Consider the following 457,504-nt stretch of genomic DNA (forward strand, 5'->3'; position numbering starts at 1 on the left):
GGCGGCCCATACCGTTGCGCGAGCGCTTCTGTTTGCCCTGACGGTTGGCGACTTGCACCGATTCCACTTCCACCTTGAACAGCAGTTCGACGGCGGCCTTGACTTCCAGCTTGGTAGCATCCTTGGCGACCAGGAAGACGACTTGCTCGTTCTTCTCGGCGACGAAAGTTGCCTTTTCGGAGATCACCGGTGCCAGCAGCACCTTCATCAGGCGCTCTTCGCTATGTTTCACGATTGCGTTCATGCCAGCAACTCCTCAATCTTTGCCAGAGCCGGCTTGGTGATCAAGACATTCTTGAAGTACACCAGCGACACGGGATCAGCTTGACGCGGCTCGACCACCAGCACGCCCGGCAGATTGCGCGAGGCCAGCAGCAGCTTTTCGTCCAGGCTGTCGGTAATAACCAGCACCGATTCCATGCCCATGCCCTTCAGCTTTTGGGCCAGCAGCTTGGTCTTCGGGGCTTCGACGGCGAATTCTTCCACGACCGACAGGCGGCCTTCACGTGCCAACTGGGACAGGATCGAGCAGACACCTGCGCGATACATCTTCTTGTTGACCTTGTGGGTGAAGTTTTCGTCAGGCGAGTTCGGGAAGATACGACCACCACCGCGCCACAGAGGCGACGAGGACATACCGGCACGTGCACGGCCAGTACCCTTTTGACGCCACGGCTTCTTGGTGGTGTGGCTGACTTCTTCACGATCCTTTTGCTTGCGATTGCCGCTACGAGCGTTAGCTTGGTAGGCAACCACGACCTGGTGGATCAGGGCTTCGTTGTAGTCACGACCGAAAATGGTATCCGGCGCAGCGACGTTCGAAGCAGCTTGACCTTGGTCATTCAGGAGCTTCAGTTCCATTGATTAAGCCCCCTTCTTCGCTTTGACTTTGACTGCCGGCGAAACGATCACTTGACCGTTCTTGGCGCCGGGAACGGCACCCTTCACCAACAGCAATTGACGCTCTGCGTCCACACGGGCGATTTCCAGGTTCTGGACGGTGGTCTTGACATCACCCAGATGACCGGTCATGCGCTTGCCGGGGAACACGCGGCCCGGATCCTGCGCCATACCGATGGAGCCAGGAACGTTGTGCGAGCGGGAGTTACCGTGGGTCGCGCGACCCGATGCGAAGTTGTAACGCTTGATGGTACCGGCGTAGCCCTTACCGATCGACACGCCTTGCACGTCGACTTTCTGGCCAGCTTCAAACATGCCGATGCCAACGACGTCGCCTGCCTTCAGTTCGGCAGCCTTGGAAGCGTCAACACGGAATTCTTTGAGGACAGTACCTGCCTCGACGCCAGCTTTGGCGAAGTGGCCGGCGGCGGCTTTCACCACGCGCGAAGCGCGGCGTTGACCGAAGGTCACCTGAACAGCGGAATAACCATCCACTTCAGGCGTTTTGATTTGTGTCACGCGGTTGTTGGACACGTCCAGCACGGTCACAGGGATCGAATCCCCATCTTCCGTGAAGATGCGCATCATACCAACCTTGCGACCAACAAGGCCCAGGCTCATTGTTTTCTCCATTCCCGCCTGCGATTGGGCGGGGCTGATGTTCGTACTACCATAAATTGCAGGCTTTGCGGACGCAAAACCCACATCGAAGCCGAGTATTATAGCCCCTAAAAGAAAAGCGCACAACCGAGGTTGTGCGCTTTTCCAACACTACACCTGCTGATGACTGCAATTACTGCAGCTTGATTTCGACATCAACGCCAGCGGGCAGGTCCAGCTTCATCAATGCGTCAACCGTCTTGTCGGTCGGATCGACGATATCCATCAGGCGCTGATGGGTACGGATTTCGAACTGATCGCGGGAAGTCTTGTTGACGTGCGGCGAACGCAGGACGTCGAAGCGCTGGATGCGGGTCGGCAGGGGAACCGGGCCCTTGACGACAGCGCCGGTACGCTTTGCGGTGTCAACGATTTCCAGAGCGGACTGGTCGATCAGACGATAGTCGAAAGCTTTCAGACGGATACGGATTTTTTGGCTAGGAACCGACATGATTTTCCTTTAAAGAACGAACCGGGGATGGGGATCATCCCCGGCGATGTTAAAAATGCGACTAGTGTTGCTTTGCTGCTACTGCGATTCGACGATTAGTCGAAGATCTTGGCGACGACGCCGGCGCCGACGGTACGACCGCCTTCACGGATGGCGAAACGCAGACCTTCTTCCATGGCGATCGGGTTGATCAGTTGCACGGTGATCGACACGTTGTCGCCCGGCATGACCATTTCCTTGTCCTTCGGCAGTTCGATCGCACCGGTCACGTCAGTGGTACGGAAGTAGAACTGCGGACGGTAGTTGTTGAAGAACGGGGTGTGACGGCCGCCTTCGTCCTTCGACAGAACATAGATCTCGCCGGTGAAGTGCTTGTGCGGCTTGATCGAACCCGGCTTGGCCAGAACCTGGCCGCGCTGCACGTCTTCACGCTTGGTACCACGCAGCAGAACGCCAACGTTGTCACCAGCTTGACCTTGGTCCAGCAGCTTGCGGAACATTTCCACGCCGGTGCAAGTGGTCTTCTGGGTGTCGGCGATACCGACGATTTCGATTTCCTCGCCGACCTTGATGATGCCGCGCTCAACGCGACCAGTCACCACGGTGCCACGACCGGAGATCGAGAACACGTCCTCCACCGGCATCAGGAAGGTACCGTCAACAGCACGTTCCGGGGTCGGGATGTAGGTGTCCAGCGCTTCAGCCAGGGCCATGATCGCTTGCTCGCCCAGGGGACCGGTGTCGCCTTCCAGCGCCAGCTTGGCCGAACCCTTCACGATGGGCAGGTCGTCGCCAGGGAACTCGTACTTCGACAGCAGTTCACGGACTTCCATTTCCACCAGTTCCAGCAGCTCTTCGTCATCCACCATGTCAGCCTTGTTCAGGAAGACGATGATGTAAGGAACGCCGACCTGACGCGACAGCAGGATGTGTTCACGGGTCTGGGGCATCGGGCCGTCAGCGGCCGAGCACACCAGAATCGCGCCGTCCATCTGCGCAGCACCGGTGATCATGTTCTTCACATAGTCGGCGTGGCCTGGGCAGTCAACGTGCGCGTAGTGACGATTGGCGGTTTCGTACTCGACGTGCGCGGTGTTGATGGTGATGCCGCGGGCCTTTTCTTCAGGCGCTGCGTCGATCTGGTCGTATGCCTTCGCTTCGCCGCCGAACTTCTTCGACAGAACGGTTGCGATTGCAGCGGTCAGGGTGGTCTTGCCGTGGTCAACGTGACCGATGGTACCGACGTTCACGTGCGGCTTGGTCCGTTCAAACTTGCCTTTTGCCATTTTAAATTTCCTTCAAAAGAACGATGTGTTCGATGTTCAATATTCAATGATTGGCTGGTGATCCAGCCGGCGATCCCTTCCACACGGAAGAGACCGCCCTTGCTGCAACTTACTTGGCCTTGGAGGTGACGATTGCGTCGATCACGTTCTTGGGCGCTTCGGAGTAATGCTTGAATTCCATCGAGTAGGTTGCACGGCCTTGGGTAGCCGAACGCAGCGTGGTCGAGTAACCGAACATTTCCGACAGAGGCACTTCGGCCTTGATGATCTTGCCACCGCCGCCGGCGATTTCATCCATGCCTTGCACCATACCGCGGCGGGACGACAGGTCGCCCATCACGGTACCGGCGTAGTCTTCCGGGGTTTCCACTTCGACGGCCATCATCGGTTCCAGGATGACCGGGCTGGCGCGACGGCAACCGTCCTTGAAGGCCATCGAGCCGGCCATGCGGAAGGCGTTTTCGTTCGAGTCCACATCGTGGTACGAACCGAAGAACAGGGTGACCTTCACGTCAACCACCGGGTAACCGGCCAGCACGCCGGTGTTCAGGGTTTCACGCACACCCTTTTCAACGGCCGGGATGAATTCGCGAGGAACGGTACCGCCCTTGATGGCGTCGACGAACTCGAAGCCCTTGCCGGCTTCTTGCGGCTCGATCTTCAGCACGACGTGACCGTATTGACCACGACCACCCGACTGCTTGACGAACTTGCCTTCGGATTCTTCGCAGGTCTTGCGAATGGTTTCGCGGTAAGCCACCTGCGGCTTGCCGACGGTGGCTTCAACGTTGAATTCACGCTTCATGCGGTCGACGATGATGTCCAGGTGCAGCTCGCCCATACCGGCGATGATGGTCTGGCCCGATTCTTCGTCGGTACGCACGCGGAAGGACGGATCTTCAGCAGCCAGGCGGTTCAGGGCCAGGCCCATCTTTTCCTGGTCGGCCTTGGTCTTGGGCTCGACAGCCTGCGAGATCACCGGCTCGGGGAAGACCATGCGTTCCAGCACGACCATTGCCTTGTCGTCGCACAGGGTGTCACCGGTGGTGGTGTCCTTCAGGCCCACGACGGCGGCGATGTCACCGGCCATCATTTCCTTGATTTCTTCACGCTGGTTGGCGTGCATCTGAACGATACGGCCGATACGTTCCTTCTTCGACTTCACCGAGTTCAGCACGGTGTCGCCCGAGTTCAGGGTACCGGAGTAGCAACGGATGAAGCACAGCTGACCAACGAACGGGTCGGTTGCGATCTTGAAGGCCAGGGCGGAGAACTTCTCGTCGTCCTTGGCTTCGCGCACGACCGGCTCGTCGTCTTCGTTCAGGCCCGGAACCGGGGGGATGTCCACCGGCGACGGCAGGTACTCGATCACGCCGTCCAGCATGGCTTGCACGCCCTTGTTCTTGAAGGCGGTGCCGCACATCATCGGGACGATTTCGCCGGAGATGGTGCGTTGACGGATGGCGCCCTTGATTTCGGCTTCAGTCAGGTCGCCTTCTTCCAGGTACTTGTTCATCAGGTCTTCCGATGCTTCAGCAGCGGTTTCGACCAGGTTTTCGCGCCATTTCTGGGCGTCAGCCTTCAGATGCTCGGGAATGTCGCGGTAGTCGAACTTCATGCCCTGGGAAGCGTCGTCCCAGTAGATCGCGCGCATCTTGACCAGGTCGATCACGCCTTCGAAGTTTTCTTCGGCGCCGATAGGCACTTGCATCGGGATCGGGTTGGCCTTCAGGCGGGCGCGCATCTGGTCGTAGACCTTGAAGAAGTTGGCACCGGTACGGTCCATCTTGTTGACGAAGGCCAGACGCGGGACCTTGTACTTGTTGGCCTGACGCCACACGGTTTCCGACTGGGGCTGCACGCCGCCGACTGCGCAGTAGACCATGCAGGCGCCGTCGAGCACGCGCATCGAGCGTTCGACTTCGATGGTGAAGTCAACGTGACCCGGGGTGTCGATGATGTTGATGTGGTGGGCCGGGAAATTGTTCGCCATGCCCTTCCAGTAACAGGTGGTCGCAGCGGAGGTGATGGTGATACCACGCTCTTGTTCTTGCTCCATCCAGTCCATGGTGGCGGCGCCGTCGTGCACTTCACCGATCTTGTGGTTCACACCGGTGTAAAACAGCACGCGCTCGGTCGTGGTGGTTTTGCCAGCATCGATGTGCGCGGAGATACCGATGTTGCGGTAGCGCTCAATGGGGGTCTTGCGAGCCATGATTTATTCCTAAGTCTTTAATGCACGAAACCGAGCGTCATTTTTTTCAAATAAACGCTCGGCTCGAACCAATTTAAGATGCAGACCAGGGCACTCCCGGATAGAGAGGCACTGGCCCAGTCTTTGTTAGAAGCGGAAGTGCGAGAACGCCTTGTTCGCTTCTGCCATGCGGTGCACTTCATCACGACGCTTCATGGCGCCGCCACGGCCTTCGGCGGCTTCCATCAGTTCACCACCCAGGCGCTGCGGCATCGACTTTTCGCTGCGCTTGTTGGCGGCTTCACGCAGCCAGCGCATCGACAGGGCCATACGGCGCACCGGACGCACTTCAACGGGCACCTGGTAGTTGGCGCCACCGACGCGGCGGGACTTCACCTCCACCATCGGCTTGCAGTTGTTCAGGGCTGCGGAGAACACTTCCAGCGGGTCCTTGCCCGACTTGGTCTGGATGTAGTCGAAGGCACCGTAGATGATGTTTTCAGCGACGGACTTCTTGCCCGACAGCATCAGCACGTTCACAAACTTGGCGACTTCAACGTTGCCGAACTTCGGATCCGGCAGAATTTCCCGCTTGGGGACTTCACGACGACGTGGCATTTCGATTCCTTTCAATCTTCAGTTGAGTGGGCGAACCCTGCTTCAACTTCGCCTGCACTCGCGGAGAGCCATCATGGCTTCCACTTACTCGGCCCGACCTGGACCGACTCTGAGTCTGTTCACACGACGCAGTGCGTCATGATAAACACCAATTATTACTTCTTCGCTGCCTTGGCGCGCTTGGCACCGTACTTCGAGCGAGCTTGCTTACGATCCTTGACGCCCTGGGTATCCAGTGCACCGCGAACCATGTGGTAACGCACACCCGGCAAGTCCTTCACACGGCCGCCGCGGATCAGCACGACGCTGTGCTCTTGCAGGTTGTGGCCTTCACCGCCGATGTACGAAATGACTTCGAAACCGTTGGTCAGACGCACCTTGGCCACCTTACGCAGCGCCGAGTTCGGCTTCTTCGGAGTGGTGGTGTAGACGCGGGTGCAAACACCGCGCTTCTGCGGGCTGTTTTCCAGCGCCGGCGATTTGCTCTTCACGATCGCGCGGACACGTGGTTTGCTAATCAGTTGATTGATGGTTGGCATCGTTTTAATCCAACAAAGTACAACATTGAAAACAGGTTCCGGAATCGGTTGCCCGGAACCACACAGGAAACTCTTGCGCGAAGACTACGCGCGTATCGGATTTAAGACCGGAAGGGAGATCAGCGTCGCAGAAGCGATGATTCAGACCAAAGAACGCATAAGCCCGGGAGAGCCTAAATTCGAGAACTCGCGAGTATATGCCTGAAATACCAGCGGGTCAACCGGGAGCGGCCTTTGGCGCGGATTTCAGGCCGTCTATGGCCATTTCACCACGGTTTTACAGTAGCAAAACGGCAATGTTTTCCAGCTTGCAATAGAGGCTGTGATCAGGTGCGGGGCAAGTCTGCCACCATGCGGCGCCATTGTTCGGTTTCTGGCTGGCCGCGGTCCCGGCGCGAGAAGAAATTGACCAGCTGGCGTCCGGCTGCATCGTAGAACTCCACCGAGGTGACGATGCCATGGTCGGTAGGCCGACGTACCACCCAACCATGATGAATCGCGCCGCTGCGCACATGCAGCTCGAAGTCGGCAGCCGATGCGTTGTACCACTCCCCCTTGATCGCAGTCTGGTCGATGAGGCCACTGTAGATCTGCGTCATGCCACCATTGCTGACGAACACCATGATCGGCTGATGCCGCGACCTGGCATCCTCGATGAGCAGCTGCAGGGCCTGCGGTCCGATGCGCCAGGCGGATTGGCTACCAATCAGCTCCAGCGCCTGTTCGCGGCTGAGCTTCAGTTCCCGCAGCAGGCGCGGGAACTGGTGTACGTCGGTCAGCTCCTGCCACGACTGGCGCAGTTCGGCGATATCGGCCGAAGAGGGGTTGCCACGCACAGAGGGGGCAGACGCCGGCAAGGGCTCCACCTGCAGCGCGGCCCGCTGGTCGGGCAAGCGGAACTGGCTGACCAGCCGCTCGAAGTCAGCGACATGCTGCTCATTGTCGAGATAGATCTTGTGCACCGCCTGCCCATGGCGATCGAAGAACTGCAGGCTGCGGCTGGTCTTGCCGTCCCGCGCTGGCTGGACCACGGCGAACGCGCTGCCCCACTGCGCAGCGCCGAAGCGCAGGTCGATGGCGCCGCCGGCCAGGCCGGTGCCCGGCACCGCCCTGCCCTGCTCGTCGCGGCGTATCGGCGCCACCTCACCAGCACGTTCCAGCACCACATCGTCATTGCGGGTGATGGCCTTGATGCGCCCCAGTTCGGGGAGATGCTCGTAGAGCGCCTGGATTTCCTTGGCATCGGCCCCCAGCCGCGTGGCCTGCCAGGTGATGCCGGCCGCCAGCAGTTGGGCTTCGGACACCCCCAGTTGGCGGGCCGCATCGCGCGGATGCAGCTTGGGCTGCGCCTGGTGCAGTTGGGACCAGCGTTGGGCCAGCGTGGGCGCCGTGTTGGCACAGCCGGCTGCGGCCAGCGTCGCTGCCAGCAGCAAGCCCAAGGTATACAAGCGGATGGTTTGCCTAGGTCGGTTCATTGCAATTCCTTTCATACGTGCGGATGATTCAGTATTCGATCTTCAGGCTGACGTTGAAGCTGCGGCCGGGCTCGGTGTAGGCATCCTTGTTGATCGCGCTGTCTGCCAGCGACAGCCCCCGGATGTCGGTCCAGCTCCAGTACTTGCGATCGAACAGATTGCGGATGCCGGCGGTGACGGTCATGTTGGGGGTCAGGTGATAGCCACCCGAGAGGTCGGCTACAAAGAACGAAGGCGAGACGAAGTTGGTCGCCGTCGGAATGTCCGCCTTCTTCTTGGCGGCGTTGTAGATCAGGTCTGCCTGCGCGAACCATTGCCGGCTGCGTTCATAGCGCAGGCCTGTCACCACCGACAGCGGAGCCACCGACTCCAGCCCCTGCTCCACGCCATTGCTGGTGGTGGTCCCCTTGGTCCAGGCGAAGCCGCTCTTGAGCGTGAAGCCATTGTCGAGCTGGTAGTCGATGCGGGCTTCCAGCCCGTGGATCTCGGCCTTGGCCGCATTGCGATACTGGAAGATGGTGGGATTGGCCACCGTCAGGTTGCCCCCCACCGTCACCAGGTCGATGAAGTTGCGGTAGTTCCCTTTGTAGGCAGCAACGCTGTAACGCAGGGCACCGGGTCCTGCCGCCAGCTTGCCGCGCACACCCAGTTCCACCGTGTTGCTGGTCTCGGGCTTGAGGTCAGGATTGGAGACCTGCCTGTAGACGGTGTTGTTGAAGAAGGAATTGACCTCCTGCGGCGAGGGGGATCGGAAGCCACGCGCGTATTGGACATAGGGAATGAAGCCCGGTGCCACCTCGACCAGGAAGGCCAGGCGGGGCGAAAAGGCGCTGTCGCGGCTGCTCACTGCCGGCTGGCCATTGGCGACGGCCTGGGCATCGTACTTGGCGCTGGCCTTGGGCTTGAGCTCATAAGCATCGAAGCGCAGACCGGCGATGGTGGTCAGTGCCCCGGTCCGCATTTCATCCTGCACATAGGCTCCCAGTTGCGTGTACTCGGTCTTGGGGAAGTACTGGCAGTACTGGGTGCCGGTGCAACTGCTCCAGCCGGTGCCGTTGGCGTTGACCTGCAAGGTGGACAGGCTCAGGTCCAGCCCGTAGACCAGCTTGTGGCGCCAGGCATCCGTGCCGAAATTGCTCTCGGCCAGGACGCTGCCGGCGAGCATCTGGTCACGGTAGGACACTTCGCGGAATCGTGGCCGCACCAGAGATGGCGTGCTGGTACCGGCCTCGTAGGTAGTCTGGTCGGTATCGGCATTGCGGTAGCTGAGACTGGCCTTGATCTTCTGTATCCAGGGCTGCTCCGCATCTGCGTGCTCGTAAGCCAGCGTGGCACGCTGGCCCTTGGCCTTGCTGCTGGTACGGTAGTCGGTGATACCAGTGCCGAGTGCCGAGAGACTCTCGCCGCTGTCGCGCTCTTCGGTGGCCTGCAGAGTGAGCTTGAAGCTGTCCACCCCATTGGGCCGATACACGAGTTTGCCCAATGCCGACCGGTTGGTATAACTCATCGGATCGGGCGTGGTGCGGGCGCTGCCGCGCACGTCGTTGCTGCCCTTGTTGTCGGTCTCCTCGCCATGGCGGACATTGAGGACCAGCATCGCCTGCCATTGATCGCCGCCCCAGGCGGCGCTGGCTGCTGCACCGAAACTGTGGTCCGCGCTGTCGTAGGAAGGTTTGAACGAGAAATAGCTGCTTTTGCCGAACACATCGAGCAGGTCCGAGGGGTCCTTGGTGATGAAATTGACCGCCCCGGTCAGACCATCGCTACCGTAGAGCGAGGAGGCCGGCCCGCGCAAGACCTCGATGCGGCGATACAGTTCGGTATCGGTCGTGGCGCCCCGCCCTACGCTGGCCACGCCCTGGCTGAAGGCGCGCGGCATGCTGATGCCGTCCTCCAGCATCAGCACCCGGTTGCCATCCAGGCCGCGAATGCTGATGCCTTCGTTACCGCCCCGCCCGGTCGTGGCAGTCGCGCCGGTGATGCCCGACATCCGGTAGACCGAGCGTCGTACCTCGACACCGGGCTCATAGCGCAAGGCATCCTTGATATCCCTGGCGTTGTGGCCTTCCATTTCCTCCGACGTGATCACCGAGACGGTCGCCGCCGCGTGATCAAGATCGGTACTGCCGGAACGATTGGCCGTCACCACCACGTCCTGCAGCTTCTTGCTGCCGGCCTGGGCCAGGACGATGGATGGGTCTGGTTGACTGGATTGCTGGTCGGACGATTGCGCGAAAGCGCCGGCGCATAGCCACTGCTGCAGCGCCATCAACACGGCCGCTGCACACCTCGATTTGCATGGAAACACTGGTAACCACCCCTTGATCAGGTTCGGTTACTAGCGATTGCTGGCTACCTCTTGGAATGAAAACGACCTGCTGGCGCAGGCCGCGACGTAAGCTGTGCCGGGTCCCTCGGACTGTCACAGATGAGAATAATTATTATCTGGAGATGATAGGACATTCACTCATCCTTGGCAATGTCTGTCCCCTGTGCCCCCACCACGAACAGGGTGATGATGCGCGTCGCACGGACGAAAAAAAAGCGCCGGAATTGCTTCCGACGCCGTTCTGTCCTGCTGGCGTTCATTGCCGGGTGGCCCATCCTGCCGGCCACCCTGACGATGCAGTGCTTACGCTTCGCCTTCGACACCACCGAAGGATTCGGCCGAGGAGACTTCCTCGTCGCCGAACTCGGAGCGGGAGGCACGTTCGGCTTCGAGCAGTGCTGCGCGCTCTTCGGCTTCCCATGCATCCTTTTCCTTGCGGGCGCGGTGGAAGGCCAGGCCGGTACCCGCCGGGATCAGGCGGCCGACGATGACGTTTTCCTTCAGACCGCGCAGGCCGTCCTTCTTGCCCATGATCGCGGCTTCGGTCAGCACGCGGGTGGTTTCCTGGAACGATGCGGCCGAGATGAAGGAGTCGGTCGACAGCGATGCCTTGGTAATACCCAGCAGCACGTTTTCGTAGGTCGCCGGGATCTTGCCTTCGGCGTTCACGCGGTCGTTTTCGTCCAGCAGTTCGGAGCGCTCGACCTGCTCACCGGTGATGTAGTTGGTGTCGCCCGGCTCCACCACTTGCACGCGGCGCAGCATCTGGCGCACGATCACTTCGATGTGCTTGTCGTTGATCTTCACGCCCTGCAGACGGTACACGTCCTGCACTTCGTCGACGATGTAACGGGCCAGCGCTTCGATACCCAGCAGACGCAGGATGTCCTGCGGGTCGGCCGGGCCGTCCACGATCATTTCGCCCTTGTTCACCACCTGGCCATCGTGCACCAGCACCTGCTTGTCCTTGGTGATCAGGAACTCGTGCTTGGTGCCTTCCATGTCGGTGATTTCCAGACGCTGCTTGCCCTTGGTTTCCTTGCCGAAAGCAACGGTACCAGTGACTTCGGCCAGCATGCCGGCGTCCTTGGGCGAACGTGCTTCGAACAGTTCGGCCACGCGCGGCAGACCACCGGTAATGTCACGGGTCTTCTGCGATTCGGTCGGGATACGGGCCAGCACTTCACCCACATGCACCTGCTGACCGTCCTTGACGGTGATCAGTGCGCCGACCTGGAAGCCGATGGTCACCGAGTGTTCGGTGCCGGCGATCTTCACTTCTTCGCCCTGTTCGTTCAACAGCTTGACCTGCGGACGCATGACCTTGGAGGACGGACCACGACGCTTCGCATCGATGACCACCAGGGTCGACAGACCGGTGACTTCGTCGATCTGCTTGGCCACGGTGGAGCCTTCTTCCACGTTCTCGAACTTCACGGTACCGGAGTACTCGGTGATGATAGGACGGGTCAGCGGATCCCAGGTCGCCAGTGCGGTACCAGCCTTGATGGTCATGCCATCCTTGACGATCAGGGTGGCGCCGTACGGCACTTTGTGACGCTCGCGCTCACGACCCAGGTCGTCGGTAATCAACACTTCGCCGGAACGGGAAATGACGATCTGTTCACCCTTGCCATTGGTCACGTAACGCATCGTGGCGGTGAAGCGCACGGTACCGTTGGACTTGGCTTCCACCGAGGAGGCCACCGCTGCACGCGATGCCGCACCACCGATGTGGAAGGTACGCATGGTCAGCTGGGTACCCGGCTCACCGATGGACTGCGCTGCCACCACGCCGACGGCTTCGCCGGAGTTGACCAGCAGGCCACGGCCCAGGTCGCGCCCGTAGCACTTGGCGCACAGACCATAACGGGTATCGCAGGTCAGCGGGGTGCGGACCTTGACTTCGTCGATGCCCATGCGTTCGATCTCTTCGACCTTGTCTTCATCCAGCAGGGTGCCGGCTTCGAACAGGGTGGCTTGATCTTCCGGATTGACGATGTCGGTCGCAGCCACGCGGCCCAGGATACGGTCGCGCAGGGCTTCGATGACTTCACCGCCTTCGACCAGCGCCTTCATGGCCGAACCGTTGGAGGTGCCGCAATCGTCTTCGATCACGACCAGATCCTGGGTCACGTCCACCAGACGACGGGTCAGGTAACCGGAGTTGGCGGTCTTCAGCGCGGTGTCGGCCAGACCCTTACGGGCGCCGTGCGTCGAGATGAAGTACTGCAACACGTTCAGGCCTTCGCGGAAGTTCGCGGTAATCGGCGTCTCGATGATGGAGCCGTCAGGCTTGGCCATCAGGCCGCGCATACCAGCCAGCTGGCGGATCTGGGCGGCCGAACCACGGGCGCCGGAGTCGGCCATCATGTAAATCGCGTTGAACGATTCCTGGGTGGTCTTCTTGCCTTCGCGCGTGACGACGTCTTCCACCTTCAGCTGGTCCATCATTGCCTTGCCGACTTCGTCACCGGCCTTGCCCCAGATGTCCACGACCTTGTTGTAGCGCTCGCCCGCGGTCACCAGACCGGAGGAGTACTGCTGCTCGATCTGCTTGACTTCGGACTCGGCAGCGGCGATCAGGGTGGCCTTTTGCGGCGGCACCAGCATGTCGTCCACGCAGATCGAGATACCGGCGCGGGTCGCCAGGCGGAAGCCCGACTGCATCAGCTGGTCGGCAAACACGACGGTGGCACGCAGACCGCACTTGCGGAAGGACGTGTTGATCAGCTTGGAGATTTCCTTCTTCTTCAGCGCGCGGTTCAGCACCGAGAACGGCAGGCCCTTGGGCAGGATCTCGGAGAGGATGGCGCGGCCGATGGTGGTCTCGTAGCGCTTGACGGTACGCACGAATTCGCCGGTGACCGGGTCCTTCGGATGTTCGACGATACGCACCGTGATACGGGTCGCCAGCTCGACTTCCTTGTTGTCGTAGGCGCGGATCACTTCCGAGACGTCCTGGAACATCATGCCTTCGTTCTTGCCGTTGATGGCTTCACGGGTGGCATAGTACAGACCCAGCACGATATCCTGGGACGGCACGATGGACGGTTCGCCGTTGGACGGGAACAGGATGTTGTTGGAGGCCAGCATCAGGGTGCGGGCTTCCATCTGCGCTTCGATCGACAGCGGAACGTGGACGGCCATCTGGTCGCCGTCGAAGTCGGCGTTGAACGCCGCGCAGACCAGCGGGTGCAGCTGGATCGCCTTGCCTTCGATCAGGACCGGCTCGAACGCCTGGATGCCCAGACGGTGCAGGGTCGGCGCGCGGTTCAGCATGACCGGGTGTTCGCGGATGACTTCTTCCAGGATGTCCCAGACCACCGGTTCCTGTGCTTCCACCAGCTTCTTGGCAGCCTTGATGGTGGTCGACAGACCCATCAGTTCCAGCTTGTTGAAGATGAAGGGCTTGAACAGTTCCAGGGCCATCAGCTTGGGCAGGCCGCACTGGTGCAGCTTGAGCTGCGGACCCACCACGATGACCGAACGGCCCGAGTAGTCCACGCGCTTGCCCAGCAGGTTCTGACGGAAACGACCGCCCTTGCCCTTGATCATTTCGGCCAGCGACTTCAGCGGGCGCTTGTTGGCGCCGGTCATGGCCTTGCCGCGACGACCGTTGTCCAGCAGCGAGTCAACCGCTTCCTGCAGCATGCGCTTTTCGTTGCGCGTGATGATTTCAGGCGCGCGCAGTTCCATCAGGCGCTTCAGACGGTTGTTGCGGTTGATGACGCGGCGGTACAGGTCGTTCAGGTCGGAGGTCGCGAAGCGGCCGCCATCCAGCGGCACCAGCGGACGCAGTTCCGGCGGCAGCACGGGCAGCACTTCCATGATCATCCACTCAGGCTTGATGCCCGAGCGCTGGAACGCCTCCAACACCTTCAGGCGCTTGGCGTACTTCTTGATCTTGGCTTCGGACTTGGAGTCCTTGAGTTCCTGGCGCAGGGTTTCCGCTTCGCGGTCGATGTCGATCGAGCGCAGCAGTTCGCGGATACCTTCGGCGCCCATGAAGGCGATGAAGTCGTCACCGTACTCTTCGTACTTGGCGGCGTAGTCGTCTTCGGACATGATCTGGCACTTCTTCAGCGGGGTCATGCCGGGATCGGTCACGACATAGGCTTCGAAGTACAGCACGCGCTCGATGTCGCGCAGGGTCATGTCCAGCACCATGCCCAGACGGGATGGCAGCGACTTCAGGAACCAGATGTGGGCAGTGGGGGAAGCCAGCTCGATGTGGCCCATGCGCTCACGGCGCACCTTGGCCAGGGTCACTTCCACGCCGCACTTCTCGCAGATCACGCCGCGGTGCTTCAGGCGCTTGTACTTGCCGCACAGGCACTCGTAGTCCTTGATGGGGCCAAAGATCTTGGCGCAGAACAGGCCATCGCGCTCGGGCTTGAAGGTACGGTAGTTGATGGTTTCCGGCTTCTTGACTTCGCCGAAGGACCACGAGCGGATCTTGTCAGGCGAAGCCAGACCGATCTTGATCGCGTCGAATTGTTCGTTTTGCTGGACTTGCTTGAATAGATCGAGCAGTGCTTTCATGTATCACTCCAGGTTGGCGTGAAAAAACTAAATTTACGTGTGGCCGGTTCACCCTGCTTAACCCTGTTCGCATCGGCGGGAGAGCCAACGAAAGCGCTGTTTCGTGGTGCCGCTCGATACCGGGACAGACCTCCCCAGCTTACTGCCGTACTTCTCTTGAATCTCGTGATTCGCTGATACTGAATTCTCGCTTCGCCGGAAAGACCGGCGGGGTGCGCAGCCTGCGCCGCGCACCCCTTTACATCATTCGCGTTCCAGGTCGATGTCGATACCCAGCGAGCGGATTTCCTTCACCAACACGTTGAAGGATTCCGGCATGCCGGCGTCGATCACGTGATCGCCCTTGACCAGGTTCTCGTAGACCTTGGTACGGCCGTTCACGTCGTCGGACTTGACGGTCAGCATTTCCTGCAGGACGTAGGAGGCGCCATAGGCTTCCAGTGCCCACACTTCCATTTCGCCGAAACGCTGGCCGCCGAACTGTGCCTTGCCGCCCAGCGGTTGCTGGGTCACCAGCGAGTACGGGCCGGTGGAACGTGCGTGCATCTTGTCGTCGACCAGGTGGTGCAGCTTCAGGTAGTGCATGTAGCCCACCGTCACGGTACGCTCGAAGGCTTCACCGGTACGGCCGTCATACATGGTGACCTGGTTCTTGGACGGGGTCATGCCCAGCTGCTTGGCGATCGGATCCGGGTAGGCCAGGTCCAGCATGCGGCGGGTTTCGTCCTCGTGCGCACCGTCGAACACCGGGGTCGCGAAGGGCACGCCCTTCTTCAGGTTTTCCACCAGCTCGACGATTTCCTCGTCGCTGAACTTGTCCAGCTCTTCCTGCTTGCCGGATTCGTTGTAGATCGTGGTCAGGAACTTGCGCAGTTCGGCGATCTTGGCCTGTGCCTGCACCATTTCGCCCAGACGCAGGCCCAGGCCCTTGGCGGCCCAACCCAGGTGAACTTCCAACACCTGACCGACGTTCATACGCGAAGGCACGCCCAGCGGGTTCAGCACGATGTCGGCGGGGGTACCGTCGGCCATGTGCGGCATGTCTTCGATCGGCAGGATGCGGGAAACCACACCCTTGTTACCGTGACGACCGGCCATCTTGTCGCCTGGCTGCAGGCGACGCTTCACGGCCAGGTAGACCTTGACCATCTTCTGCACGCCCGGCGGCAATTCGTCGCCCTGGGTCAGCTTCTTGCGCTTCTCTTCGAAGGCCAGGTCGAACTGGTGACGCTTCTCGGCGATGGATTCCTTGATGGCCTCCAGTGCGTTGGCGATGTCATCGTCGGCCGGACGGATGTCGAACCAGTGGAACTTGTCCAGATCGTCCAGGTAGGCCTTGTCCAGCTTGGTGCCCTTGACCAGCTTCTTGGGGCCGCCATTGGCGACCTTGCCGATCAGCAGGCGTTCCAGACGCTGGAAGGCATCGCCTTCCACGATACGCAGCTGGTCGTTCAGGTCCAGGCGATAGCGCTTGAGTTCATCGTCGATGATCTGCTGGGCGCGCTTGTCGCGCTGGATGCCTTCGCGGGTGAACACCTGCACGTCGATCACGGTGCCGACCATGCCCGAGGGCACGCGCAGCGAGGTGTCCTTCACGTCGGAAGCCTTCTCGCCGAAGATCGCGCGCAGCAGCTTCTCTTCCGGGGTCAGCTGGGTCTCGCCCTTCGGGGTGACCTTACCGACCAGGGTGTCGCCGGCTTCGACTTCAGCGCCGATGTAGACGATGCCCGATTCATCCAGACGCGCCAGCTGGTTCTCGGCCAGGTTGGAGATGTCGCGGGTGATTTCTTCAGCGCCCAGCTTGGTGTCACGGGCGACCACCGACAGTTCCTCGATATGGATCGAGGTGTAGCGGTCATCGGCCACGACCTTTTCGGAGATCAGGATCGAGTCTTCGAAGTTGTAGCCGTTCCAGGGCATGAAGGCCACCAGCATGTTCTGGCCCAGTGCCAGTTCGCCCATGTCGGTCGAGGCGCCGTCGGCGATCACGTCGTGCTTGGCGACGCGGTCACCGATCTTGACGATCGGACGCTGGTTGATGTTGGTGTTCTGGTTGGAACGGGTGTACTTGATCAGGTTGTAGATGTCCACACCGACTTCGCCGGCTTGCGCCTCGTCGTCGTTGACGCGGATCACCACACGGCCTGCATCGACGTAGTCCACCACGCCGCCACGCAGGGCTTGCACGGTGGTACCGGAGTCAACTGCCACGGTACGCTCGATGCCGGTGCCGACCAGCGGCTTTTCCGGACGCAGGCAAGGCACGGCCTGGCGCTGCATGTTGGCGCCCATCAGTGCACGGTTCGCGTCATCGTGCTCCAGGAACGGAATCAGCGAGGCTGCCACCGACACCACCTGGCCCGGGGCCACGTCCATGTACTGCACGCGCTCGGGCGAGACCAGGATGGTTTCGCCGGCTTCACGGGCCGACACCAGTTCGTCGGACAGCTTGCCTTCGCCGTCGATGGTCGCGTTCGCCTGGGCGATCACGTAACGACCTTCTTCGATGGCCGACAGGTAGTCGATCTGGTTGGTGACCTTGCTGCCCTCGACCTTGCGGTACGGGGTTTCCAGGAAGCCGTATTCGTTCAGGCGGGCGTACAGCGCCAGCGAGTTGATCAGGCCGATGTTCGGGCCTTCAGGCGTTTCGATCGGGCAGACGCGGCCGTAGTGGGTCGGGTGCACGTCGCGCACTTCAAAGCCGGCGCGTTCGCGGGTCAGACCGCCAGGGCCCAGGGCGGAAACGCGACGCTTGTGCGTGATTTCCGACAGCGGGTTGGTCTGGTCCATGAACTGCGACAGCTGCGAGGAACCGAAGAACTCACGGATGGCAGCCGAGATCGGCTTGGAGTTGATCAGGTCGTGCGGCATCAGGTTGTCCGCTTCGGCCTGGCCGAGGCGTTCCTTGACGGCGCGCTCCACGCGCACCAGGCCGGCACGGAACTGGTTCTCGGCCAGTTCGCCCACGCAACGCACGCGACGGTTACCCAGGTGGTCGATGTCATCGACTTCGCCACGGCCGTTACGCAGTTCGACCAGGATCTTGATGACGGCCAGGATGTCGTCATTGGACAGCGTCATGGTGCCGGTCAGCTCATCGCGACCGACGCGACGGTTGAACTTCATGCGGCCCACGGCCGACAGGTCGTAGCGGTCTTCGCTGTAGAACAGGCCGTTGAACAGGGCTTCCACGGACTCTTCGGTCGGCGGTTCGCCAGGACGCATCATGCGATAGATCGCCACGCGTGCGGCGGTCTGGTCGGCGGTGTCGTCGGTGCGCAGGGTCTGCGAGATGTAGCCGCCCTGGTCCAGGTCGTTGGTGTACAGGGTCTGGATGGCCGAGATGTTGGCTTCGCGCAGCTTGGCCAGCAGGTCTTCGGTCAGCTCGTCGTTGGCGCTGGCGACCACTTCGCCGGTGTCCGGATCGACGATGTTCTTGGCCAGGACGCGGCCCAGCAGATAGTCTTCAGGCACGGAGATGTGCTTGATGCCGGCGGCTTCGATGTCACGCACGTGCTTGGCGTTGATGCGCTTGTCCTTGGCGACCATCACCTTGCCCGACTTGTCGGTGATGTCGAAACGTGCGACTTCACCGCGCAGGCGCTCGGAGACGAACTCCATGTCCGCGCCTTCGGCGTGCAGGTTGAAGTTGTCGAAGACGAAGAAGTTCGCCAGGATCTGCTCGGAGGTCATGCCGATGGCCTTCAGCAGGATCGTCACCGGCATCTTGCGGCGGCGGTCGACGCGGAAGAACAGGATGTCCTTCGGATCGAATTCGAAGTCCAGCCAGGAGCCACGGTAAGGAATGATGCGGGCCGAGAAGAGCAACTTGCCCGACGAGTGCGTCTTGCCGCGGTCGTGTTCGAAGAACACGCCCGGGGAGCGGTGCAGCTGGGACACGATCACGCGCTCGGTGCCGTTGATGACGAAGGAACCGGTGGTGGTCATCAGGGGCAGTTCGCCCATGTAGACTTCCTGTTCCTTCATTTCCTTGACGACCGGCTTGGTGGGCGACTCCTTGTCCAGGATCACCAGGCGCACCTTGGCACGCAGCGGGGACGCGAAGGTCAGGCCTCGTTGTTGGCACTCTTTGACATCAAACGGCGGAGCGCCCAGCACATACGACAGGAATTCGAGACGCGCAAAACCATTGTGCGACACGATGGGGAAAATCGAGGTGAAAGCCGATTGCAGGCCTTCGTTCTTGCGTTCTGATGCGATGCGTTCGGGTTGCAGGAAATTCTGATACGACTCGATCTGAGTCGCGAGCAGGAACGGAACGTTGTGGACGTTTGCGCGTTTCGCGAAGGACTTGCGAATGCGCTTCTTCTCAGTAAATGAGTAGTGCATGGACACTCCGTGAGTGACAGGAAGGATAGAGAGTTCAAGATTCGATCAAACCGCGCGACTTGCCGGTCAAGCAGGTCCGGGTTATCGGCACTCAAATCTTCAAATGTCTACCCTAGTTTTTTGCTGCGATCGCGCTTAATATTCCCGACAACGAACACTGCGGCGCATCAATTCCACCAGCAAAAATAAGAAACGACAAAGGAGCCAAAGCCGAATCCCTTTTTCAAGGGATTCTGCACTTTGACTCCGGAGTAATGACTCGCCTTGGTAGGCAAGAGAATTACTTCAGTTCGGCCTTGGCGCCAGCTTCTTCCAGCTTCTTCTTGGCAGCTTCAGCGTCAGCCTTGGCGATGCCTTCCTTGACCGGCTTCGGTGCACCGTCAACCAGATCCTTGGCTTCCTTCAGACCCAGGCCGGTGATTTCACGGACGGCCTTGATGACGCCGACCTTGTTGGCGCCGACTTCAGCCAGCACAACGGTGAATTCGGTCTGTTCTTCAGCAGCAGCAGCGCCACCAGCAGCGCCACCGGCGGCCGGAGCAGCCATAGCGGCAGCGGAAACACCAAACTTCTCTTCGAATGCCTTGACCAGGTCATTCAGTTCCATCACGGACAGCGCGCCAACGGCTTCCAGGATGTCTTCTTTGCTAATTGCCATTTGAAACTCCTAAATTTATTTCGGTAATAACATCAGATTGGTAATGACGCGAAAGCGTCGAAACAGCAGAGCGGGGCCGCCAAGGGCGGCCGTGCATCATGCGGCTTCGGCTTCCTTCTTGGCTGCCAGAGCAGCCAGAGCGCGCGCAAAGCCCGACACCGGAGCCTGCATCATGCCCAGGACCTGGGCCAGCAGAACTTCGCGAGACGGGATGTTTGCCAGCGAAGCAACAGCAGCCTTGTCCAGCTGCTTGCCTTCGTAGTTACCTGCCTTCACAACCAGCTTGTCGTTGGTCTTGGCAAAGTCCGACAGGACTTTGGCAGCGGCCACGGCATCTTCCGAGATCGAGTAGATCAGCGGACCGGTCAGTTGCGGGGCGAGGTCGGCAAACTTCGTGCCTTCAACAGCGCGACGAGCCAGCGTGTTTTTCAACACGCGCAGGTACACGCCTTGGGCACGCGCTTGTGCGCGCAGTTGCGTCAAGGAACCAACCTGGATGCCACGGTATTCGGCCACGACGATCGTTTGCGCAGTTGCAACCTTTGCGGAAACTTCGGCGACGACGGCCTTCTTGTCATTCAGATTGAGACTCAAGATCAACCTCCAAAAATAGTGCTCGGCCACCACACAGGCCACTGCCTGCTTGCCTTGCACCGGTTCGAACACGGCGTCCGACGTTTAGGAGTTCACTGCAGCATAGGGCAAAACTGAAAATGCTGCCTGAGACCACAAAACTTGCTCGGGTTCACCATCTGCGTTGGGTCAACTGAACTTTCGTACAGCCTTTTTAACTTTGGCCGGCTTGTTGCTGCCGGCTTCCGCCCAACGGTCTTTGAAGGCCTGCCGTCATTATCGAGACAATAACGACAGCCCAAAGAGATGCCCCGCTTCCGTGAGGAAACGGGGACTATATTGCTTGCTTAGGCCGCCAGGGAAGCCTGGTCCACGCGAACGCCAGCGCCCATGGTGGACGACAGAGCGATCTTGCGCAGGTACACACCCTTGCTGCTGGCCGGCTTGGCCTTGTTCAGGGCATCGATCAGGGCCAGCAGGTTGGCCTTCAGATCGGCGTCGGAGAACGACTTGCGGCCGATGGTAGCGTGGATGATGCCGGACTTGTCGGTACGGTATTGCACCTGACCAGCCTTGGCGTTCTTGACAGCGGTAGCGACGTCGGGGGTCACGGTGCCAACCTTCGGGTTAGGCATCAGGCCGCGGGGGCCCAGGATCTGGCCCAGGGTACCGACGATACGCATGGTGTCGGGCGAGGCGATGACGATGTCAAACGGCATGTCGCCGGCCTTCACGCGCTCTGCCAGGTCTTCCATGCCGACCACGTCAGCGCCAGCTGCCTTGGCAGCTTCAGCCTTGTCGCCGGATGCGAACACGGCCACGCGAACAGTCTTGCCAGTACCGGCAGGCAGCACCACCGAACCACGAACGACCTGGTCCGACTTCTTGGCGTCCACGCCCAGCTGGACGGAGACGTCGATCGATTCATTGAACTTCGCGGTTGCGAATTCCTTGATCAGGGAAACGGCGTTGTCGAACGGATAGGCCTTGGTACGATCGACCTTTTCCTTCATTGCCTTGACGCGCTTGGATACCTTAGCCATTACAGACCCTCCACCGTGATGCCCATCGAACGTGCGGAACCAGCGATGGTACGCACGGCAGCTTCCAGATCAGCAGCGGTCAGGTCCGGCTTCTTCTGGGTTGCGATCTCTTCCGCTTGCTTGCGGGTGATCGAGCCGACCTTGTCGGTATGCGGCTTGGCGGAACCCTTCTGGATACCAGCAGCCTTCTTGATCAGGATGGTCGCCGGCGGCGTCTTCATCACGAAGGTGAAGGACTTGTCCGCGAAGGCGGTGATCACGACCGGAATCGGCAGACCCGGCTCAACACCTTGGGTCTGGGCGTTGAACGCCTTGCAGAATTCCATGATGTTCAGACCGCGCTGACCCAGCGCAGGGCCGATCGGGGGGGACGGGTTTGCTTTACCAGCTGGCACTTGCAGCTTGATAAAACCAATAATCTTCTTTGCCATGACGGCTCCTTATTGATTGAGTTGTAGCGCCGATTCGTTGGCCTTGCGGCTTTCTACTTGGGCTCCTCGGATTGCTGGATTGGCAGACGATGACTTGTCCGGTGCGCTCCAGCGGGCGCTGAAAACTTGACAGGGAAAGGCGGGATTCCGGAGCGGGATCAGACTTTTTCCAGTTGGCCGAACTCGAGTTCGACCGGGGTGGCGCGACCGAAGATGGTCACCGAGACGCGCACGCGCGATTTCTCGTAGTTCACTTCCTCGACGTTGCCGTTGAAATCGGTGAACGGGCCTTCCTTGATGCGGACCATTTCGCCCACTTCGTAGAGCACCTTTGGACGGGGCTTCTCAACGCCTTCCTGCATCTGGCGGAGCAGCGAATCCACTTCGCGCTGGGGCAGCGGGGTCGGACGATTCGACTTGCCGCCGATGAAACCGGTCACTTTGGCGGTGTTCTTCACCAGGTGCCAGGTTTCGTCCGTCATTTCCATCTCGACCAGGACATAGCCCGGGAAGAAACGACGCTCGGTCACCGACTTGTGACCATTCTTCATATCAACGACTTCTTCAGTCGGCACCAGGATCTGGCCGAACTGTTCTTGCATGCCGGCGCGGTTGATGCGCTCGGTCAGCGCGCGCTGCACGCTCTTTTCCATGCCGGAATACGCATGCACCACGTACCAGCGCTTATTTCCGGCGCCTGAAACGCTTTGCGCACCAATCGGTGCGCTGTCTTGCGTGCTATCGCTCATGTTATTTCCAGCCCAAAATTACGTCGTACAACAGGAACTCGAGCAACTTGTCCGTACCCCACAGGAAGATGGCCATGACCAGCACGAAGGCGAATACCACCGCGGTGATCTGCATGGCTTCCTTGCGGGTGGGCCAGACGACTTTCTTGGTTTCTCGCACGGACTCCTTGGCGAAACCGACGAAGCCGCGGCCTTGTGCAGAGGTCCAGGCAAACGCCACAGCCACCAGCAGACCGGCGACCAGGGCGACAGCACGCACCGGAGTCGACTGATCAGACAACACAAAAAAACCGACCACGCCTGCAACCACAGCCACGATCGCCAGTGCGATCTTGATCTTGTCGTTGGAGGTGTTGACGGTTTGAACTGGCTGGCTAGACATATTTACTTTCAGTACCCTGCACCAGATTCGGTGGCAGGGGCGGAGGGCATCGAACCCCCAACCTTCGGTTTTGGAGACCGACGCTCTGCCAATTGAGCTACGCCCCTACAAAAACTCGCGATTGAGACACGAATGCCGCGATACGTTACGCACCGCGGCAAAGTGTTTTACAGCTTGATCTTAGTCGAAGATCTTGGCGACGACGCCGGCGCCGACGGTACGACCGCCTTCACGGATGGCGAAACGCAGACCTTCTTCCATGGCGATCGGGTTGATCAGTTGCACGGTGATCGACACGTTGTCGCCCGGCATGACCATTTCCTTGTCCTTCGGCAGTTCGATCGCACCGGTCACGTCAGTGGTACGGAAGTAGAACTGCGGACGGTAGTTGTTGAAGAACGGGGTGTGACGGCCGCCTTCGTCCTTCGACAGAACATAGATCTCGCCGGTGAAGTGCTTGTGCGGCTTGATCGAACCCGGCTTGGCCAGAACCTGGCCGCGCTGCACGTCTTCACGCTTGGTACCACGCAGCAGAACGCCAACGTTGTCACCAGCTTGACCTTGGTCCAGCAGCTTGCGGAACATTTCCACGCCGGTGCAAGTGGTCTTCTGGGTGTCGGCGATACCGACGATTTCGATTTCCTCGCCGACCTTGATGATGCCGCGCTCAACGCGACCAGTCACCACGGTGCCACGACCGGAGATCGAGAACACGTCTTCCACCGGCATCAGGAAGGTACCGTCAACAGCACGTTCCGGGGTCGGGATGTAGGTGTCCAGCGCTTCAGCCAGGGCCATGATCGCTTGCTCGCCCAGGGGACCGGTGTCGCCTTCCAGCGCCAGCTTGGCCGAACCCTTCACGATGGGCAGGTCGTCGCCAGGGAACTCGTACTTCGACAGCAGTTCACGGACTTCCATTTCCACCAGTTCCAGCAGCTCTTCGTCATCCACCATGTCAGCCTTGTTCAGGAAGACGATGATGTAAGGAACGCCGACCTGACGGGACAGCAGGATGTGTTCACGGGTCTGGGGCATCGGGCCGTCAGCGGCCGAGCACACCAGAATCGCGCCGTCCATCTGCGCAGCGCCGGTGATCATGTTCTTCACATAGTCGGCGTGGCCTGGGCAGTCAACGTGCGCGTAGTGACGATTGGCGGTTTCGTACTCGACGTGCGCGGTGTTGATGGTGATGCCGCGGGCCTTTTCTTCAGGCGCTGCGTCGATCTGGTCGTATGCCTTCGCTTCGCCGCCGAACTTCTTCGACAGAACGGTTGCGATTGCAGCGGTCAGGGTGGTCTTGCCGTGGTCAACGTGACCGATGGTACCGACGTTCACGTGCGGCTTGGTCCGTTCAAACTTGCCTTTTGCCATCTTAGACTCCTAGATTTGATGAGAATGTCCAGGCAACACGCCCGACTGATTACTGACTTGTCAGCGATACGACGAGAAACTGGTGCCCTTGACGTGGATTGAACACGTGGCCTCTCCCTTACCAAGGGAGTGCTCTACCACTGAGCTACAAGGGCATTTTTCCGACTGCACAACAACCAAACATGCAACCGGACCAAAACTTGGAGCGGGTGAAGGGAATCGAACCCTCGTCTTAAGCTTGGAAGGCTTCAGCTCTACCATTGAGCTACACCCGCGAGGAAACAACTTTCACTTCACAACCGCCGCGTCTTTCGATCGCGTATGTACTGCAGGACTGCTTTGACTCCCGGCCTAATGGTGGAGAGGGCTGGATTCGAACCAGCGTACTCGTAAGAGGGCAGATTTACAGTCTGCTGCCATTAACCACTCGGCCACCTCTCCGTGCAGGGAACTCAAAACTATAGAGGAACATCTTTGGACTGTCAACTATATTTTCGCTTCAGGGCTAAATATTTCATCGACTGCCGGATATTGCTCAGAGGAACGACCCGCGACGTTTTTTCGAATCTTCAGGCTTTTTGTGTCTGCGACTCAACCGGCTTTTCATTCCAGGGCGCAATTCTAGGCAACATCAGCATTCCAGGCAAGGCCAGAACGAAGCAAATCAGAAAAAAATTTAACCAGCCGGTGTCAGCGACGATATAACCGACCGAAGAATTGACGAAAGTCCGGGGTACGGCCATCAAACTGGTGAACAGCGCGAACTGGGTGGCGGTATAGCGTGGATCGGTCTCGCGCATGATATAGGCGACGAAGGCCGTGGTTCCCAGGCCGACGCCGAAGGCCTCCAGCCCGATCACCACCGCCAGCACTGGCAGGCTGGCGCCGACATGGGCCAGCCAGGCAAAGCCCAGGATAGGTACCGCCTGCAGCACGCCAAACACCCACAGACCGCGATTGATGCCCAGCCGCACCATCCAGATGCCACCGATGATGCCGCCGGCCACGCTGGCCCAGAGACTGGTGGTCTTGGAAACGACGCCGATCTCGGTCATCGAGAAGCCCAGATCGATGTAGAACTTGGTGGCCAGCGCCGTGGCCATGCTGTCGCCCAGCTTGTAGAGGAAGATGAAGCCCAGCACCCAGAGCGCATTGCCCCAGCCGCCACGGGCGATGAATTCGCGGAAAGGCAGCACCACGGCTTCGTAGAGGCTCTTGGGCGGCGTCCCATAGACCTTGGGCTCCTTCACCAGCAGCGAGCAGAGCAGCCCCGGCAGCATGAAGGCGGCGGTGATCCAGAACACGGTGGACCACGGCATCTGGTCAGCCAGCACCAGCGAGAGAGCGCCGGGCACCATGCCGGAGAGCTTGTAGGCGTTGACGTGGATGGCGCTGCCCAGGCCCAGTTCAGCCTCGGGCAGGATTTCACGCCGGTAGGCGTCGATGGCGATGTCCTGGCTGGCCGAGAGGAAGGCCACCACCGAGGCCATGAAGGCGATCGTGCTGACATCGGTCAGCGGGTCCAGCATGCCCATGCCGCCGATGGCGAGGAACAGCAGCAGCTGCGTGAACACCATCCACCCGCGTCGCCGGCCCATGCCACCGAAGTGGAAGCGGTCCATCAGCGGCGACCAGACGAACTTCCAGGTGTAGGGAAACATCACCAGCGCGAACAACCCGAGGGTCTTCACGTTCAGACCGGACTTGGCCAGCCACGCCTGCAGCAGGCTCAACAGAATGAACAGCGGAAGGCCGGAAGTGAAGCCGAGGAAGACGCAGATCAGCATGCGCCGGTTCAGGTATTGGTGCCAGGAAGCGGCGGGTGCAGTCATGGGCGGGTCGGCTCGAAAAACACGGGATATGAAAGAAAAAACGCCGGAGGCCAGCGATGGGGCGCTGCCGGACCGGCGTCTGCGGGGCATGTGAAGCTGAGCGCTTATTTCTTGCGCAACCTGAACACAGCCAGGCTGCCGCGCCAGTTGGGCAGGTAGCGTACCGGCTTGCCGTCCTTCAAGGCCACACACTCCAGCACTTCCAGCCCGACCTGGTTGGCCAGCGCCTCGAAGTCCCTGATCGTGGCGCAGCGCAGGTTCGGCGTATCATACCACTGGTAGGGAAGGCTTCTGGAGACCGGCATGCGCCCCCGCAAGAGCGCCACCCGGTGCGGCCAGTAGGCGAAATTGGGAAAGGACACCGTCACCTCACGCCCGACCCGGGCGATCTCGCGCAACGTGCCTTCCACGTCCTTGACCATCTGCAGCGCCGACAGGCACAGCACGGTATCGAAGGCATTGTCCTCGAACATGGCCAGGCCGCCATTCAAGTCCTGCTGGATCACCGAGACGTCGCGCGCCACGCACTTGGGAATCTGCGCATCATCGATCTCCACCCCATAGCCGGAACAGCCCTTGTCGGTCTGCAAATAATCCAGCATCACGCCATCGCCACAGCCCAGGTCCAGCACCTGCGACTTCTCGCGCACCCAGTGGGCGATGAAGGCCAGATCGGGGCGCAACGCGCTCAATTGTTCGAAAGTCATGCGCGGCCCTCCTGCTGCAGTTCGGTCCAGATGCTGGCGTAGTATTCGCGCACCACCTTCATGTAGCGCGCATCATCGAGCAAGAAAGCGTCATGCCCGTGCGGCGCGTCGATTTCGGCATAGCTCACGCGGCGTTTGTTGGCCACCAGCGCCTGCACCATCTCGCGGCTGCGTTCCGGCGAGAAACGCCAGTCGGTGGTGAAGGACACCAGCAGGAACCTGGCCCGTGTGCGGGCGAAGGCCTTGGCCAGGTCGCCGCCGAATTCACGCGCCGGGTCGAAGTAGTCCAGCGCCTTGGTGATCAGAAGATAGGTATTGGCGTCGAAGTAGGTAGAGAACTTGTCGCCCTGGTAACGCAGGTAGGACTCGATCTCGAAGTCCACGCCGTAGCCGAACTGGTACTGGCCGGAGCGCAGGTCGCGGCCGAATTTCTCGGCCATGTCGTCATCCGAGAGGTAGGTGATGTGACCCACCATGCGCGCCACCCGCAGACCGTTCTTGGGTACCACGCCATGCGCATAGAAATCGCCGCCATGGTATTGCGGATCGGTCAGGATGGCCTGACGCGCCACGTCGTTGAAGGCAATGTTCTGGGCCGACAGCTTGGGGGTAGAGGCGATCACCAGGCAATGACGCAGGCGATCCGGGTACATCATGCTCCAGGCCAGCGCCTGCATGCCGCCCAGCGAGCCGCCCATGACGGCGGCAAAGCAATCGATGCCCAGACGGTCCGCCAGGCGTGCCTGGGCATTGACCCAGTCTTCGACCGTCACCACCGGAAAATCGGCGCCGTAGGGCTGGCCGGTGGCCGGATTGGGGTGCATGGGGCCGGTGGACCCGAAACAGGACCCCAGGTTGTTCACGCCGATGACGAAGAAGCGGTCGGTATCGAGCGACTTGCCGGGGCCGACCATGTTGTCCCACCAGCCGACGTTGTCGGGGTCGTCGGCATAGACGCCGGCCACATGGTGGGACGCATTGAGCGCGTGGCACACCAGCACGGCATTGGATTTGTCGGCATTGAGGGTGCCGTAGGTTTCATAGGTCAGCGAGTAATCGGCCAGCGCGGCGCCGCTCTGTAGCGGCAGGGGCTGGTCGAAATGCATGACCTGGGGCGATACGATTCCGATCGACATGATGTTTCTGCGTAAGTGACTCGGCGCCAGGCGATCCTTGTGGGTCAGGGCTGGCGGTCGCTTCGCCGGAATGAGCTGGAGCCCGTCTTCGGAGCGCTGGTCACGGGCAACAAAAAAGCCCGGAAGCAATGCTTGCGGGCTCACTCATCGATGGGGCTGGGGCTGGTCTTGGGAAGAACTGCTGATCCAAGCTCGCTTTAGCCGCATTTAGATGGGATCAGGATCCCGGCGCCCGCAAGCTGAAGTTGGTCAAACCGTTCAAATCGGCGCAGTGGCGTAAGAATACCCAAGTCGGGCAGGCCCGTCAAACGACCCTGCCCGGCCAACGCGGCGCAGCTCAGCGTCGCCTTGCCACCTTGGCTTCGACCGCTGGCACTTCTGCGTGCAGGGCCTGCAGTTGCGCCATGGCCGCGCTGATGGCGGACGGTTCGGAGGCGCGCAAGACCTTCTTGACCTGTGGCTCCAGCAAACGCAGGTCGCTGTTGAGGATCTCGTTCTTCACCGACAGGATCTGCGAGGGATGCATGGAAAATTCCAGCAGGCCCATGCCCAGCAGCAGGCGCGTCCATTTCAGGTCGCCCGCCATTTCGCCACAGACCGACACCGGAATGCCGGCCTTGCGCCCCTGGGCGATTACCGTCGAGAGCAGGAACAGCACGGCCGGATGCAGGGGGTCATAGAGATGCGCCACTTCGTGGTCGACGCGGTCGATGGCCAGCGTGTACTGGATCAGATCGTTGGTACCGATGGAGAGAAAGTCCAGGCGCTTGATGAACAGGGGCAGTGCCAGCGCCGCCGCCGGAATCTCGATCATGGCGCCCACCGGGATGTCCTCATCGAACTTCTGCTTGCGATCGCGCAACTGCTGCTTGGCCTGCTCGATCATCGTCAACGTCTGGTCGATCTCGAAGGCATGCGCCATCATCGGGATGAGCAGCTTGATCGGCCCATACGCGGAAGCACGCAGGATGGCGCGCAACTGCGTGAGGAACATCTGCGGCTCGGACAGGCAATAGCGGATGGCGCGCAGACCCAGGGCCGGGTTCAGGGCGGTTTCCTCATCCTCGTCCAGCGGCTTGTCGGCACCCACGTCGAGCGTACGGATGGTGACCGGCCGCCCCTTCATGGCGATGACGACCTGCTTGTATGACTCGCACTGTTCATCCTCGGAAGGGAATTTCTCCAGATGCCCGGCGCGCCCCATGAACAGGAACTCGGAGCGGAACAGACCGATGCCCATGGCCCCCGCCTCGAAGGCCGGCGCGGCATCGCCCGGCAATTCGATGTTGGCCAGCAGCGTGACGGGTTCGCCATCCTGGGTGATGGCGGGAGTCTTCTTCAGGCGCGAGAGCTTCTTGCGCTCGCGCAGCAGGCGCTCCTGGCGGGCACGGTACTGCGCCAGGACCAGAGGCGAGGGATCGACGATGACCACGCCCGCATCGCCATCGATGATGAGCACGTCATCGTGCTTGACCAGTACCGAGGCGTTATGCATGCCCACGGCCGCCGGAATGGCCAGGCTGCGGGCGACGATGGCGGTATGCGAATTGGGCCCGCCCAGGTCGGTGACGAATCCGGCAAAGGCATTCCCGCGGAACTGCAGCATGTCGGCCGGCGAGATGTCGTGCGCCACCACGATGATGTTGGCCGCGGCCTCACCAGTGGGAGGAAGAGGGTTGGCGCTACCGGTCATGACCTTGAGGATGCGCTCGCCCACCTGCTGGATGTCGGCCTTGCGCTCGCGCAGGTAGGGGTCCTCGATTTCGTCGAACTGGGCCGACAATTCCTCGATCTGGGTGACCAGCGCCCATTCGGCGTTGTAGTAGCGGTGACGGATGATGTCCTGCGGCACTTCGGCAAGCATCGGGTCCGACAGGATCAGCGAATGCACGTCGATGAAGGCGCCCAGTTCCGGCGGCGCATCCTTGGGCAGTTCCGAACGGATGGTGTGCAGTTCCTGGTGCACTGCCTTGACGGCGCCCTTCAGGCGCGCGATCTCGGCTTCGACCTGGTCGGCCGCGACCAGGTAATGTTTGACGTCCAGTGCGGCCGGCGCCATCAAGTGCGCGCGTCCGATGGCGATGCCTTGCGACACCGCGATTCCATGTAAGCTGAAAGAAGCCATCGCGTATCTCCTGCCTGTGTTCTTATATTCCGCCGTGTTGCCAGCGCGCGGTAGCCTGGAGCAAGTTACCGAACAAATAGCGGTTTGGCAATCGCGACCGGGGACATCGCGGCGGGGTGGGGTGACAGGCAGCTGGGGTGAATATTGTTTCACGTCACGCAACATGTACGTGACGATCCTCACATCGCAAGAAGCATTCCAGCCGCGCCGCGATGTTGCGGCGCAAAACCGCGGGCGCGGTCGGGGAGGATTATTGGCCTTCGCCGAACTTGTCAGCGATCAGCGCTTCAAGCGCCGTGAAGCATTCCTGCTCGTCGGCGCCATTGGTTTCCAGGGTCACCATGCTGCCCTTGCCGGCGGCCAGCATCATCACGCCCATGATGGACTTGGCATTGACGCGGCGCTTGTTGAAGGTGAGCCAGACTTCGCACTTGAACTTGCCGGCCAGCTGGGTGAACTTGGCCGAAGCACGGGCATGCAGACCAAGCTTGTTGACGATTTCGAGTTCTTTTTGAATCATGTTCCGCTTTCGTTTTTATCTTGTTGGCGCGCGCCGTCCGCGACCGCAGTCCAATGCGGTCACAACGATGGATCAGGCCGAGGCTGCCACGCGGATGCGATTGTCGATCCGCACTGCACCATTCTGGCCTCCGGCCAGCGCCATTTCAACCACTACATCCAGCGTGTCATTGCGATAGGTCAGAGCCCGCAGCAGCATCGGCAGGCTGATGCCTGCGATCACCTGGACGTTGCCCAGACCACACAGGAAGCCCGTACAGTTGGAGGGCGTACCGCCCATGACATCGGTGATGACCAGCACACCGCTGCCATCATCGAGGCGACCTACCGCCTCGATGGCGAGTTTTTGCACCTCCGCCGGGTTCTGGTCGGCGATCACGTCAATCGCCTCCATCCGTTCGGGACGGCCGCGGAAGACGTGCGTTGCGGCGGCCAGGAAAGCTTGCCCCAGCGGGGCGTGCGTCAAGAGAAGAATACCAACCATGGATTTGTTGCCATCTGATGCGACGCGCTTTTCCCCGAGCAGCCCGTCATGCTCTGTCGATCCCATTATCCGATCGACCCTGTTGCCTCTGCTGCCCCTGCGGCCACTTCCAGCGCGTCCACGAACATCGCGGCCACGTCAAACCCGGTCTGCTGGGTGATTTCCTGGAAGCAGGTCGGGCTGGTCACGTTGATCTCGGTGAGATAGTCGCCGATGGCGTCCAATCCTACCAGCAACAGGCCACGTTCATACAGGACAGGACCCAGCGCTTCGCCGATCTCGATATCCCGCGCCGATGCCGGTTGTGCCTTGCCCAGACCACCGGCGGCCAGGTTGCCGCGCACCTCGTTGCCCTGCGGAATGCGTGCCAGCACATTGGGCACCACCTTGCCGCCGATCAACAGGATGCGCTTGTCGCCTGCGCTGATCTGAGGAATGAAACGTTGCGCCATGATCGTGCGTTGACCGTTGTCGGTCAGGGTCTCGATGATGGAGCCCAGGTTCATGCCGTCGGCCTTGACGCGGAAGATGCCCATGCCACCCATGCCGTCCAGGGGCTTGAGGATCACGTCCTGGTGCTCACCGTGGAAATCGCGCAGGCGCTTGGCATCCCGCGTGACCAGCGTCGGCGCGGTGTATTGCGGGAATTGGGCGATGGCCAGCTTCTCGTTGTGGCTGCGGATGGCCGCCGGCTTGTTGAACACGCGCGCGCCCTGCTTCTCGGCCAGCTCCAGCAGGTAGGTGGTGTAGATGTACTCCATGTCGAAGGGCGGGTCCTTGCGCACGATCACCGCATCGAACTCGGAGAGGAAGGCCGAGGCCGGCTTGTCGGCCCGGTACCAGTCATCGGCATCGCCGGTCAGCGTCACCTTGAAGGCATTGGCGGTCACCAGCCCGCTTTCCAGCACCAGGTCGCCCTGTTCGAAGGCGTAGATGGCGTGACCACGCCGCGCGGCTTCGCGCATCATGGCAAAGGTGGAATCCTTGTACGTCTTGAACGTATCCAGAGGATCGGCGAGGAAAGCGATTTTCATGAGACGGGTGTCCTGTTGGGCCTGGCGCAGGCCCGATATTAATAAACTTCCGGGTTGGGATCGGTCTTTTCCATCTCTACCGATGCCGCCAGCAGCGCCAGTCGCGCCACCACGCCATACATGTAGAAACGGTTGGGCGCGGCCGTCCCCGGCTTGGCGTGCATGTCCGGCAGGGCGTGCTGCTGGGCGAAGGCCAGGGGCACGAAATGCGCGCCGGGCGCATTGAGGTTCTCGTTCACGCCACGGTCGGCATGTACGCGGTAGAAACCGCCCACCACGTAACGGTCGATCATGTAGACCACCGGCTCGGCCACGGCCTGGTTGATGCGCTCGAAGGAGTGCACGCCTTCCTGCACGATCACCTCCGACACTTCCAGTCCTTCCTTGCCGGCCAGCATGCCGGTGCGCTGCTTGCGGTTGAGGTCCTTGATCTCGCTGGCATCCTTGACTGTCATGATGCCCATGCCGTACGTACCGGCATTGGCCTTGATAAAGACGAAGGGTTGTTCCTTGATGCCGTATTCCTTGTACTTCTTGCGGATCTTCGACAGCAGCGAGGACACGCTGTCGGCCAGCGCGTCGGTACCGGTATTTTCCTGGAAATCGATGTCGCCAACCTTGGTGAAGAGCGGATTGAGCATCCAGGGATCGACTTCCACCATCTTGGAAAACTTCTTCACCACCTCATCATAGGCAGCGAAGTGATTGCTCTTGCGGCGCATTGCCCAGCCGGCATGCAGCGGCGGCAGCACGCTCTGCTCATGCAGGCCCTCAAGCACCGACGGAATGCCGATGGACAGGTCGTTGTTGAGCAGCACCGTACAGGGATCGAAATTCTTGAGGCCCAGGCGACGACCATTGGCCGAACGTTCCAGCGGCTCCAGGGTGATCTGGGTGCCGTCGGGCAACTCCATGTGCTGCGGCTTGGTCACGCCCGGCGCCAGGGTCCCCAGGCGCACGTTCAGTCCGGTCTGGCGGAAGATCTGCATCAGCCGGCCGATGTTTTGCAGGTAGAAGGTATTGCCGGGCTGGTTTTCCGGGATCAGCAGCAGATTGCGCGCGTCCGGACAGTATTTCTCGATGGCGGCCATGGCCGCCTGGACCGCCAGCGGCAGCATTTCCGGCGACAGGTTGTTGAAGCCGCCCGGGAACAGGTTGGTATCGACCGGCGCCAGCTTGAAGCCGGCGTTGCGCAGATCGACCGAGCAATAGAACGGCGGCGTATGTTCCTGCCACTCCATGCGGAACCAGCGTTCGATGGCCGGCGTGGCGCCCAGGATTTTCTTCTCCAGCTCCAGCAGGGGACCATTCAGAGCGGTGACGAGATGCGGGACCATAAAAAACCTTAACGAGATGTAAATGCCGGCAGCGAGTGACGATTTTAGCGGATTCCTGCATCCGTGTTGCGACGCGGTATAGGCCGCCGGGCTGCGCTGTTGCCATTTCAGCCACGGCCCTCACCGGCCACGGTCGCTGCAAGGGCGTGGCTGGGAGACTCCAGATGGCGATGATGAAGGTATTTTAAAGAGCCCGAGTCAAATAGTCGGGAATTATTGCGCGGCGATGCAAAAGTGCATCACTTGCAGCATTGCCATGAAGAAACCTTCACTAACCTGTCTCTTCCTGGCGGCCGGAAAATGAAAAAAGGCGCCCGAAGGCGCCTTATAAAGAGGCCGTTTCCAGCCCCGAAGGAATACTGCAGACTCGTTACAGCTGATGCTTAGTGGTAAGCCGATTCGCCGTGGCTGGAAATGTCCAGGCCTTCGCGTTCTTCCTCTTCGGTCACACGCAGACCGATGACGACGTCGACGATCTTGTAGGCGATGAAGGAAACCACACCCGAGATCACCACGGTGGTCAGCACGCCCTGGAACTGGATCCAGACCTGGCCGCCGATGGAGTAGTCCGGTGCCACGGCATTGGCGACGTAGTCGTAGATGCCGGTGCCGCCCAGGCTCGGTGCAGCGAACACACCGGTCAGGATGGCACCCAGGATGCCGCCCACGCCGTGCACGCCGAACACGTCCAGCGCGTCGTCCGAACCCAGCAGCTTCTTCAGACCGCTCACGCCCCACAGGCACAGCAGGCCAGCGATCAGGCCCATGACCACGGCGCCGATGACGCCCACGAAGCCGGCCGCCGGAGTGATCGCCACCAGACCGGCGACAGCACCCGAAGCAGCACCCAGCATGGAGGGCTTGCCCTTGCCGATCCATTCGCCGAAGCTCCAGGACAGCACGGCAGCAGCAGTTGCCAGGATGGTGTTGACGAAGGCCAGGGCAGCACCACCGTTGGCTTCCAGACCGGAGCCGGCATTGAAGCCGAACCAGCCGAACCACAGCAGCGAGGCACCGACCATGGTCAGGGTCAGGCTATGCGGCTTGAAGGCTTCCTTGCCGAAACCGATACGCTTGCCGATCACATAGGAACCGACCAGGCCAGCGATAGCGGCGTTGATGTGCACCACGGTGCCGCCGGCGTAATCCAGCGCGCCCTTCTGGAACAGCCAGCCCGAGATCGCAGTTGCCTTTTCAGCAGCAGCAGCATCGGTGAAGGCGTCCGGACCCGGCCAGAACCAGACCATGTGGGCCATCGGCAGGTAGGAGAAGGTGAACCACAGGATCGAGAACAGGATCACGGCGGAGAACTTCACGCGTTCTGCGAAGGAACCGATGATCAGCGCCACGGTGATGGCTGCAAACGCACCCTGGAAGGCCACGAAGACCAGTTCGGGGATGACCACGCCCTTGCTGAAGGTGCCGGTGGTCGAATCACCGGTCAGGCCATGCAGGAACAGTCGGTCGAAGCCGCCGAAGAATGCTCCACCCTCGGTGAACGCGATGCTGTAGCCGTACACGAACCACAGGATGTAGATCAGCGAGAAGATCATGAAGCACTGCATCAGCACCGACAGCATGTTCTTGCTGCGCACCAGGCCGCCGTAGAACAGGCCCAGGCCCGGCAGGGTCATGAGGATGACGAAGGCGGTGCAGACCAGCATCCAGGCGGTATCGCCCTTGTTGGGCACCGGTGCGGGTGCGGCGGCAGCGGCCGCCGGGGCGGCAGGAGCAGCAGCGGCAGGAGCGGCAGCTTCAGCCTTGGGTGCAGCCGGAGCGGCAGCGGCCGGGGCAGCGGCGGTGGCCGCAGCTTCAGGCTTGGGCGCGTCCTGCGCCTGGGCCGGGGCAGTAAAACCTACTGCAAACAGCAGCGCGCCAATGGCGAGCGCGCCGGAAAACATTTTCTTCATGCTCATTAGAGTTCCCCTTTTTTACAGAGCGTCTTTGCCGGTTTCGCCGGTACGGATACGGATCACATCCAGCAGATCCTGGACGAAGATCTTGCCGTCACCGATCTTGCCGGTGCGGGCTGCGGTCTCGATGGCTTCCAGCGCGCGCTCGACGATGGCGTCGTCCACCGCTGCCTCGATCTTGGTCTTGGGCAGGAAATCGACCACATACTCGGCGCCACGATAGAGCTCGGTATGGCCTTTCTGACGACCGAAGCCCTTGACTTCGGTCACGGTGATGCCTTGCACACCGATCGCGGAGAGGGCTTCACGCACCTCGTCCAGCTTGAACGGCTTGATGATCGCAGTGATCAGTTTCATACGAACCTCTTGTTAGAAAGTTTTGCTGATGGAGACGACGACGCCGTTCTTGCCGACGTTCTTGGCACCGTCCGATGCCGGGGTGGTAGCGAAGCCATCCTTCATGTCGGTACCGACATAGGCCACGCCCAGGGTGATGCCGGCGACTTCGTCGAAGGTCTTGGACAGGCCGATCTTCCAGTCGGTGTAGCTGGCCTCGCTGGGGTTGCCGCGCACGTTCTGGTGACCCACGTGCAGACCCAGCATCACGCCGTAGAAGGTCTCGAAGTTGGCACCCAGGTCGTAGTACTGGCTGTACTTGCTGTTGACCGCGCCGAACAGGTTGGTCAGCGATTGCGAATACTTGAAGTAGGCCGGGCCGTAACCGATCTGGCCATACAGTTCGAAGGTATTGGCGTTCTTCAGGCCGGCATTGGCCAGGGTGTTGCCCGGGTAGTAGTAGTACAGGCCGCCGACGTCGTAGGTGAAGCCGCCGCCGATGTCACCGCGCTTGCCGCCGTAGATGTCCCATTCGACATCGCCCTTGGTATCGGTACCGGTCAGTGCGCCAGCGTCCTTGATCCACTTGATGTTGGTCAGCCAGGTACCGGCGTACAGGCCGGTCGGGTTGTGCGTGTAGTCAGCGCCAACCTGCAGGGCCGGGTCGAAACGCGTCTGGGTCAGGCCGCGGTAGCGGTAATCGCTCACGACCGCAGCGTTGAAGCTCAATTCATTGTCTGGCTTGGCGTCCTCTGCACGGGCCACGGTAGAAACGAAGGATGCTGCGATGGCTGTTGCAAGAATCAGTTTCTTCATGACTTTCCCTCTGGTTTGTGTTTAACAGTTAAGTCTTTTTGTCTTTTGCCCAAACCATGTAGCAGGAGCCGTGCCATGTCCTTTCGGCAAGGCAGACTTGTGTTTTTGCTGGAAAGCGGAGATTTACAACGATTTTTTTCGACACCAGCTTAAAAATAGTGCACTCGAAGCGAAAATGCACGACCGTGGTGCGATATTGATTGCTTTTTGATAATCCTGCGTCAAACGAGGCAAACACATTTTGGTGCGTGGGCCCGGGGCGAAGCCAAAGTCACCAAGTCGGAGCATTTCCTGAAGGAAAATTCTTCACTTTCCGGCACCCGCTCGCAAAAAAACGGTCTCATCAGGGCATCGCGTTTTGAGGATGGCTGCGAAACCGCTAAACTTGCAGCTTAGCTATCTGCCAAGGAGATCCGACATGGACAAGCCCCCATTTTTTGAAGACCTGCAATCCAAGATCAACAAGGCGATCGAGAATTCTCCGGCCAAGGACATCGAGAAGAACGTCAAGGCCATGCTGAGCCAGGGTTTTGCCAAGCTGGACCTGGTCACGCGCGAGGAATTCGACATCCAGGCCCAGGTGCTGGCCAAGACCCGCGCCCGCCTGGAAGCGCTGGAAGCGCGTGTTGCCGAGCTTGAGGCTCAGCAAAAACAAACCCCATGACCCTGGCGACAACCCTCACTTCCCTTCTTCCCCCTCCCCTTTTCCCTTCGAGCACACTGCCGGGCTCGTTGCGATGAGCCTGGCGGTCTTGCGCAGCCGCGCGCTGGCCGGCATGGCCGCCCCACCGGTGACGGTGGAGGTGCATCTGGCCAATGGCCTGCCGGCCTTCACCATCGTCGGTCTTCCCGAAGCCGAAGTGAAGGAAGCCAAGGACCGCGTCCGGGCGGCGCTGCAGAATGCGCGGTTCGAATTCCCGGCACGACGCATCACGGTCAACCTGGCGCCTGCCGACCTTCCCAAGGAATCCGGGCGCTTCGACCTGCCGATCGCGCTGGGCATCCTCGCCGCCTCCGGGCAGATTCCCTCTGACCATCTGGATGACTATGAATACGCAGGTGAACTGTCGCTATCGGGCCAATTGCGGCCGATCCGCGGTGCACTGGCAATGACCTGCGCCATGCAACACCCCGGGGAGCCGGACCGGCGGCAACGCGCCTTCATCCTGCCGGTCGGTAATGCCGACGAGGCGGCGCTGGTGCAGCAGGCGACCATCCTTCCGGCCGCGTCGCTGCTGGATGTATGCGCGCATTTCAGCGCCCGCGACGAGAGAGGCCGCCTGCAGCGCCATCGAGGCGCCACCGGGGCAGGAGCGAATGGTCAGCGCCCGGCCTACCCCGATTTCAGCGATATCAAGGGACAGCTCCGGGCCAGGCGGGCGATGGAGGTGGCGGCAGCCGGGGGCCACAGCATCCTGCTGGTGGGGCCGCCCGGGGCGGGCAAATCGATGCTGGCCACGCGTTTTGCCGGCATCCTGCCGCCCATGAGCGAGGCACAGGCGCTGGAGTCGGCCGCCGTCCAATCGCTGGCCGGCCACTTCGACAGCGCCCGCTGGAAACAGCGCCCCTATCGCGCGCCGCATCACACGGCCTCCGCCGTGGCGCTGGTCGGTGGCGGTAGCACACCCCGCCCGGGCGAGATCTCGCTGGCCCATCACGGGGTGCTGTTCCTGGACGAGATCGCGGAATACCCGCGCAGCGTGCTCGACGTGCTGCGCCAGCCGATGGAGTCGGGCCACATCGTCATTTCACGGGCGGCACGCCAGGCGGAGTTTCCCGCGCGCTTCCAGTTGGTCGCGGCGATGAACCCCTGCCCATGTGGCTTCTACGCCGACCCGAGCGGACGTTGTCGCTGCACGCCGGAGCTGGTCAAGCGCTACCAGCAACGCCTGTCCGGCCCCCTGCTGGATCGCATCGACATGCAATTGCAGGTGGCTGCGCTGACGCCCACAGAGCTGGGCGCGCCTGGGCAGGGGGAATCCAGTGACGCCATCGCCGCACGGGTGGCGGCCGCCGCCGAGCGGCAATGGCAACGCCAGGGCATGCCCAACAGCCAATTGAGCGGCAGCGCGGTGGACCGGTATTGCGACCCCGGCGCCGAGGGCGCGCAACTGCTGCAGCAGGCCATGGTCCGCCTGCAGTGGTCGGCCCGGGCCTATCACCGCGTGCTGCGGCTGGCGCGCACCATCGCCGATCTGGCCGGCGCGCCTGCCATCCAGGCGGCGCATATTGCCGAAGCGATCCAGTACCGGCGCGCCCTCAATACGGGGTGACGCCGCACCGGTGACGGCGACAGGGCCTGTTGCGATGACCATGCGGCGGCTCTGTATCTTTTGCGACCGCCCTGACCGGGCTAGTCTGTGATGGCTGGAGCGGCGATGACGCCGCTCGCGTCATTTCCGGAAAGAGCCCGCCCATGCCCACCACCTCCACCCTGCTTGCCTTTGGCGCGATCTGCCTGGGCATGGTACTCACGCCCGGACCGAACATGCTTTATCTGGTTTCGCGTTCGGTCTGCCAGGGCCGCAAGGCCGGGCTGATCTCGCTGGGAGGCATCGTGCTGGGATCGGTCTTCTATATGCTCTGTGCGGCAGGCGGCATCACCGCGCTGGTGATGGCGGTGCCCCTGGCCTATGACGCGCTGCGCCTGGGTGGCGCGGCCTACCTGCTCTACCTGGCCTGGCAGGCGTTGCGGCCGGGTGGGCGCTCCCCCTTCGCCTTGCGCGAGTTGCCGCCGGACAGCCCGCGCAAGCTCTTTGCAATGGGCCTGGTGACCAGCCTGCTCAATCCCAAGATCGCCGTGATGTACCTGTCCCTGCTGCCGCAATTCATCCATGCGGACCAGGGCAGCGTACTGGGGCAATCGCTGGCGCTGGGCATGACCCAGATCGTGGTGGGTGTGAGCGTCAATGCCATGATCACGCTCTCGGCGGCGTCCATCTCGGCCTTGCTGGCCGCGCGTCCGGGCTGGCAACTGGTACAGCGCTGGCTGATGGGCACGGTGCTGGCCGGGCTGGCCTTGCGCATGCTGGTGGAGAGCCGCCGCTAGGCTTGTACTCAGCGCGCCGGCATGATGCGCCGTACGAAGGCCACCAGGATCAGCACCAGCGCGGCCAGTCCCCACCATTGACCGGTGGACTCGAAGTCGCCCGAGACCAGCGCCAGTGGGGCATCCTTGCCGGTGAAACCGATCACGGCCGCCAGCAGCACCCCGACCAGGCTTTCGCCGACGATCAGGCCGGATGCCACCAGGATGCCGCGCTGGCGCGGCTTGTCGGCATAGGCGTCAAAGTCGGCACCGGCAGCCCGGGCGCGTCGGCGCAGGCCGCGTTCGATCACCCAGCCCAGCACCGCACCCAGGAACAGGGCGCTGCTGACCATCGGCGGCAGATAGATGCCGATGCCCACCGCCAGTACCGGCAGGCGCGCCACACCGCCACGACGCGCCAGCAGCCAGTCGATCACGATCAGCACGATGCCCAGCGCCACCCCCACACCCAGCATGGTCCAGTTGAGCTCACGGGTGAAGATGCCGGTGGCGATCGCCGTCATCAGGGTCGCCTGCGGTGCCGCCAGCGCCTGTGCCGCATCCATGCCGGCTCTCGGCAAGGCGCCGGTGAAACCGTAGGCGTTGTACAGCAGGTTCAGTACCGGCGGGATGATCAGCGCACCCACCACGCAACCGACCAGCAACGCCACCTGCTGGCGCCATGGCGTGGCACCGACCAGTTGGCCTGTCTTGAGATCCTGCAGGTTGTCGTTGGCGATGGCGGCCACGGCAATGATGGCGGCCGTCACGAACAAGGCCACGGCAATGGCCAGCTTGCCGCCTTCAGGCGTGGCCAGCAGCGGATCGACCGCCCCCGAGACCAGCAGCAGGACCGACACCAGGATCACGGCGACGATGCCAATCCCGGAAATCGGGCTGGACGAAGAACCGATCAGCCCGGCCATGTAACCGCAAGCGGCCGCGACCAGAAAACCGAACACGAAGGCGAACACCACCGCATAGACGACCAGTCCGATGAACAGGCCCGCCGTCACCGGCGTACCCGAGAGGAACGAGGCAAACACCACCGCCAGCAGCGCGATCATGGCCAGGCTGATGACGATGATCCAGCGCGGCGACATGTCCTGGTCGGTGCGCTCGGTGCTGCCCTGCTGGCGGCGCGCCAGCGTCGACAGCGAGGCCCTGACGCCTTCCAGCATGGGCTTGAAGAGCGTTGCCAGGGTCCAGATCGCCGCCACGCCGATCATGCCGGCACCGATGAAGCGCACCTGGCTTTTCCAGAGCCCGTTGGCGAAGTCGGACAGCGCCACGCCGGCAGCATGCGGGGTCACCGCGGTCAGGTACGGCACGGCCACACCCCAGGCCAGGACCATGCCGATCAGGATGGCAATGCCGGAGACGATGCCGATCATGTATCCCGCGCCGACCAGTGCCAGCGAAAAGCCCATCGTCAGCCTTACCACCGAGGCACCGGCAGTGAGCCACACGCTGATGCTCTCGGCGAACAGCTTCAGGCCGCTGGCGATGACGCTGAAGGCGGCCGCCAGGGTGCCGCCGAAGAGAATGTCCCGCAGCCCGCGGCGGGTCTCCTCGCCGCCATCGGCGTCGGCGCTGCCCACCCGCAGGATTTCGGCCGCCGCCACGCCCTCGGGGTAGGGCAGCGCGCTTTGCACCACCATCACCCGCCGCAGCGGGATGGAAAACATCACGCCCAGCATGCCGCCGGCAGCACAGATGCCCAGCGTCTGCAGGAAGGGGAAGCCCTGCCAGTGCCCCATCATCACCAGTCCGGGCAGGATGAAGATGATCGAGGACAGGGTGCCGGCCGCCGAGGCCTGGGTCTGCACCATATTGTTTTCGAGGATGTTGGCATTGCTGAACAGGCGCAGCACCGCCATCGAGATCACGGCGGCGGGAATCGCCGACGAGAAGGTCAGGCCGACCTTCAGCCCGAGATAGACGTTCGAGGCGGTAAATACCACCGTGATCAATGCGCCCAGCAGCATGCCGCGCAGCGTCAGTTCCGGCAGGCTGGTTTGGTTGTCGTTTTGCATATCCGTAGAGGGTTCCGTTGGGATGCGTTCTTATACCGCAAGAATTGCCGGCCGGCCATCAGACAATGGCGCTTTTTCAGCAGCCCGGGTCGGGCCTGATGCCTTTGCTATGATGGACGCCCTTCCATTCCGGTCTGCCCCATGCGCCCTGTCCGCGTCGCCCTCGTCTCCCTGAGCCTGGCCTGCATGTGCCTGGCGGCCTGTTCGCCGCGCTACAACTGGCGCGAAACCAGTGACAACGGCGCTCATTTTGTGGTGCTGCTACCGGCCAAGCCGGCCAGCGTCACGCGCCCGGTCGATCTGGACGGCCCCAAGGTGGAGATGAGCATGACCGCCGCCGAGGTGGACGGCCTGACCTTCGCCGCCGGCACCGCTGAATTGCCCGACGCCGCCAGCGCCAGCCGGGCGCTGGACGCCATGCGCACGGCCCTGCTCAACAACATCGGTGGTCAGGTTCAGTCAGGTGCGGCCTGGCCGGGCAAGACCGAGGGCTTTGCGCGCACCGTCGATCTGGACGCCCGTGGCGTCTCCCGTGGCCGGCCGCTGCGGTTGGTGGCGCGCCTGGTCGCCCGTGAGCGGCGGGTGTACCAGATCCTCATCGTGGGCGATGAAAAGGCCTTCACCGAGGAAAACATTGAAACCTTTTTCAGCTCTTTCAAACCAAGCTGAGCGGGGCCATTGCAAGATGACAGAAATCAGGCGACCGGAGTATTCTTGTCGCTGCCCGTCACTCCAAACGGGCAATCCCGCAGGAATGCGGATGCAGTCTGCAGCGCATTTCCACCATGGCCCGGCCCAAGCGGCCGCGCCCGAAGAAACGTTTTCAATCAAAGACCCTGAGGAAATATGCTGATTACATTCAAATCAAAAGCGGCTGCCGATGTGGTGATGTACGAATCACACGCCAAACCCATCCTGGACCTGCTGCACAAGGATCCCGCACGCGGCGTGATCACCGCGGCCGAGGCCGGTGACGCCGTCACCCTGCTGGAACAGCAGATCAATGCCAGCAAGGCGCACGAAGCGGCTGAAGCCCTGGCGCGCGATGTCAACGCCCACCACAACGCCGACACCGACGATCACAACCACGAAAAGATCGAGGCCGTCAGCTTCTCGGCGCGCGCCTATCCGCTGCTGGACATGCTGCGCGAGGCCAAGAAGGGCGGCTACGACATCCTCTGGGGCGTCTGACCCCGTTACGCCCCCTGCCAGTCAAGACGGCTGCCGCGATCATCCACCGCGGCAGCCGTTTTTTATTGGTGCCGGCCAGGTTACCCCGCCACACCGACAGGTGTAGGACACCTTGGCGGCTGGTACACTGGCGGCCCGCGCCCTTTCGCCGACCCATGACCGCCGCCAATACCGCAAGCCATTGCCAAGGCGCAACTCCGGTCTGCAACGGGCCTCCTAGACAAGCATAGACGTGATCCAGATTTCCCTTCTCTCTCCCTCGGCCAAGGCCGATTCGCTGGCGTACCAGCTGGCCTACGCGGCCCAGGCCGTGGCCGCCGTGCGTGCCGGTCATGCCCTGCCCCAGGCCCTGGCACAGATTTTTGCCCGTAGCGACGCCCCGGCGCCGGCCCGCGGGGCCATCCAGGACCTGAGCTACCGCGCCATGCGCCGACTGGGCCTGACCGATGCCCTGCTGAGCCTCTTGGCCAACAAGCCGCCCCAGCCTGACGTGCTCCACGGCCTGCTGGTGAGCGCCCTGGCGCTGCTGGTGGAAGATGACGAGGCCGGCTATGACAGCTTCACCGTGGTCAACCAGGCCGTCGAAGCGGCCGCCATCAGCCCCGAGATGAGCTTTGCCAAGGGCGTGGTCAATGCCATCCTGCGCCGCTTCCTGCGCGAGAAGGCGGCGCTGATGCCGCAGGCCACCAAGACCCCGCCAGGGACCTGGAACTATCCCACCTGGTGGATCGACCGTCTCAAGGCTGCCTACCCCGAGCAATGGCAGGCCATCCTGCATGCCGGCAACCAGGCGCCACCGCTGACCTTGCGCGTGAACCGCCGCCGCGCCAGCGTCGCCGAGTATCTGGCAGAGCTGCAGCAGGCCGGCATCGGCGCGCGCCAGGTCGGTCCCTATGCGGTGCGGCTGGACCAGCCGACACCGGTGCAGCAGATTCCCGGTTTCGCCGCGGGCGTGGTTTCGGTACAGGACGCCGCTGCCCAGCTGGCCGCGCCGCTGCTGGATGTGGCCGACGGCATGCGCGTGCTGGACGCCTGTGCCGCGCCCGGCGGCAAGACTGGCCACCTGCTGGAACTGGCCGATCTCGACCTGCTGGCGCTGGATCACGATAGCCGCCGCCTGCAACGCATCGCCGAAAACCTCGAACGTCTGCACCTGCGGGCCAGCCTCGTCACCGGGGACGCCCGCCAGGACGACTGGTGGGACGGCCAGCCCTTCGACCGCATCCTGGCCGACGTGCCGTGCACGGCTTCCGGCATCGTGCGGCGCCACCCGGATATCCGCTGGCTGCGCCGCAAGACCGACACCGCGCAGCTTGCAACACTTTCTGCGCAAATTCTGGACAAGCTTTGGCAGATGCTGCGACCGAATGGTAAATTGCTGCTCGTAACCTGCTCGCTGTGGCCCCAGGAATCGGAGCAGCAAGCGATCGCCTTCGCGCAGAAACACAATGCCATCCGGTTGCCCGCTCCCGGTCAACTATTGCCGACCGCAGACGCAGAAGCAGACGCCGACCACGATGGCCTGTTCTATGCGCTGTTCCAAAAACCTGGTGCATGAATTTGACGCAATCGGCCCTTCTCCCCTCTCCAGCACGCCGCCTGACCACGGGCTGCGCCCGAGTGCTGCGCGGCATGCTGCCATGGCTGCTGGTGGCGCTGCTGGCCTGTTCCACCCTCACCGCCCAGGCCGCCGAGATCACCGTCAGCCAGGCCAGCATCGAAGCCAGCGACCAGGGCTATCGCCTGTCGGTGTCCTATGACTTCGAATTGAATCGCGGCCTGGAAGACGCGCTTTCACGCGGCGTGCCGCTGTACTTCACGACCGAAGTCCAGCTCACGCGGCGGCGCTGGTACTGGTTCGACGAAACCAGCGTCTCGGCCACACGCACGGTACGCGTGTCCTATAACGTGCTGACCCGGCAATACCACACCGCCATCAGCGGCCAGTTGCAGCAGAGCTTCAGCAACCTGGAGGACGCGATGACGCTGATCCGCCGCCCACCGCGCTGGATCATTGCCGACAGCAACACCCTCAAAGCTGGCGACGTCTACCAGGTCGGCCTGCGCATGCGCCTGGACGTGGCGCAGCTGCCCAAGCCCTTCCAGGTCAATGCGCTCAACAATAGCGACTGGCGCCTGTCCTCCGACTGGATCGAATTCACCTACAAACCCGAATGAGCCGCACCTTACGCTATCTGCTGGTGGTCGGCGGGGGCGTCATCAGCATCCTGCTGTTCCTGCTGGCCTCAGCCTCCGAAAATTCCGCCCTCTTCGAGCAGCACTACCCGTGGCTGCTGTTCCTCAATGGCCTGGCCGCCATCTCGCTGCTGGGCCTGGTGCTGCTGCTGCTGGGCCGGCTCTACAAGCGCTACCGGCGCGGCAAGTTCGGCTCCAAGCTGCTGGCGCGGCTGGTGCTGATGTTCGCGCTGGTGGGCATCGTCCCGGGCGCCGTGATCTACCTGATGTCGGTGCAGTTCGTGTCGCGCTCCATCGAATCCTGGTTCGACGTGCGCATGGAAGCGGCGCTGGAGTCAGGCCTGAACCTGGGCCGCAATGCCCTCGACTCCTCGCTGTCGGATCTGGTCTCGCGGGCACGCGGCATCGCCCAGGAACTGTCGGACATGAGCGACTCCGAGCAGGTGACCTACCTCTCCCGCCAGCGTGACCAGAACATGGAAATCACCATCGTCAATGGCAACGGCCAGGTGATGAGTACCGTGGGCGGCGCCATCGGCTCGCTCACGCCGGTGCTACCCAGCACCCAGGCGATGCGCCAGGCACGGGTCTCGCGGGCCTTCTCGGCGGTGGAAAGCGACGATGCCCGCCCCAGCATCGGCGAATCCGATACCGACGGCAACCTGCGGCTGCACGTGGTGGTGCTGGTCCCGGCACCCAGTCGCGGGCTGTCCCTGCAGAGCGAAACGCGCTACCTGCAGATCCTGCAGCCGGTGCCGGATTACCTCGCCACCAATGCCGAAACACTCAGGCTGGCCTACAACGAATACCAGCAGCGCTCGGTCTCGCGGTCCGGCCTGCGCAAGATCTACCTGGTCACGCTCACGCTCACGCTGCTGCTGGCCATCTTCGCGGCCATCGCCAGTGCCTTCCTGATCGCCAGCGACCTCGCCAAACCGCTGCTGCTGCTGGCCGAAGGCACCAAGGCGGTGGCCGAGGGCAATCTCTCGCCACGGCCCATCGTCAGTACCTCCGACGAACTGGGGACGCTGACGCAATCGTTCAATACGATGACGCGCCAGTTGCTGGAAGCCCGGACCTCCGTCGAAAAGAACCGCGCCGAACTGGAAAACGCCAAGGCCTACCTGGAATCGGTGCTGGCCAACATGTCGGCCGGGGTGATGGTGCTGGATGGCCAGTTCAACATCGTCAGCGCCAACGATTCGGTGCGGCGCATCCTGGGCTATGACTTCTCGGCCAACATCGGCACCCCGCTGCAGACCATCGAAAGCCAGGCCCCCTTCGCCCAGGCCATCATCCGCGCCTTCTCCGAGCAACTGGCCCAGCACAGCGGTGAAGCCGGCGACGGCCTGCACTGGCAGCGGCAGTTCGAACTGTCGCGTCAGCCCGGCGTGAGCTTCGAGGCCAATGACGAGCAAGGCGGCAAGCCCGACCACGACAAGCTGACCCTGCTGGCGCGCGGCTCGCACCTGCCGGTGGAAAACGGGGTGGGCTACGTGGTGGTGTTCGACGACATCAGCAACGTCATCTCCGCCCAGCGCTCGATCGCCTGGGGCGAGGTCGCCCGCCGCCTGGCGCACGAAATCAAGAACCCGCTGACGCCCATCCAGCTCTCGGCCGAACGCCTGCAGCACCGCCTGTCGGACAAGCTCATGCCGGGGGATGCCGCCATCCTGGAAAAAGGCACCACCACCATCGTCAACCAGGTCACGGCCATGAAGCGCATGGTCGACGACTTCCGCGACTACGCCCGCACGCCGCCGGCCAAGCCGGTGGCACTGGATCTGAACGCGCTGATCGAGGAGATCCTCAACCTCTACCTCAGCGGCGACGGTCGCGACGTGATCCACGCCCGCCTGGCACCCCAGATGGCCAAGGTCCTGGGGGATGCCACCCAGATGCGCCAGGTCATCCACAACCTCCTGCAGAACGCCCAGGATGCGGTGGCCGACGATGGCCAGGAAGCGCCACGCATCGACGTGCTGACCGAGCAGATCGACATCGCCGCCGCCAACGGCCAGCGCCAGCCGGCGGTGCGGCTGTCGATCATGGATAACGGCCCCGGCTTCTCGGCCAAGATCCTGGCCCGTGCCTTCGAGCCCTACGTCACATCCAAGACCAAGGGAACCGGCCTGGGGCTGGCGATGGTCAAGAAAATCGTCGAAGAACACGGCGGTCGTATCGATATACAGAACCGTACAGAGGGCAGAGGCGCAAAAATTGTAATTTTGCTGGTAAAGTTAGCATCTATTGATCAAGAGACGGTTTCATAGGGAAACCGACCCTACGGCTCAAGATTCGAAAGCACTACGCCGGGGGGACCTGGCAGTTCATCAAGGCCTGCTCGCTAACGCCGCGTTGAGCAGGCCGGCCCGGAACAAGATCGAAAACTTGGACAATGAACTAGCAGCGAGGAAAGCAGCACATGGCAAACATCCTGGTCGTCGATGACGAAATGGGTATCCGCGAATTGCTCTCAGAAATTCTGGGCGATGAGGGACATGTCGTGACCACTGCGGAAAACGCGCAGCAGGCACGCGAGCTTCGCCAGGCCGGAGTACCCGACCTCGTGCTGCTCGATATCTGGATGCCCGATACCGACGGCGTCACGTTGCTCAAGGAATGGCAGCGCGACGGTCTGTTGACCATGCCGGTCATCATGATGTCCGGGCATGCCACCATCGATACGGCCGTGGAGGCCACCCGCATCGGTGCGCTGAATTTCCTGGAAAAGCCGATCGCCCTGCAAAAGCTGCTCAAGGCCGTGCAACAGGGTCTCTCGCACAGCCGCGAGGCGGTGCGTCCGGCCAGCTATCGTCCGGCACCGGTGGCCGCCGTGGCCAATGGCGCCGGCGACAGCCTGCACTCGCCAGAACATGTGGCACCGGTGGCCGCGTACGCCCCGGCCATGGGCAGCGAAGCGCTGCACCACGGCACCCCGGCCGCCGCACCGTTCGGCCAGGTGGCCGACAACGCCGCCAACATCTCCTTCGACCTGCCTCTGCGCGAAGCCCGCGACGCCTTCGAACGCGCCTATTTCGAATACCACCTGGTGCGCGAGAACGGCAGCATGACACGGGTGGCCGAACGCACCGGCCTGGAGCGCACCCACCTCTACCGCAAGCTCAAGCAACTGGGCGTGGAACCGGGCAAGCTGGCGCGCAAGAATCACTGAGCCAACCGAGTCCACTGGACAGGACGCCACTGTCCACCCACCATCAGGCAGTACAGAACGGGATCGCAGCGCGGTCCCGTTTCTTTTGCTACTCTGGGTTCGTCCGGCGGCAGGCTCAGAAATTTCCTGATGTTCTTTTCCCGCTGACAGCGGCATCCTGCAGTCATGAGGCAGGGCTTGCCCGGTTGCAATGGATACGCTGGCTGGGCGCGCCATCGATGAACTTCCATGGCAGCGCGTCATCTACCCTCAGCAGGCAAGTGCCGGTGCAAGCCACCCAGCCATGGAATTTTGTGTGGATTGCATGACTTGCAGGCAAGGAACACGACAGGGGCCAAAGTTTTCCGCCCTCCCTGCCGTAACCAGACTCAGGAACGCAAGCGACGCGGCGTTCCCCGAGGGAGCTGTATCGAAGCAGCAGAAATGCACCAGCGGCGCGGCCCGCAAGGGTCTTGAAATTGACGGTGATGGCGCCACTTCCTTTTCGAAGCAGTATTCCAGCATAAGGAGTCACTATGAACCTGATCTACAACAGCGAGCAGTACAGCGTCGTCGAATTCGGTGCCGATACCGACCACGAAGCCTTGCGCTTCGGCGGTTACGAGATCATGGACAAGTCCGGCCAGCGCGAAATCTACATCGATGGCCCGGCCGCCGAACTGTTCCGCAAGGACGTTCAGGAGCTGATCGCCTCCGAGCCGACCATGGAAGACATCGACAACTTCCTGAGCCGCTACGACGTGATGATGCGTCATCCCATGACCTTGCACTGATCGGGTCCATCATCCCGGGTTCAACCCGGTGATCCACGCCGCGCCGCCAGCGCGGCGTTTTTATTTCCAGGTCAGCTTGCTGCCGGCGTGCCACGCGCAGAGTCCATTAAAATGGCGCTTTGTCGCCCATCCCTGGTTTTTCGTGAATTCCTCGCCCATCAGCAGCGCCCAGACCGGCGTACATGAGCAACTGGCCGAACTGGTCGCCCGCCATGCCCAGCATCCCTTTCGCAAACCCGTCACGGACTACAACCAGCGCGCCTTCGACGCCAGCATGCACGCCTGGCAGTCGGCCGGTGCGGCACCGCTGATCCTCGATACCGGTTGCGGCGTGGGACTGTCCACTCTCAACCTGGCCACGCAATACCCTGATCATTTTGTCATCGGCATCGACCAGTCGGCCGACCGCCTGGCGCGCAACACCCACTGGGACGGCCCGCAGCCGGAGAACCTCTGCTTCGTGCGCGCCGACCTGGTCGATTACTGGCGCCTGGCGCAGCAGACCGGACTGCGCCCGGCCCGGCATTACCTGCTCTATCCCAACCCCTGGCCCAAGATTGGCCACCTGGCGCGACGCTGGCCGGGGCATGCGGTGTTTCCCAGCATCGTGGCCCTGGGCGGCCAGATCGAATGCCGCAGCAACTGGCGCATCTATGTCGAGGAATTCGCCGCCGCGCTGAACCAGTTGAGCGGCCTGTCCGTCCAGGCCCTGGCCTGGCATCCCGCCGCACCGATCACCCCCTTCGAGCGCAAGTACCTGGCCTCCGGCCATGCGCTGTGGCGCTGTGTGGCCGATCTCGACCAGGGGCGGGCGACATGAGCCTCGGCGTCATCGGCCTGGTGCTGGCCGCAGCCCTCCTGCATGCCTCCTGGAACGCCCTGCTCAAGAGCAGCCATGACCGCCTGGCCTCGCTGTCGCTGATGACCATCGGCGCCGGCCTCGGTGCCCTCCCGCTGGTTCTGTGGCGACCGCTCCCGGACGCGGCCAGCTGGTTCTACATCGTCCTCTCCGGCCTGCTGCACACCGGCTACAACCTGTTCCTGATCCGCGCCTACCGGATCGGTGACTTCGGCCAGTCCTACCCGATCGCCCGCGGCTCCTCGCCCCTGCTGGTGGCATTGGGCGCAGCCCTGTTCGCAGCTGAACAACTGGGCAGCACCACCGTCATCGGCATCGCCCTGGTATCGGCCGGCATCGTCAGCCTGGCCAATCTGCGCGCCATGCGCAGTCGCGAGCACCTCTCCGGCCCGCTGGCGGCATTGGCCACCGGCGCTTTCATCGCCGCCTATACCATCACCGACGGCATTGGAGCGCGCCTGGCGGGTGATGCCATCGGCTATGCCGGCTGGCTGTTCGTACTGGACAGCATCCCGCTGGCCCTGATCTACCACCGCAAGCACGGCCGCTCCCCGCTCGTGCTGTCGCAGAAGGAAACCTGGATCGGCCTGGCCGGTGGTGTCATGTCGCTACTGGCCTATGGCATCGTGATCTGGGCGGTCACGCTGGCGCCCATGGGCATGGTCTCCGCCCTGCGCGAAACCTCGGTACTGTTCGCGCTCCTGATCGGCGCCCTCTTCCTGGGCGAAAAGCTCACCCTGCGGCGCGTACTGTCCTGCCTGGTCATCGCCGCGGGTGCGGTGGTGCTGGGCGCGCATCATTGAGCGATCGCCGGCGGCTACATCCCTGAATAATTCGGCCCGCCGCCGCCTTCAGGCGTAACCCAGACGATGTTCTGCGTCGGGTCCTTGATATCGCAGGTCTTGCAGTGCACGCAGTTCTGGGCGTTGATCTGCAGGCGGTCGGTGTTGTCTTCGTTCTTGACGAATTCATAGACACCTGCCGGGCAGTAGCGTGCTTCCGGGCCGGCGTACTTGGCCAGATTGATCTGGACCGGCACGGCCTTGTCCTTCAGCGTCAGGTGCGCGGGCTGGTCTTCACCATGGTTGGTATTGGAGATGAAGACCGATGACAGGCGATCGAAGGTCAGCTTGCCATCCGGCTTGGGATAGGCGATCGGTGCAAAGTCGGCGGCCGGGCGCAGGCATTCGTGGTCGGCATGCGTGTGGCGCAGGGTCCAGGGGGCCTTGCCACCGAACAGTACCTGATCGATGCCCACCAGCAGCGTGCCGGCCACCAGGCCCTTGCTCATCGAGGGCTTGAAGTTGCGGGCCTTGTGCAGTTCTTCCTTCAGCCAGGAGGCCTCGAAAGCGGCCGGGTAGGCCGACAGCTCGTCCGACTGGCGATTCTCACCCAGGGCATTGAATGCCGCATCCGCTGCCAGCATGCCGCTCTTGATCGCCGCATGGCTGCCCTTGATGCGTGAGGCATTGAGGAAGCCGGCATCGCAACCCAGCAGCGCACCACCGGGGAATACCAGCTTGGGCAAGGATTGCACGCCGCCGGCAGTGATCGCGCGGGCGCCGTAGGAGAGGCGTTTGCCGCCTTCGAAGAACTTGCGGATCTCTGGATGGGTCTTGTAGCGCTGGAATTCCTCGAACGGCGACAGGTAGGGATTCTGGTAGGCCAGGCCGACCACGTAGCCCACGGCCACCTGGTTGTTGTCCAGGTGATAGAGGAAGGAACCTCCGTAGGTGTCATTGGAGAGCGGCCAGCCGGCGGTGTGGACCACCAGACCGGGCTGGTGCACTTCCGGCTTCACTTCCCACAGCTCCTTGATGCCTATGGCATAGGTCTGCGGATCGCGGCCGGCATCCAGCTTGTATTTCGCGATCAATTGCTTGCCCAGGTGGCCGCGCGCACCTTCGGCGAAGAAGGTGTATTTGGCGTGCAGTTCCATGCCCAGCTGGAATTCGGGACCGGGTTCGCCCTCCTTGTTGATGCCCATGTTGCCAGTAGCTACACCCTTGACCGAGCCATCCTCGTGGTAGAGCACTTCGGCAGCGGGGAAGCCCGGGAAGATTTCCACGCCCAGCGCTTCGGCCTGCTGGCCCAGCCAGCGCGTGACGTTGGAGAGCGAAATCACGTAGTTGCCATGGTTCTGGAAGCAGGCCGGGAGCAGCCAGTTCGGCGTCTTGTAGGCCTTGTCGGCCGAGAGGAAGAGGAAGCGGTCTTCGCTCACCGGCGTGTCCAGTGGCGCGCCTTGTTCCTTCCAGTCAGGGATCAGCTCGCTCAGCGCACGCGGGTCCATCACGGCGCCTGAAAGGATATGGGCGCCGACTTCGCTGCCTTTTTCCAGCACGCAGACCGAGACCTCGCGATGTTGCTGGGTAGCCAGTTGCTTGAGGCGGATCGCTGCCGACAGCCCGGCCGGGCCGCCGCCAACGATGACCACGTCGTATTCCATGGATTCGCGAGGGCCGTATTGTGCGAGCACGTTCTGCATCGTCATCGCCTTATCCCAGTTGCGCAACCAGTTCAGGCAATACCTCGAAGAGATCTCCCACCAGGCCATAATCGGCAACCGAGAAGATTGGTGCGTCGGCATCCTTGTTGATCGCCACAATGACCTTCGAATCCTTCATCCCCGCCAGATGCTGAATCGCGCCCGAGATCCCGACGGCGATGTACAGCTCCGGTGCCACCACCTTGCCAGTCTGGCCGATCTGGTAATCGTTGGGCACATAGCCGGCATCCACTGCCGCACGCGACGCACCCAGTGCCGCGTTGAGCTTGTCGGCCAGCGGCTCGAGCAGCGCCGCGTAATGCGCGCCGGAACCGAGACCACGTCCGCCGGATACCACGATCCTTGCCGACGCCAGCTCCGGCCGGTCTGACGCAATGGTCTGTCGCGAGATCAGCCGCGAGAGACCTGTATCTCCCACGGCGGCGATTGTCTCGATGAGGGCCTGTCCTCCTTCGAGGGGCGCTGCCTCAAAGGCAGTAGCACGCACCGAAATTACCTTGATGGGATCGGAAGACCTGACGGTGGCAATCACGTTGCCCGCGTAGATCGGCCGCTCGAAGGTGTGCGCATCCACCACCCTGGTGATTTCCGAGACCTGCGCCACGTCCAGCAATGCCGCCACCCGTGGCAGGACATTCTTGCCGGTCGCTGTCGCCGTGGCCATGACGTGGGAAAATGCCCCGGCCAACGTGACCACCTGCGCCGCCACATTCTCTGCCAGGCCATCGGCGAAACAGGGCGCGTCTGCTACCAGCACCCGCGCCACCCCGGCCACCTTCGCGGCCGCCTGGGCCACTGGTTCGCACTGCCAGCCGCAGACCAGCAAGGTAATGTTGCCACCGCATTCCCTGGCCGCCGTCACGGCATGCAGGGTCGCGCTCTTGAGTGATTGGTTATCGTGTTCGACAATGATCAGCACTGACATGGATAGTCCTCAGATGACGTTGGCTTCATTTTTCAGCTTGGCGACCAGAGCGGCGACGTCCACCAGCCTGACCCCTGCGCTGCGAGCAGGCGGTTCTGCCACCTCCAGGGTGGTCAGCCCGACCGCAACGTCGATCTCCAGCGCCTGGGGAGTGAGCACCTCCAGCGGCTTCTTCTTGGCCTTCATGATGTTGGGCAGGGTGACGTAGCGCGGCTCATTCAACCGCAGGTCGGTCGTGATTACCGCGGGCAGCTTCAGGGCGATGGTTTCCTGGCCGCCATCCACTTCGCGTGTAGCAATGACTTCATCTCCGGCCACTTGCAACTGGGAGGCAAAGGTAGCCTGCGGCATGCCCGCCAATGCTGCCAGCATCTGGCCAGTCTGGTTGCTGTCATCATCGATGGCCTGCTTGCCGACCACCACCAGGCGCGGCTGTTCCCGCATGAACACTGCCTGCAACAGCTTGGCTACGGCCAGGGGCTGCAGCTCTTGCGCGCACTCCACCAGAATGCCGCGGTCAGCGCCGATGGCCATGGCCGTACGCAAGGTCTCCTGACAGGCAGCCGGGCCACAGGAAACGGCCACCACCTCCGTGGCCACTCCAGCTTCCTTCAGACGCACGGCAGCTTCCACCGCGATTTCATCGAAGGGATTCATACTCATCTTGACGGCACCGATATCGACTCCCGAGCCGTCCGACTTGACCCTTACCTTGACATTGAAATCGACCACCCGTTTGACTGCGACTAGTATTTTCATGGCTTCGTATCTGCCTCATAAGAAATGTAACCAGGCGATGCGCGGAGCATGGACGGTCCGGCATCCGACCTGATCAGATGGAATGAACCAGCGCCAGTACCGCGCTGGCATCGGCTTGCAGTGGCTGCATCAGGCATCCGCCGTTCCCCTCGTCCCAGGCCAGCTGCCCAGCACCAACGATGACGTCGCTCGACAACTGCCAGCGCCCTGCTAGCGGGAGCAAGGCCCAGGCGGTCCCCGCATGGACCTGTCGCTGGCATTCGATCACCTGCAGTTCACCGCGCAAGACGGAACGACGCACCATCAGATTCAGGAAGCGCAGTTCCAGGCTGCCGGAATCGCGGCGCGCATGCCAACGTGGTTCACCTGGAAAACTGACGGGCTGCAAGGGTCGCACCCACACTGGCTCGGCGCCATTGCTGGCCAGACTGACCGCCCCGCTACCCAGCAGGACGGCATGGCGCTGCATGCCGGGAAAGACCGAGAACTCGGCATCGGCGGAGATATCGGCCAGACTCAGGCGCCAGTCGGCACTAGCAGACCCTGTGGATGCCGAGCCCGCCTCACGCGCACTGACCAGCGGGCGCGTCACGCCACCGCCGTTGCGCCAGGGCTCGGGCCTGACTTCGTCGAGCAGGAGCAAATGCATGACAGCGTGAGCTCCTCAGGAGACCGCACCCGAACCGTATTTCCCCACCAGCAGTTTTCCGGTCGAGAATCGCTCGATCGAATACGGCGCCAGCGAGACCTCCGTGGGCAGCCCCAGGGCGCACTGCGCCAGCACTTGTCCGACTGCCGGCGAAAGCTTGAAGCCGTGACCGGAGAAGCCGAACCCGGCGACCAGGCCTTCCACGCCAGGCAGGTGACCCAATACCGGATTCCAGTCCGGAGTGACGTCGTAGACGCCGGTCCAGGAGGTCGCCAGGCCGGCCGTCTCGTAGCTGGGGAAGCGCTGCGCCACCTGTTCGCCAATTTCGACGATGGCGTCCAGGGATACGTCGCCCTGTTCCGTATCAGGCGTAGCCAATGTTTCCCCTGCCACCCCCTCGGAGACCAGCATCTGGGTCCCGCCATAGCTGCGTCCGTAGAGCATGCCCTTGGATGCCAGGTCCTTGAAGACCGGCATCTGGAAGGTGTAAGCCTGCGGTCCCTCCAGTGCCAGCACCGTATGGCGTTCCGGCCGTACCGGCAGCGTGAGCCCGGTCCATGCAGCCAATTCAGGCGTCCAGATGTTCTGCGTGCTGATGACGATGTCGCTGAGGAAGCGCCCGGCAGTGGTTTGCACACCGCTCACACGGCCGTTCTCGATAAGCAGCCGTTCTACGCTCACGCCCTCTTTTACCGTTACGCCCCGGCGCCGTGCGGCACGCGCAAACGAGGTAGCCACCAGGTAGGCGTCGGCGAAGCCGGCCTCCGGTTCGAAGCTGATCAGCGCAGCGTCGTCGAAGCGGGCAATGGGCAGCAGCTCGGCAGCCTGCCTGGCATCCAGATACTGCAACGCAATGCCCTGCGCCTGCTGCCCCTGCAGCGAGGCACGCAGGGGTGCAAGCTTGTCATCATCCGCGGCCCAGATCATGTAGCCACATTTGACCAGACCGCAGGAAGCCTCCTCATCCTCGACATAGGCCGGGAAATTGTTGAACGTATCCCATGACAACTGCGCCAGCGTGACATTTTCCTGGACCGAATAGTGGGTCCGCAGAATGCCTGAAGACTGCGATGTCGTGCCTTCACCGACGGTCTTGCGATCCAGCACAAGGACCTTGCGTGCACCCAGCCGGGCCAGATGGAAAGCGGTGGAAGTACCAATCACGCCGGCACCGATCACGATGGCGTCATAAGCGTTCATTGCAGGGGTCATAGCATCCTCTTCGATCAGAATGGCATGCAGTGTCACCCGAAAAAATCGACAATCGCGGCAGCATTAGACAAACTAATGTTTTGAAGAAGTGGGCATTATCATCACGCACCATGTGGCGCTTTCGCTCCATGATCTCCCTGCACAACTGCCAGAGCAGTAACCGGCGACTGCCTGTTTTCTCCGAAAGGACCGCTTCATGCCCGACATGCCATTCGACCTGCACGCCCTCCAGGCTTTCGTCGCCGTTTGCGAAGGCGGTTCCATGATCGAAGCCGCCCGCAAGCTGGGCGTGACGCAAAGTGCCATCAGCCAGTTGATCAAGTCACTGGAAACCCAAAGCGGCATGGTGTTGCTGGACAGGGAGTTTCGCCCTTCCCGCCCGACGGCGGCCGGTCGCCTGCTCATGGAACTGGCGCAGGACCTGCTGGAGCACGCGCAGCGCGTCAATGAGCGCCTGATCGACGCTTCCCGCTCGGAGGTAGCGCAAATCCGCCTGGGCGGCGTGGATTCATTCTCCGCCACCGTGGGCCCGATACTGGTCCAGGCCATCGCCAAAGGCGCGCGACAGATATCACTCTGGTCGGGACTGACGCCCATTCTTTCGGAACAGCTGCAACGACGTGAGCTCGATCTGGCCGTGTGCACCGAATCGACAGTCAACGACCTGCGCATCGAACAACGCCTGCTGTTCTCCGAATGCTTCGTGGCCGTGATTCCCAGAAGCGTGGCCGAGCGGCATGCCGATGCCGGTCACGATTACCAGGCAGCCCTGCAAAGCCTTCCCCTGCTGCGCTATACGCGCCGCTCGGTCATCGGCCAGCAGATCGAACGCTACCTGCGGCACATCAAGCTCGATGCCCCGCGTCGCCTGGAGTTCGATGCCACCGACCCGATGCTCAACCTGGTCGCCTGGGGCATGGGTTATGCGGTCACCACTCCATTGTGCCTGTGGCAATCACGTCATTGCCTGCCGGACGTGGTGCTGGTGCCGCTGCCGCCCAGCCAGCTGGGTCGCCGCAACTTCTTCCTGCTCTCGCGCGAGGGCGAATGGAACAGCCTGGCCGAGGAAATCTCGGCACTCACCCGCCAGACACTGCAAGACAAGATCTCCCCTGCCATCCGCAAATCCTTGCCGGGCTTGCCCAAGGACGCGTTTTCCTGGAAATAGGCCGCCAATGGCCGCCTCAAGAACGGCCTGACTGGCACAGTCACGCACCACAGATGCAAATGTGCCAGTCGCTCTACACGGATGAGCAGGCAGCCATTAGCTACCCGTAAGACAGATGATCGAAGCCGCCATCCAGCGCCTGCAGACGCTGGACGTGCACGCCCGGTGGCCATGAGCGCTTTTTGTGCAGCGCCTGCCCACCATGCACGGCGGCGAGGCGCGAGCGCACCGCTGCGGCGCAGCTAGATTAGTGCTGAAGATAGTTTGTATTAGTTTTTCTTAAGCGGACCGGACTGCCGTCACGAATCAGTAATATCGACGCTGCCACATCACCTGCGGGGGCCCGCCGTCGCTGCTATTGACCAGCACAGCGGGAAGGACCAGGGCATGGCGGCGACGCAAGCAGGTCAGATGACTGCTCGAGCCGCGTCTGAAGTGGTCCATCAAGAGATTTCACATCCAATCTGAAGGAGCAAGCAATGAACCAGAATCGACGCAGGGTCATGAAGCAGGTCATCACGCTGGCCGCCGCCGGCGCTGCCGGCCTCCCCCTCGTGGCAAGCGCCGCTGCCCCAACCGTGATCAACTACGGCGGCTCGGCATGGCTGGGCCACTACTCGGCCTACATCGCCATGAAGACCGGCCTGATGACCAAGCATGGCATCGATCTGCGCTGGCAAGCTTTCTCCACCTCCTCCGCCCGCATGGCTGCGGTGATGGCCGGCAACGTCGACATCGCCGGTACCGGCGTGGTCTCGGCGCTGGCTCTCATGGCCAGCGGCGCCCGTCAGTTCCAGCTGATTGCCACGCCCAACAACTTCGGCCGCGCCGAAGGCCTGCTGGTGCGTGAGGGGATCAAGGAACTGGCTGACCTCAAGGGCAAGAAGATCGGGGTGACCTATGCCTCCAGCGCCCACGTGCTGCTGCTGGACGTGCTTTCGCAGGCCGGCATCAATCCCGACAAGGATGTCGCGATCATCAACCTGCCCGCCACCGAGCTGCTCACGGCCTACAAGGCCAACCAGATCGATGCCGCCGCCGCCTGGACCCCGACCTTCGACCGCATCCGCGCCCTGCCCGGTACCAGGCTGCTGTTCGACGACAGCGCCTTCTCGCTCTACAAGAGCTACAAGATGTCACCCGGCCCCGATGTGCTGCTGACCCGGAGCAGCTTCGGCAAGGACAATCCGGCAGCCGTGAAGGCCTTCATGCAAGCCATCTTCGAGGCCAACGCCATGCTCACGCAAAAGCCGGAGGAGTCCGCCCGCATCCTGCTTGAACTGACCTCGCTGTCGATGGAAGAGCAGCTTGGCGTCATCAAGCAGACCGAGTGGTTCACGCTGGCCGACCAGAAGGCATTGATGAGTGACCCGGGCAACTTCATCGTGGGTCTGCAAAAGCTGGCCGAGATGCTGGTCAAGCTCAAGCAGGTCGATTCCATGCCGCAGGTGCGTCAGTGGGTCAACACCACCTACCTCTGAGGCCGGCGCATGCTTATGAAGAAAGAATGGTTCACCGGCGGGGCGTTGATCACCCTGTCGGCGGTTTCGCTGGTGGCCTTCCTGCTGGTGTGGGAAGGCATATGCCGGGCCGGCATCGTGGATGCGGTATTCCTGCCGGCGCCCTCGCAGATCCTCGCCCGCGCCATGCGCATGTGGGAACAGGACACCTTGATCATCAACATCCTGGCCTCGGCACGGCGCGTGATGGTCGGCTTCCTGGCCGCAGTGGTGGTCTCCATTCCGTTAGGGATCATGCTGGGAACTTCGAAGATCGCACGCGCTGTCTTCGATCCTATCCTGTCGTTCCTCAGGCCGTTGCCATCGATGAGCTGGATTCCGCTCACCTTGCTGTGGTTCGGCATCACGGAGACGCAGAAGTACAGCATCGTCTTCATGGGCGCAGTGACACCCGCCCTGCTGTACGTGATCGAAGCCACGCAGGGCATCGATCCACTGCTCATCCGCGCAGCCCGCAACCTGGGCGCCAATCGCTGGCAGGTGATGCGCGAAGTCATCCTGCCCGGCTGCATGCCCCAGATCCTGTCCGGCATGAAGGTGATCCTTGGCCTGTCGTGGACCTGCGTGATCTCAGCGGAACTGGTGGCGGCCAAGGAGGGGCTGGGCTTCATGATCATGAATGGCAAGGAATTCTTCCAGACCGACACCGTGGTACTCGGTATGGTGCTCATCAGCTTTACCGTATTGATTACGGACATCGTCTTCCGACTGATCCAAAGGAGCGTGCTGTCATGGCAGAAATGAAGAACCCGACCAGGACAGGTCCGATGATCGAATTTCGCGGCACGGGGAAGTCGTTCGGAGACCTGAAGGTGCTCCATCAGGTGGACCTGCAGGTGGCCCAGGGTGAATTTCTGGTGCTGTTGGGAGCCTCCGGCTGCGGCAAATCGACAATGCTCAACCTGGTTTCCGGCTTTGAACGTGCCAGCACCGGTAGCGTCTGGGTCAACGGGAGGGAGGTCAAGGATGTCGATCCGGCCTGCGGCATGGTGTTCCAGCAATACGCCCTGTTCCCCTGGAAGACCGTTCGCGAAAACGTCGAGTTCGGCCTGAAGATGAGAGGTGTATCGCGGGCCGAGCGTGCCAGGGTTGCACAGCATTACATCGAGATGGTCGGACTCAAGGGCTTCGAGGACAGCTTTCCCAACAAGCTTTCCGGAGGCATGAAGCAGCGGGTCTCGATTGCACGGGTACTGGCCAACGATCCGGATGTGATGCTTTTCGACGAACCATTTGCGGCGCTGGACGCCATGACCCGCCAGGTGCTGCAAGAGCAGTTGCTGCAGATCTACGAAAAAAGTGGCAAGACCATCATTTTCATCACGCACTCCATCGACGAAGCGCTGATGCTGTCTACACGCATGGTGGTCATGGGTGCCAAGCCGGGGCGCGTCGTGCAGGACATCGACAATGACCTGCCGCATCCACGTACGGCCGAAGTCCAGCTGTCATCCCGCTATATCGAACTGAAACGCTCGATCTGGGAGACGGTCCAGGTGGAAGTGATGAAAGGCCTGGAAGGCGTCAAGTAGCTCAGTTCTTGCCGGTAGCGTTCGTCGGACTGGAGAGAACTCCAGCCCGACGGACAATCTCTGCAGGGCAGAGCAAGGGCTATAGCACCTTGCGCAGGAAGTCCCGCGTACGCTCATGATGGGGGTCACCCAGCACCTGCTGCGGTGGCCCCTCTTCCATGATCACGCCCTGGTCGATGAAGAAGACGCGGTCTGCCACCTCACGGGCAAACCCCATCTCGTGCGTGACCACCACCATGGTCATGCCCTCTTCAGCCAGTTGCTTCATCACGCTCAGCACCTCACCCACCAGTTCCGGGTCCAGTGCCGAGGTCGGCTCATCGAACAGCATCACCTTGGGTTCCATCGCCAGCGCACGGGCAATCGCCACGCGCTGTTGCTGGCCACCCGAGAGCTGGTTGGGGAAGGCATCGATCTTGTCCAGCAGCCCCACCTTCTGCAACAGCTTCTCGGCCACCAGCACCGCCTCGCGGCGCGACAGGCTCTTGACCTGCATCGGCGCCATGATCAGGTTTTCCAGCACCGTCATGTGCGGGAACAGGTTGAAGCGCTGGAACACCATGCCCAGGCGGGCGCGCAATGCATTGAGATCGACCCGGGGATCGTTGAGCTTGATGCCTTCGATGAAGATATCACCGTCGCTGACCTCCTCCAGACCATTGAGGCAGCGCAGGAAGGTACTCTTGCCCGAGCCCGAAGGCCCGATCACGCAAACCACTTCGCCGGCCCTGATCTCGCAGTCGATACCGCGCAGGATATGCGCCTGGCCGAAGCGCTTCTGGAGTTGATTGACCTTGATCATCGTCGTGCTCATCGTGCATCCCCCTTGCCGTAACGGGCTTCCAGGTGGCGCACCAGCGCCGACAGGGCCAGCGTGATGACCCAGTAGATCACCGAGATGGTGAGGTAAGGCTCCCAGTAGCGCGCATAGGCACCGGACACGGTGCGTGCCGCATAGGCCAGTTCGGCCAGACCGATGGCCGAGGCCAGCGAGGAATCCTTGACGATGGCAATCGCATTGTTGCCCAGCGGCGGTAGCATGCGGCGGAAGGCCTGCGGCAGCACGACCTTGCGCAGCGTAGCCATGTAGGTCATGCCCAGCGAACGCGAGGCCTCGCTCTGGCCACGGTCGATGGACTGGATGCCGGCGCGGAAGATCTCCGACACATACGCCCCCGAGTTGAGCGTGATGGCCAGCACCGCCGAGGCGAAGGCGCCGTAGTGCGAGCGGATCTCGCGGGCCAGGTCACCGGAGAGGATCAAGCCGCCGCTGGGGTTGATCAGCATCGGCATGAGCGCAAAGTGGATCAGCAGGATCTGCACGAACAGCGGCGTGCCGCGCAGGAAGCTGACGTAGAAGCGGATCGGCCACTGCACGCAGTAGCACAGGAAATATTTCCAGAAACCATGGCGAGCCTCGGCCAGGCGGCCGACGCCCAGCACCAGGCCCCAGCAGGTACCGGCGATGACGCAGATGATCGCGGCCTTGAGGGTCATCCAGGTGCCTTCGACGAACAGGGGCAGGTATTCGCCGATGATTTCCCATTGGAAGAAGGAATTCATGATGAGGTCCGTTCAAACGGAGGAGTTGAGCAGAGGAAGCGGACCGCCGACATTGCGTGGGCGCAGTGTGGCGGCCGTGATCGGACAGATCAGACAGGCGGTGCGCATGCAGGATCGTGCAGGCGCACCGGGAGTGCTTACTTCAGCGGCAGGGTCGGTACTTCGCCATCGAACCAGGTCTTGTAGATCTTGGCGTAGGTGCCATCGGCCACGATCTTGGTCAGGCCGGCGTTGATCTTGTCCAGCAGTTCCTTGTTGCCCTTCTTGACGGCGATACCGAAGTACTGGCGCACGAACTTGGTGTCGCCCACCACCTTGAACTTCTTCTCGGGATGGCTCTTGATGTAGAACTTGATGACACCGACGTCGCCCACGGCGGCGTCCACGCCACCGCGATACAGTTCTTCCAGCATCAGCACGGTGTTGTCGAAGCGGTGGATGGCGGTGCTGGACTTGCCCAGTTCCTCGGAGACCACGATGTCACCGGCGGTGGAATTGACCACGGCCACCTGGGTCTTCTTCAGGTCGGCCAGCGAAGCGATCTTGGCATCGGCATTGGTGATGATGACCTGCTCGGCGGGGAAATACGGCAGCGAGAAGTCCACCATCTGGGCGCGCTTGTCGGTGATGGTGATGCCGGAGATGATGATGTCGCGGTCACCCTGGCCGAGGGTGGCGAAGATGCCTTCCCAGGGCGTGCTCACCAGCTGGATCTTGAAGTTGGAGGCTTGCGAGATGGCCTTGATCAGGTCGATGTCGAAGCCGACCAGTTCCTTCTTCGGGGTTTCGAATTCGAAGGGACGATAGGTACCGCCGGCACCGACCACGTAGGTCTGGTCGGCAGCCAGGGTGCTGCCGGCAGCACAGGACAGGGCCAGCGCGCTGGCGGCAACGGTGAAGAATTTCTTGAACGACATGGGGACCTTCTTTCTGACGGAAAATTGGGCCGCGCCACCCGCAGGCAGAGGCAAGATGGAGCAGGCGCGGCAGACTGGTGTTTCCTGGCGGACGGGAATGCGTGGATAAAACCCGCACGGGCCCGCCGGAAGCGGAAAAACCCTGAATAATCCGGCATTCGCCGCAATCCTTCAACCTCAAATTGCAAGCCTGTCGCAATCCCCCAGCAAAACCCTAATTCCATCAGCGCATGCAACGATATCGACGTCAGCAGGCGTCAGTAGGGCCCTTCCGGCCGACGGATCAGGGTGGACTTGCCGAACAGGCTTTCCACCAGGTCCACCACCAGCTCCGCGGTCTGGTTGCGCACGTCACAGGCCGGGTTCAGTTCCATTACGTCCAGCGAGGCCAGGCGGCCGGTGTCGGCGATCATTTCCATGCACAGTTGCGCTTCCCGGTAGGTGGGACCGCCGGGCACCGCAGTCCCCACCCCGGGCGCCAGGGCGCTATCCAGGAAATCCACATCGAAACTCACGTGCAGATGGGTATCAGGGCCGATACCGGCGAGGGCCTGCTCCATGGTCACACGCATGCCGTGCTCGTCGATATGGCGCATGTCGTAGACGCGCACGCCCAGTTCCCGCAGATGGCGCTTTTCTTCGCGATCCACGCTGCGGATGCCGACCTGGCAGATCTGTTGCGGCTGCAAGGCCGGCACCTGGCCGCCGATGCCGGTCAACTCTGCCGGCCCCACGCCCAGCAGGCAGGCCACGGGCATGCCGTGGATATTGCCGGTCGGGGTGGACTGGCTGGTATTGGCATCGGCATGGGCATCCAGCCACAGCACGCGCAGGTCCTTGCCCTGCTCGCGGCAATGGCGCGCCACGGCGGCAATGGAGCCCACCGCCAGCGCATGGTCGCCGCCCATCAGCAACGGCACTTCACCCGCGCGCAGGCTATGCTCCACGGCCGCGTAGACGGTCTGGTTCCATTGCACCACCTGGTCCAGGTGACGCAGGCCCTGCACCGGTGGCTGTTGCGGATTGGCCGGACCGGCCAGGTCACCGCCATCGACCACCTCCAGCCCATGCTGCTGCAAGCCGCGCTGCAACTCTGCCACGCGCAAGGCCGCCGGCCCCATCGAGGCACCGCGCCGGCTTGCGCCCACATCGGTGGGGGCGCCCATCATCCTGATCTTGTTCATGGCTGTACCGCTCCTTACAGTGAAAACAGTGAATGACCGCTGCCTCGGGCGGCAGGGATCCTTGCGATTGTCCTACGATGGCCCTTCGACGTGCACAAGCCGCATGAATTCCGCCCGCCTGCCTGACCACAAAGAAAAATGCCGTTCAGCGGTCAGCTGAACGGCATCCTTGCAACATCGTCGCGGACGATCAGATCTCGACCTTGGTTCCCAGCTCCACCACCCGGTTGGCGGGGATGTGGAAGAAGTCCGAAGGCTTGGCGCCGTTCTGGTACATCCACGCGAACAGGCGCTCGCGCCACAGCGACATGCCCAGCAGCTTGCTCGGCACTACCGTGTCGCGCGCCAGGAAGAAGGAGGTATCCATCAGGTCGAAGTGATGACCGAACTGCTGCTCGGTCAGAGTCATGACCTTCTGCACTTCCGGTGCTTCCTTGAAGCCGAAGGCCGCGCGCAGCAGGTAGACGTCGCCGCCCAGTTCCTTCATGGTCAGGCGCTCGCTGTCGGCCACGTAGGGGACGTCCCAGATGCTGATCTTCAGGAAGAACACCCGCTCATGCAGGATGCGGTTGTGCTTCAGGTTGTGAAGCAGCGCGACCGGCACGGTGGCGATATTGCCCGTCATGAACACGGCCGTGCCACCGACCCGATGCGGCGGATGGGCCAGCAGGCCCTCGATGAAGGGCTCGATGGGAATGCCGTCATCCTTGATGCGCATGCGCAGCAGCATGCGACCCGAATACCAGGTCATCAGCAGGAAGAAGGCCGCGCCGCCGATGACCAGCGGGAACCAGCCGCCCTCGGTCAGCTTCAAGAGGTTGGCGGCAAAGAAGGCCACATCGACGATCAGCAGGCAGGCAATGGTCAGCACCACGGCCGACGTGCGCCACTTCCAGATATGACGCATCACCACGCCCAGCAGCATGGTGGTGATGACCATGGTGGTGGTCACGGCCACGCCATAGGCGGCCGCCAGGTTGTCGGATTTCTTGAAGGCCAGCACCACGGCCACCACCACCACCAGCAACATCCAGTTGATCAGGGGGATGTAGATCTGGCCCTGTTCATCCTCGGAGGTATGCAGGATGCGCATGCGCGGCACGAAGCCCAGCAGGATGGCCTGGCTGGTCAGCGAGAACGCACCCGAGATCACCGCCTGCGAGGCGATCACGGTGGCGCAGGTCGCCAGCAGCACCATGGGCAGCACCAACGGATCGGGGATCATCAGGTAGAAGGGATTCTTGATTGCCTCCGGATTGGCGATCAGGTTGGCACCCTGACCGAAATAATTGATCAGCAGCGAGGGCATGACAGTGAAGATCCACGCATAGCGGATCGGCTTGATGCCGAAGTGCCCCATGTCGGCATACAGCGCCTCGGCGCCGGTCAGCACCAGCACCACCGAGCCCAGCACGATGAAGGCCTGCAGCGAGTGCTCGGCCATGAAATGCACGGCATAGTAGGGATTGATCGCCACCAGCACCTCCGGTGCCTTGACGATGTTGTAGATGCCCAGCAGCGCCAGCGACAGGAACCACAGGAACATCACCGGACCGAAGAAGCGCCCCACCACGCTGGTGCCATGGCGCTGGATCAGGAACAGGATCACCACGATCACCAGTGTGAGCGGGATCACCACATGCGTGGTGCTGGGCGCAGCGATTTCCAGCCCCTCCACCGCCGACAGCACCGAAATGGCTGGCGTGATGACCACGTCGCCATAGAACATGCAGGCGCCGAACACGCCGAGCATCATCAGCAGCTTGGCCCGCGGCGAGCCCGAGACGGCCGACCGCAAGGACAGCGCCATCAGCGCCAGCACGCCGCCTTCGCCGTTGTTGTCGGCGCGCAGCACGAACATCACGTACTTGATGGTCACCACGATGGTGATGGCCCAGAACAGCATGGAGATGATGCCCAGCACCGCGCCCGGGGAAAAGGCAATGCCGTGGTCGGGGCTGAAACATTCCTTGAGTGCGTACAGCGGGCTGGTACCGATGTCGCCAAACACCACGCCCAGCGCTGCCAGGGTAATCAAGTGGAATTTGGACGATCGGAGGGAAAGACTCGGATTGGTGTGAGATGAACTCATCTTGCTCCCTTGCTTCTTCAAATGAGTGCCGGCGGACAGGGTTCTGGCTTCAACAGGGCTTGCCAGGGAGGCAAGCGACGGTCTGTCCGGGCAGGACGCGTACTTTATCGCACTCTACCCGTGGCCGGCTCAAAATGCCGCCGGCGCCCACCCTGACGTTGCGCCCCAGCCTCTTCAGAAGCTTGTCGAACTTGACAGACGGGCCATGTCGCAGTTCCTGAATCACCTGCCGGGAAACTCCGCATTTCCTGCGCAAACCCTTGCTGGACAAGCGATTGCGGCCTATACGGGCGACGCATATGGATATGCGGTAATCGAGTTTTTCTTTCTCCCCTGCCCTTTATATACTCCGAACGAATAAAGAACCGCGCTTTTCCATCGTGACGGTTCTAAGCCATGACTTGTCAGCCCCTGCCGGATTCTCCGGCCCGCCATCCACGATACAGGACACCATGACCACTACCCTCTCCCCCCCGAGGACGCCTGCGGCGTCTCTTGACCACCACCCTGGCCGGCGGCCTGGCGCTGACCCTGGCGGCCGCGCCCTTGTTGGCCCGCGCCGAAGGCCAGCTGCGCATCGCCGAGCAGTTCGGCATCGTCTATCTGTTGCTCAACGTGGCGCAGGACCAGCAACTGATCGAAAAGCACGGCAAGGCAGCCGGGGTGGATATCAAGGTGGAATGGCTCAAGCTCTCCGGCGGCTCGGCCGTCAATGATGCCCTGCTGTCGGGTTCGGTGGACATCGCCGGCGCTGGCGTGGGACCGCTGCTGACCATCTGGGACCGCACTCATGGCCGCCAGAACGTACGTGGCGTCGCCTCGCTGGGCAACTTCCCCTACTACCTGGTGAGCAACAACCCCAAGGTCAAGACCATTGCCGACTTCAGCGACAAGGATCGCATCGCCGTGCCGGCCGTCGGCGTCTCGGTGCAGTCGCGCGTGCTGCAGCTGGCCTCGGCCAAGCTGTGGGGTGACGCCCAGTACAACCGGCTGGACAAGCTCAGTATCGCCGTGCCGCATCCCGATGCCACCGCCGCCATCATCAGCGGCGGCACCGAGATCACCGGCCACTTCGGCAATCCGCCCTTCCAGGAACAGGAACTGGCGGGCAACCCCAATGCCCACATCGTGCTGAAGTCCTACGACGTGCTGGGTGGCCCGTCCTCAGCCACAGTGCTGTACGCCACCGAGAAATTCCGCAAGGACAATCCCAAGACCTATGGCGCCTTCCTCGGCGCGCTGGAGGAGGCCGCCAGGTTCATCGCCGCCAATCCCGAGAAGGCGGCCGATATCTACCTCAAGGTCAACAAGGGCAATACTGATCGCAAGCTGCTGCTGCAGATCATCACCAACCCCGAAGTGCAATTCAAGATCGCTCCGCAGAATACCTACGGCCTGGCCGAGTTCATGCACCGCGTGGGTGCCATCAAGAACAAGCCGGCCTCGGTGAAGGATTACTTCTTCGACGACGCCCACATCCAGGGAGGTAGCTGAGATGCGCCGCCCCTCCTTATCCTTCATCTCGCCCAGATGGCTGGCGGTCCTCACCGCTGGCGTACTGGCCGCCGGTGTATCGACCCAGGCCATGGCCGAAGGCAGCATCCGCATCGCCCAGCAATTCGGCATCGGCTACCTGATCCTGGACGTGGTACAGGACCAGAAACTCATCGAGAAATACGGCAAGCAGGCCGGTCTGGACATCAAGGTCGAATGGACCAGCCTGTCCGGCGCCACCGGCATGAACGAGGCGCTGCTGGCCGGCGCCCTGGACGTGGTCTCGGCCGGCGCGCCACCGGCCCTGGTGCTGTGGGACCGCACACGCGGCCGCCAGAACGTCAAGGCCATCGCTTCCCTGGGCTCCATGCCCAACTACCTGCTGTCGAACAATCCCAACGTCAAGAGCATCAAGGACTTCAGCGACAAGGACCGTATCGCCGTACCGGCCGCCGGGGTCGGCTTCCAGTCGCGCACGCTGCAGATCGAAACCGCCAAGGTCTTCGGCAAGGAAGACTTCAAGCGCTTCGACAACATCAGCGTGAGCCTGTCGCACCCGGACGCCACGGCCGCCCTCATCGCCGGCGGCTCGGAGATCAACGCCCACTTCTCCAGCCCGCCCTTCCAGTACCAGGCCCTGGAGAACAAGAACGTGCACAAGGTGATCAGCTCCTACGACATCATGGGCGGCCCGGCGACCTTCAACGTGCTCTACACCACCCAGAAATTCCACGACGATAATCCCAAGACCTATCGCGCCTTCTACCAGGCACTGGTGGAGGCGGCAGAGTTCGTGCGCAACAACAAGGCCAAGGCGGCCGATACCTTCATCCGCGTGCAGAAGTCCAGGCTGGCACCGGAGTTCGTGCGCAAGATCGTCGAAGACCCGGAAATCCGTTTCACCGTCTCTCCCGAGCGCACCTTCGTCTATGCCGAAAAGCTGCATGAACTGGGCGTCCTGAAGAACCGCGCCAGCTCCTGGAAAGACTACTTCTTCGAGGAAGCGTATGCACAACCCGGCAGCTGAGACCGCCAGCGTGAGTGCCACGGCAAGCCTGCAACCACTGCTGCAGGTGGACCGCGTGAGCCTGCAGTATCGCAGCGCCACGGCGGTGGTGCAGGCGACGCACGAAGTCAGCTTCGATGTACATCCGGCTGACCGCTTCGTGCTGCTGGGGCCGTCTGGCTGCGGCAAGTCCAGCCTGCTGAAATCGGTGGCGGGCTTCCTGCCGCCGGCCGCCGGCGAGATCCGCCTGGAGGGCCGCACCGTGCGCCAGCCGGGACCTGACCGCATCGTGGTGTTCCAGGAATTCGACCAGCTGCCACCCTGGAAGACGGTGCTGCACAACGTGATGTTCCCGCTGCTGGCCTCGCGCACCCTGGGCAAGCGCGAAGCTGCCGAACGCGCCCGCCACTACCTCGACAAGGTCGGTCTGACGCGCTTTGCCGACGCCTATCCGCATACGCTGTCCGGCGGCATGAAGGCGCGCGTGGCCATCGCCCGCGCCCTGGCGATGCAGCCCAAGATGCTGCTGATGGATGAACCCTTCGCCGCCCTCGACGCCCTGACCCGCCGCAAGATGCAGGAAGAGCTGCTGGCGCTGTGGGACGAAGTGCGTTTCACGCTGCTGTTCGTGACCCACTCCATCGAGGAAGCGCTGGTGGTCGGCAACCGCATCCTGTTGCTCTCGCCCCATCCGGGCCGCGTACGCGCCGAGATCAACAGCCACCAGTACGACCTCTCCAGTTTGGGTGGGGTCGGCTTCCAGCAGACCGCGCAGCGCATCCACCGCCTGCTGTTCGACGAAGGTGGCGCCGCTGCCGCGCCCGAGCCCCGCATCAACTTCAGCGACGTCCGTTTCTCCTACTGAATAGCACCATGCCCCAGACTCCCCCCATCCGCGACGAATATGAAGTTCCGCTGACGCCCCTGCCCGGCCTCGTACTGGAGCGCCATTTCACGCTGCCGCAACGCATCTGGCAACAAGGCTGGGTGCGCAAGGGCGCCATCCTGCTGCTGCTGGCGCTGGTCTGGGAAGCCATCGCCCGCTGGCAGAACAACGACCTGCTGCTGCCGACCTTCCTGCAGACGGCGCAAGCCTTTGCCGAGGGCATTCGCAGCGGTGAGCTGTTCGGCAAGACCTGGCTGTCGCTGCAGGTCTTGCTCAAGGCCTATGTGCTGGGAATCGTCGCCGCCTTCGTGCTGACCACGCTGGCCGTGTCCACCCAGTTCGGACGTGATCTGCTGGGCACCCTGACCTCGATGTTCAATCCGCTCCCGGCCATCGCCCTGCTCCCCATTGCCCTGCTATGGTTCGGCCTGGGCGAAGGCAGCCTGATCTTCGTGCTGGTGCATTCGGTGCTGTGGGCGCTGGCGGTGAATACCTATGCAGGCTTCCTGGGGGTATCGGACACCCTGCGCATGGCCGGCCGCAACTACGGCCTGCGTGGACTGGGCTTCGTGCTGCAGGTACTGGTCCCGGCGGCCCTGCCCTCCATCCTGGCAGGCCTGCGCATCGGCTGGGCCTTCGCCTGGCGCACGCTGATCGCGGCCGAACTGGTATTCGGCGCCACCAGCGGCAAGGGCGGCCTGGGCTGGTACATCTTCCAGAACCGCAACGAGCTCTACACCGACAAGGTCTTCGCCGGGCTGGCCATGGTGATCCTGATCGGCCTGCTGGTGGAAAACCTGGTCTTCAATACCCTGGAGCGGGCGACCGTGAAGAAATGGGGCATGCAGCGCTGAAGCGCCACACTCCCCGTAATTATTTATATCGTTTACAGCAGGGAAAGCTGGTTGGGGTCTTCGCGACGACGTGACTGCGCCTTGCGACGCGGATCGATCACCTGGCCGGCATCCTGTCCTTCAGTGGCGATGCCTTCGATGGCCAGCAGCAGCTTCTTGACATGCAGGCCACCGGCAAAGCCGGTCAGCGCACCGCCCACACCGATGACGCGATGGCAGGGCGCGATGATGGAAATGGGATTGCGGCCATTGGCCGCGCCCACGGCGCGCACCGCCTTTTCATTGCCGAGCTGGCGCGCGATGTCCAGGTAGGTACGGGTCTGGCCGTAGGGGATGTCCAGCAGTGCCGACCAGACCTGGCGCTGGAATTCGGTCCCCTCGAAGTGCAAGGGCAGCTCGAAGCTGTCACGCTCGCCGGCGAAATATTCGCGCAGCTGCTGTTCGGTCTCCAGCAAGACCGGGCGATCCTCGTCCTCCACCATCTCGCCCAGACGCACGCGCAGGGCGTCATCGTCCTCCCACAGGATGGCCGCCAGGTGATCGCCCCTGGCAACCAGCTTGAGCAATCCGGCCGGAGAGGCCATCAGCTTGTAGGCATATTCCATTCGCATCTCTTCTGTTGCATCGAGGGGGTGATTCTACTGTGTCCAAAGACAAGATTGCCAGGCGCTCTGAATAAACTTCGCGCATCCCGTTGCCATGGTTGATATATGATATGTATATCATTCATCACTACGGAGCCCACGATGAGCCGCATTCTGGTCGACATCCCCGATTCGCAATTGGCAGAACTGACCCAGATCGTCGATAGCCAGCAGCGTCCGCGCGCCGTCGTCATCCGGGAGGCCATCGCCGCCTACATCGCCCAACACAAGCCGGAGCACGACGCCGAGGTCTTCGGCCTCTGGAAAAAGAAGAAGGTGGATGGGCTGGCCTATCAGAAGGAGCTGCGCTCGGAATGGTAAAGGCGCTCTTCGACACCAATATCCTGGTGGACTATCTCAACGGCATTGTCGCGGCCAAAAAGGAGATGGCACGCTATGAATACCGTGCCATCAGCATCATTACCTGGATGGAGGTGATGGTAGGCGCCTCGGAAGACAATGAAGAGGCCCTGCGTTCGTGGCTATCCTCGTTCCACCTGATCAATCTGGACAGCACCGTGGCCCAGCGCGCCATGATGATCCGCCAGCAACGGAGAATCCGACTGCCGGACGCCATCGTGTGGGCATCCGCACAGGAACATTCCCTGCTGCTGGTCTCGCGCAACACCAAGGACTTTCCCGCCAATGAGCCCGGAGTACGGGTTCCCTACAAGCTCTAGGCGTCCCGATATGCAGGTGATTCACACCGTCAACACCGAATACCCGCTTTCATTGAGGGCATCATAGACCCGGGTGCAGCTCCTGCAGAACAGGTGGCTGCGCTTGACATGCCGGTGCCGCAGCACCAGTTGCAGGGCCACTCCATCGCAGTGCGGGCAGGCCTCGCGCATGGGTCCCACCGGGACCACGTCGGCGGTGACGAAGCCGGCCGGCGTCATCACGCCCTCGACGACCTCGCGCGGGTCCAGTTCGACCAGTTTCAACAATAGTGGGGAGGTGCGCTGTACGTGGCGCGGGCGGTCGGGCAGGGCAGTGCCGAAAGGCGGCAACGAGGGGGGCCGGACATCCGGATGCCGGGTGGCGATGCTCATGGTGTCTCCTTGGTGAGAACGGCTGAGTCTGATCGGACCTGCGAGAGGAGGAAGGCCGGACGGCACTTCCAGGTGTCGCTTCCACTGGGGCAAGAGATCCAGGCGGTGGCGCGACGAGTCTTTACTCTAGTCGCCCGAACCAGCGACTTCAATGGTGACGGTGAAAGAAATTTGGTGTTGGCGAAGCGACAATCCGCATCGCCCGAGCCAGACGAAAAATCGACATCGCTACGCCAGGATTTTTCCAATTGCCAAGTTGGCCTGGCCACGGCTTCGATTTATCGCCATCCTCGGTGGCGTGCCGCACGAGGTGCTACAAACCGGTGCATTGGCTCTACAATCGCAGGATGACAACGCTCAACGATATCGAAGCAGCCGCCCGCCGACTGCAAGGCCAGATCCTGGAGACCCCCTGCGTGGAATCGCGCACGCTGTCCCAGATCGTCGGCGCCCAGGTCTTCCTCAAGTTCGAGAACCTGCAATTCACTGCATCCTTCAAGGAGCGCGGTGCCTGCAACAAGATGGTCGACGTTGCCGCCAGCCAGGACGGCGCACGCGGCGTGGTGGCCATGTCGGCCGGCAACCATGCGCAGGGCGTGGCCTATCACGCGCAGCGGCTGGGCCTGCCGGCCACCATCGTCATGCCGCGCTTTACCCCCGGCGTGAAGATCGAGCGTACCCGCGGCTTCGGCGCCAACGTGGTACTGCATGGCGATACCCTGGAAGCGGCACGCGCCCACGCCTACGAGCTGGCCGAGAAGGAAGGCCTGACCTTCGTCCACCCCTATGACGACGAAGCCATCATCGCCGGCCAGGGTACGGTCGCGCTGGAAATGATGAAAGCGGTGCCGGACCTGGATTGCCTGGTGGTGGCCATCGGCGGTGGCGGCCTGCTGGCCGGCATGGCCGTCGCAGCACGGGCCATCAAGCCGGAGATCGAGATCGTGGGTGTACAGACACGGCGTTTTCCGACCATGGTCAATGCGGTCAAGGGGACCGAGCATCCGGTCGGCTCCAGCACCATCGCCGAAGGGATCGCCGTCGGCACGCCCGGCACCCTGACCCGCGCCATCATCGCCCGCGAAGCCAACGATCTGTTGCTGGTCGATGAGGGCGATATCGAACAGGCCGTGCTGATGCTGCTGGAAATCGAAAAGACCCTGGTCGAAGGCGCGGGTGCGGCCGGACTGGCGGCACTGGTGCGCTATCCGGACCGTTTCCGCGGCAAGCGCGTGGGACTGGTGCTGTCGGGCGGCAACATCGATCCGTTGCTGCTGACGGCCATCATCGAGCGCGGCATGGTCCGCGCCGGCCGCCTGGCACGGGTGAAGGTCAGTTCGCGCGACGTCCCTGGCACCCTGGCGCGCATCACCGGCATCGTCGCCGAAGCCGGCGCCAACATCGACGAAGTGCACCACCAGCGCGCCTTTACGCTGCTGGCCGCGCAAAACGTGGATATCGAACTGGTATTGCAGACCCGCGGCCGGCCGCATCTGGCCCAGGTGCTGCAGGCGCTGCGCGCAGCCGGCTTCGAGGCCGAGGAACTGCACTGACCGCAGCCCGCCGCGGGAGCCGGTCCTTATCTGCGGCGGTGGAAGCTGATCTTCTGTTCCAGTGGCGGCAAGGTGTCGCCACTGTCGCCACAACCATCACAGGCGCCGCCGCCGCAACCGCCAGCCCTGGCCGGTGGCAGGATGCGCCGGCCCAGCGCCTGCCAGGGCGCGCCACGACGCCGCACCAGCCAGCTCCCCAGCCGCGCCTGCCAGCGCCAGCTCACCGCAGGCGCCAGCTTGCGTGCCATGTAGAGCAGGCTGGCCGCGACCAGCAGGCCGATGATCAGGTATTGCCACCACAAGCTGTTCATGCCAGCCACCCCGCGATCCGATAGGTAAGGAAAGACGCTGCATAGGCCAGCACGAACATGTAGCCGAAGGACAACGCCACCATGCGCCAGGACTGTGTCTCGCGCCGGATGATGGCCAGCGTGGACATGCACTGCGGCGCGAAGGCGAACCACACCATCAGCGACAGCGCGCTGGCCAGCGAGATATGCGCAGCCAGCGCCGTCTGCAAGGCTGCCCCCTCGTCGCCACCGACGGCGTAGACGGTGGCCAGCGTCGCCACCGCCGTTTCGCGGGCGGCGAAGGCCGGAATCAGCGACAGGCTGATCTGCCAGTTGAATCCCAGCGGTGCAAACAGGTACTGCAGGCTATGGCCGATATGGCCGGCGATGGAATAGTCGATGGCCGCTTCGGTGGCGCCGGCCGGCGGGGCAGGGAAGGTGCAGATGGCCCACATCAAGACCGTCAGCGCCAGCATCACGCCGGTCAGGCGCTTGAGGAAGATGGCGCCGCGCTCCCACAAACCCAGCGCGATATCGCGCCAGTGCGGCAGGCGATAGGAGGGCAGTTCCATCAACAGCGCACGCTCCTGGCGCGCACGGCCAATTCGCTTGGCCACCCAGGCCACCAGCATGGCGGCGGCGATGCCCGCCACATACAGGCAGAACAGCGCCAGCCCTTGCAGATTGAAGAAACCCAGCACCGCACGATGCGGAATGAAGGCGCCGATCAGCAAGGCATACACCGGCAGGCGCGCCGAGCAGGTCATCAGTGGTGCCACCAGGATGGTGGCCAGCCGGTCGCGTGGATCGGTGATGCTGCGTGCCCCCATGATGCCGGGGATGGCGCAGGCGAAACTGGACAAGAGCGGAATGAACGAGCGCCCGGACAGGCCCACCGACACCATCACCCGGTCCAGCACGAAAGCCGCGCGCGGCAGGTAGCCGGATTCCTCCAGCAGCAGGATGAAGAAGAACAGCACCAGGATCTGCGGCAGGAACCCCAGTACCGTCCCCAGCCCGGCCACCAGGCCATCGGTCACCAGGCCGCGCAGCGGCCCCTCGGGCAACCATTCACCGACCACGCCACCGAGCGTGCCGAAGCCATCGGCAATGGCGTCCGTCATCGGCTTGCCGATGGCATATACGGCCTGGAACACCAGGAACATGGTCAGCGCCAGCAGCAGCACGCCCAGCACCGGGTGCAGGGCGATGCGGTCGATTGCGTCATCACGCCGGTCGGTCGGTGCCGGCATCACGACGGTGTCCGCCAGCAGGGCGCGCACCTCCACGTGCAGGTCGGCCACTGCCGGCGCCGTGGGTGCCGCCAGCGATTGGGCGTCGTCGATGGCCGCCTGCAAGGCATCGGCACCACCACGCCTGACGGCGATGGTTTCGATGACCGGCATGCCCAGCCGCTGCGACAGTGCCGCCACGTCGACCCGGATACCGCGCCTGGCCGCGGCGTCCATCATGTTCAGGGCCAATACCATGGGCCGCCCCAGGCGCCGCACTTCCAGCACGAAGCGCAGGTGCAGGCGCAGGTTGGTGGCATCGGCCACGCAGACGATCAGATCCGGCACCGCCTCGCCCGGGTAGCGTCCCTGCAGCACCGCCTGCGTCACCCGTTCGTCGGGGCTGACCGACTGCAGGCTGTAGGCGCCGGGCAGGTCCACCACCCGTATCTGACGTCCGGAAGGGGCGGTAAAGCTGCCCGATTTGCGCTCCACGGTCACGCCGGCATAGTTGGCCACCTTCTGGCGCGCCCCGGTCATCTGGTTGAACAGCGCGGTCTTGCCGCAGTTGGGGTTGCCGACCAGGGCAATGTTGAGTGCGCCCGCGCTCATGCTGCCATCTCCGAACCGGCCTGCAGCGACACCCGCTGCGCTTCGGCCCGCCGCAAGGCAAAACGGGTGGAGCCGATCTGGACCACGATGGGATCGCCACCAAAGGGCGCCGTCGCCACCACCCGTACCGGTTCACCGGTGACGAAACCGAGGTCGCGCAGACGGGCGGCGACGGCATCGGCGGCGTGCAGGTCGGCAACATGATCGACAATGGCGGCAATGCCCTTGGGAAGTTCGGTGAGACGCATGATGGTGTGCTTCAGTCGAAGAAATCAGGAACGATTCTCATTATATTCCTTCACTTTGACACTTGCCTGACGGAAGCCCAACAGCAGCGGAGGAGGGTACTGACAGTCAGCAAGAGACGCTCAAGCCCGCCAGCTGGCGGAATTCGAGGCGATCACGGGGATTTCCGACGGGCATCGCGGGCCGGGCCAGGGCTGTTTGCGCATATCAGCTGCGACGATATGTCGCAATCCCGGGGTGCAATCCACACGAAAGTGTTGGATTACAGACAACTAAAAAACGCAACTCTGTGATTTTCTTTTATTATTCGAACAACAAAGTCGCTGAAAGTGTCGCTTCTGCGTCCAAGTGACGGATTTTTTCATGCGTAAATTTTTGCAGCGCACTATACTTAATTTAGTTTCCTTGGGGAAATTTGTACTGGGCCTCGTCGGTTCAGTACACAGGCACCGGCGATACAACCGCATGGGGGCGGCATCGCCGGAACGATCGATTCAAGCAGCTTGCCCGGTCTCTGCCCTGGCAGGCTGAGCAACAACAACAATATGAATCCACATCCAGCAGGTCCAGCCGAATCCGACATGCCGCAGCAAATGCCGCTGCGCTCGTTGCTCGCTGAAATCAGTGCCTTGACGCTGCATGTGCAGCAACTGAGTCGCATGGCGGGGGAGGCCAGCGCACTCATCGAGAACAGCCAGATGCCGGCGCCGGTCGATCCCGAGCCGCTAGGACGGGACGATCGCCTGCAACGCAGCGAGCGGGTACAGCTGGAAGAAGCCATCATGCGCATCTTCGATGAGGTCTTCGGCCCGCGTATCGACACCCTTGAACGCCAGATGAGCATGAGCCTGATCGCCGAGATCGGACCCGCGGCCTTCGTGCAAAAGGTCCTGTGGGGCGAGGAAATCAGCGATATCGCCCTGACCATTGCCCTCGAACGCATGCTACCGGCGCTCGAACAACTGGTGGAGGCCTATCCTCAGGCCTTCCTGCAACAGGCCAACAAGCTGCTGGGACGCTTCAAAAGCAACTGAGCAGACCTGGCCTGCTGCTCATCGCCCATACAGCTTCACGACGACGCTTCACGATACATCCCGTTCGCCCCCGACGCGCCTGAGCGAACGCTGCAGGTGCGCTGCAAAGCGTGCCGCGGCAATCGATTGCCGGTGGTAGGCCAGCGACAGCTGCGCCCGCGGCGCCGGTTCGCGGATCTCGATGTAGCGCACCTGTGCCAGTTGTACCTGTTCGATGGCTTCCGGGACGATGGAAATCCCCAGCCCGGCGGCCACCAGATTGATGGCCGAGGTCAGCTGCGGCGCCAGCTGGATCACCTGCGGATCGAAGCCGGCCGCCTGGCACGCGCTGAAGATGTTGTCGTACAGCGCCGATCCCTTGCCACGCGGCACCATGATGAAGTTTTCCCCGGCCAGGTCCTGCAGGCGCAGCGATTTGCGTCGTGCCAGTGGATGCGAACGCGGCAAGGCTACCTTCAGCTTCTCGGCCGGCAGTTCCACCACCCCCAGCTCGGCCGACGGCGTCGTCACGATGCGCACAAAGGCCGCATCCAGTTGCGAGGCGGCGATATCGGCCAGCAACTGCTCGGTGATCCCTTCGCTGAGGGAGATTTCCAGCTTGCGATGACGCTCGCGGAATTGCTGGAGCGCATGCGACACCAGCGGATGGAATACCGCCGACGAGGTAAAACCCATGCGCAGCAATCCCACCTCGCCGCTGGCGGCCTGTTGCGCGGCGCGCAGCGCCTGCTCGGCATTGTCCACCGCCGTCTGGGCGTGCGGCAGCAACACCCGTCCCACCTCCGACAGCTCCACGCCATGCGAGGTACGGATGAACAGCGCGCCGCCCACCTCCTGCTCCAGGTCCTTGATCTGCATCGACAGGGGGGGCTGGCCGATGCCGACCTTCTCGGCGGCCCGGGTAAAGCTGCGCTGTTCGGCCACGGCCAGGAAATAGCGGAGATGTCGCAGTTCCATTGTGCTCACCTGATATCTGTTTGATAGATGGCCAGGCCACCCTCCATATATTGGACAATATAGCGCATTTATCCCAGACTACCCCTCTCCACAACACATGGCGGTACGCCTTCCTCCGGCGCGTCTGCCGTCCCCTTGCCATGCAGTCGCTCTCCGATTCACCGTCTTCCACCGTCCCGCGCCCGGAAGCGGCGCCCGCCGCGCACCATGCCATCTCTGTCACCCCTGCCAGCCATGCCACCGGCGGCGCGGTCCGCGGCTCCGCCGCCTACCGCCACATCGTGCTGGCGTTGTTCTGCTCGGGCTTCGCCACGTTCTCGCTGCTGTACTGCGTGCAACCGTTGCTACCGGCCTTCGCGCAGGAATTCAACATCGGCGCGGCCAGCGCCTCGCTGGCCCTGTCGCTGTCGACGGGCTTCCTGGCGGTCTCCATCCTGGTGGCAGGCATGGTGTCGGAGCGCTTCGGCCGCAAGGAACTGATGTTCGCCTCCCTGGCCACCGCCGCCTGCTGCAACCTGCTGGCCGGCATCGCACCGAGCTGGCACCTGATCCTGGTCGCCCGTGCGCTGGAAGGCATCGCCCTGGGCGGCGTGCCGGCCGTGGCCATGGCCTATCTGGCCGAGGAAATCGACGCCGGTGGCCTGGGCTACGCCATGGGGCTGTATGTGGGCGGCAACGCCTTCGGCGGCATGGTCGGCCGGGTCGCCATGAGCACCCTGGCCGAAGCCTTCGGCTGGCGCCACGCCATGCTTGCCATCGGCGCGCTGGACCTGGTGCTGGCAGTGGCCTTCGTGATGATGTTGCCGGCCTCACGCAACTTCGTGCGCAACGGCACGCTGCGCCTGCGCGATCACTTCGGCCTGTGGCGCCGCCACCTCGGCCACGCCCGCCTGCCGCTGACCTTCGGCATCGCGGCGCTGAACATGGGCATCTTCGCTACCTCGTACAACTACGCCGGCTTTCGCCTGATGAGCCCGCCGTTCTCGTTGTCAGCCACGCTGACCGGGCTCATCTTCAGCGCCTACATCTTCGGCATCGTGTCCTCTTCCTGGGCCGGTGCCCTGGCTGACCGCTATGGCCGTGCACCGCTGGTAGCTGCCGGTATCGGCACTTCCTGCGTGGGCCTGTTCCTGACCTGCACGCCCTGGCTGACGGTGGTCATCGCCGGCATCGTGCTGTTGACCATCGGCTTTTTCACCACCCATTCGGCCGCCAGCAGCTGGGTCGGTCGGCTGGCGGGGCAGGGCAAGGGGCATGCCGCTTCGCTGTACCTGCTGGCGTATTACCTGGGCGGCAGCGTGCTGGGCTCGGTCGGCGGCTGGTTCTGGGAACACGCAGGCTGGAACGCCGTAGCCGCCTTCATGCTGCTGCAGGTCGTGACGGCCGCATGGCTGGCCCGCTGCCTATGGCGGCAGGGTCGCAACTGACACCTCTTTGAGAGCAGAAATGACAAGGCCGGCACAATGCCGGCCTTGTCGTTTTGGGCCGTCCAGTTCACTGCGCCGGCCGGCTCGGATTCCACAGGCGCTGCGCGGTATGGCCCTCATAGGCCTTGCCCTTGGGATAGCTGACCAGTTCCATCTCGGCGCCCCACGGCGCGCGGAAGTGGACCCAAGTCTCGCCACCGGTGTCGCCAGCCGTCATGGTGATCGGCTCACCCAGCACGGTGATGCCGTGCGACTTCAGGTAGGCCACGCCAGCGACGATGTCCTCCGTGTAGAAGGCGATGTGCGAGGCACCGGCCTCGGCCAGTTGCGGCATTGCCTTGCTGCCACGCGGATTGACGTACTCGAACAACTCGATGTTGGCACCGGTCCCGCAGCGGATCATGGCCAGGGTCACGCTGTCGGCGCGCGGCGCGAAGGCCTCTGATTTCTCGGCGGCGGCGACATCCAGGGGGAAGGGGCCGATCTGCGTCACCGGTACGCAACCGAAGGTATCGATGAAGAAAGCCTCTGCCTGCTTCAGGTCAGGCACATTGATGCCGACGTGATCGACCCCGACAATCGGAACGCCGGCGGCATGACCCGGTACAGCCATCAGCAGGGCGACTGCGGCCAGAAGGGAAGCAATGAATTTCATGGAAGACTCCGTGCAACGGTAAAGGTGAAAAGTGAAAGGTGATCAGTGGGAAGGAGCTACGTCGAGGAAGACGAAGACACTGGCCAGCTTGCCCTCGCGAATGGTGAAGATGTCCTCGCCGTGGATCAGGGCCGGCTGGTCCGGCGGACCGTAATTCCAGGTGACGCGACCCAGACCGTGGTTCCAGCTCACCGGATCGGGTTTGAAAGAAAAACCGGGATGCTGGTCCTGGACCCGTTGCAGCAACTGGCCCACGGCGGCGTGTCCGACCGCCTTGGCCTGGTAGTCGGCGACAAAGAAATCATCGGTATAGACCTGACCGAAACGCAGGTTGCGGCGCTGCGCATCGGGCTCGTTCCAGATCGTGAAATGCAGGTCGATCAAGGCCTGCGCCTGTGCCACGTCAACGGTGACGTCACTGGTGAGATGCATGGAAGACTCCTGGGTGAAGGCTGCCGGCGCTGCAAGCAGGGCCAGCGCGCCAATGAGGGAAAGGGTGGCGACGAGATTTTTCATGGTCGGTCTGGCGATGTAAGACGGCGCTGGCGGACATGCCGTGCCAGCGCCCCGACATCACACCTGTGCCATGCCACCATCGACAAACAGTTCGATGCCATTGACGAAGCTGGAGGCATCCGACGCCAGGAAAGCTACTACCTTGCCGATTTCCTGTGGTTCGCCCAGGCGGCCCAGCGGCACTTGTGCGGCGAGGAAGTCGAACAGCCCCTGACGCGCTTCATCGGGCACCAGGCCGCCCAGGCCAGGCGTACGGACCGGGCCGGGGCTCACCACGTTGACGCGAATGCCGCGGTCCTTCAGGTCCAGTGCCCAGGAGCGGGCAAAGTTGCGCACCGCGGCCTTGCTGGCACTGTAGACGCTGAAGTTGGCCGTGCCCTGGATGGAGACGGTGGAGGCGGTAAGCACCACCGAGGCGCCATCGACCAGCAGCGGCAGGGCCTTTTGCACGGTGAAGAGCACGCCACGCACATTGGTGCCGAAGATGCGGTCGAAGTGTTCTTCGGTGATCGCGCCCAGCGGCATCATGTCGCCACCACCGGCGTTGGCGAAGAGGATGTCCAGCTTGCCGGCGCTCTTGGCGATCTGGGCATAGACCTGGTCCAGATCGGAGAGGACCGAGGCATCGGCCCGGATACCGGTGGCGGCCACGCCGATGCTGGCCACTGCGGCATCCAGTTCAACCTGGCGGCGACCGGTGATGAAGACACGGGCACCCTGTGCTGCCAGTTCCTGGGCGGTGGCCAGGCCGATGCCGCTGGTGCCGCCGGTGACGAGTGCAATCTTGCCGTCGAGTTGCTTGTTCATGGTGTTGCTCCTTATGTCGGGTGCTGCAATTTGGATGAAATGGACGTCTGCCATGTCGTGGCGCCCCGCCTTGCGTTGCGCTGTGTATCGATCAGGCATGGCTGCACTTTAGCGGCGGTCGATTCCCAGATAAACCGTGTAAAATCAAAATTACTATTCACACACGTGGATAATCTGGACGATCCCGCAAACTTTTCCGGCAGGCGTCGATCAACCAAGGACACTCGACATGGATCAATTGATGGCCATCCGCGGCTTTGCGCGGGTGGTGGAAGCCGGCAGTTTCACGCGGGCTGCCGATTCGCTGGACATGCCCAACGCCACGCTGAGCAAGCAGATACAGGAACTGGAGTCGCACCTGGGCGTGCGACTGCTGCAGCGGACCACGCGCCGCGTCACCGTCACGGCCGAAGGGCGCGACTACTACGAGAAGACCACCCGCATCCTGCGCGACCTGGAGGATATCGATACCTCCTTCGACGCGGCCCGCGTCAAGCCCAAGGGCCAGCTGCGGGTGGATGTCGGTGGTTCGACCGCGCGTGACGTGCTGGTCCCGGCGCTGCCGGAGTTCATGGCGCGCTATCCCGACATCCGCATCGACCTCGGCGTCTCCGACCGTTCGGCCGACCTGATCAGCGACAACATCGATTGCGTCCTCCGCGGCGGCCCGCTGGACAGTTCATCGCTGGTCGCGCGGCACATCGGCAATGCGACGCTGATCACCTGCGCGGCGCCGGCCTACCTGAAGCAGTTCGGCACACCGGCCTATCCGGAAGAACTGAAGAACGGACACCGGCTGGTGAGTTACCTGTCGCCGCAGAATGGCCGGGCCTTTCCCTTCCGTTTCGAACGCAAGGGAGAAAAGCAGGACATCAAGATCGACCATCGCATCGGCGTCAACGAGAGCAACGCCCATCTGGCGGCGGCAATGGCGGGCCTGGGCATCGTGCAGACCTTCAGCTATGCCGCGCGCGACGCACTGGAGCGCGGGGCGCTGGTGGAAATATTGCAGCCCTGGCGACCGGCGGCCTATCCCTTCCACGTGGTCTATCCGCAGAACCGCCATGTCAGCCAGCGCCTGCGGGTCTTCATCGACTGGCTGCTGGAGTGCCTGCCGGCGCGCATCGCCGCCGAGCATATGGCGACTCAAAAAGCCGTAACCAAAACCCGCAAGCGCTGAGCAGACGCAGGCAAAAAAAATCCCCGGCCGCAGCCGGGGATCTTCATCACGACATGAGCGCCGCGGATTACGGAGTCTTGTCGGACTTGTCAGGAGTAGCCGCCAGGGCTGCATTACGCTCGGCAGTGGACTCCTTCTTCTCTTGCTTCAGCTGCGCCTTGGCAGCCTTCTTGTCGGACTTGTATTCCTGCTTGGCGGCCTTCTTCTGCGCCTTGTACTCGGCCTTGGCATCGGCATCAGCCTGACGCTTCTGGACGAACGGGTCATTGGAAGGCACGGCCGAAGGCGATGCGGTCGAAGCCGACGACATCGGCGCGGTCGGTGCAGCGCCCACGGCGTTGCCATTGGTCGGTGCATTCTGCGCCATGGCGCTACCGGCCAGGGCCATGAACAGGGACGAGATCAGAATATGACGAGTCTTCATGTGTACCTCCTTGCATTATGTTTTTCGGAAAAGCCCGAGGCTTGGATACTCAAGAAAATTACAGGATGCGGGATCGCAGATCCGTGTCATCACTATAGGCAAGCTTGCGGTCGCGCTATGTCGGACAAGGACTGATTCTCCGCTTCCCCGATTACGCAAAATGTGGGGCCTGTTGGCCTGCCTGTTCTGCGTAACGCGTGAATCTCTGAAGCCTTTTCCGACAGGAAGGTTCGAGGAGAAGTGCAAGCGTTGGTGAGGCTTGCAAGCAATCGTAACAAGGGGGAACCGTCACTCATTGCCGTCAGCAGATGGCGATGCAAGGAGATGCTATGCAACGAAACCAAACGAAACAACAACGCTGCAAGCAATGAATGTTCGCCACCACACGGCTTCTGCAAATCGAGCTATATGGGGAATGCGCAAATGTCAGGCGGAGAAAGGCGCTTGCTCAAAGGCGCCAATTCGCTATGTTTGTCGAAATATAACGAAGGCCTGAAAAACTCTGTCAAATCCATTGAACAAGTTATTGCGATTTTGTATTGGATCGATAGGAATTTTTTTATCGCACCGCAAAATGGATCAACCAGCGATTATTGCCAGCAGATGATCAATTCCATTTTTCTCCAAATAAATCAATAACTTAATTAACTTCAACTACTTCATAAGTAGAAATTTATGCAACATTTTCCATGTGCAGATGCGGTGTAAAAAGAGCAGTACAGGCTCGAAAAAACTGATTGTTCGCGTTTCTGGAATGATGTATTCCGGTTTGTCTGCTTTTTCTGCCGCGCTTGGATCTCTAAACTTGGTTCCACGATGACAGCACACAACGACTGAACCACAAGTGTCGGCCCAGGTTGCAGTGCTCATCCCCTCACTCACAAAGGAATGATCATGAACACCAAGAATATTGCCAAGAACCTGTTTGCAGGCCTGCTGTTGACTACCGCTGTCGGTGCCGCCATGGCTGAAGCCCCGTATCCCGCCGAGACCCAGATCGTCTCGACCAAGAGCCGCGCCGAAGTGGTCGCCGAGTTGAAGCAAGCCCGTGCCAATGGCGACCTGCTGGTGACCGACCAATATCCGGTCGACAAGCCTTTCGTCTCGACCAAGACCCGCGCTGACGTACGCGCCGAACTGATCCAGGCCCGCGCCAACGGCGACCTGCTGGTGACCGAACAATATCCGGTGGAAAAGCCCTTCCACTCGACCCTGACCCGTCAGCAAGTGCAAGAAGAACTGCAACAAGCCCGTAACCAAGGCACTGCCATCAGCAACAGCAACGCACCGCTGTAATCCGCATGCCCTGATGCCAGGCTGGCGCCATCCGCGCCCCTGGCTGCGCATCACCCGCACCGGCGATCCCGGTGCGCCAGTTTCTCCCCAGGCGGGCCTCATGAAAGCGACGTTCTCTCCCCTCGGTCGCCGGTAGTGAGGTCCGCCTGCCTGCTTTCTGCGCCCATCTCGCCGCCTCGATTCCGGACAATTCCCGTCGCCGCCCTGATGCAGCCACGTTGCCGGTCGAATTAGAAAAATTTCGACATTTTTCTAAGTTTTTCCAGTGGCACCTATCCGGAATTTTTCCCCTCCCCAAGCACGATTTTCACTCTGCAATCTGCTCAGTTTTTGACCACTTCGGCGGAGCATTTCTTTTTTCATTTTCTAAGTTTTCCTGTTTTCTACTTCTAAGTTTTCATAATCTTTGTTTCTAAGTTTTCGACAAGCGACCGGATCACCCGATCACGGCATGGCGCGATGCCTGCGCCTGGTAACAATGGATGGGCTTGTTCTGAAATCCGGAACGATGAATTCCGATTTCGCGTCTTTATCCGTCATCCGTTGATCTCTAAACTTGGTTTCACGATGACAGCACACAACGACTGAACCAAGACCTTGGGCCGGGTTGAAGTGCACATCCCTTCTCTCACACAAAGGAACGATCATGAACACCAAGAACATTGCCAAGAACCTGTTTGCCGGCCTGCTGTTGACTTCCGCCATCGGCACCGCCATGGCTGAAGCACCGTATCCTGCCGAAACCCGCTTCGTCTCCACCAAGAGCCGTGCCGAAGTGGTCGCCGAACTGCAACAAGCCCGCGCCAACGGCGAACTGCTGGTGAGCGATCGCAATCGCGACGACAAGCAGATGGCCTCTGCCAAGACCCGTGACGAGGTGCGCGCCGAGCTGGCCCAGGCCCGCGCCAATGGCGAAATGCACGTCACCGATCAATAAGCCTTGGCGGGCAACAAGCCGGGTTGTCCGGCACACCAGTCTCTCCCCTGCAGGCGGATCCATGACAGCGACACTCTTTCCCCTCGGTCGCCAGTTGTGAGATCCGCCTGATCTTTTTTGCGTGTGGCCTCATCAGGCGTCGACAGCACGTATCAGAAAATCACAGTGACAGTTTTTCTAAGTTTTATCCCCTGTGATTACTTAGTTTCAACAATCCGACTTTCTAAGTTTTTCATGCCGCGCCGGTGTTGTAAAAATGCGACCTCCGGCGAGTTCATTGTTGCCCCTTCAGCGGCTCTCCGGGCGCGCCGTCGATGAGGGTATCCAATGCATCCGGCTGGTTGCGCGAGCTCAGTTCTGCACGCATGCGGGGCAGGGCGTCCGGGTAGTGGCTGGCGATGAAGTTGATCATGTGCTCGCGAATCTGGCAGCGCAGGTCGAAAGCACTGCCCGAATCCCTGGCCGACACCAGCAGGCGAATCTGCATGGTGCGTTCGCTGGCGTCGGTGACGTGCATGACGCAGACCCGCTTGTCCCAGAGCGGCAGGGTCTGGCAGATGCGCTCGAATTCGGCGCGCACTGCCTGCGTGGGAACCGAAAAATCCAGCCACAGGAATACCGTGCCGAGAATGGTGGAGGAGGTGTGGGTCCAGTTCTCGAAGGGGTTTTCGATGAACCACTGCAGCGGCACGATCATGCGTCGTTCATCCCAGATCCTGACCACGACGAAGGTCCCGGTGATTTCCTCTACGCGCCCCCATTCGCCCTTGACGATGAGCACATCGTCGATGCGGATCGGTTGCGAGAAGGCAATCTGCAGGCCGGCAAAGAAATTCCCCAGCACCGGCTTGGCGGCGATACCGGCGACGATACCGGCCACCCCGGCCGAGGCCAGCAGGCTGGCGCCGAACTGGCGCGCACCGGGCAGGGTCAGCAGCACGAAGGCCAGGCCCAGCAGGGCGATGAGGAAGTAGGCACTGCGCGAGAGCACCCGGGTCTGGGTCAGGATGCGACGGGCCTTGAGGTTGTCGGCCACGTCATAGGGATTCAAATTGACCACGGTCAGGCTCACCGATTTCACGCAGCGCATCAGGAACCAGGTCAGCGCCAGGATGAAGGCGATCGAGGTGAGATAGGAAATGCGGGTCAGGCCCGGTGTATTGTCGGGCGCGCCGGCCAGCACGATACGCAGCATGAACAGGATCACACAGGCACGGCTGGCGTTGAAGGTGACCTGCGTGGCGGTGGTGGTAAAGGGCCGGCCGCGTGCCAGGCGCCTGACCAGCGCCACCCCCAGCCGATGCAGGAAGATCGCCAGCAGCACCGCCACCAGGGCGACGCCGAGCACGATCAGGCCCGAACGCAGCGGGCCTTCGTTCATGTTGTAAAGAAAATCGAGGTCCAGGCTCATCCGTTCCCTTCCATCTGTTGTGTTGTCGAATCGGTACGCCCGCAGGCGTTTTTCCAGTTCGAACAGGGAAGGGGGATTTTGTTTCCGCTAATTTCCTGGCACCGGCCCGGTTGCCTCCAGGGTGGCCACCAGCAGGCAGGCAGTCTCGACGGCAGCGGCCTGGGCCAGCTGCACCGGAGCAGGCCGCTGGCGGGTAAGGGCCTGCAGGGCGGGTGTATCGCGCGCCTGCAGGGCCTGGGCCAGCGCGTGCAGCCACTGCAGCAGTTCCGGTGCGACAGGCTGGGGATGCGCCCACAGGTGGCTGGCGGCAGCCGCCAGGCGGCGCGACAGGGCGACTGCCGTGCGGCCACGCCCATGGTCACGCTCGCGCCAGCCCCGTTCGCGCGCCACCCGTTGCAACAGCAGGCCGGCTTCGACATTGGCCACGCAGGCGTCGCGGCGGTGGGCATGCAACTGCGCGATACCGGCCTTGTCCGTTCCACCGGCCCCAGCCGGCATGGCCGGTACCAATGCCGCGGCCAGGTAGTCCAGGTTGAGCTGGGCCATGCGGCGCAGTTGCGCCTGCGGGTCTTCCTGCTGGCGACGCGGCCAGAACAGGTAGCTGGCCAGGACCGCCACCACCGCGCCAATGACGTTGTTGCCGGCACGCAGCGCGGCATTGGCCAGTTCATGGGCCGGATCGCCGCCGACATCGGCCACCAGCACGAATACCGGTGTCAGGAAGGTGGCATACAGGCCATAGCTGACCGGCCGCAGGGCCATGGTCAGCACGGTCAGCGGGAACACCAGCAAGGCCAGCCCCAGCGGCGAATGCACCACCAGACAGACCGCCACCGCCAGCACGCCACCGACCACGCTGCCGACGGCGCGCTCCATGCTGCGCGACCAGCTGTCGGAGATGCTGGGCTGCATCACCAGCATGGTGGCCATGGTGGCCCAGTAGCCGAAGGGCAGTTCCAGCAGGTGCACGATCAGATAGGTGGCCCCGGCGGCGGCGGCGCAGCGCCAGGCGTGATGCCATTCGGCCGAACCGGCGCGCACGTGCAGGGCGGCCTTGCGGGCGGCCGCGCTCAGCAGATGAAACCAGGCCGATACTCCCACCCGCTGCGCGCGCTCGGCGCGGGCGGCCTGCTTCAGGCGGGCGGGATCATCGCCGCCATTGGCCAGTGGCGTGTCCACCCGCTGTAACAGACGGCCGGTGCCGCTGGGCAGTCGTGCCACCAGTTGCCGCAGGCGCAACATGATGCGGGCATCGTCATCGGCGGCAATGGCATTACCGCGCTGCATGTCGCGTTGCATGGCCTGCAACTGGCGGGCAATGGCGGCCAGCACGCGGCCGGTGCGCTGCCGGGCGCGGGGCGCCTGATAATGCCTCAGCTGCAGGTCGGCCAGCACGGTGATGCCATCGAGCAGCACCTCGGCACGGGCCAGCCGGACCAGCAGGTTTTCATACAGACGGCGGGATTCGGTACGCTCCACGGCCACCGCCTCCAGGGCGCGATGCGCACTGGCCAGGTCGAAGCGGGCGTGACGGCGGGTGTGGGCGGCCAGTTCGGCGGCATGCACCGCATAGGCCGGGTCGTCCAGGTCATTGGCGGCCGCAATGGCGGCCAGTTCGGCCAGGGTGCCATAGGCGCGCGCGACTGCCTGGCGTGCCGGGGCGAAGGGGTGGATGCGCCAGACCGTCAGGCCCAGCAGCAGCGCCCACAGGCAGCCGGCGAAATAGATCAGGACATGGCTTTGCGAGAGCGGCCACAACACCACCGGCGCATCGGCCATGATGGCCGAGACCCCGGCCGCCAGCATCAGCACCAGGCCGACGGCCGCACCATAGATACGCGAAAAACCAGCCGCACCGGCGCAGGCCATGATGGCCAGCAAACCCGCTTCCACGCTCAGGCCGGCGGCGCTGGCGGCGACCATGCCGCCCAGGGTGGAGGCCAGGGCGAAGCCGCCCATGGACGCCAGCCTGGCCCGGTTGGAGCCGGCACTGTCGGCCAGCGAGGTGAGAAAGGCACCGATGGCGGCCCAGGAGAAGAGCGGATTGCCCAGCCATTCGCCCAGCAACAGCATGGCCGCCGCACCGCAGGCGGCACGCAGGCCTTCGGAGAGATTGGCGTGACGCAGCGGGAACTGCATGCGCCAGCGTTCGACCCGGGTGCGACAACGACGGCAATGGGTCAGCAGCAGAAATCGGTAGAGCGAAAACCGCGATGACAGCAGCGACAGGGATTGCAAAAACGGGAGCGACGACAAAGGCGGCGGCATGATCACGTGCTGACGTAGAGGGCTGGGGTGCAGGCGGCCTGGAAACCGGCCTTGAGGATTGCCGACACCTGCGCACTCACGGTCGCAACGACGTCATTCCGGTTCCGCCGTCACGGGTGAGGAGGGGCGGCAGGCATCGGCAGTGCTCAGTATAGGAAGCTGCGCTCATGCACGGCATGACTTAAATTCCGGCTTTGCATTCCATTTGAGAATATTCAGGAATGCATGGAGAGATGCCAGCCAGCCGGTGAGAGATGGGGTAGTCGCAGTCCTGCGGACAGAGGGTGGTCCTTGTCAGTCAACCCTACTTGCGGCCCTTGCCACCGGCGAACAGCTCGCCGCTCAGGTCCATCCATGCCCTGGCCGCATGCGAGAGATAGCCGCCCCGGGTGACGTAGGCCACCTGCCACTGCACCTCCGGCTCGACCAGGCGCACCGCCTGCAACTGGTCGGTGGCCAGGCGGTGGATGAACGGTTCCGGCAGCAGCGCGGCACCCATGCCCGCCAGGGCCATGGCCACCAGCCAGTCCCATTGCGCGCTCTGGGCCACGATCTCGGGCGCGATGCCCTGTTCGCGGAACATGCCGCGCAGGCTGCGGGTGAGACCGAATTCATTGTTGAGCAGCACCAACGGCATGCCGTCGAGCTGGGCGCAGCGCAGGGTAGAGCGGTTCTTCTGGAAACTGCCGGCCTGGGCCACCGCCCACATCGGATAGCGCGCCACCGGCATGGTCTGCAACTCCAGCGCGGGGTCGGCCGGCAAGACCGTCATGCCGATCTCCAGCTCACCGCTGGCGACGCGCTGCTCGATCTGCGGGCCGGTATCTTCCTGGAGCACGATGGCGATCTCGGGATGTCGCTCGCGGAAGGCCTTCAGGACCGGGGTGCAGAGGATGTTGATCATGGGCGGTATGCCGATCTCCAGCCGGCCGCTGCGCAAGGCCTTGGTATCGCGTACCTCGGCATCCAGGCGCTGCATCGAGGCCAGGATCTGCTGCCCCTGCTCATAGACCACGCGGCCGGTGTCGGTCAGCTGCAGGCGGCGGCCATCGCGAATGAGCAGGGGGGCATCCATCTCGTCCTCCAGCTGCCGCACCATCTTGCTGACGGTGGACTGGGTCACGTGCAAGGCGTCGGCGGCGCGGCTGAAGCTGTTCAGACGCACCGTTTCGGTGAAATAGCGCAGGGCGCGGATGTCCATGGCGAGGGCTTTCTGCAGCGGGAAGGCGGGCCGGCCCGCCTATGCGTTTTACGACTGGAATGCGGGAATTTTAATCATACAGTGCATAGCGACCCGCTCCTACACTTGATACAAACAAGAATGCAAGAAGTCCGTCGAGGATGCACTGCACACCCCCTAAAGAACCCGAGCAGGAGCACACCATCCATGGATAGCCAGCGCATCCGCCAGCCCGCATTGGCCGGCAAAGTGATGTCGGCCGCAGAGGCGGCGACATTTTTCCACAACGGCATGACCATCGGCCTGAGCGGGTTCACCCGTGCCGGCGACGCCAAGGCCATGCCCCGTGCGCTGGCCGATCGGGCCGCGCATGAAGAACTGCATTTCACCGTCATCACCGGCGCCTCGCTGGGCAATGGCAGCGACGGCCTCATGGCCGAAGCGGGCCTGCTGGCGCGACGCCTGCCGTTCCAGGTCGATCCCACGCTGCGCAAGAAGATCAATGCCGGCGAGGTGATGTTCATCGACCAGCACCTCTCCGAAACGGCCGAGCATCTGCGCAGCGGCACGCCTTCGCGCATCGACATCGCGGTCATCGAAGCCGCAGCCATCACCGAGGAGGGCATCGTGCCGACCATGTCGGTGGGCAATTCGGCCAGCTTCGTGGAGCAGGCCGCGCAGATCGTCATCGAACTCAACACCAGCATCCCGCTGGCACTGGAAGGTCTGCACGACATCTACCTCCCGGCCCCGCGCCCGGAGCGCAAACCCATTGCGCTGACCGCCGCCGGCGACCGCATCGGCCATCCCACCATTCCCTTCGATCCGGCCAAGGTGGTGGCCATCGTGCTCACCGAGACGCCCGACAGTCCGTCTTCGGTGCTGCCGCCGGATGACGAGACCCGGGCCATCGCCGGCCATGTGATCCACTTCCTGGAATGCGAAGTCGAGGCCGGTCGCCTGCCGCATACGCTGGCGCCGCTGCAGGCCGGCATCGGCACGATTGCCAATGCGGTGCTGCACGGCCTGGTCGATTCGCCATTCCGCGATCTGGTGATGTATTCGGAGGTCTTGCAGGACAGCGCCATCGACCTGCTCGATTCGGGCCAGCTGGCCTTTGCCTCGGCTTCCTCGATCACGTTGTCGCAGGCCAAGTATGCGCACTTCCTGGCCAACATCGAGCGTTACCGCGACAAGCTGGTGCTGCGCCCGCAGGAGATCAGCAATCATCCGGAGCTGGTGCGCCGATTGGGCATCATCGGGCTGAACACGGCGCTGGAGTTCGACATCTACGGCAACGTCAATTCCACCCACGTAGGCGGCACGCACATGATGAACGGCATCGGCGGCTCGGGCGACTTTGCGCGCAACGGGCAGATTTCGATCTTCGTCTCCAAATCGGTGGCCAAGGACGGTGCGATTTCCAGCGTGGTACCGATGGTCTCGCATGTGGACCACAGCGAGCATGACGTCGATGTGCTGGTCACCGAATGGGGCCTGGCCGACCTGCGTGGCCTGGCGCCGCGCGAACGCGCCGTGAAGGTGATCGAGCAGTGCTGCCATCCGGATTACCGCCCGCAGCTGCGCGACTATTTCGAGCGCGCCTGCCGCGCCGGTGGCCATACGCCGCATCTGCTGGGCGAGGCGTTCTCCTGGCACCAGCACTTTGCCACGCACCAGACCATGCGTCTGGACTGACATCGCCCGACCGTCGGGCGGCTACCGGTCAAGTCCGGCCGACCGCCTTGTGGACCACACCTGGCATGGCTTCCTTCATGGTATCGATGAAGTGGCGCAGACGCGCCGGGTAGAAGCGGGCATAGGGGTACAACAGCGAGACCGGCAGGGGTGCCGGCTCCCATTCCGGCAGCAATTGCACCAGCCGGCCAGCGGCCACATCCTCGGACAGTACCCAGGATGAACCTACGGCCGCGCCCATGCCGGCGATGGCCGCATTGCGCAGGGCGTAGAGGCTATCGGTGACCAGCTGGGGCCGGAACGCCACCTGGCTGCGCTCCCCACTGTGGGCGTGGGTCAGCGTCACTTCGCGACGGTAGAAGGCGGGAATGGCGATCCATGGCAGGTCCGCCAGCTCGGCCGGCGACTGCGGCAGCGCCCGTCCCTGCAGAAGGGTGGGGGCGACCACCGTCATGCGCGGCACCTCGGCCAGATGGATCGCCACCACCGAGGGATCGGCCACCTCTCCCACCTGGATCGCGCAGTCTATCCCCTGGCTGATGAAATCGGCGGCACGGTCGTGCAGCAGCCATTCCACCGTGATGCGCGGATGGTTGCGCATGAACTGCGCCAGCGGGCCGATCAGCTGCTCCTGGCCGAAGGCGTGCGGCACGGCCACCCGCAGGGTCCCTTCGGCGTGCTGGCGGGCACCGCGCAACTCGTTCTCGAACTCATCCCAGCCGGCCAGCAATTCCTTGGCCCGTTCATAACAGCGCTCGCCATCCTCGGTCATCTTCATCGCATGGGTGGAACGCTGCAGCAGGCGTACGCCCAGCGAGCGCTCCAGGGTCTGCAGGCGACGACTGATGGTGGGTTGGGTGGTGGCCAGCTGCGCCGCCGCCGCCGACAGGCTGCCGGCATCGACGATGCGCACGAAGGTCTGAATCAGCTCGATGCGGTCGGTCAGCCCGGCAGCGGAAAAGCTGGCCGAATTGGGCTGATCGGACGCGCCAGGGGAGGGGGGGATAGGCTTGCTCATACGGCTAACGTATAACAATTCTGCCGCGTGCGCTACTACCGGATGCGAGCCAGGAGGCGGAGAATCCGTTCCAACGCTGGCAAAGAGGGGGTTTCCCGGGCCGGCCGCAAGACAAACCCTACGGAGTTCCATCATGAACAGCATTCAAAAGACGCATACCGCTGCCCCGGTTTCCGGCCAGCCAGCCGCGCATGCCAATGGCCTGTCGGCGGCCCTGATTGGCCTGCTGGCCACTGGCGCCGGCCTGGCCGTGGCTTCCCTCTACTATTCGCAGCCCATGCTGGGCGTGCTGGCCGATGACATCGGCGCCTCCGAGCGCGCGGTGGGCACGGTGCCGATGTCGACCCAGCTCGGCTATGCCCTGGGCATCCTGCTGCTGGCACCGCTGGGCGACCGCTACGACCGCCGCCGCATCATCCTGATCAAGGCCGCCATCCTGACGGTGGCGCTGCTGCTGGCCGGCGCCGCCTCGGGTGTAGCCACACTGCTGGCGGCCAGTCTGGCCATCGGCCTGACCGCCACCATGGCCCAGGACATCGTCCCGGCTGCCGCCACCCTGGCACCGGAACAGCATCGCGGCCGCATCGTCGGCACCGTCATGACCGGCTTGCTGCTGGGCATCCTGCTCTCGCGGGTGGTCAGCGGCTTCGTGGCTGAACACTTCGGCTGGCGCGCCATGTTCGTGGGTGCCTCGGCCAGCATCGCCTTGATCGGCCTGGCCGCATGGCGTGGCTTGCCGCGCTTCCACCCGACTTCGCGTCTGTCGTATGGCGCGCTGCTGGGCTCGCTGGGTACGCTGGTCAGCAAGCATGGCGCCCTGCGTCGTGCCGCCCTGGCCCAGGGCCTGCTGTCTGTCGGTTTCTCGGCCTTCTGGTCGACCCTGGCGGTGATGCTGCATGGCGCACCCTTCCATCTGGGTAGCGCCGCTGCCGGTGCCTTCGGCCTGGCCGGTGCCGCCGGTGCGCTGGCCGCACCCCTGGCTGGCCGCATTTCCGACAAGAAAGGTCCGGAACTGGTGACCCGTCTGGGTGTGACACTGGCGGCCCTGGCCTTTGCCTCGATGGCGCTGGCACCGTGGTTCTCGACCCAGGGTCAACTGGTCTTGCTGGCGCTGGCCGCCATCGGCTTCGACCTCGGCGTGCAGGCGACCCTGGTGGCGCACCAGACCATCGTCTACAGCATCGAACCGGGCGCCCGCAGCCGTCTGAATGCCGTGCTGTTCGTGGGCATGTTCATCGGTATGGCCGTCGGTGCCGCCCTGGGCAGTCTGGCGCTGGCCCAGTGGGGCTGGATCGCCGTGGTCGCCCTGGCAACCCTGTCGGCCCTGCTGGCCCTGGTGGTGCGGATGTGGCCGGGGGCGGCCAAGGCACACTGAGCCTTAAGCGCGATCTGTTTCCCCTGAGATTGACTGAAACAACGACGGTCCCGGCTTTGCCGGGGCCGTTTTTTATTTTTCCGGTCCGTCATGCCGTCTCCCCATCTGTCATTAACAAACCCGCAATCAGGTTGACGGCCACGGCAGTCCCATCTACAATTTCTGTAATGACAGAAATAACGGAAGAGGAATGACAATGGATCTTGGCCCAACCGCCCAGAAATACGTTCTCCACTGGGGAGAAATGGGGACACGCTGGGGCGTCAATCGCACCGTCGCGCAAATCCAGGCCTTGTTGTTCCTGGCCGACCAGCCCATGCACGCGGAAGAAATCACTGAAACGCTCAATGTTGCAAGGTCCAACGTCAGTAACAGTCTCAAGGAGCTGCAAAGCTGGGGCCTGGTACGCATTGTTCATCTCGCTGGCGACCGGCGTGATCATTTCGTGGCGCTGCAAGACGTCTGGGAAATCTTTCGGGCCATTGTGGAGGAGCGCAAGCGGCGCGAGATCGACCCAACCTTGACGGTATTGCGCGACTGCGCTTCCGAAGCCAGGCATGACAAAAGTTTGAGCAAAGCCGCGCAGGGGCGCATGGATGAGGCGCTGGACTTCCTGCAGATGCTGACGGCTTCCTACGACGACTACAAGCATCTTCCGCCTGCCACGCTCAAGCGCTTCCTGAAAATGGGCGGCAAGGTGGCGCGACTGCTGAGCACCGACGACAAGACCTGAATGATCAAGCGAGATCTTCTTACCGGAAGATCTCGCATTTTTTTAAATAATTATTTCTGTATTTACAGAAATAAGTGACAAAAATTTCGGAGAAACGGCGATGAGGATTCTGGTTCTGGGCGCCACGGGCGCCATCGGCGCGTGCACGCTACAGGCATTGCTGGCAGAGGGTCATGAGGTCATCGGCGCCAGTCGTCGACAGCCGGAACAGGAGGTCGCCGCAAGCACCGCGCCATGGATCGGCGTGGACGTCACCCAATTGCCGACCACCGCCCAGTGGGAGGCCATGCTGGAGGGGGTCGAGCTCGTCGTCAACTGCGTCGGCATCATCGCCGAAAAGCGAAGCGGGGACTTCGAGATACTCCATTGCACCATGTTGCAAGCCCTCAGCGTGGCATGCACGAAGCGGCATTGCGCACTGATCCATCTCTCCGCGCTGGGCAGTGCCAGCACCGCACCTACTGCATATTGGGCCAGCAAAGGAAGGGGAGAAGAGTGGCTGGCCGCGCAAGATATCGCCTATACCATCCTGCGCCCCTCGCTGGTCTTCAGTCCCCAGGGCGCCAGCAGCAAGCTGTTCCTGGGACTGGCCACACTGCCCCTCGTGCTGCTCCCTGGCGCGAACGTGCCGGTGCAACCCGTCTCCGTGGACGACCTGGCGGCGCTGGTCGTGGCCCTCGTGCGCATGCGGCTGGACGGAGAGACCTGGCCACGCCGCATCGACGTCGCCGGCCCGCGCAAGATGACCCTGGCGCAGTACATCAGCCTTCTGCGTCAGGCCATGGGAGCGCCGCCCGCCTGGCTGGGTCACTTGCCGTTTGCCCTGGCGCAACCGATCGCGCGCGTCAGCGCCTGGCTGCGACTGCCGATGCTCGGCCCGGAGCCGCTGACCATGCTGGCGGCCAGCCAGGACGGTCGCCTCTGTCCGGATAACAGCATGATGTGCCAGATTCTGGGCCGTTCGCCACGTGATCCGGCCGGTTTCGCCACCCCCTCCCTCCGGCCAGCGGCCATCGCCGGCTGGGCCTATCCGGCCTTGACTGTGATCATCGCCTGGCTATGGCTATATACCGCGTATGTCTCATGGTTCGCCTGGCCACACGAACAAAGCCATGCCTGGCTATCAGCATGCGCCATCCCGCCCAGGCTGCATGAGTTCGTGCTGGCCACCGCCAGCCTCACCGATGCCGCGCTCGGTACGGCCCTGTTGACAGGACTGCTCCGTGCCCGTCGCTGGCATGGCGTGCTGTGGCCGGTGCAGATAGGCCTGGTCGCGGGTTACACGCTGCTGATGACGGTCTTTCTGCTGCAATTCTGGGCTCACCCATTCGGGCCCCTCTCGAAGAACCTGCCTTTGCTGCTTCTCTTTTGCGTCATGTGGCGCCTACGTTGAAAGGAATTTCCATGACCTACCTCACCATCAAGTGGGTACACATCATCTCGGCCACGTTCATGTTTGGGACCGGCTTCGGCACCGCCTTCTACATGTTCTTCGTCAATCGCAGCCACAACGTGCAGGCCATTGCCGTGGTCACGCGCTGGGTCGCACGCGCCGACTGGTGGTTCACGACGCCGTCGGTGATCGTGCAGCCCCTGTCGGGCTTCTGGATGATCCACCTGGCGGGTTATCCCTTGCATTCGCCCTGGATCATCTGGTCACTTGCGCTCTACGCCCTGGCTGGCGCCTGCTGGCTACCGGTCGTCTGGCTGCAATTGCGGATGCGCGACATGGCGCAGATCGCCGCTAGGCAGGGCACTGAGTTGCCGGCGCGCTTTTGGCGCTTCGAAAAAATCTGGACTGTGCTCGGCTTTCCCGCTTTCGGCGGACTGCTCGTGGTGTATTGGTTGATGGTCAACAAGCCGATGTAAGCAGGTTTTCTTGCGGGGAACATCTGCCGCTGCATGCCCCCTGATCCTTCACATCTTCTATAATCGCGGGCAGGAGACAACCCATCGCCAGCATGATCCCGGCCAGTGATAGCGCCCATCCGGCGCGGCGCGGCGGCCACGCGGCGAACAACACGGCACGGTGAACGGCATGGCCCTGTATTTCAAGAACAAGCGACAGAAGACCTTCCTTGGTGCGCCCGTGGGCTGGCCACTGATGTTGCTGATGGCCGTCGACCTCTGCATTGCGGCCCTGATGTTTCTGTCCGATCACGACTGGAGCGGCCTGATCCTCCTGTATCCGCCACTGGCGCTGGCACTGGCGATGCTGGCCGATGCCCGCAAGGAGAAACGCGCCGCCCAGGAAGCAGAACGACAAGCCGCCCGTCGCCAACGCCGTTGAAACGGCCTCACCCAATCCATCCGATGACCCAAGCTGCTGATCGTGCTGCCCTGCTGCTGGCTTCCCGCCTCAATTTTTCCTATCCCGGTCTGGATCTGTTCCAGGACTTCTCGGCCCGCATCACCTCCGGCGTGACGCTGGTGCGTGGCGGCGATGGGCGCGGCAAGACCACGCTGCTGAACCTGCTGGGCGGCTTCATGCCGGCACGCGACGGGGTTCTGGAACTGGACGGCATGCGCCTGGACAGCGATGGCGAAGCCTATCGACGTCAGGTCTTCTTCATCGACCCGCGTACCGAGGCCTACGACCAGATGTTGCCGGCGGAGGTATTCGCGGCGATGGCCGAGCGGTTTCCGCACTTCGACCACAGCCTGTTGCCGGCCCTGACCGAGGGCCTGTCGCTGACGCCCCATCTGGAAAAGAAGCTCTTCATGCTCTCCACCGGCAGCAAGCGCAAGGTCTACCTGGCTGCCGCCTTTGCCGCCCACGCCAGGCTCACGCTGCTGGACGACCCCTACGCCAGCCTCGACCGGGCCTCGATCAACTTCGTCGCCGCCACGCTCGATGCGCATGCCGATGATGCCCAGCAGGCCTGGGTGGTGGCGATGTACGAAACCCCGACGGCCATCCGCCTGGCCGGGACCATCGACCTGGGCGACTGAGCGATCCCACGCCCGGCCCCCGTTCTACCTTCACATTCTCTCCCCGCCGAATTACGTCGGGACGCCTGAGTCTTCGGCCTGTCAGCGCTCGCCCGCAACAAGGCCGTGCTTGGTTTCAACTGCATCGTCTTCTATGCTGGAAGAGGCAGGGCACCACCGGACTGCCGGCCGTGCCTTGCTTTCCGGTTACGTCGCCCGGCCTGCTTGCCTACCGACAATGAAACGATAACAGGGGGAATTCCATGCAACTTTCCAACGTCACCATCCGTGTGCGTCTGTGGTTGGGCTTCGGCCTGCTGATGGTATTGATGCTGGCCATGGCTGCCAGCGGCATCGCGCGCCTGGCGCAGCTGAACGGCCAGATGAAGGATGTGATCCACGACAAGTATCCCAAGACCGTCGTAGCCGGCGACATTGTCGACCAGCTCAATCTGGTGGCACGCTCGGTGCGCAACATCGTGCTGCTCAAGAAGGAAGCGCAGATCAAGAGCGAGTACGAGCGCATCAGCGGGGCCGACAAGGCCGTGCGCGAGGACCTGGCGCAACTGGACCGCCTGCTTACCGACGCCGACAGCCGTGCCGCCCTGGGCAAGCTGATCAGCGCCCAGACGGCCTACATGTAAAAACGCGACAAGGTCCTGACCATGGTGCAGCAGGGTGGCAAGGAGGGCGCCATCGATGTGCTCATCGACGAAGTGCGCCCGGTACAGAGCGCCACCATGAGCGCCGCCGACGCCCTCATCAAGCTGCAGCACGACATGATGAAAAGCGCGGGCGACGAAGTCGAGGACAACTACCAGCAAGCGCGCGCGCTGCTGCTGACGCTGGCCGTCGTCGGTCTGGCGGCCGCCACCGCCATCGCCTGGATGATCACGCGCAGCATCACCCGGCCCCTGGACCGCGCCGTACGCGTGGCCGAGACGGTGGCGGCCGGCGACCTGACCTCGGCCATCGACGCCCATGGGCGCGATGAGACCAGCATGCTCCTGCGTGCCTTGAAGAAGATGAATGACCGGCTGCTGGAGATCGTGAGCCAGGTGCGCGTCTCCACCGATACCATCGCCACGGCCAGCAGCGAGATTGCGCGAGGCAACCTGGACTTGTCTTCCCGCACCGAGGAGCAGGCAGCTTCGCTGGAGGAGACTGCCTCCTCGATGGAGCAGCTCACCGCCACCGTCCGGCAAAACGCCAGCCACGCCGGCCAGGCCGACCAGCTTGCGGGCTCGGCCTCGGACATCGCGCGCCAGGGAGGGGACGTGGTCAGCCAGGTGGTAAAGACCATGGGAGCCATCGACGATTCTTCCAGGAAGATCGTGGACATCATCGGTGTCATCGATGGCATCGCCTTCCAGACCAACATCCTCGCCCTGAACGCAGCGGTGGAAGCGGCCCGCGCCGGCGAGCAGGGCCGCGGCTTTGCGGTGGTGGCCTCGGAGGTGCGTGCGCTGGCGCAACGCTCGGCCACGGCGGCCCACGAGATCAAGGGCCTCATCGCCGACTCGGTACAGCGGGTCAGCGATGGCAGCAAGCTGGTGGAGCAGGCCGGGCTGACCATGCAGGAGGTGGTGCAAAGCGTGCAGCGGGTGGGCGCCGTAGTCAACGAGATCAGCTCAGCCGGGCAGGAACAGAGCGCCGGCATCGAACAGGTGAACCTGGCCATCGTGCAGATGGACCAGGTGACCCAGCAGAATGCGGCGCTGGTAGAGCAAGCCGCTGCGGCGGCGCAGTCGTTGCAGGACCAGGCCGCGCAACTGGCGCGGCTGGTGTCGGTGTTCAGGCTGGAAGGGGGGACGCCGGGATTGGCGGTGCTGGAGTTGCCGACGAGGGGTCGGCTGGCCTATGCGTAAGTCGGTCCGCTATTGAGCGCTGAAGTTGTTGGCACTGGCAATCAGGGTCGCACCGCAACTGGTCTTGTGGCCCTCGTAGGCGACGGCGACGCCATTGATCTTGTGATGGGCATGGCCTTCGACGATGGTGCAATTCTCGTGGCCCTTCTGCGGGCAACTGCAAGGGTCGCCTACACGGGCCACGGCAATGCCATTGACCTTGAAGTGTGAGGCACTGACGCTGGTGACCTTGCCACCGTGGGAGGTGGCGTCACCGAGACGAATGATCTTGGGCATGGGGATTTCCTTTCGGGCAGGGATTGGAGATAGTGATCAGGAGGCGGACTCGGCGGGGTGGGCAGCGCCGGATTGTGGGGTCTTGGCAGGCTGGGGCATCCCGGCAGCGGGATCGCGGTGAAGCAGCTTTTCGGGGCTTGCGGTAGGACGCACGCGGAAACTGTTGAGGACTTCGTCCCAGAGCTTCACGGCTTGCTCATCCGTTAGTTTTGTCTTTTGCGGGTTGCCGCTTTTGTCGCGGTGACCGGTGGTGAGTTCGATCTTGAGTGCTGGCGTATCCAGGGTACCTTCGCCTTCGGTTTCCCAGATAAAGCTGTGACCGCGCATGCCGCCGCTGTTGGGTGCCGTTGCCAGATGTTCCTGGCCACGGTAGGGGCCGACTTGGCGATCGCCGCTGCGCAAAACCCGTACCGATGTGGCCAGGCGACCCAGAAATTGCAGCACACCGCCCATGCGCTCCAGCAATGGACGGTCGTGCTTACTCATGTGTAGCGGGTAAAACCAGACGGAGACAAACGCGTCAGGATGACCGGCGATGTCGATATCAACTCCAGCTTCCTCCAGCTCCCACTCCGGGCTGGCGATGAAGCCCCCCTCGAAGCAGTAGCCGGGTTCTGCAGGAATTTCCGTATCGGGGCGCGGCCGAAGATTTGAAAGGGCCTTCTCCATCTTGCTGAGAACAAGTTCTTCTCGACTCATGGTGCCCTCGACCGGTGGGCTAGTCCCTGCTTGCGCCTTCAAAAAATACTGCGTTCCATCGATCCATCGGTATCCTTCAATTTCAATCAAACCTCTCGCCCGTTCAAATTCCCAAAACGCAAACAATCGAGATTCTGCATCGGGTGTCCGCGATACTCGTAATATGCTGGGATCCTGATCGTGCTTTCTTGCTCTGAGCGCAGCTTCCTTTTGATTGAGCTCTCGCTGAAAGGCCTCGCGCGACTTCGGCGCCGGACGCTCGATCTGAAGGTAATCGTACTTGTAGTCTGCTCCGCTAAGCTTAGATCCCAGGGGCACGTCGATAAGAAATCGACCGACGCAGAAAGTGGACACAGAAGGAGCTGGACGGTCGTTCATCAGTTCTGATCGCTGGTCGCCGCTATCTGCAGCGCTGGGGGTCGCGACCAGCACCGCTATTGAGAAGATCAACCAAGAGAGTGCGCGGCGCATCACGACTTGCTCCCGCCTTGCGTATCGGCACTTTCACTGGCCGAGTCGCTTTCCGAACTGGGGACGTCGGCCCCTTCTTCGTAATCGACCAGAGTCCATACGGTCTTGGTTTCATATGTCGGTGGTTTCTTGCGCAGGGCCTGCCACAGGTTCGGTGGACCCAGCAGGACAACGGAGGGCATCGTCTCCCCAGCCTTGAAGAAGCGCCGACGACCGCCCGCAACATTACCCGTGTCAACGCATCGCCACCAGCCGTTCTGCGGGCAGATGCTGCCGGTCCCGGCGAGCTCACCGAGAGGATGCAAGGGGGAGGATGGAGGATTGTTCTGGCTGGTTTTCTGCGGGTCCGTGGTCGGACGCACGCGGAAGCTGTTGAGGACTTCGTCCCAGAGCTTCATGGCTTGCTCATCCGTTAATTGTGTCTTTTGGGGGTTGCCATCTTTGTCTCGATGACCGGTAGTGAGTTCGATCTTGAGTGCTGGCGTATCCAGGGTACCTTCGCCTTCGGTTTCCCAGATGAAGCTGTGACCGCGCATGCCGCCGCTGTTCGGCGCCGTTGCAAGATGTTCCTGGCCACGATAGGGGCCGACTTGGCGATTACCGCTACGCAGGACCCGCACTGATGTGGCGAGGCGACCAAGCGATTGTAGGACTCCGCCCATGCGCTCCAGTAACGGGCGGTCATGTTTGCTCATGGCCAGGGGGTAGAACCAGACGGAGACAAACGCGTCGGGATGACCCGCTATGTCGATATCGATACCTGCCTCTTCACTCTCCCACTCGGGACTGGCGATGAAACCACCCTCAAAGCAGTAGCCTGGTTCTGCCGGGATTTCGGTATCAAGACGCGGCCGAAGATGTGTGAGAGCCCTTTCCATTTTTCCGAGAACAAGCTCCTCCCTGCTCAGGGTTCCCTCTACTGGCGGGCTGGTTCCGGCTTGTGCCTTCAAAAAATACTGCGTGCCATCAATCCATCGGTATCCTTCCACCTCCATGAGGCCGTCTGCTATATCGAATTCCCAGAATGAGAACACCCGAGTTTCTGCATCCAAGGTTCGCGATAAGCGCAATAGACTGGGATCCCTTTCATGCTTTTCTGCTTTTAGCCTTGCTTCCTTTTGATTGAGTTTACTTTGGAAATCCTCGAACGACTTCTGCTCGGGACGCTCAATTTGCAGGTAATCGTACTTGTAGTCTGCTCCGCTAAGCCTAGATCCCTGGGGCACATCGATAAGAAACCGACCTACACAGAAAGTAGAAATGGAAGATGAATTAGTGGATTGGATGTTCATCATATTGGGTCGCTGGTTACCGCTGTCGGCATCGCACCTTGTGGCGACGAACAGCAAAAGAGGAAATATCAGAGGGAAATAGGTATACCGCCTCATTTTTCCTCCAATAAGCTCTTCGCGTAGTGGGATGCAGCCACCATGCTGACGATGGAATACAGGGTGACAGCTTGTGCGATTGGAGCGTTGTATGAAAATTGGTGTTCGTAGCTATCGTGCATTTTCGATTTTCCCTCGTGTTTGAACATCTGTATCGCGTACGGCTTAGGCGCCGCGCCCGACTCGGCGGGCACCGTTCCGTCGCCGGGACCGGTCCCATCCTGGATGCTGAAGCTCACTCGGTGTCTGTCCGAAAAAGCGAGATCCACCTTGCCATTCAAGTCATCGAACTCAAGCACTGCGGATTCCGGCTTATTTGGGGCAGGCCGCGCGGCCTTCCATAACACTTCGTTCCAAGAAGGTTTTTCTGTATCTGCGGCGTAATAGGCATACGTCGTGGGGTGGTATTCGTTGGCGATCATCTGATGAAATTTCATCGCTACTTTCATATTCTTAAGGTACTTATCAAAATCCGCATTGCCGGGGACAAACGAGGGAGCCAGCTTTCCCTCCCTCATCGCTTTCTCTCGATCCTCCCTCCCCGCCGGATCAATCAAATCCTCCCTCACCAGCTTCCACCAATCCGCCGTATTGTTCAGATAGATGTTCGCGTAGGGGTCCCCCTCGCCCAGAAAGCTCTCCATCTCCTCCTGTACCCCGCGTTGCCCCATCCCCACGTAACTGACGCGCAGCCAATGCCGCTCACCACTGTTGGTCCAGGTCCGGTATTGATCTGTGGGCAGCAGCTCCAGCGGACCTGCTGCGTTGGCCATCACTGCGGTGCAGTCGGCGCCGTTACGCCCCAGAATCACCTGTGCTGCCCCCTCAAACCCCGCGCGTATGCGCTTGTAGGTGGCCGGAGCCCCCAGGGCGGGCATGACACCGTGCAGCACCCCCAGGATGCGCTGGTCCATTCCAGGCAATTGCGCGCAGGCACGGGCCACCAGGCCGCCCATGCTGTGCGTGATCAGGATCACCTGCTCGCAGGCTTTGCCCTTGCCGCGGTAATAGGCGGTGATGCGTTCGATCTCGGCGGCCAGTCGCTCGGCGGAGACCTTGTTGCTCTGCAACCAGTTGTACCCCACCGCATGTACCGGGTAGAGCAGTTCGGCAGCGTCGCGCAACTGCTGCTCCTGCAGTGGAACGAAGGGCTTTTGCGCACCTAGCTTGGCGGCGTCCTGGCGGTTCATTACCAGCTCCTGCCAAAGTGGTGTGAGCGTCTGACCCTGGCTGATCGGATCGAAGATCGTCGCCATGCTCTTCTCCAGAAATGCCAGGATCTTTTCGTAGCTGTCGCCGTGTAGTTGGCCCCAGCCACGCCATCGCGCGCGCTCGGCATCGGTCTTGCCAGGCGCAATCGCCAGCAAACTTTTGCAGGCGTCGTCGGGATAGGCCGGCCCCTCATCATCGACCTCTGTTTTATCGGGATTGAGCAGGCGCTGCCTGTCCGCTGCGGTTCGAACGAGCGACCTGAGCAGGAGAATGACAGCATCCCATTTACCTTCAGGCGGAAACCACGCCGCCCCCTTATCACGGCCCTTGACCTTGAGCCGCGTCCCCATGATCCCCGGCACGAAGACGATGGGCAGCACCGCATCCGGCGAGGTGAGGCACAGGGCGCGCACCTTCATGTTCTTGCCGGTCAGGACCGACTGCGCCACATCGTTGCCCTGATCGTCCCAGCTGGTGCCGACCAGGCGGGTGGGTTCCGGGTTGTTTGCCTGCTTCACTGTCTGATTCATTGCCTACTCCTTCAGTAGATGCAGCCGGGCGATGCGCAAAGCCATGTCCTGGCTCAGCTCGGTGCGGCCCTGCTCGTCGGTGATGCCTTCCATGGCGCTGCCATCGTCAAGTTCGATGCGGTAGCGCTGGTGCGCATGGGGTCGCCCGCTGCCGCGCCGGGCCAATATGAAGCGCTCGTCAGTCGGCACATTGCTGACCGGCAGGGTGATCTCGGGAACGTGCGCGTCTGCGCCGCCCAGGTGATGGAAATCGGCCGAGCGGATGACGTGGTCGCCGCTGCTCTGCTGGGTGATGGCGCCACCGCCAAGATCAATCTGCGCGCCCTGTGCAACGAAGCGCAGGCGCGGTGCCTGCAGCACGATTTCTTCTGCGGCGGTGAGAACGATGCGTTTGGCAGAGGTGGCTTCGATGTTGTCGGCGTCCGTCTGCAGTTCCAGCTTGCCGCTGGCGGCAACCAGCTTGATCCCCAATCGATGGGCGAACAGGCTGATGCTTTCGGCCACGCGGGCCAGCAGCTTCTTGCCCACCGAGAGCTGGGTGTTGCCGACGCTGATCATGTCGATCTGGGTCTGTGCGCCGATGGCGATACTGTCTTCGCTGCTGATGGCGACACCGGCGGGAGCGGTCATGGCGACCAGGGGGTGCCCGCCGCCGCTGCCTTCCTTGTCGGTGTTGCTGCCGGCTTCCCAGCGTTCGAGACGGTCACGCAATGTGCTCAGGGCGCGGGCCTCGGTGTCGCCGGCACGGTGGGTCTGTGCCAGAGAGGCCAGTTGCTGCTGGACGTCCTGCAACGCCGTCATGAGGCCGAGCAATTCCTGCCTGTCGAGTTGCCCTCCACCGGCGGCCGGGCGTGTGGCGGCGCTGATCAGTACGCCTTGTCCACCGCGCAGGGCAAGTGACTGGTCGGTGCGCAACTCCGCGCCTTCACCCCGCGCGGTCCCAAAACCCTGGTCGCGGGGATGAGTAAGCCAACCCAGGTTCAGTTCGCTGTAGCCATGCTGGGAGGCGAGCTGCGCGCTGATTTCGCGCGGCGTGTCGTCCAGCCGTAGCTGGTTGTAGCGGTGGCCCCGGACTTCCTTGCTCTTGATGCCGGCCAGGAAGCGGTTGGCCGGTAAGGCGCCGATGTCGCTGAAGCTGGGCGGCAGGGAGGTGGCGCCGTGCACGCGACCGATGATGATGGGCTTGTCGGGATCACCGCCGAGAAAGTCGACAATGACTTCCTCGCCCACTCGCGGCAGACTGATCGCGCCCCACTGGTTGCCGGCCCAGGTACTGGCCACGCGCACCCAGGCCGAATCGCGCCCGCTGTCGCTGGCACCGGCGCCATTGGCGTGGCGATGATCCTCGATGCGGGTGCCGGGAAAGCGGATCTTGACCCGGCCAAGCGGGTCGCAGAACACTGCCTCGTTGGGGGGACCGACCACATGCGCGTTCTGCAGGCGGGGCGTCGGCACATCCTGTCGCGGATCGAAGGCCGGTACCACCGGGGTGCCGCGCCGTACGCAGGAAAAATGGTTGCGGTAGCGGAACGCCCGCGTGGGCGAACCTTGATTCGAAGTTTCGACGCCCTGGTGTCCATCCTCGTTGCCTATTTCCCACCGGTTTCGAACCGACAGAGCCTTCACTTTGGTCGCCAGGCTATGTGGCAGGTTGTTCTCGGCCTCGACGTCGAGGCTGGTGACGATGAATTCCCGCTCGTGGGCGGGATGCCGGTCCAGCTCCGGATGATCTTCGATGGTGATCCACTCGCCCACGCGCAGTGCGCGCACAGTGGAGCGGGCCTGGAAGGATTTGGATTCGTACGCGTGGCGCTGCATGCGCAATTTGCCAAGCTGGCGATAGTCTTCCGCGTCGTTGCCGGTACGCGGGGCATCGATGCGGTAGTCGTCCACACTGGCGGCGAAGCGGCTGCCGAGGATGCCCTGGTCCGCCCGGGTCGTTTCCCGGCTGTGCATGGGGCCGCCCTTGGCGTGGTCCCAGCCATAGCGATTGATGCTGCCGGGCCGCAGGGTTCTCATCGCGCTCCAGTGCGTGATGCTGTCCTGTTCGCCGGGCGCATGGTCGCGGTGATAGCGCACCGTGCCGGCGGCGTTGGCCGGCAACTGGAAGGCATCGTTGAATAACACCAGGGTGTGGGTCGGCCGGCCTGTGCGGTCCTCCGGTGCCGGCTCGCCCGGGCGGATGAACCAGCCTATGCCGCGTCGCTTCCAGAGCCGGCGCAGGAAGTCGCCATCGGACTCGTTGTGCTGCATGGTGAATTCGCGCAAGGGATAGCCTCCGGCCAGCAGGCTCCAGTCGACGTCGAAGCAGGACGTGAGCACGGGATTGATCCTGCGCCACTCGGAGAGCAACACCTGCGTGACATCGAGCTCATTGGCATGCAGGAAGACCCGCGTATTGCTGCGCTGGCCCATCAGCGCCAGGGCGTCGCGCAGGATCAGCCGATAGCTGGCGAGGCCGTCCTCGACTTCACCGGCACTGGCCTCGGCAATCAGGCCGGACACCCTGCGCAATTGGCCACGATCGGTCACGAAGCGGATCTCTGCGGGCAACGCGATAAAGTCCTTGAGCGGCAGATCGGGCTGGGCAGAGATGCAGTGCAGACGGTATTCGAATGCACCGCAGACGACCTCATGGCCTGAGACGTGGGTCACCAGCAGGAGCTCGTCCAGGCGCGGCGCGGAAGCCGGCCCGGGTTCGGCGGGTGGCGGCTGCATCAGCCGCAAATGGATACTGCGTGCGATGTCGGAGTAGCCCGTAAGCGACTCCTTCAGAGAGCGGAAAACCATGCCAGGGTCCTCGATGCGAATCCGCCTGGGTGCCGGGGGCATGCAGGACGGCAGAGCTATAGATGGAATGGGGTAGGACGCAATGCGATTGAGGCGGTTATGCTAGCGGCGGCATACGCAAGCTTCGCGGCGAGGAAGACTGTTGAAGGGTATTTTCGTTAGAATTCGATAACTCTCATTGCCGCACATGCATGCAGCAATGGACGGCCTGCACGCAGTCCCGCATGCTGCGACAAGGCCAAGGCGGTGAAAGACAGGCTCATACCGGCCTGACCCACAAATCAGAGGCGCGCCCGCGTAGGCAGCGCCCACCGGACCACCCGGGACCGTACGGCCCCGACACCCGAAGGAGACCAGAAGTGAATCCCACCATCCCGCCACGCACCGTGATCAATGGCACGCACTACCGCCACGAGGAAGCGGCGCCGTACCAATGGCAGATACCCGAATTCTTCAACATCGGCATCGCCACCTGCGACCGCTGGGCCGATGGCAGTGGCCGTCCCGCCATCATCAGCGAAGAGGCCGACGGCAGCGTCACCACCTGGAGCTACGACCAGCTCAAGACCCTGAGCGACCAGTTTGCCCAGGTGCTGGCGGAGGCCGGCATCGGGCGCGGGGACCGCATCGGTATCTACCTGTCGCAACGCATCGAGACGGTGATCACCCATATCGCCGCCTACAAGCTGGGGGCGATCACGGTGCCGCTGTTCTACCTGTTCGGGCCGGAGGCCATCGCCTATCGGCTGCAGAACAGCGAAGCGGCGGCGCTGGTGACCGACAGCAGCGGCATGGACAAGGTCCACCTGGCCGGCGAACTGCCGGCGCTGAAGGTGGTGTTCTGTGTGGAGCAGTCCGATATCGTGCTGCCGCAGACCACCGACTTCTGGGATCGCCTGCGCGCGGCGGCACCGCTGCCGCAGGCGGTGGCAACACGGGCCGACGATCCGGCCATGATCATCTATACCTCCGGCACCACCGGCAAGGCCAAGGGGGCGCTGCACGCGCATCGGGTGCTGCTGGGGCATCTGCCGGGGGTGGAGGTCTCGCACGACAGCTTCCCGCAGCCTGGCGACCGCTTCTGGACGCCAGCCGACTGGGCCTGGATCGGGGGGCTGCTGGACGTCTTGCTGCCGTCGCTGTACCACGGCGTGGCGGTGGTGGCGCGGCGCCTGGAGAAGTTCGATGCCGAGGCCGTGTTCGGCCTGCTGGCGCGGCATGACATCCGCAATGTGTTCTTCCCGCCGACCGCCCTGAAGATGCTGCGCGGGACACCCTCACCCCGGGAACAGTGGAATTTCTCGCTGCGCAGCGTGGCCAGCGGTGGCGAGACACTGGGTGATGACCTGATCGCCTGGGGACGCGAAGCACTGGGCGTTACCATCAACGAATTCTATGGCCAGACCGAATGCAATCTGGTGGTCTCATCCTCGTCGAAGCTCTATCCCAGTGCTTCGGGCAGCATGGGCCGCGCCGTGCCTGGCCACGATGTGCAGATCGTCGACGAGGATGGCCGGATCGTCCCGCGTGGCAGCGTCGGCAACATCGCCATCCGCGCGCCGGACCCGGTGATGTTCCTGCGCTACTGGCGCAACGAAGAGGCCACTCAGGAGAAATTCGCCGGCGACTTCCTGCTCACGGGGGATCTGGGCAACATGGATGAACAGGGCTATATCCGTTACCTGGGCCGCAATGACGATGTCATCACCAGCGCCGGTTATCGCATCGGGCCGGCGCCGATCGAGGAGTGCATCATGCGCCATCCGGCGGTGCGCATCGCGGCGGTGGTGGGCATCAAGGATGCATTGCGGACCGAGGTGGTGAAAGCCTTCGTGGTGCTCAAGGAGGGCCATGCACCGGGTCAGGCACTGGTGGCCGAACTGCAGCAGCATGTGCGGACGCAACTGGCGGCCCACGAGTATCCCCGCGTGATCGCCTTCGTCGATGCGCTGCCCACCACGGCCACCGGCAAGATCATGCGCAAGACCCTCAAGGAGATGGATCAGTAGTCCGGTTCACCCTGCCCAGGCGTCATGGCCCGTGTGCGGCCCATTGCATCAACCATGACAGGCCGAACAGCAGGGCGCCGATCAATCCCCCCACCAGCGTGCCATTGATGCGGATGTACTGAAGGTCGCGCCCGATGTTCAGTTCGATCTGGCGCGACAGCTCGGCGCTGTCCCATTGCTTGATGGTGTCGCTGATGTGGCGCGTGAGCAGTTGCGCTACCTCCGGGCTGAGGCTGGCCATGGCCCGCTCCAGGTGATCGTTGAGGGAGGCGCGCAACGCGGCGTCCTCCTGCAGCGCGCGACCTATCCATTGCGTGGCGGCAGCAGCCTGCGCATGCAGGGCCGAATCGGGGCGTTCCAGGTCTTGCCGCAGCCAGGTGCGCAAGCTCTCCCAGAGACTGCCGACATAGGCGTTCACGGCCTCGCCTTGCAGGACCTCGCGCTTGATCTGCTCGGCGCGCTCGCGCAGGGCGGGGTCCTGCTTCAAACGCTCGATGAAGCCCGCCAACTGGCGGTCGAAGGCCTGGCGCAGCGAGTGTTGCGGGTCCTCGGCGATGCCGCTGAGCAGTTTGTCCAGGATGTCGGCCAGGGTGGCGGCGGATTTCTCGCCGATCCAGCTGGACGGCAGCAGCTTTTCGATCTTGGGATATTCGCGCTGCAACCATTCCACCATGCGTTCGGCGATGAAGGCGCGGGTCTCTTCGCGATTGAGCAGTTCGGCCAGTGCCACGATGGCGCGGTCCAGCAACTGCTGGTGGCGGCCGTCCAGGGTAAGGGTATCGAGGATGGTGGCCAGCGAGCGCGACAGGTCCAGCTTGCCCAATGCCGCATGCAAGGCGTCGCGCACGAAGGCCTGGATGCGACGGTCGTCGGTGAGCGTGAGCACGGCACCGACCGCCTGCGCCATGTAGCTGCCCAGGCGGGCGGCATTCTCGGGTGCGGCCATCCAGGCCGACAAGCGCTGCGCCGGATCGTGCCGACGCACCAGCGCAGCGAGCGATTGCGGGCTCAGGAATTTCTCTTCGACGAACACCGCCAGGTTGTCGGCGATGCGATCCTTGTTGCGCGGGATGATGGCGGTGTGCCGCGACAACCAGGGCAGTGGCAGATGGCGGAACAAGGCGCTCACCGCAAACCAGTCGGCCAGCGCGCCCACCATCGCCGCTTCGGCCATGGCCCGCAGCAGGCCGCTCCACGGCGAAGGCGGCGCCAGCGACGCGCCGACGAACAGCGTCATCGCCGCCAGCAGGCAGATCAGGGCCAATCGTTTGGCGCGACGCAAGGCTTGTGATTTGTCCATGTCGATGCAGTGCGTGTGATGAAGGTCCTTTTGCTCGCGGGATGAGACAAAGAGCAACAATCAACAGCGAAAGTTCTGATTATTTCGAAGAAAAACTAGAGCTTTTTCGAAGAAATACTCAACCAAACTACGATAACAATCTCGTTATTTTTCGATTATTCCGCGAGAGATTCGCAGGTATAAGTGTTTGTCACGGATAGTTTGTGCGTTTGTAATTGTAGCTAATCGACCGTCACCCCTAGCCGCCCGATCCTTGCGCACATGAAAAATACAGAGACTCCACCAAGCGCCCGCATCATCTTCGGACAAAACGTTCGCAGAGTTCGCCGGCTTAAAGAGATGTCACAAGAAGAACTGGCATTCCGCGCTGACATCAGTCGCACCTACCTGAGCGAGGTTGAACGCGGAGATCGCAATATCTCCGTGGACAACATGGAAGCCCTCGCCATCGCCCTGGAGATGGAATTGCCCGATCTCATGCGGCATACCCTGCTGGCACTGCCCAGCGAGGATTCCCGCTGAGACCCCGGTCCGGCCGATGCCCCTGGCCTTCAGGCCTTACCTGACGAACCTGCCTGCGCCATGGGAAAGCGCAGGGTGAACACCGTCTCACGGCCCGGCATGCTGCTCGCGCCCGCCTGGCCACCATGCAACACCATGATCGACCGCACGATCGCCAGTCCCAGTCCGCTGGAGCCGCTGGCGCTGCTGCGTGAGGGATCGGCCCGATAGAAGCGATCGAAGATGCGCTCCAGCAGGTCGGCCTGGATGCCCGGGCCGGGGTTGGACACCGCAATGACGGTGGCACCATCGACGGTGCTGGCTTCGATCGTGATGCTGCCCTGCGCCGGCGTAAAGCGGATGGCATTGGCCACCAGATTGCCGACGGCGCGCCGCAGCAACATCACGTCGGCCTGGATGCGCCCGCTGCCGATGACCGCGATGCCCACCTGGGCGTCTTCGGCGATGCCCTCGAAATACTCGGCGATGCGATTCAATTCCTGCGCCACATCGAGGTCCTGAATCTGCAGCACCACATGGGCGTTCTCGGCACGGGCCAGGAACAGCATGCTCTCCATCATCCGCGACAGACGCTCATACTCCTCGATATTGGAACTGAGCAGGGCCTGGTATTCATCGATGCCACGGGGCTTGCCCAACGCCACCTGGGTCTGCACCATCAGATTATTCAATGGCGTACGCAGGTCGTGCGCCAGATCGGCCGAAAACTGGCTCAGTTGCTGGAAGCTGCGATGCAGCCGGTCCAGCATCTCATTGAAGGATTGCACGATCTCGTGCAGTTCACGCGGCGCGGCCTGCAGGTCGAGCCGGGTATCAAGACGATTGGCGGAAATGGCGCGCGTCTGCAGGGCCATCATGCGCAAGGGCCGCAGGCCGCTGCGCACCAGGAAAAATCCAAGCAAGGTCGCCAGGACCGTCCCGATGCTGGCCGCCCACCATACGTCGGAACGATAGTCGGCCAGCAACTGCATGCGGTCCGAGGCGGTGCGCACCACCAGCACCACCGCCTGCTCCCCCGAGCGCGTGACGGGCTTGCTGGCGATATAGCGGGCGCGCAGATCGCCGATGTGCAGCGACTGGATACTGTCCCAGGTGCGCAGGTCGATGCGCGAGAGGTCCAGACCCGGCGTGCCGCTGGACGGGTCGTGGCTTTCCATGAGCGTACTGCCGTCGGCGCGGGCGATGCGCACCAGCAGCTGATCGTGACCGGAGAGGGTATCGAGTACCAGATGACGGCGCGCCAGGATGTCGTCCAGCGAAGCCGCATGTTCGACCAGATGATTGATGGAGCGGCACTTGCCGGCCAGTTCCTCATCGTCGCGCCGCTCCAGCTGCACATGCAGCGAATGCGAGAGATAGCTGCCCACCGCCGTGAAAATGAGCAAGGCCAGCAGCCCGAACAGCACCACCAGCCGCAGGCTCATCGAGGCCGGTGCGCGCTGGCTCACTGGCGCGCCTCGAAGACGTAGCCCATGCCCCAGACGGTATGCAGCAGCTTCTTGTCGAAACCGTCATCGAGCTTGGCACGCAGGCGGCGCACGGCAACGTCGACCACATTGGTATCGCTGTCGAAATTCATGTCCCACACCTGGGAGGCGATCTGCGGGCGCGACAACACTTCGCCCGGCCGCCGGATCAGCATGTGCAAAAGCGCAAATTCCTTGGCAGTGAGGTCGATGCGCTGGCCGGCCCGCGTCACCTTGCGCCTGACCACATCGACCACGACATCGTCGTAATCAATGACATCGGCCTCGCGGCTGGGGCCACGGCGCAGCAGGGTGCGCACCCGCGCCAGCAGTTCGGTGAAGGCAAAGGGCTTGACCAGATAATCGTCGGCGCCCAGTTCCAGCCCCTTGACGCGGTCTTCCACCTCGTCGCGCGCGGTCAGGAACAGGACCGGTGTATCGTGGCTGCGCCGCAGTTCGCGCAGGATATCCCAGCCGTTCATGCCAGGCAGCATCACATCCAGGATGATCAGCTTGTAGTCCAGCGTGCGCGCATGGTGCAGGCCATCCACGCCGGTCTGCACCCAGTCCACGACAAAGCCGGACTCGGTCAGCCCGCGCTGCAGATAGTCGCCGGATTTGGGCTCGTCTTCCACCAACAAGATATGCATGATCGGATTCCTGACGGATAAGCCGATATTGTGAACCAGCCCCGTCGGGCATTCATTACAAATCTGTAATGACTGGGCAATCTTTCTGAGCGGACCGGCTCCTTAGAATCCATTCCAACGATACGCCAGACACACCACTGGTCATCGCGTCGGCCCTGGCCGATGCACGCCACCCATCCGGGCGGGCATCGAACTGGGCCTTGTGGAACCACTTCTCAAAGGAGCTTCATCATGAAAATCTCGCATCTCGTCATCGGCACCCTGGTCAGCGCTTTCTCCCTGTCGGCCTTCGCCCAGTCCACCGTCCCCACCGAAGCAGCCCGCGACCAGGCCAACCTGTCGGCCCGCAACAACTATCCGGTGGTGCAATACCAAGGCACCAAGACCCGCGCCGACGTGGTTGCCGAACTGAAGGCGGCCGAACTGGGCCAGCCGATGCAGACCGCCGGCGCCAAGCCCTCCCTGCAGGACAGCAGCACCCAGAACCAGGCCTTTGACTCCTCGCTCTACAACGGGGCATAATCGGCGCCGGCCGTTACCGCAGCGGTAACGGCGGCTGTGGCCGTGACTGCGGTGACAGCCCCCATCGTGGCTACCTGCCTGTCCCGGGCCGGTAGCCAAACCCACGTCTCCTTCATGCGTGCATTGATTCTTTTCCTGGCCTTGTTGTTGCCGTTGCAGCTCTCGTGGGCTGCAGTGGCCAGCTATTGCCAGCCGGAAAAGGAAAACCACGGTGCCGCACCCACCGACCATCCCGGCCACCCCGGCCACCATGAACATGCCGCTGCACCAGCAGGCGACGAAGCCTCCCCCGACGGTCGCGGCAACGCGGGGCAGGGTGGCGACGCCGATGCGGCCTGTGCGGTCTGCCAGCTGTCCTGCATGAAATCCATGCAATGGCAGGGCGCGCCAATGGCCGACCAGACCGGCACCACGCTTGACGTTTTCAGCACCATCGCCCCCCATCCCAACTCCCACATCGCCGACGGGCCGGACAAGCCCAACTGGCCGCTCGCCGCCTAGCCCGGCGAGCACGCTTCCCTTCTTTCTGCACTCGCCGGATTCCCCTTTTCACCACTGGAGAATTCGATGTACCGGCATATCCCCATGCTGGCGCTTGCCCTGCTCGCGCCGGCCCTGGCCGTGGCCCAAGCCACGCCGCCAGTTGCTGTCCCGTTTTCGGCACCATCCACCGACGCGGCGCCCGTCCTCACCCTGGCCGCCGCACTGGACCTGGCGGCCTCCCACAACAAGGCCTTGTCGGCCGCCCGCCTGGAAATCGAAGCGGTCGAAGGCAGCCTGATGCAAGCCGGCGCGCGCCCCAATCCGGAGTTTTCTGCGCTCATGGAAGACACCCGCAAGGCCAGCCGCACCACCACCTACCAGATCAACCAACCCATCGAACTGGGTGGCAAGCGCAGCGCCCGCATCGATGCGGCACAGCGCCAGCTGGACATGGCCAGGCTGGAGTACGCCAGCCTGCGCCAGCAGATGCGCAGCCGCATCACCAGCGCCTATCACGACGCCTTGCTGGCCGGTGAACGCCAGCGTCTGGCCGCCGAGCTGGTGCAGCTGGCGCAGACCGCTGCCGACATGACGGCGCGGCGCGTGCAAGCCGGCAAGGTTTCGCCGGTAGAACAGACCAAGGCACAACTGGCGCTCTCCACGGCCCAACTGGAACGCCAGCAGGCAGAGAGTGACGCCACCCTCGCCCGCGGCCAGCTGGCCAGCCTGTGGAACGCCCGGCAGGCCGACTTCGTGCTGGCCGATACCGCGCTCGATACCCTGCCACCGCTGCCGGCCATCGCCGACCTCACCGCACGCGTGGGCAACGGGCCGGCGGTGCAGCTGGCGCGGCTGGAGGTGGAACGGCGCGCCGCGCTGGCACGCATCGAAAGCAGCAAGCGCGTTCCCGACCTGACGCTCTCAGTAGGCAACAAGCGTGACGAAGAGGCCGCGCGCAACATGTGGGTGGTCGGCTTCTCGCTGCCCATCCCGGTATTGGACAGCAATCGCGGCAATGAACTGGAAGCCATCAAGCGCACCGACAAGGCGCGTGACGAACTGGCCCTGGTCGAACTGCAGATGCAAAACGACGCCGCGCAATCCTACGAGCGCCTGCGCAATGCCCGGACCGAAGCACTGGCATTGCGCCAGGACATCGTCCCCGGCGCACAGAGCGCCTATCTGGCCGCCCGCACCGGCTTCACGCTGGGCAAGTTCGGCTTCCTCGATGTGCTCGACGCGCAGCGCACCTACTTCCAGGCAAGGGCGCAGTACTGGAAAGCCCTGTCGACCGCCTTCCAGGCCGCCGCCGAACTCGATCGCCTGGCCGGCGACGCCATCCTCAACCTGCAATGAGAACCACCATGACCAGCAAACAGAAACTCGCCATCGCCGCGATCATCGCCATTACCGCGCTGCTGTGCGGATGGACCCTGATGAAGGGCCAGGGCGGCGCCGAAGCCGCCTCTACGCATCAGGAAGAGGCTGCCCACAAGGAGGACGACCATCAGGAAAAACCTGGGTCCGACGGCAAGCCAGCCCATGACGACCACGGAGCCCATCAAGACCACGACGAGGACAAGGAAGGACATGGCGAGGAAGAAGGCAAGGTCGCCCTCAGCCAGGAACAGATCACTGCCGCCGGCATCGCCCTGAGGCAGGTCGGCGCAGCGCGCATCGAAAGCGGCCTGCAACTGCCGGGCGAGATTCGCTTCAACGAAGACCGCACCGCGCATGTGGTGCCGCAGGTCGCCGGCGTGGTCGAATCGGTCTCGGCCACGCTGGGCCAGAAGGTGCGCAAGGGCCAGGTACTGGCCGTCATCAGCAGCAGCGCCGTCTCCGAGCAGCGTTCCGAACTGCTCAACGCCGAACAGCGCCTGAGCCTGGCACGCAGCACCTGGCAACGCGAGAAACAGCTGTGGGAACAGAAGATCTCGGCCGAACAGGATTACCAGCAGGCGCAATTCTCCCTGCAGGAAGCCGAGGTCGCCGTGCGCAATGCACGCCAGAAACTGCGCGCCATCGGTGTCACCGGAACCGGTAGCGGCGCCCTCAGCCGGCACGAGATCCGCGCCCCCTTCGACGGCACCGTGGTCGAGAAGCACCTGGGCCTGGGCGAGGCCGTGCGCGAGGATGCCAACGCCTTCATCATCGCCGACCTCTCCAGCGTATGGGCCGAGATCATCGTCTCGCCCAAGGACTTGCAGAAGGTCCGCGTGGGCAGCGCCGCCGTGGTGCGCGCCACCGCCTTCGAGGCGAACGCTACCGGCCGCATCTCCTATGTCGGCGCCCTGATCGGGGAGCAGACCCGTACCGCCAAGGCCCATGTGGTCTTGCCCAATCCGCAGGAGAGCTGGCGTCCGGGCCTGTTCGTCACCGTCGACGTGATGACCGAGGCCAGCGAGGTAGCACTGGCCGTGGATGCGGAAGCGATACAGACGGTGGACAACAAGAGCGTGGTCTTCGTGCGGGTGGACGATGGCTTCAAGGCGCAGGAAGTGCGCACCGGGCGCAGCGACGGCAGGTCGGTGGAAATCCTCTCCGGCCTGCAAGCCGGACAGCAGTACGCCGCCAGCGGCAGCTTCGCCATCAAGGCCGAGCTGGGCAAGGGCGCGGCCGAGCATAGCCATTGACGCGGATCGCGACCATCGCGTCACGCCACTCCCACCATTCTGAAAGACGACGATCATGTTTGAACGCATCATTCGCTTCGCCATCGAGCATCGATGGCTGGTCCTGCTGGCGGTGCTGGGCATGGCGGCCTATGGGGTCTACAACTACCAGAAGCTGCCCATCGACGCCGTGCCCGACATTACCAACGTGCAGGTGCAGATCAACACCGCCGCCCCCGGCTATTCACCGCTGGAAACCGAGCAGCGCATCAGCTACCCCATCGAGACCGCCATGTCGGGCCTGCCGCAACTGGAACAGGTGCGCTCGCTGTCGCGCTACGGCCTGTCGCAGGTAACGGTCATCTTCAAGGACGGCACCGACATCTACTTTGCGCGGCAACTGGTCAACGAGCGCATCCAGCAGGCCAGGAGCCAGCTGCCCAACGGCATTGATCCGGCCATGGGGCCGATCTCCACCGGCCTCGGTGAAATCTATCTGTGGACCGTGGAAGCCCGCGAGGACGCCCGCAAACCCGATGGCACGCCGTATGGCGCAGCCGACCTGCGCGAGATCCAGGACTGGGTCATCAAGCCGCAGCTGCGGCTGGTGCCCGGCGTGACCGAGATCAACACCATCGGCGGCTACGCCCGCGAATACCACGTCGCCCCCTCGGCCGAACGCCTGGCCTCCTATGGCATGACCATGGACAGCATCATCAAGGCCCTGGAAAAGAACAACAGCAATGTCGGCGCCGGCTACATCGAACGGCGCGGCGAGCAGTACCTGATCCGTGCACCGGGCCAGGTGGCCTCGCTGGAAGACATCGGCAATATCATCCTGGCTAATGTACGCGGCGTGCCCATTCGCATCCGTGATGTGGCCGAGGTCGGCATGGGACGTGAGTTGCGCACCGGTGCGGCCACCGAGAACGGGCGCGAAGTGGTCCTGGGCACGGTCTTCATGCTGATCGGCGAGAACAGCCGCACGGTCTCGCAGGCGGTGGACAAGAAACTGCGCGAGATCAACCGCAACCTGCCGGCCGGGGTCGAGGCCATCACCGTCTATGACCGCACCGTGCTGGTGGACAAGGCCATCGCCACGGTCAAGAAGAACCTGATCGAAGGCGCGCTGCTGGTGATTGCGGTGCTGTTCGTCTTCCTCGGCAACATCCGCGCCGCCATCATCACGGCCATGGTGATTCCGCTGGCTATGCTGTTCACCTTCACCGGCATGGTCTCCAACAAGGTCAGCGCCAACCTGCTGAGCCTGGGTGCGCTGGACTTCGGCATCATCATCGATGGCGCGGTGGTGATCGTGGAAAACTGCTTACGCCGCCTGGCCCATGCGCAGCAGCACCACGGCCGCCCGCTCACGCGCAGCGAGCGCTTCCATGAGGTCTTCGCCGCCGCCCGGGAGGCGCGCCGGCCGCTGCTGTTCGGCCAACTGATCATCATGATCGTGTACCTGCCCATGTTTGCGCTGACCGGAGTGGAAGGCAAGATGTTCACACCGATGGCCTTCACCGTGGTGGCGGCACTGCTGGGCGCGATGATCCTGTCGGTGACCTTCATCCCGGCCGCCATTGCCCTGTTCATCGGCGAACGCGTCTCGGAGAGGGAGAACATCCTGATGCAATGGGCCAAGCGGCTCTACGCGCCGCTGCTGGTACGCGTCATGGACAACAAGCCGGTGGTGCTCAGTTTTGCCGGTGCGCTGATCGTGGTGTGCGCGGTGCTGGCCACGCGCCTGGGCACCGAATTCGTCCCCAGCCTGAACGAGGGCGACATGGCGATCCAGGCCTTGCGCATCCCCGGCACCAGTCTGACGCAATCGCTGGAGATGCAGCAGCAGATCGAGAAGACGCTGATGCGGCAATTCCCCGAAATCGAACGCGTCTTCGCCCGTACCGGCACCGCCGAGGTGGCCTCGGACCCGATGCCGCCCAATATCTCCGACGGCTACATCATGTTGAAGCCCGAGTCGCAATGGCCGCAGCCACGCAAGACGCATGAACAACTGCGCGAGGCGATCCAGCAGGCTGTAGCCCGCATCTCCGGCAACAGCTACGAGTTCTCGCAGCCCATCCAGCTGCGCTTCAACGAACTGATCTCGGGCGTGCGCAGCGATGTCGCGGTCAAGATCTTCGGCGACGACATGGGCGTGCTCAACGACACCGCCGCCAAGGTCGCCGCCGTGCTGCAGAAGACCCGCGGCGCCACCGAAGTGAAGGTGGAACAGACCACTGGCCTGCCGATGCTGAGCGTGGACATCGACCGCCAGAAACTGGCGCGCTATGGCCTGAACGTGTCCGACCTGCAGGACACGATTGCCACCGCGATCGGCGGCAGCCAGGCCGGCACGCTGTTCCAGGGCGACCGCCGCTTCGCCATCGTAGTGCGCCTGCCCGAAGCCTCCCGCGCCGACCTGGACGCCCTGCGCCGCCTGCCCATCGCGCTGCCGCTGCAGGAGGGCGCCAGCCGCATCAGCTATGTCCCGCTGGCCGAGGTGGCGACGCTCAACATCGCCCCCGGTCCCAACCAGGTCAGCCGCGAAGACGGCAAGCGCCGCATCGTGGTCAGCGCCAACGTGCGGGGCCGCGATCTGGGCTCCTTCGTGGCCGATGCGGAACAGGCCCTGCAGGCAGAGGTGCGCATCCCCACCGGTTACTGGACCACCTGGGGCGGCCAGTTCGAGAACCTGCAATCGGCCACGCAACGTCTGCAGATCGTCATCCCGGTGGCGCTGCTGATGGTGTTCGTGCTGCTGTTTGCGATGTTCAACAACGTCAAGGATGGCTTGCTGGTCTTCACCGGCATTCCCTTCGCGCTGACCGGCGGCATCCTGGCGCTGGCCGCACGCGGCATTCCGATGTCGATCTCGGCAGCGGTGGGCTTCATCGCGCTGTCGGGTGTGGCGGTGCTCAACGGGCTGGTGATGATCTCCTTCATCCGCAGCCTGCGCGAGGATGGCCGCAGCCTGGATGCGGCCATCCACGAGGGCGCCATGACGCGGCTGCGCCCGGTGCTGATGACGGCGCTGGTGGCGTCACTGGGCTTCGTGCCGATGGCACTGGCCACCGGCACCGGTGCGGAAGTGCAGCGCCCGCTGGCCACGGTAGTGATCGGCGGCATCCTGTCCTCCACCGCGTTGACGCTGCTGGTGTTGCCGCTGCTGTATCGGATGGCGCATAGGGAGGACGAGGAGGTCCAGGAGGACGAAGCTGAGCGCCCGGGCGCAACAACGCGCCGCCCGTGCTGGATGGAGTGGTTGCCTGGCTATCGGACCACCCGGCGCTGATGCCCAGCGGCAGCCCTGCCGGGAGGATCAGCGGAAGCGATCCGGCGTCGTCAGCAGTTCGACGAATTGCTCGCCCGGCATGGGCTTGCCGTACCAGTAGCCCTGGTACAGCGAACAGCCTTGCGCATGCAGCAGGTCGCGCTGCTGCTGCGTCTCCACCCCTTCGGCGAGGATGGACAGGTTCAGGCTCTGACCCAGCATGATGATGCTGCGCACGATGCTGGCCATGGCCGCATCCTTCTCCATCTCGCGCACGAAGCTCTGGTCGATCTTGATCTGGTCGATGGGGAAGCGCCCGAGGTACGCCAACGACGAGTAACCGGTCCCGAAATCATCCAGCGAGATCGAGATATCGCTGGACCTCAGCATCTGCATCTTGGCGATCACGTCTTCGACGTGGTCCACCATCATGCTTTCGGTCAGCTCCACCTTCAGTGCATGGCTGTGGAGGCGATACTTGCCGATGATCTCGCGGAAGCGGCCCACGAAATTGTCCACCTTGAATTCCTGCGCCGACACGTTCACCGCCACCACCAGCTCATGCGCCAGCCCCTGGCGCTGCCAGGCCTGCAGATCGGCACAGATGGCGTGCAATGCCTGCTGACCGATCTGCTCCATCAGGCCCATGTCTTCGGCCACCGAGATAAAGCCACCCGGCGCGACGATGCCCTTTTCCGGATGCTTCCAGCGCAGCAAGGCCTCAGCCCCGACCACTTCACCCTCATAGGTCACCTGCGGCTGGTAATACACGATGAACTGGCGCTGCGCGACCGCCTGGCGCAGTTCGGCTTCCAGCAGGCTGCGCTGGTTGGCCAGCGCCTGCATGGCAGGGTCGAAGAAGCGGAAGGTATTGCGGCCGGCCAGGCGCGACTGCACCATCGCCAGCTCGGCCTGCATCAGCAGTTCGGCCGCGCCGTGGTGATCGTCATGGACGATATTGATACCCAGGTTGACCGCACAAGGGAAGCGCGCAGCGGCGAGGGCATGGGGATCGGTGAAGGTGGCGATGATGCGATGGGCCAGCGTCTCGCAGAAGCGGAGGCATTCGGCCAGGTCCTGGGTCCGGATCTCGCTGCCCAGCGCGAACTTCGCGCCCTCCAGGCGTGCCACGGTCTGCTCGGGCGTGACACACCCGGAGAAGCGGCGCGCACATTCGACCAGCAGCTGCTCGATCTCCTCCAAACTGGCGCCGCCATAGGAGAGATCGGCACGACTGATCTCCATCACAAAGACCGCCCCGGCCGTACCATTGCTGCGACGCCGCGCCAGACCGCGTCGCAGGCGGTCCATGAACAGGGTCTTGTTGGGCAGCTGGGTGACCGGGTCATAGAAGGCCAGGCGGTCGATACGGTTCTCCGCATCCAGCCGTGCACTGACATCGATGACCACCCAGATCTGGTCCGCCGGCCGCGCCGGATCGATCAGCGAGGTATGCAATTCGGCCGGGAAGCTGCCGCCATCACCCCGGCGCAACAGCACGATCTCGCCGGCCGCCCCACTGGAACGGGCCACCGCCTGCGCCACGTAGGCCGCCTGCTGGGCTGGTTCGACAAAGACCTCTTCGGCGGGCTGGCCGACGAGATTCCTGTCCGCACTGCCGAGCAGGACCTGGGCGGCCTCGTTGACGAAGACGATGCTGCCGTCGCGCACGAACAGCACCCCCGCCGGGATGTTGCCGAGAATGGCCGCCTGTTCATCGAAGAGCGCCTTCAGGCTGCTTTGCATCGATTCCATATGGCGCGCCAGCTGACCGATTTCATCCTGCTGCGGGATGGCGATGCGTTCATCGAAGCTGCCGCGCTCGATGCGCTCGGTGGCTGCGGTCAACATGCCGATGGGCCGGAGGATGCGACGATAGACCAGCAGCCCGATGATGATCAGCGAAGCCACCGCCTGCGCCAGCAGTACCAGGGTGTGGAAGCTCTTGTCAGCGGCCAGCTTGCGTTGCAGCTGGTAGTCCGACACGATCAGCTGCAGGCTGCCCAGGCTCACGTTTTGATGATTCTGCTGCATCACCAAAGGCACGCTGCGCGAGATGATATTGCCCAGGCGCCGCTGGCCGTCTTCCACGCGGGCAATGATCTTTTCATCGGGATCGGCGATCTCGGCCGACACCACCTGCGGATCGAGCATGGCCCCTTGCAGCACGGCATTGATGTCGGACTTGTCCAGGCTCCACACCGGCAACACCAGGCTGTGCTGCATGGTCTGCGCCTTTTCGTTGACCAGTGCCTGCATCTCGATACCGATCTGCTTTTCGCGCACGCCGTTGAGCACGGTCAGCGCCAGCACCACCGGCAGGCACAGCGCCACCAGCATGGCAATGGCGATATAGACGCCGAGGCTATTGAGTTTCTTATTCATGGTCTTGCAGGGAACGTGACGAGGGCGAAGCCCGCTTATTTGAACCAGTCCAGGCGATAGGTCTCGATGGCCTTGCGCTCCAGGGGCGTGAGACGATCATTGTTGAGGACGATGACGCGCGGGTGGGTCGACTTCAGCAACTGCCGCGCCTGGCGCGTGGAGCGATGCTGCCGGATCAGCTCGGCCAGCTCGCCGCTGCGGTGGATCTTGCGCAGGCCTTCCAGCAGGGCGTCGCGGATATCGTCGCGCCCCGGCGTGGTGTAGAAGAACAGGTCCACCGGGTAGTACAGCACCAGGTCCGGCACGATGGCCAGCTGGTGGTCGCGGTCATAGGTCTCCAGCTCGCCGCCCGCTTCGAAGACCGAGCGGTTATAGAAGTCGAAGCGCCTGGCCTTGAGCATCTCGAAGAGATTGAGATAGTTGCCCTGCACAACGTCCAGGCCATTGGCCTGCATGATGCTGGTGTCGGTCCAGCCGATACCGGAGCCGATGCGGAACCTGCGCAGGTCGTCGAGGGCACGGATATCCCGCGCGCGCTGCAGGCTGGCGGTGTTGGCCATCAGCACGCGGTAGCCACCGCCGCCGAGGTAGATCGGAAAGGGAATGCCTTCCAGCCCGCGGGTCATGGAACTGCCGGCGGAGGTGGTCATCAGGTTGCAGTACTGGCCGGCCTGGATCAGCTGGACGTAACGCTGGTCGGAGGTGGCCACATCGGCCACCTGGCAACCCTTGATGGAGAAGCGCTTGCCGGTCGCCCGCATCGCCAGTTCGAGGACGGCCTTGCGGTAATCGATGAGGGGGTTGTCATCGTTGAGATCGGCCAGCTTGATCTCGATGACGTGATGGGCGGGGTCGGGGCTGGCGTTGGATTGGGCGCGGGCAATATTGGCGCAGAACGCACCCATCATCAGGACGAGCAAGACTGCGGCAACTGTTCGGGCGCTCGTCTTGATGTTACTCATACAGGGCGGTGTGATCGAATTGAGATTCGATGGTATGCAAGCATTACAGGATGTGCAAGATTTTGTGGGGCGGGGAGGGGGTGGGGTGTGGCGGGATGGCACAGCTGTGCGCAATGGGTGGGAAATCGTTGCTGTAAAGGGATGTTGGCGTGAGGAAGTGAGATTTTGTGTAAGAGAAGGCACGCTGATTAGCTCTGCTCCGACCGGATTCTTTTTTCCGGCCATCAACGGTTAGGTACAGGCGCGATACAGTCTCGACGGCCAGACAAAACGAGAGCTTGCTACGTCAGGCGGCAAGCAACAGCAAAAAGCAATTTGCCAATTCACCTGATCTGAAGGATGCGATGCTGACCGCCATCATGCAAGCCCTGGATGCGTACCAGAGCATGAGTAATCAAGTACTGGGTTCAGAGCCCGTGTGCGATAGACTGCACAATATTCTGCTTGGACCTGCTCAGCTTTACGAAGCATTACGGTGTAAGCCGGAACATCGCGCTAGATAAAGCTATTGCTGCGCCGTATGACCAGAACAATTATTCAATGAATTTTCGATCCACAGGGGCTAGGGTGCGGTGCTTTTGATTCAAGTGGCTTTGCCTAATTTGCTAAATCCAGATTTGTTTTATTTGGACGTCGAGGATGCCAAAGAATGAGCCAGCAATTGCCGGCTCATTTCATTTGCACGTTTTCAATCCAATGGATAATTTAGATTAACCTCTCTTTCGATCCCGTTCTCGCGTCGAAAGCGATAGCCATTTATCCACTCAGAAGGCATCTTGCTAAAAGTCAGAAATTGAGAATTGGCTCTGCGCTGATAAATCCCCACGACAAAGCGAATGCCACTTTCAGCCGGTAGAGATTGAGTTTATCTAACCGAAGTGGCGCGCTCTATGACAGTTGGGACATAGAGCAATCGCATTCTCTACGGTATCGTCTCCACCTTCCGAGAGAGGCACGCGATGATGAACTTCTAAATACGGACTTCCATCACTCTTGCGAATGAAAGGAGCCGCGCTTTGGCAGCTCTCGCATATGCCACCCGCTCTGAACAAGACTTCGCTAATAACGTCTGGATTGCGCTGATACGCAACCGATATCACCTTAATTGCCTTCGGCTTCTTCTCCGCAGCAGCGAGTCTGGCTAGACGTTGAATTCTAGGGGTGTTCGACGAAGCTAAAACAGATCTAGCTAACTCTTGATGAACGTACGCGGCATCAGCAATCGCGAACTTCACCTCAGTATTCGCAAGCGACAACAGAAATGCTTTTGCACCATTACTTTCATTGATCAGTTTTTCAAACTGAAAATAGCCATAGAACTTAAAGAGATCATCTTTCGTTCGCCTGACGAAGGTCAGAATGGGAATGGTCGAGTCATTGATGATGGCGGCATTTGCTTTATATTTTTCGCTAAATATGCCATTGATACTCTTCAAATAATATTTCAAGAGCCGTGGTTCTTCTATCCATTCGTTTGCGTACATCCCGCCTTCCAGGCTGGCTTTAATCACCACCGCGACGGGCTGGCAATTTGCCTCTAAGACGAACATCCCACCCGATCGTGTATCGTAGCTGCGAGCGAGAATCAAGATATCGTAAACGCTATATTCAACACCGATTTCAAAATCACTTATCCGCGAGCAGTCACCAGCCCATTGACTAAAGCGTTCTTCAAACGTCGTTACAACGTCCTCAAAGGTTGTTAGGTTCTGGCTCTTCATTTCCTTATACATCGGCGCCTCATTCTTACTATCGAAGCGCTTCAGATAGACATTTCCCGAAACACTGTTCGTCGCTATATTCGGTCCGAGGCGATCGAACCGTCCTATCCCACCAGGCAATCACAGAGCTCGCTCGATGAATTCGCGCCTAGACTTTCCGCCTGGCTGAGCGCTGAGGCAGTCAAATCACGGAAGCAAAGAAGAACCCTGAAACAGATGTTCCTGGACCTGAAAGAGCTGGGATATGAGGGGTCGTATGACCGCGTAGCTGCCTTCGGAAGGCAGTGGAAAGTGGGTCAGATGGCGAGGGTCAATTCTGCGAGCAAATCAACAATCGAATAGGCTTTGTCGAGTACCTGCAGAATTTTCTGACGTTGGAAATGAATACCAATCGCCAAATCACAGGCCAAGCCGACGCCACTCAATAGTCAAGGGATCAAGGTATGCCTGCTGCCCGCAGCCTACAGCGATGCATATGTCTAGTGCCACTCGACAAGATACGGCCCCTAACGTCCGCTTAGAGCAGGGTTCCAAACGAGGAAGTTTTCACTGTAGAACGATTTTTTCAACTTTCACTTCGGCTCCCGCTTTTTGTTTCATAGGTCATCCCAAAGACCGTATCCGTCAGCCAGATGCGGAAAGATTCGTTGTCTTGAAACTGCTTGAAGAGCTGGGCGTCGTCTTTGAACATCGCGGTGAGCACCCGCTTAAGCGCCTTGTCGTGTTCAATTTTCGCGTTCTGACGGTCTGAGTTCATCTTCGCGTTCTTGAAGGCTGGGTCGGCCAAGACCTTCTCGGGAATCTCTCCCTTAATGCGTTGAAGCGTTCGCTCGGGGTCTTTGTAGTCGCCTGCATACCGCTGATTGAACTCGTTCACGATGTTCGAGAGCTTATCCATCTCCGGTTCACGCTTGCGTCCACCGCCCGAAGTGGGCACCGGTTCGATCTCGGCGTCTTCGTCCGGCAGGGCGATAGCCATCGTCGCTTTCTTCTCGGCGCGGTAGCTGTCCATATCGATAGCTTCGAGGATACCCTTAGCAAAGTCTTCTTCGACGGGTGCTGGCAGCTTGGAAATAAGGAAATTGAGAAAAATCGAGAGTTTCTCCCAGTCCTGCACGCCATACGGAAGGATGGTGGCGAGAAAGTCGTAGGTGCGGGTGAATGCTTTAGCCTTGCCTTTGAAATCCACCTGCCCGTCCTCGTCCAGTTCACTCACATATGCGGCCACACTTGCATTGAGGATTGGGTCCAGTTTGTCGCGGTCCGCACCGCCAAGGTAAAGCGCCACCAAGGTATCGACCTGTTCCGGCGAATACACCTGATAGTTGTCCAGCTCACCCTTGAATGTATGGAGTTTGTTCGGATCTGTCTCTTTGCTTAGGATGGTTGTCCTGTAGTACTTGGCGAAGGACTTTTCGATGGTCTCGAAGTCGTTTTGGAAATCGAGCACAAAGACATCGTGCTTCTTTGGGTGTGCTCGATTTAGGCGGGAGAGTGTCTGCACAGCTTTGATGTCGCTCAGCGCCTTATCTACATACATGGTGTGCAGCAATGGCTCATCGTAGCCGGTCTGAAACTTTTCGGCGCAGATGAGGAAGCGATATGGATCTTCCTGAATCTTGTCGGCGATGCTGCTGCTGGCGAACCCATTAAGTTTCGATTCGGTGACCTTTTCTCCCTTATATTCCGGCTCGCCTGAAAAGGCAACAATCGCCTTGTAAGGGCTTTTAATCTCCGTGAGGTAGGTGGTGAAGGCGGTGAAATACTCGATTGCCCGCTGGATGTTGCTCGTCACCACCATCGCCCGCGCCTGTCCACCAATTTTATTCTGGCCGATCACCTGCTCGAGAAAGTGATCCACCATAATCTCAGCCTTGTCGCGGATGGCCTTGCTGTGGCTTTCCACATAGACGCGTAGCTTCTTACGCGCCTTCTTGACGTCAAACTCTGGATCGCCTTCCACCGTTTTCGCGAGGCGGTAGTAGCTGGCTACCGGTGTGTAGTTCTTCAGCACATCAAGGATAAAGCCCTCTTGAATCGCCTGTTTCATCGTGTAGCTGTGGAAAGGCCGATGCTTTATTTCGTCGCCAACCCGATACGGTATGCCGAACATCTCCAACGTCTTATTCTTCGGCGTTGCCGTGAAGGCGAAGTAGCTAGCGTTAGTCAGCAGCTTTCGGCTCGCGATGATGCGGTTGATCTTGTCCTCAGTCGTCTCTTCCTCTTGCTCCGCGCCATAGGCGGATAGGGCCATGCTCATCGCCGCAGCGGTGCGCCCGCCTTGGCTCGAATGCGCCTCGTCAATAATGATGGCGAATTTCTTGCCCCGATGCGCTTCGTCGATGCGATCGAGTACGAAGGGGAAAGTCTGTACTGTGGAGATGATGATCTTCTTCCCCTCCTGAAGATATTTCGTGAGCTGCTGCGTCTTGGAAGTCCCGTCCCCGTCCTTCACCGCGCCAATGATCGAGGACACCTGCGCAAAGCCCCGGATGGTTGCCCGAATCTGCTGATCGAGAATGCGCCGGTCCGTGATGACGATGATCGTATCAAAGACATCCGCGCCATCCTTGCGTAGCCCGATCAACTGATGCGCCAACCACGCGATGGAATTGGACTTACCACTGCCCGCCGAGTGCTGGATTAGGTAGCGCTTGCCGGCGCCGAACCATGCTGCATCAGCCAGAAGTTTCCGGACCACGTCGAGCTGGTGGTAACGCGGGAATATCTGCACTCGCTTCTTTTTGCCAGTCTTCTCGTTCTTCTCCTCCACGATCTGAGCGTAGTTCTCCAGAATTTCCGTGAAGCCTCCGGGCGTAAGGATGCGCCGCCAGAGATAGTCGGTCATGATGCCGTACGGGTTCACCGGATTTCCGGCACCTTGGTTCCGCCCTTGGTTGAACGGCAGGAACCACGAATCCTTGGCCATCCCCTTCGAGCCTTTCAACTCCGTGCACATCCGTACCTCATGGTCATCCATAGCGAAGTGGACGGCGCACCGGCCAAAGACGAACAAGGTCTCACGGGGGTCGCGGTCACGCTTGTATTGCTCCTCGGCGTCCTCCGCCGTCTGCTTGGTCAGGCTGTTCTTCAGCTCAAAGGTTGCGATGGGCAGCCCGTTGATGAAGAGCGCCAAATCGAGCGCACGCTTCGTTTGCTCGCGGCTGTAGTGAAGCTGGCGGGTCACACTGAACCTATTCGCCGCGTGGCGCTTCCGGGCTTCCAGATTCTCTGACGACGGTGTCCCATAGAATAACTCCACCGTGTACGGTCCGTGCTTCACGCCCTTGCGCATCACGTCGATGGTGCCGCGTCGGGTGATTTCACCCTGTAGCTGCGCCAGAAATTTCCGCCTTACAGGGCCATCCGTGTGTAGTTGCAGCTCTGCCGCCACGTCCTTCTGCGTCGTTTCAAGGAAGACGGTTAGCTGTTTCAAATCGACCGCGTATTCCCGGTCGTAGTCGGCATCCGTCCCAGTGAGCCAACCGAAGTCAGTCATTGCGCTCACAATGAGCGATTCCAGACCTTCCTCCTTCACATTTGTCACCGGTGGACGATCGGCGGATGTGGGGCGGGCAGTCTCGATAAGCTTGATGCCACCTTCCAAGCCGAATGCCGAGGAGACGTTGCCGCGCGATTCCGATGGCGAAGATGGTTGGGCAAACTCGTCGAAGAATGAAACTAGGCGCGGGTCCTCAGACTGAAAGCCACGAATCAGTGATTCGGCTGCTGCGCGAGGCATTTCCAAGCGCAAAAGCGAGCTATTTGTTGGAACAACCGCGACGACGGAAACCTCGCGAATGGTCACGCCAGCGTATGCGGCCGCCATCAGAGCAAAGCGCAATCGCTCCTTTTCCGTCATTGCATCGGCATTCGTGGAAATGATGAAGTCAACCATCGCCTTTTGGTCAGGTGACATCGGCAGCATCCGGTCGCGTTCCAATGCACAGGGCTTTTCTTTGAATCGACGCAGTTGTGAGGCCGGCCAATTCTCGGCATGCGATCGTGTATGGCAGTTGGCACAGAGGACGACCAAATTGCCAGGGCTGTGATCCTGTGTCTCACTCCATGCGATGATATGCGCCTTTTCCAGAGAAACCGGTTCGCAATCACAGGCACAGCGGTAGCGGCACTCGAAGAGAAGTTCGCGTTGGGTTTCGATTGGAACGGCGGGCCTGTTACTCATAGGCTGTCCTCAGTTTCGGGTTCTTCTTCTGCCTCCTCGGCTAGCGGCTCGGGGGCGATGGTCTCAGGAATCGCGGGCAGCTTTGCGGCGGCTTCGCGCACGTCCAACTTGCCTGTTACGACGTCCACAGTCAGTCGCGTCCGATATTCCTGCATTAGCTCAATCTCTCGCTTGATGCGGCCGATGGCTGTGTTGAGACTTTGGGTTTCCTTGGCAATGTGATCCACAATCGCCTGCTGTTCCTCAATGGAAGGCACAGGCAAATGCAACCGGCAGAAATCGGGATACATCAGCCGCCATTGTCCAGGACGAACGCCATACGCGAGTTTTCGGTAGTTCGCGACCATGTCGGGTGAGCGAAGCACGTAGTGAAAGAAGTCCTTTACGACAGACTTAATCTGGAACTCCAAAACCATGTAGTCAGGACTCACGATGCCTTCGAGGCTGCTCACTGCGATAGAACCCTGCCATGCCTTCATCTTGTTCATTACCACGTCGCCAGGATTGACTAGCTGACAGAGTGCGAGATCTCGCACGTCAGCGTTCTTATTTTCTCGTGAGTTTTTTGGGATAACACCGAAGTCACGAAACAGGGAGAGCAATGTTTTGTCAGGAAATCCAAGGCGTTTGACTGGCCGTAGCACGGCACGAACTGGCATGGTGCGACAGCCTGGAGTGGCGACCGCGGAGATGGCTGTTTGAATGATTACCTTCCTCTGCTCCCCAAGCAGCTCGATCAGCTTCCGCTTCGCCCGGATGAATCCGTCGATCTTCCGGTTCGCATGGTCTAGAAACTGCACGATTGCTGCTTGTTCATCGGGTGTCGGTTGCGGTGTTTTTATACCGAGAAATCGTGAAGGTGGGATGGTGTGCCGCAGACCAGAATACAACGGACTAAGTAATTTCCGATCGTCCATCGCGATATAGAAACGCTCCAAGTAGCGTACGGACTCCGGTAGCAAATTCCGCGACTCAAACACTGTGTAAGCACCCGTAATCATTCCGTCATGTTGAGACAATCCTACGGTTCGCGGCGTTTCAGGGACATCAAAGAGACAGAACACAAAATCTCCTCGACGAACCTCTTGACTCGTTCCCATATCTGAAGAGAATTTGCCTTTCCCGCTTAAAATGTCCCTCACAATCACCCCGCCTTTTGTTAGAGACAGAAGCTGAAAATTTCTGTGCCTCGCTCCCACTGGAACCTTTCGCTTCCTCAGTACAGCGCGGTTTGGGATAAGGCTCCAATGCACGGGAACATACGGCACCCACGGGAGCCCCGACTCCTTGTACTCCGCATATGGCTTGAGCCCTTCGATCATGGCTTTTCCTCCTCTGCAATTGCACGACGTGTTCCTTTCGTGATTTCGCTAAGCAAGCCTTCGGTCTCCTTTTCCAGTTTCACGATGTCTGCGCTGATCTCGGCTAATGTGCGGAGCTTTGGCGGTTGATAGAAATGGCGGGTAAAGCTGATTTCATAGCCGATTTTGGTGTCGGCCTCTACGATCCAGGCGTCGGGCGTGTAGGGCAGGACTTCGCGGCGGATGAAGGCTTCGATGCCACCTTCCTCCAAGAGAGGGACTTGCTCGTATTCGCGTAGCTCGCTATCAGGTTCGTATTCGACGACGCAGGTCTTGCCATCGATCTTTTCCTCGAAGATGCCGCGCAGCGGGTCGGGCTGGGCCTTGCCGGGCTTGTGGACTTTCTTGATGACGCGGGTAGCGTCCTCCACACGCCAACTGACGGCACTGACGATAAGCTTCAACTCGGCGGCGCTTGGCTTGAGATCGAGCTTCTTGAGTGCTGCTTCGACTTGTTTCAGAAAGATGTTGTGGTCCTCGAACAGGCTGTCGCCGAGTTCCTTGCGAAGTTGGTGCGCGACATCCATGAGCATGGCATCGCGTTTCCAAGATGCCTCGTTCAGCAGCTTCTTTTTCTTCTTGTCCGAGAGGCTCTTCTTGGGTGCATCATCCTCGCCGTCTTCGCCCTCCTCATCGCTGTCATTCTTACCCCAGTCGTTGACGAGTTTTTCAAGCTGCGTACGGACAGAGGCAGGATTGGCAAAGAGTGGCTCGCCCAGCGCCTCGTAAAGGGTGGCACGGATGGTTTCGTCGCCAGAGGCATAACGCAGCATCTCTATGCGCTGTCGGGTGAGCTGACTGTGGAGGCGGAGTGGACGCTCGACCTTTACCTTCCAATAGCCAAAGGCGGCATTGGGAAGTATTTTCGACTGCGGCGTCTCCGTGAAGGTGAGGAAGGTATCGCAGATGCGCCGGATGTCTTCAGGGGCGAGTTCGCAGTTCTTTTTCCCCATGTTCTTGCGTAAGGGATGGGACCATGTAGTAGCGTCGATGAGCTGGACCTTGCCTCTGCGCGACTCGGATTTGCGGTTGGACAGTACCCAGACGTAGGTAGCGATGCCCGTGTTGTAAAACATGTTTAGCGGCAGGGCGACGATGGCCTCAAGCCAATCATTCTCGATAATCCAGCGCCTGATGTTGCTTTCCCCCTGCCCAGCATCGCCGGTGAAGAGGGAAGAGCCGTTGTGAATCTCCGCGATACGGCTGCCGAGCGGCGTATCGTGCTTCATTTTGCTTAGCATATTCGCGAGGAACATCATCTGGCCGTCGCTACTACGCGTGATGAGGGAGTACGCGGGGTCACCCGCATGCTCAATGACGAAGCGCGGATCTTTCACGTCCTTCTTTGACCCTTCGCCAGCCATGCGCTCCAGATCGGTCTTCCAGCTCTTGCCGTATGGCGGATTGGCGAGCATGAAGTCGAAGGTGCGAGAACGGAACTGGTCGTTCGACAATGTGGAGAACGCCGCGCCACCCGCAATGTTGTCAGCCGCGTCACCGTCGCCTTTCAGCAGGAGGTCGGCCTTGCAGATGGCATAGGTCTCAGGATTGATCTCCTGCCCGTAGAGATGCGTGGCGACTTGCTTGCCATGGTCTTTGGCAATCTGCTGAAGCGTCTCCTCCGCCACGGTGAGCATTCCACCCGTGCCGCAGGCGCTGTCGTAAAGTAGGTACGTGCCGGACTCAATTTTGTCCGCCACGGGCAAGAACATGAGGCTGGCCATAAGCTTCACAGCATCGCGCGGCGTCCAGTGCTGCCCGGCTTCCTCATTGTTGTCCTCGTTGAACATGCGCACCAGGTCCTCGAAGACTGTGCCCATGGCATGGTTGTCCAGCCCGGGGAGCCCACCTACTGGGTAAGGGCTGAGGTTAATGTCCTTACTGAGAAACTTTTCGATGAGCTGGCCGAGGCCGTCGGATTCGGAGAGCTTGGGGATTTGGTTGCGAAACTCGAAGTTCTTAAGGATGTCCTGAACGTTCGGCGAGAAACCGTCGAGGTAGTCTATGAAGTCGTCTCGGAGCGTCTGCTGCGTCTTACGGGACTTGAGGTCGCGTAGTGTAAAGGGCGACGTATTGTAGAAAGCTTCGCCGGAGGCAGCGCGTAAGGCATCGTCCTGATTGGCTATTTTCTCGCTGTCGAGCGCGCTCTTCATATCGAGCACGGCCTGCTTCGTGGGCTCCAGCACTGCATCGAGGCGACGGAGGACGGTCATAGGCAAGATAACATCACGGTATTTTCCGCGATTGAAAACGTCCCGAAGGACATCGTCAGCAATATTCCAGATGAAACTGGTGATCCAATTAAGTTGCGTTTGATCCATTTCGTTCTTAAGCCGCCCAGTGGCGTGACTTGTATCAGATGGTTTTAAAATTAATAAACGTGCAACTAAGTGGGTAGCCGCAAAATGGTGGGATGTTTACGTTGTTGCAAAGCAATTAGAGAGTATATATGCGTAGACCAACTGGAGCCGAAGTTGCCATCTATTGCAGCTGATATGGCTGATTCTAGTCGGTCAGCTGTCGCCGATTGACCCATGAAACAGAAAGAGCATTCCTTGGATGTCTGCTTGCGAGCGCCAAGCACGAGCGGGCAATGTCTGCAGATGGCCGGGCTCGATAATTCACCTTGCGAATTCGAATGACGGGTGACCAGTGTAAAGCCGTTATTCCTAAACGCCGAAAAGCTATCTCAGTAAGCTTATGGTCACCAGCACGAATTCTTTGTGCCGGACAATGGGATTTCCTTCATTTGTGATTGTTCGATCCTTAACGGCGCTCGCTGCAGGGTGCGCATTCGAAAAGCCTGCGCTCATCGTATGCACCATCATTATTACAATAAGCAACATTGTTAATTTCAACCTCGACTCGCTAGTTGCAACAATAATCTTTCCTACGCTGGAATAGAAAAGGCCCTTTTCAGGGCCTTTTCTATTTTTTCACTATCTGTGTCAGCATTTTTTCACTTACTTGGCACAGATTTCACTTTCCGTGTCATTCGACACTACTGTAGGGAGTCACAGTAAGTGAAAATCCAGGGTACTGATCTTAAAAGCTTTTTTCACAAACGTGAATATGCGCCGGGGCTGCAAAGAATCAGATTAAGTGAAAAAAAAAGAATATGCGTCACAGATAATGAAATTGGCGATACCCCTCTAGCACAGTCACCGCTATTTGCTGACCATTATCGATTATTTCTTCATTTCCCTCTGTTCGCGTATGCAGCGACGCCGACCGCTCAATTCGGTTCGTTAAACTCCTAACGCTGTGTCAGTAGCGCAATGGCCTCAAATAACAGGTCAACGATTATTTCCGATCCACCGGCGTACTGGCTTTCTTGCCCAGAGAGAAACATGAACGTAGATCGGACGGAAAAAAATTTTGCGCTAGCAAAGTCAGATGCACAGCACTCGGCCCCCTGACGCCGGACAGCCACTGTAGCGCGACCCATAACTTGAGAATCGGCGTCCCGTGAACTCGGGCCTCCTGCAGGAAGGTGGAAGCAATGATTGAGAAATCTGGAAGCATTTCTTGAGACAGGTCCGCGCCTTCGGCTAATCACCACTTTGACAGTGCTACTGGACGAGATACTCTCCCATGCCCCCAAGAGGAACGCGATTTAAGCGTAAGGGTCTGTGCAGGCTGCAGCGACTGAATTGCGTTCTGGTCCAGAGGATGTCAAGCGGGGTGGGTCATTTCTCTCAGAGCTTTTCGTCAGACCGGCGGACGTTTGGGAAACACGCCCCAACGCTGGAATGCTTGGTGCACAAGCTGTCTAGCCAAATGCATGGGTCAATTGCGTGCAAATTGACCCATGTTGATTTGCATTGAAAACTGACCCACTTTCCCAGGAAATTTGCATCCAAAGTTGACCCATGTTTAGACCACAATCCTGCTCATGACAGCGAGCGGGAGAACGGAGTGATAGACGTGGCCCTACTTGGAATTATTCGACGCTGGTACATCAGAGACCGCATCTCAATTCGGGAAATCGCTCGCAGGCTCGACATTTCCCGCAACACAGTTCGCCGCTACATCCGATCCGATGTCAGCGAACCCGCTTATCCAGCAAGGCGTTCGCCAAGCTCGCTCGATGAATTCACCGCCAGGCTCTCTGCTTGGCTCAGCGCAGAGGCGGTCAAATCTCGGAAGCAAAGAAGGACCCTGAAACAGATGTTCCTGGACTTAAGAGAACTGGGATACGAGGGGTCGTATGACCGGGTGGCTGCCTTCAGCAGGCAATGGAAGGTGGGTCAAATGGAGAGGGTCAAATCTGCGAGCAAATCAACATACATCCCTCTTTCATTCGCCCCCGGAGAGGCATTTCAATTCGACTGGAGCGAGGATTGGGTAGTCATTGGTGGCGAGCGAACTAAGCTCCAAATCGCTCACTTTAAGCTCAGCTACAGCCGCGCTTTCTTCCTACGAGCTTACCTTCTGCAGACGCACGAGATGCTTTTCGATGCACATGCTTGTGCATTCGAGGCCTTCGGCGGGATTCCCCGCCGCGGCATCTACGACAACATGAAGACCGCTGTCGATAAAGTGATGTCTGGCAAGCAACGCGAGGTGAATGCCCGCTTCACCGCAATGACGAGCCATTATCTTTTCGATGCAGAGTTTTGCAACCCGGCCTCCGGCTGGGAAAAAGGGCAAATCGAAAAGAACGTCCGCGACAGCCGAAACCGCATATGGCAAAAAGCTCCAGAATTTGCCAACCTCGCTGCGCTGAACCAATGGCTCAGCACGGAATGCAAGCGGCACTGGAAGCAAATCAAGCACCCCGAACTCAACGAAAGCGTTTGGACAGTTTGGGAGAGCGAACGCCCGCATCTTCTCGCCACAGGAAAAAGATTTGACGGGTTCGTGGAGCAATCGAAACGCGTGTCACCGACATGTCTCGTTACGCTCGACCGGAATCGATATAGCGTCCCGTCATCGTTTGCCAATCGCCCAATCAGCCTACGCATCTATGCCGACCGCCTGGTCTTCATCGCAGAAGGAAAACGCATTGCTGAGCATATCCGGGTCATCAATCGCGACCACGGCCCTGGCCAAACAATCTATGACTGGCGTCACTATTTGACGGTTTTACAACGAAAACCTGGCGCCTTACGCAACGGCGCTCCATTTTCGGACCTACCTGCGGCATTCAAAGAAATGCAGGCGATTCTGCTTAAACGTCCTGGAGGAGATCGCGAGATGGTCGAGGTACTGGCGCTCGTGATGTTTCACGACGAAAACATTGTTCTGTCAGCTGTGGAGACCGCCCTGAAGAGCGGCGCCCCCTCAAAGCAGGTGGTCCTCAATGTACTGAGTCGTTTATTGGACGGCTCGCCAGCCCCGAAAGTTACACCACCGGAAGCACTTCAACTGACCAAAGAACCCAAGGCAGACGTTGGGCGTTATGACATTTTGAGAGATAAGGATGGAGGCCATGTCGATGCAGCCTGAATCACTACTGGAAATGTTTCGAATCTTGAAACTGCGGGGAATGGCACTAGCCGTAGCCGACCTATCCGAGCAGAATTCGCCGGCATTTCAAGCGGCCCTTCCTGTTCTCTCAGACTTGGTCAAAGCGGAAATCGCTGAACGGGAAGTTCGGTCGCTTGCCTATCAAATGAAAACCGCTAGGTTCCCCGCTTATCGCGATCTCAGCGGCTTCGACTTCAATGCAAGCGAGGCGAACGAAGCGCTAGTGCGCAAGCTACATACTTGTGCGTTCCTAGGAGGCGGGCAGAACGTAGTCCTGGTTGGCGGCCCTGGTACCGGCAAGACACATTTGGCCAGTGCCATTGGGATTCAAGCTATTGAGCATCACGGTGCCCGCGTACGCTATTTCTCCACAATCGAGCTCGTGAATATGCTGGAACAGGAAAAGCAACAAGGGCGAGCGGGAAACTTGGCAACACGCCTTCTACATACTGATCTCGTAATACTAGATGAGCTTGGCTACCTTCCATTCAGCCAAGCGGGCGGGGCTTTGCTATTCCACCTCATCAGCAAACTCTATGAGCGTACCAGCCTAATCATCACCACTAACCTCGGATTCGGAGAATGGGGAACCGTATTCGGAGATCCCAAAATGACTACCGCTCTACTCGACCGACTCACTCATCACTGTCACATTGTCGAAACAGGCAATGACAGCTACCGTTTCAAGAACAGTTCAACTCGAAACACGAAGAAAGGAGGGGCCGCAGAAAAGGCATCTGCGCAATAATAGAAACTCGTACGGGTCAGGATTCGATGCAAATCCTGGGTCAGTATTTAGTGCAATAACACATGCAACGCGGCCAGAAGTGTTAATAGAAAGAGCGAAAAGCCAGGTAGGAAAGGACATTTCACCCGAGGACATTACTCGAATGGAAGCCGAGATGGAACGGCTACAACATGACAGCCTAGCTGTAGAAGATACTATTGGAGACACAATGCTTTCCCTTGTTGTTGCTAAAGGATTTATCAATCGTCTTCTTCGCAACGAGAATATTCGTCGGCATCTTCAGCGGCACTACCCAGATTTGCTCTCCAGCGTTACCGCAACACTTGATGCTATCGCGGCAGATGGTCGTGGCATTAGTCAGGAGTAGCAGATGCACGGTGATATTCGGCATGTACCGATACATAAATAACGTGCCCTTCTCACTCCCTTAAAGGCGTATAGATTTGCTTGTGAGTCATATAGCGCATGATGCGCAGGTAGGCGCGTCAATTTTGACCTTAGAATGGGATTACCGGTGCAAGGAGAGCATATGCCCCTGAAGGTATTTTTAGACACGGAATTTACGGACTTCATCGACCCGCATATGATCAGCATCGGAATGGCCAGTACCTCTGGTGAACAATTCTATGCAGAGGTTCCATATCCTTCTGATAAGTGCAGTGTATTCGTCCGTGACATGGTCATTCCGCTTCTGGGTCGCATTCCAGATTCCCAATACGCACCTGCTCAATTGGGCGAAAATATTCTTGCTTGGTTAGAAAAGATTCGGCGAGACCAGGATATAGAAATTTGCTTTGACTTTGAAACTGATTGGGCGTTATTTTCAAACTCGCTGGGGTTCCCCGTTCCTACGTGGTGCACGCCACGTTTGATATCCGCTCGTAACATCAATGAACTTCTTCGTTACGCTTTCCACAAGAAGAAAAATCTGCCCGAACACCATGCTCTTTATGACGCGCAGGCAACTCGGTATGCATTTCGTGAGCGGTCTTGATCCATCTATGCCAATCAACCTGATAACTACGGCACCCTGGTTGTAACCCGAACTGCTATTGCTATGTCAGTAGCCCCTTGCCGTCTGTTGAAGGCGTACAGATTGGCTTGAGCATCATACAGAGCATGGTGAGCCGGCAGTCCATTCGTCCTATGAAATGCATATACCAGTGCGTCATCTATGTCTGATGCCACTAGTCGGGACATACACCACTGCGGGACCCGGTAATTGTTGATTTGCTCGCAGATTTGACCCTCTCCATTTGACCCACCTTCCATTGCCTGCTGAAGGCAGCCACCCGGTCATACGACCCCTCGTATCCCAGTTCTCTTAAGTCCAGGAACATCTGTTTCAGGGTCCTTCTTTGCTTCCGAGATTTGACCGCCTCTGCGCTGAGCCAAGCAGAGAGCCTGGCGGTGAATTCATCGAGCGAGCTTGGCGAACGCCTTGCTGGATAAGCGGGTTCGCTGACATCGGATCGGATGTAGCGGCGAACTGTGTTGCGGGAAATGTCGAGCCTGCGAGCGATTTCCCGAATTGAGATGCGGTCTCTGATGTACCAGCGTCGAATAATTCCAAGTAGGGCCACGTCTATCACTCCGTTCTCCCGCTCGCTGTCATGAGCAGGATTGTGGTCTAAACATGGGTCAACTTTGGATGCAAATTTCCTGGGAAAGTGGGTCAGTTTTCAATGCAAATCAACACCCGCTCAGATAGGACTGATCCAAATTGAGCAAACTGGCTAACTGTTTTTGATGCATACGCCGATTTCTGCGTAGATCATTTAGGACCAATCCCAAGGGTGTCACGGCTAATCCAAGAGGTATGAAATGCTTTGATTTTACGCGAGAAAATAACAGTGAAAAAGGAATAAAACCGAATAAAATCAAATACTTATTTACTTTCATTAGCGTATCTTTTGGCACAGATGAATCAGTTACTTGCCTCGTATAGAGGCAACACATTTGAGACGCAAGATCGAATGACAAAAAAAAGAGAGCCATATCGGCTCTCTTTTTTCATTTACTATGACTTTCCGTTTTCACGGGAGTGACGATTTTTTCACTTACTGTGACTCCCTACAACTACTTATTACACGTCAATATTCCCCGCCTGCAACGCATTGGACTCAATAAACGCCCGACGCGGCTCCACATCATCGCCCATCAACGTCATGAAGATCTGGTCAGCCGCAATGGCATCCTCAATCTGCACCTTCAACAAACGGCGCACGGTCGGATCCATGGTGGTTTCCCACAGTTGCTCGGGGTTCATCTCGCCCAGGCCTTTGTAGCGCTGCTTGTTGACGCCGCGCTCGGCTTCGTCGCGCAGCCAGCCCATGGCCTGGCGGAAGTCGGTGATGGCGGATTCCTTGCGCTTTTCGCCCTGGCCACGGGCCACCGTGGCGCCCTTGCGGATGAGGCCCTTGAAGGTCTCGGCGGCGGTGGAGAGCACCTGGTAGTCGGGGCCGCTGACGAAGTCGGCATCGATCACGGTGGCCTTGATGTTGCCGTGCTGGCGACGGTGGATGTGCAGGGCGACCTTTTCGCTGAGCTCGTCCACGCGGGCTTGCACGTCGATGTTGCTGTCGTTGATGGCCTTCTTCAGTTCGGCCGCGGTGGCGGTGGCTTGTTCGATGTTTTCCATCTTCAGTACCACGCCGCCGGTCATGATGGCGCTCAAGGCGGCGTCATCGATGGCGCGCGACAGGCGCATGATGATGGCGTTGGCGGTGTTGTACTGGCGGGCCAGTTCGATCAAGGCATCGCCGCTGATGGCGGGGGCATCTTCGGCGGGCTTGATCTCGGCGTCGTTCAGGGCGATCTGCATCATGTATTGCGCTTCCTCGATGTCGTCCTTGAGGTAGCGCTCGTCCTTCCCGGCCTTGACCTTGTACAGCGGCGGCTGGGCGATGTAGATGTGGCCGCGTTCGACCAGGGCCGGCATCTGGCGATAGAACAGGGTCAGCAGCAGGGTGCGGATGTGGGCGCCGTCGACGTCGGCGTCGGTCATGATGATGATGCGGTGGTAGCGCAGCTTGTCCGGGTTGAACTCGTCAGCGCCGATGCTGGTGCCCAGGGTGGCGATGAGGGTGGTGATCTGTTCGGAGGAGAGCATCTTCTCGAAGCGTGCCTTCTCGACGTTCAGCACCTTGCCGCGCAGCGGCAGGATGGCCTGGAACTTGCGGTCGCGGCCTTGCTTGGCGGAGCCGCCTGCGGAGTCACCCTCGACGATGTACAGCTCGCACAGGGCCGGGTCGCGTTCCTGGCAGTCGGCCAGCTTGGACGACAAACCCAGGCCGTCCATGACGCCCTTGCGGCGGGTCAGTTCGCGGGCCTTGCGGGCGGCTTCACGGGCGCGGGCGGCTTCGACGATCTTGCCGCAGATGATCTTGGCGTCGTTGGGCTTCTCGGCGAGGAAGTCGGTCAGGGTCTTGGCGACGATTTCTTCCACGGGGCCGCGCACTTCGCTGGAGACCAGCTTGTCCTTGGTCTGGGAGCTGAACTTGGGTTCCGGTACCTTCACCGAGAGCACGCAGGTCAGGCCTTCGCGCATGTCGTCGCCGGAGATTTCGACCTTGGCCTTCTTGGCGAGATCGTTTTCTTCGATGTACTTGTTGATGACGCGGGTCATGGCGGCGCGCAGGCCGGTCAGGTGGGTGCCGCCGTCACGCTGGGGGATGTTGTTGGTGAAGCAGAGCACCTGTTCGTTGAAGGCGTCGTTCCATTGCATGGAGACGTCCACCGAGACCAGCGTGCCCTGGTCGGATTGCTTCTCGCCGGTGGCCTGGAAGATGGTCGGGTTGAGGATGCTCTTGTTCTTGTTGATGTATTCGACGAAGCCACGGGTGCCGCCTTCGAAGGCGAAGTCTTCTTCCTTGCCGGTGCGCTGGTCGGTCAGCTTGATGTGCACGCCGTTGTTGAGGAAGGACAGTTCGCGGATGCGCTTGGCCAGGATCTCGTAGTGGAATTCGACGTGGGTGAAGATTTCTTCATCGGCCCAGAAGTGGACTTCGGTGCCGCGCTTGTCGGATTCGCCCACGACCTTGATGGGCGAGACCTGCACGCCGTCGATCATTTCCAGTTCGCGGTTCTGGACGATGCCCTTGGCGAATTCCATGGCGTAGTGCTTGCCGTCGCGGCGGATGGTCAGCTTCAGTTTCTTCGACAGTGCGTTCACGCAGGACACACCCACGCCGTGCAGGCCGCCGGAGACCTTGTAGGAGTTCTGGTCGAACTTGCCGCCGGCGTGCAGCTCGGTCATCACGATTTCGGCGGCGGAGCGCTTGGGTTCGTGCTTGTCGTCCATCTTCAGGCCGGTGGGAATGCCGCGGCCGTTGTCGGTGATGGAGATGGAGTTGTCGGCGTGGATGGTGACGTGGATCTCGCTGCAGTAGCCCGCCAGGGCTTCGTCGATGGAGTTGTCCAGCACTTCGAACACCAGGTGGTGCAGGCCGGTGCCGTCAGAGGTGTCGCCAATGTACATGCCGGGACGCTTGCGCACCGCCTCCAGGCCTTCCAGGATCTGGATGGAAGAAGCGCCATAGCTTTGTTGCGCGGAATTGGTGTTGTCTGCGGGGCTGGAGGACATGGTTACCTTCTGAAATTGCTAGCCAAACGACTAGGGGACTGCAAAAAACGGAATTCGTCGGAGGATTCTTGGAATTCTTAAAAGCAACCGAGGGGCCGTCTGGGACGGCCCCTCGGGCGCGTGGAGCGGTGTTGCTCAGATCCGCATCGGCATGACGACGTACTTGAAGTCGGCGTTCTCGGGGATGGTGATCAGGGCCGAGGAATTGGCATCGCCCAGGGCGATGTTGACGTAGTCGTTCTTCAGGTTGTTGAGCACGTCGAGCAGGTAGCTGACGTTGAAACCGATGTCGACGGTGTCGCCGCCGTAGTCGATTTCCAGTTCTTCGACCGCTTCTTCCTGGTCGGCGTTGGTGGAGCTGATCTTCAGGCTGCCGGGGGCGATCACCCAGCGCACGCCCTTGAACTTGTCGCTGGTCATGATGGCGGCGCGTTGCAGCGAGCGCAGCAGCTGGTCGCGGCTGATGGTGAAGCTGTTCTTGTAGCCCTTGGGCACCACGCGGGTGTAGTCGGGGAACTTGCCTTCGACCAGCTTGGAGATCAGCTCGATGTCGGCGAAGGTCAGCTTGACCTGGTTGTTGGCGATCTGCAGCTGGACTTCGTCGTCGCTGTCGTCGAGCAGACGCTGCAGTTCGATGATGGTCTTGCGCGGGATGATCACTTCCTGGCGCGGGAAGTCCTGCTCGGTCTCGACCTGGCAGAAGGCCAGGCGGTGGCCGTCGGTGGCGACCGCGATCACGTTCTTGCCTTCGACCACCAGCAGCAGGCCGTTGAGGTAGTAACGGATATCCTGCTGGGCCATGGCGAAGTGGACCATGTTGAACAGGTGCTTCAGGGTCTTCTGCGGCAGGTTGACCTGGGCGTTGTAGTGCTCGGCCTGGGCCACCGTCGGGAATTCCTCGGCGGCCAGCGTCTGCAGGGCGAAGCGGGACTTGCCCGATTGCACGGTCAGGCGCTTGTTGGACAGGGAGATGGCGACTTCGCCGGAGTCGGGCAGGGCGCGCAGGATGTCGAGCAGCTTGCGGGCGGCCACGGTGGTGGCGGTCGTTTCATTGCCGGAGCCGACGTCGGCGTGCGTGGTGATTTGCACTTCGATGTCGGTGGACAGGAAAGAGACCTTCTCGCCGTCCTTGCGGATGAGGATATTGGCCAGAATCGGCAATGTGTGCCGACGCTCGACAATACCACTCACGATCTGCAGAGGACGCAGGAGCGTGTCTCGTTGGGTTTTAACCAATTGCATAGTCAGTTTGTCCTTGCTAGTAATGGTTTAAAGGATGCCGTCGGCCGGCTTTGCGTCATGCCCATCTTGCGCGTGTTCCTCCTCTGGTGAAAAACGCTGTCTGCACTGCAACCCGCCTGAATATGCAACGCTCCTGCATGTGGCATGACCGGTAAGCGACCGGTCCGGAATCCGTTCCCGCAAAGCTGGTGATACAGCGACCCGCGATTGTCCAGGTAGGTAAGACAATGGCGGGCAGCCAGAAACACTTGGCTATACGTTTGGAACATTTGAATACTTTTGCCGGGTGTTTCCGGGTATTTATTCGAAGTTTCCGTGCTATCCCGCGGATTTCCTGCTCCGTGGCCGGCCCTTGCGTCCGCCTGCGAAATAACGCCTTCCATTGTACCAATCATCCCCTCTTCGGAGTAGTCCGCCGGGGGGAAGGGTGGGCGCCTGGGCATCAAAAATCCGGTGGTCGGGGAGGGAAAATTCCCGCTCCCCGGGCAGAGGAAGCGCCGCAAGCGGACCGGTTATTTTATCCACAGGCTTGCGCGCCGGTGGCGCCTGGAAGTTTCGTTGTGGAAAAGAAAATGCCGCCGGCGCGGACGCGGGCGGCATGGTCATCTTATCCACAGGCGCTGCCGGTGGCAGCCTGGATCAACCCTTGAGGGTTTGCTCCAGCACGTGCAGCTCGTGGTTGCATTCCGGGCTCTTGGCGCGGTCGGCGGCGATCTTGCGGACCGCGTGCAACACCGTGGTGTGGTCGCGGCCGCCGAAGAGGTCGCCGATCTCCGGCAGGCTCTTCTGGGTCAGCTCCTTGGCCAGGTACATGGCGATCTGGCGCGGGCGGGCGATGTTGGCCGGACGCTTCTTGGAATACATGTCGGCGACCTTGATGTTGAAGAAGTCGGCCACCGTCTTCTGGATGTTTTCCACCGAGATCTGGCGGTTCTGCACCGACAGCAGGTCCTTCAGGGCTTCCTTGACGACATCGATGGTGATGTCCTTGCCGTGGAAGCGCGAGTAGGCCAGGATCTTGCGCAGCGCGCCTTCCAGCTCGCGCACGTTGGAGCGCAAGTGCTTGGCGACGAAGAAGGCGACGTCATCGGACAGCACCACGTCCTCGGCGGCAGCCTTCTTCATCAGGATGGCCACGCGCATCTCCAGCTCGGGCGGCTCGATGGCCACGGTCAGGCCGGAGTCGAAGCGGGAGATCAGGCGGTCATCCATGCCGCTGATTTCCTTGGGATAGGTATCACTGGTGATGATGATCTGTTTCTTGGCCGCGATCAGGGCTTCGAAGGCGTAGAAGAATTCTTCCTGGGTGCGGCTCTTGCCACCAAAGAACTGGATATCGTCGATCAGCAGCAGGTCCAGCGAGTGGTAATAGCGCTTGAAGTCGTCGAAACCCTTGCGCTGGTAGGCCGTGACCACGTCGCGCACGTACTGTTCGGCGTGGATGTAGCGGATCTTGGCGCCCGGGTTATCCACAAGCACCTGGTTGCCGATGGCGTGGATGATGTGGGTCTTACCCAGGCCCACGCCGCCATACAGGAACAGCGGGTTGTACGAGGTACCGGGGTTGTTGGCGACCTGGGTGGCGGCCGCGCGGGCCAGCTGGTTGGCCTTACCGGTGACCAGGTTGTCGAAGGTCAGGACCGGGTTGATGCGCGACTGCTCCTGGCGCGGCGCCACCGCCCGCACGGGCTGCGCCGGTTCGGGATCCAGGTGCAACTGTTCGTGGTTGGGCAAACCCAGGCCGTTGGCACCGCCGCCGGCCGCTTGCGGGCTGGCGGCCGGGCGCCGGCCCTGGTTGCCGCGCGGGTCCAGCACGAACTGGACTTCGGTCGGTGCGTCCCAGTATTCGCAGGCCAGTGCGGTGATGCGGTTGGCGAACTGGGTCTTGACCCAGTCCAGCTTGAAGCGGTTGGGCGCGGCGATGCGCAAGAGCCCATCCTCGAAGTCGAGCGGCACCAGCGGCTTGATCCAGGCGCTGTATTGCTGAGGGGTCAGCTCCTGCTCGAGTTTATGGGAGCAAGCCTGCCAGAAGTTTTCCATGAAGCTTTCTTATCGGATTAGTGCGGCGCCCGCCTGCCGCGTCCGGAGGACGGGCCTGGTTGGACGAAGTCGTCCGGGCGCGAAACGAGGGACGCATTTTACTCCGGTAAGCCCAAGTTATCCACAGGTCGACCGGCAAAAATCCCTGAAAAATCTGAACTATCCACAGGCTGCGCAGCAGTGCATCGTCACCCTGACACCGGAAAGCCCGTGAGCGGGCGGTGTTAGGGGGACAGAGTCATCTGCTGTGGATAAGACAAGGCGGGCAATCTGCCCGCCTTTTTTGTAACAGCCTGTGCAAAAGTGGATTTTGGCGGCGGATTTGGCTGTGGACAAATGACTGTGGTGGGCCGTCAGCTTGCTCAGTCGACCACGTTGCCGTCGACAAAGACCTTCATTTCACCGGCCTGGAAAGCGGTCCAGACTTCATTGTCGGTCAAGGGCTGGGTCACGATCACCGCAACCCGGTCATTGGTGGTGGTGACCTGGGCAAAGTCGACCGAGAGGTCGTCGTCAGACAGCTTGGCGGTGGTGAAGGGGTGCTGGCGGACGATGTAATAGAGATGCGTGGAGCAGTGGGTATACAGCGCCGAGCCGTCCGAGAGCAGCATGTTGAAGGTGCCGTGGCTGGCGATGCCGTCGACGATCTCGCGCAGGGCCGCGCGCAGGTCGGCCAGCAGAGGCAGGGTGTCGCCGAAGCGCTTGCGCATTTCCTGCAGGATGTAGCAGAAGGCCAGTTCGCTGTCGGTGGTGCCGACCGGGCGGTAGGGGCCATCGAGCTCGGGCGTGAAGTTCTTCAGGTCACCGTTGTGGGCAAATACCCAGTAGCGCCCCCACAGTTCGCGCACGAAGGGGTGGCAGTTGGCCAGTGTGACACGGCCCTGGGTGGCCTTGCGGATGTGGGCAATCACGTGCTGCGACTTGATCGGGTAGCGCTTGATCAGTTCGGCCACGGGGGAATCGACGGCCGCCTGATGATCGACGAAGGTGCGCACGCCCGAGCCCTCGAAGAAGGCAATGCCCCAGCCATCGCGGTGGTGGTCGGTCAGGCCGCCCCGGGTGGCAAAGCCGGTGAAGCTGAAGACGATGTCGGTGGGGGTATTGCAGTTCATCCCGAGGAGCTGGCACATGATGTGTTGCGGAAATGCTGTGAAGGTTGGCGGGTGAACAAGTTATCACGTTGCCGGCGGCCCGGGTCCGGGCTGTGGATAAAAAAAGCCCCGCGAGCTTGCGCTGGCGGGGCTAATCCTTCCTAAAGAGGGAGGAGGAGACACAGTACGTACTACAAAACTACAAAACGACCAGAAGACGGATCAGAGGTCGCACTACATGCCGGGACCGGACTTCAGTCGCGCGCGGCCATGTTGCGCAGCTCGGCTGCAAAATTCGGTTGGGTCATGCTGTATTCGTTGGCCATGCGGTTGAGCATGCGCTTGCCGCTGAACTTGTGCGCCAGGATGCGTTGCTCCAGCGACTTGCGGGGCTTGACCAGCAGGACGGCGGCTTGCGCCAGACCCAGGATCAGCGGCTTGAACACCATGACCAGCGTGACCAGTGCGCCCAGACCCAGTGCCGGGCGGATATACGCCACCAGCATGCCCATCAGGGATTGCGCGAAGGGCAGGGCTGCTTCAGCAGGAAAGGCCAGGTTCAGGAAGGACATGATATTTCTACCTCTGATAATCAGGCCGCGACACGACTGCGCGGCGTTCAAGTTCACTGTTGTTGCGTCGCAGTATGCAGTTTGGCCTCCTGTATGACTACTTTAGAGTTCTCATATCAGATATAGGGTTTGTGAATATAGGTCTTCAGCGACCAGCAAGCACCGGACAATCTCCCGCAAACCCTTGATGGCTGGCCTTCATTGCATTTTTTACATTAGCCGGCTGGCAAGATGGCGATGGCTTGTCTGACCACTGTGCGGCAAATTTGCAACGCCGTTTGACTGAGCGCGAAGGGCCTGTGAATATCTCGAACGGAAGTCGTCGCCGATGGTGAACAACCTGTTCGCAATGCACGAAAAAAAACCCCGCAGGCATGGCCTACGGGGTTAATCCTTCCTAAAGAGGGAGGAGGAGACAACGGATCGGTGTCCTGACGCGTTGATCGAATCAGCGTCAACATAAGCGCCGTACGCGCCGGAACTACCGAAATCCTTGATACCGGCACCGGTCTACAGGACCTGGTGCCATCGTCACGCAAGTGTCATGCGCGACGGGTAAAACCTGAATCTGGTGAAGCAGAAACCTTCGATTAACCGCGCGAAGCGATGAAGCGCAGTTCAGCAGCCAGGTTCGGCTGGGTGGCTTCGAACTTGTCGGCCATGCGGTTCAGCTGGCGGGTGCCCGATGCGCGATCCTGTTCGGCGGCGACCAGAGCAACGGCTTGCAACTCGTGGGCCTTGACGAAGTGGATGAAGATGTTGCGCATGACGGCGGCGAACTTGCTCTTGAAGGTGCTGTTGGTGCTTTGTGCGATGGTTGCCATGATTCGATCCTTGACGTTGTGTGTTATGTTGCATTGCAGTGTAGAGAACTCACATTTGTTTGACCACTTTCCGTTTCGGATATCAGTTATATAATCTGTGAATAATATTTTGGCCGGCGATCACCCGCGCTCATCTGCCGCCCCCACGACTTCCTTCCTGCCGCAAAGGCCCGCCCCATGAGCTTTCTCACCCTGGACCTGAATCTGTTGCGCGTATTCGACGCCGTCATGACCGAGCAGAATCTGACGCGTGCGGCCAACTTGCTGGCCATGACCCAGCCGGCTGTCTCCAATGCGCTACGCCGGCTGCGCGACACGCTCAATGACGATCTGGTGATCCGCACCGCTCATGGCGTCAAGCCCACGCCCCGCGCCGAGGAACTGTGGCCCACCGTACGCCGGGCCCTGTCGGAGCTGGAAGCGGTGATCGCGCCGGAGAGCTTCGATATCTCGCGCGCCCAGAACACCTTCCGCATGGCCATGGTGGATGCCACGGCCGCGCTGTGGCTGCCCTCGCTGGTGCGCACCATCATGCGCGACGCCCCCCGCATCAAGATCCGGATGATGCCGCTGACCACGCGTGACCCACGTGCCATGCTGTTGCGCGGGGATATCGACCTGGCCGTGGGCTTTTTCCCCGGCGTGACTGCACAGCTGGCCGATGGCCAGGGCATGGCCAAGAGCCAGATCAGCCATGCACGGCTCTACACCGGGCAATATGTCTGCGTGATGCACAAGAACCACCCGCTGGCCGGCCAACCGCTGACGCTGGACAGCTATTGCAGCGCCGATCACCTGCTGGTGAGCCTGTCGGGCAAGCCGCATGCGGTGATCGACGACGTGCTGGCCGGCATGAACCGGGAGCGCAAGATCCTGCTGACGGTGAACCAGTTCTTCACGGCCGGTCGCATCGTGGCCAGTTCGGAGCTCATCACCGTGCTGCCGCGCCACCTGGTGGCCGCCACCGGCATGGCCGAGGTGCTGGTGGTGAAGGAGCTGCCCTTCCAGACGCCGGAAGAGCATGTGGATATGTTGTGGCATGAACGCGACGCCCGTAATCCGGCCCATAAGTGGCTGCGAGCTCACTTGTCTGCAACAACACATGACGAATTCGGTCGTATCAACATGAAGCGCTGATGCGGCGCTGGCAGCAAACGGCTTTCCCGGTCTGATCTATCCACAGGCGCCATGGAGACTGGCGCGCGGGAAAGCCGCTGTCGGCGGGCGTTGGCGCATGTTGATAACCCTCCATAGGGGACGCCGAAGCGATGTCGCGCCTGACCAAAATCCTGCTCTGGCTGCTTGCCAGTCTGCTCATCCTGATCGCCGCCGCGGTCATTTTCATCCTCACCTTCGACTGGAACCGGGCCAAACCCTGGATCAACGAACGCGTCTCGACCGCGATCGGGCGCGAGTTCGCCATCGACGGCAATCTCTCCCTGCACTGGCAGCGCGCCGGCACGGACGCCACCCCAGGTGCGGCGCCACCGGGCTTCTGGGCGCGCTGGGTACCGTGGCCCCGGCTGCAGGCGGAGGATATCCGGGTCGGCAATCCCCCCACCTTCAGCAGCGCTGGCCAGATGGCCACGGTGCGCCTGGTCAGCTTCACCCTCAATCCGCTGCCGCTGCTTGTGCATAGGATTTCCCTGCCTTCGCTGGAGGTACAGGCGCCCTCGGTTTCCTTGCTGCGCAACCGTCAGGCTGTGAACAACTGGACGTTCACCAGCAACAACAGCACTCCCTCGGCCTGGCAGCTCAGCCTGGGCCGCATCAGTCTCAGCCAGGGCAAGCTGGCGCTGGACGATGCTGTGCAAAAGATCAATATCAAGGCCGATATCGACACCCTGGATCCGGACAAGGAGAAGCTCTACGGACTGGGCTGGAAGCTCGGCGGCACCTTCAACGGCGCCCCGGTGAGCGGGCAGGGCAAGGCCGGCGGGGTGCTCTCGCTGCAAGACCAGCAGCAGCCGTATCCGCTGCAGGCCCAGGTCAAGGTGGGCAAGACCAGCATCGGTATCCAGGGTACGCTCACCAAACCGGCCGAACTGGCTGCGCTGGACCTGCGGCTGTCGGTGGCCGGGGCCAGCATGGGCAACCTGTATCCGCTGACCGGCATCCTGTTGCCGGAAACGCCGCCCTTCGCCACCGAAGGTCATCTGCTGGGCAAGATCGGCGAAAGCGGCAGTCAGTGGCATTACCAGGACTTCAGCGGCAAGGTGGGGGACAGCGATCTCAACGGCAGCCTGGATTACGTCACCGGCGGCGCGCGTCCGCAACTGACGGGGGCGCTGACCTCCAATGTGCTGCGCTTCGATGACCTGGCACCGCTGATCGGCGCCGACTCCAATGCCGAGAAGGCGCAGCGTGGCGCAGAGGAACGCCAGCCTGGCAACAAGGTGCTGCCGGTGAAGACGTTCAGCACCGAGGCCTGGGGTGCGCTGGATGCCGATGTGCGTTTCACCGGCAAGCGCATCATCCGGCAGAAGGACTTGCCGATCACCGACCTGCAGGCCCACCTCATCCTGAAGGACAAGGTCTTGAGCCTGGACCCGCTCAACTTCGGCATGGCCGGCGGCAATCTGCGCTCCACCATCCGGCTTGACGGCCAGGCGGCGCAGATGAAATCGGAGCTGAAGCTGGCCGCCCGCAACCTGAAGATCCAGAAGCTGTATCCCCAGCTCGATGCCTCGCGCACCAGCTTTGGCGAGATCAACGGCGACGCCCGGCTGTCGGCCACCGGCAATTCGGTCGCAGCCATGCTGGGCTCGGCCAACGGCGAGGTGAAGACCTTGGTCAACAAGGGTGCGATCAGCAAGTTCCTGCTGGAGGCCGCCGGGCTCAATGTGGGCAACGTGGTCATCAGCAAGCTGTTCGGGGACAAGGAGGTGAAGCTGAACTGCCTGGCCGGCGACCTGCCGGTGCAGGACGGCGTGATGCAGGTGAAGACCTTGTTGCTGGACACCGAAGACGCCCTGATCGTGGTGGACGGCGACATCGACATGAAGCGCGAATTGCTGGACCTGAACGTGCATCCACGCAGCAAGGGCCTGCGCATCATCTCGCTGCGTTCGCCGTTGTACGTGAAGGGCAGTTTCAAGGATCCGGACGTAGGCGTGAACAAAGGGGTGCTGGCCTTGCGGGCGGGTGGCGCGGTAGCGCTGGGCCTGCTGGCACCGGTGACGGCCATCCTGCCCCTGATCAATGTGGACGGCGACCAGAAGGCCGACTGCGATCACCTGCTCGAAGAAGTGAAGAAGGCGCCGCAGGCGCCGCCACCAGGCAAGAGTGCCTCCGGCAAGGTGGCGCCTAAAAAATAGGCAGCACGAAAATACTGTTGTTTTATCGGCGGGGGCAGGGGATAACTTTCCTGTCCCCGCCACGTTTTAGCCACGTTTTTCGCAACAGTGGAATTGACCGCCTCGGGGGTCGTTGCCATTACAAGACAAATTCCCCCGCTTTACCCCTGTCACTACCCCGTCAAAGACCGAAATCGGTGACCAAATGACTGATTTCACCCACTTCGTCACTTTTGCCGTTTCCAAGCCCGTCATTCCCCCAAATTCGATTCGCCTGTGGATAAAGTTCTGAATAACTTTTTCATCGATTGGGGAAAACTCGAAAAGTTATCCAAAGCTGAATTTTTATCCAAGATTGGTAATCGGCTCATACAGAGTTTGCCCTTGTGTTTATCCCGCGCGCAATCGATTGATTTTCCGCCAGTAAACCAAGTTATCCACAGTAAACCGGTGACGTTAACCATCACTACTAATCTTATAAACAGCTTAGATATAAAGCCTAAGTGCGCGAGCTTTCGCAGCGCACACCCGTCTGCCAGCAGGACAGGACCCACTCACTTCGGTTTACCAGATAGGGGAATCACACACGGCTGAAAAAGGCGGTGATATCGCTCTCTGCCAGGCTCGGGCCGTCAGAGCCGCGCCACGGACAGCGTCCAAATTCAATGCAGGGGGCAGGTCACCGCAGGCAGATCGCGCCGCCTGTGGGCAAATGGGATGCCTGGGAAGCTTTTTTATCCACAAGCCAGGGTGAAAAAAGCCAATTGCCGCCGTTCGCAGAAATCGGCGGTGGATAAATCAGTCGCCGCGCAGCGAAACCGCATCCGGCACATGCAACACCAGGTCACTGCGGGCCTCGGCGACACAGGGAAGCAGCCAGCCCTCGTCCTTTTCCTCCCGGGTCAGCCCGGGCCATTCGATCTGATAGGCAATTTCGCCTGTGGACAGTTTGCACATACAGGTCCGGCAGCTGCCATTGCGGCAGGAGTTGGGCATGCGGATGCCGGCGGCAAGTCCCGATTGCAACAAGGAAAGATGCGGTACTTGTTCAAATTGCAAACCCGAGGGCTGCAGGACAACCCGGTAGCGTTTGGCTTCTGTCATCTCGGTCTTGTCGGTTTGGCCAGGGTTTGAAGGCGTCTGTGGATAAGTCTTTGCATATCTGCTGGGCGCTTTGGGTATATCTGGATAATTTATCCACCTCCGATTTTTTGTCCAGAATCTGTGCCTTTGATGTGCAGAAGCTTACCAAGCGTTTATCAGAAAGCTAAATGCTTGATTTTTTTCGTGTAAACCGAGTTATCCACAGTTTTTGGCAACGTTAACTACTACTACTACTACTTATATATATCCACATCTAAATTAAAAGAGCAGAAGAGCGCACGCGGTGGACATCTTTCCAAAAACTTGGCTTTCAAACACCAAAACCAGGCAAAAAGCCCTTGGCAAAGGCATATAGCGGCACGACAGCCCTTTAGGTTCGGCAGGAAAACGGTGAGATCAATCAGTTTGTTGCCATGCAGATACATAATTGGTATCGACAACGCCGCTTTCTGGTCGATATTTCAATTCATCAGGCTTGCCAGACTTCTTGTAATAGTTGAAACACTGCCTTGATAGCATCTTCGTGTTGTCTTTTTTCCAATGAAATAAAACTCAACTCAGTGGACAACTCGACCGCATCCGCGATGACCAGACCATGCGCCTGTGCCTGGTTCAAGGCAATCGACTCGCGCGCCAGGGACAGTCCGACACCGGACTTGACCAGGTCCAGCATCGATGACTCCTGGTCCACCAGTGCAACCGTGTGCGGTTTTGATTGATGTTGCGCGAAGATACGGCTTAATAGGCGATGATGTGCAGATTCTGCCGGGGTCCAGATCCAGGGTAGGCGTGCCAGTTCCTTCCAGCTTTTGCCCGAGACCCGGTTCTTCCATCCCGCCGGGGCGAGGACGTTGTAGGTGAAGGAGGTCAGCGTCATGGCGTGGAAGCCCTTGCCGGGATCGCCCAGGAAATAACCGACGTCCAGATGGCCGGCCCGCACTTCGTTGAGGACCGATCCCGACATGTGATGCGATAGCTGGGTCGACAGACGCGGATGATGTTCGACCAGCAACTTCAGGAAAGCGCCGAGCCGGATGAATTCCGGATCGAGGATGGTGCCGATGGCCAGTGTTCCGGTCAGGACATTGTCACTGGAGCGCAGTCCGCTGGCATGGCGCCGCAATTCCTGGACATCGGCGAGGATACGCTCGGCCAGCGGCAGCAAGGTATTGCCTTCCACCGTCAAGACCATGCCGGATGCACTGCGATTGAACAATTGCAGGCCCAGGCTTTCCTGCAGCCCCTTGATCTGCAGACTGACTGCAGGTTGGGTCAGATGCAGCTTTTCAGCGGCCCGGGTCAGGTTACCTTCATGGGCAACCGAGATAAATGCGCGTAATTGCGTCAAATCCATCATCATCTCCAGCGATCAGAGGTCTATCCTGGCTTTCCACACTTGTGGATAAGGCCGTGGATATCCTGGTGAATAGCTTGTGGGAATCGTGTGGGTAGTATGTGAACAATAAAGACGGATTATAAGCATCCTTTATATTGCTCTTGATAATTCCTCATTGGATGCGGGCTCGGGCGAGGACTATTCTTGCTGTTCTATGCCGACCCGACCTGGTCGACGCATCGCAGGAAGGCGCAGGAGACGGCACCTTCACCCGACATCGACAACACCAAAGGAAAACTTATGAGCCTCCCGCACATCGACCACTTCATCAATGGCCAGCTTTCGCGTTCGGAAAGCGGTCGCAGCCAGGATGTCTTCAATCCGGCTACCGGCGCCGTCGCAGCCAAGGTGTCGCTGGCATCGGTGGCCGAAGTCAACGCTGCAGTGGCCGCTGCCAGTGCCGCCGCACCGGCCTGGGCCGAGACCGCGCCCCTGAAGCGCGCCCGTGTGCTGTTCAAGTTCAAGGAGTTGATCGAGCAGAACCACGATGCCCTGGCCCGCGCCATCACGCTGGAACATGGCAAGGTGTTCTCGGATGCGAAAGGGGAGGTGACGCGTGGCCTGGAAATCGTCGAATTCGCCACCGGTATCCCGCAATTGCTCAAGACCCAGTTCACCGACAACATCGGCGGCGGTATCGACAACTGGAACCTGCGCCAGCCGCTGGGCGTGACGGCCGGCATCACGCCATTCAACTTCCCGGTGATGGTGCCGCTGTGGATGGCGCCGATTGCGATCGCCACCGGCAACAGCTTCGTGCTCAAGCCCTCCGAGCGTGATCCTTCACCTTCGCTGATGCTGGCTGAACTGTTCAAGCGCGCCGGCCTGCCCGATGGCGTCTTCAACGTGGTGCAGGGTGACAAGGTGGCGGTGGATGCGCTGCTGGAGCATCCTGAGGTGCAGGCGGTCTCCTTCGTCGGTTCCACCCCGATTGCCGAATACATCTATCGCAAGGCCACCGAACGCGCCGGCACCTTCCCGCTGCGCGCGCAGGCCCTGGGCGGCGCCAAGAACCACCTGGTGGTCATGCCTGACGCCAACCTGGAGCAGGCTGTGGATGCGCTCATCGGCGCGGCCTATGGCTCGGCTGGCGAGCGCTGCATGGCGATCTCGGTGGCGGTGGCCGTGGGCAGCGTGGCCGACAAGCTGGTGGACGCCCTGATCCCGCGCGTGAAGGCCTTGAAGGTCAAGAACGGCATGGAAGACGATGCCGAGATGGGCCCGCTGGTGACCGCGGCCCACAAGGCCAAGGTGGAAGGCTATATCCAGAGCGGTGTGGATGCCGGCGCCAAGCTGCTGGTCGATGGCCGCGGCCTGAAGGTGCCGGGCCATGAAGAAGGTTTCTTCATCGGCGGTACGCTCTTCGACAACGTCAGCACCGACATGAAGATCTACCAGGAAGAAATCTTCGGCCCCGTGCTGTGCGTGGTGCGGGTGCCGGACTTCGCCTCGGCCGTGCAGCTGATCAACGCCCACGAATATGGCAACGGTGTGTCGCTGTTCACCGCCGATGGCAATACGGCGCACGAGTTCTCGCGCCGCATCCAGGTTGGCATGGTGGGCATCAACGTGCCCATCCCGGTGCCGATGGCCTGGCATTCCTTCGGCGGCTGGAAGCGGTCGCTCTTTGGCGATACCCATGCCTATGGCGAGGAGGGCATCCGCTTCTATACGCGCTACAAGTCCATCATGCAGCGCTGGTCGGCGACGATCGGCAAGGGGGCGGAGTTCACCATGCCGGTGGCCAAGTAAGCCGACGAGACAATACCCGCCGTTCGGACTGAGTAGCGCCGCAGGCGCGTATCGAAGATTCACCGTAGACGCACCTTCGATACGTCGCTACGCGACTACTCAGGCCGAACGGCCGAAGCAACTCAACGGCAAGAACAAGAACATAGCGGAGACAACATGCAATCGGCAGGGCAATACGACTACATCATCATCGGCGCCGGGACGGCCGGCTGTGTCATGGCCAACCGGCTGTCCAGGAAGACCGGCAAGAAGGTGCTGCTGATCGAAGCGGGCGCCAAGGACGATTACATCTGGATCCATATTCCGGTGGGCTATCTCTACTGCATCAACAATCCGCGCACCGACTGGATGTTCCGCACCGAGGCCGATCCCGGCCTGAACGGGCGCAGCCTGATCTACCCGCGCGGCAAGGTGCTGGGCGGCTGTTCTTCCATCAACGGCATGATCTACATGCGCGGTCAGGCGCGTGACTACGAGCACTGGGCGGACGTCACCGGCGACGACAGCTGGCGCTGGAACCAGGTGCTGCCTTGGTTCCGCAAGAGCGAGGACTACCACCTGGGCGAGAGCGAATTCCACGGCGCCGGGGGCGAGTGGCGGGTGGAGAAGCAGCGCCTGCGCTGGGACATCCTGGACGCCTTCCGCGACGCCGCCGCCGAGAACGGTATCCCCAAGCTTGATGACTTCAACCGGGGCGACAACGAGGGCTGTGGCTACTTCGACGTCAACCAGAAGCGCGGCGTGCGCTGGAACGCTTCCAAGGCCTTCCTGCGGCCCGCCATGAAGGATGGCAGCCTGACCATCATGACCGGCTCGCACGTCAGGAAGCTGCGCATGGAGCAGGGCGCCAACGGACCGGTCTGCACCGGCGTCGAATTCACCGGTGGTGGCAGCGAGTGGCTGGCCGAGGCCAAGGAGACCATCCTGTGCGCCGGCGCCATCGGCTCGCCGCATATCCTGCAGATGTCGGGCATCGGTGCGCCTGCACTGTTGCAGCAGCACCAGATTCCGGTGGTCCAGGCCCTGGCCGGCGTGGGCGAGAATTTGCAGGATCACCTGCAGATGCGCATGGTGTTCAAGGTCAACGGCACCAGGACCCTCAATGCCATGGCCTCGACCCTCTTCGGAAAGATGAAGATCGGACTGGAATACCTGTTGATGCAAAGTGGCCCGATGTCGATGGCGCCTTCGCAGCTGGGCGCCTTTGCCAGGTCCGACGCGCAACAGGCCAGCGCCAATCTGCAGTACCACGTGCAGCCGCTGTCGCTGGAAAAATTCGGCGATCCGCTGCATGCCTTCCCGGCCTTCACGGCCAGCGTGTGCAACCTGCGTCCGACCTCGCGCGGTCACGTGCGCCTGGCCTCCACCGATCACGCGCTGGCGCCGCGCATCACCACCAACTATCTCTCCACCGAAGAAGACCTGAAGGTCGCCGCCGACGCCCTGCGCCTGACCCGGCGCATCGCCGCCTCTCCCGCCCTGGCACGCTATCGGCCCGAGGAGTACAAGCCTGGCGTGCAGTACCAGAGCGAAGAGGATCTGCGCCGCGCCGCCGGTGACGTGGGCACCACCATCTTCCATCCGGTCGGCACCTGCCGCATGGGGCGCAGCGACGATGCCGCCGCCGTCGTGGACGCGCATTGCCGCGTGCGCGGGGTGTCGGGACTGAGCGTGGCCGATGCTTCCGTGATGCCCTCCATCACCTCCGGCAATACCAATTCGCCGACTGTCATGATTGCCGAGAAAGTCGCTTCCAGCCTGCTTTCCCGGGCGTAAACGGGGTATTCTCAGCCGCTGGCGGATACGGTGTTTATACGTATTGTATGAATGGTACGAACCGGCTACTATGCGCCAAATATTAAAACGAGCTTCTCGATTCGCCAGGTAGAAAACGGCGGCGCCTGCATTCACAAGATGCCGGCCAACCGCAGCAGGCAGGCCTTGACGACCGGATCAACCGGCGCGGGCATCAAAGGGAAAGAAGAGACCATGACAGACGTCATTCTGGAGACAAGAAACCTGACGAAGGAATTCAAGGGTTTCACGGCAGTGAGCGCGGTCAACCTGCAAATTGAGCGCGGCCATATTCATGCATTGATCGGCCCCAATGGCGCCGGCAAGACCACCTGTTTCAACCTGCTGACCAAGTTCCTGGTGCCGACCTCGGGCCAGATCCTGTTCAACGGTCGTGACATCACGATGGATGCACCGGCGCAGATCGCGCGCCAGGGCATCATCCGTTCCTTCCAGATTTCGGCCGTCTTCCCGCACATGAGCGTGCTGGAAAACGTGCGCATCGGCCTGCAGCGCAAGCTCGGTACCTCCTTCCATTTCTGGAAGAACGGCGAGAGCTTGAAGCAGCTCGACGAGCGTGCCATGCAGCTGCTGGAAGAAGTGGACCTCACCGGTTTCGCCCACACCACCACGGTGGACCTGCCCTACGGCCGCAAGCGCGCGCTGGAGATCGCCACCACCCTGGCCATGGAGCCGGAACTGATGCTGCTGGACGAGCCCACCCAGGGCATGGGCCACGAAGACGTGGACCGCGTCACGGCGCTGATCAAGAAGGTCTCGGCCGGTCGCACCATCCTCATGGTGGAACACAACATGAGCGTGATCTCCGGTATCTGCGACCGCATCAGCGTGCTGCAACGTGGCGCGCTGCTGGCTGAAGGCAGCTATGAAGAAGTTTCGCGCAATCCGCAGGTGATGGAAGCCTACATGGGCAGCACCTCGGTCGAACTGCAGGGAGCGCACTGATGAGCACCGCCACCATGAATGTCACCACCAGCACCTCGTCTTCCAACGCGCCGCTGGTACTGCAGATCAGTGACCTGCAATCCTGGTACGGCGAATCGCACATCCTGCACAACGTCGACCTGAACGTGCACCAGGGTGAAGTGGTCACGCTGCTGGGCCGCAACGGCGCCGGCCGCACCACCACGCTGCGTTCCATCATGGGCCTGGTCGGTACCCGCAAGGGATCGATCAAGATCAACGGTCAGGAAACCATCAACCTGGCCACCCACAAGATCGCCCACCACGGCGTCGGTTACTGCCCGGAAGAACGCGGCATCTTTTCCTCGCTCTCCGCCGAGGAAAACCTGATGCTGCCGCCCTTCGTCTCCAAGACCGAGAAGGGCATGTCGATCGAAGAGATCTACGACATGTTCCCCAACCTGAAGGAACGTCGCAACAGCCAGGGCACACGTCTGTCCGGTGGCGAACAGCAGATGCTGGCCGTGGCCCGCATCCTGCGCACCGGCGCCCGCCTGCTGTTGCTCGACGAGATTTCCGAAGGCCTGGCACCGGTCATCGTGCAGGCACTGGCGCGCATGATCACGACCCTGAAGGCCAAGGGCTATACCATCGTGATGGTCGAGCAGAACTTCCGCTTCGCCGCGCCCCTGGCCGATCGCTTCTATGTCATGGAACATGGCCAGATCGTCGAGTCCTTCGAGTCTTCGCAGCTGGAAGCGAAGATGCAGACCCTGAACGAACTGCTGGGCGTCTGATCCCGATCCACGCTCGCGTGAGCGGCGCCACGGCTGCGCCGCCTTCCTGATTTTTCCGTAGCACCTGCATCACCAGAACAAGAAGTACTGCCAAACAAGTACGTCAGCGGGGTGAGCGATCCTTTCCCCGTTCCACCAAGTTGTCTCGCTTCACTATTACACGCGGGCTTCATAACAGAGGAGATGAATATGAAACTTAAGGCAATGGCACTGGCGATTACCGCTGCAGCGGCAGCATTCGCGACGGCATCGGCTTCGGCCCAGATTTCGGGCGACGTGATCAAGATCGGTTTCATCACCGATATCTCGGGCGTGTATTCGGACATCGACGGCCAGGGTGGCGCAGAAGCCATCAAGATGGCGATCGCCGACATGGGCGGCGCCATCAACGGCAAGAAGATCGAACTGCTGGTGGCCGACCACCAGAACAAGGCCGACGTGGCCGCCAGCAAGGCCCGTGAATGGTTCGACCAGCAGGGCGTGGACATGCTCATCGGTGGCACCAACTCCGGTACCGCCCTGGCCAGCGCCAAGGTAGCGGCCGAGAAGAAGAAGGTCTACATGCAGATCGGCGCCGGTTCGGCCCGTCTGACCAATGAAGAGTGCTCGCCCTATACCGTGCACTACGCCTACGACACCGTGGCCCTGGCCAAGGGTACCGGTTCGGCAGTGGTGAAGCAGGGCGGCAAGAGCTGGTTCTTCCTGACCGCTGACTACGCCTTCGGCCACTCCCTGGAATCCGACACGGCCAACGTCGTGAAGGCATCCGGCGGCACCGTGGTGGGTTCGGTCAAGCACCCGCTGGGCGCGTCCGACTTCTCCTCCTTCCTGCTGCAGGCGCAGAGCTCCAAGGCCCAGATCATCGGCCTGGCCAACGCCGGTGGCGACTTCATCAACTCGGTGAAGGCTGCCAACGAGTTCGGCATCACCAAGACCGCCAAGCTGGCCGGTCTGCTGGTATTCATCAACGACGTGCACTCGCTGACCCTGAAGAACACCGAAGGCCTGTACCTGACCGATAGCTGGTACTGGGATGCCAACGAAGAGACCCGTGCCTTTGCCAAGCGCTACTTCGCCGTGCGCAAGAAAATGCCGTCGTCCCTGCAAGCCGCCGACTACTCGGCCGCCCTGCAATACCTGAAGGTGGTCAAGGAAATCGGTACCGACGATTCGGACAAGGTCATGGCTGCCCTGCGCAAGGCCAAGTTCAACGACATGTACCAGAAGAACGGCTACCTGCGCGCCGACGGCCGCGTGATGCACGACATGTACCTGTACCAGGTCAAGGCCCAGTCGGAATCGAAGTATCCGTGGGACTACTACAAGCTGGTGCAGACCATTCCTGCCGAGCAGGCCTGGACTACCAAGGCTGAATCCAAGTGCGCGGCCTGGAAGTAAGCAGGACGCACCGAGCAGCGCGCAACAAGCAGTAAGGCCATCGCACAGCCCAGCAAAATCTGTCATTTCTGTTCACGCGGGGATGGCAGATTTTTGCTGTAAGGCGCCGGGCGATGGTGATTTTCACCCATCTGGATGAACGGGTTTTTATGGAACTATTCGGCATACCCCTGCAAGCCCTGTTGAGCCAGCTCCTGCTGGGACTGGTCAACGGCTCCTTCTACGCCATGCTCTCGCTGGGCCTGGCGGTGATCTTCGGCTTGCTCAACGTGATCAACTTCGCGCACGGCACCCTGTACATGCTGGGCGCTTTCCTGGCGTGGATGGGCCTGTCCTATCTCGGCCTGAACTACTGGGTCATGCTCATCGTGGCACCGATTCTGGTGGGCGCATTCGGCATCGTCATCGAGAAGACCATGCTGCGCTGGCTCTACAAGCTGGACCACCTCTACGGGCTGCTGCTGACCTTCGGTATCACGCTGATGATCGAGGGCATCTTCCGCTCCATCTATGGCGTCTCCGGCCAGCCGTATTCGGTGCCTGACCTGCTGCAGGGCGCTACCAACCTCGGTTTCATGGTGCTGCCGAACTACCGCGCCTGGGTCGTGGTGGCTTCGCTGATCGTCTGTTTCGCGACCTGGTTCGTGATCGAAAAGACCCGCCTGGGTGCCTACCTGCGCGCCGGTACCGAAAACCCCAAGCTGGTGGAAGCCTTCGGCATCAACGTGCCGCTGATGGTGACCCTGACCTACGGCTTCGGCGTGGCATTGGCGGCTTTCGCCGGCGTGCTGGCCGCACCGGTGATCCAGGTTTCGCCGCTGATGGGCTCCAACCTCATCATCACGGTGTTTGCGGTGGTGGTCATCGGGGGCATGGGCTCCATCCTCGGCTCCATCCTGACCGGGCTGATGCTCGGCCTGATCGAGGGCCTGACCCGGGTGTTCTACCCCGAGTTGTCGGCCACCGTGGTCTTCATCATCATGGCCATCGTCCTGATGGTCCGTCCGGCCGGCCTGTTCGGCAAAGAGAAATAATCGGAGACCGGCATGAACAAGAAAATCGGAATTGCTGTTTTACTAATATTGTTGTTGGCTGCACCGTTTGGCATCTACCCGGTGTTCCTGATGAAGATGCTGTGCTTCGCGCTCTTCGCCTGCGCCTTCAACCTGCTGATCGGCTACACCGGCCTGCTGTCCTTCGGTCACGCCGCCTTCTTTGGCTGGGCCGGCTACATGTGCGGCCAGGCGCTGAAGGTATGGGGACTGCCAACTGAGCTGGGTTTGATCATCGGCACCCTGGTGGGCGCCTTGATCGGCCTGGTGATGGGTTTGCTGGCGATCCGCCGGCAAGGCATCTACTTCACCATGATCACCCTGGCGCTGGCGCAGATGCTGTTCTTCGTGGCCTTGCAGATGCCGTTCACCGGTGGCGAGGATGGCTTGCAGGGCGTGCCGCGCGGCAAGCTGCTGGGCTTCCTGAGCCTGGAAAGCGACATGACCCTGTACTACGTGGTGCTGGCCATCGCGGTGGCGGGCTTTGCCCTGATCGTGCGCACCATCCATTCACCCTTCGGCCAGGTGTTGAAGGCGATCAAGGAGAACGAGCCCCGCGCCATCTCGCTGGGCTATGACGTGGCGCGCTACAAGCTGCTGGCCTTCGTGCTGTCGGCCGGTCTGGCGGGCCTGGCTGGTGCCACCAAGACGCTGGTGCTGGGCTTCGAGACCCTGACCGACGTGCACTGGAGCATGTCCGGCCTGGTGGTGCTGATGACCCTCGTGGGCGGCCTGGGCACCATCCTTGGTCCCATCGTCGGCGCGGTCATCATCATCATGCTGGAGAACAAGCTGGGTGACATCGGCAGCTGGCTGGCCAATGCCACCAGCATCGACTGGTTCAACACCCTGGGTGACTCGGTGACCATCGTGACCGGCTTCATCTTCATCGTCTGCGTGCTGGCCTTCCGCAAGGGCATCGTCGGGGAAATCCAGGCGCTGATCGGGAAAGGGCAGGCCAAGAGCTCGCACTAGCCCGTCTTCGACAGAGCGCGGGTCACCACCAGGGTGATCCGCTTGCCGCCGGCAAGTCACCGATCAGGTGATTTCCCGGCGGTAATTTTTTGTCCACAGGTTTTTCGTCGTCCTGTGCCAGGCATAACAGATCGTTCATGTTCCGGAACAGGAATGTGCAGGGCCAATCTGTTGCTGATGCTGCTGGTGGCGCGGCGGTAGAATGTGGGCCGGCCGAAGCGGGTGCTTATTGACGGCACCGGTCCGCCATCCCGGTTCTCCGATTATCCAGATCACCAATCCGCGCCTTATCTTATGCACAGCCTTGCATCACTGCCATCATCCCCATCGTCTCTCTTTTCCACAACACCTCATGCCGGCCCGGTCCGTTTCGTCACGGAGGTGAGGCATGCTTGATTACGTCATCCTGTGCGGCGCTGCGTTCGTTGCCGGTCTGATTGATGCGGTGGTAGGCGGGGGAGGGCTGGTGCTGGTACCGACCTTGTTCTCGGTCTTTCCCAACACCGCACCGGCCACGCTGCTGGGTACCAACAAGGTGGCCGGCGTCATGGGTACCAGTGCTGCCGCCATCAATTTTGCGCGCAAGGTGGCAGTACGTTGGAGCACCGTGACACCGGCAGCCATGGCAGCGTTTGCCTTTTCCTTCTTCGGTGCGTATGTGGTGACGCATATCCCGACCGATCTGATCCGCAAGGCCTTGCCCTTTGTATTGATCGCGGTGGCGCTGTACACGCTGAAGAAGAAGGATTTCGGTACGACCCATGCGCCCACGCTGAGCGGGAGCAGGGAAATGATCTACGCCGCCCTGATCGGTGGTGCGGTCGGTTTCTACGATGGTGTGTTCGGCCCGGGTACGGGGAGCTTCCTGGTCTTCCTGTTCGTACGAGTGTTCAGCTATGACTTCCTGTCGGCCTCGGCGGTCTCCAAGTTCGTCAACATCGCGACCAATCTCGCAGCCTTGTGCTGGTTCGGGTATAGCGGCCATGTGATCTGGCAATTGGGTCTGCTGATGGCAATATTCAATATCGGTGGCTCGCTGGTTGGCACCCGACTGGCGATGAAGCATGGCAGCGTCTTTGTGCGCAAGTTGTTCCTGATTGTGGTCGGAGCGTTGATCCTGAAGTCCGGGTACGACGCGTTTCTTCGCTAGAAAGCATGTTTGATGTTTCACGTGAAACAGCGTGAATGAAGTTGAAGACGGAGCCGATGGCTCCGTTTTTATTTGCTCGTTGAATTTCATCTAAGCACAAAGACATCCTCCCGATGTTCCACGTGAAACAGTAGCGATGCTGTTTCATTGATCAGCTATACCTATCGGAAGTCATCGCCGATAGCGTTAGACAGGGCAGGGAAGTGCGGTAAACCAACAGCCAGGGACCTGCCTGCCGACCCGTCCGGATAAAAGGTCTTATAATCTCGCCTCTGTTCTCACCTCACCACGAGGCCCGCATCATGCTATTCCCCACACAATTTGACGTCATTGTCGTTGGCGGCGGTCACGCCGGCACCGAAGCTGCACTGGCCGCAGCCCGCATGGGCCAGAAAACCCTGCTCTTGACGCACAACATCGAGACGCTGGGCCAGATGTCCTGCAATCCCTCCATTGGCGGGATCGGCAAGGGTCACCTGGTCAAGGAAGTCGATGCCATGGGTGGGGCGATGGCCATTGCCACCGACGAGGCGGGCATCCAGTTCCGCATCCTGAACTCCTCCAAAGGGCCGGCCGTGCGCGCTACCCGCGCCCAGGCTGACCGCATCCTGTACAAGGCAGCGATCCGCTCCCGCCTGGAGAACCAGCCCAACCTGTGGCTGTTCCAGCAGGCAGTGGATGACCTGATGCTGGAAGGTGACCGCGTCGTCGGCGCTGTGACCCAGGCCGGTATCCGCTTCGCGGGCCACGCAGTGGTATTGACCGCGGGTACCTTCCTGGACGGGAAAATCCACGTAGGACTGAACAATTATTCCGGCGGCCGTGCCGGTGATCCGCCAGCCGTCTCGCTTTCCGCCCGATTGAAGGAATTGAAGCTGCCGCAAGGCCGTTTGAAAACCGGCACGCCGCCGCGTATCGATGGCCGCAGCATCAACCTGGCCATCCTGGAAGAACAACCAGGCGATCTCGATCCGGTACCGGTGTTCTCCGTCATGGGCAACGCCGCCATGCATCCGCGCCAGATGCCGTGCTGGATCACCCATACCAACAGCCGTACCCACGACATCATCCGTGGCGGCCTGGATCGCAGCCCCATGTACACCGGCGTCATCGAAGGCGTGGGCCCGCGTTACTGCCCCTCCATCGAAGACAAGATCCATCGCTTCTCCAGCAAGGATTCGCACCAGATCTACCTGGAACCCGAGGGCCTGACCACCCATGAGTTCTACCCCAATGGCATCTCCACCAGCCTGCCATTCGACGTGCAGCTGGAGCTGGTGCGCTCGATGAAGGGCATGGAAAATGCCCATATCCTGCGCCCCGGCTATGCCATCGAATACGATTACTACGACCCGCGTGGCCTGAAGTCCTCGCTGGAGACCCGCCAGGTGCAGGGTCTGTTCTTCGCCGGCCAGATCAATGGCACCACCGGTTACGAAGAAGCCGCCGCCCAGGGCATGCTGGCCGGTATCAACGCCGCCTTGCAGACCCAGGGCCGTGATGCCTGGACTCCGCGCCGCGACGAAGCCTATCTGGGCGTGCTGGTCGACGACCTGGTCACCCAGGGCGTGCAGGAGCCGTATCGCATGTTCACCAGCCGTGCCGAATACCGTCTCTCGCTGCGCGAAGACAATGCCGACCTGCGCCTGACCGAAATCGGCCGCGAACTGGGTTGCGTGGGCGACGCCCAGTGGGAAGCCTTCGAACGCAAGCGCGAAGCCGTTTCACGTGAAATGGAACGCCTCAAATCCACCTGGGTGAATCCGCGCATCCTCGCCGCTGCCGAAGCCGAACGTGTGCTGGGCAAGGCCATCGAGCGCGAATACAACCTGCTGGACCTGCTGCGCCGTCCCAACGTCAACTATGACAGCCTGATGAGCCTGACCGGTACGGAAGGCCAGCCCCTGGCCGGCCCCGGCATCGAAGACGGCCCGGTGCGCGAGCAGGTCGAGATCCAGGTCAAGTACGCCGGCTACATCGCCCGCCAGGCCAACGAGATCAGCCGTCAGGACCATAACGAAAACCTGAAGCTGCCCGCCGATCTGGACTACATGGACGTCAAGGCACTGTCCATCGAAGTGCGCCAGAAGCTCAACAAGCATCGCCCCGAGACCCTGGGCCAGGCCTCGCGCATTTCCGGCGTCACCCCGGCGGCGCTGTCGCTGTTGCTGGTGCACTTGAAGAAGGGTGGCCTGAAGCAGTTGGCCGCCAGCGACAACCAGGCGGCCTGAGGCTGCGCAAAGCTTCACATTACCGCCCGCGGCACTACCGACCCAGATCAATAACAAGGCATCACGGATGAGCAACACTGCAGACCTGTCCTCACTGACCCGCACCCTGAAAGAGGGGGCCCAGGCCCTCGGGCTCACGCTCTCGGAGGCGCAGATCGCCAGGCTGATGGCCTACCAGGCCCTGCTGGCGAAGTGGAACAAGGTCTACAACCTGACCGCCTTGCGTGACCCGGCCCAGATGGTGTCGCACCACCTGCTGGATTCGCTCTCGGCCATGACCGCCTTTGCCGGCGCGCAGCGCGTGCTGGATGTGGGTGCCGGCGGTGGCCTGCCGGGCATCGTGCTGGCGATCTGGGCCGCCGAGGCCGAGCCGCAGATGAAGATCACCCTGGTCGATACGGTCCAGAAGAAGACCGCCTTCCTCAACCAGGTCAAGGCTGAATTGCAACTGGGCAATGTGACGGTCCTGCATGCCCGCGTCGAGCAGTTGCCAGTCGAGCAACAGTACGATGTCATCACGTCGCGCGCCTTTGCGGAACTGAAGGACTTCGTCACATGGTCGAACCACCTCCTGCAACAAGGTGGCAAGTACATCGCCCTCAAGGGAGTGCTACCGCAAGAGGAAATCGACCGGTTGCCGGCGGGGTGGAAGGTGCAGCAAGTGCAGCCCCTGCAGGTACCGGGCCTGGATGCCGAACGGCATCTCATCTTCATGGAAAGAGCGACCTGATGAACAAACTCAAACAGGCCCTGGTGGCCACCATGGTCTCGATGGCAGCCTATGGCGTCATCGCCACCGCCAGCGCCCAGGAAGTCAAGACCGTGCCCTCCGTGGACCTGAAGCGCTATGCGGGCAAGTGGTACGAAATCGCCAAGATTCCCAACAGCTTCCAGAAAAAATGCATCTCCGGCACCAGCGCCGAGTATGCTGGCCGTGACGATGGCATGATCGACGTCACCAACCGCTGCAAGACCGCCGATGGCATCGATGAAGCCAAAGGCGTGGCGCGGGTGGTCCCGGGCAGCAACAACAGCAAGCTGGAAGTGCGCTTTGCGCCAGCCTGGCTGTCGTGGGTGCCGATGGTCTGGGGCGACTACTGGATCATGGACCTGGACGAGCAATACACGCTGGCCACCGTCGGCAGCCCCTCGCGCGAATACCTGTGGATTCTCTCGCGCACGCCGACCATCAGCGACGAGCAATACGAGAACGCACTCAACAACGCCACCAAGCAGGGTTTCGATACCGCGCGGGTGGTCAAGAGCAAGCCGTAATACGGCACCTGACATCAGGCCGGCGGCCCGGGCAGCAACCCGGGCCGCTCACATTCAAGGAGACCCACCATGCAGGCGATCTTTCATTCCCTCGGCATCACCGATATCTGGCAACTGATTGCCGCCACCATGGTGTTCCTGCTGCTGCCCGGCCCCGGTACCTTCTGCGTGCTGACCTGCGCGGCCAAGGGTGGCTTGCGCGGTGGCTTCATGGCGCAGGCGGGTCTCATGCTCGGTGACATCGTGCTCATGTTCCTGGCGGCGGCCGGCGTGGCCGCGCTGCTGCACGCCAACCCCTTGCTGTTCCGCGGCCTGCAATACCTGGGCGCGGCCTACCTGGCCTACCTCGGCGGGCGTCTTTTGTTTGCAAGAGGCGAGGGCGGTGGTACAGTCGTACCCTTTTCCAACGCCGCAGAATTCCGGCGCGGCTTTCTGGTCACCTTGTTCAACCCGAAAGCCATCGTGTTTTACATGGCGTTCTTCCCGCTGTTCCTGGACCCCGCCACGCAACAGGGCTCGCTCACCTTCTTCACGATGGGCGCCGTGATCAGTACCTGCACCTTGTTCTACGGCAGTTTCCTGATCTTCGTCGGCAATGCCGCCGCCCGTCGCATGGCCCGCAATCGCACCATCGCCAAGCTGGCCTCACGTGCGGCCGGGATCTTCCTGATCGGTTTCGGCATCAAGTTGACCACGCAATAACGCTCACATAAAAAAGATATGGCAAAAATATTTTGTGTCGCCAACCAGAAAGGTGGCGTAGGCAAGACCACCACCGCGGTCAACCTGGCCGCCGGTCTGGCGCAGCTGAACCAGCGCGTGCTGCTGGCCGACCTCGATCCCCAGGGCAATGCCACCATGGGTGCCGGCATCAACAAGGCCACGCTGGAAGCGTCGATCTATGAAGTGCTGCTGGGCATGTCCGATATCCGCAGCGTGCGCAAGCGTTCGGAGGCGGGCGGTTTCGACGTGCTGCCGGCCAATCGTGAGCTGGCCGGTGCCGAAGTCGAGATGGTCGAACTGGAGCAGCGCGAGGCGCGCCTGAAGATTGCCTTCGCCGAGGTGGCGGAAGACTACGACTTCATCCTCATCGACTGCCCGCCGGCACTGTCCATGCTGACCCTGAACGGCCTGTGCTCGGCGCATGGCGTGATCATCCCGATGCAGTGCGAATACTACGCACTCGAAGGCCTGTCGGACCTGGTCAATACCATCAAGAAGGTGCATGCAAAGCTGAACCCGGAGTTGAAGGTGATCGGTCTGCTGCGGGTGATGTTCGACCCGCGCATGACGCTGTCGCAACAGGTCTCGGACCAGCTGGAACAGCACTTCGGCGACAAGGTCTTCAAGACCGTCATCCCGCGCAATGTGCGACTGGCCGAAGCGCCTTCGTATGGCTTGCCGGGCGTGACCTTCGATCCTTCCTCCAAGGGTGCGCAGGCCTATATCGCGTTCGGCGCGGAAATGGTCGAGCGCATCAAGACGCTGTAATCAGGCATCGTTTTCATCAGGCAATCGCATGGCAACTCTACCGAAAAAATCCAAGGGACTGGGACGCGGACTGGACGCACTCCTGGGTGGCTCCTCCGACATCACCGAAGAAGCGCAGGCGCAAGCGGCCAAGGCCGGCCTGCCCAGCGTGATGGCCGTCACCGAGCTGCAGGCCGGCAAGTACCAGCCGCGCACCCGCATGGACGAGGGCGCGCTCAACGAGCTGGCCGCTTCCATCAAGGAACAGGGCCTGCTGCAGCCCATCCTGATCCGCGCCATCGGCCAGAAGAACGGCCGCGACGTCTACGAGATCATCGCCGGCGAGCGCCGCTTCCGCGCCGCCAAGATCGCCGGCCTGACCGAAGTGCCGGTGCTGGTGAAGAACGTGGACGACCAGACCACCGCCGCCATGGCGCTGATCGAAAACATGCAGCGCGAGGACCTCAATCCCCTGGAAGAAGCCCAGGGCATCCATCGCCTGATCACCGATTTCGCCTTCACCCACGAGCAGGCAGCGCTGGCCGTGGGCCGTTCGCGCAGTGCAGTGTCGAACCTGCTGCGCCTGCTGAACCTGGCCAAGCCGGTGCAGACCATGCTCATGGCCGGCGACATCGACATGGGCCATGCCCGCGCGTTGCTGGCGGTGGATTCGGCGACCCAGATCCAGCTGGCCAACCAGATCGTGGCCAAGCGCATGTCGGTGCGCGACGCTGAAAAGCTGGTCACCCGCGCCTCCGCCGAGCAGGCCGCCAAGCCACGCGAAGCCCGCGACAAGTCGCGTGACATCGCCCGTCTGGAAGAAGAACTCTCCGACCTCCTGGCGACCCAGGTCAGCATCAAGACCGGCGCCCGCAACAAGGGCCAGCTGATCATCAACTTCAACGACCTCGATGCCCTCGATGGCGTCATCGCCCGCCTGCGCGGCGAGTCGGTGGAGAGCTGATCGCCAGCTTGCGCATGTTTGCGCCTGATGTGATGCACGGCACGATGCAAGATGCGATGCCGAAAAAAATGGGCTGCAAGTGATGTCACTTGCAGCCCATTTTTATTGATATAAATAATTTACTGTTTCTGTGCCTCGGGATCAGAAGGTCCGCTGCACGTCCGAGCGCGGCGGCAGCTGATAGCTCCAGGTCTCGGTCAACGGCTTGCCGTTGGCAGTGAGCGCGGCCCGCAATTCCACCGCCTGTGCGACGTTGCGGATCTTCACCCGCAAGGTCAGGCGCCAGCCGTTGATGGCTGGATTGGGCTGCAGTTGCGCATCGATCAGTTCGCCATTGTTGGACACGCTCACCTGCGGCTGCACCTGGGTCCCGGCCGGCAGCTTGCCCAGCGGGCCGCCGGTGAAGTCCACCAGCAGGGCCGTGGTACCGTCGAAGGCGCGGATCAGGTTGGCCTGCGTGAGCTCGCCATCGGTATGGAAGGTCTGCTTGACCCAGCCCACCTCGTTGTTGAGGATGGCCGGCTCGTCCATGGTCCAGTGGATGCGGTAGTCGTAGGTCACCGGCGTGCCGCGGGCCGGCAATTGCGACGGCAGCCAATAGGCCACGATGTTGTCGTTGGTCTCGTCGGCGGTGGGGATTTCCACCAGTTGCACCGCGCCACGACCCCAGTCGCCACGCGGTTCGATCCAGGCCGAAGGACGCAGGTCGTAGCGGTCCTTCAGGTCTTCGAAGGCCGAGAAATCGCGGCCCCGCTGCAGCAGCCCGAAGCCACGCGGATTGGTCACCTCGAAGGAACTCACTTCCACGTTCTGCGGATCGTTGAGCGGACGCCACAGCCATTCGCCATTGCCGGTGTGGATCGCCAGACCGTTGGAGTCATGGATGGCCGGACGGAAGTTGCGGCGCGAGGATTGCTGGTTGGGGCCGAACAGGAACATGCTGGTCAGCGGCGCAATGCCCAGGCGACCCACTTCGCCGCGCAGGAACACGCGGGCCTGCACATCCAGCAGCGCATCCTGGCCCGGGGTCAGCGTGAACTTGTAGGCGCCGGTGGCGCGTGGCGAATCCAGCAGCGCATAGAAGGTCAACTGCTTCTCGCCTGGGGCTGGACGCTGGATCCAGAATTCGGTGAAGTGCGGGAATTCCTCGCCGCTCAGCATGGCCGTATCGATGGCCAGGCCGCGCGCCGACAGGCCATAGACCTGGCCCTTGCCGATCACGCGGAAATAGCTTGCGCCCAGCACGCTCATGACCTCGTCTTCCTTGTCATCGCGGTTGAGCGGATAGACCACCCGGAAGCCCGCATAGCCCAGGTGCGCGGTGCTGTCCTTGGCCAGCGCCAGGTCACCGAAGTTGAAGCGGTCGGTGCTGTAGCCCACATCCTGCACGCGACCATCGATGATCTCGTGGATCGCCACCGGCGCGTTGAACTGCATGCCCTGATGGTAGAAGGCCAGCTTGAAGGGCGTCTTCTGGTCGCGCCATTCGAACTTCTCGCTCTTCGGCTGGATCTTCATGTAGTCGGCAAACTGCATCGCCGCAAAGGTCGGCGAGAGATTGCTCGCCGGTTTCTGGTAAGGCTTGTCAGCCAGCGCCCTGGCGCGTGCCACGGCCTGGTTGAGGTCGAAGCCCTGGTTGCTCTGCGCCTGCACCGAGGCTGCCAGCAGCGAGGCTGTCAGCACCATGCCGTGCAGGAAATTCCATTTCAATCCACGTTTGATCAATGCATCTCTCCACAAAGAGGCGGCATTCCAGCACAAACGGGCTGGTCACCGCCATGGTCCTGTCTGTCCTACAGGCATCAAAACAGAATAATATAGCGAACCGTCCGACCGGCTAAGCATCATAGAAGACAAGCAATAACTGATCCCGCCGGCTAGACCGCCTTCGACGGGCCGCTGCACCCTGTAGAGAGCAGCGCGCCGCCAAAGTTTAGAAAAAGAGAGGAAACCCGTGTCCCACAAGCTTACCGAGCGGCAAGCCGCGCCCGTGCGCCGCCCCCGCCTGGCCTTGGCCATGACCCTGTGCGCGCTGGCCTGTAGCGCCGCGCTCAGTGGCCCCGCGGCCCATGCGCAAGCCAACCCCGCCTTGCTGGGTGACAAGACCGCCTTCATCGACGACCTGCTGCGCCAGATGACGCTGGAAGAAAAGATCGGCCAGTTGCGCCTGATCAGCATCGGCCCGGAAATGCCCGCCAAGAAACTGGCCGAGGAACTGGCCGCCGGCCGCGTCGGTGGCACCTTCAATTCGGTCACCCGCGCCGAGAACCGGCCGCTGCAGGAAGGCGCGATGCGCTCGCGCCTGAAGATCCCGATGTTCTTCGCCTACGACGTGATCCACGGCCATCGCACCACCTTCCCGATCGGGCTGGGCCTGGCCTCCAGCTGGGACATGGACCTGGTCGCCAAGGCCATGCGCACCTCTGCCGAGGAAGCCGCGGCCGACAGCATCGACATGACCTTCGCGCCGATGGTGGACATCAGCCGCGACCCGCGCTGGGGCCGCACCTCGGAAGGCTTCGGTGAAGACCCCTACCTGGTCTCGCGCATCGCCGATGTCTCGGTGCGCGCACTGCAGGGTGAGACCCGGCCCATCGCCGCAAATCGCGTCATGGCCAGCGTCAAGCACTTCGCGCTGTATGGGGCGGTGGAGGGCGGGCGCGACTACAACGTGGTCAACATGGACCCGCAACGCATGTACAACGACTACCTGCCGCCGTATCGCGCCGCCATCGATGCCGGCGCCGGCGCAGTGATGGTGGCGCTCAATTCCATCAATGGCGCCCCGGCCACCTCCAACACCTGGCTGCTGCAGGACCTGCTGCGTCGCGATTGGGGCTTCAAGGGCCTGACCGTGTCTGACCACGGTGCCATCACCGAACTGGTCAACCACGGCGTGGCGCAGAACGATAGCGAAGCGGCGCGCCTGTCCATGAAGGCCGGCACCGACATGAGCATGGCCGACCAGGTCTACATCAAGCAACTGCCGGAGCTGGTGCGCTCGGGCAAGGTCTCGCAGCAGGAACTGGACAACGCCGTGCGCGACATCCTCGGCGCCAAGTACGACCTGGGCCTGTTCAAGGACCCGTTCGTGCGCATCGGCCGTGCGGCCGATGATCCGGCCGATGTCTATGCCGATGCACGCCTGCATCGCGCCGCTGCCCGTGAAGTGGCGCAGCAGTCCATGGTGCTGCTGGAAAACCGCAACGCCACGCTGCCGCTGAAGAAGAATGCCCGCATCGCGCTGGTCGGCCCGCTGGCCGATTCGCACATCGACATGCTGGGCAGCTGGTCGGCCGCCGGTCGCGACAAGCAGACCATCACCGTGCGCCAGGGCCTGCAGGCCGCGGTGGGCACGCAGGGCAGGCTGGTCTATGCCCGTGGCGCCAACATCACCGAAGACAAGCACATCGTCGATTACCTCAACTTCCTGAACTGGGATGATCCGGAGGTGGTGCAGGACAAGCGCAGCCCGCAGGCGATGATCGCCGAAGCCGTGCAGGCGGCCGCCAATGCCGACGTCATCGTGGCCGCCGTGGGTGAGTCGCGTGGCATGTCGCATGAATCCTCCAGCCGTACTTCGCTGTCGCTGCCGCAGAGCCAGCAAGATCTGCTCAAGGCGCTCAAGGCCACCGGCAAGCCGCTGGTGCTGGTCTTGATGAATGGCCGCCCGCTGGACCTGAACTGGGCACGCGAGAACGCCTCGGCCGTGCTGGAGACCTGGTACACCGGCACCGAGGGTGGCAATGCGATTGCCGATGTGCTGTTCGGCGACGTCAATCCTTCCGGCAAGCTGCCGCTGACCTTCCCGCGGTCGGTGGGGCAGATCCCGAGCTACTACAACCATGCGCGTGTCGGTCGTCCCTTTACCGAAGGCAAGCCCGGCAACTACACCTCGCAATACTTCGACGAGCCCAATGGCCCGCTCTATCCCTTCGGCTATGGCCTCAGCTATACCGAGTTCAAGCTCTCCGAGGTGAGCCTGTCGCAGCCCACCATGCAGGCCGATGGCAAGGTGGAGGCCAGCGTCACCGTGAAGAATATCGGCCGCCGCGCCGGTGCGACCGTGGTGCAGCTGTACATCCGCGATGTGGCGGCCTCGGTGGTGCGCCCGGTCAAGGAACTGAAGGATTTCCGCAAGCTGATGTTGCAGCCGGGAGAAGAAAAGCAGGTGCGCTTCAGCATCGACCGCAAGGCGCTGTCCTTCTATAACGCCAAGCTGGAATACGTGGCCGAGCCGGGTGAATTCCAGGTGCAGGTGGGCCTGGATTCCAAGGAGGTGAAGACGGCTTCGTTCAATCTGCAGTAAGGGTCTGCGGAAAGGGCGATAGGTCTCCCATCAGTCCGAACGGTATGAGATGGGAACCGCCATGGATGTTCATGCGGATCTTCGTCAGGCAAAGAAAAATGGGCACACTCAACAGAGTGTGCCCATTTTCATTTCCGGCCCGGCTTTGCATAAATGATATAAATCATTTATACAGCGACGGCATCAGGCCGCTGCTGCTTCGTCTTCCTCTTCACCCAGGAAGCCACCGCTCTGGTGCGCCCACAGCCGCGCATACAAGCCGTTGGCCGCCAGCAGCTGGCTGTGCGTGCCTTGCTCGACGATGCGCCCCTGGTCCAGCACGATCAGGCGATCCATGGCCGCGATGGTGGACAGACGGTGCGCGATGGCGACTACGGTCTTGCCTTCCATCAGCTTGTACAGGCTGGTCTGGATGGCCGCTTCCACTTCCGAATCGAGCGCGCTGGTGGCCTCGTCCAGCAGCAGGATGGGAGCGTCCTTGAGCATCACGCGGGCAATCGCGATGCGTTGGCGCTGGCCGCCGGACAGCTTCACGCCGCGCTCACCGACATGGGCGTCGTAGCCGGTGCGGCCCTTGGCATCGGCCAGGGTGCCGATGAAATCATGCGCCTCGGCCTGTTCGGCGGCGTGGACCATCTCGGCATCGCTGGCGTCGGGACGGCCATAGATCACGTTCTCGCGCACCGAACGATGCAGCAGGGAGGTGTCCTGGGTGACCATGCCGATCTGCGCGCGCAGGCTGTCCTGGGTGACGTGGGCGATGTCCTGGCCATCGATGGTGATGCGGCCACCCTCGATATCGTAGAAACGCAGCAGCAGGTTGACGATGGTCGACTTGCCGGCACCGGAGCGGCCGACCAGGCCGATCTTTTCGCCGGGTTTGATCACCAGGTCCAGGCGGTCCACCACCGGACGTGGCGCCGCGCCACCATAGCTGAAGCTCACGCCCTCGAAGCGCAGTTCGCCCTGCGCGACCTTCAGCGGCTTGGCATCCGGCGCATCCTTGACGTCATGCGCCAGCGCCAGCGTATTGATGCCGTCCTGCACCGTACCGACGTGCTCGAACAGGGCCGACATTTCCCACATCACCCAGTGGGCGATGCCGTTCAGGCGCAGCGCCATGGCGGTGCTGGCGGCCACCGCACCGATGCCCACCTTGCCCTGGGTCCACAGGTACAGCGATACCCCGCTGGCTCCGATGATGAGGATCATGTTCAGGATGTGGTTGACCACCTCGAAACCCGAAACCAGCCGCATCTGGCGATGCACCGTGGTCAGGAATTCGCGCATCGCGCTGCGGGCGTAATCAGCCTCGCGGCCGGCATGCGAGAACAGCTTGACGGTGGCGATGTTGGTGTAGGCGTCCGTGATGCGACCGGTCATCAGCGAACGCGCATCGGCCTGGTTGCGTGCCACCGCCGACAGGCGCGGCACGAAGTAGCGTAGTGCCACCGCGAAGGCTGCCAGCCAGACGAAGAAGGGCGCCAGCATCCACATGTCGAAGCTGCCGACCACGCCGATCAGGGTCGCGAAGTAGATGGTGATGAAGACCAGGATGTCGCCCACGATCATGCAGAAGTCACGCACCGCCAGCGCGCTTTGCATGACCTTGGTGGCGACCCGGCCGGCGAATTCGTTCTGGTAGAAGCTCATGCTTTGGCTGAGCATGAGGCGATGGAAATTCCAGCGCAGCAGCATGGGGAAGTTGCCGGCCAGGGTCTGGTGCTTGAACATGGTCTGCAGGGCGATCAGCAGCGGACTGGCGGCCAGGATCAGCAACAGCCACAGCAGCGTGTGTCCCTCTTGCACCCACAGGTGTGCCGGTTCGACCTTGGCCAGCCAGTCGACGATACGGCCCAGCGCCGCAAACAGCAGTGCCTCGAATACACCGATGATGGCCGTCATCAGCGTCATGGCGGCGATGTAGGGGCGTACGCCCCGGGTACAGAACCAGATGAAGCGCATGAAGCCGCGTGGCGGCGGCAGGGGATGTGTTTCCGGGTAGGGATGGACCAGTTTTTCGAACCAGCTGAACATGCAACAAACTCCAAAAAGGGGGGCGGCGGGCGACGGCGATACTGCGGCGGGCGCAGGACAGGCCAGGTTGGCCTGCGGCGCGGCTTCATGCGTGGCTGGCGGATCGTTGCGGCAGCAGGGCCGCTATCGTGATCCGGGGCTGGCCCGCGATAGGGTGGACGCCATGGAAGCCGCATCATCTCATAGGCGTGGGGCCCAGGTGTATCGGACAAGACAAAAACACTTGTCGGAAAATCGGAATGGTGGCCGCCGCTTGAAGTTCCCTGATCGGCGATACTGATGAATTGCCATCCATTCATCTGTTGCAGCCATGAATCTCTCACAAGCCGCCGTCGCCTTCCTGCCACAGGGGCAGTTGGCCCTATCGTTGTTGCCCCATGTCCTCGACGACGCCGGTGATGGTTCGCATGATCTCTCGCATCTGCTGCGGGTCTGGAACAATGCACGTCGCCTCCAGCAGGAGGAGGGCGGTGACCTGCGCATCCTGCTGGCCGCCGTGCTCTTGCATGACTGCGTGCGGGTGGAGAAGGATTCACCCCTGCGCGCCCAGGCCTCGACGCTCTCGGCGCAACGCGCGCGGGAAATCCTGGACGCGCTGGGGTGGACCGCGCAAGACGCCGACCGCGTAGCCCATGCCGTGCAGGCCCACAGCTACTCGGCGCAGATCACACCGCAGTCGCTGGAGGCGAAGATCGTGCAGGATGCCGACCGGCTGGATGCCATCGGCGCCATTGGCGTGGCACGCTGTTTCTATGTGGCGGGGCGGATGGGGGCGGCGCTCTATGAACCGCTGGACCCACAGGCGCACGGGCGGGTACTGGAGGATCGTCGCTTCGCGCTGGACCATTTCCCGGCCAAGCTGTTGCGCTTGCAGGAGGGCTTCCAGACCGCCAGCGGAGCGGCCATGGCCGGCGCACGGCAGGCACGCATGCGCGCGTTCGTGGAGGACTTCCTGGGGGAGTTGTGAGGGGGAGGGTGGTGCGCAGGGGAGCGCCAGCAGCGCCTGCCCGCTCGCGAGGGGAAGAGCAGGTGGCCCGGACCGAGGCCACCTGATCACCAGATCACTTCACTTGAGCATCAGGCCGCCAGTTTTTCCATCGGCAGTGCCGGTGCCACTTGCAGCGGGACCTGTACGGTACGCAACAGCGGTGCGGTTTGCGCTGTCCTTGCCGTGGACACCCCCGCCACCGGTGCCGGCACCATCGCGTCCGGTGCTTCCAGCTGGAATACGCCCACCGCCTGGTTCAGGTTCACCGCCTGCTCCTGCAGCGTGGCCACGGCGGCGCTGGCCTGTTCCACCAGCGCGGCATTGTGCTGGGTCACCTGATCCATCAGGGCAATCGCCTTGTTGACTTCCTCGATGCCCACGCTCTGCTCATGGCTGGCGGTGGAAATCTCGCCCATCACATCGGTCACCTGCTGCACGCTGGTCACAATCTGTTCCATGGTCTCGCCGGCACGTTCCACCAGGCGGGTCCCGGCTTCGACGTTGTTGACCGAGGCGTCGATCAGTTGCTTGACTTCCTTGGCGGCCGCCGCGCTGCGTTGCGCCAGGCTGCGCACCTCGGTGGCGACCACGGCGAAACCGCGTCCCTGTTCACCGGCACGGGCCGCTTCCACTGCGGCATTCAAGGCCAGGATGTTGGTCTGGAAGGCGATGCCGTCAATCACCCCGATGATGTCCACGATCTTGCGCGACGAGGTGTTGATGGCGGCCATGGTATCGACCACCTCTTCGACGATGGCGCCACCCTGCTTGGCGATGTCGGAGGCATTGCGTGCCAGTTGGTTGGCTTCGCGGGCATGGCCGTCGTTCTGCTTGACGGTCGCGGTCAGTTGCTCCATGGCCGAGGCGGTTTCTTCCAGCGAGGCGGCCTGGTCTTCGGTGCGGGCCGAGAGGTCGCTGTTGCCGGCGGCGATCTGGGCGCTGATGGTGGCGACGCCAGCGGCGGCATCGCGCACTTCGCTGACGGTGTTGCGCAGGTTGCCGCTCATTTCGGCCAGGGCTTCCATGATGCTCTGGCGACGCGCATTGCCGGCATGGCGCAGCGTCACCTCGTGGTACAGCTCGCCACGGTCCACGGCCAGCGCCACTTGCTTGACCTCGTCCGGCTCGGCGCCCAGTGCGCCACGGATGGAGCGGGTGATCAGCGTGGCCAGCACCACGCCGGCCACCAGCGCGGCGCTGAGCAGGATCAGCATGAAGGCCTGGAAGCCGCGTGCGGTGCTGCGGGCCTTGGCTGATTCCGCCTGGCTCATGCCTTCTTCCAGGTCGATGAACTGGTTGATCGCGGCCAGCCATTCGACAAAGGCCGGCTTGACCTGGCCCAGCATCAACTGGCGCGCGGCCTCGATGTCACCCGCCTTGCGTGCCGCGATGGCCTTGGCGGCCAGCGGCATGGCGCGGGCTTCCATGGCCTTGATGCGTTCCAGGCTGGCGCGCTCGTCGGGGCGCACGCTCATGCTGGCGAAGACCGCATCGAGCGGCTTGGCCGACTGCTGATAATCGGCGTCGAGCTTGTCGATCTGGGCCGTCACGTCCTTGACCTCGGCATCGCCCACCAGGGTCAGGTCGCGCAGGGCGATGGCGCGGTCATGCACGCTGCCGCGGAAGTTGATGGCGTAGCGCTGCTTGACGTTGTTGTCTTCGCTGACCCGCGCCAGGCTGCCTTCGATGGCATTGACCTTGGTAATGCTGACCACGGTCAGCACCAGCATCATCGCCAGTACCAGCGCAAAGCTCAGCGACAATTGGGCGGCGACGCTCAGTGAGCGACGCTTGGGGGTAAGTGGATGCATGACAGGCTCCCTGGAATGATGGACTGGTGACGCGACAGTGACTTGTGACCGATGCTGCCGATGTTGCCGATGTTGCCGATGCTGCCGATTATTGCGGGTCAGCCCGCAGGCGCCTACCAGACGATGGTATTAGTCCACCTTCGGACATGGCGTTGATGACCGGCAACATGGTGCCAAGAGGGCAGTCTAGCGGCAATCGCCATGGCCCTGGATTGAATCTTCCGATGGAAGCGATAGCCTCTGCGCAGTCCCACGGGATGGGCGGGGAGAGGGTGCTTAAGCCTGCGTTAAGTCTTCTGCGGCAAGCTGGGCAGCAAAACAACCGCCAGGACCACGACATGACCGAACACCCGTCCCCTGCAGTCGCTTCCACGCCACCGGCCGATCCCGGCCATCTCGCCAACCGTGCCACCCGCGCCCAGATATGGCGGCTCATCCGGCCGTTCTGGGTGTCCGAAGAAAAGTGGAAGGCCTGGGCGCTGCTGCTGTCCATCATTGCCCTGAACCTGGGCATGGTCTACATCAACGTGCGCCTGAACTCGTGGAACCGCGACATGTACAACGTGCTGCAATCGCGCGACTATCCGCAGTTCAAATCGCTGCTGTGGCAGTTCTCGGGACTGGCCTTCGTGTTCGTGGCCATCGCCATCTACAGCGTCTACCTGAAGCAGGCGCTGCAGATCCGCTGGCGCTACTGGATGAGCACCCGCTATCTCGACCAGTGGCTGGCGCATCGCGCCTATTACCGCATCGAGCAGGGGCAGGAGGGGCGGCTCTCGGACAACCCCGACCAGCGCATTGCCGAGGACCTGCATGCGCTGACCTCCGATACGCTGTCGCTGGTGCTCGGATTCATCTCCAGCAGCGTCACCCTGTTTTCCTTCATCCATATCCTGTGGTCGGTCAGTGGCCCGCTGAGTTTTTCGGCCGGTGGTCACAGCTGGGTCATTCCCGGTTACATGGTCTGGTTCGTCATCGCCTATGCCGCCGTCGGGTCCGGGCTGGTGTGGTGGATCGGTCGTCCGCTGGTGGGACTGAGCTTCAACCAGGAGCGCTTCGAGGCCAACTTCCGTTTCGGTCTGATCCGCGTGCGCGAGCATGCCGAGGCGGTGGCCCTGTATCGCGGCGAGGCGCAGGAACGCACGCAGCTCACGGCACGCCTGGACGATATCCGCCGCAACTGGTGGGACATCATGCGGCTGACCAAGAAGCTCAATGTGGCCGTCAATTTCTATGGCCAGTTCGCCGTGATCTTCCCCATGCTGGTATCGGCGCCGCGCTACTTCTCGGGCGCCATTTCGCTGGGTGTGCTGATGCAGATCAGCGATGCCTTCGGCCAGGTGCAGGATGCGCTGTCATGGTTCATCAATGCCTTCACCACGCTGGCCAGCTGGAAGGCCAGTATCAACCGGCTGGCGGGCTTCCATGCCGATGTGGAGCGTGCGGCCGGCATGGCGCGCACCATCGAGGTCACGCCGCATGCGGGCAGTGCGGTGACGGTGTCGGGTTTGCAGCTGTCCTTCCCGGATGGTGCGCCGATGATGCGCAGCCTCGATGCCCGGGTGGAGTCGGGCGAGCACGTGCTCATCAGCGGCCCCTCGGGGTGTGGCAAGTCCACGCTGATCCGCGCCATGGCCGATGTCTGGCCCTATGGTCATGGCCAGGTCGGCCTGCCGCAGGATGCGCCGGTGATGTTCCTGCCCCAGCGCAGCTACCTGCCCATCGGCAGCCTGCGGGCCGCGCTCTCCTATCCGGCGGCCGAAGGCAGTTTCGACGATGCCCTCATCACCCGTTACCTGGCCCTGTGCCGCCTGTCACACCTGGCCGACCGGATGGATGTGGCGGCCAACTGGAGCCAGGCACTGTCGCCGGGTGAGCAGCAACGGCTGGCCTTCGTGCGGGTGTTTCTGAATCGTCCGCGCATCGTGTTCCTGGATGAAGCCAGCAGCGCCATGGATGGCGAGACCGAAGAGGCGCTCTATGCCGCCTTGCCGCGCGAGCTGCCGGGCGTGACCGTGATCAGCATCGCGCACCGCGAGACGCTGGCGCGCTTCCACGATGTGCGCTGGAAGTTCGTGCCGGCGGCAGCGGGCGAGGGTGAGGGCGCGGGGCATCGGGTACAGATGCAGCCCATCGCGTCGTGACCTCACCGGTTGGCGCGACCATACCGTTTTTGCATAAGCTCGGCAGAGAGGGCGTGACAGAATGGATTCATCGCGGCACGGTTCGCCGCATCCACCCGCTCACCCACGATTACTGGAAAGCCCACCATGAACGATCCCATCGTCTATCTCAATGGCGAACTCACGCCGCTGTCCGAAGCCCGCGTCCCGGTGCTGGATCGCGGTTTCATCTTCGGCGATGGCATCTACGAGGTGATCCCCATGTATCGCCGCAAGGCCTTCCGTGGTCGCCAGCACCTGGCGCGCCTGTTCCGCAGCCTGGACAGCATCGGTATTCCCAATCCGCATGACGAGGCCGGCTGGAACACCCTGATCGACCAGGTCGTGCAGGCCAACGGTCTGGACGACCAGATGATCTACCTGCAGGTCACCCGGGGTGTGGCCAAGCGCGCCCACGCCTTCCCCAAGGAAGTGGTACCGACGGTCCTGATCATGACCAACCCCATGGCACTGCCACCGGCTTCGGCCATCGAGCAGGGCGTGGCCTGCGTGACCATGGAAGATCGCCGCTGGCTCAATTGCCAGATCAAGTCGACCTCGCTGCTGGGCAATGTGCTGGCCGCGCAGTTCGCCGCCGAAAACCAGGTGACCGAGGCGATCCAGTTCCGTGACGGTTTCCTGTCGGAGGCGTCGTCCTCCAATGTGTGGGTGGTCAAGGATGGCCAGATATCGGCGCCGCCCAAGGACAACCTGATCCTGGAAGGCATCCGCTATGGCCTGATGGAAGAGCTGTGCGCCGAAGAGGGCATCGTGCTGCAGTCGCGCCGCATCACCCGCGAAGAAGTGCTGGCCGCTGACGAGCTCATCATTTCCTCGGCGAGCAAGGAAGTGCTGCCGGTGGTCAAGCTGGACGGCCAGCCGGTGGGCAGCGGGCGTCCGGGTCCGGTGTTCGGCAAGGTCTATGCGGCCTACCAGGCAGCCAAGGCCCGTCTGTAAGCGTGCCGGCAATGTGGTAACGGCGACCCTGACGTTTTCTGCACGTCGGGTCGCCGGCATGGCGTAGAATGCAGGCATCCCCCACCCGTATTCACCTGACCCTCCGCTTGAAGCGCGCCGGTTCATCCCCATCTGGGAGCATTGAAACCAGGAGCGCCGAAGCGGACAACGCCAAGGCGGTTTGCCATGACTATGCCCACTATTTCCCCTGAAGAATCCCTGATCGAATATCCCAGCGACTTCCCCATCAAGGTGGTCGGGATCACCCATGACGATTTCGCCGAAACCATCGTCGCCATGGTCATCGAGCACGATCCCGAGTTTCATGCGGGCAAGGTCGAGATGCGGCCGTCCACCCAGGGCAAGTACCTGTCGCTGACGCTGACCGTGCGTGCGACCAGCCGCACCCAGCTCGACAACATCTATCGCGCGCTGTCCACGCACGAGATGGTCAAGTTCGTGCTCTGATCCGGATCACGGTGTCGCAAGGTCGGCAAAGACCGGCGCAGTCCTTCGGGATGCGCCGGTTTTTTCATGGACTTTTCGCTTTTTTGCGGGCTGGCGTTTTCGGCACATCGCCCGGCCAGCCGGGGATGGCCTGGAAGCGTTGCATCTCCTCGAAGATCCATTGGCGGAAGGCCACCACGCCGGGCTTTTCCAGTCCTTCCGGCAGGTGCACCAGGTAATGCGCCTCCTCGCACAACTGGGCCACGTCGAACAGGCGTACCAGCGTGCCACTGGCGATTTCCTGCCAGGCAATGGTGTGTCGCGACAGCGCCACGCCCTTGCCCTCGACGGCATGGCGCAGGGTCAGTGAGGAGTCTTCCACCACCAGCGTGCCGCTGGGTTCCGGCAGATCCAGCCCGGCCAGGGTCAGCCAGGGTTGCCAGGACTCGCGGGTATCCATGCGCAACAGGGTGCAATGGGCCAGGTCAGCCGGGCGCGTGAGCTTGCGGCTACGGCCACCGTCGCCGCGATAGCCGGGCGCGGCCACCGGGTAGTAGTAATCGTCGCTGAGCTTTTCGGTGACCACGCCGCTGTACTGTCCGCGACCGAAGCGGATGCCCACATCCACCCCGTCCAGACGCAGGTCGGCCAGATGGCTGCCCGATTGCAGCACCACCTCGATTTCCGGATGGGCATCGATGAATTTCCACAGGCGCGGCGCCAGCCAGCGCGAGGCAAACGAGGGCGTGGCCGAGATCACCAGGCGCTGCTGGCGGTTCAGGCTGCGCAGGTGTTCGGCGGCCTGGGCGATTTCGCCGAGCGACTTGCGGATGGTGGCGGCGAAACGCTGGCCGGTCTCGGTGATGGCGATGCGCTTGCCGTGGCGTTTGAAGAGCTGCAGGCCCAGGTCTTCTTCCAGCGCGCGCACCTGGTGGCTGATGGCGCCGGGGGTGACATGCACCTCCTCGGCCGCGCGCGAGAAGCATTCGTGGCGGGCAGCCGCGTCGAAGGCGCGCAGGGCGGCCAGGTTGGGCAGTTTCCTGAGATCGGCCATGGTGGGCTCCTTGTGAATTCCATTCGCAAAGAAACGCAATATATATCGTTTTGTTGTGCTGCAGGGTTTTCCTACAATGGTGACTCATTCACCATCACTCCAGCATTTTCCCTCTGAAAGCCGCACCCGATAGGGCAGTGCGGCAGGGACGCGGCTTGTCTGGATTTTCGCAAGGGAGTACCCGCCATGGCAATTTCATTCGCAGATCAGACGATTCCGGAACGGCTTCTGGAAGGACAGACGCAGACCCGCCGCCTGCGCGGTGGGGTGCGCATCCGCGTCACCAGCGGCCTGGTGTGGCTGACCATTGCCGGCTGCCGGCAGGACATCTGGCTCACGGCCGGACGTTGCTTCGACTACCACGGACGCGGGCTGGCCATCCTCGAAGCGGTGCACGGAGCGGCCGAATTCACGGTGTCGCCCCTGCGCGTCGCGGGCTGGCGCAGCTGGCTGTCCGGTGCCGGTGCTGGCATCGCTCCCCAGGCGCCGCTGCTGCCGGTGGCTGAGGGTGACGACACGGTGCGTATCAGCAGTATCAGCAAGTTGTTGCCGCACGGACTGATCCGCTGGTTCTGACACGGCCCTGTCCGAATTTCGCTACACTGGCGGGCATGCAAACCGCACTACCCCCCGCCAGCGCCAGCACCACGCCCGCCGCCACGGCCCGCCGTCCAGAGATCGTACGGCGCGGCGTCGAGTCCTACGAGACCAGCTTCGCCGCCATGCGCGCCTACACCGATGCGCGTACCGCCGACAGCCCCGACCAGCTCTGGATCGTCGAACATCCCCCCGTCTATACCCTGGGCCTGGGCGCCGACCGCGCCCATGTGTTGAATCCGCACGACATCCCGGTGGTACAGACCGACCGGGGAGGCGAGGTCACCTACCACGGTCCCGGACAGGTGGTCATCTACCTCTTGATGGACCTGCGCCGCAATCGCAGCGGGGCGCGCCTGTTCGCCCGGGAATTCGTGCACAACATCGAAGAGGCGGTGATCGCCACGCTGGCGGCGTATAATCTCGCCGGTGTACGCAAGGAAGGGGCGCCCGGCATCTACGCCGCCGACGGCCCCTGGCAGGGCGCCAAGGTGGCCGCGCTGGGCTTGAAGATACGGGGCAACGGCTGCACCTACCACGGGGTATCGCTCAACGTGGCCATGGACCTGGCGCCGTTTTCCTGGATCAACCCCTGTGGCTACGAAGGCCTGGCCACCGTGGACATGCAGACCCTGGGGGCCGGACAGGCCTGCCTGGCCGATGTCCAGGACTTGCTTGCCGACCAACTGATCGCCCGCTTCGCGGGCATGGCTTGAGCCTCACGCGCTGAGCGCGCCCGGGGCCGGAACGACCGACATGACGACCGAAATCACTCCCGCAGCAGATTCCTCCTCCAATGCCAATGCCGCCGGTGCGGCCCGCGTGAACCCGCTGGACAAGCAGAAGGGCGCCGGCAAGACGGCCTGGATTCCCATCAAGGTGGTGGCCGCCGAAAAGCTGAAGAAGCCGGACTGGATTCGCGTCAAGGCCGGCTCGCCGACCACGCGCTTCTACGAGATCAAGGACATCCTGCGCGCCAACAACCTGGTGACGGTCTGCGAGGAAGCCTCCTGCCCCAACATCGGCGAATGCTTCGGCAAGGGCACTGCGACCTTCATGATCATGGGTGACAAGTGCACCCGCCGCTGCCCGTTCTGCGACGTCGGCCACGGTCGCCCCGACCCGCTGGACCCCAACGAGCCGGAAAACCTGGCCAAGACCATCGCCCAGCTGCGCCTGTCCTACGTGGTCATCACCAGCGTGGACCGCGACGACCTGCGCGACGGCGGTGCCGCCCACTTCGCGGCCTGCATCCAGCGTGTACGCGAATTGTCGCCCGAGACCCGCATCGAGATCCTGACCCCGGACTTCCGTGGCCGCATGGACCGCGCCCTGGAAATCCTCAAGATGGCCCCGCCGGACGTGATGAACCACAACCTGGAAACCGCGCCGCGCCTGTACAAGGAAGCCCGCCCCGGTTCCGACTACGAATATTCGCTGAGCCTGTTGAAGCGCTTCAAGGACCTGCATCCGGAAGTGCCGACCAAGTCCGGCATCATGGTCGGCCTGGGCGAGACCGACGAGGAAGTGCTGCAGGTCATGCGCGACATGCGCGCCCACAACGTCGACATGCTCACCATCGGCCAGTACCTCATGCCCAGCGGCGACCACCTGCCGGTACGCCGCTACGTGCACCCCGACACCTTCAAGATGTACGAGGAAGAGGCCTACAAGATGGGCTTCGTGCACGCCGCCGTGGGCGCCATGGTGCGTTCCAGCTACCACGCCGACCAGCAGGCGCACGGGCTGGTGTAAGCCCGAGGCCGAGCCGAGGCAGCCAGATGCCGTGCCCAGTCAGGTTCGACCGCATCGATGCCGACCGGGCGAGGCTGGACGCCGCCCGGCCATTACCCCCTCACACGGTCGCCTCCCTGCGCGACAAATTGATGCTGGAGTGGACCTATCACTCCAACGCCATCGAAGGCAATACGCTGACCCTGCGCGAGACCAAGGTGGTGCTGGAAGGCATCACCGTCGGCGGCAAGTCCCTGCGCGAACACTTCGAGGCCATCAATCACCGCGATGCCATCCTGCTGGTGGAACAGATCGTCGCCGGCAAGGAAGCCTTGAGCGAGTCGCATATCAAGGACCTCCATAGCCTGGTCCTGAAGGGTATCGATGCCGATGAGGCCGGCCGCTACCGCCGTGAAAACGTGGTGATCGCCGGTGCCAGCACCACGCCGCCAGATTTCCTGCACCTCAACGATGAAATGGCGGCGCTGCTGGACTGGTATCGTCAGGCAGGCGAGCTGCATGCGGTCGAGCGGGCGGCGCAGCTGCATACGCGCTTCGTGAAGATCCATCCCTTTGTGGATGGCAACGGTCGTACCGGCCGATTGCTGCTGAACCTGGAACTGATGAAGGCTGGCTACCCGCCGGCCGTGATCCGCAAGGAAGACCGCCTGGCCTATTACGATGCCCTCGATGAGGCCTGCGTCAGTGGTGATCATGATGACATCACCGCGCTGGTCGCCGAGAGCGTGCAGCGCTCGTTGAGCCTGTATCTCGATCTGCTTCCCGCGCCCGGCTAGCCGGACCTGGCCGGTTTGCCGCAGCCTGTTCAAATTCCCTGCACGAATTGGACAATTGCCTTCACCGCCGCAGGCGGGGCGCTGAAAGAAACCCGGCCGCAAGGTAAGATACGCGGTTCTGAGCATTCGATTCGAAAGCAGGTTGTCATGTCCTCATCCATCGCCCCGGCCGCCGCCGTGCCGGAAGAAAAACTGGTCTTCGTCAGTTCGTGCAAGTTGCCCATGCCCTGGGCCACCTTCGAGCTGCACGCCTTCTACGATGAAGTTTCCGGCAAGGAACATCTGGCCCTGACCCTGGGCGATGTCGGCAACGGCGCACCGGTGCTGGGCCGCGTGCATTCCGAGTGCCTCACCGGCGACGCCTTGTTCTCCCAGCGCTGCGACTGCGGCGCCCAGCTGGAGGCCGCCCTGAAGAAGATCGCCAAGGAAGGCCGGGGCGTGCTGTTCTACCTGCGCCAGGAAGGCCGTGGCATCGGCCTGTTGAACAAGATCCGCGCCTACCACCTGCAGGACCAGGGCGCCGATACCGTGGAAGCCAATGAACGCCTGGGCTTCCCGGCGGACATGCGGCGCTACACCATCGTCTTGCCCATGCTGGCCCACCTGAAGATCACCAGCCTGCGCCTGATGACCAACAATCCGCGCAAGGTGAAGGCACTGGAAGAGAGCGGCATCACCGTGGCCGAGCGCATTGCCCTGATCGCCAACCACAATCCCTTCAACATCGGCTACCTGGGGACCAAGGCGCGCAAGCTGGGGCACCTGCTGCCGGGCCTGGGCAAGGGCGAGGCCCAGCCGCAGCCGGAGAAGGTGCCGCTGGATGCGCACGACAATGAGTGAACTGCACGGGTAAGCTGCGCGAGGGAATCGCACAACACCAGACGGGCCGATACGGTCCGTCTTTTTTTTTGCCCGTTCCGGCCTGCCCCCTTGACGCATCGGTTAGCATGGTGACTGGACTGTCCATTCTCATCCCGTCTTTACAACATGAACCCATCCGTACCCGCCGGCGCTGCGCCGATTCCCGTTTCCCTGCTCACCGGCTTCCTGGGCAGCGGCAAGACCACGCTGTTGAATCACCTGATCACCCAGCCGGAAATGAAGGACACGCTGGTCATCATCAACGAGTTCGGCGAGATCGGGCTGGATCATCTGCTGGTGGCGCACAGCCAGGAAGAAACCATCGTCGAGATGAGCAGCGGCTGCCTGTGCTGCACCATCCGTGGCGATCTCAAGAAGACGCTCAAGGACATCACCTGGCGCTTCGCCGAAGGCGGCCAGCGCAAGTTCAACCGGGTGGTCATCGAGACCACCGGCCTGGCCTCGCCCACGCCCATCCTGCACACGCTGATGACGGACCCCTTCATTTCGGAGCGCTATCGTCTCGATGGCGTGATCGTCACGGTCGATGCGGTCAATGGCATGTCGACCCTGGACAATCATCCGGAAGCCGTGCAACAGGCGGCGGTCGCCGACCGCCTGCTGCTGACCAAGACTGACCTGGCCGACGCTGCCACGCTGTCGGCCCTGCAGGCGCGCCTGCGTACGCTGAACCCCGGTGCGCGCCAGTTGCAGCCGCAGGTGGGCCAGATCGCGGCCGGCGAGTTGCTGGATGCGGGCCTGTTCAAGCCGGGCGAGAAGATGCCCGACGTGGCGCGCTGGCTCAACGAGGAAGCCTTCGCCGAGAAAGCGGCCCAGCACCACCATCACGGGCATGACCACCATCACCACGGTCATCATGACCATGAACATGATGATCACGGCCACGCGCATGCACACGCGCATCACGAGCATGAGCACGAGCATGATCACGCCCACGACGTGAACCGTCACGACGACCATATCCGTGCCTTCTGCTTTACCTTCGACGAACCCATCGATCCGGTGCTCTTCGATGAATGGCTGAGCTTGCTGGTGGGCTTCAAGGGGCCCAACATCCTGCGCATCAAGGGCATCCTCAACCTCAAGGGCGAGGAACTGCCGACCGTGATCCATGGCGTGCAGCACATCTTCCATCCGACTGCCACCTTGCCGCAGTGGCCTTCCGAGGATCGCCGCAGCCGCATCGTCTTCATCACCCGCGACGTCGAGCGCGCCACCATCGAGCGCTCCTTCGACGCTTTCATGCAGGCCCAGCAGATCGAGCGGGAGGCGCGCGAGGCGCAGCAGAAGCGCAATGCGGCACCGGCCGCCTATTGAGCAGGACCGGCCGCGCAGGCGGCCGCATGTTCCCGCGGGGAAACATGAAAACGACCCGGCGATGGGATCAGCGCCCGCCGGGAGTGTGCCGATTAAAAATAAATCCGCTACGGCCGATAACGAGGGATAGTCCGGATTATGATCGGGCTCACTAGAGATATAACGATTCGTTTATGCAGCGTGTGATCAACAAGCTGGGGGCAACGTTGTCGGCATCGCTCACGCTGATGCTGGGTTTGTGCGCCACCGTGACGGTCTTCGTCGCCACCAGCCACCTGGAAGAGGATGCCGTCAACCTGGACTTCGAGCGCCGGGCCGGTCTGCGCGCCTTTACCATCCAGCGCGGGCTGGAAGAGGCGGTCCAGGTGCAGTCGGTGGTGAACCACTTCTATGCCACCGTGGGCGACCCCAGCCGCGAGCAGTTCGAGAGCTTCACCCGTCCGCTGCTGGAACGTTATCCCTATGTGCGCGCCTTCAGCGTGCAGCGTTTCGTGTCCGACGAAGACCGGCCGGTCTTCGAGGCCCTGCGCCAGGGGGCCAAGCCGGGATTCGAAATCACCACCCTGCAGGATGGTCGTCTGCAAAGCGCGCCGCAACAGGCTTCCTATCTGGTGGTGGATTATGTCGAACCTATCGCCGGCAATGAAGCCGCGCTGGGCTTGGACGTTTCCGGCAACGCCGCCATCCGGCATGCCCTGGACGCCGCCGTGGTCAGCGGCCGGCCGGCCTCGACGCTGCCGCTCCAGCTGGCCCAGTCCGGCCCGGACGAGCGCGGCCTGCTGGTGATCCAGCCGGTCTACCGGGGCGGCGTGCAGCCCACCGACCACGCGGCGCGGCGCGCCCTGCTGGTGGGCGATACCACGGCGGTGCTGGAACTCAATGGCCTGGTGCAAAAGATCCTCGACGGTGCCGGCCTGACCTCGGATCACGAGATCGGCCTGCGCATCTATGTTGGCCCCCAGGCCGAGCCGGGCAACCTGGTGTATCGCCATGACAGCGCACCGCGGGAGACGCACTGGCTGGACCAGTTGCTCAAGCCCGGTACCCTGTTTCGCCATCCTTCCAGCACCGTCACCCGTTTCGACATCGCCGGCCAGACCTGGCACATGGAGATCAGCATCCCCCCGCGCTCGGTCTTCGCCGACCATTACGGTTCGCTGCTGATCCTGCTGGTGGGGGTGATCGCCTCGCTGCTGGGCGCGGCCTACATGCGCGCTCTGTCGATGCGCTCGCACCGGGTGCAGCAACTGGTGGAAGACAAGACCGCCGAGCTGCGCACCACCAATGCCCTGCTGTCGGACGACATCAAGGCGCGCCGGCTGGCCGAGCGCGCATTGCGCCTGCGCCATCAGGCCATCGAGGCCAGTGCCAATGCCATCCTGATCCTGTCGGCCCAACAGCCCGACTACACCATCGAATACGTCAACCCGGCGTTTGCCCGCATCACCGGCTACAGCAGCGCCGAGGCGGTGGGCAAGAGCATCCGCTTCCTGGAGGGACGCGACAGCGATCCCGAAGGTTTCGAGACCGTCTGGATCGCCATGCGCGAGCAGCGCGAGCACAACGTGGTCCTGCGCAACTATCACAAGGACGGTTCGGAGCTGTGGAACGACTTCTACATTGCCCCGGTGCGCGACGAGAGCGGCGAGGTCACCCACTTCGTGGCGGCGCTCTACGACATCACCTCGATGAAGCGCTATGAAGCCGAACTGGAATTCCAGGCCAGCCGCGATACGCTCACCGGCCTGATCAACCGCCACATGCTGCGGCACCATCTGGAACAGGCCATCGGCGTGGCCGAGCGACAGAAGCAGGCCCTGTGGGTGGTGTTCGTCGACCTGGACCGCTTCAAGTTCGTCAACGACACGCTGGGCCACAAGGCCGGCGACACCCTGCTGCGCACGGTGGCCGGGCGACTGCGCGCGGCGGTGCGCGAAGCCGATACCGTGGCGCGCCTGGGGGGTGACGAATTCATCATGATCCTGCCCGAGCAGGATGAGCTGTCACTGGATACACGCAGCCTGCAACGCATCATGGATGCGGTGGCAGCACCGGTGACGCTGGGCGGGCATACCCTCTTCATGACCTGCAGCATCGGCGTGGCCTGCTATCCCAACGACGGCACCGATGGCGAGACCCTGATCAAGCACGCCGACATCGCCATGTATCGCGGCAAGCAGACCGGTCGCAACAATTTCCAGTTCTACACCCCGGCGATGAACGAGCAGGCGCTGGAACGCCTGCGCATCGAAGGCGACCTGCGCAATGCGCTGGACCACGGCGAATTCCTGCTGCATTACCAGCCCAAGGTGGACCTGGCCAGTGGCCGCGTGATTGGCAGCGAGGCATTGATCCGCTGGCAGCATCCGCAACTGGGCATGGTCTCGCCGGCACGCTTCATCGGCCTGGCCGAGGAGACCGGCCTGATCCTGCCTATCGGCGCCTGGGTCCTGCGTACCGCCTGCGTGCAGTGCCGCCAGTGGCAGTTGAAGGGGCATGAGGACATCAGCGTCTCGGTCAACCTCTCGGTGGGCCAGTTCCTGCAGAAGGACCTGGTCTCCTCCATCGCCGACGTGCTGGAAGACACCGGCCTGCCGCCGGTCTCGCTGGAACTGGAACTGACCGAGAGCCTGATGATGACCGATGTCGAGCACGCCATCGGCATCCTGGCGGGGTTGAAGAAGCTCGGCGTGCGCCTGTCCATCGACGACTTCGGCACCGGCTATTCCTCGCTGGCCTACCTGAAACGCTTCCCCATCGACGTACTCAAGATCGACCGCTCCTTCGTGCGCGACATCACCATCGACGCCGACGATGCCGCCATCACCGCATCCATCATTTCGCTGGCACGCCACCTGAAGCTGCGCGTGATCGCCGAAGGCGTGGAAACCGACGAACAGCTGGATTACCTGCGCCACTACGGTTGCGACGAGATCCAGGGTTACCTGTTCAGCCCGCCGGTGCCGGCCGACAAGTTCGAGCAGATCCTGCGCGAGGAACGGGTCATGCTGTAAGCGCGCCGGCGCTGTCGTGGCCGCTACTGCGTATCACCTTCAGTGGTGTGCGATCCAGGCCAGGATCACGGCGATGGTCGGCAGCGAGAGCGTGGTGGAGATCAGGATGGCGCGCGACATGGCCGTCACTTCCCGCTGATACAGCTCGGCCAGCATGAACGGCCCGGTGCCGATCGGCATGGCCGCCAGCAAGACCGCACTGTCTGCCCACACCCGGGGCAGGGGCAAGATCCAGTAGGCCAGCACGGCCGTCACCGCCGGTTGCAGCAGCAGCTTGAAGGCCACCAGCAGCCACACCGGTGCGCCCTCGCCACGCTGTACCGGCTGCGCCAGGAACAGCCCCAGCGACACCAGTGCACAGGGGCTGGCCGCTCCCCCCAGAATCTTGAACAACTGCTGCACGCCGCTGGGGATGGTGGCCCCGCTCAGGGCCACCGCAATCCCGGCCACCGGCGCGATCATGATGGGATTGCGCAGCAGCGAGCGCCCCACCTTGAGCACCGTCTGCCCCAGCCCGGCCTGGGCATGCAGGCAGGTCTCCAGCAACACGATGGCCACCGCGAAGAGCAGGCAGGCCGTCATCATCATCGCGATCACCGAGGGCGGCAGGCCATCGCGGCCGAAGGCCAGGTAGCACAGGGGAATCCCGATGAAACCGACATTGGCGTAGGAACTGCCCAGGCTGTCGATGATGACGTCGGCCGCCGCCGCCTTCTGCCGCAGGCGCAACCATGCGGTCAGCAGGAACACCAGTGCCACGCCCGCCGCAAAGACGCCGATGAAGCGCAGGTTGGCGAAGTCGGCCGCTGTCAGTCGCGACATGGAATCGAACAGCAGGGCCGGCAGTGCCAGCCAGATCACGAAGCGGTTCAGCTCGCTGGCCGCGCCGGCCGACAGGATGTTGCGGCGACGGCAGATCCAGCCCAGGAAGATCAGTGAAAAGATCGGAAAGACGATATTGAAGATGGCAAGCATGGCTGGGCGCAGCCGTGCTGCGAGCGAATGAAGGGGAGGGTGAAGCGGTCAGGCCTGTCGGCCGGCCTGGCCTGTCTGTTCTCTTTGTTCAGTTTGTTGTGCGCCATCCAGCGCCCGCGCCAGGTGTTCGGCCGCGCCTTCGGCATGCTCGCGCGCCAGCTTGTCGGCCAGCGCCGGCTTGCCCTCCAGCACGGCTTGCAGGATCGCCTCATGCTCGTCCCACACCATCTGGTGCGAGCGCACATCTCCGGCCAGGATGGCACCCATGGCGCGGCGGATGTGCTGCCAGTGCAGGGCGGTGGTCTCGGCGATGACGGGATTGCCGCTGCTGCGATAGAGGAACTGGTGGAAATCCATGTCGGCCCGGATGCGCGCCGACAGGTCGTCCATGTCCGGCAGGGCGCGGGCCGCTGCGATCAGGGAGAGGCCCTCGCTGGCCGTGGCGGCGCGACGGGCCGCATCCTGCTTGCAGTGCGCGGCACAGTCGCGTGCGGCCAGGCCGTCCAGGACCGCACGCACCTGGTAGAGCTGCAGCAGCCGCTGCGGGTCCAGGGCCGTCACCATCACTCCCTTGCGACCGGCATCGGTGATGAAGCCCTCACGTCGCAAGATCTGAAATGCCTGCAGGATGGGCTGGCGCGACACGCCCAGCTGTTCGGCCAGGCCTTCCTGCGTGATCTTGCTATTGGGCGCGATGGCACCGGTGCAGATGGCATCCAGGATGGCGTGGTAGACCTGTTCGATGAGCTGGGCGGGGGCGGCAATCTTGAGCATTGCGTGTAGGTTCGCTTTTTCTGTGTTCTGTATGCAGATTATGGAGAGCGGTGGGCTTTGTCAAGGCGCAAGGTCTGCGCAGGCGGGCGGCGTAGAATGGCGGCCTTGATCGATCCCGCCCCTGGATGTACCGATAATGCCTGCCTGCCCCCTCCAACCTGCCTCCCCGGAATTGCTGGCCGCCTGGCGTGCCGACGCCGCGCAAGCTGCGCCCGGCCCGGTGGCGATCCCTGACTGCCTGAGCGAGCAGTCCACGGCCGTGGTGCTGGACCTGCATTTCGGTCTGGGCCATGCCTTTTTCGCCACCTGGCATGCCTTCGCGCGACAGCGGGCGCAGGGGCCAGTGCAACGCCTCCATTACATCGCCATCCTGCCGCACCCGCCGACGGCGGACGCCCTCCATTCAGATTTGACTTATGCACAGGCCTTGCGCGAAGCCTGGCCCTTGCCGCTGCCAGGCACGCACCGGCTGCTGCTGGACGAAGGCAGGGTGGTGCTGACGCTGATCTGGGGCGCACTGGAAGAAGAGCTGGCGCGGCTGGAGGCGCCAGTCGATCTGTTCTACCTGCATGCCGATCCGCAGCGCTTCGACGCCGCTGCTCCGCCCTGGCATGCGCATGCTTGCAAACGGCTGGCGCGCCTGGCCTGGACCGGCGCCCAGGCCATGGTGCGGGACATTGACGAAGCGGCAGCGGTGGCCCTGACGGCGGCAATGCGCCAGGTCGGCTTTTCCGTTCACCCACGTGGCCCGCTTGGTGACGACGTATTGACCTTGCGCTACGCGCCGATGTGGGCGCGCCCGGCTTCGCATGTGGCCACCAGCGATACACCGTTGCAGCGTCACCCGCGCCAGCCCCGCCATGCACTGGTGATCGGCGCCGGCCTGGCCGGCACGGCCATCGCCGAACGTCTGGCCGCACGTGGCTGGCGCATCGATCTGGTGGATGCCGGGCCGGACGTGGCCACGCGTGCTTCCGGCAATCACGGCGGTCTCTTCATGCCCGCGTTGGCACGCGACGACAGTCCGCTGGCGCGCCTGACGCGTGCGGCCTTCCTGTTCGCAGCGCAACGCTGGCAGGCACTGGGGGGCGTGGGCTTGGAGGAGGGCGCGGCCATCACCGGTGAATGCTGCGGCATCCTGCAGTTCGGGCGCGATGCCAAGCAGGCCTGGTCCTTCGAACAGGGGGCGCAGCAATGGCAGTACCCCGCCCGTTATGCACGCTGGATGTCGGCTGCCGACACGGCTGCTGCGCTGGGCATGCCGACCATGGGCGGGGGCTATTTCTTTCCGGAAGCAGGCTGGTTGCATCCGCCCTCGGTCTGCCGCCGCCTGCTGGCGCAGGCCGGTTCACACGGACAGCTTGCCACCCACTTCGGTCGCGCCGTGGCGCGCCTGCAGCGCAAGGACGAGAACGGGCAGTGGCAGGCGCAGGCCGCAGACGGCAGCGTGATCGCCCAGGCGCCGGTGGTGATCCTGGCTGCCGGTGCACAGGCCAGGGCGCTGGCCCAGGCGGCCGACCTGCCACTGAACGCGGTGCGCGGCCAGGTCACGCATCTACCAGCGCAAGGATTTCCCGACCTGCCGTACGCCCTGTGCGGTGACGGCTACCTGACCCGGCCCTACGCCGGGCAAGTCTGCATGGGCGCCAGCTACGACCGCTTCGACGATCCCGCCCTGCGGGTCGACAGCCATGCGGACAATCTCAACCGTCTGCGTCACATGCTGCCGCAGATCGACCAGCACCATGGGCAGCCGGGGCTGCCGGATGCCACCGATCCCGACCTGGGCGGGCGGGTCGGTCAGCGCTGCATCGCGCCCGACCGGCTGCCGCTGGTGGGAGCACTGCCGGGGCAGGATCCGGGGCTCTACGGTTTGCTGGGCTATGCGTCGCGGGGCCTGATCTGGGCACCGCTGATGGCGGAACTGCTGGCGTCGATGATCGAGCGCGAGCCCTTGCCGCTGCCGCGTGATCTGGTGGCGGCGCTGGACCCGGCTCGTTTCGCGGGCTTGTCAGCCGATGCGTTCGACGCGATCAACGCGCCCAGTGACCCGGAATGAAATGCCAGCCGCCGCCCGGGCCTTGTTGCCAGTGGGCCGGCTCATAGCGCGCATAACCGCGACGCACGCGTTCCCAGTGGCCACCCACCCAGACGTGGCGGTGACCGTTCCAGGCCCAGTAGCCCGGTGCCCAGGCATAGCCGTGGCGGGGCGGCGGGGCGACTTCATAGCGCGGGGCCGGTGGTGGCGTGCCGATGCGCACATCCACGCCCACCACCTGCGCTTGGGCGGCGGGGGCGGCGGCCAGGGCGGAGAGGGTGGTGACAAGGGCGAAGGCGATGCGACTTGTTGTGGTTTTCATCATGGACTCCTGTAATGGACAGCATGGCGGTGGATGCAGCGCGTCGCTGTGGTCGCGCCGTGAAGCCACTGTAGGAGCCGCTCTTCTTTAAGACTGTAATGTTGTGTTTCCAGTTGTTTCCTGGTGCGGGTGTGCGCCGCGCCGGCATCGGGGCGGGCGCAGCACTGCATCCGGCTGCGGTAACAACTCCGGGCAGATTGATACTTTGCGATACCGGCTCGATCAGCGCCGGGCCGGTTCAGTCACTTCAGTCACCTTGCCACGCGCTGCCCGCACATAGCGCTGCTCCACCACCCGGCTGCCCCATTGCTCCCCGGGCGACTCCTCGGCCAGCGTGAAGCCTGCCGCCAGATACAGGTGGCGCGCCGCATCCAGCCCCTGGAAAGTCCACAGATAGCATGCGAATCCATGCGCATCGACAAAGGCCATCGCCTCCTCCAGCAGGCGCCCGCCCCCCCCGGCGCCGCGCAGGCTGTCATCGACGATGAACCAGCGCAGGTGGGCTACTCCGCTGGCGGGATCACCATCGATGACGATCGACGCCAGGGTGCGTCCCTGCTCCACATGCGTCCAGAGTTGCTTGCCGGCGGCCGGCAGCAGCTGGGCGAAGGCACCCAGTTCGCTACCCACCTTGTGCTCGAAGAACACGCCGAAACCGGCCGCCTCGGCGTAATAGCGCGCATGCAGGCTGGCGATGTCGCCGATGCAGCCGGGCTGGTAGCCGAGGCACAACGGTATCGGCTGCTTCTCTTGCGAGGCTGCGGCATTCGGGTTTTCACGCGACAGGGCCTGCGAATACAGCGCCAGTGCCCGCAGCAGGCCCTGCTGGTCTTCCGGCACGATCCGCCGCAGCGCCGCCGAGACCTGGTCGGTGGCGAACTTGTCGATCTTCTTGCGCAGGGCCTGCCCGGCCTCGGTCAGCGCCAGGCTGAAGGCCCTCCCGTCAGCTTCCAGTGGCGTACGGCGCACCAGGCCCAGGGCTTCCAGCTTGGCCAACTGGCGGCTGGTGTTGGACTTGTCCAGGTACAGCAGCTCGCCCAGGTCGCGCGCCTGGATGCCGGGATTGAGCCCGATCTCGATGATGGCGTGCACCGCCGAGGGCGCCATGTCGCTGCCGGCCAGCGTGCTGCGCATGAAGCCCAGCTCGCGCACCAGCTTGCGGGATAGCTCCCGCAACTGGCGGATGGTGTGTTCCCGTGACGGTAGCTGCAGGCCGTCGTAGTCCATGGTGTTCTCCCGGTTCAATCATATGGTTGCGATATGCAATCAATGTACGGCCAGATGATTGCGTAGTGCAACCAGTTTTGCGGGCCGCTCGCCAGGCTGTCTCGCGCGCGCAACTGGCGTCGGGCGGCGTCGGGTTGGGGTCGGCCAGCCTGCTGGAGTAGAATGTCGCCTTTCGCGCAGCCCGCCCGCCGTGACCCTACCGGCCGCCGTGGCGCGCCACCTCCTGCATCCCCAGCCTTGTTGAAAGTCTCCGCACATGTTGCGCATCTCTGAGCTAAGCCTTCCGTTGAACCATACGGAAGATGAACTGAACGCCGCCATCCTCGACCGCCTGGGCATCCAGGCCGACGAGATGCTGTCCTTCACGCTGTTTCGGCGCAGCTACGATGCCCGCAAGAAGACGGCCATCACCCTGAACTACACCATCGACGTCGCGCTCAGGAACGAAGCCGAAGTCCTGCAGCGCAACGCGAAGAAAACCAATGTCGGCCCTACGCCCGACACTTCCTATCATTTCGTCACCCGCGCCCCGGCGACCCTGAAGAAGCGCCCGGTGGTGATCGGGTTCGGGCCGTGCGGCCTGTTCGCCGCGCTGATCCTGGCCGAGATGGGCTTCAACCCCATCATCCTGGAACGCGGCAAGACCGTGCGCGAGCGTACCAAGGACACCTGGGGCCTGTGGCGCCAGCGCGAGCTCAAGCCCGAGTCCAACGTGCAATTCGGCGAAGGCGGTGCCGGTACCTTCTCCGATGGCAAGCTCTACAGCCAGGTCAAGGACCCCAAGCATTACGGTCGCAAGGTGCTGTCCGAATTCGTCGCCGCCGATGCGCCGCCGGAGATCATGTACGTCAGCAAGCCCCACATCGGCACCTTCCGTCTGGTCAAGATGATCCAGCTGATGCGTGACAAGATCGAGAAGCTGGGCGGTGAATTCCGCTTCGAACAGCGGGTCGAGGATGTACTGATCGAGGATGGCCGCATCCGTGGCCTGACCCTGGCCACCGGCGAACAGATCGAGGCCGACCATGTGGTGCTGGCCATCGGCCACAGCGCCCGCGATACCTTCGAGATGCTCTACGAGCGCGGTGTCTACATCGAGGCCAAGCCGTTCTCCATCGGCTTCCGTGCCGAACACCCGCAGTCGCTGATCGACAAGTGCCGCTTCGGTCCCGGTGCCGGCCATCCCATCCTGGGCGCGGCCGATTACAAGCTGGTGCATCATGCTTCCAACGGACGTTCGGTGTACAGCTTCTGCATGTGCCCGGGTGGCACGGTGGTGGCGGCCACCTCCGAGCCGGGCCGGGTGGTCACCAACGGCATGAGCCAGTATTCCCGCAACGAGCGCAATGCCAACAGCGGCATCGTGGTGGGCATTTCGCCGGCCGACTATCCCGGTCATCCGCTGGCCGGCATCGCCTTCCAGCGCGAGTGGGAAAGTCGCGCCTATGAGCTGGGTGGCAGCAACTACGATGCCCCGGCGCAACTGGTGGGCGACTTCATCGCCAACCGTCCCTCGACGCAACTGGGCAACGTGGAGCCGTCCTACAAGCCAGGCGTGAAGCTGGGCGACCTCAATCCTTCGTTGCCGAGCTACGCCATCGAGGCCATCCGCGAAGCGCTGCCGGCCTTCGAAAAGCAGATCCGCGGCTATTCCATGCACGATGCCGTGCTGACCGGTATCGAAACGCGCACCTCATCGCCCATCCGTATCAAGCGCGACGACCATAGCCTGCAGAGTCTCAATACCAAGGGTTTGTATCCGGCCGGTGAAGGTGCCGGTTATGCCGGGGGCATCATGTCGGCCGCCATCGACGGTATCCGTGTGGCCGAGGCGCTGGCGCTGGACATGGTGGCGCAGGCCTGATTGTCGGACCGCCCATGCAAAACGCCGCTCCAGTTGCCCGGAGCGGCGTTTTTCGTTTGCCTTGCTGAGTATTGCCTGACGCGTTGGCTTACTTCTTGGCGCGGGCCGAAGCGACGGTCTTTTCAGCCGCAGCCGTGAATTGCTTGGTGGCGTTGGCCAGGTTGGCTTCCAGGGTTTCCACAGCCTGCTTGGAGTTCTTGGACAGTTGCTCGTAGGCAGCGTTGGCGTTGGTCAGGGTGGCCTTCAGGATGGACACTGCCTGTTCCGAACCCGGGGGCGCATTCTTGCTGATCTCGTCGATCAGGGCCGACAGCTTGCGGCTGGTTTCGGAAATCTGGGCTTCAGCCGCCTTGGTGAATTCAGCCTGGGTCGAGGACACGATGCCGGCCAGGTGACGGCTGTAGGCGGTGGCCTTCTCGGCGCCCGGCTGGGCTTGTGCAGCGGCCAGCGACAGCAGTTCCTGCGGGTCCTTGGCGGCGGCCAGCTGCTTGGCGGCGGCGGTGGCTTCTTCCAGGGTGGCCTTGGTGGCCGACAGGTTCAGTTCAACGATCTTTTCCACGCCTTCGAAGGCCTTGGCGGTCAGGTTGTTGATGAGGTCCAGGTGGGCTTGCAGGTTGGCCTTGGTAGCGGCGGAAAACTGATCTTGGTACGAAAACATGTTCATCTCCTAGGTGATAGATATGACAAATGAGCTTGCCGACGAGCGTGACGATCAAACAATCGGCTTTCGAGAGCGGCTTTCGACCAGAATCAACAAACAATCATGATTTGTGCGCCGCAACAATTCCTATTTTATGCACTTCTTTGGTGAAATCAAGTGTTATTTGTGCGCCGCACAAAAATAGTCCGGAGGTCGTGGGAATTATGCGACGCCCCGCCCGCAGCGGCTTTGCGGGCGATCAAGCCGAACGTTCGGTCGTTTTCTCCGGCTGCACCTGCGTATGGCCGCTGGGCAGGTCATGCACCACGATGCCGGCATCGGTCTCGCTGAAGGCACAGCCTTTGCCCAGGGCGATGGCGCGCAGGCCGTCCTGATAACCCTGTTCCCAGCGCCATAACACGGAGCCACGGGCGAAGTTGACGTCCTTGGAGGCCATGTTCCAGTCACGTCCTGCATAGGCCAGCCGCACGATGTGAATGGTACTGTCGGCGCCGAGCTCGGCCATCATCTGCTTGTCTTCCTGGGTCAGCATTTCACGCGGCAGGCGCTTGTAGAGCGCATGGGCGGCACGCCGCAGGTGGTACTGCTGCAGGTAGGCATCGATGTGGCGCTGCGAACGCGAGGCGAAGGTGACGTCCTTCTCGCGCGTCTGCACCTCCTCCAGGGTACGCGGTTCGGGACCGTCGGCATGCCACAGGTCCACCATCATGCACAGCAGGTTGGTGCGCGGCTCATCGTTGAGGACGGCTTCCAGCGGCGTGTTGGAGTACAGGCCACCGTCCCAGTACAGCTCGCCATCCACCCGCACCGGTGCGAAACCCGGGGGCAGGGCGCCGCTGGCCATGACGTGTTCCGGCCCCAGCGGCTGCTCGCGGGAGTCGAAGTTGACCAGCGTGCCACAGGTGACCTTGACCGCCGCCACCGTCATGCGGATACCGGACTGGCTGTTGAGGTAATCGAAATCGACCAGCCGCGACAAGGTCTCGCCCAGCTCGGCGGTGCTATAGAAACTGGCGTCCTCGGGTGACACCGGCAGGCCCAGCGAAAAGGCATTGAGCGGGCGCGGCCGGAAGAAGCCGGGTGCACCCCGCAGGAAGGTATCCAGCGTGGTCACGCGGGTGGCCCAGGGGCGCAGTGCATCGGGCACCTGGCGCAGGTCGAACAGGTCGGGGTGAGCCACCGCCTCCCAGAACTCGCGCAGACGGGCGATGCGGGTCTCGCGCGGATTGCCGGCGATCAGGGCGGCATTGATGGCACCGATCGAGGTCCCCACCACCCAGTCCGGCGTGAGGTCGTGCTCGTGCAAGGCCTGATAGACACCGGCCTGGTAAGCCCCCAGCGCGCCACCACCCTGCAGCACCAGCGCCACGCGCGGCTTGACCGCCGGCGCGGCGGACCGGCTGGCGGGTTTGCGGGGAGCGGACGGGGCTGTCTGTTCGGGGTCCTTGCGCATCGTTCATCCTTTCAGGGAGTGCCTGTCACCGCCAGGGCGACCACATCGTCAAGGAGTCTAGGATAGCGCGCTTACGGGAACGTGACCGGACCAATATGCAAGTGCCGGCAAATGCCTGGCGGCACCGGTCAGCTGGCCAGCCAGGCCTCGATCAGTTGACGTGCCTGTGCATCGATCTGTTCCAGGTCGACCTCATGACGGCGATGGAAGATCATCAGCGCGTACAGCCCGGCGAGGGCATTGACTTCGGGCGATAGTGCGCACTCCTCTCCGCTGGCCGGACGCTGCTGGCGCCAGTAGTTGATTGCATCTTCGAGTTCGGTGAGGGTGAGCATGGCGGTGATTCTTGATAAAGACTTAAGCTGAAACGTCGGCGCATTCTAACGCATTTCGCCCCCGAATACTGGTTGGAAATACAGTGCTGACGCGCTTGCCGCAGGGCATCAACCCACGGCCCGGCGCTGGTCGCGCCATGGACAGCATGCGAAAAGCAAACAAGCACATGCGTAATGCTTCGTTCGGATTCACAGGTTGCTTTGCTCTAATGAACGTCTCCTGACGCAAGGCTTGCGCCACCGGTCTCCCATTTTCTGCTGAGCTGGCCCCGACCTTGCCCTGACTTCTCCCCGAACTTGATCGCCCCCCATGACCCAGACTGCTGCTGCTTCCGCCACCCTGCTCGATACCCTGCCGCCGCCCTCGGCGACCTCCACCCGCCTGGTCGCCCGCATCCGCGACGAGGCCGAGGCGCTGGCCGCTGCCCGCAAGCTGGCCGAGGATTTCCGCCGTGAAGCCGGCCTGCGCGACCGCGAACGCAAGCTGCCCTGGGACGAGCTGGAGCGCTACGTGCGTTCCGGCCTGTGGGGCATCAGCGTGCCGCGTGAATACGGTGGTGCCGGTGTGTCCTATGGCACGCTGGCCGAGGTGATCGCCATCATCTCCGCTGCCGATGGCTCGCTCGGACAGATTCCGCAGAATCACTTCTATGCGGTGGAGCTCATCCGCGTCAACGGCAACGAAACGCAGAAACGCTTCTTCTTCGAGCGCGTGCTGCAGGGCGACCGCTTTGGCAATGCCCTGGCCGAACTGGGCACCCGTACCTCGCACGAGCGCAAGACCAGCCTCACACGCAACCCGCACGGCCCGGGCTATCGCATCAACGGTCGCAAGTTCTACGCCACCGGCGCACTCTATGCCGACTGGGTCCCGACCTCGGTGATCGACGAACAGGGCGTGCAGCAACTGGCCATCGTCCCGCGCCATGCCGCCGGCCTGACCGTCATCGATGACTGGTCCGGCTTCGGCCAGCGCACCACCGGCAGCGGCAGTGCCGTATTCGACAATGTGCAGGTCCCGGCCGATGCCGTGATCGGGTTTGCCTCGGCCTTCACGCGCCCCACCCAGATCGGCCCGCTGGCGCAGATCCTGCACGCCGCCATCGACCTGGGCATCGCCCGGGCCGCGTATGCCGACCTGCTGGAATTCGTGCGCACCCGTTCGCGTCCCTGGATCGACAGCGGTGTCGAACGCGCCGGTGACGATCCGTTGACCCTGCGTGAAGTGGGCGACCTGACCATCCAGCTGCATGCCGCCGAGGCATTGCTGCAGCGTGCCGGTGACCGGCTCGACACCGCCGCCGCAGAGCCGACCGAAGACAGTGTGGCCGCTGCCTCCATCGCCGTGGCCGAAGCGCGGGTCTTGACCACCGATGTCTCGCTGGCCGCCGGCAGCAAGCTCTTCGAACTGGCCGGTTCGCAGGCCACCCTGGCGGAGCACAACCTCGATCGCCACTGGCGCAATGCCCGTACCCACACCCTGCATGATCCGGTGCGCTGGAAATACCACGCCATCGGCAACTACGTGCTCAACGGCCAGAAGCCGCCGCGTCACGGCGCGCTCTGAGTCATCCGGGAGCCATCATGAGCAGGAAGGAAATCCGCCTCAACGCATTCAACATGAACTGCGTCAGTCACATCAACCACGGCCTGTGGACGCACCCTCGCGACCGCTCGCAGGACTACACCGATATCGCCTATTGGACCGGCCTGGCGCGCCTGCTGGAACGCGGCAAGTTCGATGGCCTGTTCCTGGCCGACATCGTCGGCGTCTATGACGTCTACCAGGGCAATACCGACCTCACCCTGCGCGAAACCATCCAGTTGCCGGTCAACGATCCCATGATGCTGGTGTCGGCCATGGCTGCCGTGACCGAGCATCTGGGCTTCGGCATCACCGCCAACCTGAGCTACGAAGCCCCGTTCCTGTTTGCACGCCGCATGTCCACCCTGGATCACCTGAGCAAGGGACGTGTGGGCTGGAACATCGTCACCGGCTATCTGGACAGCGCCGCCCGCGCCATGGGCCTGCACGAACAGCTGGAACACGACCAGCGCTATGACCGCGCCGACGAATTCATGGAAGTCGTCTACAAGCTCTGGGAAGGAAGCTGGGAAGACGGTGCCGTGCTGCGCGACCGCGCGCGCCGCATCTATGCCGACCCGGCCAAGGTGCACAAGATCGCCCACCATGGCGACTACTATCACGTCGAAGGCATCCACCTGAGCGAACCCTCGCACCAGCGCACGCCGGTGCTGTACCAGGCCGGTTCTTCCGGGCGTGGTCAGGCCTTCGGCGCGCGTCATGCCGAGTGCGTCTTCATCTCCAGCCAGAGCAAGGACGCCACCCGCAAGCTGGTGCAGAGCATCCGCGACGGCGCCGTGCGCGAAGGGCGCGATCCGGAGGCGATCAAGATCTTCATGGGCCTGACCGTGGTCACCGGCCGCACCGAACAGGAAGCCCAGGACCGCTATCGCGAATACGCCAGTTACGCCAGCCCGGAAGCCGGCCTGGCCCACTTCTCGGCCGGCACCGGTATCGACTTTTCGCGTTACGACCTGGATGAACCGATCCGCCCTGCCAAGACCAACGCCATCCAGTCGCTCACCAAGACGGTCACGCAACCGGAGTCGAACTGGACCAAGCGCAAGCTGCTGCAGCAACTCGAACTGGGTGGCCGCTATGCCAGCATCGTCGGCGCCCCGGATCGCATCGCCGACGAACTGGAAAGTTGGGTCGCCGACACCGGCATCGATGGTTACAACCTGACCCGCACGGTGACGCCGGAGAGCTTCGAAGACTTCGTCGACCTGGTCATCCCGGTATTGCAGGAGCGCGGCTCCTACAAGCGCGAATACGCACAGGGCAGCCTGCGCGAAAAACTTTTCCAGCGCGCCGCGACCCTGCCGCAAGAGCACGTAGGCGCGGGCTTCCGGAGGGCCGCTGCGGTCGAGCACGCCTGATTCCACCCCGGGTGCTGGCGCGTGTTGGCACATGCGCGCAGCACATATGCAAAGCGGAAATGATTCCTTCCGCCCCGCTTGAGCGGTCGCTACATTGGACCTTTTTCAATCGGGGAAGAGAATGAAGTTCAACGCAGCGAAATGGATTTCCGGCATCGCCCTGTGCGCGCTCGCCAGCATCGGCGGGACGGCACAGGCCGCACCAGATCAGGTGATCCGCGTCGGCGTCACCAGTGGTCCGCACGCACAGATCTTTGAGCAGGCACGACGCGTCTTCGAACGCGACAACCCAGGCTACAAGGTCAAGATCATCGAGTTCAACGACTACATCCAGCCCAACGCCGCCCTCGATGCGGGTGAACTCGACGCCAACAGCTACCAGCATCGCCCCTTCCTCAATGCTCAGATCAAGGCGCGTGGCTACAAGCTGTATGCCGAGGGCAAGACCATGATCGGCCCGATGGCGGTCTATTCGAAGAAGTACCGCAAGCTTGAGGACGTCCCCACTGGCGCCAAGATCGGCATCCCCAACGACCCCGCCAACGAAAGCCGCGTGCTGTTGCTGCTGCAGAAGCATGGCGTCATCAAGCTGCGCGCCGGCATCGACCCGCTCATCGGCACCAACGCCACCCCCATCGACATCACCGAAAATCCGAAGAAGTGGAAGTTCGTCGAGATCGACGCTGCGCAACTGCCACGCACGCTGGACGACCTCGATGCCTCCGCCATCAATGCCGACTATGCTTCCAAGGCCGGCTTCAATCCCGCCCGCGACAGCCTGGTGGTGGAAAGCGGCGACAGCCCCTACGCCTGCCTGATCGCCGTGCGCGAGAAGGATCGCGGCCAGCCCTGGCTGGGCAAGCTGGTGCAGGCCTACCAGTCGCCGGAGGTGAAGCAGTACATCGAGACGGAGTTCAAGGGCGGGATTCTGGCGGCGTGGTGACATCGGCAGGATCGATCTCGCAGTAATTTTGGACGCGGTGCGAAATGTTTTGACACCGCGGCCTTTCCAAGAGGATTTGCCTTTTTCCAGCAGATATTCGCTTACCTTCCCGATGGCGCGTCGAACCCCAGGATGACGCCAACATCGACAATCACATCGGAAGGCAGGCACATGAGGAATTTCTTTCGGAAACTCTGGCGGGATTTATGCAAAGGTGAAATCCACTCCGCACCTGTGGCGTGGGAGGTATTCAGTATCGGACTGCTATTGCTTATCGCCCTGTTTGTCGGTGCGGAGCGGCTGGTGGCCTATCTGTTGCACTGACCGCGGGACCAGTCATGCCCTCGCGTTTCGGTCATTGCTCTTGAGCGGGTAAAATGCTGGTTCCCCCAGCGCGCTACATTTCACGGCGCCTGGTCCCGAGACAAACATCAAACCGCACATGAGCTACACCCCCAGCCGCCCCATGGGCTACGGCTGCCTGATCCTGAGCATGTCCATGGTGGGCGCCTATGTGGCGCTGACCAAACCGCTGGCGGCGATGCTGCCGGTGTTCCTGCTGGCCTGGCTGCGCTTTGGCATCGGCGCCATCGCCATGCTGCGCTGGCTGAAGAAGCCGGCCGATGAAAAGCCCCTGAGCGCGCAATCGCGCTGGCTGGTCTTTCTCGAATCCTTCCTCGGCAATTTTCTCTTCACGCTGTGCATGATCACCGGTGTGTCGATGACCAATGCGGTCTCGGCCGGCGTGATCATGTCGGCGATTCCGGCGGTGGTGGCGGTGATGAGCTGGGTCTTCCTGAAGGAGAAGATCAGCCTGCGCGTCTGGGGTGCGGTGGCCTGCGGGGCCATCGGTATCGGGTTGCTGTCGCTGGCCAAGGATCATCACGGAGCAGGGGCCGCAGCCAGCCACGGCCAATACGCTTGGCTGGGCAATGTGCTGGTGTTCTGTGCGGTGCTGTGCGAGGCCGCCTATGCGGTCATCGGCAAGAAGCTGACCGCCGTACTCACGCCCAAGCGCATCAGCGCCGTCATCAACCTGTGGGGGCTGCTGCTGATGACGCCCATGGGCCTCTATACCGCGCTGCAGTTCGACTTCATCTCGGTGCCGGCCAACATCTGGCTGTTGCTGGTGTTCTACGCGCTGGCGGCCAGTGTGTGGACCGTTTGGCTGTGGATGACCGGCCTGAAGGTGGTGCCGGCCGCGCGTGCGGGCGTGTTCACGGTGATGCTGCCGATATCGGCTGCCGTGGTCGGTGTGCTGGCGCTGGGCGAGAACTTGTCGGCGCTGCAGGCCACGGCCTTTGCGGTGGCCCTGGCGGGGATGTTCCTGGCGACCTTGCCTGGCCGTTCCAGTTCTGAAAAATTACCGCTGCATTGAGCGAGGAAGACATGAATCAAGCCAAGCGCCCCTCCGGCAAATCACCCTCGAACGCAGCCCGGAAACCGGCTGCCAGCCAGTCCCGCCCGCCGGCCAAGCCGGCCGCCCAGGGCCCGGTCCGCGACAAGCCCCGCACCCACGTCTCCACCGAAGCGGCACGTCGGCGCCAGCATCAGGCCCACGCGGCCTCGCAGAGCCTGGACGAAGACGAACTGCGTGTGCAGCAGATGGTGGCCCTGGCCAGCGCCGTGGCCGCCAGTGCGCCGGACCGTCGCGGTCGCCGTACCGGTCAGGAAGAGCTGGAGCGCATGGTGCGCAATACCCTGCGCGAGCGCGACGACGATACCCTCTACGAAGCACTGGAACAGTTGCGCTACGACGACCAGCGTGGTCATGCCTTCCTGCGCGAGGTGGTGGAAGAGGGCGCGGACATCATCGTGCTGCGACGGGGAGAGAAGGAGCTGGAGATCAACGCCTTCCTGATCCCGCTGCTGGTGCGCACCCGTGGCGGCCTGAAGGAAGCGCTGGCGCTGGCCGATGGCGATGCCTTCGATGCGCTGCGCACCAGCCTGCAGGAGGCCGGTCTGGAGAGCCCCGGCGCGCGCGTGGTGCTGGTCCACCATCTCTATCATCCTGAAGAAATCAATGCGCTCAGCTTCAGCGAAGTCGAGGCCATGAACCGCGACGCCTTCGCCTCGCTCACCGACAAGAAGATACTGAGCGTGCCGGCCATCGAGCGCAGCATGCGCGGCTGGCCGGAGAGCGCCTTCGGGGCTGACGATGAGGCGCTCGAATTACGCTTCCTGCTGGGCTTTGCCTTGAAGGATGTGGACGATCCCTTCTATGCCATTCCGGCGGAAGAGGCGGCAGCCGATGCCTATTTCGAAGCGCGCGCGCAGCGCTTCCGCCAGTGGAGCGAGCAGATCACGCCGCTGATGCAGCGCTGCCTGACCGGGCAATCCGGCGAGGCGGCGCAGTGCCAGCTGCACTTCCTGTACCAGGACCTGTTCCACGGTGCCAAGCAGACCGGCAATGCGGAATATCGCACGCTGCAGATGCTCTCGGAACTGGAGGCTGGGCTGGCGCAGGCAGGTGCGCAGGCCGCGCAGGCCAGCGCCTTCTTTGCCATCGACGATGCAGAGAGCGAGATCCAGCTGCAGGTCGTGCTGCGGGGCGCGCAGGGACTCCTGGCGCGTTCGGTACAGCCTATCGACGGGGACGTGCAGGTCGCCCTGTTCGATGCTGCCGATGCCGTCGCTTCGCTGGGTGTAGCCGCAGTGAAGCTGGCCGAGGCGATCGATGCCGATGGCCAGCCGCTGCGCGAGCGCGATTTTCCGGCGGCCTAGTCCAGCAGCGCCTGCAAGCTCACGCCCGTGGGCTGGCAGCGAAAATACAGGTCCACCTGCATCGGCCGCCAACCGCGCACCAGCTGGCGCAGGTCGGCCTGCATCTGCTGCCGGCCGCAGAAGTCGCGGGCCTTTTCACGCGCTGCCGCGGTGAGGGCAGGAATGGACATGGTGTAGCTCACGCCCGTGGCCGAGACCTGATAGAGCTCGTCCTGCCCGGCGCTGACTTCGCTGAAGCTGGCGCAGCCACCCAGGGCGACGGCGCTCAGGCAGGCGAGCACGATGCCGCCCCTATGCTGGCTGGTTTGTTCAATACGCATGAAATCCCCCGGTTGACTGGTCCTCGCGTATGTGTGCATGGCAATCGTGGCATTGCCGTGCGGCATCGATGCGAGAGGTCCCAGATTAAGCGCGCGGGTTTCCGTGGAGCGTCGGCCTTACCCGGTTTTACCCGGATGGCGTGGCTGTAAGAAAATCTTCAACCGGGCTTGCGCGCATGCGCAGGCTGTCAGATTTCGTTCAACGGTGTGAGTCCGCCACTGTTTGTGCGGTAGCCGGGAAATTTTTCCTGCCTGCTGGGAGGCAGCCCCACTCGGGTCCCTGCTGCCGGCAATTGCCCGGGCGGGCCGCCTGCGGCTGGGCTAAAATCGTCGACGCCGTCCGGCGTGGGCCGGGCGCAGACCACTTGCGCAACGCTGCCGTCCACGCGGCGGCCGCGCCATCCGCCAAATCAGGGAGAACAGAGAAATGACCAACCGTCGCAGTTTCATCACCAGCGTGGCCGGCCTTGCCGCTGCCAGCGCCATTCCGAATGTCTTCGCCCAGGCCGCCGCTGCGACCGGCTCGACCGAACCGACCCTGGCCCGCGTGCAGCGTACCAAGACCCTGCGTATCGGTGCCGTGCGTGGTGCTGCGCCTTACTACAACAAGGACCTGGCCAGCGGTGAGTGGGGCGGTTTCATGATCGATTTCGCCAAGAGCCTGGCGGCCAGCCTGAACGTCAAGCTGGACATCACCGAAACCACCTGGGGCAACTCGGTGCTGGATCTGCAGACCCACAAGATCGACCTGTTCTTCGGCATGAATCCGACCCCGGCACGCCGCGAGGTGATCGGCTTTACCGAACCGCTGTTCCTGAATGCCTTCACCGTGGTCTCCAAGAAGGAATTCAAGACCTGGGCCGAGCTGAACAAGCCGGAAGTGAAGATCGCCGTGGACATCGGTTCTTCGCACGACCAGATGATCAGCCGCGTCTGCCCCAATGCCACCATCGTGCGCCTGGAGAAGGCCGACGATGCCACCCTGGCGCTGCAGACCGGTCGTGTCGATGCGCAGGTACTGGTGTGGCTGCTGGCGCTGAACATCCTGAAGAAGAACCCGGCGCTGGGCAAGATGTACGTGCCGCAACCGCTGGAAGCAACCTCCACCAACATCGGCGTCCCCAAGGAAGAGGACAAGGCCTGGGTCGAGACCATCAACAAGTGGATCGTGGCCGAGCGCGCGGCCGGCAAGATCAAGCCGACCGTGCTGGGCAACCTGCAGAAGCTCTCCGGCGTGAAGCCGGAAGATGTGCCGCCGCAGATTCCGCTTTAAGTACAGGCCGGCGTCCCGCACGCCAGCACTCGGACCGCACCAGCGATGGTGCGGTTTTTTTTTGCCTGTACAGGACCGGGTTGAGAACTTTGCTTGATTCGGGGAGGGGGGCTGCCCGTCGAAGGCCGGGCGTTTGTCGTCAATTGAGGCGCTTGAATTCGCTGGAGCGGATCACCACTTCCAGCAAGGTCTCGAGCCTGATCATGCGCTCGGTCAGATCTTCTATCCTGGCCTGTTGCTGGCGGATCGCTTCGCTTTGTCGCGTGACCTTGTCTTCCAGTTTGATGATGGCGGTCAATGCCGTCCACAGCCGCCCGGTGAGACCGAACATCAGGACCTCGCCGCGCTGACCTGACGTTGTGCCTCCAGTGCCGCCAGGCGGGCGTTGCTGGCGGCAACAAAGTCCAGCGTCTCATCGATGGCGGCACAAGCCCGCTCGGCAGCCTGCCGGGCCAGGCTGGCCAGTTCGCCCAGCGCCTCATCCATCTGTCCGCCTTCGTAGGCCAGTGCGCCCTTGCACATCAGGTCCGGTACATCCAGGCCGAGCCTGCGCGCCTTGGCGGAGATGACCAGCTTTTCACGGGTGGTCGCCCTGACCACGATGGTTTCGTTGGCAGACGTTTTCATTGCGTTTCTCCTGAAAGGACGGTTGCGGGAAAGCGGTACGCTGCCTGATCCGGATAACCATGTCGAGTCGGCAATGGCTAAACTGCACAAGAACTCGATTTTTTTCAGCGCCCCTCCCGCCTGTCGATGGCACCTGAAATGAAAATGGCGCGCCACCGAAACAGGTGACACGCCATTCTCATGAATTACGTTGAACGTAATTCAGTGTAACTAGGGCCTGTTCACATTTAATCTGCGAGATGCGTTGGCCCCAGAAGGCGTGGTGGCAAGGCGCGCGTCAGGGCTGGTGGTGGTGCCACCAGCCCTGACGTGCAACGCCGCCAGCGCGCCTTCTGGGGCCAACCCTCCGGGAGAGGCCGCCAAGCGTCGCCTGCCGTTGTTGCAGCTCCTTGCCGTAGCACCACTACGGCGCGTCGCTGCGCCTAGGCAGTCAACGCTTGGCGACCTCTCGCACTCGTAGATTAAATGTGAACAGGCCCTAGCAATCAAGCATTGAAACGTGACAGGAAGGCCTGGGTCGCCGCCTGCTGCGGATTGTCGATCACCTGCGACGGCGGTCCGGCTTCCACCACCACACCGTCGCGCATGAAGACCACCTGGTCCGCGACTTCACGGGCGAAGGCGATTTCGTGGGTGACCAGGATCATGGTCATGCCGTCGGCGGCCAGGCTGCGGATCACGTTGAGCACTTCGCCCACCAGTTCCGGGTCCAGTGCCGAGGTGGCTTCGTCGAACAGCATCACGTCCGGTTGCATGGCCAGGGCGCGGGCGATGGCGACGCGCTGCTTCTGGCCGCCGGAGAGCTTTTGCGGATACATGTCGGCACGGTCTGCCAGCCCCACCTTCTGCAGCAGTTCCATGGCTTGCGTGCGAGCTTGCGCCTTGGGCGTGCGCAGTACGGTGACCATGCCTTCCATCACGTTCTCCAGCGCCGTCATGTGCGGGAACAGGTTGAAATGCTGGAACACCATGCCGGTGCGGGCGCGGAATGCGGCCAGTTCACGATCCTTGGGCAGGCGCGACTTGCGGCCGTCGAATTCGAAGTGGCGCTCGCCGATGCGCACCGCGCCCTGGTCGGGCACGGTCAGCAGGTTCAGGCAGCGCAGCAGGGTGGACTTGCCCGAGCCGGATGGCCCGATCATGGCGACCACGCTGCCCTTGCCGATCTGGATGGAGATGTCCTTGAGCACCACGTGCTCGCCGAAGGCCTTCTTGAGATTGCTGATCTGGATCATCGCGTTGGCGTTGTTGTTGACCTGGGTGTTCATCCTGTTCTCCTCAACCATGCTGCGCCGACAGGCGATTTTCCAGGCGCTTGGCCCAGATGGTGGCCGGCAGCAGGATGATGAAATAGATGATCGCCACCAGCGTATAGATTTCCAGCGGGCGATAGGTTTCGTGGGCGATGATCTGGCCCTGGTACAGCAGGTCCGGCACGGCCAGCACCGACAGCAGCGAGGTGTTCTTCAGCTGCATGATGGACTGGTTCACCAGCGGCGGGGTCATGCGCTTGAAGGCTTGCGGCAGGATCACGCGCTTCATCAGCTGGAAGCGCGTCATGCCCAGTGCCCAGCCGGCTTCGGACTGGCCCAGGTCGATGGAGACGATGCCGCCGCGGATGATCTCGGAATAGAAGGCGCCGCCGTACAGCGCCAGCGACAGCATGGCGGCGGTGCCGGCCGACATCTCGATGCCCAGCAGCACCGGCAGCGCGTAGTAGAACCACACCAGTTGCACCAGCACCGGGGTGCAGCGGAACACTTCGACGAAGGCGCGCAGCGGACCGGAGATGAAGGGGTTGGTGGACAGCCGACCCAGACCGACCACCAGGCCCACCAGCAAGCCAAGGGCAATACAGGCAACCGTATAGCTCAGCGTATAGACGAAGCCGATGCCGATGATGCTCCTGAATTGCCAGAGCGAGCCGAAGTCCCATTGATACATCTGTGTTTTTCCTTGGTTACGAAACGCGTGATTCCAGCGAAGGGCGGGGGCCGGCTCCGTGGAAGAGGGATGCCCGCATCGCATGCACGAACCATGCCCTGTGCGCCCGGGGCGCATGCTGGCATGGGTCAGGTAGAAGGTCGGACATGGGAAGGGGCGTCATCACATGGACCAGCATGGCCGGTGGCGCATGCCGTGAATCCTGCAAATCCGGCCATTGTAATGGAGAACGGTCGGCCGGCACATCGCGCAGGACAGCAATCGACAGCCCGCAAGCCCACGCCGCGACTGGCTTTGGCTAAAATGGCGGGATTGCGCTGACGTGCATCCATGTCAATTCCCGGCATCCGGGAACGCGCCTTCTTTTCTTCAGGACCATGAGCGCATCTTCCCCCGCCATCGATGGCGAAACCGTCCGTACCATTCTCATCACGGGCGCTGCCCGCGGCATTGGCGCGGCGGTCGCCACCACCGTGGCCGCGCCCGGCGTGGCCTTGATCCTCCATGCGCGCAGCGACTCCCCCGAGTTGCAGGCGGTGGCGCAACACTGCCGCGCTCTGGGTGCGCGCTGCACCCTGGCATTGGGCGACCTGGCCGATCCGCAGACCGCCGCACATCTGCGTGATACGGCGCTGCTGCAGCACGGTCGGCTCGACGCGCTGGTGGCCAATGCCGGCTTTGCCGATCGCAAGCGCATCGGCGAGCTCTCCGAGGGGGACTGGTCGCGCTCGCTGGATGCCTTGTTGAGCGGCTTCTTCCGTCTGGTCACGGCCTGCCGCGAGCCGTTGATGGCCAGCGGACAGGGCAGGGTGGTGGCGGTGAGTTCCTTCGTGGCCCATGTGTATCGGCTGGGCGAATCGGGCTTCCCGGCGTCGGCGGCGGCCAAGGCCGGCATCGAGGCGCTGGTCAAGTCACTGGCGGTGCAACTGGCGCTGGCAGGCGTGACGGTCAACGCGGTGGCGCCGGGTTACGTTCAGAAGAGTGATCCGGCCAAGTCGGCCATCGATCCGGCAGCGTGGCAGGCGGCATTGGCGCGCATTCCCATGCAGCGCCTGGGCCAGCCGCAGGAGATTGCCAACGTGATCGGCTTCCTGCTGAGCCCAGCGGCGTCCTATGTCACCGGTCAGGTGTGGCATGTGGATGGTGGCCTGACGCTGTAGTGCTCATGCTGCCATCCACAAAATAATTTATAAGATTTACGTCATTCATCTTTCTTCGAGAAGTCCAAACCATGCGCATCATCGTGCTGGGCGCCGGCATCGTCGGCGTCACCACTGCTTATTTCCTCCGCGAGCGCGGCCATGAAGTGGTCGTGGTCGAGCGCCGCGCCGAAGTGGCCGCCGAGACCAGCGTGGGCAATGCCGGACACGTCTGTCCGTCCTATGCCACGCCCTGGGCCGCACCGGGCATGCCGGCCAAGTCGCTGAAGTGGTCGGTGCAGAGCTGGCTGGGCATCGAGGCGGCGCTACGCTTTACACCGCGCCTGGATGCGCACCAGTGGAAGTGGCTGCAGCGCTTCCTGGCGCAATGCACGCCTGAGCGCTATGCCATCAACAAGGCCCGCATGGGGCGTCTGGCGCGCTACAGCCACGGCCAGTTGAAGCAGATCCGCGAACGCCTGGACATCCGCTACGAACAGACCACCGGCGGCAACCTGCAGCTGTTCCGTACCCAGGAGGGACTGGACAATGCAGGCCTGTCGACCCGGGTGCTGGCAGAAGCCGGCGTGCCTTTCGAATTGCTGGATGCCGATGGCTGCGTGGCCTTCGATCCCGGCCTGCACGCAGCGCGCCACGAACTGAAGGGCGGCCTGCTGTTGCCCCTGGACGAGACCGGCAACTGCCCGTTGTTCGCGCGCGCCCTGGCGGCCTGGTTGCAGGCGCACGGGGTGGAGTTCCACTTGTCCACAGAGGTAGAGGCCATCGAGGTGGCCGGTGGTCAGGTCAGTGGCGTGCGCACCCGGAACGCCACGCTGCGTGCCGATGCCTACGTGGTGGCCTGCGCCAGTGCCTCGGTGCCGATGTTGAAGCCGCTGGGCCTGGACCTGCCCATCTATCCGGTCAAGGGCTATGCCATCACGGTGCCGGTGGCCGACCCTGCCAGCGCGCCGCGCAGTGGCGTCATGGACGAATACTACAAGGTGGCCATCACCCGCATGGGCCAGCATATCCGCGCCGCCGGCACGGCCGAGATCGGCAGCTGGGACACGCGCGTCACGCCGCGCGATTGCGCCACGGCGCTGAAGTCGCTGAAGAATCTTTATCCACAGGGCGCCGACCTGGCCAAGGTGGAATACTGGGCCGGCCTGCGACCGATGACTCCGGATGGTGCGCCGCTGATCGGTGCGACCCGTTATCCGAATCTCTGGCTCAACGCCGGCCATGGTTCCAATGGCTGGACCACGGCCTGCGGTTCCTCGCGTCTGATCGCCGACAAGATATCGGGCGTGGCCAGCGAGATCGAGAGTGCCGACCTCGAGCCGCAGCGCGTGATCTGAGTGGAGCGTCGCCGAGCTGCCGTCAGCGATCGAACAGGGCGTCGACGTTGGCGCCGTTGCTGAAGGTGCTGACCGCCCAGCCGGCCGGCGCCTTGTAGAAGATGAACATCCAGGGGATGGCCTGGCGCTCGGTCTTTTCGATGTAGGTCAGCTTGATGAGGGATTCACCGACCTTTTCCGAACGGATGAATTCATAGCCGACCGAATTGCCGACCAGGGCTTCGATGGCCATGCGCGAACTGCGGGCGTTGGTGCGGGCGGTTTCGAAGGCGCGGATGTCGACCAGCGCATACGGCGAGAGCATGCCGTAGGCATCGTCGGTACGGCCGGCACCGGCCTGAGCCATGACCTTGTCGGTCAGGGCGCGCACCTCGGTTTCGGACTTCAGGGTATCGGCCTGCGCGGCCGGCAGCACGACCAGGGCCAGCAGGGTGCGGGGGATGAAAGCGGACATGGAAATCTCCTTGTGGGCATGGCACAGGTGGCCACAGCCGGCTATTGTGCCAGCACCGTGGGCCATGTTGCATCCGGTCGTGCCGGCGCGGCTTTGCGTCTTGCTGCCTGCTGTAAAGCGCGCAAGCGGCCAGCGTAAATACAGGTAAAACGGAACAGTCGCCCTGCCGTGCGCCGCTATGATGGGCAGCCTGTGATCCGGCCACCCGCGCCATGCGGGATGCGGCACATCGGATTGCGCTCGGGGGAGAGCATCATGCGCACCATCATCACTGCCACCTTGCTGGTTTCATCGCTCGCGGGTTGCGTCGTCACTTCCGGCAATGCCCTGGTGGATGCCGTGGGCCTGGTGGGCTCGGCGGCGTCCAGCGTCAAGGCGATGACGCCCAACACCACCCAGAATCCCATCGTCTACAGCAAGGATCCGATCCGCGATGTCTGCATCGAGTGGAATGGCTCGGTGGCCCTGAGCGATTTCGTGCCGGGCCTGCAGGGCGAGCTGCAGAAGCACGGGGTGCAAAGCCGGGTCTATGATGCCGGTACCCAGGCGCTGGCCTGCCCGGTGACGCTGAGTTACGTCGGTTACGTCAAATGGGATACCAAGGTCTTCACCGATGCCTATACCCCCTATCTCACCTATGCCGCGCTGACCCTGCGGCGCGATGGTCGCGTGCTGGGTACGGCGCAATACCGGCTGGGCTCCTTCGGCCAGGACAAGTGGGCGTCCGCCGGTGACAAGCTGGCGCCCCTGATCGATGCGCTGTTCCCGGGCAATCCCATCGTGGCGGACAATTCGCCAGACAACATGCGCGGTGCCGCCAACGGTTTCTGAGAAAAGGGGCGGGGCGCTCGTCTGGCCCGTACATCCAACGCTATCCAGTACGCAATGAAAAACGGCAAGCCAGGCTTGCCGTTTGTCTTTTGTTGCCTTCGCTGTCAACGTGCTTACCAGATCGTCAGCAGGCGGCGGAAGAAGTTGCCATCGGTGCTGGCGTCGGCAATGGAGCCGCCGCCGACCTGTTCCAGCCGGGCATCGGCGACGTTGGAGGAGGCCACGATTCCGCCCCGGATATCGCGTGTGCGCACCACGCCCGAGAAGCGTAGCGTGTTGATGTTGCCGTTGACGCCGATGCGTTTTTCACCGGCCACCACCAGGTTGCGGTTGGGAAGCACTTCGACGATGGAGACCATCAGCGTGCCGCTCATGGTGTTGGTATTGCTGCTGTCACCCGAGCCCTTGAAGGTGTTGTTGCCGGAGGCCGAATAGTTGGCGTCGTAGAGCTGGGTGAACAGGCCGCCCAGCGGTGCGCCCGAGCCGGGTCCCTTCTGCGTGAGGGAGCTGTCGCGGCTGTTGTTGGTGGCGGCCTTGTTGCTGCTGCTGATCGACTCGGAAATGTCGATCTTGATGATGTCACCGACGTTGTAGGTGGTCGGCTCCTCGAACAGCTGGGCGCTGGAGACGCGGAAGATGGCGCCATTGTTTTCCACGTTGGGCACCTGATAGGCAGGGCGTACGCTGGTAGGTCCGTTGACCATCGGTGCCGGGCTGTTGCAGGCCGACAGCGAAACGGCCAGCGCGCAGGCGCCGGCAAGGCGAAACTGGAATGACATGACGATCCCCCCGTTGGACGGCCTGGCTGGATGCCCGGCGCGCGTGGCCACCGACGCCGTTGAAGGCGTGGCAGCACTGGCAGGGATGATGGTGGGTAACGGTGTAAGCAGCGGTTAGGTCCTTGTAAAGTGCGGCAAACAATCTTCAACGAGAGTTAAGTGCAGACCTTGCGGGCCGGTGGATTGACCCGGGCTTGACGCAGGTTGGGCGGCAATGCGCTCGCGCATTTCCGTGCATAATGGCGCCACTCCCAACTCTGCGATCCCGTCGTGCGTGATCGCATACCATCATGGCAACAGAAAAAAACCAGGCCGCGGTGAGCGCCGAGGCAGCCGCAGCCGCACCGACGATGCATGATCAGTTGGTCTCCGCCCGTATTCGCCAGCGCATCAAGGCGGCCGGCGTGCGTTTCCACGCCAACGACAATATCGCCGCCTTCATCAGGGAAGGTGAACTGGAGCAGTTGCAGGCGGAGGTGCAATCCAAGCTGGCCGCTGTCCTGGAGAGCCTGGTGATTGATGTCGAGAGCGACCACAACACCCAGGACACCGCCAAGCGCGTGGCCAAGATGTACCTCAACGAAGTCTTCAAGGGCCGCTACCAGGTGGCGCCGCCGGTGACCGAGTTCCCCAACATCGAGCGTCTCAACGAGCTGATGATCGTCGGCCCCATCACGGTGCGCAGCGCCTGCTCGCACCACCTGTGCCCGATCATGGGCAAGGTGTGGGTGGGGGTGATGCCCAATGAGCATTCCAACCTGATCGGCCTGTCCAAGTATGCCCGCCTGCTGGAGTGGGTGATGAGCCGTCCGCAGATCCAGGAAGAGGCGGTCTCGCAGGCGGCCGACCTGCTGATGCAGAAGCTGCAGCCTGACGGCCTGGCCATCGTCATGGAAGCCGACCACTTCTGCATGCACTGGCGCGGCGTCAAGGACGTGGAGTCGAAGATGATCAACAGCGTCATGCGCGGCTCTTTCCTGCGTGACGCCAACCTGCGCCGTGAATTCCTGGCGCTGATTTCCCAACGTCAACGAGGTTAATCATGCTGGTTCGTCTGATCTATGCAAGCCGCGCACGCGAGACCATCACCCACGAGACCATCGAAGGCATCCTGGCGGCGTCGCGTCAGCGCAATCCGCAACAGGGCATCACCGGGGTGCTGTGCTACAGCGATACCATCTTCGTGCAGGTGCTCGAAGGCGGACGCGATCAGGTCAACCGACTGTACGGCCGGCTGCTGGGCGATGCGCGACATCAGGATGTGATCCTGCTGGCCTATGAGTCGATCGACGAACGCCAGTATTCCTCCTGGACCATGGGCAAGATCCGGCTGGACAAGATCAATCGTTCCCTGCTGCTGAAGTATTCGGTCACCGGTGAGCTCAATCCCTACGAGGTGTCCTGCTGTTCCACCGTGGCACTGTTGAATGAACTGGCCTCGACGGCGGCATTTGCGCAACGTGACTGAACCGGGTTTGCGGCAGCAATGACATAGCAACGGCGCCAGGGATGAAACTGGCGCCGTTTCTTTTTGGGCAGGCCCTAGAGCAGGTCGATGCTGGGCAGGCTGCGGATGCCCCACTTGGCCGGGTCGGCGTAGGCGATGATCTTGTCGCTGCCGTGCGCGAGGTCGACGATGTCGGACTTCAGCGGCATGCGGCTGGTGGTCGAGTAGAACACCTTCACGCGCGGCGTGAGCAACTGGTCCGGACGCTGGTCCACCACCACGCCCAGTCGACCCGATTGCAGGATGACGCAGGAGCCGGTCGGGTAGATGCCGATGGCCTTGACGAAGGCCTGCATCGTCACCGGGTCGAAATGCCCGGCACTGCTGGCCATGTGGCGGATCGAACGGGCCGGGTCCCAGCCCGCCTTGTAGGGACGATTGGAGGTGATGGCGTCGTAGACGTCGCATACCGCCCCCATCTTGGCCATGATGGAAATACTGTCGGACTTGAGATTGAAGGGATAGCCGCTGCCATCGATCTTCTCGTGATGGTGCAGCGAGACATCCAGCGGAACCTCGCCGATGCCTTCGATCTGCTGCAGGATGCTGTGGCCTTGCACGGTGTGCGAACGGATGGAGGCGAACTCTTCTTCGGTCAGCTTGGCCGGTTTGTTGAGGATGTCCAACGGCACGGCCATCTTGCCGACGTCATGCAGCAGCCCCGCCATGCCGGCCTGCCTGGTCTGCTCCTGAGTCATGCCCAGCTGGTTGGCCAGGGAGATCATCATGGCGCAGACGGCCACCGAATGCATGTAGGTGTAATCGTCAGTGGTCTTCAGGCGGGCCAGGCTGATGAGGGCGTCGGCGTTGCGGGAGACCGAGGAGGTGATCTCGGTGACCAGCTCGGCGGCATCCTTGACGTCCACCGCCTTGCCCATGCGCGCTTCGGAAAACATGTTGAGCACGGTGGACTTGGAAGAGGAAATGATGCGTGCCGCACGTTCGCGTTCGACAGCGGTCTCGGTGCGCTGGGCCGGCTTGCGTACGGCCACGGCGACTGCTGCGGTAGGGTCATGCTCTTCGTGAGCATCTTCCGGGTCGTCTTCCAGGTGGTCCGGCGCAATGTCGCGGCCCTTGGCGGTATCGATGGTGACCTGGTCGATCGGACAGTCGCGCAGCGTCTGCAGGTCTTCCAGGCTCTCGATCTTGAAGGATTTGCGCCAGAAAGGATGACTGATCCATCCCCCGGGGATGGAGTGGACATACATGCCCAAACGCAATTGTTCTAAGGCGATGGATTTCAACATATCGAATTCAGGTCTGTGCCTGTCACTGTTTCCCGCTTTGAAAGCGGTTCGATTTCCCTGATGAAATGACGCCTATTATTGGTAGTGTCTCCCACGTGGCAGAACTCGCTTGCATGGCTAAGCTAGCTGAAATTATCGTAACAGAATGCGTTTTGCTTGAGGTCGATTAAGCGGGGATTAACGGTCGAAATTTCCGTTTGCGCTCGCCAATGTTGGTGTGTGGAAAAGAGTGAGAATGCAGCGCCCGCCGAAGCTGACAAAATGCTGAGGAAAGATAGCCGCCGCCTGAGAATCCGGCAGGCCGCGGCCGTGAGGAATGGTGAGAAAAACTTATTTTTTCAACGGTGGTGCGTAGGGATTCTTGGTCAGCAGACGCAGGAAGCTGGCAATGCACGCGACCCCTGCAAAGGCGGCGCCGAAGCCCAATGCCAGGCGCGAGCCTTGCGTTTCGGAAAGATTGAAGCATAGCGCGACCAGCGCTGCGCCCACGCTTTGACCGAGCAGGCGGGCTGTGGCCACGATACCGGATGCGCCGCCACTGCGATGGGGGGGCGCACTGGTCATCAGCGCTTTCAGGTTGGGTGACTGGAAGAAGCCAAAGCCCATGCCGCACAGAAGCATGCGCCAGCTGATTTCCCAGACGGTGGGTGCGGCCGGCATGAAGGTCATCGACAAGAGCCCGGCGCACAGTAGCGCCAGACCGACGCCACCGAGGATGCCGACCGGATAGCGGTCCGACAGGCGTCCCGCGATGGGGGCCATGATGGCCACGGCCACCGGCCAGGGCGTCATCAACAGGCCGATCTCCACCTGGCTGCGTCCCAGGTCATGATGGAAGAAGAAGGGGAGCGAGACGAAGGCCAGGCCTTGCGCGGCGAAGGAGCAGATGGCAGTGACCGTCGAGAGCGAAAACATCGCATGGCGGAACAGGTCCACCGGCAGCATCGGCGCCGGATGCGACAGTTCGCGCTTGAGCAGGAACAGACCGCAGACAATGGCGGCCGCCAGTTCCAGTCCGACCACGCTGGCCTGGGCCTGGTGCGCGCCTTCGCCGATGGCCAGGATCAGCAGGCCGAAGGCGGCGGCGTTGAGCACTGCGCTGCGCAGGTCGAAGGTATGGGTGGACAGCGTGGTATGCGGCAACGAGGGCAGGGCCAGTACCACTGCCAGCACACCCAGCGGCACGTTGACGGCGAACAGCCATGGCCATGGTGCGATGGCGAGGATGCCCGAGGCCACCGAGGGACCGACCGTGAAGGCGATGGCGACGATGAGCGTGTTCAGTCCCACGCCGCGGCCCAGCGAGCGGGTCGGATAGATGAAGCGGATCAGCGCGGTGTTGACACTCATGATGCCGGCCCCGCCCAGTCCCTGGAGGAAACGCGCCATCACCAGCGTAGGCAGCGACCACGCCACTGCACACAGCAGCGAGGCCGCGGTAAACAGCACCAGTCCCCAGACATAGATACGGCGATAGCCGACGATCTCGCCCAGCGCCGCCAGGGGCAGCAGCGACACCATCATCGCCAGCTGGTAGGCGGTCACGATCCAGACCGAGGCGGCCGGCGTGGTGTTGAGGTCCAGCGCCATGGCTGGCAGGGCGGTGTTGGCGATGGCGGTGTCGAGCGTGGCCAGGCCGACGGCGATGCCCAACGCCAGGATGGCGCGGCCGCGCTGGTCGGGCGGCAAGCCTTCCCCTGCGATGACGATGTGGTGTTTGGGATCGGTGGCGCCGGGGGAGGAGGGCAGCGTGGACATGGGTCTTGGATATCTGGCGAAGGTGTGCGTGCTGGCGTGGCACCGGATGCCGGAGCTCTGCCGCCGCTTGTTTGCTCTTGGAATCCTGCAATGAAGACAGGTGCAGCCCGGCTGGGCAGCGCCGCACAATGATAGCGGGGAACGTGCAAGCGCGCTGGCGGCGGTCACGAGCGGGGCGGCTGCGCTATGATGGCGGTTTGCGCTGGCGTGGCTGGCGCGTTTTGATCACGGAGTCATCAGCATGTCCAAACAGCAGTTGTCGGAGCGCCTGTGCGCGTGGATCGATCAGCATTTCGACGAGGAGGTCGGCGTGCTGCAGCAGTTGATCCGCATCCCCACCGATACGCCCCCCGGCAACAATGCCCCGCACGCCGATGTGGTGGCCGAGCTGGTGCGGTCCTGGGGCTGGAATGCCGAGAAGTTTCCGGTCCCGCAAGAGCAGGTGCGTGACTATGGCATGCAGAGCATCACCAACCTGATCGTGCGCCGCCCCTATGCCGAGGGCGGCCCGACGCTGGCCCTGAATGCGCATGGCGACGTGGTGCCGCCGGGCGAGGGCTGGTCGCATGACCCCTACGGCGGTGAAGTGGCCGATGGCCGCATCTATGGCCGGGCGGCGGCGGTCTCCAAGAGTGACTTCGCCAGCTATATCTTCGCTACCCGCGCGCTGGAGGCGCTGGGCGCTTCGCTGCGCGGTGCGGTGGAGCTGCATTTCACCTACGACGAGGAGTTCGGTGGCCTGCTCGGCCCCGGCTGGCTGCTGGAGCAGAAGCTGACCCAGCCGGATTACGTGCTGGCGGCCGGCTTCAGCTACAACGTGGTGACCGCCCACAATGCCTGCCTGCAGTTCGAGGTGACCGTGCATGGGCGCGCCACCCACGGCTCCATGCCGGAGACCGGCCACGATGCACTGCAGGCCGCCAATGCCGTCCTCAATGCCATCTATGGCGCCTTGCCCGGCCTGAAGGACATCCGTTCCTCCATCCCCGGCATCAGCCATCCGACCATGATCGTCGGCCGCATCGATGGTGGCACCAATACCAATGTGGTGCCGGGCAAGGTGGTGCTGAAGATGGATCGTCGCATGATCCCCGAGGAAGACCCGGCGCAGGTCGAGGCCGGCGTACGCAAGCTGATCGAGGATGCGGTGGCGGGGCTGCCGGGCATCCGCGTGGAAATCCGCCGCCTGCTGCTGGCGCGTGCACTGCGCCCGCTGCCGGGTCACGAGAAGCTGGTGCAGAGCCTGCTGCGCAATGCCGAGACGGTCATGGGCGAAACGCTCACCACCAACGGCTCGGCGCTCTATACGGACGCCCGCCTGTACGGCGAGCATGGCATCCCGGTGGTGCTGTTCGGCGCGGGTCCGCGCACGCTGATGGAATCCAACGCCAAGCAGACCGACGAGAACCTGGCCCTGGACGACCTGCGCAAGGCCACCAAGGTGGTGGCGCTGATGCTGTTGGACTTCCTCGGGCCGCAGGACTGAGTGCGACGCCCGGCGGGCGCGACTTGAAGTTGCCCGCCGGGAAGTTGGCCGGATCGCCGCCGGATCGACAAATGATTACAATGTGTGCCCGCGCGCTGATGGCCGACGTTTCCTGTCGGCATCTTCCGGGCCGGGAGGCTTCCTGCTTGCCCGGGTAACGAAGCAAGTCTTGAGGGACCGAGATCAATCGCATGTTGAACGCCATCGAGCACACCCATCCGCCCCCATCGGCAGCCACGCGCAAGCCCGGCTATCTCGGCTTGTCGTTCCGGCAATTGCTGCTGGCGGCGTTCCTGCTGATTGCGGCCCTGCTCAGCGGTACCTCCATCCACGCCCTGTTCACGCTGGACCGCATGTCGGCCAACAGCCGGGACACCGCCCGGCAGGCGGTGCAACTGACCGAGGCGGCACAGCGCCTGGCCGAGCGCACCGTGGCCATGGAGCGCAGTGCGCGCCAGTATCTGGTGCTGGATGACACCGCTTTCCACGACCGTTTCAACGAAGCGCGCGACCAGGCCCGGCAGGCGGTGGATGAGCTGTCCGACGCGTTGCCGATGGCACCGCGGGAAATGTTCAGTCAATGGGGCCTGTATGTCGATGAAGCGGCGGCCGTGCTGGAAGCCGATTCGCGCAAGGACAAGGGCGAGCAGGCCAAGCTGTTCCAGGACTTTGCCCGCCTGCCCGCCCTGAACGAGCGCATCGCGCTGGAAAGCCGGCGCGAGGTCGATCGCCGCAACAATGCCCTGTCCGCGGCCCTGGAACAGCAGCGCCAGCTGCTTACTGCCCAGGTGGTGGGCGCCATCGTGCTGGCGGTGTTGCTGGCATTCTGCTTCGGCCTGTGGCTGTCGCGGCCGATGGCACGGCTGGAGCAGGCCATCGGCCGGCTGGGCGACAATCGCTTCGATCAGCCTATCGACGTGCGCGGCCCGGCCGACATCCGTCGCCTGGGTCAGCAACTGGACTGGCTGCGCCAGCGCCTGGCCGATCTGGAGGCCGAGAAGTCGCGCTTCCTGCGGCATGTTTCGCATGAACTGAAGACGCCCCTGTCGGCCTTGTGCGAGGGTGCGGCGCTGCTCGATGACGGCGTGGCCGGCCAGTTGAGCGAGAACCAGCGCGAGATTGCCCGCATCCTGCGTCAGAATACGCAGTCGCTGCAGACCCAGATCGAGGACCTGCTGCGCTATAACGAGGTGTCCTTCGATGCCCAGCGCATCCATCCGGTGCCGGTCGACCTGCGTGCCTTGCTGCACAAGGTGATCGATGACCAGCGGCTGCAATGGCTGGCGCGCCAGCTGAAGGTGGAGATCGAAGGGGCGGCACGTACCGTGGTGGTGGACCCCGAGAAGATGGCCATCGTGCTGGCCAATCTGCTTTCGAACGCCGTACGCTTCAGCCCCGAGGGCGGCTTCATCCGTTTCATGCTGACCGAGGCGCCGGGCCTGGTGCGGGTCGAGTGCATCGATCAGGGGCCGGGGGTGGCGCCGACGGACGCGGCCCGCATCTTCGAGCCGTTCTATCAGGGCCTGCACCAGCCTCCGGGCGCGCGCCGTGGCAACGGTATCGGCCTGTCGGTGGTGCGCGAGTATGTGCAAGCCCATAGTGGCAAGGTCTATCTGGTCCCGCGCGAGGGCGGGGCGCATTTCCGAATCGAGTTCCCTGATGAAAAATAAGATCCTGATCCTGGCTTCCTGCATGGTGCTGGCGGCGTGTACGGCGCAGCCGCAAGCACCCACCTCGACCGTCCAGCTCATCCAGTCCAGTAGCAACATCGACGAACTGCTGGCCTATAACGCCCAGTTGCGCAAGATGTCGCCGGCCGAACTGGGGCGCGAAGTGCAGCGTTTGAACGCCTATCCGGCTGGCCCTGCCACGACGGTACGCCGTGCGATGGCGCTTTCGCTCACCCGGGACCCCATCGATCTGGCCAAGGCCGAAGCCCAGCTATGGAACGTCATGGCCGATCGCAGCGTCGAAGCGGAGAAGCTCAAGCCGTTGGCGCAATTGCTGGCAGGTCATTATGCCGATCTGCGCCGGGTGGCCGACAATGCCGAGAAGTCTTCGGTGCAACTCAAGGAAGCGCAGCGCAAGGTAGACCAGCTCAATGACAAGCTGGAAGCGCTGAAGAACATCGAACGGACCCTGCCGGCCGGCGGCAAGTAAGGCCAGCGCCGTCGGGGCCCGTTCCATTTTTACTGGAACTGGAGTCCCGATGGGAAAAACTGCCCCCCTGATGCTGGTCGATGATGATCCCGACCTGCTGCGCCTGTTGACCCTGCGCCTCAACGCCAGCGGTTACCGCATCCTGGCCGTGGAAAGTGCCGAGGCTGCCCTGGCGCAGCTGGCCATTGCATTGCCGGCACTGGTGATCACCGATGTACGGCTGCCGGGGATGGACGGCTTGGCGCTGTTTGCGGAGATCCGCAGCCGCTATCCGGCCCTGCCGGTGATCCTGCTGACCGCGCACGGCACCATCCCCGATGCGGTCGATGCGACGACCAAGGGCGCTTTCGCCTATCTCACCAAGCCTTTCGATGGTCATGTGCTGCTGGACAAGGTGGCCCAGGCGCTGAGCCTGTCCGCACCGGCCCAGGAAGCGCCGGATGAGGCCTGGCGCGCCGATATCATCAGCCGCAGTCAGCGGGTCGATGAGCTGCTGGCCGAGGCGCGCCTGGTGGCAGCGTCCGATGCCAGCATCCTGATCCGTGGCGACAGCGGCACCGGCAAGGAGCTGCTGGCCCGTGCCATCCACCGGGCCAGCCCGCGGGCCGACAAGCCGTTCATCGCCGTCAATTGCGGCGCCATTCCCGAGCAACTGCTGGAGTCTGAGCTGTTCGGCCACGTCAAGGGTGCCTTCACCGGAGCGGTTGAACATCGGCAAGGGCTGTTCCAGGCGGCCGACGGCGGCACCCTGTTCCTGGACGAGATCGGCGACATGCCCATGGCATTGCAGGTCAAGCTGCTGCGCGTGCTGCAGGAGAAGACCGTGCGCCAGGTGGGCGCCAACCAGTCCGGCGAGGTGGACGTACGGGTGATTTCCGCCACCCATCGCGACCTGGAGGCGGCCATGACCGAAGGTCAGTTCCGGGAAGACCTGTATTACCGGCTCAACGTGGTGACCTTGCAGTTGCCCGCTCTGGAAGAGCGGCGCGAGGATATCGCCCTGCTGGCCAATCATTTCCTCAAGAGCATCGCTGCCAAGTATCCCAAGCGCCTGACCGGGTTTGCGCCGGATGCGCTGGAGGTGCTGAGCCTGGCGCACTGGCCGGGTAATGTGCGGCAGCTCTACAACGTGGTGGAACAGGTGTGCGCGTTGTCGACAGCACCCTTGATCCCCGCCACGCTGGTGCAGCGGGCATTGAGGGTACCGACCCTGGACCTGCTGCGCTATGCCGAGGCCAAGCAGAAATTCGAGCGTGATTATCTCGTCCGCCTGCTGAAGCTGACCGATGGCAATGTCTCGGATGCGGCCAGGCTGGCTGATCGCAATCGCACCGAGTTCTATCGCTTGCTGCAGAAGAACGGACTTGATCCGCGGCGCTTCCGCGGCGGGGAGGAGCCCGTCGTCATGGAGCGACAGGATGGAATCCTTTGAAAACAAGGGCTTATGTGGAAGAGGCCGGTGGCACGTCGTGGCAAGCCGACGGAAACGAGGGGTTTGCTGCATGGTTTGAGCCTGTTTCCACCCACTTGAATTGCTAAGTGATTGATTTAAAAGGAAGATCTTCTGCTGGCATGGCCTTTGCGACTAGGGCTGCAAGTGCTGCTCTATATAGAGACTTTCAGAGCAGAGTCGGAATGAGTGAATTGACTACAAGGAGAACGCCATGAAAAAGACCTTCGCTTCCCATCTGCTGGCCGCCAGCCTGCTGGTGATGACCGCCGCGCCTGCTGTCCATGCTGCGGATACCTCGCGGGCCGCCGCGCCCAGCGTTCAGAAGGCCGGGACATATATAGATGACTCAGTTGTTACCGCCAAGGTAAAGGCAGCATTGGTCGAGGACAAGCAGATTTCAGCCATGAAGATCAGCGTCACTACCAAGGATGGCGTTGTCACCCTCAAGGGGGCGGTGCCCAGTGCCGAGCTGGGGCAACATGCCTTGCAGTTGGCAGCCGGCATTGAAGGCGTACGCGACGTCAAGAGCGACCTCATCGTGAAGGCCGGATAAGCGCGCTAGGTAGGGGCGCAATTGAGACGAGCGCCTTTGCCGAGTCCCAATCAAGAAGAGAGCGGGCCGTCCCGTCAGGGATGGCCCGATCTCTTTTGGATTCATCAATTCGCGCCGCGAAGGTCCTGTAATCCATGATGGGCTTGGGTTTGCGGGCGATTGTCCCGGTCGGCTTTATGGATTGGCTAAATTATTTTCGAATTTTTTTCAAAAAGTGCTTGCGTGGTGTGGAGGGCGTTGCTATAGTTCGCCCCCTGCTGACGCGACACACGAAGCGAAGTTGAAAAACAAAGCGACGAAGGTGGGCGAAGCAGATGAGTAGTGAAGCAGTTTCAAGTACGTTTTAAATGGAAGTAGTCGAGCGGTAGCAAAAGCGAAGACGAAAAAATTTAAAACGAATCGCAAAAAAGTAGTTGACGCGATGAACTAACTGCTACATAATCTCGTTTCTCTGCTGCTGACGAACAAAACGATTCGCAGCGATGCAAACAGCGCCAGGCGCGTTTGATGCAGATGATCTTTAAAAATTAACAGCCGATAAGCGTGGGCGTTTAATGAAGTGCGACAGAACCTCGGTTCTGGAAACTTTAAATATTAAATGCTCACAAGAAATATAGGTAAGATCGCAAGAAATTACCTGTCAGTATTTTGAGAGAGCGATGCCCTTCGGGGTAGCCAGAAATGGCACAAAACAGAGATTAAACTAAAGAGTTTGATCCTGGCTCAGATTGAACGCTGGCGGCATGCCTTACACATGCAAGTCGAACGGCAGCATAGGAGCTTGCTCCTGATGGCGAGTGGCGAACGGGTGAGTAATATATCGGAACGTGCCCTAGAGTGGGGGATAACTAGTCGAAAGACTAGCTAATACCGCATACGATCTACGGATGAAAGTGGGGGATCGCAAGACCTCATGCTCCTGGAGCGGCCGATATCTGATTAGCTAGTTGGTGGGGTAAAAGCTCACCAAGGCGACGATCAGTAGCTGGTCTGAGAGGACGACCAGCCACACTGGGACTGAGACACGGCCCAGACTCCTACGGGAGGCAGCAGTGGGGAATTTTGGACAATGGGGGCAACCCTGATCCAGCAATGCCGCGTGAGTGAAGAAGGCCTTCGGGTTGTAAAGCTCTTTTGTCAGGGAAGAAACGGTTCTGGATAATACCTGGGACTAATGACGGTACCTGAAGAATAAGCACCGGCTAACTACGTGCCAGCAGCCGCGGTAATACGTAGGGTGCAAGCGTTAATCGGAATTACTGGGCGTAAAGCGTGCGCAGGCGGTTGTGTAAGTCAGATGTGAAATCCCCGGGCTCAACCTGGGAATTGCATTTGAGACTGCACGGCTAGAGTGTGTCAGAGGGGGGTAGAATTCCACGTGTAGCAGTGAAATGCGTAGATATGTGGAGGAATACCGATGGCGAAGGCAGCCCCTGGGATAACACTGACGCTCATGCACGAAAGCGTGGGGAGCAAACAGGATTAGATACCCTGGTAGTCCACGCCCTAAACGATGTCTACTAGTTGTCGGGTCTTAATTGACTTGGTAACGCAGCTAACGCGTGAAGTAGACCGCCTGGGGAGTACGGTCGCAAGATTAAAACTCAAAGGAATTGACGGGGACCCGCACAAGCGGTGGATGATGTGGATTAATTCGATGCAACGCGAAAAACCTTACCTACCCTTGACATGGATGGAATCCCGAAGAGATTTGGGAGTGCTCGAAAGAGAACCATCACACAGGTGCTGCATGGCTGTCGTCAGCTCGTGTCGTGAGATGTTGGGTTAAGTCCCGCAACGAGCGCAACCCTTGTCATTAGTTGCTACGAAAGGGCACTCTAATGAGACTGCCGGTGACAAACCGGAGGAAGGTGGGGATGACGTCAAGTCCTCATGGCCCTTATGGGTAGGGCTTCACACGTCATACAATGGTACATACAGAGGGCCGCCAACCCGCGAGGGGGAGCTAATCCCAGAAAGTGTATCGTAGTCCGGATTGGAGTCTGCAACTCGACTCCATGAAGTTGGAATCGCTAGTAATCGCGGATCAGCATGTCGCGGTGAATACGTTCCCGGGTCTTGTACACACCGCCCGTCACACCATGGGAGCGGGTTTTACCAGAAGTGGGTAGCCTAACCGCAAGGAGGGCGCTCACCACGGTAGGATTCGTGACTGGGGTGAAGTCGTAACAAGGTAGCCGTATCGGAAGGTGCGGCTGGATCACCTCCTTTCTAGAGTGCGCACGAAGTTAAGCGTCCACACTTATCGGCTGTAATTCAAAGAACAGTTATTTGGTGAAGCGCGGTCTGTGACACAAGGTCATCGACTGGCTACTGATACTGATCCAAGCGGGTCTGTAGCTCAGCTGGTTAGAGCACCGTGTTGATAACGCGGGGGTCGTTGGTTCGAGCCCAACCAGACCCACCAAGGTTTCGGGGGTTTAGCTCAGCTGGGAGAGCACCTGCTTTGCAAGCAGGGGGTCGTCGGTTCGATCCCGTCAACCTCCACCAAGAAATGTCAAACCTAAGTCAGCGTTGAGCGTATGGCGTAGTGATTTAGGTTTGATCTTTTACGATCAATGGCTGTTTTTGTTCTTTAACAATCTGGAAGAAGTAAAGATTCATTTAAACGATCGCCAGGACTTCGGTTCTTGCGAAAGTAAAAATGGGTGTGATTGTATCAATCAAAGTATTACGAAGTGATCTTAGCAATTAGAAGACTTACTTTGGAATACGGCAAACGCTAAAACTCAACGCTTCTTTATAACGCTCTTGCAAAAGAGGCTAACGTTATAGGAACAAGCGAATAAGTGCACATGGTGGATGCCTTGGCGATTACAGGCGATGAAGGACGTAGTAGCTTGCGATAAGCTGCGGGGAGCTGGCAAACAAGCTTTGATCCGCAGATTTCCGAATGGGGAAACCCGGCCGTAAGGTCATCGTTATCTGAATACATAGGGTAACGAAGCGAACGTGGCGAACTGAAACATCTAAGTAGCTACAGGAAAAGAAATCAACCGAGATTCCCAAAGTAGTGGCGAGCGAAATGGGATCAGCCTGCAAGATTTAGCATCAACGATAGCAAAACGGAATGGAAAGTCCGGCCATAGTGGGTGATAGCCCCGTATGCGAAATCGATGGTGTGGAACTAGGCTTGCGACAAGTAGGGCGGGACACGTGAAATCCTGTCTGAACATGGGGGGACCATCCTCCAAGGCTAAATACTCGTAATCGACCGATAGTGAACCAGTACCGTGAGGGAAAGGCGAAAAGAACCCCGGAAGGGGAGTGAAATAGATCCTGAAACCGTGTGCATACAAACAGTAGGAGCCTCGAAAGGGGTGACTGCGTACCTTTTGTATAATGGGTCAGCGACTTACATTCAGTGGCAAGCTTAACCGAATAGGGAAGGCGTAGAGAAATCGAGTCCGAATAGGGCGTTCAGTCGCTGGGTGTAGACCCGAAACCAAGTGATCTATCCATGGCCAGGTTGAAGGTGCGGTAACACGCACTGGAGGACCGAACCCACTAATGTTGAAAAATTAGGGGATGAGCTGTGGATAGGGGTGAAAGGCTAAACAAACTTGGAAATAGCTGGTTCTCTCCGAAAACTATTTAGGTAGTGCCTCAAGTATCACCATCGGGGGTAGAGCACTGTTATGGCTAGGGGGTCATCGCGACTTACCAAACCATTGCAAACTCCGAATACCGATGAGTGCGAGCTTGGGAGACAGACGCCGGGTGCTAACGTCCGACGTCAAGAGGGAAACAACCCAGACCGCCAGCTAAGGTCCCAAAGATTGGCTAAGTGGAAAACGAAGTGGGAAGGCTAAAACAGTCAGGAGGTTGGCTTAGAAGCAGCCATCCTTTAAAGAAAGCGTAATAGCTCACTGATCGAGTCGTCCTGCGCGGAAGATGTAACGGGGCTAAGCCAGTCACCGAAGCTGCGGATATCCGTAAGGATATGGTAGGAGAGCGTTCTGTAAGCCTGTGAAGGTGTCTTGTAAAGGATGCTGGAGGTATCAGAAGTGCGAATGCTGACATGAGTAGCGATAATGCGGGTGAAAAGCCCGCACGCCGTAAGCCCAAGGTTTCCTGTTCAACGTTCATCGGAGCAGGGTGAGTCGGCCCCTAAGGCGAGGCAGAGATGCGTAGCTGATGGGAAGCAGGTTAATATTCCTGCACCGTCGTTAGATGCGATGGGGGGACGGATCGCGGAAGGTTGTCCGGGTGTTGGAAGTCCCGGTTCTTGTATCGAAGAAGGCTGTTAGGCAAATCCGGCAGCGTAATTCAAGGGTATGAGACGAGCGAACTTGTTCGCGAAGCAATCGGAAGTGGTTCCAAGAAAAGCCTCTAAGCTTCAGTCTAACGAGACCGTACCGCAAACCGACACAGGTGGGCGAGATGAGTATTCTAAGGCGCTTGAGAGAACTCGGGAGAAGGAACTCGGCAAATTGGTACCGTAACTTCGGGATAAGGTACGCCCAAGTAGTTTGACTGGCCTGCGCCAGAAGGACAAAAGGGTTGCAATAAAATGGTGGCTGCGACTGTTTAATAAAAACACAGCACTCTGCAAACACGAAAGTGGACGTATAGGGTGTGACGCCTGCCCGGTGCTGGAAGATTAAATGATGGGGTGCAAGCTCTTGATTGAAGTCCCAGTAAACGGCGGCCGTAACTATAACGGTCCTAAGGTAGCGAAATTCCTTGTCGGGTAAGTTCCGACCTGCACGAATGGCGTAACGATGGCCACACTGTCTCCTCCCGAGACTCAGCGAAGTTGAAATGTTTGTGATGATGCAATCTACCCGCGGCTAGACGGAAAGACCCCATGAACCTTTACTGTAGCTTTGCATTGGACTTTGAACCAATCTGTGTAGGATAGGTGGGAGGCTTTGAAGCAGGAACGCTAGTTTCTGTGGAGCCAACCTTGAAATACCACCCTGGTTTGTTTGAGGTTCTAACCTTGGTCCGTTATCCGGATCGGGGACAGTGCATGGTAGGCAGTTTGACTGGGGCGGTCTCCTCCCAAAGTGTAACGGAGGAGTTCGAAGGTACGCTAGGTACGGTCGGACATCGTGCTAATAGTGCAATGGCATAAGCGTGCTTAACTGCGAGACTGACAAGTCGAGCAGGTACGAAAGTAGGACATAGTGATCCGGTGGTTCTGTATGGAAGGGCCATCGCTCAACGGATAAAAGGTACTCTGGGGATAACAGGCTGATTCCTCCCAAGAGTTCATATCGACGGGGGAGTTTGGCACCTCGATGTCGGCTCATCACATCCTGGGGCTGTAGCCGGTCCCAAGGGTATGGCTGTTCGCCATTTAAAGTGGTACGTGAGCTGGGTTTAAAACGTCGTGAGACAGTTTGGTCCCTATCTGCCGTGGGCGTTGGAAGTTTGAAGGGGGCTGCTCCTAGTACGAGAGGACCGGAGTGGACGAACCTCTGGTGTATCGGTTGTCACGCCAGTGGCATTGCCGAGTAGCTAAGTTCGGAAGAGATAACCGCTGAAAGCATCTAAGCGGGAAACTCGCCTTGAGATGAGACTTCCCGGGAACTAGATTCCCCTAAAGGGTCGTTCGAGACCAGGACGTTGATAGGTCAGGTGTGGAAGCGCAGTAATGCGTTAAGCTAACTGATACTAATTGCCCGTGCGGCTTGTTCCTATAACATTAGCTCTGTTATAGACGAGTTGAGCATATATTGTGTTTGCCCTAGTGCATCACACCCCAGAATCTAATTACTTCTTCCAGTTTGAGTTGCTTGCTGCTCCGTTCGAGAGCAAGGAACTATACAAGTTATGCCTGATGACTATAGCAAGTTGGTACCACCCCTTCCCATCCCGAACAGGACCGTGAAACGACTTCGCGCCGATGATAGTGCTGCAACCAGTGTGAAAGTAGGTCATCGTCAGGCTTGTTACTCCCAAGAACCCTCGTTACGTAAGTAGCGAGGGTTTTTGCTTTGCGGCGGCAAAAACACGCACCCATCCCACCCGGCTGCATGCGATTCTACAGGGCCGCTTTTATTAGCATCGCCCTCCTGCTCTCATCAGGCTGACCTCAACTTGGGTTCAAGTGACGCGGATAGCAGAGCTGGTAAGGAGCGGACACTCCGCCGGCTGCCTACTAATCAGCTGGCGTTGCGTTGTAGAGGCCATGCCTCTGTGTTAGTAGTGCCTACCCACTGCTGCACACTGCGAGTACGCGGGAAAAATATCGTGCACAAACACTGGGGATAGCCCCGCTAAAACTCTCTGACGGTGTCCCAATCCTCACCGTTATCGGCATGCAGCCAAGCTTGCTTCCCATCGCAACACCCCACCGATGCGACTTCCTGCTGAACTATTCCACAGTTCACAACAACTAGAGCCAACGCAATCGATCAGACTTATACACAGTGATTGATGACGAGCATCTCGTCCGTTGCACCTGCGTCGATGTCTTATCCACAGCCAGAACGATCTGGCACACCCGCTCGATCATCTTATGCACAAGCAAAAATAAAATAGCCTTCGCATAGTCTTCCTATACGACCACAGCACCGACATTACTAACACCCGCCCATCAAGCCCGTAATCTCGCGAGACAATAAAAATGCCGGCATGGCCGGCATCTCTAACAATTCACACGCATAAGCAGATCAACAGTATCACGCTGATCTATCCACAAGTCCGCCTCCAGACTGGATTCCAGCCAAGATGCCCACAACAGGAACAAGAACCCAGGCAAGAGAAATACTTATACACAGCATCTTCGACAACAACCTGCAATCAGAGCATCCCGCATTCCAGGGCCGGGGAAAATCTAAGTTTTCCACAGCCCTTTCAAACTCAGCCAGTCACCGCTCTGAAATGCACCAACGCATCCAGTCCCTCGACCCGGCCAGCATCGTCCACCCGATTGCGCAAGCTGATGGTCGCCTGCATTGAGTCCACGATCTCACCGCAGATCGTCAGTCCCAGTCCACCTGACGAAGATCCATTCGAGGAAAACGCCTTGAAGACATTTTCCATGGCCGGTGCGTCGATACCCTTCCCGCTATCCCAGATCAGCAACTCCGCCACCTCGTCCCTTGCGCTGATGCGAATCCCCAACCGTCCCCGCACCGGCGTATGCCGTATGGCGTTGTGCAAGAGATTGGAGATCAGCTCGCCGATCATCCACGGATGTCCCATCACCAGTATCTTCTCGGCTTCCAGCTCAAAGTCCAGGTCCTTCTCCGCAATCAGCGGCGACAGGTCCACTGCCGTCTCACGCGCCAGCATGCCCAGATCACACACCTCCTGCGCACCCCGTCCCCGTATCTGCTCGACCTTGGCCAATGACAGCAACTGGTTGGCCAGGTTGGTCGCCCGCTCTACCGTTCCGGACATCTCCTGCAGGATCTCCTGCGCCGGTGCATCCCCGCGCAAGCCAGACTGCAACTGCGTCTTCAATACCGCCAGCGGAGTACGCAACTGGTGCGAGGCATTCGCCACAAAGCGCTGTTGATGATCCAGCAGGCGCCGCAAACGCGCCATCAACTGGTTCAGCGCATTGATGAAGGGTTGCAGCTCACGCGGCGCCATCGGCGGCGCCACCGGAGACAGATCGTCTGCAGGCCGTTCATCCAGCTGACGGCGCAAGGCATCCACAGGTTGCAAGGCACGCCGCACTACATACAGGGTCACCGACACGATCACCACCAGCAAGGCCGCCTGTCGGATCAGCGTTTCCCAGAAGATCTTGCGTGCCAATGCACTGCGGTTCTCCATGGTCTCCGCCACCTGCACCAGGGCCGCACCACGCGGGTCATTGGTCACCACCGGCTGGAACAGTGCGGCCACCCGCACCGGGACGCCGTTGTAATTGTCTTCGTAGATATGCGCCAGCGCCGGATAGATGGCCTCCTTGTCCGCCTTGCCCTTATAGGATGGCAAGTCGGCATCACCGTCGAAGAACTTGCCTTCCAGGTCATTGATGCGATAGATCATCCGGCTCGAATAATCCGCCTCGTAGATTTCCAGCGCTGCATACGGTAGCGAGGCCTTCAGCTCGCCATTCTCGATACGAAGCAGATCACCGATGGAATGCACCGAGGCGATCAGCATGCGGTCATAGGCCGTGTTCACCGACTCCAGCGTATTGCGATACAACGAGAAGGAATCAATGATGATGAACAGGGCAATCGGCGAGATGATCCACGCCAGCAGATAGGCGCGCACCGAGCGGCGCCGCGAAAACAGATGCGCCACGTCCTCAGTCCCCGCCGCCCTGCTGCTGCCTGTCGCGCAACAGATAACCCAGGCCGCGCAAGGTCATGATCTCAGCACCGGTCTCCATGAGCTTCTTGCGCACCCGATGCACCACCACTTCGATGGCCTCCAGTTGCGTATTCTCTTCCATCGGGAATACCAGCCGGAACAGCTTTTCCTTGGTCACCGCATGTCCCGGCTTGGCAATCAGCGCCTTGAGCAGCGTATGCTCGCGCGGCGTCAACTCCAGCGGATCGTCACCACGATAGAAGGCTCCCGATCCACGATCGAAGCGCAGTCCGCCACAACGCTGCACGCCATCATCGGCATTGGTGCGCCGCCGCAGCAAGGCACGGATGCGCGCATCCAGTTCATCGAGATCGAAGGGCTTGGCCAGGTAGTCGTCGGCGCCCGCGTTCAGACCCACCACGCGATCGCCCACCGCGCCGCGCGCGGTCAGCACGATCACCGGCGTGCCGATATCCTGCGAGCGGATCCGCTGCAGCAGGTGCAGGCCGTCCAGCCCGGGAATGTTGAGGTCCAGTACCACCAGGTCGCCGACCCCATCCTTGATGTGCGACAACGCACTGATGCCATCGCCGCAATGCGTGACCTGAAAACCCCGTCGCTCCAGCGCCCTGAGCAGCGCACGCGACATGTCGATGTCGTCCTCCACCAGCAGGATATGCATGATGTCCCATATCGTTATCGTTGGTAAGCCGCCTTTATACCGCCAAACCTCCCCCAGCGCGAGCCCTGTGCGGATGGGCTTTGAAAGCAGATTGAAAGCCACCGGAAAGGCAGCTGCAAGGAAACCCCCGCTTTGGCAAGGTCCCGCAGTAGTAAAAGCCGCGCCCCTCGCCTACACTCCCGCACATCGCCGGCCAGCACCTGATTTTGTCAGCCGTCGCGACCGGCACCAAGACCAAAACCATCTCTAGGAGACAGCATGACCCAGCGTCTGATCAAGACCCTGTTGGCACTCGCCCTGGCCGCACCGGCCATCGCCTTCGCCCAGGACACCTGCACCAACCGCGGTGACCTCGACCAGCAATACTGCGACGCCAATAACGACCTCACGGCCGACACCCCCACCGATCCCAAGAAGCTGAAGAACCCCAATACCCTGGTCTTCACCTTCACCCCGGTGGAAGACCCGGCCGTCTACGACAAGATCTTCAAGCCCTTCACCGACTACCTGTCGCAGTGCACCGCCAAGAAGGTGGTGTTCTTCCAGGTCCAGTCCAATGCCGCTGAAATCGAAGCTATGCGCTCCGGTCGCCTGCACGTCGGCGGCTTCTCGCCCGGCCCCACCAACTTCGCCGTCAACATCGCTGGCGCCGTGCCGTTCGCTGTCATTGGCGACGCCAAGGGCTACCAGGGCTATACCCTGAACGTGATCGTGCGCAAGGACAGCCCCATCCAGAAGATGACCGATCTGAAGGGCAAGAAGGTCGCGCACACCGCACCCTCCTCCAACTCCGGCCACATGGCACCGATGGCCCTGTTCCCTAAGCTGGGCGTGACCCCGGACAAGGACTACAAGGTCATCTTCTCCGGCAAGCACGACCAGTCCATCCTGGGCGTGAACTCGGGTGACTACGACGCAGCCGCCATCGCCTCCGACGTCTTCGACCGCATGGTCGAGCGCGGCGTGATCAAGGCCGAGAACTTCCGTGTCATCTGGCACAGCGAGAAATTCCCGACCCAGGACTTCGCCTACGCGCATGACCTGGAGCCGAACTTCCGCGACAAGATGCTCAAGTGCTTCTACGACTACCGCTTCACCGATGAGCTGAAGAAGGCCTTCGCTGGTTCCGATCGCTTCTACCCGATCAACTACAAGAAGGACTTCGAAATGGTGCGCTTCGTCGCCCATTCCGCCGGTGAATCCTTCAACCGCGCCGCCTACGACAAGCAGAACGCCGGCAAGAAGTAAGAACCTGGCCTGAGCCTCCCACCCGTGGCCGTCCTGGCCCGGGTGCTGCAGTAGCCGCCCTACACCGAATCAAGCAACACGGCCCGTGCCCACCGCACGGGCTGCGGCCCCTCGCATCCCGCGAATGGCCGCGCATCACCAGAGAAAGCGCCTCCCATGTCACACGCCATCGAAATCCAGGGCCTGGTCAAGGAATACAAGCCCGGCCATCCCATCCTCAAGGGCATCGACCTGAAGATCGGCGATGCCGGCCTGGTCGCCATCATCGGCCCTTCCGGCACCGGCAAGTCGACCCTGATCCGCTGCATCAACCGCCTGGTCGACCCCAGCCGCGGCGCGATCTGGTTCGAAGGCGAAGGCAAGCGCGTGAACCTGGCCGAGCTGCGCGGTCGCGCCCTGCGCGAGCAGCGCCGTCACATCGGCATGGTGTTCCAGGAATACAACCTGGTCGAGCGCCTGTCCGTGATGGAAAATCTCCTGTGCGGACGCCTGGGCTACGTCAACGCGTTCACCGCCTGGCGCCGCAACTTCAGCAAGGAAGACATCGCCCACGCCTTCGAGCTGCTGGACACCGTCGGCCTGGGTAATTTCGCCAACCAGCGCGCCGATGCGCTTTCCGGTGGCCAGCGCCAGCGCGTGGGCATCGCCCGCGCCCTGATGCAGCGCCCGCGCCTGCTGCTGGCCGACGAGCCGACCTCCTCGCTGGACCCCAAGACCTCCTTCGAGATCATCTCGCTGTTGAAGGAACAAGGTCGCGCCCAAAAGATCCCCGTCATCGTCAACATCCATGATGTCGAACTGGCCAAGCGCTACGCCGACCGCATCATCGGCATGTCCGGCGGCCACGTGATCTATGACGGCAATGCCGAGAACCTGTCGGATGACTTCCTCAAGCAGATCTACGGTGGCGAGGACTGGCTGGCATGACAACCGCAACTCCCCCCACCCCACAGAACACCGGCGCCCGCGTGAGCCTGGCCTTCAAGCCGCAGCTGGTCACCCGCGTGGTGATCTGGCTGATCGCCCTCTACGCGATCTACGCCGCCACTCAATTGGGATTCTCCTGGGAGCGCTTCTCGTCCGGCCTGGGCAATGGCGCCAAGTTCCTCGGCCGCATGTTCCCGCCTGACCTGTCCAAGGGCGACATCCTCTGGGGCGGCATCAAGGAAACCCTGCAGATCGCAGTGCTGGCCTCGCTCTTCGGTATCCTGCTGTCGCTGCCCATCGGCCTCATGGGGGCACGCAACCTGATGCCGGCATGGATCTCCTGGCCCGCACGCGCACTGGTGTCGGTCTGCCGTTCGCTGCACCCGGTGATCGTGGCCATCCTGTTCGTCAAGGCGGTCGGCTTTGGCGCCCTGGCCGGCGTGCTGGCGCTGATCGTCGCGTCCATCGGTTTCATCGGCAAGCTCTTCGCCGAAGCCATCGAGGAAATCTCCATCAAGCAGGTCGAAGCCATCCGCGCCACCGGTGCGTCCTTCATGAACGTGATCCTGTTCGGCGTACTGCCGCAGGTGATGTCGCGCTTCGTCGGTTTCTCCACCTACCAGCTCGACTCCAACCTGCGCAACTCCACCATGGTCGGCATCGTCGGCGCCGGTGGCGTGGGCGGCGTGCTGTTCTCCGCCTTCCAGCGCTTCGACTACGACTTCGTGCTCACCATCCTGGTCACCATCATCACCATCATCGTCGTCGGCGAACTGCTGGCGAACTCGGTCAAGAAGGTCTTCAATGTCTGATACCGTCCTCTCCCGTCCCCCGGCCGCGCTCACTCCGGCCGAGCGCGAATGGCAGCGTCACACGCCGCTGCAGCGCGTGCTGCGCTTCACGGTGTGGCTGGTCATCGCGCTGGCCGTGGTGCAGTCGCTGCGCTATATCGAAATCATCCCCGAGTTCCTCTACGATGCTCCGGAACAGATGAGCGACATGCTCTCCCGCATGTGGCCTGTCGACTGGGAATACTTCGGCACCGACGTGAAGGCCGGCCTGATCGAAACCCTGCACATCGCCACCCTCGGCACCCTGCTCTCCATCGTCCTGGCCATTCCCTTCGGTCTGCTGGTCGCGCCCAACCTGACTCGCAACCGTGCCTTGAACCTGTTCGCCCGCATCGTGCTGGTGGCCAGCCGCTCGGTCAATTCGCTGGTCTGGGCGTTGCTTTTCCTGGCCATCTTCGGGCCTGGCCCGCTGGCGGGCACCCTGGCCATCGCCTTCCGCTCCATCGGCTTCGTCGGCAAGATGGCCGGCGAAACCATCGAGCAGATGCCGCGTGGTCCGATCGAAGCCCTGCAGGCCTCGGGTGCCAGCAAGTTCTCCGAGATCTGGTACGGCTACTGGCCTCAGCTGAAGCCCGCCTTCATGTCCATCGTGCTGCTGCGCTGGGATATCAATGTGCGTGAATCGGCCGTGCTGGGCATCGTCGGCGCCGGTGGCGTGGGCATGGTGCTGGACACTGCCCTGAACCTGTTCCAGTGGCCGCGCGTGGCCACCGTGCTGGTCTCCATCTTCGCCATCGTGATCGTCACCGAAGTGGTGGTGACCCAGATCCGCAAGCGCATTCTCTAATCCTGAAGCGAGGCCTGCATGAAAGCACGTGGCACCGAAGGCATCACCTATCCCCCGCAATACGACCTGCTGGTGGTCGGCGGCGGCATCAACGGCGCCGGTATCGCCCGTGACGCCGCCGGACGCGGCCTCTCGGTGGCGCTGTGCGAGCAGCACGACCTGGCGCAACATACCTCGTCGTCCTCCAGCAAACTGATACACGGCGGTCTGCGCTACCTGGAGCACTACGAGTTCGGCCTCGTGCGCAAGGCCCTGATCGAACGCGAAGTGCTCCTACGCAGCGCTCCCCACATCATGTGGCCCTTGCGCTTCGTCATGCCGCACGACCAGGGCCAGCGCCCGGCCTGGCTGATCCGCCTGGGCATGTTCCTCTACGACCACCTGGCCCGGCGCGAACTGCTGCCCGGCTCGCGTGCGCTGGACCTGCGCCGTCACCCCTCGGGTGCGCCCCTGAAGTCGCAGTTCACCCGTGGCTTCGTCTATTCCGATGGCTGGGTGGATGACGCGCGCCTGGTGGTATTGAACGCCATGGACGCCGCCGAAAAAGGCGCCCACATCATGACCCGCACCCGGTGTGAATCCCTGAGCCGCCAGGACCAGGGCTGGCAAGCCGTGCTGCGGCGCGCCGATGGTCATGCCATGCAGGTGCGCGCACGTTGCGTGGTCAACGCCGCCGGTCCCTGGGTGGCCCAGTTCCTGGGCGACGCAGCCCACGTGCACTCCAGCAAATCGGTACGTCTGGTCAAGGGCAGCCACATCGTGGTCAAGCGCCTGTTCGACCACGACCATGCCTACATCTTCCAGAATCCGGATGGCCGCATCGTCTTCGCCATCCCCTACGAACGCGACTTCACCCTGATCGGCACCACCGATATCGAATACAAAGGCAAGGTGGAAAACGTCGCCATTTCCGAGGACGAGATCGGCTATCTGTGCCAGCTCGCCAATCGCTATTTCGACCAGCCCATTACCCCGGCCGACGTGGTCTGGTCCTACTCCGGCGTGCGTCCATTGCTGGAGGATGCCGCCGCCGACGCCTCGGCCGTCACCCGCGACTACCAGCTCGACCTGAACACCCAGGGCGCCCCGCTGCTCTCCGTCTTCGGCGGCAAGATCACCACCTTCCGCAAGCTGGCTGAAGAAGCGGTGGACATGATCGCCCCCGTGCTCGGCAACCAGCGCGGCGCCTGGACCGAGGGCGGCTGCCTGCCGGGCGGCGACCTGTTCGGCACGAAGCCGGCCAACCGTTCTGTGCGCGAGTTCGATCAATACGTTTCAAGTCTGCAGCAGCAGTACTACTGGCTGCCGGCATCACTGTTGCAGCGATACGCGCGAGCCTACGGCAGCCGCACGCATGGGCTGCTGGAAGGAAAGAAGAGCTTGGAAGAGATGGGAGAAGAGATTCTGGGCGGGCTGTACGCCGCCGAGGTGGACTATCTGTTGCGCCACGAATGGGCCACCAGCGCGGCCGACATCCTGTGGCGGCGTTCCAAGCTCGGCCTGCATTTCCCCAAGGGCAGCGAGGCCGTGCTGGACGCCTGGCTGGCCGCGCGCGGCGGCCAGCCGGAGGTAGAACAATCGCTTCAGGCCGCCAGCAGGTAGGCACCCACGGCGGCGATACCCACGCCGCCGATGCGCACCACGCGGTCGGCCATCTTCTGGCCGGCCACCAGGCCGATACCCAGACCGGCCGCATGCAGCAGCGCGGTCGCGGCAATGAAGCCGGCGCCATACAGGGCGGCCGAGCTACCGTGCGGCAGTTCTGCACCGTGGGCATAGCCATGGAACATGGCGAACAGCGATACCACCAGCGTGCTGCCCCACAGCGGCATGCGTACCGCAAACGCGATCAGCAGACCCAGCACCGCCACCGAAGCAGCAATCCCCGTTTCCACGGCCGGCACCTGCAGGCCAGTGAAGGCCAGCAGCGCACCCACCACCATCATCAGCGGGAAGGCCAGCGGCAGCACCCACAGGGCGCGCTGCTTGCTTTGTGCCGCCCACAGGCCCACGGCCAGCATGGCCAGCAGGTGATCCACGCCCGAGAACGGGTGGGCGAAGCCGGCGGCCATGCTGGCCGTGGCATCCATGGTAGAACCGGGATGGCCCGGGTGGGCCAGCGCGGAGCCGGCCGCCAGTGCGGTGACGGCCAGCACGCCCAGACGGGCGCGGGTCTTGGTGGTGAGTGCAAACATGATTTCTCCTTGGGCAGATTCTGTAAAAAATGACAGGCGGGTCTAAGTTGTAGGGGCAGCGTCGCACAGTCGATACGATGCGCTTTCCGTTCGGACTGAGTAGCGGCTCTGCCGCGTATCGAAGGCGCTCGGTCGTGACGTCTTCGATACGGCCCTGTCGGGCCTACTCAGTCCGAACGGTAGTCATTGATTCAAGCCGCGTTCATTGAACTGGCTTCTGGTCCAGCAAGCCCTGCTTGCGGATGTACTCAATCACCTTCTCCACCCCATCGCCACTGCGCAGGTTGGTGAACACGAAGGGGCGTTCGCCACGCATGCGCTTGGCATCGGCCGCCATGATATCGAGATTTGCGCCCACATAGGGTGCCAGGTCGGTCTTGTTGATGATCAGCAGGTCGGAGCGGGTGATGCCGGGTCCGCCCTTGCGCGGGATCTTCTCGCCACCGGCCACGTCGATGACGTAGATGGTCAGGTCCGACAGCTCGGGGCTGAAAGTGGCCGCCAGGTTGTCGCCGCCGGACTCCACCAGGATCAGGTCCAGGTCGGGGAAGTCGGCGCTCATGCGGGCGATCGCCTCCAGGTTGATCGAGGCATCCTCGCGGATGGCCGTGTGCGGGCAGCCACCGGTCTCCACCCCCATCAGGCGATCGGCCGGCAGCGCATCGGCGCGCAGCAGGATCTCCATGTCTTCCTTGGTGTAGATGTCATTGGTGATGACGGCCATGTCGTAATGGTCGCGCATGCGCTTGCACAGCATTTCGCACAGCGCCGTCTTGCCGGAACCGACCGGGCCGCCGATGCCCACGCGCAGCGGATTGGAAGTGGGATTGCTCATGGTTGTCTCTTGGTTCGTGAAGCTACGTTAATGATATAAATGATCAGGAGCGATAGATGCGGCTGTACTGCACCTCATGCTGCATCGACAGCAGCGACAGTCCCGGCGCCCAGTTGCACAGATCATCGTCCTCCAGCGTCAGCGCGGTCGCGGCCGCCTGCTCCAGTTCAGGCTGCAACGATAGCAGGATGCGCTGTCCGGCCACCTGACCCAGCGGCACCGTCTTCACGCAGGCCAGCACCTGGTTCTCGGCCCAGGCGAAGAGCATGCCCAGCACCGCCGCCTCCCGTGGCACCTGCAGCGCCACCGTGGCAAAGGCCAGTGCGGTAGGCAGCGGCACTTCCGGCTGTGCCTGCAACAGCGCCAGCAGCTCGGCGTCGCCCAGCTTCAGGTCGGCGACCAGCTTGCCCAGCGAATAACCCATCTGGATGGTCTCGGCGCGGAACTCCGAGGTATCGCGCGCCGCCACGAAGCGCTCGGTCCAGCGCGTGACCGCCTCGACATCGCGAGATTCAAAGGCCGCCACCAGTCGCGCAAAGATAGGCGCCTCGAAGCGCGCCACCACCTCATGCAGCGCATGGCCGATCCAGTCGCGTGCCGCCGCTTCGCTGTTGACCCGCCCGTTCTCAATGGCCGCCTCCAACCCTTGCGAATAGCTGTAGGCACCAATCGGCAGGGACGGGCTGCTCAGTTGCAGCAGATGCAGCAAGGCGCTGGCGTGCATGGATCAGCCCTCGTCCTTCTTGTCGCTGGGCCGATGGATCTTCTGGCGCAGCGGAATCGGGGCCAGCGGATTGTGATGATGGTCGTCACCGTGATGGTGATGACCACCGCCATAGGCACCGGCTTCCGGTTCGAAGGCGGCTTCTTCTTCCGACACGCGTGCGCCCAGACCTTCCAGCATTTCCTTGAGCACCGGGTCCTTGCGGATACGCAGGAAGCCCACGCCACCCGCATGGCCGATATGCGCCTGGGTATGACGATTGCCGAGGTGGAAGGCGCAGCGCAGCAGCAGGTGCGCGTCGGCCGCATCGACCCGGTAGGTGGCCTCGGCCTTGGCGATGATCTTGACTACGCGGCCATCGTCGCCGCGCAGCAGGTCGCCATCGCGCAGCACGGTACCGCGCACGGTGAACACCGCCACATCCTCGCCCGAGCGCAGCGTGGCGCGCAGGCGGCTCTTCTCGCGCTGGTCGTAGGGCAGTTCCAGTTCACCGTCGATCTGCGCGGCCTGGTCTATCTTGGTATTGAGAGTCAGCATGAAAGATTCTAAGGAAATCAGAACAGGAAATAACGCTGCGCCAGTGGCAGCGACACCGCCGGCTCGCACACCAGCAGCTCGCCATCGGCGCGCACTTCATAGGTCTCGGCATCGACTTCCATCTTCGGTGTGGCACCGTTGTGGATCATGTCGCGCTTGCGCAGGTTGCGCATGTTCTTCACCGCCACTACCGGCTTGTTGAGCTTCAGTTGTTCGCCGATACCGGCATCGAAGGCAGCCTGCGAAACGAAGGTCATGGACGTCTTCAAGCCCCCTCCATAGGCGCCGAACATCATCCGGTAATGCACCGGCTGCGGCGTCGGGATGGAGGCATTCGGGTCACCCATCTGGGCCGCCGCGATCATGCCGCTCTTCAAGATCATCGAGGGCTTGGCACCGAAGAAGGCCGGCTTCCACAGCACGATGTCGGCGATCTTGCCCACATCCAGCGAACCCACTACGTGCGAGATGCCGTGGGTGATGGCCGGGTTGATGGTGTACTTGGCGATGTAGCGCTTGATGCGGAAGTTGTCGTTGCGCGAGGTATCTTCCTTCAGCGAACCGCGCTGCACCTTCATCTTGTGCGCGGTCTGCCAGGTGCGCAGGATCACCTCGCCCACGCGGCCCATGGCCTGGGAGTCGGAGGACATCATCGAGATCGCACCGATGTCATGCAGGATATCCTCGGCCGCAATCGTCTCGCGGCGGATGCGCGATTCGGCGAAGGCGATATCCTCGGCAATGGCCGGGTCCAGGTGATGGCAGAGCATCAGCATGTCCAGGTGCTCGTCCAGCGTATTGACCGTGAACGGGCGCGTCGGGTTGGTGGAGGACGGCAGCACGTTGCCCTCGCCCACGGCCGCAATGATGTCCGGTGCGTGGCCACCACCCGCGCCTTCGGTGTGGAAGGTGTGGATGGTACGGTCCTTGAAGGCCGCCAGGGTGTGCTCCAGGAAGCCGCCTTCGTTCAGGGTATCGGTGTGGATGGCCACCTGGATATCCATGCGGTCGGCCACCGTCAGACAGTTGTCGATGGCGGCCGGCGTGGAGCCCCAGTCCTCGTGCAGTTTCAGGCCGATGGCACCGGCGCGGATCTGTTCTTCCAGCGGCAGCGGCAGGCTGACGTTGCCCTTGCCCAGGAAGCCCAGGTTCATCGGGAAGGCATCGGCCGCTGCCAGCATCGAATGGATGTGCCAGGGGCCGGGCGTGCAGGTGGTCGCCGCCGTGCCCACGGCCGGACCGGTGCCGCCACCCAGCATGGTGGTCACGCCGCTCATCAGCGCTTCCTCGATCTGCTGCGGACAGATGAAGTGGATGTGGCTGTCGATGCCGCCGGCGGTGACGATCATGCCTTCACCGGCAATGATCTCGGTCGCGCCGCCGATGGCCATGGTCACACCGGGCTGGATGTCCGGATTGCCGGCCTTGCCGATGCCGGCAATCTTGCCCGACTTGATGCCGATGTCAGCCTTGACGATGCCCCAGTGATCGACGATGAGCGCATTGGTGATGACGGTGTCCATCACGTCGGCGTGGGCGCGCTGCGATTGGCCCATGCCATCGCGGATCACCTTGCCACCGCCGAATTTCACTTCCTCGCCATAGATCGTATAGTCCTTCTCCACCTCCAGGAACAGCGCGGTATCGGCCAGGCGCACGCGGTCGCCGACGGTGGGGCCGAACATCTCGGCATAGGCCGAGCGGGAAATCTTGCTCATTTGGTCTGTCCCTTCTTCTCCGTGCCGACATTGGCTTTCAGCTTGCCCATCACCAGTGCATTGAAACCATAGACGCGGCGGTCCCCCGCCAGCGCTACCAGTTCCACCGTGCGCTCCTGGCCCGGCTCGAAGCGCACTGCCGTGCCGGCGGCGATGTTCAGGCGCATGCCATAGGCCACGGAGCGCTCGAAGCGCAGCGCCGGATTGGTTTCGTAGAAATGGAAGTGGGAACCCACCTGGATCGGCCGGTCGCCGCTGTTGGCCACCGTCACGGTGGCCGTGGGACGGCCGCTATTGAGTTCGATGTCGCCGGGTTCGACCAGCATTTCGCCTGGAATCATGACGCGCTCCTCAAGGAATCGGATGGTGGACGGTGACCAGCTTGCTGCCGTCGGGGAAGGTGGCTTCGACCTGGATGTCGGGGATCATCTCCGGCACGCCTTCCATCACATCGTTGCGGGTAAGGATGGTGGTGCCCTCGGACATCAGCTCGGCCACGGTCTTGCCGTCGCGTGCGCCTTCCATGATGGCGGCCGTGATCAGCGCCACCGCCTCCGGATAGTTGAGCTTCAGGCCACGCGCCTTGCGGCGTTCGGCCAGCAGCGCGGCGGTGAAGATCAACAGCTTGTCTTTTTCTCTTGGTGTCAGTTCCATGTTGGCTCCCGGCCGGCTGGCGGCCTTCAGTTTCTATGACTTTGCTCGTTGCTTGATGCAGTTTCTACGATGCAGCTCAGGTATTCCAGATGCGTGGGATCGCCGCTTCCCTGCCGGTGACCGCAGGTCGCAGCACCTGCCAGGCCGTATGCAGCCATTGTCGCGCCACCAGGCTGGATTGGCCCATGTAGCGGGCGATCAGCACCTGCTTCATCAGGGTGGCGCCGCTGCGCCCGTCCAGTTGCAGCGCGCCGATGGTCTCGCGCAGGCGGCCCAGCAGGGCGGCATCCATGCCATCACCCACGGCGATCAGGGTACCGCAGATGGTCTGTCCGTCCAGTGCCAGCGGTCCCTGCATGGCGCCCGCCTCAGCCTGCAGGCGGCCTTGCTCGAACCAGACCAGCTTGCCGCCACGGCGGATGCTGGTGCGCTGGCTCACCGCGCCGGTGTTGAAGGTTTCGCCGGAGGCGGTGCGGCCAAAGCAGAGAATCTCCGCACCCAGGTAAGCGGCGTCGGCCGCCAGCGTCACCTCGTGTTCCATGCGCACATCGGCGCCATCGAAGAAGATGGTTTCCTGGGGCAGCCATTCCAGCGTCGCACCTGCGCCGGCGTCCAGGCGCACCACCTGGCGCGAATGCTGGCCGTTGGCGCGATACCACTTGCCGGCACCCGGCGTGGTCAGCAGGGCATGGGCACGTTCACCCACCTCAGCCGTGATGGAGAGCTGGTCGCCGCCCACGATCCCGCCCGGGGGATGGACGATGATGGCATGGCAGATGGAAGGGTCTTCGGGGTAGAGCGGTTTCTGCACGCGCAAGGGGCCGAAGTGCTGGCGTCGCAGCAGGCGCGTGGTGCCGCCATCGTCGGCAAAGCCCAGCGTCAGGCGTGCCTGGTCCGGCGCATGCCGCAGGGGCGCGCCCGGCGTCGCAGGGGCCGGCATGCTGGCGGGTTCCGGATGGCCGGGGAATCGTTTCATACCTGGTTCTTCATTGCGTGGTGGGCAGCGTGCGCCGGGTCTGCCGGCCGCGAACATGCGACTTTATAGCAGACCCGCCGCAAATGCGCAGCTTCGTCTCGTGCATCGCTCCCCGTTCGGACTGAGTAGACCTGCAGGGTCGTATCGAAGGCGCTGACCTGCTTGTCAACGCGGGCGCGCCTTCGATACGCCGCTTTGCGGCTACTCAGTCCGAACGGTATCTGGTGGACGGGGCTTCTCAGACAGCTGAGGCACTTCAGACCGCCAGATGCTTCCTCACATCCTCGCCATCCATCTGGTCCTGCGTACCGGCCGCGACCACCTCGCCACGCGACATGACCACGAAGGTATCGGCCAGCTCGCGGGCGAAGTCGAAGTATTGCTCGCACAGCAGGATGCCGATATCGCCGCGCTGGCGCAGCAGGCTGATGACGCGCCCGATATCCTTGATGATGGAGGGCTGGATGCCCTCGGTCGGCTCATCCAGGATGATCAGCTTGGGCTCGGCCAGCAGCGCCCGGGCAATTGCCAGCTGTTGCTGCTGACCGCCGGAGAGGTCACCGCCGCGACGGTGCAGCATTTCCTTCAGCACCGGGAAGAGTTCATAGACCTCGCCCTTGATGCTGGAGGCACGACGACCCGACAGCGTGGCCATGCCCATGAGCATGTTCTCTTCCACCGTCAGGCGCGCGAAGATCTCGCGCCCCTGCGGCACGTAGGCGATGCCCAGCCGGGCGCGCTGGTGGGGCTTCAGTTTGGTGATGTCGTGGCCCTCGAACATGACATTGCCACGGGCCACCGGCAGCACCCCCATCAGGCATTTCAGCAGCGTGGTCTTGCCCACGCCGTTGCGGCCCAGCAGCGAGAGCACGCGGCCCTTCTGCACGTCGAGCGAGACACCGCGCAGCGTATGCGCGGCGCCGTAGTACTGGTTCAGTTCATTGACTTGCAGCATGGATGATGGTCTCCGCTCTTATCGTCCCAGGTAAACTTCGATGACACGCTCGTTGGATTGCACCTGGCGCATGTCGCCCTCGGCCAGTACCGATCCCTCGTGCAGCACGGTCACCTTGCCACCCTGGGCAATCTCTTCGACGAAGCCCATGTCGTGTTCCACCACCATGATGGAATGCTTGCCGCGCAGCTCGTTCAAGAGCTCTGCCGTGCGCGCCGTCTCGGCGTCGGACATGCCGGCCACCGGTTCATCCAGCAACAGCAGTTGCGGCTCCTGCATCAGCAGCATACCGATCTCCAGCCACTGCTTCTGGCCGTGCGAGAGCAAGCCGGCCAGACGATGCTCCTGGCCGTTCAGGCGGATCAGCTTGAGGATTTCCTCGATCTTGCCGATCTGCTCCGACGACAGGCGCGCAAAGAGCGTGGTCTTCACACGCTTGTCCATCTTCATCGCCAGTTCCAGGTTCTCGAACACGGTGTGCTGCTCGAACACGGTAGGACGCTGGAACTTGCGGCCGATGCCGGCGTGCGCGATTTCATATTCGGTCATCTTGGTCAGGTCGATGGTCTGGCCGAAGAAGGCGGTGCCGGCGGTGGGCCGGGTCTTGCCTGTGATGACATCCATCATCGTGGTCTTGCCAGCGCCATTGGGCCCGATGATGCAGCGCAGCTCGCCCACCGAGATATCCAGGTTCAGGTTGTTGATGGCCTTGAAACCATCGAAGGACACCGTGATGTTTTCCAGGTAGAGGATGGCCCCGTGGGTGGTATCGACGCCCTCGGGTTTGATGCGATCGTAGGACGTGCCATGGTCGGCGCGGGGCGTATCGACATTGCCGCCCAGGCCGCCGATGGCGACAGCGTTTTTGCCCATGCTCTTGCCGGGTTCGATGGCGCTCATGCGGCCTCCTTGGATGCGCTCGCTTCAGCTGGCGAGGCAGCGCGTTTCTTGAGTTTCTGTACCAGTCCCAGGATGCCCTGCGGCAGGAACAGCGTCACCAGGATGAAGATCAGGCCCAGCGCATACAGCCACAGGTCGGGGAAGGCTGCGGTGAACCAGCTCTTCAGGCCATTGACGGTGAAGGCGCCGATGATGGGGCCGATCAGCGTGCCACGGCCACCGACGGCGGCCCAGATCACCATCTCGATGGAGTTGGCCGGCGACATCTCGGACGGATTGATGATGCCCACCTGCGGCACGTACAGCGCCCCGGCGATACCGCAGATCACGGCCGACAGCGTCCACACGAAGAGCTTGAACCACAGCGGGTTGTAGCCGATGAACATGAGGCGCGATTCGGAATCGCGCACGCCCTGCAGCACCCGGCCCAGCTTGGAGGTGACGATCATGCGACAGACCAGCAGTGCGCCCACCAGCAGTGCCAGCGTCACCAGGTACAGCACTGCCTTGGTGGACGGTGCGGTAATGGTGAAGCCCAGGATGCGCTTGAAGTCGGTAAAGCCGTTGTTGCCGCCGAAGCCGGTATCGTTGCGGAAGAATAGCAACATGAAGGCGAAGGTCATGGCCTGCGTGATGATGGAGAAATACACCCCCTTGATACGCGAGCGGAACGCGAAGTACCCGAACACGAAGGCCAGCAGACCCGGCACCAGCACCACCAGCAGCATGGAGAACCAGAAATGGTCCGTCATCCACCAGTACCAGGGATAGGCCTTCCAGTTCAGGAACACCATGAAGTCCGGCAGGTCGCTTTGATAGACGCCGTCACGGCCGATGGCGCGCATCAGGTACATGCCATGCGCGTAACCACCCAGCGCGAAGAACACGCCATGGCCCAGCGACAGGATGCCGGTGTAACCCCAGACCAGGTCCAGCGCCAGCGCCGCCATGGCGTAGCACATGAACTTGCCGACCAGCGCGATGGTATAGGACGACACGTGCAGGCTGCTGTCCGCCGGGAACAGCAGGTTGCAGATCGGCAGCAGCGCCAATACCACGGTGCAGATGACGATCCCGGCCCAGGCCGGGCGATTGAACAGCGAGGGGCGCATGATCATAGTGCTCATTCGACGCTCCTTCCCTTGAGTGCGAAGAGACCTTGCGGACGCTTCTGGATGAATACGATGATGAAGACCAGGATGGCGATCTTGGCCAGCACGGCGCCGGCCATCGGCTCCAGGAACTTGTTGACTTCGCCCAGGCCGAAGGCGGCGATCACGGTACCGGCCAGTTGGCCCACGCCACCCAGCACCACCACCATGAAGGAGTCCACGATATAGCCCTGGCCCAGGTCGGGGCCGACGTTGCCCAGCTGCGAGAGCGCCACGCCACCGAGACCGGCGATGCCGCAGCCCAGGCCGAAGGTCATCATGTCGATCTTGCCGGTGGACACGCCCACGCAATCGGCCATACGGCGGTTCTGCGTGACGGCGCGCACGAACAGGCCCAGGCGGGTCTTGTTCAGGATCAGCCACACCGCAAACACTACGAACAGCGCAAAGAACACGATCACGATGCGGTTATAGGACAGTACCAGCGAGCCCAACACGGTGACCCCGCCCGACATCCAGCTCGGGTTGGCCACTTCCACGTTCTGTGCGCCGAAGATGGAGCGCACGCCTTGCATGAGCATCAGGCTGATGCCCCAGGTGCAGAGCAGGGTCTCCAGCGGACGGCCATAGAGCCAGCGGATCACCAGCCGTTCCAGCGCGATACCGACGGCCGCGGCGACGATGAAGGCCGCCGGCAGGGCCACCACCAGATAGGCATCGATGGCACCCGGGAAGAACTTGCGGAACACCAGCTGGCACACATAGGTGGTGTAGGCGCCGATCATCAGCAATTCACCGTGGGCCATGTTGATGATGCCCATCAGACCGAAGGTGATGGCCAGGCCCAGCGCGGCCAGCAGCAGTACGCTGCCCAGCGAGATGCCATAGAACAGCTTGCCGGCGAAGTCCACGATGGCCAGGTGGCGGTCCAGCGCCGACAGGGTACGCACGGCTTCCACCCGCACGCCTTCATCGGGTTCGACATAGGAGCCGTCGGGATTCTTGGCCAGCATGTTTTCCAGCGCCGGCTTCAGTGAGGCATTGGTGGTCTCGGCCAGCGTCTTCACCGCAGCACGGCGCGCGGCCGGGTCGGTGGCATGCAGGTTGGCAGTGGCCTGTACCTGCAGCAGCACGTCCTTGATCTGGGGATCGCTTTCCTTGGCCAGCGCCTTTTCGATCAGCGGGATCTGCGCCGGATCGGCATTCTTCAGCAGTTCGCTGGCGGCGGCCAGGCGCTGGTCGCGTTGCGGCGAGAGCAGCTTCAAGCCCGACAGGGCGCCATCGACGGCGCCACGCAGGCGGTTGTTGACGGTGATGCCCTCGGCATCATCGGGTGCCGGGCCGCTCTGGTCGGTGGCGGGGTTGAAGGCCTTGCCGGCATCATCGACGATGAGCACGTCACCGGCAGGGGTGACATAGAGCGCGTCGCTGTTCAAGGCATTGAGAATCTTGAGGGCGTCGTCGTTGGCCAGCGCCGCGATCTGGTTGACGGCGGCGATGCGCGCGTCGGGGTCGTCTCCGCCAAGGGGCTTGAGCAGGTCCGGTGCGATGGCCGCGCCCGCTGTCAGGGCGTGGACGCAAAGCCAGGTCGCGAGGAGCCCGCGTAGGAACTGGATGGCTGGTTTCATGATCGGTGTGCGCCTCGAAGCGCGAGCCGGACACGAAGCCGTGGCCGATGCGCATCGTCGGGCGTTCTTCTTGTGGAGGGAGGAACGTGCGGCGGTTGGAGCGCCTTCGATACGCCGCGCACGCGGCTACTCAGGTCGAACGGTCCGTGGGTTGTGCAACAAAGACCCGTTCGGACTGAGTAGCCGCAACGCGGCGTATCGAAGGCGCTCCGAAAGAACGCCTTGCAACTACAACAAGCTTAGTTCTTCTGCTTGCCTTCGTTACCCGGGATATACGGGCTCCACGGTTGCGCGCGGATGGTGGTCTTGGTCTTGTAGACCACGTTGAACTGACCGTCGGCCTTGATTTCGCCGATCATCACGGGCTTGTGCAGGTGGTGGTTGGTCTTGTCCATTTCCAGCGTGTAGCCCGACGGTGCCTTGTAGGTCTGGCCACCCATGGCGGCGATCACCTTGTCGGTGTCGGTGGACTTGGCCTTTTCCACGGCCTGTGCCCACATGTGGATACCCACGTAGGTGGCTTCCATCGGGTCGTTGGTCACGACGGTATCAGCATTGGGCAGGTTCTTGGCCTTGGCGTATTCCTTCCACTTCTTGATGAAGGCGGTGTTGACCGGATTCTTCACCGACTCGAAGTAGTTCCAGGCGGCCAGGTGGCCCACCAGCGGCTTGGTATCCACGCCGCGCAGTTCTTCTTCACCCACGGAGAACGCCACCACCGGTACGTCGGTCGCCTTCAGGCCGGCGTTGCCCAGTTCCTTGTAGAAGGGCACGTTGGAGTCGCCGTTGATGGTCGAGATCACAGCGGTCTTGCCACCGGCCGAGAACTTCTTGATGTTGGCCACGATGGTCTGGTAGTCGGAGTGACCGAAGGGGGTATAGACCTCGTCGATGTCGGAGTCCTTCACGCCCTTGCTGTGCAGGAAGGCGCGCAGGATCTTGTTGGTGGTGCGCGGGTAGACATAGTCGGTACCCAGCAGCACGAAGCGCTTGGCGCCGCCACCTTCCTTGGACATCAGGTATTCGACCGCAGGGATGGCCTGCTGGTTGGGCGCAGCACCGGTGTAGAAGACGTTCTTCTCCAGTTCTTCACCTTCGTACTGCACCGGGTAGAACAGCAGGCTGTTCAGTTCCTTGAAGACCGGCAGCACCGACTTGCGCGACACCGAAGTCCAGCAGCCGAACACTACCGAGACCTTGTCCTGCGAGATCAGCTGGCGGGCCTTTTCGGCGAACAGCGGCCAGTTCGAGGCCGGGTCGACCACCACGGGTTCGAGCTTCTTGCCCATCACGCCGCCGGCGGCGTTGATTTCATCGATGGTCATCAGGGCCACGTCCTTCAGGGACGTTTCGGAGATGGCCATGGTGCCCGACAGCGAGTGCAGGATACCGACCTTGATGGTGTCGGCCGCGAAGGCGGAGGGCAGCCAGGAGGATGCGGCCAGTGCGAATGCGCCCAGTGCGGTGGCTTTCAGTACGGTACGACGTGACATGTGGTGCTCCCTCGAGAAAAGTTTTGGAAGATTTTTTTCACTGCCCAGTCGCTTTAGCAGAATGCGTGCCAATGGCGCGCCACGGGCGCAGGCCTGCATCAAAGCGGGGCGGGACGAGACGGCAGGAGGGAGAAATGTTGTCAGCCGGAACAGATTTGCGCACCAAAGGCGAGCGCAATTGTCGACAGCGTCATGGTGCAACGGCAATATTCACCAAGCTGGCGCTTCTTGATGCCCGATCTTGGGGCAAGTCGCCAGGCGCCAGCCCAGGCGGGTTTGGCGTGATTTGGAGAGGATCGCACCGGGCAGCAGGCGGGCCGTCAGGATTGTTAACAATGGGATCCGGCCGGATGCGGGGTACTGCACTTCATGGGCTCCTTGCGGCCCCGGCAGCCGGACCATCCATTGCAGGGCGTTCAGCGCAACAGCACGTGCTGCATGAATTGCCGCAGGGGAAACTCGATCATGTTCTGCAGCGCCACCGGCAGCTCCAGCGGCCGCATGATCATCTTGATGGTGGTCTCGGGTTTGAGATTCACGCGCACCGTGCGGCTCATGCGCGAGGCCAGTTCCTTGAGCCGCACCGGGTCGGCTGCCAGCTCCGGCTTGTGCATCATCACCACATGGCGGATGGCGCAGTCGGCGTCCTCGTTCTTGAGTTCCAGCGTACGCCGGCTCAGGGTGCCGAAGACGCGCGAGCGGCCGATGTTTTCCTGGCGGCGGTAACGGCGGAAGTACTGGTAGAAGTGCTTGTAGTGGTTGACCTCGTCAGTGGCGATCAGGCCCGCCAGGTGCTTGAGTACCGGCTCGTCCGTGGCACGCGCCAGGGCGCGGTAGTAGGTGGAGGTCCCGGTCTCGACCACGCAGCGCGCCGCCAGCTCCTGGGCGCGGGTGGGTTCGAGCAGCTCGACCTTGCAGTAACCGGAATACTCGTCGAGGAAGCTTTGATAGGCACGCTGCCAGTCGAACTCCGGCCAGACGTGTTCGACATAGGCGCGCAGCGCCGCGCCGTGTTGCAGTTCTTCCTTTTCCCATTGTTCGCGCAGCCAGCTCTCGACCTCGGCATCGCCCTTGTAGTATTCCACCAGGTTGTGCGTGTAAAGGTCCGAACCGCTTTCCACGAAGGAGGCACAGGCGACCAGATAGAACAGGTCTTCATCGTGGCGTACGCGCTCCAGGTCAATGCGGTTCAGGTCGATGTCTTCGATGGTCCAGTGTTTTTTTTCTTGGCGACTCGGGTTCATCTGCTATACCTCTCTCAAGGGTGACGGGTTGGCATAGCGGTATGATGCAGCGCACGGTCAATGGTTCAGGGCGGAATAGCCGCGCTTTATCAAACTTTACAAAGGGACTTCCATCGTCAGCGCTTTGTCAGCAGGCAGGAGTCGGACTCACAGGTTGCGTGTGGCATCGCTGCCCAGCACCACCCGGTTGCGGCCCTGGTATTTGGCGTGATACAGCGCCTGGTCGGCAATGCGTACCACCTGCTCGGCGGTGGTGCTGTCGTCGGCCTGCAGGGCGGCCACGCCGATGCTGGCGGTGATGTAGCCGGAGGGCGAATCGGCATGCGGCAGCTTCAGTTCGAAGATGGCCTGGCAGATGTTCTCGGCCTGCTGCAGGGCATGCGCGGTATCGCTCTCGGCGATGATGACGCTGAACTCCTCGCCACCGTAGCGGGCCACCAGATCGGTCGCCCGGCGTGAACTCTTCTGCAGCACCCGCGCCACGATGCGCAGGCATTCGTCGCCGGCCACATGGCCATAACGGTCGTTGTATTTCTTGAAGTAATCCACGTCCAGCATCAGCAAGGCCAGCGGATGACCGGAGCGCACCGAGCGCCGCAGCTCATTGACCAGCACCTCGTCGAAGCGTCGCCGATTGGCCACGCCGGTCAGCCCATCGGTGGCCGAGAGCGCTTCCAGCTTCCGGTTGGCGCGCTCCAGCTCGTGCGTGCGCAGCGCCACCTGCTGTTCCAGTTCTTCCTTGTTCTGCTGCAGCTTGCCGGCCATCTCATTGAACTTGCGCGAGAGCACGGCGATCTCGTCGCCCCCTTCCTGCGCCACCCGCACCGTGGTATCGCCGCTGCCGGCTTCCTTCATGGCACCGACCAGCCGCTGCAGCGGTACGCTGATGCTGCGCGCGATCAGCGCCGAGAGCAGCAGCGAGACCGCAAAGCAGCCCAGGCCGATGGCGATGATCTTGTCGCGTACCGAACGGGTGTCGGCGTTGAGCTTGTCACTGGGCGTGGTACTGACCACCCACCACGACGAGTGTGGCAGTTTGGCGATGGCGGCGTAGTAGCGTGTCTTGTCCAGCCCGGTATAGGCGATGAAGTCGCTGGTGCGCCGTTGCGACAGGCTTTCCGAGATGCCGCTCAGCAAGGCCGGATCGGCGGTGCTGGCGCTGCCGTCGCGCCCCTGCACCACCACCGTGCCGTCGCTGGCGTCGACGATGAAGATGCTGGAGTCATAGCCCAGTTCCACGCCCTCGAAGATGCTGAAGAAATAGCTCGGCCTCACTCCCACGAACAGATAGCCGGCCGGGCGGTTGTTACCGGTAAAGCGGATCTCGCGCAGCATGGCCACGCTCTTCTGGCCGTGGCCAGCGTGATAGAGCGTCCACCAGGCGCGCCCACCCAGGTCGGGGGCCTCTTCGGCCACGCGGCTGATGCTGCCGGCCAGCGGCGCGAAGATCTGCGGATCGATGACCTGGCGCCGCCGGTCCAGCAGGTATTTCTGGTTGACGTCAGGCAAGGCCCCATAGGTATCGAGCAGCACCCGGGCTACGCCGCTGCGGGCCGCCGCGCTGGCGGCCTCATGGCCGCTGTAATAATCGCCCAGCAGGCGCTGTAGCTTGTCCGAGAGCGCCAGTTCCTCGCTGGTGTCCTCGATCTTTTCCATGCGCAGCAGCAGGTTCTGTGAAATCTGCCGGGCTACCTGCACCGAGTAGGCGCGCACCTTGTCCTGGGTCGCGCGGCTGGTCTCACGGTAGGCCAGCAGCCCCGAGATCAACAGCGGCACCAGCGACACCAGGATGAAGGAATTGATCAGCCGATAGCGGATCTCGATCCTGCGCAGGAAACCCAGGGAGAGGAAGTCTAGCCGTCTATGCATGGAACATATCCTGTCTCCCGCCTCACTTGCCCGCCAGGCCGGCCTGTTCGGCGATGGAATCCTGTACTGCACGCGCGGCCTGCGCCGGCATGGAGCTGCCCGCCAGGACTGCCTGCAGCTGCTTGTGCAAGACCTCGATGGTATTGACCGGCAACAGCGAGTAGTACAGACCGGGCGCATTGGTGCGCGCCGCATCGCGTGTCATCTCGTCCACCAGTGCAAACAGCGCCCGGTCGCCCTTGACGTCGCCTGCGATCACGCGGAAGGGCGGGATGTTCTGGCGCTTGCCCTGCCAGATGCTCATGCCCGGGCCATACAGGAAATCCAGGAACTGCGCCGCGACTTCCCGGTGCCGCGCGCTGCTGCCCTGGGCCACGGCAAAACCGGTCTCGCTGCCGATGACCGGCCTGATGGGCTGGCCCTTGTCGTTCCACGGTGGCACGAAGACGCCCACCCGCATCCCGCGCCCATGCATCAGCATGCCTGCCGCCCAGGTTCCCTGGAAGGTCATCGCCACACGGCCCTCGGCAAACTGGTTCAGGGTGGCATCGTATCCGGCGCGCAGGCAGTCGGCCTGGACCATCTTCTGCTCCACCAGCGTACGCAGGCGACTGAAGATGGAAATGCCCTGCGGGTTGTCCAGCTGCAAGCTGCCATCGGCGATACGGGCGCGCCAGTCCGGGACATTGGCCGCAACGGCATTGGCAAAGCCATAGCTGAACGGCCCATTGCCCAACATGTTGGGGAAAGCGCCTGATAAGGCCATCGGCGTGAAGCCGGCCTTTCGCAGCGTCGCACCGGTTGCCAGGAAGGCCTCGAAGTCGGTTGGCGGCGCGGTGATGCCGGCGCGCTCGAACATGTCGCGGTTGTAGTAGATCAGCGTGGTGGCGATACCCGAGGGGATGCCGTAGCGCCGGCCGCCCGGCGCGGTCCACTCGCGTTGCAGGATGTCCAGCAGATTGTTCCAGGCGCGTGTCTGCCCGAGGTCGGCCAGCATGCCCTGATCGGCCAGCTCGGCGGTGTAGGGGCTGGCGTTGACGGAGATGATGTCGGGCAGGCTGTCGGTGGCCGCACGGGGCTTGAGATTTTCCTCGACGGAATTGCCGATCATGAACTGCAGGTCGATGCGCACATCGGGATGATCGCGGACAAATGCATCGGCCACCCGATGCATTTCCTCCGACCAGTCCGGCGCCCACACCAGTGCCGTCAGCACCAGCGGTCCGGACGACTCGGCGCGATCGACCGCCTGGCTGGACGCCGGCTCGGCAGCGCCATCATCGCCGCCTCCGCAAGCGGCCAGCAGCAATGCGGCAGCCACCCCTGCAATGACGAGTCGCAGGCCTGCAAGGACCTGTCCTGTCAAGCCCGACGGCCAGCCGATTGAACGACGGCTTCCGACGGGCGCGCGTGTAATTGATGGCGTAAATCGGCCACGCATTGATTTCCCCTGCGGCAAAGATCTTTTTTGTTCTACAGCAACGTGCCGCACCGTATCGCCGGCGTGAGGCTCGCACTGCGCCTACCTGCCGCTCCCTGCATGGAGTCCCGTGATCTGAAAACGATGCGAACGAGTGTGCCAGCTTTTGTGCGAACCTGCACGAGCGCTGTTTGATTTTATTGTCCGGGCTCAGTTTTTTCTTGGCGGCAAGCTCGCATTACTTGATGCAGTCCGCTGATGGAAGCAAGCCGGCACTTTATAATACGGCCCTCACGCCATCAGGCCGCAGCGGTTCACTTCGAATGATCCACGCCTTCGCGCGCAATGCGGCTGCCTCGACAATTCCACATGCACAACAACGATCAATCGCTCTCGACGGGCAAATTTCCTCCATGGCTGGCAGTCCTGGCCGCGCTCACCGCGATGGGCGCCCTGGCCATCGACATGTACCTGCCCAGCTTCACCGCCATCGCCCAGGACCTGGGTGTGGGGACCAATCTGGTGCAGCTCACCCTGGCCTCCTTCCTGATCGGCCTGGCGGTGGGCCAGATGTTCTATGGCCCATTGTCCGACCGCTTCGGGCGCAAGCCGCCGCTGTTCTTCGGTATCGCGCTGTACTTCGTCTGTTCGCTGCTGTGCATCTTCGCCCAGAACATCGAGACCCTGATCGTGCTGCGCCTGTTCCAGGGCCTGGGCGGCAGTGCCGGCATGGTGATCCCGCGGGCCATGGTGCGCGACCGCATGGGCGCGGAAGGATCGGCCAAGGCCTTCTCGATGCTGATGCTGGTGTTTGGCCTGGCGCCCATCCTCGCTCCCTTCATCGGTGGCCTGATGCTGGTCTTCGCCAGCTGGCGCGGCATCTTCGTGGTGCTGACCATCTTCGGGCTGCTGTGCATGGTAGGTACGCGCAAATACCTGACCGAAACCGTGGATGTCACCCGGGCCGAACCGCTGCACCTGGGACGCACGCTGCGCCAGTACTGGGGCCTGCTGCGGCATCGCCAGTTCATGTCCTACGTGTTGTGTGGTGGCCTGGTGCAGGCCGGCATGTTTGCCTACATCGCCGGCGGCCCGTTCGTGGTGATCGAATTGCACGGCATCAAGCCGCAATACTTCGGCTTCGTGTTTGCCTCCAATGCCATCGGCCTGATTGCCGCCTCGCAGATCAATGCACGCCTGGTGGTCAAGCGCTCGGCCGAGCGCGTGCTGGGCAAGGTGCTGTGGGTGCCGGCCGGCCTCTCCCTGCTGGTGGTACTGATGGTGCTGGCGGGTCTTGAAAGCCTGCCGCTGCTGCTGTTCGGCTTCTTCGGTTTCCTCACCGCCTACGGCTTCACCGGCCCCAACGCCACCGCCATCGCACTGAAGCACCAGGGCCGTCAGGCCGGCACGGCGGCCGCGCTGATGGGGACCCTGCAATTCGGTATGGGGGTGTTGTCCGGCGTGGTGATGAGCCTGTGGCATGACGGCACCGCCTTGCCGCTGGTCTCGGTGATGGCCATCTGCGGTATCGCCGCCTTCCTGCTGTATCACCTGGTGGCCAAGCATGAGCCGGTGACACCGGCGGTCCAGTAAGGCCGCGATCCTGCTGGCAGTACTCATGCAACCCGGCCATGCGCCGGGTCTTTTTTTGGGCGCGGCCTGCCCGATTTTCGGGATGACACTTCACGCATGAGGTGCGTCACTGCATCAATAGCGCTCATGGTGCATGGCACGCCGGCCCTTGTGCGGTTTCCCAGCATGCCTGCCAAGGCCTTGTTGCACAAGGCTTTGCGGCTTGCGCGGGGGAAGGTGGCACGCTCGTTGCTGTAGAGGTCTTCGCGGTCTGACCAGTCAGGCCAATCCGAGGACGCCACCATGAGCATGCCCAATATCGCAGCACAGACCTTGCAGCGCCAGATTCTCAGCGGCACCTATGCCGCCGGTGAGATGCTGCCCAGCCAGCGCGAGCTGGCCGAGTCGATGGGCATCAGCCGCGCGTCCCTGCGTGAGGCCCTGTCGATGCTGGAAGCGCTGGGCTTCATCCGCTCCGTGCCTGGCAAGGGCACCCTGGTCACCGAGCGCCAGGATGGTCGCATCGCACCGCCGCTACCCTCCGTGGGCGAGGAAGACAGCAGCGCCCCCGAACTGGATCTGGCGGCCGTGTTCCAGCTGCGCCACGTCCTCGAATCGGCGGCCGCCGCGCTGGCCGCGCGCCACATCACCGCCCATGCCACGCCGCGCCTGTGGGGCATCCAGGCCCGCTTCGAGGATGCGCTCAAGAATCTTGATCTGGTCAGCGCTTCGCATGCCGACCTGGAATTCCATCAACTGGTCGCCGAACTCTCCGGCAACCCCGCCTTTGTCCAGGTGGTGCGCCAGTTCGAACGTCCCATCAGCCACAGCCTGCGCGTGCCATTTGCCGATCGCGAACGCATCTGGGCGCCCGCCGTGGAGCACCGCGTCATCGCCGCTGCCATCTCGGCAGGTGATATCGAGGGCGCGCGCCGTGCGATGCAGGCACACATCGCCAATGCTGCCGAGCGGGTCGGTCTCGGTTTTTCCCCGCCCTGATGTCGGCCAACCGCACTCACCTGGCAAGGTCGCCATCGAGTCCTTTGCGTTTCATCTGTCGTTTCCATCGTCGTCCCTCAACAAGGAAAGCACTGCCATGAAATTTCCCAAGACCGCTACCCTGACGCTGGCCTGTACCCTGGCCTTCGGCACCTTTGCCAGCCTGGCTGCCTTGCCCGCCCACGCCGAAAAGGTGTTGCGCATCGCCATGACCGCCGGCGACATCCCGCGCACGCTGGGCCAGCCCGACCAGGGCTTCGAGGGCAACCGTTTCACCGGCATCCCCATGTATGACGGCCTGACGCAATGGGATCTGTCCAAGGCCGACAAGGCCAGTGAACTGATTCCCGACCTGGCCCTGTCGTGGCAGGTCGATGCCAAGGACAAGACCAAGTGGATCTTCAAGCTGCGTCCCGGCGTGAAATTCCATGACGGCTCGGCCTTCAATGCCGATGCCGTGGTCTGGAACGTCAACAAGGTGCTGGACAAGAACGCCGCCCAGTTCGATCCCAGCCAGGTCGGCGTGACTGCCTCGCGCATGCCCACCCTGCGCGGCGCCAAGAAGATCGACGACCTGACCGTGGAACTGACCACCTCCGAGCCCGATTCCTTCCTGCCGATCAACCTGACCAACCTGTTCATGGCCTCGCCTGCGCAGTGGGACAAGAAGCTGGCCGCCGTGCCGGCCTCGGTGACCGACAAGGCCGAGCGCTCCAAGCAGGCCTGGGCCGCCTTTGCCGCTGATGCGTCCGGCACCGGCCCGTTCCGCATGGCCAAGTTCGTCCCGCGCGAGCGCCTGGAAGTGGTCAAGAATGACGGCTACTGGGACCCGGCGCGCCGCCCCAAGATCGATCGCGTGGTGATGCTGCCGCTGCCCGAGGCCAACTCGCGCACCGCCGCCCTGATGTCGGGCCAGGTGGACTGGATCGAGGCCCCCGCGCCTGACGCGCTGGACGCCATCAAGGCACGCGGCTTCAAGATCTATTCCAATCCGCAGCCGCACGTGTGGCCGTGGCAACTCTCCTTCGTCCCCGGTTCGCCCTGGCTGGACAAGCGCGTGCGCCATGCTGCCAACCTGTGCGTGAACCGTCCGGCCATGAAGCAGCTGCTGGGCGGTCTCATGGGTGAAGCCACCGGTACCGTGGAACCCGGCCACCCGTGGCGTGGCAACCCCAGCTTCCAGATCAAGTACGACCCTGCCGCCGGCAAGAAACTCATGAGCGAAGCCGGCTACTCGGCGGCCAAGCCTCTGACGGTGAAGGTGCAGATCTCGGCCTCCGGCTCTGGCCAGATGCAACCACTGCCGATGAACGAGTTCATGCAGCAGAACCTGAAGGATTGCTTCTTCGATGTGCAGTTCGACGTCATCGAGTGGAACACGCTCTATACCAACTGGCGCATCGGCGCCAAGGACCCGAGCGCGCACGGTGCCAATGCGATCAACGTCAGCTTCGCCTCGATGGACCCGTTCTTTGCCATGGTGCGTTTCGTCGATACCAAGGCTGCGCCGCCGACCTCCAACAACTGGGGCTTCTACAGCAACCCGGAGGTGGACGCCCTGATCGCCAAGGCCCGCACCACCTTCGATCCCAAGCAACGTGATGCATTGCTGGCCCAGTTGCACGCCAAGATCGTGGATGAGGCGCCCTTCGTCTGGGTGGCCCACGACACCGGTCCGCGTGCCATCGCCGCCAAGGTCAAGGGCGTGGTCCAGCCGCAAAGCTGGTTCATCGATATCGCGACCATGAGCATGGACTGAGACTGAACCGCGTCAGCGGCGCCACCCTGCACGACCCGGCGCCGCTGACGCTTCCCGTACTTTGACGTCTTTTGCACCTTGACGTTTTCTGCACCATCCCTTGTCTTGCCTTGTTTGCGGCGCTGGTGCCGCTGATCCCGACCCGTCGCCGGAACCGCCATGATCGCCTACCTCATACGACGCACCCTCTACGCCCTGCCCATCATGCTGGGCGTGGCCTTTCTCTGTTTCATGCTGGTCCATATCGCCCCGGGTGATCCGCTGGTCTCGATCCTGCCGCCGGATGCCTCGGCCGACCTGCAAAAGCAGTTGATGGAACTCTACGGCTTCAACCGCAGCTATCCCGAGCAGTTCCTGAGCTGGGTCTGGCGCGCCCTGCATGGCGACCTGGGCAGTTCGATCGCCACCGGCCGGCCGGTGGCGGCCGAGGTGTTCAAGGCGGTCGGCAATACCTTCATGCTGGCCGCCGTGGCCACCCTGATCGGTTTCGTCTTCGGTTCGCTGTTCGGATTCGTGGCGGGCTACTTCCGCAATTCCTGGATCGACCGGCTGGCGTCCTTCATCTCGGTGGTGGGCGTCTCGGTCCCGCACTACTGGCTGGGCATGGTGCTGGTGATCGTGTTCTCGTCCAAGCTGATGTGGCTGCCCGCCACCGGCGCCGGGCCCGATGGTTCGGGTGCGTGGGTGTGGGACCTGGAGCACATGAAGTACCTGATCATGCCGGCCGTCACCATGTCCTTCATCCCCATGGGCATCATCGCCCGCACCGTGCGGGCGCTGGTGGCCGACATCCTGTCGCAGGAGTTCGTGGTCGGCCTGAAGGCGCGCGGCCTGTCCGATGCCGGTGTGCTGCGCCATGTGGTCAAGAACGCCGCCCCCACGGCGCTGGCCGTGATGGGCCTGCAACTCGGCTACCTGCTGGGCGGCTCGATCCTGATCGAGACCGTGTTTTCCTGGCCCGGCACCGGCTTCCTGCTGAACCAGGCGATCTTCCAGCGCGACCTGCCGCTGCTGCAGGGAAGCATCCTGGTGCTGGCCCTGTTCTTCGTCGCGTTGAACCTGCTGGTGGATATCCTGCAAACCATCTTCGACCCCCGTATCGAGCGAGCCTGACATGAATCTCACCACCCCCGTCTCCGCCCTCGACACTGCCGACGCGCAGGACGCTACCCTGCGGCGCTCGCGCGGCCACTGGGCCAACGTCGCCGCACGCCTGGTGCGCAACCCCGGTGCCATGATCGCCGCCGGCATCCTGCTGCTGCTGATCTTCGCCGCCGTCGCCGCACCCTGGGTGATGCCCAGTGATCCCTTCGCCACCTCGATGTTTGCGCGCCTGAAACCCATCGGCACCGCCGGTCACCTGCTGGGGACCGACGAACTGGGACGTGACCTGTTCTCGCGCCTGCTGCTGGGCGGGCGACTGTCGCTGTTCATGGGGATCACGCCGGTGCTGCTGGCCTTCGTGATCGGCAGCGCCCTGGGCATCCTGGCCGGTTATGCGGGCGGTTTCACCAATACCGCCATCATGCGCAGCATCGACATCCTCTACGCCTTTCCCTCGGTGCTGCTGGCCATCGCGCTGTCCGGCGCCCTGGGTGCGGGCATCTTCAACGCGCTCACCTCGCTGACCATCGTCTTCGTGCCGCAGATCGCCCGCATCGCCGAGAGCGTCACCACCCAGGTGCGGCGCAGCGACTATGTCGATGCCGCACGCGCCTCCGGGGCCGGTGCCTTCACCATCGTACGGGCGCATGTGCTGGGCAATGTGCTGGGACCGATCTTCGTGTACTCCACCAGCCTGATCTCGGTGTCGATGATCCTGGCCTCGGGCCTGTCCTTCCTCGGCCTGGGCGTGAAGCCGCCCGAGCCGGAATGGGGCCTGATGTTGAATACCCTGCGCACTGCCATCTATACCCAGCCCTGGGTGGCGGCCTTGCCGGGTGCCTTCATCTTCGTGACTTCGATTTCCTTCAACCTGTTGTCCGACGGCCTGCGTTCGGCCATGGAGGTCAAACAATGAGCCTGACTGCCCATCTCCTGAGCGAGGACAAGCAAGACATCGGCGGCCCGCGCCAGCCGCTGCTGGGCGTGCGTGCGCTGCTCAAGCACTTCCCGCTCAAACAGCAGGGCCTGCCCTTCCAGCGGGGGCCGGCCAATGCCGTGCGCGCCGTCGATGGCGTGAGCTTCGACATCATGAAGGGCGAAACCCTGGGTGTGGTCGGCGAGTCCGGCTGCGGCAAGTCCACCACCGCCCGCGTGCTGATGCAGCTGATTGAGCAGGACAGCGGCGAGCTGGTGTTCGACGGCCAGACCGTCGGTTCGCGCGCCTTGCCCCTGCGCCAGTTCCGGCGCCAGGCACAGATGGTGTTCCAGGACAGTTATTCCTCGCTCAACCCGCGCATGACCATCGAGGATTCGATTGCCTTCGCGCCCACCGTGCACGGCCTGCCGGCACGTCAGGCCATCGCCCGCGCCCGCAGCCTGCTGGCGCGTGTGGGCCTGCAGCCGGAGCGGTTTGCCGGACGTTATCCGCACGAACTCTCCGGTGGCCAGCGCCAGCGCGTCAATATCGCCCGCGCCCTGGCCCTGGAGCCGCGCCTGGTGATCCTGGACGAAGCCGTGTCGGCCCTGGACAAGTCGGTCGAGGCCCAGGTGCTGAACCTGCTGCTGGACCTGAAGCAGGAGTTCGGCCTGACCTATCTCTTCATCAGCCACGACCTGAACGTGGTGCGCTTCATCTCTGACCGCGTGCTGGTCATGTACCTGGGCCAGGTGGTGGAGGTCGGTCCGGCCGAGCAGGTGTTTGACGCGCCCCGCCATCCCTACACACGGGCGCTGCTGCGGTCCATGCCCAGCATGGACCCTGCCCGCCGCACCGAGGAAGCCCCGCTGGCGGGCGATCCACCCAATCCCATCAACCCGCCCTCCGGCTGCCGCTTCCATACGCGCTGCCAGTTCGCGCAGGAAGTCTGCAAGCAGCGCGCTCCCAGTTTCGTCGAGGCGACGCCCGGGCATGGCGTGGCCTGCCTGCGTTATGAAGCGGGCAGTGGCTACGACGCCACCGCCTTCGAGGCCGGCATGATCATCGAGGAGCCGCAACATGGCTGAACAAGGCAAGCAATCCATGGTGCGCCTGCAGGATCTGCGCGTGAGCTTCAAGGCGCCCGGCAAGACCATCCGTGCCGTCAGTGGCGTGGACCTGGAACTGGCCGAGGGCGAGGTGGTGGCCCTGATCGGCGAGTCCGGTTCGGGCAAGAGTGTCACGCTACGCTCCATCATGCGCCTGCACCCCGAAGCACGCACCCGCATCGAGGGCCGGCTGGAAGTCGATGGCCGCGACGTGCTGGCCATGAACGGGCGCGAGCTCTCGGCCCTGCGCGGCGATGCGGTCGCCATGATCTTCCAGGAGCCGCTGCTGGCGCTGGACCCGGTCTATACCGTGGGCGCCCAGATCGTCGAGACCATCCGCCGCCATCGCAAGGTCTCGGCGACCGAGGCCCGCGCCCAGGCGCTGGCGCTGTTCGAAAAGGTGCGCATCCCCAGCCCGGAGCGCCGCCTGGATGCCTATCCGCACGAGATGTCGGGCGGCATGCGCCAGCGCGCCATGATCGCACTGGCCCTGTCGTGCTCGCCCAAGGTCTTGCTGGCCGATGAACCCACCACCGCACTGGATGCCACGGTGCAGATCCAGATCCTGCTGTTGCTGCGTGAACTGCAGCGCGAGCTGGGTTTGTCGATCATCTTCGTCACGCACGATATCGGCGCCGCCGTCGAGGTGGCCGACCGCATCGCCGTGATGTACGCCGGTCGCATTGTCGAACAGGGACCTGCCGCCCGGCTGCTGACCCAGCCGCGCCATCCCTACACCATGTCGCTGCTGCAAAGCCGCAGTCATGGCGCCATGCAGAAGGGCCAGCGCCTGCAGACCATTCCCGGTGCGCCGCCGGATCTCGCCAATCTCCCGCCCGGCTGTGCCTTCGCCGAACGCTGCGCCCATGCCCGACCGGATTGCCTGAACCAGCACCCCCCCGAGCTGAAACTGGATGCGCAGCATGCGGTACGCTGTCTGCGTGCGCAGGAACTACAGTTCGCCGCCTGACTGCCGGCTACTGCCTGCCCTGCATCCCGACCATCCCGACTACCCCGAACACTCTGACCTGACAAGGACCTTTGCATGACCGCCGATGCCCACGCCGCTGCTGCTGTCTCCGCCCGCTGTTTCGTCCCCTATCCTCCCGTGCCGCTGGAGAATGCCGCTGCCGGCCCGCTGGCCGGGGTCCGCCTGGCCGTGAAGGATATCTTCGATGTGGCCGGCTACCCCACCGGTTGCGGCAATCCGCACATGCTGGCCATGTCCGGCATCAAGTCTTCTTCGGCGCCGGCAGTGCAGGCACTGCTGCAGGCCGGCGCCCATTTCGTGGGCAAGGTCTATACCGATGAACTGGCCTTCTCCATGAATGGCAAGAACGCCCACTTCGGCACGCCGCGCAATGGCGGTGCACCCGATCGCATTCCCGGTGGCTCCAGTTCCGGTTCGGCCTCGGCGGTCTCCAACGACCTGGCCGATCTGGCACTGGGGACCGATACCGGCGGTTCGGTGCGCGTGCCGGCCAGCCATTGCGGCCTGATCGGCTTGCGTCCTACGCATGGGCGCGTATCGCTGGCCGGGGTCATGGACCTGGCCAGTAGCTTCGACACCTGCGGCTGGTTCGCCCGCGACATGGGGGTGTTCAGCCGCGCCGGCGAGGTCTTGCTGGGCCCTGATAGCGCGCCCCTGCCCGAGCAGCCACGCACCATGGTGGCGGCCGACGTGCTGGCCCTGCTGGAGCCCCGCGTGCAGGAGGTGTTCTCGCACACGCTGGATCGTCTGGCTGGCGTGATCGGCACCCCGCAACCGGTGAAGACCGCCGCGCCTTCCTTCGATACCCTGTACTGGGCCTTCCGCCACATCCAGGGCTATGAAGCCTGGCAGGCCCATGGCGAGCAGATCCGTCGTCATGATTTCCAGCTCGGCCCGGGCGTGGCCGAGCGATTCTCCTGGTCGGCCACCATCACGCCGCAGCAGATGCAGCAGCATAGTGCGGTGCGCGCCGGCTTCCGCGAAGTCTTCCAGCGCCTGCTGGGCCAGGATGGCGTGCTGCTGTTGCCCAGCGCGCCAGATGTGGCGCCACTGCTGACCGACTCCGAACAGTCCCTGGAAAACTATCGCAACCAGGCCGTGCGCATGCTTTGCCTGGCCGGGCTGTCGGGCTGCCCGCAGATCTCCTTGCCGCTGATGCGCCTGGATGGCGCACCCTTCGGCTTTTCGCTGATCGCGCCGGTCGGCAGCGACCGTTCCCTGATCCGCTATGCCGCGAGACTGATGCATGAGTGCGCCTGAGTCCACGCCGCGGGTGGTGCTGGCGCAACCGCTGACGGCACGGGCCTTTGCGCCCTACGGCGACCTGATCGCGCCGGGCGAGGCCGGGCGTGAGATCAACTTCGGCACCACCCAACGTTTCGATGACGTGGCCCGGCTGGATGTACAGGAGCAGGACGGGCGCGCCTGCGTGGCCCTGTTCCGCACCGACGCGCAGACCCACCGGGCGCCCTATCCCCTGCGCGCCTTCGAGCGCCATTGCCTGGGCAGCCAGAGCTTCATCCCGCTGGGGGCCAGTCGCTGCCTGGCGGTGTTGGCCGGCAGTGGCGACACCCCCGACGAGGCCGCCATCGTCGCCTTCATGATCGAGCCCGGCCAGGGCGTGACGCTGCGGCGCGGCGTCTGGCATCACCCCCTGATCACGGTGGGCGCAGCCGACGTGCTGGTGATCGAGCGCGCAGCGGCCAGCGAGGATTGCCAGGTCATGGCCATGACCACGCGCGTGGAAGTGCGGTTGGGCTGATGCGGCTGACGCGGCTCATGTTGGGCCTGGGCAAGCCGCCCCAGGCGAATCCTGCAATAATGACGGATTGTCACCGCCCCGATCAGTCTTGCGCCTGGTAGTCATGTGCGCTGGTCGCGGCCGCCTTCCTTTTTTCCTGTCACCGTCATGCTGCACGCAGTCGCCGCCTCCGTCCTGTGGGGCCTGTTCCCGCTTTACTTCAAGTTGTTGAAGGAGGTTGCTTCCTTCGATATCGTGGTGCAGCGCCTGTTCTGGTCCTGCGTGTTCCTGGCGGGTGTGCTGGCCTGGCGGCGACAGTGGCGCTGGCTGGGGGAGGTGGCGCGTCAGCCAAGGGTGGTGGCCGGTTGCCTGCTGTCGGCACTGCTGCTGAGTGGCAACTGGACCCTGTATGTCTGGGCGGTGAATGCCGGGCGCATCGTCGATACCAGCCTGGGTTACTTCATGAGCCCCCTGATGAGCGTCTTCATGGGCTACCTGATCCTCAAGGAGCGCATGCGCCCGCTGCAATGGCTCTCGGTCCTGCTGGCGCTGGGTGCGGTGCTGTGGCTGACCTTCGCCAACGGCAAGCTGCCCTGGATTTCGCTGCTGATCGCGCTGTCCTTCGCCTTCTATGGCCTGCTGCGCAAGACCGCCCACCTGGGCCCGCTGGAAGGCCTGTCGCTGGAAACCCTGCTGATGCTGCCGCTGGTGCTGCTGTTGCTGGGCATCGATACCGTGCGCGACAGCAATGCCTTTACCCATGCCTCCACCACGGCCCAGGTGCTGCTGGTGCTGTCCGGCCCCATCACGGCGGTACCTCTGTTGCTGTTTGCCCATGGTGCGCGCCGCATCCCGCTGTCCATGCTGGGCCTGATGCAGTACATCTCGCCCACCATCCAGTTGCTGGGCGGGGTGCTGATCTACGGCGAACCCTTCACCGGCGCCCGCGCCATCGGCTTTTGCGTGATCTGGGCGGCGCTCGCGGTATACTCCGCCGAAGGCTTGTGGCGCTACATGCGCTCCCGCGCACAAAGCTCGACCGAGCCCGGCGCCGGCAGCGCCTGAGCACCGGCTCATCGTTTCCCTCTTACTGGCAACTCATACCATGGCCCAATACGTCTTTACCATGAACCGCGTCGGCAAGATCGTGCCGCCGAAGCGGCAGATCCTCAAGGACATTTCGCTGTCCTTCTTCCCCGGCGCCAAGATCGGCGTGCTCGGCCTGAACGGCTCGGGCAAATCGACCCTGCTCAAGATCATGGCCGGCATCGACAAGGAAATCGAGGGTGAAGCCATCCCGATGCCCAACCTGAACATCGGCTACCTGCCGCAGGAACCGCAACTCGACGCCGAGAAGACCGTGCGCCAGGAAGTCGAAAGCGCCCTGGGCGAAGTCTTCGAAGCCCAGGCCAAGCTGGACGCCGTCTACGCCGCCTATGCCGAGGAAGACGCCGACTTCGATGCCCTGGCCACCGAGCAGGCCCGTCTGGAGGCCATCATCGCCGCCGCCGACGGCAACAGCCTCAACCAGCAACTGGAAATGGCCGCCGACGCACTGCGCCTGCCGCCCTGGGATGCCAAGATCGGCGTGCTCTCCGGTGGTGAAAAGCGCCGCGTGGCACTGTGCAAGCTGCTGCTCTCCAAGCCCGACATGCTGCTGCTGGACGAACCGACCAACCACCTGGACGCCGAATCGGTGGACTGGCTGGAGCAGTTCCTGCAGCGCTTCCCCGGCACCGTGGTGGCCATCACCCACGATCGCTACTTCCTCGACAACGCCGCCGAATGGATCCTGGAACTGGACCGTGGCCACGGCATCCCCTGGAAGGGCAACTACAGCTCCTGGCTGGAACAGAAGGAAGCCCGCCTGAAGCAGGAAGAAGCCAGCGAATCGGCGCGTCAGAAGACCATCGCCAAGGAACTGGAATGGGTACGCCAGAACCCCAAGGGTCGTCAGGCCAAGAGCAAGGCGCGTCTGGCCCGCTTCAATGAACTGTCCGAATACGAATACCAGAAACGCAACGAGACCCAGGAAATCTTCATTCCCGTGGCCGAGCGCCTGGGCAATGAAGTCATCGAGTTCAAGAACGTCAGCAAGGGCTATGGCGACCGCCTGCTGCTCGATGACCTGAACTTCAAGATTCCGGCCGGTGCCATCGTCGGTATCATCGGCCCCAACGGCGCCGGTAAGTCCACCCTGTTCCGCATGCTGGCCGGTCGCGAAACGCCGGACAGCGGCGAACTGGTGCTCGGCCCCACCGTCAAGGTGTCGCTGGTGGACCAGTCGCGTGAAGACCTGGGCAACAAGAAGACGGTCTTCGAGGACGTTTCCGGCGGTGCCGACATCCTCACCGTGGGCCGCTTCGAAATGCCGTCGCGTGCCTACCTGGGCCGCTTCAACTTCAAGGGTGGCGACCAGCAGAAGGTGGTCGGCAACCTCTCCGGTGGTGAACGCGGTCGCCTGCATCTGGCCAAGACCCTGCTGCAGGGCGGCAACGTCCTGCTGCTGGACGAACCGTCCAACGACCTCGACGTGGAAACCCTGCGTGCCCTGGAAGACGCGCTGCTGGAATTCGCCGGCACTGTGCTGGTGATCTCCCACGATCGCTGGTTCCTGGACCGTATCGCGACCCACATCATCGCCTTCGAGGGTGATTCGCAGGTCACCTTCTTCGACGGTAACTATCAGGAATACGAAGCCGACAAGAAGAAGCGTCTGGGCGAAGAAGCCGCCAAGCCCAAGCGCATCCGCTACAAGCCGGTCACGCGCTGATCGCTCGCTGATCGCCTGATCGATCCGTACCCGGGAAACGCCGCTGGACGTCGCTGACGTCAGCGGCGTTTTTTTCGCCGGGAGGGAGCGTAAAGAGTTGTAGGGATGCATGACGTGGCCCGTGCCGATGGCTACCATCCCTGCATCACAGGAATCCTCGGGGGAAACGTCGATGAAGACGCGCCAGGTGCTGACCATCTGTCTGCTGCTGGGTGCTTGCGCCAGTTCGCAACCGGTCACGCAGATCGACAAGGACACCTATCTGCTGGTGGCCAGTTCGCGCTGGCACGGCAACGAGGGCGTGGCCATCCAGGGCCTGCAGCAGGCCGACGACTGGTGTCGCCAGCGCGGGCGCCGCGCACGCGTGACCGGCAGTGAGCGCTCCGATGGCGTGATCGGGGTGATGCCGCCCAAGGTGATGTTGACCTTCAAGTGTGATCCATCCCCATAGGAGCGGTTCCCATGGCCCGGGAGCGGGCAGAAAACGCCCTGCGCGGGTAGAATCACGCCCTCGCGCCCACCAGGCGCCCGGTCGAGAAGAGGCCGCCGTCCTATCCCGGGCGCGATGATCTCTCCTTCCTCGTTCGCGTCATCCGCGCACCCGATAAAAAAATTCGCGCCACCTGGCTCCCCGGGCTACGTTTGCCATCGGGTCCCAGGACTGTATCCATCATTCATCCGCCCTGACATGCTCGCCACGATTACCCGCCTCTTCCCCGTGTGGGCGCTGCTGCTTTCCGCCGCCGCCTATTTCTCGCCACCGACCTTCACGCCCCTGGGCAAGTACATCACCCAGCTCCTCACCCTGATCATGCTGACCATGGGCGTGACGCTGACGGTGGACGACTTCAAGCGCATCATCAAGCGCCCCGCGCCGGTGGCTGCCGGCATCATCCTGCACTACCTGGTCATGCCGCTGGCCGCCTGGGTCATCGCCAAGGTGCTGCGCATGCCGCCTGACCTGACCGCCGGCATGGTGCTGGTGGGCAGCGTTGCCTCCGGTACCGCCTCCAACGTGATGATCTATCTCTCGCGCGGCGATGTCGCGCTGTCGGTCACCATTTCCACGCTGTCGGCGCTGGTGTCGGTATTTGCCACGCCGCTGCTGACGGAGCTGTATGTGGACGCTTCCATCCACTTCGACGCGCATGCCATGCTCATGTCCATCGTGCAGATCGTGGTGGTGCCCATCGCCGTGGGCCTGGTACTGAACCTGTTTGCCGGCAACCTGATCCGCCGCATCGAACCCTACCTCTCGCTGGTGTCGATGGTGGCGATCCTGCTGATCATCTCGGCGGTGGTCGCCGGCAGTCAGGCCAGCATCGCCTCGGTGGGCCTGGTGGTACTGGTGGGCGTGATCCTGCACAACGGCCTGGGTTTGCTGGGTGGCTACTGGGGTGGTCGCCTGCTCGGCTTCGACGAAGCGGTATGCCGTACCCTGGCCATCGAGGTGGGGATGCAGAATTCCGGTCTGGCGGCTGCGCTGGGCAAGCTCTACTTCACCCCGGTGGCGGCCTTGCCGGGCGCGTTGTTCTCGGTGTGGCACAACCTGTCGGGTTCGCTGCTGGCCGGTTACTGGCGCGGTCGCCCGCCGCGTGACTGAGCACTGTACTCGCCTGATATTCGCCTGATATTCGCCTGAAACGACGCGGCCCGCTCCCGGATGGAAGCGGGCCGTTGTTCATGGGCCGTTATGTGCCTACAATCGGCCACATTCATCATCCAAGGAAGGGACCATCATGCAAAAACGCCAGTTCATGCGCCTGGGCGCCACTCTGCTGGCGGCACCGGCCGCCCTGCCGGCGCTGGCTGCGGACAAGAAGGCCGGTGGGTCCGGGCCGGTGTTGCTGACCGTCACCGGCGACATCGGCAACAGCAATCGCGGCGCCCTCGATCCGGCGCTGGACCAGATGATGGCCAAGCAGAAACTGAGTTTCGACAAGGCCTATACCTTCGACTTTGCCGCCCTGTCGGCTCTGCCTTCGGTGGAAATCCACCCTACGCTGGAATACGACCGCCGTCGCCATAGCCTGCGCGGTCCCTTGTTGTCGGAGGTGCTGCGCGTCTGTGGCGCCCCCGCCGCGCTGCAGAACTGCGCCCTGCGCGCCGTGGATGGCTATGCGGTGCTGGTGTCCGCAGCCGATATTGCCAAGTACCGCTTCATCGTCGCCACCCACCTGGATGGCAAGCCGATTCCGCTGGGCGGGCTCGGTCCGCTGTGGGCCGTCTATGACGCCGACAGCTTCCCGGAGATGACCGCGCGCCCCTTGCCGGAACGCTTCGGCCAATGCCCGTGGGGCCTGTACCACATCGCCGTGCGCAAGGCCTGATGCAAGCCTCAGTGAAAGTGCCGACGCGCCTCAGACGTTGATGGCGCTGTCCGACTTCATCCGCTTGCGCAGTTCGAACTTCTGGATCTTGCCGGTGGAGGTCTTGGGCAACGGGCCGAAGTAGATCGCCTTGGGCACCTTGAAGCCGGCCAGGTGGCCACGGCAGAACTCGGCCAGTTCGGCCGCGCCGATGTCGGCACCTTCCTTCAGTTCGACAAAGGCGCAGGGGGTCTCGCCCCATTTCTCGTCCGGCTGTGCCACCACGGCCGCCGCCAGTACGGCCGGGTGACGGTAGAGCACGTCTTCTACTTCCACGCTGGAGATGTTCTCGCCCCCGGAGATGATGATGTCCTTGCTGCGGTCCTTGATCTTGATGTAACCGTCGGCATTCATCACGCCCAGGTCGCCGGTGTGGAACCAGCCGCCGGCGAAGGCTTCCTGCGTGGCCTTGTCGTTCTTCAGATAGCCCTTCATGCAGATGTTGCCGCGGAACATGATCTCGCCGATCTCTTCGCCATCGGCGGCCACTGCTTCCATGGTGTCCGGCGAGAGCACCGTCACGCCACTCTGCAGGTGGTAGCGCACACCCTGGCGCGACTTCAACACCGCCCGCTGGTCCACCGACAGGCCGCTCCAGTCATCCTGCTCGGCGCAGACCGCCGCCGGCCCGTAGACCTCGGTCAGGCCATAGACGTGGGTCAGTTCGAACTGCATGGCCTCCATCTTGGCCAGCACGGCCGCTGGCGGCGGTGCCCCGGCCACCATCGCCTTGACCGGACCGCGGATGCCGGCGCGCCAGCCCTCGGGCGCATTGGCCAGCGCGGCATGGACGATGGGCGCGGCGCAGTAGTGGGTGATGCCATGTTCGGCGATCAGGTCGAACACCAGTTTGGGATCGAACTTGCGCAGGCAGACGTTTACGCCCGCGCGTGCGGCGACCGTCCACGGGAAGCACCAGCCATTGCAATGGAACATCGGCAGCGTCCACAGGTAGACCGGGTGCTTGGGCAGGTCCCATTCGAGGATGTTGGACACCGCATTCAAGGCCGCGCCACGATGGTGATAGACCACCCCCTTGGGGTCGCCAGTGGTGCCGGAGGTGTAGTTCAGGGCAATCGCATCCCATTCGTCGGCCGGCATCTGCCAGTCAAACTGTTCGTCACCGCTGGCCAGCAGGGCTTCGTACTCCAGGTGGCCGAAGCGTTCACCCGCCACCGGTGGCGGGCCCAGTTCATCAAAGACTTCGACGATCTTCAGCGCCGGCAATTGCGTGCGCAACTGCTGTGCCAGTGCGGCGAATTCGCTGTCGATCAGCAGCACCCGGGCTTCGCCATGGCGCAGCATGAAGACGATGGATTCGGCGTCGAGCCGGATGTTGAGCGCGTTGAGCACGGCGCCGGCCATCGGTACGCCGAAGTGCGCCTCCACCATCGCCGGGGTATTGGGCAGCATGGCTGCCACGGTGTCGTTCTTGCCCACGCCCAGGCCTTGCAGGGCGCTGGCCAGGCGGCGCGTGCGGCGGTAGGTCTGGTCCCAGTCCTGGCGCAGTGCGCCGTGGATGATGGCGGTGCGCTTGCCATAGACGGCGGCGGCACGCGCGATGAAATCGATGGGGGTGAGGGCCGCGTAATTGGCGGTGTTGCGGCCGAGGCCTGTGTCGAAATCTGCCATGTCTGTCTCCTAGCGGCGGGGATGGTGGGGCGGCGGCCTTGTGCATTTTTTATCAGCCGCAGCTCAGTTCTCTAGGGTAGCACTGAAGCCGGCTTGTGCTTTGTCATCACGACGACAAGGCTGACATGCGACAATGTCCGGCGTTTTCCTCCTTCCCCCAAGCCCCCTCATGAGCAGCAAGATGGCGCAGCTTCTGCAGCAATACGACTGGTTCGCCGCCCTGTCGGCCGAACATCGTGCGCTGGCGGCCGCGACCACGCAATTGTCGCGCTTTGCCGCCGATGCCTTCGTGGCCCGCCGGGGCGAGCGCTCCGATTACTGGATCGGCGTGCATGAGGGCCTCATCAAGCTGGCGGTCTACAACATCGACGGCCGCAGCAGCACGCTGTCGGGTGTGCCCGAGGGCGGGTGGTGCGGCGAGGGTAGCGTGATCAAGCGCGAGCCGCGCCGCTATGACGTCATCGCCATCCGCGCCTCGCAGATCCTGCTGGTGCCGGCTGATACCTTCCATCGCCTGATGGCCGAGAGCCTGCCCTTCAATGCCTTCGTGATCGGCCAGCTCAACGAACGCATGGGCCAGTTCATCGCCACCGTGCAGAACGAGCGTCTGCTGGATGTGGATGCCCGCGTGGCACAGGCGATTGCGCAACTGTTCCATCCCATGCTGTATCCACGTACCTCCAAGGTGCTGGAACTGTCGCAGGAAGAGATCGGCCTCCTGACCGGTCTGTCACGCCAGCGCGTGAACCTGGCCATGCGCCACCTGGCCGAACTGGGGCTGGTAGAGATTTCCTACCAGAGCATCCGCGTGGTCGACCTCGATGGCCTGCGCGCCTTCGGCATGGCCTCGCTATGAGGCGGCGCAGCCTGTCACCGCAACGACAGTCTGGCGGCCAGGCCTGGCATACCATCGGTCGACCTTCCCGCAACTGAATTCCCATGGCCATCGTCACCCACCATCACCTACAATTGCGCGAACTGCGTTTCGCCGCGCCGGCGCGGGTGCGGGTGTGGAAGGGCGCAGCCACGCTCAGGAGCGGCAATGTCACCATCGAACTGAGGGAGGGCGAGAGCTTCACCGTCCCGTCCTTCGTGCGCTTCTCCTGCCTGGCCCATCCGCGCATGGCGGCGCAGGGCATGCGTCCGGCCGTCTGGTCGCTGGCGCTGGAGACGCAATCCCCGGCCGACATGGAAAGCGCGGCCGATGCCAGCAAGCCCCATGCACGTCGCCTGGCCGCCGCGATCTTCGCGCAACCTGCGGCCGACTGGCGCGCCGAGGGCATTGCCCGTGATTGGCAGATGAGCCCGGCGCGCTTGCGCGCGCTGCTTTTTGCCGAAGGGGAATCGCTGCGCAGCCTGGTGCGCGAGCAGCGCGTGGCCTGGGTCCTGGCCGGGCTGGCGCGCATGGATGATGCCGGCGCACCGCCTGCGGCGGTCGGATTTGCCTCGCTGGCGGCGCTGCAGCGGGCTTGCCAGGAAGCCATCGGGTTGCCGCCGGAGATTGCCCGCCGCGCCATCTCGCTGCTCAGCAGCACGCCCGTGCAGGTCGTACCGTCGCGCCAGGATGAGGCGCGCAAGCCGCGCTACCGGCCCTATTTCTGAGATTTCCGAGGTGCAGTCCGCCGCCCGGCGGCAAGTTTGCTACCATCTGCGCTTTCCCTCAATTCTGTGTGGCCCGCTGCGGGCCGATTTCTCATGAGCAAGTTCTGGAGCCCCATCGTCAGCCGCCTGACGCCCTACACCCCCGGCGAACAACCCAAGATCGCGCGCCTGGTCAAGCTCAATACCAACGAGAGCCCGTATGGCCCGTCGCCGCTGGCGCTGCAGGCCATCGCCCGTGAAGTCAGCGACAGCCTGCGCCTGTATCCCAATCCGGATGCCGAGCCGCTCAAGCTGGCCATCGCCCGCCGCCATGCCGCCGACGGCATCAGCGCGCGCGAGGTGTTCGTGGGCAATGGCTCCGACGAAGTGCTGGCGCATGCCTTCCAGGCCCTGCTGCAGCATGGCAAGCCCATCCTGTTCCCGGACATCACCTACAGCTTCTATCCGACCTATGCCGGCCTGTACCAGGTCGAGTATCGCGCCGTGCCGCTGGCCGAGGATTTCACGCTGCGCGCCGACGACTACATCGGCCAGGGCGAGGCCATCGGCGGCATCATCTTCCCCAACCCGAACGCGCCCACCGGCTGCCTGCTGGGACTGGACCAGATCGAGCGCATCCTGCAGGGCAATCCGGAGCGGGTGGTGGTGGTTGATGAGGCCTATATCGATTTCGGCGGCCAGAGCGCCATCCCGCTGGTGCAGCGCTATCCCAACCTGCTGGTGGTACAGACCTTCTCCAAGTCGCGCGCGCTGGCCGGCATGCGGGTCGGTTTTGCCATCGGCCACGCCGACCTGATCGATGCACTGGAACGGGTCAAGAACAGCTTCAACTCCTATCCGCTGGATCGTCCGGCGATTGCCGGCGCCACCGCCGCCATCGAGGACGAGGACTACTTCCAGAAGACCTGCGGCATGGTCATCGCCAGCCGCACCGCCCTGGTGGCGCAGCTGGAAGGCCTGGGTTTCCAGGTCCTGCCGTCGGCGGCCAACTTCGTCTTCGCGCGTCATCCACAACATGACGCGGCCGCCCTGGCGGCGGCGCTGCGCAGCGACGGCATCATCGTGCGTCACTTCAAGACCGAGCGCATCAAGCAGTTCCTGCGCATCACCATCGGTACCAATGCGGATTGCGCCACGCTGGTGGAGGCACTGGGGCGCCATCTGGGGCAACAGTAAGTCCGACGGTGAACGGCGGCCGGTCCGCCGTCCCCAAGCCTTAGCTGAGCGGCCGCTGGCGCCACGCCACCAGGGACCCGGCCAGCAGCATCAGTGCGGAAAACACCAGTCCGCGTTGCAGCCCGCCGGCACCATCGGCGATCCAGCCGACGATGGACGGACCGATGATCTGCCCGACCGCGAAGACGATGGTGAAGGCGCTGATGCCGGCCGGCCAGTCCGAGGGCGGCAGGTTGTGGCGCACCATGGCCGTGGTCGAGGCCACCGCAGAGAGAAAACATCCCCCGAAGAGCAGGCCGGAGGCGAACACTGCCACCGTCGCGTTCGTCGTGGCCGGCAGCAGCGTGGCCACGCACAGCAGGCCGTTGAGGATGGCCAGCGACTGCCCGCCACGGAAGCGGTCCAGCATGCGCGCCCAGATGCGCGAGGAGGCAAAGGTGGCCGCGCCCAGCAGCGCAAAGAAGAGCGTGATGCGCGCCGGTGCCATGCCTTCTTCCTTGAGCAGGGCGATCACGAAGGTCATGTAGCCGATATAGCCGAGCCCGAAAAAGAGATAGCCGACCAGCCCATACTGCAGGGAGCGCGCCCGCCAACGACTGGGGCCGGCCGCCTGCGCCGGGCTGGTCGGCATCAGTGCTGCCGGCAAGGCCATGACGATGCTGGCCACCAGTGCCAGCAGGCCCAGCAGTATCCACGCCCATTGCCAGGGATGGGCTGCGCCCCGTGCCAGGGCGGCGTCCATCACGGGCGGCACCAGCAATGAGGCGGCGACGATACCGATGCCGGTGCCACCGTAGTAGAGCCCCAGCAGCAGGCCCGCACGTTGTGCATGCAGCGCCGCCAGGCGGCTGACCAGCAATCCCCCCGAGACGAAGATGAGCGCACTGGTCACGCCGGTGACCATCCGCAGCAGCAGTTGCAGCAGCGTGTCCGTGGTCAGGGCCGGCAGGAAGGACAGCAGCGCCGTTCCGAAGGCACCCGCGATGAGCACCCGATGCGCCTGGTAGCGGCGCATCAGCATGGGTGTCAGCAGTGCCCCCAGCAGGTAGCCCAGGGCATTGCCGGTATTCATGCCGCCGGCCACCAGATAAGGCCAGCCGAGGTCGGCGCGCATCGGCGCCAGCAGCAGGGCGTAGGAAAAGCGCGCCAGGCCCAGTGCCACGGCGGTGCCAAGCGACAGGGCCAGGGCAGTCAGGATGGGGTGGCGCAGGATGAAGGGCGATGGCGCATGCGCAGCGTGGCTGGTCATGGGATGGCGTCTCCGGGCGGTCTTGTTATGGCGCCCAGTGTAGCCGATGCAGAAGGGAGATATGCGCTGAGGTGGGCGGAGGCGTTGGCTCAGTTGGCGATGGGGCGCCAGTTGTGCTCCTGTACCACATGCAGACAGGCATCCACCACCACCGGGTCCAGGCGGCTGCCGCGTTGACGCTGGATTTCTTCCAGCGCCACGGCCATGCCCAGCGACTTGCGGTAGGGGCGGTCGGCCGACATCGATTCGACGATGTCGGCAACGGTCAGGATGCGCGATTCGAAGGGCAGGGCGTCGCCGCTGATGCCACGCGGATAGCCGCTGCCGTCGAGGTATTCATGGTGGCACCAGACGATCTCGGCCAGGTTGAAGGGGAAGCTGATCTTGTTGAGCATCTCGTAGCCGAATTGCACGTGGGTCTTGAGCACGCCATATTCGTCGGCCGTGATGCGGCCCGGCTTGGTAAGCAGTTCCAGCGGTATCCTGGCCTTGCCGATGTCGTGCACCTGGGCCGCCATGTGCAGCACGTCGATGCGCTCGGCGGGCAGGCGCAGATGCCGCCCGATCATCACCGCCAGCTCGGCGGTCTGGTCTTCGTGATTGGGCGTATAGCCGTCAGTGAGCCGATGCATGGCGATCAATGCATCGATGACTTCCTGATAGATCTTGTTCGGTTCTGAAACTGGCATTCCTGTCCCTGCGAGATTGCAGCCGCCGGCAGCGTCGGTCGCTCAGAGTGCGGTTCGATCCGTGATCTGCAAGGCGGCATGCGCCCTTCTTGCAAGCTGGCAGGTTCGTTGGCTTCTGAATGGCCACCCTGGGGGTGGCCCTGCACCGCGGTGTCCGACAGCGCATGACGATGCGCTTTCCCGGTTGTCGGATAATAGCGGTTTGCAATACTGAAACTCATTTCAGGAAAGAAATGATTTTTGCGCAGTTTACATTCCTGACTTATCGATGACAACCAAGCCGTCCCCTTCCCATCCTGCTTCTCCGTCCCGCCTGATCTGGCGCAAGTTTGCCATTCCCCTGTTTTTCCTGCTGCTGGGAATCGTCTTTGCCACCTGGGCCGCACGCATTCCCGCCATCCGGGACCATCTGCAGCTGGACGCGGCCACGCTGGCGCTGGTGCTGTTGTGCGGCGGGATTGGCGCGGTCGGTTCGTTCCCGCTGGCGGCCTGGATCACCGGGCACTATGGCGCGCGCCACAGCACCCTCTACGCCGGCCTGGCGTTGCTGGTGTCGCTGCCGCTGCTGGGTCTGGCGCCGGGGCTGGCGAGCCTGATGCTGATCTGCACCCTGTACGGCGCAGCCTCCAGTTGCTTCGACGTCGCCATCAATGCGCTGGGTGCGCAGGCCGAACGCGATGCCGGGCGGCCCATCATGTCGATGCTGCACGGCTGGTTCTGTGTGGGGACCTTCTCGGGCGCGCTGATTGCCAGTGCGGTGGCGGGGCTGGGCATCGCACCGGTCTGGCATTTCCTGCTGGTGGCGGCGCTGTTCCTCTATCCCCTGTACGCGGCCTACGTGGCCTTGCCCGACGACCGCCCGGAACACGATCCGCAGCGCAAGCTCTTCGCGGTACCGCATGGCCATCTGGTGGTGCTGGGGGTGATCGCCTTTTGCGGGGCCATCGTCGAGGGTTCGGTGGCCGACTGGAGTGGCATCTACATGAAGGACCACATCGGCGCCAGCGATGGCAGCACGCCGCTGGCCTATGCCGCCTTCGCCGGCATGATGCTGATCATGCGCATGGTCGGTGACAGTCTCAAGGCCCGTTACGACGCGCGCCGGGTGGTCTGGATCGGCACCCTGGTCGCCAGCGCCGGCATCGCGCTGGCGGTGGTCGCGCCCGGCATGGCCGTGGCCATCCTGGGGTTTGCCATTGCCGGCACCGGCGTGGCGGCGGTGTTTCCCTTCGTCTTCAGTGCCGCTGGCCGACATGGCTCGACGGCACTGGCGGCGGTGGCCACGCTGGGCTACAGCGGCAGCCTGATCGGACCGCCGGTGTTCGGCTTCCTGGCGCATGGCTGGGGTCTGCAGGCGGCGCTGGCGCTGCTGGGCGTGCTGTGCCTGGCCATGGCCGGCTCCAGCCGACGCGCGCTGTGGCTGCAGTAGATGGCGCGGGCGCCTACAATAGCGCCTCTCTTGAAACAACGGATGCAAGGAATATCACGATGCGCAACCTGGTCCTGCTGCCGGGCTTCATGCTCAATGAACACCTGTGGGACGACATGCGGGACGATCTCGCCACGCTGGGGTCCCTGACCTTTGGCGACCTCGGCCAGGATATCGGCATCCAGGCCATGGCCGATGCGGTCCTGCGTCAGGCGCCGGAGCGCTTCGTGCTGCTGGGGTTTTCCATGGGCGGTTTCGTGGCCCAGGCAATTGCCCTGAAGGCGCCTGAGCGTGTGCTGGGGTTGGGGCTGCTCAATACCTCTTCACGCCCGCAGACCGAGCGAGAATCGCAGGGCACGCTGGCCCAGCTCGACATGGCCCAGCGTACGCCCTTCAAGGGCTTGACCTCGCGGGCGCTGGCGTCGTCCCTGCATCCGGTACGCAGTACCGATCGCACGTTGCTAGACCGGCTGCAGTCCATGGCACTGGCCAACGGCAAGGAGGTCTTCCTGCGCCAGCTGCAGACCCTGCGCGACAGCAATGCGGAAGAACTGCAGCAGTTGCAGTGCCCGGTCCTTATCGTCAGCAGTGACGAAGACAAGTTGCGCAGCGTGGAGGAATCGGAAGAGATGGCGCGACGGATACCGCAATCGCGCCTGGAGATCATCGGCGATAGCGGTCACATGACGCCGATGGAAAAGCCGCAGGAATTGTTTGCCATTCTCTCGGACTGGATTACGCGTTCGGGTCTGTAGGTCCCTAGTCCCTGAGTCCCGACATCCCGCTTCCGCCCGGATGCGCGGGATGCGGGCATTGCGCCCGCACTTCGTCCCGCCTGCTCATCCTTCGTCGGGCTCCTTGCCCGGGGCGCCGGCTGCCCGGCCGCCCGCACCCTTGTTGACTTCGTCCAGACCGCCGGTGCCGCGCAGGTCGGTATCGACCTGGCCCTTGCGGATATCGTCGTAGGCCTGGCGGATTTCCGGGCGGTCTACCGCATGGCCGCTACGCGCCGGGTCCTGACGGTCTGCATTCTGGTCCTGCTCATGGGGCAGTCGGGGTTTTTCATGTTTGGGATGACGATCTTTTCTGGTTCTCAGGAAGCTGGTCATGTTGGGGTCCTCGCATCAAATGGTTGACTCTTCTTTTGCCGCAGGGCCGGCGCCGAGGAGCTTGAGTACAGTGGCTCACAAGCTCATCGGCTACCTTGCGCATGCACGAAGCGAACAAATACGACCGGGCCCCGCACAAGAAGTGCCGCCAGTTACAAGGCAGGATGCAAAATAGGAATTTGTCCGACAGAGGATTCGTACAGGCCGCGCCGGTAGGGCGCGGCAGGGTGATGAACTCGTCCATTCGATGCGCCAGGACTGGGCGCGTTCCCCCGCGCTGGTGCAGGCTTGCACAAAAAGGGAAAGGCGGATGGGGTCACCCATCCGCCTTGTCTTGAACCACCACGACGTTGCGTTGCAGGTTCTTACAGCGCCAGTCGCGTACGTGCGGCGTGATATTCAGCCTCCAGCCGATCCACCATCTCGGCCACACCAGGCACGTCGTCCATCAGCCCCACGCCCTGGCCAGCGCCCCAGATATCGCGCCAGGCCTTGGCCTTGCTGCCGCCGCCGGAGCCGAAGTTCATCTTGGTCTTGTCGGCCTCGGGCAGCTTGTCCGGGTCCAGCCCGGCGTTGACGATGGACTTCTTGAGATAGTTGCCGTGCACCCCCGTGAAGAGGTTGGTGTACACCACATCGGCCGCGGAGGAGTCGACGATGGCCTGGCGATAGGCCTCATCGACATTCGATTCGCGCGTGGCCAGCCAGCGCGATCCCATGTAGGCGAAGTCTGCGCCCATGGCCTGTGCGGCCAGTACGGCGTCGCCCGTGGCAATGGCACCCGACAGCACCAGCGGTCCCTTGAACATCTTGCGCACCTCGCCAACCAGCGCAAAGGGCGACAGCGTCCCGGCATGGCCGCCAGCGCCGGCAGCCACCAGGATCAGGCCATCGACCCCGGCTTCCAGCGCCTTTTCGGCATGGCGCAGGGAGATCACGTCATGCAGCACGATGCCGCCATAGCTGTGCACGGCATCGAGCATCTCCTGCGGAGGCGCGCGCAGGCTGGAGATGATGATAGGGACCTGATGCTTGACGCAGGTGGCCACGTCCTGGGCCAGACGGTCATTGGACTGGTGCACGATCTGGTTCACCGCAATCGGACCGACCTTGCGTTCCGGATGCTGCGCCTGCCACTGCGCCAGTTCTTCCTGCAGCTGGGTCAGCCAGACATCGAGTTGCTCTGCCGGACGGGCGTTGAGCGCGGGAAACGAACCGACCAGCCCGGCCTTGCACTGGGCCGCAACCAGCGCGGGACCACTGGCGATGAACATGGGCGAGCAGATGATGGGCAGGCGCAGATCTTGCAATGCTTTGGGGTAAGCAGGGGCTGGTGGCATGGTCGTCTCTCGTTGGTTGTCGTTATATCAAGGCACAAGGCCGCTTTTGTCCGACGATTATAGGATAAAAGTCGAAAAAATATAACGGTCGTGCTTTTTGTTGCGCGAATGGGAAATTTCAGGAAATTATTTATATGATTTACTGTCTTATCCCGACCATGTGCTATGTTTTCCACAAGCCTGGCGTAAAACAGGCCACGCAGGCGCCACCGGGGGCGTGTTGCGGGTCCGGCTCAGCCGGAAGGGCCATGCCCGAGTTTCATCAGCCGTCAATTGTCGCAGGGGGGAATCATGCAAAACTTCGATCTGGTCAACGTCCTCATCATCGTCCTGGCTGCCGTCGCACTGATCGCCGGCGCCGTGCTGCACAAACGCGCCTTGAAGAAGGCGCTGATCGAGGCCGACAAGTTGCCGGTACGCGGATTGCGTCGTTATCGTCAGCAGTGAGCTGTGAGCAATCGCAATAAGGAATAAGCAATGGCGCGGTAGCTGCTCAAGGCAGCCCCGCGCCATTCTGCTTGCCGGGTGTCAGTCGCTCAGTATGACCACTGCAGCTGAGGCGACCGTCCAACAGCGCTGACTCAAACCGGCCCGCCTCACCCCACTCACCTCACCTCGCCCGCTTCGCCGCAATCGCATTGCCCGCGCGGCTGACCGACCTGCGTCCCAGGTGTTGCGAGATGAACTGTCCCGCATCGACCACCGCATCCAGGTCCACCCCCGTCTCTATCCCCAGCCCGTTCATCATGTACAGCACATCCTCGGTGGCGACATTGCCGGTTGCGCCCTTGGCGTAGGGGCAGCCGCCCAGGCCGGCCACGGAGGCGTGGTAGATGCTGATGCCGACCTGCAGGCTGGCGTAGATGTTGGCCAGCGCCTGTCCGTAGGTATCGTGGAAGTGGCCGGAGAGTCCTTCGATGTGGAACTCGCGGATCGCCGTTTCCATCACCGGACGTACCTTGTCCGGTGTGGCCACGCCGATGGTGTCGGCAATGTCGATCTCGTCACAGCCCAGTTCGCGGAAGCGCCGGACGACATCGGCCACCGCCTCCAGCGGGACCTCGCCCTGGTACGGGCAGCCGAAGGCGCAACTGACCGCCGCACGCAGGCGCTTGCGATGGGCCTTGGCGGCCTTGGCGACTTCGGCAAAACGGTCGATGGATTCGGCGATGGAGCAGTTGATGTTCTTCTGCGAAAACGCTTCCGAGGCCGCGCCAAAGATCACCACCTCATCCACGCCCGCTTCCAGCGCAGCTTCGAAACCCTTCATGTTGGGCACCAGCGCCGAATAGACCACGCCCGGCTTGCGCGTGATGCCGTGCATGACCTCGGTCGAGGTCGCCATCTGCGGCACCCATTTGGGCGAGACGAAGGAGGCCGCTTCCACATTCGGGAAACCCGCCGCCGTGAGACGGTCGACCAGTTCGATCTTGATCGCGGCGGAAATGGTTTCCTTCTCGTTCTGCAGACCGTCGCGGGGTCCTACTTCGACGATCTTCACTTTCTTGGGCAGGTTCATCTGGCTTGTCTCCGTTGGCTGTGTTCTTGGGAATTCTTGTTCTGGTCTGGTTCAGTTGGAATCAGGCTGCGGTCGGCGCGGCATCCAGTCGCACGTCGCTGACGGCGCCGCCGGTCATTTCCTGCAGTTGGGCGGCGGTGAGGTTGAAGACGGCATGCGGGTGGCCGGCGGCGGCCCAGACGCTGTCGTAGTTGAACAGGTCGCGGTCGATCAGCATCACCGGCTTGACGACGTGGCCGACCGGGCAGACGCCACCGATGGCGTAGCCGGTGTTGTCGCGCACGAAGCGGGCATCGGCCTTGCCCAGTGGGCCGACCAGGGCGGTCACCTTGGCTTCGTCGACGCGGTTGGCGCCGCTGGCGATGACCAGCACCGGTGCATCGTCGGCCACACGGCGAAAGATGATGGACTTGGCGATCTCGGCCACGCTGCAACCGACGGCGGCGGCGGCTTCAGCCGAGGTGCGGCCGGTCGAGGGCAGCATCACGACCGGTTTGTCATGCCCCATGCCGGCCAGCAGGTCGGCGACGCGTTGGGCGGAGGAGGGCAGGGGTGCGGCGGTGTCGTTCATGGGTCGGATCGGATCAAACGCGGTAGGTAGATGGAGCGGGAAATGATAACAGCATGGCCGCCACGCTTCAGGCTGCCGCGGCGGTCAGCGTGCTTACCGGTCCAGCAGGAACACGCCGTCGCTGTGCGCCGCGCCGGCCCTTTCCAGTTGCGCCACGCACCAGCGCGACAGGGCGACGTCGTCCATCTGCAGGAAGCGTTCATTGGTGATGCGCAGCAAGGGAATGTCGCGCATCATCGCCGGCAACTGCTCCAGCGGGATGCGGCCACGTTCCAGCAGCAAGAACTTGACCAATACCTTGATGCCGTTATGGGCGTTGCGCAAGGGATCGGCCTGCAGGTAGTCCAGCCGCGAGAAGGCCTTGTCCAGGGCGTCGTCGATGTCCTGGAAGGGGGCGCCATGACCGGGGATGACGGTACGCACGTCGAGCGTGCGGATCAGCTCCAGCGTGGCGCGCGCTTCCTCGAATCCGGATTCGCCATCCAGCTCGGGAAAGATGATGCCGAAGCCATTGCGCCACAAGGCATCGGCCGAGATCAGCACGCCTTCCTGCGCGCAGTAGAACAGCAGCGCATGCGGATCATGTCCGGGAGCGGCCAGCGCCTGCCAGTCCAGGTCGCCCATGCGCAACACGTCGCCACTGGCGATGGTCTGCGACGCAGTGAAACGCGGGCAGCGCTGGCCAGTGGCGCGGTAGCTGAGGGCGTCCTCGTCCCAGTGGCGCACCTTGTCCGCTTCGGCGGCGGGGATGGCGATGCGGCAGCCATGGACTTGCTGCAGGGCGGCATTGCCACCGCAGTGATCGGAGTGCAGATGGGTGTTGACCAGCAGGCCCAGCCCGTCCCGACCGCGCTGGGCCAGCACGTGCCGTACCAGCATCAGGGTCTGTTCGGCATGGCTGACGTAGCCGCTGTCGATCATCGCCACTTCGTCGCGGCCAAACAGCAGCACGTTGTTGGAGGACAGCCAGCCCCGCTCCAGCACATGGATGGAGGGGGCCACGCGCAGTGCGGGGGCATTCATGGCAAGCTATTCGGCGCGCTCAGGCGGCCTTGAATTCCAGCAACTGCGCGCCCTCGGCCACCTGGTCGCCAACCGCATAGAGCAGGTCCTCGACCACACCGGCGGCGGGCGCGGCGATGGTGTGCTCCATCTTCATGGCTTCCATGATGAGCAGGGGCGCACCCTGGGCCACGCTGGCGCCCTTCTGTACCAGCAGGGCGACGATCTTGCCGGGCATGGGGGCGGTCAGGCGGCCGCCCTCGGCTTCGCTGTGGCCGGCGTGGGCCATGGGGTCGAGATGGCGCAGGCTGCGCTGTCCCTGGCCATCGAAGATGTGCAGCCATTCGCCTTCTCGCTGGACCTCGGCGCGCAGCGTGCGGCCATCCAGCGAGACCAGTAGGCCGTTCTGGTCGCTGGGGTCGAAGGCCAGCGTATGCGTGCTGCCGTCGGCAAGCAGCGTCCAGTGCCGGCCGTCGCCGGCGTAGTCCAGTTGCACCGTCGTCGGTCCGGCTTCGTCCTCGAAGTCCAGGCTGCGCAGCAGGCGGGTGTTGAGTCGCCAGCCGCTGGTGTGTGCCCAGGGGTCAGTGTCGCTGCTCGCCTGGTGCTCCTGCTGCAGGATGGCGGCGGTGGCCAGCGCCAGGGTGTCGATACCGGGCCGCGCGGGTGCCGGGAACAGGCTGTCGCGATGACGTTCGATCAGGCCGGTATCGAGGTCGGCAGTGGCGAAGGCCTGACCGGCAATCAGGCGCTGCAGGAAGCCGATATTGGTGGCCAGCCCCACCACCTGGTACTGCGCCAGCGCACGCGCCATGTTGCGCAGGGCGGCGTCGCGGTCGGCGCCCCAGACGATGAGCTTGGCGATCATGGGGTCGTAGAAGGGCGAGATGGCATCGCCCTCGCGCACGCCGGAATCGATGCGTACCGGCGCCGGCTGCCCGGCACCATTCTCGCCCAGGCGGAACTCCACCGCCGCGGCGCTGCGCATGCGGGTGAGGGTACCGATGGAGGGCAGGAAGCCCTTCTCGGGATTCTCCGCATAGATGCGGGCTTCGATGGCGTGGCCGTTGATGCGCAGTGCATCCTGCTTCAGCGGCAGCGCCTTGCCTGCGGCTACGCGCAGTTGCCATTCCACCAGATCGAGGCCGGTGATCATTTCGGTGACGGGATGCTCCACCTGCAGCCGGGTATTCATTTCCATGAAATAGAAACTGCCATCCTGGCCGCTGCTGTAGTCGGCGATGAATTCCACCGTGCCGGCACCGACATAGCCGACGGCGCGGGCCGCGGCCACCGCCGCTTCGCCCATGGCAGCGCGGCGGCCGCAGCTCATGCCGGGGGCCGGGGCTTCTTCCAGGACCTTCTGGTGACGGCGCTGCACGGAGCAGTCGCGTTCGAACAGATAGACGCAGTTCCCCTGGCCGTCGGCGAAGACCTGGATTTCGATGTGGCGTGGCCGGGTCAGGTATTTTTCGACCAGCACGCGGTCGTCGCCGAAGCTGGAGATCGCCTCGCGCTTGCAGGAGGCCAGCGCGGCCTCGAAGTCTTCCGAACGCTCGACCACGCGCATGCCCTTGCCACCGCCCCCGGCGCTGGCCTTGAGCAGCACCGGGTAACCGATGCGGTCGGCCTCGCCACGCAGGAAATCGCTCTCCTGGCGCTCGCCGTGGTAGCCCGGTACCAGTGGCACGGCAGCGGTTTCCATCAGCGCCTTGGCGGCCGATTTGGAGCCCATGGCGCGGATCGCAGAGGCCGGTGGGCCGATGAAGACCAGCCCGGCGTCGGCGCAGGCCTGGGCGAACTCGGCGTTCTCGGAGAGGAAGCCGTAGCCCGGATGGATCGCCTGGGCCCCGGTGGCCAGGGCGGCAGCGATGATCTTGTCGCCGCAGAGATAGCTTTCCTTGGCCGGCGCCGGTCCCAGGCGCACGCTCTGGTCGCAGGCCTGGATGTGCTTGGCGCGCGCGTCGGCGTCGGAATAGACGGCCACCGTGACGATGCCCAGGCGACGTGCGGTAGCCGCCACGCGGCAGGCGATTTCGCCGCGATTGGCGATCAGGATCTTGTTGAACATGGTGTCTCCTCGGTGGCGTGGCTCAGATGCGGAAGACGCCGAATCGGGTCTCTTCGATGGGGGCGTTGAGCGCCGCCGACAGGCCCAGCGCCAGCACCTGGCGGGTATCGGCGGGGTCGATCACGCCGTCGTCCCACAGTCGCGCCGAAGCGTAGTAGGGATGGCCCTGGCTTTCGTACTGGGCGCGGATGGGTTCCTTGAAGGCGGCTTCTTCCTCGGCGCTCCAGCTGCCGCCGCGGGCTTCGATGCCGTCGCGCTTGACGGTGGCCAGCACGCTGGCGGCCTGTTCACCGCCCATCACCGAGATGCGTGCATTGGGCCACATCCACAGGAAGCGCGGCGAGAAGGCGCGGCCGCACATGCCGTAGTTGCCCGCGCCGAAACTGCCACCGATGATGACGGTCAGCTTGGGGACCTTGGCAGTGGAGACGGCGGTGACCATTTTTGCACCGTGGCGGGCGATACCCTCGTTCTCGTACTTCTTGCCGACCATGAAGCCGGTGATGTTCTGCAGGAAGATCAGCGGGATCTTGCGCTGGCAGCACAGTTCGATGAAGTGGGTGCCCTTTTCGGCGGCCTCCGAGAAGAGGATGCCGTTGTTGGCGATGATGCCCACCGGCATGCCATGCAGGTGCGCGAATCCGCACACCAGGGTGGTGCCGTAGCGGGCCTTGAATTCATCGAACGCGCTGGCATCGACGATGCGGGCGATGACCTCGCGCACGTCGAAGGGCTTGCGGGTATCGGTGGGGATGACGCCATACAGTTCCTGGGCCGGGTAGCGCGGTTCCACGCTCTCGCGCAGGGCCAGTTGCTGTGGCTTGCGGCGGTTGAGATGGCCGACGATATTGCGGGCGATCGCCAGGGCATGGGTATCGTCCTGGGCCAGGTGATCGGCCACGCCCGACAGGCGTGTATGGACGTCGCCGCCACCCAGCTCCTCGGCGCTGACCACCTCGCCGGTAGCGGCCTTCACCAGCGGCGGGCCGGCCAGGAAGATGGTGGCCTGGTCCTTGACGATGATGGATTCGTCGCTCATGGCCGGGACATAGGCGCCGCCGGCAGTGCAGGATCCCATCACCACGGCGATCTGGGCAATACCCTTGGCCGACAGGTTGGCCTGATTGAAGAAGATGCGGCCGAAGTGGTCGCGGTCCGGGAAGACCTCATCCTGGTTGGGCAGGTTGGCGCCGCCGCTGTCGACCAGATAGATGCAGGGCAGGTGGTTGAATTCGGCGATCTCTTGCGCGCGCAGGTGCTTCTTGGCCGTCATCGGGTAGTAGGTACCGCCCTTGACGGTGGCGTCGTTGCAGACGATCACGCATTCCTGGCCGGCCACGCGGCCGATGCCGGTGATGATGCCGGCCGAGGGCGCGGCATCCTTGAGGTTGCCGTCGCGATCCTTCTCGCGGTACATGCCGTAGGCGGCCAGTTGCGACAACTCCAGGAAGGGCGTGCCGGGGTCCAGCAGCATCTGCACGCGCTCGCGCGGCAGCAGCTTGCCACGGGCCAGGTGTTTTTCGCGGGCCGCCTGGCCGCCACCTTCGGCGATGGCCGCGACCTTCTGGCGCAGGTCGTCCACGATGCGCTGCATGGCGTCGCGGTTGTGCTGGAATTCCTCGCTGCGCGGGTTGAGCTTGCTTTCAATCTGCGGCATGGTGGTCTCTCGTCTCTCTGTTTTAGTTTCTTGTTGTGGCGCCGTGGTGCAGAAAGCGTCAGCCTTCGGGGAAGCTGCCGTCCACGTAGTACCAGCGCATCTGTCCCTCGCCATCGGGCTGATGCACGAAGTTGCTGATCTCGTGCAGGCGGTGGGCCTTGCCCCCGACCTTGAAGCGCGCCACGAATTCGACCGTGGCGGCATCGCTGCCGGCAGCGTGCTGGTGCTTCTTGATCTCCAGGCCGATCCACTTGACGTCGGTCTCGCTGGTGAGCTCTTCGTCCGGCAGTGTCTCGGGGAACCAGGTGGCGCGCAGGTAGGCTTCGTCGCGCAGGGCATAGGCGCTATAGCGCGAGCGCATCAGCAACTCGGCCGTGGCCGGCACCTGGCCGCCGGTGATGAAGCGGCCACAGCATTTGTCGAAGCTGGGCTGGCCGCAGGGGCAGGGGCCAGCCTTGTCTTTCTTGTTGCTCATCAGATCTTTCCGTTTTTCAGCAGGGCTTCCAGTTGGGCGAAGCGGTCGAAGCCCCAGAATTGTTCGCCATCGGCAATCACGAAGGGGGAGCCGAACACACCGGCCTTGCCGGCCGCCTCGGTGGCCTGGCGCAGTTGGTCCTTCAGTTCGGGAGAGCTCAAGGCGGCCTCCAGCGCGGCGCGGTCGAGGCCCAGGTCGGCGGCGATGCGCAGCACGTTGTCGGTGACGCTGATGTCGATGTCTTCGGTGAAGTAGGCGCTGTAGAGGGTCTTGATCAACTCGACCGCCTTGGCTGGCTGCGTCTGCTGCACCCACAGCGTGGCGCGGGCGGCGACCTGGCTGCCGATCGGGAAGTTGCTGGGGGCCTTGTAGAAGATGTTGTGGAAGCGGGCGGTGCGCTCCATGTCATGGCGCGAATACTCGCCCTTGACCGGGATGTTGACCAGCGAGTTGGTGCCCAGGGTCTTGAAGATGGGGCCCAGCAGGATCGGGTGCCAGCTGACGGCGCGACCGTAGCGCGCGGCCAGCTTGTCGATCTCGACGGCACCGAAGTAGCCGTAGGGGGAGCTGAAGTCGAAGTAGAAATCGATGGATGTGCTCATGATGTTCCGTGCGGTTGAAGAGGGGGAGCCGGCAATTACAGCGTGTCGGCAAACAGTTCGCGGCCGATCAGCATGCGCCGGATTTCGCTGGTGCCGGCGCCGATCTCGTAGAGCTTGGCGTCGCGCCACAGGCGGCCGACCGGATATTCGTTGATGTAGCCGTTGCCGCCCAGCGACTGGATCGCCTCGCCGGCCATCCAGGTGGCCTTCTCGGCGCTGTAGAGGATGGCACCAGCGGCGTCCTTGCGCAGTGCGCGCACCTTGTCGGCACTGTCGGCGCGGTCGCAGGCCTGGCCCACGGCATAGACATAGGCCTTGCAGGCCATCATGGTGGAATACATGTCGGCCAGCTTGCCCTGCATCAGCTGGAATTCGCCGATGGCCTGGCCGAATTGCTTGCGGTCGTGGACATATGGCACCACCACGTCCATGCAGGCCTGCATGATGCCCAGCGGGCCACCGGAGAGCACGCTGCGCTCGAAATCCAGGCCCGACATCAGGACGTTGACGCCACGGCCGATGCCGCCCAGGATGTTTTCTTCCGGCACCTCGCAATCCTGGAACACCAGCTCGCCCGTGTGCGAGCCGCGCATGCCCAGCTTGTCCAGCTTCTGCGCCACCGAGAATCCCTTGTAGCCTTTTTCGACCAGGAAGGCGGTCATGCCACGGGCACCGGCATCCAGATCGGTCTTGGCATAGACCACCAGCACGTCGGCGTCGGGGCCGTTGGTGATCCACATCTTGCTGCCGTTGAGCACGTAGCGGTCGCCCTTCTTGTCGGCGCGCAGTTTCATGCTCACCACGTCGGAACCGGCATTGGGTTCGGACATGGCCAGGGCGCCGATGTAGTCACCGGAGATCAGTTTGGGCAGGTATTTGCGCTTCTGTTCTTCGTTGCCGTTGCGCTTGATCTGGTTCACGCACAGGTTGGAGTGCGCGCCATAGGACAGGCCCACCGAGGCCGAGGCCCGCGAGATTTCTTCCATGGCGATGATGTGGGCCAGGTAACCCAGGCCGGCGCCGCCGTATTCCTCCGAGACGGTGATGCCCAGCACGCCGAGCTCGCCCAGCTTCTTCCACAGGTCCATGGGGAACTGGTCGCTGCGGTCGATCTCGGCCGCGCGCGGGGCGATCTCGCTGTGCGCGAAGGCGGCCACTGCTTCACGCAGGGCGGCGATGTCTTCTCCGTGGTCGAAACTCAGGCCGGGCAGGTGGATCATGGGTGTCTCCTCGTTGGGTAATTTGTTCTGGTGTTCCGGAGGGGGCGTTCCGGTTGACGTTAACGGCAGATGAATCCGGTTTGCAGGGGCTCAGGCGGCCACGGCCTTGCGTCTGGTCCTGGTGCTACTGCTCCTTGATTTACCCTCGACCAGCAGTTGCCGGCATTCCTCTTCGTGGGCGGCAATCTCGGAGAGGGTCAGTTCCAGGTCTTCGCGCTGCTGCTCCAGCTTTTCGCGATGTTGCTGCAGCAGGCCCAGGAAACGCTGCAATTGCGGCTGCGTATCCTTGGGCGATTCATACATGTCGATCAGGTCCTTGATCTCGGAAAGCGTGAAGCCGAGCCGCTTGCCGCGCAGCGTCAGCTTCAGGCGCGTGCGTTCGCGCGCCGGATAGACGCGATGCCGTCCCCCCACGCCTTCGCGCTTGGGATTGAGGATGCCGTGGTCTTCGTAGAACCGGATCGCACGTGGCGTGATCGCGAATTCTTCTGCCAGTTCGGTGATGGTATAGGTGGGCATAAAGACGTGGACGCTGATGGACTTGGGGCTCGAAGGAGTCGGATCGGCCTGGTCTGGCACTTTACGTTAACGTAAAGTATATTGTGCCCTGTCGTCCAGCGGAAATTGCAGCTTGCGCTAGACTGGCGGTCTTTCGTTGTCGCTGGAGCAATGTCCGGCGTCGTTCCTGTCCACGTTCCCGGCCCGGCTCATTGATGAATGCACTTGAATCCCAGCTCGACTACGCCTTCGGCGATACCCTGCCCGACATTGGCCGCACCATGCAGGTCGCGCCCGGTGTGCGCTGGCTGCGCATGGGGCTGCCCTTTGCGCTGAACCACATCAATCTCTGGCTGCTGGAAGACGAGGTGGACACACCGCAGGGCCGGCAGCGCGGCTGGACCGTGGTCGATTGCGGCATCGCCACCGAGGAGACGCGCCAGGCCTGGGAAACCATCTTCGCCGAGGAACTCGATGGCCTGCCCATCGTGCGGGTGCTGGTTACGCATTGCCATCCCGATCACGTGGGCCTGGCCGACTGGCTGTGCCAGCGCTGGCAGGTGCCGCTGTGGATGAGCACCGGCGATTACGCCTTTGCGCGTGTGATGTCGGCGGCCCTGCCGGGTGCCGAGGGGACGGCGGCGACGCCGCATTTCCAGCGCCACGGGCTGGCCGATCCCGAAACAGTCGCCCTGTTGCAGGGGCGCAATAACTATTATCAGGACCTGGTACCGACGGTGCCGCGTGCCTACCACCGGATGCAGGATGGCCAGGCGGTGCGCGTCGACGGGCGTGACTGGGAGGTCATCACCGGGTTTGGTCATGCGCCGGAGCATGTGTCCCTGTACTGCCGTGCGTTGAACGTGCTGATCTCGGGTGACATGGTCTTGCCGCGTATTTCCACCAATGTCTCGGTGTTTGCCATCGAGCCGGAGAGCAACCCGGTGCAGCAGTACTTGGATTCGCTGAAGAAGTACGCGCACCTGCCGGCCGATGCGCTGGTGCTGCCTTCGCATGGCAAGCCTTTCCGCGGCCTGCACACGCGCATCGAACAGTTGAACGATCACCACCGCCTGCGTCTGGCCGAGGTGCTGGAAGCCTGCACCACGCCGCAGACGGGGGTGGATATCCTGCCGGTGATGTTCAAGCGCCCGCTGGATACGCACCAGTTGTCCTTCGCGCTGGGCGAGGCGGTGGCGCATCTGCACAAGCTCTGGTACGACGGCGCCCTGAAGCGCGTGCTGGGCGAGGACGGGGTGTACCGTTTCGTGGCGGCCTGATCAGTGCCATGGCTTGATGCGCAGGGCGCATCAATGCAAAACGCCGGCCGGGGTTGCCCCTGGCCGGCGTTTTGATTTTGTGCTGCAGATGACCAGCAGGCTTAGCCCGCCTTCTTCTTCATCTCGCGTTCTTCCTTCTGCAGCTTGGTCTTGATGCGGTTGCGCTTCAACGGCGAGAGGTATTCGACGAAGACCTTGCCCTTGAGGTGGTCCATCTCGTGCTGGATGCAGACTGCCAGCAGGTCGTCGGCATCGACCTCGAAAGCCTTGCCGTCGGCGTCGAAGGCGCGCACCTTCACGCGTGCCGGGCGTTCCACGCCATCGTAGATGCCGGGCACCGACAGGCAGCCTTCATCGTAGACGCGCTTTTCATCGCTGGCCCACAGGATTTCGGGATTGATGAAGACCTGCAGGTTCTTGCCCTCATCGGACACATCGATCACCACCACCTGTTCATGCACGTCGACCTGAGTCGCGGCCAGGCCCACGCCGGGGGCGGCATACATGGTCTCGGCCATGTCGGCCACCAGTTGCTTGATGCGCGCATCGAAGACGGTCACGGGCTGGGCGATCTTGTGCAGGCGCGGATCGGGATAACGGAGGATGTTGAGCTGGGCCATACGTGGTTCTCGGCAATCTTGGAGTTCGGTCCCGGTGGACCTGGATAGTCCGGACCTCGACATTTTGCGAGGCTCCGGGGGATTCGTTTCGGGAATTGTTATTTAAATGTGGCCAGAGCGCGACGCTTCAAGCGCGGCCGCAGCACAATCGTGGGCTTGGTCGCCAGCGCCTGTGCATTGTTGCCCGGTGGCCACCGTGGTGTTCCCGATCAAGATGAAAAGTGTATCACAGCCCGCTCCCCGTTCGCCGCAAGCCCGCGCCGCACGGCGTTGAGCGCGGCACGGTCAATTATGCAAAACAATTTCCCTTTTAATGAGGCGCAGGCCGATTCCGACCACCTCCAGGCCTGGCTGCGACTGGCTTTTGCCGACGGCATCGGGCCGGTGGCGGCACGGCGCCTGCTGGCTGTTTTCGGCCTGCCCGGCCAGATCTGGCAGGCGGATTTTTCCGCACTGTGCGCCGTACTGCCGCCCCGGCAGGCGGCGACCTTGCTGGCACCACCCTCGGGCCGGCAGCGCGAGCGCATGGAGGCCACGCTGGAGTGGTTGCAGTTGCCTGGACGGGCGATCATCACGCTGGCCGATGCCGCCTATCCGGCCAGTCTGCTCAACATTGCCGACCCACCCTTGTTGCTCTACGTACGCGGCAATGCGGGGCTGCTGTGCGCGCCGGCGCTGGCGGTGGTCGGCAGCCGGCATGCCACGACGCAAGGGCGCGAGCACGCGATGCGCTTTTCCGAGGAGCTCAGCCATGCCGGGCTGACCGTCGTCTCCGGACTGGCGCTGGGCATCGATGCGGCCGCGCATGAGGGCGGTCTGCGGGGTGCCGGATCGACGGTGGCGGTGATCGGGACCGGCTGCGATATCGACTATCCGCCGCGCAATCGGGATCTGGCCGAACGCATCGCACAGGGCGGCTGCATCGTCAGCGAATATGCGCTGGGCACGCCACCGCTGTCGGCCAATTTCCCCAGACGCAACCGGGTGATTTCGGGGTTGGCCCAGGCAGTGCTGGTGGTGGAGGCGGCAGCCCGCTCCGGCTCGCTGATCACGGCGCGCATGGCGGCCGAGCAGGGGCGCGATGTGTTCGCCATTCCCGGCTCCATCCACGCGCCGTTGTCCAAGGGCTGTCACCAGCTCATCCGCCAGGGGGCCAAGTTGGTGGAGACGACGCAGGACATTCTCGAAGAATTGCCACAGCGGCAAGCCGTTGCCGGTACTGCGCCGACAGTGGTGGCATCGGCACTTGTCGCGGCCGGGGCGATGGACGATGTCGATCCGGCAAGTCTGCAGGTCATCCGCGCCATGGGACATGATCCGGTCGATGTCGACACCCTGGCGCAGCGCTGCGGTCTGGATGCAGCGGCACTGGCAGCAATCTTGCTAGGACTGGAACTGCAGGGCCGCGTAGAAGTGTTACCTGGCGCACATTACCGGTGCGTAGCATGAAGAAATTAATCCCCGCGCTGCCGCAATTCCTGCCATACTGGACTTGGCTGACTTGTACATTCATAACCTTCGCGATAGAGTACGAACATGTTTGATGTCCTCGTTTACCTGTACGAAACCTACTATCGCCCTGATGCCTGCCCCGAACCGGAGGCCCTGGTCAAGAAGTTGTCCGCGATCGGTTTCGAAGAAGATGAAATTTCCCAGGCACTCGGATGGCTGACTGATCTTGAAGTCGCCAATCACGAATTCGCCGACAACTATCCCCGCCAGACCGCCTTCTCTTTCGGTACCCGTATCTACGCGCGCCAGGAAAGTGACGTGCTCGGCGTGGAAGCCATTGGCTTCATCCAGTTCCTGGAATCGGCCAAGATGCTGGACCCGATGCAACGCGAGATCGTCATCGAACGTGCACTGGCCGCTGGTGAAGCACCCATCACACTGGAAAAGCTCAAGGTGATCGTGCTGATGGTGTTGTGGAGCCAGGGCAAGGAGCCGGACGGCCTGATGTTCGAGGAGCTGTTCCTCGACGAGGACGACACCGAACCGCGCCTGTTGCACTGAGGCAGCTGCGGCGGCTTGCCAGCCTGATCTTGCAGCGGCTGCACGGTTGCCATGCTGACAGTGGGCTGACGATAGACATAGCTTATTGCTTCATCCCAAGCTGGATATGCATGAAACTCTGAGACGGCAAGCCCTTGTGCTTGCCGTTTCGTTTGCATCACGCTTATCATTCCCCCGCATTGGCCCGATATTGGCTACTATATAAAAATTCCGTTGTCCACAGGCAACGAAACGCCGGCCGCATGCTCCGCACGCCGCCGCCGCCGGTTTCGACCCTGGGATGGCATGACGTTGTTTCGGAGCGATCCGGCCCCAACTGGGGCTGACCGATCTCCTGGAACACGCCAGCAACCGATCTCTCATTACCGAGACCCATACTTATGAGCAAGACCCTCATCATTGCCGAGAAGCCCTCTGTCGCGAACGACATCGCGAAGACGCTCGGCGGCTTCACCAAGCACGATGAGTATTTCGAATCCGACCAGTACATCCTGTCGTCGGCCGTCGGCCACCTGCTGGAAATCGCAGTCCCCGAGGAATACGACGTCAAGCGCGGCAAGTGGAGCTTCACCCACCTGCCGATGATTCCGCCGCACTTCGCCCTGAACCCCATCGCCAAGACAGAGTCGCGCCTGAAGGTGCTCTCCAAGCTGATCAAGCGCAAGGACGTCACCACCCTCATCAACGCATGTGACGCGGGCCGCGAAGGAGAACTGATCTTCCGCCTGATCGCGCAATACACCAAGGCCAAGCAGCCGGTGAAGCGCCTGTGGCTGCAGTCGATGACGCCGGGCGCCATCCGCGAGGGCTTTGCCCACCTGCGTGATGACGAGGAAATGCTGCCCTTGGCCAATGCGGCGCGCTGCCGCAGCGAGGCCGACTGGCTGATCGGCATCAACGGCACCCGCGCCATGACCGCCTTCAACTCCAAGGAAGGCGGCTTCTATCTCACCACCGTGGGCCGCGTGCAGACGCCGACCTTGTCGATCGTGGTCGAGCGTGAAGAGAAGATCAAGAAGTTCGTCCCCCGCGATTACTGGGAAGTGCACGCCGAGTTCGTCTGCGCCGCCGGCATCTACAAGGGCCGCTGGCTGGACAAGGGCCACAAGAAGGACGAGAACGACCCCGAGAAGCGCCCCGAGCGCCTGTGGAGCCGTGCCGCTGCTGACTCCATCGTGGCCGCCTGCCGCGACAAGCAGGGCAATGTCACCGAGGAATCCAAGCCGACCACGCAGATGTCGCCGGGCCTGTTCGACCTGACCAGCCTGCAGCGAGAAGCCAACTCGCGCTTCGGCTTCTCGGCCAAGAACACCCTGGGCCTGGCCCAGGCGCTGTATGAAAAGCACAAGGTGCTGACCTACCCGCGTACCGATTCGCGCCACCTGCCCGAGGACTACATCAACACCGTCAAGGACACGATGGAGGCGCTGGCGGAGAACAACAACTACCACCAGTTCTCCAAGCAGATCCTCAAGCAAGGCTGGGTCAAGCCCAACAAGCGCATCTTCGACAACACCAAGATCAGCGACCACTTCGCCATCATCCCGACCACCCAGGTGCCCAAGAACCTGTCGGAACCGGAACAGAAGCTCTACGACCTGGTGACGCGCCGCTTCATGGCGGTGTTCTTCCCGCCGGCCGAGTTCCAGGTGACCACCCGCTTCACGGAAGTATCGGGTCATCAGTTCAAGAGCGAAGGCAAGGTCATGATCAACCCCGGCTGGCTGGCCATCTACGGCAAGCAGGTCGAGGAAGACGACAAGGACAAGGAAGGCGGCGGCAATCTGGTCGCCGTGGCCCAGGGCGAGAAGGTCAAGACCGACAAGGTGACGGCCAACGGTCTGGTCACCAAGCCGCCCGCCCGCTACACGGAAGCCACGCTGCTGTCGGCCATGGAAGGTGCGGGCAAGCTGGTGGATTCGGACGAGTTGCGCGAGGCCATGGCCGGCAAGGGCCTGGGTACGCCAGCCACGCGTGCGGCCATCATCGAAGGCCTGCTGAACGAAAAGTACCTGCTGCGCGAAGGCCGCGAGATGATGCCCACCGCCAAGGCCTTCCAGCTGATGACGCTGCTGCACGGCCTGGGCGTGGATGAACTGACCGAACCGGAACTGACCGGCGAGTGGGAACACAAGCTGGCCCAGATGGAGCGCGGCAAGATCAGCCGTGACGAGTTCATGCGCGAGATCGCGCAGATGACCCAGATCATCGTCAAGCGCGCCAAGGAATACGACAACGACACCATCCCCGGCGACTACGCGACCCTGCAGACGCCTTGCCCCAATTGCGGTGGCGTGGTGAAGGAAAACTATCGTCGTTTCGCCTGCACCAAGTGCGAATTCTCGATGAGCAAGGTGCCTGGTGGTCGTCAGTTCGAGATCGCCGAAGTGGAAGAACTGCTGCAGAACCGCACCATCGGCCCGCTGCAGGGTTTCCGCTCGAAGATGGGCCGTCCGTTCGCGGCCATCCTGAAGATTTCGCGCGACGAAGAGATCAAGAACTTCAAGCTGGAATTCGACTTCGGCCAGGACCAGGCCGACGGCGAGGGCGGCGAGCCGGTGGACTTCAGCGAACAGACCCCGCTGGGCGCCTGCCCCAAGTGCGGCAGCGGCGTCTACGAGATGGGCCTGGCCTATGTCTGCGAAAAGACCGTTGCCAAGCCCAAGGCCTGCGACTTCCGCAGCAGCCGCATCATCCTGCAACAGGAAATCCTGCCCGAGCAGATGGCCAAGCTTCTCAACGACGGCAAGACCGACCTGCTGCCGGGCTTCATCTCGCAGCGTACCCGCCGGCCGTTCAAGGCCTTCCTGGTCCGCGGCAAGGACGGCAAGATCAGCTTCGAGTTCGAGGAACGCAAAGCCAAGGCGCCGGCCAAGGGCAAGGCTGCTGCAGCCGAAGCCGGTGACGGTGCGGATGAGGCGGTAGCCAAGCCAGCCGCCAGGAAGACGGCGACCAAGACCACGGCCACCAAGACCAAGGCGGCAGCCAAGCCAGCAGCGGCCAAGAAGCCGGCACTGCGCAAGGCCACCCCGAAGAAGGCGGCAGCACCGGACGCCTGATTTTTGCTGGTCTGAAACGACAAAGCCCTCGCACGTCACAGTGCGAGGGCTTTTGTTTTTTGCGAACGTTTTCCACCTGCTTCCCGTTCGGACTGAGTAGGCCCGCCAGGGCCGTATCGAAGGCGCTCCATGGACCACCGCCCGGCGCGTCTTCGATACGCGGCTACGCCGCTACTCAGTCCGAACGGGAGGAGGCGGGTCGGCTGGCGCGTGTTCAGTCGCCGTAGACCACCGTCAACGGCGCATGGTCGGAAAAGCGCTGCTCCTTGTAGATCGCCGCGCTCACCGCCTTGGCGGCAATGCCTGGGGTGGAGACGTGGTAATCGATACGCCACCCCACGTTGTTGGCCCAGGCCTGGCCGCGATTGCTCCACCAGGTATAGGCCTCGCCGGTGGTCTCGGGATGCAGGCGGCGGTACACGTCCACCAGGCCCAGCTGGTCGAAGATGCGCGTCATCCAGGCGCGCTCCTCCGGCAGGAAGCCGGAATTCTTCTGGTTGCTCTTCCAGTTCTTCAGGTCGATTTCCTTGTGGGCGATGTTCCAGTCGCCGCAGATGACGACTTCGCGGCCGCTCCTTTCCAGGTCCATCAGGTGCGGCAGGAAGGCTTCCATGAAGCGGAACTTGGCTTCCTGGCGTTCCTCGCTGGACGAGCCCGAGGGTGCGTAGAGCGAAATCACGGTGAGGTCGCCATAGTCGCATTCCACATAGCGGCCTTCGTCATCGAACTCGGTATTGCCGAAGCCGATGCGCACCGAATCCGGCTGGCGGCGGCTGTACACGCCCACGCCCGAGTAGCCTTTTTTCTGGGCATAGTGGAAATGCCCGACATAACCGGCCGGGGCCAGGAATTCATCGGTCATGTCGGCCGCCTGGGCCTTCAGTTCCTGCACGCAGACGAAGTCCGGCGCTTCCTTCTGCAGCCATTCGAAGAAGCCCTTCTTGGCGGCCGAGCGGATTCCGTTGAGGTTGGCGGAGACGATTTTTGGCATGGGATTCCTGTTTGCTTGCTGCGGGAGAGTGTTCAATCAGGCCGGTAGCATAACCGATAGGATGAATCATTTAAAATGGCGGCCTGATGAAGGCTTCGCCACCTCCCTCGCCTTGCCTTGTGGCAAGCGGGCAGGCCGGCCCTTCCGTTTTGACTCTTCCCGGGAAATGCATTGTGAGCAACTTGAGACAGGAATTCATTGAATTCGCGGTGTCGGCCGGCGTGCTGCGCTTTGGCGAATTCGTCACCAAGGCAGGTCGTACCTCGCCTTACTTCTTCAACGCCGGTCTGTTCAGCGAAGGCGCGACGCTGGCTCAGGTGGCGCGTTTCTACGCCCAGACCCTGCAGGATTCTGGCATCGAATATGACATGTTGTTCGGTCCCGCCTATAAGGGCATCACGCTGGCGTCGGCCACCGCCGTGGCGCTGGCCGGCATGGGACGCAACGTGCCGTTCGCCTTCAACCGCAAGGAAGCCAAGGACCACGGCGAAGGCGGCACCATCGTCGGCGCCAAGCTGCAGGGCAAGGTCGTCATCATCGACGACGTGATCTCGGCCGGCACCTCGGTGCGCGAATCGGTGGACATGATCCGCGCCGCCGGCGCCACCCCCTGTGCGGTGCTGATCGCGCTGGACCGCATGGAGCGCTCGGGCAAGGACGGCGCCCTGTCCGAACTGTCGGCCGTGCAGGAAGTGGCACGCGAATATGGCATGCCGGTCATTTCCATCGGCAACCTGGATGACCTGTTCGAGTACATCTCCACCGGTGGCGATGCGCGCCTGACCCAGCACAAGGATGCCGTGGCGGCCTACCGCACGCGTTACGGCGTCTAAGCTGCACCAAAAAGCGTCAAAAGATGAAAAAAAGGCTGCATCTTCGTTGATGCAGCCTTTTTGTTTTGCTGGCGACAGATTACAGCGGCTTGATCACACCCGCCACCTGCTGGCGCTGCAGCCGGTCGTCAAGTTCGCCGACCTGGGCGGCCACGGCATTCTCGGTCTGCTCCACCCGATGGTGGATGTCGCGCTGCAATGCATCCAGGCGCTGCGCCAGCAGGGTCTGTTGTTCGGTCTGGCGGCGCTGCAACTGCTCCAGCTCGGTTTTCAGGTAGCCGCGCAGGTCGTTGAAGCGCGAATGCTCGGCCTGGTCGGCCAGGGTGCGCTGGGCTTCCAGCTGCTTGGTCAGGCGCCGGCTCTCCAGCATCACGCTGGTCTGCAGGGCCAGGATGTAGAGCAGGAAGAAGGCCGTCAGCACGACCACCACTGCCAGCATCACCGCACCCAAGGGGGCCTGGAACTCGGTGTAGATCAGCGAGAGGGTGGTGGTGGCCGTGAAGGCCGTCCAGTTGACGGCGGCGAAGATGGCGACCAGCGCCAGCAGCACGATCAGGAAAACGGTCCGGAATCTCATTGCAGCCTCCTGTTATGTTCTCGGTCATTGGGCAGGCATGACTGTTCAGCACGGCTGGGCCGCAGCGGAACGATGACAAATCACTTGTCATGCCGACAAGGTGAACCATTTGGACTTCCTGGGTAGAGGGGATGTTCCTTGGAGTTGTTCGGCGGAATTAAAAAAGCCGACACATGGTCGGCTTTTTCGGAGGAGTGAAGCGCGCTCAGGCTGCTGCCAGGGCTTTCTCCAGCAGCTGATGCAATTCAGCGAACTGCGGCTCGCCGACATAGCGCTTGATGATGTTGCCGTCCTTGCCGATGACGAAGGTGGTCGGGGTCAGCTTGACGTCGCCGAAGGCCTTGGCCAGCGTATCCTGCGGGTCGAGGGCGACCTTGAAGGGCAGCTTGCGGGTCTCGGTGTAGTTCACCACGTAGTTGGGCGGGTCATAGCTCATGGCCACGGCCACGAAGTCCAGGCCGCGATCCTTGAACTTGTTGTAGGTCTCGATCATCTGCGGCATCTCGCCCACGCAGGTGGTGCAGCTGGTGGCCCAGAAGTTGACCATCACCACCTTGCCGCGCAGGTCCTTGAGGGCCACCTGCTGGCCATCGAGCTTGGTGAAGGTGACATCGGGCGCGGCGTTGCCGGCATTGACCTTGAAGTAGGCGAAGGCGGCGATGGCGGCCACCCCGACCAGGGCAACCAGCTTGATCATGAGGCCGCGTTTGGGCGCATTTGCCTGTGCTTGCATGGAAAACTCCGCATTCCGGATTCGAGGGAGGGGCATGGCCCCGGTCACTTATCCGGCCATTATAGACCGCGCCGCCCGATCCTGCGGGCTGCGCCCCAATTGGAAACCGCCGGACGGGCCGGCGGTTTGACTTGCATCAGAGGCGATCAGCGATGGCCGATCAGCTGGTGGACTTGTTCTCGCTGGCCGGCTTGCGCTGGTAGTCCTGCAGCTCTTCTTCGCTGATGTATTCGAACAGCGTGACGACCTTGGTCACATCCGACACGCCGCTGGCGATCTTGGCGGCACGCTGGCCTTCGCGCTGGGTCACGCGGCCCATCATGTAGACGATGCCACGCTCGGTCGTGATCTTGAAGGCGCTGGAATAGAGCGACTTGTCATCCACCAGGCTGGCCAGCACCTTGCTGGTGATGAGCGCATCGCTGGAGCGCGAACCGAAGCTGGAGGACGGGCCCACCTGCAGTTCGTTATAGACGGTGTCGACGTTCTGGAAACTCTTGATCTCGCGCTCGGCGGCAGCCTTGGATGCCTCGTCAGGCACCTCGCCGGACAGCAGCACCTTGCGGTTGAAGGAAGTCACGTTGACGTGAGAACCCGCAGCCACCACTTCGGGAATGCGGGCTTCGCCCTTGACCACGATCGATTTGTCCTCCGTTTGCGCGCCCAGGGTACGGCGGTCGGTGGCGGCGAAGGTGGTGGCCAGCGCACCGCCGGCCAATACCGCGAAACAACCCTGCAGGCTCAGGGCCAGCATGCCGCCCAATGCGACTGCCGCCAGCGGGCGGCGCAGCCGTGTGAACAACGATCGTGCATCACTCATTCGCATCATCTCCAAAAAGCGCGACGTCGATACCGTCGCAAATGCAGTGCAGGGATACCAGATGCACTTCCTGGATGCGCGCGGTGCGGTCATGCGGCACACAGATATGGACATCGGCATCGGTCAGGATCTTGCCGATCTTGCCGCCGCCCTTGCCGGTAAGCGCCACCACGCGCATGTCGCGCTCGTGGGCCACTTCGATGGCGGCCAGGATATTGCCCGAATTGCCCGAGGTCGAGAAAGCCAGCAGGATGTCACCCGCCTGGCCGAAGGCCTGGACCTGCTTCGAGAAGATTTCCTGGTAGCTGTAATCGTTGCCCACCGCGGTCAGGATGGAGGTGTCGGTGGTCAGGGCCATGGCCGGCAGTGGCAGTCGCTCGCGTTCGAAGCGCCCCACCAGTTCGGCTGCGAAGTGCTGGCTGTCGGCAGCCGATCCGCCATTGCCGCAGGCAAGAATCTTGTTGCCATTCGACAGTGCGGTGAACATAAGTTCAATCGCCTGTTCGATCGGTTGCGCCAGTACGCTGGCTGCCTTCATCTTCAGGTCGGCGCTTTCCTGGAAATGGGCGAGGATACGGGGATTTGTCATAGTGGCTGCGATTATAGAGGACTTGAACGGCGCCAAGCCCGGGCAATTGGTAAAGAGAAGTTTCCGCAATACGGTGGCACATGATACGCCAGCGTCGGCCGGTTGCAGCAAACCGGGCTCAGGCCTCGATGACGTTGCGCAGCCACTGCAACTGGCCGCCTTCGACTGCGATCACGTCGAAACGGCAGGCCGGCAGCTCCCGCTGGCCTTGCAGCCAGACCTGGGCCGCCACCAGCAGGCGTCGCTGCTTGGCCGGTGTCACGCTGGTCACCGCACCGCCAAAGGCCGCATTGGCGCGGGCGCGCACTTCCACGAAGACCACCGTGGCACCGTCCCGCAGGATCAGGTCGATTTCACCGCCCTTGCAGCGGAAATTGCGTTCCACCAGGCGCAGGCCCTGGCGTTGCAGATGCTCCAGGGCCTGGTCCTCGGCAGCGTCGCCAGTACGCTGGCGTGCGGTGCGCCGCAACAGGTCGCGCAGGGCCATGGCGGCGTCAGTACTGGTCCGCCATCGGCACCGGCCAGCCATCCTGATAGACCGCCTGGGTCTCCTGGCGCTGGAAATAGGTGGTGCCGCCGCCGATCATGTTCACCGTCAGGCGTCCGGTGACGCCATCGATATCGAAGCCCGATTGCCTCTGCGCGATACCGTAGGCGACCCGGTAGGCATCGATGCCCAGTGCATACAGGCGCGCCAGGTCCGGGCTGGGACGTTCGTTGTCGTTGACCGCCGGGCGCGGATAGCGCGCCACTGCCACGTTGTCGGGCTGCAGTTGCCAGGGGATGTCGACCAGGCGTACCCCATCGAGTTCGGGCAGCTTGTCGTTGGGGTTGTCACGCTTGAGGGTGTAGGGATTGATCTGCGAGGTGCCGTACAGCGGCAGCTCGTTGCCCACAGCGCTACGCAGTTGCACGGTCTGCGCCGCATCCAGGGCGACGAAGATCAGGGCCGGTTTCTCCTGCTCCACGCGCTTGGCCAGTTGCGCCAGGCCCGGTGCCGAGAGGGCATTGGCGGGGGTGCTCAATTCCAGCGTCTCGACCTGCAGGCCGAGCTGGCGGGCGCGCAGCTGGAAGGAGCGGGCGGCGCGCTTTTGCCAGGCGATGTTGGTCGAGATGGCGAAGATCTTGCCCGGTGCCTTTTCCTTTTCCACCCAGTTGGCGACCTGGCGTGCCTCTTCGTCGATGGACAGGCCCACGGCCAGCATCTGCGCCGGCAGTTGCAGGTCGGCCTCGCCATTCATGTCCGGCTGCGCCAGGGCGACGGTGGGCTTGCTCACGCGACCGCTCTGGGCCACGGCGGTGACGGCGCTGCGCGAGAGCGGGCCGACCACGATGTCGTACTTGCCGGACGCTTCATCATAGGCGCGCTGCATGTCCGGGGCCGAATCACCGGTCTCGACGATGGCCAGCTGGATGTTTTCCTTCTGGCGCGAATAGGCCGTCAGGAAGCCGGTGCGCACTGCATCTGCGGCGGCCCCGAAGGCGCCGGTACGGGAGGGCAGCAGCAAGGCCATGCGGATCGGGGCGGCGGCTGGTGGTGCCATGGATGGGCCGTTGGCGGCCGACTGCATCTCCGGCGAGGTCCCCGGCGGCAGTGCCAGCGGGGCCGGGTCGGAGGCGGCCGAGGGCAGCGCAGGGGTAGCGGCCTGCGCCAGCAGAGGTACACTGTCGGCTGCTGCGGCCGGCAGCGCCACCATCCAGGGGGCCAGCAAACCGGCCAGCAGGGCCGCGCATGCGGTCATTTTCTTCGAACCTGTGAACATCCCGCCTCCTCCAATGAATCAGAATTCCAGCGTAGCTGCCTCCATCCTGCAGGATGCCGCCCAGCAAACCTATCCGGTGTCGGCATTATATGTGCTGGCCACGCCCATCGGGAATGTCTGCGACATCAGCCTGCGCGGCCTGCACCTGCTGGGCATCGCCGATGCGGTGGCCTGCGAGGATACGCGCAACACCAGCCAGTTGCTGCAGCGCTATGGTCTGTCGCGCCCCTTGCTGGCCACCCACGAACACAACGAGCGCGAAGCCGCCGACAAGATCATCGAGCGCCTGCGCGCCGGGCAGCGGGTGGCATTGGTGTCGGACGCCGGTACCCCCGCCGTCTCCGACCCCGGCGCCAAGGTGGTTGACGCGGTGCGGGCCGCCGGGTTCCGGGTGATTCCCTTGCCCGGGGCATCGGCGGCGATCACCGCGCTGTCGGCCGCGGGCCTGACCGATGCGCGCTTCCATTTCGTGGGCTTCTTGCCCAGCAAGACCCGCCAGCGCGAGACCGCCCTGCAGGAGCTCACCGCCGTGCAGGCGGCGCTGGTGTTCTATGAAGCTCCGCACCGCATCGTCGAGACCGTGCAGTCCATGTTGCAGGTGTTCGGCCCGCAGCGCCAGGTGGTGCTGGCGCGCGAGCTGACCAAGCTGTTCGAGGATATCCATCGCTGCCCGTTGGGCGAGGCACCGGCCTGGCTGGAGCAGGACGCCAACCGCCAGCGCGGCGAGTTCGTGGTCCTGCTGGAAGGGGCGGCGCCGGCCGGTGACGAGGATGCCGAGGGCGAGCGCGTCCTGCGCATCCTGCTGGAAGAGCTCCCGTTGAAGCAGGCCGCCGCCCTGGCCGCGCAGATCACCGGCCAGAAGAAGAACGCCCTGTATGAACGCGCCCTGCAACTGAGACAGGACGCGCAAGCGGATGATCAGGAAGGGGAGTGAGGCTGCCCTGGCAGGGCGGCAGCCCTAGCGCTCCACGATGAAGGGTGTGCCGGCACTGCGCTGGCGCACCAGCATGGCCGCGTTCTGGGCCGCCGGCCGGGTCGGATAGGGACCGGCATACAGGCGATACAAGCCGTTGACCTGCACCGCCTGCATGCTGTCGACGATGCCGGAGAGGCTGGGCAGCAGCTTGTCGCGCGCCACCAGCGCATTGGCTTCTTGCGAATAGGCGCCGAACTGAAGGTAATAACCCGCCGTCAGCGGTACCGCCTGCGGCATCGCCGGGGAGGGTGCCGAACCGCTGGCCACGGCGTTGATGATGCCGCCGCCACCGGCCAGGCCGGCGCCACTGGCCGCACTGCTGGTGCTGGCATTGATCGGCTGCACTGCTGCCACGGTGGGCTGGGGCGGCAGGCCTTGTGCGCTCACGGTATTGATTTCGACCGCGCCGGTGGAAACGCCGGCGCCATTGTCGGCGGCCCGGTTGATCGGATCGGCGACCGCCAGCGTGCTGCCATTGCGGCGCGCATCGGCCATCCGCTGTGCCTCTTCAGGCAGGATGCGTTCGACTTCCAGCTCACTGCTGCCGCTGCCCAGATAACCCAGTTTCAGTGCCGCCGTGTAGGACAGGTCGATGATGCGGCTGGAGTGGAAGGGGCCGCGATCATTGATGCGCACGATGACCTGCTTGCCAGTCTTCAGATTGGTGACCCGTGCATAGGAAGGAATGGGCAGCGTGGGGTGCGCGGCCGTCATCTTGTACATGTCGTAAAGCTCGCCCGAGGACGTCTTCTGGCCATGGAATTTCTTGCCGTACCAGCTGCCGATGCCGCGCTGGATGAAAGGCTGGTTGCTGTCCGTAATGGGCACGTAGGTCTTGCCGAACACGGCATAGGGCCGGCTGGCTGCCCGCGAGACCGGCTCCACCTGCGGTTCGGCGTCGGCCACGTCGAGCAGGCCGTCGGGGATGTGGTCGCCCGGGCCATCGTCCTTGTAGTAGCCGCCGCGTCCCGAGCCTGCTGCCGGCAGTGCCGGAACGTTGGCCGGACGGCTGCTGCCGGCCTTGACCGGTGTCGAGGGCGCCTGTGCGGTCTGGCGCGGTGCCTGCTGGGTAGTGCCGCAGGCCGCCAGCAACAGCGGCAGCAGCAAGGCGCCCCAACGCAGGGCCTGGCCCCGGGGGGCGAGGCGGTGGTGATGTTCTAGAGTGGGTGTTCCCATAGCCTGTCCTTGGTCAACAGTCGATGCGCCGGGCCTGGTGATGCCTGTCCCGGCCGGAATGTTCGCAACGATACCAGAGTGCAATGCACCGAGGCTGACAACTCGTCAGTGCTGCAAGTTCACGGATCTTGCCGGACTTGTCCCCTGGACAAGGGCATCCACGCGGCCCGCTCAGCTCTGGACCAGCTTGCGATGGCGCTGGATGCTCATGAGGATGCCCGCTCCCAGCCCCAGCGTCACCAGAGCCGTACCGCCATAGCTCATGAAGGGTAGCGGCACCCCCACCACCGGCAGGATGCCGCTGACCATGCCCATGTTCACGAAGGCATAGGTGAAGAAGATCATCGTGATGGCCCCGCCCAGCAGACGCGTGAAGAGCGTCGGGGCATTGGCGGTGATCATCAGTCCACGCCCGATCAGCAGCAGGTACAGCAGCAGCAGGACGATGTTGCCGATCAGCCCGAACTCCTCGGAATAGACCGAGAAGATGAAGTCGGTAGTCCGTTCGGGGATGAATTCCAGGTGCGTCTGCGTCCCCATCAGCCAGCCCTTGCCGCTCACCCCGCCGGAGCCGATGGCGATGGTGGACTGGATGATGTGGAAGCCCTTGCCCAGCGGGTCCGAGGTCGGGTCGATGAGCATCATCACCCGCTGGCGCTGGTAATCGTGCATGAAGGACCACACCACCGGCAGGCTGGCCGCACCGGCCACGAACAGGCCCAGCAGGATCTTCCACGGCAGTCCGGCGAAGAAGATCACGTAGAAGCCGGCCGCCAGCACCAGCAGGCCAGTCCCCAGGTCGGGCTGGCGGATGATCAGGAAGCCCGGGATCAGCAGCAGGATCGCCGCCACTACGAAGGCATCCCAGCGCAGCATGCCCTCCCGCTTCTGGAAATACCAGGCCAGCATCAGCGGCATGGCGATCTTCATGATTTCCGAGGGCTGCACCACCATGCCGATATTGAGCCAGCGACGTGAACCCTTCTTGATGATGCCGAACAGCGCCACCGCGATCAGCAGCGTCACCCCCACCGTATAGACCGGCACCGCCAGCCGCAGCAGCAGTTGCGGGGAGACGTTGGCCGCAGCCCACATGACGATGAAGGCCACCAGGATATTGCGCAACTGGTCCTCGACCCGGCCAGGGAAGTTCATCCCTGCCGAATACAGGGTGACTATGCCTACCGACAGGATCAGGAAGACGATCAGCGACAGCGCGCCGTCGAACACCGTCAGGTGCGGCTTGATGATTTGCCAAAGGGGCGGACGTTGCAGGCTCATGCCGGCTCCTGGTGCTTGCTGCGTTGTTGCGATGTCAGACCTTGCGCGCCGGCGGAACCCGCGCGCAGGCGTAGGGTGCCAGGGCGACCCGGCTTCATTCCTGCACGTCCGGCTGGACCGTGGGCGTATTGCTGCCGCCGCTGTCCTCGGAGACCGGACCCTCGACCGGAGTATCCGGGCTCACCGCCTCGGGTGCGACCGACTTGATCGGCTCATTGGGGCGCTTGCCCAGCATGAAGTAATCCATGGCCTTGCGCACCAGCGGTGCGGCCACGCCGGCACCCCAGCCGCCGTTCTCGACCACTGCCGCAATCGCGATGCGCGGCGCGTCGGCCGGCGCAAAGCCGATGTACAGGCCGTTGTCGTGGTAGATGCGGGAGAGCTTCTTCGAATCATACTTCTGGTTCTTGGCGATGTTGACCACCTGCGCCGTACCGGTCTTGCCGCCCGAGTCGTAGGGGGCGCCACGGAAGGCGGCCGCGCCGGTGCCTTCCTTGACCACGCCGACCATGGCGCGCTTGATGAAGTCGATGTTTTCCTGCTTCAACGGGATGCGGTAGCTTTCCTTGGGCACGGTCTCGGTGCGCTCATGGGTCACGCCATCCTCGATGATCTTGACCAGGTGGGGCTTCATCACCACGCCATTGTTGGCCAGGATGGCGGTGGCCTGGGCCATCTGCAGCGGCGTGAAGCTGTTGTAGCCCTGGCCGATGCCCAGCGACACCGTATCGCCGGCGATCCAGCGCTTCTGCTCGGGTTTGCGGAAGGCGTTGCGTTTCCACTCGGTGGAGGGCAGGATGCCGCGCTTCTCGTGTTCCAGGTCGATGCCGGTGATCTGGCCGAAGCCGAAGGGCTTCATGAAGTCATGGATGGCGTTGACCCCCATGTCGTTGGCCAGCATGTAGTAGTAGGTGTCGCAGGAGACCACCACCGAGCGATACATGTCGACCACGCCGTGGCCGCCTTCCTTGTCATCGCGGAAACGGTGATTGCCTAGGATGAAATAGCCCGGGTCGCGGATGGCGTCCTGCGGGCGCCGCTTGCCCAGCTCCAGCGCGGCAAGCGCCATGAATGGCTTGTAGGTCGAACCGGGCGAATAGACCCCCGACAGCGGGCGGTTCAGCAGCGGCCGGTCGGGCGACTTGTTGAGCTCGTCCCAGCTTTGCTGGTCGATGCCTTCCACGAACAGGTTGGGATCGTAGGAGGGCTGCGAGACATAGGCCAGGATGTCGCCGGTGGCCGGATTGATCGCCACCAGCGCCCCCTTCTGGTCGCCGAAGGCCTCCTCCACCACCTTCTGCAGCTCGATGTCGATGGACAGGATCAGGTTCTTGCCGGGCGTGGCCGGGGTGCGCGAGAGCGAGCGCACCGCCCGGCCACTGGCCGAGATTTCCACTTCCTCGTAGCCGGTGGTGCCGTGCAGCTGGCTTTCGTAGCTTTTTTCCAGGCCTTCCTTGCCGATGTAGTCGGTGCCGTTGTAGTTGGCTTCATCGTCGGAGTCGGCGATGCGCTCGGCATCGCGCTGGCTGATGCGGCCGATGTAGCCGATCACGTGGGCAGCAGTCTTGCCGTACGGATACTGACGGAACAGGCGGGCCTGCACCTCCACCCCGGGAAAGCGATAGCGCTGGGCCGTGAACTTGGCCACTTCCTCGTCGGTCAGGCGGGTGCGGATGGGCACGCTTTCGAAGTTCTTGGACTCTTCCTGCAGGCGGCGGAAGCGACGCCGGTCGCGCGGCTGGATTTCCACGATCGTGCCCAGCTCGTCGATCAGGTCATCGATGTTGGTCTTGATCTTGGAGGGGGTGATTTCCAGCGTGTAGGCCGAATAGTTGCGCGCCAGCACTACGCCGTTGCGGTCCAAGATCAGGCCGCGATTGGGCACGATGGGCACCACCGAGATGCGGTTTTCCTCGGCCTGGGCGGCGTAGGCATCGTGGCGCACCACCTGCAGCCACAGGAAACGCGCCAGCAGCAGGCTGAAGCAGACCAGCACCAGCACGCTGGCCGCCAGCAGGCGCATGCGGAACAGCCTCAGCTCATGCGCGGTATTCTTGAATTCGGTCATGCTGCTTGCACCCGGCCCCTCAGATGGGGCGATTCTCGTCGCGATTCACGGCGCGGCGCTGCGGCGCCAGCAGCAGCAGGCTGACCACCGGCCACAGCAGGGCCGACACCAGGCTCTCGCTGAAATAGAACCAGTCCGGCGACTTGCCGGTGACCAGCAGCTGGATCACCAGCTGCACCGCCTGTGCCAGCAGCATCAGCGGCAGCACGTGCAGCGCCTGCGTGCGCAGCGGGAACCACAGCACCCGGCGGTGGATCATGATGGCAAAGTAGGACAGCAGGGTATAGGCCAGCGCGTTCTCGCCCAGCAGGGTGGCTTCGTTGACGTCCATCAGCAGGCCCATCAGGAAGGCCACGCTGATGCCGACCTTGCGCGGCTGGTGGATGTTCCAGAACACCAGCGCCAGCGCCACGAAGTCGGGCACGCCCACCATCTGCCCCCAGGGCATGAGGTTGAGCACGAAGGCCACGATCAGGCTGAACGCGATGAACAGCGGACTGGCCGGCAGGAGGATGTATTGATTGTTCATCGTGCGGGTTCCTTGGCAGCCGGCTTGGCGCCGGTGGGCGCGGCAGGGGTGGCGGCAGCGGCCGGGGTGGCGGCAGCGGCCGGGGCGGCAGGCTTGGCCGGCGCCGTGGCATCGGCGCTGCCCTTGCGTTCCTCGGTCGCCTTGTCCTTGGGCGTGGCATTGGCCTCGTCGGCGCTGTTGTCGCGGGTACTGTCACGCAGGCGGCGCTTGAACAGCTTGGCCGATTTTTCGTCGATGACGTCCGGTTCCGGGCGCGGCGGCAGGTTCTTTTCCACCAGCAGGATCAGCAGCTGGCGATGGCGGTCGATACCGGCCAGGGGGCGGCAGACGATGCGGGCGAAGGAATCGGCCGAGCGCGTCTCCACCAGTGCCACGCTTGCCACCGACAGGCCCGGCGGATAGACGCCGTCGATGCCCGAGGTCACCAGCACGTCGCCCTTCTGGATATCGGCATTGGCCGGCATGAAGCGCAGATCCAGCGCGCCGGTCTGGCCACGGCCGTAGGCCACGCTACGCAGGCCATTGCGCAGGACCTGGACCGGGATGGCCTGGTCCTTGTCGGTCAGCAGCGTGACCTCCGAGGTGAACGGGAACACCCGCGTCACCTGGCCCACGATGCCGACCTCGTCGATCACCGGCTGGCCCGCCGTCACGCCCTGCTGTGAACCACGGTTGAGGATGATCTTGCGGGTAAACGGGTCACGGGCGTCGTACAGGATTTCGCCGACGATGGACTTGACCGGCACCTTCTGCTGCATGTCCAGGAGCTTGCGCAACTGGGCGTTTTCCGCCGCCAGCAGGCGCTCCTGCTGCATCAGCTGGGCATTGACGATCTGTTGCTGGCGCAGCTCGTGGTTTTCCCGCTGCAGCGAGGCCATCGAGGAAAAATAGTCGCTCGAATTGGTGATGGCATCGCGCGGGATCATGGCCACCGTCTGGAACGGATAGAGCGCGGTGCCCAGCGCCTGGCGCAGCGTACCCAGTACGTGCATGCGGGCGTCGACCACCAGCATCACGACCGACAGCAATGCGAAGACGGTCACGCGCACCCGGGCCGAGGCGCCCTGCTTGAAGAGTGGTGGGATTTCCATGGCGTCAGGCCGCCGGCAGGGCCGCGTGGCGCGGCCGTCTGCAGGCGGAGAACTCACTTCCTGCGTCGAAAACGATAACAAAAAGGGGAGCCGAGGCGTTCACCCGACCCAGCGCCAGCCGTGCCTGCCCCGGATGCGCACATGGGGTGCGCAAGGCGTGACAAGTCGGTGTGGACTGCGTCATATCGAACGTATCGGTTCCCCGCTCATCCGGCGGTACATCGCCGCCGGTTCGTGCTGATACTGCCAGTTGCCGGCCGGGCCTGAAGCTGCCGGGCCGGCCGTGGGTCATGCCGGATTACTCGGCCGAGAAGATCGAACCCAGCTTGTCCATGCGGTCCAGCGCCATGCCCGAGCCGCGCACCACGCAGGTCAGCGGGTCTTCGGCGACGATCACCGGCAGGCCGGTTTCTTCCATCAGCAGGCGATCCAGGTCGCGCAGCAGCGCGCCGCCGCCGGTGAGCATCATGCCCTTTTCGGCGATGTCGGCGCCCAGTTCCGGCGGGGTCTGTTCCAGCGCGTTCTTCACGGCCGAAACGATGTTGTTCAGCGGATCGGTCAGGGCTTCCAGGATTTCATTGCTGGAGATGGTGAAGGAGCGCGGGATACCTTCGGACAGGTTGCGGCCCTTGACTTCCATTTCCTTGACTTCCGAACCCGGGAAGGCCGAGCCGATTTCCTTCTTGATCGCTTCGGCGGTCTGTTCGCCGATCAGCATGCCGTAGTTGCGGCGGATGTAGTTGACGATGGCTTCGTCGAACTTGTCGCCACCCACACGCACCGACCCCTTGTAGACCATGCCGCCCAGCGAGATGATGCCCACTTCCGTGGTGCCGCCGCCGATGTCCACCACCATCGAACCGGTGGCGTCGGAGACCGGCAGGCCCGAGCCGATGGCCGCAGCCATCGGTTCCTCGATCAGGTAGACCTGGGATGCACCGGCGCCCAGCGCCGATTCACGGATGGCGCGACGCTCCACCTGGGTCGAACCGCAGGGCACGCAGATGATGATGCGGGGGGAGGGGCGGAACAGCTTGGAGTCGTGCACCATGCGGATGAACTGCTTCAACATCTGCTCGGTGACGGTGAAATCGGCGATCACGCCGTCCTTCATCGGGCGGATCGCCTCGATGTTGCCGGGCACCTTGCCCAGCATCTGCTTTGCTTCCTTGCCGACTGCCTGGATGGTCTTCTTGCCGTTGGGGCCGCCTTGCTGGCGGATCGCCACGACCGAAGGCTCGTCCAGCACGATGCCATGGCCGCGCGCGTAGATCAGCGTGTTCGCGGTACCCAGGTCGATCGCCAGATCGTTAGAAAAGTAACTGCGGAGAAATCCAAACATGAGTTGTCCTGATGCGCCCGCCATGGGGCGCCTAGCTTTTTGATAGGGGGAGGTGTCCGTTCATGCTGCGGCGACGCGAAAATCAGGCGCCAGCAAGGCATTAATCCGACATTCTACCTTATAATTCCAGAGAAACCAGCAAGCCGGACCGCCAAAAATATCCGCATCGCGAGACCTTCCGACCGCCATCTGGCGCGGGTTTGCCGTTTTTCATGCGATACATGCCATGACCCGGCCGGGTCGCCGCGCAAGCGCACTCGCCGACGTTGCCGAGGCCCGGAAAACCGCGCCCGGCCCCACTGGCTACGGGTCTTCCAATTTCAACATCATGCGGCGCGCCCGGCGCGTCCTTTCGACCATGTCACTAGCCCTTTCCGACGTCAAACGCATCGCCAACCTGTCCCGACTGGAGCTCACCGAGGCCCAGGCCGGTGAAACGCTGGAAAAGCTCAATGGCATCTTTGCCCTGGTGGAGCAGATGAAGGCCATCGACACCTCCGGCGTAGAGCCGCTGTCGCACCCGATCGCCGCCATCGAGCCGATGCTGGCGCTGCGCCTGCGCGAGGACGCGGTCACCGAGTCCAATCGCCGCGAGGACTACCAGCAGCCGGCGCCGGCCACCCAGGATGGCCTGTACCTGGTACCCAAGGTGATCGAATAAGCGCGGCGCACAACCGCACTCAGCGCCCTCACCGAACCTGACCGTTCCCGGCCCAGCCGGCCATGCAAGACCGCAGCGTAACCAATTCCATGCACAAGCTCACCCTCAAAGAACTGTCCGCGCAACTGCAAGCGCGCAAGATTTCCGCCACCGAACTGGCGACCCTGTTCCTGGACCGCATCGAGGCCAGTGACCTCAATGCCTTCCTGCATGTGGATCGCGCCCTGACGCTGGCCCAGGCGCAGGCCGCCGACGCCCGCCTGGCGGGCAATGAGGCCGGCCCCCTGACCGGCATCCCGATCGCCCACAAGGATATCTTCGTCACCCGCAACTGGCGCACCACCGCTGGTTCGCGCATGCTGCAGGACTACGTGAGCCCCTTCGACGCAACCGTGGTGGAACAGTTCAACGCCGCCGGCACCGTCACCCTGGGCAAGCTCAACTGTGACGAGTTCGCCATGGGCTCCAGCAACGAGAACTCCTTCTACGGCCCGGTGAAGAACCCCTGGGACAAGACCGCTATCCCCGGCGGCTCCTCGGGCGGCTCGGCCGCTGCCGTGGCCGCGCGCCTGGCGCCGGCCGCCACCGCCACCGACACCGGCGGCTCGATTCGCCAGCCGGCCTCGCTGTGCGGCGTCACCGGCATCAAGCCGACCTATGGCAGCGTCTCGCGCTACGGCATGATCGCCTTCGCCTCCTCGCTGGACCAGGGCGGCCCGATCGCCAAGACCGCCGAGGATTGCGGCCTGCTGTTGAACGCCATGACCGGCTTCGACGAGCGTGATTCCACCAGCCTGCAGCGCCCCAAGGAAGACTTCACCCGTTCGCTGAACCAGAGCCTGCAAGGCCTGCGCATCGGCGTGCCCAAGGAATTCTTCGGCGCCGGCCTGGCCGCCGACGTGGAAGCGGCCGTACGCGGCGCGCTGGCCGAATTCGAAAAGCTCGGCGCCACCCTGGTCGATATCTCCCTGCCCAAGACCGAACTGTCGATCCCCGTGTATTACGTGATCGCCCCGGCCGAGGCCTCGTCCAACCTGTCGCGCTTCGACGGCGTGCGCTACGGCCACCGTGCCGCCGACTACAAGGACCTGGCCGACATGTACAAGAAGTCGCGCGCCGAAGGCTTCGGCGACGAGGTCAAGCGCCGCATCCTGGTGGGCTCCTACGTGCTCTCGCATGGCTACTACGACGCGTACTACCTGCAGGCCCAGAAGATCCGCCGCCTGATCGCCCAGGACTTCCAGAGCGCCCTGGCCGGCCCGGACCGCCAGTGCGACGTCATCATGGGCCCGGTCTCGCCCACCGTCGCCTGGGACCTCGGCGACAAGACCGACGACCCGGTGGCCAACTACCTGGCCGACATCTTCACGCTCTCCACCAGCCTGGCCGGCCTGCCGGGCATGTCGATTCCCTGCGGCTTCGGTCAGGGCGAAAAGAACGGCAAGCGTCCGGTCGGCCTGCAGATCATCGGCAACTACTTCGACGAGGCGCGCCTCTTGAACGTGGCGCACCAGTTCCAGCAGGCCACCGACTGGCACCTGCGCGAACCGGCCTGATCACCTGGCCCTCGTCACCAACAACAGAATTCGCAAGGACAACATCATGCAGTGGGAAGTCGTCATCGGTCTGGAAACGCACACGCAGCTTTCGACCCAATCCAAGATCTTCAGCGGCAGCTCGACCCGCTTCGGCGCCGAGCCCAACACCCAGGCCAGCCCCGTGGACCTGGCTCTGCCCGGCGTGCTGCCGGTGCTCAACAAGGGGGCCGTGGAACGCGCCATCCAGTTCGGCCTGGCCATCGGCGCCACCATCGCGCCGCGCTCGGTGTTCGCGCGCAAGAACTACTTCTACCCTGACCTGCCCAAGGGCTACCAGATCAGCCAGTTCGAAATCCCCGTGGTCCAGGGTGGCACCATGTCGTTTGCCGTCGAGAAGGATGGTAAGACCGAGATCAAGACCATCAACCTGACCCGCGCCCACCTGGAAGAAGACGCCGGCAAGTCCCTGCACGAGGACTACCAGGGCATGACCGGCATCGACCTGAACCGCGCCGGCACGCCGCTGCTGGAAATCGTCACCGAACCCGAAATGCGCAGCGCCGCCGAAGCCGTCGGCTACGCCAAGGCCCTGCACTCGCTGGTGGTGTGGCTGGGCATCTGCGACGGCAACATGCAGGAAGGCTCCTTCCGCTGTGACGCCAACGTCTCCGTGCGCCCGGTCGGCCAGAAGGAATTCGGTACCCGCTGCGAAATCAAGAACCTGAACTCCTTCCGCTTCCTGGAAGAGGCCATCAACTACGAAGTACGTCGCCAGATCGAGCTGATCGAAGACGGCGGCACCGTGGTCCAGGAAACCCGCCTCTACGATCCGGACAAGAAGGAAACCCGCTCCATGCGCAGCAAGGAAGACGCGCAGGATTACCGCTACTTCCCCGACCCCGACCTGCCGCCGCTGGCCATCTCGCAGGAGTGGATCGACCGCGTCAAGACCACCATGCCGGAGCTGCCTGCCGCCATGCGCGAGCGTTTCGTGGCCGACTATGCCCTGCCCGAATACGATGCCATGGTGCTGACCCAGTCCAAGGGCATGGCCTCCTACTTCGAGGCCGTGGTCGCCGCCGCCGGGAAGGATCAGTCCAAGCCGGCCGCCAACTGGCTCATGGGCGACGTCGCCTCGACCCTGAACCGCGAAGACACCGACATCGCCGACGCCCCCGTCAAGGCCGCGCAACTGGCGCTGCTGCTGAAGCGCATCGCCGACGGCACCATCTCCAACAAGATCGCCAAGGAAGTCTTCGCCGGCATGTGGGAAGCCCGCTCCGACAAGGACAGCCTGGCCGACGACATCATCGAGGCCAAGGGCCTGAAGCAGATTTCCGACAGCGGCGCGCTGGAAGCCATCGTCGACCAGGTGCTGGCCGCCAACGAAAAGTCGGTCGCCGAATTCCGCGCCGGCAAGGAGCAGGCCATCAACGCCCTGATCGGCCAGGCCATGAAGGCCACCCGTGGCAAGGCCAACCCGGCGCAGTTGACCGAATTGCTGCGCAAGAAGCTGGCAGGCTGATCCTTCCGCACTGCGCTGCCCATGAACGAACCCCACCCCTGGCAACAGGCGTGGGGTTTTTTCATGCGCCCGACAGCACCAGCGGCCGCCCCCGCGCCCAGCGATTGCTGGACAGCGAAAACGTCAGTGAGCTGACCTGGTGGTACCAGCCCGCCGGGATATAGAGCATCTCCCCCGGCTGCACCTCGCAGCACACCAGCGCCGCCTGGCGCGCCAGCGGAAAGCGCTCCAGGTCCGGATGATCGGGATCGAAGGGCGAGCCGAACAGGATGGCGTTGGCCTCCTTCGGATACAGATACCGGTCGTGATGTGGCGGTGCCAGCCAGACCCGCTTGCGACCCCACAGCTGCGCAAAGACATTGTCGTCATAGTCGCAATGCAGCGGCGTGATGCAGCCGGCCGGGCCGATCCAGAAGCGTGGCGGCCCCATCTTCTCGAAGAAGCCGGGCCAGTGGCACAGCGCATTCAATGCACGCAATTCCAGGTTGCCCAGATAGGGTGGAAGTCCGCTCTCATCGCGCAACGCCTGCTCCAGGTAGTCCACCAGCGTCATGTCCTGCATGGCCCGGTCCGGCGCGAAGGCGGTGTTGATGTAGTCCCCCACCCTGGCCCGTACCGGCAAGGCCCCGAAATGCTGGCGCAGCCCCTCCATGTCCATCGCCGCCAGCGGCCAGCGGCTGGCCATGCCAGTCATGATGAAGGGCAGGCCGGCGCGGGCGCGCTCGCGGAAAGCCGCCGTCTTCTGCGGGCCGATGCGCGGGATCGCCTGCACCGCCGGCAGCACGGCACTGGCCTCGCGAATGGCCTGGCGCATCCCGGCTACCGAGGCCACGCCGCGTATCTGCGCATCGCGCTGGTCACGCGCCTGCTTGCGCGCCGCCACTTCCTCGACGCTCAGCCCGGTGAGGTCGGCGCGCGGCGGCAGTCTGCGCGTTTTTGACGGGGCAGATTCAGGGGAATGTGAAGGAAAAGGCGGGCGCTGTGTCATCCGGGCTATTGTAGCGGCATGCCGTATCTCGCTCGGCGCATAAGGATATGAATTCTTCTTCCTTGCTGGGTCTATGCCCCGGGGGTGTAATAAGGGCTTTCCTGCCCGGGCAGTCGCGTCCGGGATCGTCAGGCCAGAGCGCAAGAGGAGCCCCCATGTCGGTCGCCACACCGGAACGCACGCAGCAGACCCAACAGCAATTCGAGATTCGCCCTTTCGACGCCCCGCTGGGCGCGGAAATCCTCGGTCTCGACCTGAACCTGCCGGTCTCCGCCCCGGAACTGGCGCGCATCCGCAGCGCCCTGGTGCAACATGGGGTGGTGGTATTCCGCGACCAGCGCATCACGCCGCAGCAGCACATCGACTTCAGCCGCCGCTTCGGCCCGCTGCAGGTGCACGTACTGAACCGCTTCCACCTGGCCGGCCATCCGGAAATCCTGATCGTCTCCAACGTGGTCGAGGACGGCAAGCCCATCGGCCTGGTGGATGCCGGTGCCGACTGGCACTCCGACCTTTCCTATATGCCCCGTCCCAGCCTGGGCGCCCTGCTGCATTCGCAGGAGCTGCCGGCCGAGCAGGGCGACACGCTCTACGCCAACACCGCCGCCGCCTGGGACAGCCTGCCGGCCGCACTAAAGACCCTGCTCGACGGCAAGCGCGCCGTGCACTCCTACGTCTATCGCTACGAGCGCCTGCGCAAGCTTTCGCCGTGGCGCGCACCGCTGACGCAACAGCAGATCGACGAAGTGCCGCCGGTTGAGCATCCGGTGGTGATCACCCACCCCGAGAGCGGGCGCAAGATCCTCTTCGTCAGTGAAGGCTTCACCTCGCACATCGTCGGCATCCCGCGTGACGAAAGCGATGCCCTCCTGAAGGAACTGCACGCCCACATCACCCGCCCGGCCAACGTCTACACCCACCACTGGCAGGCGCATGACCTGGTGTTCTGGGACAACCGCAGCACCCAGCACTACGCCGCCATCACCCCGCAGCACCTGCGTCGCACGCTCTATCGCACCACGGTCGAGGGCAACGTCCCGCGCTGATCGATCACCACCAGTGCCGTCGCGTCCAGGCGGAACACGCTGACCGCCTGCGTCAGCGCGCTCGCCTGGTCCTGCATGGAGCGCGCCGCGGCGGCGGCCTCTTCCACCAGCGCCGCGTTCTGCTGCGTGGCCTCGTCGATATGGGTGATGGCCAGGTTCACCTGTTCGATGCCGTCGCTCTGCTCCTGGCTGGCCAGGGTGATCTCGCGCACGATCTCGCTCACCCGCACCACGCTCTGCACCACTTCCTGCATGGTGCCGCCGGCCTGTTCCACCAAGCGGCTGCCATCGTCGACCTTCTGCACCGACTCGTCGATGAGTACCTTGATTTCCTTGGCCGCCGCTGCCGCGCGCTGCGCCAGCGAACGTACCTCCGAGGCCACCACCGCAAAGCCGCGCCCCTGTTCACCGGCCCGGGCCGCTTCCACCGCCGCATTGAGCGCCAGGATATTGGTCTGGAAAGCGATGCCGTCGATCACGCCGATGATGTCGGCAATCTTTTGCGAGGAGGCATGGATCGCCCCCATGGTCTGCACCACCTGATCCACCACCGCACCACCCCGGCTGGCGACCTGTGAGGCCTGCGCGGCCAGCGCGTTGGCCTGGCGCGCATTGTCGGCATTCTGCTTGACGGTGGAGGTCAGCTGTTCCATGGCCGAGGCGGTTTCTTCCAGCGAGCCGGCCTGCTGCTCGGTACGCGCCGACAGGTCGAGGTTGCCGGTGGCGATCTGGGTCGAGGCGGTGGTGATGGTGTCGGTCCCGCTGCGCACGCGCGCCACGATGTCGCGCAGATTGCCATTCATGCGCTTGAGGGCGGAGAGCAGCTTGCCGGTCTCGTCGCGGCTGCTGCTATCGATGCGTGAAGTGAGGTCACCCGCGGCCACCGTCTCGGCCACCGCGATGGCCTGCGTCAGCGGCCGCGTGATGCTCAGCGTCAGCGCCCAGGCCAGCAGCGCCCCCAGCGCGATCTCGATGCCCCCCAGGACCAGCAACATGCTGCGTCCGGCGCGGTAGTTGTGATGGATCTCCGCGGCCGCCGCGTCGATGGCCTTCTTCTGGAATTCGGCATAGCGCAGCACGCCGTCGGCGTAGTCATCCATCATCTTGATGAGCGTGGTATCGGTCATCACGCGCGCCCCGGCATCATCACCGGCGGTCTTGATGTCGAAGATCTTCTGTCGCGTGGCGCGATAGGCGGCCCGCAACCGGCCGACCTCGTCGAACAGCCGTTTTTCCTCGGGGTCCACGATGGCCGCCTCGACCCGCTTCTGCAGCTGGCTGATCTGGGCCGACTGGGCATCGATCTGTTTCTGGAAGTAAGCCTGGAAGGCATCGTCGTCGGATTTCATCACCGCCAGGGTGCGCACCCCGTTTTCCTTGATGGCGGCATGCCATTGCACGGAGTCGCGCTCCTTGGCCAGGGCCACGCGGGTCATGTCATCGGAGGCGTCGCCGATGCTGCCCAGGCGCCATACCCCCAGCCCCACCATCAATGCCATCAGCATCAGCAAGGAAATGAAACCGATGCTCAGGCGCACGCCGATCTTGAGGTTCTTCATGTCGTCCTCCCAAGGTTGCCGCAACGGGCTGGCGTTGGTGAATAGTTGTCGTCGTGAGCGCCGCTGCGGAGATGCAATAAAGATATAAACGATTTCCCTGTCTGCGCACCCGGTCATCAGGATCCAGGGGCAGAGCAGGTCAGCCTACCACGGGGGGCGACGATTGCACCATGTACTTTTGGGGGACTGTTGCGAGATGCCATTGCAGCATGGCAGGCAGCCTGCCTGGCTGCCTGCATGCTCAGAGGGGTGATGAGAGGGCTACCAGTCCATCCGCGCGTCCAGCGGATAGATGGGACGCCGTATCTTCTTGATGGGGAACAGCCTGAAATTGGCACTGGTCGGCCCGCCGCTGTCGGAATCGCATTCCACCAGCGCGCGGCTGATCGGCACGAATACCGGGCGGCAATACATGCGCGACTTCAGGATCAGGAAGGCCTGTTGTGCCGGGTCCAGTCCCAGGCTGGTGAATACGCCCAGGTCGTAGGGCTCCACCCGTTCCTCGGTGACGACGATGCGCGCCGCACCGATATCGAGGAGCACGCTGCGTCCCATCTGCAGCGTCGAGCCGGTATAGATCGGTCCGGTGACGGTAAAGCGGCCATCGCTGATGGCCAGCACCTTGCCGGTATAGACCGGCGGAACCTTGGTGATGCCCTGGGCACTCAGCGCCACCTTGTTGCCCACCGCCAGCGTGAGTTGCGCGCCGACCCCGGCGGCAACCAGTTGCGCCACCGCCTCGGGGTCGCTGATGGGGCCGACGGCAATGCCGTCCAGGCCGGCCGCCAGCGCCGCTTCCAGTACGTCCATGGTGTTGCAGGTGCCACCGGACATGACGTTGTCGCTATGGTCCAGCAACAGCACGGGACCGCTGCCGGCTGCTTCGGCGAGCTGCCGGGCCTGCGCCAGCGATTGCGCCAGCGGCAGGCTGTCATAGACGAAGTCATCGCGCTCGGCCCAGATCTGGCGGCCGATCTCGTCGGCCACGCTATCGGCCAGCGCAGCATCGTTCTCGGCCACCACCACCACCGACATGCCGGCATCGTGGAAGTCCGACAGGGGGAAGCCCGCCAGCACCGAGACCGCCAGCACGCCCGGCCGCTGCTCGGCCTGCTTGGCCGCCTCCACCGCGCGCTGCATGGCCGAGGCCGAGGTATTGCTGGTCAGCGTGGCCGACAGCACCGGCACCTGGCGCCAGCCCAGGCGCGGGCGGGATTTCTCCTGCAGCAGGGCCACCAGCAGGCGACCGGCATGCTCGCCGGTCTCGTACATATCGACGTGCGGATAGGTCTTGAAGCTGACGATCACGTCGGCATTGGCCACCATCCTGGGCGTGACATTGCCGTGCAGGTCCAGTGCCACCCCCAGCGGCGTATGCGGGGCGATACGGCGGATGCGTTCCAGCAGCACGCCTTCGCCATCGTCGGCGTTCTCCGCCACCATGGCGCCGTGCAGGTCCAGCAGGATGGCATCGCAGCCGGCCTCGATGGCCCGCACGATGCCGTCGCACATCACGGTATAGGCATCGGCCGCCACGGCGGCGCTGGGATTGGCCCAGGCTGCCAGCGGCGTGACGATCTCCGCGCCCAATCCCTCGGCGATATCGAGGAAGGCGCCCATGGCCGTGCGCGCCCCTTTCTGGTCACGGTAGGCCGCCTCGTCCCATTGCGGGGCGAAGGCGTCCAGGGGAGTGGGAATCGGCGAGAAGGTATTGGTCTCGTGATTCATGCGTGCAATGACGATTTTCGGTTTCATGATCACTTTCCTGCATTAATCCCTGACCACGCCGGCACTGGCCAGCATGGCCTGCAGCAGCACGTTGCAGCCGGCTTCGAGGTGCTCGGGGCGGGCATCCTCGATCTCGTTGTGGGACACGCCGTCCTTGCACGGCACGAAGATCATCCCGGCCGGTGCCAGGCGCGCCGCGTAGATGGCGTCATGGCCGGCACCGGAGACCACGTCCATGGTCTTGTAGCCCAGCGCCGCAGAGGCGGCGCGCACATTGTCCACGCAATCCGGGTGGAAGGGGCAGGGCGGGAAGTAGGACACCCGCTCCAGCTCGATGGACAGCCCGGTCTTCTGGCGCATCGCCTCCAGGTAGGCCACCAGGTCTTCATGCATGCGGTTGAGCGACTCGTCGCTCACGTTGCGCAGGTCGATGGAAAACTTCACCTGCCCCGGGATCACGTTGCGGCTGTTGGGCATCACCTGCACCTGGCCCACCGTGCCACGGCCATAGGGCGGATAGCGATGGGCGATGGCCACTACCTCCTGCATGATGTACGTGGACACCTGCAGCGCATCCTTGCGGATTTCCATCGGTGTCGGACCGGCGTGCGATTCGAAGCCGGTCACCGTGCAGTCGTACCAGGACAGCCCCAGCACCGCCGGCACCACGCCGATGACGGTGTCGGCGTTTTCCAGCACCGGCCCCTGTTCGATGTGGGCCTCGTAATAGGCACCGATGGGATGGTCACCGCAGACCTGGTCGCCAATGTAGCCGATGCGCTCCAGTTCATCGCGCACCTTCTTGCCATCGATATCGGTGGCGTTGTAGGCATGCTCCAGCGTAAAGGCACCGCAGAAGACCCCCGAGCCCATCATCACCGGCACGAAGCGCGAGCCTTCCTCGTTGGTCCAGACCGCCACCTCGATGGGCGCCTCGGTCTGGATGCCGTGCTGGTTCAGCGTGCGGATCACCTCGATGCCCGACAGCACGCCATAGTTGCCGTCGAACTTGCCACCGGTCGGCTGGGTATCGATGTGCGAACCGGTCATCACCGGCGGCAGGGCATTGTTGCGGCCGGGCCGGCGCATGAAGATGTTGCCGATCTGGTCCACCACCACGCTCATGCCCTCGGCACGCGCCCAGGAGGTGACCAGGTCGCGGCCCTGTTTGTCCAGGTCGGTCAGCGCCAGGCGGCACACGCCCCCTTTTTGCGTGCCGCCGATCCTGGCCAGCTCCATCAGTGAATCCCACAGTCGCGCGCCATCGACGCGCAGGGTGGGGGCTTGTGTTTTCATGTCCATTGTCGATTCCTTGTTTGGTTTTGCCACAGGCAATCCTTCGTTACGGCCTTCGGCCTACTCAGGCCGAACGGGAGGAGGGGACGCCGCCACGCGTGCGTAAAGCCATCCCCACCCCGTTCGACCTGAGTAGCCGCGCAGCGGCGTATCGAAGGACGCGCCATCGTCATTCATGCCGCCAGATTGACGCCCAGATAACGGTCCTTGACGCGGTCGTCGGCCAGGAAGGCATCGTTGCTGCCGCTATAGACGATGCGTCCCTGCTCGACGATGTAATGGCGGTCCGCCAGTTGCGTACAGACTTCCAGGTTCTGCTCCACCAGGATGATGGACATCCCGGTGGCCTTGATCTCTTTGATCTGCGCCACGATCTCGTCCACGATCACCGGCGCCAGGCCTTCCACCGGCTCGTCCAGCATCAGCACACGGGGATGCGTCATCAGTGCCCGCGCGATGGCCAGCATCTGCTGCTCGCCACCGGAGAGCTGGCCGCCGCCGTTCCTGCGGCGCTCCTTCAGGCGCGGGAAGATGGTGTAGATTTCTTCCAGCCCCCAGGCCGACTCCTTGCGCGCGGCCATGGTCAGGTTCTCTTCCACGGTCAGCAGCTTGAAGATGCCGCGATGCTCCGGCACCAGGCATACCCCGCGCGCGGCGATCTTGTACGAAGGCAGGCCACTGATACGCTGGCCCTCGAACAGGACTTGTCCCTGCGCCGGTGGCACCACGCCGACGATGCTCTTCAGGGTGGTGGTCTTGCCGGCGCCATTGCGCCCCAGCAGCGTCACCACCTCGCCTGCATCGACCTCCAGCGAGATGCCCTGCAGGATATGGCTCTTGCCATAGTAGCCGTGAACGTCTTGTACTTGCAGGATCATGCCTTGCCTCCGGTGATCATGCTGCCCAGGTAGGCCAGCCTTACCCGTTCGTCGTTGCGGATCTCAGCCGGCTTGCCCTGCGCCAGGATCTGGCCCAGCTGCATCACGGTGATGCGGTCGGAAATGTCCATCACGATGTCCATGTTGTGTTCGATCAGCACCACCGTATAGTCGTGGCGCAGGCCGTGGATCAACTGTTTCATCTCGGCGATGTCGTCGATACCCATGCCCGAGGTCGGCTCATCCAGGAAGATCACCTTGGGTCGCCCGGCCATCGCCATGCCCACTTCCAGCCGGCGCTGCTGGCCGTGCGACAGTTCGGCGCAAGCGCGTTCGGCCACCGCCTGCAACGACAGGCGCGCCAGCAGCGTATCGGCCAGCGCGCAGGCCGCTTCGAACTGCTCTGCCCGCTTCCAGGGATTGAGTGCGGCCAGCGGAGCGCGACCCTGTGCCGCCAGCCGCAGGTTTTCGCGCACGCTCAGGTTGGGGAACAGGCTGGTCACCTGGAACGAGCGCGCCAGTCCCTTCTGCACGCGCCGGTTGCCCGGCAGGTGCGACACTTCCTCGCCCTCCACCAGGATGCTGCCTTCGGTGATGGGCGTGGTCCCGGTCAGGGTATGGAACAGCGTGGTCTTGCCCGCGCCATTGGGGCCGATCACCGAATGCACGGTGCCGCCTTCGATATCGAGCGTGATGCCGTTGACGGCGGTGAACTTGCCGTAGCGCTTGGTCACGTTGACCGCTTGCAGGATGGGGCGGCTCATGGGTGCTTCTCCTGGGTGACGGCGGCCTGCGGCTCGGCCTCCCTGGCCTTGGTGCCGCGTACGCTGTCGATGATCTTCATCGCCAGACCGAACAGGCCTTTCTGCATGTACAGGCTCACCGCGATCAGCAGCAGGCCCAGCAACATCAGCCAGCGCGGCCACAGGCTGGAAAGCCAGTTGCCCACCAGCACGTAGAAGCTGGCACCCAGCAGCGAGGCGAACAGGTTGCCGGTGCCGCCGATGACGGTCATCACCAGGATCGCCTCGCTGGTGTGGTATTCGATGTTGGACAGCGGCGCCACCCCGGTCATCATCGCGTGCAGGCCACCGGCCAGCCCCGTGACCGCACCCGAGATGACGAAGGCCGCCAGCTTCAGCAGCCGCACGTCATAGCCCAGCGCCGAGGCGCGTGCCTCGTTCTCGCGCACTGCCAGCAGGGTCTTGCCCAGCACCGAATCGACCACCCGCTGCAGCAGCCAGAACACCAGCACGAACAGGATGGCCACCACCGTGTAGTACTGCCATGACGAGGTGGTCGGCAGCAGCGTCAGGCCGAACAGCGACAGCGGCGGACGCGGGATATCCAGCAGGCCGTTGTCACCGCCGGTGACGTCCTTCATCGTATAGGCCAGGAAGTAGAACATCTGGGCGAAGGCCAGCGTCAGCATCACGAAGTAGGTGCCGCGCTGGCGGATCGAGAACCAGCCCACCAGCAAGGCCACCAGCGCGCCGCCCAGTGCCGCCAGCGCCAGCGAGGGCAGCAGTGCCAGCTTCAGCTGCAGCAGCACCACGCCGGCCGTGTAGCTGCCCACGCCGAAGAAGATGCCCTGGCCGAAGGACATCAGTCCGGTATAGCCCAGCAGCAGGTTGCAGCCCAGCGCGGCCAGCGCGAACACCAGCACTTCGGTGGCCAGCGTGCCGGAACTGAGCAGCAGCGGCAACAGCAGCACCACGGCGGCGGCCAGCAGGGTGTAACGGAAATGCGCAATCTGTTTCATGGAAACTCCCGTGCAGAAAAGCTCAGGCCGCGCCCGGCCGGCCCAGCAGGCCATTCGGACGCAGCAGCATGACGGCCGCCATGGCGACATAGATCATCAGGTGTGCGCCCTCGGACCAGACCGTGCTCATCACGCTCTGTACGATGCCCACCAGGATGCCGCCGATCAGCGCCCCCCAGAAGCTGCCCAGCCCGCCGACCACCACCACCACGAAGGCAATCCCCAGCGCCTCCACCCCCATGAAGGGATCGGCGCCACGGATGGGCGCCGCCAGCGCGCCTGCCAGGCCGGCGGTGGCCGCCCCCAGCGCAAACACCAGGCTGAAGATGCGGTTGATGTTCAGGCCCAGCAGCGACACCATCTCGGTCGATTCCGAACCGGCGCGCACGATCGACCCCAGGCGCGTACCTTCCAGCACCCACCACAGCAGCAGCGCCATCACGGCGGTCAGGCCGATGACAAAGAGCCGGTACTTGGGATAGACGAAACCGCTCCACATCACCACCCCCTGCAGCACGTCGGGCGGCGAGACATTGTTGCCCAGCGGTCCCCAGACGGAAATCACCGCTTCCTGGATCACCAGGGCCATGCCAACCGTGAAGAGGATGTGGAAATGATGCGGCAGTGCATACACGTGGCGCAGCACGAAGCGCTCCACCACCCAGGCGAACAGGCCCACGGCCAGCGGGGCCAGCAGCAGCGACCACCAGAAGTTCAGCCCCAGGTCGGTGACCTGGAAGCACAGGTAGGCGCCCAGCAGGAAGAAGGCGCCATGCGAGAAATTGACGAAGCGCAGCAGGCCGAAGACGATCGACAGGCCCACCGCCAGCAGGAAGTAGAGCATGCCGATGCCTACGCCATTGGCGATCTGCAGCAGATAGATGTTCATGGAACCTCGTGAGGGGAACAAGGAAGTTCGGTAATGCCTCGATCACCGTTCGGGCCGAGTAGACCTGCAGGGTCGTATCGAAGGCGCTCCGTCCTGGTTGCGCCGGGCGTCGCGTCTTCGATACGCCGCTGGCGCGGCTACTCAGTCCGAACGGTTTCTGACTCGCTGAGCCTCAGGGCAAAGGTCATCACAGCTTGCACTGCGTCTTTTCCAGCGGCAGGAAGGACTTGCCGGAGGAGACGATATCCGCATAGTCGTTCTTGTTGGCCATCCTGGACTTGGCCTTGCCCTTGAGCAGGTAATAGTTCTTGATCACCTGGTGGTCGCCCTTGCGGATTTCCTCGGTACCGGTCAGGCCCTCGTACTTCATGCCTTCCATGGCCGCAATGACGGCCTTGGGGTCGGTGCTGTTGGCCTTGATGATGGCGTCCAGGATGATCTTGGTACAGATGTAGGAACCGGCCAGGCTGTAGTTCGGATCGATCTTCAGGTTGTCGTTGACCAGCTTGACGAATTCCTTGTTGAAGGGCGAATCGATGGCATGCCAATACTGCGCGCCGAAGTAGACGCCGTCGCAGATGTCCGCACCCAGGGTCTCGAACTGTTCCAGCCCCGAGGCCCAGGCCATGAGGATGGTGCAGTTGTTCTTCATGCCGAAGCTGACCGCCTGGCGCAGCGTGTCCGAGGACTGCGAGCCGAAGTTCAGCAGCAGCAGCACGTCCGGCTTGGCGGCCATGGCATTGGTCAGATAGCCGGAGAACTCCTTCTCGGTCAGCGAGTGGTAGCTGTTGCCGACGTGTTCGATGCCCTTTTCCTTGAAGATGTTCTTGGCCGCCGACAGCAGGCCTTCGCCGAATACGTACTGCGGCGTGATGGTGTACCAGCGCTTGGCGTTGGGCAGTTTTTCCAGCAGCGGACGCACGGTCTGTTCGATGGCACCGAAGGTCGGCACCGACCAGCGGAAGGTGGAGCGATTGCAGTCGCTGCCGGTGATCTCGTCGGCACCGGCGGTGGTGATGAAGACCGCACCGGCCTTGTCGGCTTCCTTGCCCATGGCCAGCGCCTCGCCGGAGAGGATGCCGCCGGCGAAGAAGCGGGTGCCCTTCTCGATGGTTTCCTGCATCTTGCGTACGGCCGTGGCCGGCTTGCCTTCGGTGTCGAGGTTGGTATAGCTGGTGTTCTTGCCCAGCACCTTGCCGTACTTCTGCAGGGCCAGCTTCATGCCCATGTCGGCGAACTTGCCGTTGGCCGCGAAGGGGCCCGACATCGGCACAGGACAGCCGAAGGCGATGCTCTCGGCCTGGGCAAACACATCGTGGTAGGTCAGTGCGCCGGGTGCGGCCAGGGCGGACAGTTTCAGGAAATTGCGACGGCTGATCATGCTTGTTTCTCCCTCGAAGCTAACGATTGACAGATGACAGACAGATGACATCCATGGAAATGCGCAACACTGCATTACTGCCCATCAACGCAATTTCCATGCCCATCGCTCCCATGAAACTTAGGAAATGATGGACATCGATGGATTGCGCAGACGTGAAGAAGCCACCGCCACAAACCGGCGGAAAAGCCTGGAACCATAGGGGTGTGCTGCCTTCCGAAAAGCGCGGAAAGCAGAGATCGTGATTGCAAAAAACGCAGCAGCGGCGCGCATTTGCGCCGCGTGGCGTGAGCCTGCATGAGGGCTCCTCCTGCCGCTCCGATGAGCGTGTCTCCAGATAGTTTGCCGTTGTCCCGTGCTGTCGGTGTGTGTCCACCGATCTGCCACGACGGTCTGTATTTTCTAAGCTTTTCGCCAGCGTATCTGCTTTTGGTGCAGGCCGCACTGACGATTCTTATCCTGTGGGTTCAGGGTCTCCTTGTTTGCACCAGCGGCTGACGTTTTCTGCACCATTGCTTGCGTGAGTTGCTTCATGCCATTCCTGGATGCTGCCTCAGCATACCTGCGCCTGCGTCCGCACAAAAGAAAAACGGCATGAAAATTTCATGCCGTCTGTCCTGTTTATTTCATCTGCGGGAAAGCGAATTCCGCACCTGCGCTGGCGGTATTGGGCCAGCGCTGCATCACCGCCTTGGCCCGGGTGTAGAAGCGCACGCCCTCCGGTCCGTACATGTGATGGTCGCCGAAGAGACTGCGCTTCCAGCCGCCGAAGCTGCTGAAGGCCATCGGCACCGGCAGCGGTACGTTCACCCCCACCATGCCGACCTCGATCTGGCGCACGAACTCGCGCGCCACGCCACCGTCGCGGGTATAGACCGCCACGCCATTGCCATACTCGTGGGCGTTGATCAGCTCCACCGCGCTGGCGATGTCGGGGCAGCGCAGCACGCACAGCACCGGGCCGAAGATTTCTTCCTTGTACACCGTCATTTCCGGCGTGACGTGGTCGAGCAGGGTGCCACCCACGAAGAAGCCCTTCTCGAAGCCCGGCACCTGATAGCCACGGCCATCCACCACCAGCGTGGCGCCTTCTTCGACACCACGGCCGATCAGGCCTTCGATGCGTTCCTTGGCGGCAGCCGTCACCACCGGACCCATCTCGGCACCGGCGGCCATGCCTTCGTTGATCTTGAGCTTGCCTGCGCGTTCGGCCAGGGCCGCCACCAGTTCGTCACCGGCGCTGCCGACGGCGACCGCCACCGAGATCGCCATGCAGCGCTCGCCAGCGGAGCCATAGGCCGCACCCATGAGGGCGTCCACGGCCAGCTGCATGTCGGCGTCGGGCATGACCACCATGTGGTTCTTGGCGCCGCCCAGGGCCTGCACGCGCTTGCCCTTGGCCGAGCCACGGGCATAGATGTATTCGGCAATCGGGGTCGAGCCGACGAAGCTGATGGCCTTGACCTGCGGGTGGTCCAGCAGGGCATCGACGGTCACCTTGTCGCCCTGGATGACGTTGAAGACGCCGTCCGGCAGGCCGGCTTCCTGCAGCAGGTCGGCAATCAGCAGCGCGGCCGAGGGGTCGCGTTCGGAAGGCTTCAGCACGAAGCAGTTGCCACAGGCGATGGCGATGGGGAACATCCACATCGGCACCATGGCCGGGAAGTTGAACGGCGTGATGCCGGCCACCACGCCCAGTGCCTGGCGCATCGACCAGGCGTCGATGCCACGGGCGATCTGGTCGGTGTATTCCCCCTTGAGCATCTGCGGAATGCCGGCAGCGAACTCGACGATCTCGATGCCGCGCGCCACTTCGCCCTGGGCGTCCGAGAAGGTCTTGCCGTGCTCGCGCACGATGATGCGGGCGAAGTCGTCGGCCCGTTGCTGGATCAGGTGCAGGAAGCGGAACAGCACCCGCGCCCGGGTCAGCGGCGGCGTATTGGACCAGGCCGGGAAGGCCGCTACGCCTGCCTTCACTGCGGCATCGACCTCATCGACCGTGCCCAGCGCCACCTGCGCCACCGGCACGCCCTGCGCCGGGTTGAAGACATCGGCGTAGCGCCCGCTCTTGGTATCGACGCGCTGGCCGCCGATGTAGTGTGCAATCTTTTCCATGAATCTTTCTTGCGTCGTAGTGAGGGATCAGGCCAGGGTCTTGAGGATGGCCGCCAGCTTGCCGAACAGTTCGTCGATCTGCTGCTTGTTGATGACCAGTGGCGGCGACAGGGCGATGATGTCGCCGGTCACGCGGATCAGGATGCCGTCGTTGAAGGCGCGCACGAAGGCGTCATAGGCACGGGCGCCGACGCGGCCCGGGATGGACGACAGTTCGATACCGGCGATCAGGCCGATGGTGCGCACGTCGATGACGTGCGGCAGGCCGCGCAGCGCGTGGGCCGCTTCCTGGAAGTAGTCGGCCACGGCCTGGGCATTGTCCAGCACGCCTTCGGTCTCGAACACGTCCAGCGAGGCCAGGCCGGCGGCGCAGGCCAGCGGGTGGCCGGAATAGGTGTAGCCGTGGAAGAGCTCGATGCCGTCCGGGCCGTTCATGAAGGCGTCGTGGATTTCCTTCTTCACGAACACCGCACCCATCGGCACCACGCCGTTGGTCAGGCCCTTGGCGGTGGTGAAGATGTCCGGTTCGACATCGAAATAGTCGGACGCGAAGGGCGTACCCAGGCGGCCGAAGCCGGTGATCACTTCATCGAAGATCAGCAGGATGCCGTGCTTGGTGCACAGCTCGCGCAGACGCTTGAGGTAACCCTTGGGCGGGATCAGCACGCCGGTGGAACCGGCCACCGGCTCGACGATGACGGCCGCGATGTTGGAAGCGTCATGCAGCGCGACGATGCGTTCCAGCTCGTCGGCCAGGTGCGCGCCGTATTCCGGCTCGCCCTTGGTGAAGGCATTCTTTTCCAGGTCATGGGTGTGCGGCAGGTGGTCCACGCCCTGCAGCAGCGCGGTGCTGAAGGTCTTGCGATTGCCACCGATGCCGCCCACCGACATGCCGCCGAAGCCCACGCCGTGGTAGCCGCGCTCGCGGCCGATCAGGCGGGTACGGGTGGCATTGCCCTTGGCGCGGTGATAGGCCAGCGCGATCTTGAGCGCCGTATCCACCGCTTCCGAACCGGAGCCGGTATAGAACACATTGGCAAAGCGGTTGCCGGTATAGGCCTTGAGGCGTTCGGCCAGTTCGAAGGCGCTGGGGTGACCCAGCTGGAAGGAGGGCGCGTAGTCCAGCGTGGCCACCGACTTTTGCACGGCCGAGACGATCTTGGGGTGGGCGTGGCCCAGCGGCACGCACCACAGGCCGGCGGTGCCGTCCAGGATGGCATTGCCGGCGTCGTCACGGTAATGCATGCCCTCGGCCGAGACCAGCATGCGCGGTGCGGCCTTGAAGTTGCGGTTGGCGGTAAAGGGCATCCAGTAGGCCGACAGGCTGGAAGGATGCGAATGATCTTGACTGGACATGGCAGGCACCGATGGAAAAGGTAAAAGGAGAAACCAGCAGGGAGTGCTTGATTATTGCCAGACACTGGCAGTATTGTTAGCTACACTTTTGATTTTGATCTGAAACTGTATTGTTCAGTGCGATAAACTGTATTGAGCTGTCCGCCGGGAACGACATTGCCCGGCCGACTGGCGTCGATGGCCCAGCAGCCTTTATTCAGAAGGGGAGGGGAGCACAATGGTGAGTCCGCCTCGCCGCCGTCGGCGGAGCAATACAGTTCAGGTTTTCACAACACACATCTTCCGATTGCAGCAATGCAGTGGACATCATGGGCCACATCCCGCCCGAAAGGATCAGCATGGCCAAGCTCCCGCGAGCGCCCCTGCAACTCGATCTGCAACGCAATACCGCAGGCCGCCTGGTCGAGCAGGTCGCCGACGGCCTGGCCGGGTTGATCGAGGCCGGCGAACTGCGCTCCGGCGAACGCCTGCCCTCGGTCCGGCAGTTCGCCCAGAGCCACGCCATCGGCGCCTCCACCGTGGTCGAAGCCTATGAACAACTGGTGGCACGCGGCATGTTGCTGGCACGCCGTGGCGCCGGCTTCTTCGTGGCCGCACGCGCTGGCCAGAGCGGAGCACGGGCGGTATTCGTGCCGCATGAACCGGTGATCGACTCGGCCTGGCTGCTCTCGGAAATGTTTGCCGACGAACGCGTGCCCATCAAGGCCGGTTGCGGCTGGCTACCCGGCAAGTGGCTCAACGACGAAGGCCTGCACCAGGCCGAGCGCCGCATCATCCGCTCGCCCGGCGCGCAGCAGGTGGGCTATGGTCACCCCTACGGCTATGCCCCGCTGCGCCAGCTGATCACGCAATTCCTCGGCCACTGGGCATTGGAGCTGGGCATCGAACAGGTGCTCACCACCCACGGTGCCACCCAGGCCCTGGACCTGGTCATCCGCACCATGACCCAGCCCGGCGACACCGTCATGATCGACGACCCCGGTTACTGCAACCTGATCGCCATGCTGCGCCTGGCCGGGCTGAACGTGATCGGCGTGCCGCGCACTCCGGGCGGGGTCGATACCGAGCAGCTGGAAACGCTGGCCCGGGCGCACCGGCCCAAGATGTTCTTCACCACCAGCGTGCTGCAGAACCCGACCGGCACCTCCTACACCCCGGCCTGCGCCATGCGCGTGCTGCAGGCGGCCGAGCGGCATGGCTTCTGGGTGGTGGAAGACGACATCTTCCGCGAACTCGGCCAGGCCACCGACCCCATGCTGGCCGCACTGGATGGCCTGCAGCGGGTGATCTACGTGGGCAGCTATTCCAAGACCATCGCGCCCTCGCTGCGGGTGGGCTACATCGCCTGCCAGCGCGAACTGGCGCGGCAGATCGTGCATACCAAGATGGTGCTGACGCTGACCAATTCGGAGATCAACGAACGACTGGTGCACAACGTCCTCACCGAAGGCCATCACCGGCGCCATGTGCAGACCCTCAATGCGACCCTGCTCAACGCCCAGGCCACCCTCAATGCCAAGTTGAGCGACGCCGGCCTGACACCTTTCACGCCGGCGCGTGGCGGCATGTTCACCTGGGCCACCATCGAGGGCTGCGACCTGTCGGCCCGCGAGATCGCCGACCGTGCCAGGCAGAAGGGCATCTGGCTGGCGCCAGGCGATTTCTTCCATCTGTCGGCACCGGACAAGACCAGCTTCCGCTTCAATGTGGGTTATGCGGATGTGCCGGAGTTGTTTGATTTCCTGCGGGGGCTGTAGGCCTTCTATCGTGCGCAACAGGAACCACTTGAAGCCGCGGGTGTAACCAGAACGGTCCCGGCCGCAAGGCACTATCGTACCGGCTTGTCCGTGCTGTCGAGCAGTGTCTCGATCTGCCTTGCCCGTCCCGGATCGATGCTGCCGCGCTCCAAGGCCAGGGGAATGTTGCGCAGTGCCAGCTTGCGGTACAGGTCGGCGGCGCTTGAATCCACATGCTCCAGCGAAGCCAGATGTTTCTGGATCGTTCCCATATCCCCACGTGCGATGCATCCCCCCATTCCTTTGGCCAGGCCGGCATCCTGCACGGCCGCCACGGTACCTCGCAGAAGCGGTATCAGGGCCGCCATGGACTGCCGCTCCGATGCGCCAAAGCCCGCCCACAGCTTGGCCCCCTCTTTCAACAGCGCGATCAGGAAGGGGCCGACATAATAGGCCGAGGCGTGATAGAGCGGGCGGATACCGGCGGGGAGCGGCAACGGGACGCATCCGATACTTTTCGCCAAGGACTCCAATGTCGCCAGCAAGCCTTCTTCGGCCTCAATCCCGACCGTGCATCCCGGCAGCCCGGCCAGGGCGACATCGGGATTGGCGAACATCTGCATGGGATGAAATCCTCCCACCAGGGCGCCGGCTTGCCTGGCGCTCACCAGGGCCGATACTTCCGTGGCGCCGGAGCAGTGAACGACGGCTGTCCCGGCTGCCCACGAAACCTCTTCACAGACCGGCCTGATCGCATCATCGCTCACGGTCAAGAAGACGAGGGAGGATAGTTCAGCGACTTCTTGAGGCGAGCCGGCCATGATGGGCTCGGGACAGCGCGCATGGAATTGGGCGAGATTGGCATCGCTTCTGCTATGCACCGCCGCGACGCGATGCCCCGCCTGGGCGAAGGCGGCCGCCAGCGTCTGGGCGACGCGGCCCGCTCCCACGAAGCCGATCCGCGAAAGCACATTCGCCGTTTGCATGGATTCTCCCTGATCGACGCCGCCAGTCATCGGGTTTCGCGGCAAATTGAAGCGCAACAGGTCGGCAAGGCCATGCGTGAAGCCTTGCGGAGTCCTCGACGACATGAAGACGGCCCGTTACCGCAGCTTTCATATAGTTGCGTAATACAACCATAGTCCAAGCAGGGCCGAATAGCAATGGCTTGGTTCGCTCAGGCGAGCTTTCGTACTTCGGTCGCGCTGGGGGGCAATCCGCCGCCGTCCCTGGCGGTCGGCTTCATCAGCGGAATCGGCTTGCCGGTGCGTTTGTCGATGAGCACCGAATGGCGTTCGCCGCGCTTGAACAGATGTTGCTCGCCCCATTGCCGTAGCGCCACCACGACGGGGAACAGGCTTTCGCCCTTGGCGGTGAGTACGTATTGCTGATAGGCCGTGCCATCCGAGGCGGCCTGCATGTCGAGGATGCCGGCTTCGACCAGCTTGCGCAGCCTGTCGGAGAGGATGTTGCGGGCCACGCCCAGATTGCGCTGCAGTTCGCCGAAGCGACAAGCGCCGTCGAAAGCATCGCGCACGATCAGCAAGGACCACCGATCCCCGATCACGTCGACGCTGCGCGCAACGGGACAGGGTTCGTCAGTCAGGACGCTATTGTTTGGCATGGCATCTCCCCGAGCCGGGACGGTGATCAATCTGGTTGCATTATAAAACCACATCATCTAGCATTCAATGAGTTTCGATTTGCAACCAGATTGGATGAATGCCATGATCAAGGATACTCCGGCGTCAGCGCCGAACCGAGTCGCTGCACCGGTCCGGCGCGCCAATATGCCGCGCAGCATGCTATGGCTGTTCGCCATCGCCAGCGGCCTGAGCGTGGCCAATGTCTATTACGCGCAACCGCTGCTCGATGCCCTTTCGAGAGACTTCGGCATCAGCCACGCTGCTATCGGCGGCGTCGTCAGCGCGACCCAGATCGGTTGCGCGGTGGCCTTGTTGCTGCTGGTGCCGCTGGGTGACCGGATGGATCGACGGCGTCTCATGGCGATACAGCTATTGGCGTTGGTGGTCGCGCTGGTGGTCGTCGGTCTGGCCCAGAGCGCGCCGGTCCTGTTGATCGGCGTCCTCGCCGTCGGCTTGCTGGGTACGGCGATGACACAGGGGTTGATCGCCTATGCCGCCAGCGCTTCGGCTGCGCATGAACGAGGGCGGGTTGTCGGCGCGGCACAAAGCGGTGTGTTCGTCGGTCTGCTGCTGGCCAGGGTCTATGCGGGAGGCGTCAGCGACCTCGCAGGCTGGCGCGGTGTCTACCTGACCGCTGCCGCGCTGATGCTGGCCATTGCCCTGCCGCTGTGGAGAAGGCTTCCGGCCCTGGCCGCCGTGCCCGACGAAATGGGCTATCTGCGTCTGATCGCTTCCATGCTCACGCTGCTGCTGCAGGAAAAGGTCCTGCAAGTCCGGGGTGTGCTGGCCATGTTGATGTTCGCCGCACTCAATATCTTCTGGAGCGCCCTGGTGCTGCCCTTGAGCGCGCCACCCTATGGGTTTTCACATACCGCCATCGGCGCCTTCGGCCTGGTCGGCGCCATCGGTGCACTGGCCGCCGCGCGTGCCGGGCAATGGGCCGACCGTGGACAGGGAGAGCGTACCAGTGCCGTCGCACTGGTACTCCTGCTGCTGGCCTGGTGGCCTCTGTCCTTGATGGCGTGGTCGCTGGTGGCGCTGGTGGTCGGCATCATCTTGCTCGACATAGGCGCGCAGGCGCTCCACGTCACCAGCCAGAGCATGATTTTCCTGACCCGGCGCGACGCCTACAGTCGCCTGATCGGTCTCTACATGCTGTTCTATGCCGTCGGCAGCGGTCTGGGAGCGATCGGCGCGACGGCCACCTATGCCCATGCGGGCTGGCAAGCGGTATGCCTGCTGGGTGCCGCGGTCAGCCTGCTGGCGTTGCTGTTCTGGTGGCTGACCCGACGGGTTTCATCCATGGCAGCCACCCATGCGCAAGATCGATAGCGCGGAAGTCCGGCTGCCCCAATGGCACCATGCTCTCATGCCCAGCAGCGCCAATGCCCACACTGCGCCGGGCCAGTGTGATGCGCCAGGGATGGCCAGCAGCATCAAACGACGACATTGGATACATCCACCAGATTTTCACGCAGGCGGGAAGCATCCCGTTTCGGCGGATGGCCGAACAATCGGGAATATTCACGGCTGAATTGCGATGGGCTTTCATATCCCACCGCGTAAGCGGTCCGGGTGGCGTCCACGTCAGAGGCCAGCAGACGTCGGGCCGCCTGCAGTCGCAGCGTCTTATGGTATTGCAGGGGGCTCATCGAGGTGGCCGCGCGGAAGTGGCGGTTGAAGGACGCAATGCTCATGCCAGCGATGTCGGCGACGGTCTTGATCGGGAAGGATTCATCGTAGTGATGACGCATCCAGTCGATCGCTTTTCTGACCTGCGTCAGTCGTCCCTCCTCGCGGCCGATTTGCCGCAGCAACGGTCCGTGCGGGCTTTGCAACAGCCGGTACATGAGCTCGCGCTCACGCGATGCGGCCAGCACGGCAATATCGTCCGGCGTATCCAGCAGGGCCAGCAAGTGGTCCCAGGCTTCAAGTACGTCGCGCGAGACCCGCTCGATGTTGAAGGCTGCCGGCTCTTTTTTGTGCGGGGCGGCCGGCATGTCGGCGATCAGGGAGGTGAGGATGCCGTGGTCCAGCGTCAGGCCGGTGCCGACGTAGGGCTGGTCGCCCTCCATCTCGAATATGCAACAGGTCGTCGGTAAATCGATCAGCGAAGCGAAGCAGGCGCCCGCACTGTAGCGCAGCATCTTCTTGTTCACCATCATCTGCTTGGCGCCCTGCAAGATCAGGCATACGCCGGCGCCGATGGCCATCATGCTCGGCTCCGCTTGCCGGAAGACGCCGACGGCCAGTCGCGGAATCGCTGTGTCCAGGCTCTTCCGGTCTTCGTGGCGCAGTACGCGGCGGCTCATTTGATGAAGGAGATCTTTCATATCTTCAGTGTGCCAGCTGAATCGGACATGTTCAATGAATTGAGCGGATCAGGCAATAAATTGCGCTGTTTTGGCGAAAATCCGTCAAGCCCAAAGCGTATCTTGGCAAGACGCATGCGGTGTCGCATGCCTCTGAACTCAACAGGAGAACATCTTGAACAGCGCACATTTCAACGCAAAATCGACAACGGATGAAGTATTGGCCGGCACGGACCTGCGCGGCAAACGGGTCTTCATCACGGGTGTCTCGGCAGGGCTGGGAATCGAGACGGCCCGCGCCCTCGTGGCCCATGGCGCCGACGTCATCGGCACCGTGCGCGACCTCGACAAGGCACGTGGCGCCACGCAGGTGGTGCGGGATGCGGCAGAAGCCTCAGGCGGCAGCCTTGAGATCATCCGGATGGACCTTGCCGATCTGGCATCGGTCCGAGCCGTGACCGACAGCATGGTCGCCACAGGAAAAACCTTCGACCTCGTCATTGCCAATGCCGGCATCATGGCCCCACCCTTCGGCGTGACGCCGGATGGCTTCGAGCTCCAGTTCGGCACCAATGTCCTGGGACACTTCGTATTGGTCCACCGGCTGGCACCGCTGATGGTAGCGGGAGCAAGACTGATCATGCTCTCCTCCAACGGGCACCGGTTCGGCGATGTCGATCTCGACGATCCGAACTTCACGCATACCCCTTACGATCCCTGGCTTGCATACGGCCGCTCCAAGACCGGCGACGCCTTGCTGGCCGTGGCCTTCGACGCGCGGCATCGACATCGTGGCGTGCGCGCGGCGAGCGTCCACCCGGGTGTCATCCTGACCGAGCTGACGCGCAATATCGCGCCTGAAGTGTTCGAGAGTGCCTTTGCCTCGATGCATGAACAACACCTGGCGCTGGGAAATGCGCCCTTCGAGGTCAAGACCCCCGCACAAGGCGCCGCGACGACACTTTGGGCCGGCGTCGTCGCGGATGCCGAGACCATCGGCGGACGTTACTGCGAAGACTGCGCAATCGCTGCCCCGCTTGCTGACGATGCCGTCGTCAGCGCTTTCAGCGCAGGCGTACGCCCGTATGCGCTCGATCCGGTACGTGCCGAGCAGTTATGGATCAAGTGCGCAGAACTGACGGGCGAAGTGTGATGAACAGGCGCAGCCAACTGTCTCACACGGCGACGGAACCACCATCGACGAACAACTCGACACCGGCGATGTAACTGCTCTCGGGCGATGCCAGGAACAGTACCGCACGTCCTACTTCATCCGGTTCCCCCAGGCGTCCTGCGGGGATTAGCTGCCTGAGTGCGTCCTCCACCCCAGGACGCGCTTCAAGGTAGTCACGCATCAGGCGGGTCTCGGTTCCTCCAGGCGCCACCACATTCACGCGGATCTGACGGTCCTTCAGATCCGCGGTCCAGCTGCGCGCAAAGGAGCGCACAGCGGCCTTGCTCGCGTTGTACAGCGATTGTCCCGGGAAGCCTTTGACCCCGGCCACGGAACCATTGAGGACAATTGCGCCACCTGACGACATCAAGGGCAGCGCCTTTTGCACACTGAACAGCAATCCGCGTACATTCAGATTGAAGATCTGATCGAAGTCCGCTTCATCGATCAGTCCCAGTGGCTTGGCATCGGCCGAGGCGGTCCCGGCGTTGGCGAAGAGCACGTCGACTCTTCCTTGCTCCGCCTGGATACGCGCGTAGAGGCGATCCAGATCGCCTGGATTGGCAGCATCCCCCGATACACCGACCGCACCATCGCCAATTTCCCTGACTGCCGCATCAAGTTTGTCGGCCCTGCGACCGGTCACATAGACCCGGGCGCCCTCGGCTGCGAACAGCTTGGCGGTGGCCAGGCCAATGCCTTCGCTGCCACCGGTGACCACCACAACCTTGTCGTCGAATCGCTTTGCCATCTCTGTCCCTTTCATAAGTGGAGAATTGCTCCACTTATTATGTGGAGATATCATCCACTTTTGCAAGCGCATTTGAATATGACGAACAAATTCCCCCTGACAGAAGAACCCTCGTTAAGGGCCGATGCCGCGCGCAATCGCGAGCGCATCCTTGCGGCAGCCGAAGAAGTGTTCCTGGAACGGGGAGCAGATGCCTCGCTCGACGACATCGCCAAGCGCGCCAAAGTCGGGATCGGCACGCTGTATCGCCGCTTTCCCACCCGGGAGGCGCTGCTTGCCGCAACCAACGATGAGCGCCTGATGGCGCTGGCCGAGGCGAGCCGGGGACGTGACGACAAGCTCGACCCCGATGCTTCCGTGCGCGCCTTCGTGAAGGATCTCGTGGCGCATGCGTCGCACTATCGGGGGCTGGCGGCGGCGCTGGGTACGGTCCTCAAGAGCGGTACGCCGGGTTGTCAAGCCAGCGGCGAGGAAGCGCAACGCCTGCTCTTGCGCGCACAAAAGGCGGGCGCCATTCGGCGGGACGTCTCGGTCGAGGATCTCGTCTGCATGGTGACTGCGATTTCCCTCAGCATCGAACAAGGCAGTGCGACAAAATCGCGGATCGCCCATTTGATCGACCTGTTCCTCGACGGCGTCGGCGTGCGGTGATCGGAGCGTTTCAGACCACGCGACGGAAAGCCTTCCAGACCATTTGACAGGACATCCACCATGACGTTTTCAGCACCAAGCGGCATCCGCGCCGTCGTCTTCGATTTCGGCGGCGTACTGTTCGACTGGAATCCCCAGCACCTGTATCGCCAGCTGATCGCTGATGAAGAAGAGCGCAACCATTTCCTCACCCACATCTGCTCACCCGAATGGAACGTACAGCAGGATGGTGGTCGCACGCTAGCCGATGCGACCGAGCTGCTGGTGCGGCAGCATCCGCAGCACGAAGCCTTGATCCGGGCCTTCTATGGTCGTTGGGTGGAAATGCTGCGCGGACCGCTCCCCGAGGGCGTGGCACTGCTGCGTGAACTGCATGCGCAGCAGGTGCCGGTGTTCGGCCTGACCAACTGGTCCGCCGAGACCTATCCGCATGCGCGGGACAATCACGACTTCATGCAGTTGTTCCTGGACATCGTCGTGTCAGGCGACGAGCGTTGCATCAAGCCCGAGCCGCGCATCTACCAGATCGCGCTGGAACGCTACGGTCGCCACCTGCCGGCGCTACAGCCGCAGCAGCTGGTCTTCATCGACGACGCGCAGAAGAATATCGATGCCTGCCGGGCGCTGGGCTGGCAGGGCATTCATCACGTCCAGGCGGAGCAGACCCGCTTGCAATTGCGCGCACTGGGCTTGCCGGTCTGACGGTCGTGTTCAGTCGCAGTGCCCGGTCTGCACATCGCATTGGAGCGGCGTGCTCTCCTGCGCTGGCGATGTCGTGCTGGTCGTGCCGGTTTCGTCACGCAGGTAGGCGGCCCACTGCTCGGGTTGCCCCAGCCAGCGACCGGTGTCCAGCACTTCCAGCGTATCGCCCCGCTGCAAGATGAAGGTGGGGAAGCCGCGTCCGCCGACGTAGTTCAGCAATTCACGGCTGGCCGCGATGTGGTTGTCCAGTTCTTCCTGCTCCACGCGCTGCAGTTCAGCGACGAAGGTGGCAGCGTCGACGCCCAGCGCCTGGGCCAGTTCGGTCAGCGTGCTCACCTCCGAAATCCGTCGTCCCTGCTGGTAATGGGCACGCTGGATGGCCGCCAGCATGTCCAGTCCGGCTGCCTCGCCCTGGATGGATTGCACCGCCAGCACGGCGGCTATCGGTGGCGCCGAATCGAAGACGGCATCGGTGTCCTTGAGCAGTCCATTGAAATAGTCCTCGCCGAATGCCTGTCCGGTCATCTGCGCGATGCGATGGTCGTGCGGCATCACGTAGTCGCGCAACTGCGCGTCGACGCGGCGGCGGTTGCGGCCGGCCATCATGCCGCCACCATGGGCCTGTACCGGCAGTACGGCGCGGGCTGCGGCCACCAGCGGCGCGGCCCCATAGCACCAGCCGCACAGCGGATCGTGGATGTAGTGGAGCACGGTGTCGTGAGCGGTGGCGGGGGTGGTCATGATGGGGTTCCTCTTGGATGAATCGATGTCGGGCCTGAGGATGTTTCACCATCAGGCCCGGGGTATTGCCTGGCTCAGTAGCCTACCGTGAAACGCGCGCGGACATGCTTCGGTTGTTCCAGTTCGTCCAGCAGGGCGACGGCGAAGTCTTCATAGGAGATCCAGCTCTTGCCATCGGCGCCGACCAGCAACTGGTCCTGGCCCAGGCGGAACTGGCCGGTGCGTTCGCCGGCGATGAACAGGGCCGAGGGCGACAGGAAGCTCCACTCCAGTTCCTGCTCGCCGCGCAGGACGTTCAGGAAATCACGGCCGCCGGCGGCTTCCGGCTTGTACTCTTCCGGGAATTCCGGAGTGTCGATCAGGGCTTTGCCAGGTGCGATTTCCAGGCTGCCGGCGCCGCCGACGATGGCCAGGCGCTTGACGCCCGCCGCCTTCACGGCCGGCAGCAGGTCGGCCGCGCCGAAGCTGGTGAAGCGGCCGCTGGAGACGACCACGTCGGCACCCTTGATGGCCGATGCCAGGCTGGTGGCGTCCTTGACGTCGGCCGCGACCACGGTCACGCCGGTGCGCTGGGCGATCTTGCCGGCATCGCGGGCGATGGCGACGAGATTGTGGCCGCGACGCAGGGCTTCGTCCACGATGCGGCTGCCGACATTGCCGGAGGCGCCGATGAGTGCGATTTTCATGAGGTTTCCTTTCGAGGTGGTGATGGGAGCACGAGGAGCGGCACAGGGTGTCGCACAGTCGCCATCATAGGATCGCTTTTGTTTTCGAAAAACAGCATAATCGATCACAGTTTGTTTCCAAAAACGTGCAGATCGAAAGGCGGCACCATGGATCGCTTGATGGCCATGCAGGTATTCGTGGCGGTGGTGGACGGCGGCAGCCTGTCGGCCGCGGCCGGGCAGCTGGACCTGTCGCGGCCGGTGGTGTCGCGCTATGTGGCTGAGCTGGAGGACTGGGTCGGGGCGCGCCTGCTGCACCGGACCACGCGGCGCCTGTCGCTCACGCCGGCCGGCAACGAGATATTGCCGCGTTGCCGGCAGATGCTGGAGTTTTCCGATGACATGCGCCATGCGCTGGACACGCCCGACGAAACCCCGCGTGGGCTTTTGCGCATCACCGCCAGCACCTCCTTTGCGCAGACCCAGCTGATCCAGGCGGTGGTCGACTACGGGCGCCGCTATCCCGGTGTGGCGGTGGACCTGCTGGCGCTGGACCGCACGGTGAACCTGGTGGAAGAACGCATCGACCTGGCCATCCGCATGACCAACCGGCTGGAACCCAACCTCATTGCCCGACCGCTGGGCGTGTGCCGCTCGATCATCTGCGCCGCGCCGGATTACCTGGCCCACCACGGCACCCCGCGCAAGGTGGAAGAACTGGCCCTGCACAATTGCCTGACCCACTCCTATGTGGGGCGTAGCCTGTGGCAGTTCGATCCGAAGAAGGCAACTGGAAAGGGCGGCAAGAAAAGGACAGCGCCGCAGAGCCAGAGCGTGGCCGTGGGCGGCAGCATCAGTGCCAATGAAGTGACGGTACTGCTGCAGGCGGTGCTGGCCGGAGTCGGTATCGGCCACATGCCGGCCTATGCCGTGGCGCCGCTGGTGGCCAGTGGCCGGCTGGTGCAGTTGCTGCCGGACTTCGAGCCGCTGCAGTTGGGGATGTATGGCGTCTACGCCTCGCGCAAGCATATGCCGGCGACCTTGCGCACCATGCTTGATTTCCTGGCCCAGCGCTTCGCCGGGCAACCGTTCTGAGCGGAGCAGGTCAGACCAGGGTCGGACCCGTTCAGGGGGTGATGCTGAGCAGCTTGTGTACCAGTTCGGAGGAGGTGGAGGCGGCGAACTTGCGCATCAGGCGGGCGCGATGCATTTCCACCGTGCGCGGGCTCAGTTCCACCTGGCGCGCAATGAGCTTGCTGGTCTTGCCTTCCACCAGCAGCGCGGCGATTTCGCGTTCGCGTGGCGTCAGGCCGGGCGCGATGGGGCGCTTGGCGCTCACGTCCTCGAAGGTCCAGATGCCGGCGGCATGCGGGTTGTCGCGGTTCAGGGCGTGGCCGGTGACATGGCACCAGAACATCTCGTCGTTGGAACGCTTCATGATGCGCTCGTCCGAATAGAACCCCTTTTCATTGAGGATGGGGACCAGGCGCAGGCCGGTGCGTTCGAACTCGTCGGCGGTGGGATAGATTTCCTGGAAGGACGTCTGCCGCAACTGTTCCACCTCATAGCCGAACATCGCCGCCATCGCCAGGTTGCCCTGCTGGATGATGCGATTGTGCGAGACGCACATGCCGATGGGCGCGTGCATGAAAACCTGTTCGAAGTCGATGGCAAGTGGCTGGGTCATGAGTAATGCTGCGCGATGTGCCGTAAGTAGCCGGCAAGGTCCCTCGAACCCGGCGCACCGCCCCTGCGGTCGATGTTATGCTGCATTGCGCCAGGTATTTTTACCGTATTGTATGGCTTATTTCACCTGACCTATGATAATTGGCGCTAATCGGAGCCCGGCATTGCCATGGCGCAGCGCGAAAGAGAAGCTCCGATGCCATCCCTGTTTGAGCTGGTATCCCCACCAGCAGCTTGCAACCCTGCTCGCAAGACAAGAGCCGAAAGGAGACTCGTGAACAAAGTGTATCCAGACGCGGCCACCGCGTTGAAAGACATCGTCAAGGACGGTCAGACCATTGCGGTCGGCGGCTTTGGCCTGTGTGGCATCCCCGAGGCGTTGATCGCCGCCCTGCGTGATTCGGGCGCGCAGAACCTGACCGCCATTTCCAACAACGCCGGGGTCGATGGTTTCGGCCTGGGCCAGTTGCTGTCCACCCGCCAGATCAAGAAGATGATCGCCTCCTACGTGGGCGAGAACAAGGAGTTTGAACGCCAGTACCTGGCCGGCGAACTGGAGCTGGAATTCACCCCGCAGGGCACGCTGGCCGAGAAGCTGCGCGCCGGCGGTGCCGGTATCCCCGCCTTCTTCACCAAGACCGGTGTCGGTACCCTGGTGGCCGAGGGCAAGGAAGTGCGCGAATTCGACGGTGAGCGCTATGTGATGGAGCGTTCGCTGGTGGCCGACGTGTCGCTGGTGAAGGCGCAGAAGGCCGACAAGGCCGGCAACCTGGTCTTCAACAAGACCGCCCGCAACTTCAACCCCAATGTCGCCATGGCCGGCAAGGTCACCGTGGTGGAAGTGGAAGAACTGGTGGAAGTGGGGCAACTCGATCCGGACCAGATCCACACCCCCGGCATCTTCGTGCATCGCATCGTGGTCAACGCCACGCCCGAGAAGCGCATCGAACAACGCACCGTGCGCGCATAAGAGGAGACACGACAAAATGGCATGGACCCGAGATGAAATGGCTGCCCGCGCAGCCAAGGAACTGCAGGACGGCTTCTACGTGAACCTGGGCATCGGCTTGCCCACCCTGGTGGCCAACCACGTTCCCAACGATATCGAAGTATGGCTGCAGTCCGAGAACGGCCTGCTGGGCATCGGTCCCTTCCCCACCGAAGACCAGGTCGACGCCGACCTGATCAACGCCGGCAAGCAGACCGTGACGACCATCCCTGGCTCGTCCTTCTTCAGTTCGGCCGATTCCTTCGGCATGATCCGTGGCGGCAAGATCAACATCGCCATCCTGGGCGCGATGCAGGTCTCGGCCAAGGGTGACCTGGCCAACTGGATGATCCCCGGCAAGATGGTCAAGGGCATGGGCGGTGCGATGGACCTGGTGGCCGGTGTCGGCCGCGTGGTGGTCCTGATGGAGCACGTGGCCAAGGCCAAGGACGGCAGCACATCCAGGAAGATCCTGAACGACTGCAACCTGCCGCTGACCGGCGTGGGCGTGGTCAACCGCATCATCACCGACCTGGGCGTGATCGACGTCACCCCCGGTGGCCTGAAGCTGATCGAACTGGCTTCCGGCGTCACCAAGGAAGAAGTGATCGAGAAGACCGAAGCACCGCTCGACGTGAGCGAGGTCTGAGCGAGGTCTGAGCGAGGTCTGCGCGAGGTCTGCGTGAGGTCTGCATTAGCGCCGAACGATCGGCCTGACGCTGCATCGCAATGAACAAGGGCGCCGTGAAAACGGCGCCCTTTTTTCTTAGTGCAGGCCATGCCGCCCGTGCGCTTCAATCCGCCATGCTGACCCGCACCGCATTGCGGCCGTCCCGCTTGGCCCGGTAGAGCGCGGCATCGGCGGCGTTGAGCACGTCTTCCACACGATGATGATGAGCGCGCTGCAGCGTGGCCACGCCCACGCTGATGGTCACCACCCGCAACGGGCTGCTGGCATGTACGATCAGGCGGCTGTAGACCGCGTCGCACAGGCGTTGTGCCATCAGGCGCGCACCTTCGGTGTCGGTCAGCTCCAGCAGCACCACGAATTCCTCGCCGCCATAGCGGCCCGCGCAGTCGGTATGACGCGGCAGGTTGTCGCTGATGGTCTTGGCCACCTCCTGCAGCACGCCATCGCCCAGCTTGTGGCCATAGGTATCGTTATAGGGCTTGAAGTAATCCACATCGATGAACAGCACCGAGAAGGTCGAGTTCAGATTGCGCCGGCAGCGCTCCCAGGCCGCCTGCAGGGCCTCGTCCAGGGCGCGTCGGTTGAGCAGGCCGGTCAGGCCGTCGGTCTGGGCCAGCTCTTCCAGGCGCCGCTCGATGGTCACGCGCCGGCGCAGTTCCTGGCGCACGTGCGACAGCAGATAGGCCAACAGCAGGGCAAAGATGAACAGCGAGATGATTACCGCATAGAGGGTCTTGCGCCAGTTCTTGAAAATGGCCTGTTCGGCATAGCCCACGAAGACGATCAGCGGTGAGTCGGGAATGCGGCGGAAGGTATAGAGCCGTTCCACGCCATCACTGTTGGCACGGGCGAAGAAGCTGCCCTCCTCGTGCCGCAGTGCGCTCTGGATGCGCTGGAAGTTGGAACTGCCACTCAGGTCGCGACCGATGATCTGCTCGTTGTACGGAATGCGCATGTAGGCCACGCCATCGTCCGAATACAGCGAGATCACGCCATCGGCACCCAGCGAAAGTCCTTCGAACAGTTCGCGGAAATAGCTCAGGTTCAGCGCCATGACGACGATGCCGCCAAAGCTGCCGTCTTCATTGAACAGGCGTTTGGACAGCACCACCACGCGTACATCGTTGCCCAGGTTGGGCAGGTTGGCCAGGATGGGTTTGGAGACATACAGCCCCGCATTGGCTGAATCGCGATGCACGGTGAAATAGGCGCGGTCGGCGTAGTTGGGCGCGGCATCACCCTGGCGACGACGCGAGCTGGCCTGAACCCGGCCATTGGCATCGATGATCGCCATCACCGAGATATGGCTGACATTGGCGGTACTGCCGAACAGGTAGGCATAGCGCTGGGCGTCATTGAGGCGCGCAGCGCCCAGGGGATGCTGGTAGCGGTAGGCCAGCGTATCGAGCGACAGCGACAGCACTTCCATGTTGCGCGAGATTGCCCGCTGGGCGATCAGGGTCACGTTGCCGGCATTGTCCACGGCCCCCAGGCGCGTCTGGCGATAGCTCTGGTAGAGCGTGCTGGCACACATGGCGATCACCATCAGCATGGCGATGCCCAAGACCACCACCAGATATTTCTTTAACTGCTTGATTTTATTTCCCCCTGCTTCACCCAGGCGCAATTAACGCATAAAGCAAAAAGAGCTTCCATCTTGATCGGTGGCAACGTGATTGAGTTGCAACAAAAGATGAACCGCCATCCCGGCGTTCCTGTCAGATGGCTTATCACCGGTAAAGCTTCGTGCTTAAATGCGAGCGCCATGAAAGGCGACATGCCAGCCGGCACCGGAGGCCTCCTGAACATCAAGAACACCATCAAACGCGACCTGGTCATCCTGTGGGCCTTCATTGCCCTGATCGCGCTCGTGCTGGCTTTCCTGCTGCTGCAGCTGAGCCGGCAGGGTGCCGCCTCGCAGATCAGCCAGGCCACCGGCCAGGCCGCGGTGAGCTGCACCGCCATGAGCGCCGGACTGGCGCATGCGCTTTCCACCCATACTTCCAGCCCTCCCTCTTCCTCTTCCTCTTCCTCTGTCCTCAGCACACCCCAGGCGCCCAATGCCGACGGCCTGCCCGCGCGCTCGCTGATGCAGGCCGTGATCGACCTGTCCCTGCGCGATCAGGCCGGGGTGGAGGGCGGCTTCTGGCACCCGCAACAGGACGTGGTGGCCTATGCCTTTCCCACCTATGACGGCAGCGGCATCAAGCGCGACCCGCCAGGCGCGGAAATGGAACGCATCGTCTCGATCGCCCAGCGCGCCCTCGATGGCGCGGCCACCGTGAGCGATGTGCGCCCCGGCCTGCGCGAGGCGGTGGTGTTCGCCGCCTGCCCGGTCAACTTCAAGGGTGTGTCGCTGGCGGCCTGGACGCTCAAGCGCGTGCCGGTGATGAGCGCCGGCGTGCTCAACCAGTTGCTGGTGGCCATTGCGCTGTTGCTGGGTTTCGTCATTGTCAGCGGGGTCTGGCTGGGGAGCACTCTGAGCCGCTGGCGTGGGCAGTCCGAGCGTCTGTCGCACCAACTCGCGCATGCCGAGCGCCTGGCCACGCTGGGCCGGGTGGCGGCCGGCATGGCCCATGAAATCCGCAATCCCATCGGCGCCATGCGCATGAAGGCCGAGAACGCCCTGGCCGCGCCGGCCCAGGTGCGCGAGGCGCGGGTGACCGGTGCGCTGGAAATGGTGGTCAGCCAGACCGAGCGGCTCGACGCACTGGTGGCCAGCCTGCTGGCCCTGGCCCAGCCCTTCCAGGTACAGCGCCAGCGCATCGATCTGGCGGCCTGGATCGAGGAAAGGCACCAGGCCCATGCCGAGCTGGCCGAGAAGAAGCAACTGCAGCTGGGCACTACACTGGATCTGCCCAGCTTCGCCTCGGGGCTGTCAACCAGTGCGCTGGACCCGGTGCAGATGGCACGCGCGCTGGACAATCTGCTGCTCAATGCGCTGGCCCACTGCGAGGCCGGCGGCCGTATCGACATCGGCGCCCGGCTTGGCGCGGATGGCCGCCTGCAGCTCTGGGTGGCCGATGACGGCCCCGGTGTCGCGCCCGAACTGCGCGAGAGCCTGTTCGATCCCTTCGTCAGCCAGCGCAGCGGCGGTACCGGTCTGGGACTGGTGCTGGTGCGCGAAATCGTGCATGCCCATGGCGGCAGCATCACCCTGGCCGCCACCGAGCGTGGCGCCCGTTTCGATATGGAGTTGCCATGGCGCGCATCCTGATCGTCGATGACGACGTCGCCTTTCGCAGTAGCCTGGCCGAGACCGTCGGCGATCTCGGCCATGAGGTGCTGGAGGCCGGCAGCACCGCCGCCGGCCTGCGCCTGCTCTCGGCCCATGCCATCGATGCCGCCATCGTCGATCTGCGCATGCCGGAGGAAGATGGCCTGGTCTTCCTGCAGCGCGCCCCGGCCATCGCCGCCATTCCCTGCATCATGCTCACCGCCTATGCCAGCGGCGACAACACCATCGAAGCCATCCGCCTGGGCGCCTTCGACCACCTGACCAAACCGGTCCCGCGCACGGCGCTGGTGGAGACCCTGGAACGTGCCTTGCGCCAGAGTACCTCCGCCTCCGATTCTTCAACTGCGCCGGACGCGGCCAGCGCCGCTGCCAGCGAGCGCAACCAGCTGGTGGGTGACAGCGAAGCCATGCGCCAGGTCTTCAAGCAGATCGGCCGTGCTGCCACCAGCGACGCCACCGTGCTGATCCTGGGCGAAACCGGCACCGGCAAGGAGCTGGTGGCACGCGCCCTGCATCGCAATGGCAGCCGCGCAGGGCGTGCCTTCGTGGCGGTCAACTGTGCGGCGATCCCGGCCGAGCTGATCGAAAGCGAACTGTTCGGCCACGTCAAGGGTGCCTTCAGCGGGGCCACCCAGCATCGCATGGGACGCTTCCAGGAAGCCGATGGCGGCACCCTGTTCCTGGACGAGATCGGCGACATGGCCCTGCCGACCCAGGCCAAGATTCTGCGCGTGCTGCAGGAGCGGGAATTGACGCCGGTCGGCGGCAGCCAGTCGCTGCGGGTGGATGTGCGGGTGATCGCCGCCACCCACCGCGACCTGCCGCAGGAGATTCGCGAGGGGCGCTTCCGGGAAGACCTGTGGTATCGCCTGCAGGTGGTACCGATCATGGTGCCGCCGCTGCGCGAGCGGCCCGGCGACATCCTGGCCATTGCCGAACATTTCCTGCGCCAGCAGGCTGGCGACAGCCCCAAGCGCATCAGCGCGGCGGCCGCGCGACGCTTGCTGCAGCATGCCTGGCCGGGCAATGTGCGCGAGTTGCGCAATACCATGGAACGGGCGGCGGTAATGAGTCACGGCAACTGCATCGAGGCCGAACACATTGCCTTGCCGAGCCTGTCTGCCACCAGTCCGGCGCAGGGCATGCAGATCGACTGGGATGGTCCGCTGGCGGCGGCGGTGGCACAGGTGGAGCGGCTGATGCTGGAGCGCGCATTGGCCGCGGCCAACGGCAACCGCGCCGAAGCCGCCCGCCGGCTGGGTATTTCGCGCCAGCAGCTGTATCGCAAGCTGGAAGAAGCGGGGCCGCCAGGTAGCTAGCGGCCTCACGGAAGGTACCTGGTCGCTGTGGCCTCAGGCCGCCGCCCGCACGTGGGCCGAGAAGGCCTCCGGTGTCAGCGGGCGGGCCATGTAGTAACCCTGCGCTTCGTCCACGCCCCAGGCGCGCAGCAGTTCCAGGGTCTGCGCCGTTTCCACGCCCTCGGCCACGATGTGGTAGTCCAGTTCCTTGGCCAGCGCGATCAGCGATTGCACGATGCGGCGATCCCTTGCGCTGCTGTCCAGGTGACGGATCAGGGACTGGTCGATCTTCACCACCGAGGCCGGGACCTGCTGCAGGTAGGCGAAGTTGCTGTAGCCGGTACCGAAATCGTCCAGCGCCAGCCCCATGCCCAGGGCGCGGATCTCATGCAGCAGCTTGAGCACGGCCGGGCTGTGCATCCATACCCCTTCGGTGCATTCGATCTCGACCATGGCCGGGTCGATGCCGCTGTCACGACAGCCGCGTTCCAGGCGGCCGATCAGGTCGGACTCCTCGAAATTGGGCGCGGCCAGGTTGATGGCCAGCTTGACCGGCATGCCCTCGTTCTTCCAGGTCGCCATCTGTTGCAGGGCGGCCTGGATCACCCACTCCGATACCGGACGGATCAATGCCGTGCGCTCCACCAGCGGGATGAATTCGGCCGGCGAGATCGGTCCCAGCTCATGGTGCTGCCAGCGCAGCAGCGCTTCGCCGCCGTGATAGCGGTTGCTGCGCAGGTCCAGCTTGGGCTGGTAGACCAGGGCCAGGCCACCCCCCTGCTGGCGCTCCGGCAGCAACGCATCGGGAATATCGTTGAGCAGGCGGAAGCGGCGCTGGTGCATCACGTCGGCATCGGCATCGTAATCGGCCCAGCGTTGCCGGCGCGCCAGGGCTTCGTGCAGGGCGGCCACCGCCTTGCGCGGCGCATCGCGCAATTGCTCGCGGGTCTGCACCACGCTGACGATGCCCCCATAGCTGGGCAGATTCATCGGCACGGCCATGCTGTCGACCGGTTGTTCCAGTGCCGCTGTCATGCCGCGCAGGTGGCCGGCCAGTTGCTCGGCCTTGCCTGCATGCGAGAGCAGCGCGAAACGACCGTCGCTGATGTGATAGACATCGGCCTGGCCCTGCACCAGCGTCTGCAGCCGCGCCCCGACATTGCGGATCAGCTCGTCATGGATACGCGAACCCAGCACGCTGCCGATCTCGAAGGAGGTATGGGCGTCCGGCATGTCGATGTAGGCCAGCGCGCGGGTGCCCGGCTCTGCCTCCTGCAGGGCGCTGTCGGCCGGGACCAGCGAGGCCAGGTCTTCCCGCAACTGGTACTTGTTGGGCATGGCCGTGAGTGGATCGACACGGCCGATGGCTCGCCGCAGCAGCATCTGCGACATCGCCAGCGCAGCCAGCTGCTGAAGCTGCTTGCGCTGGGCTGCATCGAAGGTGCGCGGCACGGTGTCGGTGATGCACAGCGCGCCGATGGCATGGCCCTCGGGCGTGAGCAGGGGCGCGCCCACATAGAAGCGGATATGCGGCGGCCCGGACACCAGCGGATTATTCGCAAAGCGGGCATCGAGAGTGGCGTCTTCCACCACCATCAGCGCACGCTGGCTGACCGTGTGGTCGCAGAAGGACAGCTCGCGCGAGGGAGCGCACATGTCCGGGCCGCTCTGCGACTTGACCCACTGCCGGTCGGCGTCGATGAGCGACACGTACGCCCCGTTGACGCCGAACAGCGAGTGGCACAGGCGGGTGATGTTGTCCAGATCTTCGGAGGAGCCGGTATCGAGCAGATGCAAGGCATGCAGCGCCGCCAGGCGCTGCAGTTCATCGTTCGGCCGGGACAGGGCCGGGTCAGGCATCGCCGTGATCCCCGGCGGCGGCCAGCTGCAAGGGGCGGCTGGTCTGGCTTGCCAGCGAGCGTGGCGGATTGACCTCGACGCTCGGGCGCGACGTCACCGCTGCTGCGGCCGGTGCCGCGGACGAGGAGGGCGCTGCCAGCTGGAATACGTCCACTGCCCGGGTCAGGTGCTGCGCCTGGTCCTGCAGGCTGGAGACGGCGGCACTGGCCTGTTCCACCAGGGTCGCATTCTGCTGGGTCACCTGATCCATCAGGGCGATGGCCTTGTGCACTTCCTCGATGCCCACGCTCTGCTCATGGCTGGCGGTGGAAATCTCGCCCATCACATCGGTGACCTGCTGCACGCTGGCCACGATCTGTTCCATGGTCTCGCCGGCACGTTCCACCAGGCGGGTACCGTTCTCGACGTTGTCGACCGATGCATCGATCAGTTGCTTGACTTCCTTGGCCGCCGCCGCGCTACGCTGCGCCAGGTTGCGCACTTCGGTGGCGACCACGGCGAAACCGCGTCCCTGTTCACCGGCACGGGCCGCTTCCACTGCGGCGTTCAACGCCAGGATGTTGGTCTGGAAGGCGATGCCGTCGATCACGCCGATGATGTCCACGATCTTGCGCGACGAGGTGTTGATCGCAGCCATGGTATCGACCACTTCGTCGACGATGGCGCCGCCCTGCTTGGCGATGTCGGAGGCATTGCGCGCCAGCTGGTTGGCTTCGCGGGCGTGGCCGTCGTTCTGCTTGACGGTGGCTGTCAGCTGCTCCATGGCCGAGGCGGTTTCTTCCAGCGAGGCCGCCTGGTCTTCGGTGCGGGCCGAGAGGTCGCTGTTGCCGGCGGCGATCTGGGCGCTGATGGTGGCCACACCGGCGGCCGCATCACGCACCTCGGTCACGGTATTGCGCAGGTTGATGCTCATTTCGGAGAGCGTCGCCATGATGCTCTGGCGCTTGCCGCCATCGTAGCGGCGCAGGGCCACTTCGTGATACAGCTCGCCACGGTCCACCGCCAGTGCCAGTTGCTTGACCTCGTCCGGTTCGGCACCCAGGGCGCGACCGATGGAGCGTGTGATCAGACCTGCCAGCACGACCCCGGCCACCATGGCGGCTGCCAGCAGTACCAGCATGAACGCCTGGAACCCGCGGGCAGTGCTGCGTGCCTTGGTCGACTCGGCCTGGCTCATGCGTTCCTGCAGGTCGATGAATTTGTTCACCGTGGCCAGCCAGGTGATGAAGGCCGGCTTGGCTTCGCCCAGCATGATCTTGCGGGCGCCGTCGATGTCGCCGCTGTTGCGGGCGGCGATGATGCGTGCCGAAAGCGGCATGGCACGGGCTTCGGCGGCCTTGATCTGGGCCAGGGCGTCGCGCTCGTCGGCGTTGGGGGCATGCGCGCCCTTGTTGGCGAAGATGGCATCCAGGGGCTGCGCCGATTGCTGGTAATCGGCATCGAGCTTGTTGATCAGGGCCACCACGTCCTTGACCTCGGCGTCGTCCACCAGCGTCAGGTCGCGCAGGGCGATGGCGCGGTCGTGGACGCTGCCACGAAAGTTGATGGCATAGCGTTGCTTGACGTTATTGTCTTCGCTGACCGTGGTCAGGCTGCCTTCGATGGCATTGACCTTGCTGATGCTCACCACCGTCAGCACCAGCATCATCACCAGCACCAGCGCAAAACTGAGACCCAGGCGCGCGGCCACGCTGAGCGAACGCCCCTTGTTGTTAGCCTTATCCATGATTTCCCCTGTTGTATGGATTTGATTGTGCGGATGAGATCCGCGGCCGGCGCCCTCTCGCGCCATGGAACACAGTTCGATGATAGGTTGCCCCATGCCCCCCTGCAGGACAAAGAGGGGCATGTTTCCGGACGACCGGCCCCAACCGGTCATCCGCTGTTTCCCGGATCGGCAGCCTATCACGACGGCGGAAAAAATTCTTGGACGTTCTCGGATGGCCTGCCTGCCTCAGGGCAGCTTGCCGGCGCGGTCCAGCAGCAGCCCCAGCACGGCGCAGCATCCGGCGAACAGACCGATCCCGCCGACCACACCCAGACCGAGGATGCCCGCGCCGATGGCGCTGCCCACGGAGAAGCCCAGGTACATGGTGGAGGTATTGAGCGAGAGCGAGACCGAGGCCTGCGAAGGCGGACCGGCCGCGATCAGCCGTGCCATCTGAGCCGGGAAGAAAGCCCATACCGCAAAGCCCCACAGCGCCACGGCCACCAGCACCGGGACTAGCGCGACCTGCGGTGCCAGCCAGGTGGCTGCCGCCAGCGCCCAGAACGACAGTGCCAGCAGCAGCAGGGCGGTACGGACCACGCGCTGCGAGCCGAAGCGGTCATTGAGCATGCCGCCAGTGCTCACGCCCACGGCCGCCGCCACCCCCCACAGGCTGACCGTCAGGCCGATGCCGGTTTCGCCGAAGGCCAGGGTATGTGACAGGTAGGGCGCGATATAGGGATAGGCGGCATAGGCCGCAACCGACCAGAACAGGGTGACGGCCAGCAGGCGACGCACCGCTATCTGCCCGATCACGCCGACCCGCTCGCGCAGGCTGGCCACCTGCAACTGGCCACCGGCCCGGCGATCCACGCCCAGCCAGATACCGACCACCGCCACGGCACCCATTGCCGCCACCGCCAGGAAGGTGGCACGCCAGCCGAAGGCATGCCCCACCACGGAACCCAATGGCAGGCCCAGGGCGATGGCAATGGTCATGCCGCCACTGACGATGGCCAGCGCCCGCCCGCGTTGCTCGGGTCTGACGATGGCGCCGGCCAGGGCATTGGCATTGGGCGTGTAGAGCCCGGCGGCTACCGCCATGAGCAGGCGCGCCAACAGCAGGCCGGCAAAGCTGGTGGACAGGGCCGCCGCCAGGTTGGCCACGGTGAAGATGCCCATGGCGCCGATGAGCACATTGCGGCGATTGACGTTGGCCGACAGCACCGTGGTGATGGGCGAACTCAGGGCCAGCACCAGGGTGAAGACGATCACCAGGCTGGCCACGACCGACACGCTCATGCCGAAGTCGGCCGCCATGCGCGGCAGCAAGGGGGCGATCATGAAGCCCTCGGTACCGATGGCAAAGGTACCCAGGGCCAGGAAACCGGCCGTCAGCAGGGAGCCCGGATGGGGCGGTGCGGAGCCGGCAGCGGCCTGTGGTGCAGGCGCAGTGGTGTCAGGGGTGGGGGTGGGAGCAGGTTTCATGCTGTTTATCGCTGGCAAGGTGGGGCGGCCGGCCTGCCCGGCGCAGCAGGTGATTGCTGGCGCCGCAGACCGGCCGCTGCCGGGAGGTCGGATGGGACCGGACGAGGTCGGATAAGACCGGCTCAGACCGGGATCGGGTTGGCGATCAGCGCTTCGTTGAAACCGTTGACCAGCGCGTGCTCGTTGGCGCCCGGGTTGTCACGCAAGGGCTTGATGGCGTCGACCAGGATTTCCTCGTCATCGCTGGCCAGCTTGGCCATGGTTTCGGCGATGAAGGCATCCAGCGGCATGGCACGCGGATCACCGCTCTTCTTGACCAGGTCGGTGTCGACCCAGGGCGGTGCGATTTCCTGCACCCGCACGTTGGTCTGGCGCAGCATGAAGCGCTGCGACAGCGCGTAGGAGTGCAGGGCTGCCTTGGTGGCCGAATACACGGCGGTCACCGCCAGCGGCACATAGGCCAGCACCGAGGTGTTGTGGATGATGGTGGCGCTCGGCTGGGCCTTGAGCAGGTCGATCAGGGCCGAACTCAGGCGGATCGGGCCCAGCAGGTTGGTGTTGATGATGTTGCGGCTGACTTCATCGTCGATGATGCCGCCGGCGTCGTCGAAGGGCATGATGCCGGCATTGTTGATCAGCACGTTGAGCCCCGGATGGCGCGCCTTCAGGGTGGCGGCTGCGGCTTCGATGCTGGCCAGCTCCGAGACGTCGAAGGCGATTGCCTCCATGCCCGGATTGGCGGCGGTGACTTCGTCCAGCAGCGCCTGGCGGCGGCCGCCGATGATGACCTGGTTGCCCAGCTTGTGGAAGGCCTCTGCCAGGGCGCGGCCGATGCCGGAGGTACCACCGGTGATGAAGATGACGTTGTCGGTAAGTTTCATGATGTTGCCTTTCTGAAGAGAAGGTCGTAAGGGGGCTGTGGAGGACTGCGCAGGGACAGTCGTTCCCGATCGAATCGTTGGTGTCTGGATTGGCTGCGGTCAGGTCGGCCGCGATAGTGGATCAATACAGGGCAGCTCAGTGCGCGGCCGTGTAGCGCGCTGCCGGGACATTGGCCGAGAGTTTGCTGGCCAGGCCCTGGCGGGCGGTCTCGAAGCGGGTCCAGGCGTCTTCCTCGTGCAGCGACGGGATGGTCACCAGTTCGCCGCGCTGGAAGCCGACCAGGGCGGCATCGACCATCTGGTCGGCCGGCATGACGATGGCCGGGTCCAGGTGTTCCACCGGCAGTCCGCCGATGGCCCAGAAGTCGGTCGCGGTGGCGCCGGGCAACACGGCCTGCACCTGCACGCCCTTGGCCGCCAGTTCATGATGCAGCGATTGCGAGAACGCCAGCACGAAGGCCTTGCTGCCACCATAGACGCCGTTGAGTACCTCCGGCGCCACGCCGACGATGGAGGAGATATTGATGATCGCGCCCTGGCCGCGTGCCACGAAGCCGGGGACCACGGCATAGGTCAGGCGGGTCGGCGCGGTGACGTTCAGGGCGATCATGTCGGTCATGTGATCGACATTGCTCTGCAGCAGCGGGGTGTGGGTGCCGATGCCGGCATTGTTGACCAGCAGGGTGATGCTGGCATCGCTGCGCAGCTTGTCTTCCACCAGCGCCAGCGACTGGGCCTGGCCCAGGTCGGCTTCCAGCACTTCCACGGTACGGCGGGTGTCGTTGCTGATGTGCTGGGCCAGAGCATTGAGGCGCTCGCGGTTGCGGGCCACCAGGATCAGGTCGTAGCCCAGGCGGGCGAGGCGGTCGGCATACAGGGCGCCGATGCCGGACGAAGCGCCGGTGATGAGGGCGGTACCGCGCTGGGTGGTGGCTTGGGACTGGGTCATGATGTTCTCCTTGGGGTTGTCGGTTGCGATGGAGAGCATCTTATGGCGGCGGCCGATATCCGGAATGACGTAGAAGGTGGTGTTTTCGGACATCCTGACCGGATCCCGTCACCGGTCCCGCGACCGCCTCAATGTGCGGCGCTGCTGGAAAAGATGTTGATCACCAGCACCCCGGCCACGATCAGGGCGATCCCGGCCACTGCCGGCCCGTCCAGGCGCTGGTGGTGGATCAGCCAGGCCGCCAGCGTGATCAGCACGATCCCCACCCCCGACCAGATGGCATAGGCGACGCTGGTGGGCATGCTGCGCAGGGTCAGCGAGAGGCAATAGAAGGACAGGCCATACCCGAGCACCACCACCAGGGCCGGCAGCACGCGGGTCATGCCGTCGGAAGACTTGAGGGCGGTGGTGGCGATGACTTCGGCGACGATGGCCACGGCCAGGGTCAGGTAAGGCGAGGAGGCGGGCGAGGAAAGGGACATGGGGGGCTCCTGTGTAAAAAATGGCGGCGGACAGTGTCCGTTTGCGGACGCTGAAGTGTCACGGAAACGGACACCTGTCCGCAAGTTGAGTTCCTAAGTGATTGAATATAAAGGGATTCGTGGCAGGCATGGGGTTTGCAAAAGAGGGAATACCTCTCACCCCTCAAGGAGTTGTCATGAATCTCTCTTCATCCCCGCTTTCAGCCTCGCTGCGCTCGCTGGCAGCTGCCTCGACCCTGGCCGTGCTGACTTCACTGGTGGCCGCCCATGCCCAGGCACTGCCACCCCCGCCGGCGCCCCTGCCCGGTCCGGTCCCCGCTGCGGGCATGGCGGCGCCTGCCGTGCAAACGCCACCAGCCACCTATGAAGCCGCCCTGACGGCCCAGGCCCCGGTCACCGAAGGCCGCGTCAGCCGCCTGTTGATCAATCCCTATGGTGAGGTCGATGGCCTGCTGGTGGGTGAGCGCACCGTGGTCAAGTTCCCGCCGCACCTGTCGCAGACCTTGCAGGGTGTGGTCAAGCCGGGGCAGTCGGTGCGCGTGTTCGGCCAGGGTGAAGGGGCCGGCACCATCAAGGCCGATGCCATCGTCAATCTCGCCACCGGCCAGACCGTGATCGACCGTCCGCCCGCCTTCGACGCCAACCCGCCGCTGCCGCCCCATCTGCGCGCGGCGCAACTACGCCAGCTGTCGGTGCGCGGCAAGATCGCCATGGTCCTCACCGGCCCGCGTGGCGAAGCCAACGGCGTCATCCTCGATGACGGCAGCATCGCCCGCTTTGCGCCCGACAGCGTGCGCATGTCGCTGGAACCCGGCGCGCCGTTTGCTGCCAATGGCTTGGGCACCCGCAACAGCATGGGTACCGCCATCGAGGCCATTGATGTCGGTGCCAGTGCGGACAGCGTGCAACCCTTGTACAGCCGGGTGCGCTGAGGCTGCCCTGCCTGGCTGAGTTGGTCGAGTTGGCTGCGTCACTGATGGTCCCGTCGATGCGCAGCGGATGGCCTTGTGCCATCGGTTGCGCCTCTTTTCCTTGTTGTCGTCATTTTCATAAAGAACAAAAAACATGTCGCCCAAAGTCCTTCCCATCGTCTTCCTGATCATCTCCAACGTCTTCATGACCTTTGCCTGGTACGGCCATCTCAAGTTCGAGAACCGTCCGCTGTACCTGGTGATCCTGGTCAGCTGGATGACCGCCCTGGCCGAATACTGCTTCGCCGTCCCCGCCAACCGCATCGGCCACAGCGTCTACAACGCCGCCGAACTCAAGACCATGCAGGAGGTGATCACGCTGGTGGTGTTCTCGATCTTCTCGGTGCTCTACCTGGGTGAGCAGTTCACCATCAACCATCTGGTCGGGTTTGGCTGCATCTGCCTGGGTGCCTTCTTCATCTTCAAGGGGCCGATAGGATGAACGCCAAGGCCGGCTCCATCGCCTGGCTGTCCAGGCTGAACTTCTTCCTGGCCGACGTGCGCGACGGTCTCGGGCCTTTCCTCGGGGTCTTCCTGATGGGGCAGGGCTGGGCCGCCGACGACATCGGCTATGTGATGACGCTGGGCGGCATCGCCGGCATGCTCGCCACCACACCGGCCGGCGCGCTCACCGATGCGGTGCGCGCCAAGCGCCTGGTGGTCGGGCTGGGATCGGTGCTGGTGGTGGCCGGCTCCTTGCTGCTGCTGGTGGCCCCCAGTTTCACGCTGACCGCCATTTCCCAGGTTGGCACCGGCATCGTCGGCGCCGTCATCGGCCCGGCCATCGCCGGCCTCACCCTGGGCATCGTCGGCCAGCAGGGTTTGCCCGCCCAGCTCGGGCGCAACGAAGCCTGGAACCACGCCGGCAATGTCTTCTCGGCGGCCCTGGCCGGTGCGCTCGGTTACTACTGGGGCCTGCCGGCGGTGTTCGTACTGATGGCGGTGATGGCGCTGGCTTCGCTGGTCTGCCTGTCGCGTATCCGCCCGCAGGACATCGATCACGACGTCGCCCGTGGGCTGGACCCGGAACGCGCTGCAGCGGACCCGCCGGTCTCCACCTGGCGCGTGCTGGTCGCCTCGCGGCCGCTGATGCTGCTGGCCCTGGCCATGATGCTGTTCCACCTCGGTAATGCGGCGATGTTGCCCTTGCTGAGCCAGTCGGTGGTGGCGCGTGGCGGTGCCGATCCGGCGCTCTATACCGCGCTCACGGTGATCGTGGCGCAGCTGGTGATGATCCCCACGGCGCTCCTGACAGGCCGCTTCGCTGAACGCCAGGGCTACTGGCTGCCCATCACCATCGCCCTGCTGGCATTGCCGGTGCGCGGCCTGGTGGCCGGCGTGTGGGATTCACCCTGGGCGCTGCTGCCGGTGCAGATGCTCGATGGCGTCGGTGCCGGCCTGCTGGGCGTGGCCTTGCCGGGTTCGGTGGCGCGCATCCTGCAGGGCAGCGGCCATATCAACATCGGCCTGGGCGCGGTTACCACCATCCAGTCGGTCGGCGCGGCGCTAAGCCCGGCCCTGGCCGGTGTGGTCGCCAAGCACTACGGCTATGGCGCCGCGTTTGCCGCGCTGACGGGGATTGCCGTGCTGGCGCTGCTGGTGTGGGGATGGCTGGCGGAGCGGCGTGATCATGCACCGGGTGGCAGGCCGGCCGTGATGACGGAATAGTCCACGCTATGGCTTCTCGTCCCGACGCAATTCCAGGAAATACGCCGGCGACCAGGGCCTGAGCGCCACGATCATGGCAGTGCCGGTGCGCCGTTCCAGCGGCAGCGATAGAATCGAGACCACCACGGCTGACTCGGTGTTCGCCTTTCTTCAGTAATCGGGCATTGAGGCCAGCCATTTCGTGATCCGGGGCGCTTCCGCGCCTGCGGTAGCCGACTGACCGGAATGTCCATGCGCCTGACCTCCTTGCTGATTGTTGTCCTTGCCCTCATCCCTCTGGTGACCCAGGCGGCAGGCGACCCCGTAGCCGGGCGCGCCGCCTTCGCCAAGTGCGCCAGCTGCCATGCAGTCGGACCCTCGGCCCGCGCCGGCTTCGGTCCGCAACTGAGTAACGTGATCGGCCGCAAGGCCGGTTCCACCGCGGATTTCAAGTATTCGCCGGCCATGGCCGGTGCCGGCTTCGTCTGGACCGAGGACAAGCTGCGCGCCTTCCTCAAGGCGCCCAGCGAGGTGGTGCCGGGCAACAAGATGCGTTTCTGGGGCATCGGCAGCGATCGCCAGATCGACGACATCCTGGCCTACCTGCGCAGCGTCCGTCAGCCCTGAAAGAGCGGCCTTCAGCCGTACGGCGGCAAGCCCATGCGCCGCCGCGCCAGATGGATGGAACCGTTGCGCACCGCCCAGCGCAGTGGCTGTGCGGCCACCAGTACCGAGCGTCGCAGCAGCTCCCGACGCCACGGCGGACGCGGCGTGACCCCCAGCATCTCTTGCGCCCAGGGCGGCAGCAGGTCCACTCCGGCGCGCATCATCAGGCGCGTCCATGGTTGCGCCAGCGCGTTCGGCGCGGGGGCATTCAATACCAGCTGCAAGGTCTTGCGGGTGCGTTCGTCGCAGCGCAGTTCGGGGCGCATCGCCTGGATGTATCCGTCCACTGCCATCTGCGAACGCGGTACCTCGCGCGCGCCCAGTGCCTCGGCGACCCGGGCGATCTCGTCGAAATACTGGTCCTGGCGCACCGCCGGAAAGTCCGGCCGACGATAGCGCAGATAAGCCTGCAGGAAGCAATGCACCTCGGCCACATGCACCCAGGTCAGCAGATCAGGATCGCTGGCGGAATAGGCGCGTCCATCCGGCGCCACGCCCTTGACCACGAGATGGATGCGCTTGACCCGCTCGATGAGGCGCTCGGCGTCGGCGCGACTGCCGAAGGTGGTGCCGGCGATGAATTGTGCAGTGGCGCGCAGGCGCGCCAGCATGTCGGCCTGGAAGTTGGAGTGATCCCACACCCCGGCCAGTGGTAGCGGATGCAACATCTGCAACAGTAAAGCCGCCACGCCGCCGGTGAGCATGGCCGTGAAATCGCTGTGGACCTGCCAGGCTGCCGAGTCCGGACCGAACAGGCCGGGGTCGCCCGGCGGCTGCAGGAAGTCGGCACTGCCGGGGCCGCGGCTGATGGAGAGGACACTGGCTTCGATGCGCTGGCGCAGGAATTCCATGATGCAGGAGAGTGCGGGGACAAGGTAAGGGAAGGGCAGTGTGCCATAGCGGCGCGGTTCCTGCCGGTCGCCACATGTGGCGATTTTCCGGTTGCGCTTGCAGCCGGTGAGAAGTCTTTTGCTGACATTTCTGTCAGAAAGCGATTTGTCGAAAAGCCTTCTGCAAGGCGGCTCCGAGGCCGCTACAATAGCCCTCGCCGCACGGCCCACGAAGAATAAAACCGGGCCCCGGCAAGCTCATCGGATTCAGGGAACGCAGACCGGCGACCGGGGAAAAGCGCCAGCCTGCGCCACATAGAACAAAGCACAGCAGGAGAGGACGGCCGGGGCCGCACGGGGCGCCGGTTCATGGCATGGGCAAGCTGCAGACGCAGGCTGCCCGGTCGATCCTGCCCGCCTTACAGGGATAGCAGTTCATGAACATGGTCGCGCTGGCGTTGCGCCGCCCGTACACCTTCATCGTGATGGCCTTGCTGATCGTGCTGGCCACGCCATTGACGCTGAAGAACATGGCCACCGACATCTTCCCCGAGATCAATATCCCGGTGGTCTCCATCATCTGGAACTACAACGGCCTGTCGGCGCAGGAGATGGGGCAGCGCATCGCCGCCCAGAACGAGCGCGGGCTCACCACCGTGGTCAGCGACATCGAGCACATCGAGTCGCAATCCCTGGCCGGGGTGTCGGTGATCAAGGTGTTCTTCCAGCCCAAGGCCAATATCCAGCAGGCGATCGCTCAGGTGGTGGCCTCGGTGCAGACCCAGGTGCGCCAGCTGCCGCCGGGGATCACGCCGCCGCTGGTGATCAAGTATTCCGCCTCCAGTATCCCGGTGATGCAACTGGCACTGTCTTCGCCGACGCTGCCCGAGCAGACCGTGTTCGATGCTGCCGTCCAGACCCTGCGTCCACAGCTGGTCACCATTCCCGGCGTGGCAGTGCCTTACCCGTATGGCGGCAAGAGCCGGTTGATCTCCGTGGACCTGGATACCCAGGCCCTGCAGTCGCGTGGCCTGGCCCCCATCGACGTGGTCAACGCCATCAATACGCAGAACCTGATCCTGCCCTCCGGCACGGCCAAGTTCGGCGGCACCGAGTATTCGGTCAAGATCAACGGTTCGCCCGAAGCCGTGGCCGGTCTCAACGAACTGCCGGTGCGCACCACCAACGGCGCCACCATCTACCTCAAGGATGTGGCCAACGTGCGCGACGGCTTCTCGCCGCAGACCAACGTGGTGCGCCAGGACGGCGCGCGCGGCGTGCTGCTGTCCATCTTGAAGAACGGCGGCGCCTCCACCCTGGACATCGTGGACAACCTGCGCAAGCTCTTGCCCACCGCGGCCCAGACCCTGCCTGAAGACATCAAGATCACGCCGCTTTTTGACCAGTCGCTGTTCGTGAAGGCGGCCGTGACCGGCGTCATCAGCGAGGCGCTCATCGCCGCCGGCCTGACGGCGGCCATGGTGCTGCTGTTCCTGGGCAACTGGCGCAGCACGCTCATCATCGGCCTGACCATTCCGCTGTCCATCATGGCGGCGATCCTGATGCTGGCCGCCCTGGGCGAGACCCTGAACCTGATGACCCTGGGCGGCCTGGCGCTCTCGGTGGGCATCCTGGTGGACCAGGCCATCGTCACCATCGAGAACATCGAGCGCCACCTGCACCTGGGCAAGCCGCTGCACGACGCCATCACCGTCGGCGCCGGCGAGATCGGTGTGCCGGCCTTCGTGGCCACGCTGTGCATCTGCATCGTGTTCGTGCCGATGTTCTTCCTCTCCGGCGTGGCGCGTTTCCTGTTCGTGCCGCTGGCCGAAGCCGTGGTCTTTGCCATGGCCGCCTCCTACATCCTCTCGCGCACCCTGGTTCCGACCCTGGTGATGCTGCTCATGGGTAGCCACGGCCAGGTCGACAGCGCCAAGGCCAGTCTGCTGCAGCGCCTGTACCGCGCCTTCGACAACCGCTTCGAGCGGGTGCGCCATGGCTATACGCTGGTGCTGTCCTCGCTGCTGGCGCACCGGCGCCGCTTCGCGCTGGGCTTCCTGGGGTTCTGCCTGCTGTCCTGCCTGCTGTATCCCTTCCTCGGCCGCGACTTCTTCCCCAACGTGGATGGCGGCCAGATCCGCCTGCACATGCGCATGCCCACCGGCACCCGCATCGAGGAAACCGCACGTGCCGCCGACGAGGTCGAGCGCGTCATCCGCAGCCTGATCCCGGCCTCCGAACTGGAGACCATCCTCGATAACCTGGGCGTGCCCAATTCCGGCATCAACCTGTCCTACAGCAATGCCGGCACCATCGGCACCCTCGACGGCGAAATCCTGATGGCCCTGAAGGAAGGCCATCGCCCCACCGAGGAACTGGTGTCCATGCTGCGCGAGCAATTGCCGCGCCGCTTCCCGGGCATCGAGTTCTTCTTCCAGCCGGCCGACATCGTCACCCAGATCCTGAACTTCGGCCTGCCCGCGGCCATCGACGTGCAATTCACCGGCCCCAACATGGAAGCCAATGCGCGCCTGGCGGCTGAGCTGACGCGCAAGATCAGGCAGATTCCCGGCGCCGTGGACGCCCACGTGCACCAGCGACTGGACGGCCCCTCGCTGGACCTGCGCATGGATCGCACGCGCCTGCAGCAGTTCGGCCTGTCGGCTTCCAATGTCGGCCAGAACCTCCTGATCGCCCTGTCCGGCAGTTCGCAGACGCAGCCGGCCTTCTGGCTCAATCCCAATAACGGTGTGGTCTACAGCATTGCGGTGCAGTCCCCGCAATACCAGGTCGATTCGCTCGATTCCCTGCTCAATATCCCGGTCGGGGCGGGCGCCAATGCCACCACCCCGCCGCAACTGCTGGGCAACCTGGTCGATGTGCATGCCGGACGCCAGATGGCCGTGGCCTCGCGCTACAACATCTCGCCGGCCATCGATGTCTATGTCAGCGTGCAGGGGACCGACCTGGCCAGCGTGGCCGACAAGGTGACGGCCCTGGTGGAAGAGATCAAGCCCAGGCTGGCCCGTGGGAGCCAGGTGGTGATCCGCGGCCAGGTGGAAACCATGCAGTCTTCCTTCATCGGCCTGGGCGTCGGCCTGGCCATGGCCATCGTGCTGGTGTACCTGCTGGTGGTGGTCAACTTCCAGTCGTGGGTGGACGCCGCCATCATCATCGCCGCGCTGCCTGCCGCACTGGCCGGCATCGCCTGGATGCTCTTCATCACCGGCACCACGCTCTCGGTGCCGGCCCTGACCGGCGCCATCATGACCATGGGCGTGGCCACCGCCAACAGTATCCTGATCGTGGCCTTTGCGCGGCAGCGCCGGGAAGAGGGCGCCACCCCGCTGGCGGCCGCGCTGGAAGCCGGCTCCACCCGTATCCGCCCGGTGCTGATGACGGCACTGGCCATGATCATCGGCATGATTCCCATGGCCCTGGGCCTGGGCGAGGGTGCCGAACAGAACGCGCCGCTGGGGCGTGCCGTGATCGGTGGGCTCATGCTGGCCACCGTATCGACCTTGTTTTTCGTGCCGGTGGTGTTTGCCGGCGTGCATCAGAGACTGGCCCGCCGCGCCGACAAGCGCCGCCATCCCGTGGCCGGGCCCGCGCATCAGGAGTCTTGAACCATGTCGCATGACCGTCATTCCGAACTCGGCATCCACCCTCTTTCCGAGGGCGAGCCGCAACAGCGCCAGCAGATGATGAAGCGCGCCCGGCTGGTGCTGGTGGTGGTGCTGATCCTGCTGGCCGCAGGCGCGGCGCGTACCATCATCAGCCGCACGGCCAACGCACGCGCCCTGGAAGCCGGCACCGCCGAGCGCGCCAAGGTGTTCGTGCGCGTGACCGAAGCCCGCAGCAGCGCCGATGGCCAGACCCTGGCCCTGCCGGGGACCTTGCAGGGTTTTGTGCAGTCTCCCATTTCGGCGCGTTCCGGCGGCTACCTCAAGCGCTGGTACAAGGACATCGGCGCCGAGGTCAAGAAGGGCGAGCTGCTGGCCGAACTGGATACCCCGGAAATCGACCAGCAACTCTCGCAGGCCCTGGCCGCCCGTCAGCAGGCCGCCTCCAGCATGGAACTGGCCAAGAGCTCGATGGCCCGCTGGGAGGCCCTGCGCAAGAAGGATGCGGTCTCGCAGCAGGAACTGGATGAACGCCGCAGCGCCTTCGCCCAGGCCAGCTCCAACCTGGCGGCAGCCGACGCCAACGTCGAACGGCTGCGCCAGGTGGAGGGCTTCAAGCGCATCGTGGCACCGTTCTCGGGCATCATCACGCGCCGCAACGTGGACGTGGGCGACCTGATCGATCCGGGCGCAGGGCGCTCGCTGTTCGTGCTCTCGCAGACCGATCCGCTGCGGGTCTATGTCAACGTGCCGCAGTCCTATGCCAACCTGGTCAAGCCGGGCCAGCAGGTCACGGTCACCCAGTCCGAACTGCGTGGCCGCAAGTTCGAAGGCAAGGTGGCGCGCACCGCCGGGTCGATCGATACTGCGACCCGTTCCATGCAGATCGAGGTGACCCTGGCCAATGCCGATAACGCGCTGCTGCCCGGCGCCTTCGTACAGGTGGCGTTGCCCCTGAAACCCAGCGGCGCGCTGCTGGTCGCAGCCGATACCCTGATGTTCCGGCGCGATGGTTCGCTGGTGGCGGCCGTCGATGAGCAGAACAAGGTACAGCTCAAGAAGGTCAGGCTGGGGCGCAACTTCGGGCTCACTGTGGAAGTGCTGGAGGGCTTGAGCGGCAAGGAAAAACTGATCCTCAATCCCTCCGATTCGCTGTCCGAAGGTGACCAGGTCGAACCCACCCTGGAGCAGGCCGCCCCAGCGAAGAAGGCCGCATCATGAAGCTGCGCCGCCCGCCGGTCGTCCTGGTCATGCTGACCTGCGCCCTGGCGCTCGCTGCCTGCGCCAGCGGCCCCGATTACGTCAAGCCGACGCTGGACATGCCCGCCGCCTGGACGCCGGAAGCCCCCTGGCGCAGCATGCAGCCGCAGGATGAGGTCGCGCGCGGCCCCTGGTGGGAGCGCTTCGGCGATGCCCAGCTCAATGCCCTGCAGCAGCAGGCGCTGGCCGGCAACCAGACGCTGGCGATTGCCACGGCGCGGCTGGCCCAGGCACGGGCGCAACTGGATGTGAGCGGAGCGGCGCAGGCGCCGCAGGTCGGCATCAGCAGCCGTGCCGCGCGTGCGCGCATCTCGGCCAACCGGCCGCTGACCAACTACAATTCGCCCAATTACGCGACCGTACAAAACGATTTCGCGCTGGGCTTGACTGTCAGTTACGAACTGGATTTCTTCGGCCGGGTACGACGCTCGGTGGAAGCGGCCGGCGCCACCCTCCAGCAATCGGCTGCCGATCTCGAAAACACCCGCCTCCTGATCAGCGCCGACCTGGCCAGCAACTATTTCAACCTGCGTGAACTGGATGTCGAACTGGACGTGGTCCGGCGCGCCATCGAACTGCAGCGCAAGGCGCTGGACCTGGCCACGTCGCGGCACGACCTGGGCGCCACTTCCGGACTGGACGTGGCCCAGCAACAGGCTCTGCTCGACACCACGCTGACCCAGGTCGACCTCCTGGGCCGCCAGCGCGCCCAGTACGAGCATGCCATCGCTACCCTGACCGGCACCCCCGCCCCGGGCTTTGCGATCGCCCCCTCGCTGGCGCCGATCGCCTTGCCGGCCATCCCGCTAGGTGTGCCCTCGGACGTGCTGGAGCGTCGCCCTGACGTGGCCTCGGCCGAGCGTGCCATGGCTGCCGCCAATGCCCAGATCGGTGTGGCCAGCGCGGCCTTCTATCCCAGCTTCATGCTGCAACCCTCGTATGGCGTGGACAGCCGCAACTGGGGCGCGCTCTTCAACGCGCCCAGCGTGCTCTGGTCACTCGGAGTATCGGCCTCGCAAAGCCTGTTCGATGCCGGCCGCCTGCGCGCCGGCGTGGACTTCAGCAAGGCTGGCTACCAGGCTACCGTGGCCGGTTACCGGCGCACCGTGCTGACCGCCATGCAGGAAGTGGAAGATGGCATCACCGGTATCGCGGCCCTGGACCGTGCCTATCGGCAATCCCAGTCGGCCATCGCTAGTGCGCGTCGGGTGCTGGACATCGCCACCAGCCGCTACGAAGGTGGTGCCACGCCCTATCTCGATGTAATCACCGCGCAACAGTCCCTGCTCAACAGCGAGCGCCAGGCGGCGCAATTGATGGGTCAACGGCTGCTGGTGTCGGTGTTCCTCATCAAAGCGCTCGGTGGAGACTGGCAGGATCGTCGTGAGAGTGCGCCGCAGGTCGGTAGCTCGTCGGCACCGGCACTTGCTCAATTGCCAATCTTATCGCCGCAAGAGAACGACTGATATGATGGCCTGACCAGTTTGATCGGCCGGAAAGCCGCTTGCTGACAGGCTTGTCAGTTCTGCATGGCAAGTACGGCAATTGCCCGGTAAACCCCCGCGTAATCAGCGATATGGCCCGTTCACGACCTGCCTAGAATCGACTCTGCATTCCAGCACTGTGAGAATAACGAGGCAGACATGAACTGGTTCAACAATCTGAAGATCGCCCGGAAACTGATCCTTTCCTTTGCCGCCGTCATCATCCTGACGGTCATCCTGGGGATCTTTGCGATCCGCGAGCTCAAGGCGGTGAACCAGGCCTCCACCGACATGGCCAGCAACTGGCTGCCGACCATCAAGGCGGCGCAGGCGATCCAGGCGTCCCTGCCGCGCATGCGCATCTCCGAACTGCAGATGATCACCGCGGCCAACCCTGCCGAACGCGAAGATGCGCTCAAGGCCATCAAGTCGCGCCTGGAGATCCTGGCCAAGCAGCGCGCCACCTACGAAAAGCAGATTTCGGAGGCCGAGGAAAAGCTGGTCTACGAAAAATTCTCCAAGAATTTCGCCAGCTATCTTGAGATCAACCGCAAGCTCGCCGACATCTCCGGCCAAGGCAAGGAAGAAGACGCCCGCGCCATGTTCAAGGGCGACTCCAACAAGACCTTCCGCAGCATGCTGGAAAACATGGACGAGATCGTCAAGATCAACGACGCCGGCAGCGCCCGCTCCGACCAGGACGCCAGCGACGTGTTCGACGCTGCGCGCAAGTGGATCATCGGCCTGCTGGTGGCCATCGTGGTGATTGCCTTTGCCCTGGCCGCAGCGGTGGCACGCGCGGTATCGCGTCCCCTGAACGAAGCGGTGAGCGTGGCCGAGCGGGTGGCGCAGGGCGACCTGACGGTGGAAATCCAGTCCCACAGCAAGGACGAGACGGGCATGCTGATGCATTCCCTGCGCGCCATGAATGACAGCCTGCACAAGATCGTCTGCGAAGTGCGCACCGGCACCGATGCCATCACCACCGCCTCGCAGGAAATCGCCACCGGCAACCTCGACCTGTCTTCGCGCACCGAGCAACAGGCCGGCTCCCTGGAAGAGACCGCCTCGGCCATGGAAGAACTGACCTCCACCGTCAAGCAGAACGCCGACAACGCCCGCCAGGCCAACCAGCTTGCGGCCTCGGCCTCCGACATCGCCAGCCAGGGGGGCGAAGTAGTGCACCAGGTGGTGCAGACCATGGAAGGCATCACCGAGAGTTCCAGCCGCATTGCCGACATCATCAGCGTGATCGACGGCATCGCCTTCCAGACCAACATCCTGGCGTTGAACGCGGCGGTGGAAGCGGCCCGTGCCGGCGAGCAGGGCCGCGGTTTCGCCGTGGTGGCCTCGGAAGTGCGCTCACTGGCCCAGCGTTCGGCCTCGGCGGCCAAGGAGATCAAGCAGCTCATCGATGATTCGGTGGAAAAGGTCGGCGCCGGCAGCCAGCTGGTCGAGCGCGCCGGCGCTACCATGAGCGAGGTGGTCGCCAGCGTGCGCCGCGTCACCGACGTGGTGGCCGAGATCAGCGCCGCCAGCCACGAGCAGAGCACCGGCATCGAGGAAATCAACCGCGCCATCACCCAGATGGACGAAGTCACACAGCAGAACGCCGCGCTGGTGGAAGAAGCCGCTGCCGCCGCGCAGTCGCTACAGGACCAGGCCGGACGGCTGACGCAGGTGGTCAGCGTGTTCAAGATCCAGCGCTGAAACCTACATACGAGGTTTGCATGACCGCCAAGGTGGTCATGCGTACGCCGTTTACGATGGACTCATTGCGACGGCAACTCGAAGCAATACCCCACCCCGTACACCGCCTGGATCGCGTTATGACCAGGGAAGAACGGTTCCAGCTTGCGCCGCAGGTTCTTGATGTGGGTATCGATGACGCGGTCGGTGACCGGGCGGTCGTCGTCGTGCAGGTGGTTGAGCAACTGCTCGCGTGAAAATACCTGGCCCGGTGCGGCGGCGAAGGTCTTGAGCAGGCGCAGTTCCAGTGGCGTCAGGTTCAGCGGCTCGCCGCGCACGCTGGCCTGGTGCCGCAGTTCGTCGATGTGCAGCAACTCCGCAGCGGTCGGGCTCGTCTGTGCCTGTGCGCGTTGCACCAGCGCATTGCGCCTGAGCATGGACTTGACCCGCGCCACCACTTCACGCGGCGAAAACGGTGCCTTGCTGATGTAGTCGTCCGCACCCAGTTCCAGACCACGTAGGCGGTCCTCTTCTTCGGCGCGGGCGGTCAGCATCAGGATGGGCACGTCGCAGAAGCTGCGCAGGCGACGGCAGATTTCCCAGCCATCCATTCCCGGCAGCATGATATCGAGCAGGATCAGGTCCGGGCGCTGCTGCTGCACCGCCTCGACGACGGCATCGCCCCGCGCCACATGGCGTGACCGGTAGCCGGCTGCGGCGAGATATTTCTGCAGCAGTTCGGCCAGCTTGGGCTCGTCCTCGACGATGAGGATGTTGGCGCTCTGGGGCGGCTGGAAGTGGAAGGTTTCGCTCATGGCTGCTCCTCGAACCGCGCCGGCAGCACCACCGTGACGCGCAGGCCTCCCGTGGGCGAGGCGCTGGCCGCGATGCTGCCCTGGTGCGCATCGACGATGCGGCGGCAGATCGCCAGCCCGAGTCCGGCGCCACCACTGGCGCGATTGCGCGAACTCTCGACCCGGAAGAAGCGCTCGAACAGGCGCGCCATCGCCTCCGGCGGCACGCCCGGCGCGCTGTCGTCGAAGACCAGATGCCAGTGCTGTTCCTGCAGGCTGGCCTGCAGGTGCAGGCCGCCGCCGGCATCGGTGTAGCGCAGGCTGTTTTCGAAGAGGTTGTTGAATAGTTGCTGCAGGCGCGCGCCATCGGCATGCACCGGCATGGCCGCCGGCAGTTGTGCCGTCAGGGTCAGGCCGCGCTGGCTGAAGCGCTCGCCATAGACCTGCACGCTGGTACGCAACAGCGGCAAGAGATCCATGTCCGTCTGGCGATAGGCCAGCGCACCGGCGTCCGCCAGCGACAGGTCGTAGAGATCGCCGACCAGCTTGTTGAGATGTTCCACCTCGCTCTTGAGCGAGCGCAGGGTCTGCGCGTCCGGTTGCATGACGCCGTCTTCCAGTGCTTCCAGCTGACCGTTGAGGATGCCCAGCGGCGTGCGCAGCTCATGCGAGACGTCGGCCATGAATTCGCGCCGCAGTTGCTCGTTGCGCTCCAGTGTCATGGCCAACTGGTTGAAGTCCTGCGCCAGTCGTCCCACTTCATCGCCGGACTCGACCTCCACCCGGGTTGCGTAGTCGCCGCCGGCCAACCGGTGGGTGGCGCGCGCCACGCGGGTGAGCGGGCGCGTCAGCACGCCGGAGATGCGCACCACCAGAAACGCCGCCAGCATCACCGCCACCACCGCAATGATGAGCTGGGCCAGGAACTGGCTCTGCTGGAAGCGCAGGTCGATGGCGCCGATCACGTTTTCGAAGGGCGTCTGCGCCACCCAGCCCACGATCACGTCGTCCAGCAGCAGCGGTCGCAGGCGCGCATCGGGACCGATGTTGGGATAACCGATCACCAGCTGCCGATGGGCATCCAGCAAGGAAAAACGCAGCGTGGCGCCGGTCAGGTCGGAGGCGGTCAGCGGCGGTCCCGGCGGGGGTGTTACGCCGTTGTGCTCGACGATGGCCGGTTTCATCAGTTCGAACCAGACCCGTGGCTGGCCGCGGATGAAGTCCCAGTTGCCATGCTCGCGATAGGCCTGCTCCAGGCGCGGCACCATGTCTTCCATGCGTTGCTGGGCCTGTTCGTTGAGATAGCCGAGGAAGTCGCGATTGAAGATGTAGTGCCCGGCGCCATTGATGGCGGCGATCAGCGCCACGATCAGCGCCAGCATCGCGTAGAACAGTTTCAGGCGGATGTTGGCGCGGTGGAAGAAGCGGTCGGACAGCGCCGCCAGCGAGTGGGCGATGGACTTGAACACGGGAGCCGGGAATGACAGGACAAGGCGCCAGCTTAACAAGATAGTCGCATGGCGGCGAGGGCCGGGGAGTGATCTGTTTCATTCCGGGAAGAAAGTGGCTGCGCTCAAATTTCCTTCACATTTGCTTTCCATAATCACAGGTCCGATAGCTCATTGCGCCCGGATTACTTGCCCATGGCGGCAGGTGTTCCTGGCAGAAAGCCGCCCAGATGCCCGATTTCCGCTCCCAAGCCTTGCCCCTGCTGCGCCAGAATCCACCCCGCCTGCTGCGCACCCTGACCCTGGCCGCCCTGCTGGCCCTGACCCTGGCGGCCTGCTCCCGCTCCGGCGAGGCGCCCAAGGCAGCGGCCCAGGCCGAGGTCGGTTACGTGGTGGTCAAGGCCCAGCGACAGGCAGTGACCACCGAATTGCCCGGCCGTACCAGTGCCTACCTGGCCGCCGATATCCGCCCGCAGGTGGGCGGCATCATCCAGAAGCGGCTGTTCAAGGAGGGCGCCAAGGTCAAGGCCGGTCAGCCGCTGTACCAGATCGACCCGGCCAGCTACCAGGCGGCCTACGACAGTGCCAAAGCATCGCTGCTCAAGGCCGAGGCCACGCTGGCTTCGTCCAGGCTGAAGGCCCAGCGCTACGCCGAACTCAACAAGATCGACGCCGTTTCCAAACAGGATAACGACGACGCCCAGAGCACCCTGCGCCAGAACCAGGCCGACGTCGAGGTGCAGAAGGCGGCGGTGCAGACGGCGGCCATCAACCTGCAGTACACCAAGATCCTCTCGCCCATTTCCGGACGTATCGAGAAGTCTTCGGTCACGCCCGGCGCGCTGGTCACCGCCAGCCAGACCACGGCGCTGACCACCGTGCAACAGATCGATCCGATCTACGTGGACGTCACCCAGTCCACGGTGGATCTGCTGCGTCTGCGCCGCGAACTGGCCAGCGGCCAGATCCGCAAGAGCGGCGAGAATGCCGCCCAGGTCAAGATCCTGCTGGAAGACGGCTCCGCCTACGACCGCACCGGCCGGCTGGAATTCACCGGCCTGTCGGTCGATACCGGTACCGGCATGATCACCCTGCGCGCAGTGGTCCCCAACCCGGACGGTGTGTTGCTGCCAGGCGCCTATGTACGGGCGGTGCTGGAGGAGGGCGTGGACGAGCATGCCCTGCTGGTGCCGCAAAAGGCGGTCAGCCGTGACCAGACCGGTGCGGCAACGGCCCTGGTGCTGGGCGCCAATGGCAAGGTGGAGCAGCGTCTGGTCACCGTGGCGCGTGCAGTGGGTAACAACTGGTGGATCAGCAAGGGCTTGAAGGAGGGTGACAAGCTCATCGTCGATGGCCTGCAGAAGGTGCGCACCGGCGATACCCCGCGTGCCATCGACATCACCGACAGCCTGAAGAAGGACCTGGCCAGCGAGGCCGCCGCCGCTGCTGCCGATCCCTCGCTGGGAGGCGATGCCGACAACGCTGATACAGACGCTGGCAATAACGCTGCCAGCCCCGCCAGCCCCGCCACCACAGGCGCCACCACCACCGACAACGCCGCCGGCGCCAAGTCGAAGTAAGCGGGGCGCACATGGCACGTTTCTTCATCGACCGGCCCATCTTCGCGTGGGTCATCGCCATCATCATCATGCTGGGTGGCCTGATGGCCATCCGTTCCTTGTCGCTGGAGCAGTATCCTGACATCGCCCCGCCCAAGGTCAACATCAAGGCCACCTATACCGGTGCCTCGGCCAAGACCCTGGAGGATTCGGTGACCCAGGTCATCGAGCAGCAGATGAAGGGCCTGGACAACCTGCAATACATGTCGGCCAGCTCCAGCTCGGCCGGCAGCGCCACGGTGTCGCTCACCTTCACCGCCGGCACCAATCCGGACGTGGCGCAGATGCAGGTGCAGAACAAGCTGCAGCAGGTCACGGCGCGGCTGCCGCAGGCGGTGCAGAACAATGGTGTGACCGTCACCAAGGCGTCCACCGACATCCTGATGGTGTTGTCGTTGACCTCGGATGATCCGCGCATCACCAGCATCGATATCGGCGACTTCATCAGCAGCACCTTGACCGACCAGATCAGTCGGGTCGAGGGCGTGGGTGACGTCACCGCCTTCGGGACCAACTATGCGATGCGCATCTGGATCGATCCCGCCAAGCTGCAGAAATATGCGCTGATGCCGTCCGACGTCACCAGCGCCCTGGAAGCCCAGAACACCGAAGTCTCCGCTGGCGAGATCGGTGCGCTGCCGGCCCGGCCCGGCCAGCAGATCAATGCCACCATCACCGCGCGCAGCAAGCTGACCACGCCCGATGAATTCCGCAACATCATCGTCAAGTCATCGGCCGATGGTTCGCTGGTCAAGCTTTCCGACGTGGCGCGGGTGGAGCTCGGTGGCGAGAGTTACCAGGTGGCCTCGCAGCAGAACGGCAAGCCGTCCTCGGCGCTGGCCATCCAGCTGGCCACCGGCGCCAATGCGCTGGCCACGGCCGATGCGGTCAAGCAGAAGATGGCCGAGCTGGAGCCGTACTTCCCGGCCTCCATGAAGCTCAAGACCAATGTCGCCTATGACACCACGCCGTTTGTGAGGGTGTCCCTGGAAGAGGTGGTCAAGACCCTGATCGAAGCCATCGTGCTGGTGGTGCTGATCATGTACTTGTTCCTGCAGAACCTGCGGGCTACCTTCATCCCGGCCATCACGGTGCCGGTGGTGCTGCTGGGGACCTTCGGCATCCTCGCCATGTTCGGCTATTCGATCAACACGCTGACCATGTTCGGCCTGGTGCTGGCCATCGGCCTGCTGGTGGACGATGCCATCGTGGTGGTCGAGAACGTCGAACGCCTGATGAGCGAGGAAAAACTCAGTCCCCGTGAGGCTACCCGCAAGTCCATGCAGGAGATCACCGGCGCGCTGGTGGGCATTGCCATGGTGCTGTCGGCGGTGTTCATTCCGATGGCCTTCTTCGGTGGCTCCACCGGCGTGATCTATCGCCAGTTCTCCATCACCATCGTCTCGGCCATGGCGCTGTCGGTGATGGTGGCGCTGACCCTGACCCCGGCGCTGTGCGCCACACTGTTGAAGCCCCATGCCGCCGGCCATGTGCAGCAGGGCCGTTTCTTCACCTGGTTCAACCGCACCTTCGATCGCAGTGCCACGCGCTACCAGGGTGGCGTGGCCGGCCTGCTGCAGCGTGGCAAGCGCGGCCTGCTGATGTATGCCCTGATCGCGGCGGCCATGGCGATCCTGTTCATGCGCCTGCCGACATCCTTCCTGCCGGAAGAGGACCAGGGCGTGCTGATGGCGCAGATCCAGCTGCCTACCGGCGCCACGGCCGAGCAGACCGCCACCGTGGTCAAGACCGTGCAGGAATACTTCATGAACAAGCCGGAGTCGGTCGATTCGGTGCTGGCCATCGTCGGTGCCGGCGTGGGCGGCAATAGCCAGAACGGTGCGCGGGCCTTCATCCGCCTCAAGCCCTGGGATGCGCGCACGGGGACTGACCAGTCGGCCTCGGCTCTGGTGCGTCGTGCCAATGCGGACCTGTCCAAGATCCGTGGCGCGCGGGTGTTCCTGATGAACCCGCCGGCGGTGCGTGGCCTGGGTCAGAGTTCCGGCTTCGACCTCGAACTGAAGGACGTCGGTGGTGTGGGTCACGATGCCCTGTTGAAGGCACGCGACCAGTTCCTGCAGCTGGCGCGCAGCAATGCGCTGTTGGCCAACGTGCGCACCACCGGCCTGGACGATACGCCGCAGCTGCGCGTGGCCATCGATGACCGCAAGGCTGATGCGCTGTCGATTGCGACCGCCGATATCAATGCCACCCTGGCCACCGCCATGGGCGGTACCTACGTCAACGACTTCCTCAGCAATGGCCGGGTCAAGAAGGTCTATGTGCAGGGCGATGCGCCGTTCCGCATGCAGGCCGATGACCTCAACCGCTGGTATGTGCGCAACTCGGCCAGCCAGATGGTGCCGTTCTCGGCCTTCATGAGCAGCAAATGGACCTATGGACCGTCGCTGCTGGAGCGCTACAACGGCGTGTCTTCCTTCGAGATCGTCGGTGAACCGGCGGCCGGGGTGAGTTCGGGGACCGCCATGGCGGAGGTGGAAAAGCTGGTGGCGCAACTGCCGGCGGGCATCGGTTTCGAGTGGACTGGTTCGTCCTACCAGGAGCGGCTCTCGGGCAACCAGGCACCAATGCTGTATGCGATTTCCATCCTCTTCGTGTTCCTCTGCCTGGCAGCGCTCTACGAGAGCTGGTCGGTTCCCTTCGCGGTGATCCTCGCGGTGCCGCTGGGGATTGTGGGTACCGTGCTGCTCACCGGTGTCTTCGGCATGTCCAATGACGTGTATTTCCAGGTCGGCCTGCTGACCACGGTGGGCCTGTCGGCCAAGAACGCGATCCTGATCGTGGAATTTGCCAAGCAGTTGCACGAGTCCGGCAAGAGCCTGCGCGATGCCACGCTGGAGGCGGTGCAGCTGCGCCTGCGGCCGATCCTGATGACCTCGCTGGCGTTCATGTTCGGCGTGCTGCCACTGGCCCTGGCCAGCGGTGCCGGCTCGGCCAGCCGCCGTGCCATCGGTACTGGTGTGCTGGGCGGGATGCTGTCGGCCACCATGCTGGGCATCTTCTTCGTGCCCTTGTTCTATTACCTGATCGGCACCTGGCTGGACCGCCGCGCCGCGGCCAGACCGCGCCGGGATGACGATCACGCCATGCCAAAGGAGGGCCTGTGATGATGCGCCCGATGATCCACAACAAACACCTGCGCACCGTCCTGGCGCTGGCCCTGAGCGCTGCCCTGGCCGGCTGCGCCAACCTCGCGCCAGACTATGCGCAACCGGCCGCGCCGGTACCGGGCAGCTGGTCGCAACAGGTCGATGGCAAGCCCTTGGTCACCGGTGGTTCGCGCGCTGCCGGCGAGATCGATGCCGACCAGCTGGGCTGGCGTGAGTTCTTCCTCGACCCGCGCCTGCAGCAGGTGATCGCCGCCGCGCTGGAGAACAATCGCGACCTGCGCGTGGCTGCCTTGAACATCGAGAAGGCGCGGGCCGAATATCGCATCGCCGATGCCGACCGCTATCCGGCCATCTCCGCCACCGGCACCAGCAGCGCCAGCCGCACGCCGTCCGAGTTATCCACCAGTGGCCGCGCCACGGTGACGCGCCAGCAGAGCGTTACGGTGGGCATCAGCGCCTACGAGCTGGATTTCTTCGGTCGCCTGAAGAACCTCTCCGACGCCGCGCTGGAGACCTACCAGTACCAGGTCGAGACCCGCCGCAGCACCCACATCAGCCTGGTGGCCGAGGTCGCCACGGCCTGGCTCACGCTGGCCTCCGATCGCGAGCGCCTGAAGCTGGCGCAGGACACCTATGCCAGCCAGTCACGTACCTTCGAACTGAGCCAGCGCAGTCACGAGATCGGCACCGTCTCCGGGGTCGACCTGGCCAGCCAGGAAGCCACCGTGGAAAGCGCCCGTGCCGACGTGGCCAGCTATACCAGCCAGGTGGCGCAGGATATCAATGCCTTGCGTCTGCTGGTGGGCACGGATGTCGATGCGGCGCTGTTGCCCAGCGGCCTGCCGGAAACCGCCAGCGTGCTGCCCTCCACCCCGTCCGGCCTGCCCTCGGCAGTGCTGTTGCGTCGTCCGGACGTGCTGGCGGCCGAGCATACGCTCAAGTCCGCCAATGCCGATATCGGGGCGGCGCGTGCGGCCTTCTTCCCCAGTATCTCGCTCACTGCCGATGGCGGCACTGCCAGTCGTACGCTGGGGGGCTTGTTCAAGGCGGGCAGCGGCAGCTGGAGCTTCGTACCGTCCATCAACCTGCCCATCTTCAATGCCGGCAGCCTGCGCGCCAGCCTGGATGCGGCCAAGATCACCCGCAACATCGACGTGGCCAATTACGAGAAGGCCATCCAGACCGCCTTCCGTGAAGTGGCCGATGCGCTGGCCGTGCGCGCCACGCTGGATCAGCAACTGGATGCCCAGGGCAAGGCGACCGCCGCCAGCGACAAGGCATTCCGCCTGTCCGAGGCGCGCTACAGGAACGGCATCGACAGCTACCTCACGACGCTGGTGGCGCAGCGTACGCTCTATTCGGCGCAGCAGACCCTGATCTCGCTGCGGCTGACCGAGCAGAGCAATCGCATCACGCTCTACAAGGTGCTGGGCGGTGGCTGGTACGAGCAGACCCAGCAGACCCAGCCCGCGTCGGCTTCGGCCTCGGCTGCGGACAAGGGTGCGCCTTCCTGATTGCATTGGCCGGCTCACAAGATGAAACGCCGCGACCTGTTACCGGGTCGCGGCGTTTCTATTTCCATTTCTTCCTGGATCAGCGCAGACCGAGGCTGGCGCGCGCGGGCGTGATATCGATGGTGCGGTGTTCTCCATCCTCCTGTGCCGGCTGACCTTCCATCTGCGCTGCACTGAGCTTGAAGGCATCCACCAGGTGGTTCAGATGGTCGGCCTGCTGGCTCATCGATTGCGAGGCTGCTGCGGCTTCTTCGACCAGCGCGGCGTTCTGCTGGGTGTTTTCATCCAGACGCGCGATGGCGTGCTGCATCGCCTGGATGCCTTCGGCCTGCTGGCGACCTGCGGCGCTGATCTCGGCCACCACGGAGGTGACGCGCTGCACGCTGGTCACCACTTCCTGCATGGTGCCGCCGGCATGCTGCACCAGGCGACTGCCGTCGGCCACGCTGGCCACCGAACTGTCGATGAGGTGCTTGATCTCGCGGGCGGCGGCGGCCGAGCGTTGCGCCAGCGACCGGACCTCCGAGGCCACGACCGCGAAACCGCGTCCCTGTTCACCGGCACGCGCCGCTTCGACGGCGGCATTGAGCGCCAGGATATTGGTCTGGAAGGCGATGCCGTCGATCACGCTGATGATGTCCACGATCTTGCGCGAGGAGGCATCGATCACGCCCATGGTCTCGACCACCTGCTGGACCACCGCGCCACCCTGGCTGGCGATGTCCGATGCCGAGGCGGCCAGCGTCTCGGCCTGCTGCGCATTGTCGGCATTACGGCGCACCGCCTGGCTCAGTTCATCCATGGCGATCACCGTTTTTTCCAGGGTATCGGCCTGTTGTTCGGTGCGTTCCGACAGGTTCTGGTTGCCCATGGCGATTTCAGTCGAGGCGCTGGCGATGGTGTGGGTGCCGCTGCGGACCTGCTGGACCAGCGAGGCCAGCTTGTCGCGCATGATGCGGATTTCATGGATCAGGCTGGAGCGGTCACCCGGTTCGGTATGGACGGGCGTGGCCAGTTCGCCGTCGGCGATGCGCCCGGCGATTTCCACCGCGTAGCGTGGTTCGCCACCCAGCTGGCCCAGCAGGCTGCGTCGGATCAGCCAGGCCGTGACGATCGAGACTGCGAGGATGATCGCGGCACACACCACGATCAGGCGCAGCGAGCTGTCGAACAGGGCTTCGGCGGCATCACTGGCCTGCTGGTTTTCACGTTGCACGGTCTTGAGCAGGGTGTCGATGTCGCTGACGATCTGGCGCCGCAGCGGGCTGCATTCCTTCACGAGGAACTGGCCATAGGCTTCCATCTGGCCGCTCTCGCGATAGCGGCGCGGCCGCTTCAGTTCGTCGGCCATGCTGATGAGGCCGCTTTTGGCCTTCTCGAACTGGGCATTGCCCGCCATGACTGCTTCCAGCTGGCGCAGCGCTGCCAGGTAGATGGCCTTTTGCTCATCCAGCAGGGCCAGTTCGCGGGTGGCGTCGGCATCATCGCGGAAGATATAGGCGTTGCGGGCAGCGATGCCGGTCTGGTCCAGTGCCTCGCGGGCGATGTACAGCGGCTCCAGCTTGCTGGCGGTGACCTGGTTCTGGTAGCGCATCGCGCCGGAGATGGACTGCATGCGGACCAGCGCGATGGCGATCAGCACCAGCATCAATGCGATGACGATGCCGAAGCCGAGACGCAGCTGGGTCCCGATCTTGAGCTTGCTCAGATGATTCATGGGATTGTGACTTTTCTTGTACGTGGAGTCCGGCTGTGGGGGCAGCGGAGGAGGAGGAGCAGGATTGCCTGCCGCGATGGCCGTTGGGGAGGGCGCGTTGCAGGTTCACTTTCCCGGTGGAAAAGATTTTAGATGAGAATAATTCCCAGCTCCAAGGACTTTCGGATACGATCGTACGTTTATCTCATTTGATGCGAGTTAACGTTGTTTTGTTGAGAGATAGAGGATATATCGTGTGATTTTCCCGTGAGAATTGCCTACACTGTCGCGATTTTGACGCGCCTTGTTCGCCATATAAATCCATTTGACAAGGCCTCGCCCGGCGGGAATAATCCGCAAGTGATACGACAACGTACAAGATCGTTTGCAACGATGGCATCTTGTTCGCGATGTCGCCGTTGAACCCGATTCCACAACAACAACGATGAGCAACCATCAGGAGACAGCCCGCATGAGCGCAGATTCCGATCGCGATGCGTGGCAGACCGCACGCTTTTCCCGCCTGTTGCTGACCGGCGCGGCCGGTGGCGTGGGCAAGCAGTTGCGCCCGCGCCTGGCATCCTTTGCCGACAGCGTGCGACTGGCCGATCTCGCCAGCGCCATGGAGGCGGCCGGCCCGGCAGCGCCCCACGAGCAGGTACTGGGGTGCGACCTGGCCGACCGTGTTGCAGTCGATGCCATGGTGGCCGGCTGCGAGGCCATCATCCACCTGGGCGGGGTGTCGGTGGAACGGCCCTTCGAGGAAATCCTGGAAGCCAACATCAAGGGCGTCTTCCACATCTATGAAGCGGCACGCCGCCATGGCGTCAAGCGGGTCATCTTCGCCAGTTCCAACCACGTCACCGGTTTCTATCGCCAGGACCAGCGCATCGATGCGCATGACCTGCGTCGTCCCGACGGTTACTACGGGCTGTCCAAGTCCTATGGCGAAGACATGGCGCAGTTCTACTTCGACCGCTATGGCGTGGAGACGGTGAGCATCCGCATCGGTTCGATCTTCCCCGAGGCGACCAATCGCCGCATGCTGGCCAGCTGGATGAGCATGGACGATTTCGAGCAGCTTTTGCGCCGCTCGCTGTTCACCCCGAACGTTGGTCATACCGTGGTCTATGGCATGTCGGCCAATGCCCACACCTGGTGGGATAACCGTTACGCCGCCCATCTGGGCTATGCGCCCAAGGACAGTTCCGAGATCTTCCGCGCCAAGGTGGAAGCCCAGCCGCAGCCGGCCCCGGATGATCCGGTGGCGACCCTGCAGGGTGGTGCCTTCACGGCCGCCGGTCCGTTCGATCCCCTGGTCGGCTGAGCGGCAGGCCAGGTTTCTCCGTCCGGTCCCGATAGCAAGGCAGTACCCAGTCATCGCAGCAGCGCAGTACCTCCCCGGCGGCGTGAAGTCCTTCACCCGCCAGACCTGAAAGCACTCGATGTGCAGCGCGTCGCCCCAGTGCGCGCCGGCCCGTCCCGCATGTAAGCGTTTGAGCAGCAGCTTGACCTGAATCGCAGCAAGGCAGCACCCGGTACACCGGGCCGCCCGCACGCAGCAGGATCGCGCACGCGTCGCACCGATGTCCGGTTTCCTTCCACCTTGATGGACCGGCAGCCATGAACTTTTCTCTGGATTTCTCGCCCCTCGCCCCCTATTGGCCGGTATTCCTGCGCGGCGCCTGGCTGACGTTAAGGATGACCAGCGTGGCCGTCATCGCCGGAGTGAGCGTGGGCATCTTCGTCGCGTTCGCCAAGAACAGCCGCAATCGCATCCTCGCCCAGCTGTGCAGCGCCTATATCGAGGTGGTGCGCAATACGCCCTTCCTGGTACAGATATTCCTCTTGTACTTCGGCCTGGCCAGCCTGGGCGTGCGCATGCCGACCTTCGCGGCGGCCACCCTGGCGATGGTGGTCAACATCGCCGCCTATGCGGCCGAGATCATCCGCGCCGGCATCGATTCCGTGCCGCGTGGCCAGATCGAGGCGGCGCAATGCCTGGGCCTGTCGACCTGGCGCATCCGCTGGCACGTGATGCTGCAGCCGGCCATCGAGCGCGTCTATCCGGCACTGACCAGCCAGTTCCTGCTGATGATGCAGGCCTCGGCGATGGCCTCGCAGATCTCGGCGGAAGAGTTGACGGCCATCGCCAATACCGTGCAGTCCGATACCTTCCGTTCGCTGGAGACCTATATCGTGGTGGCGCTGCTGTATCTGGTGCTGGCAGTGCTGGTCAAGCTGATCGCCTATGCCGTGGGCGAGACCATCTTCAAGCGTCGTCGTACCCTGCTTCGCGCCGCGGCCCAGGGCCGGCGCAGCCCGGTGAACGATCCGCCCGGCACGGCGCCACTGGTCCACACACCCTACGTGCATGCGGCCGTACGCCTGCGCGCCCGCACCGGTGGGAGGGTCTCATGATGGGCGGCTTTACCTGGACCTACTTCTTTTACCTGGTGCAGTCCATCGGCTGGACCCTGGTGCTCTCGGCGCTGGCCTTCGTGCTGGGCGGTGTCGGCGGTTTCCTCTTGATGCTGGCGCGCATCTCGCCCCGGGCCTGGCTACGGCGCCCCGCCTTGCTCTTCATTGAATGCATACAGGGCATTCCCCTGCTGATCCTGCTGTTCATCGTCTACTTCGGGCTGTCGGTCTACGGCCTGGTGCTGCCGGCGCTGGTGGCGGCCAGCATCGCCATGATGATCTATGCCAGCGCCTATCTGGGCGACATCTGGCGCGGTTGCGTGGAGGCCATGCCACGGCCGCAGTGGGAGGCTTCCGAATGCCTCTCGCTGACGCGCTGGCAGACACTGCGCCTGGTCATCATCCCGCAGGCGGTTCGCTTGTCTCTGCCACCCACCATCGGCTTCCTGGTGCAGCTGATCAAGATGACCTCGCTGGCCTCGGTGATCGGTTTCGTCGAACTCACGCATGCCGGGCAGATCATCAACAACTCGATCTTCCAGCCCTTCCTGGTATTCGTGCTGGTCGGAACCTTCTATTTCCTGCTCTGCTATCCCTTATCGCGCTGGAGCGCATCCATGGAGAGAAAACTCAATGTCGGCAATCGTTAATCCGGAGACGGTGACGCACCTGCGTCCCGTGGCGCCCGCCCAGGAGGTGCAGCCCGTCATCGTCAGGCTCGATCAGGTCTACAAGAGCTTCGGCGACAACCAGGTCCTGAAGGGGGTGTCCTTCGAGGTCGCGCGCGGCGAAATGATCGCCATCATCGGCGCTTCGGGCTCGGGCAAGAGCACGGCGCTGCGCTGCATCGACCGGCTCGAGACCATCGACTCCGGCAGCATCGAGGTGGCCGGCATCCGCGTCGATGATCCGCAGGTGGACCTGCATCGCCTGCGCCGCGAGGTGGGCATCGTCTTCCAGAGCTACAACCTGTTCCCCCACCTGAACGTGCTGGAGAACGTGATGCTGGCCCTGCGCCACGTCAAGCAGCAGGACAAGGCCGAGGCGCGACGCGTGGCACTGGCGGCACTGGCCCAGGTCGGGCTGGACGAAAAGGCCGCAGCCTATCCCGAGCAACTCTCTGGTGGTCAGCAACAGCGTGTGGCCATTGCGCGCTCGCTGGCAATGTCGCCCAAGGTGATGCTGTTCGACGAGGTTACCTCGGCGCTGGACCCGCAACTGACCGGTGAAGTGCTGCGCGTGATGGAAGACCTGGCCGCCAACGGCATGACCATGCTGCTGGTTACGCACGAGATGAACTTCGCCAAGCGCGTGGCCGACCGCATCATCTACATGCATCAGGGCCGGGTCTGGGAAGTCGGCCCCGGCGAGATGCTGGACCATCCCCATACCCCCGAACTGAAGGCTTTCCTGGCTGCCGACCTGTAGCCCAACGACGTCCCTTGCTGCTTCACCCATATCTATAACGGAGACTCAACATGCCCCTGCCATCCTTCTACCGCTGGACCCATACCACCATGGCCCTTGTCCTGCTCGGCCTGGCCACCCAGAGCGCACTGGCCGACCAGCTGGACGATATCCGCAAGGCCGGCAAGATCCGCATTGCCACCACCATCAGCACACCCTTGTTCGGTTTCACCGACGACAAGCTGCAACTGGCCGGTTCCGATGTCGACGCCGCGCGGCTGCTGGCACAGGACCTCGGTGTGCAGCTGGAGCTGGCCGGCGTCACCAATGCCGCCCGCGTGCCGACCCTGCAGGCCAATCGCGCCGACATCGTGGTGGGCTCGCTGTCGATCACGCCGGAGCGGCAGAAGGTCATTGATTTCTCGGTACCCTATGCGGTTATCAGTCTCATCATCGGTGGTCCACGGAGTATGGCCGTCAAGGATTACGCCGGCCTTGCCGGCAAGCGCGTCGGCGTCACCCGCGCCACCCCCAATGACACCCTGACCACGCAGAACGCCAAAGGCGCCGAGGTGGTGCGCTATGAAGACGACGCCACCCTGATCACCTCGATGGTGACCGGTCAGATCGACCTGTTCTCCAGCACGCCGTCCAACCTGCAGGAGATGCAGAAGAAGGCAGCGGACAAGAACCTGGAAATGAAATTCGAGCAGAAGGCCTTCGACCTGGGCATCGCCATGAACAAGAACCAGCCGCGCCTGAAGGAATGGATCGACAACTGGGTGCGGACCAACCAGAAGAACGGCAAGCTCAATGCCATCTACAAGAAATACCACGGCCGCGACCTGCCACAGGCGACCCAGAATCCGCAGTAGGCAAGTGCGGACAGCAGCGGTCTGAACGCTGACGCAAGACCAGGACCGGGGTCGCATCCCCGGTCCTTTTCATTTTCAGCGGCTGAAGCAGCTGATCGAGGGGCAGGGCAGAGGGGACTGGAATGACCGACTTGGTCGTTTTTGCGTGCATTTCATTCCCGAAGGGAAAGAAAACGACACTTTCCCCCATCATTTAATGAATATTTCGATCAAAATATTTGCCGAGGCTCTTGATTTCGGTTCTGTAGCAGTATATCTTGATCAAAAAAATCGTTGAGCCACAACCGACGCGTTTGTTTTCTTCAAATAATGATCGAATCGATCATTTTATTCAGGCGCAGTGGCTCTCATTCATTGGGGCCGGACTGATCCGGTCACCACAAGAACAGACGGAGATATCGCATGTCGCTTCACTTCAAGGGCATCGTCCCTGCACTCATCACGCCCCTGACCCCGGACGAGGAAATCGACGAAGCGGGCCTGCGCACGCTGGTGGATCGCCTGATCGAGGCCGGTGTGCATGGCCTGTTCGTGCTGGGCACCAACGGCGAATTCATCTCCCTGTCCGAGGCTGAAAAGTTGCGCGTGGCCCGCATCGCCGTGGACCAGGCGCGCGGCCGCGTGCCGGTCATCGCCGGCACCGGCGCCTATGCCACCCGCGAGGTGATCGCCCTGAACAGCAAGATGCAGGACCAGGGCATCGAGGCGGTCTCGGTGATCACGCCCTATTTCAACGGCGCCACCCAGGCCGAACTGTTCAAGCACTACGACAGCATCGCCCGCGCCACCTCGCTGCCGGTCATGCTCTACACCATCCCCGCCAAGACCGGCGTGCAACTGAACATCGACACCGTGCGCCGCCTGTCGGAAATCCCGAACATCCGCGGCATCAAGGACAGCGGCGGCGACTTCGACCGCCTGCTGCAGCTGATCAATCTGAAACGTGAGGATTTCGCCGTCTTCACCGGAACCGATTCCATGATCCTGTGGACCCTGATGGCCGGTGGCGACGGCGCGGTGGCCGCCACCACCAATGCGGTACCGAGCGTGGTGATGTCGATCTGGAACAACTTCCACAAAGGCGACATCGCCGCCGCCCGCCAGGCGCAGGAAGCGCTGCGCCCGCTGCGCGACGCCTTTGCGCTGGGGACCCTGCCGGTGGTGCTCAAGACCGCCGCCGGCCTGCTGGGCATGCCAGCCGGTCCGGCGCGCTCGCCCGTGCTGCCGCTGGACGAGGCCGCGCTGGACAAGCTCAAGAAGGCCATCGCCGCCTATCCGCGCGTGGCCTGAGCCGCCCGCGCCTGCCTATCCGAGGACCGACCATGAGTACTACCTATCACTTCCAGACCGTCAAGCACATCGTGCATGGCCCGCACAGTCTTGATCAACTGGCCGACAAGCTGGCCCTGCTGGATCGCCCGGTGCGCCGGATCGCCCTGATCACCCAGCCCATCATGGAACAGAAGGGCGTGGTGGCCCGCGTGGTCCGGGCCCTGGCGCAGCACGATGTGCAGACCCTGGTGGTGCACGACGTGGAGCCCGAGCCGACCATCGAGAACGTGGAAACCGTGTTTGCCGGCCAGATCGCGCCCTTCGCCCCGGACGCGATCCTGTCCATCGGCGGCGGTAGCGTACTGGACGCGGCCAAGCTCTTCGCCGTACGCCTCACCAACGAGGAGCCGCTGCGCCAGTGGCTGGGCGTGGACCTGATCAAGCGTCCTGGCGTGCCGCTGGTGCTGGTGCCGACCACCTCCGGTACAGGTTCGGAAGTCACCCCCAACGCCATCGTCACCTTGCCGGACGAAGAACTGAAGGTCGGTATCGTCAGCCGTCACCTGCTGCCGCAACTGGTGATCCTGGATGCCACGCTCACCATCGGCCTGCCCAAGCCCATCACGGCGGCGACCGGCATGGATGCCTTCATCCACGCGCTGGAATCCTATATCTCCACCAAGGCCAATCCGGTTAGCGATATGTTCGCCATGGAATCGATGCGCCTGATCGGCGCCAACCTGGTCGAGGCCTACCAGAACGGCGATTCGCTGTCCGCCCGCCAGGCCATGCTGATGGGGTCCATGTATGGCGGCCTGGCGCTGACCGCAGCCGGCACGGCGGCGGTGCATGCACTGGCCTATCCCTTGGGCGGTATGTTCAACATCACCCACGGCGTGGCCAATTCCATGCTGCTGCCGCATGTGATGGCCTTCAACCTGGATGCCATCGTCGACCGCCTGGCCAAGGTGGCGCATGCGCTGCAGATCGCGTGCCATGACGACAGCGATCAGGCTGCTGCCGACAAGCTGCTGGCGCGCCTGCGTGAATGGACCGCGGTGCTGGAGATTCCGCAGGACCTGCGCCAGTTCGGTGTTTCCGAAGCCCATCTGGAGCCGCTGGCGATTGCTGCCGCCAAGGTCAAGCGCCTGCTGGGCAACAATCCCAAGGCGCTCGGCCATGAAGACATCAAGGCGATCTACCAGAGGCTGCTGCCATGACCTTGGCCGCTGCCGCTGTCGCTACCGTTGCTGATCGCGCGCGCCTGCTGATCGTCGGTGACGATCTGTCGGGCACCGCCGATTGCGCCGTCACCTGCACCCATTTCGGGCTGGACAGTGTGGTGGCACTGGGCGCCGATGCCGATGCCGCGCTGCAGGCCGTGGACGTGCTGGCACTGGATGCCGACACGCGCGGACTGCCGCCGGGCGACGCCGCCCGCCTCAATGCGGCGGCCTGGCAAGCGCACAGCGACGGACGTCGGCTGTACAAGAAAATCGATTCCACCCTGCGCGGCAATGTCGCCGCCGAGATCGCCGCGCTGACCGGGGCCGGCATGGCCATCGTCGCGCCGGCATTCCCCGCTGCCGGCCGCACCACGGTGGAGGGTCGGCAATATGTCTTTGACGTGCCGGTGGAAGAATCCGAAGTCTGGCGCAATGAACGCATCGCCGGCCGCGCCGACCTGGTGGAGATGCTGCGCCAGGCTGGCATGAAGGTGGCGCTGCTGGGGCTGGATACGCTGCATCAAGGCCTGCAACAGGTGCGTCACAGCATCATCGCCTGCCAGGCCGATGGCGTGCAGGCATTGGTCTGCGACGCCCGTACCGTGCAGGACCTGGCGTGCATCGCCGAGGCCTCGGCCCCCCTGGATGGACTCTACTGGGTCGGCTCGGCCGGGCTGGCCACGCCGCTGGTGCGCACCTGGCAAGCTGCGGTGACCGTACCGAGACAGGCGCAGGCAGCCGGGTTCAGCGACAAGGCGACTCATGCCGGCGGCGTACTGGTGATCGTGGGCAGCATGTCCAGTGTCTCGCACGCACAGGCAGAAGCCTTGGCCGAACAGGCTGGTGCCGAAATCCTGGCCTGCAGCATCGATGCCACTTCCCTGCTGGACCCGATGTCCACTCGCGCTCGCGAGCTGGCGCAACTGGTCGCGCAGACCCTACAGCAGGGACGCAGCGTGCTGGTGACCGTGAGCCAGGACCAGCGCGCAGCCGTCAGCGACGGTGCGCGGCTGGCGCGGCAACTGGCCGAGCACCTGGGACCGGCGGCGCAACATGCCAGTGCGCTCATCGCCACCGGCGGCGAGACCGCGCGCGCCATGTTGACCCGCATGGGCGTACGGCAACTGGGCATCGTCAGCGAAATCGACACCGGCGTGCCGCTCATGCGCGCACGCCATCTGGACCGGGAGTTCCCGGTCGTGACCAAGGCGGGTGGCTTCGGCCGGCCCGATACCCTTTATCGCGCATGGCGGCAACTGTCCGCCCGGCGAGCTGGTGCTGCGTCGGCAGCGCCCACATCCACTGGAGAAGAGTTATGACATACCGTCCGGTTATCGGCATCACCATGGGGGATGCCGCCGGCGTGGGGCCGGAGATCATCATGAAAAGCCTGGCCCGGCGCGAAGTCTATGAGGCCTGCCGTCCGCTGGTCATCGGCGACGCCAGACGCCTGCGCGATGCCGGCCGCATCACCGGCGTGGACCTCACGGTACGCGCCATCGCCAATCCTGCCGAGGCGCGTTTTTCCTTCGGCGAGATCGACTGCATCGACCTCGGCCTGATCCCGGCCGATCTGCCCTATGGCAAGCTCTCGGCGGTGGCCGGCAATGCCGCCTTCCAGTACATCGCCCGCACCGTGGAGCTGACATCGGCCGGTGAACTCGATGCCATCTGCACCGCCCCGCTGAACAAGGAAGCCCTGCATGCCGGCGGCCATATCTTCCCCGGCCATACCGAGATCCTGGCCCACCTGACCGGCATTCCCGAAGTGTCGATGATGCTGGTGGCGCCCAAGCTGCGCGTGATCCACGTCACCACCCACATCGGCCTGCTGGATGCCATCAACCGCATCGAACCGGGGCTGGTGCAACGGACCATCGAGCGGGCGCACGACACCCTGGTGCGCGCCGGCATCACGCAGCCGCGCATCGGCGTGTGCGGCATCAATCCGCACGCCGGCGAGAACGGCCTGTTCGGTTATGGCGAGGAAGAAAAGAAGATCATCCCCGCCGTCGACCTGCTCAAGGCGCGTGGCTGGGACGTCGAAGGCCCGCTGCCGGCCGACACCCTGTTCTATCGCGCCGGCCGTGGCGACTTCGACGTGGTGGTGGCCATGTACCACGACCAGGGCCACGGTCCGGTCAAGGTGATGGGCCTGGAAGCGGGCGTGAACGTCACCGTCGGCCTGCCGGTGATCCGCACGTCGGTGGACCACGGTACCGCCTTCGACATCGCCGGCCGTGGTATCGCCGACGAAGGAAGCATGCTGGAAGCGCTCAAGCAGGCACAAGACCTGGCCACGCGCCGGGCTGCCCTGGCAGCCTGATGCAGATGGCCGGCGCCGCGATCCTGCGGCGCCCGGTCCGATAAGAAAATCATCTAAAACGTTATCCGATCTTCGAGGATCGGGAGGAGAACACAATGAACCAGTTTGGAGCATTGGACACGGCCATCATCATCGCGATGGTCGTCGTCTACATCGCCGCCACTTCGTGGCTGAGCATCCGCCTGCGCAGCAAGACCACCGGCGAATTCATGGTGGCCGGCCGCGCCGCCCCGGTGGTGGTGATCGCCATCCTGCTGATGTCCGAATTCATCGGCGCCAAGTCCACCATCGGTACCTCCCAGGAGGCCTTCAATGTCGGTATCGCCGCGTCCTGGTCGGTGATCGCGGCAGCCATCGGTTTCCTGCTGTTCGGCCTGTTCATGGCCAAGCGTCTGTACAAGTCGGGTGAATTCACCATCTCCGGCTTCGTCGCCCAGAAGTACGGCAAGACCGCCAAGCTGGTGGTCTCAGCGGTGATGATCTATGCGCTCTTCATCGTCAACGTCGGCAACTACGTCAGCGGCGCGGCGGCCATCTCCACCGTGCTCAAGGTCAATCTGCCGACTGCCGCCATCATCACCGCCATCGTCAGCACCATCTACTTTGCCTACGGCGGTCTCAAGAGCGTGCTCTACGTGACCATCTTCCACAGCGCCATGAAGATTCTCGGCATCGGCATCCTGGTGTGGGTGGCACTGTCCCTGACCGGCGGCATCGCGCCCATGGTCAGCACCATGCCCGAGCATTACTTCACCTGGAAGGGCGCCTTGAACGGCGGCACCATCGGCGCCTGGATCATCGGTACCTCGGGCGCGATCTTCTCTACCCAGTTCATCATCCAGGCCATCTCCGGTGCGCGCTCCGGCGAAGACGCCCGCAAGGCCACCCTGGTAGCCGCCGCACTGTGCCTGCCCATCGCGCTGGCTCTGGGCCTGCTGGGCGTGGCGGCCAAGTTCCTGTTCCCGGAGATCAAGGGCCTGTATGCGCTGCCGATCTTCCTGCAGCATATGCATCCGGTGCTCGCGGGCGTCGTGACGGTGTCGCTGGTGGCCTCCATCTTCGTGAGCGTGAGTACCGTGGCACTGGCCATCGCCTCGCTCATCGTCAAGGATTTCTACGTACCGCGTTTCCAGCCTTCGCCCGAACGTGAACTGGCGGCCACCCGCTGGATTTCGCTGGTGGTGGGTTTCGTGCCGTTGATCTTCGTGCTGTTCGTGCCGCAGATCCTGGCGCTGTCCTTCTTCACCCGGGCGCTGCGCCTGACGGTGACGGTGGTGGCCCTGATGGGCATCTACCTGCCGTTCTTCAACAGTAGCCGTGGTGCCATCTCGGCGCTGGTGCTGGCCACCGTGGCGACCACCGTCTGGTACCTGCTGGATAACCCGTTCGGCATCGACAACATGTATATCGCCCTGGTGGCGCCGGCCATCGTGATGGTGATCGAGCGCCTGATCTTCCCGGCTGCACCCAATGCCACCGAGCACGCTACTCCGCACCCTGGCGCGCCCGAGCTGGCCGCCGGCCGGCGGCAGCAGCACTGAACCGCTCCCAGTCAAGAAAGAGGATGACAAGATGAACCAGTCCACCCCCGCCGTCGGCCAGGTCAGCCAGGCCGCAGGCGACACTGCCCGCCGCGAGGCGCACCTGCCGGCGCTGACCGTACAGAACCACGCCGCCAACCTGATCGCGCTGTCCAACGGCGACCTGCTGTGCGCCTGGTTCGGTGGCACACAGGAGGGTATTCCCGATATCTCGATCTACCTGTCGCGCCTGGCCGCCGGCAGCGATACCTGGAGCGCGCCGGTGCGCCTGTCGGAAGATGCCAGCCGCTCCGAGCAGAACCCGGTGCTGTTCGAAGCGCCCGATGGCAAGCTGTGGCTGATCTATACCGCGCAGTTGTCGGGCCATCAGAATACGTCCATCGTGCGTCGCCGCGTCTCCGGTGACCTGGGCCGGACCTGGGGCCCGATCGAGACCCTGTTCGACACCCCCGGCACTTTTGTGCGCCAGCCCATCGTGGTGGCGGCCGATGGCGCCTGGCTGTGTCCGGTCTTCATGTGCCGGGTGGCCGAGGGTGAGCGTTGGTCCGGCAATGACGACATCAGCGTGGTGATGCGTTCCACCGATGGCGGCCAGCACTGGAATGCGCATGAGGTGCCGGCCAGCGTGGGTTGCGTGCACATGAACATCCAGCCGCTCAAGGACGGTGGCTTCCTGGCGCTGTATCGCAGCCGTTGGGCCGACCACATCTACAGCAGCCGTTCGACCGATGGCATCAGCTGGAGCGCGCCGCAGCCGCTGGACCTGCCCAACAACAATTCCTCGATCCAGTTCGTGGCGCTGGCCAATGGCCACCTGGGACTGGTGTTCAACCACAGCAGCGCAGCCAATAGCACTGAACGTCGCGCTTCGCTGTATGACGACATCGAGGACTCGGAAGACAGCGGCAGCCTGGTCACGCAGTCCGCCTCGCAGCGCGGCACGGCCTTCTGGGGCGCGCCACGCGCGCCGATGACACTGGCCATCTCCCAGGATGGCGGCCGCAGCTGGCCGTTGATGCGCAACCTGGAAGTGGGCGATGGCTACTGCATGACCAACAATTCGGCCGAGAAGCGCAATCGCGAATATTCCTATCCCTCCATCGTGCAGTCGGCCGATGGCAGGCTGCATATCGCCTACACCTACTTCCGCCAGAACATCAAGTACGTGACCGTCGAGGAAGCCTGGGTCGCGCAGGCGGTAGCGGCTGCGGCCTGATTGCCTGATTACCTTAATTGCAGGAGACAAGCATGAACATACAAACCATCACCCGCAGGGAGGCCCTCGTGGCATTGGGAACAGGAATCGCCGCCGTCGGTGCGAGCACGCCAGCCGTGGCGGCCACGGCAGCCGATGCGGCCTCGCTGGAAGCCGCCAGCGAGGCGCTGCGCCAGGCGCTGGAGCAGGGCGACGGCGCTGCCCTGCAGGGCCTGCTGCACGAGCGCATGACCTATTCCCACTCGGATGGCCGGGTGTGGACCAAGGCGGTCCTGCTGGAGGCCATCGCCAGCAAGCAGCGCTACCTCAGTGTGCGTACCTCGGCGCAGACGGTGGAGGTGGCGGGCAGCACCGGCATCGTGCGGCACACCTATGACGTGGTCAACAACGACGAGAAGAAGAGCACTGGCCACCTGAAGGTATTGCTGTGCTGGGTCAGCCAGGGGCAGGGCTGGCAGATGCTGGCACGCAGCGCCACCACCGTACCGGCCTGAGCGCTACGACCGGCGCAGTCCCGGAAGCGGTGGAGCGCCTCCGGAAGCCGGTATACTCCTTGCCTGCCATCCCCGCCGGGATGGCGGCAACGACAACCCAAGACTGCACCCTATGAAAGTTACCCGCCGCCGCGAGGCCATGGTCCAGGCCGTCCTCTCGGGGATGACGGAAGTGGGCGCCCTGTGCGACCACTTCGGCATCTCCGAAGTCACCGTGCGTCGCGACCTGCGCGCACTGGCCGATGAGGGCCTGATCCTGCGTACCTATGGCGGCGCCGCCTCGGTCAGCCTGCATGCGCCGGAAGAGTCGCTGGAGCAGCGCAGCCACAGCTTCCAGGCCGAGAAGGACGCCATCGGTGCGGCGGCCGCAGCCTGCGTGGCCGATGGCGATACCGTCTTCCTCGATGCCGGTACCACCACTGCGGCACTGGCCAAGGCGCTGGTGCCGCGTACCGGTATCCAGGTCATCACCAACAACCTGCTGGTGGTGCAGACGCTGGCTGGCAGCCAGGTCGGCGTGACCCTGATCGGCGGCGATGTGCGCCCCACCAGCATGAGTACCTTCGGGCCCATCGCCCAGCTGGGCTTGACCCGGCTGACCTTCGACAAGGCCTTCCTCGGTGCCGATGGCGTGGTGGCCGGGCGCGGCCTGTGCGAAGCCACGGTGGAACAGGCCTATCTGAAGGAATGCATCATCCGCCAGGCCGCCACGGTGTTCGTGCTGGTCACGGCCGACAAGCTCAATCGCGACAGCCAGCAACACTGGACCCCGGTGGAAAAGCCCTGGACCCTGATCACCGATGCCCAGCCCGGGCATGCCGGGCGGCACAGCTTCGAAAGCCTGCCGGGCGTGAAGATCGTGTCGGTCGAGGTGCCGCGCCCGGGCTGACGGCCTGATATTCAACCGCCCTCGAAGATGCGCAGCCGCGCCAGGCCGATATGTCCGCGCATGGCCGCTTCGGCCCGCTCGCGCGACCCCTCGGCGATGGCCTGGACAATGGCCTGGTGCTCATCGTCGATGGTCTGGATGCGCACACTGTCCTGGGGCGAGCCCAGATTCCGGGCCAGCTCCATGCACTGGCGTATCGGTCCCAGCGCATGCTCGATGGTGGAGATGAAGAAGGGGTTGCGGCTGGCGCGGGCGATGGCCATGTGCAGCGCCAGGTCTTCCTCGACCCCTGTCTGCCCCTTCAGTTGCGCACTGCGCAGAGCTTGCAAGCAGGCGTGCATCAGGCGCACGTCGTCTTCCTGACGCGCCAGGGCGGCGATGCCGGCCGCGCCCACTTCCACGCATTCCCGAAAGGCGTAGTAGCGCTCCATGTCATGGATGCTGGCGATCTGCGCCGGTACGCTGTTTTGCAGGGACGGCAGGCGCTGCACATAGTTGCCGGAGCCGCGGCGCGATACCACGATGCCCTCCGAACGCAGCCGCGACAGCGCCTCGCGCACTGTGGTGCGGGAGGCCTGGTAGCGCTGCGCCAGTTCCACCTCGGTCGGCAGGCGGCGGTTCTCGCCCAGTTCGCCGCGCAGGATGGCGGCGATGATCTGCTTGCAGATATGTTCTGAGCGGCTGAGCTGGCCGGGCGCTGGCGTTGGAGCGGGGGGCGGCGGTGTGCGGGATTCTGACATGTACGATGACTGCTGCCGTTGAGTTCTTCTCCGGACACTATGAAGGACTCGCCTTGCCTGTGCAAGCCAGCGCGACCAAAAGCTGTTGCTATTCGTGCAACCGAGCGGAAAACCCCGTTAAAAAGCGCTTCCAGGCTGCCAGATGGCGCGAATCCGGTTGACTTCATGGACGTCGATCATTAAAGTTGTCCACCTGCATTCAAAATTAGTCGGACTAATTGCACTTTAACTTATACGACATCGTATAATTGCAGTCATAAAAAAGACAACAGCAGCCAGTGTGGAGACCGGTATGAAACCAAGACCTGCCTAGCCTTCTCAAGCCTCCGCCCGTCCTCAGGACGGCCGGGACTGTATCCCTGCGCGTCATCCACCGTCGTCCGGCCTGTCCGGCGCCGCGCGTAGCAGGGACGGCCCGCTGCAGTACTGCCCATTTGAATAAAAATCCTTTTGGAGACGCCATGAAGTACGTAAGAGGAATCCGCTGGTACATGGTCACCCTGGTGACCCTGGCCCTGATCGTCAATTACCTGGCCCGCAATACGCTGTCGGTGGCCGCACCGACCATGATGAAAGAGCTGGACATGAGCACCCAGCAGTATTCCTACATCGTGGTGTCGTGGCAGATCTGCTATGCCCTCATGCAGCCGGTGGCGGGCTACATCCTTGATGCGGTGGGGACCAAGATCGGTTTCGGCATCTTCGCGCTGGCCTGGTCGCTGGTGTGCGCCGCCGCTGCCATGGCCACCGGCTGGCAGAGCCTGGCTTTCTTCCGGGCGCTGCTGGGCGTGACCGAGGCGGCTGGCATCCCGGGCGGGGTGAAGGCTTCCACCGAGTGGTTCCCGGCCAAGGAGCGCTCGGTGGCCATCGGCTGGTTCAACATCGGTTCCTCCATCGGCGCCCTGTGCGCGCCGCCACTGGTGGTGTGGACCATCCTGCACGGCGGCTGGCGGATGTCCTTCGTGGTGGTGGGCGTGCTGGGGGTGATCTGGTTCGTGCTGTGGATGCTGTTCTACAAGAACCCGCGGGATCAGAAGCTGCTGTCGCCGGAAGAACGTGCCTACATCCTGGACGGCCAGGAAAAATCGCCCGAGAAGGTGCAGCGCGAGAGCTGGACGCTCATCGTGCGCAGCCGCAACTTCTGGTCGATCGCCGTTCCGCGCTTCCTCTCGGAGCCGGCCTGGCAGACCTTCAATGCCTGGATTCCGCTGTACATGGCGACCGAGCGCCACATGAACATCAAGGAAATCGCCATGTTCGCCTGGTTGCCCTTCCTGGCCGCCGACATCGGTTGCGTGCTGGGGGGCTACCTGAGCCCGTTCTTCCACAAGCATCTCAATGTGTCACTGTTCACCTCGCGCAAGCTGGTCATGCTGGTGGGAAGCCTGGCCATGATCGGGCCGGCCTGCGTGGGCTTCGTGGATAGTCCCTATGTGGCTATCGCGCTGCTGTCCATCGGCGGTTTCGCCCACCAGACGCTGTCGGGTGCGCTGTATTCGATCACTTCCGACGTCTTCACCCGCAACCAGGTGGCGACCGCCACTGGCTTGACCGGCATGAGCGGTTACTTGGGGGCGACCTTGTTCACCTTGCTGTTTGGCATCCTGGTCACGCAGATCGGCTATGGCCCGCTGTTTGTGCTGCTGGCGGTGTTCGATCTGGTCGCCGTGGCGGTGGTGTTTGCGTTGGCTCGACCGCGCGCACAGGCGCTGGCCTGACGGTATCGCAGGCGAGAGTGGGACAGGGGCGGCGTCGAGAGGCGCCGCCCCTTTTTCATGGGTCATGAGACCCGCAAGCCTGGATCAACTTGCCAATGGCGGACGCTGCAACGCTACCCATTCCTGCACGGCCGGCCGTTGCCACTGGACCTGCGCGTAACGGAGCAGGGCCTCTGGCACCGGGTCACCGTGCAGGGCCAGCCGGTTGAGCATCAGCGCCAGGTCGGTATCGGCGATGCTCCATGCATCGAACAGGCAGGACGCACCCGGCGCCAGCAGGCTCTCGGCAAAGCGGAACAGGCGCGATGCCGCCGCCTGGCCCGCCGCCGTCAGCGGCGCCTTCTTCGCGCCATAGAACAGCACCTGCGTATTGCGCTCTTCACGAATCGGCATCAGGTCGCTGCGCAGCCAGGCCTGCACCTGTCGCGCCCGTGCGCGCTGCGCGGGGTCTTGCGGATAGAGCCGCGGGCCGGCGAAGACCTCATCCAGGTATTCGGTGATGGCCGAGGACTCAGACAGCGCCAGCGTGCCGTGCAGCAGCGTCGGCACGCGCGCCGTCAGCGACAGCTCGGCATAGGCCGGTGCCAGGTTGGCGGCGGCGTCGAGATCCACGGTCTGCAGCGTGAAGGGCAGCTGCTTCTCGCGCAGGGCCACGAAGACCGACATGGCGTAGGGACTGGCGTACTGGGCGTCGGCGTACAGCTGCAGCGCCTTGTCGGCGGTGGCGGGGAAGGCGCCGGCTATCTGGAGTCCGGTAAAACTGTTTTGCATGAGTACCTCTTGAAGAACGGTTGAAGAAAGCCGTTCCGCCGGCGCTGCCGGGCGAGGTCTGAAAGGGGAAATACTGCTGCGATCCAGTCCCGCCAGGCGATCCGCCGGACGGGACGTGACATCCCCGTCAGCGGAGATGCCGTTTTTTGGTATTCAGCCCGCACGCGCGCAGGCCTGCCGCCGGGAGGGCAGTGGACTTGCGGGTGATGGATCGCTTCAGATTCATGGTGCGGGAAGTGACGGGCTGAGTGACGATAGTAAACGAGATCTCCTCAGGATTTCAAACCATCTGTCTGAAATCCGCACAAGTCGCACCACACTCCCTCCTTCACTCCACCTCTCCAGCTGCATACATCAGTCGTATCCGACCTTGTTGCGCAGTTTTCTCGAACAATTTTTGCCCATATCACCTTGGTTTGCGTAACCAGGATGGTTACCATGCACATGGAAAAGCACACGCCTCACCGTAAGCTGTATCAAATCCATTCACTGCTCGCCGAGGGACGAATCCGCAAAACTGCGACGGCCCTCCTGGGCGCCGTAGCACTGGGCATGGACGAATCGGAGATGACCGCAGTGGTGGCCGCGCTCAAGAGCAGTGATTTCTACAAGAGCATGACCAGCCACCTGGATCACCGGATCTGGCATGACGTGTACTGCCCGCTGACCCGTCATGGCGTGCTGTACATCAAGCTGACCGTGATGGATGACGTATTGATCGTATCGTTCAAGGAGAGATGAGATGAACTGTCCCAGTTGCGGCGGTGCCGAGATGGTCCGCGCCACCCGAGACCTGCCCTATACCTATAAGGGCGAGACGACCCTCATCGGGGGCGTGACAGGTGACTATTGCCCGCTCTGCGGTGAATGCCTGCCCCTGCCTGCGGAGGAAGAAAGAGTCTCTTCCGAGGCACTGGCTTTCAACAAGGAGGTCAATGCCGGCCTCATTGATCCTGCCGAGATCACCGAGGCGCGCGAGCTCCTGCAGTTGGGCCAGCGCGAAGCCAGCCTGCTGTTCGGCGGCGGCATCAATGCCTTCAACCGTTACGAGGCCGGGAAGATCAAGCCACCACGCGCATTGGTATTGTTGCTGCGCCTGCTGCGCAAGCATCCGGATTTGCTGGCCGAGGTAAGGGCCGGGACGAACGATGCAGCGCGCCCGCCCCATATACTGGAAATCCGGGAACCAGGGGCCGCCCGGCTGACCCAGGGTCGACGCAAGTAGCGTCCCGGAAGCTGCCGCTAGCGAATCTCCGCGCTATACCTGAACTTGCTCGCCGCACCCCTGGACTGCCGCCACTCCAGCGGTGTTCCGTCCGAACCGAAGGCGATGCGTTCGATCACCACTACCGGCGTCTTTTCCTTCAAGCCCAGCAGGCGCGCCTGCGCCGCCGTCACCGTTTCCACTGTCAGGGTCTCGCGGGCCGAGGCCACGATCAGGCCGCATTCACGTTCATACAGCGGATAGAGCAGGTCGCCAAAATCTTCCGGCGCCTTGTCGGCCAGGGCCTTGAACCGCTGGGCGCAGAGATAGATGTTCTCGGCCAGCACCGGTTGATCGTCCACCGTGCGCAGGCGCAGCAGTTCGATCACCCGGGCATGGGGCTTGAGGTGCAGGGCCTCGGCCACCTGACGTGGCGCCTCGATGATCTTGCGGCCGACGATGACGCTCCGGGGCGCCAGCGGTTGCCCCTCGGCGGATTCGAAACGGAAGAACCGGAACAGGGAATTGTCGAAGCGCGCCTTGCGCACGAAGGTCCCCCGGCCATGCGTACGCTCCACCAGCCCTTCGGCGATGAGTGTTTCGATGGCGCGGCGCACCGTTCCCACTGCCATCTGATGGGTCTGGCTGAGTTCCGCTTCCGACGGAATGGCTTGACCCGGTTGCCACTTCTGGGCGCGGATCTGCGCGGCCAACAGGTCGCGCAACTGGAGATAAAGCGGCAGGCGCCCATCGACGGACTGGTCAGGCATGGTGGAACTGGCCTTGCATGGATGAAAGGGGCTCAGTCTACCCGTGGCGCGGCTTGCCCACAACGGCGGGGTGAACAGTGCAGCCCAGCCCTGGCAGGTACAGTGCCCCCGGCATTGTCTTGTGGCCGCATCACGCAGATCATGCCTGCATCCCATGACAGCTACCCGATGCGGCCTGCCAGGAGAGATTGCACCACGAGCGGATGAGGATTGTTGAGGCCATTTGCCTGTGTTATCTTACGCCAACTCATATATATGTCTATATGAGTAATCAACGAGATAATTCAATCAGCTTCGCGCTTCCGTTCATCCCTCCCCAGCCATTGCCGGGAGGGGATCGCACCGGTTGCGCGCCTTCAGCTTAGAGGACGAGACAATGTTTTCATGGTATCGGCAGGTGACTGCCAAGGAACGCAAGACCTTCTGGGCCTGCTTCAGCGGATGGGCGCTGGATGCGCTGGACGTGCAGATGTTCAGCCTGGCCATTCCGGCGCTGATCGCGGCCTTTTCCCTCAGCAAGGCCGATGCCGGCCTGATCAGCGGCGCCACGCTGGTGGCCTCGGCCATCGGCGGCTGGTTTGCCGGCGCGATGTCGGACCGCTACGGCCGCGTCAAGACGCTGCAGATCACCATCATCTGGTTCTCGCTGTTCACCTTCCTGAGCGCCTTTGCCCAGAGCTATCCGCAACTGCTGGTGTTGAAGGCCTTGCAAGGTTTTGGTTTCGGCGGCGAATGGGCGGCCGGTGCCGTGCTGATGGCCGAGACCATCCGCGCCGAACATCGCGGCAAGGCCATGGGCACGGTGCAAAGCGCCTGGGCCGTGGGCTGGGGCGGCGCGGTGTTGCTGTTCTCGGTGCTGTTCTCGCTGCTGCCGCAGGAAATGGCCTGGCGCGTGATGTTCGTCATCGGCCTGCTGCCGGCACTGCTGGTGGTATACGTGCGCCGTTCGGTGCCGGAAACCGATGCCTTCCTGGCCGGCCGTAAGGCCGCTGCCGGCAAGCCTGCAGCCAGCACCCTGCTGGGCATCTTCCGCCCCGACGTGCTGCGCCTGACCATTATCGGCAGCCTGCTGGGGGTGGGCGCCCATGGTGGTTACTACGCGCTGATGACCTGGCTGCCGACCTACCTCAAGACCGAGAAGCACCTGTCGGTGCTCTCCACCGGGGGCTATCTGGCGGTCATCATCGTCGCCTTCTGGTGTGGTTGCATCGCCAGTTCGCAATTGCTCGACCGCATCGGTCGCCGTCGTACCGTGGCTTCGTTTGCCATCTGCTGCGTGCTGACCGTGCTGTGCTACATCTTCCTGCCGCTGACCGACACGCAGATGCTGGTCTGCGGTTTCCCGTTGGGCTTCTTTGCAGCCGGTATTCCGGCCAGCCTGGGTGCGCTGTTCAACGAACTGTATCCGAGCGGCATCCGCGGCACCGGGGTCGGTTTCTGCTACAACTTCGGTCGCGTGGCCTCGGCCGGCTTCCCGGTGCTGGTGGGTCACATGAGTGACTCGATGCCGCTGGGCCAGGCCATCGGCATCGATGCCGCCATCGCCTATTCGCTGGTGGTGGTGGCCGTGCTGATGCTCCCTGAAACCAAGGGCCGCAGCATGGAAACGGCAGCATGAGCAAAGCGGCCAGCACCACCGGCCTGCGCATCGACACCCACGCGCACGTGTTTGCGCGTGGCCTGCCGATGGCTGATGGCCGTCGCTACACCCCGGCCTACGACATCACCGTGGACGAATACCTGGCCCGGCTGGATGCCCTGGGCATGAGTCACGGCGTGCTGGTGCAGCCGAGTTTCCTGGGCAGCGACAACAGCTACATGCTGCAGGCCATCGCCCGCGCACCGGATCGTCTGCGCGGCATCGCCATGGTCGAGCCCGATATCGGCGAGCAAGCCCTGCTGGCCTTGCAGCAAGGGGGCGTGGTCGGCGTGCGTTTCAACCTGGTGGGAGGCGCACCGCTGCCGGATTTCAAAGGCGCCTGGCGCGACACCCTGCGGCATATCGCGCAACTGGGCTGGCAGGTCGAGATCCATCGCGAGGCGGTGGACCTGCCGCAGGTGCTGGAGCCCTTGCTGGAACTGGGCATGAAGGTCGTGGTGGATCATTTCGGCCGGGTCGATCCGGCCCTGGGCGTGGACGATCCAGGTTTCCGGTACCTGCTCTCCACCGGTGCTTCGCGCCTGGTGTGGGTGAAGCTGTCGGCGCAATACCGCAATGGCGGCAGTGAGGGTGGTGCGCATTTTGCGCGTCAGGCCTGGCCGCTGTTGCGCCAGCATCTGGGGCCCGAGCGCCTGCTCTGGGGCAGCGACTGGCCGCATACCCAGCACGAGAGCATGACCGACTATGCCGACAGCTGGCGGCGATTCGAGGATCTGGTGAGCGATGAGCAGGACCGTCGTTTCATCACCGGCAAGACAGCGGCGCAGTTGTTCGACTTCGCCTGAGTCTGCCGACATGGAGGGCCGGCCGCTCGGGCGGCCCCTCCAGGACCCAGTCCGTGACACGGGCTGGGTCCTTTTGTTTTGCGCAAGAGGAAATATCGAAAAGCCAATCTTCTCAGGCCTTCGGATTTTCTCCGTGACCGATTGGTGGGGTTGGACAGGAAAGGGATATCTCAATGAAATGGTTCATGGACAGGAAGATCGCAACCAAGCTGTTGCTCTCCTTCGTCACGGTGCTGGGGCTGATGACAGCGCTTGGCATCTTCTCGCTGTATCAGATGGACAAGGTCAATGACACGGCTACCGAAATCGCCCACAAGTGGGAACCCAGCATACGCATCAGCCTGATGCTGGAACGCACGCTGGTGCGGGTACGCTCCACCGAGTTCCAGCACATCCTGGGCAATCAGGAAACCATGGCGACGCTGGAAAAGGCACTGGCCGACCGCTACAAGGAATTCAGCAGCCTGGAAGAGCAATACCGCAAGCTCGACCTCACCCCGGAGCAGGCCAGCACATTCGACCAGCTCAGCAAGACCCTGGCCACCTATCTCGTCGAGCACAAGAAGATCATCGCGCTGTCCCACGACAATCACAAGGAAGAGGCGCTGGCTCTGACCAAGGGTGACTCGCTGAAGGCCTATCGCGCCATCGAAAAGCAGTTCTCGACCCTGCGCCTGGCCAACATCGAGCAAAAGGAAGCCGCCAACACAGAGGCCGACCGCGTCTACAACACATCGCAGAACTGGATCATCGGCGTGCTGGCCGCCGGCATCCTGATCGGCCTGATACTGGCCGTGACCATCGCCCGGGTGGTGGCGGGACCCCTGGTCGAGGCCCTGCAACTGGCACGTCGCGTGGCCGACAATGACCTGACCGGTCAGGTCAAGGTGCACGGCCGTGACGAGACCGGCCAGCTGATGCTGGCGCTGAACCACATGACCGAGAGCCTGGGCACGATGGTGGGCGAGGTGCATCGCAGTATCGCCATCATCAATACCGCTTCCGGAGAAATCGCCAGCGGCAATGCCGACCTCTCATCGCGCACCGAATCACAGGCTTCCAGTCTGGAAGAGACCGCCTCGGCCATGGAAGAACTGACCTCCACCGTGCGCCAGAACGCCGACCACGCGCATCAGGCCAATGAGCTGGTGGCAACGTCCTCACGTCTGGCCAGCGAGGGTGGTGAGGTAGTCGACCGCGTCGTGCAGACCATGGGCGAGATTCGCCTGGGTTCCTCGCGCATCGCCGACATCATCGGCGTGATCGACGGCATCGCCTTCCAGACCAATATCCTGGCGCTCAATGCGGCCGTGGAAGCGGCCCGTGCCGGTGAACAGGGACGCGGTTTCGCGGTGGTGGCCACCGAGGTGCGCAGCCTGGCGCAGCGCTCGGCCGCGGCAGCGCGCGAGATCAAGGAATTGATCGAAGGATCGGTGCAGCAGGTAGCCACCGGTGCGGACCTGGTCGACCAGGCCGGCAAGACCATGCACGAGATCGTCGATTCGGTGGCCCGCGTGGCGACCCTGATGAACGAGATCGCGGTGGCCAGCCGGGAACAGAGTCGCGGCATCGACGAGATCAACCATGCTGTCACGCAGATGGATGAAGGCACCCAGCAGAATGCCGCGCTGGTGGAGGAGGCGGCTGCCGCGGCCCACTCCCTGCGCGACCAGACCGACCAGCTGGCCGGCCTGGTGGGACGTTTCCGCCTGCGCGACAGCCAGCGCGTGCTGCTGCCGGCATAGGCCGCGCGGCCGTCACGCTGCCATCCCGTCACGGCCCTGCCGGACGGGATTTTTTTCGCCTAGTTGATCCAGCTCAGTTGGGTCAGTTTCACGCGCTCGCCCAGGCGCGGCGCATTGACCAGGTGCCAGGCCGCATATTGCTCGGCATAGGGGGTGTCGGAGGCCATCAGGTCAACCGGCACCACCACGTCGAAGCCACGCAGCGCTGCGCTGGAGGCCGTATGCAGTACCGCCCCATGGGCTGCGGCACCGATGCAGATGACGGTCTTGATGCCCTTGTCACGCAAGGTCTTTTCCAGGTCGGTATTGAGGAACTTGTCGGGGCCGGACTTGAACAGCGGCTCGCCCGCCTGCATGGCCGCCTCGGGCCAGACATCGGCCGGTGTGCTGGCACCCCCCAGGGTGTGGATCACGGTGATCTTCTTCTCCCGCGCCAGCGCCAGCATCTTGGCTACCCGTGGCAGCATGGCCACGCAGCGCGGACGGGTATCGGGATGGCAGGTCTGGCGCGCCAGGTCCAGCACCAGCAGGGCGGTGGTGGAAGGGTCCACTGTGATGTGCGACAGTGCCGGCGCAGCCGGCGCCTTGACCGAGGACCAGTCGTCATAGACGCCCTGGGCCGAGGCCGGCGACAGGGCGGCCATGCAGGCCGACAGACCGATGAGCGCGGCGCAGAGGCGATGGGGGAGGGTACGCATGGTGTTCCTTTCGATAGGGGGAGGTCGCTGGAAAATCTGCACCGGACGCGGGTGCCTGCTATGCAATGTTATCCTCGCGGCCTGGAAACAAATTATCGCTGAGCTTGTCCTATCGCGCAGACTGCGTGTGTGAAACGTGAAGGATGTGACAGGCCACCATGGCGGCACCGGCGCTCCCCTGCACCGGTGGCCGGCGCAGGGGAGCGCCGGTGCCGCAATCCATTTCCCGATGACAGCCATATTGCCGACTGGGCGGCGGAAAGACAGCATTGAACAAACTGCTCAAACGACTGTTGCTGGGCCTGGCCGGCCTGGCGGTGTTCTGGGCGCTGGGTCGCATCAGCGCCAACGAGCTGGCCAAGAGCAGCGTGCTCATGGCCACGGCCTTGCCGGGGATCGCCGGCCTGTTCCTGGCGATCCCCGTTTTGCGGCGTCGGCCCGGCTGGTTCTCGGCGGCAAGCCTGGGCATCATCGGCCTGTTCTTGCTGGATGCCGCCATCAAGGGCTTCCTGCGCGACTACTTCGGGCTGCGCCCCAATCCGGTACTGGTGCTGCAGGCCATCTTCAATACCAACCCCGCCGAGAGCAGCGAGTTCTTCCGCCACAACGGGCGTGACGTGGCCGAGGCAGCCGGCCTGCTGTGGCTGACGTGGGGTGCTGTCTGGCTGGCCGAGCGCCGCCTGCGCCGCAGCGAGGCGGGCCAGCCGGCCCCGGTCTGGCGCTGGCGGGGTGTGGCGGGGGTCGGCAGTCTGCTGGCGATCTTCATTGCGCTGCATTTCAACCCGACCATGGCCAAGGAAAATCCCTTGCTGTTCTGGCCCATCCGCTATCTGGATTACCGCGACCAGATGGCCCAGGCCGCCAGCATGGAAGAGAACGTGGCGCGCAACATGGCGCAAAAGTCGGAGTGGCAGGTGCGTTACCACGGTCCCGAACGCAACACCGTGGTGTGGGTGATCGGCGAGAGCCTCAACCGCGCCAACATGTCGCTGTATGGCTATGAGCGTGCGACCTCGCCCACGCTGGAGGCCATGCGCAAGGACCTGATCGTGTTCCGTGACGTGGTCTCCTCGGAGCCTGCCACCATGGCCTCGCTGATGAAGATGCTGACCCCGGCCGACCTGAACGACCCGCAGGCCTGGAACCGCAAGCCGGACGTGCTGATGCTGGCGCGCGAGGCCGGCTTCCGCATCCACTGGCTATCCAATCAGCCACCCAATGACGGCTGGCTGGGGCTGGTCTCGCGCCGCGCCGATCATCAGGTCTTCATCAACAAGGGGGCCGGGCGCGGGGAAAACAATTTCGACGGCAACCTCTTGCCGGCCCTGGAAGCCGCCTTGCAGGACCCGGCCCCGAAGAAGCTGATCGTGGTGCACCTGCTGGGAGCCCATCCCACCTATGACATGCGCTATCCCAGCCAGTACGCCCGCTTCGACAGCCTGCGCGACAGCGTGGCCGAACGGCTGGAGAACGCCGACCGCTCGGCCTGGATAAGGCAATTGCGCAACGAATACGACAACGCCATCGCCTACAACGACTACGTGGTCGGCAGCATGCTCAGGCTGACCATGAACGATGCCCGCGAAGACAATGCCAGCCTGCTCTTCAGCTCCGACCATGCGCAGGAGGTCGGGCACACCCGCAACCACGCCGGCCAGTCGGTGGCCGATGCCACCGGCTATGAGATCCCGATGCTGGCGTGGACCCGCTCCTTCACCGGCAAGAGTGCGGAAGAAAAAGCCCAGCTCGAATACCGTCCCTACCAGACCGACCAGATGGAACACACGGTATTAGGCCTGCTGGGTGTGGATTCGGTCTATTACGACGCCCGCCACGACATCCTCAGCGAGCGCTTCGTCAGTGCCCACTTCCACCAGTTGCGGCGCATCAACGGCCAGCCCTACCAGCCACGCACGCTGCGTTACAACGAAGCCGCTGCGCAGGGGCAATGACGCAGCGACGTCAGGCGCCGTCCGGGATTTCCGGGTCGACCAGTTGCGCCAGCAGCTGCAATGATTCCTGCCAGCCTGCGTAGCAGAATTCCAGCGGGATCGACGGCGGTATGCCCTGTTGCACCACCGTCAGTTCGCTGCCCACCAGGTTGGCGGCGATGCTGATGGTGACCTTCATCTCGCCCGGCAGATTGGGATCGTCGAACTTGTCGGTGTAGACGATGCGCTCATGCGGTACCAGCTCCACATAGGTACCGCCGAAGGCGTGCGACTGCCCGGTGCTGAAATTGGTGAACGACATCTTGTGCGAGCCACCGACCCGTGCATCCATGTGATGCACCTTGCCGGTGAAGCCATGGGGCGGCAGCCATTTCACCATGGCATCGGGATCCAGAAAGGCGCGATAGACGCGCTCCGGCTTGGCCCGCAGGACGCGGAAGATCTTGACGGTATGGGGCTGGCTCATGCGGGTCTCCTCGGGCTGGCGGATGGATGGTGACGGGCTGCGGGCGGCAACGGGGCCGGCGCATGCCAGCCTCCGCCGCTCCGGTGATGCTGTCAAGCGCAACAGTGCCGCGTCTGTTTCAGGCCGGGCAATGGCAGACGACTTCGATGTTGTGTCCGTCCGGATCGAGGACAAAGGCGCCGTAGTAATTCGGATGGTAATGGGCGCGAATGCCCGGGCCGCCGTTGTCGCGCCCGCCCTGGGCCAGTGCTGCCGGATGCCGATCTTAGGCGGCGCCGTGCGGCGGGTCAATCCAGCCCGCCTTGATCCGGATCGGTCTGCCGGACCTGATCAATGCTGACCGCGACGTCTATCAGACACCCGCCGGCAAGTTCTCGTATCATGCTGCTTTATTCCGCACATCCGCCCATGTCCACCTCCCCGGAAATTGTCTTTCCCCGCCACGTCGTCGTCATCGGCACTGGTGCCGTGGGGCTCATGAGCGCCATCCATGCGCTGGACGAGGGCCTGCAGGTCAGCCTGCTGGACTTCAACGAGGCCGGTAGCGAAGAAGCCTCCAGCTACGGCAATGCCGGCTGGCTGTCCTCGCATTCGGTGATTCCCCCGGTGGAGCCGGGCATGTGGAAAAAAGTGCCGGGCTACCTGAAGGACCCGCTGGGCCCGCTATCGATCCGCTGGCGCTACCTGCCCCGTCTGACGCCCTGGCTGCTGCGCAACCTGGCCAGCGCCCGGCGTGATCGCATCCGCTCCACCGCCCGCGCCCTGCGCACGCTGGTGGCCGATGCCCGCAACCTGCACCTGGAGGTGGCGCGCCGTGCCGGCGTGGCCCACCTGATCGATACCTCGGGCGTCTTGCACGTCTATCGCTCGCGCCGGCATTTCGACAACGACGCCTTCGGCTGGGGCGTGCGGCGCGAACTGGGCATCACCTGGCAGGAGCTGGAAGGCGAGAGCCTGCGTCGCCGCGAGCCCGATCTCGATCCGGCCTTCGCTTTCGCAGTCCATGTGGACGAGGCTGGTCACTGCAAGAATCCTGGCGCCTACATGCAGGCGCTGCAAGCCTATGTGCTGGCCCGCGGCGCCACCCGCATCAGCGGCCGCGCCAGCGGCTTCCGGGTCGAACAGGGGCGCCTGAAGGCGGTACTGACCGAACAGGGCGAGATCGCCTGCGATGCCGCCGTGATCGCTGCCGGCGCGCGCTCCAAGGCCCTGGCCGCCCAGGCCGGTGACCGCGTGCAACTGGAGAGCGAGCGGGGTTACCACGCCGTGATCCGTGGCCAGCAACTGCAGGCCACCGCACGCACGCCGATGATGGTGTCTGAATTCAAGGTCATCGCCACCCAGATGGAGACGGGGCTGCGCATCGCCGGCCAGGTGGAATTCGCTTCCTTCGAAGCTGCGCCGGACTGGCGCCGCGGCGAGATCATGCGCGACATCGCCCTCAAGCTCTTCCCCGGCCTGCCCCGCACGCTGGCCCCGGAGGATGTGCAATTCTGGCTGGGCCGGCGTCCCAGCACGCCCGATGGCATGCCCTGCATCGGCCACGCCCGTGCCAGCCACGACATCATCCATGCCTATGGTCACGGCCATATCGGACTGGGCTGCTCGGCCCGCACCGGTCGCATCGTCGCCCAGTTGCTGACCGGGCAAGCCCCCGAGATCGACCTGTCACCCTTCAGCGCGCAGCGCTTCTGAGGGCGTCACCGCGATCAGAAGGCGATCTCGGCCACCGGCTTGATGGTGGTGCGTACGCCATAGGCCCCCAGGTTGGACAGCGTGGCGTGGTGATGCGCCACCACGTCGGCCACCGACAGCACGCCATTGGGCGCGGTGGTATGGCCATCGGCCGCCAGCGTCACCGGAAAGCCCAGCGCCAGCGCGCGCCGCACCGTGGATTCCACGCAGAATTCGGTCTGCATGCCGCACACCACCAGTTGCGTCACACCCAGCGAGCGCAGCAGCGCTTCCAGCCCGGTGTGATGGAAGGCATCCGAACCACGCTTGCGCACGTCCAAATCCGTCGCATGCCGTTGCAGGCCCGACGCCAGTTGCCAACCGGGACTGCCCTGCAGCAACGCACCCTGGTCCTCGTGCTGCACGAAGATCACCGGCATCCCGGCGGCACGCGCCTTCTGCGACAGGAGGTTGATGTTGGCGATGGTGAGCTCGCCGTTGACGACGGCGTCGGGACCGGTGCACAGGGCGTGCTGGACATCGATGATGAGCAGGGCGGTAGTCATGGTGTGGCTGCCTTGGGGTGGGGGAAGTGCGCTAGGGTAACAGAGCAGGCAGAGCAGGCTGCGTCAATGTTTCCCGATATTGCCAGCCTGACACTGCGTCAATTTGTCCCATTACATCGGCCGTCGGCCTTGGCTAGAATGCTGGTTGTTAGCTTTCTTTACTCGTCCCACTTCCTTATTTCCCAGCTCATCCATGACCGCCCTCTTTGACCGCGTCGAAGACGTCTTGCGCAAAGCCTCCGGACTGCACATCGTGCTGGCCCTGTTGCTGGTGTGCGGCCTGTTGTGCTGGGCGGTGTGGGTATGGGCCACCGGCGAAGGGCGTACCCCCTTCGGCATGCTGGACTTCTGCATCACTCCGCCGGCCAGGTAAGCGGCCTGCCGTCTTCCCGGGTCGCATCTCTTTCCTGTCGCGCGCCTGCCCCCCTGCTGCAACTTGCTCGCGAAGCGCCCTACAATGGCCGCTTTGCCCAATTTCCCTGGTCGCATGCCCAGTCCGCCTTCTCCTTCTCCCAGTGCCTTCCATCCGCGCCTGACCCTGCAGTCCCTCACCCGTGGCGAGGGGCTGCTGGGCATGCGCGCCCATGGCCTGTTCGGGCCACGTGGCGCCCTGGTCACGGTGGCGCAGATCGACTGGGTCTATGGCGACGGGGCGCAGCGCTGGAGCACGCCGGCGCCGACAGGTCACGCCGAGGACGAAGCCGGCTACACGCCGGCCCACATCGTGCGCGATCCCCAGGCCGAAGCATTGGCGCTGGAGACCATCCGCGACATGGGCTTCTTGCCTCTGCGCGAAGATGCCCTGCAATGGCGCGCCAGCAATCCCCTGCATGACGCCGGCCCGCTCTGGACGCTGGTGCAGGAAGAATTCTTCGGCGACTTCTGGGCCGACCAGGCGCCGCGCCTGCAACAGATGGGCTGGGTCTTGCGCCTGCGCCCCGGCTTCGCCCACGAGAGCGTGCCGGTAAGCGCCTGGCGCATCATCGTCAGCCCCGACACCGGTGAAGTCGTCAGCCGCGAAGTGGCTGCGCCCCTGTTGCCCCGTGCCTTTTCCAGCGAAGTCTTCGATGGCCTGGATCCGACCGGCCGCTGGTTGCTGTCCATCGGCATCGATGTCGATGGGCAATCCATGGACGTGGCGCCGATGGTGGCCGACCTGCTGCGGCGCGACCCGCGCTGGGCCGATGCGCAACAGGTCGAGCGCATGGACCCGCATGCGGTGATTTCCCTGCGCGCCCCCGGCGGGCGTCGCATCGATGCCATGGCCGGTCCGCTCAAGGCGGTGGTGCTGGCCTTGCTCGATCTGCTGATCGACCTCAAGCGCCAGGACGGTCCGCTGCGCCTGACCCCCTGGGATGCGCACCGCCTCGACAGCCTGCATGGCGCGCTGCGGGCCCTCGATGGCGGCCAGCCCTGGCATATGAGCGGCGCGACCGGCGTGCTGCAACTGGCGCAGCGCCTGCGCGCCGCCGGCAGCGTCGTACCGGTGGCGGCACCCGATGGACTGGGTCTGCGCCTGCGCGGCTACCAGCTGCAGGGTGTGGCCTGGATGCAATACCTGCGTGAGCACGGCCTGGCCGGCATCCTGGCCGATGACATGGGCCTGGGCAAGACCGCCCAGGTGCTGGCCCACCTGCTGATCGAGCAGCAGGCCGCTCGCCTGGACCTGCCGGCGCTGGTAGTGGTACCGACCTCGTTGTTGTTCAACTGGCAGCAGGAGGCGCAGCGCATTGCGCCGGCACTGCGCGTGGTGGTGCTGCACGGGGACGACCGCGCCCGCCACGTCGCCACGATTGCCGCCGGCCAGGCCGACCTGGTGCTGACCACCTATCCCTTGCTGTGGCGCGACCTGGATGCGCTGCTGTCCTTGCGTTTTCACCTGTTGGTGCTGGACGAGGCCCAGACCGTCAAGAATGCCGGCGCCCGCAGCGCCGCCGCCGCGCGCCGACTGCATGCCCGCCATCGTCTCTGCATGACCGGCACACCGCTGGAAAACCATCTGGGTGAGCTGTGGAGCCAGTTCCATTTCCTGATGCCGGGCTTTCTCGGCGACGCGCGCAGCTTTGCGCGGCTGTGGCGCAAGCCTATCGAACAGCAGGGCCAGACCGTACGCGCGCGACTGCTGGCGCAGCGGGTGCGCCCCTTCATCCTGCGCCGGCGCAAAGAAGACGTGCTGCAGGAATTGCCGGCCCGCATCGAGATCGTGGAGCGCCTGCAACTGCAGGGGCGCCAGCGTGAGCTCTACGAAAGCGTGCGCGTGGCCGCCGACAAGCAGGTGCGGCGCGCCCTGGAACGGCGCGGGCTGGGCAGTGTGCAGGTCAGCGTGATGGATGCGCTGTTGAAGCTGCGCCAGGTCTGCTGCGACCCCTACCTGCTCAAGCAGGGACGCATGCCCCAGGGGCTGGAGCGCGCCAAGATCGAGTGGTTGCGCGATACCCTGCCGGCACTGGTGGCCGAGGGGCGCCGCATCCTGGTGTTCTCGCAGTTCACCAGCATGCTGCGGCTCATCGACAGCGAGCTGCAGGGCTTGCAGCTGCCCTGCCTGATGCTGACCGGCGACACCGAACCGGCCGCCCGTGGTGCCGTGATTGAACGCTTCCAGGCACAACAGGTGCCGCTCCTGCTGGTGAGCCTGAAGGTCGGCGGCGTGGGCCTGAACCTGACCGCTGCCGATACCGTGGTGCTGGTCGATCCCTGGTGGAATCCGGCCGTGGAAGAGCAGGCCATCGCCCGCGCCCATCGACTGGGTCAGACGCGCCAGGTGTTCGTCTACAAGCTGGTCATCGAGGGCAGCATCGAAGAGCGCCTGCTGGAGCTGCAGGCGCGCAAGTCGGCCCTGGCCGAAGGCATGCTGGGGCGGGATGACACCACTACCATCAAGTTCGGCGAAGAAGAATTGCGGGCACTGCTGGCGCCGTTGGGGGCAGGCATCGCCGAGAAGGTCCTGGCCTAGCGGGGCGATCAGTCCTTCCACTCCGCCACGTCTTCCAGCGTGCGCCGTTCCGCATCCACCGCCCAGCGCAGCGCGCAGGCACCCGCCAGCAGGGCCAGGCATGCGCCCAGCGCATAACCCGCCGCTACCGCATGACGGTCGCCGCTGGCGATGAGCCAGCCCAGCAGCAGCGGCGCGATGAATCCCCCCACCCCGGTCCCGATGGCATAGAAGATCGAAATGGCCATGGCCCGCATGCGCAGCGGGAATACCTCGCTGGCCGTGAGATAGGCCGAACTGGCCGCCGCCGATGCCACGAAGAACACCGCGCTCCAGCACAGCGCCAGCCCGAGCGCATCGAGCAGGCCGGCCTGGAAGGCCCAGGCGGTGGCCGCCAGTCCGGCGCCGGAGAGCAGGTAGGTGGCGGCGATCATGCGACGCCGGCCGATGCTGTCGAACAGATGGCCCAGTACCAGCGGCCCCAGCACATTGCCCAGCGCGAAGGGGAAGATGTAGAGCGCCACGCGGTGGTCCGGCACCTGGAAGAAGCGCGTCAACACCAACGCATAGGTGAAGAAGATGGCGTTGTAGACAAAAGCCTGGGCCACCATCATCAGCGCCACCATCAGGCTGCGCTGGCGATAGCGATGCAGCAGCACCTGCGCCATCTCGCGCCAGGGCAGCATGCCGGTACCAGTACTGGCAGCCGGCGAGGTATCGGCAGGCAGCGGCGCTGGCAATGGACCGTGTTCAGCCGCGACCTGTGTCTCGATCTCCCGCACCACCTGTTCGGCCTTCTCGTGATGCCCATGCATGAGCAGCCAGCGCGGACTTTCCGGCACATGCCGGCGCACCAGCAGGATGGCCACCGCCAATACCGCCCCCAGCAGGAAGCAGGCGCGCCAGCCCAGCGCCGCACCCAGTACGCGCGGGTCCAGGATCACCAGCGACAGGCCGGCGCCCAGTGCCGCGCCGATCCAGAAGCTGGCATTGATGATCAGGTTCACGCGGCCGCGCACCCGCGCCGGCACCAGTTCGTCGATGGCCGAGTTGATGGCCGCATATTCCCCGCCGATGCCCAGGCCGGTGACGAAGCGGCACAGGGCCAGGAACAGGAAGTCCTGCGCAAAGGCGGTCGCCAGCGTGGCGGCCATGTACAGCGCCAGGGTCAGCATGAACAGGCGCTTGCGCCCCAGGCGGTCGGTCAGGCGCCCGAACAGCAATGCCCCCAGCACCGTGCCGGCTATGTAGAGCGAGCCGGTCCAGCCGACCTGGGCTGCATCCAGCCCCAGCGTATCGGAGCGTTCGAGGACACTGCCCAGCGAGCCGACCAGGGTGACTTCCAGCCCGTCCAGAACCCAGGCCACGCCCAGCGCAATGACCACGCGCCAGTGCCAGCGCGACCATGGCAGGCGGTCCAGACGGGCGGGAATGGTCGTGCTGCCGACGTGGGCGAACGAGGGGGCGGACATGGGCGACTCCGGTGGGATGAGCCAACAGCAGAAGGCTGAACGGCAAGACGGCAGACCTTTCCGCTGGCGAGGCGGTTCCTGCGGATGAGCTTGGCCTGTGGCAGGACGGCGACTCAGTCATTTCCTGATGGGCATCGTCGAGTTACACGCCTAAGATCCGTCCATTCCCGATATTCACCCCCCACCCATCCAAACGAGGACCGGCCGCACATGGACTGGATCGACGCCATCATGCAGTACGCCATCTATGCCGCGCTTGCGCTGTGCATGGGCGGGCTGGTGGCGGCCATCGTGCTGTTCATCGCGCTGGAACGACGCTGGCAGGAACGCGTGGCCGAAGATGTCGAGGAGCTGGCCAGCCGCGTGCAGTCCGAGCATGCGCGCGACGGCCTGCCCCAGCATCCCTGGGAGGAATTGCGCAACCGCATCGGCGAGATGCAGATCGTGGCCGAGGAATCCGACCGTCCAATTCCCTACAAGAACGTGGCCTAAGCGCTGGGCTGCCTGCTTTCCTACAGCAGGGATGGCGCTTGTCTGCTTTGCGGTGGGTGGCTACCGCAGAGATACTCTCGCTCATTCCCGGCATGGGTCTGCGCCATCAGTCTGCACTCCTGAGTTTGCACTCCTGATTTCGCGCCCCTTGCCGCAACAACAAGGAGATTGCGGGAGGAGACAGCGCATCATGAAAGCCACCAATCACCCCGGATCGGCCACGCCTGCCGATGCCGGTCTTTCCGAAACCTTCCATCATTTCAGCGAAGCCTGCGCGCGTGCGGTGGGCAGTTCCTGGACCTTCGTCCTGGCGCTCGGCGTGGTGCTGGTCTGGGCCATCACCGGCCCGATGTTCGACTACTCCGACACCTGGCAACTGCTCATCAATACCGGCACCACCATCGTGACCTTCCTGATGGTCTTCCTGATCCAGAACGCCCAGAACCGCGATGCCCAGGCGACACAACTGAAGCTGGATGAATTGATCCGCGCCGTCAAAGGGACACGCAAGCAGATGATGGAGGCCGAAGACCTGTCCGATGACGAGCTATCCCGCCTGAAGGAAGAATTCGCGCGCATGGGAGAGCACCCTGACGACCCGGTGCGCCAGCGCCTGCGCCGCTCCCTGGGACGTGGCGCGGTAGCGCGCACGATTTCCTCCACAGGTGACGTCCAGGATCAGCCCCGACCCACCGTCGCAGCGCAAAGGCGCGAGCGCCCGGCCCAACCTCAGCACGAGGAATACACCCGTCCGCTGCGCGCCAGCCAGCGCCAGTGGACCTGAGCGATGAGGAGACCATTATGAGCATGCATCCCGCCGATCCGACCAAGCCCGATAACGCCCTCGAGGATCATCCCGATCCGCGCCACACCCCTGAGCAGGAGACTGTTCCTGCACCACTGGATGGCGCGCCTGCCAAGGGCCGCACCGTGCTCAAGCCCGGGGGCCTGTCCGAGGCCGAACAACTGCTGGAGCAGCAGAAGCTGGATCGCTCCGCTCGCTAGGACCTGTTCACGCGGCTGTCCCCGACGTTTTCATCTGCGTGCAGGCCCCTGGCCTGCGATGTACCAGTCTGCCTGCGCTCTGCAGCGGCCTGGCGCTGTCCTCTGCGCGGCCCTCGCTACCGTCGTGACGGCGTAGCGGTAGAGACTGTTACTGTTGCGACTATTACCTATCGCTTCGATAGTCCCTGACGATTGTTCCAGATCGCGGAACACTCAATTCTCTCTGGCATGGTTTTTCTTCGCGCCGCTCTTCCGTAGACTTCAGTCCATCGATGAACGACATCGCAACGCCCCAGACGAGGCGGTGGCGACGGAGTTCTAGAGAGCGGCACATGTGTCCCATTCGCTCCACCGAAACATGTACCCAACATTGCCTGTGCATCACCAAACTGTATTTAACCCGATTGAACTTAACTGTACCCAAGGAGAACATCATGTCCGCAAAGACCATCATCGCAGCAGTCCTGGCCCTGTCCGCTTCGTCCGTCGCTTTCGCTGAAGCCCAGTATCCGGTTGACCAAGCCTTCGTTTCCCACACCACCCGTGCCGAAGTCAAGGCCGACCTGGCACGTGCCCAGCAACAAGGCCTGGCCAACCAGCCTGACTCGGTCTTCCCGGTGATCAGCAACGGTCCCGCCAAGAGCGAAGTGCAGACCGCCGGTCGTGCCGCTGCTTCGACCTACGCTGGTGCCTGATGCAGGGCATGCGGATGCAAGGTCATCCCGATTCATCCGGTGACCACGCATCCCGCCTCGCTGGCCTGCCAGGCTGATTGAAGCAGGCAGTCAAAGCAAGCCAAAGCAAGTTAGAGCAAGTACAACAACAAAGAGGAAATCATCATGTTGCAGCAAGTGTTCTCGCGTGGCCTGTCCTTCTATCCACGGATCTATCTGCAGTTTGCTGCTCTGGTCGGTTTGCTGATTGCAGCAGAGTTCAGCCTGAGCACGCTCTCCATGATGTTGACCCAGCGCGCCGTGTACCGCGTCTCGCAACGCGTGCGCCACCGTCGTGAAGCCCGGCGCCAGGAGCGCTGTGAACATATCGACGGTAACTGTTGTGCCTGAGGGGCCCACACAACCTCGCTACTGACGAAAACGGCGCGCCTTCAACGGCGCGCCGTTTTCGTTGCGGCTGCCGCCTGGCGCGCAGTGTTCTACACTCTGGGGACAGTGACTGCCTGCCGCCCTCCGGAGCCCCTCATGAAACGCAACTTCCACCTGCTTGTCATCGATCCGCAAAACGATTTCTGCGATCTTCCCGCCAGCTACCTGCCGGCTGACCCGGTCAACGGTGACCTGCTACGTCCGGCGCTGCCCGTGGCCGGCAGCCATGCCGACCTGCAGCGCGTGGCCGGGCTGATCGACCAGGGCGGGGCCGGGCTCTCTGCCATCAGCATCACCCTCGACGCCCATCACCGCCTCGACATCGCCCACCCCACCTTCTGGCAGAGCGGCGAGGGCGCGCCGGTCGCACCCTTCACCCAGATCGAGGCGGCCCAGGTGCGCGCCGGCCTCTACCGGCCGCGCGACCCGCAGGCACTGGCACGCAGCCTGGTCTACCTGGATGCGCTGGAAGCAGCCGGCCGTTACCGCCTCATGATATGGCCGGTCCACTGCGAGATCGGCAGCTGGGGCGCCGCCGTGCATGCCGATGTGCGGGCCGCCTACAACCGCTGGGAAGATGCGCACCTGGGCCAGGTCACCAAGCTCGGCAAGGGCAGCAATCCCTGGACCGAGCATTATTCGGCGGTGATGGCCGAAGTCCCCGATGCCGACGACCCCGCTACCCAGCTCAACCACGGCTTCATCGCCCGCCTGGCCGAGGCAGATCGCGTCTACATCACCGGCGAGGCCGGCAGCCATTGCGTGCGCGCCACTACCGAACACATCGTGGCCCAGCTGGACGCGGCCGCTCGCATGCGCCTGGTGCTGGTCACCGACTGCATGAGTCCCGTGACCGGCTTCGAGGCGTACTACCAGCAATTCCTGCAAGCCATGTCCGCGGCCGGTGTACGTCTGGCCCGCGCCGACGAAGTCTTGTCCGAACTGCAAGCCAACGCCTGAGCGCCAGCGCCCATGGCGGCTGCCGGCTCGTCTTTCGCCATCGCCTGTCACAGATCCAGATCGGCCGCAACCGGGCGCCCGGCGCGACTTATGCCAAAATGGCATGGGACGTCGGCGGTGCCGTTTCGGTATAGTTGCCGCCAAGGGAGAGGGCGACTGCGATGCCGATGGCATGCGGCGCACACCGCGCCACGCGCGCGCAAACACCATGCCGCCCATCCGGCGCGGCATGCCAACGGGGTGGCAAGCATGGAAATCAAATGGGTGGAAGACTTTCTGTCGGTGGTCGACACGCTCAACTTCAGCCGTTCGGCCAAGTTGCGCAATGTCACGCAACCGGCCTTCGGACGCCGCATCCGCTCGCTGGAAACCTGGCTGGGCGCTGAACTGTTCGATCGCTCTTCCTACCCCTGTACCCTGACCCCGGCAGGCGAGTCCTTCGTGCCCATCGCCAAGGAAATGCTGAACCAGTCCATGCAGGCCAGGCTGGTGCTGCGCGGCCAGCTGGCCGGTGCGCAATCGGCGGTGCGCTTCGCCATGCCGCATACGCTGCTGCTGACGGTCTTCCCCAAGCTGCTCTCCGAGATCGAAAAGAAGATCGGCGCCATCTCCACCACCGTAATGGCCGGCAACGTCCACGACGCCGTGATGGCGCTGGTGGAGCGCAACTGCGACCTGCTGATCTGCTACGACCACCGGCAGCAGGGCATCGCCCTCGATACCGAGCGCTACGCCGTGCTCTCGCTGGGCAAGGAGCCACTGCGCCCCTATGTGAAAACCCTGCCCAGTGGCCTGCCCAAATATGTCTTGCCTGGCACGCCCAATGATCCACAACCCTTCCTCAGCTATTCGCCGTATTCGTCGCTGTCGCGCATCGTCGAGAAGGCCCTGCATTCCAGCCCGCGCCGCGTGCATCTGTTCCGCCGCTTCGAGACCGACCTGGCCGAGGGTTTGAAGAGCATGGCCGTGGAAGGCCACGGCATCGCCTGGCTGCCCGCCAGCGCGGTGGCCCGCGAGATCGCCGAGGGCAAACTGACCCTGGCCATCGCGCCCAATGACAGCGAGGCGCTGGAACAGGGGCTGTGGTGCGAAGAGATGGATATCCGCGCCTACCGTCGCCTGGATGGCGCCAATCCCGACATCGACCGCATCTGGAATTACCTCAAGTCCGAGCACGGCGCGCAGTGAGCCTGCCCTGCCCGGACCTCCCACGCCTGAACATCACAAGGATCTACCGATGAAATTTCTCACCAACCAGCAGATCAGCGAACTGCTGACCACCGAAGACGCCATCGCCTCCATGCGCGAAGCCTTCGCCCATGCCGCCGACGGCGCCCACCAGGGGCGCGTGCGCACCAGCGCTTCCAATGGCGTGATGCTGTCGATGATGGGTGCGGTCATTCCGGCCGCCGGCATCGCCGGTGCCAAGGTGTACACCACCATCAAGGGCCAGTTCAAGTTCGTCATCCAGCTGTTCTCCACCGAGACCGGGGCGCCGTTGTGCACCATCGAGGGCGACACCATGACCGGCCTGCGTACCGCAGCGGCCACCGCCGTGGCCTGTGATGCGCTGGCGCGACCGGATGCCCAGGTGCTGGCCGTGATCGGCACCGGCGTGCAGGCGCGCTCGCACATCCCGGCGCTGCTGCAGGTCCGTCCATTCAAGGAAGTCCTGATCGCCGGCCAGTCGGGCCAGCAGGCACTGGCCGAGGAAGTCACCCGTACCCTGGGTGTGCCGGCGCGCGCGGTCGGCATCGACGAGGCCGCTGCCCAGGCCGACGTGCTGGTGACAGTGACCCGCGCCGCCACACCCCTGTTCGATGGCCAGCTGTTGCGTCCCGGTACCTTCGTGGCCGCCGTCGGCGCTTCCAAGGCCAATGTGCGTGAGCTGGATGACGTGGCCATCGGGCGCGCCGCTGCCCTCTTCGTCGAATGGAAACCACAGGCCCAGCAGGAAGCCGGCGACCTGGTGCAATGCGCGCCGGGCGTGTTCGACTGGGCCGAGGTGATGGAACTGGCGCAGGCGGTCGACGGCAGCATGGCCTATCAGCGCAAGCCCGAGGACATCGTCATCTACAAGGCCATCGGCATCGGCCTGGAAGACGTGGCCCTGGCCGGCCTGGCCTATCGCAAGGCCTGCGCCCGCTACGGCTGGTAAGCCGGGGTCGGCAGGCGACTGCCGGTCAATACCTCGCGGGAGATACGCACCAGAAAAAAGGCGCTGCAGAATCTGCAGCGCCTTTGTCTTTTCCACAGCCGTCGGCCTGTCCTCAGACGGTGGCCTTGGCCTGCGGCGGCTTGACGTTGGCCGCCGGCTTGGCGCGCAGCGCCGTGGCGGTTGCCACCAGCACGATGGCGATCCCGGCCACGGTGCCCAGGGTCACCGGTTCATCCAGCAGCAGCCAGGCCCATAGCGACGCCGTCATTGGCACCAGGAAGGTGACGGTGATGGCCTTGGTCGCGCCCTCGGCGGCGATCAGCTGGAAGAACAGCGCATAGGCAATCCCGGTACAGACCACGCCCAGCACCAGTACAGCCAGCAGCGCCGGCACAGTGCCGGCCTCCAGCGCATGCGGCACCGACGGTGCGGCCAGCGGCAGCAGGCACAGGGCGGCGGCGAACTGGCTGCCGGTCGCCATGGCGATAGGAGAGATGCCACCGGCGCGCATACGCGTGAACGTGGCGGCAAAGCCATAGCTGACCGCCGCCCCCATGGCCGCCAGCACTCCTGCGATGACCAGGAAGTCGGCCGGCGCCGGGCCGATGCCCACCAGCACCGCCACGCCCACCAGGCCCAGCACGAAGGCCGCGCTGCGCAACAGGCTGAGCCGCTCACCCATCAGCAGGAAACCGAACATGGCCGTAAACACCGGCGCCAGCGAATTCATCGTCGCCATGTAGGAGGAAGGAATGTGCAGCGCCGACCACGCAAACAGCGCGAAGGGCAGGGCGGTATTGAACACGCCGATCACCAGGTAGGGCAGCCAGTTCTTGCGCCACTGCAGCGGAACGCCGCGCACGCGGGCAAAGGCCAGCAGCGACAGCGTGGCCAGCGAGGCGCGGCCGAAGGTGGTCAGCATGGGGCCGAAGACGGGCGCGGCAATGCGCATGAGCATGAAGCTGGTGCCCCAGATGGCGGCCAGCAACAACAGTTTGGCGATATTGGAGGAGGACATGGAGATAAGGCGTCGCGTCGCGGGGCAGCGCCATGGAGGGCCGGTCGGATGATGATTGTACGGCGACCGGCCCCTGGCCGTCCCGGTACAGTTGCGTGCTTTGCACCGTGCCACTTGGCCGCCCGCAACAGTGGCTGCCGATACGGCCGGGCAACTGTACATGTCGCCCCGTGCGCCGTGCTGATAATCTTGGGCAGATTGACAACAGGGAGGGCAGCGATGCTGAAAATCTACGGGCGCGACAATTCCATCAACGTACGCAAGGTGCTGTGGGCCTGTGCCGAACTGGGCATCGCCTTCGAGCGGGAAGACTGGGGCGCCGGCTTTCGTCCCACCAGCGAAGCAGGCTTCCTGGCCATGAATCCCAATGCGATGGTGCCGGTGATCGACGATGATGGTTTCGTGCTGTGGGAATCCAATAGCATCCTGCGCTATCTGGCCGCGCAACATGGCGGCAGCGTGCTCTATCCGGCCGCGCCACGCGAGCGCGCCCGCATCGACCAATGGCTGGACTGGCAGGCCAGCGACCTCAACCGCAGCTGGAGCTATGCCTTCATGGCCCTGGCCCGCAAGTCGCCCGAGCATGGTGATGCGCAACAGGTAGCGGCCTCCATCACCGGCTGGACCCGTTTCATGCAGGTGCTGGAACAGCAGTTGCAGCACAGCGGCGGCTACGTTGCCGGAGCGGACTTCACGCTGGCCGACATTGCAGTCGGCCTGTCGGTGAACCGCTGGTTCGGTACACCCTTCGAGCACGCGCCCTTGCCGGCGGTGGCGGCCTATTTCGAACGCCTGACCGAGCGCCCAGGCTTTCGCACCTACGGCCGCAACGGCATGGCCTGAAGGCGGCGGGCGCGGTACACTGCGGCCTTGCGCTTTTTACCGCGTCCCCCATTGCCCTTTGCAGGACCACCATGGCCACCCGAAAGAAAAAACTGCTGTTCCTCGCCGCCTTCCTGGGCTGCCTGCTGCTGGCCAGCGTGCCGCTGCTGAGTCTGTTGTTCTACTGAACACAGTTCCGGACCCGCAGCTTTTCGTTCTCACCAAAAAAAACGCCCCTTGGTCAAAGACCAAGGGGCAACACCAGATCCACTTCCACCTGCCTGCAAACCGACGTCAGACCGGCAGACGCTGTCCCGGCAGGCGGATATTGCGCGCCAGCGGGTGATGCTGCCATTTCGCCTCGGCAAACAGATAGATGCCCAGGGACGAAAAGGCGACGGTCGCCAATGCGGAAAGAACGACGGTCAGCAGGTAGGTGGTGAACATGGTGATCTCCTCAAGACGATGTCATCTTAGGAAATCCCCCGTCCGTTGGCTTTAGTGATTTTCCCTAGAAAACCACGAGACCGCTCAGGGAAATCCCGAGCGGCAGGCACCTCAATAACGTTCCAGCCAGTGCGCATAGGGCGCTGGCAGTGTCCACGAGGGACGATCCACGCCCAGTTCCCGCGCCGCCTGGTAGGGCCAGTGCGGATTGACCAGGTGCGAACGGCCGACCATCACCAGGTCCAGCTGCTCTTCCTTGACCGCACGTTCGGCCAGCTCGGGCGTGCCGAAGCCCCAGGCCGACGAGACCGGCACGCCGGCTTCTTCACGCACGCGCCTGGCGATCGGGCCGAGGAAGGCCGGACCCCAGGGGATCTGGACCTCGGGGATGGTAAAGCCCATGGTCACGCTGATCATGTCCATGCCGCTGGCCTTGAATTGACGTACCAGGGCGATCGATTCCAGCAGCGTCTGTTCATCCCGGCCGTCGTATTCCAGCACGCCGAAACGCACGGTCAGGGGCAGCCTTTCCGGCCATACCTCGCGCACCGCACGCAGGGTTTCCAGCAGGAAACGGGCGCGATTCTCGACGCTGCCGCCATAGATGTCATCACGCTGGTTGGAATATGCCGAGAAGAAACTCTGCGCCAGGTAACCGTGGGCGAAATGCAGTTCCAGCCATTCGAAGCCGGCGTCGCGGGCGCGGATGGCCGCGTCCACGAAGTTCTGGCGCACCCGTGCGATGTCGTCCAGGCTCATGGCCTTGGGGACCTTGGGCAAGCCCTTGCCATAGGCGATGGCCGACGGGGCCAGGGTGTCCCAGCCACGGGCGTCGTCGGCGGCGATGTGGTCGTCACCTTCCCATGGACGGTTGGCGCTGGCCTTGCGGCCGGCATGGGCGATCTGGATGCCGGGGACCGCACCGGCGGCCTTGATGGCTTGCACCACCGGCACGAAGGCTTGCGCCAGTTCGTCCGACCAGATGCCGGTGCAGCCCGGGGTGATGCGGCCCTCGGGGGCCACGGCGGTGGCTTCCACGATCACCAGGCCGGCGCCACCGCGGGCGATGCCGGCGTAGTGCGACAGATGCCATTCGTTGGCCTTGCCGTCCACCGCCATGTACTGGCACATGGGTGGCACGGCGATGCGGTTGCGCAGGTTCAGCTCCTTGAGCTTGAAGGGGGTAAAGAGAGCGGACATGGGGCGTTTTCTTGTCAGGGTTCAATGCGGGAGCGCCAGGCGTCGGGACCGCGGACACCTGTTTCGTTGGTTCGAAAATATTCGAACTATGGAAGGAGTATAACCCAGGGTGTATCATCCTGCAGATGCGTCCCTACAAACATCCCGAGATTGCCGAGTTCGTGCTGGAGCGAGTGCTCTACGCGCTGAGCGATTCGATCCGCCTGGAGATCGTGCGCCATCTCGACCGCGTGGAATGCGCGACCTGCGGCGAACTCGATGGCGGGCGCCCCAAGTCCACCGTCTCGCACCACTTCAAGGTCTTGCGCGAGGCCGGACTGGTGCGCACCGAGAGCAACGGCACCACTCACATCAACACCCTGCGCAGCGCCGATATCGAACAGCGTTTCCCCGGCCTGCTCAGTGCCATCCTGGCGCAATCGGACAAGCTGCCGGCGCGCCGCCGCAAGGCGGCCTAGGTTAAAGCCGACCTGCCGCGATATCGGCGTCCACTGCCCGGAAGGCGCTGGCCATGGCATGTTCCTCGGCCTCCACCATGGTATTGCCACGGAAGTCGTCGCACGTCACGCGACGGAAAGCCACCGGATTGTCATTGCGATGCAGCTGGTAGTTGCCGACCCAGCTACCGTCGATCTGCTCGGTGCTGCTCACGCGGATGAAGTAGCCATGATGTTCGGCCACATCGTTGTCGAGCTGGGTATCGATCAGCGCCCGGGCATAGGCGACCCCGGCCACCTGCGCCGCCGCCAGCGAAGCGAAGGGATTGCCGCGCAGGCCGGGTGCCGGTTCGCCGTCGATGCGGACCGAACAGATCACGTCGCCGTTTCTTTGCTGCGTGCTCTCCACGCTGATGTGCTTGCCGCGATAGGTGGCGCCGTAGGGTTGATTCATGTTGAAGATGTCGAGAAGGCGCTGAGGGTGACCAATACAGGACTATAAGCCCTTTGCCCACTCGCTGTCGCCCCACCCGCCAGGCGGCCGCCGAGGCACTGCCCATCTTGAGCTACACTGTGGGCTCATCTATTCCCCCTTTCCCATTCCCCATTTCTCATTACCGCAAGCCAGCCGCCCACATCATGCAGATCCGCGACGCCACCCCCGCCGATATCCCAGCCATCACCCTGATCTTCAATGACGCCGTGGTCAATACCACCGCCATCTGGAGCGATACCCAGGTCGATGAAAAGAACCGCCATGACTGGCTGGCCGCACGCCGTCAGCTCGGCTACCCGGTGCTGGTGGCGGTGAACGGCGACCAGGTGCTGGGCTATGCCAGCTTCGGTGACTGGCGCCCGTTCGACGGCTTCCGCCATTCGGTGGAACACTCGGTCTATGTCCACAAGGAGCATCGTGGTGAAGGCCTGGGCGTGGCGCTGATGCAAGCGCTCATCCCGCGTGCACGCGCCGTGGGCAAGCATGTGATGGTAGCGGCCATCGATGCCAGCAATGTCGGTTCCATCGCCCTGCACAAGAAGCTGGGCTTCGACCAGGTCGGTCATATGCCCCAGGTCGGTACCAAGTTCGGCAAGTGGCTTGATCTGGTTTTCCTGCAACTGACGCTGGACCAGCGCAGCGATCCCGACCGTCTTCCGGGCTGATCGCCATCGTTGATGGTCTTCTCTGACCAAGCAAGCAACAGGGCCGCTCTTGAGCGGCCCTGTTGCTTGCTGCATGGCAGGAAGAGTCAGCGCTCAGCCATTGTGCTTTTCGGCTTCATGCCGTTCATTGCCTCGTTTGTCCTCCTCATGCCGCGCCGGCTCGTGCTTCTGGGCGGCATGCTGCTCTGACGCATGTTCATGCGCAGCGGCCTCATGTCTTTCGGCAGGCGCCTGCTGGGGGTGGACCGGCCGGTTTTCCTGGCGGGCTTCCGGCCTGGCGGCTGCCTGCTGATGGGCCGGCACAGCCTCCTTATGCTCGGCGGGATGGGCCGGCTGGGCGCGCGCGGCTTCCTGCTTCAAGGCCAGCGCCTGACGCTGCTCGGCCTGTTGCCGTTCCTGTTGAGCCGCATTCTGCTGCGCTTGCTGATGTTCACGGGCGGCCTGCTGTTCCATCTCCTGATGCTGGCGTGCCGCGTTGGCCTGGGCAGCTTGCTTCTGCTCGGCTTCCTGGTGGTGGAGATCGGCGGACTGCACTGGCGACTGCGGGTGTTGCGGCTGTGGTTGCGGATGGACTGCCGGCATCGCACCGGCATGCGCATCGTTGGCCGTGAAGTGCGGCATGCTCATGCCGGCCTGGCGGTTGGCCGCTTCCGGATGATTGTCGATGCGGGTCTGGTCGCGGCTGATGTTGCGCTCGTCCACGTTGCTGACATTGCGCACATTGCTGACATTGTTGATATTACTGACGTTGTTGTTCACAACCCGGTTGTTGTTGATGGTCACATTGTTGTTGGTCACGCGATTGATCACCGTGGTCGAGTGCGAGACATAGGTGGTGTTCCGGTACACCACCGCCGGACGCTGCCATCCCGGAGCGGACTGTGCGCCCGCCGGTGAACCGCCCCAGTGCATGCCCCAGTCGTGCCAGCCCCAGTCGGCGTGGTGGCTGATGGCTTCGCCCACGAAGATGCCCACCCCGAACGACAGGGCCCCTACGACCACTTCATTGCTCACCCGGCTGGGCGGGCGATACGCGTAACCCGGATAGACCGGCACCGGCGGACCATAGACCACCGCCGGGTTGTAGCTCGGTACATAGACGGTATCGGGCTGGCTGGATTCGATGACGATGGTCTGCGGCGGCGGCGCAATCACCGGCGCGCCGGCATAGACTGGAACCGGCTCCGGTGTCGACACAGGTGCCTGGCTCTGGCTGCTGCGTACCGTGGTGGAGACCCGCAGCTGCGAGGAATTCTTCAGGTTGCCGGCCTGCTGGGCGCGCAGTCGCAGTGCCTGGATGGCGTTCATGATGTCGTTCGGATCATTGACGAAGGCGTCACCCAGGGCCCGCGTCCAGTCCGGATTGGCCGCCATCTGCGAGAGCACCGCCGGGAACATGGTCAGTGATTTCACGCTGACATCCCAGGGCTGTCGGTCCTCGGCGGCCTGCAGGATGTCGCCCTTGAGCGCGGCGTTCTGTCCCACCCACTGGTTGGCCGCGACGATCTGGTCGGGATAGGTGGAGCCGGCCAATACCTGGGCCACCAGCTTGTCGGGAAACAGCGCGATGGGCGCCACCATCTGCGACAGTTGGGCTGCCGTGGGTGGCACGTAGGCCGGCGCGCTCGCAGCAGTGGGCGTGGCCGACGCTGCCGCATTGGGTGGTGCAGTGTCGGCATTGTCCTTCTTCTCGCAGGCCGAGAGTGCCAGCACGGCACTCAGGAGCGAAGCGGAAACGATGATGGCGCGATGTCTGTTTCTTGTTGTCATGATCTGGTCCTCGATCCGGCATGGATGATGGGAACGGTGGGGGGGATTGCCTGGATAGCCTTGATAACGACACGCCGCACTGCGCAGTTGACGATCAAATTGTGATGGGATGTAACGGCGAAGGGACGTGTCAGATTTCTAAGTTTGAGAGACCTGATCAAGAAAGGTTCATGCTCAAGAAGAAGGATGAAGGCTGGGAAAAATTTGACGGATCGCTGACAAATAGCTGACTGGAAGCCGTGTCCATATTGGCTTTCGGCAGCATGCTGATGTCAGTGCTTTGTCAGTAAAATTAAAAAAGGCAGACCGGATCGGCCTGCCTGAAAGAACCACAAGGAGAGAAAAACTTAGTTTCCGAAGCCGGAAAAATTCCTGGAATCCACTCTCACCGGCACTCGGTCATGTAGCGCGATTCCAGCCGGGCGCGTTCGCCATATTCGATGGAGCCCGGGCCGGTCATGGTGAAGCGGCCGTCGCGCAGGGTGCCGGGGGTGGGGTCGCGTTGCACGCTGCTCGGTTCGTTGGTGCGGGCACGCTCGGCCTGCATGCGCAGGGTGCGGCAGGACGAGGATTCGCTGCTGGCGGCCACTTGCATCATGGCGCCACCACCGTTGCCACTGGCCGCGCTCATCCCGTTGCCGCTGGTCGATTGCAGTGCCGTGCGCACCATGGCGCGGTGCGGCGACAGGGCCTGCTCCAGCGCGCTGTCGGAGGCGGCGTAGGCGGTGTTGCTGAAGGCCGAGGCGAACACGGCCAGGGTGCCGATGGCGGCGATGCTGCACAGGGTGGACAGGGTGCGGAAGGATGGGCGCATGATGATTTCCTCGGTCAGGGTGGGGGACTTGGTCTGCTTGCCCCTTGCCTGTCTGGCGTTGGGCTGGCATGGACGTAGTCTGCGTGTGCACGGTTGACCCAGGATGTCAGTAGCGGCCGCCAATATTTCAATTGAAATGTCACTGCCGGAAGTCATGTTTCCCAGCTGCCGGTCCGTGCAATGACGGTGTGCCGGATGCATGAAGTAAAATCCGTCTATCTCAACTATCCATGAGTTTCGTTCATCATCATGCTGGACCGCATCCACCTCTCCATCGTCCAGGAAGTCGAGCGCCAGGGCTCGCTCACCGCTGCAGCCGGTGTCCTGCACGTGACCCAGTCGGCCCTGAGCCACAGCATGAAGAAGCTGGAGCAGCAGCTGGGTACCGACATCTGGCTAAGGGAAGGGCGTCATCTGCGCCTGACCCAGGCTGGCCAGTACCTGCTGGCGGTCGCCAACCGCGTGCTGCCGCAACTGGCCCTGGCCGAGGAAAGGCTGCGCCAGTTCGCCCAGGGCGAGCGTGGCGCCTTGCGCATCGGCATGGAATGCCATCCTTGTTACCAATGGCTGTTGAAGGTGGTGTCGCCCTATCTGGCGGCCTGGCCGGACGTGGATGTGGACGTCAAGCAGAAATTCCAGTTCGGCGGCATCGGCGCCCTGTTCGGCTACGAGATCGACCTGCTGGTTACGCCCGATCCGCTGGACAAGCCGGGTCTGGTGTTCGAGCCGGTGTTCGACTACGAGCAGGTGCTGGTGGTGGCAGCCGACCATCCGCTGGCCGCGGCCGACTATGTCAAGCCACGTCAGTTGAACAATGAAGTGCTGGTGACCTACCCGGTGCCGGTGGACCGCCTCGATATCTATACCCACTTCCTGGCACCGGCCGGAGTCGTGCCGCGCCGGCACAAGACCATCGAGACCACCGACATCATGCTGCAGATGGTCGCCAGCGGGCGCGGCGTGGCGGCTCTGCCGCGCTGGCTGGTGCTGGAGTATGCGGAGCAGATGGCGGTGGTGCCGGTGCGCCTGGGCAAGCAGGGCATCGCCAAGCACATCTACCTGGGTGCGCGCGAAAGCGATGTCGACATCGACTACCTGCGCGCCTTCATCGAGGAAGCGCGCCAGGCGCAGGCCTGAGGGGATCGTCAGCTGGTCCGGGTCACCTTGTTGAGGTGGCGCGGCCGGTCCGCATCCATGCCCCGTGCCGCCGACAATTGCGCCGCCATCACGTAGAAGGCCTGGATGGCGACGATCGGGTCCAGGTCCGGCGTGGCCGCCACCGGCAGGGTGAGATCACGCTCCACCACATCCTGCGGCGCGGCCAGCAGCACCCTGGCACCGCGCACGCGCATCTCGGCGGCCAGCGCCAGCATGCCGGCCTGGGCCGGACCGCGAGGGGCGAACATCAGCAGCGGATACCCCTCCTCGATGAGCGCCATCGGCCCGTGCTTGATCTCGGCGCCGCTGAAGGCTTCGGCCTGGATGGCGCAGGTCTCCTTACACTTGAGCGCGGCCTCCAGCGCCAGCGGGAAGCCGGTGCCACGGCCCACCACCATGATGCGACTGGCCGGCGCCAGCACTTCGATCGCTTCTGACCAGTCGCATCGGGTGGCCGTCTCCAAGGCTTGCGGTAACTGCCCCAGGGCGTCCAGCAGCGCGGCATCGTCCTGCCAGTGCGCTGTCAACAGGGCGCCGGCCACCAGGCTGGCGATGAAGCTCTTGGTGGCGGCCACGCTCGACTCCATGCCCGCATGCAGCGGCACGCTCCACTCGGCCGCCGTCGCCAGCGGTGAATCGGCATGGTTGACCAGCGCCACCGTGGTGGCGCCATGGGCGCGGAAATAGCGCAGCGGTTCCACCACATCCGGGCTCTGTCCCGACTGCGAGATGGCGATGGCCAGTGCGTTGCGCACCTGCAGTGGCGCCTGGTTCAGGGTCACCAGCGACATCGGCAGCGAGGCCACGATATGGCCCAGGCGTGCCATGACGAGGTAGGCGCAATAGGCGGCCGCGTGGTCCGAACTTCCACGCGCCACCGTGACCACGTTGGTGGGCGGCGAGGCCCGCAGACGGGCGCCCAGTTCGGCATAGCGCTGCTGGTCGCGGGTCAGCTGTTGCGCCACATGGTGGGTGGCCGAACGGGCTTCTTCAAGCATCAGCGAGGTCAATCTCTTCTCCTTCCACATAGACAGCCTTGATGGCGAAATGCCGGTCCAGCACCACCACGTCGGCATGGCAACCGGTGGCCAGGCGGCCACGGTCGGACAGACCCAGATAATCGGCGGCATAGGTCGAGGTGCGTAGCGAGGCTTCGGCCACGTCCATGCCCAGCGTGATCAGGTTGCGCAGTGCCTGGTCCATGGTCAGCACGCTGCCGGCCAGGGTGCCGTCATCCAGTCGTACGCCGCCGGCGCACTTGTGCACCACCTGCCGGCCCAACGCGTAGTCGCCATCGGGCATGCCGGCGGCGGCCGTGGAATCGGTCACGCAGAACAGGCGCGGGATGGCACGCAGGGCGGCACGGATGGCACCCGGGTGGACATGCAGCAGATCGGGGATCAGCTCGGCATAGGTGGCATGTGCCAGCGCCGCGCCCACCATGCCGGGGGCGCGGTGATGGAAGCCGCTCATGGCATTGAACAGGTGGGTGAAGCCCGAGGCACCGTGTGCCAGCGCGGCCACGCCATCGTCATAGCTGCCGGCGGTATGGCCGATCTGTACCTTCATGCCGCGATGGGCCAGCTTGCAGACCAGCTTCAGGTGACCATCCACCTCGGGCGCGATGGTGATGAGCTTGAGCGGCGCCAGGCTGTTGAGGTAATCCACCTGCTCCAGCGAGGCTTCGATGGCAAAGTCGGGTTGCGCGCCCAGCTTGCCGGGATTGATGTACGGCCCTTCCAGATGCACCCCCAGCACCCGCGCCTGCCCCGGCTGGCGGCTGCCGCAGGCATCGGCGATGGCGCGCAGGGCCACTTCCAGTTCCTCCAGCGGCGCCGTCATGGTGGTGGCCAGCAGGCTGGTGGTGCCGTGCCGCGCATGCAGGCGCGACAGCACCTGTACGGCATCGCCGCCTTCCATCACGTCACGCCCGCCGCCACCGTGCACATGCAGGTCGATGAAGCCGGGCAGGATGTAATCGCCCTCGTCGATGACGCGTGGCTCGCGGCGCAGCGGCCGGCCGTCGATGGCGCGGATGCGCTGGTCGAAGACCATGTTGCCCTGGATCCAGCCCTGCGAGGTCAGCACGTTGCCGTGCAGTTGGGTCGGTGCGTTCATGCCGGGGTTTCCTTTGGGTTTTCCGCTGGGTTCTTCTGTTGCTGCCAGGCGCGTTGCGCCAGCAGCAGCGCACCGCCAGCGGCATCGGCTTGCGCCGGTACGATGCGCGCCTGCAGGCGTTGCTCGAGGTAGGGTTGCAAGGCTGCCGCCAGGCCGCCGCACAGCGCCAGCGGCAGGCGTTGCGCCGGATCGAGGGTGGCGTTCATCAGGCTGATCTCGGCCGCTGCCGCCTGCAGGTTGTCGCGGGCTGCCGCGTCCTGCGCAGCATGCATGACCACCGGCCGGGCAGCGCGGGCAAAGGCCGCCTGGTCGGCCTGGGCCAGCCAGTCCAGCAAGGTGGCGCGTTCTTCATTGGCCGTGGCGGCGGGGAGTTCGGCGCGACACAGTGCCAGCACCGCCTCGGCCAGGGGCCCACGGGCAGCGCGGCCATCCAGTGCGAGCTGGGCGTGATGCAGGGCGCGCAAGCCCATCCAGGCACCACTGCCGTCATCGCCGCTGGGAAATCCCCAGCCATCGACGATGCGGCGACTGCCGTCGGTGTCCAGGGCCAGCCCGATGGTACCGGTGCCGACCGCGACGATGGCGCCTGGCGCCCCGCCATGCGCGCCCAGCAGTGTGGCCACGCCATCGTTGACGATCTCCAGCGCGCCGAAGGCCGGCGCCATGGCGCGGAAGTCGGCCGACCACTGTGCCACGTTCTCGCCGGCGATGCCGATGCCGACCGCCAGCGCCGCATTGTCCGGCCGCGCCTGGGCGGCTTGCACAAAGACGCGATCGATGGTCTGGCCGATCACCTGCCAGGCCTTGGCCGCGCCGTTGCGTAGTGCCGAGGCGGCGCCGCTGGCTTCCTGCAGCACGCGGCCCTCGGGCGTGGCCAGTCGCACCAGGGTCTTGCTGCCGCCGCCGTCCACCCCGATCAGGTAGGCAATGCCGTCCATGGTTCAGGCCTCGTCCAGGCGACGCGCCGATTGCAGGTTGCCCGGCTGGCGCCGGCGCAGGGCCTGGCCCTGGGCATCGAAGAGATGGAAGGCCTGGCTCTGGACCGACAGCGCCACCTGCTCGCCGATGCGCACACTGCGGTTGCCGTCGCCGCGCACCACGATGTCATGGCCGCCGTCCAGGCTGACGTAGAGGAAGTTGGCTTCGCCCAGGTGTTCCACCAGGTTGACCACGCCGTGCAAGGGCTGGCCGTCGCCCAGACCCTCGCGGATCTGTTCGGCACGCAGGCCCAGCGTGACCGCCTCGCCGACCTGTACCCCGGTGGGGTCGACATCGGCCAGCAGTCGCAGCCCGCCAGCGATTTCCACCTGTACGCCGCGATCGTCACAACGGGTGACCACGCCCTGGAAGAAGTTCATCTTCGGTGAACCGATGAAGCCGGCCACGAACAGGTTCTGCGGCTGCTGGTACAGCTCCAGCGGCGTGCCGGCCTGCTGGATGCGGCCTTCGTGCATGACCACGATCTTGTCGCCCAGGGTCATGGCTTCCACCTGGTCGTGGGTCACGTAGACGATGGTGGCCGCGAGTTGGCGATGCAGCTTGGCGATCTCCAGCCGGGTCTGCACCCGCAGGGCCGCGTCCAGGTTCGACAGCGGCTCGTCGAACAGGAACAGGCGTGGCTGGCGCACGATGGCGCGACCGATGGCTACGCGCTGGCGTTGCCCGCCCGAGAGCTCGCGCGGCAGGCGCTGCAGCAGGTGATCGATCTTCAGTATCGAGGCCGCATGGCGGATGCGGCGGTCGATCTCGCTCTTGCTGCTGCCGGCCACCTTCAGGCCGAAGGCCATGTTCTTGTACACGTTCATGTGCGGATACAGCGCATAGCTCTGGAAGACCATGGCGATGCCGCGCTCGGCCGGTGGCAGGTGGTTGACCACCTGGCCGCCGATGGCCAGCTCGCCGCCGCTGATCTCTTCCAGCCCGCACAGCATGCGCAGCAGGGTCGATTTGCCGCAGCCGGACGGGCCGACCAGCACGCAGAATTCGCCATCGCGGATATCGAGGTTCAGCCCGGCCAGCACATCGGCGCGGCCGTCGTAGGTCTTGCGCAGTTGCTTGATGTTGACGTGTGCCATGAGGTCTCCTTTTGATTATTTGACGGCGCCCGAGGTCAGGCCGCGGATCAGCTGGCGCGAGAAGGCCATGTACAGCAACAGCACCGGGATGACCGCCATCGACAGCGCGGCCAGCACCGAATTCCAGTCGGTGGCGTATTGCCCGATGAACTGCTGCACCCCCAGCGTGACGGTGCGGGTGTCTTCCCCGGGGGCGAGGATGAGCGGGAACCAGAGGTCGTTCCAGGCCGGGATCATGGTGAACACCGCCACGGTCGCGATGGCCGGGCGCAGCAGCGGCAGGATCACGCCGAAGAAGATGCCCAGCTCGCCCACGCCATCGCAGCGCGCCGCATCCTTGAGCTCGCCCGGAATCTGGCGCATGAACTCGGACAGGATCATCACCGCCAGCGGCAATCCCTGCGCGGTATAGACCAGCACCAGGGCGGTCCGGGTGTTGATCAGGTCCAGCGCCACCACCAGCTGCAGGATGGAGACCGTGCCCAGCCGGATCGGGATCATGATGCCGACGGCGATGAAGGAGTTCAGCGCGCGGTTGCCGAAGAAACGGTACTCGGTCAGCGCCCAGGCCGCCATTGCGCCGAACAGCACGATCAGCACCAGCGCCGCCACGGTGACCACCAGGCTATTGCCGAAGTAGAGCAGGAAGTGGGTGCCGGCCAGCACCTTCTGGAAGCCGGCAAAGGTCAGCGTCTCGGCCGTGGGCAGGGCCATCGGGCCTTCGAAGATGGCGTTGCGGGTCTTGACCGAGTTGATCAGGATCAGCGCAATCGGAAACAGCGCAATCACCGCATACAGGCACAGCACCACATGTACCCAGAGATGGCCGGCGGTGCCGAAGCTGCGTTGGATCAGCGTGGGTTTGCGCATGGTGTCGGGAGCGGTGGAAAGTGGGGAACGTGGGGAGGATGGGGAAGAAGCCAGCATGTCGTCATCCTCCCCTCACATCGCATAGCGCGTCAGGCGCCGCTGCACCATCACGAAATACGCACCCACGCCACCCAGGATCACCAGGAACATCAGCGTGGCCACCGCCGCGCCCATGGTGGGGCTGCCGATCTGCGCCTGGTAGCCGAAGAAGGTGCGATAGAAGTAGGTTCCCAGCAGGTCGGAGGCGTAGTTGGGGCCGGCCAGCGCGCCCTTGACCGAGTAGATCAGGTCGAAGGCATTGAAGTTGGCCACGAAGGTCAGGATGGTCACCAGCCCCAGGGTCGGATAGATCAGCGGCAGCTTGATCTGCCAGAAGATGCGCATGGCGCTGGCGCCCTCGGCGTGGGCGGCTTCCAGCACTTCTTCGGGCACCGCCAGCAGGGCAGCGTAGATCAGCATCATGGGTATGCCCACGTACTGCCATACCGAGATCAGCGAGAGGGTCACCAGGGCGGTGGATTCCTGCCCCAGCCAGGGCGCGAACCAGTCGGCCAGGCCGACCAGGCCGAGCAGCTTTTCGCCCACGCCCCACAGCGGCGAGAGGATCAGCTGCCAGATGAAGCCGATGATGACCACCGACAACAGCGTGGGCAGGAAGATCAGCGTGCGATAGGTACGCGCCCCGCGCAGGCCCTTGAGGCTGAACAGCGTCGCCAGCAGCAGGCCGATGGGGTTCTGCAGCAGCATGTGCAGGCAGAAGAACTTGACGTTGTTCCACATGGCATTCCAGAAGGCGGCCGACCAGTCGGGGTCGAACAGGATGGTGCGGTAGTTGTCCAGCCCCACGAAGCTGCGCACCCCGGCGTCATTGGCGGTATAGAAGCCCAGGCGCAGGGTGTCCAGCAGGGGCAGGGCGCTGAAGAGTGCGTAGATCAGCACGGCCGGCGCGAGCAGCACCGCCAGTTGCCAGGCGCGGATGGTTTTCATGGGTCTCCTGTTCCTGAAGGGGGAGCGCGGACATCTACTCCCGTTCGGACTGAGTAGGCCCGCGAGGGCCGTATCGAAGGCGCGCGGACGGTGCGCCCTTCGACGGGCTCAGATCAGGCTTCGATACGCGGTGTTGCCGCTACTCAGCCCGAACGGGCGGGTACTGCTTACCTCAGTGAAGCAGCCTTACTGCTGCGGCTTGTACCACTTGGCAAAGCCGGCCTGGATCTTGGCGGCTGCATCCTGCGGCGTGAGCTTGCCGTTGAGCACCTGGGCGTTGACGTTCCACATCTCGTTTTCCATGCTCGGCGTGCCACGGTTGAGGATCTGCGAATTGACGCGGATGGTGGAAGCGCAGTTCTTGCGCCAGCCCATCATCTGCTTGGCAATCGGGTCCTTCACCGAGATCAGGTGGTTCGACAGCGAGAAGAAGCCGGTGACCTTGTTGGTATAGAGATCGGCAAATTCCTGCGAGCCCAGCCAGGCCAGGAACTTGTAGGCGTCTTCCTTGTTCCTGGACTTCCTGTTGATGCCCATGCCGATGTCGTTGTGGTCGGAGATGTAGCAGGCATCGCCGTTCTTGGGCACCGGTGGCGGGAAGGCGGCGAAGTCCATCTTGCCGTTGAAGTAGGCGATATCCCAGGAGCCGGCCGGATACACCGCGCCCTTGCCCAGGGCGAACATGTTCTGGCTGTCGCTGTAGGTCTGGGCCGAGGCGCCCTTGGGCAGGTACTTGCCGAGCTTGGCTTCATACTCCCAGGCGGCCACGAATTGCGGATCGGTGAACTTGGCACGGCCGGCGATGAGCGCCTTGCGGCCTTCCTCGCCCTTCCAGTAGTTGGGGCCGATGCCGGTGAACAGCACCTGGTGCGATTCCCACTGTTCGGCCGTGCCCATCACCAGCGGCGCATACTTGCCGTTGGCCTTGACGGTATCGAGCAGCTTGAAGAACTCGGCCTCGGTCTTGGGCGGTTCCAGGTTCAGTTCCTTGAAGATCTTGGTGTTGTAGAAGAAGCCGTGGATCACCGAGGCCATTGGCATGCAGAAGGTGTCCTTCCCATCATCGGTCTGCCAGGCGGCCTTGGCGGCCGGTGCGAAATATTCCATGCCGGGTTTGCCGTCCAGCTTTTCCAGGTGGCCCTTGTTGTAGAGCGAGAGCGAGACATCGAAGGGGCGGCAGGCCACCAGGTCACCGGCCGTGCCGCCGGCCAGGCGCGCGGCCAGGCTGGAATCGTATTCGGTCGGGGCGGTGGGCGAGAACTTCACGGTGATGCCGGGATTGCTGCGCTGGAAGGCGGGGATCAGTACTTCCTGCCACAGCGGCAGGTCGTCCACGCGCCAGCTTTCGATGGTCAGCGTACCGGCCTGGGTGTGCGCGGCACCGAGGCCGCCGGCCAGGCCCAGGGCGAGGGCGCAGGCGGCCAGCAGTGGACGGCGCGGGATGAGGGAAAAACGACCAGGCTTTTTTTCGGTCTGCATCTTGGGTCTCCTTGGTGTTGTGGGGATCGCCGCACGCCAGCCGCGACGAAACGCCGTGACAGTAGCAGCGCCGATCATGTGATGCCAGCAACGGTGCCAGGACCCTTGGAGTATTTTTAAGTTATTGATTTAAAAGAATAATTTAAGAATGGGCAGGATTCTTGCCATTACATATCCTTACATGGCCTGCAGCATCTGCAGGCGGTCTGGACGTCGAGGCAAGGGATGGTGATGCGCAGCATTGGCGTTGGCCTGTGGATAAGATAAGCAGAGCAAGGCTTACGTTTCTTAACAAGAGATAAACCGGCTTCATGCTTCGCAAGGCAGGATCGGGCTCCCGCCGGGGCGCATGCAAATTGCGCATTGGCATGCACCCGGCTATAGTCTCTCCCGGTTTGGAGACACGCACCCCATGATAAAAAAGAAACGGCCCGCGAATGCACGCACCGGCCCGGCCACCTGCTGGCCGGCCCTGCTGTGTCTGCTCGCGCTATGGCTGGGCTGGGGGTGGAATGGGGCGCAGGCGCAGTCGCTGCCACTGTCGAGCTCCGGCCCGGCTTCCGGCGTATCGCTATCCTCGTCATCCTCATCTTCACCGGTCCCGCCGTCCTCCGGTGGCGGCTCCCTGCAGGTGTTGCACTGGTGGACCTCGGCCAGCGAGCGCCAGGCCATCAACGTGGTGGTCAACCAGCTGGCGAAACAGGATATCCAGTGGCGCGACGTCGCCATTCCCGGTGGCGCCGGCATGGGTGCGGCCAAGGTCCTGAAGAGCATGGTGCTGGCCAACCGCGCCCCCGAAGTGACACAACTCAACGGCGTGGTCTTCGGCGAATGGGCCGACCTGGGGCTGCTGCTGGAGCTGGACAATGTGGCCGTGCAGGGCGCTTGGGAAAAGCAGATGTTCCCTACTGTCTGGTCGCTGCTCAACAACCACGGACACGTGGTGGCGGCGCCGCTGGGCATCCACCGCATCAATTCCTTGTTCTACAACACCGCCATCTTCAAGCGCTACAACCTGAGCCCGCCCAAGACCTGGGACGACTTCGACCAGATCGTCAAGAAGCTGCAGGGCAGCGGCATCACGCCGCTGGCGCAGAGCGCCGAAGCCTGGCAGCTGGCCACCCTGTTCGAGAACCTGGCGCTGGCCGAGAGCGGCCCGGCCTACTACCGGAGGCTGTTCGTGGAGATGAGCCCGGCGGCTTATCTGGATGCGCGCATGCTGCATATCCTCAAGCGCCTGCGCGGACTGTCGGCGGCGATGGCGCAGCCGGTGCGCGAGCGCCCCTGGACCGAGGTGGCGCGCAGCATGGTCAGCGGCGAGGCGGCCATGCTCATCATGGGTGACTGGGCCAAGGGCGAGCTCAATGCCTGGGGCATGGAAGTGGACCAGCAGTTCGGTTGCGCCCCGGTCCCCGGCACGGGGGATTTCCACCTCTACAGCACTGACACCCTGGCCATGTTCGCCGGCAACTACGCGCACCAGGCCATGCAGGAAACTCTGGCGCGGCTGACCATGTCACCGGCGGTGCAGTCCGAATACAATAGGATCAAGGGTTCGATCCCCGTACTGCGTGCGGCCGACCCGCACATGGACCGCTGCGCCAGGGATTCCTGGCGCGCCTTCAGCAAAGGCCCGGCCTGGCAGGCGCCCAGCCTGGTCCACCGCATGGCCACCGACGACACCACCAAGGATGCCATCGTGGCCGAGGTGCAGCGCTTCTTCCTGGACCGCAGCATCAGCGAAGAACAGACACAGAAACGACTTGCAGCGATTGCGCGCACCCTGTCGCGCAATCGCAATGATTAGGCTCATCGCATCCACGGATGTGAAATGAGTTCCAGGAAACACGGAGATGGAGCAGCAACATGACGCGCAAGATATTGATCGTCGACGATGACCAGAAGACCCGCACGCTCTTGAAGGCCTATCTGGAAAAGAACCAGTACGAGGTCCGTCTGGCCCATGACGGCGCAGCCTTCATGACCGAGTTCCAGCGCTTTGCCGACGAGCTCTCGCTGGTGATCCTGGATGTGATGCTGCCGGATACCGACGGCTTCGCCCTGTGCAAGGCGGTGCGTCGCAAGTCCAATGTGCCGGTCATCATGCTCACCGCCAGTTCGGACGAGACCGACCGCGTGGTCGGACTGGAACTGGGTGCCGACGACTACATCGCCAAGCCCTACAGCCCGCGCGAGCTGCTGGCACGGATCAAGGCCATCCACCGTCGCATCGGCATCGACAGCAGTGCCGCACCGCGCTACTACCGCTTCTCGGGCTTCACGCTCGACACGGTGGAGCGCACTCTCACCGACAGTGCCGGCGCCATCGTGGCTCTGACCGGCATGGACTACCAGTTGCTGAAGTATTTCGTCGAACATCCCGGCGACGTGCTGGACCGCAACGTGCTTTGCGAAGAAACGCGCGGACGCGACGCCGGTCCGTTGGACCGCTCGCTGGACGTGCAGATCAGCAAGCTGCGCCTGCGACTGAACGATGGTGGCCGCCAGCCGCACCTGATCAAGACCGTGCGCGGTGCCGGCTATGTCTTCTCCGCCGACGTCAGTGCCGCAGCCGCCTGAGAGCGCGGCGCCGGAGACGGCGCTGACGCCTCCTGATGCAGCAGAAGAGACCCGCTCACCCAGCCTGCGCGGTCGCCTGGCCGCGCTGCTGGACTGGATGCTGCCGGATTCCCTGCTGGGCCGGCTGTCGGTGGTGATGATCTTCGGCGTGCTGGTCACGCAGGTGGCCGGCGGCCTGATCTGGGACATCCAGCTCCGCAGCAAGTCCGAGGCGGAAACCCGCGTAGCCGCGCAGCACCTGGCCCACAGCGCAGCCTCGGCGGTGCGTTACTTCATGACCCTGCCGCCCAACTACCGTCCGCTGATGATCCAGCAATTGCGCGAGATGGGCGGCACTCGCTTCTTCATCAACGCCAACAGCAGCGCGGTGCCGGTCAAGTCCATCGGCGAGAGCCGCCTGGCGAACCTGGCCATCGAGGTGACCGCGCAGACCCTGCGCGAAGACCTGCCTTTCCTGCCCGAAGCGCGGCTGGCCTTTGCCTGGCCGGACGGCCTGCCGGTGGCCAGCGATGGCCTCACCGTCAACGACCTGCCCGACAACTGGGTGCAGCACATCCTGCTGACCAAGCCCAACTCGGCGCCGGTGCTGGTGATCCAGATGCAGGTGGAAAGCGGGCGCTGGATCTACCTGGCCGCGCTGATGCCCAACCCCTACTTCCTCGACAGCGACAATCCGCTCTGGCTGGACCGGCTGGTGCTGCAGGGCCTGTCGCTGGCGGCGATCCTGCTGCTGACCATCCTCGTGGTGCGCTGGACCACGCGCCCGCTGGCGGCGCTGGCCGACGCCGCCGAAGCCTTCGGCAAGGGCGAGACCGTGCCCAGCCTGCCCGGCACCGGCAGCCGCGAATACGTCAAGACCGCGCGCGCCTTCTCCGGCATGCGCGAACGTATCAAGCGCTATCTCGAAGATCGCGAGCGCCTGTTCGTCTCCATCTCGCATGACCTGCGCACCCCCATCACGCGACTGAAACTGCGCACCGAGCTCATGGATGACGATGCCATGCGCACCGATTTCCATGACGACCTCGATGAGCTGGACATGATGGTCAAGGGCGCCCTGCAATCGGTGAAGGACAGCGACATCCACGAGAACCGCACCGAGGTCCGCCTCGATGCGCTGGTGCTGCGCATGATCCGCGACGCCCGGCTGGCCGGCCACGAGATCGCCTTCACACCCTCCGGCATCAATGTCATGGCCAAGCCGCTGGCCTTAAAGCGCGCCATCGGCAACCTGTTCGACAATGCCTTGTACTATGGCCAGAAGGTCGAGATCAGCATTCGTCCCTCGGCCGGTGCCGACGGCGACCTGGTCGAGATCGAGATCCGCGACCACGGTCCCGGCGTGCCGGAAGACGCCATGCGCACCCTGTTCCAGCCCTATGTGCGACTGGAGCATGGCCGTGCCCAGAACAGCGGTGGCATGGGGCTGGGCCTGGGCATCTCGCGCAACATCGTGCAGGCCCATGGTGGTGAACTGCTGCTGCGCAACCATCCCGAGGGCGGACTGATTGCCACCATCATCCTGCCGGCCCGCTGATCGGTCGGCGCGAAGGCGGGAGCGGGCCGGTAGATTGATCAGTCAGACAGATCAATTGCATCGAAATATTGCATTTAATGAATAAGCGACGGAAGCGTAGACTTCTGCGCACCACCACTCAGGAAGTGGTCATCCCCTCAATCCCTACAGTGGAACTTCCCCAAGGAGACTCATGAGCTATATCGCCGAACCCTCCCGCTACGATGGCCGCATGCCCTATCGCCGCACCGGCCGCAGCGGCCTGCTGCTGCCCGCCGTGTCGCTGGGCCTGTGGCAGAACTTCGGTGGCGTCGACAACTTCGAGACCGGCCGCGCCGTATTGCGTCGCGCCTTCGACCGTGGCGTCACCCACTTCGACCTGGCCAACAACTACGGCCCGCCGGCCGGTTCCGCCGAAGAGAACTTCGGCCGCTACATGGCCAAGGATTTCGCCCCCTATCGCGACGAACTGGTCATCTCCAGCAAGGCCGGCTGGCAGATGTGGCCCGGCCCGTATGGCGGTCCCAGCGGCGCGCGCAAGCACTTGATCGCCAGTTGCGAACAGAGCCTCAAGCGCATGGGCCTGGATTACGTGGACATCTTCTATTCGCACCGGGTCGATGCCGACACCCCGCTGGAAGAGACCATGGGCGCGCTGGCCCACCTGCATCGCCAGGGCAAGGCGCTGTATGTGGGCATTTCTTCCTATTCACCCGAACTGACCCGCAAGGCCGCCGCCATCCTCAAGAGCGAGGGGGTGCCGCTGCTGATCCACCAGCCCAACTATTCCATGCTCAACCGCAGTATCGAACAGGGGCTGTTGCCGGCGCTGGAAGAGCTGGGCGTGGGCTGCATCGGCTTCTCGCCGCTGGCACAGGGCCTGTTGACCTCCAAGTACCTGGCCGGCGTGCCGGAAGGCGCGCGCGTCACGCGTGCGCCCTCGCTGCCGCAGCGCATGCTGTCGGAAGACAACCTGGCGCGCATCCGTGCCTTGAACGAGATCGCCAGCCAGCGCGGCCAGACCCTGGCGCAGATGGCCATCGCCTGGGTGCTGCGCGATGTCCGCGTGACCTCGGCACTGATCGGTGCGCGCACCGTGGAGCAGCTGGATGATTCGCTGGATGCCGTGAAGAAGCTGGATTTCAGCGCCGATGAACTGGCCCGCATCGACACCCATGCCACCGATGGCGATGTCGATCTGTGGAAGGTGTCGTCGTCCATTACCTGAGCCCGGCCTGCAAGGGTGCGATCCAGGAAGCCTGTGCCGTCATCGCGGCACGGGCTTTTTTCATGAGCGCTCGCCGGGCTCGGCGTCTTCTGTGCGTTCCGGGCGCGACCACATCCAGGCCGCGCCCAGGGCCATGCCCAGCGTGGCCAGCACGATCACCCAGTGGCGCTTGACCGTAAAGAGCATGATCACCAGACACAGGCTCATCATCAGCGAGGCGCTGATCTTGGCGCGCCGCGCCACCACGCGGCCATGGCGCCAGTTGTGGATCATCGGGCCGAACAGGCGGTGCTGTTCCAGCCAGCGCTGCAGCCGCGGCGAACCACGGCCGGCGGCCCAGGCCGAGAGCAGCACGAACTCGGTGGTGGGGATGCCGGGGATGAAGAGGGCGATGATGCCGAGGCCCAGGCTGGCATAGGCCAGCAGCAGCCATAGCCAGCGCGTGCGCGGTGGCGCCAGCGAGCTGGCGTTGGGGGAGTGTTCTTCAGGAGCGGCGTCCTGCCGCGGATCCGGAGCCGGATGGTCCACGTTGCCTCAATCCAGCGCGAAATGGCGCCTGAGCAGCACGCCGAAACGTTCGAAGGCCGCCGTCGCGCCGGCCACCACGGCATCCTGCTCGGCCGTTGTCAGCTCGCTGGCATCGAGAAAGCCAACGAAGCGACGCCAGGCCAGCGCCCGGCCTTCCGGATAGGCCGCCAGGTGGCGTGCGCCGAAGTGTTCGGACAGGCCCAGCTTGTCCTGGACCTCCTTCAACAGGAAGGCCGCGCCCAGGGTCGATCCTTCCGACACGTAGAGCCAGCCCCAGGCTTGCGGCATCCGTACCGAGGCCGTGGCGATGGTCACCTCACCCGGCGCTGCCTGCAGGTCGGCCAGATCGGCCAGTGCCGCTGCTTCTCGACCACGTACCTGCAGATCGGGCAGGGCGGCCTGCAGTCCGGGGTCATCGAAGAGATGTTCGACGTCGCGCTGGAAATGATATTGCGCCGCCACAAAGCGGCTGTAGTGCAGGCGATCGGAAAAAGGCTGCGCCCTTTCCATGAGCGCGTGCATCTGCTGGTGCAGATCGGCGGTCTCGGACTTCAGGCGCACCGACAGTGGTGCGGGGTGGGGAGTGACTGGATTCATCGATGGTCAGGACTGGTCAGGCGCGGCACAGGGAGGAGTGGCTGGCGGACCCGGCCTGGCAGGGTGGAGAAGGCTGACGGCAACGCGCATTCTAACCCAAAGCGCCAGCGCGGCTGCGGGGCGACGGCCGGGGCGGGCGAGCAACGCTCAAGTAACGCGGGAAACTGCCGTTGACAAGCAACGCGCCGCAATTTATACCGATTGCATCGCACATGACCGGTCTCCGCTCTCGCCAATGGCGGCCGATCGATTGTCCTCAGGTAACAGATTGCCCGCGACCGAGCCGGTTGCTCGAAGGCGACACCCACAGGACCGCGACTGCAGACGCGCGCGGGTCCGGACTGGCAGCATGGTCCGGGCTTCTCTTGCATCTCTTTAATGCGACGAATGGGGGTCGACCAATGAAATTCAAGGATATCAAGATCAGCGTGCGCCTGGCCGCATGCTTTGCCATATTGATCGGCGTCATGTGCCTGATCACCGGCGTGGGCATGCAAAGCCTCAACAGCATCAGCAAGGCCTCCCGGATGGTGGTGGAGGACCGCTATGTGAAGATTTCGCTGGTGATGGAAATCCGCGAGAACGTCAACTCGGCTGCCCGCAACCTGCGTAATGCCTTGCTGGCGCGCAATCCCGAGGAAGCCACCCGCTACCTCGATCGCGGTGCGGCCAACTCCGCCAAGACCACCCAGGCGCTGGCCGATGTCGACAAGATGGTGAACACCGCGCGTGGCAAGGAATTGATGAAATCCATCAATGATGCACGCGCCGCCTACAACACCCCACGCGACAAGCTGCGTGAACTGATCCGCCAGCAGAAGAAGGAGGAGGCCACCGAGGTCCTCTTCACAGAAGTGATACCGGCGCAGGATCGCTACTTCGAGGTGCTCAACGAATTCGCCGTCTTCCAGAAATCCCTGATGGATGAGAGTGTCATCGAGGGGCAGAACACCACCAACTCGGCCATCGCCCTGATGCTGGAACTCTCGGGCGTGGCCATCATCCTGTGCGTGATCGCCGCCTGGCTGGTGACCCGTTCCATCACGCGGCCCCTGAACGAGGCGGTCAACGTCGCCAGCGCCGTGGCCCAGGGCGACCTGACCGTGCAGATCGCCGATACCAGCAAGGATGAAACCGGGATGCTGCTGGCCTCGCTCAAGACCATGAACCAGAACCTGCATCGCATCGTCAGCGAGGTCCGCACCGGCACCGACACCATCAATACCGCTTCTTCCGAGATCGCCACCGGCAACCTGGACCTCTCCTCCCGCACCGAGGAACAGGCTGGTGCGCTGGAAGAGACCGCCTCGGCCATGGAAGAACTGACGTCCACCGTCAAGCAGAACGCCGACAATGCGCGCCAGGCCAACCAGCTGGCCGCGACGGCCTCGGAGGTCGCCGTGCAGGGCGGCAGCGTGGTCGGCCAGGTGGTGCAGACCATGGGCGAGATCAATGACGCATCCCGCAAGATCGTGGACATCATCAGCGTGATCGACGGCATCGCCTTCCAGACCAATATCCTGGCCTTGAATGCGGCGGTGGAAGCGGCCCGGGCCGGCGAGCAGGGACGCGGCTTTGCGGTGGTGGCCTCCGAAGTGCGTACCCTGGCCCAGCGCAGCGCCTCGGCGGCCAAGGAAATCAAGGCCCTCATCGATGATTCGGTGGCCCGCGTGGACAACGGCAGCCGGTTGGTGGAACAGGCTGGCAGTACCATGAGCGAGGTGGTGGCCAGCGTCAGGCGGGTGACCGATGTGGTGGCCGAGATTTCGGCGGCCAGCCATGAGCAGAGCGATGGTATCGAACAGATCAATCAGGCCATCGTGCAGATGGATGAAGTGACCCAGCAGAACGCCGCGCTGGTGGAGCAGGCCGCCGCCGCCGCGCAATCGCTGCAGGAGCAGTCGGTCCGCCTGAGCGAAACGGTGGGTGTCTTCAAGCTCAGCAGCAACGATGCCCCGCGCGCGCAAGCCACACGCAAGCCGCTTGCGCCGCGGCCTGCGACGACCGCCCGCCCGGCGGCCAAAACAGGGCAGGCAGCAGCACCGGCTGCGACATCGCCAGCCGCGGCAACTGCGACACCTCCTGCCTTGCCGGCGGCCAGCACCAAGGCCAGCACCAAGGCCAGCAACAAGGCCAGTGCCAAGGCCGGCAGCAAGGCCGTGACTGCCGACGACGGGGATTGGGAACAGTTCTGAGAGGTATCGCTATGCCAACGGCTCCTGCGCCTGTGCGGCCAGGAGCCACGGCTCAGGTCCGCAACTCCACCACGCCCGGAAACGCGATCCGTACCACCAGCCCGTTGCCCCGCAACGGAGTCGCCAGTGTGACGCTGGCGCGGTGCATGGCCGCAATCTCGCGCACGATGGACAGCCCCAGGCCGGTACCGCCGGGATTGACGTGCTGGGTCGCGCCGGCACGGTAGAAGGGTTCGAACACGCGCTCACGCTCGGCCTCGGCAATGCCGGGGCCGTCGTCTTCCACTTCCAGCAGCGCACCGGTGGGCTGCCCCGCTGCACTGGCGGCACGTACGCGCAGGATGACGTGACCGCCTGGCGGGGTGTAGCGGATCGCATTGTCCAGCAGGTTCACCATCAATTCATGCAACAGCAGGGCATTGGCCTGGATGCCGATGTCGCCCTCTTCCTCGAAGGCCAGGGCGATGTCACGCAGCACCGCCTGCTGCGACAGTTCCAGCGCCACCTGGCGGGCCGCATCGGTGAGCGAGACGCGCATGGTGCCGCCTTCGGCCGCGCCGTGTTCGGCACGCGCCAGGGTCAGCAGGCGATTGGCCAGATGCACGGCCGAGTCGGTGGTGCGCGCCATGCCCTCGACCAGATCGCGCAGTTCGCCGGCATCGAGGCGCTCACGACGCAGTTCGCGCAGGGTCAGTTCGGATTGCGTCTTCAAGACCGTCAAGGGCGTGCGCAACTGGTGCGAGGCATCGGCGATGAAGCGCCGTTGTGCGCTGATGAGCGCCTGCAGTCGGCCCATGTAGCCATTCATGGCCTGTACCAGCGGACGCATTTCCTTGTGCACCAGCGCCGGATCGAAACCGGACAGGTCGGTTGGCGCGCGTGACTCCACCTCCCCCTTCAACTGCATCACCGGCCGCAGCACGAAACGCACCGCGAACCACACCAGCAGCGCGGCCACCGATACCAGCGTGCCTTGCCGCCAGAGCGTGTCGAACAGGATCTTGCGCGTCATGCCATTGCGCCCCTCCATGGTCTCGCCGACCTGGATCAGGGCGATGCCGCGCATGCTGTCGTCATACACCGGCTGCAGCAGGGCGGCGATGCGGATCGGTTGCTCGTGGTAGTCCGCCTGGTAGAACCGCACCAGGGCCGGATAGACTTCCGAGCGCTTGACATTGGCCGGCACCGGCGGCAGGTCGTCGTAGCCCGACACCAGCTCACCCTTCAAGCCGGTGACCTTGTAATAGATGCGGCCCAGGTTGTCGGTCTCGAAACTGTCCAGCGCCACATAGGGCACATCGGCCGTGACGTGACCATCGACGATGGAAACCCGCTCGGCCAGTGCCCGGGTCGAGGCCAGCAGTGAACGGTCGTAGGCCAGGTCGGCCACTTCCAGCGCGTTGTAGTAGACCGAGACCGCATCCACCGCCACCAGCAGCGTCAACGGGATCAGCAACCAGCGCACCAGCTGGCTGCGCAGGTTGCCCAGGCGCCGGATCGCGGTTGCCATCACACTGCCTGCAACAGATAGCCCAGGCCGCGCAGGGTGGTGATGCCGACCTTGCCGGCGCCATCGCGTTCGAGCTTCTTGCGCAGGCGGTGGATATAGATCTCGATGGCATCCACGCTGGCATTGTCGTCCAGCGAAAACACCTGCTGGAACAGTTTTTCCTTGGGGACGGTATGCCCATGGCGCACGATCAGCGCTTCCAGCACGGCATGCTCACGGGGCGTGAGCGCCAGCAGTTCGCCGCCATAGGTAAAGGTGCGCGAGACCGTGTCGAAGCTGAGCGCGCCACAGGTGACGGTGACTGCTTCATGGCTCTGCGAGCGGCGCAGCAGGGCCTTCACGCGGGCTTCCAGTTCTTCCAGTTCGAAGGGTTTGGCCAGGTAGTCGTCGGCGCCCATGTTGAGGCCGCTGACGCGGTCAGCCAGGCCGCCGCGTGCGGTCAGGATCAGCACCGGGGTGCGACTGCCACGGGCGCGCATGCGCTTCAGGACTTCCAGTCCGTCCATGCGCGGCAGGGTCAGGTCCAGGATCACCAGCGCGTAGTCCTGCGTCAACAGCAGGCTGTCGGCATCGGCGCCGTTATGGGCGCATTCCACGGTCAGGTGGGCGTCACGCATGGCCTTGGCCAGCCAGCGTGAAAGTTCGATATGGTCTTCGACCAGCAGGATGCGCATGATGCTGCCTTTTTATTGATGTAGGTCCGGTGCGGCTTGTCTCCAGCGCGGATGCTAACAGAAGGCCGTCGCCCTTTGAAATGGCCGGCGCAGCAATTGCGGAAAACGCGTAGCCGCCATTGTGGAGAGAAAGCCGCATTGCAAGCTTTACTGAAAGCCGGCTGAAAGGCTTTTCTTGTACGATGCGCCCATATCAAAAAAGATCATGCAGGAGACACATCATGACCGCCCTGTCCGTCGGCTCTGCCGACACCGCCCGTCCCGTATTGCATCCCCTGTGCCGCTAACGCCATGAAGGCGAACCGCTGGCACCGCTTTGTGGCCGCTTGCCTGCTGGCATGCGCGGCGCCGTGCGCCCTGGCGGTGGAATGCATCGTGCCGGCCAAGCCTGGCGGTGGCATGGATGCCTCGTGCAAGCTGTTGCGGCGGGTGATGCAGGAACAGGACGGCCGCGACGCCCAGGGCAACGTGAAGGTCGCCTACCTACCCGGTGGCATCGGGGCCGTGGCCTGGGGTTCGGTGGTGTCGCACCGCCGTGGTGGTCCGGATTCGCTGGTGGCGTTTTCAGGGGGGTCCCTGCTGGGACTGGCGCAAGGCAAGTACGGTCGCGCCGATGTCGGCGATGTACGCTGGGTGGCCGGGGTCGGGATTGACCACGGCATGATCGCAGTCCGTAGCGATGCGCCCTGGCGCAGCCTGAAGCAGTTGCTGGACGCCATCCGCAAGGATCCCTCGGCCACCACCATCGGCCTGTCCGGCACGGCCGGCAGCCAGGACTGGCTGAAGGTGGCCATGCTGGTCCAGCGTGCCGGCATGGCACCGCGCCAGTTCCATTTCGTGGCGCTGGAAGGCGGTGGCGACTCGTTCGCGGCCCTGCAGGCCGGCCACGTGCAGGTGATTTCCGGCGACGCCTCGGAGGCCGCCCATTTCATCGCTGAAGGCAAGGTGCGCATCCTGGCGGTACTGTCCGAGCAGCGCCTGCCGGGACCGTTGCAGGAGGTGCCGACTGCACGCGAGCAGGGTTATGACGTGGTGTGGCCCATCATCCGCGGCTTCTACATGAGCCCGTATGCCAGCGAGGACGATTACCAGCGCTGGGTGCGCTATTTCGACAAGGCGATGGCCGATCCTGCATTCGATCGCCAGCGCAGTATCGGCGGCTTGCAGCCCTTTGCCATGACCGGCAAGCCGCTTTCGGATTACATCGCGCAGACCGTGGCGCGATATCGCAAGCTGTCCCAGGAGTTAGGCCTGGTGCGTTGACAGTGCGGGTGGGCAGGCGCCGTCAGGCGCTCTCTGCTGACTTGCCGGCGCGGGCCATTTTCATCATCAAGGAGAATCCATGTTGCACAAACGTCGCCTGAGCATCGCGCTCGGCCTGGCCCTCGCTTTGCCCGTCGCCTTGAGTGGAGTCGCTCACGCCGATACCCCTGCCGGCTATCCGGCCGACTACGCCAAGATCATCGAAGGCGCCAAGAAGGAAGGCAAGGTCGTGATCTACAGCACCACCGATTCCAAGGCGGCCGAATCGCTGATCAAGGATTTCAGTGCGCTCTATCCGGCCGTCAAGGTCGAGTACAACGACATGAATTCCACCGAAGCCTACAACCGCTTCATCTCCGAGGCGGCCGCCGGTGGCGCCACCGCCGACGTGATGTGGTCGTCCTCGATGGACCTGCAGGTCAAGCTGGCCGCCGAAGGCTATGCGCTGCCCTACAAGTCGCCGGAAGCGGCTGCCGTTCCGGCCTGGGCCAACTGGAAGGACACCGCCTACGGCACCACCTTCGAGCCGGCGGCCATTGTCTATAACAAGCGCCTGGTGACCGAAGCCGAAGTGCCGACCACCCATGCCGACTTCACCAAGCTGCTGACCACCAAGCAAGACAAGTTCAAGAACAAGGTCACCACCTACGACATCGAGAAGTCCGGTGTCGGCTTTAGCCTGATGACCTACGACCTCAAGCACAATCCGCAGTTCTGGGACTTCGCCCGCGCCATGGGCGGCGTGGCGGCACGCGTGCAATCCTCCACCGGTACCATGCTGGAGCGCATCTCTTCCGGTGAAAACCTGATCGGCTACAACATCCTCGGCCCCTACGCCCTGGTGCGCGCCAAGAAGGACCCGTCCATCGGCGTGGCCTTCACCAAGGACTACAACCTGGTACTCTCGCGGGTGATCTTCGTCAACAAGGCCGGCAAGAACGTCAACGCCGCCAAGCTGTGGGTGGACTACATCCTCTCCAAGCGCGGCCAGACCATCATCGCCAATGACGCGCAGCTGTTCGCCATCCGTGGCGACGTGACCGGCGCCACCACCTCGGCCGAGCTGACCAAGCAACTGGGCGCGGCCCTGAAGCCCATGCCGGTCTCCACCGAACTGCTGGAATACCTGGACCAGAAGAAGCGCCTGGACTTCCTGAAGCAGTGGAAGGAAGCCACCAAGAAGTAAGCCCCTGCTCCGTCCGGTCCGGGGAGGTCCGGGCGGGGTCGTCCAAGCAGCCAGGTTCCATCCGTCTGAATCATTGCTCTCCCGGAGCGCCTCTGTGCGGCTCCGTGGGAGCGGTATTGCCGTCGCTTTGCCAGTTCTGATCCTTTTGTCCCGATTTGCCTATTCATGAGGCGCACCATGCAAACCTCCACAACGCTAGCGCGCAGCGAGCAAGCCCTGCCAGTCCGCCGTTTCCGGCTGAACTGGCCACGCGGCCTGGTCGTGCTGCTGGCAGCCCTGGCCATCTTCGTGCCGCTGCTGCTGATCTTCTACCAGAGCTTCCTGTCGGCGCCATTCTTCGCGCCGGTGAAGACGCTGACCCTGGATTCCTACCGCTTCATCTTCGATGATCCGGACTTCCGCCAGGCCTTCATCAATGGCTTCACCCTGGCCGCCGGCCTGACGTTGATCGCCGTGCCGCTGGGCGGCATGCTGGCCTTCCTGATGGTGCGGACCGACCTGCCCGGCCGCAGCCTAATCGCCCCGGCGCTGATGGTGCCGATCTTCGTTTCGCCCATGGTGATCGGCTTCGGCTACGTGGTCTCGATGGGACCGGTGGGCTTCTACACCGTGTGGATGAAAAACCTGCTGTCGGTATTCGGTTTCGAGGGCGACCCCTGGAACATCTATTCCTTCACCAGCATCGTCATCATCGCCGGCCTGACCCACGTACCGCACGTCTACCTGTACGCCTCGTCGGCACTCAAGAGCCTGGGCTCGGACGTGGAGGAGGCCGCCCGCGTGGCCGGCGCCTCGCCGCTGCAGGTGGCCTTGAACGTGTCGCTGCCGATGATCACGCCGGCCCTGGCCTATTCGGGCGTGCTGGTGTTCTTCCTCGGTTTCGAAGTGTTCGGCCTGGTGCTGGTGCTGGGCGATCCGGAAGGTCACCTGGTCCTGCCGACCTATCTCTACAAGCTCACCAACAAGCTGGGGACGCCGTCCTATCATCTGATGGCGGCAGTGGCCGTGTGCCTGGTGGCGGTGACCATGCCGCTGGTGATGATGCAGCGCTGGCTGCTGCGTTCGGCCAACAAGTATGTCGCCATCAAGGGCAAGGGCGCGCGCCAGAAGGCTCTGCCGCTGGGCAAATGGCGCTGGGTGGCGTTCGCGCTGATCGCCGGCTGGCTGCTCTTCACCGTGGTGATCCCGCTGTCGGGTATTGCCCTGCGGACCTTCGTCTCGCACTGGGGTGACGGCGTGAACCTGCTGGAAGTGCTGACCCTGGACAACCTCCTGAACGTCTGGGACCAGCCCTCGCTGGTGCGCGGCATCATCAACACGGTGCTCATCGGTGTCATCGGTGGCGCCCTGGCGGTGGCCTGCTATACCGCCATCGCCCTGGCCATGCACCGCAAGCAGGATGGCATCACCCGCTTCCTCGACTACAGCGTGCTGGTGCCGCGTGCGGTGCCGGGCCTGCTGGCCGGCCTGTCCTTCCTGTGGGTGTTCCTGTTCGTACCGTCGCTGCTGGATTCGGCCTTGAAGGGCATCGACAACCCCATCGCCCTGTGGATGGTGGACAGCTTCATCCCGGCGCTGCGTGGCCTGCGTTCGACCATCTTCTCGGTCTGGCTGGCGTACTCGGTGGTGTGGATGGCCTATGGCCTGCGCCTGATCAATACCGCCCTGCTGCAGGTCGGGCCGGAACTGGAAGAGGCGGCCCGCGCCGTCGGCGCCTCACGCTCCCGTGTCACGCGTGACGTCACCATCCCGCTGGTGCGCTATGGGCTGATCGGCGCCTGGCTGATGGTGTTCCTGATCTTCGAGCGCGAATACTCGACCGGCGTCTACCTGCTCTCGCCGGGCACCGAGGTGATCGGCTCCATGATCGTCTCCATGTGGGCGGCCGGCGCGGTGGAACTGGTGGCGGCACTGTCCTTCATCAACATCACGCTGGTGGCCGTGGGCCTGGGCATTGCGCTGCGCTTTGGCGTCAAGCTGCACGACTGACTCCGACAACCGAATCCATCCATTGCATGCGTCGGGCGCCTGGCTGCCCGACGCCCCTTAAGCAAGCGTCTTCAAAGGAATCATCATGAGCGAACTTTCCGTCAACGACCTGCACCTGGACTACGGTAGCGGCGCCCACGCCAACCCCATTCTCAAGGGCGTCTCCATGGAACTGCAGCGCGGTGAAGTGGTGGCCCTGCTGGGCCCCTCCGGCAGCGGCAAGACCACCCTGCTGCGCGCCGTGGCCGGGCTGGAATCGCCCAAGGCCGGCAGCATCGACATCGGCACCCGCCGCGTCTTCGATGGCAGCCGCAACTTCGAGATGCCGGCCGAAGAGCGCAACCTGGGTCTGGTGTTCCAGTCCTATGCGCTGTGGCCGCACAAGACCGTGGCCGACAACGTGGCCTATGGCCTGAAGTTGCGCAAGACACCTTCGTCCGAGATCGCCACCCGCGTCAAGGCGGTGCTCTCGCAACTGGGCCTGGGCCACCTGGGTGAGCGCTATCCGCACCAGCTCTCCGGCGGCCAGCAGCAGCGCGTGGCCATTGCCCGTGCCCTGGTCTACAACCCGCAGGTGATCCTGCTGGACGAGCCGCTCTCCAACCTCGACGCCAAGCTGCGCGAGGAAGCCCGCGCCTTCCTGCGCGAACTGATCGTGCGCCTGGGCCTGTCGGCCCTGATGGTGACCCACGACCAGGGTGAGGCCATGGCGATCTCCGACCGCATCCTGCTGCTCAACAATGGCCGCATCGAACAGCAGGGTACGCCGCAGAGCATGTACCAGACCCCAGATACCCTGTTCACCGCCGAGTTCATGGGCAGCAACAACAAGCTGGCCGCCGAGGTAGTCAGCCGGGATGGCGAGCGTGTGACCCTCAAGCTCGATGGCGGCACCGCTGTTGCCACCCTGCGCGGCCGCAACGATGCCCAGCCGGGCCAGCAGCTGACCGGCATCATCCGCGTCGAACAGGTGCGCGTCTCCGGCGAGCAGACCGGCAATGCCATCCGCCTGCCGCTGTCAACCTGCATGTACCTGGGCGACCGCTGGGAATGCCTGTTCAAGGTCGAGGGCGGCCCGGCCGGCGCGGTCGGCCTGCGTGCCTACGCGCCGCAGCGTCTGGAGCAGGGCGAGTACTGGCTGTCGCTGCCGGAACAGGCGCTGTGGGCGTTCTGACGCGCTGACGTTGCTGCAGCTCGCCCAGGCTATCAACGGTTCATCCCATCGATGAAGCAAGGGAGCGGACGGCTACCCGCCGTTCTTCCCGCTCGTCCGGCCGGCTCGTCGGCGCGGCCGGGCGCAATACCAGAAGACGTCGCACGGCGCGCCCGTGCCGACGCAAACCATCCAAGCTTTCAACCAAGGAGACCTCAGTGCAAAGGAATCACCTCGCCGCCAGCATGCTGGCAGCATTCGCCACCCTCGCCACCATGGCCACGACCGGCGCCCAGGCGCAGTCGTCGGTCACCGTCTACGGCCTGATCGATTCGGGCGTGGAATTCGTCAACCACGCCAACGCGGCCGGCAACAACGTCGTGCGCCTGAGCTCGGGCATGATGAACACCTCCCGCATCGGCTTCCGTGGCACGGAAGACCTGGGTGGCGGCCTCAAGGCCGTGTTCCAGCTGGAAAACGGCTTCAAGCTCGACACCGGCAGCTTCGACGGCGACACCAACCAGCTCTTCAACCGCCAGTCCACCGTCGGTCTGGAAGGCGGTTTCGGTCGCGTGGTCATGGGTCGTTCCTTCTCGACCACCTATGACTTCATCCTGCCCTTCGATCCCATGGGCTATTCGGCCAACTATTCGTGGGTGACCTCGGCCGGCGCCACCGGTAGCCGCAAGGACGGCATGCCGACCGGCGTGTCCAACCTGGTCAAGTACCAGGGTGAATTCTCCGGCGTGAAGGTCGGTGCCATGTATGGCTTCGGCGAAGTGGCTGGCGACACCAGCAACGGCGCCAAGTATGGCGTCGGCCTGGGCTGGGGCTCGGGTCCGTTCAGCGTGGCCGCGACCTACGACCGCGTCAACAGCACCACCGCCACCAGCGCCGCCTACGACCGCGCGACCAGCGCCCACCTGGCCGCCGGTTACCAGCTGTCGGATGCGTGGAAGTTCAACCTGGGCTACCGCTACTACAAGAAGAGCCTGGCCACCGGCGCCACCGACCTGCGCAGCGATTTCTTCTGGGGTGGCGTGACCTACAAGTTCACTCCGGCCATGAGCGTGATCGGTGCCATCTACTACCAGAACATCAAGAACGTAGCCAACGATGCCGATCCGATCATGTACTCGTTGCGTCTGAAGTATGCGATGTCCAAGCGCACCGACCTGTACCTGAGCACGGCCTATGCCAAGGCCAAGAACAACCAGCTGGTCGGCCTCTCGCGTGACGAGGCTGGCTTCGCCAACAGCCAGTTCGGCATGGCGCTGGGCATGCAGCACCGCTTCTGATGTATTGAAGCAAGGTCCGGGTGGCAAGGCACCCGGACTGGATAGTCTTGAGTCGTTCATTGCACGGCGCATCCCCGTCATCAGCGGGGTGCGCCGTTTTTTTATTACGGGATAGGGGTATTGCCGGCCTGGAGCTGCAGGCGGCCGAACAGGTTTTCATCGCAGATACCGGGGTCGCAAGCGGTCATCGTGGCGGCCAGATGCGCGCCCACCAGGAGGGCGAAGGTGGCGCACGTCGTGATCCTGGCCCAGGGAGTACGGACCTGTATATCGGGCTCCTCGGCCATCTGCATCAGCACCAGGGTGGCCGGATATTCCGCGCTCTTGACGCCCAGCAGGCCGGCGATGGTGGCCAGCGCAACCAGCGAAAACAGCGCCGAGAGCGTGTAGAAATGCATTCCCAGCAGCACTGCACCCGGTGCATCCTGACCTGGCAGACCTTCCAGCGCCAGTTGGCGCAGCGCGCTCACACCGGTCAGCAGGGCGCCGATCACCGCCATGCCGTAGTGCGCGCTCTTCACGCCAAAGCGCAGGTTGCGCATGAACCCGATGCCGGTCAGGATGATGCCCGTACGCTGCAGGAGACAGAGCGGGCAGAGCGGTTCCTGCAAGGCCCACTGGAAGTAGAGCAGCAGGCCCAGGCAGCCGCTGACGACCAGCAGGCAGACGCAGTTGAGGAAGACCCCGCCCGGCAGGATAGGGTCACGCGGAGTAAAGACGATGGAACGGTCCATGATCGCTATCCATCTCTAAAGTACGAAACCCGGGTTACCTTGTATGTGCTGGCTGAACCACCACAAGCTCACCCCCACGCTTGCCAACCATAGCTTATTGCTTAATGACCTCCACCCCAGTGCGATCACCACGACGGTCAGAAATGCCAGCAGGAAGGGGATGTACAAGAACATGAAAGCGCCTGGAGTTGGTTCGGACTCGTGTCCGATTTATTGTTTTGTATGGTTTGTACGGCATCGTAGCTGAAGGCCCGTAGGAATCTCGCTAAAATTCCTCGAATAAAATCGAGAAATCATTACTTTATTTGAGTTCATTTCACTTCCCATCAGGGCAAGAAGAGGAGATACAGATGCAAGAATCAACATCCGGCGCCGTCCGCGGCAAGCAGGGCGTGCTGCGTGTTGCCGTGGTGGGTACCGGGGTCATCGGTGCCAGCTGGGTGGCCTATTTCCTGGCACAAGGACTGGACGTCTCGGCGACCGACCCCATGCCTGGTGCCGAAGAGAAGTTGCGCCAGGCCGTTGCGCGCCATTGGCCCAGCCTGGAAGTGCTGGGGCTGGCGCCGGGCGCGTCGCTGGATCGGCTGCGCTTTTCGGCGCAGCTGGAAGAGGCGCTGGCCGATGCCGATTTCGTCCAGGAAAATGGCCCCGAGCGTGAAGACCTCAAGATCGACCTGTTCCGGCGCATGGATGCCGTGCTGCCGGCTGACGTGGTGCTAGCGTCCAGTTCCTCGGGCCTGTTGATGAGCAAGGTGCAGGCCGCCTGCCGCCATCCCGGCCGGGTGGTGCTGGGCCATCCCTTCAACCCGCCCCATCTGATCCCGCTGGTGGAAGTGATCGGCGGTGAACAGAGTTCGCCCGAGGCGGTGCAGGCCGCGCTGGACTTCTACACCGCCATCGGCAAGAAAGCCATCCACGTGCGCAAGGAGGTCAAGGGGCATATCGCCAACCGGCTCCAGGCCGCCTTGTGGCGTGAGGCTTTCCATCTGGTCGAGCAGGGCGTGGCCAGTACCGAGGACATCGACACCGCCATCGCCTACGGCCCCGGCTTGCGCTGGGCCCTGATGGGCCCCTATCTGAACCTGCACATGTCGGGCGGCGAGGGCGGCATCCAGCACATGCTGGACCACCTGGGCCCCCCCATCGAGAGCTGGTGGGCCGACCTCGGAACGCCTGCCATCACCGACGCACTCAAGGCCCGGATCCGTGCCGGCGTGGAAGAGCAGATGGCCGGCAAGACCTCTGTTGCGATCGCCGCCGAGCGCGATCAGTTGCTGGTGCAGCTGCTGGCGGCCAAGGGGCGGGCCAAGGTCATTCCCTGAGAGCCAAGGGCCGCGGAAAGCAGCATGGACGAGTATCGCCAACACCAAACTCCAGAGGTGGCATTGTGCATTTGATATGGCTGGAAGACTTCATCGAGCTGGCACGCACGCGCAGTTTTTCGCGGGCCGCCGAGAATCGCTTCGTTACCCATCCGGCCTTCGGTCGGCGCATCAAGGCGCTGGAGCAGTGGGTCGGCGCGGAGCTGGTGGTGCGCGCGCATCCGGTGTCACTGACCGCCGCGGGCAGGCTGTTCCTGGACGCGGCCACGCATTCGACCGACGTGCTCTACGCTGCCCGGGCCCAGTTGCAGGATGCCTCCAGCCCGGTGGAAAAAACCTTGCGCGTGGCCACCGGGCGCACCCTGGCGCGGACCTTTTTCCCGGACTGGTACGAGAGCATCAACCAGCGCTTCGGGCCGTTTCCAGTGTCGCTCAGTACCGGTGGTGCGCAGGAGGTGATCCTGCGACTGGGCACAGGGGATGCCGATCTGCTGGTGATCTATTCCAGTCCCACCACGCGCCTGCTGATCGACCCGATGCGCTACGAGTCCCTGACGCTGGCGCGTGAGATCCTGCTGCCGGTGGCCGCCGTCGATGCCAAGGGACGGGCGCGCTTCAAGCTGCCCGCTGCCGGTACAGCCGGTGCCGCCGCGCTGGCGCCGATTCCATGGCTGGGTTTCTCTCAGTCGCTGACCTTGCGCGGGGTGCTGGCCAAGCATCTGGCGGGCCTGTCGAGAAAGATTGCCTTGCGGATGGTGTATGAAGCCGACTCCTACGAATCCATCCACGAGATGGCGCGTCGCGGTGCAGGCGTGGCCTGGCTGCCCCAGCGGCTGGTACAGGAAGACCTCAGCGAGCGCCGCCTGAAGATCATCGGCGAACCCGAGATGCGCGTGAACTTCGACATTTCGCTCTATCGCATGCGGGGCAACGACAATGCGCTGGTCAATGCCATCTGGGAGGGCGTCTCCGCGGACGCCATCGAGCAGGCCTGATAGGCGCCGGCCCGTCCCAGACCCTTCCTGCCGCAAAAAGCACAGGCTTGTGCCGAAACGGCAATCGCCAGAAAAAGCGGCTCCCTATACTCCCTCGACGTTCTCGGCATGCCTTCCGATGCGTCTGGAAAGTGCGCGCACCTGGTGCGCAACACGCGCTATCTGCGCGCCCTTTTCCGGACAGATCAAGCGTGCGAGCCAAATATAACAGGCGGCGCAGCCAGGATTGCCAACGCAGCAGCGATGCGCCGCCCACAGAGAAGAGGGAGCCATCGCATGTCAGCCGAACTAGAGTCATCCGCCGCAAGTGTCGCCAACGCCAGCAGCGCCACCAGCGCCTCCGCCCATCACGCAGCCCGCCGCAAGAACCCCTGGAAGGAAATCTGTGCCGCCAGTATCGGTAACGCCCTGGAGTTCTACGATCTGCTGATCTACGGCTACTTTGCCGTGGTGATCGGCAAGCTGTTCTTCCCGGCGCAGGACGATACGACCTCCTTGCTTCTCAGTGTGGGTACCTTCGGGATTTCCTTCGTCATCCGTCCGCTCGGTGCCATCGTGCTGGGTTCCTACACCGACCGCGCCGGTCGCAAGGCCTCACTCACGGCATCGATCCTGATCATGATGGTCGGCACGGCGATGATCGCCTTCGCGCCGACCTATGCACAGATCGGCATCGCTTCTCCGTTGATCATCATCGTCGCGCGCCTGCTGCAGGGTTTCTCCACCGGCGGTGAATTCGGTGCGGCGACGGCCTTCATGGTCGAGCATGCCGACGCCAAACGACGCGGGTTCTTCGCCAGCTGGCAGTTGTCTACGCAAGGCCTGGCCACGGTACTGGCCGCCGGTGTCAGTGCGCTGCTCAGCTATCTGCTCACCGAGACGCAACTCAATGAATGGGGCTGGCGCGTCGCCTTCTGCTTCGGTCTGCTGGTGGGTCCCGTGGGTCTCTATATCCGCAGCCAGATCGATGAAACACCGGAATTCAAGAAGGTCGCGGCGGCAGCGACACAATCCGAAAAATCACCGCTGGTACTGGTGCTGGTACGTGATCGCGCCAAGCTGCTGCTGGCCATTGGCGTGGTCGCCGGTGCCACTGCGTTCAACTACGTGCACAAGCTCTACATGCCGACCTATGCGTTGAAGCAACTGCACATTCCTGCGACCTCATCCTTCATCGGTGCCCTCATCACCGGACTGGTACTGATGCTGACGGCACCCGTATTCGGCACCCTGTCGGACCGCTATGGGCGCTTCCGCGTGCTGACCATCGCCATGG

At 63.2% G+C, this 457,504-nt stretch carries 393 protein-coding genes, 6 tRNA genes, 3 rRNA genes and 4 pseudogenes (2 of these 406 only partly in view); 203 read left to right on the plus strand and 203 right to left on the minus strand.

Going from position 1 to position 457,504, the window contains the following annotated elements:
- The 34 genes from rplW to ACEOAC_RS00490 form a co-directional block, all read right to left on the minus strand.
- Positions 1-244, minus strand: partial view of a 50S ribosomal protein L23 gene (gene rplW / locus ACEOAC_RS00325; RefSeq protein ID WP_006464932.1) — the 5' portion only. It extends 74 nt beyond the left edge of the window; only the first 244 of its 318 coding nucleotides appear in the window; the start codon lies at positions 242-244; its stop codon lies beyond the left edge, outside the window.
- Complete coding sequence (gene rplD / locus ACEOAC_RS00330) at positions 241-861, minus strand: 50S ribosomal protein L4 (RefSeq protein ID WP_006464933.1); 621 nt, start codon at positions 859-861, stop codon at positions 241-243. The genes rplW and rplD overlap by 4 nt, the downstream gene beginning before the upstream one ends.
- 3 nt (positions 862-864) lie before the next feature.
- Entirely contained in the window at positions 865-1,521 is a 657-nt protein-coding gene (gene rplC, locus ACEOAC_RS00335) for a 50S ribosomal protein L3 (protein ID WP_006464934.1), read from the minus strand.
- 172 nt (positions 1,522-1,693) lie between these two features.
- Positions 1,694-2,011 (minus strand): 30S ribosomal protein S10, encoded by a 318-nt coding sequence (gene rpsJ / locus ACEOAC_RS00340; RefSeq protein ID WP_006464935.1) that lies wholly within the window; start codon positions 2,009-2,011, stop codon positions 1,694-1,696.
- Between the two features lie 95 nt (positions 2,012-2,106).
- A complete protein-coding gene (gene tuf / locus ACEOAC_RS00345; RefSeq protein ID WP_034312043.1) occupies positions 2,107-3,297 on the minus strand; it encodes an elongation factor Tu in 1,191 nt (396 codons plus the stop codon).
- A 109-nt stretch (positions 3,298-3,406) separates the two neighbouring features.
- A complete protein-coding gene (gene fusA, locus ACEOAC_RS00350; protein WP_006465488.1) occupies positions 3,407-5,512 on the minus strand; it encodes an elongation factor G in 2,106 nt (701 codons plus the stop codon).
- A 126-nt stretch (positions 5,513-5,638) separates the two neighbouring features.
- Positions 5,639-6,109, minus strand: a complete 471-nt coding sequence (rpsG, locus tag ACEOAC_RS00355) for a 30S ribosomal protein S7 (protein WP_006465489.1) — start codon at positions 6,107-6,109, stop codon at positions 5,639-5,641.
- Between the two features lie 155 nt (positions 6,110-6,264).
- Positions 6,265-6,648 (minus strand): 30S ribosomal protein S12, encoded by a 384-nt coding sequence (gene rpsL / locus ACEOAC_RS00360; protein ID WP_006465490.1) that lies wholly within the window; start codon positions 6,646-6,648, stop codon positions 6,265-6,267.
- A 326-nt stretch (positions 6,649-6,974) separates the two neighbouring features.
- Positions 6,975-8,123: a hemin-degrading factor gene (locus ACEOAC_RS00365; protein ID WP_413628632.1), complete on the minus strand. Its 1,149-nt coding sequence runs from the start codon at positions 8,121-8,123 to the stop codon at positions 6,975-6,977.
- Between the two features lie 28 nt (positions 8,124-8,151).
- Positions 8,152-10,392, minus strand: coding sequence for a TonB-dependent hemoglobin/transferrin/lactoferrin family receptor (locus ACEOAC_RS00370; protein ID WP_413443709.1), 2,241 nt, complete (start codon positions 10,390-10,392; stop codon positions 8,152-8,154).
- A 363-nt stretch (positions 10,393-10,755) separates the two neighbouring features.
- The gene (gene rpoC, locus ACEOAC_RS00375; protein ID WP_006465493.1) at positions 10,756-14,997 is read right to left on the minus strand and encodes a DNA-directed RNA polymerase subunit beta'; all 4,242 of its coding nucleotides are present in this window, start codon (positions 14,995-14,997) and stop codon (positions 10,756-10,758) included.
- Positions 14,998-15,240: 243 nt separating this feature from the next.
- Positions 15,241-19,347 (minus strand): DNA-directed RNA polymerase subunit beta, encoded by a 4,107-nt coding sequence (gene rpoB, locus ACEOAC_RS00380; protein WP_006465494.1) that lies wholly within the window; start codon positions 19,345-19,347, stop codon positions 15,241-15,243.
- Between the two features lie 280 nt (positions 19,348-19,627).
- On the minus strand, positions 19,628-20,005 hold the full coding sequence (gene rplL, locus ACEOAC_RS00385; protein ID WP_006465495.1) for a 50S ribosomal protein L7/L12: 378 nt from the start codon (positions 20,003-20,005) through the stop codon (positions 19,628-19,630).
- A 96-nt stretch (positions 20,006-20,101) separates the two neighbouring features.
- Positions 20,102-20,599, minus strand: a complete 498-nt coding sequence (gene rplJ, locus ACEOAC_RS00390) for a 50S ribosomal protein L10 (protein ID WP_006465496.1) — start codon at positions 20,597-20,599, stop codon at positions 20,102-20,104.
- A gap of 326 nt (positions 20,600-20,925) precedes the next feature.
- Positions 20,926-21,621: a 50S ribosomal protein L1 gene (gene rplA, locus ACEOAC_RS00395; RefSeq protein WP_006465497.1), complete on the minus strand. Its 696-nt coding sequence runs from the start codon at positions 21,619-21,621 to the stop codon at positions 20,926-20,928.
- A complete protein-coding gene (gene rplK / locus ACEOAC_RS00400; protein ID WP_006465498.1) occupies positions 21,621-22,052 on the minus strand; it encodes a 50S ribosomal protein L11 in 432 nt (143 codons plus the stop codon). The genes rplA and rplK overlap by 1 nt, the downstream gene beginning before the upstream one ends.
- A gap of 158 nt (positions 22,053-22,210) precedes the next feature.
- A complete protein-coding gene (nusG, locus tag ACEOAC_RS00405) occupies positions 22,211-22,801 on the minus strand; it encodes a transcription termination/antitermination protein NusG (protein ID WP_006465499.1) in 591 nt (196 codons plus the stop codon).
- 1 nt (position 22,802) lies between these two features.
- Complete coding sequence (secE, locus tag ACEOAC_RS00410) at positions 22,803-23,183, minus strand: preprotein translocase subunit SecE (RefSeq protein ID WP_006465500.1); 381 nt, start codon at positions 23,181-23,183, stop codon at positions 22,803-22,805.
- A 31-nt stretch (positions 23,184-23,214) separates the two neighbouring features.
- Positions 23,215-23,290 (minus strand) — tRNA-Trp (locus ACEOAC_RS00415).
- 73 nt (positions 23,291-23,363) lie between these two features.
- Positions 23,364-24,554, minus strand: coding sequence for an elongation factor Tu (tuf, locus tag ACEOAC_RS00420; protein ID WP_034312043.1), 1,191 nt, complete (start codon positions 24,552-24,554; stop codon positions 23,364-23,366).
- A gap of 80 nt (positions 24,555-24,634) precedes the next feature.
- Positions 24,635-24,709 (minus strand) — tRNA-Thr (locus ACEOAC_RS00425).
- 46 nt (positions 24,710-24,755) lie between these two features.
- A tRNA-Gly gene (locus ACEOAC_RS00430) sits at positions 24,756-24,829 on the minus strand.
- Between the two features lie 80 nt (positions 24,830-24,909).
- Positions 24,910-24,995, minus strand: a tRNA-Tyr gene (locus ACEOAC_RS00435).
- 128 nt (positions 24,996-25,123) lie between these two features.
- Positions 25,124-26,386, minus strand: coding sequence for an AmpG family muropeptide MFS transporter (locus ACEOAC_RS00440; protein ID WP_077234961.1), 1,263 nt, complete (start codon positions 26,384-26,386; stop codon positions 25,124-25,126).
- Between the two features lie 104 nt (positions 26,387-26,490).
- Positions 26,491-27,093, minus strand: a complete 603-nt coding sequence (metW, locus tag ACEOAC_RS00445) for a methionine biosynthesis protein MetW (RefSeq protein WP_006713312.1) — start codon at positions 27,091-27,093, stop codon at positions 26,491-26,493.
- Entirely contained in the window at positions 27,090-28,229 is a 1,140-nt protein-coding gene (gene metX, locus ACEOAC_RS00450) for a homoserine O-succinyltransferase MetX (RefSeq protein WP_102664098.1), read from the minus strand. Before metX ends, metW begins: the two co-directional genes overlap by 4 nt.
- Before the next feature lie 337 nt (positions 28,230-28,566).
- On the minus strand, positions 28,567-30,354 hold the full coding sequence (ptsP, locus tag ACEOAC_RS00455; protein WP_413443706.1) for a phosphoenolpyruvate--protein phosphotransferase: 1,788 nt from the start codon (positions 30,352-30,354) through the stop codon (positions 28,567-28,569).
- Positions 30,355-30,604: 250 nt separating this feature from the next.
- A complete protein-coding gene (locus tag ACEOAC_RS00460) occupies positions 30,605-30,874 on the minus strand; it encodes an HPr family phosphocarrier protein (RefSeq protein WP_006713306.1) in 270 nt (89 codons plus the stop codon).
- A 72-nt stretch (positions 30,875-30,946) separates the two neighbouring features.
- Complete coding sequence (locus ACEOAC_RS00465; RefSeq protein WP_039876622.1) at positions 30,947-31,423, minus strand: PTS sugar transporter subunit IIA; 477 nt, start codon at positions 31,421-31,423, stop codon at positions 30,947-30,949.
- Positions 31,423-32,391: a glutathione synthase gene (gene gshB / locus ACEOAC_RS00470; protein ID WP_413443705.1), complete on the minus strand. Its 969-nt coding sequence runs from the start codon at positions 32,389-32,391 to the stop codon at positions 31,423-31,425. The genes ACEOAC_RS00465 and gshB overlap by 1 nt, the downstream gene beginning before the upstream one ends.
- Positions 32,392-32,429: 38 nt before the next feature.
- Positions 32,430-33,728 (minus strand): glutamate--cysteine ligase, encoded by a 1,299-nt coding sequence (gene gshA / locus ACEOAC_RS00475; RefSeq protein WP_006713300.1) that lies wholly within the window; start codon positions 33,726-33,728, stop codon positions 32,430-32,432.
- Between the two features lie 383 nt (positions 33,729-34,111).
- Positions 34,112-35,644, minus strand: a complete 1,533-nt coding sequence (locus ACEOAC_RS00480; protein ID WP_241813801.1) for an ammonium transporter — start codon at positions 35,642-35,644, stop codon at positions 34,112-34,114.
- A 15-nt stretch (positions 35,645-35,659) separates the two neighbouring features.
- A complete protein-coding gene (locus ACEOAC_RS00485; protein WP_006713297.1) occupies positions 35,660-35,998 on the minus strand; it encodes a P-II family nitrogen regulator in 339 nt (112 codons plus the stop codon).
- 12 nt (positions 35,999-36,010) lie between these two features.
- Positions 36,011-36,793 carry a TorF family putative porin gene (locus tag ACEOAC_RS00490; protein WP_077234967.1) on the minus strand — a complete coding sequence of 261 codons (783 nt, stop codon included), beginning with the start codon at positions 36,791-36,793 and terminating at the stop codon, positions 36,011-36,013.
- Positions 36,794-37,211: 418 nt separating this feature from the next.
- Between ACEOAC_RS00490 and ACEOAC_RS00495 the strand changes: the two genes are divergently transcribed.
- From ACEOAC_RS00495 to ACEOAC_RS00505, 3 genes are all read left to right on the plus strand, one after another.
- A complete protein-coding gene (locus ACEOAC_RS00495) occupies positions 37,212-37,457 on the plus strand; it encodes an accessory factor UbiK family protein (RefSeq protein WP_006713294.1) in 246 nt (81 codons plus the stop codon).
- Positions 37,458-37,530: 73 nt separating this feature from the next.
- Positions 37,531-39,066: a YifB family Mg chelatase-like AAA ATPase gene (locus tag ACEOAC_RS00500; protein ID WP_413445273.1), complete on the plus strand. Its 1,536-nt coding sequence runs from the start codon at positions 37,531-37,533 to the stop codon at positions 39,064-39,066.
- A gap of 143 nt (positions 39,067-39,209) precedes the next feature.
- On the plus strand, positions 39,210-39,842 hold the full coding sequence (locus tag ACEOAC_RS00505; RefSeq protein WP_241813906.1) for a LysE family translocator: 633 nt from the start codon (positions 39,210-39,212) through the stop codon (positions 39,840-39,842).
- Positions 39,843-39,850: 8 nt separating this feature from the next.
- Here the strand turns inward: ACEOAC_RS00505 and ACEOAC_RS00510 are convergent, their stop codons facing one another.
- The gene (locus ACEOAC_RS00510; protein ID WP_413628633.1) at positions 39,851-41,857 is read right to left on the minus strand and encodes an OPT family oligopeptide transporter; all 2,007 of its coding nucleotides are present in this window, start codon (positions 41,855-41,857) and stop codon (positions 39,851-39,853) included.
- A 141-nt stretch (positions 41,858-41,998) separates the two neighbouring features.
- Here ACEOAC_RS00510 and ACEOAC_RS00515 point away from each other — a divergent pair, with 141 nt between their 5' ends.
- From ACEOAC_RS00515 to ACEOAC_RS00555, 9 genes are all read left to right on the plus strand, one after another.
- Positions 41,999-42,526 carry a hypothetical protein gene (locus ACEOAC_RS00515; protein WP_241813904.1) on the plus strand — a complete coding sequence of 176 codons (528 nt, stop codon included), beginning with the start codon at positions 41,999-42,001 and terminating at the stop codon, positions 42,524-42,526.
- 177 nt (positions 42,527-42,703) lie between these two features.
- On the plus strand, positions 42,704-43,048 hold the full coding sequence (locus tag ACEOAC_RS00520) for a DUF1840 domain-containing protein (RefSeq protein ID WP_006713251.1): 345 nt from the start codon (positions 42,704-42,706) through the stop codon (positions 43,046-43,048).
- A gap of 232 nt (positions 43,049-43,280) precedes the next feature.
- Entirely contained in the window at positions 43,281-44,606 is a 1,326-nt protein-coding gene (rsmB, locus tag ACEOAC_RS00525) for a 16S rRNA (cytosine(967)-C(5))-methyltransferase RsmB (RefSeq protein ID WP_241813903.1), read from the plus strand.
- The gene (locus ACEOAC_RS00530; RefSeq protein ID WP_413444874.1) at positions 44,603-45,226 is read left to right on the plus strand and encodes a DUF4390 domain-containing protein; all 624 of its coding nucleotides are present in this window, start codon (positions 44,603-44,605) and stop codon (positions 45,224-45,226) included. The genes rsmB and ACEOAC_RS00530 overlap by 4 nt, the downstream gene beginning before the upstream one ends.
- Positions 45,223-47,517, plus strand: a complete 2,295-nt coding sequence (locus tag ACEOAC_RS00535) for a sensor histidine kinase (RefSeq protein ID WP_006713248.1) — start codon at positions 45,223-45,225, stop codon at positions 47,515-47,517. The genes ACEOAC_RS00530 and ACEOAC_RS00535 overlap by 4 nt, the downstream gene beginning before the upstream one ends.
- Positions 47,518-47,669: 152 nt before the next feature.
- Positions 47,670-48,419, plus strand: a complete 750-nt coding sequence (locus tag ACEOAC_RS00540) for a response regulator (RefSeq protein WP_006713247.1) — start codon at positions 47,670-47,672, stop codon at positions 48,417-48,419.
- Between the two features lie 515 nt (positions 48,420-48,934).
- Positions 48,935-49,192, plus strand: a complete 258-nt coding sequence (locus tag ACEOAC_RS00545) for a DUF3567 domain-containing protein (protein WP_006713246.1) — start codon at positions 48,935-48,937, stop codon at positions 49,190-49,192.
- Between the two features lie 142 nt (positions 49,193-49,334).
- A complete protein-coding gene (trmB, locus tag ACEOAC_RS00550; RefSeq protein WP_413444871.1) occupies positions 49,335-50,012 on the plus strand; it encodes a tRNA (guanine(46)-N(7))-methyltransferase TrmB in 678 nt (225 codons plus the stop codon).
- Positions 50,009-50,854: a DMT family transporter gene (locus ACEOAC_RS00555; RefSeq protein ID WP_006713244.1), complete on the plus strand. Its 846-nt coding sequence runs from the start codon at positions 50,009-50,011 to the stop codon at positions 50,852-50,854. Before trmB ends, ACEOAC_RS00555 begins: the two co-directional genes overlap by 4 nt.
- Before the next feature lie 14 nt (positions 50,855-50,868).
- On the opposite strand, the gene ACEOAC_RS00560 is transcribed toward ACEOAC_RS00555, so the two are convergent.
- The 5 genes from ACEOAC_RS00560 to ACEOAC_RS00580 form a co-directional block, all read right to left on the minus strand.
- The gene (locus ACEOAC_RS00560) at positions 50,869-52,536 is read right to left on the minus strand and encodes an electron transfer flavoprotein-ubiquinone oxidoreductase (protein WP_413628634.1); all 1,668 of its coding nucleotides are present in this window, start codon (positions 52,534-52,536) and stop codon (positions 50,869-50,871) included.
- Positions 52,537-52,546: 10 nt separating this feature from the next.
- Positions 52,547-53,482: an electron transfer flavoprotein subunit alpha/FixB family protein gene (locus ACEOAC_RS00565; RefSeq protein ID WP_413443961.1), complete on the minus strand. Its 936-nt coding sequence runs from the start codon at positions 53,480-53,482 to the stop codon at positions 52,547-52,549.
- Between the two features lie 9 nt (positions 53,483-53,491).
- A complete protein-coding gene (locus ACEOAC_RS00570) occupies positions 53,492-54,241 on the minus strand; it encodes an electron transfer flavoprotein subunit beta/FixA family protein (RefSeq protein ID WP_413443962.1) in 750 nt (249 codons plus the stop codon).
- A gap of 73 nt (positions 54,242-54,314) precedes the next feature.
- Positions 54,315-54,890 carry a HutD family protein gene (locus ACEOAC_RS00575; RefSeq protein WP_077236523.1) on the minus strand — a complete coding sequence of 192 codons (576 nt, stop codon included), beginning with the start codon at positions 54,888-54,890 and terminating at the stop codon, positions 54,315-54,317.
- Positions 54,891-54,905: 15 nt separating this feature from the next.
- Positions 54,906-56,090, minus strand: a complete 1,185-nt coding sequence (locus ACEOAC_RS00580; protein WP_006465359.1) for an NAD(P)/FAD-dependent oxidoreductase — start codon at positions 56,088-56,090, stop codon at positions 54,906-54,908.
- A 208-nt stretch (positions 56,091-56,298) separates the two neighbouring features.
- On the opposite strand from ACEOAC_RS00580, the gene ACEOAC_RS00585 reads away from it, so the two are divergent.
- From ACEOAC_RS00585 to ACEOAC_RS00600, 4 genes are all read left to right on the plus strand, one after another.
- Positions 56,299-57,270 (plus strand): LysR family transcriptional regulator, encoded by a 972-nt coding sequence (locus ACEOAC_RS00585; protein WP_241813367.1) that lies wholly within the window; start codon positions 56,299-56,301, stop codon positions 57,268-57,270.
- Between the two features lie 479 nt (positions 57,271-57,749).
- Positions 57,750-58,751 (plus strand): ABC transporter substrate-binding protein, encoded by a 1,002-nt coding sequence (locus tag ACEOAC_RS00590; RefSeq protein ID WP_077236521.1) that lies wholly within the window; start codon positions 57,750-57,752, stop codon positions 58,749-58,751.
- A 15-nt stretch (positions 58,752-58,766) separates the two neighbouring features.
- A complete protein-coding gene (locus tag ACEOAC_RS00595) occupies positions 58,767-59,534 on the plus strand; it encodes an ABC transporter permease (RefSeq protein WP_077236520.1) in 768 nt (255 codons plus the stop codon).
- Between the two features lie 23 nt (positions 59,535-59,557).
- The gene (locus ACEOAC_RS00600) at positions 59,558-60,322 is read left to right on the plus strand and encodes an ABC transporter ATP-binding protein (RefSeq protein ID WP_241813368.1); all 765 of its coding nucleotides are present in this window, start codon (positions 59,558-59,560) and stop codon (positions 60,320-60,322) included.
- Positions 60,323-60,401: 79 nt separating this feature from the next.
- Here ACEOAC_RS00600 and ACEOAC_RS00605 read toward each other — a convergent pair whose 3' ends face one another.
- From ACEOAC_RS00605 to ACEOAC_RS00625, 5 genes are all read right to left on the minus strand, one after another.
- A complete protein-coding gene (locus ACEOAC_RS00605) occupies positions 60,402-61,124 on the minus strand; it encodes an amino acid ABC transporter ATP-binding protein (protein ID WP_006465353.1) in 723 nt (240 codons plus the stop codon).
- A gap of 8 nt (positions 61,125-61,132) precedes the next feature.
- On the minus strand, positions 61,133-61,885 hold the full coding sequence (locus tag ACEOAC_RS00610; RefSeq protein WP_102664373.1) for an amino acid ABC transporter permease: 753 nt from the start codon (positions 61,883-61,885) through the stop codon (positions 61,133-61,135).
- Between the two features lie 137 nt (positions 61,886-62,022).
- A complete protein-coding gene (locus tag ACEOAC_RS00615; protein ID WP_102664372.1) occupies positions 62,023-62,802 on the minus strand; it encodes a basic amino acid ABC transporter substrate-binding protein in 780 nt (259 codons plus the stop codon).
- A gap of 257 nt (positions 62,803-63,059) precedes the next feature.
- Positions 63,060-63,986, minus strand: a complete 927-nt coding sequence (gene rocF, locus ACEOAC_RS00620; protein ID WP_102664371.1) for an arginase — start codon at positions 63,984-63,986, stop codon at positions 63,060-63,062.
- A 190-nt stretch (positions 63,987-64,176) separates the two neighbouring features.
- Positions 64,177-66,078 (minus strand): potassium transporter Kup, encoded by a 1,902-nt coding sequence (locus ACEOAC_RS00625; protein ID WP_102664370.1) that lies wholly within the window; start codon positions 66,076-66,078, stop codon positions 64,177-64,179.
- A gap of 495 nt (positions 66,079-66,573) precedes the next feature.
- Here ACEOAC_RS00625 and ACEOAC_RS00630 point away from each other — a divergent pair, with 495 nt between their 5' ends.
- From ACEOAC_RS00630 to ACEOAC_RS00645, 4 genes are read left to right on the plus strand one after another with little or no spacing between them, the layout of a single operon-like run.
- On the plus strand, positions 66,574-67,572 hold the full coding sequence (locus tag ACEOAC_RS00630) for an ABC transporter substrate-binding protein (protein WP_413443963.1): 999 nt from the start codon (positions 66,574-66,576) through the stop codon (positions 67,570-67,572).
- Position 67,573: 1 nt separating this feature from the next.
- The gene (locus ACEOAC_RS00635; protein ID WP_413443964.1) at positions 67,574-68,599 is read left to right on the plus strand and encodes an ABC transporter substrate-binding protein; all 1,026 of its coding nucleotides are present in this window, start codon (positions 67,574-67,576) and stop codon (positions 68,597-68,599) included.
- Positions 68,580-69,443, plus strand: coding sequence for an ABC transporter ATP-binding protein (locus ACEOAC_RS00640; protein WP_077236514.1), 864 nt, complete (start codon positions 68,580-68,582; stop codon positions 69,441-69,443). Before ACEOAC_RS00635 ends, ACEOAC_RS00640 begins: the two co-directional genes overlap by 20 nt.
- An 8-nt stretch (positions 69,444-69,451) precedes the next feature.
- The gene (locus ACEOAC_RS00645; protein ID WP_006465345.1) at positions 69,452-70,318 is read left to right on the plus strand and encodes an ABC transporter permease; all 867 of its coding nucleotides are present in this window, start codon (positions 69,452-69,454) and stop codon (positions 70,316-70,318) included.
- A gap of 32 nt (positions 70,319-70,350) precedes the next feature.
- Here the strand turns inward: ACEOAC_RS00645 and ACEOAC_RS00650 are convergent, their stop codons facing one another.
- Positions 70,351-70,923: a methylated-DNA--[protein]-cysteine S-methyltransferase gene (locus ACEOAC_RS00650; protein WP_006465344.1), complete on the minus strand. Its 573-nt coding sequence runs from the start codon at positions 70,921-70,923 to the stop codon at positions 70,351-70,353.
- Between the two features lie 141 nt (positions 70,924-71,064).
- Here ACEOAC_RS00650 and ACEOAC_RS00655 point away from each other — a divergent pair, with 141 nt between their 5' ends.
- Together ACEOAC_RS00655 and ACEOAC_RS00660 are read left to right on the plus strand one after the other, a co-directional pair.
- Positions 71,065-71,283 (plus strand): ribbon-helix-helix protein, CopG family, encoded by a 219-nt coding sequence (locus ACEOAC_RS00655; protein ID WP_006465343.1) that lies wholly within the window; start codon positions 71,065-71,067, stop codon positions 71,281-71,283.
- Entirely contained in the window at positions 71,277-71,642 is a 366-nt protein-coding gene (locus ACEOAC_RS00660) for a type II toxin-antitoxin system VapC family toxin (protein ID WP_413443965.1), read from the plus strand. Before ACEOAC_RS00655 ends, ACEOAC_RS00660 begins: the two co-directional genes overlap by 7 nt.
- Before the next feature lie 21 nt (positions 71,643-71,663).
- Here the strand turns inward: ACEOAC_RS00660 and ACEOAC_RS00665 are convergent, their stop codons facing one another.
- On the minus strand, positions 71,664-72,014 hold the full coding sequence (locus ACEOAC_RS00665) for a hypothetical protein (RefSeq protein WP_182993456.1): 351 nt from the start codon (positions 72,012-72,014) through the stop codon (positions 71,664-71,666).
- Between the two features lie 347 nt (positions 72,015-72,361).
- Here ACEOAC_RS00665 and ACEOAC_RS00670 point away from each other — a divergent pair, with 347 nt between their 5' ends.
- Positions 72,362-73,567 (plus strand): threonine ammonia-lyase, encoded by a 1,206-nt coding sequence (locus tag ACEOAC_RS00670; protein ID WP_006465340.1) that lies wholly within the window; start codon positions 72,362-72,364, stop codon positions 73,565-73,567.
- Positions 73,568-73,593: 26 nt separating this feature from the next.
- Here ACEOAC_RS00670 and ACEOAC_RS00675 read toward each other — a convergent pair whose 3' ends face one another.
- The 3 genes from ACEOAC_RS00675 to ACEOAC_RS00685 are packed head-to-tail and all read right to left on the minus strand — an operon-like array spanning position 73,594 to position 75,949.
- Positions 73,594-73,878, minus strand: a complete 285-nt coding sequence (locus ACEOAC_RS00675; protein WP_413628635.1) for a DUF6587 family protein — start codon at positions 73,876-73,878, stop codon at positions 73,594-73,596.
- The gene (feoB, locus tag ACEOAC_RS00680; protein WP_413444561.1) at positions 73,875-75,701 is read right to left on the minus strand and encodes a ferrous iron transporter B; all 1,827 of its coding nucleotides are present in this window, start codon (positions 75,699-75,701) and stop codon (positions 73,875-73,877) included. The genes ACEOAC_RS00675 and feoB overlap by 4 nt, the downstream gene beginning before the upstream one ends.
- On the minus strand, positions 75,698-75,949 hold the full coding sequence (locus tag ACEOAC_RS00685; protein ID WP_006465337.1) for a FeoA family protein: 252 nt from the start codon (positions 75,947-75,949) through the stop codon (positions 75,698-75,700). Before ACEOAC_RS00685 ends, feoB begins: the two co-directional genes overlap by 4 nt.
- 579 nt (positions 75,950-76,528) lie before the next feature.
- On the opposite strand from ACEOAC_RS00685, the gene ACEOAC_RS00690 reads away from it, so the two are divergent.
- Positions 76,529-76,981, plus strand: a complete 453-nt coding sequence (locus ACEOAC_RS00690; RefSeq protein WP_039877031.1) for a hypothetical protein — start codon at positions 76,529-76,531, stop codon at positions 76,979-76,981.
- 48 nt (positions 76,982-77,029) lie between these two features.
- On the opposite strand, the gene ACEOAC_RS00695 is transcribed toward ACEOAC_RS00690, so the two are convergent.
- Positions 77,030-77,938: a LysR family transcriptional regulator gene (locus ACEOAC_RS00695; protein ID WP_077236509.1), complete on the minus strand. Its 909-nt coding sequence runs from the start codon at positions 77,936-77,938 to the stop codon at positions 77,030-77,032.
- 140 nt (positions 77,939-78,078) lie between these two features.
- Between ACEOAC_RS00695 and ACEOAC_RS00700 the strand changes: the two genes are divergently transcribed.
- Complete coding sequence (locus ACEOAC_RS00700; RefSeq protein ID WP_413444560.1) at positions 78,079-79,365, plus strand: MFS transporter; 1,287 nt, start codon at positions 78,079-78,081, stop codon at positions 79,363-79,365.
- A 67-nt stretch (positions 79,366-79,432) separates the two neighbouring features.
- Here ACEOAC_RS00700 and ACEOAC_RS00705 read toward each other — a convergent pair whose 3' ends face one another.
- Genes ACEOAC_RS00705 through ACEOAC_RS00715 form a run of 3 tightly spaced genes read right to left on the minus strand, consistent with a single transcriptional unit; the run spans position 79,433 to position 81,343 of the window.
- Positions 79,433-80,020 (minus strand): VOC family protein, encoded by a 588-nt coding sequence (locus ACEOAC_RS00705; protein WP_413444559.1) that lies wholly within the window; start codon positions 80,018-80,020, stop codon positions 79,433-79,435.
- Between the two features lie 42 nt (positions 80,021-80,062).
- Positions 80,063-80,536, minus strand: coding sequence for a nuclear transport factor 2 family protein (locus ACEOAC_RS00710; protein ID WP_413444558.1), 474 nt, complete (start codon positions 80,534-80,536; stop codon positions 80,063-80,065).
- A 57-nt stretch (positions 80,537-80,593) separates the two neighbouring features.
- A complete protein-coding gene (locus ACEOAC_RS00715) occupies positions 80,594-81,343 on the minus strand; it encodes an SDR family NAD(P)-dependent oxidoreductase (protein ID WP_006465331.1) in 750 nt (249 codons plus the stop codon).
- Between the two features lie 229 nt (positions 81,344-81,572).
- On the opposite strand from ACEOAC_RS00715, the gene ACEOAC_RS00720 reads away from it, so the two are divergent.
- Entirely contained in the window at positions 81,573-82,523 is a 951-nt protein-coding gene (locus ACEOAC_RS00720; protein ID WP_413444557.1) for a LysR family transcriptional regulator, read from the plus strand.
- A 67-nt stretch (positions 82,524-82,590) separates the two neighbouring features.
- Here ACEOAC_RS00720 and ACEOAC_RS00725 read toward each other — a convergent pair whose 3' ends face one another.
- Positions 82,591-82,947, minus strand: a complete 357-nt coding sequence (locus ACEOAC_RS00725; RefSeq protein WP_077236507.1) for a hypothetical protein — start codon at positions 82,945-82,947, stop codon at positions 82,591-82,593.
- Positions 82,948-83,187: 240 nt separating this feature from the next.
- Between ACEOAC_RS00725 and ACEOAC_RS00730 the strand changes: the two genes are divergently transcribed.
- The 3 genes from ACEOAC_RS00730 (at position 83,188) to ACEOAC_RS00740 (ending at position 85,180) form a co-directional block, all read left to right on the plus strand.
- Positions 83,188-83,586 (plus strand): hypothetical protein, encoded by a 399-nt coding sequence (locus ACEOAC_RS00730; protein ID WP_413444556.1) that lies wholly within the window; start codon positions 83,188-83,190, stop codon positions 83,584-83,586.
- A gap of 255 nt (positions 83,587-83,841) precedes the next feature.
- Positions 83,842-84,243 carry a DUF4148 domain-containing protein gene (locus ACEOAC_RS00735; RefSeq protein WP_413444555.1) on the plus strand — a complete coding sequence of 134 codons (402 nt, stop codon included), beginning with the start codon at positions 83,842-83,844 and terminating at the stop codon, positions 84,241-84,243.
- 646 nt (positions 84,244-84,889) lie between these two features.
- The gene (locus ACEOAC_RS00740) at positions 84,890-85,180 is read left to right on the plus strand and encodes a DUF4148 domain-containing protein (protein ID WP_413444554.1); all 291 of its coding nucleotides are present in this window, start codon (positions 84,890-84,892) and stop codon (positions 85,178-85,180) included.
- Positions 85,181-85,454: 274 nt separating this feature from the next.
- Here ACEOAC_RS00740 and ACEOAC_RS00745 read toward each other — a convergent pair whose 3' ends face one another.
- From ACEOAC_RS00745 to ACEOAC_RS00755, 3 genes are all read right to left on the minus strand, one after another.
- The gene (locus tag ACEOAC_RS00745; protein WP_241813380.1) at positions 85,455-86,591 is read right to left on the minus strand and encodes a mechanosensitive ion channel family protein; all 1,137 of its coding nucleotides are present in this window, start codon (positions 86,589-86,591) and stop codon (positions 85,455-85,457) included.
- An 87-nt stretch (positions 86,592-86,678) separates the two neighbouring features.
- Positions 86,679-88,859: an FUSC family protein gene (locus ACEOAC_RS00750; protein WP_413628636.1), complete on the minus strand. Its 2,181-nt coding sequence runs from the start codon at positions 88,857-88,859 to the stop codon at positions 86,679-86,681.
- A gap of 304 nt (positions 88,860-89,163) precedes the next feature.
- Entirely contained in the window at positions 89,164-90,060 is an 897-nt protein-coding gene (locus ACEOAC_RS00755) for a LysR substrate-binding domain-containing protein (RefSeq protein ID WP_241813382.1), read from the minus strand.
- 186 nt (positions 90,061-90,246) lie between these two features.
- Here ACEOAC_RS00755 and ACEOAC_RS00760 point away from each other — a divergent pair, with 186 nt between their 5' ends.
- On the plus strand, positions 90,247-91,737 hold the full coding sequence (locus ACEOAC_RS00760; RefSeq protein WP_413443554.1) for an acetyl-CoA hydrolase/transferase family protein: 1,491 nt from the start codon (positions 90,247-90,249) through the stop codon (positions 91,735-91,737).
- A 28-nt stretch (positions 91,738-91,765) separates the two neighbouring features.
- Here the strand turns inward: ACEOAC_RS00760 and ACEOAC_RS00765 are convergent, their stop codons facing one another.
- Complete coding sequence (locus tag ACEOAC_RS00765) at positions 91,766-92,755, minus strand: LysR substrate-binding domain-containing protein (RefSeq protein ID WP_413443555.1); 990 nt, start codon at positions 92,753-92,755, stop codon at positions 91,766-91,768.
- 133 nt (positions 92,756-92,888) lie between these two features.
- On the opposite strand from ACEOAC_RS00765, the gene ACEOAC_RS00770 reads away from it, so the two are divergent.
- The 7 genes and pseudogenes from ACEOAC_RS00770 to ACEOAC_RS00800 all read left to right on the plus strand — a co-directional run bounded on the left by ACEOAC_RS00770 (position 92,889) and on the right by ACEOAC_RS00800 (position 99,662).
- A complete protein-coding gene (locus ACEOAC_RS00770) occupies positions 92,889-94,130 on the plus strand; it encodes an MFS transporter (RefSeq protein WP_413443556.1) in 1,242 nt (413 codons plus the stop codon).
- A 196-nt stretch (positions 94,131-94,326) separates the two neighbouring features.
- A complete protein-coding gene (locus tag ACEOAC_RS00775; protein WP_241813422.1) occupies positions 94,327-94,863 on the plus strand; it encodes a GbsR/MarR family transcriptional regulator in 537 nt (178 codons plus the stop codon).
- A 100-nt stretch (positions 94,864-94,963) separates the two neighbouring features.
- The gene (locus ACEOAC_RS00780) at positions 94,964-96,256 is read left to right on the plus strand and encodes an SDR family oxidoreductase (RefSeq protein WP_413443557.1); all 1,293 of its coding nucleotides are present in this window, start codon (positions 94,964-94,966) and stop codon (positions 96,254-96,256) included.
- A gap of 11 nt (positions 96,257-96,267) precedes the next feature.
- Positions 96,268-96,732, plus strand: coding sequence for a DUF2269 family protein (locus ACEOAC_RS00785; RefSeq protein WP_241813387.1), 465 nt, complete (start codon positions 96,268-96,270; stop codon positions 96,730-96,732).
- A 169-nt stretch (positions 96,733-96,901) separates the two neighbouring features.
- On the plus strand, positions 96,902-97,153 hold the full coding sequence (locus tag ACEOAC_RS00790; protein ID WP_006463474.1) for a hypothetical protein: 252 nt from the start codon (positions 96,902-96,904) through the stop codon (positions 97,151-97,153).
- Between the two features lie 23 nt (positions 97,154-97,176).
- The gene (locus tag ACEOAC_RS00795; RefSeq protein WP_077236499.1) at positions 97,177-97,815 is read left to right on the plus strand and encodes an ATP-binding cassette domain-containing protein; all 639 of its coding nucleotides are present in this window, start codon (positions 97,177-97,179) and stop codon (positions 97,813-97,815) included.
- A 242-nt stretch (positions 97,816-98,057) separates the two neighbouring features.
- Positions 98,058-99,662, plus strand: a pseudogene (locus ACEOAC_RS00800) (methyl-accepting chemotaxis protein).
- A gap of 9 nt (positions 99,663-99,671) precedes the next feature.
- Here the strand turns inward: ACEOAC_RS00800 and ACEOAC_RS00805 are convergent.
- The 5 genes from ACEOAC_RS00805 to ACEOAC_RS00825 all read right to left on the minus strand — a co-directional run bounded on the left by ACEOAC_RS00805 (position 99,672) and on the right by ACEOAC_RS00825 (position 107,028).
- Complete coding sequence (locus tag ACEOAC_RS00805; protein ID WP_006463471.1) at positions 99,672-99,938, minus strand: PAAR domain-containing protein; 267 nt, start codon at positions 99,936-99,938, stop codon at positions 99,672-99,674.
- Positions 99,939-99,974: 36 nt separating this feature from the next.
- Positions 99,975-101,108, minus strand: a complete 1,134-nt coding sequence (locus ACEOAC_RS00810; RefSeq protein WP_413443559.1) for a T6SS immunity protein Tli4 family protein — start codon at positions 101,106-101,108, stop codon at positions 99,975-99,977.
- Complete coding sequence (locus ACEOAC_RS00815; RefSeq protein ID WP_413443560.1) at positions 101,108-102,403, minus strand: T6SS immunity protein Tli4 family protein; 1,296 nt, start codon at positions 102,401-102,403, stop codon at positions 101,108-101,110. Before ACEOAC_RS00815 ends, ACEOAC_RS00810 begins: the two co-directional genes overlap by 1 nt.
- 89 nt (positions 102,404-102,492) lie before the next feature.
- Positions 102,493-104,238 carry an esterase/lipase family protein gene (locus ACEOAC_RS00820; RefSeq protein ID WP_413443561.1) on the minus strand — a complete coding sequence of 582 codons (1,746 nt, stop codon included), beginning with the start codon at positions 104,236-104,238 and terminating at the stop codon, positions 102,493-102,495.
- A 3-nt stretch (positions 104,239-104,241) separates the two neighbouring features.
- Positions 104,242-107,028 carry a type VI secretion system Vgr family protein gene (locus ACEOAC_RS00825; protein ID WP_413443562.1) on the minus strand — a complete coding sequence of 929 codons (2,787 nt, stop codon included), beginning with the start codon at positions 107,026-107,028 and terminating at the stop codon, positions 104,242-104,244.
- A 386-nt stretch (positions 107,029-107,414) separates the two neighbouring features.
- On the opposite strand from ACEOAC_RS00825, the gene ACEOAC_RS00830 reads away from it, so the two are divergent.
- Complete coding sequence (locus ACEOAC_RS00830) at positions 107,415-109,037, plus strand: acyl-CoA synthetase (RefSeq protein WP_413443571.1); 1,623 nt, start codon at positions 107,415-107,417, stop codon at positions 109,035-109,037.
- Positions 109,038-109,059: 22 nt separating this feature from the next.
- Here ACEOAC_RS00830 and ACEOAC_RS00835 read toward each other — a convergent pair whose 3' ends face one another.
- On the minus strand, positions 109,060-110,337 hold the full coding sequence (locus ACEOAC_RS00835) for a DUF445 domain-containing protein (protein ID WP_413443563.1): 1,278 nt from the start codon (positions 110,335-110,337) through the stop codon (positions 109,060-109,062).
- A gap of 261 nt (positions 110,338-110,598) precedes the next feature.
- On the opposite strand from ACEOAC_RS00835, the gene ACEOAC_RS00840 reads away from it, so the two are divergent.
- Positions 110,599-110,859, plus strand: a complete 261-nt coding sequence (locus tag ACEOAC_RS00840) for a helix-turn-helix domain-containing protein (RefSeq protein ID WP_077236492.1) — start codon at positions 110,599-110,601, stop codon at positions 110,857-110,859.
- Between the two features lie 29 nt (positions 110,860-110,888).
- On the opposite strand, the gene ACEOAC_RS00845 is transcribed toward ACEOAC_RS00840, so the two are convergent.
- Together ACEOAC_RS00845 and ACEOAC_RS00850 are read right to left on the minus strand one after the other, a co-directional pair.
- Complete coding sequence (locus tag ACEOAC_RS00845) at positions 110,889-112,307, minus strand: heavy metal sensor histidine kinase (protein WP_413443564.1); 1,419 nt, start codon at positions 112,305-112,307, stop codon at positions 110,889-110,891.
- A complete protein-coding gene (locus ACEOAC_RS00850; RefSeq protein ID WP_006463462.1) occupies positions 112,304-112,975 on the minus strand; it encodes a heavy metal response regulator transcription factor in 672 nt (223 codons plus the stop codon). Before ACEOAC_RS00850 ends, ACEOAC_RS00845 begins: the two co-directional genes overlap by 4 nt.
- A gap of 231 nt (positions 112,976-113,206) precedes the next feature.
- Between ACEOAC_RS00850 and ACEOAC_RS00855 the strand changes: the two genes are divergently transcribed.
- From ACEOAC_RS00855 to ACEOAC_RS00875, 5 genes are all read left to right on the plus strand, one after another.
- On the plus strand, positions 113,207-113,497 hold the full coding sequence (locus ACEOAC_RS00855; protein WP_006463461.1) for a DUF4148 domain-containing protein: 291 nt from the start codon (positions 113,207-113,209) through the stop codon (positions 113,495-113,497).
- A gap of 114 nt (positions 113,498-113,611) precedes the next feature.
- The gene (locus tag ACEOAC_RS00860) at positions 113,612-113,998 is read left to right on the plus strand and encodes a cobalt transporter (protein ID WP_413628637.1); all 387 of its coding nucleotides are present in this window, start codon (positions 113,612-113,614) and stop codon (positions 113,996-113,998) included.
- A gap of 66 nt (positions 113,999-114,064) precedes the next feature.
- Positions 114,065-115,336 carry a TolC family protein gene (locus tag ACEOAC_RS00865; RefSeq protein ID WP_413443566.1) on the plus strand — a complete coding sequence of 424 codons (1,272 nt, stop codon included), beginning with the start codon at positions 114,065-114,067 and terminating at the stop codon, positions 115,334-115,336.
- Positions 115,337-115,344: 8 nt separating this feature from the next.
- Complete coding sequence (locus ACEOAC_RS00870) at positions 115,345-116,613, plus strand: efflux RND transporter periplasmic adaptor subunit (RefSeq protein WP_413443567.1); 1,269 nt, start codon at positions 115,345-115,347, stop codon at positions 116,611-116,613.
- Positions 116,614-116,668: 55 nt separating this feature from the next.
- On the plus strand, positions 116,669-119,890 hold the full coding sequence (locus ACEOAC_RS00875; RefSeq protein WP_413443568.1) for a CusA/CzcA family heavy metal efflux RND transporter: 3,222 nt from the start codon (positions 116,669-116,671) through the stop codon (positions 119,888-119,890).
- Positions 119,891-119,917: 27 nt separating this feature from the next.
- On the opposite strand, the gene ACEOAC_RS00880 is transcribed toward ACEOAC_RS00875, so the two are convergent.
- The 3 genes from ACEOAC_RS00880 to ACEOAC_RS00890 all read right to left on the minus strand — a co-directional run bounded on the left by ACEOAC_RS00880 (position 119,918) and on the right by ACEOAC_RS00890 (position 124,937).
- A complete protein-coding gene (locus ACEOAC_RS00880; protein ID WP_413443569.1) occupies positions 119,918-122,254 on the minus strand; it encodes a putative bifunctional diguanylate cyclase/phosphodiesterase in 2,337 nt (778 codons plus the stop codon).
- A 35-nt stretch (positions 122,255-122,289) separates the two neighbouring features.
- On the minus strand, positions 122,290-123,174 hold the full coding sequence (locus ACEOAC_RS00885) for a hypothetical protein (protein ID WP_413443570.1): 885 nt from the start codon (positions 123,172-123,174) through the stop codon (positions 122,290-122,292).
- 911 nt (positions 123,175-124,085) lie between these two features.
- Positions 124,086-124,937, minus strand: coding sequence for an HNH endonuclease (locus ACEOAC_RS00890; protein ID WP_413444730.1), 852 nt, complete (start codon positions 124,935-124,937; stop codon positions 124,086-124,088).
- A gap of 51 nt (positions 124,938-124,988) precedes the next feature.
- Between ACEOAC_RS00890 and ACEOAC_RS00895 the strand changes: the two are divergent.
- A pseudogene (locus tag ACEOAC_RS00895) lies at positions 124,989-125,225 on the plus strand (IS21 family transposase); the annotation flags it as partial.
- 277 nt (positions 125,226-125,502) lie between these two features.
- On the opposite strand, the gene ACEOAC_RS00900 reads toward ACEOAC_RS00895, so the two are convergent.
- The 3 genes from ACEOAC_RS00900 to ACEOAC_RS00910 are packed head-to-tail and all read right to left on the minus strand — an operon-like array spanning position 125,503 to position 132,805.
- Positions 125,503-129,123: a type I restriction endonuclease gene (locus tag ACEOAC_RS00900; protein WP_413444731.1), complete on the minus strand. Its 3,621-nt coding sequence runs from the start codon at positions 129,121-129,123 to the stop codon at positions 125,503-125,505.
- Entirely contained in the window at positions 129,120-130,445 is a 1,326-nt protein-coding gene (locus ACEOAC_RS00905; RefSeq protein ID WP_413444732.1) for a restriction endonuclease subunit S, read from the minus strand. Before ACEOAC_RS00905 ends, ACEOAC_RS00900 begins: the two co-directional genes overlap by 4 nt.
- Positions 130,442-132,805 carry a type I restriction-modification system subunit M gene (locus tag ACEOAC_RS00910; protein WP_413444733.1) on the minus strand — a complete coding sequence of 788 codons (2,364 nt, stop codon included), beginning with the start codon at positions 132,803-132,805 and terminating at the stop codon, positions 130,442-130,444. Before ACEOAC_RS00910 ends, ACEOAC_RS00905 begins: the two co-directional genes overlap by 4 nt.
- Before the next feature lie 1,597 nt (positions 132,806-134,402).
- On the opposite strand from ACEOAC_RS00910, the gene istA reads away from it, so the two are divergent.
- From istA to ACEOAC_RS00930, 4 genes are all read left to right on the plus strand, one after another.
- A complete protein-coding gene (gene istA / locus ACEOAC_RS00915) occupies positions 134,403-135,935 on the plus strand; it encodes an IS21 family transposase (RefSeq protein WP_413628638.1) in 1,533 nt (510 codons plus the stop codon).
- Complete coding sequence (gene istB / locus ACEOAC_RS00920) at positions 135,925-136,704, plus strand: IS21-like element helper ATPase IstB (RefSeq protein WP_413628924.1); 780 nt, start codon at positions 135,925-135,927, stop codon at positions 136,702-136,704. The genes istA and istB overlap by 11 nt, the downstream gene beginning before the upstream one ends.
- Positions 136,625-137,071 carry a plasmid partitioning protein RepB C-terminal domain-containing protein gene (locus ACEOAC_RS00925; protein ID WP_413628639.1) on the plus strand — a complete coding sequence of 149 codons (447 nt, stop codon included), beginning with the start codon at positions 136,625-136,627 and terminating at the stop codon, positions 137,069-137,071. The genes istB and ACEOAC_RS00925 overlap by 80 nt, the downstream gene beginning before the upstream one ends.
- Before the next feature lie 162 nt (positions 137,072-137,233).
- Positions 137,234-137,698 (plus strand): hypothetical protein, encoded by a 465-nt coding sequence (locus ACEOAC_RS00930; protein WP_413445901.1) that lies wholly within the window; start codon positions 137,234-137,236, stop codon positions 137,696-137,698.
- A gap of 193 nt (positions 137,699-137,891) precedes the next feature.
- Here the strand turns inward: ACEOAC_RS00930 and ACEOAC_RS00935 are convergent, their stop codons facing one another.
- The 7 genes from ACEOAC_RS00935 to ACEOAC_RS00965 form a co-directional block, all read right to left on the minus strand.
- Positions 137,892-138,296, minus strand: coding sequence for a winged helix-turn-helix transcriptional regulator (locus ACEOAC_RS00935; protein ID WP_413628640.1), 405 nt, complete (start codon positions 138,294-138,296; stop codon positions 137,892-137,894).
- Positions 138,297-138,790: 494 nt separating this feature from the next.
- On the minus strand, positions 138,791-141,289 hold the full coding sequence (gene gyrB, locus ACEOAC_RS00940) for a DNA topoisomerase (ATP-hydrolyzing) subunit B (RefSeq protein WP_006463449.1): 2,499 nt from the start codon (positions 141,287-141,289) through the stop codon (positions 138,791-138,793).
- A 135-nt stretch (positions 141,290-141,424) separates the two neighbouring features.
- Positions 141,425-142,531, minus strand: coding sequence for a DNA polymerase III subunit beta (gene dnaN / locus ACEOAC_RS00945; protein WP_077236725.1), 1,107 nt, complete (start codon positions 142,529-142,531; stop codon positions 141,425-141,427).
- A 639-nt stretch (positions 142,532-143,170) separates the two neighbouring features.
- Positions 143,171-144,571, minus strand: coding sequence for a chromosomal replication initiator protein DnaA (gene dnaA / locus ACEOAC_RS00950; RefSeq protein ID WP_006463447.1), 1,401 nt, complete (start codon positions 144,569-144,571; stop codon positions 143,171-143,173).
- A 362-nt stretch (positions 144,572-144,933) separates the two neighbouring features.
- The gene (locus ACEOAC_RS00955; protein ID WP_413443408.1) at positions 144,934-145,701 is read right to left on the minus strand and encodes a class II glutamine amidotransferase; all 768 of its coding nucleotides are present in this window, start codon (positions 145,699-145,701) and stop codon (positions 144,934-144,936) included.
- 215 nt (positions 145,702-145,916) lie between these two features.
- Entirely contained in the window at positions 145,917-146,234 is a 318-nt protein-coding gene (locus tag ACEOAC_RS00960) for a hypothetical protein (protein WP_006463445.1), read from the minus strand.
- Between the two features lie 590 nt (positions 146,235-146,824).
- Positions 146,825-147,058 carry a hypothetical protein gene (locus tag ACEOAC_RS00965; RefSeq protein WP_006463444.1) on the minus strand — a complete coding sequence of 78 codons (234 nt, stop codon included), beginning with the start codon at positions 147,056-147,058 and terminating at the stop codon, positions 146,825-146,827.
- Between the two features lie 177 nt (positions 147,059-147,235).
- Between ACEOAC_RS00965 and ACEOAC_RS00970 the strand changes: the two genes are divergently transcribed.
- Together ACEOAC_RS00970 and ACEOAC_RS00975 are read left to right on the plus strand one after the other, a co-directional pair.
- Complete coding sequence (locus tag ACEOAC_RS00970) at positions 147,236-148,195, plus strand: LysR family transcriptional regulator (RefSeq protein ID WP_006463443.1); 960 nt, start codon at positions 147,236-147,238, stop codon at positions 148,193-148,195.
- Between the two features lie 131 nt (positions 148,196-148,326).
- Positions 148,327-150,375, plus strand: coding sequence for an AsmA family protein (locus ACEOAC_RS00975; RefSeq protein WP_241813415.1), 2,049 nt, complete (start codon positions 148,327-148,329; stop codon positions 150,373-150,375).
- Between the two features lie 777 nt (positions 150,376-151,152).
- Here the strand turns inward: ACEOAC_RS00975 and ACEOAC_RS00980 are convergent.
- Both ACEOAC_RS00980 and ACEOAC_RS00985 read right to left on the minus strand, forming a co-directional pair.
- On the minus strand, positions 151,153-151,458 hold the full coding sequence (locus ACEOAC_RS00980; RefSeq protein ID WP_006463441.1) for a 2Fe-2S iron-sulfur cluster-binding protein: 306 nt from the start codon (positions 151,456-151,458) through the stop codon (positions 151,153-151,155).
- Positions 151,459-151,927: 469 nt separating this feature from the next.
- Positions 151,928-152,812, minus strand: coding sequence for a LysR family transcriptional regulator (locus ACEOAC_RS00985; RefSeq protein ID WP_413443409.1), 885 nt, complete (start codon positions 152,810-152,812; stop codon positions 151,928-151,930).
- 282 nt (positions 152,813-153,094) lie between these two features.
- Between ACEOAC_RS00985 and ACEOAC_RS00990 the strand changes: the two genes are divergently transcribed.
- The 14 genes from ACEOAC_RS00990 (at position 153,095) to ACEOAC_RS01055 (ending at position 168,636) form a co-directional block, all read left to right on the plus strand.
- Positions 153,095-154,606 carry a CoA-acylating methylmalonate-semialdehyde dehydrogenase gene (locus ACEOAC_RS00990; RefSeq protein ID WP_413443410.1) on the plus strand — a complete coding sequence of 504 codons (1,512 nt, stop codon included), beginning with the start codon at positions 153,095-153,097 and terminating at the stop codon, positions 154,604-154,606.
- A 156-nt stretch (positions 154,607-154,762) separates the two neighbouring features.
- Complete coding sequence (locus tag ACEOAC_RS00995; RefSeq protein ID WP_413443411.1) at positions 154,763-156,382, plus strand: GMC family oxidoreductase; 1,620 nt, start codon at positions 154,763-154,765, stop codon at positions 156,380-156,382.
- A gap of 213 nt (positions 156,383-156,595) precedes the next feature.
- A complete protein-coding gene (locus ACEOAC_RS01000) occupies positions 156,596-157,366 on the plus strand; it encodes an ABC transporter ATP-binding protein (RefSeq protein WP_241813418.1) in 771 nt (256 codons plus the stop codon).
- Positions 157,366-158,121, plus strand: a complete 756-nt coding sequence (locus ACEOAC_RS01005; RefSeq protein ID WP_077235304.1) for an ABC transporter ATP-binding protein — start codon at positions 157,366-157,368, stop codon at positions 158,119-158,121. Before ACEOAC_RS01000 ends, ACEOAC_RS01005 begins: the two co-directional genes overlap by 1 nt.
- 189 nt (positions 158,122-158,310) lie before the next feature.
- The gene (locus ACEOAC_RS01010) at positions 158,311-159,519 is read left to right on the plus strand and encodes an ABC transporter substrate-binding protein (RefSeq protein ID WP_180671094.1); all 1,209 of its coding nucleotides are present in this window, start codon (positions 158,311-158,313) and stop codon (positions 159,517-159,519) included.
- Positions 159,520-159,668: 149 nt separating this feature from the next.
- Entirely contained in the window at positions 159,669-160,553 is an 885-nt protein-coding gene (locus tag ACEOAC_RS01015) for a branched-chain amino acid ABC transporter permease (RefSeq protein ID WP_077238596.1), read from the plus strand.
- A 12-nt stretch (positions 160,554-160,565) separates the two neighbouring features.
- Positions 160,566-161,546, plus strand: a complete 981-nt coding sequence (locus ACEOAC_RS01020) for a branched-chain amino acid ABC transporter permease (protein WP_039875323.1) — start codon at positions 160,566-160,568, stop codon at positions 161,544-161,546.
- 388 nt (positions 161,547-161,934) lie between these two features.
- Complete coding sequence (locus ACEOAC_RS01025; protein ID WP_006463432.1) at positions 161,935-162,696, plus strand: sulfite exporter TauE/SafE family protein; 762 nt, start codon at positions 161,935-161,937, stop codon at positions 162,694-162,696.
- A gap of 302 nt (positions 162,697-162,998) precedes the next feature.
- Positions 162,999-164,927 carry a tRNA uridine-5-carboxymethylaminomethyl(34) synthesis enzyme MnmG gene (gene mnmG / locus ACEOAC_RS01030; protein WP_413443412.1) on the plus strand — a complete coding sequence of 643 codons (1,929 nt, stop codon included), beginning with the start codon at positions 162,999-163,001 and terminating at the stop codon, positions 164,925-164,927.
- A gap of 67 nt (positions 164,928-164,994) precedes the next feature.
- Positions 164,995-165,657 carry a 16S rRNA (guanine(527)-N(7))-methyltransferase RsmG gene (rsmG, locus tag ACEOAC_RS01035; RefSeq protein WP_006463430.1) on the plus strand — a complete coding sequence of 221 codons (663 nt, stop codon included), beginning with the start codon at positions 164,995-164,997 and terminating at the stop codon, positions 165,655-165,657.
- Positions 165,657-166,202 (plus strand): lipocalin family protein, encoded by a 546-nt coding sequence (locus ACEOAC_RS01040; RefSeq protein ID WP_006463429.1) that lies wholly within the window; start codon positions 165,657-165,659, stop codon positions 166,200-166,202. The genes rsmG and ACEOAC_RS01040 overlap by 1 nt, the downstream gene beginning before the upstream one ends.
- A 69-nt stretch (positions 166,203-166,271) precedes the next feature.
- On the plus strand, positions 166,272-166,904 hold the full coding sequence (leuE, locus tag ACEOAC_RS01045) for a leucine efflux protein LeuE (protein ID WP_413443413.1): 633 nt from the start codon (positions 166,272-166,274) through the stop codon (positions 166,902-166,904).
- A gap of 18 nt (positions 166,905-166,922) precedes the next feature.
- The gene (locus ACEOAC_RS01050; RefSeq protein ID WP_006463427.1) at positions 166,923-167,693 is read left to right on the plus strand and encodes a ParA family protein; all 771 of its coding nucleotides are present in this window, start codon (positions 166,923-166,925) and stop codon (positions 167,691-167,693) included.
- A 28-nt stretch (positions 167,694-167,721) separates the two neighbouring features.
- On the plus strand, positions 167,722-168,636 hold the full coding sequence (locus ACEOAC_RS01055) for a ParB/RepB/Spo0J family partition protein (protein ID WP_006463426.1): 915 nt from the start codon (positions 167,722-167,724) through the stop codon (positions 168,634-168,636).
- A gap of 141 nt (positions 168,637-168,777) precedes the next feature.
- Here the strand turns inward: ACEOAC_RS01055 and ACEOAC_RS01060 are convergent, their stop codons facing one another.
- Positions 168,778-170,322, minus strand: a complete 1,545-nt coding sequence (locus tag ACEOAC_RS01060) for a glucan biosynthesis protein G (protein WP_413443423.1) — start codon at positions 170,320-170,322, stop codon at positions 168,778-168,780.
- Between the two features lie 268 nt (positions 170,323-170,590).
- Here ACEOAC_RS01060 and bglX point away from each other — a divergent pair, with 268 nt between their 5' ends.
- Entirely contained in the window at positions 170,591-172,945 is a 2,355-nt protein-coding gene (gene bglX, locus ACEOAC_RS01065; RefSeq protein ID WP_241813665.1) for a beta-glucosidase BglX, read from the plus strand.
- Between the two features lie 183 nt (positions 172,946-173,128).
- On the opposite strand, the gene ACEOAC_RS01070 is transcribed toward bglX, so the two are convergent.
- The gene (locus ACEOAC_RS01070) at positions 173,129-174,982 is read right to left on the minus strand and encodes an ABC transporter ATP-binding protein (protein ID WP_413443414.1); all 1,854 of its coding nucleotides are present in this window, start codon (positions 174,980-174,982) and stop codon (positions 173,129-173,131) included.
- A gap of 310 nt (positions 174,983-175,292) precedes the next feature.
- On the opposite strand from ACEOAC_RS01070, the gene ACEOAC_RS01075 reads away from it, so the two are divergent.
- On the plus strand, positions 175,293-175,949 hold the full coding sequence (locus tag ACEOAC_RS01075; protein ID WP_413443415.1) for an HD domain-containing protein: 657 nt from the start codon (positions 175,293-175,295) through the stop codon (positions 175,947-175,949).
- 110 nt (positions 175,950-176,059) lie between these two features.
- Here ACEOAC_RS01075 and ACEOAC_RS01080 read toward each other — a convergent pair whose 3' ends face one another.
- A complete protein-coding gene (locus tag ACEOAC_RS01080) occupies positions 176,060-177,781 on the minus strand; it encodes a methyl-accepting chemotaxis protein (RefSeq protein WP_413443416.1) in 1,722 nt (573 codons plus the stop codon).
- A 338-nt stretch (positions 177,782-178,119) separates the two neighbouring features.
- Here ACEOAC_RS01080 and ACEOAC_RS01085 point away from each other — a divergent pair, with 338 nt between their 5' ends.
- From ACEOAC_RS01085 to ACEOAC_RS01095, 3 genes are all read left to right on the plus strand, one after another.
- On the plus strand, positions 178,120-179,925 hold the full coding sequence (locus tag ACEOAC_RS01085) for an ABC transporter ATP-binding protein/permease (RefSeq protein ID WP_413443417.1): 1,806 nt from the start codon (positions 178,120-178,122) through the stop codon (positions 179,923-179,925).
- Between the two features lie 126 nt (positions 179,926-180,051).
- Positions 180,052-180,900, plus strand: a complete 849-nt coding sequence (locus tag ACEOAC_RS01090; RefSeq protein WP_413443418.1) for a D-amino acid aminotransferase — start codon at positions 180,052-180,054, stop codon at positions 180,898-180,900.
- A 186-nt stretch (positions 180,901-181,086) separates the two neighbouring features.
- Positions 181,087-181,368, plus strand: coding sequence for a DUF493 family protein (locus ACEOAC_RS01095; RefSeq protein WP_039875317.1), 282 nt, complete (start codon positions 181,087-181,089; stop codon positions 181,366-181,368).
- 64 nt (positions 181,369-181,432) lie between these two features.
- On the opposite strand, the gene gcvA is transcribed toward ACEOAC_RS01095, so the two are convergent.
- Complete coding sequence (gene gcvA / locus ACEOAC_RS01100; protein WP_006463417.1) at positions 181,433-182,401, minus strand: transcriptional regulator GcvA; 969 nt, start codon at positions 182,399-182,401, stop codon at positions 181,433-181,435.
- Between the two features lie 186 nt (positions 182,402-182,587).
- Here gcvA and ACEOAC_RS01105 point away from each other — a divergent pair, with 186 nt between their 5' ends.
- The 7 genes from ACEOAC_RS01105 (at position 182,588) to ACEOAC_RS01135 (ending at position 190,742) form a co-directional block, all read left to right on the plus strand.
- Positions 182,588-182,977, plus strand: a complete 390-nt coding sequence (locus ACEOAC_RS01105) for a DUF2917 domain-containing protein (protein ID WP_077238605.1) — start codon at positions 182,588-182,590, stop codon at positions 182,975-182,977.
- A gap of 35 nt (positions 182,978-183,012) precedes the next feature.
- Positions 183,013-183,714 carry a lipoyl(octanoyl) transferase LipB gene (lipB, locus tag ACEOAC_RS01110; protein ID WP_413443419.1) on the plus strand — a complete coding sequence of 234 codons (702 nt, stop codon included), beginning with the start codon at positions 183,013-183,015 and terminating at the stop codon, positions 183,712-183,714.
- A 40-nt stretch (positions 183,715-183,754) separates the two neighbouring features.
- Complete coding sequence (lipA, locus tag ACEOAC_RS01115) at positions 183,755-184,753, plus strand: lipoyl synthase (RefSeq protein WP_006463414.1); 999 nt, start codon at positions 183,755-183,757, stop codon at positions 184,751-184,753.
- Between the two features lie 26 nt (positions 184,754-184,779).
- A complete protein-coding gene (locus ACEOAC_RS01120; RefSeq protein ID WP_413443420.1) occupies positions 184,780-185,529 on the plus strand; it encodes a Fic family protein in 750 nt (249 codons plus the stop codon).
- A 147-nt stretch (positions 185,530-185,676) separates the two neighbouring features.
- Positions 185,677-186,369, plus strand: coding sequence for a GTP cyclohydrolase II (gene ribA / locus ACEOAC_RS01125; RefSeq protein ID WP_241813658.1), 693 nt, complete (start codon positions 185,677-185,679; stop codon positions 186,367-186,369).
- A 147-nt stretch (positions 186,370-186,516) separates the two neighbouring features.
- Complete coding sequence (locus tag ACEOAC_RS01130; RefSeq protein WP_413443421.1) at positions 186,517-187,728, plus strand: CobW family GTP-binding protein; 1,212 nt, start codon at positions 186,517-186,519, stop codon at positions 187,726-187,728.
- Positions 187,729-187,901: 173 nt separating this feature from the next.
- Positions 187,902-190,742: an EAL domain-containing protein gene (locus ACEOAC_RS01135; RefSeq protein ID WP_413628641.1), complete on the plus strand. Its 2,841-nt coding sequence runs from the start codon at positions 187,902-187,904 to the stop codon at positions 190,740-190,742.
- Between the two features lie 39 nt (positions 190,743-190,781).
- On the opposite strand, the gene ACEOAC_RS01140 is transcribed toward ACEOAC_RS01135, so the two are convergent.
- Both ACEOAC_RS01140 and ACEOAC_RS01145 read right to left on the minus strand, forming a co-directional pair.
- On the minus strand, positions 190,782-191,717 hold the full coding sequence (locus ACEOAC_RS01140; RefSeq protein ID WP_006463410.1) for an AEC family transporter: 936 nt from the start codon (positions 191,715-191,717) through the stop codon (positions 190,782-190,784).
- A gap of 48 nt (positions 191,718-191,765) precedes the next feature.
- Entirely contained in the window at positions 191,766-192,491 is a 726-nt protein-coding gene (locus ACEOAC_RS01145; RefSeq protein WP_241813655.1) for a GntR family transcriptional regulator, read from the minus strand.
- 136 nt (positions 192,492-192,627) lie between these two features.
- Between ACEOAC_RS01145 and mnmC the strand changes: the two genes are divergently transcribed.
- Positions 192,628-194,550: an FAD-dependent 5-carboxymethylaminomethyl-2-thiouridine(34) oxidoreductase MnmC gene (gene mnmC, locus ACEOAC_RS01150; RefSeq protein WP_413628642.1), complete on the plus strand. Its 1,923-nt coding sequence runs from the start codon at positions 192,628-192,630 to the stop codon at positions 194,548-194,550.
- Here the strand turns inward: mnmC and ACEOAC_RS01155 are convergent.
- Together ACEOAC_RS01155 and ACEOAC_RS01160 are read right to left on the minus strand one after the other, a co-directional pair.
- The gene (locus ACEOAC_RS01155) at positions 194,525-194,851 is read right to left on the minus strand and encodes a YXWGXW repeat-containing protein (RefSeq protein WP_413628643.1); all 327 of its coding nucleotides are present in this window, start codon (positions 194,849-194,851) and stop codon (positions 194,525-194,527) included. The two genes, mnmC and ACEOAC_RS01155, sit on opposite strands and share 26 nt — an antisense overlap.
- Before the next feature lie 222 nt (positions 194,852-195,073).
- Positions 195,074-196,078 (minus strand): MarR family winged helix-turn-helix transcriptional regulator, encoded by a 1,005-nt coding sequence (locus ACEOAC_RS01160; RefSeq protein WP_413628644.1) that lies wholly within the window; start codon positions 196,076-196,078, stop codon positions 195,074-195,076.
- 256 nt (positions 196,079-196,334) lie between these two features.
- Between ACEOAC_RS01160 and ACEOAC_RS01165 the strand changes: the two genes are divergently transcribed.
- Positions 196,335-197,942 carry an NAD(P)/FAD-dependent oxidoreductase gene (locus ACEOAC_RS01165; RefSeq protein ID WP_234295114.1) on the plus strand — a complete coding sequence of 536 codons (1,608 nt, stop codon included), beginning with the start codon at positions 196,335-196,337 and terminating at the stop codon, positions 197,940-197,942.
- Between the two features lie 88 nt (positions 197,943-198,030).
- Here the strand turns inward: ACEOAC_RS01165 and phaP are convergent, their stop codons facing one another.
- The 3 genes from phaP to ACEOAC_RS01180 form a co-directional block, all read right to left on the minus strand.
- Positions 198,031-198,600 (minus strand): TIGR01841 family phasin, encoded by a 570-nt coding sequence (gene phaP / locus ACEOAC_RS01170; RefSeq protein WP_006463404.1) that lies wholly within the window; start codon positions 198,598-198,600, stop codon positions 198,031-198,033.
- 241 nt (positions 198,601-198,841) lie between these two features.
- Positions 198,842-200,056 (minus strand): patatin-like phospholipase family protein, encoded by a 1,215-nt coding sequence (locus tag ACEOAC_RS01175; protein ID WP_182993393.1) that lies wholly within the window; start codon positions 200,054-200,056, stop codon positions 198,842-198,844.
- Positions 200,057-200,184: 128 nt separating this feature from the next.
- Positions 200,185-200,391, minus strand: coding sequence for a DUF3717 domain-containing protein (locus ACEOAC_RS01180; protein ID WP_006463402.1), 207 nt, complete (start codon positions 200,389-200,391; stop codon positions 200,185-200,187).
- Between the two features lie 310 nt (positions 200,392-200,701).
- On the opposite strand from ACEOAC_RS01180, the gene ACEOAC_RS01185 reads away from it, so the two are divergent.
- The 5 genes from ACEOAC_RS01185 (at position 200,702) to ACEOAC_RS01205 (ending at position 207,022) form a co-directional block, all read left to right on the plus strand.
- Positions 200,702-201,958, plus strand: a complete 1,257-nt coding sequence (locus ACEOAC_RS01185; RefSeq protein WP_006463401.1) for an SfnB family sulfur acquisition oxidoreductase — start codon at positions 200,702-200,704, stop codon at positions 201,956-201,958.
- A gap of 17 nt (positions 201,959-201,975) precedes the next feature.
- Positions 201,976-203,355, plus strand: coding sequence for an LLM class flavin-dependent oxidoreductase (locus tag ACEOAC_RS01190; protein WP_413445420.1), 1,380 nt, complete (start codon positions 201,976-201,978; stop codon positions 203,353-203,355).
- 121 nt (positions 203,356-203,476) lie between these two features.
- Positions 203,477-204,298 carry a MetQ/NlpA family ABC transporter substrate-binding protein gene (locus ACEOAC_RS01195; protein ID WP_413445421.1) on the plus strand — a complete coding sequence of 274 codons (822 nt, stop codon included), beginning with the start codon at positions 203,477-203,479 and terminating at the stop codon, positions 204,296-204,298.
- 442 nt (positions 204,299-204,740) lie between these two features.
- Positions 204,741-205,676, plus strand: coding sequence for a DMT family transporter (locus ACEOAC_RS01200; protein ID WP_413445422.1), 936 nt, complete (start codon positions 204,741-204,743; stop codon positions 205,674-205,676).
- Positions 205,677-205,687: 11 nt separating this feature from the next.
- Positions 205,688-207,022 carry a DUF2863 family protein gene (locus ACEOAC_RS01205; protein WP_413628645.1) on the plus strand — a complete coding sequence of 445 codons (1,335 nt, stop codon included), beginning with the start codon at positions 205,688-205,690 and terminating at the stop codon, positions 207,020-207,022.
- On the opposite strand, the gene ACEOAC_RS01210 is transcribed toward ACEOAC_RS01205, so the two are convergent.
- Positions 207,019-207,342 (minus strand): hypothetical protein, encoded by a 324-nt coding sequence (locus ACEOAC_RS01210; RefSeq protein ID WP_413445535.1) that lies wholly within the window; start codon positions 207,340-207,342, stop codon positions 207,019-207,021. The genes ACEOAC_RS01205 and ACEOAC_RS01210 overlap by 4 nt on opposite strands.
- 427 nt (positions 207,343-207,769) lie before the next feature.
- Between ACEOAC_RS01210 and ACEOAC_RS01215 the strand changes: the two genes are divergently transcribed.
- The gene (locus ACEOAC_RS01215; RefSeq protein ID WP_077238620.1) at positions 207,770-208,615 is read left to right on the plus strand and encodes a transporter substrate-binding domain-containing protein; all 846 of its coding nucleotides are present in this window, start codon (positions 207,770-207,772) and stop codon (positions 208,613-208,615) included.
- A 139-nt stretch (positions 208,616-208,754) separates the two neighbouring features.
- Here ACEOAC_RS01215 and ACEOAC_RS01220 read toward each other — a convergent pair whose 3' ends face one another.
- The 4 genes from ACEOAC_RS01220 to ACEOAC_RS01235 all read right to left on the minus strand — a co-directional run bounded on the left by ACEOAC_RS01220 (position 208,755) and on the right by ACEOAC_RS01235 (position 211,186).
- Positions 208,755-208,946 (minus strand): hypothetical protein, encoded by a 192-nt coding sequence (locus tag ACEOAC_RS01220; protein ID WP_413445534.1) that lies wholly within the window; start codon positions 208,944-208,946, stop codon positions 208,755-208,757.
- Complete coding sequence (locus tag ACEOAC_RS01225; RefSeq protein ID WP_006463393.1) at positions 208,946-209,242, minus strand: hypothetical protein; 297 nt, start codon at positions 209,240-209,242, stop codon at positions 208,946-208,948. Before ACEOAC_RS01225 ends, ACEOAC_RS01220 begins: the two co-directional genes overlap by 1 nt.
- 485 nt (positions 209,243-209,727) lie before the next feature.
- Positions 209,728-210,510 carry an amino acid ABC transporter ATP-binding protein gene (locus ACEOAC_RS01230; protein ID WP_006463392.1) on the minus strand — a complete coding sequence of 261 codons (783 nt, stop codon included), beginning with the start codon at positions 210,508-210,510 and terminating at the stop codon, positions 209,728-209,730.
- Between the two features lie 10 nt (positions 210,511-210,520).
- A complete protein-coding gene (locus ACEOAC_RS01235; protein ID WP_077238622.1) occupies positions 210,521-211,186 on the minus strand; it encodes an amino acid ABC transporter permease in 666 nt (221 codons plus the stop codon).
- 377 nt (positions 211,187-211,563) lie between these two features.
- On the opposite strand from ACEOAC_RS01235, the gene ACEOAC_RS01240 reads away from it, so the two are divergent.
- Together ACEOAC_RS01240 and ACEOAC_RS01245 are read left to right on the plus strand one after the other, a co-directional pair.
- Complete coding sequence (locus ACEOAC_RS01240; protein ID WP_413444308.1) at positions 211,564-212,346, plus strand: SDR family NAD(P)-dependent oxidoreductase; 783 nt, start codon at positions 211,564-211,566, stop codon at positions 212,344-212,346.
- A 71-nt stretch (positions 212,347-212,417) separates the two neighbouring features.
- Positions 212,418-213,683 carry a D-amino acid dehydrogenase gene (locus ACEOAC_RS01245; protein ID WP_102664020.1) on the plus strand — a complete coding sequence of 422 codons (1,266 nt, stop codon included), beginning with the start codon at positions 212,418-212,420 and terminating at the stop codon, positions 213,681-213,683.
- Between the two features lie 22 nt (positions 213,684-213,705).
- Here ACEOAC_RS01245 and ACEOAC_RS01250 read toward each other — a convergent pair whose 3' ends face one another.
- Positions 213,706-214,137 (minus strand): hypothetical protein, encoded by a 432-nt coding sequence (locus ACEOAC_RS01250; protein ID WP_413444309.1) that lies wholly within the window; start codon positions 214,135-214,137, stop codon positions 213,706-213,708.
- Positions 214,138-214,392: 255 nt separating this feature from the next.
- Between ACEOAC_RS01250 and ACEOAC_RS01255 the strand changes: the two genes are divergently transcribed.
- A complete protein-coding gene (locus tag ACEOAC_RS01255) occupies positions 214,393-214,968 on the plus strand; it encodes a hypothetical protein (protein ID WP_006463386.1) in 576 nt (191 codons plus the stop codon).
- A gap of 113 nt (positions 214,969-215,081) precedes the next feature.
- Here ACEOAC_RS01255 and ACEOAC_RS01260 read toward each other — a convergent pair whose 3' ends face one another.
- Complete coding sequence (locus ACEOAC_RS01260; RefSeq protein WP_006463385.1) at positions 215,082-215,747, minus strand: flagellar basal body L-ring protein FlgH; 666 nt, start codon at positions 215,745-215,747, stop codon at positions 215,082-215,084.
- A gap of 290 nt (positions 215,748-216,037) precedes the next feature.
- Here ACEOAC_RS01260 and folE point away from each other — a divergent pair, with 290 nt between their 5' ends.
- Together folE and ACEOAC_RS01270 are read left to right on the plus strand one after the other, a co-directional pair.
- Positions 216,038-216,787 (plus strand): GTP cyclohydrolase I, encoded by a 750-nt coding sequence (gene folE, locus ACEOAC_RS01265; RefSeq protein WP_234295102.1) that lies wholly within the window; start codon positions 216,038-216,040, stop codon positions 216,785-216,787.
- Between the two features lie 2 nt (positions 216,788-216,789).
- Entirely contained in the window at positions 216,790-217,215 is a 426-nt protein-coding gene (locus tag ACEOAC_RS01270; protein WP_006463383.1) for a BLUF domain-containing protein, read from the plus strand.
- Positions 217,216-217,289: 74 nt separating this feature from the next.
- Here ACEOAC_RS01270 and ACEOAC_RS01275 read toward each other — a convergent pair whose 3' ends face one another.
- Together ACEOAC_RS01275 and ACEOAC_RS01280 are read right to left on the minus strand one after the other, a co-directional pair.
- Positions 217,290-218,501: an HD-GYP domain-containing protein gene (locus tag ACEOAC_RS01275; RefSeq protein WP_241813642.1), complete on the minus strand. Its 1,212-nt coding sequence runs from the start codon at positions 218,499-218,501 to the stop codon at positions 217,290-217,292.
- A gap of 330 nt (positions 218,502-218,831) precedes the next feature.
- A complete protein-coding gene (locus ACEOAC_RS01280) occupies positions 218,832-220,259 on the minus strand; it encodes an MFS transporter (RefSeq protein ID WP_006463381.1) in 1,428 nt (475 codons plus the stop codon).
- Positions 220,260-220,500: 241 nt separating this feature from the next.
- On the opposite strand from ACEOAC_RS01280, the gene ACEOAC_RS01285 reads away from it, so the two are divergent.
- The 10 genes from ACEOAC_RS01285 to rrf all read left to right on the plus strand — a co-directional run bounded on the left by ACEOAC_RS01285 (position 220,501) and on the right by rrf (position 231,829).
- Positions 220,501-221,745 carry an ArgE/DapE family deacylase gene (locus ACEOAC_RS01285; protein ID WP_413444310.1) on the plus strand — a complete coding sequence of 415 codons (1,245 nt, stop codon included), beginning with the start codon at positions 220,501-220,503 and terminating at the stop codon, positions 221,743-221,745.
- 191 nt (positions 221,746-221,936) lie between these two features.
- Positions 221,937-223,415 (plus strand): ATP-binding protein, encoded by a 1,479-nt coding sequence (locus tag ACEOAC_RS01290; protein WP_413444311.1) that lies wholly within the window; start codon positions 221,937-221,939, stop codon positions 223,413-223,415.
- Positions 223,405-223,905 (plus strand): hypothetical protein, encoded by a 501-nt coding sequence (locus ACEOAC_RS01295; protein WP_006463378.1) that lies wholly within the window; start codon positions 223,405-223,407, stop codon positions 223,903-223,905. The genes ACEOAC_RS01290 and ACEOAC_RS01295 overlap by 11 nt, the downstream gene beginning before the upstream one ends.
- A gap of 49 nt (positions 223,906-223,954) precedes the next feature.
- On the plus strand, positions 223,955-225,337 hold the full coding sequence (locus tag ACEOAC_RS01300; protein WP_241813640.1) for a sigma 54-interacting transcriptional regulator: 1,383 nt from the start codon (positions 223,955-223,957) through the stop codon (positions 225,335-225,337).
- A 232-nt stretch (positions 225,338-225,569) separates the two neighbouring features.
- Positions 225,570-225,911, plus strand: coding sequence for a BON domain-containing protein (locus ACEOAC_RS01305; protein ID WP_006463376.1), 342 nt, complete (start codon positions 225,570-225,572; stop codon positions 225,909-225,911).
- A 700-nt stretch (positions 225,912-226,611) separates the two neighbouring features.
- Positions 226,612-228,143: ribosomal RNA gene (locus tag ACEOAC_RS01310) — 16S ribosomal RNA — on the plus strand.
- A 119-nt stretch (positions 228,144-228,262) separates the two neighbouring features.
- Positions 228,263-228,339 (plus strand) — tRNA-Ile (locus tag ACEOAC_RS01315).
- Between the two features lie 7 nt (positions 228,340-228,346).
- Positions 228,347-228,422 (plus strand) — tRNA-Ala (locus ACEOAC_RS01320).
- A 285-nt stretch (positions 228,423-228,707) separates the two neighbouring features.
- Positions 228,708-231,579 (plus strand): 23S ribosomal RNA (locus ACEOAC_RS01325).
- A gap of 137 nt (positions 231,580-231,716) precedes the next feature.
- Positions 231,717-231,829: ribosomal RNA gene (rrf, locus tag ACEOAC_RS01330) — 5S ribosomal RNA — on the plus strand.
- The 16S, 23S and 5S rRNA genes sit together here with 2 tRNA genes alongside, the layout of an rRNA operon.
- A gap of 916 nt (positions 231,830-232,745) precedes the next feature.
- Here rrf and ACEOAC_RS01335 read toward each other — a convergent pair.
- Together ACEOAC_RS01335 and ACEOAC_RS01340 are read right to left on the minus strand one after the other, a co-directional pair.
- On the minus strand, positions 232,746-234,149 hold the full coding sequence (locus ACEOAC_RS01335) for a sensor histidine kinase (protein ID WP_006464644.1): 1,404 nt from the start codon (positions 234,147-234,149) through the stop codon (positions 232,746-232,748).
- A 4-nt stretch (positions 234,150-234,153) separates the two neighbouring features.
- Positions 234,154-234,840 (minus strand): response regulator transcription factor, encoded by a 687-nt coding sequence (locus ACEOAC_RS01340; protein WP_077237274.1) that lies wholly within the window; start codon positions 234,838-234,840, stop codon positions 234,154-234,156.
- A 258-nt stretch (positions 234,841-235,098) separates the two neighbouring features.
- Between ACEOAC_RS01340 and phnD the strand changes: the two genes are divergently transcribed.
- From phnD to glpD, 5 genes are all read left to right on the plus strand, one after another.
- Positions 235,099-236,088, plus strand: a complete 990-nt coding sequence (gene phnD / locus ACEOAC_RS01345; RefSeq protein ID WP_006464642.1) for a phosphate/phosphite/phosphonate ABC transporter substrate-binding protein — start codon at positions 235,099-235,101, stop codon at positions 236,086-236,088.
- A gap of 156 nt (positions 236,089-236,244) precedes the next feature.
- Positions 236,245-237,015 carry a phosphonate ABC transporter ATP-binding protein gene (gene phnC, locus ACEOAC_RS01350; RefSeq protein WP_006464641.1) on the plus strand — a complete coding sequence of 257 codons (771 nt, stop codon included), beginning with the start codon at positions 236,245-236,247 and terminating at the stop codon, positions 237,013-237,015.
- On the plus strand, positions 237,012-237,827 hold the full coding sequence (phnE, locus tag ACEOAC_RS01355; protein ID WP_413445569.1) for a phosphonate ABC transporter, permease protein PhnE: 816 nt from the start codon (positions 237,012-237,014) through the stop codon (positions 237,825-237,827). Before phnC ends, phnE (ACEOAC_RS01355) begins: the two co-directional genes overlap by 4 nt.
- Positions 237,820-238,653 carry a phosphonate ABC transporter, permease protein PhnE gene (gene phnE, locus ACEOAC_RS01360; RefSeq protein WP_006464639.1) on the plus strand — a complete coding sequence of 278 codons (834 nt, stop codon included), beginning with the start codon at positions 237,820-237,822 and terminating at the stop codon, positions 238,651-238,653. The genes phnE (ACEOAC_RS01355) and phnE (ACEOAC_RS01360) overlap by 8 nt, the downstream gene beginning before the upstream one ends.
- A gap of 18 nt (positions 238,654-238,671) precedes the next feature.
- Positions 238,672-240,255 (plus strand): glycerol-3-phosphate dehydrogenase, encoded by a 1,584-nt coding sequence (glpD, locus tag ACEOAC_RS01365; RefSeq protein ID WP_413628646.1) that lies wholly within the window; start codon positions 238,672-238,674, stop codon positions 240,253-240,255.
- On the opposite strand, the gene ACEOAC_RS01370 is transcribed toward glpD, so the two are convergent.
- The 16 genes from ACEOAC_RS01370 to ACEOAC_RS01445 form a co-directional block, all read right to left on the minus strand.
- Positions 240,237-240,848 (minus strand): HupE/UreJ family protein, encoded by a 612-nt coding sequence (locus ACEOAC_RS01370; RefSeq protein WP_006464637.1) that lies wholly within the window; start codon positions 240,846-240,848, stop codon positions 240,237-240,239. The two genes, glpD and ACEOAC_RS01370, sit on opposite strands and share 19 nt — an antisense overlap.
- 202 nt (positions 240,849-241,050) lie before the next feature.
- A complete protein-coding gene (gene ureG / locus ACEOAC_RS01375) occupies positions 241,051-241,683 on the minus strand; it encodes an urease accessory protein UreG (RefSeq protein WP_234295095.1) in 633 nt (210 codons plus the stop codon).
- 43 nt (positions 241,684-241,726) lie between these two features.
- Positions 241,727-242,407 carry an urease accessory protein UreF gene (locus tag ACEOAC_RS01380; RefSeq protein ID WP_413443593.1) on the minus strand — a complete coding sequence of 227 codons (681 nt, stop codon included), beginning with the start codon at positions 242,405-242,407 and terminating at the stop codon, positions 241,727-241,729.
- Between the two features lie 3 nt (positions 242,408-242,410).
- Complete coding sequence (gene ureE, locus ACEOAC_RS01385) at positions 242,411-242,944, minus strand: urease accessory protein UreE (protein ID WP_006464634.1); 534 nt, start codon at positions 242,942-242,944, stop codon at positions 242,411-242,413.
- 17 nt (positions 242,945-242,961) lie between these two features.
- A complete protein-coding gene (gene ureC / locus ACEOAC_RS01390; protein WP_413443594.1) occupies positions 242,962-244,662 on the minus strand; it encodes an urease subunit alpha in 1,701 nt (566 codons plus the stop codon).
- Positions 244,659-245,003: an urease subunit beta gene (locus ACEOAC_RS01395; RefSeq protein WP_413443595.1), complete on the minus strand. Its 345-nt coding sequence runs from the start codon at positions 245,001-245,003 to the stop codon at positions 244,659-244,661. The genes ureC and ACEOAC_RS01395 overlap by 4 nt, the downstream gene beginning before the upstream one ends.
- Before the next feature lie 10 nt (positions 245,004-245,013).
- Positions 245,014-245,316, minus strand: a complete 303-nt coding sequence (locus ACEOAC_RS01400) for an urease subunit gamma (RefSeq protein WP_017452803.1) — start codon at positions 245,314-245,316, stop codon at positions 245,014-245,016.
- Positions 245,317-245,392: 76 nt separating this feature from the next.
- Positions 245,393-246,292, minus strand: a complete 900-nt coding sequence (locus ACEOAC_RS01405; RefSeq protein ID WP_413443596.1) for an urease accessory protein UreD — start codon at positions 246,290-246,292, stop codon at positions 245,393-245,395.
- A gap of 256 nt (positions 246,293-246,548) precedes the next feature.
- On the minus strand, positions 246,549-247,247 hold the full coding sequence (gene urtE / locus ACEOAC_RS01410; protein WP_102664130.1) for an urea ABC transporter ATP-binding subunit UrtE: 699 nt from the start codon (positions 247,245-247,247) through the stop codon (positions 246,549-246,551).
- An 18-nt stretch (positions 247,248-247,265) separates the two neighbouring features.
- Positions 247,266-248,147 carry an urea ABC transporter ATP-binding protein UrtD gene (gene urtD, locus ACEOAC_RS01415; RefSeq protein WP_182993374.1) on the minus strand — a complete coding sequence of 294 codons (882 nt, stop codon included), beginning with the start codon at positions 248,145-248,147 and terminating at the stop codon, positions 247,266-247,268.
- Complete coding sequence (gene urtC, locus ACEOAC_RS01420; RefSeq protein ID WP_102664132.1) at positions 248,144-249,274, minus strand: urea ABC transporter permease subunit UrtC; 1,131 nt, start codon at positions 249,272-249,274, stop codon at positions 248,144-248,146. Before urtC ends, urtD begins: the two co-directional genes overlap by 4 nt.
- Complete coding sequence (gene urtB / locus ACEOAC_RS01425) at positions 249,271-250,887, minus strand: urea ABC transporter permease subunit UrtB (protein WP_413443597.1); 1,617 nt, start codon at positions 250,885-250,887, stop codon at positions 249,271-249,273. Before urtB ends, urtC begins: the two co-directional genes overlap by 4 nt.
- A gap of 239 nt (positions 250,888-251,126) precedes the next feature.
- On the minus strand, positions 251,127-252,380 hold the full coding sequence (gene urtA, locus ACEOAC_RS01430) for an urea ABC transporter substrate-binding protein (RefSeq protein ID WP_413443598.1): 1,254 nt from the start codon (positions 252,378-252,380) through the stop codon (positions 251,127-251,129).
- 416 nt (positions 252,381-252,796) lie between these two features.
- Entirely contained in the window at positions 252,797-253,624 is an 828-nt protein-coding gene (locus ACEOAC_RS01435) for a ferritin-like domain-containing protein (protein ID WP_241812910.1), read from the minus strand.
- A gap of 147 nt (positions 253,625-253,771) precedes the next feature.
- Positions 253,772-255,493, minus strand: a complete 1,722-nt coding sequence (locus ACEOAC_RS01440; protein ID WP_006464623.1) for a sensor domain-containing diguanylate cyclase — start codon at positions 255,491-255,493, stop codon at positions 253,772-253,774.
- A gap of 22 nt (positions 255,494-255,515) precedes the next feature.
- Entirely contained in the window at positions 255,516-256,814 is a 1,299-nt protein-coding gene (locus ACEOAC_RS01445; RefSeq protein ID WP_413443599.1) for an ABC transporter substrate-binding protein, read from the minus strand.
- A 468-nt stretch (positions 256,815-257,282) separates the two neighbouring features.
- Here ACEOAC_RS01445 and ACEOAC_RS01450 point away from each other — a divergent pair, with 468 nt between their 5' ends.
- From ACEOAC_RS01450 to ACEOAC_RS01515, 14 genes are all read left to right on the plus strand, one after another.
- Positions 257,283-258,506 carry a Bcr/CflA family multidrug efflux MFS transporter gene (locus ACEOAC_RS01450; protein WP_413443600.1) on the plus strand — a complete coding sequence of 408 codons (1,224 nt, stop codon included), beginning with the start codon at positions 257,283-257,285 and terminating at the stop codon, positions 258,504-258,506.
- Between the two features lie 282 nt (positions 258,507-258,788).
- Positions 258,789-259,484 carry a FadR/GntR family transcriptional regulator gene (locus ACEOAC_RS01455; RefSeq protein ID WP_413443601.1) on the plus strand — a complete coding sequence of 232 codons (696 nt, stop codon included), beginning with the start codon at positions 258,789-258,791 and terminating at the stop codon, positions 259,482-259,484.
- A gap of 97 nt (positions 259,485-259,581) precedes the next feature.
- Positions 259,582-261,243 carry an ABC transporter substrate-binding protein gene (locus tag ACEOAC_RS01460; protein ID WP_006464619.1) on the plus strand — a complete coding sequence of 554 codons (1,662 nt, stop codon included), beginning with the start codon at positions 259,582-259,584 and terminating at the stop codon, positions 261,241-261,243.
- A 159-nt stretch (positions 261,244-261,402) separates the two neighbouring features.
- Positions 261,403-262,356 carry an ABC transporter permease gene (locus ACEOAC_RS01465; RefSeq protein ID WP_006464618.1) on the plus strand — a complete coding sequence of 318 codons (954 nt, stop codon included), beginning with the start codon at positions 261,403-261,405 and terminating at the stop codon, positions 262,354-262,356.
- 1 nt (position 262,357) lies between these two features.
- The gene (locus ACEOAC_RS01470) at positions 262,358-263,263 is read left to right on the plus strand and encodes an ABC transporter permease (protein ID WP_006464617.1); all 906 of its coding nucleotides are present in this window, start codon (positions 262,358-262,360) and stop codon (positions 263,261-263,263) included.
- The gene (locus tag ACEOAC_RS01475; protein WP_413443602.1) at positions 263,260-264,351 is read left to right on the plus strand and encodes an ABC transporter ATP-binding protein; all 1,092 of its coding nucleotides are present in this window, start codon (positions 263,260-263,262) and stop codon (positions 264,349-264,351) included. Before ACEOAC_RS01470 ends, ACEOAC_RS01475 begins: the two co-directional genes overlap by 4 nt.
- Positions 264,344-265,342, plus strand: a complete 999-nt coding sequence (locus tag ACEOAC_RS01480; protein ID WP_413443603.1) for an ABC transporter ATP-binding protein — start codon at positions 264,344-264,346, stop codon at positions 265,340-265,342. Before ACEOAC_RS01475 ends, ACEOAC_RS01480 begins: the two co-directional genes overlap by 8 nt.
- A 75-nt stretch (positions 265,343-265,417) precedes the next feature.
- Positions 265,418-266,623, plus strand: a complete 1,206-nt coding sequence (locus ACEOAC_RS01485) for an amidase (protein ID WP_413443604.1) — start codon at positions 265,418-265,420, stop codon at positions 266,621-266,623.
- The gene (locus tag ACEOAC_RS01490; protein ID WP_413443605.1) at positions 266,610-267,125 is read left to right on the plus strand and encodes an ureidoglycolate lyase; all 516 of its coding nucleotides are present in this window, start codon (positions 266,610-266,612) and stop codon (positions 267,123-267,125) included. Before ACEOAC_RS01485 ends, ACEOAC_RS01490 begins: the two co-directional genes overlap by 14 nt.
- A 147-nt stretch (positions 267,126-267,272) precedes the next feature.
- The gene (rarD, locus tag ACEOAC_RS01495) at positions 267,273-268,169 is read left to right on the plus strand and encodes an EamA family transporter RarD (RefSeq protein WP_413443606.1); all 897 of its coding nucleotides are present in this window, start codon (positions 267,273-267,275) and stop codon (positions 268,167-268,169) included.
- Positions 268,170-268,209: 40 nt separating this feature from the next.
- Complete coding sequence (ettA, locus tag ACEOAC_RS01500; protein WP_413443607.1) at positions 268,210-269,877, plus strand: energy-dependent translational throttle protein EttA; 1,668 nt, start codon at positions 268,210-268,212, stop codon at positions 269,875-269,877.
- A 172-nt stretch (positions 269,878-270,049) separates the two neighbouring features.
- A complete protein-coding gene (locus tag ACEOAC_RS01505) occupies positions 270,050-270,328 on the plus strand; it encodes a hypothetical protein (protein ID WP_006464610.1) in 279 nt (92 codons plus the stop codon).
- 237 nt (positions 270,329-270,565) lie between these two features.
- Positions 270,566-271,480 carry a ketopantoate/pantoate/pantothenate transporter PanS gene (gene panS / locus ACEOAC_RS01510; RefSeq protein ID WP_006464609.1) on the plus strand — a complete coding sequence of 305 codons (915 nt, stop codon included), beginning with the start codon at positions 270,566-270,568 and terminating at the stop codon, positions 271,478-271,480.
- A 136-nt stretch (positions 271,481-271,616) separates the two neighbouring features.
- Positions 271,617-272,207 (plus strand): hypothetical protein, encoded by a 591-nt coding sequence (locus ACEOAC_RS01515; RefSeq protein ID WP_006464608.1) that lies wholly within the window; start codon positions 271,617-271,619, stop codon positions 272,205-272,207.
- Positions 272,208-272,237: 30 nt separating this feature from the next.
- Here the strand turns inward: ACEOAC_RS01515 and ACEOAC_RS01520 are convergent, their stop codons facing one another.
- Positions 272,238-273,878 (minus strand): acyl-CoA synthetase, encoded by a 1,641-nt coding sequence (locus ACEOAC_RS01520; protein WP_077237295.1) that lies wholly within the window; start codon positions 273,876-273,878, stop codon positions 272,238-272,240.
- Between the two features lie 181 nt (positions 273,879-274,059).
- Here ACEOAC_RS01520 and ACEOAC_RS01525 point away from each other — a divergent pair, with 181 nt between their 5' ends.
- The 3 genes from ACEOAC_RS01525 (at position 274,060) to hisC (ending at position 276,656) form a co-directional block, all read left to right on the plus strand.
- Positions 274,060-274,734 carry a Crp/Fnr family transcriptional regulator gene (locus ACEOAC_RS01525; RefSeq protein WP_413445744.1) on the plus strand — a complete coding sequence of 225 codons (675 nt, stop codon included), beginning with the start codon at positions 274,060-274,062 and terminating at the stop codon, positions 274,732-274,734.
- A gap of 83 nt (positions 274,735-274,817) precedes the next feature.
- Entirely contained in the window at positions 274,818-275,480 is a 663-nt protein-coding gene (locus tag ACEOAC_RS01530) for a hypothetical protein (RefSeq protein ID WP_413628647.1), read from the plus strand.
- Between the two features lie 93 nt (positions 275,481-275,573).
- Positions 275,574-276,656 (plus strand): histidinol-phosphate transaminase, encoded by a 1,083-nt coding sequence (gene hisC, locus ACEOAC_RS01535; RefSeq protein ID WP_413445462.1) that lies wholly within the window; start codon positions 275,574-275,576, stop codon positions 276,654-276,656.
- A 40-nt stretch (positions 276,657-276,696) separates the two neighbouring features.
- Here the strand turns inward: hisC and ACEOAC_RS01540 are convergent, their stop codons facing one another.
- A complete protein-coding gene (locus ACEOAC_RS01540) occupies positions 276,697-277,905 on the minus strand; it encodes a YbfB/YjiJ family MFS transporter (RefSeq protein ID WP_413445461.1) in 1,209 nt (402 codons plus the stop codon).
- Between the two features lie 89 nt (positions 277,906-277,994).
- Complete coding sequence (locus ACEOAC_RS01545; RefSeq protein ID WP_006464601.1) at positions 277,995-278,594, minus strand: HD-GYP domain-containing protein; 600 nt, start codon at positions 278,592-278,594, stop codon at positions 277,995-277,997.
- Between the two features lie 268 nt (positions 278,595-278,862).
- Here ACEOAC_RS01545 and ACEOAC_RS01550 point away from each other — a divergent pair, with 268 nt between their 5' ends.
- Positions 278,863-280,023 carry an MFS transporter gene (locus ACEOAC_RS01550; RefSeq protein ID WP_241812928.1) on the plus strand — a complete coding sequence of 387 codons (1,161 nt, stop codon included), beginning with the start codon at positions 278,863-278,865 and terminating at the stop codon, positions 280,021-280,023.
- A 59-nt stretch (positions 280,024-280,082) separates the two neighbouring features.
- Positions 280,083-280,778, plus strand: a complete 696-nt coding sequence (locus ACEOAC_RS01555) for an alpha/beta fold hydrolase (RefSeq protein WP_413445134.1) — start codon at positions 280,083-280,085, stop codon at positions 280,776-280,778.
- 84 nt (positions 280,779-280,862) lie between these two features.
- On the opposite strand, the gene ACEOAC_RS01560 is transcribed toward ACEOAC_RS01555, so the two are convergent.
- Both ACEOAC_RS01560 and ACEOAC_RS01565 read right to left on the minus strand, forming a co-directional pair.
- Positions 280,863-281,132, minus strand: a complete 270-nt coding sequence (locus tag ACEOAC_RS01560) for a hypothetical protein (protein ID WP_413445135.1) — start codon at positions 281,130-281,132, stop codon at positions 280,863-280,865.
- Positions 281,133-281,497: 365 nt separating this feature from the next.
- Positions 281,498-282,472: an NAD(P)H-dependent flavin oxidoreductase gene (locus tag ACEOAC_RS01565; protein ID WP_006464597.1), complete on the minus strand. Its 975-nt coding sequence runs from the start codon at positions 282,470-282,472 to the stop codon at positions 281,498-281,500.
- A 291-nt stretch (positions 282,473-282,763) separates the two neighbouring features.
- On the opposite strand from ACEOAC_RS01565, the gene ACEOAC_RS01570 reads away from it, so the two are divergent.
- Positions 282,764-282,919 carry a hypothetical protein gene (locus ACEOAC_RS01570; protein ID WP_166757989.1) on the plus strand — a complete coding sequence of 52 codons (156 nt, stop codon included), beginning with the start codon at positions 282,764-282,766 and terminating at the stop codon, positions 282,917-282,919.
- A 163-nt stretch (positions 282,920-283,082) separates the two neighbouring features.
- On the opposite strand, the gene ACEOAC_RS01575 is transcribed toward ACEOAC_RS01570, so the two are convergent.
- The 9 genes from ACEOAC_RS01575 to ACEOAC_RS01615 form a co-directional block, all read right to left on the minus strand.
- A complete protein-coding gene (locus ACEOAC_RS01575) occupies positions 283,083-283,991 on the minus strand; it encodes a hydroxymethylglutaryl-CoA lyase (RefSeq protein WP_241812933.1) in 909 nt (302 codons plus the stop codon).
- A 61-nt stretch (positions 283,992-284,052) separates the two neighbouring features.
- Positions 284,053-284,562, minus strand: coding sequence for a YbaK/EbsC family protein (locus tag ACEOAC_RS01580; RefSeq protein ID WP_006464595.1), 510 nt, complete (start codon positions 284,560-284,562; stop codon positions 284,053-284,055).
- Between the two features lie 93 nt (positions 284,563-284,655).
- On the minus strand, positions 284,656-285,585 hold the full coding sequence (locus ACEOAC_RS01585; protein ID WP_413445136.1) for an MBL fold metallo-hydrolase: 930 nt from the start codon (positions 285,583-285,585) through the stop codon (positions 284,656-284,658).
- 19 nt (positions 285,586-285,604) lie between these two features.
- Complete coding sequence (locus ACEOAC_RS01590; RefSeq protein WP_413628648.1) at positions 285,605-287,632, minus strand: acetyl/propionyl/methylcrotonyl-CoA carboxylase subunit alpha; 2,028 nt, start codon at positions 287,630-287,632, stop codon at positions 285,605-285,607.
- A gap of 22 nt (positions 287,633-287,654) precedes the next feature.
- Positions 287,655-289,289: a carboxyl transferase domain-containing protein gene (locus ACEOAC_RS01595; protein ID WP_077234817.1), complete on the minus strand. Its 1,635-nt coding sequence runs from the start codon at positions 289,287-289,289 to the stop codon at positions 287,655-287,657.
- Between the two features lie 58 nt (positions 289,290-289,347).
- Positions 289,348-289,764 (minus strand): YchJ family protein, encoded by a 417-nt coding sequence (locus tag ACEOAC_RS01600; protein WP_413444201.1) that lies wholly within the window; start codon positions 289,762-289,764, stop codon positions 289,348-289,350.
- A complete protein-coding gene (locus tag ACEOAC_RS01605; protein WP_413444202.1) occupies positions 289,764-290,366 on the minus strand; it encodes a 2-hydroxychromene-2-carboxylate isomerase in 603 nt (200 codons plus the stop codon). The genes ACEOAC_RS01600 and ACEOAC_RS01605 overlap by 1 nt, the downstream gene beginning before the upstream one ends.
- 35 nt (positions 290,367-290,401) lie before the next feature.
- Positions 290,402-291,586: an isovaleryl-CoA dehydrogenase gene (locus tag ACEOAC_RS01610; RefSeq protein WP_006464589.1), complete on the minus strand. Its 1,185-nt coding sequence runs from the start codon at positions 291,584-291,586 to the stop codon at positions 290,402-290,404.
- A 90-nt stretch (positions 291,587-291,676) separates the two neighbouring features.
- On the minus strand, positions 291,677-292,105 hold the full coding sequence (locus ACEOAC_RS01615) for a MerR family transcriptional regulator (RefSeq protein ID WP_077234820.1): 429 nt from the start codon (positions 292,103-292,105) through the stop codon (positions 291,677-291,679).
- 194 nt (positions 292,106-292,299) lie between these two features.
- Here ACEOAC_RS01615 and ACEOAC_RS01620 point away from each other — a divergent pair, with 194 nt between their 5' ends.
- The gene (locus ACEOAC_RS01620; protein ID WP_413444203.1) at positions 292,300-293,364 is read left to right on the plus strand and encodes an MBL fold metallo-hydrolase; all 1,065 of its coding nucleotides are present in this window, start codon (positions 292,300-292,302) and stop codon (positions 293,362-293,364) included.
- Positions 293,365-293,465: 101 nt separating this feature from the next.
- On the opposite strand, the gene def is transcribed toward ACEOAC_RS01620, so the two are convergent.
- Complete coding sequence (gene def / locus ACEOAC_RS01625; protein WP_077234822.1) at positions 293,466-293,984, minus strand: peptide deformylase; 519 nt, start codon at positions 293,982-293,984, stop codon at positions 293,466-293,468.
- Positions 293,985-294,275: 291 nt separating this feature from the next.
- Between def and dprA the strand changes: the two genes are divergently transcribed.
- The 3 genes from dprA (at position 294,276) to ACEOAC_RS01640 (ending at position 299,056) form a co-directional block, all read left to right on the plus strand.
- On the plus strand, positions 294,276-295,433 hold the full coding sequence (gene dprA, locus ACEOAC_RS01630) for a DNA-processing protein DprA (RefSeq protein WP_413444204.1): 1,158 nt from the start codon (positions 294,276-294,278) through the stop codon (positions 295,431-295,433).
- Positions 295,434-295,520: 87 nt separating this feature from the next.
- Positions 295,521-295,997 (plus strand): DUF494 family protein, encoded by a 477-nt coding sequence (locus ACEOAC_RS01635; protein WP_006464584.1) that lies wholly within the window; start codon positions 295,521-295,523, stop codon positions 295,995-295,997.
- A 380-nt stretch (positions 295,998-296,377) separates the two neighbouring features.
- Complete coding sequence (locus ACEOAC_RS01640) at positions 296,378-299,056, plus strand: DNA topoisomerase III (protein ID WP_077234824.1); 2,679 nt, start codon at positions 296,378-296,380, stop codon at positions 299,054-299,056.
- Between the two features lie 214 nt (positions 299,057-299,270).
- Here ACEOAC_RS01640 and ACEOAC_RS01645 read toward each other — a convergent pair whose 3' ends face one another.
- Positions 299,271-300,047, minus strand: coding sequence for an exodeoxyribonuclease III (locus tag ACEOAC_RS01645; RefSeq protein WP_241812946.1), 777 nt, complete (start codon positions 300,045-300,047; stop codon positions 299,271-299,273).
- Between the two features lie 173 nt (positions 300,048-300,220).
- Here ACEOAC_RS01645 and pyrE point away from each other — a divergent pair, with 173 nt between their 5' ends.
- Complete coding sequence (pyrE, locus tag ACEOAC_RS01650; protein ID WP_077234826.1) at positions 300,221-300,880, plus strand: orotate phosphoribosyltransferase; 660 nt, start codon at positions 300,221-300,223, stop codon at positions 300,878-300,880.
- Between the two features lie 79 nt (positions 300,881-300,959).
- Here the strand turns inward: pyrE and ACEOAC_RS01655 are convergent, their stop codons facing one another.
- From ACEOAC_RS01655 to ACEOAC_RS01680, 6 genes are all read right to left on the minus strand, one after another.
- Complete coding sequence (locus tag ACEOAC_RS01655; RefSeq protein ID WP_077234827.1) at positions 300,960-301,457, minus strand: Signal transduction histidine kinase; 498 nt, start codon at positions 301,455-301,457, stop codon at positions 300,960-300,962.
- A gap of 205 nt (positions 301,458-301,662) precedes the next feature.
- Entirely contained in the window at positions 301,663-302,190 is a 528-nt protein-coding gene (locus tag ACEOAC_RS01660; protein ID WP_006464579.1) for a peroxiredoxin family protein, read from the minus strand.
- A 160-nt stretch (positions 302,191-302,350) separates the two neighbouring features.
- Positions 302,351-303,010, minus strand: a complete 660-nt coding sequence (locus ACEOAC_RS01665; protein WP_077234829.1) for a BON domain-containing protein — start codon at positions 303,008-303,010, stop codon at positions 302,351-302,353.
- Entirely contained in the window at positions 303,003-303,599 is a 597-nt protein-coding gene (locus ACEOAC_RS01670) for a phosphoheptose isomerase (protein WP_102664169.1), read from the minus strand. Before ACEOAC_RS01670 ends, ACEOAC_RS01665 begins: the two co-directional genes overlap by 8 nt.
- Positions 303,600-303,717: 118 nt before the next feature.
- Positions 303,718-304,086 carry a YraN family protein gene (locus ACEOAC_RS01675; RefSeq protein WP_006464576.1) on the minus strand — a complete coding sequence of 123 codons (369 nt, stop codon included), beginning with the start codon at positions 304,084-304,086 and terminating at the stop codon, positions 303,718-303,720.
- Positions 304,087-304,093: 7 nt separating this feature from the next.
- Positions 304,094-305,362 carry a penicillin-binding protein activator gene (locus tag ACEOAC_RS01680; protein WP_413628649.1) on the minus strand — a complete coding sequence of 423 codons (1,269 nt, stop codon included), beginning with the start codon at positions 305,360-305,362 and terminating at the stop codon, positions 304,094-304,096.
- A 13-nt stretch (positions 305,363-305,375) separates the two neighbouring features.
- Here ACEOAC_RS01680 and rsmI point away from each other — a divergent pair, with 13 nt between their 5' ends.
- Positions 305,376-306,296, plus strand: a complete 921-nt coding sequence (rsmI, locus tag ACEOAC_RS01685; protein ID WP_413628650.1) for a 16S rRNA (cytidine(1402)-2'-O)-methyltransferase — start codon at positions 305,376-305,378, stop codon at positions 306,294-306,296.
- Positions 306,297-306,320: 24 nt separating this feature from the next.
- On the opposite strand, the gene ACEOAC_RS01690 is transcribed toward rsmI, so the two are convergent.
- The 6 genes from ACEOAC_RS01690 to ACEOAC_RS01715 all read right to left on the minus strand — a co-directional run bounded on the left by ACEOAC_RS01690 (position 306,321) and on the right by ACEOAC_RS01715 (position 313,825).
- The gene (locus ACEOAC_RS01690; RefSeq protein ID WP_413628651.1) at positions 306,321-307,514 is read right to left on the minus strand and encodes a septal ring lytic transglycosylase RlpA family protein; all 1,194 of its coding nucleotides are present in this window, start codon (positions 307,512-307,514) and stop codon (positions 306,321-306,323) included.
- A gap of 171 nt (positions 307,515-307,685) precedes the next feature.
- Positions 307,686-308,795 (minus strand): rod shape-determining protein RodA, encoded by a 1,110-nt coding sequence (gene rodA / locus ACEOAC_RS01695; RefSeq protein WP_006464572.1) that lies wholly within the window; start codon positions 308,793-308,795, stop codon positions 307,686-307,688.
- 94 nt (positions 308,796-308,889) lie between these two features.
- Complete coding sequence (gene mrdA, locus ACEOAC_RS01700; RefSeq protein WP_006464571.1) at positions 308,890-310,863, minus strand: penicillin-binding protein 2; 1,974 nt, start codon at positions 310,861-310,863, stop codon at positions 308,890-308,892.
- 19 nt (positions 310,864-310,882) lie between these two features.
- On the minus strand, positions 310,883-311,392 hold the full coding sequence (gene mreD, locus ACEOAC_RS01705) for a rod shape-determining protein MreD (RefSeq protein ID WP_077234836.1): 510 nt from the start codon (positions 311,390-311,392) through the stop codon (positions 310,883-310,885).
- Entirely contained in the window at positions 311,389-312,483 is a 1,095-nt protein-coding gene (mreC, locus tag ACEOAC_RS01710; protein ID WP_413628652.1) for a rod shape-determining protein MreC, read from the minus strand. Before mreC ends, mreD begins: the two co-directional genes overlap by 4 nt.
- Positions 312,484-312,781: 298 nt before the next feature.
- A complete protein-coding gene (locus ACEOAC_RS01715) occupies positions 312,782-313,825 on the minus strand; it encodes a rod shape-determining protein (RefSeq protein WP_006465688.1) in 1,044 nt (347 codons plus the stop codon).
- 358 nt (positions 313,826-314,183) lie between these two features.
- On the opposite strand from ACEOAC_RS01715, the gene gatC reads away from it, so the two are divergent.
- The 3 genes from gatC to gatB all read left to right on the plus strand — a co-directional run bounded on the left by gatC (position 314,184) and on the right by gatB (position 317,549).
- On the plus strand, positions 314,184-314,486 hold the full coding sequence (gatC, locus tag ACEOAC_RS01720) for an Asp-tRNA(Asn)/Glu-tRNA(Gln) amidotransferase subunit GatC (protein ID WP_006465687.1): 303 nt from the start codon (positions 314,184-314,186) through the stop codon (positions 314,484-314,486).
- A gap of 89 nt (positions 314,487-314,575) precedes the next feature.
- Positions 314,576-316,042 (plus strand): Asp-tRNA(Asn)/Glu-tRNA(Gln) amidotransferase subunit GatA, encoded by a 1,467-nt coding sequence (gene gatA / locus ACEOAC_RS01725; RefSeq protein WP_413628653.1) that lies wholly within the window; start codon positions 314,576-314,578, stop codon positions 316,040-316,042.
- Between the two features lie 43 nt (positions 316,043-316,085).
- Positions 316,086-317,549, plus strand: coding sequence for an Asp-tRNA(Asn)/Glu-tRNA(Gln) amidotransferase subunit GatB (gene gatB / locus ACEOAC_RS01730; protein ID WP_342222438.1), 1,464 nt, complete (start codon positions 316,086-316,088; stop codon positions 317,547-317,549).
- A 61-nt stretch (positions 317,550-317,610) separates the two neighbouring features.
- Here the strand turns inward: gatB and ACEOAC_RS01735 are convergent, their stop codons facing one another.
- The gene (locus ACEOAC_RS01735) at positions 317,611-318,537 is read right to left on the minus strand and encodes a cupin-like domain-containing protein (protein ID WP_413628654.1); all 927 of its coding nucleotides are present in this window, start codon (positions 318,535-318,537) and stop codon (positions 317,611-317,613) included.
- Between the two features lie 155 nt (positions 318,538-318,692).
- Here ACEOAC_RS01735 and ACEOAC_RS01740 point away from each other — a divergent pair, with 155 nt between their 5' ends.
- Positions 318,693-319,583, plus strand: coding sequence for a TauD/TfdA dioxygenase family protein (locus tag ACEOAC_RS01740; protein ID WP_006461118.1), 891 nt, complete (start codon positions 318,693-318,695; stop codon positions 319,581-319,583).
- Here the strand turns inward: ACEOAC_RS01740 and ACEOAC_RS01745 are convergent.
- The 10 genes from ACEOAC_RS01745 to ACEOAC_RS01790 form a co-directional block, all read right to left on the minus strand.
- Positions 319,547-321,142 (minus strand): methyl-accepting chemotaxis protein, encoded by a 1,596-nt coding sequence (locus tag ACEOAC_RS01745; protein ID WP_241812958.1) that lies wholly within the window; start codon positions 321,140-321,142, stop codon positions 319,547-319,549. The two genes, ACEOAC_RS01740 and ACEOAC_RS01745, sit on opposite strands and share 37 nt — an antisense overlap.
- Before the next feature lie 261 nt (positions 321,143-321,403).
- Positions 321,404-322,897, minus strand: coding sequence for a M81 family metallopeptidase (locus tag ACEOAC_RS01750; protein WP_413628655.1), 1,494 nt, complete (start codon positions 322,895-322,897; stop codon positions 321,404-321,406).
- A 15-nt stretch (positions 322,898-322,912) separates the two neighbouring features.
- Positions 322,913-324,172 carry a Zn-dependent hydrolase gene (locus tag ACEOAC_RS01755; RefSeq protein ID WP_006461122.1) on the minus strand — a complete coding sequence of 420 codons (1,260 nt, stop codon included), beginning with the start codon at positions 324,170-324,172 and terminating at the stop codon, positions 322,913-322,915.
- Positions 324,173-324,339: 167 nt separating this feature from the next.
- On the minus strand, positions 324,340-325,044 hold the full coding sequence (locus tag ACEOAC_RS01760; RefSeq protein ID WP_006461123.1) for an ABC transporter ATP-binding protein: 705 nt from the start codon (positions 325,042-325,044) through the stop codon (positions 324,340-324,342).
- The gene (locus ACEOAC_RS01765; RefSeq protein ID WP_077234846.1) at positions 325,041-325,808 is read right to left on the minus strand and encodes an ABC transporter ATP-binding protein; all 768 of its coding nucleotides are present in this window, start codon (positions 325,806-325,808) and stop codon (positions 325,041-325,043) included. Before ACEOAC_RS01765 ends, ACEOAC_RS01760 begins: the two co-directional genes overlap by 4 nt.
- Positions 325,805-326,806, minus strand: a complete 1,002-nt coding sequence (locus ACEOAC_RS01770) for a branched-chain amino acid ABC transporter permease (RefSeq protein WP_077234847.1) — start codon at positions 326,804-326,806, stop codon at positions 325,805-325,807. The genes ACEOAC_RS01765 and ACEOAC_RS01770 overlap by 4 nt, the downstream gene beginning before the upstream one ends.
- Before the next feature lie 22 nt (positions 326,807-326,828).
- Positions 326,829-327,695: a branched-chain amino acid ABC transporter permease gene (locus ACEOAC_RS01775; RefSeq protein WP_006461126.1), complete on the minus strand. Its 867-nt coding sequence runs from the start codon at positions 327,693-327,695 to the stop codon at positions 326,829-326,831.
- Positions 327,696-327,882: 187 nt separating this feature from the next.
- Complete coding sequence (locus tag ACEOAC_RS01780) at positions 327,883-329,076, minus strand: ABC transporter substrate-binding protein (RefSeq protein ID WP_413444009.1); 1,194 nt, start codon at positions 329,074-329,076, stop codon at positions 327,883-327,885.
- A gap of 621 nt (positions 329,077-329,697) precedes the next feature.
- Positions 329,698-331,191, minus strand: coding sequence for a CoA-acylating methylmalonate-semialdehyde dehydrogenase (locus tag ACEOAC_RS01785; RefSeq protein WP_413444008.1), 1,494 nt, complete (start codon positions 331,189-331,191; stop codon positions 329,698-329,700).
- A gap of 27 nt (positions 331,192-331,218) precedes the next feature.
- Positions 331,219-332,547 carry an aspartate aminotransferase family protein gene (locus ACEOAC_RS01790; protein WP_182993334.1) on the minus strand — a complete coding sequence of 443 codons (1,329 nt, stop codon included), beginning with the start codon at positions 332,545-332,547 and terminating at the stop codon, positions 331,219-331,221.
- A 338-nt stretch (positions 332,548-332,885) separates the two neighbouring features.
- On the opposite strand from ACEOAC_RS01790, the gene ACEOAC_RS01795 reads away from it, so the two are divergent.
- Positions 332,886-334,304, plus strand: a complete 1,419-nt coding sequence (locus ACEOAC_RS01795) for a PLP-dependent aminotransferase family protein (protein ID WP_413444007.1) — start codon at positions 332,886-332,888, stop codon at positions 334,302-334,304.
- 71 nt (positions 334,305-334,375) lie between these two features.
- On the opposite strand, the gene ACEOAC_RS01800 is transcribed toward ACEOAC_RS01795, so the two are convergent.
- Positions 334,376-335,374: a Rossmann-like and DUF2520 domain-containing protein gene (locus ACEOAC_RS01800; RefSeq protein ID WP_413444006.1), complete on the minus strand. Its 999-nt coding sequence runs from the start codon at positions 335,372-335,374 to the stop codon at positions 334,376-334,378.
- 86 nt (positions 335,375-335,460) lie between these two features.
- Positions 335,461-335,907, minus strand: coding sequence for a winged helix-turn-helix transcriptional regulator (locus ACEOAC_RS01805; protein ID WP_006461133.1), 447 nt, complete (start codon positions 335,905-335,907; stop codon positions 335,461-335,463).
- Between the two features lie 94 nt (positions 335,908-336,001).
- Here ACEOAC_RS01805 and ACEOAC_RS01810 point away from each other — a divergent pair, with 94 nt between their 5' ends.
- Entirely contained in the window at positions 336,002-337,261 is a 1,260-nt protein-coding gene (locus ACEOAC_RS01810; RefSeq protein WP_413444005.1) for an MFS transporter, read from the plus strand.
- A gap of 104 nt (positions 337,262-337,365) precedes the next feature.
- On the opposite strand, the gene ACEOAC_RS01815 is transcribed toward ACEOAC_RS01810, so the two are convergent.
- Positions 337,366-338,262 (minus strand): AraC family transcriptional regulator N-terminal domain-containing protein, encoded by an 897-nt coding sequence (locus tag ACEOAC_RS01815; RefSeq protein ID WP_413628656.1) that lies wholly within the window; start codon positions 338,260-338,262, stop codon positions 337,366-337,368.
- 154 nt (positions 338,263-338,416) lie between these two features.
- Between ACEOAC_RS01815 and ACEOAC_RS01820 the strand changes: the two genes are divergently transcribed.
- Positions 338,417-339,394, plus strand: a complete 978-nt coding sequence (locus ACEOAC_RS01820) for an SDR family NAD(P)-dependent oxidoreductase (protein WP_413444004.1) — start codon at positions 338,417-338,419, stop codon at positions 339,392-339,394.
- Between the two features lie 22 nt (positions 339,395-339,416).
- On the opposite strand, the gene ACEOAC_RS01825 is transcribed toward ACEOAC_RS01820, so the two are convergent.
- Positions 339,417-340,166 carry an SDR family NAD(P)-dependent oxidoreductase gene (locus ACEOAC_RS01825; protein ID WP_413444003.1) on the minus strand — a complete coding sequence of 250 codons (750 nt, stop codon included), beginning with the start codon at positions 340,164-340,166 and terminating at the stop codon, positions 339,417-339,419.
- Between the two features lie 78 nt (positions 340,167-340,244).
- On the opposite strand from ACEOAC_RS01825, the gene ACEOAC_RS01830 reads away from it, so the two are divergent.
- Both ACEOAC_RS01830 and ACEOAC_RS01835 read left to right on the plus strand, forming a co-directional pair.
- Positions 340,245-340,817: a TetR/AcrR family transcriptional regulator gene (locus ACEOAC_RS01830; protein ID WP_413444002.1), complete on the plus strand. Its 573-nt coding sequence runs from the start codon at positions 340,245-340,247 to the stop codon at positions 340,815-340,817.
- A gap of 60 nt (positions 340,818-340,877) precedes the next feature.
- Complete coding sequence (locus ACEOAC_RS01835) at positions 340,878-341,519, plus strand: HAD family hydrolase (RefSeq protein WP_413444001.1); 642 nt, start codon at positions 340,878-340,880, stop codon at positions 341,517-341,519.
- A 9-nt stretch (positions 341,520-341,528) separates the two neighbouring features.
- Here the strand turns inward: ACEOAC_RS01835 and ACEOAC_RS01840 are convergent, their stop codons facing one another.
- Together ACEOAC_RS01840 and ACEOAC_RS01845 are read right to left on the minus strand one after the other, a co-directional pair.
- Positions 341,529-342,260, minus strand: coding sequence for a DsbA family protein (locus tag ACEOAC_RS01840; RefSeq protein ID WP_413444000.1), 732 nt, complete (start codon positions 342,258-342,260; stop codon positions 341,529-341,531).
- Between the two features lie 74 nt (positions 342,261-342,334).
- Positions 342,335-342,946 (minus strand): NAD(P)-dependent oxidoreductase, encoded by a 612-nt coding sequence (locus ACEOAC_RS01845; protein ID WP_413443999.1) that lies wholly within the window; start codon positions 342,944-342,946, stop codon positions 342,335-342,337.
- Positions 342,947-343,093: 147 nt separating this feature from the next.
- On the opposite strand from ACEOAC_RS01845, the gene ACEOAC_RS01850 reads away from it, so the two are divergent.
- Positions 343,094-344,020, plus strand: a complete 927-nt coding sequence (locus tag ACEOAC_RS01850) for a LysR family transcriptional regulator (protein ID WP_241812973.1) — start codon at positions 343,094-343,096, stop codon at positions 344,018-344,020.
- 31 nt (positions 344,021-344,051) lie between these two features.
- Here ACEOAC_RS01850 and ACEOAC_RS01855 read toward each other — a convergent pair whose 3' ends face one another.
- Positions 344,052-344,612 carry a PAS and helix-turn-helix domain-containing protein gene (locus tag ACEOAC_RS01855; RefSeq protein ID WP_006461143.1) on the minus strand — a complete coding sequence of 187 codons (561 nt, stop codon included), beginning with the start codon at positions 344,610-344,612 and terminating at the stop codon, positions 344,052-344,054.
- A 273-nt stretch (positions 344,613-344,885) separates the two neighbouring features.
- On the opposite strand from ACEOAC_RS01855, the gene ACEOAC_RS01860 reads away from it, so the two are divergent.
- Both ACEOAC_RS01860 and ACEOAC_RS01865 read left to right on the plus strand, forming a co-directional pair.
- Positions 344,886-345,581, plus strand: a complete 696-nt coding sequence (locus tag ACEOAC_RS01860; RefSeq protein ID WP_006461144.1) for a CoA transferase subunit A — start codon at positions 344,886-344,888, stop codon at positions 345,579-345,581.
- A 16-nt stretch (positions 345,582-345,597) separates the two neighbouring features.
- On the plus strand, positions 345,598-346,248 hold the full coding sequence (locus ACEOAC_RS01865) for a 3-oxoacid CoA-transferase subunit B (RefSeq protein WP_006461145.1): 651 nt from the start codon (positions 345,598-345,600) through the stop codon (positions 346,246-346,248).
- Between the two features lie 145 nt (positions 346,249-346,393).
- Here ACEOAC_RS01865 and ACEOAC_RS01870 read toward each other — a convergent pair whose 3' ends face one another.
- Entirely contained in the window at positions 346,394-347,917 is a 1,524-nt protein-coding gene (locus ACEOAC_RS01870; protein WP_413443998.1) for a diguanylate cyclase, read from the minus strand.
- A gap of 150 nt (positions 347,918-348,067) precedes the next feature.
- Here ACEOAC_RS01870 and ACEOAC_RS01875 point away from each other — a divergent pair, with 150 nt between their 5' ends.
- On the plus strand, positions 348,068-349,507 hold the full coding sequence (locus ACEOAC_RS01875) for a sensor histidine kinase (RefSeq protein WP_413628657.1): 1,440 nt from the start codon (positions 348,068-348,070) through the stop codon (positions 349,505-349,507).
- A complete protein-coding gene (locus ACEOAC_RS01880; protein WP_413628658.1) occupies positions 349,492-350,847 on the plus strand; it encodes a sigma-54-dependent transcriptional regulator in 1,356 nt (451 codons plus the stop codon). The genes ACEOAC_RS01875 and ACEOAC_RS01880 overlap by 16 nt, the downstream gene beginning before the upstream one ends.
- A gap of 33 nt (positions 350,848-350,880) precedes the next feature.
- On the opposite strand, the gene ACEOAC_RS01885 is transcribed toward ACEOAC_RS01880, so the two are convergent.
- The 6 genes from ACEOAC_RS01885 to ACEOAC_RS01910 form a co-directional block, all read right to left on the minus strand.
- Positions 350,881-352,686, minus strand: coding sequence for an EAL domain-containing protein (locus tag ACEOAC_RS01885; RefSeq protein WP_413445374.1), 1,806 nt, complete (start codon positions 352,684-352,686; stop codon positions 350,881-350,883).
- Positions 352,679-354,412 (minus strand): methyl-accepting chemotaxis protein, encoded by a 1,734-nt coding sequence (locus ACEOAC_RS01890; protein ID WP_413445373.1) that lies wholly within the window; start codon positions 354,410-354,412, stop codon positions 352,679-352,681. Before ACEOAC_RS01890 ends, ACEOAC_RS01885 begins: the two co-directional genes overlap by 8 nt.
- A gap of 228 nt (positions 354,413-354,640) precedes the next feature.
- Positions 354,641-355,882, minus strand: coding sequence for an MFS transporter (locus tag ACEOAC_RS01895; protein WP_413445372.1), 1,242 nt, complete (start codon positions 355,880-355,882; stop codon positions 354,641-354,643).
- Positions 355,883-356,004: 122 nt separating this feature from the next.
- Positions 356,005-356,763, minus strand: a complete 759-nt coding sequence (locus tag ACEOAC_RS01900; protein ID WP_413445699.1) for an SDR family oxidoreductase — start codon at positions 356,761-356,763, stop codon at positions 356,005-356,007.
- 136 nt (positions 356,764-356,899) lie between these two features.
- Positions 356,900-357,712 carry an SDR family NAD(P)-dependent oxidoreductase gene (locus ACEOAC_RS01905; protein ID WP_413445700.1) on the minus strand — a complete coding sequence of 271 codons (813 nt, stop codon included), beginning with the start codon at positions 357,710-357,712 and terminating at the stop codon, positions 356,900-356,902.
- A 128-nt stretch (positions 357,713-357,840) separates the two neighbouring features.
- Positions 357,841-358,194, minus strand: a complete 354-nt coding sequence (locus ACEOAC_RS01910) for a DMT family transporter (RefSeq protein ID WP_006461161.1) — start codon at positions 358,192-358,194, stop codon at positions 357,841-357,843.
- Positions 358,195-358,370: 176 nt separating this feature from the next.
- On the opposite strand from ACEOAC_RS01910, the gene ACEOAC_RS01915 reads away from it, so the two are divergent.
- The 4 genes from ACEOAC_RS01915 to ACEOAC_RS01930 all read left to right on the plus strand — a co-directional run bounded on the left by ACEOAC_RS01915 (position 358,371) and on the right by ACEOAC_RS01930 (position 361,439).
- Complete coding sequence (locus ACEOAC_RS01915) at positions 358,371-359,126, plus strand: hypothetical protein (RefSeq protein WP_077234859.1); 756 nt, start codon at positions 358,371-358,373, stop codon at positions 359,124-359,126.
- Between the two features lie 133 nt (positions 359,127-359,259).
- The gene (locus tag ACEOAC_RS01920; protein WP_413444960.1) at positions 359,260-359,607 is read left to right on the plus strand and encodes a DMT family protein; all 348 of its coding nucleotides are present in this window, start codon (positions 359,260-359,262) and stop codon (positions 359,605-359,607) included.
- Complete coding sequence (locus tag ACEOAC_RS01925) at positions 359,604-360,833, plus strand: MFS transporter (RefSeq protein WP_413444961.1); 1,230 nt, start codon at positions 359,604-359,606, stop codon at positions 360,831-360,833. The genes ACEOAC_RS01920 and ACEOAC_RS01925 overlap by 4 nt, the downstream gene beginning before the upstream one ends.
- A 231-nt stretch (positions 360,834-361,064) precedes the next feature.
- Complete coding sequence (locus ACEOAC_RS01930) at positions 361,065-361,439, plus strand: c-type cytochrome (RefSeq protein WP_241812978.1); 375 nt, start codon at positions 361,065-361,067, stop codon at positions 361,437-361,439.
- Between the two features lie 11 nt (positions 361,440-361,450).
- On the opposite strand, the gene ACEOAC_RS01935 is transcribed toward ACEOAC_RS01930, so the two are convergent.
- Positions 361,451-362,329 carry an oxygenase MpaB family protein gene (locus ACEOAC_RS01935; protein ID WP_182995047.1) on the minus strand — a complete coding sequence of 293 codons (879 nt, stop codon included), beginning with the start codon at positions 362,327-362,329 and terminating at the stop codon, positions 361,451-361,453.
- Between the two features lie 416 nt (positions 362,330-362,745).
- Between ACEOAC_RS01935 and ACEOAC_RS01940 the strand changes: the two genes are divergently transcribed.
- From ACEOAC_RS01940 to ACEOAC_RS01955, 4 genes are all read left to right on the plus strand, one after another.
- A complete protein-coding gene (locus ACEOAC_RS01940; protein WP_413444962.1) occupies positions 362,746-365,934 on the plus strand; it encodes an efflux RND transporter permease subunit in 3,189 nt (1,062 codons plus the stop codon).
- A 3-nt stretch (positions 365,935-365,937) separates the two neighbouring features.
- Positions 365,938-367,152 carry an efflux RND transporter periplasmic adaptor subunit gene (locus ACEOAC_RS01945; RefSeq protein ID WP_006461171.1) on the plus strand — a complete coding sequence of 405 codons (1,215 nt, stop codon included), beginning with the start codon at positions 365,938-365,940 and terminating at the stop codon, positions 367,150-367,152.
- A complete protein-coding gene (locus tag ACEOAC_RS01950) occupies positions 367,149-368,657 on the plus strand; it encodes an efflux transporter outer membrane subunit (RefSeq protein WP_413628659.1) in 1,509 nt (502 codons plus the stop codon). The genes ACEOAC_RS01945 and ACEOAC_RS01950 overlap by 4 nt, the downstream gene beginning before the upstream one ends.
- Before the next feature lie 177 nt (positions 368,658-368,834).
- Complete coding sequence (locus ACEOAC_RS01955; protein ID WP_006461173.1) at positions 368,835-370,385, plus strand: methyl-accepting chemotaxis protein; 1,551 nt, start codon at positions 368,835-368,837, stop codon at positions 370,383-370,385.
- A gap of 62 nt (positions 370,386-370,447) precedes the next feature.
- Here the strand turns inward: ACEOAC_RS01955 and ACEOAC_RS01960 are convergent, their stop codons facing one another.
- Positions 370,448-371,179 carry a response regulator gene (locus ACEOAC_RS01960; RefSeq protein WP_413445517.1) on the minus strand — a complete coding sequence of 244 codons (732 nt, stop codon included), beginning with the start codon at positions 371,177-371,179 and terminating at the stop codon, positions 370,448-370,450.
- Positions 371,176-372,627 (minus strand): ATP-binding protein, encoded by a 1,452-nt coding sequence (locus ACEOAC_RS01965; protein WP_254426883.1) that lies wholly within the window; start codon positions 372,625-372,627, stop codon positions 371,176-371,178. Before ACEOAC_RS01965 ends, ACEOAC_RS01960 begins: the two co-directional genes overlap by 4 nt.
- 209 nt (positions 372,628-372,836) lie before the next feature.
- On the opposite strand from ACEOAC_RS01965, the gene ACEOAC_RS01970 reads away from it, so the two are divergent.
- The 3 genes from ACEOAC_RS01970 to ACEOAC_RS01980 are packed head-to-tail and all read left to right on the plus strand — an operon-like array spanning position 372,837 to position 378,870.
- Positions 372,837-374,186, plus strand: coding sequence for an efflux RND transporter periplasmic adaptor subunit (locus tag ACEOAC_RS01970; protein WP_413445082.1), 1,350 nt, complete (start codon positions 372,837-372,839; stop codon positions 374,184-374,186).
- 11 nt (positions 374,187-374,197) lie between these two features.
- Complete coding sequence (locus tag ACEOAC_RS01975; RefSeq protein ID WP_413445083.1) at positions 374,198-377,353, plus strand: efflux RND transporter permease subunit; 3,156 nt, start codon at positions 374,198-374,200, stop codon at positions 377,351-377,353.
- 11 nt (positions 377,354-377,364) lie between these two features.
- Entirely contained in the window at positions 377,365-378,870 is a 1,506-nt protein-coding gene (locus ACEOAC_RS01980; protein ID WP_413445084.1) for an efflux transporter outer membrane subunit, read from the plus strand.
- A gap of 79 nt (positions 378,871-378,949) precedes the next feature.
- Here ACEOAC_RS01980 and ACEOAC_RS01985 read toward each other — a convergent pair whose 3' ends face one another.
- Positions 378,950-380,587, minus strand: a complete 1,638-nt coding sequence (locus ACEOAC_RS01985) for a methyl-accepting chemotaxis protein (protein ID WP_413445085.1) — start codon at positions 380,585-380,587, stop codon at positions 378,950-378,952.
- Positions 380,588-381,038: 451 nt separating this feature from the next.
- Between ACEOAC_RS01985 and ACEOAC_RS01990 the strand changes: the two genes are divergently transcribed.
- From ACEOAC_RS01990 to ACEOAC_RS02045, 12 genes and pseudogenes are all read left to right on the plus strand, one after another.
- The gene (locus ACEOAC_RS01990) at positions 381,039-381,893 is read left to right on the plus strand and encodes an NAD-dependent epimerase/dehydratase family protein (RefSeq protein WP_006461180.1); all 855 of its coding nucleotides are present in this window, start codon (positions 381,039-381,041) and stop codon (positions 381,891-381,893) included.
- Between the two features lie 296 nt (positions 381,894-382,189).
- Positions 382,190-382,987, plus strand: coding sequence for an amino acid ABC transporter permease (locus ACEOAC_RS01995; protein WP_413445086.1), 798 nt, complete (start codon positions 382,190-382,192; stop codon positions 382,985-382,987).
- Positions 382,984-383,637, plus strand: coding sequence for an amino acid ABC transporter permease (locus ACEOAC_RS02000; protein WP_006461182.1), 654 nt, complete (start codon positions 382,984-382,986; stop codon positions 383,635-383,637). Before ACEOAC_RS01995 ends, ACEOAC_RS02000 begins: the two co-directional genes overlap by 4 nt.
- A complete protein-coding gene (locus tag ACEOAC_RS02005) occupies positions 383,621-384,415 on the plus strand; it encodes an amino acid ABC transporter ATP-binding protein (protein ID WP_102662633.1) in 795 nt (264 codons plus the stop codon). The genes ACEOAC_RS02000 and ACEOAC_RS02005 overlap by 17 nt, the downstream gene beginning before the upstream one ends.
- Positions 384,416-384,504: 89 nt before the next feature.
- Entirely contained in the window at positions 384,505-385,269 is a 765-nt protein-coding gene (locus tag ACEOAC_RS02010; RefSeq protein ID WP_413445088.1) for a transporter substrate-binding domain-containing protein, read from the plus strand.
- Positions 385,270-385,671: 402 nt separating this feature from the next.
- Positions 385,672-386,559, plus strand: coding sequence for a 4-hydroxy-tetrahydrodipicolinate synthase (gene dapA / locus ACEOAC_RS02015; protein WP_102662635.1), 888 nt, complete (start codon positions 385,672-385,674; stop codon positions 386,557-386,559).
- Between the two features lie 32 nt (positions 386,560-386,591).
- Positions 386,592-387,761, plus strand: a complete 1,170-nt coding sequence (locus ACEOAC_RS02020) for an iron-containing alcohol dehydrogenase (protein WP_413445847.1) — start codon at positions 386,592-386,594, stop codon at positions 387,759-387,761.
- A pseudogene (pdxA, locus tag ACEOAC_RS02025) lies at positions 387,758-390,093 on the plus strand (4-hydroxythreonine-4-phosphate dehydrogenase PdxA). Before ACEOAC_RS02020 ends, pdxA begins: the two are co-directional and overlap by 4 nt.
- Positions 390,094-390,188: 95 nt before the next feature.
- A complete protein-coding gene (locus ACEOAC_RS02030) occupies positions 390,189-391,634 on the plus strand; it encodes a sodium:solute symporter family protein (protein ID WP_182993302.1) in 1,446 nt (481 codons plus the stop codon).
- Positions 391,635-391,665: 31 nt separating this feature from the next.
- Entirely contained in the window at positions 391,666-392,850 is a 1,185-nt protein-coding gene (locus ACEOAC_RS02035) for a sialidase family protein (protein ID WP_413445423.1), read from the plus strand.
- Between the two features lie 32 nt (positions 392,851-392,882).
- A complete protein-coding gene (locus ACEOAC_RS02040) occupies positions 392,883-393,344 on the plus strand; it encodes a nuclear transport factor 2 family protein (protein WP_413628660.1) in 462 nt (153 codons plus the stop codon).
- A gap of 112 nt (positions 393,345-393,456) precedes the next feature.
- Positions 393,457-394,233, plus strand: a complete 777-nt coding sequence (locus tag ACEOAC_RS02045; RefSeq protein ID WP_413444785.1) for a DeoR/GlpR family DNA-binding transcription regulator — start codon at positions 393,457-393,459, stop codon at positions 394,231-394,233.
- An 11-nt stretch (positions 394,234-394,244) separates the two neighbouring features.
- Here the strand turns inward: ACEOAC_RS02045 and ACEOAC_RS02050 are convergent, their stop codons facing one another.
- Positions 394,245-394,973: a FadR/GntR family transcriptional regulator gene (locus ACEOAC_RS02050; protein WP_006461185.1), complete on the minus strand. Its 729-nt coding sequence runs from the start codon at positions 394,971-394,973 to the stop codon at positions 394,245-394,247.
- A gap of 461 nt (positions 394,974-395,434) precedes the next feature.
- On the opposite strand from ACEOAC_RS02050, the gene ACEOAC_RS02055 reads away from it, so the two are divergent.
- Positions 395,435-396,691, plus strand: coding sequence for an MFS transporter (locus tag ACEOAC_RS02055; RefSeq protein ID WP_039873717.1), 1,257 nt, complete (start codon positions 395,435-395,437; stop codon positions 396,689-396,691).
- 84 nt (positions 396,692-396,775) lie between these two features.
- Here the strand turns inward: ACEOAC_RS02055 and yfcF are convergent, their stop codons facing one another.
- On the minus strand, positions 396,776-397,462 hold the full coding sequence (gene yfcF / locus ACEOAC_RS02060) for a glutathione transferase (RefSeq protein WP_413444784.1): 687 nt from the start codon (positions 397,460-397,462) through the stop codon (positions 396,776-396,778).
- Between the two features lie 444 nt (positions 397,463-397,906).
- Between yfcF and ACEOAC_RS02065 the strand changes: the two genes are divergently transcribed.
- Both ACEOAC_RS02065 and ACEOAC_RS02070 read left to right on the plus strand, forming a co-directional pair.
- Entirely contained in the window at positions 397,907-398,203 is a 297-nt protein-coding gene (locus tag ACEOAC_RS02065; RefSeq protein ID WP_413444787.1) for a type II toxin-antitoxin system MqsR family toxin, read from the plus strand.
- 1 nt (position 398,204) lies between these two features.
- Entirely contained in the window at positions 398,205-398,687 is a 483-nt protein-coding gene (locus tag ACEOAC_RS02070) for a type II TA system antitoxin MqsA family protein (protein ID WP_413444783.1), read from the plus strand.
- A gap of 17 nt (positions 398,688-398,704) precedes the next feature.
- Here ACEOAC_RS02070 and ACEOAC_RS02075 read toward each other — a convergent pair whose 3' ends face one another.
- Positions 398,705-399,436, minus strand: coding sequence for a GntR family transcriptional regulator (locus tag ACEOAC_RS02075; RefSeq protein ID WP_077234875.1), 732 nt, complete (start codon positions 399,434-399,436; stop codon positions 398,705-398,707).
- Between the two features lie 376 nt (positions 399,437-399,812).
- Between ACEOAC_RS02075 and ACEOAC_RS02080 the strand changes: the two genes are divergently transcribed.
- The 3 genes from ACEOAC_RS02080 to ACEOAC_RS02090 all read left to right on the plus strand — a co-directional run bounded on the left by ACEOAC_RS02080 (position 399,813) and on the right by ACEOAC_RS02090 (position 403,626).
- Positions 399,813-401,054 carry an MFS transporter gene (locus tag ACEOAC_RS02080; protein WP_102662645.1) on the plus strand — a complete coding sequence of 414 codons (1,242 nt, stop codon included), beginning with the start codon at positions 399,813-399,815 and terminating at the stop codon, positions 401,052-401,054.
- Entirely contained in the window at positions 401,051-401,881 is an 831-nt protein-coding gene (locus ACEOAC_RS02085; protein WP_413444782.1) for an amidohydrolase family protein, read from the plus strand. The genes ACEOAC_RS02080 and ACEOAC_RS02085 overlap by 4 nt, the downstream gene beginning before the upstream one ends.
- Before the next feature lie 173 nt (positions 401,882-402,054).
- On the plus strand, positions 402,055-403,626 hold the full coding sequence (locus ACEOAC_RS02090) for a methyl-accepting chemotaxis protein (protein WP_413628661.1): 1,572 nt from the start codon (positions 402,055-402,057) through the stop codon (positions 403,624-403,626).
- A gap of 59 nt (positions 403,627-403,685) precedes the next feature.
- Here the strand turns inward: ACEOAC_RS02090 and ACEOAC_RS02095 are convergent, their stop codons facing one another.
- Positions 403,686-404,324: a cysteine hydrolase family protein gene (locus ACEOAC_RS02095; RefSeq protein ID WP_413445883.1), complete on the minus strand. Its 639-nt coding sequence runs from the start codon at positions 404,322-404,324 to the stop codon at positions 403,686-403,688.
- Between the two features lie 269 nt (positions 404,325-404,593).
- On the opposite strand from ACEOAC_RS02095, the gene ACEOAC_RS02100 reads away from it, so the two are divergent.
- Positions 404,594-406,276, plus strand: a complete 1,683-nt coding sequence (locus ACEOAC_RS02100) for a phosphoethanolamine transferase (RefSeq protein ID WP_006461195.1) — start codon at positions 404,594-404,596, stop codon at positions 406,274-406,276.
- Between the two features lie 10 nt (positions 406,277-406,286).
- Here ACEOAC_RS02100 and ACEOAC_RS02105 read toward each other — a convergent pair whose 3' ends face one another.
- Both ACEOAC_RS02105 and ACEOAC_RS02110 read right to left on the minus strand, forming a co-directional pair.
- Positions 406,287-406,742, minus strand: a complete 456-nt coding sequence (locus tag ACEOAC_RS02105) for an SRPBCC family protein (RefSeq protein ID WP_006461196.1) — start codon at positions 406,740-406,742, stop codon at positions 406,287-406,289.
- Between the two features lie 118 nt (positions 406,743-406,860).
- Positions 406,861-407,001 (minus strand): annotated as a pseudogene (locus ACEOAC_RS02110) (VOC family protein); the annotation flags it as partial.
- Positions 407,002-407,150: 149 nt separating this feature from the next.
- Here ACEOAC_RS02110 and ACEOAC_RS02115 point away from each other — a divergent pair.
- Positions 407,151-408,437 (plus strand): NAD(P)/FAD-dependent oxidoreductase, encoded by a 1,287-nt coding sequence (locus ACEOAC_RS02115; protein ID WP_413628662.1) that lies wholly within the window; start codon positions 407,151-407,153, stop codon positions 408,435-408,437.
- Between the two features lie 14 nt (positions 408,438-408,451).
- Here the strand turns inward: ACEOAC_RS02115 and ACEOAC_RS02120 are convergent, their stop codons facing one another.
- Positions 408,452-408,982 (minus strand): cysteine hydrolase family protein, encoded by a 531-nt coding sequence (locus tag ACEOAC_RS02120; RefSeq protein ID WP_413445365.1) that lies wholly within the window; start codon positions 408,980-408,982, stop codon positions 408,452-408,454.
- Between the two features lie 193 nt (positions 408,983-409,175).
- Between ACEOAC_RS02120 and ACEOAC_RS02125 the strand changes: the two genes are divergently transcribed.
- Both ACEOAC_RS02125 and ACEOAC_RS02130 read left to right on the plus strand, forming a co-directional pair.
- A complete protein-coding gene (locus tag ACEOAC_RS02125; protein WP_102662652.1) occupies positions 409,176-409,355 on the plus strand; it encodes a metallothio multi-domain protein in 180 nt (59 codons plus the stop codon).
- An 84-nt stretch (positions 409,356-409,439) separates the two neighbouring features.
- Positions 409,440-411,935, plus strand: coding sequence for a DEAD/DEAH box helicase (locus tag ACEOAC_RS02130; RefSeq protein WP_413628663.1), 2,496 nt, complete (start codon positions 409,440-409,442; stop codon positions 411,933-411,935).
- 8 nt (positions 411,936-411,943) lie between these two features.
- Here ACEOAC_RS02130 and ACEOAC_RS02135 read toward each other — a convergent pair whose 3' ends face one another.
- Positions 411,944-413,386: an MFS transporter gene (locus tag ACEOAC_RS02135; RefSeq protein WP_413628664.1), complete on the minus strand. Its 1,443-nt coding sequence runs from the start codon at positions 413,384-413,386 to the stop codon at positions 411,944-411,946.
- 210 nt (positions 413,387-413,596) lie between these two features.
- Here ACEOAC_RS02135 and ACEOAC_RS02140 point away from each other — a divergent pair, with 210 nt between their 5' ends.
- The 8 genes from ACEOAC_RS02140 to ACEOAC_RS02175 all read left to right on the plus strand — a co-directional run bounded on the left by ACEOAC_RS02140 (position 413,597) and on the right by ACEOAC_RS02175 (position 419,104).
- A complete protein-coding gene (locus ACEOAC_RS02140) occupies positions 413,597-413,878 on the plus strand; it encodes a hypothetical protein (RefSeq protein WP_006461201.1) in 282 nt (93 codons plus the stop codon).
- Positions 413,879-414,068: 190 nt separating this feature from the next.
- Entirely contained in the window at positions 414,069-414,662 is a 594-nt protein-coding gene (locus ACEOAC_RS02145; RefSeq protein ID WP_413444080.1) for a low affinity iron permease family protein, read from the plus strand.
- 17 nt (positions 414,663-414,679) lie between these two features.
- A complete protein-coding gene (locus tag ACEOAC_RS02150) occupies positions 414,680-414,883 on the plus strand; it encodes a hypothetical protein (protein WP_146012837.1) in 204 nt (67 codons plus the stop codon).
- Positions 414,884-415,317: 434 nt separating this feature from the next.
- Positions 415,318-415,578: a DUF4148 domain-containing protein gene (locus tag ACEOAC_RS02155; protein ID WP_006461204.1), complete on the plus strand. Its 261-nt coding sequence runs from the start codon at positions 415,318-415,320 to the stop codon at positions 415,576-415,578.
- A 144-nt stretch (positions 415,579-415,722) separates the two neighbouring features.
- On the plus strand, positions 415,723-415,947 hold the full coding sequence (locus tag ACEOAC_RS02160; RefSeq protein ID WP_006461205.1) for a hypothetical protein: 225 nt from the start codon (positions 415,723-415,725) through the stop codon (positions 415,945-415,947).
- Between the two features lie 135 nt (positions 415,948-416,082).
- A complete protein-coding gene (locus ACEOAC_RS02165; protein WP_413444081.1) occupies positions 416,083-416,946 on the plus strand; it encodes a cysteine hydrolase in 864 nt (287 codons plus the stop codon).
- 249 nt (positions 416,947-417,195) lie between these two features.
- Complete coding sequence (locus tag ACEOAC_RS02170; RefSeq protein WP_006461207.1) at positions 417,196-418,134, plus strand: LysR family transcriptional regulator; 939 nt, start codon at positions 417,196-417,198, stop codon at positions 418,132-418,134.
- Positions 418,135-418,183: 49 nt separating this feature from the next.
- Positions 418,184-419,104, plus strand: coding sequence for an ornithine cyclodeaminase family protein (locus tag ACEOAC_RS02175; RefSeq protein WP_413628665.1), 921 nt, complete (start codon positions 418,184-418,186; stop codon positions 419,102-419,104).
- A gap of 112 nt (positions 419,105-419,216) precedes the next feature.
- Here the strand turns inward: ACEOAC_RS02175 and ACEOAC_RS02180 are convergent, their stop codons facing one another.
- On the minus strand, positions 419,217-420,122 hold the full coding sequence (locus ACEOAC_RS02180; protein ID WP_413444082.1) for a DMT family transporter: 906 nt from the start codon (positions 420,120-420,122) through the stop codon (positions 419,217-419,219).
- 219 nt (positions 420,123-420,341) lie between these two features.
- Between ACEOAC_RS02180 and ACEOAC_RS02185 the strand changes: the two genes are divergently transcribed.
- Positions 420,342-420,965, plus strand: a complete 624-nt coding sequence (locus tag ACEOAC_RS02185) for a glutathione S-transferase family protein (protein ID WP_241813504.1) — start codon at positions 420,342-420,344, stop codon at positions 420,963-420,965.
- 273 nt (positions 420,966-421,238) lie between these two features.
- Here ACEOAC_RS02185 and ACEOAC_RS02190 read toward each other — a convergent pair whose 3' ends face one another.
- Both ACEOAC_RS02190 and ACEOAC_RS02195 read right to left on the minus strand, forming a co-directional pair.
- Entirely contained in the window at positions 421,239-421,391 is a 153-nt protein-coding gene (locus ACEOAC_RS02190) for a hypothetical protein (RefSeq protein ID WP_166758000.1), read from the minus strand.
- A gap of 111 nt (positions 421,392-421,502) precedes the next feature.
- Complete coding sequence (locus ACEOAC_RS02195; RefSeq protein WP_413444083.1) at positions 421,503-422,591, minus strand: NADH:flavin oxidoreductase/NADH oxidase; 1,089 nt, start codon at positions 422,589-422,591, stop codon at positions 421,503-421,505.
- Between the two features lie 125 nt (positions 422,592-422,716).
- On the opposite strand from ACEOAC_RS02195, the gene ACEOAC_RS02200 reads away from it, so the two are divergent.
- Complete coding sequence (locus ACEOAC_RS02200) at positions 422,717-423,049, plus strand: ArsR/SmtB family transcription factor (RefSeq protein WP_006461216.1); 333 nt, start codon at positions 422,717-422,719, stop codon at positions 423,047-423,049.
- Between the two features lies 1 nt (position 423,050).
- Here ACEOAC_RS02200 and ACEOAC_RS02205 read toward each other — a convergent pair whose 3' ends face one another.
- Positions 423,051-423,482, minus strand: coding sequence for a hypothetical protein (locus ACEOAC_RS02205; RefSeq protein ID WP_006461217.1), 432 nt, complete (start codon positions 423,480-423,482; stop codon positions 423,051-423,053).
- 185 nt (positions 423,483-423,667) lie between these two features.
- Here ACEOAC_RS02205 and ACEOAC_RS02210 point away from each other — a divergent pair, with 185 nt between their 5' ends.
- Positions 423,668-424,189, plus strand: a complete 522-nt coding sequence (locus tag ACEOAC_RS02210; RefSeq protein ID WP_006461218.1) for a GNAT family N-acetyltransferase — start codon at positions 423,668-423,670, stop codon at positions 424,187-424,189.
- A gap of 93 nt (positions 424,190-424,282) precedes the next feature.
- Here the strand turns inward: ACEOAC_RS02210 and ACEOAC_RS02215 are convergent, their stop codons facing one another.
- Complete coding sequence (locus tag ACEOAC_RS02215) at positions 424,283-425,959, minus strand: DUF3300 domain-containing protein (protein WP_413444084.1); 1,677 nt, start codon at positions 425,957-425,959, stop codon at positions 424,283-424,285.
- A gap of 385 nt (positions 425,960-426,344) precedes the next feature.
- A complete protein-coding gene (locus ACEOAC_RS02220) occupies positions 426,345-426,773 on the minus strand; it encodes a hypothetical protein (RefSeq protein WP_006461220.1) in 429 nt (142 codons plus the stop codon).
- Between the two features lie 249 nt (positions 426,774-427,022).
- On the opposite strand from ACEOAC_RS02220, the gene ACEOAC_RS02225 reads away from it, so the two are divergent.
- Positions 427,023-427,910, plus strand: a complete 888-nt coding sequence (locus ACEOAC_RS02225; RefSeq protein ID WP_077234892.1) for a LysR family transcriptional regulator — start codon at positions 427,023-427,025, stop codon at positions 427,908-427,910.
- Between the two features lie 8 nt (positions 427,911-427,918).
- Here the strand turns inward: ACEOAC_RS02225 and ACEOAC_RS02230 are convergent, their stop codons facing one another.
- The 7 genes from ACEOAC_RS02230 to ACEOAC_RS02260 all read right to left on the minus strand — a co-directional run bounded on the left by ACEOAC_RS02230 (position 427,919) and on the right by ACEOAC_RS02260 (position 435,460).
- Positions 427,919-428,929: an SIS domain-containing protein gene (locus tag ACEOAC_RS02230; RefSeq protein ID WP_413444085.1), complete on the minus strand. Its 1,011-nt coding sequence runs from the start codon at positions 428,927-428,929 to the stop codon at positions 427,919-427,921.
- Positions 428,922-430,049 carry an N-acetylglucosamine-6-phosphate deacetylase gene (gene nagA / locus ACEOAC_RS02235; protein WP_241813500.1) on the minus strand — a complete coding sequence of 376 codons (1,128 nt, stop codon included), beginning with the start codon at positions 430,047-430,049 and terminating at the stop codon, positions 428,922-428,924. The genes ACEOAC_RS02230 and nagA overlap by 8 nt, the downstream gene beginning before the upstream one ends.
- A complete protein-coding gene (locus tag ACEOAC_RS02240) occupies positions 430,046-430,987 on the minus strand; it encodes a BadF/BadG/BcrA/BcrD ATPase family protein (RefSeq protein WP_413628666.1) in 942 nt (313 codons plus the stop codon). Before ACEOAC_RS02240 ends, nagA begins: the two co-directional genes overlap by 4 nt.
- Positions 430,988-430,990: 3 nt before the next feature.
- On the minus strand, positions 430,991-432,124 hold the full coding sequence (locus ACEOAC_RS02245; RefSeq protein ID WP_182993281.1) for an ABC transporter ATP-binding protein: 1,134 nt from the start codon (positions 432,122-432,124) through the stop codon (positions 430,991-430,993).
- A 15-nt stretch (positions 432,125-432,139) separates the two neighbouring features.
- On the minus strand, positions 432,140-432,994 hold the full coding sequence (locus tag ACEOAC_RS02250; RefSeq protein WP_413445453.1) for a carbohydrate ABC transporter permease: 855 nt from the start codon (positions 432,992-432,994) through the stop codon (positions 432,140-432,142).
- 72 nt (positions 432,995-433,066) lie between these two features.
- On the minus strand, positions 433,067-433,981 hold the full coding sequence (locus tag ACEOAC_RS02255; protein WP_006461227.1) for a carbohydrate ABC transporter permease: 915 nt from the start codon (positions 433,979-433,981) through the stop codon (positions 433,067-433,069).
- A 186-nt stretch (positions 433,982-434,167) separates the two neighbouring features.
- Positions 434,168-435,460 (minus strand): ABC transporter substrate-binding protein, encoded by a 1,293-nt coding sequence (locus tag ACEOAC_RS02260; RefSeq protein ID WP_413628667.1) that lies wholly within the window; start codon positions 435,458-435,460, stop codon positions 434,168-434,170.
- A 412-nt stretch (positions 435,461-435,872) separates the two neighbouring features.
- On the opposite strand from ACEOAC_RS02260, the gene ACEOAC_RS02265 reads away from it, so the two are divergent.
- From ACEOAC_RS02265 to mgrA, 4 genes are all read left to right on the plus strand, one after another.
- Positions 435,873-437,267, plus strand: a complete 1,395-nt coding sequence (locus ACEOAC_RS02265; RefSeq protein ID WP_413445586.1) for an ABC transporter substrate-binding protein — start codon at positions 435,873-435,875, stop codon at positions 437,265-437,267.
- A gap of 59 nt (positions 437,268-437,326) precedes the next feature.
- Positions 437,327-438,040, plus strand: a complete 714-nt coding sequence (locus tag ACEOAC_RS02270; RefSeq protein WP_006461231.1) for a response regulator — start codon at positions 437,327-437,329, stop codon at positions 438,038-438,040.
- Positions 438,024-439,577, plus strand: a complete 1,554-nt coding sequence (locus tag ACEOAC_RS02275; RefSeq protein ID WP_413628668.1) for an ATP-binding protein — start codon at positions 438,024-438,026, stop codon at positions 439,575-439,577. Before ACEOAC_RS02270 ends, ACEOAC_RS02275 begins: the two co-directional genes overlap by 17 nt.
- A 172-nt stretch (positions 439,578-439,749) precedes the next feature.
- Positions 439,750-440,784, plus strand: a complete 1,035-nt coding sequence (gene mgrA / locus ACEOAC_RS02280) for an L-glyceraldehyde 3-phosphate reductase (RefSeq protein WP_241813497.1) — start codon at positions 439,750-439,752, stop codon at positions 440,782-440,784.
- 60 nt (positions 440,785-440,844) lie between these two features.
- On the opposite strand, the gene ACEOAC_RS02285 is transcribed toward mgrA, so the two are convergent.
- Positions 440,845-441,312: a YbaN family protein gene (locus ACEOAC_RS02285; RefSeq protein ID WP_241813496.1), complete on the minus strand. Its 468-nt coding sequence runs from the start codon at positions 441,310-441,312 to the stop codon at positions 440,845-440,847.
- Between the two features lie 6 nt (positions 441,313-441,318).
- Complete coding sequence (locus ACEOAC_RS02290; RefSeq protein ID WP_077234903.1) at positions 441,319-441,909, minus strand: biliverdin-producing heme oxygenase; 591 nt, start codon at positions 441,907-441,909, stop codon at positions 441,319-441,321.
- A gap of 401 nt (positions 441,910-442,310) precedes the next feature.
- Here ACEOAC_RS02290 and ACEOAC_RS02295 point away from each other — a divergent pair, with 401 nt between their 5' ends.
- Positions 442,311-444,104, plus strand: a complete 1,794-nt coding sequence (locus ACEOAC_RS02295) for a methyl-accepting chemotaxis protein (protein WP_413628669.1) — start codon at positions 442,311-442,313, stop codon at positions 444,102-444,104.
- Between the two features lie 52 nt (positions 444,105-444,156).
- Here ACEOAC_RS02295 and ACEOAC_RS02300 read toward each other — a convergent pair whose 3' ends face one another.
- Both ACEOAC_RS02300 and ACEOAC_RS02305 read right to left on the minus strand, forming a co-directional pair.
- Positions 444,157-445,614: a sensor histidine kinase gene (locus ACEOAC_RS02300; protein WP_006461237.1), complete on the minus strand. Its 1,458-nt coding sequence runs from the start codon at positions 445,612-445,614 to the stop codon at positions 444,157-444,159.
- On the minus strand, positions 445,614-446,288 hold the full coding sequence (locus ACEOAC_RS02305; RefSeq protein WP_180669520.1) for a response regulator: 675 nt from the start codon (positions 446,286-446,288) through the stop codon (positions 445,614-445,616). The genes ACEOAC_RS02300 and ACEOAC_RS02305 overlap by 1 nt, the downstream gene beginning before the upstream one ends.
- A 291-nt stretch (positions 446,289-446,579) precedes the next feature.
- Between ACEOAC_RS02305 and ACEOAC_RS02310 the strand changes: the two genes are divergently transcribed.
- From ACEOAC_RS02310 to ACEOAC_RS02330, 5 genes are all read left to right on the plus strand, one after another.
- A complete protein-coding gene (locus tag ACEOAC_RS02310; RefSeq protein WP_413443234.1) occupies positions 446,580-447,551 on the plus strand; it encodes a Bug family tripartite tricarboxylate transporter substrate binding protein in 972 nt (323 codons plus the stop codon).
- A 79-nt stretch (positions 447,552-447,630) separates the two neighbouring features.
- Positions 447,631-448,737, plus strand: a complete 1,107-nt coding sequence (locus ACEOAC_RS02315) for an ABC transporter substrate-binding protein (protein ID WP_413443233.1) — start codon at positions 447,631-447,633, stop codon at positions 448,735-448,737.
- A gap of 177 nt (positions 448,738-448,914) precedes the next feature.
- Positions 448,915-450,726: an ABC transporter permease gene (locus ACEOAC_RS02320; protein WP_413443232.1), complete on the plus strand. Its 1,812-nt coding sequence runs from the start codon at positions 448,915-448,917 to the stop codon at positions 450,724-450,726.
- 85 nt (positions 450,727-450,811) lie between these two features.
- Positions 450,812-451,900, plus strand: a complete 1,089-nt coding sequence (locus tag ACEOAC_RS02325) for an ABC transporter ATP-binding protein (RefSeq protein ID WP_413443231.1) — start codon at positions 450,812-450,814, stop codon at positions 451,898-451,900.
- A 197-nt stretch (positions 451,901-452,097) separates the two neighbouring features.
- Positions 452,098-453,177 carry a porin gene (locus tag ACEOAC_RS02330; RefSeq protein ID WP_077234910.1) on the plus strand — a complete coding sequence of 360 codons (1,080 nt, stop codon included), beginning with the start codon at positions 452,098-452,100 and terminating at the stop codon, positions 453,175-453,177.
- A gap of 104 nt (positions 453,178-453,281) precedes the next feature.
- Here ACEOAC_RS02330 and ACEOAC_RS02335 read toward each other — a convergent pair whose 3' ends face one another.
- Positions 453,282-453,911: a disulfide bond formation protein B gene (locus tag ACEOAC_RS02335; protein WP_413443230.1), complete on the minus strand. Its 630-nt coding sequence runs from the start codon at positions 453,909-453,911 to the stop codon at positions 453,282-453,284.
- 350 nt (positions 453,912-454,261) lie between these two features.
- Between ACEOAC_RS02335 and ACEOAC_RS02340 the strand changes: the two genes are divergently transcribed.
- The 3 genes from ACEOAC_RS02340 to ACEOAC_RS02350 form a co-directional block, all read left to right on the plus strand.
- Positions 454,262-455,233 carry a 3-hydroxyacyl-CoA dehydrogenase NAD-binding domain-containing protein gene (locus tag ACEOAC_RS02340; protein ID WP_413443229.1) on the plus strand — a complete coding sequence of 324 codons (972 nt, stop codon included), beginning with the start codon at positions 454,262-454,264 and terminating at the stop codon, positions 455,231-455,233.
- Positions 455,234-455,298: 65 nt separating this feature from the next.
- The gene (locus ACEOAC_RS02345; RefSeq protein WP_413443228.1) at positions 455,299-456,228 is read left to right on the plus strand and encodes a LysR family transcriptional regulator; all 930 of its coding nucleotides are present in this window, start codon (positions 455,299-455,301) and stop codon (positions 456,226-456,228) included.
- A gap of 276 nt (positions 456,229-456,504) precedes the next feature.
- A protein-coding gene (locus ACEOAC_RS02350; RefSeq protein WP_413443227.1) for an MFS transporter crosses the window boundary here: on the plus strand, positions 456,505-457,504 show its 5' portion. The gene runs 350 nt beyond the window's last position; 1,000 of the gene's 1,350 nt are visible here — the first part of the coding sequence; it begins with the start codon at positions 456,505-456,507; its stop codon lies beyond the right edge, outside the window.

This window comes from Herbaspirillum frisingense (assembly GCF_047325095.1).
Taxonomy (GTDB): Bacteria; Pseudomonadota; Gammaproteobacteria; order Burkholderiales; family Burkholderiaceae_D; genus Herbaspirillum; species Herbaspirillum frisingense.

What these genes read in the sequence shown, in the direction of transcription:
- ACEOAC_RS02295 (WP_413628669.1), top strand. Translation starts at nt 442,311, where the DNA reads ATGAAATTCAAGGATATCAAGATCAGCGTGCGCCTGGCCGCATGCTTT.
- ACEOAC_RS01400 (WP_017452803.1), bottom strand. Translation starts at nt 245,316, where the DNA reads ATGGAACTGACACCAAGAGAAAAAGACAAGCTGTTGATCTTCACCGCC.
- ACEOAC_RS01585 (WP_413445136.1), bottom strand. Translation starts at nt 285,585, where the DNA reads ATGAATGCCCCCGCACTGCGCGTGGCCCCCTCCATCCATGTGCTGGAG.
- ACEOAC_RS00745 (WP_241813380.1), bottom strand. Translation starts at nt 86,591, where the DNA reads ATGAGCCTGGACCTCGATTTTCTTTACAACATGAACGAAGGCCCGCTG.
- ACEOAC_RS00465 (WP_039876622.1), bottom strand. Translation starts at nt 31,423, where the DNA reads ATGGGATCGACAGAGCATGACGGGCTGCTCGGGGAAAAGCGCGTCGCA.
- ACEOAC_RS01890 (WP_413445373.1), bottom strand. Translation starts at nt 354,412, where the DNA reads ATGGATAAGGCTAACAACAAGGGGCGTTCGCTCAGCGTGGCCGCGCGC.
- ACEOAC_RS00780 (WP_413443557.1), top strand. Translation starts at nt 94,964, where the DNA reads ATGAGGATTCTGGTTCTGGGCGCCACGGGCGCCATCGGCGCGTGCACG.
- ACEOAC_RS01610 (WP_006464589.1), bottom strand. Translation starts at nt 291,586, where the DNA reads ATGATCCACCTGCCCGGCCTGAGTTTCGACCACGGAGAAGACATCGCC.
- ACEOAC_RS01750 (WP_413628655.1), bottom strand. Translation starts at nt 322,897, where the DNA reads ATGAAACCGAAAATCGTCATTGCACGCATGAATCACGAGACCAATACC.
- mnmG (WP_413443412.1), top strand. Translation starts at nt 162,999, where the DNA reads ATGCTATTCCCCACACAATTTGACGTCATTGTCGTTGGCGGCGGTCAC.
- ACEOAC_RS01800 (WP_413444006.1), bottom strand. Translation starts at nt 335,374, where the DNA reads ATGTCGTCGAGGACTCCGCAAGGCTTCACGCATGGCCTTGCCGACCTG.
- ACEOAC_RS00930 (WP_413445901.1), top strand. Translation starts at nt 137,234, where the DNA reads ATGCCCCTGAAGGTATTTTTAGACACGGAATTTACGGACTTCATCGAC.
- ACEOAC_RS01970 (WP_413445082.1), top strand. Translation starts at nt 372,837, where the DNA reads ATGCCCGATTTCCGCTCCCAAGCCTTGCCCCTGCTGCGCCAGAATCCA.
- ACEOAC_RS02325 (WP_413443231.1), top strand. Translation starts at nt 450,812, where the DNA reads ATGAGCGAACTTTCCGTCAACGACCTGCACCTGGACTACGGTAGCGGC.
- lipA (WP_006463414.1), top strand. Translation starts at nt 183,755, where the DNA reads ATGACGACCGAAATCACTCCCGCAGCAGATTCCTCCTCCAATGCCAAT.
- ACEOAC_RS01175 (WP_182993393.1), bottom strand. Translation starts at nt 200,056, where the DNA reads ATGCGCAAGGACCCCGAACAGACAGCCCCGTCCGCTCCCCGCAAACCC.
- ACEOAC_RS01090 (WP_413443418.1), top strand. Translation starts at nt 180,052, where the DNA reads ATGAACGATCCCATCGTCTATCTCAATGGCGAACTCACGCCGCTGTCC.
- ACEOAC_RS01830 (WP_413444002.1), top strand. Translation starts at nt 340,245, where the DNA reads ATGACGAACAAATTCCCCCTGACAGAAGAACCCTCGTTAAGGGCCGAT.
- ACEOAC_RS01615 (WP_077234820.1), bottom strand. Translation starts at nt 292,105, where the DNA reads ATGCCCACCTATACCATCACCGAACTGGCAGAAGAATTCGCGATCACG.
- folE (WP_234295102.1), top strand. Translation starts at nt 216,038, where the DNA reads ATGGCAACAGAAAAAAACCAGGCCGCGGTGAGCGCCGAGGCAGCCGCA.
- ACEOAC_RS01795 (WP_413444007.1), top strand. Translation starts at nt 332,886, where the DNA reads ATGGCCAAGCTCCCGCGAGCGCCCCTGCAACTCGATCTGCAACGCAAT.
- ACEOAC_RS01160 (WP_413628644.1), bottom strand. Translation starts at nt 196,078, where the DNA reads ATGGACTACGACGGCCTGCAGCTACCGTCACGGGAACACACCATCCGC.
- ACEOAC_RS00970 (WP_006463443.1), top strand. Translation starts at nt 147,236, where the DNA reads ATGAGCTTTCTCACCCTGGACCTGAATCTGTTGCGCGTATTCGACGCC.
- phnC (WP_006464641.1), top strand. Translation starts at nt 236,245, where the DNA reads ATGTCACACGCCATCGAAATCCAGGGCCTGGTCAAGGAATACAAGCCC.
- metW (WP_006713312.1), bottom strand. Translation starts at nt 27,093, where the DNA reads ATGACTTTCGAACAATTGAGCGCGTTGCGCCCCGATCTGGCCTTCATC.
- ACEOAC_RS00795 (WP_077236499.1), top strand. Translation starts at nt 97,177, where the DNA reads ATGACCCAAGCTGCTGATCGTGCTGCCCTGCTGCTGGCTTCCCGCCTC.
- ACEOAC_RS00965 (WP_006463444.1), bottom strand. Translation starts at nt 147,058, where the DNA reads ATGGCAACCATCGCACAAAGCACCAACAGCACCTTCAAGAGCAAGTTC.
- lipB (WP_413443419.1), top strand. Translation starts at nt 183,013, where the DNA reads ATGCAAACCGCACTACCCCCCGCCAGCGCCAGCACCACGCCCGCCGCC.
- ACEOAC_RS02170 (WP_006461207.1), top strand. Translation starts at nt 417,196, where the DNA reads ATGGAAATCAAATGGGTGGAAGACTTTCTGTCGGTGGTCGACACGCTC.
- ACEOAC_RS02175 (WP_413628665.1), top strand. Translation starts at nt 418,184, where the DNA reads ATGAAATTTCTCACCAACCAGCAGATCAGCGAACTGCTGACCACCGAA.
- ACEOAC_RS01905 (WP_413445700.1), bottom strand. Translation starts at nt 357,712, where the DNA reads ATGACCCAGTCCCAAGCCACCACCCAGCGCGGTACCGCCCTCATCACC.
- ACEOAC_RS01570 (WP_166757989.1), top strand. Translation starts at nt 282,764, where the DNA reads ATGCAAAACTTCGATCTGGTCAACGTCCTCATCATCGTCCTGGCTGCC.
- ACEOAC_RS02260 (WP_413628667.1), bottom strand. Translation starts at nt 435,460, where the DNA reads ATGCAGACCGAAAAAAAGCCTGGTCGTTTTTCCCTCATCCCGCGCCGT.
- ACEOAC_RS02335 (WP_413443230.1), bottom strand. Translation starts at nt 453,911, where the DNA reads ATGGACCGTTCCATCGTCTTTACTCCGCGTGACCCTATCCTGCCGGGC.
- ACEOAC_RS01575 (WP_241812933.1), bottom strand. Translation starts at nt 283,991, where the DNA reads ATGAACCTGCCCAAGAAAGTGAAGATCGTCGAAGTAGGACCCCGCGAC.
- ACEOAC_RS02130 (WP_413628663.1), top strand. Translation starts at nt 409,440, where the DNA reads ATGGCCGCTTTGCCCAATTTCCCTGGTCGCATGCCCAGTCCGCCTTCT.
- ACEOAC_RS00515 (WP_241813904.1), top strand. Translation starts at nt 41,999, where the DNA reads ATGCGCCCTGTCCGCGTCGCCCTCGTCTCCCTGAGCCTGGCCTGCATG.
- ACEOAC_RS01850 (WP_241812973.1), top strand. Translation starts at nt 343,094, where the DNA reads ATGGATCGCTTGATGGCCATGCAGGTATTCGTGGCGGTGGTGGACGGC.
- ACEOAC_RS00520 (WP_006713251.1), top strand. Translation starts at nt 42,704, where the DNA reads ATGCTGATTACATTCAAATCAAAAGCGGCTGCCGATGTGGTGATGTAC.
- ACEOAC_RS01620 (WP_413444203.1), top strand. Translation starts at nt 292,300, where the DNA reads ATGAATGCACTTGAATCCCAGCTCGACTACGCCTTCGGCGATACCCTG.
- ACEOAC_RS01855 (WP_006461143.1), bottom strand. Translation starts at nt 344,612, where the DNA reads ATGACCCAGCCACTTGCCATCGACTTCGAACAGGTTTTCATGCACGCG.
- ettA (WP_413443607.1), top strand. Translation starts at nt 268,210, where the DNA reads ATGGCCCAATACGTCTTTACCATGAACCGCGTCGGCAAGATCGTGCCG.
- ACEOAC_RS01405 (WP_413443596.1), bottom strand. Translation starts at nt 246,292, where the DNA reads ATGAAACGATTCCCCGGCCATCCGGAACCCGCCAGCATGCCGGCCCCT.
- ACEOAC_RS00555 (WP_006713244.1), top strand. Translation starts at nt 50,009, where the DNA reads ATGAGCCTCGGCGTCATCGGCCTGGTGCTGGCCGCAGCCCTCCTGCAT.
- ACEOAC_RS01910 (WP_006461161.1), bottom strand. Translation starts at nt 358,194, where the DNA reads ATGTCCCTTTCCTCGCCCGCCTCCTCGCCTTACCTGACCCTGGCCGTG.
- ACEOAC_RS02190 (WP_166758000.1), bottom strand. Translation starts at nt 421,391, where the DNA reads ATGTTCACCACCTACCTGCTGACCGTCGTTCTTTCCGCATTGGCGACC.
- ACEOAC_RS01980 (WP_413445084.1), top strand. Translation starts at nt 377,365, where the DNA reads ATGATCCACAACAAACACCTGCGCACCGTCCTGGCGCTGGCCCTGAGC.
- dprA (WP_413444204.1), top strand. Translation starts at nt 294,276, where the DNA reads ATGCAAAACAATTTCCCTTTTAATGAGGCGCAGGCCGATTCCGACCAC.
- ACEOAC_RS00835 (WP_413443563.1), bottom strand. Translation starts at nt 110,337, where the DNA reads ATGGACAAATCACAAGCCTTGCGTCGCGCCAAACGATTGGCCCTGATC.
- ACEOAC_RS01815 (WP_413628656.1), bottom strand. Translation starts at nt 338,262, where the DNA reads ATGAAAGATCTCCTTCATCAAATGAGCCGCCGCGTACTGCGCCACGAA.
- ACEOAC_RS00765 (WP_413443555.1), bottom strand. Translation starts at nt 92,755, where the DNA reads ATGAGCAAGCCTATCCCCCCCTCCCCTGGCGCGTCCGATCAGCCCAAT.
- ACEOAC_RS00660 (WP_413443965.1), top strand. Translation starts at nt 71,277, where the DNA reads ATGGTAAAGGCGCTCTTCGACACCAATATCCTGGTGGACTATCTCAAC.
- ACEOAC_RS01865 (WP_006461145.1), top strand. Translation starts at nt 345,598, where the DNA reads ATGGCATGGACCCGAGATGAAATGGCTGCCCGCGCAGCCAAGGAACTG.
- hisC (WP_413445462.1), top strand. Translation starts at nt 275,574, where the DNA reads ATGAGCAAGTTCTGGAGCCCCATCGTCAGCCGCCTGACGCCCTACACC.
- ACEOAC_RS01370 (WP_006464637.1), bottom strand. Translation starts at nt 240,848, where the DNA reads ATGTTTGCACTCACCACCAAGACCCGCGCCCGTCTGGGCGTGCTGGCC.
- rplD (WP_006464933.1), bottom strand. Translation starts at nt 861, where the DNA reads ATGGAACTGAAGCTCCTGAATGACCAAGGTCAAGCTGCTTCGAACGTC.
- urtE (WP_102664130.1), bottom strand. Translation starts at nt 247,247, where the DNA reads ATGCTGCAAGTCAATGAACTGAACCAGTACTACGGCGCCGCGCATACG.
- ACEOAC_RS02265 (WP_413445586.1), top strand. Translation starts at nt 435,873, where the DNA reads ATGATAAAAAAGAAACGGCCCGCGAATGCACGCACCGGCCCGGCCACC.
- mreD (WP_077234836.1), bottom strand. Translation starts at nt 311,392, where the DNA reads ATGAACAATCAATACATCCTCCTGCCGGCCAGTCCGCTGTTCATCGCG.
- ACEOAC_RS00440 (WP_077234961.1), bottom strand. Translation starts at nt 26,386, where the DNA reads ATGACTGCACCCGCCGCTTCCTGGCACCAATACCTGAACCGGCGCATG.
- ACEOAC_RS02070 (WP_413444783.1), top strand. Translation starts at nt 398,205, where the DNA reads ATGAACTGTCCCAGTTGCGGCGGTGCCGAGATGGTCCGCGCCACCCGA.
- ACEOAC_RS02245 (WP_182993281.1), bottom strand. Translation starts at nt 432,124, where the DNA reads ATGGCACACGTCAACATCAAGCAACTGCGCAAGACCTACGACGGCCGC.
- rpoC (WP_006465493.1), bottom strand. Translation starts at nt 14,997, where the DNA reads ATGAAAGCACTGCTCGATCTATTCAAGCAAGTCCAGCAAAACGAACAA.
- ACEOAC_RS01835 (WP_413444001.1), top strand. Translation starts at nt 340,878, where the DNA reads ATGACGTTTTCAGCACCAAGCGGCATCCGCGCCGTCGTCTTCGATTTC.
- ACEOAC_RS00790 (WP_006463474.1), top strand. Translation starts at nt 96,902, where the DNA reads ATGGCCCTGTATTTCAAGAACAAGCGACAGAAGACCTTCCTTGGTGCG.
- ACEOAC_RS01880 (WP_413628658.1), top strand. Translation starts at nt 349,492, where the DNA reads ATGGCGCGCATCCTGATCGTCGATGACGACGTCGCCTTTCGCAGTAGC.
- ACEOAC_RS01220 (WP_413445534.1), bottom strand. Translation starts at nt 208,946, where the DNA reads ATGTTCGGTCTCACCGGGCGGCTGTGGACGGCATTGACCGCCATCATC.
- ACEOAC_RS00655 (WP_006465343.1), top strand. Translation starts at nt 71,065, where the DNA reads ATGAGCCGCATTCTGGTCGACATCCCCGATTCGCAATTGGCAGAACTG.
- ACEOAC_RS01690 (WP_413628651.1), bottom strand. Translation starts at nt 307,514, where the DNA reads ATGGGAACACCCACTCTAGAACATCACCACCGCCTCGCCCCCCGGGGC.
- dnaA (WP_006463447.1), bottom strand. Translation starts at nt 144,571, where the DNA reads ATGGAAAACTTCTGGCAGGCTTGCTCCCATAAACTCGAGCAGGAGCTG.
- ACEOAC_RS01895 (WP_413445372.1), bottom strand. Translation starts at nt 355,882, where the DNA reads ATGAAACCTGCTCCCACCCCCACCCCTGACACCACTGCGCCTGCACCA.
- ACEOAC_RS00370 (WP_413443709.1), bottom strand. Translation starts at nt 10,392, where the DNA reads ATGGCGCTGCAGCAGTGGCTATGCGCCGGCGCTTTCGCGCAATCGTCC.
- ACEOAC_RS01775 (WP_006461126.1), bottom strand. Translation starts at nt 327,695, where the DNA reads ATGAACATCTATCTGCTGCAGATCGCCAATGGCGTAGGCATCGGCATG.
- ACEOAC_RS00690 (WP_039877031.1), top strand. Translation starts at nt 76,529, where the DNA reads ATGCCGCAGCAAATGCCGCTGCGCTCGTTGCTCGCTGAAATCAGTGCC.
- ACEOAC_RS01455 (WP_413443601.1), top strand. Translation starts at nt 258,789, where the DNA reads ATGAGCATGCCCAATATCGCAGCACAGACCTTGCAGCGCCAGATTCTC.
- ureG (WP_234295095.1), bottom strand. Translation starts at nt 241,683, where the DNA reads ATGAGCAATCCCACTTCCAATCCGCTGCGCGTGGGCATCGGCGGCCCG.
- ACEOAC_RS01235 (WP_077238622.1), bottom strand. Translation starts at nt 211,186, where the DNA reads ATGTATCAATGGGACTTCGGCTCGCTCTGGCAATTCAGGAGCATCATC.
- ACEOAC_RS01060 (WP_413443423.1), bottom strand. Translation starts at nt 170,322, where the DNA reads ATGGTGCTGACAGCCTCGCTGCTGGCAGCCTCGGTGCAGGCGCAGAGC.
- secE (WP_006465500.1), bottom strand. Translation starts at nt 23,183, where the DNA reads ATGTCTAGCCAGCCAGTTCAAACCGTCAACACCTCCAACGACAAGATC.
- ACEOAC_RS02085 (WP_413444782.1), top strand. Translation starts at nt 401,051, where the DNA reads ATGAGCAAAGCGGCCAGCACCACCGGCCTGCGCATCGACACCCACGCG.
- ACEOAC_RS01930 (WP_241812978.1), top strand. Translation starts at nt 361,065, where the DNA reads ATGCGCCTGACCTCCTTGCTGATTGTTGTCCTTGCCCTCATCCCTCTG.
- ACEOAC_RS00490 (WP_077234967.1), bottom strand. Translation starts at nt 36,793, where the DNA reads ATGAAGAAACTGATTCTTGCAACAGCCATCGCAGCATCCTTCGTTTCT.
- rodA (WP_006464572.1), bottom strand. Translation starts at nt 308,795, where the DNA reads ATGAGCCTGCAACGTCCGCCCCTTTGGCAAATCATCAAGCCGCACCTG.
- ACEOAC_RS01780 (WP_413444009.1), bottom strand. Translation starts at nt 329,076, where the DNA reads ATGATCAGCCGTCGCAATTTCCTGAAACTGTCCGCCCTGGCCGCACCC.
- ACEOAC_RS00580 (WP_006465359.1), bottom strand. Translation starts at nt 56,090, where the DNA reads ATGAACGCTTATGACGCCATCGTGATCGGTGCCGGCGTGATTGGTACT.
- ACEOAC_RS00530 (WP_413444874.1), top strand. Translation starts at nt 44,603, where the DNA reads ATGAATTTGACGCAATCGGCCCTTCTCCCCTCTCCAGCACGCCGCCTG.
- ACEOAC_RS01755 (WP_006461122.1), bottom strand. Translation starts at nt 324,172, where the DNA reads ATGGACATGAAAACACAAGCCCCCACCCTGCGCGTCGATGGCGCGCGA.
- ACEOAC_RS00980 (WP_006463441.1), bottom strand. Translation starts at nt 151,458, where the DNA reads ATGACAGAAGCCAAACGCTACCGGGTTGTCCTGCAGCCCTCGGGTTTG.
- ACEOAC_RS00820 (WP_413443561.1), bottom strand. Translation starts at nt 104,238, where the DNA reads ATGAATCAGACAGTGAAGCAGGCAAACAACCCGGAACCCACCCGCCTG.
- ACEOAC_RS00880 (WP_413443569.1), bottom strand. Translation starts at nt 122,254, where the DNA reads ATGAATAAGAAACTCAATAGCCTCGGCGTCTATATCGCCATTGCCATG.
- ACEOAC_RS02090 (WP_413628661.1), top strand. Translation starts at nt 402,055, where the DNA reads ATGAAATGGTTCATGGACAGGAAGATCGCAACCAAGCTGTTGCTCTCC.
- ACEOAC_RS02055 (WP_039873717.1), top strand. Translation starts at nt 395,435, where the DNA reads ATGAAGTACGTAAGAGGAATCCGCTGGTACATGGTCACCCTGGTGACC.
- ACEOAC_RS01305 (WP_006463376.1), top strand. Translation starts at nt 225,570, where the DNA reads ATGAAAAAGACCTTCGCTTCCCATCTGCTGGCCGCCAGCCTGCTGGTG.
- ACEOAC_RS01480 (WP_413443603.1), top strand. Translation starts at nt 264,344, where the DNA reads ATGGCTGAACAAGGCAAGCAATCCATGGTGCGCCTGCAGGATCTGCGC.
- ACEOAC_RS01075 (WP_413443415.1), top strand. Translation starts at nt 175,293, where the DNA reads ATGAATCTCTCACAAGCCGCCGTCGCCTTCCTGCCACAGGGGCAGTTG.
- ureC (WP_413443594.1), bottom strand. Translation starts at nt 244,662, where the DNA reads ATGAGCAAGATTTCCCGCTCGGCCTATGCCGAGATGTTCGGCCCCACC.
- ACEOAC_RS01735 (WP_413628654.1), bottom strand. Translation starts at nt 318,537, where the DNA reads ATGACACAGCGCCCGCCTTTTCCTTCACATTCCCCTGAATCTGCCCCG.
- ACEOAC_RS00665 (WP_182993456.1), bottom strand. Translation starts at nt 72,014, where the DNA reads ATGAGCATCGCCACCCGGCATCCGGATGTCCGGCCCCCCTCGTTGCCG.
- ACEOAC_RS01805 (WP_006461133.1), bottom strand. Translation starts at nt 335,907, where the DNA reads ATGCCAAACAATAGCGTCCTGACTGACGAACCCTGTCCCGTTGCGCGC.
- ACEOAC_RS01025 (WP_006463432.1), top strand. Translation starts at nt 161,935, where the DNA reads ATGCTTGATTACGTCATCCTGTGCGGCGCTGCGTTCGTTGCCGGTCTG.
- ACEOAC_RS01665 (WP_077234829.1), bottom strand. Translation starts at nt 303,010, where the DNA reads ATGAGTGATGCACGATCGTTGTTCACACGGCTGCGCCGCCCGCTGGCG.
- ACEOAC_RS02140 (WP_006461201.1), top strand. Translation starts at nt 413,597, where the DNA reads ATGGACTGGATCGACGCCATCATGCAGTACGCCATCTATGCCGCGCTT.
- ACEOAC_RS00985 (WP_413443409.1), bottom strand. Translation starts at nt 152,812, where the DNA reads ATGGATTTGACGCAATTACGCGCATTTATCTCGGTTGCCCATGAAGGT.
- ACEOAC_RS02270 (WP_006461231.1), top strand. Translation starts at nt 437,327, where the DNA reads ATGACGCGCAAGATATTGATCGTCGACGATGACCAGAAGACCCGCACG.
- phnE (WP_006464639.1), top strand. Translation starts at nt 237,820, where the DNA reads ATGTCTGATACCGTCCTCTCCCGTCCCCCGGCCGCGCTCACTCCGGCC.
- ACEOAC_RS01600 (WP_413444201.1), bottom strand. Translation starts at nt 289,764, where the DNA reads ATGAGCAACAAGAAAGACAAGGCTGGCCCCTGCCCCTGCGGCCAGCCC.
- ACEOAC_RS01470 (WP_006464617.1), top strand. Translation starts at nt 262,358, where the DNA reads ATGAATCTCACCACCCCCGTCTCCGCCCTCGACACTGCCGACGCGCAG.
- rplA (WP_006465497.1), bottom strand. Translation starts at nt 21,621, where the DNA reads ATGGCTAAGGTATCCAAGCGCGTCAAGGCAATGAAGGAAAAGGTCGAT.
- ACEOAC_RS00505 (WP_241813906.1), top strand. Translation starts at nt 39,210, where the DNA reads ATGCCCACCACCTCCACCCTGCTTGCCTTTGGCGCGATCTGCCTGGGC.
- ACEOAC_RS01165 (WP_234295114.1), top strand. Translation starts at nt 196,335, where the DNA reads ATGTTGCGCATCTCTGAGCTAAGCCTTCCGTTGAACCATACGGAAGAT.
- ACEOAC_RS01840 (WP_413444000.1), bottom strand. Translation starts at nt 342,260, where the DNA reads ATGACCACCCCCGCCACCGCTCACGACACCGTGCTCCACTACATCCAC.
- ACEOAC_RS00510 (WP_413628633.1), bottom strand. Translation starts at nt 41,857, where the DNA reads ATGCAAAACGACAACCAAACCAGCCTGCCGGAACTGACGCTGCGCGGC.
- ACEOAC_RS00670 (WP_006465340.1), top strand. Translation starts at nt 72,362, where the DNA reads ATGACAACGCTCAACGATATCGAAGCAGCCGCCCGCCGACTGCAAGGC.
- ACEOAC_RS01435 (WP_241812910.1), bottom strand. Translation starts at nt 253,624, where the DNA reads ATGAACCCGAGTCGCCAAGAAAAAAAACACTGGACCATCGAAGACATC.
- ACEOAC_RS01450 (WP_413443600.1), top strand. Translation starts at nt 257,283, where the DNA reads ATGCACAACAACGATCAATCGCTCTCGACGGGCAAATTTCCTCCATGG.
- ACEOAC_RS00640 (WP_077236514.1), top strand. Translation starts at nt 68,580, where the DNA reads ATGCACAACCCGGCAGCTGAGACCGCCAGCGTGAGTGCCACGGCAAGC.
- ACEOAC_RS01395 (WP_413443595.1), bottom strand. Translation starts at nt 245,003, where the DNA reads ATGATTCCAGGCGAAATGCTGGTCGAACCCGGCGACATCGAACTCAAT.
- ACEOAC_RS01000 (WP_241813418.1), top strand. Translation starts at nt 156,596, where the DNA reads ATGACAGACGTCATTCTGGAGACAAGAAACCTGACGAAGGAATTCAAG.
- ACEOAC_RS00675 (WP_413628635.1), bottom strand. Translation starts at nt 73,878, where the DNA reads ATGAACAGCTTGTGGTGGCAATACCTGATCATCGGCCTGCTGGTCGCG.
- gcvA (WP_006463417.1), bottom strand. Translation starts at nt 182,401, where the DNA reads ATGGCCGATCTCAGGAAACTGCCCAACCTGGCCGCCCTGCGCGCCTTC.
- phnD (WP_006464642.1), top strand. Translation starts at nt 235,099, where the DNA reads ATGACCCAGCGTCTGATCAAGACCCTGTTGGCACTCGCCCTGGCCGCA.
- ACEOAC_RS02220 (WP_006461220.1), bottom strand. Translation starts at nt 426,773, where the DNA reads ATGCGCCCATCCTTCCGCACCCTGTCCACCCTGTGCAGCATCGCCGCC.
- ACEOAC_RS02045 (WP_413444785.1), top strand. Translation starts at nt 393,457, where the DNA reads ATGAAAGTTACCCGCCGCCGCGAGGCCATGGTCCAGGCCGTCCTCTCG.
- ACEOAC_RS01915 (WP_077234859.1), top strand. Translation starts at nt 358,371, where the DNA reads ATGAATCTCTCTTCATCCCCGCTTTCAGCCTCGCTGCGCTCGCTGGCA.
- ACEOAC_RS01580 (WP_006464595.1), bottom strand. Translation starts at nt 284,562, where the DNA reads ATGAACGACACCGCCGCACCCCTGCCCTCCTCCGCCCAACGCGTCGCC.
- ACEOAC_RS00545 (WP_006713246.1), top strand. Translation starts at nt 48,935, where the DNA reads ATGAACCTGATCTACAACAGCGAGCAGTACAGCGTCGTCGAATTCGGT.
- ACEOAC_RS00855 (WP_006463461.1), top strand. Translation starts at nt 113,207, where the DNA reads ATGAAAATCTCGCATCTCGTCATCGGCACCCTGGTCAGCGCTTTCTCC.
- gatC (WP_006465687.1), top strand. Translation starts at nt 314,184, where the DNA reads ATGTCACTAGCCCTTTCCGACGTCAAACGCATCGCCAACCTGTCCCGA.
- nagA (WP_241813500.1), bottom strand. Translation starts at nt 430,049, where the DNA reads ATGAACGCACCGACCCAACTGCACGGCAACGTGCTGACCTCGCAGGGC.
- ACEOAC_RS01005 (WP_077235304.1), top strand. Translation starts at nt 157,366, where the DNA reads ATGAGCACCGCCACCATGAATGTCACCACCAGCACCTCGTCTTCCAAC.
- ACEOAC_RS02210 (WP_006461218.1), top strand. Translation starts at nt 423,668, where the DNA reads ATGCAGATCCGCGACGCCACCCCCGCCGATATCCCAGCCATCACCCTG.
- ACEOAC_RS01440 (WP_006464623.1), bottom strand. Translation starts at nt 255,493, where the DNA reads ATGCATAGACGGCTAGACTTCCTCTCCCTGGGTTTCCTGCGCAGGATC.
- ACEOAC_RS01205 (WP_413628645.1), top strand. Translation starts at nt 205,688, where the DNA reads ATGAATCAAGCCAAGCGCCCCTCCGGCAAATCACCCTCGAACGCAGCC.
- ACEOAC_RS01670 (WP_102664169.1), bottom strand. Translation starts at nt 303,599, where the DNA reads ATGACAAATCCCCGTATCCTCGCCCATTTCCAGGAAAGCGCCGACCTG.
- ACEOAC_RS01560 (WP_413445135.1), bottom strand. Translation starts at nt 281,132, where the DNA reads ATGACCAGCTTCCTGAGAACCAGAAAAGATCGTCATCCCAAACATGAA.
- ACEOAC_RS01590 (WP_413628648.1), bottom strand. Translation starts at nt 287,632, where the DNA reads ATGTTCAACAAGATCCTGATCGCCAATCGCGGCGAAATCGCCTGCCGC.
- ACEOAC_RS01745 (WP_241812958.1), bottom strand. Translation starts at nt 321,142, where the DNA reads ATGAAGAACCTCAAGATCGGCGTGCGCCTGAGCATCGGTTTCATTTCC.
- ACEOAC_RS00700 (WP_413444560.1), top strand. Translation starts at nt 78,079, where the DNA reads ATGCAGTCGCTCTCCGATTCACCGTCTTCCACCGTCCCGCGCCCGGAA.
- ACEOAC_RS02310 (WP_413443234.1), top strand. Translation starts at nt 446,580, where the DNA reads ATGAAGGCGAACCGCTGGCACCGCTTTGTGGCCGCTTGCCTGCTGGCA.
- ACEOAC_RS01140 (WP_006463410.1), bottom strand. Translation starts at nt 191,717, where the DNA reads ATGCTTGCCATCTTCAATATCGTCTTTCCGATCTTTTCACTGATCTTC.
- ACEOAC_RS00595 (WP_077236520.1), top strand. Translation starts at nt 58,767, where the DNA reads ATGAAGAAAGAATGGTTCACCGGCGGGGCGTTGATCACCCTGTCGGCG.
- ACEOAC_RS01515 (WP_006464608.1), top strand. Translation starts at nt 271,617, where the DNA reads ATGCAAAAACGCCAGTTCATGCGCCTGGGCGCCACTCTGCTGGCGGCA.
- ACEOAC_RS01505 (WP_006464610.1), top strand. Translation starts at nt 270,050, where the DNA reads ATGAAGACGCGCCAGGTGCTGACCATCTGTCTGCTGCTGGGTGCTTGC.
- ACEOAC_RS02000 (WP_006461182.1), top strand. Translation starts at nt 382,984, where the DNA reads ATGATGGGCGGCTTTACCTGGACCTACTTCTTTTACCTGGTGCAGTCC.
- ACEOAC_RS00725 (WP_077236507.1), bottom strand. Translation starts at nt 82,947, where the DNA reads ATGAAGACTCGTCATATTCTGATCTCGTCCCTGTTCATGGCCCTGGCC.
- ACEOAC_RS02035 (WP_413445423.1), top strand. Translation starts at nt 391,666, where the DNA reads ATGAACCAGTCCACCCCCGCCGTCGGCCAGGTCAGCCAGGCCGCAGGC.
- ACEOAC_RS01565 (WP_006464597.1), bottom strand. Translation starts at nt 282,472, where the DNA reads ATGCCACCAGCCCCTGCTTACCCCAAAGCATTGCAAGATCTGCGCCTG.
- ACEOAC_RS00585 (WP_241813367.1), top strand. Translation starts at nt 56,299, where the DNA reads ATGCCCGACATGCCATTCGACCTGCACGCCCTCCAGGCTTTCGTCGCC.
- ACEOAC_RS01635 (WP_006464584.1), top strand. Translation starts at nt 295,521, where the DNA reads ATGTTTGATGTCCTCGTTTACCTGTACGAAACCTACTATCGCCCTGAT.
- ACEOAC_RS01790 (WP_182993334.1), bottom strand. Translation starts at nt 332,547, where the DNA reads ATGTCCAGTCAAGATCATTCGCATCCTTCCAGCCTGTCGGCCTACTGG.
- urtB (WP_413443597.1), bottom strand. Translation starts at nt 250,887, where the DNA reads ATGAAACCAGCCATCCAGTTCCTACGCGGGCTCCTCGCGACCTGGCTT.
- ACEOAC_RS01960 (WP_413445517.1), bottom strand. Translation starts at nt 371,179, where the DNA reads ATGAGCGAAACCTTCCACTTCCAGCCGCCCCAGAGCGCCAACATCCTC.
- ACEOAC_RS02315 (WP_413443233.1), top strand. Translation starts at nt 447,631, where the DNA reads ATGTTGCACAAACGTCGCCTGAGCATCGCGCTCGGCCTGGCCCTCGCT.
- ACEOAC_RS00540 (WP_006713247.1), top strand. Translation starts at nt 47,670, where the DNA reads ATGGCAAACATCCTGGTCGTCGATGACGAAATGGGTATCCGCGAATTG.
- ACEOAC_RS01055 (WP_006463426.1), top strand. Translation starts at nt 167,722, where the DNA reads ATGGCAACTCTACCGAAAAAATCCAAGGGACTGGGACGCGGACTGGAC.
- ACEOAC_RS00785 (WP_241813387.1), top strand. Translation starts at nt 96,268, where the DNA reads ATGACCTACCTCACCATCAAGTGGGTACACATCATCTCGGCCACGTTC.
- ACEOAC_RS01290 (WP_413444311.1), top strand. Translation starts at nt 221,937, where the DNA reads ATGTTGAACGCCATCGAGCACACCCATCCGCCCCCATCGGCAGCCACG.
- ACEOAC_RS01525 (WP_413445744.1), top strand. Translation starts at nt 274,060, where the DNA reads ATGGCGCAGCTTCTGCAGCAATACGACTGGTTCGCCGCCCTGTCGGCC.
- ACEOAC_RS01925 (WP_413444961.1), top strand. Translation starts at nt 359,604, where the DNA reads ATGAACGCCAAGGCCGGCTCCATCGCCTGGCTGTCCAGGCTGAACTTC.
- ACEOAC_RS01550 (WP_241812928.1), top strand. Translation starts at nt 278,863, where the DNA reads ATGACAACCAAGCCGTCCCCTTCCCATCCTGCTTCTCCGTCCCGCCTG.
- def (WP_077234822.1), bottom strand. Translation starts at nt 293,984, where the DNA reads ATGGCCCAGCTCAACATCCTCCGTTATCCCGATCCGCGCCTGCACAAG.
- ACEOAC_RS01295 (WP_006463378.1), top strand. Translation starts at nt 223,405, where the DNA reads ATGAAAAATAAGATCCTGATCCTGGCTTCCTGCATGGTGCTGGCGGCG.
- ACEOAC_RS01380 (WP_413443593.1), bottom strand. Translation starts at nt 242,407, where the DNA reads ATGCACGCCAGCGCCTTGCTGCATCTGCTGCAACTGAGCAGCCCGTCC.
- panS (WP_006464609.1), top strand. Translation starts at nt 270,566, where the DNA reads ATGCTCGCCACGATTACCCGCCTCTTCCCCGTGTGGGCGCTGCTGCTT.
- ACEOAC_RS00960 (WP_006463445.1), bottom strand. Translation starts at nt 146,234, where the DNA reads ATGTCCTTCCTGAACCTGGCCTTTCCTGCTGAAGCAGCCCTGCCCTTC.
- ACEOAC_RS01655 (WP_077234827.1), bottom strand. Translation starts at nt 301,457, where the DNA reads ATGAGATTCCGGACCGTTTTCCTGATCGTGCTGCTGGCGCTGGTCGCC.
- mreC (WP_413628652.1), bottom strand. Translation starts at nt 312,483, where the DNA reads ATGGAAATCCCACCACTCTTCAAGCAGGGCGCCTCGGCCCGGGTGCGC.
- ACEOAC_RS01215 (WP_077238620.1), top strand. Translation starts at nt 207,770, where the DNA reads ATGACCAACCGTCGCAGTTTCATCACCAGCGTGGCCGGCCTTGCCGCT.
- ACEOAC_RS00995 (WP_413443411.1), top strand. Translation starts at nt 154,763, where the DNA reads ATGCAATCGGCAGGGCAATACGACTACATCATCATCGGCGCCGGGACG.
- ACEOAC_RS00565 (WP_413443961.1), bottom strand. Translation starts at nt 53,482, where the DNA reads ATGTCAGTGCTGATCATTGTCGAACACGATAACCAATCACTCAAGAGC.
- ACEOAC_RS02120 (WP_413445365.1), bottom strand. Translation starts at nt 408,982, where the DNA reads ATGACTACCGCCCTGCTCATCATCGATGTCCAGCACGCCCTGTGCACC.
- istB (WP_413628924.1), top strand. Translation starts at nt 135,925, where the DNA reads ATGCAGCCTGAATCACTACTGGAAATGTTTCGAATCTTGAAACTGCGG.
- ACEOAC_RS00870 (WP_413443567.1), top strand. Translation starts at nt 115,345, where the DNA reads ATGACCAGCAAACAGAAACTCGCCATCGCCGCGATCATCGCCATTACC.
- ACEOAC_RS01675 (WP_006464576.1), bottom strand. Translation starts at nt 304,086, where the DNA reads ATGGCCCTGCGCGACCTGTTGCGGCGCACCGCACGCCAGCGTACTGGC.
- ACEOAC_RS00645 (WP_006465345.1), top strand. Translation starts at nt 69,452, where the DNA reads ATGCCCCAGACTCCCCCCATCCGCGACGAATATGAAGTTCCGCTGACG.
- ACEOAC_RS02195 (WP_413444083.1), bottom strand. Translation starts at nt 422,591, where the DNA reads ATGTCCGCTCTCTTTACCCCCTTCAAGCTCAAGGAGCTGAACCTGCGC.
- ACEOAC_RS01020 (WP_039875323.1), top strand. Translation starts at nt 160,566, where the DNA reads ATGAACAAGAAAATCGGAATTGCTGTTTTACTAATATTGTTGTTGGCT.
- ACEOAC_RS01185 (WP_006463401.1), top strand. Translation starts at nt 200,702, where the DNA reads ATGACCCAGACTGCTGCTGCTTCCGCCACCCTGCTCGATACCCTGCCG.
- phnE (WP_413445569.1), top strand. Translation starts at nt 237,012, where the DNA reads ATGACAACCGCAACTCCCCCCACCCCACAGAACACCGGCGCCCGCGTG.
- ACEOAC_RS00650 (WP_006465344.1), bottom strand. Translation starts at nt 70,923, where the DNA reads ATGGAATATGCCTACAAGCTGATGGCCTCTCCGGCCGGATTGCTCAAG.
- tuf (WP_034312043.1), bottom strand. Translation starts at nt 24,554, where the DNA reads ATGGCAAAAGGCAAGTTTGAACGGACCAAGCCGCACGTGAACGTCGGT.
- ptsP (WP_413443706.1), bottom strand. Translation starts at nt 30,354, where the DNA reads ATGGCTTCTTTCAGCTTACATGGAATCGCGGTGTCGCAAGGCATCGCC.
- ACEOAC_RS02020 (WP_413445847.1), top strand. Translation starts at nt 386,592, where the DNA reads ATGAGTACTACCTATCACTTCCAGACCGTCAAGCACATCGTGCATGGC.
- ACEOAC_RS00840 (WP_077236492.1), top strand. Translation starts at nt 110,599, where the DNA reads ATGAAAAATACAGAGACTCCACCAAGCGCCCGCATCATCTTCGGACAA.
- mnmC (WP_413628642.1), top strand. Translation starts at nt 192,628, where the DNA reads ATGCCTGCCTGCCCCCTCCAACCTGCCTCCCCGGAATTGCTGGCCGCC.
- ACEOAC_RS02150 (WP_146012837.1), top strand. Translation starts at nt 414,680, where the DNA reads ATGAGCATGCATCCCGCCGATCCGACCAAGCCCGATAACGCCCTCGAG.
- gyrB (WP_006463449.1), bottom strand. Translation starts at nt 141,289, where the DNA reads ATGTCCTCCAGCCCCGCAGACAACACCAATTCCGCGCAACAAAGCTAT.
- ACEOAC_RS00485 (WP_006713297.1), bottom strand. Translation starts at nt 35,998, where the DNA reads ATGAAACTGATCACTGCGATCATCAAGCCGTTCAAGCTGGACGAGGTG.
- ACEOAC_RS02205 (WP_006461217.1), bottom strand. Translation starts at nt 423,482, where the DNA reads ATGAATCAACCCTACGGCGCCACCTATCGCGGCAAGCACATCAGCGTG.
- ACEOAC_RS00910 (WP_413444733.1), bottom strand. Translation starts at nt 132,805, where the DNA reads ATGGATCAAACGCAACTTAATTGGATCACCAGTTTCATCTGGAATATT.
- ACEOAC_RS01680 (WP_413628649.1), bottom strand. Translation starts at nt 305,362, where the DNA reads ATGTTCACAGGTTCGAAGAAAATGACCGCATGCGCGGCCCTGCTGGCC.
- ACEOAC_RS01040 (WP_006463429.1), top strand. Translation starts at nt 165,657, where the DNA reads ATGAACAAACTCAAACAGGCCCTGGTGGCCACCATGGTCTCGATGGCA.
- ACEOAC_RS01810 (WP_413444005.1), top strand. Translation starts at nt 336,002, where the DNA reads ATGAATGCCATGATCAAGGATACTCCGGCGTCAGCGCCGAACCGAGTC.
- rsmI (WP_413628650.1), top strand. Translation starts at nt 305,376, where the DNA reads ATGAATCAGAATTCCAGCGTAGCTGCCTCCATCCTGCAGGATGCCGCC.
- ACEOAC_RS01210 (WP_413445535.1), bottom strand. Translation starts at nt 207,342, where the DNA reads ATGCGTATTGAACAAACCAGCCAGCATAGGGGCGGCATCGTGCTCGCC.
- ACEOAC_RS00495 (WP_006713294.1), top strand. Translation starts at nt 37,212, where the DNA reads ATGGACAAGCCCCCATTTTTTGAAGACCTGCAATCCAAGATCAACAAG.
- ACEOAC_RS01270 (WP_006463383.1), top strand. Translation starts at nt 216,790, where the DNA reads ATGCTGGTTCGTCTGATCTATGCAAGCCGCGCACGCGAGACCATCACC.
- ACEOAC_RS01985 (WP_413445085.1), bottom strand. Translation starts at nt 380,587, where the DNA reads ATGAATCATCTGAGCAAGCTCAAGATCGGGACCCAGCTGCGTCTCGGC.
- ACEOAC_RS01180 (WP_006463402.1), bottom strand. Translation starts at nt 200,391, where the DNA reads ATGCTCACCCTCACCGAACTCGAAGATGCAATCAACTACTGGCGCCAG.
- gshB (WP_413443705.1), bottom strand. Translation starts at nt 32,391, where the DNA reads ATGAAAATCGCTTTCCTCGCCGATCCTCTGGATACGTTCAAGACGTAC.
- ACEOAC_RS00815 (WP_413443560.1), bottom strand. Translation starts at nt 102,403, where the DNA reads ATGATGAACATCCAATCCACTAATTCATCTTCCATTTCTACTTTCTGT.
- ACEOAC_RS00905 (WP_413444732.1), bottom strand. Translation starts at nt 130,445, where the DNA reads ATGATCGAAGGGCTCAAGCCATATGCGGAGTACAAGGAGTCGGGGCTC.
- ACEOAC_RS01240 (WP_413444308.1), top strand. Translation starts at nt 211,564, where the DNA reads ATGAGCGCATCTTCCCCCGCCATCGATGGCGAAACCGTCCGTACCATT.
- ACEOAC_RS01920 (WP_413444960.1), top strand. Translation starts at nt 359,260, where the DNA reads ATGTCGCCCAAAGTCCTTCCCATCGTCTTCCTGATCATCTCCAACGTC.
- ACEOAC_RS01120 (WP_413443420.1), top strand. Translation starts at nt 184,780, where the DNA reads ATGCCGTGCCCAGTCAGGTTCGACCGCATCGATGCCGACCGGGCGAGG.
- gatA (WP_413628653.1), top strand. Translation starts at nt 314,576, where the DNA reads ATGCACAAGCTCACCCTCAAAGAACTGTCCGCGCAACTGCAAGCGCGC.
- ACEOAC_RS01085 (WP_413443417.1), top strand. Translation starts at nt 178,120, where the DNA reads ATGACCGAACACCCGTCCCCTGCAGTCGCTTCCACGCCACCGGCCGAT.
- glpD (WP_413628646.1), top strand. Translation starts at nt 238,672, where the DNA reads ATGAAAGCACGTGGCACCGAAGGCATCACCTATCCCCCGCAATACGAC.
- ACEOAC_RS00925 (WP_413628639.1), top strand. Translation starts at nt 136,625, where the DNA reads ATGACAGCTACCGTTTCAAGAACAGTTCAACTCGAAACACGAAGAAAG.
- ACEOAC_RS00560 (WP_413628634.1), bottom strand. Translation starts at nt 52,536, where the DNA reads ATGCAGAACGTGCTCGCACAATACGGCCCTCGCGAATCCATGGAATAC.
- ACEOAC_RS00570 (WP_413443962.1), bottom strand. Translation starts at nt 54,241, where the DNA reads ATGAAAATACTAGTCGCAGTCAAACGGGTGGTCGATTTCAATGTCAAG.
- rarD (WP_413443606.1), top strand. Translation starts at nt 267,273, where the DNA reads ATGCTGCACGCAGTCGCCGCCTCCGTCCTGTGGGGCCTGTTCCCGCTT.
- ACEOAC_RS00610 (WP_102664373.1), bottom strand. Translation starts at nt 61,885, where the DNA reads ATGAATTCCTTCTTCCAATGGGAAATCATCGGCGAATACCTGCCCCTG.
- ACEOAC_RS02255 (WP_006461227.1), bottom strand. Translation starts at nt 433,981, where the DNA reads ATGAAAACCATCCGCGCCTGGCAACTGGCGGTGCTGCTCGCGCCGGCC.
- ACEOAC_RS00500 (WP_413445273.1), top strand. Translation starts at nt 37,531, where the DNA reads ATGAGCCTGGCGGTCTTGCGCAGCCGCGCGCTGGCCGGCATGGCCGCC.
- ACEOAC_RS01530 (WP_413628647.1), top strand. Translation starts at nt 274,818, where the DNA reads ATGGCCATCGTCACCCACCATCACCTACAATTGCGCGAACTGCGTTTC.
- ACEOAC_RS01475 (WP_413443602.1), top strand. Translation starts at nt 263,260, where the DNA reads ATGAGCCTGACTGCCCATCTCCTGAGCGAGGACAAGCAAGACATCGGC.
- ACEOAC_RS02030 (WP_182993302.1), top strand. Translation starts at nt 390,189, where the DNA reads ATGAACCAGTTTGGAGCATTGGACACGGCCATCATCATCGCGATGGTC.
- ACEOAC_RS00605 (WP_006465353.1), bottom strand. Translation starts at nt 61,124, where the DNA reads ATGATCAAGGTCAATCAACTCCAGAAGCGCTTCGGCCAGGCGCATATC.
- ACEOAC_RS01275 (WP_241813642.1), bottom strand. Translation starts at nt 218,501, where the DNA reads ATGTTGAAATCCATCGCCTTAGAACAATTGCGTTTGGGCATGTATGTC.
- ACEOAC_RS01640 (WP_077234824.1), top strand. Translation starts at nt 296,378, where the DNA reads ATGAGCAAGACCCTCATCATTGCCGAGAAGCCCTCTGTCGCGAACGAC.
- dnaN (WP_077236725.1), bottom strand. Translation starts at nt 142,531, where the DNA reads ATGCAATTGGTTAAAACCCAACGAGACACGCTCCTGCGTCCTCTGCAG.
- ACEOAC_RS02340 (WP_413443229.1), top strand. Translation starts at nt 454,262, where the DNA reads ATGCAAGAATCAACATCCGGCGCCGTCCGCGGCAAGCAGGGCGTGCTG.
- ACEOAC_RS00805 (WP_006463471.1), bottom strand. Translation starts at nt 99,938, where the DNA reads ATGCCCAAGATCATTCGTCTCGGTGACGCCACCTCCCACGGTGGCAAG.
- feoB (WP_413444561.1), bottom strand. Translation starts at nt 75,701, where the DNA reads ATGAGCGCGGGCGCACTCAACATTGCCCTGGTCGGCAACCCCAACTGC.
- gshA (WP_006713300.1), bottom strand. Translation starts at nt 33,728, where the DNA reads ATGGTCCCGCATCTCGTCACCGCTCTGAATGGTCCCCTGCTGGAGCTG.
- mgrA (WP_241813497.1), top strand. Translation starts at nt 439,750, where the DNA reads ATGAGCTATATCGCCGAACCCTCCCGCTACGATGGCCGCATGCCCTAT.
- ACEOAC_RS01875 (WP_413628657.1), top strand. Translation starts at nt 348,068, where the DNA reads ATGCCAGCCGGCACCGGAGGCCTCCTGAACATCAAGAACACCATCAAA.
- tuf (WP_034312043.1), bottom strand. Translation starts at nt 3,297, where the DNA reads ATGGCAAAAGGCAAGTTTGAACGGACCAAGCCGCACGTGAACGTCGGT.
- ACEOAC_RS00480 (WP_241813801.1), bottom strand. Translation starts at nt 35,644, where the DNA reads ATGAGCATGAAGAAAATGTTTTCCGGCGCGCTCGCCATTGGCGCGCTG.
- rplL (WP_006465495.1), bottom strand. Translation starts at nt 20,005, where the DNA reads ATGGCAATTAGCAAAGAAGACATCCTGGAAGCCGTTGGCGCGCTGTCC.
- ACEOAC_RS01245 (WP_102664020.1), top strand. Translation starts at nt 212,418, where the DNA reads ATGCGCATCATCGTGCTGGGCGCCGGCATCGTCGGCGTCACCACTGCT.
- ACEOAC_RS00860 (WP_413628637.1), top strand. Translation starts at nt 113,612, where the DNA reads ATGCGTGCATTGATTCTTTTCCTGGCCTTGTTGTTGCCGTTGCAGCTC.
- ACEOAC_RS00975 (WP_241813415.1), top strand. Translation starts at nt 148,327, where the DNA reads ATGTCGCGCCTGACCAAAATCCTGCTCTGGCTGCTTGCCAGTCTGCTC.
- ACEOAC_RS01595 (WP_077234817.1), bottom strand. Translation starts at nt 289,289, where the DNA reads ATGCCGCAGATTGAAAGCAAGCTCAACCCGCGCAGCGAGGAATTCCAG.
- rplK (WP_006465498.1), bottom strand. Translation starts at nt 22,052, where the DNA reads ATGGCAAAGAAGATTATTGGTTTTATCAAGCTGCAAGTGCCAGCTGGT.
- ACEOAC_RS01825 (WP_413444003.1), bottom strand. Translation starts at nt 340,166, where the DNA reads ATGGCAAAGCGATTCGACGACAAGGTTGTGGTGGTCACCGGTGGCAGC.
- ACEOAC_RS02040 (WP_413628660.1), top strand. Translation starts at nt 392,883, where the DNA reads ATGAACATACAAACCATCACCCGCAGGGAGGCCCTCGTGGCATTGGGA.
- ACEOAC_RS02105 (WP_006461196.1), bottom strand. Translation starts at nt 406,742, where the DNA reads ATGAGCCAGCCCCATACCGTCAAGATCTTCCGCGTCCTGCGGGCCAAG.
- ACEOAC_RS01945 (WP_006461171.1), top strand. Translation starts at nt 365,938, where the DNA reads ATGTCGCATGACCGTCATTCCGAACTCGGCATCCACCCTCTTTCCGAG.
- ACEOAC_RS02240 (WP_413628666.1), bottom strand. Translation starts at nt 430,987, where the DNA reads ATGGACGGCATTGCCTACCTGATCGGGGTGGACGGCGGCGGCAGCAAG.
- ACEOAC_RS02160 (WP_006461205.1), top strand. Translation starts at nt 415,723, where the DNA reads ATGTTGCAGCAAGTGTTCTCGCGTGGCCTGTCCTTCTATCCACGGATC.
- ACEOAC_RS01770 (WP_077234847.1), bottom strand. Translation starts at nt 326,806, where the DNA reads ATGAAACAGATTGCGCATTTCCGTTACACCCTGCTGGCCGCCGCCGTG.
- ACEOAC_RS01200 (WP_413445422.1), top strand. Translation starts at nt 204,741, where the DNA reads ATGAGCTACACCCCCAGCCGCCCCATGGGCTACGGCTGCCTGATCCTG.
- ACEOAC_RS02145 (WP_413444080.1), top strand. Translation starts at nt 414,069, where the DNA reads ATGAAAGCCACCAATCACCCCGGATCGGCCACGCCTGCCGATGCCGGT.
- ACEOAC_RS01130 (WP_413443421.1), top strand. Translation starts at nt 186,517, where the DNA reads ATGAACCCATCCGTACCCGCCGGCGCTGCGCCGATTCCCGTTTCCCTG.
- ACEOAC_RS01990 (WP_006461180.1), top strand. Translation starts at nt 381,039, where the DNA reads ATGAGCGCAGATTCCGATCGCGATGCGTGGCAGACCGCACGCTTTTCC.
- phaP (WP_006463404.1), bottom strand. Translation starts at nt 198,600, where the DNA reads ATGTTTTCGTACCAAGATCAGTTTTCCGCCGCTACCAAGGCCAACCTG.
- ACEOAC_RS01785 (WP_413444008.1), bottom strand. Translation starts at nt 331,191, where the DNA reads ATGGAAAAGATTGCACACTACATCGGCGGCCAGCGCGTCGATACCAAG.
- ACEOAC_RS00990 (WP_413443410.1), top strand. Translation starts at nt 153,095, where the DNA reads ATGAGCCTCCCGCACATCGACCACTTCATCAATGGCCAGCTTTCGCGT.
- nusG (WP_006465499.1), bottom strand. Translation starts at nt 22,801, where the DNA reads ATGAGCGATAGCACGCAAGACAGCGCACCGATTGGTGCGCAAAGCGTT.
- ACEOAC_RS01190 (WP_413445420.1), top strand. Translation starts at nt 201,976, where the DNA reads ATGAGCAGGAAGGAAATCCGCCTCAACGCATTCAACATGAACTGCGTC.
- ACEOAC_RS00875 (WP_413443568.1), top strand. Translation starts at nt 116,669, where the DNA reads ATGTTTGAACGCATCATTCGCTTCGCCATCGAGCATCGATGGCTGGTC.
- ACEOAC_RS02250 (WP_413445453.1), bottom strand. Translation starts at nt 432,994, where the DNA reads ATGCGCAAACCCACGCTGATCCAACGCAGCTTCGGCACCGCCGGCCAT.
- ACEOAC_RS01255 (WP_006463386.1), top strand. Translation starts at nt 214,393, where the DNA reads ATGCGCACCATCATCACTGCCACCTTGCTGGTTTCATCGCTCGCGGGT.
- ACEOAC_RS01260 (WP_006463385.1), bottom strand. Translation starts at nt 215,747, where the DNA reads ATGTCATTCCAGTTTCGCCTTGCCGGCGCCTGCGCGCTGGCCGTTTCG.
- ACEOAC_RS02225 (WP_077234892.1), top strand. Translation starts at nt 427,023, where the DNA reads ATGCTGGACCGCATCCACCTCTCCATCGTCCAGGAAGTCGAGCGCCAG.
- ACEOAC_RS01740 (WP_006461118.1), top strand. Translation starts at nt 318,693, where the DNA reads ATGTCGGTCGCCACACCGGAACGCACGCAGCAGACCCAACAGCAATTC.
- ACEOAC_RS01545 (WP_006464601.1), bottom strand. Translation starts at nt 278,594, where the DNA reads ATGCCAGTTTCAGAACCGAACAAGATCTATCAGGAAGTCATCGATGCA.
- metX (WP_102664098.1), bottom strand. Translation starts at nt 28,229, where the DNA reads ATGTCGATCGGAATCGTATCGCCCCAGGTCATGCATTTCGACCAGCCC.
- ACEOAC_RS02115 (WP_413628662.1), top strand. Translation starts at nt 407,151, where the DNA reads ATGTCCACCTCCCCGGAAATTGTCTTTCCCCGCCACGTCGTCGTCATC.
- ACEOAC_RS01155 (WP_413628643.1), bottom strand. Translation starts at nt 194,851, where the DNA reads ATGAAAACCACAACAAGTCGCATCGCCTTCGCCCTTGTCACCACCCTC.
- ACEOAC_RS02050 (WP_006461185.1), bottom strand. Translation starts at nt 394,973, where the DNA reads ATGTCAGAATCCCGCACACCGCCGCCCCCCGCTCCAACGCCAGCGCCC.
- ACEOAC_RS02300 (WP_006461237.1), bottom strand. Translation starts at nt 445,614, where the DNA reads ATGGCAACCGCGATCCGGCGCCTGGGCAACCTGCGCAGCCAGCTGGTG.
- ACEOAC_RS02075 (WP_077234875.1), bottom strand. Translation starts at nt 399,436, where the DNA reads ATGCCTGACCAGTCCGTCGATGGGCGCCTGCCGCTTTATCTCCAGTTG.
- ACEOAC_RS02165 (WP_413444081.1), top strand. Translation starts at nt 416,083, where the DNA reads ATGAAACGCAACTTCCACCTGCTTGTCATCGATCCGCAAAACGATTTC.
- ACEOAC_RS01280 (WP_006463381.1), bottom strand. Translation starts at nt 220,259, where the DNA reads ATGTCCACGCTGCCCTCCTCCCCCGGCGCCACCGATCCCAAACACCAC.
- ACEOAC_RS00890 (WP_413444730.1), bottom strand. Translation starts at nt 124,937, where the DNA reads ATGAAGAGCCAGAACCTAACAACCTTTGAGGACGTTGTAACGACGTTT.
- ACEOAC_RS02185 (WP_241813504.1), top strand. Translation starts at nt 420,342, where the DNA reads ATGCTGAAAATCTACGGGCGCGACAATTCCATCAACGTACGCAAGGTG.
- ACEOAC_RS00705 (WP_413444559.1), bottom strand. Translation starts at nt 80,020, where the DNA reads ATGAAATTCATTGCTTCCCTTCTGGCCGCAGTCGCCCTGCTGATGGCT.
- ACEOAC_RS02095 (WP_413445883.1), bottom strand. Translation starts at nt 404,324, where the DNA reads ATGCGTACCCTCCCCCATCGCCTCTGCGCCGCGCTCATCGGTCTGTCG.
- ACEOAC_RS01975 (WP_413445083.1), top strand. Translation starts at nt 374,198, where the DNA reads ATGGCACGTTTCTTCATCGACCGGCCCATCTTCGCGTGGGTCATCGCC.
- ACEOAC_RS01460 (WP_006464619.1), top strand. Translation starts at nt 259,582, where the DNA reads ATGAAATTTCCCAAGACCGCTACCCTGACGCTGGCCTGTACCCTGGCC.
- ACEOAC_RS01340 (WP_077237274.1), bottom strand. Translation starts at nt 234,840, where the DNA reads ATGCATATCCTGCTGGTGGAGGACGACATCGACATGTCGCGTGCGCTG.
- ACEOAC_RS01250 (WP_413444309.1), bottom strand. Translation starts at nt 214,137, where the DNA reads ATGTCCGCTTTCATCCCCCGCACCCTGCTGGCCCTGGTCGTGCTGCCG.
- urtA (WP_413443598.1), bottom strand. Translation starts at nt 252,380, where the DNA reads ATGTCACGTCGTACCGTACTGAAAGCCACCGCACTGGGCGCATTCGCA.
- ACEOAC_RS01145 (WP_241813655.1), bottom strand. Translation starts at nt 192,491, where the DNA reads ATGCTCAAGATTGCCGCCCCCGCCCAGCTCATCGAACAGGTCTACCAC.
- ACEOAC_RS01135 (WP_413628641.1), top strand. Translation starts at nt 187,902, where the DNA reads ATGCAGCGTGTGATCAACAAGCTGGGGGCAACGTTGTCGGCATCGCTC.
- leuE (WP_413443413.1), top strand. Translation starts at nt 166,272, where the DNA reads ATGCAGGCGATCTTTCATTCCCTCGGCATCACCGATATCTGGCAACTG.
- fusA (WP_006465488.1), bottom strand. Translation starts at nt 5,512, where the DNA reads ATGGCTCGCAAGACCCCCATTGAGCGCTACCGCAACATCGGTATCTCC.
- ACEOAC_RS00825 (WP_413443562.1), bottom strand. Translation starts at nt 107,028, where the DNA reads ATGGTTTTCCGCTCTCTGAAGGAGTCGCTTACGGGCTACTCCGACATC.
- ACEOAC_RS01485 (WP_413443604.1), top strand. Translation starts at nt 265,418, where the DNA reads ATGACCGCCGATGCCCACGCCGCTGCTGCTGTCTCCGCCCGCTGTTTC.
- ACEOAC_RS00715 (WP_006465331.1), bottom strand. Translation starts at nt 81,343, where the DNA reads ATGAACAAGCAACTCGACGGCAAGATTGCACTCGTCACCGGCGGCACC.
- ACEOAC_RS01995 (WP_413445086.1), top strand. Translation starts at nt 382,190, where the DNA reads ATGAACTTTTCTCTGGATTTCTCGCCCCTCGCCCCCTATTGGCCGGTA.
- ACEOAC_RS01105 (WP_077238605.1), top strand. Translation starts at nt 182,588, where the DNA reads ATGGCAATTTCATTCGCAGATCAGACGATTCCGGAACGGCTTCTGGAA.
- ACEOAC_RS02125 (WP_102662652.1), top strand. Translation starts at nt 409,176, where the DNA reads ATGACCGCCCTCTTTGACCGCGTCGAAGACGTCTTGCGCAAAGCCTCC.
- ribA (WP_241813658.1), top strand. Translation starts at nt 185,677, where the DNA reads ATGTCCTCATCCATCGCCCCGGCCGCCGCCGTGCCGGAAGAAAAACTG.
- ACEOAC_RS01660 (WP_006464579.1), bottom strand. Translation starts at nt 302,190, where the DNA reads ATGCAAGCACAGGCAAATGCGCCCAAACGCGGCCTCATGATCAAGCTG.
- ACEOAC_RS02320 (WP_413443232.1), top strand. Translation starts at nt 448,915, where the DNA reads ATGCAAACCTCCACAACGCTAGCGCGCAGCGAGCAAGCCCTGCCAGTC.
- ACEOAC_RS00810 (WP_413443559.1), bottom strand. Translation starts at nt 101,108, where the DNA reads ATGCGCCGCGCACTCTCTTGGTTGATCTTCTCAATAGCGGTGCTGGTC.
- rocF (WP_102664371.1), bottom strand. Translation starts at nt 63,986, where the DNA reads ATGAACAAGATCAGGATGATGGGCGCCCCCACCGATGTGGGCGCAAGC.
- ACEOAC_RS00685 (WP_006465337.1), bottom strand. Translation starts at nt 75,949, where the DNA reads ATGCGTCTCACCGAACTTCCCAAGGGCATTGCCGCCATTGTCGATCAT.
- ACEOAC_RS00600 (WP_241813368.1), top strand. Translation starts at nt 59,558, where the DNA reads ATGATCGAATTTCGCGGCACGGGGAAGTCGTTCGGAGACCTGAAGGTG.
- ACEOAC_RS00740 (WP_413444554.1), top strand. Translation starts at nt 84,890, where the DNA reads ATGAACACCAAGAACATTGCCAAGAACCTGTTTGCCGGCCTGCTGTTG.
- ACEOAC_RS02200 (WP_006461216.1), top strand. Translation starts at nt 422,717, where the DNA reads ATGCGTCCCTACAAACATCCCGAGATTGCCGAGTTCGTGCTGGAGCGA.
- ACEOAC_RS01010 (WP_180671094.1), top strand. Translation starts at nt 158,311, where the DNA reads ATGAAACTTAAGGCAATGGCACTGGCGATTACCGCTGCAGCGGCAGCA.
- ACEOAC_RS02155 (WP_006461204.1), top strand. Translation starts at nt 415,318, where the DNA reads ATGTCCGCAAAGACCATCATCGCAGCAGTCCTGGCCCTGTCCGCTTCG.
- ACEOAC_RS01950 (WP_413628659.1), top strand. Translation starts at nt 367,149, where the DNA reads ATGAAGCTGCGCCGCCCGCCGGTCGTCCTGGTCATGCTGACCTGCGCC.
- ACEOAC_RS01520 (WP_077237295.1), bottom strand. Translation starts at nt 273,878, where the DNA reads ATGGCAGATTTCGACACAGGCCTCGGCCGCAACACCGCCAATTACGCG.
- ureE (WP_006464634.1), bottom strand. Translation starts at nt 242,944, where the DNA reads ATGCTGACTCTCAATACCAAGATAGACCAGGCCGCGCAGATCGACGGT.
- ACEOAC_RS02305 (WP_180669520.1), bottom strand. Translation starts at nt 446,288, where the DNA reads ATGCGCATCCTGCTGGTCGAAGACCATATCGAACTTTCACGCTGGCTG.
- ACEOAC_RS01935 (WP_182995047.1), bottom strand. Translation starts at nt 362,329, where the DNA reads ATGGAATTCCTGCGCCAGCGCATCGAAGCCAGTGTCCTCTCCATCAGC.
- ACEOAC_RS00695 (WP_077236509.1), bottom strand. Translation starts at nt 77,938, where the DNA reads ATGGAACTGCGACATCTCCGCTATTTCCTGGCCGTGGCCGAACAGCGC.
- ACEOAC_RS01230 (WP_006463392.1), bottom strand. Translation starts at nt 210,510, where the DNA reads ATGAACACCCAGGTCAACAACAACGCCAACGCGATGATCCAGATCAGC.
- ACEOAC_RS00710 (WP_413444558.1), bottom strand. Translation starts at nt 80,536, where the DNA reads ATGAAAAATCTCGTCGCCACCCTTTCCCTCATTGGCGCGCTGGCCCTG.
- mrdA (WP_006464571.1), bottom strand. Translation starts at nt 310,863, where the DNA reads ATGACCGAATTCAAGAATACCGCGCATGAGCTGAGGCTGTTCCGCATG.
- ACEOAC_RS01225 (WP_006463393.1), bottom strand. Translation starts at nt 209,242, where the DNA reads ATGAAAACGTCTGCCAACGAAACCATCGTGGTCAGGGCGACCACCCGT.
- ACEOAC_RS01555 (WP_413445134.1), top strand. Translation starts at nt 280,083, where the DNA reads ATGCGCAACCTGGTCCTGCTGCCGGGCTTCATGCTCAATGAACACCTG.
- ACEOAC_RS01285 (WP_413444310.1), top strand. Translation starts at nt 220,501, where the DNA reads ATGTCCAAACAGCAGTTGTCGGAGCGCCTGTGCGCGTGGATCGATCAG.
- ACEOAC_RS02065 (WP_413444787.1), top strand. Translation starts at nt 397,907, where the DNA reads ATGGAAAAGCACACGCCTCACCGTAAGCTGTATCAAATCCATTCACTG.
- ACEOAC_RS01490 (WP_413443605.1), top strand. Translation starts at nt 266,610, where the DNA reads ATGAGTGCGCCTGAGTCCACGCCGCGGGTGGTGCTGGCGCAACCGCTG.
- ACEOAC_RS01715 (WP_006465688.1), bottom strand. Translation starts at nt 313,825, where the DNA reads ATGTTTGGATTTCTCCGCAGTTACTTTTCTAACGATCTGGCGATCGAC.
- ACEOAC_RS02290 (WP_077234903.1), bottom strand. Translation starts at nt 441,909, where the DNA reads ATGAATCCAGTCACTCCCCACCCCGCACCACTGTCGGTGCGCCTGAAG.
- ACEOAC_RS02005 (WP_102662633.1), top strand. Translation starts at nt 383,621, where the DNA reads ATGTCGGCAATCGTTAATCCGGAGACGGTGACGCACCTGCGTCCCGTG.
- ACEOAC_RS02010 (WP_413445088.1), top strand. Translation starts at nt 384,505, where the DNA reads ATGGCCCTTGTCCTGCTCGGCCTGGCCACCCAGAGCGCACTGGCCGAC.
- ACEOAC_RS00900 (WP_413444731.1), bottom strand. Translation starts at nt 129,123, where the DNA reads ATGAGTAACAGGCCCGCCGTTCCAATCGAAACCCAACGCGAACTTCTC.
- ACEOAC_RS00635 (WP_413443964.1), top strand. Translation starts at nt 67,574, where the DNA reads ATGCGCCGCCCCTCCTTATCCTTCATCTCGCCCAGATGGCTGGCGGTC.
- ACEOAC_RS00755 (WP_241813382.1), bottom strand. Translation starts at nt 90,060, where the DNA reads ATGGACATCCGCGCCCTGCGCTATTTCACCGAAACGGTGCGTCTGAAC.
- rpoB (WP_006465494.1), bottom strand. Translation starts at nt 19,347, where the DNA reads ATGCACTACTCATTTACTGAGAAGAAGCGCATTCGCAAGTCCTTCGCG.
- ACEOAC_RS01465 (WP_006464618.1), top strand. Translation starts at nt 261,403, where the DNA reads ATGATCGCCTACCTCATACGACGCACCCTCTACGCCCTGCCCATCATG.
- yfcF (WP_413444784.1), bottom strand. Translation starts at nt 397,462, where the DNA reads ATGCAAAACAGTTTTACCGGACTCCAGATAGCCGGCGCCTTCCCCGCC.
- ACEOAC_RS02080 (WP_102662645.1), top strand. Translation starts at nt 399,813, where the DNA reads ATGTTTTCATGGTATCGGCAGGTGACTGCCAAGGAACGCAAGACCTTC.
- ACEOAC_RS00615 (WP_102664372.1), bottom strand. Translation starts at nt 62,802, where the DNA reads ATGTCGTTCAAGAAATTCTTCACCGTTGCCGCCAGCGCGCTGGCCCTG.
- ACEOAC_RS01195 (WP_413445421.1), top strand. Translation starts at nt 203,477, where the DNA reads ATGAAGTTCAACGCAGCGAAATGGATTTCCGGCATCGCCCTGTGCGCG.
- ACEOAC_RS01070 (WP_413443414.1), bottom strand. Translation starts at nt 174,982, where the DNA reads ATGTTCAGCTGGTTCGAAAAACTGGTCCATCCCTACCCGGAAACACAT.
- ACEOAC_RS00590 (WP_077236521.1), top strand. Translation starts at nt 57,750, where the DNA reads ATGAACCAGAATCGACGCAGGGTCATGAAGCAGGTCATCACGCTGGCC.
- ACEOAC_RS00760 (WP_413443554.1), top strand. Translation starts at nt 90,247, where the DNA reads ATGGATAGCCAGCGCATCCGCCAGCCCGCATTGGCCGGCAAAGTGATG.
- ACEOAC_RS00770 (WP_413443556.1), top strand. Translation starts at nt 92,889, where the DNA reads ATGAACAGCATTCAAAAGACGCATACCGCTGCCCCGGTTTCCGGCCAG.
- ACEOAC_RS01645 (WP_241812946.1), bottom strand. Translation starts at nt 300,047, where the DNA reads ATGCCAAAAATCGTCTCCGCCAACCTCAACGGAATCCGCTCGGCCGCC.
- ACEOAC_RS02230 (WP_413444085.1), bottom strand. Translation starts at nt 428,929, where the DNA reads ATGCTTGAAGAAGCCCGTTCGGCCACCCACCATGTGGCGCAACAGCTG.
- dapA (WP_102662635.1), top strand. Translation starts at nt 385,672, where the DNA reads ATGTCGCTTCACTTCAAGGGCATCGTCCCTGCACTCATCACGCCCCTG.
- ACEOAC_RS00865 (WP_413443566.1), top strand. Translation starts at nt 114,065, where the DNA reads ATGTACCGGCATATCCCCATGCTGGCGCTTGCCCTGCTCGCGCCGGCC.
- rpsL (WP_006465490.1), bottom strand. Translation starts at nt 6,648, where the DNA reads ATGCCAACCATCAATCAACTGATTAGCAAACCACGTGTCCGCGCGATC.
- ACEOAC_RS00750 (WP_413628636.1), bottom strand. Translation starts at nt 88,859, where the DNA reads ATGCCGCCGCCTTTGTCGTCGCTCCCGTTTTTGCAATCCCTGTCGCTG.
- ACEOAC_RS00955 (WP_413443408.1), bottom strand. Translation starts at nt 145,701, where the DNA reads ATGTGCCAGCTCCTCGGGATGAACTGCAATACCCCCACCGACATCGTC.
- ACEOAC_RS02135 (WP_413628664.1), bottom strand. Translation starts at nt 413,386, where the DNA reads ATGTCCGCCCCCTCGTTCGCCCACGTCGGCAGCACGACCATTCCCGCC.
- ACEOAC_RS00365 (WP_413628632.1), bottom strand. Translation starts at nt 8,123, where the DNA reads ATGAACCGACCTAGGCAAACCATCCGCTTGTATACCTTGGGCTTGCTG.
- ACEOAC_RS00575 (WP_077236523.1), bottom strand. Translation starts at nt 54,890, where the DNA reads ATGCATTTGCTCCTGCTCGACGAAGTCAGGCCCGAGCCCTGGCGCAAC.
- ACEOAC_RS01760 (WP_006461123.1), bottom strand. Translation starts at nt 325,044, where the DNA reads ATGATCCTGCAAGTACAAGACGTTCACGGCTACTATGGCAAGAGCCAT.
- ACEOAC_RS00775 (WP_241813422.1), top strand. Translation starts at nt 94,327, where the DNA reads ATGGATCTTGGCCCAACCGCCCAGAAATACGTTCTCCACTGGGGAGAA.
- urtC (WP_102664132.1), bottom strand. Translation starts at nt 249,274, where the DNA reads ATGAGCACTATGATCATGCGCCCCTCGCTGTTCAATCGCCCGGCCTGG.
- rsmG (WP_006463430.1), top strand. Translation starts at nt 164,995, where the DNA reads ATGAGCAACACTGCAGACCTGTCCTCACTGACCCGCACCCTGAAAGAG.
- ACEOAC_RS00535 (WP_006713248.1), top strand. Translation starts at nt 45,223, where the DNA reads ATGAGCCGCACCTTACGCTATCTGCTGGTGGTCGGCGGGGGCGTCATC.
- rplC (WP_006464934.1), bottom strand. Translation starts at nt 1,521, where the DNA reads ATGAGCCTGGGCCTTGTTGGTCGCAAGGTTGGTATGATGCGCATCTTC.
- ACEOAC_RS01885 (WP_413445374.1), bottom strand. Translation starts at nt 352,686, where the DNA reads ATGCCTGACCCGGCCCTGTCCCGGCCGAACGATGAACTGCAGCGCCTG.
- ACEOAC_RS01080 (WP_413443416.1), bottom strand. Translation starts at nt 177,781, where the DNA reads ATGCATCCACTTACCCCCAAGCGTCGCTCACTGAGCGTCGCCGCCCAA.
- ACEOAC_RS02215 (WP_413444084.1), bottom strand. Translation starts at nt 425,959, where the DNA reads ATGACAACAAGAAACAGACATCGCGCCATCATCGTTTCCGCTTCGCTC.
- ACEOAC_RS01095 (WP_039875317.1), top strand. Translation starts at nt 181,087, where the DNA reads ATGACTATGCCCACTATTTCCCCTGAAGAATCCCTGATCGAATATCCC.
- ACEOAC_RS01540 (WP_413445461.1), bottom strand. Translation starts at nt 277,905, where the DNA reads ATGACCAGCCACGCTGCGCATGCGCCATCGCCCTTCATCCTGCGCCAC.
- ACEOAC_RS02180 (WP_413444082.1), bottom strand. Translation starts at nt 420,122, where the DNA reads ATGTCCTCCTCCAATATCGCCAAACTGTTGTTGCTGGCCGCCATCTGG.
- ACEOAC_RS01955 (WP_006461173.1), top strand. Translation starts at nt 368,835, where the DNA reads ATGAACTGGTTCAACAATCTGAAGATCGCCCGGAAACTGATCCTTTCC.
- ACEOAC_RS00850 (WP_006463462.1), bottom strand. Translation starts at nt 112,975, where the DNA reads ATGCATATCTTGTTGGTGGAAGACGAGCCCAAATCCGGCGACTATCTG.
- ACEOAC_RS00735 (WP_413444555.1), top strand. Translation starts at nt 83,842, where the DNA reads ATGAACACCAAGAATATTGCCAAGAACCTGTTTGCAGGCCTGCTGTTG.
- ACEOAC_RS01605 (WP_413444202.1), bottom strand. Translation starts at nt 290,366, where the DNA reads ATGAGCACATCCATCGATTTCTACTTCGACTTCAGCTCCCCCTACGGC.
- ACEOAC_RS00625 (WP_102664370.1), bottom strand. Translation starts at nt 66,078, where the DNA reads ATGAGTTCATCTCACACCAATCCGAGTCTTTCCCTCCGATCGTCCAAA.
- ACEOAC_RS00720 (WP_413444557.1), top strand. Translation starts at nt 81,573, where the DNA reads ATGGATCAATTGATGGCCATCCGCGGCTTTGCGCGGGTGGTGGAAGCC.
- ACEOAC_RS01845 (WP_413443999.1), bottom strand. Translation starts at nt 342,946, where the DNA reads ATGAAAATCGCACTCATCGGCGCCTCCGGCAATGTCGGCAGCCGCATC.
- ACEOAC_RS01050 (WP_006463427.1), top strand. Translation starts at nt 166,923, where the DNA reads ATGGCAAAAATATTTTGTGTCGCCAACCAGAAAGGTGGCGTAGGCAAG.
- urtD (WP_182993374.1), bottom strand. Translation starts at nt 248,147, where the DNA reads ATGAGCGCCATCGAACCCGGCAAGAGCATGGGCAAAAACGCTGTCGCC.
- rpsJ (WP_006464935.1), bottom strand. Translation starts at nt 2,011, where the DNA reads ATGTCGGTTCCTAGCCAAAAAATCCGTATCCGTCTGAAAGCTTTCGAC.
- ACEOAC_RS01015 (WP_077238596.1), top strand. Translation starts at nt 159,669, where the DNA reads ATGGAACTATTCGGCATACCCCTGCAAGCCCTGTTGAGCCAGCTCCTG.
- ACEOAC_RS01940 (WP_413444962.1), top strand. Translation starts at nt 362,746, where the DNA reads ATGAACATGGTCGCGCTGGCGTTGCGCCGCCCGTACACCTTCATCGTG.
- ACEOAC_RS00460 (WP_006713306.1), bottom strand. Translation starts at nt 30,874, where the DNA reads ATGATTCAAAAAGAACTCGAAATCGTCAACAAGCTTGGTCTGCATGCC.
- ACEOAC_RS01765 (WP_077234846.1), bottom strand. Translation starts at nt 325,808, where the DNA reads ATGAGCCGCCCCATCCTGCAAGCGGTCAACGTGACCAAGCGCTACGGC.
- ACEOAC_RS01300 (WP_241813640.1), top strand. Translation starts at nt 223,955, where the DNA reads ATGGGAAAAACTGCCCCCCTGATGCTGGTCGATGATGATCCCGACCTG.
- rpsG (WP_006465489.1), bottom strand. Translation starts at nt 6,109, where the DNA reads ATGCCACGTCGTCGTGAAGTCCCCAAGCGGGAAATTCTGCCGGATCCG.
- ACEOAC_RS01900 (WP_413445699.1), bottom strand. Translation starts at nt 356,763, where the DNA reads ATGAAACTTACCGACAACGTCATCTTCATCACCGGTGGTACCTCCGGC.